The sequence below is a fragment of the Segatella copri genome (assembly GCF_019249795.2).
GTDB classification, from domain to species: domain Bacteria; phylum Bacteroidota; class Bacteroidia; order Bacteroidales; family Bacteroidaceae; genus Prevotella; species Prevotella copri_B.
This window is the reverse complement of the sequence record NZ_CP156891.1, coordinates 230687-692059: the sequence shown is the minus strand read 5'-3', so window position 1 is coordinate 692059 and position 461373 is coordinate 230687. Positions and strand designations below refer to the sequence as shown.

The window sequence follows — 461373 nt, the reverse complement described above, 5'->3', positions numbered from 1 at the left end:
TTTTTGGCTTTGTCGTCCGAAACTCACATTGGCTTATTCCTTGACATCTTCGTTTCAGATCCGCTTGGGAAGTGAATTATCACAGCATATTTCGCAGATAGCTATGATTTCGGATACCCGTATTCGAAAGAACAGTATGGAATGGACTGTGGGTAATCCTTCGCTTAAGCCTAGCAGTAGATATGAGAACTGGGTGGTATTCTCTTTCAGTAAACCAAGGATAAATACTGATTTTACCTTGAATTATCGCATCAATCGTCATTGTGATTTGGCGAAATACACCCGCACGGAAAATGATCAGTTTCTTTATTCCCAGACGAATCAGCCCCATTGTAATATGTTGTATCTTACGAATGATACCCGGTTTGACATTATCCCCGACCACCTTATATTCTCTGTGAATGCAGGTATTTACCGTTTTTTCAATAAGGGCGATGAGTACAGTTATTGTTATACTGCTTATAATTATGGTGGAACATTACAGGGATATTGGGGAAAATGGACAGTGATGCTGTATGCTGATAACGGTTGGAACTTTATGGAGGGAGAGAACATCGGGCATAATCCACCTTCATTGGCAACCTCAGCCAGTTATCATATAGGTGATTTCGATTTTACGCTCTATATGCATAATCCGTTTATGGCTCATCCGAAATCCTATTCTGCAGAAATCGTCAACGCATTACTCCGTAAGCAGGTTCGTGGTTATGACAATTCGGGAGGTAATTTGCTCCGTATCGGTGTTGCCTGGAATATCAATCGGGGAAAGGAATACCGTAAGATACAGCGGAATATCAACAATGAGGAGCGAGAAACGGGTATCTTGAAATAGTTGGCTTTGCTTTCTATATGGGTTGCATTGGCAACAGCTGGAATTTATTTCTTCCCTTTATTGATGATATAAATTCCGGCAGTAGCCAATGCGCCTGCTATCAGATACTTCCAGTAGAAGGTTTCACCAAGACAGAGGCAGGAGGTGATGGCTCCTACTACGGGGATGAGCGAATTGTATATTGCTACCTTTCCTACGGGATTGCAGCTCAATAGTTTATTGTAGAGAGCGAAACTGATGGTTGAGATGGCAATGAGCAGCAGAAGGATGGTGATGCCCCAGAGGCTGATGACTGGCAGATAGCCACCCATTAACAATGCAGGAATCACCAGCAAGGCTCCACCGATACTCAGCGAATAACCGGTTCCTACGAAAACATCCACTCTCTTGCTCAATCCTCGGGTCAGCAGGGAAGCACTGGCTCCACACAGGGCGTTGAGGATAATCATACCATCGCCCAGGAAAGTGAAACTACCGCTTTCCTTTCCGCCAAGGTTCAAGGCTAGGATGCCTAGGAATCCGATGATGCAGCCCAATGCCTTTTGCCACGTCATCCTGTCGCTCTTGAAGAAGATACAGGCAAGGATAACCACCGTGAAGACGCTCATAGAATTGAGTATCGCCGAACGTGCTCCTGCATTATGCGAGAGTCCGAAATAGAAGAAGGCATAATGAAGGGTGGTGTTGAGGAGTGCATAGAGGAGAAGGAACCAGACATTTTCTTGAACAGCTTTCTTCTTGAATCCGAATTCACGGTGTGAACTTCTTGCGATGGCAAGGATGATGATGCCGGAGATGAAGAAGCGGATGCCGGCAAAAAGCATCTTGCTTCCGGTCATGTCTGCTGTAATCTGATATTCCTCCATTCCCATTTTTATCAATGGGTAAGCCCATCCCCACGAGATAGCAGCCGTAAGGGCGAACAGGCTTACCCATACCGGTCGCTGAAATATACTGAGTGTATTTGTTTCTTTCTTTTCCATTATAATTTAATTGGTATTCCCTTGCTTCTGTGTTTGCTAAATGGCAATCTACAAGTCCCCCAGATGCCTTTCTATCGGAATACCTCGGTTCTTGTCCTTGTCATCCTTGTTGATGTCTATCCAGTTGCGCAGGGTATCCATGGCGATGCGGGTGGCATGGCGAAGCTGATCGCCATCCTTCAGTCTGCCCACGATGATGCTGGAGAAGATGTCGCCGGTGCCCGGGAACTGAACGGGGATTTCTTCGTAGGGCAGGAGGAAATACTCTTTTGTAAGATGATTGAAACCTACTACGGCATGCTGACCCTCTACGATGCACGAGGTGATGAGTACGGAGTGGGAACCGATGGCTCTCAGTTTATCTATCAGTTCATAGGCATCCTTCTCCGAGATTCCCTCTTCCTTGTATTCCGAATCCGTCAGCAGACAAGCCTCGGTATAGTTGGGAAAACAGAGATGCGATACGCTCAGCATCTCCTTCATGCATCTCACGGTACTCTCACTGGCTCCACCATAGAGCTTGCCGTAATCGCCCATCACGGGATCCACATAGATGTCGGTGCCCAGTGCTGCCTGTTCTCTGCAATAACGTGCCACCAGCTTAGCCTGACGCTCCGAAGCCATGAAACCCGTGGTGATGGCATCAAAATGAATGCCCAGTTCGTTCCACTTCTGCAAGGCTTCCTCGATATACGAAGTGCATTCCAGAATGGCATACTTGCCGTATGGGAAGGTGTTACTGATGAGCATGGTGGGCAGATTGAACACATCGAGTCCCATATAAGAGAGGATAGGCATCTGAACTGCGGCAGATACCTTTCCGTAGCCACACATGTCGCTGATAATAAGGATATTACTTTTCGCTTTCATTCTTTCTTTTTTTCTACTTGCTTTTCTTTCTTATCCTGATTATCTCTTAATAGCTGGCTGTACACTTGATGCCCAGAGCCTCTACACGCTCCTTGATGGCATCGAGAACTTCCTTTGGTGCCTTTTCCAGCAACTTGTCTGGTGTTTCGCGGGCGATGGTATAAACCATTACCTGCTGAGGCTGGATGTCTTTCACTGCCTCCAGCCAAGGAGCTACGAAATGCTCGCTGGTATTGTCCAAACCGTCACCTCTCAGGAACATGGTCTGGATGATGACGTGCCCCTTAAACATCTTCAGATATTTGATTACATCCTTCACGTCGTAGTTAGGCTGCTGAGGGCGGTCCAGCTTCTTGATGTAATCCATATCCACGGTATCCAGTTTCAGGATGTTGTTATCCACGAGCATCAGCGCCTCTCTCACTTCCTCCTTATATATATAGGTGGCGTTGCTGAGTACGGATACTTGTGCTTCAGGGAAATATTTCTTGCAGAGTTCCATCGTATCTTCCACGATGCCCTTGAAGTCTGGGTGCCCCGTAGGTTCACCGTTTCCGGCGAAGGTGATGTCGTCCAGAGGCTGGTTGTTGTCGTGGCGCTCTTTCAGAACCTTCTCCAATCCTTCTCTTACCTCCTCGCGGGTAGGGCGCTTTTTCTTAGGACGGAAGTCGGCGTTGAATCCGCATTCGCAATAAACGCAGTCGAATGAACAGACCTTGCCATCAGATGGCATGAGGTTGATGCCCAATGAAACTCCCAGACGGCGGGAGTTTACCGGACCGAATATCGGTGATGGATAAATAATCGTTGACATAATCTTATTTTATTAACTTATTCGTTATTTGGTGGGCAAAAGTACTAAAAAATGTTGGAATGAACAAATAAATCAACTGAAAATCGATTTATCCTTACCATTTGTCTTCTATCTCCGATAGATTGTGTACTTTTGCATTCCAATCCGGGGAGATTCTTGGTGATTTCGATTCGGATTTAAAGAAAAAAACAAAAAAGTTGATGTTTTGCTTAGTTTTTCGCTTGGCTCAACTGTATAGATAGTATATGAACAGAAAAAAGGACATAGAACAGTTATTTCGTCAGCATTACGCGAAGATGTACAATCTGGCCAGATGCATTCTTTCGGATGATGACGAGAGCAAGGATGTGGTGAGCGAAGTATTCGCCCAGATTCTTGCCGATGATGTGGTTCTGGTGCCTGGGAGTGAGGAAGGTTACTTGATGCGGAGCGTCCGCAACCGCTGTCTCAACCTGATAGCTCATAAGAGCGTGAAGGAAAGGGTGGCGAAGCTGCTGCTGGATGGTGCCGACGTGATTCTCTCGGAAGAGACCGACGAGCGACTCGACCGGCTGATGCTTCTCATCGAAGACCTGGAACCGCCTATCCGGCAACTCATTTTCCGTCTGCGCTATCTTCAGGAGAAATCTTATCAAGAGGTGGCTGATGAAGTGGGAGTGAGCAAGGTGACGGTGTTCAACCATCTCTCGAAGGCGATGGACTGGATTAAGAAACAATTTAAATGAGCAAGACAATGACAAACATGAGTAAAGAAGAAAAGCGGATGATGCTCTTTGACATGCAGGAGCATCCCGGTAAATATACCGACGAGCAGGTGGAGCGCCTGCTTGCCGATGAGGAAGTGAAGGAGTTTTTCCATGAACTGGTGATGGCGAGAATGGCTGGCAAGAAAGCCAATCCGAAGGAGGTGGATGTGGATGAGGCTTGGAAGGAGTTTGTGCAGGCTCATCACGAGGATAAGTTGGCGATAGATGCCAGCAAATCTAAGAGCGCTTATCGCAACCGGATGAAGATTGCCGCATCCATCGTCGGCATCATCTTCCTTTCGGGGGTAGCCTTGGCTGCGATTCACAATGGTTGGTTGGGATTCCCGGCTTCTGATCAGACAGCGGATAACAAAGCTGTGAACGAACAGATGGCAACAACCCAGGCGCTGACGAACGACAGTCTTCGTGCTGCAACAGCTGAGAATAAGGATTCGCTCGATATGAAGCCTGTGGTGTTTGACGATGCAGAATTGGGAGCCATCCTGGCTCAGCTATCCGGTTTCTATCATGTTAAGGTGGAGTATGTGGATGCCGGTGCCCAGCACATCCGTCTCTTCTTCAACTGGAACAAGACGAAGACTTTGGAGCAGAACCTGGAGATATTGAATGCTTTCGACCGCATACAGATAGAATATGCTGATGGCACATTGGTGGTGAAATAAGATAGGAGGATAAGTTTATGAGAGATTTTTGGAAACCAATGCCCGTTAGCGGCAAGCTTGTCAGAGAGCTTCTTCTTCTCTTCCTGCTGATATCCATGAAAGTAATGCAGCTGCCTTTTCTCCATATTTATTTCCTGCACAAAAAAGTTTTTCATGAAAAAAGTATCAAAGTATCATTATCTGGTGAAAATAATAGCGTAAATGTCTGATATGCTGATATATATAAAAATGATACTTTCGGATTGTTTTACGAAAAAGTATCATAAAATCACAAGAAGTATGTAAGCGGCTCCGCGTTTATACCTTGCCCTTTATCGTAAAAGTTCTTACCTTTGCACCATAATTTTAAAAGCAACGAAATTATGAGAGCAACAGAACGTTATGAGAGGGCATGGAATGCCTTCCAGATTCATTTGAATCATAATCCAAAAGCCAGTTTGATTCCTTTTTTAAAGGAACGGCATGTAAACCATCGCTCGATGCATAGATGGATGTCAGAGAAAGGTTATTCTGTTAGGTTAGCCAAACAGCAGATTCGTCTGCTTCAGGCCGAAGCCCGTAAGGAATGTTCCGAAGCAACAGCCAAGGACACTGGGATGATGTTCCTTCCCATGGAAATGCCATCCGATTCCGTCTGCCCGGAAAATTATCTTTTCGGCATAACCTTAACCTTTCCCAATGGAACGATAGTCACCATCAAGAAAGGTAGTGCCAAATCAGTCATGCATCTGATGAAACTTTACGAGAAGGAGGACTTGCTATGTTTGGATTAAACGAAAACACCCAGTATTACGTCTGCCAGCGATATGTCCGAATGAACATGGGCATAAATGGCCTGTACCAGATTGTGAGGACGGAGATGGAGCTGCCGCCACTCGGTGGTGCCGTCTTCATCTTCTTCTCCAAGAACCGCCAGCAGGTAAAAATGCTAAAATGGGATGGCGACGGTTTCTTGCTGTATCAGAAGCGACTGGAGCGAGGAACCTTTGAATTACCATTCTTTGATCCCCAAAGCAAACAATGCAAAATGCCGTACAAGACGCTATCTGCCATCATGAGCGGAATTTGCCTGAAAAGTATGAGATATAGGAAACGGCTTAATCTATAGGCGCATAAGATTATATTTAATGAACTGTGTATCAATAAGATAGAAAAATAAATATCTAAAAATCCTTGCATATCTCGATATTTTTTCGTACCTTTGCACTATGAAAAAGGACGAAATTATAGTACTTTTAAAGAAACAGCTTCAGCTTGCAAACGAACAGCTTCAGCAAGCTAATGCTACGGTGAGTTCATTGACTACACAGGTCAACGAACTCATTGAACGTATAAAGTCATTAGAAGAATTACTCGTCCAGAAAGGAATCGCCATTGACAAAGCGAATCGTCAGAACAAGGCACTCGGCAAGCTCGTTTCAGGCAAGAAGTCCGAACGTCAGGAAAAGAATCCACAAGACTCGATGACCCAGGAGGAATTTGACAAGAAGAAAACAGAGCAGGCCGAAAAGAGAAAGGCACGCAAAAACAACGGAGCCAAGCGTGACATGCATTACGAGATGAAAGAGGTGCATGTTACGATAGATCCAGTCATGGATGCAGAGTTTTTGAAGACGTTGCGTCTCTTCGGAACTCGTACCTGTATACGTTACAGCATGGAACCCATCAAATTCATCAAGACCGTGTATCACATCAACACTTATACTGATGGAAGTATCATGTATCCGGGGAAAACTCCGCCGGCTCTGTTGTTGAATTCTTCCTATTCACCTTCCTTTGCAGCAGGACTCCTGCAGATGCGATACATCTATTCCATGCCGGTAGAGCGAATCATCAAATACTTTGCCGACAATGGGTTTACGTTAAGGAAAGCCACGGCAAACAAACTGATTGCCAGAAGTGCCGATGTACTGGAAAACTTCTATAAGGCTATCTGCCAAGTAGTGTTGCAGCAGGATTATGTCTCGGCAGACGAGACATACCATAAAGTGCTGTTAGCCAAGACAAAGCCTACGGACAAGGGTTCGAAGAAAGGCTACTTCTGGGCTGTAAGTGCGCCTAAACTGGGACTTGTCTTCTTCGTATATGAGGATGGATCACGCTCTGAGCAGGTCATACTTAACATATTCTCTGATTATAAAGGTACCATACAGAGTGATGCATATGCTCCTTACCGGAAACTGGAGTCGGATGCTTATCCTGACATTATGAGAATCGCCTGCCTGCAGCATGTCAAGAGAGATTTCATCGACTGCGGCAAGGAAGACAAGGATGCTCAGGAGGTCGTAGATATCCTCAACAGATTTTATCGAGAAGACAAAAAACATAAGGTTGGGGTAAATGGATGGACCGTTGAAGACCATCTAGCCTATCGGCAGTCATATGCACCGGACATTTTGCAGGATTTATTGGAGAAACTGGAGGAAATATCTTCCAGGAAAGATTTGCTGCCCAAGTCTACCTTGGCGCAGGCGGTCGGCTATGCCCTTAATGAATATAATGCCATTTGTGACATCTTCAAAAGAGGTGATACGGCTCTCGATAACAACTACATTGAGAGAATCCAGAGATACATATCACTATCTTTTACCTTTGCACCTGGAAACAAGTTTAAACGAATTGGTTAACGGGTGTTAAGGTGAACTGTATGTCACTCTAGAATATCACTATTTTTTGATTCAGTCCTTCGCCAAGCCAAATGTTTTCTTGTTTCCATTTAATGCTAAAATGTCAATAATATGGATAAGGAACTTTACTTTGGCGTAGATGTCTCCAAGAAGACTCTCGACCTTGCTTATTATGATGGTGAAACCATCGACTGGAAGAATGCTCATATTAAGGTGAGCAATGATGATGCTGGGTTCAAAAAGATTGGCTCCTGGGTCGCAAAGGTAGGAAAAGACTTCGATACCTTTTTGTTCTGTATGGAATATACTGGACTCTATAACCAAAACTTCAGATTATGGCTGGAATCCAAAGAATATATCTATGGTATGGTGGAACCTCGCAAAATGCATCGCTTCGAGCCAGACTTGGATGATGACCAGCGCTCTCTAGACCGTATCAAGACTGATGAACTGGATGCTTTCAGAATAGCAATCTATTGTGAGCAGAACCACAAGAAGATTCTTCGCAATCCCTCCAAACTTCCTTCACCTGTCTATTTCAAGTTGAAGAGATTGCTGGCAGAGCGTAAGCAGAACACCAAGCAGTCAACTCTCTATAAGCAGCAGCTTCATGATATCAGCGCATACGATACAGACTTATCCGTTGAACGCAAGAAACTCCTGCTGAAGAACATGCAGGAAAACCAGAAAGCAATAGACAAAGAGATTGACAGCTACATGAATGAAGATACAAGCATCAGAAAGAATTACAATCTGCTGACCTCCATTCCTGGCATTGGTCGCATCATAGCGTTGGAAACCATTGTATTGACGGAAAATTTCACTGCAATCAGCAATCCTCGCAAATATGCCTGTTACATAGGAATAGCCCCTTTTAAAAAGGAATCTGGTACCTCAGTAAGAAAGAAAACGGGGGTTTCCAAGAAAGGCTTTTCTGAAGCCAAGGCAGACTTATCCATAGCTGTCCTTTCCGCCATAAGGAACAATCCTTCAATAAGAGACTATTGGATACGCAAGAGAAAGGAAAAATGCGGTGGCATCGTGCTCAATGCCGTCAAGTTCAAGCTGGTCCTTCGTATGTTTGCCGTGATAAAGCGTGGAACACCATATGTGGAGACAGATGCATATAAGAACTAAAATGCAGCAAAAGTGAACTATCGCACTTCTTAGAGCATAACTATTTCCCGACTAAGTCTTTTGTCTGCGTTTTTTTCACTACCTTTGCCGGAGCATCTGAAATGGAAGGAACTCCGGACGGGGGTAGTGAACTATTTTGTCTTAGACAAAGACCTTTCCCTGATCTAGTCTCCCCAGCCTGAAATGCCAGGTCAAGTGCCGTTTAGGGAATTAGCCGTGGAAGCTTTTAAAAGATGTGGCTTACCCTGACATAGAGAGCTCCTTCCTACAAAATGCGGTACAAAGGTATGAAAAATAAATCATTTATCGGCATCGACATCTCAAAAAATGTCATTGACGTATCAATTTTCTGTGAAGAAACCCCAATTAAGGACTTTTCTCACGATGTATTCAACAATTCCCGCAAGGGATTTGGCGAAATGTGCACATGGCTCAAGAAGAATCATGTGGTTCTCTCGAACAGTCTCTTCGGAATGGAGTTCACCGGCAGCTATTCCATGGAGCTGGAGAAGTTTCTTAATACCAGGAACTATCAGTTCTGCATGCTCTCCACCCATGTGGTAAAGCATTATCCCATGGGGCCCAAGGACAAGAGCGACAAGATTGACTCTGCCAAGATTGCAGACTTTCTCTATCGCTATAATGGTACTGAATGTGTCAAGCCTTATAATATGCCTGACAAGACCATGCAGAGACTCAAGGCACTGATGAATGAGCGTAAGTTCCTGGTGGAACAGCGTACATGCTTCATGAACAGAAGACAGCTATGCATCACAAAGGAAGATGCCCAGTTATATGATGGCTACATCAAAAAATTCAGCCGTGACATTGAGAACATCGAGTTGGAAGAACAGAAGTTGCTGGCTACAGACGATAGCCTCTTGTCTACTTACAAGAATCTTCTGACAATACCGGGAATAGGCTTCGTCAATGCCATAAATGTCATTGTCATTACCCGAAACTTTACCGCTTTTGAAACAGCAAGGCAATATGCCAGTTATGTCGGCGTGGCACCGCACTTCCGCACTTCAGGCACCAGTGTGAAATGGCGTCCCCGACCTTCAGCACGCTGTGATGGTCAGGCGAAAGCAGATCTATCCATGGCGGCCACAGTTGTTGTACAATATGATGCAGAGTTACAATCATTTTATAACCGTAAATTAGGAGGTAAGCAAGATTCAGACACAAAACGCAAGGCATTGAATGCCGTTAAGTTCAAACTTGTTCTCAGAATGTTCGCTATAGGTAAGCAGAACAGAAAATGGGAACCGTTGGATTCAAAGAGCAGCAATGAAAAACTTGCAATATCATAAGTCCGAAACAAGTGAACTATAGCAGTCTGTGCTACTGCCATTTAGAGTCTTGTAAAGACACAAACACGGATAACTAATTAGGAATCTAGCCACACGCTATTAAAAGAACGAGTTCCGTGTTGATTTGTAACAGAAAAATCATTTTTGACCATTTCTGCTACCGATATTTTAGTGCCTGTATGTTCCAAAATACCTCTTTTGTATTTATTAACACAAAAAGTTGCTCAAAAATTTGGCTATGTCTTAGGAATCAAGAAGAAACTCAATGTTCTTTGGTTCGCACGAAGGAGCAAGCCGGGCGGCTATCCTATATTCTATCGCAATCTCATGCAGGCTGAATGGCATTAATCTGTTTGAATACATATGCGACGTAATAGAAAAGACTGTAGAATGGCAACCCAATACCCCATTAGAAAAATATAGAGACTTACTTCCTGACCGATGGAAAAAGCAGCAACAGCATTAATTTAATCAGCTGTTACTGCTTTTTTTTGAATTATGCAAGGTATAAACGCGGAGCCGCTTACAGAAGTATCATAAAATAAGGCTTTGAGTTGATTTAAAAGGCTAAAAAGAAGTGTCTACTATTCCAGTTTTATAAAAACTTTAGTGTCTACTCTTCTAGTATGTAAAAAATGTCAATACAAACTAGGAATAAGAGGAAAAAAACAAGCTGGATTAGGAATAAAAGTACATAAGGTGTTCGGTCAGAGACTATTAATCGGTCTGTCTGTGCCCTTCAAATGGGCACTCGGGGACCAAGTGTCGGGCATCGATAGACCAAATAAAGGGTACTCGTTGCCCATAGCGCGGGCACGGAGTGCCCAAAGTGTCGGACGATTTTTGGGTACTTCTTGCGGCTCGGCAGCTTCGCTATTCTGCATGATGCTTTATGGCGATTTTGTGATGCTTCGATGATGGTTTTTATGATACTTCTTGTGATTTTATGTAAGCGGCTCCGCGTTTATACCTTGCCCTTTATCGTAAAAGTTCTTACCTTTGCACCATAATTTTAAAAGCAACGAAATTATGAGAGCAACAGAACGTTATGAGAGGGCATGGAATGCCTTCCAGATTCATTTGAATCATAATCCAAAAGCCAGTTTGATTCCTTTTTTAAAGGAACGGCATGTAAACCATCGCTCGATGCATAGATGGATGTCAGAGAAAGGTTATTCTGTTAGGTTAGCCAAACAGCAGATTCGTCTGCTTCAGGCCGAAGCCCGTAAGGAATGTTCCGAAGCAACAGCCAAGGACACTGGGATGATGTTCCTTCCCATGGAAATGCCATCCGATTCCGTCTGCCCGGAAAATTATCTTTTCGGCATAACCTTAACCTTTCCCAATGGAACGATAGTCACCATCAAGAAAGGTAGTGCCAAATCAGTCATGCATCTGATGAAACTTTACGAGAAGGAGGACTTGCTATGTTTGGATTAAACGAAAACACCCAGTATTACGTCTGCCAGCGATATGTCCGAATGAACATGGGCATAAATGGCCTGTACCAGATTGTGAGGACGGAGATGGAGCTGCCGCCACTCGGTGGTGCCGTCTTCATCTTCTTCTCCAAGAACCGCCAGCAGGTAAAAATGCTAAAATGGGATGGCGACGGTTTCTTGCTGTATCAGAAGCGACTGGAGCGAGGAACCTTTGAATTACCATTCTTTGATCCCCAAAGCAAACAATGCAAAATGCCGTACAAGACGCTATCTGCCATCATGAGCGGAATTTGCCTGAAAAGTATGAGATATAGGAAACGGCTTAATCTATAGGCGCATAAGATTATATTTAATGAACTGTGTATCAATAAGATAGAAAAATAAATATCTAAAAATCCTTGCATATCTCGATATTTTTTCGTACCTTTGCACTATGAAAAAGGACGAAATTATAGTACTTTTAAAGGAACAGCTTCAGCTTGCGAACGAACAGCTTCAGCAAGCTAATGCTACGGTGAGTTCGTTGACTACACAGGTCAACGAACTCATTGAACGTATAAAGTCATTAGAAGAATTACTCGTCCAGAAAGGAATCGCCATTGACAAAGCGAATCGTCAGAACAAGGCACTCGGCAAGCTCGTTTCAGGCAAGAAGTCCGAACGTCAGGAAAAGAATCCACAAGATTCGATGACCCAGGAGGAATTTGACAAGAAGAAAGAAGAGCAGGCCGAAAAGAGAAAGGCACGCAAAAACAACGGAGCCAAGCGTGACATGCATTACGAGATGAAAGAGGTGCATGTTACGATAGATCCTGTCATGGATGCAGAGTTTTTGAAGACGTTGCGTCTCTTCGGAACTCGTACCTGTATACGTTACAGCATGGAACCCATCAAATTCATCAAGACCGTGTATCACATCAACACTTATACTGATGGAAGTATCATGTATCCGGGGAAAACTCCGCCGGCTCTGTTGTTGAATTCTTCCTATTCACCTTCCTTTGCAGCAGGACTCCTGCAGATGCGATACATCTATTCCATGCCGGTAGAGCGAATCATCAAATACTTTGCCGACAATGGGTTTACGTTAAGGAAAGCCACGGCAAACAAACTGATTGCCAGAAGTGCCGATGTACTGGAAAACTTCTATAAGGCTATCTGCCAAGTAGTGTTGCAGCAGGATTATGTCTCGGCAGACGAGACATACCATAAAGTGCTGTTAGCCAAGACAAAGCCTACGGACAAGGGTTCGAAGAAAGGCTACTTCTGGGCTGTAAGTGCGCCTAAACTGGGACTTGTCTTCTTCGTATATGAGGATGGATCACGCTCTGAGCAGGTCATACTTAACATATTCTCTGATTATAAAGGTACCATACAGAGTGATGCATATGCTCCTTACCGGAAACTGGAGTCGGATGCTTATCCTGACATTATGAGAATCGCCTGCCTGCAGCATGTCAAGAGAGATTTCATCGACTGCGGCAAGGAAGACAAGGATGCTCAGGAGGTCGTAGATATCCTCAACAGATTTTATCGAGAAGACAAAAAACATAAGGTTGGGGTAAATGGATGGACCGTTGAAGACCATCTAGCCTATCGGCAGTCATATGCACCGGACATTTTGCAGGATTTATTGGAGAAACTGGAGGAAATATCTTCCAGGAAAGATTTGCTGCCCAAGTCTACCTTGGCGCAGGCGGTCGGTTATGCCCTTAATGAATATAATGCCATTTGTGACATCTTCAAAAGAGGTGATACGGCTCTCGATAACAACTACATTGAGAGAATCCAGAGGTACATATCACTATCAAGAAGAAACTCAATGTTCTTTGGTTCGCACGAAGGAGCAAGCCGGGCGGCTATCCTATATTCTATCGCAATCTCATGCAGGCTGAATGGCATTAATCTGTTTGAATACATATGCGACGTAATAGAAAAGACTGTAGAATGGCAACCCAATACCCCATTAGAAAAATATAGAGACTTACTTCCTGACCGATGGAAAAAGCAGTAACAGCATTTGTTTAATCAGCTGTTACTGCTTTTTTTGAATTATGCAAGGTATAAACGCGGAGACGCTTACGATTTTATGATACTTCGATGATACTTCTTGTAAAACAATCTAAAAAGTATCATTCTTGTATATTATTATGTATCAGATATTTATGCTGATATTTAACTAAAAAGATGATACTTTGAGACTTTTTTCACGAGGTTCTTCTCAAATTTTGGTACATTTATGTATCTAAGTTTGAGGAGACCTTTATCTGCAAAAGAGAAATCGATGCTCTTCCACCCATAATTCGCTTTGCGGTCTTTATCTTGTTGACCGAACCTTCAAGGATTCCATTGTTCAATTTGCTAGCAATAGAATTATTGATGGCGGAATAGTCCTTAATCAGTCCTTTGGCAAACTTTTCCATTTTCTCATTACCACATCCTATGACCATGTTAATCCATTTGTACAAGTTCATTTTGACCTCTCCGCTCAAAATGCCTTGAAATGTTGTTATATAATAGGCTAAATCGGTAACATGCAAGTCCTGCAGAAACAATCTGACAGTCTCCGTCTTGGTTTTCCAGTTGAAGTGAACTATTGAATTCCAAAGGTCATACTCTTCGTTCCTGATAGTTGCCTTTGCAAGAAATGCCTTGTAGGCATCATCGTATGCCTTCCAGTCTTCCTTCCATTTTCCTCTCAGTAGAAAAAGAAGTCTTTTCAGTATTTCTTTCTTCTCTGTAGAATGTAACCCCTTGGTAACCACAGAGTAATCCAATGACTTTTTACAGAGAATCCTATTTGTAATAGATTCTATGGCTTTGTAAGCCCTTAGTTGCGTTGGGTTGAGCAAGTCCTCATATTTGGTGTTCCTTAGCTTTCCCATCTTAAATCCATCAAACCCTGTTTTGTCATGGATTTCACTCAAAGTCAGTCCTTGCCTTGCATAAAGATCCATGAAAGTGTTCCATTCAGTCATTTTCTTGATTCTTCTTGCATCCTTGCACATCGATTCCAAGACTGCATATATGCTGTTATAAAGCCAACCTCTACTTATTTGTGGCTTAATGGGACCAACTAGACCTTGAGTCAGCAACTCCATTCTCTTATGCAAAAACTCCTGCAGAATCTTTGGAAAGACTGCGCTCGTCAAGTCTTCAATGACATGGAATTTGTCTGTGATAGCATGTGCTGATGGGGCTCCTTGCTTGATAGCCTTAATGAAGCATCGTCCCCTATCACGAGTGATAGTATTGACTTTCTTGTATTGTTTCAAGACATTTGCCACAATCGAAGAATCTCTAGAGTCTATCAGTTCCAAAATCTCGCCTGTGTCATGGTCTACGATAACACTGCCATAGGTATGTCTCTTTCTCTTGGCAAAGTCATCTATGCCTATATTCCTGGCAGTCCTGTCTGGAAGTCTTTGGATCTTTTTCAAATGATTTATGCAAGTATTTGGACAGCAAGTGATTCCCATCTTTCTCATGACCTTGGAGGTCGACACAGATGACATATGTATATGAAGCAGGTTCATCAACTCTATGCATCTTACACTGAATCTTGCATATTTGTTTAGCCACTTCGTCTGTTGCTCTACAAATATATGTTTATCAGACTGGCAGTAAAAACGGCGCATGTAAAGGGTGAGAACAAACCGTTTACACCCTAAAGGACACATCGTGACCGTTCTCTTTTGCCAGCCACGGGTATGAGTGGTTTTCTTGCCACAACGGTCGCAGAAGGCATGGGTAGCCGTACTCACGAGAACCATTTTGAGTTCCGTGGAAGAGAAGTCACAACTTGCGATAAAAAAGCCATCTATGGCAGGAAAAATGTCCATAAGAAGTTTTTCTCCGACCGTAGAAGCATTTATATCGGATTTTATTTGGTTGTTTCTTATCTTTTTTATAATTTTGCATCTGTTAGCGATTGTATCCATTGTAAGTCATATTTTATGATCACTTTAAACTTACATATTTTTGGAGACAATCGCTAATTTTTTATATTAAACTTTCTCAAAAATATTGCTCCTTCATATAAAATATGGGGCTTTGTACTAAAATTTGAGAAGAACCTTTCACGAAAAAAAATCGTGTGCGAATACGGAAGACGGAGAATCTAAAAAGAATCTGATATGAAACCTTATAGATATCCCCAAAATCACGTCCCGACGTAGACATTACCACATGGCGTCGTAATCTTTCCTACGTCCCGATGTAGAGATTCCTGCGTCACCATGTAATTTCAAGGATGTCGGAAGAGATTACACGGATTCTTTATGAGATTATAATTGCTTTATGTAGTTCTTGCCAGGAAGAAACTCTCTTAATAAACAATGAATATATGACAATCGGTCAAGCGAAGGCAAAGCCATGTTGCTTTGCTCTTTGCTTGACCGATGTTTTTTATATTTACTTCGTTTTTTTGAGACAACTATTTTTTTCTTTCCTTCTCCTCTCAACGTCTTGCAGAATGGGAGGGTGAAGAGAAGACAAAGCAGTGCTCCAGCTATCATCAGTCCGGAATTGATCATTAGATGTTAGTCTTTATATTATATTACAAAGTTATGACAATTTGAGGGAGAAAATTGTTAATTAACGAAATATAAGGTGGAACTTTAATGTATCTCTATTTGTTTTTGTACTTTTGCAGCCAAAAATATGATTCTATTTAATAAACGACGGAAAATATTGGAGGGATGCTCCTCTAAGATTCAGATAGTTCAATAGGTATGAAAAAGGGATTGATGATATTATGGATAATTTCTGGTTGGGGTGTACTTCATATCTCAGCCCAGGAAACCTACGCTATAGAATGGCAGGTAGATTCCTCTTCTGTAGAGAATCTGAAAGTAGTTAAAAACGAGAAATCTGCTGATATTGAAAAGCAGAACTTCACGTCTTCCAAGCTCTATCAGATGACTTTTGTGGGGACACCTCTGATAGTAACTGGTATGATAGTCAAGGGAGAGGATACGCACTTTAGAAGTCTGCGCAACGATTATATGCAGCAATTTCATCGCCCCTTCGATAATTATACGCAATTCCTGCCGGCTGCCGTGATGCTTGGTATGAAGGTGGCTGGTGTGGAGAGCCGGAGCTCATGGGGCAGGATGCTGGCTTCTGATGCTTTCTCTGCGGCAATCATGGGGGCAGTGGTCAATACGATGAAAACTACTACCCATGTGATGCGACCTGATGGAAGCAACGACCATTCTTTCCCGTCTGGTCATACAGCTACAGCTTTTATGACCGCCACGATGCTTACCAAGGAATATGGACATCTGAGTCCGTGGATTGGGATAGGATCTTATACCATAGCATCAGGTACGGGCCTGATGCGTATGGCGAACAACAAACATTGGCTGAGTGATGTCATGACGGGTGCAGGCATCGGAATCCTTTCTGTCGAGTTTGGTTATTATATCGCCGATCTCCTCTTTAAGGACAAAGGTGTCAGACATTTCTCGCAATATGAAATCTTTTCCAGACTCGATAAGCCTTCGTTCCTGGGGCTGTATCTTGGCGTAAACATTCCTTTGAGTCATTATGATATTTCTGAGAATCTGGGATTCAGAACATCGTCGGGAAGTTCGGTTGGTGTAGAAGGTGCTCTTTTTCTGAACCCTTATCTTGGTATCGGTGGTAGATTTACGGTTTCCAATACGCATATCATTACGAGCGATAAGAATGGTTCTGTTTCTAGCCAGGAAGCAATGGATGGAAAGAAAATGGGCGGTGAGGTAGCAGAACATGAAACCTTTGATGCCATTATGGCGATGGCTGGTCCTTATTTTTCTTATCCCATCACATCCCGATGGAATATCGGAAGTAAACTGCTGACTGGCTATATAGCTTATCCCCGACTTTCCCTGTCAGGTGGCACCGTTATTCCCAAGAATAGTGGTGTCTGTTTCGGAAGCGGAATCTCCTTCTCTTATAAGGCGAAGGAAAACTATGGCGTCCGTTTCTTCCTGGATTATAACCTCCAGCCGTCTCACAGTAAGAAGAGTGGGGAATGGATGAACACCCTTGCTGCGGGAACAACTTTCGGAGTGAATTTCTAGATTTGGGTGAACGTTCGTTTCTTGGTTATCTGATTATTATGTTTTAGAATTATAAAATTATCAGTTTATGTGGAAGTATTATGCATTGCTTTCTGCATTCTTTGCCGCATTAACGGCAATCTTCGCCAAAGTGGGGGTGAAAGACATTAATTCAGACTTGGCTACAGCCATTCGTACCACCATTATTCTTGTGATAACCTGGGGTATTGTATTCGTAGGAAATCATCAGATGGAGGTGAAGTCCATTCCGAGCCATACGTGGATATTCCTTTTTCTATCAGGATGCGCCACGGGACTTTCCTGGCTTTTTTATTTCAAGGCAATTCAGTTGGGCGATGTTTCTCGTGTGGCTCCTATCGATAAGTTGAGTGTGGTCATTACTATCTGTCTTTCATTTCTGTTCCTGAAGGAGCCGGTAAGTCTGAAGACCATTCTTGGAGCCTTTCTCATTACGGCAGGCAGTATCGTGATGCTTTATAAATAATCTTGTTTTCTAAAAAATGAAGAAAGGAGTACTCTTACCAGTTGCTGTATATCGGCAGATTCTTTCTATCGCCTGGAGCATGTGCTCTAAGCGGTTTTTATCTCTACTTCGTTCTCTCATAAACTAAGATTTTATCACGTTCTACTGATTCCTGTGCAAAAGGAAGTAAGGTTCCTTCTGATACCAAATCAACTTTTCTACCTAAGAGTTCTTCCAAATCACTCCACATGCCGAAGAATTTTAAACCAATAGGTTTGCTCTTGTCCAAAGAAACCATAATATCGACATCGCTATCCTTCGTTTCTTCCCCTCTGGAGAAAGAACCGAACAGCCAGGCTTTCAGTACGGGTTGGGTGCTGAAATAATGGCGTAAAGCTTCTATGATGGCTCGTTTACCCATAATATAATGATGTTGTTTCTTGGTGCAAAGATACAGTTTTTATTCGAAAAAGCAAGCTTTTTTCTAGTTTTTTATTACCTTTGCATTGCTTTTCCAAAAAAAGTAGAAGATTTCTTCATTTTAGGGGTAATTGATTTCAGGAAAGCTTGTATATAAGAGTAGAAACAAGAAGAAAATGACGTGATGACAGAAGAAAATGAACAGCGGATGGAACGGCTGTTCCACGACCATTACGAGCAGATGTATCGCTTCGCCTTTGCCTTGCTCCATGATAATGAGGAGGCGAGAGATGTGGTGAGTGATGTGTTCTCCAGATTGTGGGATAAACAGCTGGTTCCAGACCGGGCTTACCTGATGCGGAGCGTGAAGAATGCCTGCATCAATCTTATAGCCAGAAAGAAGAGAGATGAACGACTGAAACGGCTTCTCCCTCTCTCGGAAGAGAAATTGACGGAAGAAGAACCTTCCCGTCTGGAGGAGCGATGGCAGGCTGCCGTAGATTGCATCGACCACGATCTGACCGACCAGACCGCTTCCGTCATCCGATTGTGCTATCGGGAAGGAATGTCGTATAAGGATACAGCGGAGGAACTGGGCATCAGTATCTCGGCAGTGAACAAGCATATCGTGAAAGGTTTGCGAACGCTCAGAGAAAAGTTGAAAGGAAAATAATAACCCTAAAATGAAGAAAGGAAAAGAAAATGAAACATGAATTATCTGACATAAATCCTCAGAAGATGGATTCTCAGAAATGGGATATGCTCCTCGATCTCCTGGAGCATCCCGAAAAGTATTCCGAAATCCAGAAGGATGAACTTCTGGGCGATGAGGAAGTGAACGAACTCTATCTGCAGTTGGTAGAGACCCGACAGTCTCTGGATTTCGCCAAGTCGAAGGAAGAAATGAAGATGCCTTCGATTGATGCAGAATGGGAGAAGCTGAAAGATGAGATGAAGCTGAAAGAAAAGCAGCAGAAAGAAGAGATGAGTCAGAATGCAGAAACCCAACAAACTGCCAAGCAGCTTCCTCTCTGGAGCCCGATGAGAAAGGTGGCTGCCGTTGCAGCCGTCCTTGTCGTCTCCGGCATCACCTTTGCTGCCATTCATTTGGTAACCCGTTCTCATCAGGCATCAGATAAGAACAATACCGAACTCGTGGCATCCCAAAAGGATTCTATCCAGCAGGTTGCTGCTCCTCAGAAATCCAACATAGAAGAAAAGGCAGATTCTGCAAGTCTTGCCCAGTTCCCATTGGTTTACGAAAACGCTGAACTTCAGAATATCCTTACTCCTATTGCCGGGCATTTCCATCTCCAGGTAACTTATCAGAATGAGTCGGCTCGCCACATCCGTCTCTTCCTGCAACTGGAGAAGAACATGAGTCTGGATGATATCATCGAACTGATGAATCATTTCGAGAAAGTGAATATTCGTCATGAAGGTCAAACTTTAATCGTGGAATAAGATGAAAAGATTAAGATATATCATGCTGCTGGCAGGTTTGATGAGCCTTTCTCTTCAGACCATCTATGCCCAACGCATCACCCGCAGCTTCCGCAACACTTCTATGTCAGAAGCGCTCACCATCCTTGCCAAGAGCACCAAGGATTATCGTATCAACTTTATGTATGATGAACTGGAGGATTTCACGGTAACCACAAGTATCGTGAAGCGAACCGCTCCGGATGCCATCCGCCAGATCATGGGTTTCTATCCGATGAAGATGACGATAGATGGCGAAAACATCTTTGTGGAGTGTACGCAGAAGACTCCCACCAAGATGATAGGCCGCATCATAGACAATAAGAAACGCCCTGTAGATTTTGCCAATGTAGCCCTGCTGAATGTTCGTGACTCTTCATTGATAAATGGCGGCGTGACGAATGAGAACGGCCAGTTCGTGATTCCTTGCGGAGCGAGAAAGGCGATAGTAAGAGTAAGTTGCGTGGGCTATCATACCGCTGTTGCTACTTATAATACAGGTAAGATTGGTTCAATTACTCTGAAGGAGGCAACGCTGAACCTGCAGAAGGTGATTGTGAAGGCGGTTCGCCCTCGTACCAAGTTGACTCATGGTGGATTCCAGACTCAGGTTCAGGGTACGTTGTTGAGCGATGTAGGTATGGTTTCCGACTTATTGAAACAGATTCCTCGTGTAAGAGTGAATGCCGATGGAGGTTGTAGCGTATTCGGAAAAGGTACTCCTGAGATTTATATCAATGGCAGAAAAGTTACCGATACCAAGGAATTGCAGCATCTCTCTTCTAAGGAGGTGAAAAGCGTGGATGTCATAACCAATCCTGGTGCACAATATAATGCCGAGGTGGGTTCTGTTATTCGCATACATACCATCAAGAAACAGGGAATGGGTTTGAGTGGCAGTCTCTATTCCAAGTATTCCTTTGCCGAAAAGAACAATTGGATAGAGAATTTAAATCTCAATTATCGCATGGGTGGCTTGGATATCTTCTCGCTCTTGGCATGGAATGATACCTATCGTCATCTTTCTCAAACTACGGAGACCACGATTATGGGTAATCAGCATCAGGTAAACTTGGCGATGCCCTATTCAGGAACGTTGCGTTCCCATAATCCATACGGAAAATGGGGAATGAACTACCAGATAGATGATAACAATTCATTGGGTATCTTCTATAGTGTCTATAATAATACCTATGAATATTTCAATCTGCAGTCAGACTATGAGGTGAAAGAAGATGGGAAGCATGTAGGCAAAGTGAAGTATGATGATGATGAAAGTCGTACGATTCAAGGGCCTGTTCATGAGGCGGATGCCTACTATGAGGGAAAAATGGGCAAGATGAGTGTGAATCTGAACGCTACCGCTCTTTGGTCTTCTGATAAGACTTATCAAGATGCCGTAGAAATGAGTGAGGAACTTGGCTCACGTGATGTGAATAGTATAACAAGAAACAAACGCCGCATGTTGGCTGGTAAGTTGGAATTGGGTTATCCTCTTTTTGAAAAAGTAAATCTCAATGTTGGAACAGAATATACCAATAGTCATGTTCATAATTTCTATCAGAACGAACAGGAGTATATCGCCACTTCTGACAGTAGGATAGAAGAGCAAAACTTTGCTGCATTTGCCAATATCGATCTGGCTATAGGCAATCATATTGGCTTACAGGCTGGAGCAAGATATGAGCATGTAAGTCATGACTGCTCTGAACGGGAGATGAGTAGGACCTACGATAATGTGTTCCCTACATTCTCTCTTGGTTATCAGAAGGGGAAACTTCAGATGGAGTGGAGTGCATCGATGAAAACTCAGCGTCCTTCTTATGATGTCCTTTCCGGTTTTACCAGATATGACAACCGTTATATTTACGAGGGTGGCAATCCTTCCTTGCTTCCTACCAATATATATAATTTAGGATGGGATGTTCAGTATGGTTGGTTAGGATTTTCTGCCAATTATGGTTATAACAAACATGCTATCACCATTCTTGAAATGCTATATGATACAACCTCAGATATTCTGCTTAGTAAGCCCTATAATATTGATTATTTACAAGTAATGGACTTATCTTTAGTGGCAACTCCTGTGTTTGGTTTCTGGCATCCTATGTGGGAGTTGGATTTTGAGCAACAGTTTGTGAATGGTGAGAAGTATGGTTATCATGGAAATCTCCGTAAACCTCAATTCTCTGTTCGGTTGAACAACTGGTTTTCCTTGAGTCACGATTGGTCGGCTAATGTAGATTATTTCATATCTTCATCTCATAGTTCAGGCTTTTCAGAAGTGGGTAGTGTCAGTGCTTTGAATCTTTCTGTCAAGAAGATGTTCCTAAAGAAAAGTCTTAGCATTCAGTTGGAGGCAAACGATCTCTTCCATGGTCTGAACGATAATCAGAAGTCGTTTGCTACATGTATGTCTATGTTCAAGAAGAGCAAGATGAATTCTCGTTCTTTTGCTCTGACGGTAACTTATAACTTCAATGCCACCAAGAGCAAGTATAAGGGTACGGGTGCTGGTAATGCAGAAAAGAGCAGATTATAGTTTCAATTTAACAGGATTTTTCCTCTGTTTCTTTGCCATTTCCATCTTTTTCCTTAATTTTGCAGCGGAAACTCTATAATAGATATATGTAATGGCAATAAGAATGAAGATGAAACAGAAAAAGATGAGAAAGATAGGCATCGCTTCGGCTCTAGGCTTGGTGGTGCTCGTGGTGCTGGGCTTGTATGGTGCCAGCAACTATATGCTCAATTATTCGCTCAGCTATCCCCAGGAGGAGAGAATGACGGCTGAGCATTGGAAGAACCGAATGAAGAACGAGTGCCCATGGATGATTGGCTGGATGGACTCCGTATATCAGCACCATTGTGTCAGGGATACCTTTGTCGTGATGCCGTCGGGCTACAAGTCCCATGCCATCTATCTCTATGCACCGAAGACTACGGAAAAGACTGCCGTGGTGGTGCATGGCTATCAGGTGCGCTCCGAGGGAATGCTGCACATCGCCTATCTCTATAATCACGATATGGGGTATAATGTGCTCTTGCCAGATCTGTATGGACATGGAGAGAGCGAGGGCGACCATATCCAGATGGGATGGAAGGATAGATGGGATGTCATCAGATGGTCGGAAATCGCCAATGAGATTTTTAAAGTGAAAAGTGAAGGACAGAGAGTGAAGGGGGAAGAACGAAGAGTGAAGAATACCCGTCAGGTGATTCACGGTATTTCGATGGGTGCGGCAACCACGATGGCAGTATCGGGAGAGAAGACTCCCGATTACGTGAAGTGCTTTGTGGAGGACTGCGGCTATACCAGCGTGTGGGATGAGTTTTCCGCTCAGCTCAAAGACCAGTTTGGCTTGCCTGCCTTCCCGCTGATGAATACCACTTCCGCCCTTTGCCAGTATCGCTACTGCTGGTCTTTTGCCGAGGCTCAGCAGATAGAGCAGGTTCGCAAGAGCACCAAACCGATGCTCTTTATCCATGGCGACAAGGATGCCTTCGTGCCCTACGCCATGCTTCATCCGCTTTACGAGGCAAAGACGAAGGGCAGAAAAGCCATCTTCATCGCTAAAGGCTCCGTTCATGCTATGGCATATCGCGACCATCACGAGGAATACACCCACATCGTGAAAGATTTTGTTTCTAAAGAAAAATAGGCTATTCTCCGATATGCTGTCCCACCACATATCCCGTGGTCCAGGCTGCCTGAAGGTTGAAACCGCCTGTAATGGCATCGATATCTAGTACTTCGCCGGCAAAGAAAAGGTGAGGGCATATCTTGCTCTCCAGGGTGTGCAGGTCGATGTTGCTGAGGCTGATGCCGCCGCAGGTAACAAACTCCTCCTTGAAGGCTCCCTTGCCGTTCACCTGGTAGAGGTCGTTGGTGAGGGCTTCTATCAGCAGGTTGCAACCCTTCTTTCCCATTTCGCTCCATTTCTTCTCGGGCGCGTATCCCATCTTCTGAATCAGGAAGAGCCAGAGGCGGGATGGCAGATTATAGGGGCGTATGCTTGCCAGCTGCTTCTGTGGGTTGGCGATGATGATGCCCTGGATGTTCTCTTCCACCAGCGAGCGGTTGCTCTCGTGTACCCAGTTTACGGAAATCCTGATCTGATAATTGTTCTCGTGCAGATAGCGGGCTGCATGGGATGAGAGCTTCAGCACGGCAGGACCGCTCATGCCCCAATGGGTGATGAGAAGCGGACCCTCTGCCTTCAGTTTGGTGCCCGGAATGCTGGTATATACAGGCTCTACCACCGTGCCCATCAGGTTCTTGAAAGCCTTGTCGGCAATGTTGAAGGTGAAGAGCGATGGGATAGGCAGCTCTATTGCATGTCCTAAATCAGAGAGATGCTTGAAGCTTTCCATCTTGGGATGACCGCCTGTAGTGATGGCTACCCGGTGGAAGGCAATCTGCCTGATTTCGGAAGATGTCTTGAAGTCCAGGAGCAGGCGTTCATCCTCCAGTTCGGTGATGGCGGTGAGCTGGTGGTTGCATTGTATCTTCACGCCCAGTCGCTTGGCGGTATTCACCAGACAGTCGATGATGCTGTGCGAATCCTGCGATTGCGGAAACACGCACTGGTCTTCCTGCGTAACCAGTGGCACGCCGTTCTCCTCAAACCAGTCGAAGGCATGCTGGTAGTCGAATCTCTTGAAGAGTCGCTTCATCAGTTTATGTCCGCGGGGGTACGCCTGTTTCAGGTCGGAAATCTCCTCAAAGGAATTGGTAAGATTGCATCTTCCTCCTCCCGTGATTTCCACCTTGGCGAGAACCTTCGAATTCTTCTCGAAAATCGTGATGTCGGCGTGAGGGAAGTTGCGCTTGGCCTCTATCGCCGCAAAGAATCCTGCGGCACCCCCACCAATAATTGCAATATGTAGTGATTGTGGCATATCGTATTTTTGGTTGATTAGGGTGCAAAGGTACTGCTTTTCTTTGATAAAAGAAGAAAAGTTCCCCTTTTTCTTTTGCAGATACGATAGATTTTTGTAACTTTGCGCAAAAATCATAGTATATCAAGAATCCAAATAGATTTATGGCAAAAAGAGAATATGTTGAGGCCAACAAGCGTTGGCTGGAGGAAAAGGCAAAGGAGGAGGGCGTTATGGCGCTGCCTCGTGGTATATATTATAAGGTGTTGAAGCAGGGCGACCCGAAGGGAGCACAGCCTAGCCGACGCAGCATCGTGACGGCTCATTATACCGGTTGGACCATCAACGGCAAGAAGTTTGATTCCAGCCGTGGCGGTACGCCGTTCGCCATGCGATTGAGCGACCTGATAGATGGCTGGATTGTTGCTATGCAGCAGATGCACGTGGGCGACCAGTGGGAACTTTACATCCCTGCCGAGATGGGCTACGGCAAGTTCTCGCAGCCGGGCATCCCAGGCGGTTCTACCCTGATATTCGAAGTAGAACTGCTGGGTGTGGGATAACCCGGATACTTGAAATTATAAAGATCATTAAGATAAGAGAGTCTTGTCCGGCTATAGTCGGTTCAATTCATCTTCCGCACTGTTTATGCCGTTGTATCTTCCCTTGCGCTTGTTGAATTTCCAGGTTACGGTCAACTTGTAGCTCCATAGCTTGTAATCCTCAGTCTGGGAGAAGTCAACGGCATGCTCGTGGGTTCGCTCCTTGAAGAGCTGCTGATGGAAGAGGTCGTTGGCACTGAAGGCAACCTGTAATCTGCCGTCCATCCACGATTTGTTGGCACCAAGACTCCAGTTCTGAGTGGGGCGGAACTTCGTTTTACCCACTTGTCCTCCATTGTCAAAACTGTAGGAGAGTGACAGCTGATAGTCGTTTGGTAGCGTGAAGTAATTGTCAAACGATGCATTCCAAGTTGCTCCGTTATAACTGATTAGCTCTCCATGATCATTTACAGAGAAGCGCTGGTAAGTGATGCTTGCATGGGCATTCGGACGCCAGCAGCCGAAGACGTGTCCCCAGTTGAGATAGGCCATGTATTTCTGCATCTTGTTGAAGTTCATGAATGTACTCACGTATCTTACGGGCTTATCCTCCGGCACTTCATGAATGTACATGATGGAGTGGTCGATACGGGTATATCTCAGCATTCCCATAAAGTCTTTCCACTGCACGGAGTAGGTCAGACGATAGGTGTTGACAGGCTGTAGCTTCGGATTGCTGATCTGATACTGAAAGCGCGAGGTATAGTAGATGTTCCCACTGAGCTGACTGAAAGAAGGTCGGGCGGTGGTAGTTCGGAAGCTGAGCGAGTGATGCCACGACGGTTCGTTGAGAGTGATACCGAACGATGGAAACCACTGGTCGTAATGGCGCTCCATATTGTCGGGAGATTCCTCCGACAGATTGGTGTATCGGGATGTGAGATGCTCGTATCGGATGCCTGCCCACCAGCTCCATCTGCCAGCTTCACCCTGATATTGCAGGTAAGCAGCCGTCTTGGTATCGTGGTTTTTGTATTCCGTAGTTCCAAGCATATCGGCAGAACTTTCGGTTTTTCCCTTACCTTCCATCAGGCTCCATTCGCCACCGAAGTTGATGGAATGTTTGTCAGAGATGAGTTGCTTGACTTCGAATCTTCCACTATAGATATCGTAGTTGGAATTGGAACGGTTGAGGGTTTCCTGCATCTCGCTACCTTCTTTCTCCGTGATAGGCTGGCTGTCAGAATCCTTGTTCCTTGCATAGTCCAGATAAATCTGTGATGAGAGATGCTTCGACCATTTAGCCAGATGGAAGAGGTTGAAGTGGTGACTGCGCTGGTGTCCCCATTGCTGGCTCTCCGCATCAAAATACTTCATCTCGCCATCCGCATCAGAAAGCTTCATCTCGCTATTTGTATCTTCTCCTGCTGGGTTAGGATAGCGATAGTACTGCTGCTGTTTCTCGCTTCTGCCGCCATTCAGCCAAAGCCCTTCCCATTGTATTCCCACTTCGTGTTGCTTGCTGAGCAACCAGTCGAAGTTGAGTTCTGTAGCGTTGTAATTTGCCTTGTTCTTGCCATGGCGGTCGGTTCCGAAGAGATATTCGCCATCTTTGGCTCTTACGAGCGCTTCCTGTGGCTGATGCACATTGTATCGGTTGTCTGTATAACCGTAAAATCCTGTGAGCGAAATCTTCTTCGTTACCCAACCCAGGGTCAATTCCTCGTGGTTGGTGTTCACCTCGCTCAATTTATCATACACCTGCATCTTGCCGAATATACCCTCGTCTGTTCTTCTCGTCAGGATTCTCAGTACGGCTCCCGTCGTTGCATCATATTTTGCACCAGGAGTGGTAATGAGTTCTATTTCATCTATCTGCTTCACATCGAGATGAGAGAGTTCGGCAGAGGTAGCCTTTTTGTCGTTGAGATAGATGGTGGGTGCTCCCAGTCCGTTTACTTCCAGAGTTCCATCGGCGGTTTGTTTCATGCCGGGGATGTGTTTCAATACATCTTCCAGCGTTGGCTCCTTTGCCAAAGGAGTGTTGCGGACACGGGTAACCAGGGCCTCGTTTCTCATTTTGTACATCGGGCGATGACCTGTTACGGTTACGGCTTGAATCTCAGTCTCCTTATCAGCTTTGATCTCAGCTTCTTGGTTAGCTTTGATCGAATCTTTTTCCGTCTGTATCGAGTCTGCGCAAACTCCGGATGTCGGGAATTTCCCGTTTTGTGCTGTTGCACAGGTGGTGGTGGCTAGCATCGCCCATAAAACTGTTTCTTTCTTCATATTCTTCCTTGTTTTTTGTTTTCGTCTGCAAAGGAACAGCTTTTCGGGCTCAAAATCGCAAATAATCATTACTGAAACATTACGCTGGCAAAATAATCTTGCTTCACCTTAATTATATATAGTGAAATCTTCGTACCTTTGCATCGAAAAAAGAAAAATGATATGAATAGAAGAATCAAACAAGTCTGGCTGCTCGCCATCCTTTCCTCTTTCCTGCTGATAGGCTTGCAGACCTATTGGCTCTACAATAGCGTGACCTATTCGATGGGAGAGATGGGGAAGAAAAATGCCGAAAAGGCGGAACAGGCAATAGTCACTTATCAGACAAATATCGGAGCGGCGGTAAAAGAAAAATCACATATCGGTTATGTCGTTACGGCATATTTTTCAGACTACAAGCGTCCCGTTACAACGGTTTGCTCTCCGCTGGATACGGATACAATCATAGGTGGAGTGGTGTATAGCAAGCCGGGATTCAGCAACGTGATGCAGAAGAGAGATACTTTCGATTTGCGTGAGACGGATTCCAACAATTCTTTTGATTGTCTGAATACTTACATCACTTACCAGCTTACCCGTTTTGATAAGGCGCATTTTGACCGTTTCATCAGTAGGAAACTGGGCAATGATTTCATCGGGGCAGAGATGAAGACAGGAAAGCATCGTCTGTGGCAGACAAGAATCGTAGAGTCTCCTACCTTGTTTCATCACGAAATGCTGGTAGAAGTGCCTTTCAATCCTATCCAGTATCAGTCGATGCAGATGAGGATGCAGGTGCCGATGCTGCCCATCCTGAAGGGAATGATGTGGCAGATGATAGGAAGTCTGCTGGTTACCATCATGCTTCTCCTGAGCATAGCTTATCTCATCAAGGTGATGCTCCTGCAGAAGAAGGTGGATAAGATGCGAAGCGACTTTGTGCATACGATGATTCACGAGCTGAAACGCCCCGTGCAGACGCTGAAGATGTGTGTATCTGTATTCTCTGCTCAAAAGACAGATGAGAAGGATGAGAATGCTCTCATCATGGAGACGGTTAGAGAGGAAAGCGATAACCTGACCGCCTATCTCGCCAAACTCCGGGAAGTAATCAGGGCAGAGGAACATATCCCGCTCCAGATAACGTCTTTCGATATCCATGCCGCCTTGCTGAATCTGGTGGCTGTGTATCGAAAGAACAGACAGAAGGAGGTGAATGTTTCGCTCGATTACCAGCGCACTTCCGACCTGATGATGGGAGATAGAGACCAGCTTCTGAATGTGGTCAGCAACCTGATGGAGAACTCGGTGAAGTATTCTGGAGACATAGTCAATATCCATGTTGCCTGCCGAGATACCGGGAAGGGGGAAGTCATGATTTCTGTATCAGATAATGGAATCGGAATTTCGCCCGACGAGCAGCAGAGAGTCTGGACGAAGTTCTATCGCAGCAATGCTTACCCGGATATGATGCAGCCAGGCATCGGCTTGGGTTTGAGTTTTGTGGATATGATAGTGAAGGCCCATGGGGGCAGAAAAATGATGCAGAGCGAAGTGGGCAAGGGAACCAGGATTTCGATCATCATCCCGCAGCACTCCTGATGCATCCGGTTTAACGCTATAAACAACAGGAAAAATGATCAAGATATTATTTGCAGACGATGACTTGAAGTATTCCATGTTGCTGAAGAGTTTCCTGCAGCAGCATGGCTACGATGTGACTTATGCCGGAAATGGCAAGAAGGCATGGGAACAGTTCCCGGAGGTGAAGCCCGATCTGGTATTGCTCGACATCAATATGCCGGAGATGGATGGCTATGAGGTGGCTGAGCGCATCAGAGCCATCGACCCGAAGGTGCTTATCTTCTTTCTCACCGACCGTACGGAGAAGAACGATCGGCTGAAAGGTTTCTCCCTGAAGGCAAACGATTATCTTGCCAAACCCTTCTATCCGGAAGAGTTGCTGGCAAGAATAGAGGAGCGGTTCTCCATGAATGAGAGTGAGACGATAGAAGAGGAGGTGTATCATTTCGGTGAAACCACCTTCTGCTATAATAACAATGAGCTTCGCACCCGTTCCTCTCGTGTGCTCATCACCAGCCGACAAGCCGACATCCTCCGTCTGTTGGCGAAGAATATCGGTAATGTAGTAAGCAAGGAGATGATACAGGAGGCGGTGTGGGGAACCGTGAGCTATGCCAACTCCCTGGCTGTGAATGTGCAGATGACGTATCTCCGTCATGCTCTTCAGCATGATGCGACCGTTAAGATTGAGTCGCTGAAGAAAAAGGGATATGTACTTACTCTCTTTTCTGAAGTATAGTAAATACCTCTTTTATCCGAATTATAAAAAAGTTGATCCGAAACAGCGGCTATTGCTAGCCATCTGTCTCGGATCTTTTTATTTGTGGATGAAGCGGTTTATTCTTCTGTTTTTGCCATCATCTTCTCATAGAGTCCATCCACGATGGAGTCGGCGAGCGAGATGTTGGGCACCATGATGTTTTCACACTTCAGGTATTCGCATGCCTTGAGGAAGATCTCAGCGGCAGGAATGATGACGTCGGCACGGTCTTCTTTCAGGGAGAAGGAAATCTCGCGCTCCTCGATGCTCAGGGGCTGCATCATCGAATAGAGACGCTTCAGTTCGGCAAGCGTCAGGTTTTTGGAGTCCTGCTTGCTGTGGCGTGCCAGCTTGTTCAACTTGTTGATGTTGCCACCCGAACCGATGATCCTGATGTCGCCGTATTGCTCGGCATATCTCGTCAGGTTCTCCTTGAAGAGCTTTTCGGTTTCGGCAGTCACCTTGCCGCTCAGCATTCTCAGAGTACCCATGTTGTAGGAATAGCTTTCGGCGAGCACACCGTCATGGATGATACTCACCTCCGTGGAACCACCGCCCACATCAATGTAGGCAAAGCTGCCCTCGTTGGAGTCTGTTTTCTCTACCAGGTTGTTGTAGAGGAGCTGTGCCTCCTCCTGCCCCTTGATGATTTCGAGTTTGATGCCGGTTTGCTTCTCTATCTTCTTGAGCACCTTCTTGCCGTTCTCGGCATCGCGCATGGCTGAAGTGGCACAGGCGCGAAATGCCTCTACGTCATTGAGTTTCATGAATTGCTTGAAGCCCTTCATCATGTGGAGCATCATCTTCTCACGCTCCTTGGAAACCTTTCCCAGGGTGAATACATCCTTACCCAATCGCAATGGGATGCGGATGAACATGAGTTTTTTGATGCGGTCTTCCTCTCGGATTGCCTCGGGATCGAAGCGCTTGATGAGGAGTCGGGCTCCGTTTGAGCCGATATCAATGGATGCTAAATTCATCATTATTTATATGCTTTATTATTTATATGCCTTATAAAGTTCTTCCTGACTGCGGAATGGTTCGCCTTCCACAAACTCCTTGCCGCCCTTGCCATCTACCACTCTGCCGTTCATCGTATCTCTCATACCATAGGAGATGGTGCGGAGCAGGTCTGCCTGCATATCCTCGTCATATACCGGGGTGAGTACCTCGATGCGGTTGATGAGGTTTCTTGGCATCCAGTCGGCAGAACCGATGAAGTATCTTGGCTTGCCTCCGTTGGCAAAGATGAGGATACGGCTGTGCTCCAGATAGCGGTCGATGATGCCCACGCAGCGGATGTTGTCGCTGAGCTTGGCGATGCCTGGCACCAGCGAACAGTTGCCGCGGATCACGATGTCTATCTTCACGCCAGCCTTCGATGCCTGATAGAGCTTGGTTACCATATCGGTATCGGTGATGTGGTTGATCTTCATCTTCACCCAAGCCTCCTTGCCCTCGTTGGCATTCTTGATTTCTGTATCAAGCATGCGCAGGATGCGGCTCTTCATGGAGTTTGGAGAGACGAGAAGCTCGTTGAAGCGGAATGGTGAGAATGGACGGTCGATGAAATCGAATACCTTAGCCACCTCGTTTACCAGCTTAGTACGGGCTGTCATCATCAGATAGTCGGTATAGATCTTGGCATTGCCCTCGTGGAAGTTTCCGGTTCCCACACAGGCGATGTTGCCCTTCTTTGATTCGATATAGAGCAGCTTGGAGTGAATCTTCAGTCCTTCTACACCGAAGATTACGTTCACGCCCTCTTCCTGCATGCGCTTGCTCCATTTGATGTTGCTCTCCTCGTCGAAACGTGCCAGAAGCTCTACTACGGCAGTTACCTTCTTACCGTTGCGGGCAGCAGTGATGAGTGCCTTCACTACCTTTGAATCCTTTGCCAGACGATAGAGGGTGGTCTTGATTGCTTTCACCTCGGGCTTGATAGCAGCCTCACGGAGCACACGGATGTAGCCGTTGAAGCTATGGTAGGGTACATGGATAAAACGGTCTTTCTCACGAATCTGGTCGAGGATGCTCTCGTTGGAGAGGAACTCCGGTTTCATGATAGGAGCCCACTTCTCGTACTTCAGTTCCTTGTGTCCGCAATCTGGGAACGACATCAGATCCTTGTGGTTCTGGTATCTTCCGCCAGCCAGTGAAGCATCCAGTTCTTTGGTGTTCAATCGCTCACGGAGTTTCTTTTGGAGTTCCTTCGGCATCTCCTGATCGTAGATTACGCGCACGGCTTCACCCTTCTTACGGCTGTTTACACCCAGTGCAATCTTCTCCATGGTTCCGAAGTCGGCATCATTGTCCATCTCCATTTCGGCATCCTTGGTAAACTTGAAACTGAAAGCACGGTAGGTGCTCTCTTTGAAACCGAGGAATACCAGAGGTAGACAGTATCTGATTACATCGTCCAGATACATGATGTTGTCAAAACCCTCGCTTGCCGGCACCTTTACCCAGCGTCCGTAAACTCTATCTGGTACCTTTACTACGGCATATTTCTTCTTCTTGTCATCCTCAGCCTTTTCTACGGCAAGGTAAATGCGGTTGTCCTCCAGTGTGGAGAGGTCGTCTATCTCGTTGAGCCAGATAGGGTTGACAGAACCATTGAGCTTGTCGTAGAAGAACTGCGTAAGGAATTCCTTCTGCTCGTCGTTGAGCTGGTCTTCGTTGAGCAGGCGAACCTTGTGTACTTCAAGCTCTCGGAAAACCGTATCCACCGCCTCAGTGTATTCTTTCGAATAAGATTCATTGAGTTTATTAATTGCTTTAAGTGATTTCTTAATCTGCTGTTCGGCATCCTTGTCGAGCTTCTGGTTGAGCATGCGGTTGAGTGATGCCACGCGGACACGGAAGAACTCGTCAAGGTTATTGGAATAAATACCGAGAAAAGAGAGACGCTCCAACAATGGGACGTACTCTTTCTCTGCTTCCTGGAGAATGCGATGGTTGAAGTACATCCAACTGATATCGCGTTCTACGTATGCCTTTTTGAGTAATTCTTCTTTGGTCATAGTCGTTTGCTAATTATAGAGTTATTTAACTTTCTAATGTCTTTCCATACGCCCTGGGCTAGGGGCTTTTGGGCTTTCAGCCCGTTCTTGAACCACATTCGAAAGTTTGTGGGTTATTTTATTTTGTAGACTCTTTCTTATTCTTTTTTTCAACTTTCTTTTCTGGAGCAGCTTCCTTCTTCTCTAAGTCAGCTTTCTTTTCAGAAGTCTTTTCTTTCTTCTCTGCGTTAGCTTTCTTTTCAGAAACTTTCTCGTCCTTCTTGTTCTTAGAAGGTTCTTTAGAGTCTTTGCCTGGTACTTCCAGAACGAGGAAATCTGTATCTCCGTCGATAAAGTGAAGCTCTTTACGGAAGAACTTGCTGCTGCCTGCTGGAACGATGATGTCGTGCAACTGGTCGCAGTCATCGAAAGTATGACGGCTCAACTTTTCTGGAGTTCCTGCGAAAGTAATCTTCTTCAGTTTGTCGCATTCAGCGAAAGCGTATGCTTTGATAGCTTTCACGCTGGCTGGTATATAAATGTTATCCAATTCATCACAATCATAGAATGCATCATGTTCAATCTCCTTCACCGTACTAGGGATGATGACATGAGCCAATTGTTTCTTGCCACGGAAAGCCATCTCTCCGATAATCTCTACTCCCTCAGGAATCGTAAAACTGGCATCATGGTTCATGTAGTAAACCAAGCGCTTCTTGTCGGCGGTATAGACTGCCCCGCCGTCAAACTCAAAATTATCGCTGTCAATCTTCTGTAAGGCGAGGTTGAGAACCAAGTTTTCAAACTTACCGTCTTTCTTGGACTTCTTCTTGAGAATCTCCAAAATTGCTTTTTTATTTTCCTTCATATAATCATATATGTTAATTGTATTTCTTTTCGGTTGCAAAGGTACGGCGATATTTTTAAACTAGAGCGAAAAGATGGTTACATGTTTATGACGATGATGTTACATCGATATTACGGGCGTTACAATCATATTACACGCTTTGTAAACAGGCAATGTAACACTTTTTTAATACTTATGTTTTGTGAAAGAAATATTTTATTCTTATCTTTGCAGCCGAAAAGAAATAGAAAGGCATCTTGTAGGATTTCAATTCATAACGGGATTGCTTTCTTGTTGGTAACAATCAATTAAGCTATATATATAAGGTAAAAATGAAGAAGAAAACGTATCTGTTTATAGCACTGTCTATAGTGTCGATGGGAATGAATGCCCAAAACTCAGAAAAGAGTTCTCTTGAAAACAATGTGCCTGAATTCGTCAAGACAATGAAGATAGGTGGAACCATCCGTTCTAAGTATGAATACCAAACCGAGGAAGGGGAGGGACGATTTGAGGTGCGTACGGCCCGTATCAATGTAGCAGGAAATGTAACAAAGGAGGTTAGTTATAAGGCTGAGATTGATCTCTGTGATGAGGGTAAGATCAAGATGCTCGATGCTTATACCCGCATCAAGCCTTGGAAGACACTGCAGCTTACCATTGGTCAGGAGCGTGTGCCATTCACTATTGATGCTCACCGTTCTCCTCATCAGCAGTACTTCGCCAACCGCTCGTTCATCGCCAAGCAGGTGGGCAACGTGCGCGACGTGGGTGCCGAAATCGGATACACCTGGAATGTAGGTTTCCCAATTGTGGTGAATGCCGGTATCTTCAACGGTTCGGGTTTGACCAACCAGAAGGATTACTGGACCAAGGGCGTTAACTATTCAGCCAAGGCTCAGTTCCTCTTCCCAAATGTCAACCTGGTGTTGAGTACCCAGAAGATCAAGCCATCTGATGTTACGGTAACGATGTATGATGGCGGTATCACCTTCCACAAGGGTGGTTTCATTGCTGAGGCTGAGTATCTTTACAAGCATTACAGTAAGGATGCTTTCCACGATGTTCATGCATTCGATGGTTTCGTATGCTATGATATTCCGGTGGCTAATCCTAAGAGCCTTATCAGGAAGGTTTCGCCTTTGGCAAGATATGATTTCATGAGCGACCACAGTGATGGTACAAGATATGGCGGTTCTGATACAGAACTGGGTGCATTGAAGATCAATGATTATAAGCGCCATCGTGTTACGGGCGGTGTAACCTTGAGCCTTGCCAAGCCATTCATCTCAGATATCCGTATCAACTACGAGAAATATTTCTATCGTAAAGGTGGTATAGCTAAAGTTTCAGAAAAAGATAAGATTGTTGTGGAGTTCATGACAAAGTTCTAATAATAGTTTATAGTTAAGAGTTTATAGTTTATAGCAACAGTCATCTATAAACTATAAACTCTTAACTATAAATTCCTTACAGCATTCCCTTAGAACTAGGAAGCTCGAAGTGGTAGATGTCTCTCTTTACCGCCATTTTCAGCGAACGGGCAAGTGCCTTGAAGATGCCTTCTATCTTGTGATGCTCATTTTCGCCTTCAGCCTTGATATTGAGGTTCATCTTTGCTGCATCACTCAGACTCTTGAAGAAATGCTTGAACATCTCGGTTGGCATTTCGCCAACCTTCTCTCTGTGGAACTCGGCATCCCAAATCAGCCATGGACGGCCACCGAAATCCAATGCTACCTGACAGAGACAGTCGTCCATCGGCAGACTGTAGCCGTATCTTTCTATTCCGCGCTTATCACCTAAAGCCTGCAGCAGGCATTCGCCCAGTGCAATACCCGTATCCTCAATGGTATGATGCTCATCCACATAGAGGTCGCCCTTGGTATGGATGGTGAGGTCCATCATGCCGTGCTTGCCTATCTGTTCTAGCATGTGGTCGAAGAAACCGAGACCGGTAGAAATGTCGCATTTTCCTGAACCATCGAGATTTACCTTGATGTAGATATCCGTTTCCTTGGTGGTGCGCTTCACTTCTGCGATGCGGTCGCCGGCAAAGAGAATCTCAGCAATCTTATCCCAGTCCATGCCGTCTTTTCCGAGAATCAGACTCTTGCAACCCAGGTTCTCGGCAAGCTGGGCATCGGTTTCACGGTCGCCGATTACATAACTGTTTGCCATATCGTAGGCAGGGTTGTCGATATATTCAGTCAGCATGCCTGTTCCTGGCTTGCGCATCGGCGAGTTATCTTTAGGGAAGTGGCGGTCGATGTGCTGCTTGGCAAAGTGGATGCCTTCGCTCTCCAGGGTCTGGATGATGAAGTTGTGTACAGGCCAGAAGGTATCTTCCGGAAAGGAGTCGGTACCCAAGCCGTCCTGGTTGCTCACCATCACCAGCTCGTAGTCGGTGTGCTGGGCAATGAAGGAGAGATTGCGGAACACGCCCTTGGTGAATACCAGCTTCTTGAAGCTGTCAATCTGTTCATCCTCTGGTTCCTGAATCAGAGTTCCATCGCGGTCGATAAAGAGTAATCTTGTCTGTTTCATGTCTCTTATATATGTTAATACGATTAATATTTTTCAATTTCTGCGGTTGCCATCTTCTGGCTTTCCTTCATTCTCTTCTTCTCTTCGTCTTGCACCTTGTAAGAGCCGAATTGATAGGCAAGTGAAATGCCGAGCCAGCTCAGGGCGTAGATGATGAGCAGGAAGGTGATGGTAAACACCAGGAAGAGGAGTGGGGTGAAATAACCCGGCACACCGAGCGGGTCACCATCAAGCGCACCGAGCTGTGAATAGAACTGTGCGATGATGAGGATGATGGAAGGCAGGGCTGCGATAAAGGTAGCGATGCCTACGATAATCATGCCGAGAAAACTGGTCAGAAAGAAACCTCCGAAGTGGCGGAGAATGCGGAGGAGGGATTTTCTTATCTTGCGCTTTTCGCCCTTAGGACACAGTTGCTTTCTTGGCAGGAGATGCCAGAATGATACGATAGCCATTACGATAGTGGCTCCGTAAATGATGGTTTGCAGGATGAACGAAGCCATCGGATTTACGGCTCCCCAATCGTGAAGCGGTTTGTTGGGGAGGAGGAAATAGAGTACGATAGCCAGCAATACAGCAAATGGAACATGGGTAGTCCATGTCTGTTTTACAAGTGATCTGAAGTCACTTGTTATGGTATCGTATGATGCTCTCATGCAGGAAGTTATACTTCTGTGCTTAAATAATTCATTTACTTCCATAACTATCTTGTTTTAATTTCTAATTATCGCTTTTGTTTACTCTTTTACTTTTTTACCCTTTTACCTTTAAAAGTTTCTTCTGAATTCTGAGCAGGTAATGGCGGTAGCGATAGCCACATTCAGACTGTCGGCGGTAGCTCTACCTTCCGGAAAGTTAGGGATGAGCAACTTGTGGTTCACCTTCTTTGCCAGTTCTGGCGAGATGCCTTTTCCTTCGTTTCCCATTACGATAAGTCCTCGGTTTTCGAGCTTTTGCTGATAGATGTTGTCGCCATCGAGCAGGGTGCCGTAAACGGGAACGTCGGCTGGAAGTGATTCTACCAGTCCCAGCAGGTCGCCATATTCTACCTTCACTCTTGCTATGCTGCCCATCGTGGCCTGCACCACCTTCGGATTGTATACGTCGGCAGTATCCTGACTGCAGTAGATATGGGTGATGCCAAACCAGTCGGCGATGCGGATGATGGTGCCCAGATTGCCTGGGTCCTGAACGCCGTCAAGCGCCAGACTCAGTTCGCTGGTATTAATAGAGTAATCTCCTGATGTTGCCTGTCTGAATACGGCAAGCACCTGCTGCGGATGTTGCAGGAAACTTACCTTCTTCAGTTCTTCATCAGTAACCTCTATCACTTCGGTTTCAGCCCCGAAGTGTTTGCCCCGGAGCCATTCGCCGGTAGCCACAATCAGGTCGGCAGGTTGCAGAGCGAGCAGATCGTCTACCACCTTGAAACCTTCTGCCACGAACTTTCCTTCTTTATTTCTGTTCTTCTTCAGTTCGAGCGAACGTATGTACTTTATTTTATTCTTGCTAATCATTTATTTTTTGTCTATATGTGTGCAAAGGTAACATAAAATATAGACATTTCAAAATAAAAAGTGCTAAATATTTTGTATTTAATTTGTTTTGCATTATCTTTGCATATCAAAAACGATAGATATTTTGAAAATACAGAAGATTTCATTACTTGCCTTGCCGCTGCTCATAGCATCTTGTTCTTCAAGCAAAATGGTGCCGGAAGGGGAGTATATATTAAATAAGGTAGAAGTGAAGAGCGACTCGGCAGGGTATAATGCCGGGGCGCTCAAGCAGTATGTGCGCCAGAAAGAGAAACCGAAACTCTTCTCGCTCTTCAAGAATCCTTTCAGCAAGAAACCTGTCATCTACGATACTTTGCAGGCACGGCTCTCCTGTCAGGATCTGATTACCGCCATGCAGAACCAGGGCTTCATGCATGCTGGGGTGTCGCTCTATACCACCAAGAAAGGAAAGAAACTGGATGCTACCTATCTGTTGCATCCCGGAGAACCTTTTATGATAGGTAAGGTGAAATATGAGGTGGAAGATGAACATATCCAGCAACTTCTGCATCTCGATAATCCCGATAATCAGCAGATTAAGCCGGGTATGAGATTTACGGTAGAAACATTGGATAATGAGCGCAGGCGTATCTCCAGCCTTCTGACCAATGATGGCTATTTCCGCTTTCATAAAGATTTTATCCAATTTTCTGCCGATACGATTGCGGGACAGAAGGATATCGCCCTGACGCTCCACCTGATGAAGTATAAGGCAAACAGTAATGCTCCTGAGGTTGATCATCCCCGATATGAAATCAGAAACATCAACTATCTGAGTAATGACAGCGACCGAATCCATCTGCGCCATCAGGTTTTGCTCAATGCCACTGCCCTCAGAGAAGGCCGTCCCTACAGTGCCGCCGCCTTGCAGCGTACCTATAACAACTTTGCCCGTCTGCAGGCGGTGAAGTATACCAACATCAGATTCTCTGAAGTTCCTGACAGCAACCTGGTTACGGAGAACGGAATGGAGAGGAACAGCATCAGCCGGCAGATGGATTGCAATATCCAGATCAGTACCAACAAGCCTTCTACCATCGCCTTCCAGCCGGAGGGAACCAATACGGCGGGCGACTTGGGAGCTGCAGCTTCGCTCACTTATACCAACCGAAATCTCTTCAGAGGTAGTGAGCAGTTGAGCATCGAACTTCGTGGAGCCTACGAGGCCATTACCGGTCTGGAGGGGTATCAGGATCAGAACTATACTGAATATTCGGTTGAAGGCAAACTGGTTTTCCCTCGTTTCTTGGCGCCTTTCCTTTCAAGAAATTTCAGAAGAAGACAGACGGCAAACAGCGAGTTGTCGGCAAGTTGGAATCTTCAGAACCGTCCGGAGTTTCATCGCCGCGTATTCTCTACTGCCTGGCGTTATCGCTGGACAGAACCGCGTCATCACCTGGCCTGGCGTTTCGACCTGCTCGATCTCAACTATGTGTATATGCCATGGATATCCGAGACTTTCAAGAGAGACTATCTTGATAATGCAGAAAACAGAAATGCCATCCTCCGCTACAATTACGAAGACCTGTTTATCATGAAGATGGGTTTCGGTTTGAGTTATAGCGATGGGGTAGATGCTGTGCGAGTGAATGTAGAGAGTTCGGGCAATCTGCTGAGCGGTGTTTCCAAGACATTTGGTTTCAAGGTGAACAGCCAGGGACAGCGTACATTATTTAATATAGCTTATGCCCAGTATGCCAAGTTTGATGTAGATTATACCCACCTGATGCAGTTTGATAAGCGCAATGCTCTGGCGCTGCATGCGGGTATCGGTGTGGCTTATCCTTACGGCAACAGTACGGTGTTGCCTTTCGAAAAGCGTTATTTCTCGGGTGGTGCCAACTCGGTAAGAGGTTGGGGCGTAAGAGAATTAGGTCCGGGCAAGTTTAAGGGAACTGACGGTAGAATAGATTTCATCAACCAGACGGGTGATGTGAAGCTCGACTTGAATGCCGAATATCGCACTTCGCTCTTCTGGAAGTTTGAGGGTGCAGCGTTTATCGATGCCGGTAATATCTGGACACTTCGCAATTATCAGGATCAGCCTGGTGGCCAGTTCAAGATAGATGAATTCTACAAGCAGATAGCTGTAGCCTATGGCTTAGGTCTCAGGTTGAATTTCGATTACTTCATCCTCCGTCTGGATATGGGTATGAAGGCAATCAATCCAGCCTACGGAACGAAGGAAGAGCATTGGGCGATTATCCACCCGAAACTAGACCGCGATTTCGCCTTCCATTTCGCAGTAGGTTTGCCGTTCTAAATGCAGCTAATAGTTTATAGTTAATAGTTTATAGCCAGGAGTTTCTGTAGGGCATCTTTTTTGATTATGATGCCCCTCAGAAACTCCTTACTTTTTTCAAGGCAATTTTTCCAACTTAATCTTCCAGAGCCCCTTTTCCATACACATCGGCAGTTGGAAATCGGCCTGTTCTATGAGCTGCGGATCCTGCCCGATGCTGTCCATCTGCAGAAAATTATGAACCGTAAGGGTAACGGTGGCACTTGTTTCATCGTCACCGAAATCAATATCCGTAATCTCGATGCTGGCATCCTCCGGTTTCTGGCGCAGCAGTTCCACGTCGGTCTCGTTCACATTACTTGCAGCATAACGCAGCCAGCGCTCCGATTCCTGGGTGCAATACTTCACGGCTTTCGGGAAATGCCAGTTGAAATAATTGTTGGCAAACGAATCAACATCTGCCTTCAGCTGGTCCTCGCTGCCTTCGTGAGGTTCACAGCCCGAAAGGCTGAATATACTTGCGGTCATGCATGCCACAGCTATGCATAAACCTATCATCGACTTCTTCATCATGATTCTCAAATCTTAAAAATTCTATTTTTTTGCGATATTTCGGCACAAAGATAGTAAAAAACTTTGTAATAAGAATCTTTTTTGCTAACTTTGCATGGAAAATAACAATTAAAATGCTGAAATTTATATCCTTTGGCAGTGGAAGTAGTGGCAATTGCTATTATCTTTACACTGATACGGATTCGATACTGATAGACGTAGGAGTAGGAATAAGAATATTGAAGAAGCATTTCCATAACTATGGACTTCGCTTCGAGGATGTGCATCACGTCCTCATCACCCATGACCACGCCGACCATGTAAAGTCGGTGGGGAGTCTGAGTACTGACTATCATCTACCGGTATATACGACCCGTAAAGTACATCAAGGCATCGAGCGCAACTATTGTGTTCGAAAGAAGATAGAGCCTAACCATGCTCGTGTGATAGAGAAGAAAGTAACTTTCACACTGGGCGAGTTTAAGATTACTCCGTTCGGTGTACCCCACGACAGTACCGACAATGTTGGCTATTTCGTGGAGTGCGGTGGTGTAAACTTCTGTCTCATCACCGATGTGGGGCATATTACTGAAGAGATGCACGACTTTATCGGCCGTGCCAACTATCTTGTGCTCGAGGCGAACCATAGTGTAGAGATGCTCCAGCAGGGTCATTATCCCCAGTATCTGAAGGAACGCATTCTGGGAGATAACGGTCATCTGAGCAACGACGATTGTGGCGAGGCGCTTGCCAATTATGCTACACCGGAGCTTCATCACGTCTGGCTCTGTCATCTCAGCGAGGAGAACAACCATCCTGAGCTGGCACGCAAAACCGTGGAGCAAATCCTGCGCAGTAAAGGCATCATAGCCGGCAAGGACTTCCAGCTGGAAGTATTGAAGCGCAAGACACCGAGCGAAATCTATAAGCTGGTGTAGGGCAGGTGTAAAACTAAAAAGGTAGCCGGATAAGGAGTTATATTGAGTTAACTCCTTATCCGGCTATTTCATGAATACGAAATAAACGGCTGCAATCAGGCAGCAGAAGGCTGCGAAATGATTCCAGTGCAATCCCTGTCCCTGAAAGAGGATATTGGCGATGATGGCGAAGACGATAAGCGATACGCATTCCTGAATCACCTTGAGCTGGACCAGATTAAACGGTCCGCCATTATCCACGAAACCGATGCGGTTGGCTGGTACCTGACAGCAATATTCGAAGAAGGCGATGGCCCAACTGAAGGCGATGACACCGATAAGAGGCCAGTTGCTGCTCACGCCCGTTTGTTGCAACTTGAGGTGTCCGTACCAAGCCAGCGTCATGAAGATGTTGCTCAGCACCAATAATAATATAGTATACAATCCGTTCATAATCTTATCTTTTTTGCGGGTGCAAAGGTAATATATTTTTTAAAACCCTCCAAATTTCAGGGAAGTTTCATTTCGTTTTTGTTTTGATATGGCTGTTTTTGGCAGATAAATCTCCGATGTTCTGATATTTATCTCCGAAAGATAAGTGTGCTGTTTGCGTATGGCTAGTAGGCTGTTTGGGGCGAACAGCCAACTGGCGGAATAGGGAACAGTAGGCTGTTCCTATGAGACAGTCATCTCAGACGGGGAAACCAGATTTCTCCTTCCATCTGCACTTTGATATCAGCTATCGCAATATCTTCTTCCATAGATTCTTGTATTCAAGAATCTCGTTTATTAGTTGGCATCAAGATTTCGGTATAATCTGGCAAACTCTTCTAATCTAACTACTAGTACTCTTGGAAAATCAATGTTTTCTAAATCTTTGAAATGTTTATCATCTGATACAATGAAATCGGCATTAGCAAAGACTGCACAATCCACAAACTTATTATCATCGGGATCCTGTGTGATAAGATTCCAATGATAATGAGCATCAACTCTTTGGGTATTTGGAGCTTGAGTTATAATCTCTAATACCATAGTTGCTATTAATCGATTCGTTTTTAAACAAAGTATTTCTTCGTATTCTTCTAGAATTTCAGTTGTAAAGCAGAGACAATAGTCCCCATTCAAGAATCTTTCCCATAAGAAATAATTTTTGCTTTTCCTTGCAATTATCTGCAAGAGACAGTTGGTATCTAAGACGATATTTCTCTGCATAGTCAGTTTATTTATAAGTCGTGCGCAAATGTTCTGACTGCATTTCCTGCAACTTTTCATTGCTCATTTCGCCAGATTCCCAAAGCTTATCTATTTCTCGCTGCAAGCGATCATTCATGAACTTTACTAATGTTCGTTTCAAGTCTGCCAAGTCCTGTTCTGACTGCAAACAAGAGATAACATTGAGCACCGCCTGCTGGGCCTGATTGAATTGTAATACTTGTGTTGCCATAATTGTAATTTTTAAACATTTCACTCTGCAAAGATACAGATAATTATTGAAACTCCAAAGATTTTGAGAAGAATATTTTGATTTTGCAAGAAAAATGGGGGATAATATAAAAAAGGTGGCGAATCTTTTTGTTATCTCTGATTTTTGCAGTATCTGGATTGATTCGCATAATCCTTTAAATTTCCGTGTCCTCAGCCATTTTCTTTCAGATTTTCTTGCGAGTTCCAATCTTTCTTCGTATCTTTGCCGTGCCAGTTATTCATTTAAACAAGGAGCAATATGATGGTACATCGAGATAAGATATTATGTTTTTTGGTTTTATTCTGCAGCTTCTTTGCACATACTCCTCTGCAAGCCCAGCAGCCACGCAAGAAGGTGGGGCTCGTGTTGGGTGGAGGTGGTGCCAAGGGTGCGGCTGAAGTAGGTGTGCTCAAGGTGCTGGAAGAGGCTGATATTCCTGTAGATTATATTGCCGGAACAAGTATCGGTGCCATCGTGGGCGGACTCTATGCCATCGGCTACGATGCTGCGGATATCGATAGCCTCTACCGTAACCAGAACTGGCTTTTCCTTTTGAGCGACCAGGTGAAACGTGAATCGGAGACTTTTCTTTCTAAAGAAGAAAGGGAGAAATATATCGTTCATATACCTCTTTCCAAAGAGAGGAAGGTCTCGTTGCCAACCGGTTATGTGAAGGGGCAGAATATCTTTAACCTTTTCTCTAAACTTACCGTGGGGTATCATCAGGTGGATGATTTCTCCAACCTACCTATTCCTTACCGTTGCGTGGCGGTAGATCTGGTAGAAGGCAAGGAGGTGGTGTTTTCATCGGGCTCGTTGCCATTGGCGATGCGTGCCAGCATGTCGATACCGGGCGTGTTTGCTCCGGTAGAATGGAAAGGGAAGATGCTGGTGGATGGCGGCGCCTTGAACAATCTGCCGGTTGATGTGGCAAAGGAAATGGGAGCAGATGTGATTATCTGTGTAGATTTGAGTACCGGTTGGAAGAAGAAGGAAGAACTGAAATCGGCTTCTTCTGTTGTAGAACAGCTCATAAGTATGATGGGGCAGAACAAATACCGGAAGAATATGGCTGAAGCCGATCTTTATATCAATCCTTCTCTGAAAGGTTATTCGGCAGCCAGTTTCCAATCTGAAGCCATTGATACCATGATACAGCGGGGAGAACAGGCTGCCCGTCAGAAATGGGATGAGCTGATGGCTCTGAGAAAGTATATCTATGCTGATGCTTGTGATTCTGTAGCCTCTGATGATACATTACAGGATAAACGCCTCAAACAGCCGAAACCTTCTCAGACGGAAGCTTATCATATAGGAAGCATCCGGTTAGAAGGCATCAGCGGAGAGGAGGAAAAGTGGATTAGAAAGAAAATTGCTCTACGGGAGAATTCGGAAGTCAGTCCTGAGGAGATAGATGGCACACTTGCCATGCTCAGAGGACTGAATATCTTTTCGCGTGTAGAATACAGACAGTCTAACGAGGAACCTTATGACCTGGTATTCATGCTGGAACCCAACGAATCGAGAAGAATCAGTGTAGGTGCACGTTTCGATACGCAGGATTTGGCGAGCGTCATTGCTCAGATATCCAATAACCAGCAGTTTTCTACCCGTCATCACTATGCCTTTACAGGACGCATTTCCCGTAATCCCTATCTGGAAATGAAATATGCCTATGGCAACCTTTTCGGAGCGAAAATTGGCATTTCCTATCGTATGGCTCATTATGATTTCGACCTTTATGCGGACAAGCATAAGCTGGATGCCCTGGAGTTTCTTTCGCATTCTTTCGCTGGATTCTATACCCGCGATATCGGTAATTTCAGATTGAAGTCGGGAGTGCAGTTTGATTATTATCATTATCATTCTGATATGTTCGAACGCGACGGAAGCATCCAGACACGTTCGTCAGACCATTTCCTGAACTACTTTGCATCTGTTGTGATGGATACTTACGACCGCCGCTATTTCCCGACCCGTGGTAGCCGCATTCAGGTTCAGGGCATTCTGCATACGGATGACGGAATACATTATGCTGATGGTAATCCTTTTGCTGAAGCTGCTTTTCAAGGAGAATGTGCCGTACGTCTCAATTCCAGATTCTATCTGCTTCCTAAGCTCAAGAGCCGCTTCTTGTTTGGCAGTTCCGTACCAGCCATTTATCAGAATTATGCAGGTGGAGTAGCTGACGGTTACTATCTGCCTTGGCAGGTGGCATGGGAGAGTGCGCAGCATGTTCATCTGCTGGAGCGCAATGTGGTGACTGGTCAGCTCGGTTTCCGCTATCGGGTAAAAGGAAAGTTCTATCTTACCGCTCTGGGAGAGTATGGCAAGGAAGCCCGCAAGTTTTCCCATATTCTCATCGGTGATGATTTGTGGGGAGGAGCCTTGAGAGCATCCTATGATTTCGTATTGGGTCCGGTAAGCATTCAGGCTAATTATTCTAGCTTGGGTAAGAATGTAGGATTCTATATCAATGCAGGATTTGTATTCTGATTTCCTTATCTGCATCATGTAAACCAGAACCTGCATGTTTATATGTGTCATGGCGGTTCGCACAAAACTCGCATCTTGTCGTTTCCAGAGCCTACAAGACAGGAAATCATCAGTCTGATAGGTGGTTGGCTGAAGGAATAATGCTTTCATCAACCAATCATGATGGATAAAATGAAAGATTTTTTCAAAAAATATCCATAAAAGTTTGGTGGTTTCAGAAAAATGTATTACCTTTGCAATCGCTTTTGAAAACAAAGCTTTTTGCAGAGGCACCCTTAGCTCAGTTGGTAGAGCAACTGACTCTTAATCAGTGGGTCTAGGGTTCGAATCCCTAAGGGTGTACAAAAAACTCCGAAGAATCAATCTTGGTTCTTCGGAGTTTTTTTTGTAATAATGATTACCATTATACGATAGAGGCGATTGTTCTGAACATCATGATGCCGGTGAATTACAGACAGTCCGATTTTTATGTAAAATATCGACATTTTACCTTGAATTATCTAAAACTAGTCCTCCATTCCCTATCATATATTAATAAACTTCATAAATTCACTGTCATTATGTCAAGAAACAAGAAAACATCAGAGTCTTTATTCCAGTTCATGAACCTCCTCATCGCCCTGTTGCTGAAGAACGGGCAATACCGCACCTCGCTGCATTACAAGGCATCCCTCAACAGCTTTAAGCGATACCGTGACAACAAGGATATTGCCCTAAAAGAGATAGATGCAGAAGTGATGCGCTCGTATGAGGCGTACCTGCATCATACGGCGGAGGTATGCAAAAACACCAGCTCCTTCTATCTCCGCATCCTCCGTGCCACCTACAACAAAGCTGTGGCAAAGGGACTGACGCCACAGCAGCATCCCTTCTCGGATGTCTATACCGGTATTGCCCAAACTCGCAAGAGAGCCATACCTACAGAAAATGTCAGCCAGATCAAGAGTCTGCAATCTGTCAAGGATCTCACTCCCAAGGAAGAGATGGCAAGAGATACATTCCTGATGAGTTTCTATCTGCGTGGTATCTCTTTCATCGACCTGGCTCATCTCCGCAAGTCTGACCTCAAGGACGGTTATCTTCATTATACAAGAAGAAAGACAGGACAGCGTCTCACCATCCGATGGGAGAAGGAGATGCAGGAGTTGTTGGAAAAGTATCAGGCGCAGACTGCCTCCTCATCTTATCTCTTTCCTTTCCTTGTTGATGATGGAAACAAAAGACAGGATAAAACTATTGACAAAAAGCAGGATGAGGCACGCCTATATCACAATGCGGAAGCGCGTATCTCCTACCACCTCAGAAAGTTTGGAGCTACGATAGGCATCAAGGGCAAGCTCACCCTCTATGTTGCCCGCCATTCCTGGGCAACGACGGCAAGAGATAATCATATCTCTATCTCTGTCATCAGCGAGGCATTGGGACATCATTCCGAAACCACCACACAAATCTATCTCCGTTCCATCAAAAGCTCAGAAGTAGATGATGCCAACGCCAAGATACTGGCAGCCCTATAAGCCACAAAAAAGAATAAAAAGAGGGATTATGTAAAATGAACCAAAATGAACCAATTTTTCTGAATCTCTATATAAGAGACACAGAATCTTACCGCAAAATTACGAAAATTATTGGAAACAAGCAAATTATGGGTGTTAAAAAATTAATATCGTTCTACGAAAATCAACATTTTTTTACGCTTCTTTTCGTACATAATTTCCTAAGTCGTTGATTGAACGAATGTTTTCGGCATTTCTGTGTCTCTTATATAGAGATTCAGAAGAACGGGAGTGATTGAGGGAAGGATTTTGAGGACAAAGGAATCGGACAGCTAATCATTCCAAGGGTTGCAGACTATCATGCTCTTGGATCAGGAGTACGTCTGTGATTAGAGGTTTCCGTTATTGGAAATAGACTAACCAACCCTTTCTTGCCAAGTGTTTTGAAACATGATTTCACGACACGGGGGAATGAGAAGTACACCCTGATCAAAATAAAAAAAATAAACAATGATACAACCTGACAACGAGGAGAGTTGGTACGCATTCAAGATATTTTTTGGGAAAGGAAAGCCTATCAAGGCATATTTCGTTGCCAAAGGAATAGAGCATATTTATGATGTGAAACAAGAATATTGGGACAAGAATAAGAAAAAGAGTCTGTTGAAGGAAGTTCCTATTATGCCATCTCTCATTCTTTTCCGTACTACGAGAACAGAAGCCGAAGAGATTGAGCGCAATTTTCTCAATAAAGTGATGCTCTATCGTGGCAAAAATTCTGAGAACTTGAAAGAACCTTCTAAAATTTCAGAACGTGAAGTGAAAATCTTCAATATTGTAGCAACTTCTGGTGTTGAAGGACTGGATTTTTACGATGAGTATAATCCCAAGTTTACCAAAGGTGACAAGTTCCGAGTCATTGAAGGTCCTTTGAAAGGAGCGGAAGGCTATGTCGTCCGTATCAAAAAAGATCATAAACTTTATGTGAGTATCAAGGGGTTGTGTGCTGTTACGACAGGATATATTCCTAAAGCATACTTGCAAAAAATCGAATAGAGTATATGGAAATGTCAGATATTAAGCAAGTGGTACTGACGAGGAAAAGTACCTCGCCAGTAACAGAGTATTAATCGAGATGATGATGAGCAGCCCAGCTGCCCGCATCCAAACACGGACACTCTTTGGGAGTAGTTCCCGGCAAATCCCGATGCCCCACAATCTTCGCTTTCGGAAAGAGAATCTTCAGATTCCTGAAAAGGTCAATGAGTCTCGTTTCCTGCTCAGTTGTCATGGTGTTGCAAGGCTTGCCTTGCTCATCGAGCCCTCCCTCATAGCAGATGCCGATAGAGCATCTATTATAAGGTCTGGCATGAGCACCAACCTCCAACAGCATCCGGTGCTGCGTCATCGTACCATCCTTACGGATGTAGAAGTGGTAGCCGATGTCATAAAACCCACGCGCCTTATGGTCGCGTCGCAGCTGTTCTACACTATAGTCCAGATTGCATCGGCTAGCCGAGCAATGCAAAACCAGATATTTAATGTCGTTAGCCGACATATATTGACTTTGTCTCATAATTCACAATTCATAATTCAACATTCAACACTTAACATTGCTATAAGGCATTTGCGCACGAGCTTACTCCCAGTGCAGTAAGAGCTGCAATCAAAGCTTGAACAGCAGCATTCAAAATTGAAACCCAAGAAATCTTCTTGGAACCATCATTAAAATTCTTCATAATCAGAAATGTGTTTAAAAGTGAAACATAAGTTTGAAGGGGTGACCACACCCTGCATTATGCAGGATGCAGTCACAGGGAGAATCCTACTCCAGGCCATCACCGCTACCGTCGGTGCCAGAGTCGGTACTGCTTCCACCGCCAGGGTTTGGTGTATCACCACCATCACCCGATGGCTTGTTGTCATTCTTGTCGTCCTTGGTAGGCTTCTTCTTCGCAGCCTCCAGGTCAACGGTAGTCTCGTTCGCCTTTTCAGCCTTGAGCAAGGCAGCTTGACCAGCACGGCTTGCCACAAGTTTGAACTCAGCTTTATCAACAAGGTTCTCAAAGTCCACACCAGGGTTGAACTTGATGTTCACCGACTTGATGTTCTCCTCGGTAAACTTCTCCAGCGACTCCGCACCCTCGCAGTTGATGGAGATGCTAAAGACACCAAACTCACCGAGTTTAATCTTGTTGCCGTTGAGCAGTTGCTCTACAATGCAGTCACACATGTCCGACAGGATGGCTTTCACCATACCTCGGCTGTAGCCAGCGTTATGTGATGCAATGTGCTTGCAAAACTTGTTCAAGTCCCAGATTTCACGAACTTGGTTCTTGGCATAAGCCTTTTGAGGCTCCTCTGGTTTGATAGGATTACCCATCATGTAAATAGAATACTCAATCATAATCGATTCCTTTCTTTTAAATTGTTAATACTAAAATTGTCAGCTACTCCAAACTTCGAATGTCGAGCACCCCGGGTATTGAATTCTTCACTCATCACTCTTCGTTCTTCGTTTAAGCTGTTGCAAAGATACAACATCTGTGGTCCGAAAACAATTCCGTTGAAAGGCATTGAAAAACGTTGAATATCTATTGAATAAGGTTAAGAAAATCATTAAGAAATCATAGCCAGCAAATCATTTTTTACTTTTTTACCCTTTTACCTTTATACGATGTCAGATGTAACTTTCAATATATACGGAGGCAATAACCAAATCCTCCCCAACGCTACAAAGGCAGAGCAAAACTTCTATGGTGACCAGTTCGCAGAGAAGACGCTTGCCAAGGATGGCGAAGCACCTCAACCTCTCACTGAGGAAGAACAGGCTTTGTCTATATATATAAATAAGGTGGAATCCTTGCGAGGCTACATCACCCTCCTTCGCTCCTGCAAGACAGCGAGAGACCTGGGCGAGGTGGTGGCAACCATGCGACAGCAAGAGCCATCCCTCACCGATGAGCTGATAGTGAAGCAGAGTTTCATTTCCCTTCTCCTTCCCTTTGTTCCGAAATGGGAGAAAGGGAAGACCATCGACAACATCCGGGTAGCAATCAATACTGCCTGGACGGCCCGCAAAAAGACTATCCGTCAAGCAGGTCGCTAAAACACCCTCAAAAAAGTATCTTAAGATACATGGGCAAGTATCCTAAGATACTTTGGAAAGTATCCTAACCCTCTTTAAATTCATATTTATGTCAGAAGAGCAAAATACATTCGATATCAAGCAGAGTAACGTGCAGATATTGCCTAATGCAAAATATGCCATACAGAATTTCTATGGAGCAGAATATGCCAGGAAAGTGCTGAGCAACCGTCCTTGTAACAAGGAGGCCATTGCAGAAAGCTCTATACTCGACATGTTTTACTATAGTGATACCAAACCATGTCCAGTCTCCAACGAAATCATCCGCAAGGAGATACTTGCTTTGTGCGAAAAGCGTTTGGTAGAAGATAATGTTCTTTGCCTATATGGTGAAGAGGGTGTTGGCGTTTCCACAGTGCTGGCGCAGTTTGCCAGGGAGCATGGTCGTAACTGTATGAGCTATTTCAACGATGGCCTTGACATTATGTTGATGGATGCGGATGTGATGGAGCACAGCGTTGTGGAGCAATTGTACTGGTATGCCTACGGGGCAGATGAACTTTTCGACATTAGGGATGCAGAGAAAGCCAACATTACTGCATTATGGCCATCCGTTTATCGGAAAATCAAACGTTCTGATAAGCCATTATACTTCGTCTTTGATGGTTTTGATCATGTTCCGCCAGAAAAGGTTGAGAGTGTCAAACGTTTTTTAGAGAAGATGTTTTGGAACAATGGTCGCTTCATTTTTTCAGGCAAGAAAGAAGATATCAAGAATATCATACCTTCCTGTTCCAAGTTGAGTATCAGTGAATACGAGATAATTCCGTTTGGTGATGCCGACGTAAAGGATTATTTCCGTAAATCGGTTTCAGACATCAATGAAGAAGAACTTCAAGCCCTATGCGACATCACAAGAGGATTGGGAAGCCGCATGGAAACAGTGCTCAACCGTTATATAAAGAAAGGTAAGCTGAAGGATTTGGTTGCATCAAATGCATCAGGCACTACCGATTTGTATGATGCTGATTTTCATCATATATTTGATACAAACGAAACTTTGACATATGATTTCTTCGCTTTATTGACCTATACGGAGTTTCCTCTTCAAGTGCCAGTGGCAGCAGCCATCTTGTCGCTGTCAGAAGATGAATTTCTTGGGGTGTCTGAGAAATATAAGGAGTTTGTACATATAGATCCGTCGGGTATTTGTACCCTCATTAATGAGGGCTTTCATAAATACCTGAAGCGTCAGTTGACGAGTTTGAAGCAGAACATAGAGTTGAAGATACTCCATGTTTTGCAGATGCCACAATATATGATTTCCCATTGCAGCTTCATCCCACCCCTCATGAAGACTTTGCATAAGACAGACCAGCTGGTAAACTTTCTCAGCAGGGACAATATCCAGAAGATACTTGTCAACAAGCATTCTCAGGCAGCTCTCAACGAGCAGTGCGAGTTTGGCTATGAAGCCTGCAAGGATGAACCGGAGAAATATGCGGCAACCCTGTTCCGTTTTGCTCTCAATAAGTCCATGTCTCGTGAGATTGAGAAAAATGAGTTGTGGGACAACGAACTGGAAGCTCTTCTTGCCACTGGACATTCCGAGCAAGCATTGGCATTATCTCGTAATGTGTATCTTTCAGAGGAACGCCTGAAGTCATTTCTGCTTATAGCCAGAAAGAAGGATTTGTTGAACCCTTCCGACTATGAGGTACTGAAAGAGAACATTAACCAACTTGTATCTACCATACAGTTTGAGAAAATACCAAGCAAAGCCATTGAGTTGGCAAAACTCTTGATGCCAATAGATTATGAGTCAGCTATAGCCATTGTTGACAAAGTGGCAAAGGCAAACAAGGAGACAGTTAATGCCGATAGGGTTTACACGTTGATGTCGTTGATGTCAAACAAGACGGATGCAGAAACAGGAAACGTAACCAATTTCGATATGGTCAGTGCCAAGATTGAGGACGATGAGTTGCGCACGTTCACTCATGCCGCCAAGAACTTGTTTGCAGATGTCTCGGTTGATTACTTCTTGGGTGAGTTGGCTAAACTGCCAAGCAATTCCCGTAAGCTGCATTTGTTGCAGATATGGTTGCCTGAGCATGAGAACAAGGAAAATATTGGCAAAGCTGTTTTGCAAGCTATTCAATTGATAGTGGCAGTTTCAGATACAGATATGCCGAAAGCTAAGATTCTCAACACCGTTTGTCATTCTATGTCAAAGATGACGCCCGAAGAGATGAAAAAGGCTATGGCTTATATCGAATCTCTCACCGACACCATCAAATACCCGACGTTTGATTATGTGGATGCCGAACTGACTATCATTGAGGCAACAAAAGACATCCTTCCTGAGGAGAGCAAGTCCCGACTTGAACTTCTGTATCTCTACATCTGTGATTTGGAAGACGAATCGGTTCGTGTGTCTTGTCTGTCAAAACTGTTAGGCAGGTTTGACTATCTGGGCAAACGGTCAGAGACAGAGAATACTTTGGGCTGTTCCACTGGCGACATACGCCGTGACATCATATCGGGTATCCGACACCTTTTGGAAGAAACCGCCTATCATCTGAAAGTGGTGGAAGAACCAATCAAGGCATTGGTATGTGATTACCCAACGATGATAGATGAGTTGATAGACCAAATCAACACAACGGAACGCAAGAAGCGAGCCTATTCCTTGGCTGCCAGTCAGTATCTGTTAAAACAGGAAGAGAAAAAGGTGAAGCTGGATAAGTTTTTCGATTTAATTGCCAAGACCGACAATACCTACGACAACCGTGAGAACCCTCTCGAATTACTGTCTCGCATGTTGTATTATGCCGAACAGATAAATCATGAGGCATTCCTTCCAGTGTTGAAAGCCAATTTTCATTATTTTGAGAAATTGGAACGTCCGTCACGCAAGGTTATCATCTTTATGCGTATATACTTGTGGATGACGAAACACTTTCCAGATGATTCATTTGCCAATAGGATTAAAGGTTTAGTATTAGACAATTGGCAGTCTATAGAGATGTTGAAAGAAAGAATCGAATGTGGCTTTTTCCTGGCAAAGAACTTTGCCAAAGTCTCAAGCGATGATGCCGAGGACATCCTGAAAAAATGTCGCAAGATGAAGACTGAGTGTTTCTTGGCATCATCATCTTGTATCACGGCATACGATATAGCCCTCGAACTTTATTCCCGTTCAATGGGACTTCTTGTACGATATGGCATGTGCGAAGACGAACAGCTCTTGACGCAGTTTGCAGATGATATAGATGCGCAGTTGTCAGATGGCGAGAAAGCTGTTATTTGGAGCAATATCGCTTTGGAGTACTATCTTGCCAACGATACCAAGCAATTCAACCAACTATGCGGAAAATATTTCCCTGCTCATTTTGACACCTGTTCGGTATTGGATCAGAAAATAGTCATTTTTGGCATTGCGCCAGCCATGTTCTATTATAGCAGGGATACCCTTTATTCTCTCTTGACCCGCTACGATGAGCAGTTCATGAACGACTGTTTAAAGCATGTAACAGAATTCATCTTCTGCAAGGAAGCCTCTCTGTCTGGGGTATCTGCGGAATATCAGGCATACCCATTGGAATACAAGGACTATCAAGACCTTATAGCCATTCTGGAGCATTCTACCAACGATGAAATTTTCTATCAGGTGGTCAATATCATTGCCAAGAGTCTGAAAGAAGGAAAACCTAAGCAGACATTAAGTAGTAATCAGAAGAATGCAATTGTCAATGAGATAGAGCGAATCGTGAACGAGAAACTTCCTACTCGCTTTGGTATCCAGCATGATGGTTATAAGATAGCCTGTCTTGCAGCTTTGCGCCATTCTAAATCAGAGTTCTCTAATAAGGACAGCAAAACCTGGTTTGATGCCATTGATCGTATCGACAACAAAGCAGACAAGGCATTCCTGTTTCTTCAGATAGCCCCTTATTTCCAGAAGAAGGGAGACAAAGAAGTGTTCTTTGAAAAAGGCATAGAACTGGCAGAGTCAATATCCTCTACTTTCGATAAGGTAAACCGACTCGATTTGAGCATCAATGAGTGTGTGGAGAATAATCTTGGCAACCTGGTTAAGCCTGTTGCCGAAACTGCCATGCGAAGCCTTCGCCTGAATGGAACGCTCGATGATTATAAACGCTTGATAGATATGGTTTATCAGCACAAGCCAGAATTAGCGGAAGAGATGGTTAACAATCTCGACAAGGATCCAGCCCGTGTGCAATATAAGAACCGGTTGCTTAGTCATATATCATCAGCTAAGAAGTTGAAACAGGCACACGACAAGTTAGATACGATAGATAACCTTAACCGTCGTGAGCAAGTGAAATTCTTTACCAAGCAACTTGACAACCTGCTTAACGGCAAAGGCCAAGTGTTGGAATTGAATCGCATTCTCGACCTTTCCATCAAGCACATTTACGACCATAACATAGATGATGCCAAATTTGCTATTTTGTATATCATGGAGGATGTGTACCGCAAGTACAAGCAGTCTAGGCAGAACAAGGACTTCTTGCTCAACATGCATCGTGCCTTCCGTTACAATTTGAAACTGGTCCTTTCGTTGGCTGCCGACACCAAAGAACGGATTGACCGTGTAGAGAGTTTGATCCGTACAAGTACTTTCACCGATGATGGCTATATCCAAGTAGGAGAAGAGGAGAAAGCCAAGGCTTACATTTTGAATTGGTATCAGTCATTCAATTACAACACACTGACCATTATCGACCCATATTTCAAGCCACAAGACCTCGCTATTATCAAGCAGCTCTGCGACATCAACAACGATTTGGAGATAAGAATACTTACCCATCGTCAGAAATATCAAAATGAGGATTACACCACATCATGGAGGTCTATTTCATCAGGAGTAACCAATACCCTTAGCCTCAACTTTGTATGGTATGACGACAATTCAAAGGATGGTCCTCTTCATGACCGCTATTGGATATGTTCTGACGATGAGAACGACGAGCACCAAGGCATCACCCTCTGCTCCATCGACAGCCTCGGCAAAAAAGAAAGCTCTATCATCGAAGTGGATGGTGGCAAGATTCTGTCTGCCCTTCTTTCTTACTCAAAGTATGCATATACTCATGTAAGGAAGATGGGAGGAAGAGAGTTGAAATATGATGAGATGGAATTGGATTAGATTAATAGAAACAGTAAATCACCGTTAGCCCGTATGGCGGTCCCATCCCGCAAAACATGGCGAGGGCTTTGATGCCCCGCCAACCTTAGAGCGAAGCGGTTCCGAGTTCCGAGTAGGGCGGTTTCCTCCCTCGCTCCTGAGGAGAGAGGGCAGGGGTGAGAGGTGGAGCCTTCTTTAATGGTAAAGAAGGACGGGATGATTTTAGAACTTCTTATTAAAGAACAAAAATTAAAACAAAAACAATGAATATAGTAAAAACAGATATAGAAGGCGTACTCATTATAGAGCCACGCCTCTTCCGTGATGCTCGTGGCTACTTCTTCGAGAGTTTCAGCGAGCGAGAGTTTGAAGAAAAGGTAGCCCCAATCCTGGGGCACAGTGTTCACTTCTGCCAAGACAACGAGTCTATGAGCAGCTATGGCGTAATGCGAGGCCTGCACTTCCAGCGCCCACCTTATACCCAGAGCAAGTTGGTACGCTGCGTAAAAGGTAGAGTGCTTGATGTAGCTGTAGATATCCGCAAAGGATCACCAACCTATGGCAAGCATGTGGCTGTAGAACTGACAGAAGACAATCATCGCCAGTTCTTCATCCCTAAGGGCTTCGCCCATGGTTTCGCCGTTCTTTCAGAAACAGCAGTCTTCCAATACAAGTGTGATAACTTCTATCATCCAGAGGCAGATGGAGGTATTTCTATCCTCGATGATACCCTCGGTATTGATTGGAAGATTCCTACAGAGCATGCCAATCTCTCTGAGAAAGATACAAAACATGCTATGCTGAAAGACTTTGATAGTCCATTCGATATCGATGTAGATTTATACAAGTAAACAAGATACTAATCATTTAACATTAAGACAATGAAGGGAATAGTATTAGCAGGTGGAAGCGGAACACGCTTGTACCCAATCACCAAAGGTATCAGCAAACAGCTGATTCCAATCTTTGATAAACCGATGATTTATTATCCTATTTCGGTATTGATGTTGGCAGGTATCCGTGAGATACTCATAATCTCAACCCCTTTCGACTTGCCAGGTTTCAAGCGCCTCTTAGGCGATGGAAGCCAGTTCGGTGTCAAGTTCGAATACGCTGAGCAGCCATCACCAGATGGCTTAGCCCAAGCCTTCATTATCGGAGATAAATTCATTGGTAATGATTCCGCTTGCCTTGTTTTGGGCGATAATATCTTCTATGGTGCAGGATTAAATCAGATGCTTCATCAGGCAGTAGTAGATGCCGAGCAGAATAACAAGGCTACCGTCTTCGGTTATCGTGTCAGCGATCCAGAGCGATATGGTGTCGCAGAGTTTGATGAACAAGGCAATTGCCTCAGCATTGAGGAGAAGCCTGAGCATCCAAAGAGCAACTATGCAGTAGTTGGCTTGTACTTCTATCCTAACAAGGTAGTGGAAGTAGCCAAGCATATCAAGCCATCTGCTCGTGGTGAGTTGGAAATCACAACAGTCAACCAGGAGTTTCTGAAGGATAAGCAGCTGAAGGTACAGACCATGGCAAGAGGATTTGCCTGGCTCGATACAGGAACCCATGATTCCCTTTCTGAGGCATCTACCTTTATCGAGGTTTTGGAGAAACGTCAGGGCTTGAAGGTCGCTTGCTTGGAAGGTATTGCTTATCGCCAAGGATGGATAGATAGTGATACGTTGCGTGAGAATGCTCAGCCTATGCTGAAGAATGACTATGGCAAGTATCTGCTTTCAATCCTTGATGAAGCAGATGGTACATTAAAGAAAAATTTAGAATATTAAAATATAAGATAGGTGAGGGAGGGAATAAGAGCATTTTTTAAGCTACTTTTCGCTCTGTTCTCAAACTCATCTATCTCTCTAGAATTAAATATTAATGAAGAATATCATTATCACGGGCGGTGCTGGTTTCATCGGCTCACACGTAGTAAGACTTTTCGTGAACAAATATCCTGAGTATCACATCATCAACCTCGACAAGTTGACATACGCAGGCAACCTGGCTAACCTCAAGGACATCGAGGACAAGCCTAACTATACTTTCGTTAAGGGTGATATCTGTGATTTCGATCTGATGCTGAAACTGATGCAGGACTACAAGGTAGATGGCATAATCCATCTCGCTGCCGAGAGCCACGTAGATAGAAGTATCACGGATCCTTTCACTTTTGCTCATACCAACGTGATGGGTACCCTGTCTCTGCTCCAGGCGGCAAAGATTTACTGGGAGAGTCTTCCAGAGGGTTACGAGGGCAAGCGCTTCTACCACATCTCTACCGATGAGGTGTATGGTGCCTTGCAGATGACTCATCCTGAGGGTATTCCTGCTCCTTTCACCACCAAGGCATCCAGCGGTAAGAACCATGAGGCTTATGGCGAGGAGTTCTTCCTGGAGACTACCAAGTATAATCCTCACTCTCCATACTCAGCATCCAAGGCAAGCTCAGACCACTTCGTCCGTGCTTTCCACGATACATATGGTATGCCTACCATCGTGACCAACTGCTCTAACAACTACGGTCCATACCAGTTCCCAGAGAAGTTGATTCCGCTGTTTATCAACAATATCCGTCATCGCAAGCCATTGCCTGTATATGGTAAGGGTGAGAACGTGCGCGACTGGTTGTATGTAGTAGATCATGCCCGTGCCATCGATATGATTTTCCACAAGGGCAAGATTGCCGAGACTTACAACATCGGCGGTTTCAACGAGTGGAAGAATATCGATATCATCAAGGTGGTAATCAAGACTGTTGATAGATTGCTCGGTCGTCCTGAGGGTGCTGACTTGGATTTGATTACTTATGTAACAGACAGAAAGGGTCACGATATGCGTTACGCCATCGACTCTAGAAAGTTGCAGAAGGAACTCGGTTGGGAGCCATCTCTCCAGTTTGAGGAAGGTATCGAAGAAACGGTGAAATGGTATCTCGAGAACCAGGAATGGATGGATCATGTTACTTCTGGGGAGTATCAGAAGTATTACGATAATATGTATAAAGATAGATAAAAGGATAGTTCATGTACATTTTAGTAGCAGGTACTAACGTAGATCCGGTTATGAGATGCAGTTGGTGGAAAAGAATAGTGGAACAAGTTTATTTTTATCGGGCAGATAGTTTGAATAAGTGTATTGGTGAACTACAAAAATGATTAATATAAACTATTTAGCAGTTTCTTAATATGTCGCAGACTTCCGTAAATAATAAAAGAATAGCCAAGAACACATTAGCTTTATACATTCGTACGTTGGTTACTATGGTGGTTGGCTTATATACTAGCCGCGTAGTTCTTAATGTTTTAGGTGTAGATGATTATGGTCTTTATAATGTGGTAGGTGGTGTCGTTGCAATGTTCTCAATTTTAACAGCAACACTATCTCAGGCGATTAGTAGATATTTTACATTTGAATTAGGCAAGGAAAATTCGAACCGATTACATATAATATTCTGCACAGGTGTGAACATCCAGTTGTTAATGTCTGTAATTGTAATACTTATAGCAGAAATAGGAGGTGTTTGGTTTTTAAATGCCAAGATGAATATCCCTCCTGATCGTATGGTAGCTGCAAATTGGGTTTTGCAATTTTCAATTTTGGCTTTTGTCGTATCATTGATAAGTGTACCTTATAATGCTGTAATTATAGCACACGAAAAGATGAAAGCTTTTGCATACGTAAGTGTATTAGAGGCTATATTGAAATTAACTATTGCCTATATATTATTTATATCACCTGTAGATAAATTAATAACTTATGGATTCTTGTTGCTTGCAGTGTCCATTGTTATTCGTTATGTTTATGGACATTATTGTCATAAGCATTTTGACGAATGTCATTATGAATTTATTTTGGACAAGACTTTACTTTTGGAAATGGCAAAGTTTGCGGGGCTTAATGCCATAACATGTTCGGCATTTATGTTTAACACCCAAGGTATAAATATTCTTTCGAACTTGTTTTTTGGTGTTGCTATAAATGCAGCTCGTGGTGTAGCATTACAGGTTGATACTGTTATACGAGGTTTTGTGGCTAACTTTACCACTGCAGCTAAACCACAAATTATTAAATATTATTCTTCAGGGGACTATGGAAATATGATGAAACTTGTATATAGTAGTACTAAGTATAGTTATTTCTTGATGCTAATTTTTGCAATTCCATTTATCTTCGAAGCCGATGAACTCTTGAAAATTTGGCTAAAGACATATCCTTCTTATGCTCCATGCTTTGTAAGGTGGAGTATGTTTGTTGCACTTATTACTCTTTTAGGTGAGATGCTTTATGTGGCAATATTAGCAACAGGAAAACTTAAGAAATATGTAGCTCTAGAAACAGCTATTTCTATATTTGTGTTTCCTGTTAGCTATCTATTATTCTTAATTAACTTTCCTTCTTATATTCCTTATTTATTGATGGGAATAGTTTATTTTGTATTAATGGTAGTTAGGTTGGTGTATTTGAGGCAAATTTTAGATTTTTCAATTAAGTGTTTTTTGAATGAAGCATGTCGGCCTGTAGTCTTGACAACTGTATTAACTTTGCTTGTTTGCTGGTGGATAAGTCATATAATTTACGGAAAGTCAGTTTTATTAATTCTTTCAGCATGCATCTTGATGGCACTTACTGTTTGCATATCTGTCTTCCTTGTTGGATTAGCAAAAGCAGAAAGAAAATATGTAATCGATAAAATTAGAAATTATGCACGAAAGATTTAATGATATTAGTATTTTGAGATGTAGCGCAATGCTTATAATTGTTTTTTATCATTGTCTTTGCGCTTATGGAGTTTGGGATGATGCGGCTTATTCTGCAGATTTATCAGTACCGTTATGGGATGTATTCATAGCAATAATGCGTAATATCCATTTGCCTCTGTTTTTTATCATAGCAGGATTTTTATTTGGCTATAAGCGAATTCTGGGGGGGTATGGAAATCTTATGAAATTTACTAAAGATAAGTTTATACGTGTCATGCTTCCATACTTTATTGTTGGTATAATTATAGTTGTAGTTCAAAAAATACCTGTAAAATCTCTGTTTTATGGAATTTCTCATTTATGGTTTTTGATGACCATTTTCGAATGTTATCTATTTGGCCGCATTATTGATTTTGTCTTGCGGACAGAATATAAGTGGCGAATAATTTTGTTACTGATATGTTGTCTCGTTATAGCCTTTCAAGAAAAAATTACCATTAATATGTGGGGACTAACAATAAGGCAATTTAGTCAATACTTTCCATTCTATTTAATTGGTATGATTTTCGGAGCAATGAACTTCAAAAAGAATAAGTCAAGTTATTATGAATGTGCAGTGATGATATGCTCGTTGCTTCTAATGATTGCAACTGCTTGCATCAATAAAAGTGATGAAACTTTAAGATTCTTAGGTCTATTATTTTGTTGTTCTATTTTCCTGTTTCTGAGGAACTTTTCTGGGATTACACTATCTTCATCTATGAAAAGCCTTGACAAATGCTCTATGGGTATTTATATAGTTCATCATATTCTAATCCAAGAGATGAATGGGATAGATTGTTTTCATGCTTTGATGACTGAGCACTATATTTTATATCCACTTATGCAATTTTTTGTCATAACTTTGGTGAGTTGGTATATAGTTGTTCTTCTTAAAAAGAATAGTTTCGCTAAATATGTTGTTGGCTGATAATTTAAAAGATTTTTGATATATATATGAATAAGATTAAGATACTTTGGTTTGAAACCACAATGCCTTCACGATATGAGCATTCTGGTATAGTAGGTGGTGGCTGGCAAGACTCTTTAGAAAATATTGTGAAGAGTTGTCCGGAAATCCAGTTGCATATTGCTTTTGAAAGTCATAAATATACTGATGCCAAGTGTGTTGATGGCGTTTGGTATTATCCGATGAATTTTAAATATTCTTTAACGGAAAAAATAATAGATCAGTTTTCTTGGAATCCAAATTGCAACCATATTGTAGCAGAGGAATTGAAGATAATTGATAAGGTGAAACCTGATTTAATACATATTTTTGGAAATGAGTGGGCTTTTGGTATGATACAGAAATATACAAAAATACCTTGTGTAATTCATATTCAGGGTAGTTGGATTTCGTACTTTAATTCCTTGTATCCTCCTAAGTATAACGGCTTTACTATTAGTAAGGCTATAGGTCTAGATCTACGTAAGCAATGGCGTTTGTATCGGAGTTATTATAAGGATTTATCTCGTTTGAATATGGAAACTGAAATTTGGAAATCAGTGTCAAATTATATGGGACGTACAGAATGGGATAGAGCTTTAGTTAACACCCTGAGCCCGATGGCAAAATACTATCACGTGGAGGAAGCTTTAAGGCCTGTTTTCTTGGAATCTTCAAAAAAATGGTGTTTATCTACATCCAAAGTTATAAATATAATATCAGTTGGTTGTAGTTCTTTCTTGAAGGGTATCGACATGATGCTAAAAACAGCGAATGTTTTGAAAAATATGGGAGTAGATTTTACGTGGAAAGTTGCTGGACAGCTTGATCCTCTTATGAAAAAGGCGGTAGAGAATAAAGAACATTTGAAATTCTCGGATTGTAATATTGAGATTTTAGGATATGTTACAGCAGAGCAATTAGCCAAGATATTGACAGATAGTTCCATTTATGTTCATACGGCCTATATAGAGAATAGTCCTAATAGTATCTGTGAAGCTCAGGTGTTAGGCTTGCCGATTATTTCAACGCATGTTGGTGGAATAGCTACTTTAGTAGAAGATAAAAAGGGTGGATTGCTTATTCCTGCTAATGAACCATGGCAAATGGCTAATGCAATAGTTGAACTATTTGAAGACAAAGCGAGAATGCAATCTTATTCCAAATACAATATGGACCAAGCTCGAAAAAGACATTCTGTTGATAATGTTAAGCAAGAGTTGTTGGCATGTTATAAAGATATTATAAAAAGAAACGTATAATGTGTATATATGACGTATGGGCGATAATTTTGTTTATTGCTCGATTTTTTCAGAAACTTCACCCAAATAACAAGCGGCTCTTTTGGATAGCTGTATTCTTTTTGTTATTCCTAATGGCTTTTAGAAGTGATGATGTGGGACCAGATATGTGTACCTATATTGATTCATATTTAGGAACAGGTTGGGGGTATGGAGATGTTATGGAGCAGCAGCCTGTGATATTTGCATGGATGAACTTATTAAAGGTACTGTTTCCTAAAACACCTTTTGTTTTTGTCTTCTTTACTACCATATTATATATGATCCCTGTTATTTGGGCCATAAAGCTTTATTCGAAAGATAAAATTGGTAGTTTACTTTCCATGATGTTGCTTCCTGGTTTGTGGCTATTGTATATTGTTACGATACGACAGGCTATGGCGCAAGGGTTTATCTTGATTGCGCTTATTGCATATTTTGAAAAATTTTCTAATTGGAAATATGTATGTGTGGGATTTCTTAGTTTGGCACTGTTGTGTCATTCTACTTCTTTATTGATTATACCACTTCTATTTTGTACTTATTTCTTAAGCTTGAGACGAAAAACAATGATAATTATGGTAATCATTTCTTTGTTTCTAACAAATGCATTTTCAACTTATGCAGGTGGATTGTTCGCTTCCCTATTAGGTGGATTTTCAGAAATGGAACGATTGACGTCTTACATAGGTTCTGGATATGATAGTGCAATTGATAGATTTCGAGTTTATCTTCCGATGTCTATATTGTGTTGTTACGTTTTGTGGCTGAACCGAAAAAATGAGCAGTGTACTTTTTTTGAAAAATCATTGTTTGTTGGTGTTATAATCTATAATTTGTTAGGAGGACTGGATGGACACTTAATTGATCGTTTCTGCAATTTCTTTTATCTCCTTGCTGCTATTGGAGCCCTTCCTAGTCAAAAAACAAAATATCCTATTATATCTCTCTTATTTATATCTTATATAATAAGAGCACATAATGGATATATGAATTCCGATTTTATGACATATAAATGGATATGGGAATAAATATTAAACCTAGACTTTCTTGGCTTGATAATTCTAAAATGCTGGCGATGCTACTTGTTATTATCTATCATGTTGGTTCGTTTGCTAACCTTGGAGAGGTTGGACCTGCTATAGAATCATTTAATATGCCATTGTTTATGATTCTTTCAGGTTATGCCTGCTACCATTCTTTGTTTCGGGATAAAACGATAAGAGAATGGGGATTGTATATCAAAAAGAATTTTATGAGAATCATGATACCTTGCATTTTTGTCAGTGCATGGTCGTTGCCTTGGACTCATGACAAGCTGTTCTTTCTGCATGGCTACTGGTTTTTACAGTGCTTGTTCTCTATTCTACTTGCTTCGGCTCTTATAGAGATAGGCTGTGCTGTGTTGAAGATTAAAGAAACATTTTGGCTAATAGCCATAATTCTTAATATAGCTATGTTGTTCGTAACAAGGAATAACCTCTCGGAGATGACTTCCTATTTTACAATAGGACTGATTTTAAGAAGGTATGATGTCCTTAATATACTTTTCAGACTCCCATTGACTACAAGAATTGTCGGAGTTGTGGGGGGGTAATTCTATGGAGTGTATTATACGGACTTTTTTATAAGTCTTTCTATCTCTTCCCTTTGATCAAACTTGTGAGTTTAGGCGATGTTCATATTTTTATATTGCGCCATATACAAGGTGTGGTAATGGCTGTTTCTGTTATAATCCTTATGCAATTGATTTCTAAGAAGTATAATAAGTTCAGCTATTGGGGAAGCAAAACTCTTGGTATGTATCTCATACATGTCTTTATTATAGATTATATAGTGAATAAAAATGAATGGTCTGTATCATCTACAGGTTATGTAATAGTTGATGTTTGTGTAGCATTGCTTGTAGCTTTGGTTTTGAGCATGCTAACTATATTGATATGCAAATTGTTATCTAAGACTCACATCTCTCGGATGCTTGTCTTGGGTGAAAAATAAATGTAAAATTATGAAAATTCTTTGTTCTATCATATTGTTACGACCAGACTGGGATAACGTAAAGTCTCTTTTGGGAGATATGTCTAAATATATAGACGATTTCTTCCTATGGGATAATACCCCTGGTGGTTGTGGCAAGGATGTTTTCCTAGGCTATGTTATTAGTCGAAGGGGAGAATATGGGGGGGATAATTTAGGCCTATCCCATGCGTATAATGAGGCATGGAAATATGCCTCAGAAAATGGCTATGATTATTTGATGACGATGGATCAAGATTCCCATTGGGTAGGTCTTGATGCCTATATTAGCCAAATTTCTAGCCATGAAAGTATCACAAAGTTTAACACTGTGTATTTCGCATCTACTTCGGCAGGTAATGACACACCTTTCACATATATATATTCTGGTGGTATCAACTCTGGTGCAGTAATACCAATCCGATTTTTGAATGAAATCGGAGGTTACAATACCGATTTCTTCGTTGATGCCATTGATGATTGGCTGATGCTGGAGGCAAGTAAACATCATTTGCTATGTTTGCTCGTAGGCAACAGTCACATCGTTCAGAAGTATGGTGAAGGTGGTTATGGAAGATTCCTTGGGAGAAGTTTTAAAGTTGCTAATTATTCGCCGATGCGTCTATATGGTATCATGCGCAACTATCTTATCCTTTGGCATGATTATCCTCTGTCCAAGGAGACGAAAAAGAAGATACTAATAGATTTCTTTTTAACTTGGTTTGCCAAAATCGTTTTAGGTGAATCTAACAAATGGAAGAAACTGTCTGCCATGTTTGCTGGAATCTTTGACGGAATGTTCCATCGACCGTCGCGTAGAGAGAAATATGCCTAATAAGTAATGGTGTAATGAACCGTTCGTTTTTTCATGTAATAAAAAATATTGTATTTTATTCTTTTCAAAAGATATTTTATCCTATAGATAAGTTGGTTGGCTACCATTTGGTTTTCATAAAAATATCAACATGGCTTGATAGGCTTTATTCCTTTTGGATAATGAATGAATTTAAAAAATGTGACGGCTTTGTCCAGCGAGGATTATTCCTTAGGGGAGCGAAGTTTATTGTTATCGGTAAAGAAACTCGTATAGATAGAAACAATATACTCACAGCATGGCCGCTTACTCAAAAAGTTCCAGAGTTGGTAATAGGTGAGCATTGTGATATCGGTCAGTTTAACCATATTACTTGTGTCAATAGAGTTTATATCGGCAATGGTGTGCTAACAGGTAGATGGGTTACCATTACAGACAACTCTCATGGTAACTCTTCGTTTGAATCTTTACGACAACGCCCTTCTTTAAGGAAAGTGGAGAGTAAGGGTGAGATTATTATTGGTGATAATGTATGGATTGGTGACAAATGTACGATATTGCCGAATGTACATATTGGCGATGGCGTGATAGTTGCAGCCAATTCCGTGGTAACTAAGGATGTGCCTCCTTATTGTGTGGTAGGTGGCAATCCTGCAAAGATATTGAAGAAAATAGTAACAAAATAATAAAAAATAGAATACATTGATATGAATTGTGCATTTACAATATGCGCCAAAAATTATTTGGCGCAAGCATTGACTTTGAGAGAATCGTTCTTGAAGCATAATCCGAGTTTGAATTTCTTTATCTTTTTGGCTGACAAGATAGATGGAGTGGAAGATGTAGATGGTGTAGTTGCTTTGGATAAAAGTTGGATACCTGATTGGGTTAATATGGCATTCAAATATGATGTCATTGAGTTTAATACATCCATTAAGCCATTCTGTTTCGGTAAGTTGTTCAAGGATGGGTATGAGAAGGTTATCTATCTCGATCCAGATATTTACGTAACTCGTCCTTTGGATTTTATTTATGAATGCTTGAATGATAAGTCTATCGTCTTGACTCCTCATTATTGTGATATTGAAGAGCATTTTGATGGTGCGGTATCAGAAGAGACGTTTAATAAGGTAGGCATATACAACTTAGGTTTTTGTGCTTTAAAGAATGATAAAGTAGGTCAGGAAATTGCAAAGTGGTGGCAGAATCGTTTACAGTATAAATGTTATTCGCAAAGTTCTGAAGGGCTTTTTGTCGATCAAAAGTGGATGGACTATATTCCTGCCTTCTTCCCACAGGCAACTTGTGTGTCATCTCACCACGGTATGAATGTCGCTATTTGGAATTTACATGAACGTGAACTTTTTATCGATGATACGCAAGGGTACATGATTCGCAGAAAGAAAACAGGAGATGAATTTTTGCTATTGTTCTTCCATTTCTCTGGATTTGATCCTTTTGAGACCACCATCATAAACCGTCGTCATCCGCAGTTCAATGTAACGACCTATCCTTCATTTAAGCCAATTATTGAGGAATACAGAGAGCGAGTTTATGCAAATGATTATGATAGATTTAGCAAGATGACCTATGGTTTCAATCATTATTTTGATGGCTCTGTAATAACTCCTTTGCAGAGAAGAATGTTTAGAGTTTATCTCAATGAGCATAAGGTAGAGTTTAATCCTTTTGAGATTAACTCACCTTTCTATAAAATCATGAAGAATAGTCGCTTGCTTTTGAAGGCAAGTACCAAGCAGAATGGCTTTTCTTCTTATACAAAGGAAGAGAAAAATAAAGGTAAGAAATTGGAAAATAAAGTTGTTAAGCCAATGCTGAAATTGGCTTTGAGGGTTTTGGGTGCAGAGCGATATGCTATGTTAATTAAGCTCTTTACATTGGCAAGTGACAAGGAATATCATAGTTTCTTAATAAAATAGTCGTTTTATAATATGAACTATTTACGAATTTATAACAAAGTTCTAGCCTTGAAGAAGGAGTGGTTCTGCAAGTGCCATTTCTTCAATCCAGTGAAAGCTGCAGCTTTTACTTTGGCTCCATATACCCAAATTGGTAATGGGCAAAAGCATAAAGAAATATTAACTTATCTGCAAAGATATGCCGGGGATTCTTTACCAGAAGGATACTCCTTGGAAGAACCCATAAGAGACGATTGCCCTATATGGGTGTATTGGCATCAAAGTTTTGAGAATTCCCCACCAATAGTTAAGAAAGCGTATTCTAATCTATTAAAATATGCTGGTAGCCATAAAGTGATAGCTTTAGACAAAAACAATATATCAGAATATGTAAGTTTTCCAGATTATATATATGAAAAACTTCATTCTGGTAAGATAACTCTCACTCATTTCTCTGACTTGCTCAGAATGGCATTGTTGAGTGAGTATGGTGGATTTTGGATAGACTCAACAATTCTTCTTTCTGATTTCTTGCCTCATTATGACTCACCATTTTATAGTATAAAAAATAAGACCTATAACCCAAGGCATGTAAATGGGGGAAATATGTGGTCTGCTTTCTTTATAGGTACAGGTCATAAGAATGCTGTAGCTAAGTATGTTTTAAATTTATTCCTTAATTATTGGAGTAAAGAGAATAGCCTGATAGATTATTTTCTAGTGGATTACTCAATAGCTATTGCTTATTATAAATTCGATGAGTTTAGAAATGTGATTGATGAGAATCCTGTAGATAATCCTGAAGTCTGTAAAATGACAAAAATGCTTAACCTGGAGTTTGATGATACAACCTGGAATGAGATATATCATTCTCAAGTTATTCATAAACTTTCATGGAAACTACCATTAGCTAAGGGAAATACAATAGCAAATTATATAATTAACGATTTATGAAAATAGCGATTATTAATACAAATTCAGCATTGTCAATTGGAGGCGGTGTATTACAACAAGGAATTATGTGGCATGATGGCTTAGAGCTGTTGGGGCACGAATGTGACTTAATTAATTTTTGGGAAGATAATGATTGGAGAAAATATGATTGGATTATTCTTTTGTCGTTTGGTGAAATGTTCCCTAATCTTATAAGAGGATTGTCTAAAATTAATCCTAATATAGCGATTGCTCCTATTATTGACCCAAAATGGTCGAAAAAGGTATATAAGTTCTTTGTTAAATATTGGGGCGCAAAAAAACATTTAGGACTATCTTCTCGTTTCCATGATTTTTATCTTTATGGAAGAGATGCTAAACTTTATCTTACAAGAAGCGAACAAGAAACGGAATATCTGTCGGAATGCTGTGATATTAGCAGTGAAAAAATCAAAATTGTACCTTTTTCATTGCGATTCGGTGTTGCGGATTCGATGCCAGAGAACAAGGAAAATTTCTGTTTCCATTGTAGTAGATTAAGTGCCGAGAACAAAAATGTTCCACGTATAATCGAAGCTGCTAAAAAGTATGGCTTTGAACTTGTTTTGGCAGGAACTTTGGTTGGCCGTGATGAAGAAAAATGGTTGGATGATCAAATTGGTGATTCTAAAAATATTCATTATGTAGGGAGAATATCAGATGAAGAATTAATCTCATATTATAAACGATGTAAAGTTTTTGCCTTGCCAAGTCTATTGGAAGGTGTGGGAATGGTAGCTATGGAGGCTGCTGCCTTTGGAGCGGAAGTCGTTTTGACGAACTTGGGTGCTCCTAAAGAATATTGGCATGGACATGCGGAGCTTGTCAATCCATATAGTGTTGATGAAATAGGAAAAGCTGTTGTTAAATGTTTGAATAAAGATTTCTCAAAGTCAAGTATGATTGATTTTATAAGAAAGAACTATTCTTTGGAAGCTTGTTCTCGAAAATTGCAGGATGTTTTGCTAGGAAAATAGAGTATACAATAGTTCATAAATAGGAAAAAATGTGTAAACATGCAATTTGTATCATGGCTCATAAAAACGTAGAACAAATAAATACGTTATTAAGCTTGTTAGATCATCCTTTGATAGACATATTCCTGCATTTAGATTTTAAGAGTTCTATCATGCAGAGCGATATTATCTCTCCTAGTCATTCACATTTGTATTTTGTAAACAGGCATGATGTGAGATGGGGTGATATTTCGTTGGTAGAATCAGAATTAGATTTATTCAAGGCTGTTCTTGATTCTAAGAATGATTATGATAGAATACATCTAATCTCGGCACAAGATTTGCCTATGAAATCTGCATCTTATATACTTGAATATTTTGCAAAGTCTGAAAATAAAAATGTAGAGTTCTTAGATTGTAGTGAATATCCTGATGCTATCAAGAGACTACAATATTATTGGTTTTGCACAAAACATATGCGCTATGGTGTCGTATATAAGATTATTCGCCATTCTTTACTTTTGTTGCAAAAAATAATTCATGTCAATCGCTTAAGAAACACTCCTTTAGTATTTAAATATGGTTCGGAATGGGCGAGTCTAACACATAAAGCTGTGCAATATTTGGTATCTGAATATCCGAAGTACAGGGGAGTATTTAAATACACAGTGTGTGCGGATGAGCTATATAAGCAAATGCTATTATGGGATGGCAAATTCCGCTTCTCGAAAAAGGGAAACTTGCGCTATGCAAAATTTAATGGTTCGTCACCAGAGTTAGTACCAATGGAAAAACTTGAAGAACTATTTCTAAATCCTGATATTCTTTATGCAAGAAAGTTTGATAAATGCCAACTAAAAGTCATCAATGCTGTTATTTCACATTTTAAATTAATGAAATGATTGGGCTTACAAAAGTTTGAAAATTAATGATAGGTTATGAATTATCCGTTAGTAAGTGTTATTGTTCCATGTTACAACGTTGAACAATATTTACCTCAATGTATAGATAGCATCCTTAATCAAACTTACAAGAATTTGGAAGTTTGGTTGATTGATGACGGCTCGCCTGATAATTGCGGAGCTATCTGTGATGAATATGCCAAGAAGGATACTCGTATTAAAGTAATCCATAAGAAAAATGGAGGTTTGGCAGATGCTCGCAATGTGGCATTGGATGTTATGACAGGTGAGTATGTGGTTTGTGTGGATAGTGATGATTATATCTCTCCTACTCATATAGAAGGTCTTTATCATCTGATTGAGAAGTATGGCGCAGATGTTAGTGTCAATACATTCTGTTCTTTTTACGAAGGCTCCTCTCCAAATCCAAGTCCTAAATCAGCAAAAGACTGGGTCTTAGATGGACTTCATGCTACAGAAATGATGTTCTATCAAGAGCATTTTGATAATACTGCTTGGGGAAAAATGTATAAGGCTAGCCTATTTGATGGTATTCGCTATCCAAAAGGTTTACTGTTTGAAGACCTTCCTACAACATATCGTCTTTTGTTGAAGGCAAATAAGGTTGTTTTTAATGATGAACAGAGCTATTTTTACTTACTTCGCAGCAATAGCATTGAAGGAGCAGCTTTCTCTCCTCATAAGCTTGATAGTGGCTTGCGATTGATGGCTCTGATGGATAAGGATAGAGATAAACTTCAAGCAATCATTAAAAGTTATAATTGCCGCATTGTTAGTTTTGCTTTTCATTTGTTGTTGCAAATGCCTAATGGGTATGAGCATCGTAAAGATTTAGAACGTCGTATAAAAATGATTCGTTTGTCTGTGTTGATGGACAATAGAGCAAGAAAGAAAGCAAGAATTGCTTGTTTGTTATCTTTTATTGGATTTGGAGTTGTTCAAAAACTCTTCAATAAAGTGAAAACAAGAAAGTAATATGTTCTTGAATATTTATTGATATCTCAATGTTTTTCTTCAAAAGCCCAAGATTTAATTGATTTAGCAACAACAATGGATACAATTGATATTTCTCAAAACATTCAAGACTTTAAGCAGGTGTTTGAAAAAGAGAGTAGAATCATTTTCTCTGCCAGGTTTGGAGATGGTAAGTCTTACTTTCTGAATGAGTTCATGAAGAGCTATGATGAAAAGAAGAATGATTACTATTTCATCACTCTCCATCCAGTAAACTACGTGGTTGAGGAGAATCGGGATGTCATTGAGTATATCAAGCGTGATATTCTGTTTCAGCTCATAAAGGATAATCGTATCTATGACTTTAAAGAGGGATATGATAAGATATTCGATGCGGTATGCAACAAAGAGTCTTTGTTGAAGTTAGGCGACTTTGTTGCTTCAATCATTCCTGTAAAAGGTTTGAAAGAAGGGTATAAGGCTTTGAAGGGGCTTGTTTCTACGATTGATGAAAAACGTAAAGAACAAGATGCTCTTCATGTAGTAGATGACTACCTCAATGGATTTTATGGGAAGTCGGGTAGTATCAGCGAATGTGATGCTTTTACTTATCTTATCCAGAAGTCTTTGGAGCAGATGATGGCAAAATCCGTTTTGATTATTGAAGATTTGGACAGAATAGATCCAGCTCATCTTTTCCGCATCATGAATGTCTTGTCCTCTCAGGTAGATAATCCCTATTATTCGGAGGTTCCTCATGGTAACAAGTTTGGCTTTGATAAGATAATCCTTGTAATGGATTACGAGATAGCCCGTCATCTCTTCCACCATTTCTATGGTAGAGAGGCGAATTATGAGGGGTATATGAATAAGTTTCTGAATACACTTCCTTTTCGCTATTCTATAAAAGAAGAGGCGCATAGGCAAGTAGAAGCAAAACTCTTAGATATATGTAAAACAGAAGAGGTCTTGGGGGTAGTTCAGCCGTTGTCTAGCAACAAGGAAGATAGGTTTTCTGTCCCATCGGCAATACTGCAGATGTCAGTTAGAAGATGTAAAGAGTTTCTTGATATGGATATTAGTAACCTTATAAGAAAATCTTGGATGAAGGGGAAATATGACATTCCTACACAAACTGTATGGACAAAAATACTTGCATGTTACCGTTTCTTGTTTCCTGATAGATCGTTAGATTCAATACAAGAAATGATGTTGTATGGCTTCTCTGATTTACAATTAGCAGAACTTTATGCTCCGTATAATTATGCACTGAAAGGTGAAAGTGAATTTTATATAGAGTATGAAAATGACATGTATAATTTTTGCTATATCAAGGGAAAAAATCTTGTGCGAAGGGGTAGGGTGTTGTCTTGGCAAAGTGATAAAATTCTTGGTTTGGCAGAGATAAGGAAAGAACTGCAAAAAATGAATCATGATATTCGAAATTTGTTGTTGGGGTAAAAGGAGTTACAAGAAGAATATCGTAATTTAGGTGAGCAATTAGTTGTTTGTAAATATTAGTATGTTATTATGTGGATAAGAAATCTTCCTACTGATTATCATAAACAGCAATCTGATTTTGATAATTTAGTTTTCTTGTGGAAAACTAATAATGTTTATGTTATGGATAATCATCTTGCTGCCGCTTGGTGTTGGATGCAAGAGTGTGATGCAGATACAAGGTATAACTTTATGCATATTGACAAGCATAATGATCTTGGGACGAATACGCCTTTTGATATATATAGGCATATCAAGGATAATCAACATCTGTCTATAGATGAATACACAAATTTATCTTGGACAAATGAAGGTAATGGTATTTCGCTGAAGGCATTTCGCTGGGATAATTATATTACTCAATGCATGTACTTATTTCCTCAATGGTTTTGGGATGTTGTGTATTCAACTCGTACATCTTTAGGCAGAAGTGAGCGAGAAAAATTACTTGGTGCTACTATACAAAGTGTATCGGCTTCTAAGCTGTTAAGTTATATAGAAGATAATCTTCAAGTGGATGAAGATGGTGAACAACTTAATAGAGCCATTGGACAAGAATCTGTCAAGTGGATTGTTAATTTGGACCTGGATTATTTTTTTCATTCAAGTGATGATGGTTACATTCAAATACTGTCAGATGAATACATCAGAATATTGGCTCAAAAACTTAGAAATTGCAAGCATAGTATTAATGTACTAACTATAGCTTTGAGTCCAGAGTGCTGTGGTAATTGGGGGAATGCGATACATGCTCTTAATGTCTTTATGGAGGCTTATGAAGAACGACCATATGGTTTTCCTGATGATTATCAATAGAAAAGGAATATAACTTGTATAGAATTGATTATGAAGTATGTAAAAACTGCTAAATGTATCTGGTGTGGGAAAGAAATGCCTGAAGTACGTTTTACGGATGCTCCCCATATAGTACCACATAATTTAGGCAGTGACGATATTGGCTTTGATGTATGTAATGACTGCAATCATTATTTTGGAAAAGCAACACGAGGTGTTCCTTCATGCGACTTAGCGTTTAAGGAGATTTTCAATGCTTTTTGGATATTTGGTCATAATTTGGATGAGAATACACATAAGAAATTTAGTTCTGTATTCTTCAATTATTATCATTCCAAGCGTACTATAAAGGTTAGAAGAAATTTTAATTCTAGAGTAATAACCAGGCAATTCAAAAGATCTCTCTATGAAGTGTTCTTGCAAAAATACCATCAAGTAACAGGAAATGGTAACCATCCAATGTTTGAAATGGTTCGCCAATTTGCTCGCTTTAATATTGGCAATCCGCATGTATTTTATGTTTTCAATAATATTATATTGTGCCCTGGTGAAGACCAACGACTTGAACTTCCCATGAACGAGAATGTAATTGATGAGATGATGAAATCTGGATTATATCGCTTTTGGATGGGCAATCAGCTTTTTTATATAGAGGTTTTACCTATTGCTTTTCAGGTAAATGGGTATAGCTTTTTACGAGAAGAAGCTAAAACGATATTACTGCCTGCACGAGGAAACGAGAGTATCTTTGAATTTGATGATGTTATGCAGTTGGATATCTTTATGTTGAGATTTAATAGTAATGTGAAATAATATGAAGATACTTTTTATAGGAGGAGCAGGATTTATTGGCTCCAGTTTGGTCAAGCAGTTTTTGACAAACGAAAAATATAATGTTTTTGTTGTAGAACCAGAGTTTGCCAATGTGTCGAGACTTGATGGCCTTAATGTAAAGATTTACCGAGAGGCTTTAGGTAATATCGACAAGGTTGAAAAGATTTTGATTGGTAACAAGATAGATATCGTGGTTCATCTTGTGTCTACGCTGATTCCTGGCAGTGGATATGATGATTTCAACAATGAGTTTAAGAACATGATATTCCCTTCCATCAAACTGATGGAGATTTGTGCCAAGGAGAATATCAAGTTTGTTTATTTCTCTTCTGGTGGTACTATATATGGTAATCGTTCAACGATGCTACCATTTGTTGAGACAGATGAAATGGCACCTATTTCTTACTATGGCTGGTCAAAGCAAATGATGGAGAATAGTATTCTTTTTAAAAATCGTACAGAAAAGTTGAAGTACTTAATTGTTCGTCCATCTAATCCATATGGTCATGGTCAAAATTTACATGGTAAGCAAGGATTGGTGGCTGTAGCTATTGGTAAGATCTTGGAGGATAAACCTGTAGAAGTTTGGGGGGATGGCTCGGCAATCCGTGATTATATCTATATTGATGATTTGGCAAAGGTATTCTATCAGTTGATAGATAAGGATGTCAACAACGAGACCGTTAACTTGGGCAGTGGCAGAGGCTATTCTGTGAATGATGTTCTTGCATTCTTGAAGATTATCACAAAGAAGGATTTTAAGATTGTCTATGAGAATGCCCGCCCTATGGATGTGTCTAACATGGTTTTGGATACTGAAAAGATGCAACGTTTGGCACAAGTTGAGTTGACTCCTATGTTGAATGGTATCTCTACTTTTTATAATGAATCTGTAAAATCAATAGTTCGTTAATAATTCAATAATGTGCTAAGCAGCTATACGCTGTAAGCACGAGAGATCTTTGAAAATCTTGCTAATTAAAGTTCGGTTCGGGGTGTACCCGCTTGCTTTAAAAATTCGTTTCACCAGATAAATGTTGGTCATCAGTGACTTGAATGAAGACATAGAATATTCCATTCCCATCTCCTTCATAGTTACCTTGGCAACATTTAGTGATGTGAACGAAGCATTGAAAGCAAAATCGAGTTTCCACTTATCGCGAGCCTGGCAGTCCATAAGACCAGTATAGCCTTTGGCGTCACGAAAGCAAAATTCGATCTGGAACCTGGTTCTATAATAAAGAAGTACTTCTTCACCCGAAAGTGAGGTGTCTGTAGAGAAGAATAGTTTCTTCTTGCCATTCGGCATCTGCCAGATGACAAGTCTAACTTTACACCTGAGTGCCTTGGAATAGGCTATCAAAGTATAAGCTGTTCCTTCTATATCTTTCATCTCCATCTTCTCCATTCGAGTGAGGTCAAGATTCTTCATATCAATCTTGCCATCCTTGGTCTTGGGGCGACCACGTTTTCCAGTACGTGGACCAGCATAGACATAAAAGAGACAAGCATTGTCACGAAAGCGGCTTATCAAAGAGAACCCTTCTTTTTTTATCCCATTAACAAATGTACTTGTAGAGAAGTAAGCATCTGCAACTATGAGGGTTGAGAGTTTAAGAAGTTCCTTGCGGTAACGCTTAATGACGCTGATATAGAAATCTACCATAGTCTTGTTTCTAAGACTCAGTTCTTTATTACTTAGCGACTGGTGTGCTTTTAACATCATGCAGTCTTTGGCATCAATATCAATGAGGCCAATACCCATGATTTCGAGACCATGTTTAACAGACTGTGCACATCCCGACCAAAAACGACCGATATGTGGAGTCTTCTTGCCAGCTTTGCTGATGTAGCTGGGATCAATGGCAATAGCCCATCTTCCCTGTTTACCAAAGAAGCGCTTGGCAAGTGAGACATTAAGTTTGAGCCAGTCAATGCTTTTCGACTTTTTTAAGCCGAATGCGTTGCGATAGGTTTGCTCAACATGCGAGCCATACCTCCCCATTTGGGTGAAATTTATCTTTCTTGGTATTACCATGAACAAAATTATCACCTCGATGAGTATTTTCTCGAAACTTTTTGTTAACTTTGCAGCCGAATCTTCAACTGCATCTTTAAAGATATCCATATATTGGTCAAGTCCTGTATTCATATAATTTTGCGTTTGTCGTGATTTGCAAAGTTACTGAAAACCAGTGACTTGACCAACTTTTTATAGTTAAGTTTTCATAAGCATTTCTTAATATAAGTTATTGATTTATAGACGATTAAATGTTAATTTAACGCAGTATTGTAAAATAGTTGATGGTTATGAAGAGAATAGCAATTATCGCAGGTGTACTCCATTCTGGCGGAAAACGAAATCTTATTATGGAGTATTACCGACATATTGATAGAACCCAGATTCAGTTTGACTTTATCTGTGATTCTGATTCAAATGGTATTCCTGAGGAAGAAATTCTTTCTTTAGGTGGCAGGGTTTATAAGGTTGCTCCTTACAAGCATATTGGAGCGCATATGAGAGAGACTTATAAAATATTGAAGGACAACAACTATGAAATCATGCATGCCTTTGATAATACATTGAATGTATTTCCTATGTTCTTGGGGTGGTTAGCTGGTGTAAAGGTTAGAATCTCGGAGAGTATATCTAAAGGTGACAAAAATGAGAAGAAAACTATAGTAAAACTGGCTCTTCGTCCTTTCTCCCATTGGTTTGCTAATTACTACATGGCAAATTCTATAGATTGTGGAGTTTGGCAATTTGGTAAGAAAACCTATGATAAAGGTGATATTACAATATTCAAGACTGTAATCAATGCTGATGCCAATGCTTTCGATAAGGTTCTTAGAGATGAAACCAGAAAGAAGTTTGGATGGGAAGACAAGGTGATCTATGGCTTTATCGGACGATATGTTGATCAGAAGAATCCTCTTTTCCTGATTGATATATTCAATGCGATTGCTAAAAAACAGCCTAAAGCTAAACTTGTCATGATTGGCTTTGGCGAATTAGAAAAGGCAATGCATGAAAAGATAAAAGAATATGGATTGCAAGATAGAGTAGAGGATTTAGGTCGCCGTGATGACATCAAGCAATTTTATAATGCTTTTGATGCATTCTTGCTACCAAGTTTGTATGAGGGTATGCCTGTTGTTGGCATAGAAGCTCAATGTGCAGGTTTACCAATCTTCTTCTCTAAGAATATAACAGAAGAGACTACAGCTTCAGAGTTGGCACACTACATAGGATTAAATGAATCGCCTGAAGTTTGGGCTGATACTATTATCAATGTAGTGAATGCAAATCTTGGCAAGCGAAGAAGCTATGCTGAAGAGGTAAAGAAGAATGGATTTGATTCTCACAGCGAAGCAATGAGAATGATGAAATTTTATCAGAATAAATAGTAAAATATTTCATGAAAGGAATCGTATTAGCAGGTGGTAGCGGTACACGTTTGTATCCTATCACAAAGGGTATCAGCAAGCAGTTGATACCTATCTTTGATAAACCGATGATATATTATCCTATCTCGGTTTTAATGTTGGCAGGTATCCGTGAGATTCTGATTATCTCAACTCCATTCGACTTGCCTGGATTCAAGCGATTGCTTGGTGATGGTAGCCAACTGGGTGTGAAATTTGAGTATGCTGAGCAGCCTTCACCAGATGGTTTGGCACAGGCTTTCATAATCGGTGAGAAGTTCATCGGTAATGATTCTGCTTGTCTCGTTTTGGGAGATAACATCTTCTATGGTGCTGGTTTGAACCAGATGTTGCATCAGGCTGTAGTAGATGCGGAGCAGAATAACAAAGCTACTGTATTTGGTTATCGTGTAAGTGATCCTGAGCGATATGGCGTGGCAGAGTTTGATGAGCAAGGCAATTGCCTGAGTATCGAAGAGAAGCCTCAGCATCCAAAGAGCAATTATGCTGTAGTGGGCTTATACTTCTATCCTAATAAGGTGGTGGAAGTGGCTAAGCATATCAAACCATCTGCTCGTGGTGAGTTGGAAATCACAACAGTAAACCAGGAGTTCCTGAAGGATAAGCAGCTGAAGGTACAGACCATGGCAAGAGGATTCGCCTGGCTTGATACCGGAACCCATGATTCCCTTTCTGAGGCATCTACCTTTATCGAAGTCTTGGAGAAGCGACAAGGCTTGAAGGTAGCTTGCTTGGAAGGTATTGCTTATCGCCAAGGATGGATAGATAGTGATACGTTGCGTGAGAATGCTCAGCCAATGTTGAAGAATGACTATGGCAAGTATCTCCTTTCAATCCTTGAAGAGAATGAAACTTCTTTGATAAAGAATCTTGAATATTAAACTTTTTTCAAATCCCTCCGTCTCCCTTTCCAAAGGGAGCTCCACTTTCTCCCCAAGCCCCTCTTCCTCAGGAAGCGGGGATGTAACCGCACACTTTTGGCGTGCTCGGAACCGCTACGCTCTAAAGTTAGCGGACCGTCAGAGGTCTCGCCAGTTTTTGCGGGATGGGACTGCAAGGTTGAGGGATTCCTAAAAAATAAATTAGTAAGTATGCATAATATATTAATCACAGGCGGTGCTGGTTTCATCGGCTCACACGTAGTAAGACTTTTCGTGAACAAATATCCTGAGTATCACATCATCAACCTCGACAAGTTGACTTACGCAGGCAATCTGGCTAACCTCAAGGACATCGAGGACAAGCCTAACTATACATTCGTTAAGGGCGACATCTGCGATTTCAACCTGATGTTGAAACTGATGCAGGACTACAAGGTGGATGGCATCATCCATCTTGCTGCCGAGAGCCATGTAGATAGAAGTATCAAGGATCCATTCACTTTTGCTCAGACCAACGTGATGGGAACCCTGTCTCTGCTCCAGGCAGCAAAGATTTACTGGGAGAGTCTTCCTGAAGGATATGAGGGCAAGCGCTTCTACCACATCTCTACTGATGAGGTTTACGGTGCCTTGCAGATGACTCATCCTGAGGGTATTCCTGCTCCTTTCACTACCAAGGCATCCAGCGATAAGAACCATGAGGCTTACGGCGAGGAGTTCTTCGTAGAGACTACCAAGTACAATCCTCACTCTCCATACTCAGCATCTAAGGCAAGTTCAGACCACTTCGTCCGTGCTTTCCACGATACATACGGTATGCCTACCATCGTGACCAACTGCTCTAACAACTACGGTCCATACCAGTTCCCTGAGAAGTTGATTCCGCTGTTCATCAACAACATCCGTCATCGCAAGCCATTGCCAGTATATGGTAAGGGTGAGAACGTGCGCGACTGGTTGTATGTAGTAGATCATGCCCGTGCCATCGATATGATTTTCCACAAGGGTAAGATTGCTGAGACTTACAACATCGGTGGTTTCAACGAGTGGAAGAACATCGATATCATCAAGGTGGTAATCAAGACCGTTGATAGATTGCTCGGTCGTCCTGAGGGTGCTGACTTGGATTTGATTACTTATGTAACAGACAGAAAGGGTCACGATATGCGTTATGCCATCGACTCTAGAAAGCTCCAGAAGGAACTCGGCTGGGAGCCATCTCTCCAGTTTGAGGAGGGTATCGAGGAGACCGTAAAATGGTATCTTGAGAACCAGGAATGGATGGATCATGTTACTTCTGGGGAGTATCAGAAGTATTACGAGAATATGTACAAGGATAGATAATGTCTTTTTTCGAAAACCTACCCGTCCTTCCTTACCCTTTTTCGAAAAACACCTCGTCCCTCTTTACCCTTAAAGAGGGCTCCACCTCTCATCTCGGTCTTCTCCCCTCAGGGAAGAAGAGGAAAACCGCCCTACTCGGTGCTCGGAACCGCTACGCTCTAAGGTTGGCGGACCATCAAAGGTCTTCGCCATGGTTGTGCGGGATGGAACCGCCTTGCTATAGGTGGGAATTATCTTAGGAACTGCCTTGCTTATGAAGGCTATAATGATTATATGATGCTGGTTTTGTGGTAATTTGCAGATAACTTGCAGATTTCTTGTGATTTCCTTGGTGGTTTCGAGAAAAAAGCGTAATTTTGCGACTGTAAGTTGAATATTTAATAATTGGAGGATTGGTTATGGTTGTATATGTAGCAAACCCACTTTATGATGCTGTGTTCAAATACTTGATGGAGGATGACCGCATAGCGAAGACCATTCTTGCAGCATTATTGAAGAAGAAAGTTATCGATGTGAAGATTCGCAGAAATGAATATGCGAATCTTACTCGTCGTGAGTCTATTTCCATGTTTCGCATCGATTTTGCTGCTACTGTTTTGGATGAAGACAACAAGCCGCACTTGATGTTGATTGAACTTCAAAAGACCTGGCTGCCAACTGAGACTTTGCGTTTCCGTCGTTATCTTGCACTGCAATATAACAACGAGGAGAATATGTTGAAGGAAGAGCATGAAAAGTATGCTATTCCTATGGTAGCTATCTATCTTTTGGGGCATTGTATCGGTAAGATAGAGGAACCTGTTATATATGTTAACCATCATGCTTATACTTATGATGGCAAAAAAGTAGAGGAGGGTATTCCTGATCCTTTTGTTGAGAGCTTGCAGCATGATAGCATCATTGTACAGATTCCTTTGTTGCATGGTAGGGTAAACAATCGCTTGGAGAAGGTTCTTTGCTTGTTTGACCAGACGAATGTTGCGGACAACAAAAAGGTAATTAAGGTTGATGATAAGCAGTTTGAGGGCGATAATGATATGGAGTACATTGTCCGTCGTCTTCAATCGGCTGCTGCGGATCCTGATATGAGGTATCAGATGAATGCAGAGGATGAATTCTTTAAAGAATTGGAAGCCCGAGATTCCCTTATTATGGAGAAGGATGGTCAATTGAAGGAGAAGGATGAGATGCTTCGTAAGATGATTAAGGGAATGCAGGAAAATGGTATGTCGCTTGATGATATTGCTAAGATGTTGAACAAGACTGTGGATGAAGTAAAACAAATTATTTAACTCTTCTTCGATGTTCGGCATAGCTACGCTATAAGGATGGAGGACCAATCTTAGTTATTCAAGATAAGAACAAAGTAGGCTAGATATCCATGAGAGAATATATAGAAGTTAGCTTTTGTAAAATAATAAACAGTATTATATGTACTTGAGTAAGATATATATTAGTAATTTCCGTGGTATAAAGGAATTAATAGTAGAATTCGATAAAAAACTGAATGTGATTATCGGAGCTAATGGTCAGTTGAAGACATCTTTGATTGATGCGTAAATCACCGTTAGCCCGTATGGCGGTACCTATATAATATATTACCTTTGCATCCGTAATCAAAACAGTTTGATAATGGAAACAAGGGAATATTTCGAAAAAGTGATGCAGGATTACAACCAAAATAGTAAAGGTCGTAGCTTGCGCAAGTATTGTAAGGATGAGGCAGTGGATTATGACTGGCTCATTGAGTTTAAGAAATCATATCGTTCAAATAAGCTTCAACCAAATGAAAACAAGAAGCTAGGCGAAGGTGAGTTTATCGCTTTGACAGTTGGGGAGAATTTTGTTCCCGAGCAACAAACTCCTGCAGGTTGGCAAGTTGAGAGACTGATTTTGAAGTCTCCGACTGGTGATGAGATGGAAATCAAGTGTACTAACCTGTTTGCAGTTGCAGAACTGCTGCGTAAAATGTCATAGCCATGCTGAACTTCACTTCTCGAACAACTTATTATTTGAGTTCCACACCCACTGATATGCGCAATGGTCGTGAGGGTTTGGCAGGAATCATCCGTGAAAAAATGCAGCATGATCCTTATAGTTATGATGAAGCCTTCATCTTCTATTCCAAGGATTACCATAAGGTTAAAATATTACATTATGATATCAATGGTTTTGTCTTATACCAGAAGTGGTTTGATGATGGTAAGTTTCTCAAGCCTCGTTTCTTGGAGGCAGCTCGCTGTCATAAGATAAGCCGTGAGACATTGATACTGTTGCTATCAACATCCGTACAAACGGAAATCATATTATGAATACTGATATTAAGAGTTTGATACCATCCATGCATGCAGAACTGAAGCGTATGCAATCTCGTGTTGCAGAGCTTCAAGTCTCATTGCAGCAAGGTTCATCTGATGAAAAGACGATTCGAGAGGAAATTTCTCGAATGAATCTGCGTCAGGTTGAAATCATGGATGCGATGGTAGAGATACAAGAGTATATTTTGGGCAAGCAGGAAGCACTGCTTGCTCTATTGAGAGAGCGCAAATCTCTTCTGACAGCAAAAGAAGCTTTGGAAAAGAAAAACAAGGAATACGAGGAAAAGTTGTTTTTTTTGAAATCTTATAAGCTTCTGAAAAACAAGTAGTTATATAACTTTTCTTAACAAGAAACAGTTGTATATGTCGCAGAAATTTAGTACCTTTGTAAACATGATAAATAACAAGAGTAATATAGAGATGCAGCTTGCTACGTATAAGTCAATGTTGACTAAAGCTAGCAATGACCTTGCCAAGTCCAAACAGCTTGTTGGCTTGCTCAAACAGCAGATTGAGCAAGGTAATACAGAGTTGTCGGAGGAACTTGACAAGGCAAACGAGCGTATCTCTATGTTAAGCGAAGATTTATCAGATGCAAATGCTCGTATCTATGTGTTGGAGGTGGCTTTGACCCAAGCGGAATCTGATAACTCGGAATTACGAGCAGAGGTATCTCGACTTCATTCCAAGGCAGATGATTTTGAAAAGGCAAATGCCTTGTTGGATATAGCAGACAAGGCTCAGGTTGATTATAAAACTATCATCGAGGTTCTCCTTCATAGGAAGTTTGCTCATAACTCAGATATGACCAAGCTCTTGAATGGTGTATTGGATACATCCGATGCAGAGGTCAGTGAGTTGGGGCTTGATGGATTGAAAAAGAAAATCAGTGATGCTGCTGACGAGGCGTTGGATGAAAAGCATAAGGAGGAAGAGTCTAAGGCATCTTCAGCCCTAGAGCAACCAGCTGTAAAACTGCCAAAGAAAACAGAAAAAGAAAAGCAGGAATCAGATAGTCAACTCCCTCGCAAGCGTTATACAACAACAGCTAGAGTCTTGAAGTCCTTCGGCATAGATAAATCTGATCTTCCTGAGAATGCAAAGGTTATCATACGTAAGGGTAAGAAGGATATGTGGGTAGTCCGTCTGTTCTTCTATCAGAAACAAGAGGTTTATTGTAAGGAATACAAGATAGCACGCTTTAATGTACCAGGTTCTGATCCTCAGAGCTGCAAGTATCCTCAGAGTATCATCAAGGGTAATCCTTTGATGTCATCCTTCTGTAGGTTCTATCTGGAGTCGAAGTTTGCCTGTCATCTCTCCGGAAACCGCTTGTTGGATATGTTGTCACAGATGGGTATGAAGGTAGCTCAGTCAACCTTGAACGGTTGGATGCAGCAAATCATGACTTATCTTCGTGAACGCCTGGGACCTGTGATTACTGCAGACAGAGCAGTCTTGTATGAGGCCTTCAAGGTATTCTTGCAGGATGGCCGTGTCGAGATGCATAACAATGCGGTCGAACGAATGTTCCGCCACTTGGCTATGGGTAGGCGAAACTGGATGCATACCGGTAGCCATTTAGGTGCGGAAAACATAGCTTTTATGTTCTCACTTTTTGAGAGCTGCAAGTTGAATGACATTAATTTTGGCGATTATATAGAAGATATACTCACCCGACTGATGGAGGGGGAGCAAGACTTCATGTCCCTAATCCCATGTAATTATAACTCGAACAAAAAGGTGAATGTCAAGGCTGCCTAATAGGTAGCTTTGGCAACACCAATTAATAATATGCTTTTTTAAAAAAAGTTGGATGTGCTAACTGCTGAAAATCAGTAGTTACGTTCTAACGGTGATTTACAATATTTCAAGGCTTTGCTCAAGGCCGTGAAATCTGGTAGAACGGACTACGAGAACCTGCTTCCAATGACAATCTGCTTGGATTAATGAAAATTTTAGTGAAAGATATTTAAAAATGAGATTTGCGGGCTTTGCAAAAAGCCCGCAAATAGGGGCGTTGTGACATTTTTGGACGCTTACTTTATAATTTACAATTAATAGTTAGCTATTTATATTTGGGGGGATTTGAAGGTAATTGGCTGATAACTTGCAGATTTTCGGCTTTTTTCTTGGTGGTTTCAATAAAAAAGCGTACTTTTGCGGAAAAGTTTAACGTTTAAATTTATAGGTTATGGCAACATTAACTATACAAGTGGAAGATAATAGTGTTATGGCTGGCCTCAAGAAAGTTCTTGAGGCAATGAAAGGCGTTGTGATTGTTCCTAATCATCAGAAAAGCATGTCAGGGATAGAAGAAGCAATGGATGATATTCGTCATGGTAGAGTGACGGAGTATGAAAGTGTTGATGATATGTTTGAAAAGTTGGGAATATGAAATACAGAATCATAGCTACCAGTCGCTTTGAAAAGGATGTAAAGCGTTGTAAAAAACGTAATCTTCCAATGGAAAAGCTAAAGAAAGTAATTCGATTACTTGAAGAGACTGGAAAATTACCTCCTGAATATAAGCCGCATAAACTATCTGGGCAATATGCGGGAAGTTGGGAATGTCATATTATGCCAGATTGGCTGTTGATATGGAAACAATATAATGATGAGCTAGTTTTAGTGATGACTAATACTGGTTCTCATAGTGATGTTTTCTAAAAACAATTGAAAATGGCATGGAAAGTGCCGCAATTTATTCAAGCGAAGTTCATGAGGTCGATTCGGGAATCCCAATGACCCTTTTCAAAGGGTTTTTCGAATCCCGATGTATCTCCTGTAAAGAGGGGCTTTCCGAATTCTTATTTCCTTTGCCAAAGGAGGTGAAAGCGCTGTATCGGTACCAAACTATCGCTGTAATCGGTACCAAGGTTTTATGTGATTCACGATTGCTTCAAGAAGATTCCGAAGTTGTTATTCGGATGGCTGAGGTATGCGTATTAAGAATAAAAAATATGAATAAAGATGAATTTATAAATATACTCAAAAATAAAAAAGGTGCTCCTTTTTTGTTTCTTGGTTCCGGTTTTTCTCGACATTACTTAGATACTCCGCAATGGGATGGAATATTACAGATGTTTGCTCCTTATAAGCTAGCACAGTATTATTCTAAACTGAATACAAATTCCCTGATCAAGGTGGCTACTGAGATTGCGAAAGATGTTACTGATGAGTTTTGGAATTTGGATGAGGGTGATGAGTTCAAGAAAGCTGTTCAAGATCGCATTACAGATGCTGGCTCTGTTCTTAAATTTAAAATTTCAGAATATCTTAGAAAACAATCTTTACGGGATTTTCCTGAAGAATATGAAGAAGAAATTCATATTTTAGAAAAATTAAGTATAGATGGTATCATTACAACAAATTGGGATGATACGGCTGAGAGACTTTTCCCTCAATTTACTCCATACATTGGACAAGAGCAATTGATCTTTTCTTCTACGTATAGTGTTGGAGAAATATACAAAATACATGGTAGCTATAGAGAGCCTAAAAGTCTGGTGCTTACTGAAGACGATTATGATAATTTCAGTAAAAAGTATCCATATTTGGCGGCTAAACTCATAACGATTTTTATTGAGCATCCTGTAGTTTTTCTTGGTTATTCTATATCTGATTCAAATATTCAGGAGATATTACAATCTATTGTTGCTTGTTTAGATAATGCGAATATTCAAAAATTGCAGGATAACCTCATATTTGTAGAATGGATAGCAGAAGAAGATTATGCTATAACAATAGAACGTCAGGATATAATGATGGCGAATAAAGTGAATTTGCCTGTTATCAAAATCAAAACACATAGTTTTAAGGAAGTTTATGAACTCCTTCAATACTATGAACGTTCTATTCCTGCCAATGTGCTTAGAGAATACAAAAAGCAATTCTTTGAAATTGTTCAGTCTGAAAAACCTGAAAAGCAGATATATGTTTTACCATCTACTGAAGTTGATAAGGATAAGACTATTCAGGTTGTTTATGGCTTCGGAGCAATAAATAAATTCCGTTCAGCAGTAGGCTATAGAGGTATACAAGCAGTTGAATTATTAAAGGATGTATTGTCTGAAAATACTGATTTGAATGCAGAACAAGTGTTGACGGATGCTTATCCTCAACTTACCAAGACATCTCCTAAAGCATTTATCCCAATATATAAATATCTATCGAAAGTAGGAATAAACAGTGATCAAAATTACAGTGGAAATAAATTGGGGGTGAATTATACTTTAAGAAAAGGATGTGACTTTCAGTCTTATAGTTTCTCCGAAGATGAGAAAACTTGCAGCCTACAAGAAGTAATAGAAAAATATAGCGGAAAGGATGTTTGGAAGGCTGTAGCTCTTATACCTTACTTGAATATAAAGGAAGAAGAATTGCCGATTCTTGGTAATTTTATCAATAAAAACTTCAATGATTTCCTGATAAAACATAACAATTATTCTACGTATATGAGAAAATTGATTTGCTTTTATGATTGGAAAAAATATGGTTGGGAATAACACTTTTGGATATATCTGTATTATTATATCGTAAGTATTCGGTTAATGCCGTATTGTGTGCCTAGATAAAGTTTCGTACCTTTGCACCATGATTTTTAATTATTCAAATTATGGTACAAGGCAAGAAACTATTAAACAGCAAGCCAAAGTTCGCCGAGGTTGTAATCGACGACAATGAGGCGAAGGAGATGCGTGAGTCTGCAAAAGTTCGCAACCGTCGCAATCCTTATTTAAAATTAAGCTATCCCAATGGTGTGACACTAATTCTCCCTGCTGACATCAGTATCGAACAGCTTCGAGCCTACATTAGTATAACAGTGTAGGCTTATGGCTAGAGTTTGTCAGTTGACGGATGACTTGAAGTACTACTTGTGCATGGAGCCAGTCGACATGCGAGGAAAAAATGGTAAACAATAAGGTAAACGATATGTTTGAACAGCAGCAAAATACAGGGAAAAGTACGTCTTTGGCAGAGAAATATGCCAATGCCGTAGGCCAGTTGTCCGATGCCAATGATCGGGCAGCGCATGCAGAGCATGACCTGCAGGTGGAGCGCATTACTCGTCAAGACTTGATTGACGAGGAGGTGGCTCGCCGTGTTGCTGAAGCAGAAGAACGTATCAGAAAAGAGTTGGAAGCTCAATTAGCAGATAAGACCAAGGAATTGGAGGAACGTAATAAGGCTTTGGATAAGCGTGAGTCTGATGTAGACAAGAAAGCGGAGACAATCGCCCAAAATGTAAGTGAACAGGTTCGCCAGCAGATGTCTGCAGCTAAAACCCGTTTCGAGAAAACTGCGCTGAATCGTTTGGCTGATATGTTTGACATGTTCATGCAGGCGTTCATCGCCCTTGGTGACAAGGATTCTTCCAAAGGTCAGGAACTGTTGCAGAAGTATCAGCTTGCGGCAAAGGAAGCGCATGAGTCTTTGACGGATGAAATCAAGGATAAACTGGCCAAGGTTGAAGCTAAAAGCAAGTCTAAAAACGAACAGATAGCCTCTCTTGTCAGGATGATATTTACTCAAAAGCGTGAGCGGGTAGTCTTTAGTAAGGAAGAACGTGAAAACATCTATGATAAGGTATTGGCTTCGGTTGAGTTCACTGATGAGGAAAAGAAACGTTACCAAGAGTGCCGTGAATTCTGTGAGGAGTATCGCAAGCGCAAGGCTATAAAGAAACTTTTGAATAGCCAAAAGGAACAGAAGGGACATGGACGAAATCCTATACTGGAGGATATGCCTCGCTTGGAGGAAAAGGTACTTTGGCCTGAAGGCTACATAGGACATGAGGATGAATATGTAATTGTTTACCAAGGCAAGGTGCAGGAGTTTATCGTGCCAGCCAAAGTACGCTACTTTGTTCAGCCATATCGTCGTCCTGTAGTTCGTCGCAAGGATGATCCAATGCAGAAGCTCTTGCAGTCTTCTTGTTATGAGGACGTATTTTGGAAGAGTTATGCGTCTGCTGAGTTATTGGCGCAGTTAGAGTGTAATAAGTATGTCCTTCATCAGCCGTTTAACCGGCAGATAAAGAAGATGAAACAGGATGACTTGATACTCGCTCCTTCAACAGTCGATGACTGGCATCAGGGTGTATGTGACAAGATAGAACCTCTCTACAATCTGCAGATGGATCGGGTAATGTCCAGTTTGCTGCTTGGCGCTGATGGCTCTCCATTCCCGATATTGGACTGCGAGAAGCATAAGACGGTAAATCATTACTTGATTCAGTATCGTTCTGTGGCAACTGGCATCCCAATCTTCATGGTTAATACGAAAAACAAGCATGGTAGGGGTACTGCTGACATCATGGACAACCTCAAAGATTGGAAAGGTGTGGCGCTGATGTGTGATGGTTACTCTGGCTATGATTGGCTGAAGAAGATAAATGGTCGCATATTGTGTCGTTGTGTCGTTCATGCTCGAAGACCAATGGAACGAGCCTTGAAGGAAAATCCTAATCTAGCAAAGATAGGTATTCTCTTCTACCAGAACATTAACCTGATTGAGGAAATGATGAAGGAGAAGAAACTTGAGGGCGAGGAGAAAGCACAGTTCAGGAAGGACCATGCCGAGCCGCTATGGGAGGACTTCAAGCTATGGGCTGCAAGTGCCATCTTGGATGTGCCAAAAGACAGCAATATATACCAGGCATTGAACTATATGCTGCGCAACTATACAGAGCTGACCAATTATATAGACATCCCAGACATGCCTTTGGACAATAATGATACCGAACGCCTGATCCGTGACATGGTGATGGGTAAGAAGGCTTATTTGTTCTGCCGTGACTTGGATGCCTGTAAGCGTGCAGCAATGATGTACTCCTTGTTTGGTGCATGTAAGGTACTAGATAAAAATCCTGAGCGTTGGCTTTGTTATGTGTTGAAGCACATAGATTCTACGCCTGAGGATAAACTTTATACTCTTCTTCCTGAGTTTTGGGAAGATGAGGAACAATAAAAATGAATTTAATGTTTAGTCAAATTAAGGTATAACCTCCATTAGCTTGTGCTGATGGAGGGCTAAATTGCGTATGCTTGTCTCAAAATTAGAAAAATGATGCCGCCGTGCAAAGGTACAATATTTTTTTGAGCTATGCAATACGGAGTTGAGCGGATACTTACGGTGCTCGGAACCGCTACACTCTAAGGATGGCGGGGCATCAAAGCCCTCGCCAAATTGTGCGGGATGGGACCGCTGGGAGAGGGAAGTTTAAAGTTAATAGTTTATAGTTTACAACTTGTATTCGGGGGATTTTGTTGATTTATTGTGAATTTCTTGGTGTTTTAGAATATGCTTATTGGCATAGCCCAATCAATGGGCTATGCTAATGAGTTTACTTCCTAAGGCAGTTTCTATACGAGCAATGGTTTGAGTCGTGAAGTTATGTCTGCCTGTTAGCCATTTTGAGATTTCTGAGTCTCGCTTGTTGAGCAAGCGGGCGAAATCCTTTTGGGTGAGACCCTTGGCTTTCAGAATCTCACTAATGCGCTCGGCAATACCGAAAGACAAATCGAACTCTGCCTTTTGCTCGGCAGGTATCGCAGCGAGGCAATCACGGAATAATTTGTTCTGTATCATAATGCTTAAATTTCAAAGGTTGCACTTTCTATATCTGTTATCATATTCTTTTCAATGGTAATGATGCCCTTCTCTTGGGCTTTGAGCAGAACTTTGTCAAAAGTCTGTAGTAACCATCTACTTCTCCATATTGCCCGCTAAAAAATAAGTATTACCTTTGCTGCCGATTAAAAAATGGTAACAAATGGAAAATAAGAAGAAAGCAAAAGTTGATTACGCAGCCATCATTCGTGAGTTCGAGATGTATGGTCGTGGTCGTTCTCTCAAACAATTTTGTGATGACAGTAGTTATGTTTATCCTAATGTGCTTCGATACTATCGTAAGTGTTTTTGGAATAGCAAGTCTAAGTTGGCAGCTTCTCCTAATGGTGACAAGTCTCTTGTTCCCTTGGAGATTGAGTCGGCAGCAAGTGTCAACTCAGCTTCTTCAAGTGTGGACTCTTGCAAGCCAGAAGAACCGACCATGCCTGTGGCTGCTCCTTCTATCCCGACATACAGTATCGTCTCGATGCACATATCGTTCAGCAATGGGATGGAGTTGTCACTTTGCGAGACAAGTGTAAATGAGATTACAGCTTTGTTGCACAAAATAGTTGGCTGAAATGATATCCTTTACAAGTAGACAGAAGTACTATTTTTATTCTGGTCCTATGGATATGCGTAAGGATATCGATACGCTCACAGAAGTAGTTCGTAGCCAAATGGGGCTTGATCCTTATATCGAGGAATCGGTTTTTATATTTATGTCGAAGAATCTTCGTACAATGAAGATTCTCTATCGTGGTCGCCGCCGCTTTGAATTGACAAAAATCCGCTTGGATGATGAAAAATTCTTTTTGCCTGTATTCGACGAACAGCGTTCCTGCTACAAAATTTGCTGGAGCGACTTCGTTACGCTTACAGAGGGTGTTCAAGTCACTAAAATGCAGATAAAAGAAGATGTTGTTTGATGGCTCAACTATCTGATTATTAGTATTTTAGTTATAAAAAATATTCGAAAAAACTTGCATATGTCAGAAAAAAGTAGTACCTTTGTAGGCATGAATGACGAAATGAAGTTACGTTTTGCTTATGCTGAGATAGCTCGTCTCAAGGATGAGATGGCAACAGCGAATCGTGGGCAGGTAGATTTGATAGCTCACGATCAAGCCTTGCGTGCCGATTTCGAACGTCAGCGTGAGGAGGATCGCCAGTTCTTCAAGGCTCAGCAGGACAATATGAAGGATTTCTATATGCAGCAGATGAAGGAACAGGCTGAGCGCCATAAGGAGGAACTTAAGCATCTGCGAGAGGAGAACCTGGAAAATGTAAAGCGTATTATGAAGGATAGCGCCAACCACCAGAAGGCATCGGATAACTTGATAGCTTCCTTGAATGAGAAGATTACAAAGCTCACTTCGATGCTTGAAAAGTCTTCGCTCTCTGCATCGGAGGCACAATGGCTGGCCCGTTATCGCCAGCGCCAACGGTTCAAGCGTAATGCTGAGCAAAAGAATTTGCTGAAGTCTGGCAAAGAGGTTACGAGAGAAGAAGAAAAGTCTGATTGGCCTGAAGATTCCAATGATGACGTTCCATCTACTCCGTCTTCTGCATCAGGTGACCAGACTCCTGCAAAAAAGAAGAAAAAAGCATTGGACAAGCGTTCTACTCGCACAGATTATCAGAAGAACAAGCCATATACGACTGCTCCTATCTATCATATGCTTCATGAGTATTTTACCCTTCCTGAAGGAGGACACTTTGTGAAACGCGATGGGGAAGTGGAGACTTGGTGGTATCGTGAGTTGATTCGTATTCCTGAGCATTACGAAGAGCATTTCTACGAGGTGGCAAGCTATTATGTTCCTGGGCATGGAGGTGGAGTCACTCGTCCTAATACCCGCTTGATTAAAGGTGTTTCCTTTGACTTGGAACTGATAACTTATGTTCTTACCGAGCATTTCGCTTACAATACTCCATTTACGAGAATTGTAGAGAAGCTATCTCATATGGGATTGAATATGAACGAGAAAACCTTGGGAGTCATCGTACATAAGATAATCTCTTATATCCGCAAGGAAATGAAAGATGTCTGGGAGGCGACTATCAAGAAGACTCACAATTGGATGATTGATGAGACCTCAGGTCTTGTTGGTGTGAAGACAGATGAAGGTGTCCGTAAATACTTGAAGCGTTATTTTTGGGGAATCAAGGCTAATGTTCAGAAGCTCGTGTGGTTTATATACGAGCATGGGAGTCGTGGCCTCAAGGCAATCCGTCAGTTCTTGGACAACTTTATCGGCTTCTTTACTACTGACGGTTATGTAGTATATAAGGTGTATGACGATGATGAACTTCATCCTGATCAACATCGTTCAGCATGCCTGACACATATAAGGCGAAAGTTCGTAGAGTCCTTGGAAGAGAATCATTCCTTGTCTATGTGGTTTATCGATGAGATAGGTAGACTATTTGGAATCGAGCATGACTGCAAGAAGGCAGGTTTAACAGCCGACCAGGTTCTTGTGGAAAGGCTTCAAAGGAGCAAGCCTATCATGGACCGAATCAAAGAGAAGTTTGAGCGATTTGCTAGATCGAATTACAAAGGCTTGGGCGCTTTGACAAAGAAGGCTCTTAAATATATCAAGACTGAATGGTCGGCAATGCAAACCATTTTGCAGGATGGCAACCTTGAGTTGTCTAACAACCTGGCAGAACAAATGATGAGACACATCAAGCTGAATCTTAAAAACTGTCTGAACATCGGCAGTGAAGATTCTGCGCTTGACTATGCCTTCATGTTTTCTGTCATAGAAAGCTGTAATATGAACAAGTTATCTCCTGGGTGTTACATCAAGGAGCTAGTTAGTCGTCTTACTGCCAAGCCTGTTTGTACAGCAGAAAAAGTGGCACTTTTGCCTTGCTTTATGCAAAAATAAATGTTAAATCCAATCATTTTTTATTTTTAACATCTCTTGAATCGCCTTTACATAAAGGTGGTTCAGAGGGTGTATGGAAATATAGATGGTTACTCTTGGTATGTGCGTGATAGTTTAACACCACCATTTCCTAAGATAAGTATCTGGTCGGATATTCTTAGGCAGTATAGGCGGAGTTTGCGGGAATCGATAGATAAAGCACTAACATGGTCGTTCATTCTTCCTTCGATACGGAAGAATCTTTCTAATGCTCCCTTATCGATAATTTTGGATAAAGCCAATAATATGGCATTGAAGTCTTTATTGTATGTCGCATTGTCCTTAAACTCCATCAGGAATTTTTCAAATTCGCTTTCGGAGTTTCCATCGAAGCAGATAGAAAACATGCCTACGTTGTCATTCTGCTCTATTGTCTTTAATGTTACTTGTGTCATAATTATAATTCTTTAATATGCAATGCAAAAATAATAATTTTATTGATAGCTTGTTCACTTTTAAGTGAATAATTAAGAATAATTATTATAAATATACATTATGGAAATCAACAACACCCAACACAAATTCTTCCTCTGCAACAAGAAATATGATGAATATGAATATATGATGTATAGAAAACAGACTGAAATCATCGTAACCATCTTCTATGAAGGTATTCTGAGAGGAACACAGTATGGCAATCATCCTAGAACAAAATATGCCTTGAAGATCCATAGCATCATCGAGGATTTGATGAATAAAGACTGGAGTAAAGTCAACGAGACCCTTAAATAATGAAGGAAATAAAGTTATTTGATTACCAAGAGGATATGAAGGAACGGATTGAGAAGGCGTTGCGCCTTCATCGGTCCGTGATGGCACAAATGCCAACTGGTACGGGTAAAACGGTTCTACTCGCTTCGGTCGTAGAATCGTTTTTGAGGGAACATTCCAATTGCAATGTTTGGATTGTTGCCCATAGAAGGGAGTTGGTTTCTCAGATTCGAGAAACTATTGAAAGAGTTTTTTCTAAAATCACCCCGTCCCTCTTTACCATTAAAGAGGGGAATTTTTCGAAAACCCACCCGTCCTCCCTTACCCTTAAGGGAGGCTCCACCTCTCACCCCGACCCTCTCACCCTCAGGGGAGAGGGAGGAAACCGCCCTACTCGGTGCTCGGAACCGCTTCGCTCTAAGGTTGGCGGACCATCAAAGGTCTCGCCAGATTGTGCGGGATGGGACCGCCTGGGTGCTGCTTGCTTGCGGCCTGCTGAGGGACTTGGTGACCACCTGGGGATGAGTGGAGCATCAAAGGTCTCGCCAGATTGTTTGTCGGCTAGCGCATTCAATGTTCCTATCAAGGCTGTGTCGATACAATGGTTGTCGAAGCACTATGACGAGATAGAGGAAGAACCGGGAATGATAGTGATTGACGAGGCGCACCATGCGCTTGCCAAGACCTATAAGGGAATGTGGGAGAGATTCCCGAAAGCTAAGTTCTTGGGACTGACGGCTACTCCTTGCCGATTGAATGGTAAGGGATTCACTGATCTGTTTGATGTCTTGGTGCAGTCGTGGAGTGTTCCTGAATTTATCAGCAAGGGAAGATTGGCGACATACGATTTTGTGAGCATCAAATCGGATGGTGTGACGCAAGGGCTCATCGACTCCTTGCAGAAGCGAGGGGCTGATGGTGACTACCAGAACAAAGAAATGGATATGTTGCTGAATAAAAAGCCGAGCATCGAAAGGCTCTATCGGAGTTTGGAAGAATATGGTAAAGATAGAAAGGGCATCGTGTATGCTATCAATATCAGTCATGCTAATGCTATTGCCGAGTTCTACAGAGAACACGGCATAGCGGCTGTTGCTATTGATAGTAAAACGCCAAGTTCTTTACGAAAAGAACTTATTGAAAGGTTCAAAGCTTCTAATCTTTCTTTTTCGAATCACCCTGTCAATTCTTCGAAAATCACCCCGTCCCTCTTTACCATTAAAGAGGGCTCCACCTCTCACCCCGGCCCTCTCTCCTCAGGAGCGAGGGAGGAAACCGCTCCTCCTCGTCGCTCTGAACCGCTACGCTCTAAGGTTGGCGGACCATCAAAGGTCTCGCCAGATTGTGCGGGATGGGACCGCCTGGATGCTACTTGCTTGCGGGTTGCTGATGGAGTTGGCGATAGACTTGCTTCTATACAGGTGTTGGTGAATGTGGACATATTCTCGGAGGGATTTGACTGCCCGGATATTGAGTTTGTGCAGTTGGCTCGTCCTACCTTGTCGCTTGCCAAGTACCTGCAGATGGTGGGACGAGGATTGCGAGTGGCTAAGGGAAAGAAGAACTGCGTAATTATAGATAATGTGGGACTATATCGGGTGTTCGGGTTGCCTTCGCAAGTATGGAACTGGAATGCTATGTTCGAGGGAAAGCTGAAAGTTGGCAAGAGAAAGGAGACTCCGAAGGATAGAGAGTTTTTCCTAATGAACGGGGAACAAGACGATATTCAGATTCATCCAGACTCAGAAATGATGATGGTGATGAGCCATGAAGAATTGCTCCAAACGATACAGTATCGTGAGTTTGTGAACAGTAGAGGGGAGTTTGCCATCATCAAGCTTCCTGATGGAAAGATGACGGTAGTGAACCGACAAGGAGAACAGGTCTTGGAGCCAGGCGATTACTATGACATGAAACTGTTGGATGGCAACATCCTGTTCTACCGACATTGCAGAAAGGAGGTCTGCTATTATGACCTGTTGTCTGGAGCTATTATTGACGATGGTTCCAATGTTTACGATGTTCCAAAGGTGGTTACGCTAGAAGGTTGGGAGTTCATCAAATATGGAGATGTTTATATGTCTCGCACCTACGAACATTTCTCTTGGCCATATTGCCCTTCCAAATATGACCTGTTCAATTTTGGGGATTACCTGATATATCGTTATAATTATTTAGTAGATAGTGGTTGCCAGGAATGGTACTATTATGAAGGAGGCAATGGCTTGATGATGAAGGCTACTATAGATAGTAATCGAGTATGTTTCTTGCGTGGTGATTATGAACATGTGTATTGGATGTGTGCCACTCTTCGTTGTGGTTGTATCGTGGTTATGGACAGCAAGCAGGACTACTACCTGGTGGATTCATATTTGAAGAAGACCTATATTGGATGCAATAACCCAAAGAATGAAAATGAAGATCTTCATATTGTAATGCCTCGCCTTGGCAAGAAATACTATGATGAGATGATGTTACAGGAGAAGAAAAAGGAAGCAAGCGAGATGATTCTTTTGCATGAGAAGTCAGAAGCAGGACATGTGGAATTATATCAGGCTGGAAAGAAATGGGGCATAAAAGTGGATGGCAGAGTTGTCGTGCCACCCCTTTATCGCAGCATAGCGCAACCTGTTGGTGCCTATTGTGCCTTTGAAGAGATTCCAAGATATTGGGGTATTATGACCTTAAAAGGCAAGGTGATAGTTGATGCCAAATATGAGAAGGTCGAGATTCATGATGGGGGGATCGCCGTGGTAACTGATATCACGGGGAAAACACAGACCATCCATCTGAAATGATCTATTATAGGGGCGTCAGTCTGAGAATATTAACAAAAAAAAGAGTGTGTCATGAATTTATGATACACTCTTTTTTTTTATTCTGTTTAATTACATCTTCTTTATCCGTTTGCGATATTTCCGAAGAAATCGAATGAGGCATCCCAATCCTTCCAGACTGGCTCTCTGCCCAATTCCTTCAATCTCGCATTGATTACCTTGGCGGTACGCTCATCGCTTACGGTGAACTGTTCCAATGCCTGAGGATAGGTATGATAACCACCAGGATTTACCTTTGATTCTGCCGACATGGTGGTGACACCCAGTGTTGCCATGTTGTCACGGATGTAGGCTGGCTCACGGGTAGAGTAGGAGATATCTACATCGTGGTCGAAGATACGCATGGCGAAAGTAGCCTGTGCCAACTGCTTATCGGTCATGAAGCAGTTTGGCTGGAAACCTTCGTTCTGTGCAGGGCGCATACGAGGGAAGTTCACGCTGTACTTGGTCTTCCAGTAATGCTTCTGCAGGTAGCGCAGGTGATGAGCCATCATCACAACATCTGTGCGCCATTCCTTCTCCAAGCCGATGAGCACACCCATACCGATGGAGTGAACGCCTGCCATACCCATGCGGTCGAAACCATCGCAGCGCCACTCAAACTTGCTCTTCATGCCACGTGGGTGGTAGAGCTTGTAGTGCTCGTGGTTGTAGGTCTCCTGGAAGCAGATGACGCCGTTCATACCATGGTCGGCGAGGGTCTTGTAATCCTCTGTAGAGAGCGGCATTACCTCTATCTTCACGTTAGAGAAATACTTCTTGGCGATGTCGATTGCCTTGGCAAGATATGGGGTGCCAGCCTTGGCTGGGTTCTCGCCCGTAACGAGAAGGATGTTCTCGAATGGAGCCAGCTGCTTGATGGCTTTATACTCGTTCTCAATCTGCTCTGGGGTGAGGATGGTACGAGCCATCGGATTCTCACGATGGAAACCGCAATACACGCAGGAGTTAGAGCATGAATTGGTGATGTAGAGAGGAATGAACATCGACATGGTCTTGCCGAAGCGCTCCTCGGTATATTTGCGGGAAAGACGCGCCATTACCTCCAAGTATGGCTCGGCTGCAGGTGAAATCAGCGCCATGAAGTCGTTCACATCGCAATGGTCCTTGGCAAGGGCACGACGCACATCATTATCGGTCATTCGAGCAATGCGCTCCGTGGTCTCCTCCCAACTGATATTCTTTAATTCGTCTGAAAACATTTTCTTACTTTTTAAACTTTCTCAAATCGTGTGTCAACTTGGCTGCACAGAAGTTTGGACCACACATGGTGCAGTACTCACCGTCTGTATGACCTGCCTCCTCGAAATACTTCAAGGCAAGCTCTGGGTCGAGAGAGAGGTGGAACTGGTCTCTCCAGCGGAACTCGAAGCGTGCCTTGGAGAGGGCGTTGTCGCGGATGGTTGCACCTGGATGCCCCTTTGCCAAATCGGCTGCATGAGCGGCAATCTTATAGGTTACCACACCTGTGCGCACATCTTCCTTGTTAGGCAAGGCGAGGTGCTCCTTAGGTGTTACATAGCAGAGCATGGCGGTGCCGAGCCATGCTATCTGGGCGCCACCGATGGCTGATGTGATGTGGTCGTAACCTGGAGCGATATCGGTAACCAATGGGCCGAGGGTGTAGAATGGTGCCTCGTGACAGTGGTCGAGCTGGCGCTCCATGTTCTCCTTGATTTTCTGCAATGGCACGTGACCAGGACCCTCGATGAATGCCTGCACGTTCTTGTCCCAGGCACGGGTAACAAGCTCGCCCATGGTATCCAACTCGGCAAACTGGGCTGCATCGTTGGCATCGGCTATACAGCCTGGGCGCAGACCATCGCCCAAAGAAAGGGCTACGTCGTACTGTGCCACGATGTCGCAGATATCGTCGAAGTGCTCATAGAGGAAACTTTCCTGGTCGTGATAGAGACACCACTTGCTCATGATACTACCGCCACGGCTCACGATTCCGCAGAGACGGCTATCGGCGAGATGCACGTTGTGACGACGGATGCCGGCATGGATGGTGAAGTAGTCAACACCCTGCTCGCACTGCTCGATGAGGGTATCACGGAATACCTCCCAGTTCAGGTCCTCTACCTTGCCGTTTACCTTCTCCAAAGCCTGGTAGATAGGCACGGTTCCTACTGGCACAGGGCAGTTGCGTACAATCCATTCACGGGTTTCGTGGATGTTGTCACCGGTAGAGAGGTCCATCAAGGTATCGCCTCCCCACTTGCAAGACCATACAGCCTTATCCACCTCTTCCTCGATGCTGGAGGTAGTGGCAGAATTACCGATGTTGGTATTGATCTTCACGAGGAAGTTGCGGCCGATGATCATCGGTTCGCTCTCCGGGTGGTTGATGTTGGCAGGAAGAACGGCACGTCCGTGTGCAATCTCATCACGTACATACTCAGGAGTGATATGGGTATCGATGCCCAACTCCTGGCAGTTCATGTTCTCGCGGATAGCCACATACTCCATCTCTGGAGTGATGATGCCCGCCTTGGCGTAAGCCATCTGGGTGATGTGCTTGCCAGCCTGAGCACGGCGAGGCAACTGGATGTGCTCGAAGCGGAGGTGGTCAAGGCTATGGTCAGCAAGGCGCTGCTTGCCATACTCGCTGGTAACCTCCTTGAGCTGCTCGGTATCGTTGCGGTCGAGAATCCACTGCTCGCGCATTCTTGGCAAGCCTTTCTTCAAATCTACCTGATAGTTAGGGTCGCTGTAAGGACCGCTGGTATCGTAGATGTAAACCGGAGCGTTTGGCTCTGTATGAGGAATGCCGCGCTCATCCTTCACAACAGTAGGAGTGAGGTTAACCTTGGTCATTCCAACCTTGATCTGTGGGAAGAGTTTTCCCTGCATATACGCCTTTTCTCTCTGGGCGTAAGCTTTCTTATCGTTTGGCATAATTTTTTAAAGGTAAAAAGGTAAAAGGGTAAAAAGGTAAAAAGAGCGTTCTTGCTTCTTTGCCTTCATCCTTCATGCCTTTTATTATCTATATTATAATTAATCGTTGAGGAATGCGGTGAGAGGAGAACTTGCCTCAGCACAATCGCTGATGGCTCCGAGACCTGCCTCGTAAGCACGGCGACCGCATACTACTGCTTCCTTGAATGCCTTAGCCATCTCTACAGGATCACCGGCAACGGCGATAGCGGTGTTAACCAGACAAGCGCTGGCACCCATCTCCATGGCTTCGGCAGCGTGGCTAGGTGCACCGATACCTGCATCTACTACAACTGGAACAGTAGCCTGCTCGATGATGATCTGCAGGAAGTCCTTCATTCTCAATCCCTTGTTAGTACCGATAGGTGCAGCAAGTGGCATCACGGTAGCAGCACCAGCCTCTTCGAGGTGCTTGCAGAGGGTAGGGTCTGCCTGGCAATATGGCAATACCACGAAACCGAGTTTTACCAGTTTCTCGGTAGCCTTCAGCGTCTCGACAGAGTCTGGAAGAAGATAGCGAGGGTCTGGGTGGATTTCGAGCTTGAGCCAGTTGGTTCCGAAAGCCTCGCGAGCCATCTGTGCTGCGAAGACAGCCTCCTCGGCGTTGCGCACGCCACTGGTGTTAGGAAGGAGCTGGATATTTGGGTTCTGCACTATATGAGAGAGCAGGTCGTCCTGCTTGTCTTCGAGTTCGATACGTTTCATTGCAACAGTAACCATTTCTGTTTCTGATGCTTTGATGGCTTCAGCCATGAGGGCATTGTTGTTAAACTTTCCTGTGCCCAAGAAGAGGCGTGAGTTAAACTCTCTGCCTGCGATTACTAATTTTTCCATTGTTTTATTATAGAGTTGTTATTTTTGTTTTCATTTCTGTAGGAAAAGTACTTTTGTGTGATTCTTTTCCGCAGTATTCTGGGACCGTTATCCTCCGCAGAACGCTTTTACGATAACGATGTCTGCTCCTTCTGCGATGATTGTGTTTTCCCATTCATCACGAGGCACCATTTCGTTACTGATAGCTACTGCAACTCCTGTAGCTGGCAAATCGAGTTCCTGGGCTAACTCCCTGATGGTTTTAGCCTGTGTCTCGGTCTCTTTGTTGTTGATAGTTACTTTCATATTCTGTTCGTTTTATATGATGAATAATCCGTTTGTTTACGCTTTTCTATCGCCCGAAAGCGATGATAAGCAAATATGTAATCAAACACGGTGAACTTCCAGATGAAAGCCTTAAGAGAAAGAATAAAGCGCTATCAAATATCCCTGCGACAGCATTACCTGCATCAGGTTCAATGGGTATCATCTCAGCCGAATCTTTCAGCACCCCGTGATAATCGCTTGCAAAAGTAATGATAATATCGGAAAAGCAATAGAATTTCAAAAATATTTATGCTAAATTAACGCAGAATGCACCTTTCGCTTTACTGGTGTTTCTTTCTGCAATCCGGGCATTCGCCTTTGATGACAAAGGAAATAGAGTGGGGGTAAAAGCCTTCGGGCAGCTCGAAACTTGGAATATGGATATCCTCCATACAGAAGGAACGCTGGCAAGATTCGCAGTAGAAATGAATATGCCCGTCGTGATGATCGCAAGCCCCTTTTTCTTCGCAGAGTTCGTAGCAGAGTACGCCTCGCCCATCTTCGAAGGCATGTACCACATCATGTTCCAGAAAGAGGGTAAGGGTACGGAAGATGCTCGACTTATCCATCGAAACCATCTTTCGTTCCAGATTGCTCAGACTCTGCGGGTTCTGTTCGCCCATCAGGGTCTTCATTACGAGTATGCGGTTGGCGGTTGGCCGAATGCCTTTCGATTCCAGCCTGCTGATCATATCTTGTGAGTTCATCGTTTCTTCTTTTTAAAATCTTTACTAACCGGTTGCAAAGATACAAAAAAAGCGTGTAAGTATGGTAACTTACACGCTTTTTCTTTATTTAAACGTAATTACTTTTTGCTTTCAATCTAGTTTATGCCGCAGCATGAAGGGATTGGAACCCTTATACGCAAGCACAACCACGGCTTCTGTTCAAAGCCTCACCATACATTTCCATTGCGGTCATGTAATTTGCAAGAATAGCCTTCAAGGCCTTCTTGATGTTTGCATACATTGTTTTCATAATCGTTATCCTTTTTTAAAAAATTAATACTTGGCATTTCTGCCATTTTCTTTTTCCTTTTGTTCATGAACGGTGGTCAATTTTACTTGCCCATCTCCATGTTGTTGTTTACATTTACAGCCTTGGCAATCATAGCTGCCACAACTGTAAGAATCATTACTGTCGTCATCATAATTTGTTTCCTTTCTTTCTTTGTGGAGCCTCCATGTGAGGTCTCCTGTTTTACATTATCCTTTTACAATCTCACTGTTTTCTGGTGCAAAGGTAATGCCTTTTTCTTGAATATCTGTCACAAAGACATGACAAAATGATGAAAAAGGGGCTTTTTTTGATACACGTCAACTAAACAGCAATGGCGGCTTGATATACGTCAAGCCGCCATGCTGTCATATTGAGAAATGTGTCATATTTCTTATGTTTCTTCGGATTTCTGATGCTAGATCAGTTCCAGAATCTTGTCGAGAATCTTTTCTACGGTTGAAGAATCGGTTGCTTCATCGAGTTTCTGGTTGATTTTCTCTTCCAGTTTCTTGCTTACCTTGTCGGCAGCCTGATCCATGGCCTGGTTTGCCTTGTCTTCCAGTTTCTTCTGAACGGAAGCGCCCAGTCCGTCTTCTTCTGAACCATCGCTGTTATTATCGCTTACCGAAGGGGATTCATCGGTTGATGAGCTGGTGGTTTCTTCTATCTGCAGATTGTCGGCACCTTCCAGCGCCTTCACCATATCATCAGCATTCATCGTGTAAACGCTGCCAAGGATTCCGAAGCTTACGGTGTGCTGCTTGCCATTAAACTCAACGGTTCCCTTAGAGCATACGATATAGTTGTGGTATTCGAAGAGCTGGTTCATCACTTCATCAATAGCGCTTCCTGCCATCATCTTGGCAATGGAACGGATGCTTTGGGTGAAGAAGTTGTTATCACTGGTTTCTGTAGCCTTGTCGATAGCCTTGGCTGCCTCAGTCTTTACCTTTTCTTTATGGGCATCAGGTCCTGGATTGGTTATGGCGAAAACCAGGAAGAGAAGTACGATAAGACCTAAGATGATTTTCCAGAGGGTCTTGCTCGATTTTTTCTTTTCCGGTTCCTGTCTGTAGCCCTGGTTCATTGCTGCGCCGTGCTGAAAGCCTTGCTGGTAAGCTTCTTGCTGTGCCTGCTGGAAACCCTGCTGGTTTGCAGCCTGAAAGTTTGCTGCTTCTGTCCCGTTGTTGCCGGCTGCATCTGCTGATGTTCCTTCTGCATTTTCTTTGTTGGCTGTATTAGCCTTGATAGCTTCTACAGTTTCAAGAACAGTCTTCAGTTCTGCTATTTTCCAAGCTGGAGTCCAGTCTTTCATGCTTTGTGCCCAAACAAGGGTCTCGGGTGTGATAGCCTTCTGGACGAGTTGCTCCAGGCTGAATGGACCCGCTTGCTGTCCGTTATTCTCAATGATAAAATATTCCATCATGTATTCTTTTATATAATATTTTTCTTAAAAGCCAATAAGGAGTTTCTTACACTCTCAATTGCTTATTAGTGTGTAGCTTTCCACCATGCTGTTTTCTCTCTGCCCTTGATAGCTACGCTGTGCTGGCTAGGGTCGGAGATAGAAAGACCGCAATAATTTTTCACTTTAAAGGTTGTACCTCTATAACTCATTAACCCTGTATAAGCCTGTTCGGTATGAGCAGCAGCTTTGATAGTGAGTTTCATCTGTGAAGTATATTTGTCTTTCAGATAGCCGCTCGGAACAAGACTGTCTATGTATACACTCATATCGTAGAAGAGGTTGGGAGAGAAACCATCCAAAGGCTGTATGGAATCGAGCGGAACGGATGATGAGAAGGTATATTTGCTGTTGATTTCCTTCATCACTTGGGCTAGATTGTCCATCTGTCTGCAGTCGATGGCCGCCATGTTGCAGAATGGATCGCTACTATTCTTGTAGAAATTGACAACTCCGTTGACAAATCCTGAGTAGTTGGGTGCAGAACTGTTGAGGTAACTCCATATGGTTTTGTATGGAACGCCGGCTCCCATTACTTCGCTACTTGAACTGATCATGAAATTAGTGACGTCTTTCAGTTCGTATGCAGTCTCTACATTGCCCATATAGCATGCATCGAAGAGAATGTATTGCATCTTGGTGCCGCTGAGTTTGATTCCTTCGGCAAGGGTAGGAACGTCGAGAGCGTTTTCTTCTAAACTTACGCTTCCGAAGAAACGGGTGATAGGTTTGTTGGGATCGGGACCATACTGTATTCCGCTGAAATTGCCGGTAGCGGTAGGGTAGCTGGTGCTTCCTTTCTGAGCAAAACCGGCATTAGGTCTTGCCATATAAGGATAGTTTACCCAATCGCTTTTGTAGGTCCATCCGCAGCCATGAGCTCCGATGATGAGCGAATAATTCAGGGCTTCAGCACGGCGTTTCACCTCATTCAGAATCTCTGCAAATCCTTCTGCTGTAGTATATGTAGCTTCATCGTATGTTTTCAAAGTGTCGCGAATTACGGTTTTCGTATTGCCGTCATATTGAAGATCTATAAGATAGCTCTTCCTGTAATTCTGGCTCATGAAGACCATTACACGCGAATTATTCAAGCCTTTCTTGGCAACAATACCTTCGCAGATACTGTCAACGTTGTTTTCCAAAAAACTTGTGAGACCGGAAGTGTTGGTTCCACCCGTCCAAGGATAGAAGACGAAGATTGTCTGCTTATTGACGCTTTCTACATCAATAGCTTCATCGCCACAACTGGTGAAAGTTGCTGCTAGAGATAGCGTACATATAAATAAGGTGAAAAGCTTCTTGATCATGTTTCTCTTGAAAATATGAAATGTTAAGTGTGAAATGCTAAGTTCTTACACTTAACATTCCGCACTTAACATGATAAATATTAAACTATTATTTCTTCTTGAGTTCCTCGATGGTTGCCTTGAGGGCAGCAATCTTCTCAACAGAGTCGCTTTCCTTCTTGCGCTCCAGGGCTACTACCTTCTCAGGTGCGTGAGCTACGAAGTTCTCGTTGCTGAGCTTCTTGCGTACGCCCATCAGGAAGCCTTCCAAGTGCTTGAGCTGAGCCTCTGCCTTCTCAATCTCGGCAGCTACGTCGATCAGGTCGCCCAATGGTACGGCAAACTCGTCGGTACCTACCATGAAGCTTGACGCATCGGCACTCTTCTCTGCGATGACCTCAATCTTATCAAGGTTCGCCATCTTCAGCGTTACGTCGTTGTAAGCCTCGAAATCGTTCTTGCCTACTACCTGGAGAGACAACTGTTCCTTCTGGGCAATGTTCTTCTGGTTGCGAACGGTACGAACACCGGCGATAATCTGCTTCACAGCCTCAATGTCGGCTGCCAACTTCTGCTCCTCGGTTGTAGGTGCAGGAATATCCAGCTTCTCGCGCATGATGCTCTCGCCATCCTTGCGGTCGTAGATGTGCTGCCACAATTCCTCGGTGATGAATGGCATGAATGGATGCAGCATCTTCAGGAGGGCATCGAAGAAGCGGAGGGTAGCGTCGTAGCTCTTCTGGTCGATAGGCTGGCCGTAAGCTGGCTTCACCATCTCCAGGTACCAGGATGAGAACTCATCCCAGAACAGCTTATATACAGTCATCAATGCCTCAGAGATACGGTAGTCCTTAAACTGCTTCTGCATCTCCTCGTTCACCTCCTTGAGCTTGGCATCAAACCACTTCACGGCGATTTCTGCACTCTTAGGCTGCTCGATATCTGCCGTTTCCCAACCCTTCACGAGGCGGAAGGCATTCCAGATCTTATTGTTGAAGTTACGTCCCTGCTCGCAGAGGCTCTCGTCGAAGAGAATGTCGTTGCCTGCTGGAGCACTGAGCATCATACCCATACGAACACCATCGGCACCAAACTTGTCAATCAGAACCAGTGGGTCTGGTGAGTTACCGAGACTCTTGCTCATCTTGCGGCCGAGCTTATCGCGAACGATACCTGTGAAATATACGTGCTTGAATGGCATCTTGCCACGATACTCGTAGCCAGCCATGATCATACGTGCTACCCAGAAGAAGATGATATCCGGACCAGTTACGAGGTCGGAAGTAGGGTAGTAGTAGTTGATCTCCTCATTGTCAGGATGCTCGATACCATCAAACAGAGAGATAGGCCACAACCATGAAGAGAACCAGGTGTCGAGGCAGTCGCTCTCCTGCTCAAGATCCTCAGTCTTGATGTTGGCATTCTTCTCCTGAGCGAGTTTCAGAGCCTCCTCTGCTGTCTCAGCTACCACGAAATCCTTCTTGCCGGCATTGTCGAAGTAGTAAGCTGGGATGCGGTGACCCCACCAGAGCTGGCGGCTGATACACCAGTCCTTGATGTTCTCCAACCAGTGGCGATAGGTGTTCTTATACTTCTTAGGATAGAACTCGATATCATCGTCCATTACTGGAGGAAGGGCGATGTCGGCAAAGTGCTGCATCTTGAGGAACCACTGTGTAGAGAGCTTTGGCTCGATAGGCACATTGGTACGCTCAGAGAAGCCCACCTTATTATTATAGTCCTCAATCTTCTCCATCAGACCGGCGTTCTGAAGGTCGATGGAAATCTGCTTGCGCACATCCATGCGGTCCATACCTACATAGAGACCTGCTGCCTCGCTGATGGTACCATTGTCGTTGAAGATATCGATGGTTTCCAAACCGTGCTTCAAACCGAGGGCGTGGTCATTGATATCGTGAGCTGGAGTTACCTTCAAGCAACCAGTACCGAACTCGATATCTACGTATGTATCCTCGATGACAGGAATCTCGCGGTTTACGAGAGGCACGATAACGTGCTTACCCTTCAGCCAGGTATTCTTCTTATCCTCTGGGTTGATACACATGGCAGAGTCGCCCATGATGGTCTCAGGACGGGTGGTTGCTACTACTGCATAGTATCCCTTCTCATCCTTGTGCATCACGTTCTCCTCATCCACCTGCTGGCAGTCCTGTTCTACTACATAATACTTCAAGTGGTAGAGCTTAGAGTGCTCGTCCTTGTAGATAACCTCCTCGTCAGAGAGTGCAGTCTGAGCCTTAGGGTCCCAGTTAACCATGCGCACGCCACGATAGATGAGTCCCTTCTGGTAAAGGTCGCAGAATACGTGGATGACGGCACGAGAGCGGGTCTCGTCCATGGTGAATGCTGTGCGGTCCCAATCGCAGCTGGCACCGAGTTTGCGGAGCTGTTTGAGGATGATGCCACCATGCTCGTGAGTCCAGTCCCAAGCGTGCTTGAGGAACTCCTCGCGGGTAAGGTCGGTCTTCTTGATGCCCTGCTGAGCGAGGCGGTTTACAACCTTTGCCTCGGTAGCGATACTGGCATGGTCGGTACCTGGTACCCAACATGCGTTCTTGCCCTCCATGCGAGCACGGCGAACGAGAATATCCTGGATAGTATTGTTGAGCATGTGTCCCATGTGGAGCACACCCGTTACGTTTGGTGGTGGGATAACCACTGTATAAGGTTCACGACCATCTGGCTTAGAACTGAAAAGCTTGTTGTCGAGCCAGTACTGATACCATTTACTTTCCACTGCTTGTGGATCGTATTTACTTGCTAATTCCATTGTTTATATCTAATTTTTATTCTTTTTCTTTCTTTTTCTTTAAAAAACGGTGCAAAGATACTAATTTTTGGGCGAAAAATACTATCTTTGCATCAAAATTATTAATTTTTGCACAAAACGATGGTTAGTAATACAGGAAAAGGACATACGAAAGAAGAAAAACTGGCGGCGTTCAGTCGCTTGCTGGATGTGCAGGACCGTTTGCGCCTGCAGTGTCCATGGGATAAAAAGCAGACATTCGAGAGTCTTCGTCCGAATACGATCGAGGAGACTTTCGAGCTTTGTGACGCCTTGATGAAGCGCGATTACAAGGATATCAAGAAGGAGTTGGGCGATGTGTTGGAACACGTGATGTTCTATAGCATCATCGGCAGAGAAGACGGCGAGTTCGATATTTGCGATGTTTGCAATCAGGAGGCAGATAAATTGATGTTCCGCCATCCTTTCATTAACTGGAAGGAAGAGGGAAATTGGACGGTTTCGAATCCTGATATGTATATCAACGATGAAGGACAGGTTGTCTATAAGGAGTCAGATGCAGGGAATGGAGAAGCAGGAACTGCCAGTTCGGAAGAAACCTTAGCTCTTGGCGCCAGCAAGCCGAAAACTGCTACTTCTGTTGAGAAAACCTGGGAACTGATCAAGCAGCAGGAGAAGGATGGAAATGAGCGGGTGTTGAGCGGTGTCCCTAATTCTCTTCCGTCTCTTATCAAGGCTTATCGCATTCAGGACAAGGCTAGAAATGTAGGCTTCGACTGGAAAGAAAAAGAAGATGTGTGGGACAAAGTGCAGGAGGAACTGGAAGAACTCAAGGTGGAACTGGCTAAAGGCGACAAAGAGAATTCTACCCGGGAATTGGGCGATTTCATCTTCTCAGTAATCAATGCAGCACGTCTCTATAAACTCAATCCGGATAATGCGCTGGAGAAAACCAACCAGAAATTTATCCGCCGTTTCAACTACGTAGAAGATTATAGCTTAAAGCAAGGTAAAAACTTGAAAGATATGAGCTTAGAAGAAATGGATAAACTATGGAATGAAGCAAAACTTCAGGAGAAAAAGGATGATAAATAACGGTGAATCAGATAATCTTATCAACTCATCAATATAATAATAAAAACTAAAGTGTTATGAAAAAATTAGTTTATGTAACAATAGCTTTGGTGGCGCTTTTCGCAGCCAACAGTTGTAAGAACAAAAATAATGTTCCTGTTATCAGTGCAGCAGATTCGGTAGAGGTAGAGGATGCAATGAACGATTCTACCATCTATGGTGTATGCGGTGAGGGAACCTCTATGCATAGCCTGGAGCTGATTTCTGATGAAGGTGACACCCTTTCGGTGTTTATTGACGATGAGAATCCTGATGTTGTTCAGGGAGGATTGCTGGCTGGCGACCGTATTGCTCTTATCGGTTATAAGGCAGAGGATGGAGAGATGATGGCCCAGAAGATTATCAACCTGACATCCCTCTTGGGTAAATGGACTTCTCTGGATAAGAATTTTGATATCTTGGAAGGTGGAGAGGTGAAGAACAATGTGAAGGCTGAAACTAATCCTTGGACTAGCTGGAAGATACTCAATGGTAAACTTTTGCTGAATAAGGATACTTTTGCCATTGACAAATTGGGTTCTGACAGTCTTATGTTGGAGAATACTCAGGGTATCTTTGTTTTCAAGCGCCAAGAGTAAGGTCATCATGTTGAACCTGTAAATTATGATTTAGTTTTGGAACCATTTAAAGTACATATATTGGGGTGTGGCAGTGCTTTGCCCACCCTTCAGCATAGTGCCTCGGCCCAGATTATTGAGATGCGTGGCAAATGCTTTATGATGGATTGTGGCGAGGGTGCCCAGATGCAGTTCCGTCGCACTCATGTTCACTTTGCTAAGATAAATGCTATCTTTATTTCGCATCTTCATGGTGATCATTGCTTTGGCTTGCTAGGACTTCTTTCTACCTTAGGTATGCTGGGCAGAACGGCTAAGTTAAAAGTTTATGCACCAGAAAGTTACGGAGATTTGTTTAAGCATCAGATCGATTTTTTCATGCAGGGAATGGAATATCAAATCGAATTTGTTCCTGTAGATACCGAGAAGTCGCAAGTAGTATATGAAGATCATTCTGTAACCGTAGAAACCGTTCCTCTGCAGCATCGTGTGCCTTGTTGTGGATACATCTTCAGAGAGAAACCGACATTGCCTCATATCCGTCGTGATATGATAGATTATTACGAGATTCCTGTAAGCCAGATTAACAACATCAAGAATGGAGCTGACTGGACAACGAAGGAGGGGGATGTAATACCTAATGCCAGATTGGTAATGCCTGCCGCTACTCCCCGCAGTTATGCTTATTGCAGTGATACCCGGTTTGTTCCGGGGGTGGCAGAAAAGGTAAAGGGGGTTACGGTGCTTTATCATGAGAGCACCTATACTTCGGAGAATGAGGACAGGGCTAAACTCTATTATCACAGTACGGCTCGACAGGCTGCAACTATAGCCAGAAATGCGGGTGTAGGCAAACTTCTTCTGGGACATTATAGTGCAAGATATAATAATGAAGAGGTATTGTTGAATGAAGCTAAAGAGGTGTTTACGGAAAGTTATCTTACTCAGGAAGGTAAAGTGTTCTCTATAGAATAATATAGAAATAGGGCTTGAATGTACCGGGAAACAAGGTGCAGAATAGCCTTTGATCTATATAAAAATATAAAAAAAGTGCTTTGCGCCAAAAAAAGTTCATTTTTGATGCAAGGTTTTCTCTTTATATCGTTTAATCTTTAAAAAGGATTTGAAATTGGAATCGGAAAAGGAACTCTTAGACGACATCAGTAGCGGCAGTCGGGCAGCCATGCACAGATTGTACGAACGCTATGTGGGGTATGCCATGGCCGTAGCGCTGAGGTATATCCCTATGCGCGATGATGCTGAAGATGTAGTGCAAGATAGTTTTATAAAAGTCTTTTCCGGCATTTCAAAGTTTGAATATCGGGGTGAGGGCGCTCTTCAGGCTTGGCTCCTGCGGATAGTGACAAATGAAGCTGTCAACTTTGTAAGGCAGCAAAAGCGCTTCACTATCGTGGACGAAGTTCCCGATGATATTGAGGATGAAGAGTCTGAAGTAGAAAGAGTTCCGCCTGCAGAACTGACAAGAATGATAGGAGAATTGCCTGATGGGTACAGACTGGTTCTTAACATGTTTGTTTTTGAACAGAAAAGCCATAAAGAAATTGCACAGCTGTTAGGCATCAAAGAAAGCAGTTCTGCTTCACAATATTTGCGGGCGAAAAAGCTGTTGGGCAAAAAGGTGAAAGATTATCTGAGCCAGGCAGATTGTAGTGATAATAAAGAGTTGAATCATATAAATGAGAAAAGTAATGAGTAACGATTGGACAAATAAACTTCGAGATCAGTTGGCTGACTACCAAGAGCCTGTCAGCCACGACTTGTGGGCTGAGATAGAACAATCGCTTGCTCAGTCTAAAAAGGTTGGTGATGAGGAAACTGATGTAAAGAAGAGACCACAGACTCGTTATGTTGTCTTGAAAAGATGGTCAGTAGCTGCAGCGATTGCTTTATTGGGAGTAGGAGGCAGTTATGTTTATCTGCATGATGATGAACTGGGACAGGCTAACTTAGCTGTTCAGAGTTCTTTCTCTACAGCATCAGGTTCAAGCAGGACTTCTTCTGCTGTCCGTGCAGAAGCACAATCGGCAGGAAGTGAAAATGCTATCTTGCTTGCTGAAAACAATGCATCTGCACATCAGGTGAATCGCCATTCATCGGGGCGTCAATTGAAGCATAGTAAATCTTCTGTCTCTTTCCAGGAGAGGACTGTTGCTGCTGATAATGAAGTAATGTTTGCAGCAGAGGTAGAAATGCCAGAACAGTCTGTTAATGCAGAGGTAAATGGTCGGGAATTATCTGTTTTGCAAAAGCAAAATGAGGATTCTGAAAGACAGATGGCCGTTTCTTCTAATCATGCAACCAAGCCGTTGGAAGCAGATGGTGGGCAGAAGCTTTATGCAGGCAGGGCGCAGGATGGTCATTTTGAACGCAGTTATAAGGACAAGTATGAACAGAACTGGACCATGAACCTGTATGCAGAGAATGTAAGTCTGGGCTCTGGCAGTGATGGAATGTCAAACGGCATGTATGCGTCTTCAGATCTTCTTGCTGGTGGTGGCTTTGCTGATCATGGCGTTTTCCTGGCTGCTGCTTCTCTTTTAAGATATGCAATACCGAAATATGTTGAAGCGAAACATCATGCTCCTTTGGCTATAGGTGCTCAGGTTGGTATCGGACTTGCGCCTCGTTTGTCTTTGAGTACCGGTGTCGTATATACGCGTGTTGCTTCTGATTTCAAATCTTATGGTGTTTCAGAATTTGATACACATCAGGTTTTGCATTATGTGGGTGTTCCACTTGGTTTAAACTATGAGGTTTGGAGCACGGGAGGTTTTCATGCGTACGTAATGGCGGGTGGAGAAGCCGATTTCAACGTAAAGAATGATACAAAGGTTTCTGGTCATAAAGAGGACGTGAAACGTGATGGCGTTCAGTTCTCGGGTAAGGCTTCGCTTGGTGCACAGTATGATGTTACACCACAAGTGGGCTTCTATATTGAGCCAGGTGCAAAATATTATTTTGATAATGGCAGTGAAATAGAAAATACGTTTAAAGATAAGAAGTGGAATTTTAATCTCCAGTTCGGACTCCGTATTAATCTGAAATAGTGTTTGAGTCCAATTATTAATAAATATATGTACGAACTACATTTCATTTTATAACATTACATACGAGAAAAGGACAGGGCAGTCTGCGTGATGCATGGCTGCCCTTTATTGTTTCCTGTTTTCTTATTTCTTATTCAATAATTTTTCGCTCATATTGAGAGCGGCCTTTCTGCCGTCTCCCATGGCAAGGATTACTGTGGCTCCTCCTCGTACGATATCGCCGCCAGCGTAGATTTCTTCGATGGAACTCTGCATCTGGTCGTTTACGGCAATGGTGTTCTTCCGGCCGAGTTCCAAGCCTTCGATACTCTGTGGAACGAGTGGATTAGGACTTACTCCTACGGCAACAATTACCTGGTCGCACTCCAGCGTGATGGTCTCTCCTGTAGCTTCTGGACGACGACGGCCGCTGGCATCAGGTTCGCCAAGCTTCATCACATCGAGGACTACAGCCTTTACTGCGCCCTTATCGTCTGCCTCATATTCTTTAGGATTGTGCAATGTAAAGAAGTTGATTCCTTCTTCCTTGGCATGCTTCACCTCTTCGAGTCGGGCAGGCATTTCTGCCTCCGAACGGCGATATACCAAGGTTACGTCTGCTCCGAGTCGTTTTGCAGTACGGCAACTGTCCATAGCTGTATTTCCGCCGCCTACAACAACCACCTTCTTACCCAAGTTGATAGGGGTGTCGCTATGAGGATTGGCTGCATCCATCAGGTTTACACGGGTAAGATATTCGTTAGAAGACATGATGTTCAAGGCATTCTCTCCAGGAATATTCATGAAGTTGGGCAGACCCGCACCTGAGCCAACGAAGATTCCCTTGAATCCTTGTTCTTCCAGATCTTTTACGGAAATGGTCTTGCCAACGATGCAGTCTGTAATGAACTTTACGCCCATCTTCTGAAGATTCTTAATCTCTACATCTACGATAGCATTAGGCAAACGGAATTCAGGAATACCATATTTCAATACACCGCCAATCTCGTGTAATGCTTCAAAGACGGTAACGTCGAATCCCTTCTTTGCCATATCGCCTGCAAAACTCAATCCGGAAGGTCCTGAACCAACTACGGCTATCTTGATGCCATTAGGTTCATCGCACTTTGGTACAGAGATGTTTCCACTCTGGCGTTCGTAATCGGCAGCAAAACGCTCCAGGTATCCGATAGCTACAGCAGGCTCGTTCATCTTGAGATGTACACACTTGCTTTCACATTGCTTTTCCTGTGGACAAACTCGTCCGCAAACGGCAGGTAGGGCAGAGGTGTTCTTTAAAACCTTGGCTGCGGCAAGGAACTGGCCCCGCTCAATGTTCTTGATGAAGGAAGGAATGTTGATGCTTACCGGACAACCTTCCATACAGGTAGGCTTAGGACAGTCGAGACAGCGCTTGGCTTCGGTCAAAGCCATTTCCTTGGTTAAACCGATATTTACCTCTTCCGTACGGGTTGTGGCACGATAAAGAGGGTCAAGTTCTGGCATCTTTACGCGCTCTATAGCTGTACGTTCTTTTGCTTTCATCGAAGCGCGTAACTCCTTGCGCCACTCAGCGTTACGGTCGGTCAACTCTTCGATGCTCGCATCTGTAGGTTCTACGTCCATGGTTACATCCGTAGTTTCTTTCTTCTTTCCTGCGTCTACAGTTGCAAGGTGCTCTTCGAAGTGTTCCATCTCTTCGCGTTCAACATCCTTGAAAGTGCCCATGCGCTTGAACATCTCGTCCCAATCTACCAGAGCGCCGTCAAACTCAGGACCGTCGATGCAGACAAACTTGGTCTTGCCACCGATGGTCAGGCGGCAGGCACCGCACATACCGGTTCCATCCACCATGATGGTATTGAGCGAAACGTCTGTGGAAAGATTATATTTCTGGGTCAGGAGACAGCAGAACTTCATCATGATAGGAGGACCGATGGCGAAAACCTTATCGATATGCTCCTGATTGATAAACTTCTCGATTCCTACGGTTACAACACCCTTCTCGCCGTAACTTCCGTCATCGGTCATGATGATGAGTTCATCGCTAGATGCACGCACTTCATCTTCCATAATCACGAGGTCTTTGTTCCTACCCGCAATTACGGAAAGGACTCTGTTTCCTGCGGCTTTCAGTGCCTTGATGATAGGGAGCATAGGAGCTACGCCTACACCACCTCCGGCACAAATGACTGTTCCGAAGTTCTCGATATGTGTAGGATTTCCAAGTGGTCCCACCACGTCGTGAATCTCATCGCCTTCATTCAATGCACAGAGTTTGGTAGATGAAAGACCTACCTTCTGCACAACCAGTGTGATTGTTCCTTTCTCAATGTCAGCGTCAGCGATGGTCAGCGGCATACGCTCGCTGTTGTTGTCTACACGGATGATAACAAAGTTACCTGCCTTTCGGCTCTTGGCTATAAGCGGTGCTTCTACATCGAAGCGGAATACTTTCTCTGAGTATTGTACTTTCTTGATAATCTTGTTCATGGGCTATTAAATTTCTTAATGCTGATATATTAATATTTCTGGTTAGCTGTTTAGAGTTTGCTTCATGGTACATAAAAATGCAAAAGGATAACATCGGCTACCTCTGTGGCAGTCGAAGTTATCCTCGTACAATATATGTTATTTTTGTTTTTCGAATGTTTTGTATAATCGAGAAAAACAGAAAGTCTTACCGATACTTCAAATTAATCGAAATTTTTGTCATCAAGCATCTCGAAACCGCAGTATGGAACCAATACCTTAGGTACGCGGATTCCTTCTGGGGTCTGATTGTTCTCCAAGATGGTTGCTACGATACGTGGCAAAGCAAGAGCTGAACCATTCAATGTGTGGCAAAGTTCAATCTTCTTGTCATCTGTATGGCGATAGCGGCAGTGGAGACGGTTAGCCTGATAGCTCTCGAAGTTAGATACTGATGAAACTTCCAACCAGCGACCCTGTGCAGCACTCCATGTCTCGAAGTCGTAGCAGATAGAAGAGGTGAAGCTCATATCACCACCGCAGAGACGGAGGATATGGTATGGCAATTCCAACTTCTTCAAAAGACCTTCAACATGGTCGAGCATCTCGTTCAAACTCTCGTAAGAGTGACCTGGCTTATCGATGCGAACAATCTCTACCTTGTCGAACTGGTGCAGGCGGTTCAAACCGCGAACGTCCTTACCATAGCTACCTGCTTCACGACGGAAACAAGCTGAGTAAGCACAACGCTTGATAGGGAGATCTTTCTCATCGAGAATAACATCGCGGAAGATGTTGGTTACAGGAACCTCAGCAGTAGGGATGAGGAAGAGATTATCCAGATTAGCATGATACATCTGACCTTCCTTGTCTGGCAACTGACCGGTACCACGGCCTGAGTCCTCGTTTACTACGTAAGGAGGTTGAATCTCCAGATATCCGCTCTTGCGAGCCTCATCGAGGAAGAATGCCTCAAGTGCACGCTGGAAACGAGCCATCTTGCCGATATATACAGGGAAACCTGCGCCAGTAATCTTAACGCCGAGGTCGAAATCTACAAGATTATACTTCTTCAAGAGATCCCAATGGCAGAGAGCATCCTCGCCGAGGTTTGGCTTTTCGCCGCCTTCTTTCACAACAACGTTGTCGGCTGCGTCCTTACCTTCAGGAACCTGCTCGCAAGGGATGTTAGGAATTTCGAGCAACTGGTTGGTCATATCGTTCTGTGCTTTCTCCATGATCTCTTCAAGAGCCTTAGCGTCTGCCTTGAGCATAGCTACCTGAGCCTTTGCGCTCTCAGCTTCCTCTTTCTTACCTTCCTTCATAAGGGCACCAATCTGCTTAGCAAACTGGTTTGCCTGCTGCTTGTTGTTATCCAACTTCTGCTGAGCTTCACGACGAATCTTGTCGTACTCCAAAACTTTCTCTACGGCCTCACGAGCATTTGGAAAATGCTTCTTTTCGAGACCCTTAACTACACGTTCAGTTTCCTCACTGATAAGTTTAAGTGTAAGCATAAAATGTCTTTTAATTAAATAATTTACTATTTGTAGGCAAAAGTACAAAAAATATTTGTGATAGCGTAAAAAAATGCTGACTTTTTTACAGGGAAGGGTAGAATTAAAGTTTTTTTGTGGTTTTATAGGGTTAAGGAGCTTAGAAAGGGGGTGGTGTAATCCTTGCCTAAAAACTTATATAAACGAAGAAAGCCTGCTCTAGGTATGAGCAGGCTTCTATGTTGTTTGTTTGGAATAGTTTTTTCTAAAACTTTAAAAATTAAGCGTCAGCTTTTTTGGTCTTCTCAGCGTAAACCTCTGGAGAGAGAACAGAAACTGTACTCTTGTCCTTGCGGCCCTTGTGGAAGTAAACGATACCATCTGCCAAAGCATACAATGTATCATCCTTACCCTGAGCTACATTCTCACCTGGGAAGTGCTTGTTACCACGCTGGCGAACGATGATGTTACCTGCGATGATGCTCTGACCACCCCAGATCTTAACGCCTAATCTTTGTGAAGCTGATTCACGGCCGTTCTTAGAACTACCAACACCTTTCTTATGTGCCATTTTCTAATTCCTCCTAATTTTAAGCGATTACAGATTTGATTGATACTTCAGTGAACTGAGTACGATGACCGTTCTTCTTGCGATAGTCCTTGCGGCGCTTCATCTTGAAGACGATTACCTTGTCACCCTTTACGAGTGGGTTCACTACTTCTACTACTACTTTTGCACCCTCTACAGCTGGTGCACCGACAGTGATTGAGCCGTCTTTGTCAACGAGCAAAACCTTGTCGAACTCAACAGTCTGACCTGCCTCAACATCCTTGATGTGATGTACGAAGAGCTTCTTGCCCTCCTCAGCCTTGAACTGCTGACCGTTAATTTCTACAATTGCGTACATTAAATTAATTATATAAACGGGTTTCTTCGGGAGGCGTCCTGCATTGTGCCGGATCTTCTTTGAGCCCCTTCGAACTAAACTTTTCTGTAACATTTGCCCAATCCATGAGCATTCGGGGTGCAAAATTACAAATTATCTTTGATATGAACAAAATGTTGGGGAAATAAAGATTGCTTTTTAGAAAGATTTAACAGAAAAGCCTGTTTTTTATAAGAATACCGATTATTTGCTACCAGATAAGGGACTCGTGAATAGTATAATGTTCTTTATTGGGTTCAATAATATACTTCCTTAGGTTCAATGATGTACTTCCTTAGGTTCAATGATATGTCTCCTCTGGCTCAATGATATGTCTTCTCTGGTTCAAGGAGATGTCTCCTTAGGTTCAAGGAGATGTCTCCTTAGGTTCAAGGATACGACTTCTCTGGTTCAAGAAGATACCTTCGTTAAAGTTATGACTAGTGTCAGCAGCTCTGCTGAGCCTAGTCAGCAGGTCTGCTCACTATAGTCGGCAGGTCTGCTCACTGCAGTCAGCAAGTCTTCCGACTCAAGTGATATTACCTTTTAATTGTATACTTTCTTCTTGGGGACAATATATGTTATATGCTATTTGATGGAGAAGGTGTATAAAAAGAAAAAAAGCGATGACCTTCACAGGCTACCGCTCCAAATCTTCAATAGGTATTAGTTTCCATTAAGGTAAAAAGATTGTTTTCAGGATAACTGGTTGCAAAGGTACACGATATTTTTCAAATCACCAAATATTTATTTGATTATTTTTGTTGTGATTCTATTGTGTGGGCGCACAAAGGCATTAATTAACTTATTTTAATAATGGAGGCTGCGTAATCGATTGCAATTCTGTTGATTTTTTGTTTTTGTTTAGATATCTTCAAAAGTATAAAGAGACGAACTTTCGAGACGGGTAGTGAAGTAGAGAAAATAAAAACAGGTTGGCGCAAAAGTGCCAACCTGTTTATGGAAAATACTATTATCTTATTCTGTTTGTTTGAATCAGGAAAAAGAAGTGATTACTTCTGCTTCTTGATTTTCTCTACGTAAGCATCAATGACAGCTACTGCTGTGATGTTTACGATATCCTGTACACTACTTTCTGAGTCAGTGAAGTGGATAGGCTTGTTCAATCCCATCTGGATAGGACCGATAATCTCTGCTTCAGGATTCAAACCCTGGAGAAGTTTGTATGCACCATTGGCGCTACTCAAGTTAGGGAACACCAAAGTGTTGACGTCTTTGCCCTTGAGGCGGGAGAATGGGTACTTCTCGTCGCGCAGATCCTTGTTGAGTGCATAGTTTACCTGCATCTCACCATCGATAGCGAGTTCTGGGAACTCCTTCTGCATCTCAGCAACGGCTTTCTTTACCTTTACAGGTGAGCCAATATTGTCTGTACCGAAGTTAGAGTAGCTTAACATGGCCATAACCGGCTCTTCGTTGAAGAACTTCACTGTACCTGCAGACAGCTTGGCAACATCGATCAGCACATCTTCGTCTGGGTGGCGGTTGATGAGCGTATCTGCGATATAATAAATACCCTTCTGGGTGTTAAGGATATGCATGGTACCGAAAGTCTTATATGGCTCACGAATTCCAATTACATCTTTTGCCACCTTAATAGTATTGCTGTACTTTGTGTAAAGACCAGTGATGAATGCGTCAGCATCACCCTGTTCTACCATTGACATACCGAAGTAGTTGCGCTCGTACATTTTATCATAAGCTTCCTCGAAGCTGTAGCCCTCGCGAGCACGCTTCTCTGCCAGATGCTTGGCAAACTTTGCACGGCGGCCCTGTTCGTTATCGGCACGCATATCTACAATCTCAATATCTGAAAGGTCAAGTTTCAAACGGCTAGCAACACGGTTCAGACGGTCTGGGTTACCCAACAGGATTGGCTGGCAGATACCCTCTTGCTTTGCCTGGACTGCAGCCTTCAGCATAGTTGGGTTGCCACCTTCTGCGAATACTACACGCTGTGGGTGAAGGCGCGCTGTATCGTGGAGTTTGCGGGTCAGTTTGGTTTCCTGACCAAGCAACTGGCGCAAATCCTGCTTGTACTTCTCCCAGTCTGTGATAGGGGTGCGAGCCACACCACTTTCCATTGCAGCCTTAGCTACGGCAGCAGAAACTTCTGTAATCAAACGTGGATCTACAGGTTTCGGAATGAAGTATTTAGGACCGAATGTAAGGTCGTTAACGTGGTAAACATCGTTTACCACATCAGGAACCGGCTGCTTAGCCAAATCGGCAATTGCATGAACAGCAGCCATCTTCATTTCTTCGTTGATAGCACGGGCGTGAACATCGAGTGCACCACGGAAGATGTATGGGAAACCGATTACATTGTTAATCTGGTTAGGATAATCTGAACGGCCAGTTGACATCAATACGTCAGGGCGGCTGTCCATAGCGTCCTCGTAGCTGATCTCAGGTACTGGATTGGCAAGAGCGAAAACGATAGGGTTGTCTGCCATAGAGCGAATCATATCCTTGGAGAGCACGTTACCCTTGCTGAGGCCTACGAATACATCGGCGCCTTTCACAGCCTCTTCGAGTGTATGGACATCGCGGCGGTCTGTTGCAAAGAGCTTTTTCTGCTCTGTCAGATTTTCGCGGTCGCTGGTAATGACACCCTTAGAGTCGAGCATAACGATGTTCTTTACCTGTGCACCAAGTGCTACGTAGAGTTTTGTACAGCTGATAGCAGCTGCACCAGCACCATTTACGACAATCTTCACATCGGCAATGTTCTTGCCAGCTACCTCAAGAGCGTTCTTCAAACCTGCTGCAGAGATGATAGCAGTACCATGCTGGTCATCGTGCATTACAGGGATATCGAGAGTTCTTTTCAGGCGCTCCTCGATGTAGAAACATTGAGGTGCCTTGATGTCCTCCAAGTTGATTCCACCAAATGTAGGAGCGATTTTCTCTACGGTTTCACAGAACTTTTCTGGGTCTTTTTCATCGATTTCAATATCGAAGACATCCACACCGCCGTAAATCTTGAAAAGCAATCCCTTACCTTCCATCACTGGCTTTCCGCTCATGGCACCGATATCGCCAAGTCCGAGCACTGCTGTACCATTACTGATAACAGCAACCAGGTTACCCTTGTCAGTATACTTGTATGCATCGTCTGGGTTCTGCTGGATCTCAAGACATGGGAATGCCACGCCAGGAGAATAAGCAAGGCTCAGATCCGTTTGTGTGTGATAAGGTTTTGTTGGCTTAACCTCAATCTTGCCAGGACGACCAGTCTCGTGATAACTTAAAGCCGCCTCTTTTGTAATTTTTACCATAACGATATATTGGTTTAGAGTTTATTTTTCTTTCATATTCGTGGATTTTTCGCACGAAATTTAAAAGTTTGTGCAAAGGTACAAAAAAACTTAGTAAAAAAGAATGGTTTTTTGATTTTTTTTGTATCTTTGCACAAAAATAGTCTTCAAACAAGTAAAATGACAGAAATCAATCAATATAGACAAGAACTGAAAGACAGAATTATCTCTTATGCGATGCCTGAATTCTATAAGCGTGGTGTAAAAGCTGTTAAGATGGATGAAATCTCACAGGGACTTCATGTATCTAAGAGAACTGTGTACGAGATTTTTGGTGACAAAGAAGAATTGTTGCTTGCTGGTATGATGCGTCAGCTAGAAGAAAATCGTTCGAAGTTAGAGAATTTCGCCAAGACCCAAGCGAAGAATGTGATAGATATTATCAGCTATGTCTATAAATTGCAGATGGAGCGCAATGGGATGGTGGGCGTTCTTTTTTATGAGGAGGTTCATAAGATGCCTCGTGTAGTGAAATTCTTCCAGGAAAATCATGCTCATGAACGGGAGGAGAGTGTACGTTTCTTTGAGGCTGGTGTAAAGGAGGGGCTTTTCCGTAAGGATGTAGACTTCAATGTTGTTATGGACGTAGGACATGTGATGATGGAGGAAATCATGCACCATCAGCTCTATCGTGTTCATTCGATGCAGGAGATATACGACAATTATATTTTGTGCCTGATTCGTGGATTCTGTACAGAGCGCGGCTTGGAGCAGCTAGACCGTGCTCTGAAAGAGTAGAGGCGTTGGCTTTAATATACAAAATGTACTTTTTGAGCGTATGTGTAATTACGCTTAAAAAAGAGAAAGAGGTTTCGGATATGCTTTATATAGGCTCACGGAACCTCTTTTCCTTAATCCTTGTATAGCCAGTGGAGGAGCAGGTTTATAACTTTTGGGTAGAAGCGGAACCAGCGAAACTTGGTAACAGGTTTGCCTCCGAAACCGAGAATGAATTCCCGGTAGAGATTACTCTTAAGCGGAAGTCCTGCGTCCATAAAGTGGAGGTGTTGGGCATCCTGCTCCTGTGCATCAGAGAGAGCTTGCCAGATGGTCATTGTGTCCGGATGCAGATGGATGTAAGTCTTTCTCTTGAATGCAGAAAACCAAAGAAAGGCATTGCCTTGGTCGTAGATGCAGGTATAGCCGCCAATCACTTTGTCCTTATAGGTGATGATGACGTTTCTGGCATTACTACTTGTATTCAGTTTCTGAAAGAATGTTTCGTCAGGAACAAAACGGCGAAGTTTCAGCCGATAATAATTTTTGAGCAACTGGTGGTAACGATGGATGTCTTCGGGTGAAGTTGCCTCTCTACAACTTATTCCCTTTTTCTTCATTTTTTCAATCATAGCAATTTGTTTGTCTGAGAGTCGCTCTTGGGGAAGTTTGCTGTGTAGGGAGTTATGTATCTCTTGCCAGGCAATAGGTACATAGCCCAATTTTCTGAATTCCCGGTAACCCAGCATCTTTTTGCTCATTCGGGAGAACTCGATGTAAAAGCAGAGTCGTTTGTGTAAGTGGATAGTTAGGCTGCGGAGTAACAATGGGAAAATAGCATTCTGTTCAGCATCGGGTGCATAAAATCCCTCTCCATACGCGTGCGCGTGCGTATATAAATAAGGTGGAAATAAAGATTTGCGGTGATAGAGGATGACGAGCATTTGTCCTACCACCTTGTTCTCCTGTGTGGCGACAGCCATAAAAGGGGTTATGCCGGGTGTTTTTTCAAGAATCTGAAAAAGCTCCAAGCTATGAAAAAAGTCGCCTTCCAATAAATGCGGCATTTCTTCCAGTTTACCATATATTTCTACTTCATATTTTCTCACGAAGGCAAAAATAATAAATTTATCATAAAAAAGCAAGAAAAAGGGCTTCTCTATCGTTATTTTTTAGTATTTTTGCATAAAAAGTAGAACTTTAAACAAAATTACGTATGAAAATAGTGTTTATTGGGGCAGGTAATCTTGCTACCAATCTTGCGCTCGAAATATCGCAATCAGAACATCAGATTGTGCAAGTTTTCAGTAGAACTAGGGAGTCGGCCTCTCTATTGGCTGAGAAGGTGAATTGTGAGCCTGTCAATGAGATGAGTAAGGTGGTCTGTGATGCAGATTTGTACATCGTTTCAGTGAAGGATGATGCGCTTGAAATGCTTATTCCTGAACTGTGCAAAGGAAGAGAAGATAAGATGTTTGTTCATACAGCTGGTTCCATGCCGATGGATGTTTTCAAAGATTATGCCCGTCATTATGGCGTATTTTATCCGATGCAGACATTTACGAAAGATAAAAAGGTTGCATTCGAAAATATTCCTATTTTCATTGAGGGATGTGGTGCTTTCGAAACTTCTTTCCTGAAGAGGTTGGCAGAACAGATTTCTCGTAGTGTCTATGAATTGGATTCTGATAATCGTAAGTATCTGCACCTGTCAGCTGTTTTTGCTTGTAATTTTGCGAATCATTGCGTGGCTATAGGTCAGCAGATTCTCGAAAATCATCACATTCCTGGCAGTGTTCTCCGTCCTCTGGTTATGGAAACTATGGACAAGGCTTCTTCGCATTCGGCAGCTGAAGTGCAGACAGGGCCGGCTATTCGTGATGATCGGAACGTAATGGAGAAACAAATGCAACTCCTTGAAAAACAGCCAGAACTACAGCAGATTTATGAAATGATGAGCAAAAGCATATTCTACTTCAAGAGATAAAACGGTTGTCGGTTTAAGTTTGCAGTTAGTAATTTAAGTTCTAGAAACAGAAATAAATATGATAAATTACGATTTAAATAAAATAAAAGCAATCATCTTTGATGTTGATGGAGTACTTTCAAGACAGACCATCACGCTTTCCAGTGCCGGCGAACCTTTGCGTACTGTTAATATCAAAGATGGCTATGCCATTCAGCTGGCTCAGAAGAAAGGTGTTCGTATCGTAATTCTGACAGGCGGTAATTCTCATGCCATACAGGTACGCTATGAAAATCTTGGTGTAGAGGATATCTTCATGGGGTGTTCTGTAAAGATAAAGACTTATGAGGAGTTCAAGCAGAAATATTCAATTACAGATGAGGAAATAATATATGTAGGTGATGATATTCCTGATTATGAGATTATGCGTCGTTGCGGATGTCCATGTTGCCCAGCAGATGCATGCTCCGATATTAAAGAAATTTCTACTTATATCTCGGCTTGTAACGGAGGTGATGGTGTGGGACGTGATGTCGTAGAACAGGTACTGAGAGCCAAGGGCTTATGGCTTTCAGATGCTAAGGCGTTTGGCTGGTAGAATTTAGTTAATAGTTGAAAGCTGATAGATTATAGTAGAAAGTTTGCAACTGAATTTTAATCATAAAGTTCAAAGTAATAAGGTTTAAAATAGATGAATTATAAGATCATTTTGGCGAGTAATTCGCCTCGTCGCAAGGAACTTCTGGCAGGTTTGGATATTCCTTTTGAGGTGAAGGTGATTAGTGGTATTGATGAAAGTTATCCTGCTGACCTCGATGCTTATCAGGTGGCAGAATTCATTTGCAAGAAAAAGGCTGAGGCTTATCGTCCGCTTTTGAACAGAAATAATAGTGTTGAAGAGTTGGACGAGTCAGAAACTTTGATTCTTACAGCAGATACGGTTGTGATTGCGCCAACAGCTGGCGAACAGAATGACCAGGAAGGAAAGGGAGTCATTCTCGGGAAGCCTCGTGATGCTGAAGATGCCAGACGAATGCTGAAGATGTTGAGCGGAAAGACGCATCATGTAGTTACAGGTGTTTGTCTTACTACCCAGCATAAGCAGCGTTCCTTTTCAGTAACAACAGAAGTGACGTTCAAACCGCTTTCTGATGATGAAATCAGTTATTATATAAATCATTATCAGCCGTTTGACAAAGCCGGCGCCTATGGTATTCAGGAATGGATTGGTTACATAGGTTGTACGGGGTTGAAGGGGAGTTATTTTAATGTGATGGGGCTTCCGGTTCAGCGTATCTATGAGGAATTGAGGCAAATTTAGATTTTTTAAAATTAAATATTGTTCTATGTCGTAGATAATGAGTATCTTTGTGCGTTTTATGTAACTAACAAGGATTATGAGTGAAGAAATTTTAGCAAAAGCTCATGAGGTTTTGGACAATTATATGGAGAGCAATCATCACCGGCGCACTCCGGAGCGTTCCACTATCCTCGACACCATTTATTCTATGGGAGAGCATTTCTCGATAGAAGATTTGGGCAGAGAGCTACTGAAAAAGAATTTTCGCGTTAGCAGGGCTACGCTTTATAACACATTGCATCTGTTCCTGGAACTGAGGCTTGTGGTAAAGCACAGTCTGGCAGACGGCACCAAGTATGAGGCCAGTTATAGCGAGGACAATCATGTGCATCAGGTTTGCACGATTTGTGGCAAGGTAACCGAAATTGTAGCACCGCAGGTTACGGCTGCTGTGAAGGATATCAGGATGCAGCGCTTTCGTAAAGATGCTTATGCTCTTTACATCTATGGCGTATGCAGCGGCTGTCAAAGCAAGATGACTCGCAAACGAAAAAAAGAATAAGTATCAAGATAAAAAGATAAAAAATGAACACAGGTAAAGTAGATGTCCTGCTGGGTTTGCAGTGGGGCGATGAAGGTAAAGGTAAGGTGGTTGACGTGTTGACCCCTAAGTATGATGTCATTGCTCGTTTCCAGGGTGGTCCTAATGCTGGACATACATTGGAGTTTGAGGGCGAGAAGTATGTGCTTCGCTCTATCCCTTCTGGTATTTTCCAGGGTGGTAAGGTGAACATCATCGGCAATGGTGTGGTTTTGGCTCCAGACCTCTTTATGGGTGAGGCTAAGGATCTTGAGAAGAGCGGTCATGATTTGAAGAGCCGTCTTTACATCTCTAAGAAGGCACATCTCATCATGCCTACTCACCGTGTACTCGATGCTGCTATCGAGGCTTCTAAGGGAAAGAACAAGGTAGGTACTACTGGTAAGGGTATCGGTCCTACTTATACTGACAAGGTTAGCCGTACCGGTCTTCGCGTAGGCGATATCCTTGACAATTTCGAGGAGAAGTATGCTGCTCACAAGGCTGCTCATCTCAAAACCATCGCAAGTCTCGGTTATACCGACTTCGATATTACAGAGGTTGAGAAGACTTGGATGGAGGGCATCGAATACTTGAAGCAGTTCAAACTTATTGATAGCGAGGTAGAAATCAATAAGGTGCTCCGTTCTGGCAAGGATATCCTCTGCGAGGGTGCTCAGGGTACTATGCTCGATGTTGACTTCGGTTCTTATCCATTCGTTACTTCTTCTAATACTATCTGTGCAGGTGCCTGCATAGGTCTGGGTATCGGCCCTAACCGCATCGGCAATGTTTATGGTATCATGAAGGCTTACTGTACACGTGTTGGTGCAGGTCCATTCCCTACAGAGCTTTTCGATGAGACTGGTGACAAGATCCGTGACCTCGGTCATGAGTATGGTGCTGTTACCGGTCGTGAGCGTCGTTGTGGTTGGTGCGATCTTGTACAGCTCAAGTATTCTGTCATGGTGAATGGTGTTACCGAGCTTATCATGATGAAGAGCGACGTGCTCGATGGCTTCGATACCATCAAGGCATGCGTGGCATATAAGTTGAAGGATGGTTCTGTTACAACAGATTTCCCATACGAAATCGATGATGTAGAACCTGTTTACAAGGAGTTCAAGGGCTGGAAGACAGATATGACTAAGTTCACATCTGAAGATCAGTTCCCACAGGAGTTCAAGGATTATATTGCTTTCGTAGAAGAGTTCCTTGAGACTAAGATCGGTATCATTTCTATCGGTCCAGACCGTGCTCAGACTATTGTACGCAAGTAAATTATATAGTGTTTAATGTTTAGTGTTTAATGTTTACTTTGAGTGGTTTACATGGCGCTAGACATTAAACATTTAACATTCATATTAAACATTAATAAATGGCTCAGAAACCAAGTATACCAAAGGGCACGAGAGATTTTGGTCCTGTTGAGATGGCGAAACGCAACTACATCTTCAACACCATCAAGGAAGTGTATGCTCTTTATGGATTCCAGCAGATTGAAACTCCTGCCATGGAAACCCTTCAGACTTTGATGGGCAAGTATGGTGAAGAGGGTGATAAACTGCTTTTTAAGATATTGAATTCAGGCGACTATATGAATAAGGTGAGCGATGAGGATATTCATTCTCTCGGATCACTCAAATTAGCAGCGAAACTTTGTGAGAAGGGTCTTCGTTATGACCTGACCGTTCCTTTCGCACGTTACGTAGTGCAGCACCGCGAGGAGTTGCAGATGCCTTTCAAACGTTATCAGATTCAGCCAGTATGGCGTGCAGACCGCCCTCAGAAAGGACGTTACCGTGAGTTCTATCAGTGTGATGCTGATGTGGTTGGCTCAGATTCTCTCCTGAATGAGGTCGAATTGATGCAGATTGTTGATACCGTGTTCACCAAGTTTGGTGTTCGTGTATGCATCAAGATTAATAACCGCAAGATTCTTACCGGTATTGCAGAGGTTATCGGCGAGGCTGAGAAGATTGTAGATATCACAGTGGCCATCGATAAGCTTGATAAAATCGGACTTGACAATGTAAACGAAGAGTTGCGCAATGACGGCATTTCTGAAGATGCCATTGAGAAGTTGCAGCCAATCATCTCATTGTCAGGAACTAATGATGAGAAACTTGAAGTGATAGCGAAGGTTCTCGAAGGTTCAGAAGTTGGTTTGAAGGGTGTAGAGGAAACCAAGTTTATCCTCGATACCTTGAAGACTCTTGGCTTGAATAACGAGATAGAACTGGATCTCACCCTGGCTCGTGGCTTGAACTATTATACGGGTGCAATCTTCGAGGTGAAGGCGCTTGATACTCCAATGGGAAGTATTACAGGTGGTGGTCGTTACGACAACCTTACCGGCATTTTCGGTTTGCCAGGTTTGAGCGGTGTTGGTATCAGTTTTGGTGCTGACCGTATTTATGATGTGTTAGGTGCGCTCGACCTTTATCCGAAGGAGGCTGTAAATGCTACTCAGGTACTGTTTATCAACTTCGGTGAAAAGGAGACAGCTTACTGCCTGCCTATAGTAAGTGCAGCTCGTGCAGCCGGTATCCGTACCGAAATCTTCCCTGATAAGGCGAAGATGAAGAAGCAGATGAGCTATGCCAATGCCAAGAATATTCCGTTTGTTGTGCTTGCAGGTGAGAATGAGATGGCTCAGGGCAAGGTTACGCTTAAGAATATGGAAACTGGCGAACAAACCTTGGTTACTGCCGAGGAATTGATAGCCAAAGTAAATAAATAATACTCTCTTTCTCGTCCTCTCGTGCTCGTATATGTGAATATGCAGTGCGGCAGGGCGAGAGCTTTTTATGTGTTAGCGTGTATGCCTAACTATAATTTTAGTAACTTCTTAAAACTACAGACAAATGAAAAAAATAAAAGCTATTTTATGTGTATTCATACTGGCGTTGCTGATGACATCCAGCACAAATACAACAACGATTTTTGTAATAGGTGATTCTACTGCTGCCGAGAAAGGTGGTTTTAGAAATAATCCAGAGCGAGGATGGGGGATGGTATTGCAAGGCTTTTTTGATGACAAGGTGATTGTTGACAATCATGCTGTTAATGGTCGTTCTTCTTTGAGCTTTATCAATGAAGGAAGATGGAAAAAGGTTTTGGATAGAATAAAGCCAGGTGATTATGTGTTTATCCAGTTTGGGCATAACGATGAGAAGTCAATGCCTGACCGTCATACTGATCCGGGATCTACTTTTGATGCAAACCTTGCCAGATATGTAAATGAGACCCGTGCCAAGGGTGGCATTCCTGTACTGTTCAATGCGGTGGTTCGTCGCTGCTATTATTCTGCAGAATTGAAGAATGATGATGACGAGAAGCTTCGCAATAAAGTATATGATGGAAGGGAGCAGATTAATAGTGATACGCTTATCGACACCCACGGGGCTTATGTGATAGCTCCCCGCAATGTAGCAAAGCAGCTGAATGTTCCGTTTGTTGATGCTACCAAGATTACCCACGATATAGAAACGGGCATGGGTATTGAAGGCAGCCGCAAATTACATATGTGGTTTATGCCTGGCGAGAATCCGCAGGTTCCTAAGGGTAAGAAAGATAATACCCATTATAATGTATATGGTGCACGTGTGGTTGCCGGTGCGCTTGCTGATGCTGTAGCTGAGCAGGTGCCAGCGCTGAAGTCTCATGTCTGCCATTATGATTATGTAGTCTCTGCAGAAGGTCGAGGCAATTTCCTGGATTTGCAGAAGGCTGTAGATGAGGTTCCTGTAGGCAAGAAGGCTGTTATCCGTATTTTGGGTGGTGAATGGAAGAAGCCAATCATCGCAAAAGGCAAGAAGATTAAGTTTGTCAAGTCATTTGGTGCTAAAATCAAATAGTAACAGGCTTTTTTAAAACTCCCGATATCTTTGAAATTACATGGCGATGTAGAAGTCTGTGCGTCGTGACATAGAACAAAATGCATCGCCATGTAGTAAACCTATACATAAAAGGGGTACTTTCACAAGCACCCCTTTTCATATTATACAAAAACATTATGAATTATTTCTATTAGCGAACAAGATTTTAATTTCTATCTTTGTCTCAATTATCTAAAAGTTTCAAACGTTCACCAGAATTGCTTTTGGCAAGGGGCAATTCCTACTCGTAGGATAACCTCAGTTCTGATGTTTATCATTTACGATTGCAAAGGTACGAAGATTTTTATAATTGTGCAATACCTAAAAATGGGGGTTTTGATGAATACCTAGAAATGAGGAATGAAAATGGGGGAGAGTAGATATGAAAAAAGGAAGTCCTTATTGAAGAACTTCCTTTTTTATGAGGTGTCTAGCGGAGTCGAACCGCTCTACACGGTTTTGCAGACCGTTACCTAACCGCTCGGTTAAGACACCTTGTGTAGAACAATCATTCCTGATTTGCGAGTGCAAAGGTACTACTTTTTATTGGTTCTACCAAATTTTTATGCAACTTTTTTTATTAAAACAATCACTTTCTTTGTATCTTGCTCATAATGAACGGGTTCTGAAATGCTTTAATTTTTGTCTGGTTTCCTCGCTGCATGACAGTAAAAGTAGTTTTAGCAGCTCTTTTATGAGAACTGCTCTTGTTCTTTCCGCTGAGTAGCCTCTTTCTTTTTATTCTTTTGGCATTTCTCAACGAATGGGCAACCTGAACATTGATAGTTTTTACACTCTCGTGCTTGTTTGATGGAGCGGTAGATACAAATGGCGGCATACGTGATGCATGCCGCCAATATGATTGCTATGATGATATACTGTATCATAAGCATAGGTAAATTAACATAATACTAACCTACGGCGTTATAACCATTGGTTGAGTTTTTGCGCATGATGTCGCGGATGTTCATCTCCTTGAAACCCTCTGCGCGTTTCTGCTCTTCAAGCTCTTTCTCTTCCTCGATGTCCTTTTCTGAACGGGTGAAAGTGAAAGCCTTGTACTTAAATTCTGCAATCGCCCAACCTACGAGGCCTACAGCGATTAATGCAACAAATCCAATTAATGCGTTCATTTCTCTTTATATTATAATAATGTATAAACTGAATTAATAATCATCGTCGGCTACGTCTTCTGCATCATCAAGACCGAGGTTCTCCGGGTCTTCGAAGGTAGTACGGTAGCTTTCCTCAGTAAGCTTGTCGTCATCGAATGCATCGTCATCCTCATCTGGATCGTTGTAGTGATCCTCGATTTCTGGTGCATCCTCGTCTTCATCCTCGTCAGGGTCGAGCAGGTCGTCGTTGCGTTTCAAATCATTCTCATCATCGAATCTCATGCGAACCTTTTCTACCTTTGGCTTCTCCTTGGCAAAGATAGCTTCTACCCAAGAACCTTTTGGTACCACGAGCACTTCGTAGTCATCAGCGAGCTTTTTCTCGTACAGACCTCCTGGCTTTTTCAGGCGGTCAGCAGGAAGAGTAGTTGTGCTGATGTCGAAATTACTTTCGATGATGTCCTGGATGCTCTGAGGCAGACTCTCCCAGCCACCACCAAAGTTGCGCTCCAAGAGTTCGATGAGCTTATTGGCGGTGATGTGACTTACATTTTCGTAAGTAAGGTCAGTAACGCGCATGATAGGGCGCTTTTTGATGGCATACTTTTCCTTCTTGTCGTTGATGCGGAAAGTGCCAATCTTGAAGCCGCGTGCCATCAGCTTGTCAATCACTTCAGGACGGTCTACCGTCACTGGTTCCATTTCGAATGCGCTGCGGATAACTGCGATATACTTGTTCTGGAAATCCTTGAGGTCAGCATCCTTTTCTACTGCTTCCCAAAGACGGAACACATCGTTCTCCTGCAATTCCCAAATGCTACTTTTAGTAACATTCTTCAGTGTTAATATTTTATCTTTATTCATCTTCAATTGTGTTTGTGTGTGCAAAAGTAAGTACTTCTTTTTATATATCCAAATTTTCTTGCTGTTTTTTTGTGTTTTTGGTCACTTTTTTATTTGGAATTCGATTTTTTTCATTACCTTTGCACGTACTATGAGTGAACCGTTAGCTGAAAGAATGAGACCTCACACGCTTGCTGACTATGTAGGACAGCAGCATTTGGTAGGTGAGGGGGCCGTGCTGCGCAAGATGATTGACGCAGGGCGCATATCCTCTTTTATCCTCTGGGGACCCCCTGGAGTGGGCAAGACTACCCTTGCTCAAATCGTGGCACAAACCATCAAGGTGCCGTTCTTCACCCTCTCCGCGGTGACCAGTGGCGTAAAGGATGTCCGCGAGGTGATAGAAAGAGCAAAGAGTGGTAGATTCTTTAATTCGGCTTCTCCTATATTGTTTATTGATGAGATTCACCGTTTCTCCAAGAGTCAGCAGGATTCGCTTTTGGGTGCGGTAGAGAAGGGTATTGTTACGCTGATAGGTGCTACCACCGAGAATCCTTCATTCGAGGTGATTCGGCCGCTGTTGTCCAGATGTCAGCTTTATGTGCTCAAACCGCTCGAAAAGACTGATCTTGAAGGACTTCTGCATCGTGCCATTACGCAGGATGTAGAACTCAGAGAAAAGAATATTAAGTTGGAAGAGACGGGCGCGCTGCTGCGATATAGTGGTGGAGATGCCCGAAAACTGCTCAATATCCTGGAACTGGTGGTGGAATCAGCCGGATCTTCAGAGATTGTGATTACCGACAAGATGGTAGAAGAGCAGTTGCAACAGAATCCACTGGCTTACGATAAACAGGGTGAGATGCATTACGATATTATCTCTGCCTTTATCAAGAGTATTCGCGGAAGCGATCCCGATGCTGCGCTTTATTGGATGGCGAGGATGATAGAAGGAGGAGAAGACCCGCAGTTTATAGCCCGTAGGGTTGTGATTAGTGCCTCTGAGGATGTGGGACTTGCTAATCCGAATGCACTCCTGCTTGCCAATGCTGCCTTCGATACGGTGATGAAGATAGGGTGGCCCGAAGCGCGTATCGCCCTTGCTGAGGCTGTGGTTTATCTTGCCACGAGTCCGAAGAGCAACAGTGCTTATCTGGGCATTAATGATGCGCTGGCTACTGTACGTCAAACGGGTAATCTGCCAGTTCCGCTGCACATCCGCAATGCTCCTACCAAACTGATGAAAGATTTGGGTTATCATGACGGATATAAGTATCCTCACGATTATCCTGGACATTTCACTGAGCAGCAGTATCTGCCAGACGAACTGAAGGATGCCCGCTTCTGGCATGCTCAGCATTCGCCTTCCGAGGAGCGCCTCTACAACTGGATGGTTACCTGTTGGGGAGAAAAATTCAAGAATTAGTGATTAGAAAGAATAATTAGAAATTGATATTTAGAACACTAACTGATACGAGAAAATGATGATACATGGCGATCCTGAATTCGTGCTCACGCTTCATAGCGTGATAGAATTCATCGGTACATTTGCTTTTGCCCTTTCGGGCATTCGCCTGGCTGCAAGTAAGCACTATGATTGGCTGGGCGGTTTTGTTTGTGGTGTGGCTGTAGCCATAGGTGGTGGAACCATACGAGATGTGATGCTTGGTGTGCGGCCGTTTTGGATGTTGAGCCCAATCTACCTGATTTGTACGCTGTTTGCGCAGTTGGTAGTGATTGCTTGCCACCGCTATCTTAAGCGTCTTGACAATACCTGGTTTCTGTTTGATACCTTGGGCTTGGCGCTTTTCAATATTGCGGGCATCCAGAAGTCGCTCGAATGTGGTTTCTCTTTTTGGGTAGCCATCATCATGGGCTGTATCACGGGTGCTGCAGGTGGTGTTATCCGCGATGTGCTTCTTAATGAAGAGCCGGTCATCTTCCGAAAGGAGATTTATGCGATGGCTTGTGTCGCCGGTGGTTTGGCTTATTGGGGATTGAGCTATCTGGGTGTGAGCCTCTATATTACGGTGATTGTAGCTTTCAGTGTGGTCTGCGCCATCCGATTGCTGGCTGTAAGATACCATATTTCACTCCCGAAGCTGAGGGATGAAGAACAAACTGTAGAATGAAAAGGAAAAAATGAAATTGATAAATAACAGATAACAGATGAAAAGACTGAAAGCGATTTTGATGCTCGTTGTTGCAATGATGCTGATGTCGTCGGCAACAATGAAGGCTCAGAACAAACGAGAGTTTCGTGGAGCCTGGATACAGTGTGTTAACGGACAGTATCTTGGCAAGAGTACGCAGCAGATCCAGGCGATGCTTACCAGACAGCTTGATGAACTGCAGAAGGATGGCGTGAATGCAATTATCTTTCAGGTTCGTGCCGAGTGTGATGCTCTGTATAAGAGTGATTTAGAGCCTTGGAGCAAGTTTCTTACGGGAGTGCAGGGAAAGGCTCCTTCTCCTTATTGGGATCCGTTGCAGTGGATGATAGAGCAGTGTCATAATCGTGGCATGGAGCTTCATGCCTGGATCAATCCTTATCGTGCCAAGCATAGCGTAACTTCCTATGAGCAGGTTTCGCCGAAGAATATCGTGAAGAGGCGTCCTGATCTCTGTTTTCAGTATGGCAAGCTGACGCTGTTGAACCCTGGGTTGCAGGCTGCAGCCGACTATATTTGCGAGGTGGCTGTGGACATTGTAAGCCGATATGATGTTGATGGATTCCATATTGATGATTATTTCTATCCATATCCAGAGGCCGGACGTCAGATTCCTGATCAGCAGCTCTTCCGCCAGCAGTCGCGCGGCATGCGAAACATAGGTGATTGGCGCCGTGATAACGTGAGCCGGTTTGTAAAGCAGCTCAGCGAATCCATTCATGCCGTTAAGCCTTGGGTTAAGTTTGGTGTTTCTCCATTCGGCATCTACCGCAACAAGCGTACCGATCCTAATGGTTCAGAAACTTTCGGCCTCCAGAATTATGATGATCTTTATGCTGATGTATTGCTTTGGGTGAATAATGGTTGGATAGACTATTGTGTGCCTCAGATATATTGGGAAATAGGCAATCGTGCTGCAGATTACAAGACGCTCATAACCTGGTGGAATAAGCATGCTGGCAACCGCCCATTATATATAGGTGAAGATATTGAGCGTACAGCCAAGTTTGCTGACCCAGTCAATCCGCGCAGTCATCAGTTGCCTGCCAAGCACCGTTTGCATCAGCAGATGAATAATGTGAAGGGCACTGTGCTCTGGTATGCGCAGACAGCTGCCGATAATGTAGGTAATATCGGACATACACTCCGCAACAATTATTGGAAGTATCCAGCATTGCCACCCTCTATGCCTTTCCTTGATAATAAGGCGCCAAAGGGGGTAAAGGGTCTCAAACTGATGTGGACCGAGAAAGGTCCGCTGCTGGTATGGAAGGCTCCTAAGGCTAGCAAGAAAAAGTGGGGCGATCAGGTGAACCGTTTTGCTATCTACCGTTTTGAAAAAGGTGCTAAGGTAAATCTCAATGATGTTTCTGCACTCCAGGCAGTTACTTATGATAATTTCTATCGCATCCCTTATGTGAGTGGCAAGAAATATGTGTATGTAGTAACTGCTCTCGACCGGGTAGGAAACGAAAGTAAAGGTAAGAAAAAGAAAATTTCTTTCTAGATTGGTTAGATGATATAAACGGAAAGACCGTTAAAAACAGAAAAACCGTTGTACTCGATAGGAGAGAGTACAACGGTTTTTTATTTTGTTGGGATGGGGGAGCGGGTAGTCCTTTCATCCTGTATTTTTTTTTTTTATTCTTTCAGCAGGTCGTTCAGGAAGTTATCCAGGTCGTTGTCCAGATTCTCCATCAAGTCACCACCTACGATGATTGTATCATCGTCAGCAAGATAGAGCTCGCCAATATGCTCTTTATCGTCATCTTCGAGCACAAAGCTGTATGGCTTGAGAATGCCGAGATGATCTATGATATCAGCCTGTTTGCGCAATACATCGCGAAGCAGCTTTGCTACCTCGTCGTAGAAGTCTTCATCCTTGTTTTCTATCCATTGCTCAACAACGCAGCGGGTAATCTCGTTGTCATCGTCGTCAAAGGCCAGGAGTTCGCCACTGTCTTGCGAAACCCTTACGTGGATGTCGGTCATTTGAGAAGTCTCGTCGTCAGATTCTGGCGCTGGGAACTTTTGAGCTACTTTTCTGATAAAGCGCTCTACTTGCATGATTGTTTGCTCTAATGTTTCCATATCAATTCTTTAATAATCCATGCAAAGATACATAAAAAATTGATATCACCAAAAGAAGTTGCTAAAAAAAAGCATTTTTGCTTTTAATTTGTTCTCAAACTGCCTGATTCAAGGGTATAGATAACGTTTACGCTTCTTTTTTTATATTTTCTTTTCGATTTTGTTTGCCATTTCTAAATAATGTAGTATCTTTGCACTTGAATTGCAAAAATGCAATCTCAACATTACAAATGAATAACAAAATAAAACATTCTGGCATTGTAGAAAGCGTAGAAGAAGGTTGTGTGTGCATTCGCATCGTACAGTCGTCAGCCTGCAGCGCTTGCAAGGTGGCTGCTCATTGTACTGCATCTGAATCGAAAGAGAAGATGATTGAGGTTTCTACCTCAGAGGCGTCTCTCTACCACAAAGGCGATAGCGTGGTGGTGACTGCTGATTCGGCTGTAGGCTTCAGAGCCAGTTTCTATGGCTATCTCTTGCCGCTGATACTGATGGTGATCGCTTTGGTGGGTGTACTGAAAGCTACTCACTCAGAGGGAGCCGCAGCGCTCTCGGCATTGGGCATTCTCATTCCATACTATGTGGTGCTCTACTTATTCAGAAACAAACTTAAAAACAAGCTGAGCTTCTCTATAGAATCATAGGGTACGTGATGTGCTTCTGTGGCTTCTGCGATGAGCCTTTATTTTAAAACAAAGAAAAAATAACAAAACAAAACACAAAAAATTATGAATTTTATTTTGATTGCTGTCTTGGTTCTCGGAGCAATCGCGCTGATTGCAGCGCTGGTTCTCTTCGGAGTATCTAAGAAGTTTGCCGTCGAAGAAGACCCTCGCTTGGGCCAGGTAGGAGAGATTCTGCCAGGTGCCAACTGTGGTGGTTGCGGTTTTGCCGGATGTTCCGGTATGGCTGCAGCTCTGGTGAAGGGTGCTGATGCCGGTTCTATCGATGGACTGATGTGTCCGGTAGGTGGTGCTGACGTGATGGGCAAGGTAGCCGACCTTTTAGGTATGGCAGTAGCCAATACCGAGCCAAAGGTGGCTGTGGTTCGTTGTAATGGTACTTGCGAGAATCGTCCTCGCATTGCCGAGTATGATGGTTTGCACACTTGTGCAGCTATGAATTCATGTGGCGCTGGCGAAACAGGCTGCGGGTTCGGCTGTCTGGGTTGTGGCGATTGCGTGGCTGCCTGCCAGTTTGGCGCAATCTCTATCAATCCTGAAACTGGCATTCCTGAGGTTGATGAAGAGAAGTGTACGGGTTGTGGTGCTTGCGCCAACGCTTGCCCACGTCATATCATCGAGCTCCGCAAGAAGGGTCCTAAGGGCCGTAGAGTTTACGTTCAGTGTGTAAACCACGACAAGGGCGCTGTTGCCAAGAAGGCTTGTAGCGTTGCTTGCATCGGATGCGGTAAGTGTCAGAAGGTCTGCAAGTTTGAGGCTATCACCATTGAGAACAATGTGGCTTATGTTGACTTTAATAAGTGCCGCATGTGTACCAAGTGTGTTGACGAATGCCCAACAGGTGCTCTCGTAAAAGTAAATTTCCCAGTTAAGAAGAAGGAGGATTAAATCATGAATTTGAGAACTTTTAGAATTGGTGGAGTTCACCCAGAAGAGAATAAGATTACTGCCGAGATGGCTACTCAGGTAGCTCCTCTCCCTAAGCAGGCTATTTTCCCACTTGGTCAGCACATCGGTGCTCCTGCCAAGCCTGTAGTTGCCAAGGGCGACAAGGTGAAGGTGGGTACACTCATTGCTGAGGCTGGTGGCTTTGTGAGTGCTCCTATTTACAGTTCTGTATCAGGAACTGTGTTCAAGGTAGATACATCTATTGATGCTACCGGTTATCGCAAGCCTTGCATCATTATTAATGTAGAAGGCGATGAGTGGGAGGAGAGTATCGACCGCTCTGATAAACTCGAAACGCTTGAGGCTCATACAGAGCTTACTCCAGAGGAAATCGTAAACCGCATCAAGGTAGCTGGTGTCACTGGTATGGGTGGTGCCGGTTTTCCTACCTTTATCAAGCTTTGTCCTCCTCCAGGAGCCAAGGCTGAGTGCGTCATCATCAACGGCGTAGAGTGTGAGCCTTATATCACAGCCGACTATCGCCTGATGATGGAGCATGCCGATGAGATTCTCGTTGGCTTGAACCTCCTGATGAAGGCGGCTAAGGTAGAGAAGGGCTACATCGGTATCGAGGATAACAAACCTGCTGCCATCAAACTCTTCGAGGAAAAGACTGCTAATGACGCTCGTATCGAGATTGTACCTCTGGCTAAGAAGTACCCTCAGGGAGGTGAGAAGCAGCTGGTGGATGCCGTTATCCGCCGTCAGGTTCCTGCTCCTCCAGCTATCCCTGTCAACGTTGGAGCAATTGTTCAGAATGTAGGTACTGCCTTCGCTGTTTATCAGGCAGTTATGAAGAATAAACCTCTCTTCGAACGCTATACTACCGTTACCGGTAAGCAGGTGAAGAAACCGGGCAACTTCCTCGTACGTATGGGTACTCCATTCTCTCAGATGATTGAGAACTGCGGAGGTTTGCCTGAGGGTGACAACAAGGTGCTGGCTGGTGGTCCGATGATGGGTAAGGCTGTAATCAGCCTCGATGTACCGGTAACCAAGGGTACCAACTCCATCACCGTATTGACCGATGCTGATGCTCATCGCAAGAAGGCTCAGCCATGTATCCGCTGTGCCAAGTGTGTGGATGCCTGCCCAATGGGTCTGGAGCCATATTTGCTCGCTACCCTGAGCGTAGTGAAGGATTATGAGCGCCTGGAGGCAGAGGAGGTAACATCCTGCATCGCCTGCGGTTCATGCCAGTTCACCTGTCCTTCACATCGTCCTATCCTCGATAATATTATCAATGGTAAGGGTGCGGTAATGGGCATTATCAAAGCTCGCAACGCCAAGAAGTAAGCGTTCACGTCAAGAATGAATTTCATTTAAGAAAGAATTTAAAAGATAAAATGGGTAAATTAATCGTTTCATTATCGCCACACGCTCATGGAAATGAGAGCGTAGAGAAGAACATGTACGGAGTGATTATCGCTCTCGTGCCTGCCATCCTCGCATCTTTCTATTTCTTCGGCTTGGGTTCAGCAGTCGTACTGCTTACCTCTGTGGCAGCCTGCGTCTTCTTTGAGTGGGCAATTACAAAATATCTCCTGAAGGAGGAGACCAGCTTGCTCGATGGTTCTGCCATCATCACCGGTCTCTTGCTCGGCATGAACTTGCCAAGTAACCTTCCTCTCTGGATCATCATCATCGGTGCCCTGTTTGCCATCGGTGTAGGTAAGATGAGCTTCGGCGGTTTGGGTAACAATCCTTTCAATCCCGCTTTGGTAGGCCGTTGCTTCCTGCTCGTCAGCTTCCCTGCCCAGATGACTTCATGGCCTATAGCCGGACAGATGCTCAGCTATACAGATGCTACAACGGGTGCTACTCCGCTGGCTATCATGAAGACCGCCATCAAGACGGGCGATGCTTCAGTTCTCAACCAGTTGCCTGATGCGATGAGCCTGCTCTTCGGTGCCACTGGCGATACCTTCGGTGCCGGTACTACCGGTGAGGTTTGTGCATTCGCCCTCTTGCTCGGTTTGGCTTACATGCTCTGGAAGAAGGTCATTACCTGGCATATTCCAGTCAGCATCATCGCTACCGTATTCGTTTTCAGCGGTTTGATGCATTTGGCTAATCCTGTTTATGCCAATCCTCTGGCTGTCATCTTCAGTGGTGGTCTGATGCTCGGTGCCATCTTCATGGCTACTGATTATGTAACCTCTCCGATGACCCACAAGGGCATGCTTATCTACGGTGTATGCATCGGTCTGCTGACCGTCATCATCCGTAACTGGGGTAGCTATCCAGAAGGTATGTCGTTCGCCATTCTTATCATGAATGCGTTCACACCTCTTATTAACACATACGTTAAACCAAAGCGCTTCGGTGAGAAGCCAGCTAAGAAATAAGGAGGACAGAGACATGCAGAAATTAGAATCATCATTAAAGAACATGGTGCTTGTGCTGGTGGGCGTAGCGCTCATCGTAGGTGCTGTTCTTGCATATATCAATCATCTTACATCTGGTCCTATCGCCGAGAAGGCTGCACAGAGTCTGGCTGCCGGTATTAAGAGTGTGATGGGTACAGAAGATCTCCAGGTGGCTGAGCCTGAAGAGGTAAAGCAGGAGTTTGGCGGTAAGGAATTCTCTTTCACCATCCACAAGTGCTCTGACAAGAGCGGCAAGCAGCTGGGTGCTGCCGTAGAGAGTACTACCGGTGGTTTCGGTGGCGATCTGAAGGTGCTCGTAGGCTTCGATACCGAGGGCAAGATTATGGGTTATACCGTGCTTCAGGCTTCAGAAACTCCGGGTCTGGGCGCCAAGGCTGCTACCTGGTTCCAGAAGGACGGAAAGGGAAGCATTATCGGTAAGACTCCAAAGGATGGCGACCTCCACGTATCTAAGGACGATAAGAGTGGCAATGCCGTAGACGCCATTACCGCTTCTACCATTACCAGCCGCGCCTTCCTCAAGGCTATCAATCAGGCTTATGCCGTTTATGCCAAGAAGGATGTTGACGGTGAGAGCGGTGCATCTCAGAAAGCAGATGCAGAGAGTGGTGCATCTAAAGTTGAACATAACGAAAAGAAAGGATAAACCGATATGAGTAATGTTAAGATTTTGATGAACGGACTCATCAAGGAGAATCCAACCTTCGTGTTGCTTCTCGGTATGTGTCCTACTTTGGCTACAACAACCAGCGCCATCAACGGTCTCTCTATGGGATTGGCTACCATGGCGGTGCTGATTTGTACCAACTTTGTTATTTCCTGTATCAAGAAGATTACCCCGGATATGGTTCGCATCCCTGTTTTCATCGTAGTGATTGCAGCCTTCGTAACCATCCTTCAGATGTTGATGAGCGCTTATGCTCCTGACAGCATCAATCAGGCGCTGGGTATTTATATTCCGCTGATTGTAGTAAACTGTATCATCCTGGGTAGAGCAGAGAGCTTTGCTGCCAAGAATTCGCCTGTTGCCAGCCTCTTCGATGGCATTGGTTGCGGTTTGGGTTTCACCCTCGGTTTGACCATCCTGGGTAGTGCCCGCGAGATACTCGGTGCAGGTAGTGTATTCGGTATCACTCTGTTGCCGGAGACTACCAACATTCTGATGTTCATCCTGCCTCCTGGAGCTTTCCTCACCTTGGGTTACATCATTGCTATATTTAATAAGGTAAAGAAGTAAGCGTAGGCATCGCTTCAAATCAATGAAATAAAATAGAAATTATGGAATATTTATTGATATTTATCTCTGCGATATTCGTCAACAACATCGTCTTGTCGCAGTTTCTCGGTATCTGTCCATTCCTGGGCGTATCGAAGAAAGTTGATACAGCCATCGGTATGGGTGGTGCCATCGCTTTTGTCTTGACCCTGGCAACCATCATTACCTGGTGTGTTCAGAAGTATGTACTCGATCCGTTCGGATTGCAATATCTCCAGACCCTGGCGTTCATCCTCGTGATTGCAGCCTTGGTTCAGATGGTAGAGATTATCCTGAAGAAGGTTTCTCCTGCACTTTATCAGGCACTCGGTATCTTCCTGCCTCTGATTACTACCAACTGTGCCGTGCTGGGTGTAGCCATCCTGGTTATCCAGAAGGATTACAATCTGCTTGAGAGCGTGGTTTACGCCTTCTCTACCGCTCTCGGCTTTGCCCTGGCTCTCATTGTCTTTGCCGGCATTCGCGAGCAGCAGGCTTTGGTCCGTATTCCTAAGGGCATGCAGGGCGTAGCTATCGTCATGGTAACTGCAGCGCTCCTCAGCCTCGCCTTCATGGGATTCTCGGGCGTAGATGGCGGTTTGAAATCGCTCTTCGGATTGGAGTAAAACTTTTACTGAAAGTTGATAAAATAATAATGGGAATTTGCGAATGGTATGAACCGATGCAAATTCCCATTTTTTGTACTTGATTTTTCTTACTCTCTTACTTGAGGTCTTGATTTTTCTTAACTCTCTGTCTTTATAAACTTGAAATTTTAACTCTTTCTCTTTTCTTATCTTCTGTGTCCGAAGCTTCCACCGCCATTGTTCTTGCTTGGTGTAGAAGAGCGAGGGGTGAATCCGCCGCCACGGTTGCCGGAACCGCTGCTGAATGAACGGCTCATGCTGCTGCGGTTGCCCCCGAAGATATTACTTCTTCCGCTTCCGAAGCTGCTGTTTCCGAACCCACGGCTGCTGTTTCCGAACCCACGGCTGCTGTTTCCGAAACCTCGGTTGTTGCTGGTGCTGCTGTTGCTGCTGCCGAAACCGCGGTTAGGGCGACTGTTGCTATTGCCGAAGCCCCGGTTGCTGCTGTTGCCGAAGCCTCCGTTGTTATTTCCGAAGCCTCCGTTCTGAGGACGGTTGCTGTTTCCGAAGCCAGCGTTGTTGTTAGGGCGGCTTGCATTACCGAAACCACGGTTTGGGTTCATCTGAGGTCTGTTCTCGCGGTTCAGATTTCCGAAAGATCTTCCTCTGCCGTAATCACCACGGTTGAATCCGTCTCTCATACCTACTCTAGGATATCCACCAGGGTGAGGGCCGCCGAATCTTCTTCCGTGATACCAGCTTCTGTTTCCGTTTACTCGCCAGCTATGACCTCCACGGTAAGATACGTAGAAGTGAGGGCGACCAAAGTAGAAATAGTCGCGGCGCGGATAGCGGGCGTAGATGCCGAAGTGCCAGTAGCCTGCATTCCAGTAGAGCGGACGGTAGAAATAGGTGGCATTGAGATATGTTCTATACTGCCAGTCGAGCAGGATATAGCTCAAATCCATATTGCGCTGGCGCCAGTAAGCACCATACAGGTCATCGTATGTATCTACACTCATCAGGTAGTCGAGGTTCACCTCGTAAGCTGCCTCATACTGGTCTTCCGTAAGATTGAGCTCGTAAGCCATCTTGTCTGTCAGGAAGAGAGCCTGCTGTCTTGCCTGCTCATAACTCATTGCAGAAGCGGTAGTGAATGTCATCATGAACATGGCTACCAGAGCTATTATCATTCGTTTCATAATCGTATATCTTTAAATTGTTATACTTCATGTTTTTTTTCTGGTGCAAAGATACGATGTTTTTTGCTTCCACGGTCGGGATTTCCCCTAAAGGGGTGGGGGAAAATCCCTACTTCTTTATTTTGTGCCTGCGCAGTTCTATATATAATAAGGTATAGAACCGGTGAGGAGCGTAAAGGTTTGCGTGAAGTTTTTCGCTGTTTTTGGAACAATCAAACGAAATATTTACTACCTTTGCACTCAGAAAAAAACAATCTGATGAATAGATTGGAATTTAAAACGGAAAGTAAAATAATAAAGACAAAATAAACAAATCATGAAAGAGCTAAAAGCATTAAACAAGCGCACCGCTCCTAAGAGCGTCGCTCCAGAGAAAATCATTCAGTTTGGTGAAGGTAACTTCCTCCGTGCATTCGTAGATTGGATTGTATGGAATATGAACAAGAAGACCGACTTCAACGGTTCTGTCGTTGTAGTTCAGCCATTGGCTGGTGGTATGGTTGACTGGCTGAACGGTCAGGACTGCCTCTATCACGTAAACCTTCAGGGTAAGGAGAACGGCCAGGCTATCAACACATTGGAGCGTATCGACGTTATCAGCCGTGCATTGAACCCATATTCTCAGAACCAGGCTTTCATGGCTTTGGCTGAGCAGCCAGAGATGCGTTTCATCATCTCTAACACTACAGAGGCTGGTATCGCATTCGATGACTCTTGCAAGTTTACAGATGCTCCTGCAGCTTCTTATCCAGGCAAGTTGGTTCAGCTCTTGTTCCACCGCTACAAGTTCTTCGAGGGCGACCCAACCAAGGGTATGATCCTGATGCCATGTGAGCTGATCTTCCTCAACGGTCACCACCTCAAGGAGTGCATCTATCAGTATATCGAGCTCTGGAAGGGCGATATGGGTGCTGATTACGAGGGCTTCAAGGAGTGGTTCACCAACCACTGCTACGTTTGCGCTACATTGGTAGACCGCATCGTTCCTGGTTTCCCACGCGATACCATCAAGGAGATTCAGCAGAAGATTTGCTACAAGGACAACCTCGTGGTTAAGGCAGAAAGCTTCCACCTCTGGGTTATCGAGAAGGCAGAAAACATGACAGTAGAGCAGATGAAGGAGGAGTTCCCAGCTCACAAGGCAGGTCTCCACGTGCTTATCACAGATAATGAGAAGCCATACCACGAGCGTAAGGTTACCCTGCTGAATGGTCCTCACACCGTATTGAGCCCTGTTACATACCTCAGTGGTGTAAACATTGTTCGCGATGCCTGCGAGCACCCGGTATTGGGCAAGTACATCCACAAGGTACAGTTTGAGGAGTTGATGCAGACTCTGAATCTCCCTATGGATGAGCTCCAGAAGTTCGCTTCAGACGTATTGGAGCGTTTCGAGAATCCATTCGTAGATCATCAGGTAACCAGCATCATGCTCAACTCATTCCCTAAGTTTGAGACTCGCGACCTGCCTGGTGTCAAGATTTATCTTGAGCGTAAGGGCGAGTTGCCACAGGGTTTGGTATTCGGTCTCGCTGCTATCATCACTTACTATAAGGGTGGTGTTCGCGAGGATGGTGCTCCTATCCAGCCAAACGATGACCAGAAGATTATGGACAAGCTCACCGAGCTTTGGGCTACCGGCGATACCCAGAAGGTAGCTGAGGGCGTATTGGGCTTCGACTATATCTGGCACGAGGATTTGAACAAGACAGTTCCTGGCCTTACCGAGTTGGTTAAGAAAGAGCTTGACCTTATTCAGGAGAAGGGCATGCTGGAGGCTGTTAAGACTATCCTCTAATAAAAAATAATGTTCGTTCATAGGTTCAAATAACGATTAAGATTAGAAAAATAGTTATAAGGTTTTGTGTTAGTTGTTAGCTATAATCTTCTAGCTAATAGGTTAAAGGCGGGGAGCTTGTGAAAGCGCCTCGCCTTTTTGCTTATTGTCTGCTTTGTGATGTTTCAGAATCCTTAATGACCTTAATGACCTTGTCCTTAATGACCGGATGGTTGATGATGAGCGGCACTCTTTCTACCACTACCATGGAAGTGTCGAGGCCCAATGCCTTAGGCTCGTCAATACCTATCTTGCTGATAAGAGCGTAGATACTCATCAGCAGGTTCTGTTGGCGATTATCTGAACTCTCCGGGTAATATACGCGGTGAATGATGATGAATCGGAAATCGCCCGGAATTCCGTATTTGCGCAGCGAAGGATAGGTGCTTTGCAAATCTACCTTTCCGTCTGTTACCAGATCTTCCACTACTTGTCGCAGATAGAGACTCACCCTAGGCTCTATGCGGAAACCAATGTGCATGGTTACGCTGTAGAGGGTGTCGGGAATCAGGGTCTCGCAGTTGTACTCCAGCGTATCAGGTGTGTCAACAAACTCCATGTTGATAAGCCAGTAATGGTCTGCACGTTTCGGCTGCTTGTTGATGATGGAGTAGAGCAACTTGTCATCTACGGCACCTTCCTTGTTGGCGTGGTTCACATAAACCAGGTTGGAAGCGTACTTAGGGATGCTCTCGTCGGCCTTGATGTCGGAGATAATCTGATAATAATCATCCAGCGGTTTGGTGCTGATATAATGGCGGCGTATCTTCATGGCTTTCACCCACACGTACATCATCAGGAACAGGATTCCTCCAATGAGCATCGTACACCATCCACCTGCAAGAAACTTTGACAGATTGGCAGTCAGGAAGATGGCTTCGATGATGCAGTATGCGCCCATAAACAGCATCGTGAAAATCCGTGCCACTCCCTTGCTGTGCAGGTAGAAACCGAGCAGCAGGGTAGTCATCAGCATGGTGATGGTGATGGCGAGTCCGTAGGCTGCCTCCATGTGCGAGGAGTTGCGGAAGAGCAGGATGATGAGAACCACGCCGATGTACATGGCGAAGTTGATCATCGGGATATAGAGCTGCCCCTTAACATGGGTAGGATGCTTGATTCGCATGCGCGGCCAGAAGTGCAGGTTCATGGCTTCGCTCAATATGGAGAAGGTTCCGCTGATGAGTGCCTGGCTCGCAATGATTGCCGCACCCGTGGCCATGATGATAGCGAAGAACAGCATGCTCTGCGGCATGATGGCAAAGAACGGATTCACAGCCAGCGCCGTATCTGCATGATTCAGCACCCATGCTCCCTGTCCCAGATAGTTGAGAATGAGCATGGTCTTTACGAAGCCCCAGCTGATGGCGATGTTCTTTCTGCCGCAATGTCCCAGGTCGGAATAGAGAGCCTCTGCACCGGTTGTACAGAGAAATACGGCACCCAGAATCAGAAACCATTCAGGCGATTTCGCCAGCAGCATGGCAGCATAATAGGGGTTGAAAGCCTTCAGTATCAATGGGTAAGACGTGATGCTGAAAGCTCCCACCACGCCCAGCAGCAGGAACCATAGCAGCATAAATACGCCAAACGATTTGCCAATACTCTCTGTGCCAAACCGCTGCACGAAGAAGATGATGGTGATGATAGCAAGGGTGATGGGGATAACTGGCAGGTTGGGACTGATGCTTTCGAGTCCTTCGATGGCTGTGGTCACGGTGATGGCAGGAGTGATGATTCCGTCTGCCAGCAGGGTGCTTGCGCCAATGATGGCCAGTAGGTAAATCCACTTGCTCTTGAGTCGGCGCAGCAAGGCATAGAGGGCGAGGATGCCTCCCTCGCCATTGTTGTCGGCACGCAGCGCCACGCATACATATTTGATGGTGGTCTGGAGGGTGAGTGTCCAGATGATGCATGACAGTGCGCCCAGGATGGTGCTCTCGCTGATGCTTTCGCCCGTATGCAGGATAGCCTTCATCACATAGAGAGGTGATGTTCCGATGTCTCCGAATACAATGCCTAATGTAACGAGCAATCCCAGGAAGCCTACTCTGTGATGGTTGCAGGCTGCTGAACTTTCTGCTTTTTCTTTCATTTTTCTTCTCTTATTTAAATTAAATATTATCCTTTTTGGGACATGAAAATGTCCTTTGTGATTATAAATTTGCGTGCAAAGGTATAAACATAAGAGGTAAGATAGAATTTGTTTAACAAGATTTATCGGATTTAACCTTTATTCTTTGAAGATATGAAGAGACGAATAAAGGCGAATGCCGATAAGACTACTCCCGAGAAACTTCTGAACCTTGCGAAACTTGAATCATTAATAAAGGCGGGGAGCTTGTGAAAGCGCCTCGCCTTTTGCGTATGTTTTGTAAGTTTCTTTTCAAGTGACTGTTGTCAAAGAAAAACAGTTATTCAATGATGTGGTTGATGACCATTCCTGCGATAGCCATTCCGAAGGTTGCGGTGATGTGGCAGAGCGAACCGTTGATCTGTGCCTTAGTAGAGCACCATTCGTGTTCTACCAGTTGCTGGTCGCCCGGAGCATCATATACGGCAGTATCGGTACCCCTCTCTCCGCTAATGAGTTTGGCTTTCGGGCATAGGCATCCGCCCGTGCCGCATGCTTTGTTCACCCCTTGGTTCTGCATCGGTTTTTCTTCACTGTATACGCACTGGAATTTTCGTCGTGGGAAGGTTTTGTTCTTCTTGAATTTCTTTCGCAGTGCTCTTGCCAGCGGGTCTCCATCCACCTTCCAGAATTCAGATTTTCTTACCATGAATGGGTCGGTGCGCAGGGCAGCTCCCATAGAAGATATAAAGGTGATTTCCTTAGGTAGGGCAGTGGCACGCAGAATGAGGTCAGCCTTATCCTTCAGTGAGTCGATGGCATCGATGATGAAGTCGTATTGCTCCATGTGGAATTCATCGGCAGTTTCTGCCTGATATATTTTCTGATAGGCTGTGATGTTGGCATCGGGGTTGATTTCGAGCAGTCGGTTGCGCAGCGCCTCTACCTTCACTTCGCCTATGGTTCGGCTTGTAGCCATCAGCTGGCGGTTGCAGTTGGTTACGCATACCCTGTCGCTGTCTACGATTGTGATGTTTCTCACGCCGCTTCTCAGGAGTCCTTCTGCGCACCATGATCCTACTCCTCCGATACCGAAGATGAGCACTCTTGCCTTCTGAATTTTCTCAAGATTATCCTTTCCCAGGAGCAGTTCGGTGCGTCGCTGCATTCCCTGCTCCATTGTCGTTATTTTATTCTCCATTTTATTGTTTGTAAAGAATTCTAATGTATATATCTGATGCAAAGTTAGTGAATTTTTATTTCATCCATGCTTAAGTTAAGAGTACTTGCCACAATATCAGCTGATACTCCAGCCTGTAGAAGTTTTTTGGCTGATTGCAATTTTTCCTCATTAGCTTTTTTTAATTGCTCCTCAGCTTCCTTTCTCTGCTCCTCAGCTTCCTTTCTCTGCTCCTCAGCTTCCTTTCTCTGCTTCTCAGCTTCCTTTAACTGACTAGAGGTTGCCTCCAACTGACTAGAGGTTGCCTTAAGTTTCTCCTCTGTATCATCATTAGCCTTCGTCAAACGCTCCAACCTGCCGGCAAGCGTCTTCTCTACGCTCACCATATCCCAGAATTCATCATAACCCAGAAGTTCCTCCTCGGTATAGGCTGATTCTTCAATCTCTGATACGGCTTTGGCTATCTCCGGATTTGCCAGCAGTTCTGCCGGAACTTCCTTCGTTTTCTCATTAATTTCTGTCAGATACCTAAGCCATAAAACCTGCATTTTCTTCTCTGTAAACGTATGAGGCGTAAACTTCGGCAACTCTACAAATACCAGATGCAAACCATCAATTACTTTTTCGGTATGTTCCTCATGTACAAGCTGGTAATAGTGGTAATAATCATCCAGTTCAGGCTCAAATACTTCATTAACCAAGTTGAGAGAATAAACTGGCTTCAGAAGAGAATAATCTTCTCCCCTGTTTAGCTGCTTTACATATGCCTTGGAAGCATTGAAGAGAACTCGCTGCTTAAACTCCGCAGACCAAACCATCTGCATTTCTACAATAAACTGACGTCCCTGGGCATCCTCGCATCTCACATCCACTATACTATATTTTCGTGTGGGTGTCTGGGGAACCATTTCAGGCGTAAGATATGTCACAGAAGTGATTTCCTCTTCCTCACTCTTAAAAGGAAGAAGGGCGTTAAGCAAACTTTTTACCAACTCGGGATGTTCGCCAAACACTTTTTTGAAGGTCAAATCGGCCTTAGGATCCAAATATTTCATAAGCCTTTCTTTTTTTTCTGCAAATATACGCCAATATTCCGAAACTTGCAAGCCTTTTCATATTTTTTTTGAATTTCTCTTCTTTACACAATAATCAAAGCCCGATAGGAGAGCGTTGCTGCTTCCTGTCGGGCTTGAATCAACTTAAAAAAATAAATACAATGAAATCCTTTCCGAAAATCGGCTAGATGTGGAAATCTACCAACTTCAGCCATCGCTTGACATCAAACGACGGACAGTCTTTGTGAACGTTCGGCAAATCGCGGTGGCCCAGTATCTCTGCATCAGGATAGGAGAGGCAGAGGCTCTCCAGAAGCGAATACAGAGCCTGATTCTGGGCTGGAGTGCGCGTATCGGCAGGCTTGCCGTTCTTGTCGAGACCTCCCTCATAACAGATGCCGATGCTGTGGGCATTGTAATGACGGGCATGGGCTCCTACTTCCGATTCCGGACGACCCGGATATACCACACCATCCTTCGTGATGTAATAATGATAGCCGATACTCTTGAAACCGCGGGCAAGATGGCAGGCCTCCAACTGCTCGAATGTGAAATCCTGAGTCACTCTCGTGGCAGAACAGTGGATCACGATGAGTGAAATGCTACGATGTTTCTGTGTCATGGCAACCTCCCTTCTTTTAGCAGTTCTGTACACAGAATGAGCTGGCTACAGCTGTTAATACCGTGATGAGGAAGTTGATGATGGTTTTCCAATTTACTTTTTTCATTTTGCTTTGTTTTTTAATGATTAATACTAAGTGGATAATGATAGTCACATGCTTGTTTTAGTGGTTGAAATTTAGTTTCAGTAAGCGTTTCTGGAAGAAGAAGGGCGGGGGAGGAACTGCCAGCCCGGATACCCGTAAAAGGCAGGTTCTTGGGTCATTATGATTTGCTGTTTATCCGTAATCGTCAGAATGAAAACCAGCCGCTTTGTGCCTTCGGAATATCCCTGTCGCCGGTCAGTTCACTCCTTCCTTCTTCTGTCGTTTCGCATATTTGAGAGACGGTTCACTACTCCAGGCCGTCTCCGCTGTTGCCTGTTCCGTCGGTGCTGCCGCCTTGTGATGTACCGCCGCCCTCAGTGGTTCCGCCGCCCTGTGTGGTATCGCCTGCAGCGCTCTCGCTAGAGTTGAGGAGATCCATGGCGTTCTTGGCGTTGGCATCGAGAGAGAGCTGGGTATTGCTGAGCTTGCCGGTAGCACGGGCTCTGAGGCGGTAGCCCTCTACAAACTTGGCGAGGTTCCACTCCTTGATGCTGGCGGCTCCCATCTTGTTGATGATGCCGATGGAGAAGATGGCGAGGTTGTCTATCTTCACTGCCTTGTTCTGGAGCACGAGCTCCTTCACACAGCTCACCATATCGGTGAGAAGGCCCTTGATGGCACCCTTCGAGAACGGGGTGTTGTGGCTCGCCATGTGTTCGGCGAGTTCATCGATACCGATGGTTTCTGTCACTACTGGTCGCGCATAATATTTGCCATACGCTTCCTTGATAGTCTTGTTCTTGTTCTTCGCTAATTTGATGAGAATCATACTTTTAAAAATTTAGTTTTAGTAAAAAGCAGTCAGTGTCTCCGCCGAGACCGTTGCTGCATCAACCTCTCTGATTGACGATACAAAGATACAACATTCCCGAACCCCCAATTATGCGATTTGTGCGATTTGCAGGGATTCGGGAAAAAAAAGGTTGAAAAAAGTGGTATTTTTTATGTTAAAATCGAAAAAAGTCTTGGTTGTATCAGGTATTTAGCGTATTTTTGCCGTAATTAGACGATTCGCATTATGGAAACAAGAAATAATATTAATCCGCGTCCTTTCCAGCCGGTTAGTCCTGGTTGTATTTTGAAGGAGGAATTGGAAGCTCGCAGTCTTCCAATTTCTGACTTTGCTCATAAAATAGGGCTTGAAGAGTTTGAATTAGATAAACTTTTGAATGGAACGTTATGTTTAAGTCCTGAGATAGCTTCTTCTTTAGAACGTTTTTTGGGCATTCCTGCTTCTTTTTGGCTTTCTTTGCAATCTGCTTATGAAGAAGATTTAGATAAGAGCGATAATAAAGGCATGGTTCGAACTTTTCTTGATAAGTTTACAAGAAATCGTGTAGCACTTTAAATCAAGAAATTCCTATAATAAACTCACCCTGGAAGGGATATGCATCGTGTGTTGTATGCATTCCCTTCCAGGGTGATGAGTTTTTATAGCACAAGATATCTTGTCTAAGACTCGATCTCCCGTATGTAATACATATTGTTTTGATTTATAGGTTATAAGAATTGTATTTGAACTCTTATAGTTACTTTTTTCCTCAAATCCATTATATGTATAACCAGTAATAGGCTCCTGTGTTTTTTCTATATAGTTGCCGTATAAATGGCATAGATACAAAACAAGAGTTAAAACTAATCCTGCGCAAAAAATTGTCTTAAATAATGTTTTAATCTTCATATTTATAAAATTATTAAAATCCTTAAAAATCTTTTCTCCATTGTCTGCTTCTTTTTCAGCGGATGTTTTATATTGCATTAATTATTTGTTTTTAGGAGATATATCCTTGATAATGTTTATACCATAAAGACCTTTAACAAAATTGACACATACAGAATCACCTTGATTGATTTTTTTGAAAACTTTTGAATCATCCAGACGAAATGTTTCTTGGTTGTCTATAAATTTCAAGTTCACGTAGTATTTTGAAAGTCCCCAACTACGATAACCACCACGTCTTTGAATATATCTTTTACCAACAACATATGCGTCAAGATGGTACGTATGGGAACTGGTGAACCAATAATTTGTTGTATAGAACAAGACACACAAAACACCAGTAACCACTATTCCAAAGCAACATCCCAATACAACGTGAAGAAATATAGATTTTTTCTTAATCCCAAATTTAGCAAAGAATATGAGGATTGTTACTACTGGAATAATACCCCATATCCACATTGGGATACAAATGATGGTATGTGTAATAATACTGTGAATATAATCATATAACGTGGAGAATGTAATTATACAAATGGCATATGACAACCATCTGTATGTTTTCTTCTTCCAAATGCGTTTTATAAGTTTACCTAATCCCACCAAAAACACCATACTGTCGATTTTTTAAGTTGAGAAGAAAGGGATGTAAGATTGTTTCCTTGTAAAATATCCGCACTATATCCCAAATGTTCCTCTGCAATAGGCATTGTATCACCCATCACTGAACTGGGCAGATAATACTCAACAACATCATTTGAAATATATGCTGCACACGCACCATATTTCTCATACCAATATTTGGCTATTGCCATGTGTTCTTCAGCTTTCGGACATTCATTCCAGTCACCAAACGGAACATACGCAAATACTTTCCATGGTTCTTTCACGGGAACTTCAACAAGATAGAGATCCGTGCCTTCTTCAATTTCAAAATCATTGATAGGCTCAATATCCTCATCTGTACCAACAATATCATTCTTCCATTCTGCATCGCTGTATTCTTCCTTTACCTGTTCCATTCTTTCATGCAGGATAGAAGCTCCATCGTTTAAGTTTGATGCCAACATTTTAGATTGCCACTCCTGACGCTTGGTTTCATCATAACATTCAGAACTGTCATCAAGTGAGTCGAAAAAACAACTGTCTACAGCCAACAGAACTGGGCTAAAGCCTTCTTGCTTGCCTCTCTCGTAAGCATCAAGCCACAACTGCTTAATCTCTGGCGAAGGTACATCTACATGGGTAACTTTACAACCTTGAAGAAGCCACTCAATGGAAGGCAAAGGCGGTATATTGTCTTCACTCTCTACCTCCACTACTTTCATGTTCTTGTACGAAATCATGTAAAGGTTTACCAACTTGAAGAATCTCCATGCCAAGAAAGCACAAACAATTATAGGTGTATAGAATTGTCCGCCACTCATTATTCGAGCCACCAATAATCCAATACACAACACAAGCACAAGTCCCCAAACAATCAGTTGCTTGCGTAAAATACGACACACTCCCCGCCAGTCATTAGCTTCAATGAGAGCGTTCAAATCGTTGCCCATTTTGTTCTCAGCCTTTTTCTTCCATCTGTACGCCAAAGCGAAAACAATAACAACGGCAAGTATTACGATAAATAATGTCTGTTGCATAATCATTTTTTTCTGTATGTTTATTATAAAAATCTGCGTAAAAATATAATTAAGAATATCACAAAAAGAATAAAGCCACATCCCCATGCCCGATTTGACATTTCATTCTCAAAATTAGACAATTCTGATGTTTTCTTCGATTTACTACCTTCATAAAGGGTTCGGTAAGAAATCTTGCGATGCCTTACAAAGCGTAGCCATAGATAGCGTAAGCCTGTACCGATACGAAGAATAATAATATTACTCAAATAATATCTGAAAAGTTCTTCCATATTCAATAGAAACTCTGATTTTTTCTTATCCCCTGTTGATTCTTTCCACCAATTCTTCTGGTGTAAGTATCTCCATCTTGGAGAAACCAAACCACTTTTTGCCTAAGTCCTTAATGGATGCACCTATGTGATATACATCATCGTCTATACAAAGGAAGTGGTCTTCTATACGCTTGTCGGATTCTTGCAAGTGTTGCTGCATTTCCAATTGATGGTACTTCATAGTTGAAAGACGTTGGAAAACTTCTGCATTTGTCACCATGAAACGTCTTATTGCAACAAATGCATCCATAATACGTATGCTTATACGAATTGCGGTTTCACTTCTAATAACAGTGGAGAGCATAGCCACTCCCTGTTCTGTAAAAGCATATGAGCGAACTGTTGAGTGCTTCAAACTATTGAACCGGTCGCAATTTGCGACCAGTTCTCCTTTATCTTGATGTTCTATATTATCTGCCATATTGCTATCTTTATTTTTGAGATCACAAATTGTGACTTTGAACATTACCATATTTAACAGCATTCAAAGGTAGTGCTTTTAGCCTTTAAGCCACTATTGCACAACCCCTTTCTTTGAAAAGAACGTAAAATTAATAGTTTTATTGCTGTGATTGTAGTTTTATTAACATAAAGCTCTAAAGCAGCCAAAGGAGAACAAGAGCAAGGAAGCAGTGGAGACCAACAAGGACATCGAGCAGTTGTTGCTTTCCATCCAAAAGGCTTTCGATGTGCTTGTGGAAAAGAGAACGGACTTACCTGTTCTTACCATTCGTGACGACACTCGTTCGCCAGCCTCATTACACTGGAGACAGGTGTGCCGATGGAGACCATCTGCAAGATGCTCGGTCACAAGGATGTGAAGATGACACAGCGGTATGCGAGAGTGCCCCAAAAGAAAGCGCATCCTTCGTTTCACTTGTCACAACGTTGTTTTCTTTCATTTGCACGTCTCCTCAAAATAGTACTAAAAAATATAATCAATAAAATTATTACATGGATAGATGTAAATAATACCAAATAGAACCACCACGTAAACGCTGCTCCACCAGCCCCTTTATAGATCATTAAGTAGTACAAAGGAAATGAATAACCAACAAACACAATGGCATTTATTGAACATTTTTTGTGACTAATAAAAATCCATTCTATTAGTAGCAATATTATGCATATTAAAGAAATAGCATATAGGATTATATTATCATTCATATTTTAAATTATTTTATAAATCGTTTTGTATAGCTTTTAAATACATGTACTCACATATATAAACAAGCAATCCTAAGCCTATATATAAGAATCTCTCATAAGGCATAGATGAAACGCCCCACCAATTATATACAAAAAACAACAGAAATGCGATGCTTAATGTACCAAACAAGATTCTATTAAACTTATTACTACCATAGACCATAAATGTAAAGATATAACCTACAATATATAACATATCATTATAAATATACAATAAGCTTAGTGCTATATCAGTTTTACCTCTAAAAAACACATGGAATATATGTGATATAATAATGTATGCAACCAATCCTATTATTATAGAATATATTTTTTGTTGTTTCATATCTTATTCCTCTTATTTTTTCTTTTTGATAGTGTACTATCTACATTCATCCACAAACTTACCCTCGGGTCATGGTACCTCGCCCCATAGTAATACAATCCCGTCTCCTCATAGAATTCCTTCGCATTGAAAAGATAAGGTGTATTCCAGATGTTGTTGCGCTCCTCAACGAACACCTCCCCGAAAGGAACATACTCAATATGCTGCACTACCTCGCCGTCCACATAGTCGTTGTTGTCCTCGCCATTGTACGGCACTGAGGGGCGTAGGTGTAGAAGGTCTCAGCACCATTGCAATATTTCAAGTATGTGCGCTGCTCAAACTTGTCGTAGCCAATCCTGCTCACATAGTCGTAGCCGTAAGATTTATAGCCATGCACCTTCTCAAGCTGACCACCGAGGTTATAAGAATAAGTAATCTTCTCCTCGTCTGGATAAAACATCTCTAACCCGTAGTGCTTGGATTTTATATGGAAAAACTTTCAAAGATACAAGGGAAATTCCTCTGATAAGCCCTGATGAATTTTAAGGCGGTTTATAGCCTTGTTTTGTTGATACTTTCATATTTCTTCATTATCATAATTTGATAGGAACCAAGAATATTTATCTCCACCTGCTATAATACTAATTTGCTTGAGATTTTCTTTCTTTTCTTTTTCTGTTATTGAGCCAAAAATATCCTTTTGGTTCAACTTTTCTATTTCTATTAAAATGTCTAAGAATGAACTTTGATCTTTAGCCATATAGCTTATAATATAGGTTGGGTCTTCCCAGTCAAGTTCAACAATTTCACCTGTTTCCTTCAATATGGCAAAAGGAAAGGCTTCTGCCCATCCTACATAAATATACTTATCGTCTTCTAATGTATCTGTATCTTTATTAAAGGATACAGTTAATATTCTTAAATTCGTCAAATCATAATTAAATATTAAATCAATTATGGCATTATCTGCAGAGATACTTACATTAGTGCTCTTTTTTACAATTTGCAAATCATTAATATAAGCATCTATAAATTCATCCGAAAAATCAGTATTTTTCTTTATCTCTAATTTATTCGGCTTGATTTTAGATATTTCAGTAACAAAATTTATAGCTTTCATATTCTATATTCATTTTTCCAAAATCACAAATTGTGACTTTGAACATTACCATATTTAACAGCATTCAAAGGTAGTGCTATTAGCATTTAAGCCACTATTGCACAACCCCTTTCTTTGAAAAGAACGTAAAATTAATAGTTTTATTGCTGTGATTGTAGTTTTATTAACATAAAGCTCTAAAGCAGCCAAAGGAGAACAAGAGCAAGGAAGCCGTGGAGACCAACAAGGACATCGAGCAGTTGTTGCTTTCCATCCAAAAGGCTTTCGATGTGCTTTTGGAAAAGAGAATGGACTTACCTATTCCTACCATTCGTGACGACACTCGTTCGCCAGCCTCATTACACTGGAGGCAGGTGTGCCGATAAGCTTGAAGAATATACGGCAGTTTTGGGAAATAGAGCCAGCTTTATTGTATTAACAGACTCTGTTGGTAATGAGCCAGAGGATGAGACTGCAAAATTTTATGTGTTGAAAAAAGTAAAAAAATGCGACTTATAAAAAACGTTGATAGCAATTTTGCTACTCACGTTTTTTATAAGTCGTGACATATTACTTGATTATTTATTCAAAAATTCTAAACAAACCATACATTATAGACATAAAACCAACAACATATCCTTTAAGATAACTAATATAGGCTGTTGTAAAACTCGGTGGGAAATTACGCCTGTCTTTGTATGTGATATTTAGGAATGTAATACCAATGGATATTGCACAAATACTATCATATCTTTTAAATAAGATGGTTGTTATTCCTAAGCATATCATCAAAATTGAAAAAATCAAGTAAGTGCCATTTTTTATGGCACTTACCGACTTTTTGTGCTTAATAACAGAAATCATTATTGCAATTCCTGTTATAGACGCTAATATTCCCCAAAAATAAATATCGTTCATAATTATTACTTTTTGCAAATAGTACTATCGTTTTTGACTTCTTCTTGTTTCTTTTCAATTATCATATCTGTAATCCTTTCGGCTCCAGATAATTTTAAATTAGCTCCTTGCTTTAGGATTTCTGTTCCAAGTTCAAATCCTTTTTCACCTCTTCCTGTTGATTTTACAGGAGGTTTATATCCTTGTCTTGATGATACATACATATGTTCTTATTTTGGTGTTATAATAAAAAGAACGAAGATTGATAAAGTTTATTGCTTTGGATTACATCATTTTACAAATGAAAACACTATATGCTTGTGTCGGAAAGGTATATATTCATTAAACTCACCCTGGAAGGGATATGCATAGTGTGTTGTATGCATTCCCTTCCAGGGTGATTTTTTATGGTTCATCCAGAAATTCGATGATTTCTGCTACTTGTTGCCGGGTGTAGAAGTGGGAAAACTTGCCGGCGTAGCCCGAACAGAGGCTCTGCTTGAGCTCGGGACACCGGTTGATCCATCTCACCAGCCGGTTGAGCGCTACCCTGGGGGTAGCGGTGGGAAAGTAGAGCATGGCGAGCTCCGCCTTCCCGTAACTTCTGTCTTCTATCATAATTTGTTCTTTTTAGTCTGTTTTTGTCAGTTGCTTCTTTCTTCTGCCTGGTAGAATAAAATCTCTCCGAATCATAAGAAAATCCCTCCGAAAGATACGGAAATATCTCCGAAAGATAAAAAAATATCTCCGAAGCAGAATTTCCTAAAATGGGAGATCTCCGGGTGGAATATTCTCGCTGCCATCCATCTTCTGGTTGTTCTCTATCTCGTCAGGACGCATCTCTATCACCTTCCAGCCGTTGCCCGTCTTGCGGTGAATCTTCTTGAACCCCAGCGCCTCCATGAACATCGATATATCCTTGTTCGACATCGACTGGCGGAAGGCGGGGTTCGTACAGATGCGCTCCATCACATCACTCGCCGTAACAAACTTGCAGAACTCGGGCGGCGTATCGGCATCTGGAACACGGTAGAACTTGTTGATGCGCTCGGCTATGTAGTTGTTTACACGGAAATAAAGATTGTGGTGCTGTATCTCCTCGTTCTCCTCCTTCGTAAACCAGTAAACCCAGTTGCAGTGCTCACCCCTCCGGCGCTTCTCTATCACCTCCTGAGCCAGTGCCACAGCCTGGGAGTAGATGCCCTCGTAATTGAAGGGGAAGTCGATGGGACTCTTGATCTTCTCGATGCGCCAGATGAGGAAGCGGCGGTTCTCGTCATCATCGATGATATGAACCTCATTGCTCGTGGCACAGAACCCCGCATTGTTCTGCAAGATGCAGTCCCACTCGGCATAGGGGATTCGCATGCTGATGTTGCGCTTCGTGATGTTGCTCTTGAAGGAATCCAGATTCTTGCCGCGCAGACAGCTGAACTCATCGAGACATACTATCGCCTTGCTGGCACACATCTGCAGGAAATCCTTGTTCTTGTAGTCGCCCGTAGAATCGTTGGCGAAATACTTGCGCAGATGGGGCGGCAGGAGATGGTCGAAAAACGTGGTCTTGAAGATGCCGCCCTTGCCTACGAAAACCATGATAGACTGGTTGGTGACATCGGGCCGAACCCAGCAAACCACCATGTTGACCAGCCATTTCTTGAAGGCATAGGCAAAATCCTCCTCCGTATGGCGGTAACCGCCTGTCTGCATCACGGTTACCCGATGGGCTAATTCAGCGATATAGTCCGTCTTCCGGTCCCATTTCGGCAGACTCTTCAGATATTCCTCCATGGGGTTGTATTCGGGACTGAAGTTACTTCTGATTACCGTATCCAGCTTTTTCTGGGTGGTGCAGATGTTATCCAGTTCCATCTTCACGAACAGGGAATTGCTCACCCGGGTATCCACTTCGGTCCAGTCGAGATAGAGCTTCTCTCCGGTGTTGATGGCGCGCACTTCATACTGGTTGCTCAGCGTGTTGTGGTGCATTTCATATCGGGCTCCCAGCCATCCCAGCAGAGCTCTCATGCTGGTATAGCGTTTCTGCTCATCATCTCCCTGCTGTCTTATCTTCCAGGTTCCCAGCCGCTCGGTATGCTTGTAAATCTCTCGTGCCACCCGCTCGGTATCGGCATATTCGCCGCCAAACTTATCTGCCATGTGTTTCACAGCCTCCTCCTTTTCGGCTCCGAAACATAGGCAGAATGTGGCGTATCTCACTACGTAGCTGTTGTGATGATGCTCCTCAAACCGCTCCTCCCAGCTCTCCGCCAGTTTGTCTACATACTGCAGAATCTCTTCGGTGGTGAGCGTCTTGGGTGGCGCCTCGTCTTCCTGTTTGCGAGGGCTTTTCTTTCTGGTTTTTTCCGCCTCCGTCTGCCTTTTCCTGTTCTGTTCCTCCTGTTGCTTTGTGGCTTTTTCGAAGTTCTCCACCTCCTCCCGGGTGATGGCGAGAACCTCGGCATTCCAGTTGAAGTAAGCCTCGGGGTCGTAAGCCAGTCCGCAGCTTCTCACCATGTCCTGGCATTGCTTGTCGCTGCTGATACCTAGCAGCTTGTCGTACAGTTCCATGGCTTTCCTGATGGCGAGCAGGTGGAGTTCGGTCGCAGTGAGATTGCATCCTTCAGGGCGCATATATCTGAGCAGGATGCGGAATCCCTTGCCCGAGACGGTGATGTAGAAGATCATGGTGAAGCGCTGTTTCAGGGCTTTTTTCTTAAGCTCTGCGATGTCTTCGGGGGGCACATCGTCATAATCCAGCATCAGCCAGTAGGTTTCCTTCCTGAAGTCGGTCAGCTTCTTGGCATTACCCTTGAGCTGCACGCTGGGTGTGATGCAGGGCAGCCGGTGCTTGATGTCCTCTGCCGTTCTCTTGTCTACCTTCATCATCGCCCTGTAGCCTTCGGTATTGGCTTTTACCGGTGCCGAATGCATGATTGTGTACTCCAGCACCGCTCTGTTAGGGAGCGGGTTGCTGGCAGAGGAAAACAGGTTAGTGAAAAATGAGGGCAAGGCCTCTTTCTCCTCCATGACTTCCTGTTCTCTGTTGATTGCTTCTGTTGTTTTCTTTTTTGCCATATTTTTAAAATTTAAAGGGTTGTCAGTTTGATGAATTTCTCATAAATTTTAGCGGATTTCCTGGAAACCGAGTTGTATGGAAGTTTCTCTCTGAACAGTGCCCATTTTCTGTTTCTCTCTTCCCAATAATCAACTCCTTTCTCTTCCTCCCACCTGTCTACTTTTTCCTTGTAGATTTTCAGTTTGGATTGGTATCCTTCCTGATGTCTGTTCTCTATGTCTTTCTGCCTCAGGTAGCTTTTGATAGCCTCTTCCATGGCAAGGAGTTTTTCGGGAGTGAATGTTCCGTTCTCTATATCCATGCTAACGGTATTCCTGCCGCCCTCGATTTCTAACAGCTTTATTTGGTTTATACCTAACTTTTTGGCAAAGCCGAATTTTACGTTGCCTTCTTCTGCCAGTTCTTTTAAAAAACTGCCCATGTCTAATGTTTCTTTAATCTTTTGATTGTTCATGCTGCGAAATTACTACAAATTTGTGAATTGGGTGGTTGAGCGTCATGACGCTCAATTTTTGCAAACAATAACCTAGGTTAAAGTTTTTAACGCAGCAAATCGGTGCCCCTTTCTGGGGGTATTTTGAAGATGAAGATGATGTTTGGTTTTGTATTGCCTGTCGGAAAAAAAAGCTGAAAAATGACGAGGTGAAGGGTGAAGGGTATATTTTAAACTCTATATTATATTCTTTATTTTATGGATTTTGCGATTTTTGACCCTAGGGTCTTTTTTTCGGTTTTTACCCTTACCCTTCACGCGTATATATATAAAAGAGTTTTCAACCCTTCACCCTTCACCTTTTTGCTTAATATTTTGTGGGTCAGTGTGTTAAGGGTGAAGGGTGGTGAAGGGAGGTGAAGGGATAAGTAAAAAGACTTTCCACTCCTCAATGTAAAAAACAGCCCTAAAAATTTGGAAGTTACAAATATTCAGCGTATCTTTGCAGAAGAAAATAAAAACATAAAGCGTATGAAACAGGTAGAAGAAAGATACATCAGCTTGCTGACCGACTTCGGTTTCAAGCGAATTTTTGGAACAGCAATGAACAAGGATTTGCTCATTTGCTTCCTCAACAGCTTGTTTAATGGCAAACAGGTTGTGAAGGACGTATCGTATCTGAACCCGGAGCATGTGGGAGATGTCTATACCGACCGCAGAGCCATCTTTGATGTATATTGCGAGGGCGAAAACGGTGAGAAGTTCATCGTAGAAATGCAGAATGCCTACCAGACGTATTTCAAGGATCGTGCCCTTTTTTACTCCACTTTCCCGATTCGCGAACAGGCACCTAAGGGGAGTGAATGGGATTTCAAACTCAATCATGTTTATACCATAGCCCTGCTCAACTTCAGCATGAACGAGGATGCATTCGACAAGGAGAAAATCCGCCATCATGTGCAGTTGTGCGACACAGCTACCCACAAAGTATTTTACGACAAGCTCGAATATATCTATGTAGAGATTTCCAAGTTCAACAAACCCCTGGAAGAACTGGATACGCTCTACGAGAAGTGGCTCTATGCACTGAAGAATCTCTATAAGCTTACCCAACGCCCGAAAGAGCTGTGCGACAAGGTTTTCGACCGCCTCTTCGAGGAAGCCGAGATAGCCAAGTTTACTCCGCAGGAAATGAGGGAGTACGAGACCAGCAAGATGGCATATCGCGACATCAAGAATTCCGTAGACACTGCTAAGCGTGAAGGTATAGCTGAAGGTATGGAAAAGGGAATGAAGGAAGGCTTGGAAAAGGGTAGAGCTGAAGGTATGAACCAGCGAAGCCTTGATATTGCCAGGAACATGCTTGCTGATGGCGTTGACATCAATCTGATTATGAAGTATTCCGGTCTTACCCAGGAACAGATAGAAAAATTGAAATAAGATATTATCTTAGAGGTAACAGATAAGAATTCCCCCATCCTTCCATCAAAAGCAGGATGGGGGAATTTGCTTAATAGCTAAGAATATGCTGGCAATGGGACTTTCAGCCGAACAGGTTGCCAAGGCTACCCAGCTGCCTTTAGATATCATCATGAATCAGAACAACTCATAAAAAACAGAAAGCGGAGATGTAGATTACGAATATCACCATATAATCAAGGGTCTATACGCCACCTTTTCATCGTGGCATATAGACCACTCAACATTCAACAATCTCTAACATTATCGGAATTTCTATATTCTGTTTCCTGATTTTGGAAAAGTGTACGAGTTCGTACACAATCTTAACTGGACTCATATTAGGCGACGGTTATCTGAAAATAAAAAAGAGGGTGAGTCATCTGGTTATGACACACCCTCTTTTTGGCTTTTTATTTCTTTTTCTTCTTCTTCTTCTTTTTGATGCCGAAGAAATCGCGGAGGCCGTTGAAGTCTTTCTTCATGATGAGACCGAGACCCTGCGTGTTCAGACTGTTGCGCGTAAAATAGCGGTCGTTGGTCTGATTGTACATGCGTATGGCGAGGTTGCCGTTAGGGAAGATGAGGTAGCGGAGGTCAAAATCACCGATGAAACTCTGCGTGGCATTCGGATTGTCGCGATAACCGAACTGGCCATTGAAGAGTAACCGGTTGTTGAGCAGCTTGCCGCTCAGAATGCCCTCATATTCGGCATTGTTGAAACCTTCATCGCCCGTAGATATGTTGGCACCGAAATTCCAGTTGTTGCTCTTCACCACGTTGGAAAGTACGGTGTTCAGCTGCTGCGAGATGGTGCCGCTCAGCAGGCTCTGCATCGCCAGCGAAGTCTGACTCTGCTGTTCGCCATCCTCGCTCACCTGGTTGTTGTTGGTCTGGGCGTAGAACCTGCCGATGCCCAGAAGATAGAGCACCTGCTGGTTCATCTCTTCCTGCGAATTGATGATAGAGTAGATCATCTGCTTCGCATCGCTGTTAACCGTTGGCAGGTCCATCGAGAAATCTACCTTAGGCGATTGAGGCGTGCCGGTGATGTCCATCAGGCAGTCTACGCGGATGTTGTTGCCCGAGAACGAACGGCCTATGCGCAGGTCACTCAGCGGCACTCCGTTTACGGTATATTTAGCCCGCAGGTTGAGTGGGGCGTTGTATGGGTTGCCACCGAAGGCGATGGTGCCGCCCGGCATAAACTCGAACTCCTTCTTGATGAGATTCTGGATGGTGAGCTTGTAGGTGCCGTGGTCTACCACATAGTTGCCAAACATGTCGAACGAGCCCTTGTTGAAGTAGTTGGCGCGAATTACGCCATCTCCGTTCAGGGTGATGTAATCGCCCGACTGCTCGTCCATAATCAGCTTGAGCGTGAGGTTCTGGTTGGTGTTTACGAGGAAGTTGATGCGCATATCCGATTCGAAATCGATGTCATCCTCTCTCTGTTTCGTGGTTGGAGCCCCGTTCAGGCTGTCCATGATATCCGGCACAATCTCGTGCCAGTGGATAAAGCTCTTGTCGCTGATGGCGTCCGGGCTTGCCACATTATATACAAAGATGCTGCCCGGTTCGGGCTCGGCGTTGATATCGATGACGGTTTCGCCGCTCTTGCCGTGGATGCCTACCTCGCCCGTGGCATAGATGGTGCCATAGAAGGTGTTGTCGCCAAACTCGCGGGTATCGAAGCCCAGGAAGTTGTGCGCCTTGATATCGAGGTCGTAGCTCAGCCTTGTGAGGTGCTTGTGGTGGATGCCTCCGCTCAGGATGGCTATGTTGCGGTTGCGGTCGAAGATGGTATCATTCTCTATGAGGATATCATCTGGGATAGCGTGGGCACGGAGCGCATCGAAGGTATAATCGGTGTTGAGCTGCTTGAGGTGCACCTTGCCATGAGCGGTAATATCGCCTACGAGATTGACGCTTTTCAAATCGCCCACCACATTGAGATGACCATCGCCCCAGGCTTCTACCTGGTTCATGAAACTGCCGCAGAAATTCTCGAGGAATTTCATGCTGGTGCCCTGGGCATCGATACCCAGGTCGATATAGTTGCGCTTAGGCGAGACGTATCCGTTGATGAGCGTCTGATGCTCCGGACCATCGTCGGCAACTGCATGAATATCAATCTGTTCGAGCTCCTTGTTGAAGTTGACACCAGCATGGAGTACACCGAGCGGTCCGTTTTCGAAGGTAAACTCCTTCACGTCTAGCTGGGCGTAGGCATCAGGGTCGTTGAAGAGGCTCTTGATGATAGCCTTGCCCGAAGCCTTGCCGGTGAAATCTACCGAATGGAAATTGATGAGGTTCAGCACGTATGCCACATCCACATCCTTCAGGTCGGCTACGATAGAATCGGTCTTCTCGGGTGTGGCAAGACCGGAAACGATGACGTGCTGCTGGTCGTGGCTCACGGCGAAATGGTCTACCAGCAGGCGCTTCTTGCTGTAGATGATGTCGGCAGGATGAACCTTCCACGGTGTGCCGTCGATTCTGATTTCAGACGGGTGTATGGTTACGTGGGCGGTAGAAACATGATCTTCGTTCTTGAAGAACTGCGCCCTCGTATCAATGATGCCCTGGATAGGGAGCTTTGCCGAATGGTTGTTGTAGAAGAGCTTGGCGAAGAGCTGGTTGTCGGCAGCGGCTGCCTTTACGTGGATGCCCGGTCCGTTATCTCCCCATTTGCCCTGTCTGATCTGCGCATCTACCTTGAGCGAATCGTTGATGGTGTGCAGGCGCACTTTGGCTCCATGATAGTCTTTGCCGCCATAGTTGAAGCCAGGTACGCTGGCATAGATGTTGACGGTTTTCTCGGCATCGTTCATGAATCCATCGGCAAAGACGGGCTGCTCTATCTTCAGCGGAATGCCCAGCATGCGCTGCAGTATCTCGGTAGAGGTGATTTCTGCCTGGAAGGTGAAATGGTTCTTCGCACTCCTGTCTACCTTGCCGATGCCCGGAAGGGTAGGCAGTTTGCTGGCTACCAGGTTGGTGAAGCTCTTGGTGAGGGTAGCGTAATCGTACTCTCCGTTAACATGGATGCTGGCGAACGGGGCTTCAAGGTCGAAATAGCTGTCCTTGCCCTGGTTCTTGGCGCTTACGGTGATGTCATCGAGACTGTAGGTCTTGTCGGCTACCTTCAGTCCCAGGATGGTTGGCAGCAGATGCTGTACATGGGCAGTAGCTGCATACTGTTTGCGCGGGATGGAGTAGGAGCCTTCTACCTGGATGTTGGCGTTAGGGTCGGCGATGGATGCGAGTCCCTCGAGCAATCCCCGGTTATAGCTGCCGTCTATCTGAATGTTGCGGTAGCTGTACTTGTTGAAATCGAAGCGCGGAATGCTGCCCTTGGCATAGAAATGCTGCTTGTTGCCGTGAGCCGAAAGCGATGCTGCCAGGATGCCGAACTGCCCGTTGTCGAGGATTCGGCCCAGGTTGATGCCCTGGGTGTTGATGCTAGCCTTGAGCTCGGAGCCAGCTTTTTCGGCCTTGATGGCTACTTCGCCCACGCCGGTCTTCAGCTGGCCGCGGGTGCCTGCCTTCTTGCCAGCACCATATACTTCACCTATATAATATATGTCGCCCAGGCGCAGCACTTCTTTCGGAATGCTGATGCGTTTGCCCAGATTTCTGGAAACCTCTCCGATGCCATCGCCTGTTATCTTGAGGGCTGAGATATTTGCCTTCCAGCGCAGAAGGCGGTCCCAATCGCTCACACGGCCGTTAGCCCTGAGCATCAGACTGCCGCTCTGAGTCTTGAATTCGAGGTTATGGATGCGGGCAGATGTACTGGTGCCCGAAAACTGGAGATGAAGCTGCAGGGCATCCTTGAACTTGCGGAGTTCAGGCACGAAGCAAGCAATATCGGCAAGCGTGATGACGGATGGCTTGATGCCGCCCTGAAACTGGAGTGTAGGCTTTACGATATGCTTGTTCTCGATGCGGTAGGTAGCGCGCAGGTCATCAAACTGCAATTGCGAATGAGGGAGCTCGATGCTGAAGTCTCTGAGCAGGGCTTGCTGCTGGTCGGCATCGAGTTTGAATCTCAGATTTCTGAGTTGAAGTCCTGATTTATCTTTCAGTGCTATCTTCTTGACAGCCAAATGGATATCCTTGTCTGTGAGATGGCCCAGAATAATGTGGGCAGAGAGGTCGGTGATGCCTAGATGCTGCGGCGAAAAGACGCCCGGCTCAGGCGCAATATCGCGCTGGTTGTAGGCAACGGCACCATGCCGGATAATCAGGCTTCCGATGTGCAGGTCGAGCGGAGTATGGCGGGTGGTATCTTTCGAAGCCAGCGAATCGAGCACGAACTGGATGTTCATCGGGCTCTTGGCATCCTGCTTGTAGATGTTGGCATTGAGTCCGAAGAGCTGGGCAGATGAAACCGAAATCTTGCCATCCTTCAAAGGCAGGAAATCGAGCTTTGCCGATACGCGCGAAGCACAGATCATGCTGTCGCCCTTCTGGTCGAGCATCATCACGTCATCTATGATAATGCGGTTGAAGAAGCCCAGATTCACCTTTCCGATACTTACCTGAGTGCCGAATTTCTGAGCCAGCGCACCGGCTACTTCAGAGCCGATGAAGGCCTGTACTGGTGGCACGTGCAACAGTACGACAAGCAAGAAATAGACAGCAGCCAGCGTCCATATAATGCTATTGATGATATGTTTTAAATGTTTCAGAGTTGCTTTCTCTAGTTTACAAAAATGTTACTAATTTGAATTTTGCGACAAAATTACTGAAAAATCGGCATAAAATCGAATAATTCACACAATTTTTCTTTTTTATATCACTTTTTTTCACTATTTTTGCAGCACGTTAGAAGTTTCAGCATAGAAGAAGATAAAATATATGTTTTATGGCAGATGGTCAGTATAGCGTCTTGATGAGGGCGCTGACGCATATATCTTGAAGTGATTAGTAAATTTATATTTAATATTTTTTTAATGTAGTTATGGCAAATGTAATTAAGTTACGTAAAGGCTTGGACATTAACCTTACGGGTAAGGCTTCCAAGGATGTAACGCTCCAGGTGGCTCAGGCTGGCGAGTATGCGCTGGTTCCTGCGGCTTTCGTGGGTGTGACTCCTAAGGTAGTGGTACGCGAGGGCGAGCATGTCAATGCCGGAGATGCCTTGTTTGTGAACAAGGCTTGCCCGGAGGTGAAGTTTGCCTCGCCAGTGAGCGGAGAAGTAACCGCCATTGAGAGAGGTGAGCGCCGAAAGGTGCTCTGCGTGAAGGTGAAGGCCGACGCAGTACAGACCTCTACGGATTTTGGTAAGAAAAACGTTGATGCGTTAGACGGTGAGGCTGTCAAGCAGGCGCTGCTTGAGGCTGGTCTCTTCGGATACATCAACCAGTTGCCTTATGCTGTGTCCACAACTCCCGACACCAAGCCTAAGGCAATTTTCGTTTCTGCCCTCCGCGACATGCCGCTCGCAGCCGACTTTGAGGTAGAACTCAAAGGCAACGAAGAGGCTTTCCAGACGGGTTTGACAGCCTTGAGCAAGATTGCGAAAACTTATCTTGGTGTTGGCGTTGACCAGCACAGCAATGCGCTCGGCGGGGCTAAGAACGTAGAACTCAATGTGTTCGACGGTCCTTGCCCGGCAGGTAATGTAGGCGTACAGGTGAACAACATCGACCCGGTAAACAAGGGCGAGGTGGTTTGGACAGTAGATCCAGCATCGGTTATCTTCTTCGGAAGACTCTTCCTGACAGGTAAGGTTGATTTGCACAAGACTGTAGCTGTGGCTGGTAGTGAAATCAAGACTCCTGGCTATGCTGAAGTATTGGTAGGTACACCTTTAAGCAGTTTTGTAGCCAATCAGCTGAAAGCTGCTGACCATGTGAGACTTATCAATGGTAATCCTCTTACCGGTGTAAAGACGACCACAGCCGATTTCGTAGGTGGTCATACATCAGAGATTACAGCCATCCCAGAGGGTGATGACAACGACGAGATGCTGGGTTGGATTCTTCCACGTACCGATCAGTTCTCTACATCGCGTTCATATCTCTCCTGGCTCTTCGGCAAGAAGAAGGAGTATAATCTCGATGCCCGCGTGAAGGGTGGCGAGCGCCACATGATCATGAGCGGCGAGTATGACAAGGTGCTCCCGATGGACATCTATGGTGAGTATCTCATCAAGGCAATCATCGCCGGCGATATCGACAAGCAGGAGCAGCTCGGTATCTACGAGGTAAGTCCTGAAGATTTTGCTGTGGCTGAGTTCGTGGATTCATCTAAGCTCGAATTGCAGAAGATTGTACGCGAGGGCTTGGATACCCTGCGCAAGGAGAACGCTTAGTTTTTAGTACTGTTAATTATTAAAATAATGAGTGCATTAAGAAATTATCTCAATAAGATAAAGCCTAACTTCCAGAAGGGAGGTAAGCTGCATGCCTTCGAGAGCGTGTTTGACGGTTTTGAGAGCTTCCTGTACGTGCCTAATACGACAGCGAAGAGCGGAGCCAGCATCCACGATTCCATCGACTCGAAGCGCATCATGAGCTTTGTGGTAATCGCCCTGATTCCTGCTTTGCTCTTCGGTATGTATAATGTGGGATACCAGAATTTCAAGGCTGCAGGTACACTGGATACTGCCAGCTTCATCGAGGTCTTCGGCTTCGGATTCCTGGCTGTCCTCCCTAAGTTGCTGGTTAGCTACATCGTGGGTCTCGGCATCGAGTTTGCCTGGGCTCAGTGGAAGCACGAGGAAATCCAGGAGGGTTACCTCGTCAGCGGTATCATCATCCCATTGATCATTCCTATCTCTACACCGTTGTGGATGCTCGCCCTGGCGTGCGCCTTCGCAGTCATCTTCTGCAAGGAGATCTTCGGTGGTACCGGTATGAACATCTTCAATGTGGCTGTGGGTGCCCGTATGTTCCTCTTCTTCTCATATCCATTGGCTATGAGTGGTGATAAGGTCTGGGTGGCTAAGGATGCTATCTTCGGTCTGGGTAACACCCTGCCTGATGGCTTCACTGCTGCTACTCCTCTCGGTCAGCTGGCTCAGGGCAGCATGCCTTCAGCTAGTCTCTGCGATTCTATCATCGGTTTCATTCCTGGCTGTATCGGTGAGACTTCAGTCATCGCCATTGCCATCGGTGCCATCATCCTTCTCTGGACAGGCATCGCATCATGGAAGACCATGGGCAGCGTATTCGCAGGCGGCATCGTGATGGCGCTTATCTTCCAGGCTCTCGGCATGACACCTATCGCCTGGTATGAGCACATCATTCTCGGTGGTTTCTGCTTCGGTGCCGTATTCATGGCTACCGACCCTGTAACCTCAGCCCGTACTGAGAAGGGTAAGTACTTCTACGGATTCTTCATCGGTGCCATCGCCGTTATCGTACGTGTGATGAACCCAGGTTATCCAGAGGGTATGATGCTCGCTATCTTCTTTGGCAACATGTTTGCTCCACTCATCGACTACTGTGTAGTTCAGGGCAACATCTCACGCCGTGCTAAACGTGCTATTAAATAATGTAGGAGGAATGTAGATATGAAGACAAATTCAAATAGCTATACTATTATCTATTCGGTTATCATCGTGGTAATCGTGGCATTCCTGCTCGCGTTCGTGTCTTCTTCGCTGAAGGCAACACAGGATGCCAACGTGGCTCTTGATACTCAGAAGCAGATTCTCAACTCGCTGAACCTGCGCGACCTTGACAACGCTACTGCGGCTGCCAAATATAAAGAGGTGGTGAAGGACGAGAAGGAGAAGGACGGCATGAAGTATTACGAGTGCGAGATTGATGGTCAGAAGAAGACCGTTTACTCTGTAAAGGGTATGGGTCTCTGGGGCGGCATTTCAGGCTTCATCGCCGTGGATGCCGACAACAACACCATCTATGGCGTATATTTCAACCACGAAGGCGAGACTGCCGGACTTGGTGCTGAAATCAAGGACAACCTGAAGTGGCAGCAGAAGTTCCAGGGCAAGAAGATTCACAAGGATGGAGTAGAGGGCATCGCTCTGGGCGTTGAGAAAGACGCTCCTGCCGGCGACCCTAACAATGTAGATGCCGTTACCGGTGCTACATTGACATCCGATGGTGTGGATGCAATGCTCAAGGAAGGTCTTGCTAAATTCATTAAATAATTAAGCGAAATTATGGCATTATTTAGTAAACAAAATAAGGAGGCATTCATCAAGCCACTGAACGGTGACAACCCTATCCTCGTTCAGGTGCTTGGTATCTGTAGTGCCCTGGCTGTTACTTCCCAGCTGAAGCCAGCCATTGTGATGGGACTTGCCGTTACTATCATCACGGCATTCTCTAACGTGATTATTTCCATCATCCGCAACACCATCCCTCAGCGCATCCGTATCATCGTCCAGTTGGTGGTAGTTGCTGCCCTGGTTACCATCGTGAGCCAGGTGCTGAAGGCTTTCGCCTACGACGTGAGCGTGCAGCTCTCCGTGTATGTGGGTCTGATCATCACTAACTGTATTCTGATGGGTCGCTTGGAGGCGTTCGCCATGATGAACAAGCCTTGGCCTTCATTCCTCGATGGTGTAGGTAATGGTTTGGGTTACGCCCTCATCCTCGTGATTGTGGGTGCTGTTCGTGAGTTTCTGGGCCGCGGCTCATTGCTCGGTTTCCAGCTGATACCGGAGGGAGCTTACAACTTCGGATATGTTAACAACGGTATGATGACCATGCCAGCCATGGCATTGATTCTCGTTGGATGTGTAATCTGGGTACATCGTGCCTATATTTATAAGGAGGAGAAGTAAGATGGAGCACGCAATAAGTTTGTTTTTCCGTTCGATTTTCGTCGATAACATGATCTTCGCCTACTTCCTGGGTATGTGTTCATACTTGGCAGTATCCAAGAACGTGAAGACCTCTTTGGGCCTGGGCTTGGCAGTAACCTTCGTGTTGCTCATCACCGTGCCTGTAGATTACCTGTTGCAGACCAAGGTGCTCAGCGCCGATGGCATTCTGGGTGTTGACCTCACTTACCTGAGCTTCATCCTCTTCATCGCCGTCATCGCCGGTATCGTGCAGCTGGTAGAGATGATTGTAGAGAAGTTCTCACCATCGCTCTATGCAGCGCTGGGTATCTTCTTGCCATTGATTGCCGTAAACTGTGCCATCATGGGTGCATCGCTCTTCATGCAGCAGCGCATCCTGATGGAGCCTACCAATACTCAGGCTATCACCTCTGTATGGGATAGCATCGTTTATGCCGTAGGTTCCGGTCTGGGTTGGACTCTCGCCATCGTTCTGATGGGAGCCATCCGCGAGAAGATGCAGTATTGCGACGTGCCAAAGCCATTGCAGGGACTCGGCATCACATTTATCACAGTAGGCCTCATGGCAATGGCTATGCTTTGCTTCTCAGGCTTGAAAATCTAAAATAGGAGGACTATAGATATGGGTAATACATCATTTATATTGGCTAGTATCGGAGTTTTCCTCGTGGTGATTCTCCTGCTGGTTATCATTCTGCTCGTGGCTAAGAAGTATCTGAGCCCTAGCGGAAATGTAAATATCGTAATCAATGGCGACAAGACCATCAACGTGCCTCAGGGCAGCAGTTTGATGACTACGCTGAATGAGAACGGCATCTTCCTGCCTTCTGCCTGTGGCGGTAAGGCAAGCTGTGGCCAGTGTAAGGTTCAGGTGCTTGAGGGCGGCGGTGAGATTCTCGATTCTGAGAAGCCTCACTTCACCCGCAAGCAGATTAAGGACCACTGGCGCCTGGGATGCCAGTGCAAGGTGAAGGGCGACCTGAAGATCAAGGTGCCTGAGAGTGTGATGGGCGTGAAAGAGTGGGAGTGCGAGGTTATCTCCAACAAGAACGTTTCATCATTCATCAAGGAGTTCAAGGTGGCTCTGCCTCCAGGCGAGCACATGGACTTCGTTCCGGGTTCTTACGCTCAGATCAAGATTCCTGCATACGACTGCATCGATTACGACAAGGATTTCGACAAGGATCTCATTGGCGAGGAGTACATCGGAGCATGGAAGAAGTTCAACATCTTCTCTCTCAAGGCTCACAATCCAGAGCCTACCGTTCGTGCTTACTCTATGGCGAACTATCCTGACGAGGGTGACATCATCACCCTGACCGTACGTATCGCCACAACTCCATTCTTGCCACGTCCACAGGTAGGATTCCAGAACGTACCAACAGGTATCGCTTCTTCTTACATCTTCTCTCTGAAGCCAGGCGACAAGGTAATGATGAGTGGTCCTTACGGAGACTTCCATCCTAACTTCACATCAGGCAAGGAGATGATCTGGATTGGTGGTGGTGCCGGTATGGCTCCATTGCGTGCGCAGATTATGCACATGACCAAGACCCTGCACACTACCGACCGTGAGCTTCACTTCTTCTACGGAGCGCGTGCATTGGGTGAGGCATTCTTCCTTGAGGACTTCTGGGAGCTTGAGAAGGAATTCCCTAACTTCCACTTCCATCTTTCACTCGACCGCAAGGACCCAGTGGCAGATGCTCAGGGCGTGAAGTACTACGAGGGATTTGCTGTTAACTGCATCCGTGATACCTACTTGAAGGATCATGAGGCACCAGAGGATTGCGAGTACTATCTCTGCGGACCTCCAATGCTGATCAAGACAGTAACAGATTATCTGGATTCTCTTGGAGTAGATCCTGAGAGCATCATGTACGATAACTTCGGATAAAACGATAATTCAATCAAAAGAGCAATGCTTGTTCTCAAAAAATGAGAGGCAAGTGTTGCTCTTTTTTTATTTTTCTGAATATATACAATATAATAGAGATAATTACGTTTTTATCTTGAAAGTATAGATTTAATTATGAATAAGATAAAGGTAGGTGTATGTTTTGCCCTTTGCAGTCTGGCAGCCCCATCTATGGCACAGTATATGTGGCAAGAGGAGGATGGCACGGAGAAGATAGATCTTCGGGAAGATATACAATATGGTGTTGAGATGCAAGGGTCGTTTTCGAAAGGTAAAACCCCATTGTGGCTTAACGCAAACAAACATGGATTAAGTTCTTTAGAGAAGAATAACGGCTATCTCAGAGGTAGTCTGGTTCGTCCGCTTTCTGCAGATTCTGCTCGCCGCTGGGCTGTAGGTTATGGAGTAGATGTGGCAGTACCGGTAAACTATACCAGCCATGTAGTGGTGCAGCAGGCTTATGTGGAGGCCCGCTGGCTTTATGGTGTGCTGACTGCAGGTGCCAAGGAATATCCGATGGAGCTAAAAAACCAGTCGCTCTCCAGTGGTAGCCAGTGTCTGGGTATCAATGCCCGTCCGATACCTCAGGTTCGTCTGGCGCTTCCTGAATATTGGACGCTTCCGTTTGGTAGAGGCTGGCTGCAACTGAAAGGTCATCTGGCTTATGGTATGACTACGGATGATGGCTGGCAGCATGATTTTACGAAACGGCAGACTAAATATTGTGACCACATGCTCTATCACAGCAAGGCTGGTTTCTTGCGTATCGGAAACGAGAATGCTTTCTGTCCGCTCAGCATAGAAATGGGCTTGGAAATGGTTGCTCAGTTTGGTGGCAATGCATATCGTCCAATAGGTGACAGTATGGTACAGATTCCTACCGAGAAAAATCTGAAAGGCTTCTGGCATGCGCTGTCGGCAACGGGCTCTGATGCAGGTGAAGGGGCTTATGCCAATGTTGCCGGCAACCAGTTGGGCAGTTGGCTGATGCGTATCAATTATGACACTGACAGTTGGAAAGCTGCCATCTATGCCGATCATTATTTCGAAGATCACAGCCAGATGTTTCTCCTCGACTATAATGGATATGGTGAGGGCGCAGACTGGAATAAGAAAGTAAAACGCCGTTTCTTCATGTATTCGCTGAAGGACATTATGCTGGGCTTCGAACTGAATCTGAAGTATTCGCGCTGGCTGAAAAATGTGGTGCTGGAGTATCTCTATACCAAATATCAGAGTGGTCCGTACAATCATGACCGTACATCGGGTATCGCAGACCATATAGCGGGTACTGATGATTATTATAACCACAGCATCTATCCTGGATGGCAGCATTGGGGCCAGGTGATAGGAAATCCACTCTACCGTTCGCCTATTTATAATAATGACGGATGTATTGATATCAGGAACAACCGTTTCATAGCTTATCATCTGGGTTTTGATGGTCAGCCTACACAGCGGTTGGGCTATCGTATATTAGGCACCTATCAGAAAGGTTGGGGGACATATAGCAACCCGTTTACAAAAAAGCATCATAATGTAAGTTTTCTGGTAGAGGGTCATTACGATTTCCCGCATCAATGGCAGTTGAAGGCAGGCTATGCGATGGATTTCGGAAGCGAAAAGATGCTGGGACATAATGCCGGTATGCAGATAACCATCAGCAAAAGAGGTTTGCTGACGAAAAGAAAATAATAATCGATAAGATAGAAAATATGAAAAAGATAATAGGGGTGCTTTCCCTTGCTGTTATGATGCTCACTCTAAGCTCATGTGAGGTAGAAACAAGCCAGAATGGTGATTTGGATGGTTTCTGGCATCTGGAGCAGGTAGATACTTTAGCTACAGGGGGGACTTGTTACTTTGCAGATAAACGCGTGTTCTGGGGCTGCCAGTATAAGCTGATTCAGGTTGCTGATTATGATCGCTTCGAGGCTGGTAGAGGATTTTATCTGCGTTTTGAGCAAACCTCCGACAGTTTGCTGATTACATCTGTTTATCGTAATAAATGGCATGAAGATTATGGAGGCGATGTACTTTTAACAGAAATGAATGATTCTTTGCGTAGCTGTGGCATCAATCATCTGAATGAGCATTTTGCCAAGGAGGTAATGACCGGAGGTAAGATGCAACTGAAGAGTAAAACCCTGAGATTGCGGTTCAGAAAATTCTGAAAAAAAGCCCTCGATGCATGCAGCACCGGGGGCTTTTTTGTAGTATGCTCGGTTTCTTACTTCTTCCTTTCTGATTCCTTGATGAAACCATGTCGGTAAGCATAGAGAAGCTCCTTCAGGTCTTCTATCTGCTTACGGAGTTCGCAACCTATATCTGTGTCGGCTACCAGCATTCGGCGGTTCGACATTTCTACAATCTGTGTGGTACTCTTGATGTCGGTACCTTGCTTGATGGCATCTTCCATACTCGTAAATGGCTCGTGCTGGACCAGCTGAAATCCGCGGGAGTGGTATACTAAGGTGTAGCCGGCAATGCCAGTCTCGTTGTGGTAGGCTTTAGAGAAACCTCCATCGATAACCATCAGCTTGCCGTTTGCCTTGATAGGGTTCTCGCCCTTGGTTGTGCGAACGGGCACGTGCCCATTGATGATATGGCGGTTAGGACCGGTTACCCCAAACTCATCCATAATATGGTCGATAACCTGTTCGTTATCGCGCAACAGGAAGTAGTATCCCTTCTCTTCTTTATGAGTCTCCTTATCGGTAATGAAATAGCGCTCGAAGGTGGCCATCTTACTCTTGTCGAAGAGCGGACTGTCAGGACCGCACCATAGGTAGATGAAATAATCGATGGCATATTCCTTCTCATTCGGATCAGAATCTGATTGGAAAGCTGTGCGTATCTGCATGCCCGTATGATGCATCAGGGCTCTGCCGCTGAATTTCTTGCCAGGATATATTTCTACCTCTTTTAATGAACCATCTTCGTTGAGCGGACAGGAAGCATGGAAGAGCAGGTTGTTGTTGAAGATAGCGTACATGCAACCATGCTGCAGCATAACGTTGATATGCTTGTGCAGCTTCTCGCAGACCATAAACGAATGATGCAGTTTCTGAATCAGAATTTCCTCTTCTTCAGATAGTTTGTCTGGATTGTCCGGATCGATGGTAGGGAAGTGGCATGAGGTCATGTCATACTCTTTTCCGTCAATCTCTACCTTGCCTTTACTGTAATCGATATGGTCAAAAAGACAACGGTCTTTCATCTTCCATTCCGGATGCTTCTTGAAAAGCTGGCTCTCTAATTTAAACTGGATGACAGCTATAGCCTTGTGCATCTGAGAGGTGAGCCGCTGAGTCTTTTCATCCATTGCTGCTGCACCTCCGCTGAGCTTAGGCAGAAATTCTTTGCAATCATCATCCTTGTAGGTTTCCATCGCAAAAGTAGCGAGTGGTACGAGGTTGATGCCATAGCCTTCTTCCAATGTCGAGAGGTTGGCGTATCGCAGGGAGAGACGTATCACATTGCAGATGCAGGCATTATTGCCGGCAGCTGCTCCCATCCATAGTACATCGTGATTACCCCACTGGATGTCCCAACTGTGGTAGCGGCGCATCTTGTCCAAGATGATGTGGGCTCCTGGACCTCTATCGTAGATATCGCCCAGAATATGGAGCTGGTCGATAGCCAGGCGCTGGATGACGTTGGCTATAGCGATGATGAAATCATCGGCTCTGCCTGTGCTGATAATCGTATCAACAATAACATTGACATAGGCTGTCTTGTCATGATCTTCGGTGTGCTCGTGCAAAAGCTCCTGGATAATATACGAGAAATCGCATGGCAGCGATTTGCGCACCTTGCTTCGGGTATATTTGCTGGAAACATCACGGCATACAGCCACCAACTGGTGCAGGGTGATGTGATACCAGTCGTTAATGTCGGGTTCGTTCTGCTTGACGAGTTCCAGTTTCTGCTCAGGATAGTAAATAAGAGAGCAGAGTTCTCGCTTCTCCTGTTCGCGAAGGGTATTGCCAAAGAGTTCGTTCACCTTACGCTTGATATTTCCTGATGCATTTTTCAGTACATGCAGGAAGGCCTCATACTCACCATGGATGTCGGCAAGGAAATGCTCGGTACCCTTTGGCAGGTTGAGGATGGCTTGCAGGTTGATAATCTCGGTGCTCGCCTCTGCTATAGTAGGGAACGACTGAGAGAGCAACTGCAAATATCTCATGTCTTGTTCTATATTATAATGTTTCATGTTTTTTTCCATTTTCTTAGAGCCTTTTTACTATTTATTATCTTTTGCAAAGATAGTATAAATAATAGATAAAACAAAGGAAAAAAGTATTTTTTTGAAAAATCTTTCTGTTTTTTCAGATTTTTGCAGTATTTTTGCAGAAGAAATATAATAATTCTTCAAACTAACTATATTTGATTATGAAACAAACTATTCTTGTTACTGGTGGTACAGGCTTCATAGGTAGCCATACTACAGTAGAGTTGCAGCAGGCAGGCTACAATGTTGTTATCGTAGATGATCTCTCAAACTCAAAGATTGAAGTACTCGATGGTATCGAAAAGATTACTGGTATCCGCCCTGCTTTTGAACAGGTTGACTTGCGCGACAAGGCTGCTACCGAGGCTGTATTCCAGAAATATCCTGATATTGAGGGTATCATTCACTTTGCTGCAAGCAAGGCAGTAGGCGAGAGCGTACAGAAACCATTGTTGTATTATCGCAACAATATCGTATCGCTCATCAATCTCCTGGAACTTATGCCAAAGTATCAGGTAAAGGGTATCATCTTCTCTTCTTCTTGTACCGTTTATGGTCAGCCGAAGCCTGAGAATTTGCCTGTAACAGAAGAGGCTCCTCATCAGAAGGCTACTTCACCTTATGGCAATACTAAGGAGATTAATGAGCAGATCATAGCTGATTATATCCATAGTGGTGCAGCCATCAAGAGCATTGTATTGAGATATTTCAATCCTATAGGTGCACATCCTTCTGCTGAGATTGGTGAGTTGCCAAATGGTGTGCCAAACAATCTGATTCCATACGTTACTCAGACTGCTATGGGTATCCGCAAGGAACTCACTATCTTTGGTAATGATTATGATACTCCTGATGGAACCTGTATCCGCGACTATATTTATGTTGTAGACTTGGCTAAGGCACATGTAGCTGCTATGGCACGTGTTCTTGATAAGGAGACTGAGCCTATCGAATATTTCAATATCGGTACAGGTAATGGAAACTCAACTCTCGAAATTGTTGAGACTTTTGAAAAAGCTACAGGTGTGAAACTGAATTGGAAGTATGGTCCACGAAGAGAGGGCGATATTGAGAAAATTTGGGGTGATTGCACCAAGGCGAACAAGGTACTCGGCTGGAAGGCTGAGGCTAAGCTTGAGGATGTGTTGGCTTCTGCTTGGAAATGGCAGCAGAAACTTCGCGCTGATGGCATCATGTAAAGTGTTGGTTGTTTTAGAAAATAATGTGAATTGGCTTCTTTTTTCCTCTGAAAGGTTAAAAAAGCTAATTTTTGGGTAACTTACCGTCGGGAAGACGGTAAGTTTCCTTTTTTTTATATATCTTTGCAGAAAGAACTATTGGTTTAACGAAACTTGAAAATATATGAAACGGACTTTACTTTCAATATTAACAATTGCAATGTTAGCGCTTTCTGTTCCTTCGGATGCTATGGCCAACGAGGGAAACATAGAATGGGCAGACCTTGATGTGGCAGATATCAACTTGAACTATGCTGGGGGCGTGATGCATATCACCGGCGCTAGCGGGCAAGTGGTGAGAATATATAATGTGGCAGGTGTTACAATCAAGACCTTCCGCATAGAAGGTAATGACAAGCGCGTAAACTTGCCATTGGCTGATGGTATCTATATTGTAAAGGTGGGGAATACCTTTACGCGCAAAATTTGCGTAAAGCATTAATAGTACTATAGAGGCCTTAGAATGCCGTTTAACTTTAATCAGAAAGTGAAGCTCTTTCATACTTCGTTACTTATCATTTTTTGCTGTTTGATGTTTTGTTCTTGCCACGACAAAGTACCAAACAGCAATTTTCAGTTATCGTTAGATGAGTTCAAAAACTCTCGTTCTTCGGCTTATGCTATTAATTCAAAGGTTATAAGAAATCTGTTGGATAGTATCATGCGAAATGATAAAGACCGACATGCTGCTGATTTGCATACCCGTCGATATTACCAGAATAAAGGTAGTCTGCTTTGGATTACACGTCATGGGGTAAATAGTCAGGCTGACTCCCTGGTGACTTGCCTGCGTACTGTAGCGGATATGGGATTTGATAAACGTCGGTTCTATGTGGATGCTATTGCCCGAGATATTGACAGGTTACGAGATTTAAATCTAGATTCAGCTGATAATCAGATAAATCAAGTGATAGCCCGACTGGAGTATCGCTTGACCAAAGCTTACTTCAGATATACGATGGGGCAGAATTTTGGATTTATGAATCCTAGTTTTGTTTTCAATCGTTTAGATACTCTTGCTCCCAATCCTTATGATAGTATCAAGAGACCCGTTAGGTTCAGAGGCCTGTTTGATGTAAAAATGGCTCATGCAGATGATGCGTTCTATCAGAAGGCTATGCAAATGGTTAGATGCGACTCGGTGGCTTCCTTCCTGAAAGAAGTACAGCCTAAGAATCCTTTCTATTATCAACTGCTGGAGAAATTGAAGGCTGGAGGACTGGGCAAGGCGATGAAAATCAAAATTCTCTGCAACATGGAACGTTGCCGCTGGAGACAGTATGATAATCCCTGGCAACACGAAAAATATGTGGTTGTCAATATACCATCGTTCCATCTGATGGCTATTGATCATCAGGATACGCTCTCGATGCGCATAGGATGTGGAGCCAGTAAAACCAAAACCCCGATATTGAACAGTCATATCAAACGTATGGAGTTGAATCCTCAATGGTTTGTTCCCCGTAGTATTGTTCTCCATGATATGATACACCGGGTGGGGAATCATGGCTACTTTCGCGCGCGTAACTACTATGTAAGGGAAGTGGCAACAGGTAAGGAGGTTGACTTAAACAGAGTAACTCGATCTATGCTTATTTCTGGTGCTTATGGCATCGCTCAGCGGGGCGGAAAGGGGAATGCTCTGGGAAGAATCATCTTCCGTTTTGATAATAATTTCTCGGTCTTCCTGCATGATACTAACAGTAAGGGCGTGTTTGGACAAGAGGATAGAGGAGTATCGCATGGATGTATCAGAATAGAAAAACCGTACGATTTCGCTGTCTTTCTATTGGCTGACAAAAACGAGAAACTGAAGGAAAAGATATACTATTCGATGACAGCAGATTCGCTAGCCAATAAAAAACTTGTTGTGAATAACGTAAAGGTTAATCCTCAAGTTCCTCTCTTCATAACCTATTATACACTCTATCCGTTAGCAGGAGGCAGAATAGCTGATTATTCTGATGTGTATGGATTTGATGCGGTAATATTCGATATGTTGAGAAGATATCTATAAACAACACATTTGTAAAAGCAATGATAAACGATAAAGAACTCTTGGCGATGATTAGGGATCCTAAGACCCAACGCGAAGGCTTTGCTGTACTGGTAAGTCAGTATAGCGAGCCGTTGTATTGGAAGGTTCGCCATATTGTCTTAGATCATGATGATGCTGATGATGTGTTGCAGAATGCCTTTGTTAAGGCTTGGACCAATCTGGATTCGTTTCAGGGAAAGTCTTCGCTCTCAACATGGCTTTACCGTATAGCAATTAACGAAGCGCTTGATTTCTTGAGACGCAAGAAGCAGATGGTTAATGTCAGTACCGAAGACGAGCCGGGCTTGGCTTCACGTCTTCTTGCCGATGACTATTTTGATGGTGACCAGATTCAGGCAGAACTGCAAGAGGCTGTAGCCCTACTGCCCGATGTTCAGCGCACAGTTTTCACTCTAAAATATTATGATAATATGAAATATTCAGAGATGAGTAAGGTGCTGTCAACAAGTGAAGGAGCTTTGAAGGCATCCTATCATCTTGCTGTGAAAAAAATAACCGATTTTTTCAATCGTAAGGATTAAACCTTTTCGGTTAGTTTTCGTCTATTTAATAAAGTATAAAAGAAAGGAATGAGGAATATGTTAAAAGAAGACAATATATTGAATAGCCGTTTTGGTAAGAAAAACCATTTCCAGGTGCCGGCTGGTTATTTCGACCAGCTTACTGATAGGGTGATGGCAAATTTGCCGGAGCAGGAACTCCGCATCATTCACATGCAGCCTAGCTTATGGCAGCGTATGCCGATTCGAAAGATTGCGGCGGCTGTTGCTGTTTTGGCTGTGATGGGAGGTGGCTCGGTACTGGCGCTGAAATATACGGGAAGCAGTAAGCCTGCTATGGCACATGTGGACCATATGGTTCAGAAAGCTGCTGTGAATAATAATGAAGATGCTACTTTTAATGAGATGGCCGATTATACGATGATGGATAATGAAACTATCTATGCATCGCTGATTGCAGAAAATTAATGGTTGGTATTTCTTTTTGTCTACAGATAAAGATTTTTAAAAACGATAAGGTATGAGAAAGATAATGCAACATAGGTTTCTTGCGCTTTTAGCTATGCTGATGATTAGTCTGGTTTCACTTGCTTCACAGCCTCAGGGTAGTAAACATCATGATGGATTTAATCCTAAAAGGTTTCAGGCAGAACTAGAACAGTTTATTACGACTAATGCCTGTCTTACGCCGAGAGAAGCTGCTAAATTCTTCCCGGTATATAGACAGATGGGTAAGAAAATGCGTATGATATTCGATGAAATGCGCCGATTCCGTCATGTGAATCCGAATGATAATGAGGCATGTGCCGAAGCTATCAGGAGAAAGGATGAGTTGGATATTCAGCTGAAACAGTTGCAGCAAGAGTATCATTCTAGATTTATGACCATCTTGCCACCTAATAAGGTGTTCAGTGTCATCAAGGCAGAGGAACGGTTCCATCGCCAGGCATTCAGACGGATGAAGAAATAAATCTCTAAAAAAGTAGAGATAAAACTATTTAATATGTATTTATGTGAATTTTGGTCACATTAATAGGGTCGCGAAGATATTTTTAATAATATTTTCGCGATTTTATTTTGTCCTTTCCGTTATTTGTTGTACTTTTGCACTTTGGAAAATAATAATATAATATAATAAGGTATGTACAGAAGTAATACGTGTGGAGAGTTACGTCTCTCTGATGCCGGCAAGGAAGTGACACTTGCCGGTTGGGTACAGCGCTCAAGAAAGATGGGTGGTATGACATTCGTCGATTTGCGCGACCGTTATGGTATCACACAGTTGGTCTTCAACGAGGCTGATAACAAAGACTTGTGTGATGCAGCTAACAAGCTAGGTCGTGAATTCTGCATTCAAATAAAGGGTGTAGTAAGTGAACGACAGAGCAAGAATCCTAAAATGGATACTGGTGACATCGAAATCCTGGTGAAGGAACTCAATGTCCTCTCTCAGAGTCAGACCCCTCCTTTCACTATCGAAGATAATACTGATGGTGGTGATGATATCCGTATGAAGTATCGTTATCTTGATTTGCGTCGTCCTGCAGTGCGCAAAAATCTGGAGTTGCGTCATCGTATGTGCATCTTGATTCGTAACTTCCTCGATGCACAGAACTTCATGGAGGTTGAAACTCCAATTCTTATTGGTAGTACACCAGAGGGAGCCCGCGACTTTGTTGTTCCTTCCCGTATGAATCCAGGTCAGTTCTACGCTCTTCCACAGAGTCCTCAGACTTTAAAGCAGCTCTTGATGGTTGCTGGTTTCGACCGCTATTTTCAGATTGCCAAGTGCTTCCGTGATGAGGATCTTCGTGCTGACCGTCAGCCAGAGTTTACACAGATTGACTGTGAAATGAGTTTTGTTGATCAGGATGATGTCATCAACCTTTTCGAGGAAATGGCTCGCCATTTGTTTAAGGAGATTCGTGGTGTAGAACTTCCTAAGTTGGAGCAGATGACCTGGCACGATGCTATGCGCCGTTTCGGTAGCGATAAGCCAGACTTGCGCTTCGGTATGGAATTTGTTGAGTTGAAAGATGCTTTCACAGGTAAGGGTAATTTCTCAGTATTCGATGAGGCTAAGTATATTGGCGGTATCTGTGTTCCTGGTTGTGCTGATTATAGCCGTAAGCAGTTGAACGAATTGACTGATTTTGTTAAGCGTCCTCAGGTCGGTGCCAAGGGCTTGGTATATATCAAGTACAATGCTGATGGTACCGTAAAGAGTAGCATAGATAAGTTCTATTCTCCAGAGGAACTTGCTGAAATCAAGACCGTAATGGGAGCCAAGGATGGTGACCTTGTTTTGATTTTGAGCGGTGATAATGCTAACAAGACACGCATTCAGCTTTGCTCTTTGCGTTTGGAAATGGGTGATCGTTTGGGACTTCGTGATAAGAATGTATTCAAGTGTCTTTGGATTATTGACTTCCCTCTCTTTGAGTGGAGCGATGAGGAGCAGCGCCTGATGGCTACGCACCATCCATTCACTATGCCAAATCCTGATGATATCCCATTGCTCGATGAGCATCCTGAGCAGGTTCGTGCCAAGGCATACGACTTTGTTTGCAATGGTATCGAAGTAGGTGGAGGTTCTCTCCGTATCCATGATACTCAGTTGCAGGAGAAGATGTTCGAGGTTCTCGGCTTTACTCCAGAACGTGCTGAGGCCCAGTTCGGTTTCTTGATGAATGCTTTCAAGTATGGTGCACCACCTCACGCAGGTCTTGCTTTCGGTTTGGACCGTTTCGTCAGCATTATGGCTGGTCTCGATAGTATTCGCGATTGTATTGCCTTCCCAAAGAACAACTCAGGTCGAGATGTTATGCTCGATGCTCCTTCTGAACTTGACCCTAAGCAGTTGGATGAATTGGAGATCAAACTTGATTTGAAGGCTGAATAAAAATAGAGAAACGAAGGTATTCACTCCATAAAAGAGTATGCGTAAAATGCCTTGAGAAAAATTCAATGATTTATAATAAGTAATTGATTTTTAGTAAATAAAGTGCTGCGCTTCTTGACGTAAATCAAGAAATGCAGCACTTTTGTTTATAAGTAGTAGTTTTTTCTATTTTTCTAACACTATTTCGAAATAAAAGTTATAAATTTGCAGCAGATATTAAGGTTGAGCTGATGAAATGAGGCTCAATAGAATCATAAAATTCTTAAAACATGGTAGAAAAGAAAGCGACAACTAAGACTGCTGCAAAGAAGCCAGCAGCAAAGAAGGCTCCAGTAGCAAAGAAGGCTCTTGCAGCAAAGAAGGACGTTCTTTACTTGAACGCAGAGAACGCAGGTTTTAGAGCTGGTGATGTATATCAGGCATTGGCAGCTTCAGAAAAGGCTCTCACAGTAGCAGAAATTGCTAAGGCTGCTAAGATCAGTACAGAGGATGTAATCCTTGGTATCGGTTGGCTCTTCAAAGAGGGTAAGATTAAGGATGAGGACAACAAGGTTGCTCTCGCTTAAATAAGGTTTATTTTTCAAAGAGCCGCGATTGCTTGTAAGTGAGTAACCGCGGTTTTTTCTTTTTCTGTCTTCTCTCTTGAAAGAGGACGAATGTTATGATTATTATATGAAACTTGATCAGGAGATATTCAATGTTCTTTTGGCTGCGGGTGCAAAAGGGTTGAAAGTAGAAAAAATAGCTCGTCATGTATATAATTCCTGTAATTCGATTTTTACACCTCTGAATTACAAGGATGTTCATAGCTATGTTACGCAATATCTCACCAGATGCGCTAAAGACCCACAATCGCTTATAGAAAAAGGTAAGGGGTATGGTGTATATCATGTTAATTTTGATTCAAAGGCCGTACAGCAACTGATGCTCAATTTTTCTTCTTCTGTATTAGAAAATAGTAATGAAGGGGAGGACAAGGCTGACGATAGTGCTCCTCAAAGTCTTTTTGATGAGAATATGTTCTAAATTATTTTTTTATGAGGGGAATGTTGTAGTATGTTCGTATAATATATGTAGACTTTATAAAAACTGATAAAAGTTAAACAATAAACATATAAACGAATAAACTATGGCTAGTAGATATTTATTAGGTTTTGACGTAGGCTCAAGTTCTGTAAAGGCTTCGCTTACTGATGTTGACAATGGAGAAATCGTAGCTTCTGCATTCTATCCGGATCATGAAGCACCCATTATGGCTGTAAAGACCGGTTGGGCAGAGCAGGATCCTCAGATGTGGTGGGATAATGCTAAGCTGGCGCTTAAGAAAATCATGGCAGAATCTGGTGCCAAGGGTGAAGATATCCTTGCTATTGGTATCTCGTACCAGATGCATGGCTTGGTTTGTGTTGATAAGAATCAGCAAGTTTTGCGTCCTAGTATCATCTGGTGCGACTCTCGTGCCGTACCTTACGGCGAGAAGGCTTTTCATGATTTAGGTGAGAACTTCTGCTTGCGTAATCTGCTCAATTCTCCTGGAAACTTTACTGCATCTAAACTTGCATGGGTAAAGGATAATGAACCGGAACTGTTTGATAAGATTGATAAGATTATGCTTCCTGGTGATTATCTGGCAATGAAACTTTCAGGTGAAGTTAAGACTACTATCAGTGGTCTTTCTGAAGGTATGATGTGGGACTTCAACCAGAAAAAGCCTGCTAAATTCCTGCTTGATTACTTTGGCTTCGATGAAAGCATTCTGGCTGATATTGTTCCTACTTTCTCTGTACAGAGTGTAGTAAGTAAAGCGGCAGCTGAAGAACTTGGTCTGAAAGAAGGTACACCAATATCTTATCGTGCGGGTGACCAGCCAAATAATGCTGTGAGTCTGAATGTGTTCAATCCGGGTGAAATAGCAAGTACTGCAGGTACATCAGGAGTTGTATATGGTGTATTGGGTGATGTTAACTATGATCCAAAGAGCCGTGTCAATACTTTTGCTCATGCTAATTATACTACAGACCTTGACCGTCTTGGTGTATTGTTGTGTATCAATGGAACTGGTATCTTGAATGCGTGGGTTCATCGAAATATCACTCCAGATGTAAGCTATGCGGATATGAATGATCTTGCAGCTTCTGTACCAATAGGTAGTGATGGTGTTAAGATTATCCCATTTGGTAATGGAGCTGAGCGTGTATTAGAGAATAAGGAAGTTGGTTGTTCTATTCGTGGCATCAGCTTTAATAAGCATAATCGTGCTCATATTGTTCGTGCAGCACAAGAGGGTATCGTCTTCAGTTTCTGCTATGGAATGGAAATCATGCAGCAGATGGGTATGGATATCAAGAATATTCATGCAGGTAAGGCTAATATGTTCCTCAGTCCGTTGTTCCGAGATACCTTGGCGGGTGTGAGTGGTGCTACTATCGAACTTTATGAGACAGATGGTAGTGCAGGTGCAGCTAAGGGTGCTGGTATTGGTGCCGGTATCTATAAGGATCATAATGAGGCTTTTGCTTCATTGAAGAAACTTGCAGTCATAGATCCTGATGAGGCTAACCGTTCTGCTTATCTCGAGGCTTATTCTGCATGGAAAGAAGAGCTGAAAAAACTTTAAACGTTTGTAATTTACTTTAGACAAACTTTTTTTATAATATCAGATAAAGGGTGGGAGAAGTCTCACCCTTTATTTTTCTTTTTCCCGATTCTTTTGACTTTTGGGGGAGCTTCCGTCTTATTTAAGGATTGGATTTAAATATCTGTAGTTGATTTTCTGAGTATCTATCCACCTATGTTTTGTCATGATGAACCGCTTTAGAAGATAGATAAGTGATTATACAATGAAAAAATCCCCCAGCCCGCTTGAGAAAACAGGATGGGGGATTGGTATTTTGAATCAAAACAGTTTAATTCTTGAAACTGTGGATTGGAGCCGGAATACGACCGGCACGGTTTACGAATGCTTCGCAACTGAATGGGTTTACAGGCATGATTGGAGCATGACCGAGCAAACCGCCAAAATCTACATTGTCGCCTACCTTCATGCCCACAACTGGGATGATACGTACGGCAGTAGTCTTCTGGTTAACCATACCGATGGCAGCCTCGTCGGCAATGACACCGGAAATGGTGGTGGCTGGAGTATCGCCAGGGATGGCAATCATATCCAAACCTACTGAGCAGACACAAGTCATCGCCTCAAGCTTCTCGATGGTCAGCGCACCTGCCTCTACAGCGTTGATCATACCCTGGTCTTCGCTGACAGGGATGAAGGCACCGCTCAAACCACCTACATAAGAAGAAGCCATGATACCGCCCTTCTTAACCTGGTCGTTCAGGAGTGCAAGAGCTGCTGTGGTACCAGGAGCACCGGCATGCTCAAGACCGATGAGCTCGAGAATATCGGCTACACTATCACCGATAGCTGGGGTAGGAGCCAATGAAAGGTCGATGATGCCGAAAGGTACGTTCAGACGGCGTGAAGCCTCCTTGGCTACCAACTGACCTACACGGGTAATCTTGAAGGCGGTACGCTTGATGGTTTCGCAAAGAACCTCGAAGCTTTCGCCCTTTACCTTCTCCAATGCATATTTTACAACGCCAGGACCGCTGACACCGACACTCACTACCGCATCGGCCTCAGAAACACCATGGAAGGCACCAGCCATGAACGGATTGTCGTCTGGCGCATTGCAGAGAACAACGAGTTTGGCACAACCCAGAGAACCTCTGTCCTTGGTTGCCTCGGCTGTATCCTTTACGATTTCGCCCATCAGTCGGACGGCATCCATGTTGATGCCGGTCTTGGTAGAACCCACATTGACTGAGCTGCAGACGAAATCGGTCTGTGCCATCGCCTGAGGGATAGAACGGATAAGGAGCTCATCGCTCTTGCTCATACCCTTGCTTACGATGGCAGAATAGCCGCCCAGGAAGTTGATGCCGAGTTCCTTGGCACACTGGTCGAGGGTCTTGGCAATCTTCACGTAATCGTCGGTAGTCTTGCAGGCAGAACCGCCTACCAGCGAGATTGGAGTGATGGAGATACGCTTGTTGACGATAGGTACACCAAACTCCTTGGAGATTTCTTCGCCGGTCTTCACCAGGTTCTTTGCCAGACGTGTAATCTTATTATGAATGTTCTGACAGAGCTCATCGAGATCGGTAGATGCGCAATCCAAAAGGTTGATACCCATGGTGATGGTACGCACATCGAAATTCTCCTGCTCTATCATCTTATTGGTTTCGATAACCTCAGATATATTGATCATATTGTTTGCTTTTTAAATTCTGTGCATCATATTGAAAATTTCCTCGCGCTGGCATTTGATCTGCACGCCCATAGCCTTACCAACATTGGTGAGTTCATCGGCTACTTCCTCGAAAGTTTTCTGCATCTTGCCCATGTCTACGATCATCATCATGTTGAAATACTCCTGTACGATGGTCTGAGAGATATCCAAGATGTTGATACTGTTCTCTGCCAAATAGGTACATACCTTGGCGATGATACCAACGGTATCCTTGCCCACTACTGTAATAATCGTTCTGTTCATGTATTTATTCCTTATTTTAAATTGGTAAGTTTTCGGCTGCAAATTTACAACTATTTTGTTAGACTACCAAATAAAAAGTCAGAAAACTTGTAAAATCACTAACGCTTTGCAAGTTTTCTGACTCATTTTTACCTTTCTTGTTTCCTTATCTTACTTGATACCTCTTTCGTTGAGTGCCTTAGAATATTTGGCTGCATTCTGCAGGTGCTCATCGTAAGTGCGGGCAAAATTATGAGTGCCGCTGAAATCCTCCTTGGCACACATGTAGAGGTAATCGTGATGCACATGGTTGAGGACGGCATCAATACCTGCTACGCTCGGAATGCGGATAGGCCCCGGTGGCAAACCTGGGTTCTTGTAGGTATTATACGGGTTCTTGATAGACAGGAGGTTGTTGTAGATGCGCTTGAGGTCGAATCGCTGCCAGGCATATTTAATGGTAGGATCGGCCTGCAATGGCATTCCCTCTGGATATTCGGCATTGCGAAGCATCAGACGGTTATAATACATGCCGGCTATCATCGGTTTTTCGCCGTTATTGGCTGTTTCTTCGTCCACGATGCTGGCAAGGGTGATGATCTCAATCGGTGTCAGCTTCATAGCCTTTGCCTTTTCGGTGCGCTCAAAGTTCCAAAACTTGTCGCTTTCTTTCTTCATGCGCTCCAGAAATTTATCTACCGAGATGTTCCAGTAGAGATCGTAGGTGTTAGGTACGAACATGCAGGCGATGGTGGCAGTATCGTAACCGTATTTCTGACAGATGCTCTCGTCGCGCAGGGCATGGTAGAGGTCGTTGCTGCCAAACATCATCTTCTTGCCAATCTCATCAGAGAGTTTGTCGAGCGTGCGGACCGAAGGGATGGTAAGGCTAACCGGTTCCTGCAAACCGTTCTTCATGTGGCGCCATGTCTTGAGGGCACCATCGCCCGGAGCAATGGCGTATCTGCCGGTGCGGATATGATCGGCATAGCCGGAATGGAGGGTCAGGGTCTTGAATGCCTGGAACGGAATGCTCTTGGCAAATGGGCGGAGCTTGTTGTATACAGAGTCGATGTTATCATCGTTGTCGATGTAAACATACTCGGTGTTGCTGCTCTTCGAGAAGGAAGAGAAACAATAGATGTAGCCCACGATGGCGATGACTGCGATGCAGCCTATAGCGCCATACAGATAGAGCTTAGAAAATGATTTTTTCTTTTTCATATTCTTCTTGTTTGTTATTTTTCGGGTGCAAAAGTACAGTAAAAATAGGAAATAGCAAAGTATAGGAATTTAAAATAGGTTAATTGTCATCTTTCTTTATCCGTTGTGTCTGCTTTTTTGTTACCTTTGCACTTGACATTGAGAATCAACATGTGTATCGGTGCTTTCGGGCACATTATTATAAAAGTATTATGAAAATGAAGTTTTCGATAGCGTATGCTGCCAAGTGGGGTCATGCCCTGCATGTAGAATTAACTTTTGCCGCCGCTGATGGATATCAAGATACGATGGACTTGCCGATGACCACCCGGGACGGTTATCACTGGGAGGTGGAAATGGCGTCAAGGCAGAACCGCCATCACCCTTTCGTAGCTGTGGCTTACTGCTACTGCGTGAAAGATGCTGGGGGAAAGGTGCTGCGTAGGGAATCGCTCGCTTCTGCCCGCCAATATGTTTTTGATGAGAGTAAGAATTTCTATTTTCAAGACTATTGGCTGGAGGAGGATAATCCTTACGTGGAAAAAAATGCCTTCGTATTGCAGCAGGTGAAGTTTACTGATGTCAAGCCAGCGCGTCTGCCTCTCTTCGACCGTACTATCATCTTCAAGATTCATGCCCCGAAACTCTATGAGGGTGAGGCTGTAGCTTTGTTGGGAAATCATCCTACGCTGGGCAAATGGAATCCGGCTCATTTCCTGAAGATGCAGAACTATCATGGCAAGGACTGGGAAATATCTGTGAATGTGCAGGCTATCGATGAGCCGATAGAATATAAATATGTGGTGATTGATGCACAGACCCAGAAACTGAAGAGGTGGGAATTTGGGGATAACAGAATCTTTGGCATTTCGGGTAATGAACAGGCTGGCGGACAGGGAACTCCTCAGGGTGAAATCCGTGTATACCATCAGGATGTTTATGTGCTACACGGCGGTGAGTTCCGCATCAAGAGGGTTCCGGTTCATGCCCAGTTCAATTTCGATACCTATATATTCGATCTTGACGGAACCCTGATTTCTTCTCTCCACGACCTGGCTGCAAGCTGCAATTATGCGCTGAAGCTGAACGGGATGCCTGAACGTACGCTGGAGGAAGTACGCATGTTTGTAGGAAACGGGGTGAAGAAACTGATGGAACGTGCCGTGCCGGGAGGATTGGAGAACGAGATGTTTGAGAAAACCCTACAGGATTTCCGCAAGCATTATATGGTGCACAATATGGATAATACGAAACCTTATCCGGACGTGATGGAGATGCTGGAGGAACTGAAGAATAGGGGAAAGAACATTGCGGTGGTAAGCAACAAGTTTTATGCAGCTACCCGGGAAATATGCCGCCATTTCTTCGGCGACCTGGTAGATGTGGCGATAGGAGAGCGGGAGAATATCAAGAAAAAACCGGCTCCAGATACCGTAAACGAAGCCTTGCGGCAGCTGCATGCGGATAGAGAAAGGGCGGTATATATCGGCGACAGCGACGTGGATGTGATGACGGCAAAGAACAGCGGAATGCCTTGTATCTCAGTGCTGTGGGGATTCAGAGATCACGATTTTCTGCTGGCACATGGAGCTTCTATCCTGGTATCATCACCCTTGCAGATATTATAAGAAAGGTAGGAAAAAATGATTTGGAAGACCATCATAGAGAATGGTCTTCCAGATATTTCTTGATAAATTCAAAGTAGGTTTCTGATATCGGAATGCTCTGGTCGCCATAGGTAATGTGCTGCTGGTCTACCGTATCAAACTTTGTCATGTTGGCAAGGAACGAACGGTGTACACGCTTGAATTTTTCTCTTGGCAGCCTTTCTTCCAACTGTTTGAGGTTGCCCAGGGTTCTGATGTTAGGCCTGCCCTCAAGATGGAAACGGATGTAGTCTTTGTCGCAGTCAACAAACAGAATATCATCTATCGGGATTCTTACGCATTTGTAATCTCGTTTTACCACCAGAAAACCGTCGCGCTTGATAGGGTTGTAGTTATCGTCCTGCATGTAGCGTTCGAAGACTTTCTGGCATGATCCCATAAAGTCATCGTAGGTGATGGGCTTGAGCAGATAGTCGAATGCATTCACTTTGTAGGCTTCGATGGCATACTCCTTGAATGCGGTGGTGAAGACAATCTTCACGTTCTTGGGTACAACCTTTGCAAATTCCAAACCGCTGATCTGCTGCATGTGGATGGCGAGAAAAAGTATGTCGAGATGGTTGTGATGGATGCCGTCTACAGCATCTATCGCACTTTTGTAGGCTCCGATCAAATGCAGGGTCGGAGTTTTTTCTATATACTGTTCCAGGAGTTGCAAAGCTTCCGGATCTTCATCTATGATGGCGCAATTTAAAATCATAATTTTACTGTTTTAGTGATTTTATTCTCGATTTTCGTAAAAACGAAAAATGTGTTTGTTTATTGTTTCAAGCTGCAGATTTTTTCATGTAAAATTACGCTAAAAACTGCCGAATAGCTTAAAATGAGCTATTTATGAGTCTTTCACCTCAATAGAGGTAATGATTTGGCAACAGTCCTAAATTCTGCTATCTGCATACGTTTGCTGCCTAACAACTCTTTTCGGCTGCAAAAATACAAAAAAATAATGAATCTAAGATTTTTAATTCCAAAAAAACATCAAACCGAAATACATGTTACAAAAGGCACCAGTTTCCTTACAAAATAGCAGCATAATGTTTAATCAGATTTAATTTTGCCGTCAATAAGTTTAATTCAGTTTAAAATAACCATCAAAAAGTTCTATCAATCATTTTTTTTTGTACTTTTGCAATCGAAAACAAAGAGGTTTATACCTCCGCAACATGTATAACATTTAAAAAGGAGAAAACATGAAAAAGTTTTTGTTTTCTATGGCTTTGGCATTAGGTGCTATATGCATGCCAAGTCAAGCAAGTGCGGCTGAAGTATCTTCACCAGTAGTAAACAACATTAAGGCAACAACAACGTTCCAAGCAACTCCATCAAATGGTCCTGTCGTTATTATTACCAAAGATGGAACAGTCATTATTGTTCTCTAATGTCGTAGTCTATTGCTAATCAACAACGACTGCATATTACATGAGTAGGCACTCTTTTTAATTGGAGTGCCTACTCTTTAATATTTTCTTTCTATTCTGTACAAATATGAAAAGGGTTATATTATTCACGCTTTCGTGCTTAGTCTCTTGTCTATTAGTCTCCGCACAAAAGATAGGATTATCCATACATTATAATATGGTGATGCAAATTCCGAAGGAGGTCTATAGTATGAGTGATTTAAGTAAAAGACAAATGATTATAAATCAATTGTCCAATCAGCATAAAACTTATACTTTATTTACTAATGGCAACGAATGTGCATTTTCAACCACAGGCATAGATAACAATGTTATCAAACTTGAAGGAAGTGGCTCATACTATACAAATACAACAGATAATAAGGAAATAAGTATAAAAAGCATTGTAGATAAGACGTTTGTCGTTTTTTCTGATTCATTAAAAAATGAATGGGATTTGTATTTTGATGAGACTATAGAAGTTTTAGGAAAGAAATGTACAAAGGCCGTATATAAGAAAAATCGTTCTGTAGTAGCATGGTTCTGTCAAGAAATACCATCCCCCGTAGGACCTTGTGGATATATAGGGCTGCCAGGGGCAATACTCCGCTTGACGACATCAAGCGAAATTTATGAGGCAGAAAGTATTTTGCCTATAAAAGGGCAAGTCAAGATAGAGTTACCAAGAGGAAAAATAATGCAAAAACCTGCTTTTGAAAAGTTACAGAAGAAAAAGATTGAAGAGTTGAAGGAAAGCGGCAATGACAATGTCATAGTTTTATAGGATAAAACATAAGGATGTATGGGACGTTTAAGAAGTTTACTGTTATGTATGCTAATCTGCATATGTAGATTTTCTATAGCACAGAATATATCGGGTATGGTTGTTGATGCACAAAATACAGCCATACCCTTTTGTACTGTTACATGTTCACAAGATAGTGCGGCACATTCCATCGTTTCGTATGCAATATCAAAAGACGATGGTTCGTTCACTATCCAATCCAACAAGGCTTTGTCCTCATTTTGGTTGACAGCAAGATGTGTCGGATATACTACACTGAGAGTACATTATAAAGAAGTGCCGGCAACCCCATTACACTTAATGATGAAAGACGACAGCTACACATTGTCTGAGGTAACAATAAAAGGTAGAAACTTAGGGGCGAAAATCAAGAATGACACAATTGAATTTAGTCCAGATGTGTTTAAAAACGGAAGTGAACAGAACATGAGCGATGTCATTAAAAAGTTGCCAGGAATGACTGTTGATGAGTCGGGAAATGTTTCCTACCAAGGGAAAAAAATAGATAAGTTCTTGGTCAATGGCGAAGATGTGCTTTCTACAGGAGGACATGCACTAAAAACTTTGTCTGCAGACTTTGCTTCTGGTGTGGAGCTACTGAACAATTACAATGACGGAAATGTAGGAAACTCTTTCAATTCAAAAGAGACAACTGCACTGAACCTTATTAATAAAGACTTACACAACAAATGGGCAGGAAACTTTACAGAAGGGGGTGGTGTTAAGAACAAGTTTGACAGCAAGAACTCAGCTTTGAAGATGGACAAAAAAGTGTCTGCATCCATCATTGCAAATGCTAACAACACCAATGAGACAGTTTTCTCTATAATGGACTATCTCAATGCCAATGGCGGTCTTACAGGAGTAAAAACAACCAATGGATTTGCGCAACTGAGCCTTTCAAGTGCAGAAAGAAATGTCTTGATGCCAAGCAATGACGAATACAAAAGGACTTCTGGTATCGGTAATGTCAACTTAACATTGAAACCGACTTCGCACTACAATGTCACGATAGGTGTCATCCACAATGAAATGGATGCAAAGTCTGCATTGTCAACGGAACAACATGTAAAGGTGGCGCAGGAAGTTATACGTAAGTCAACAGAAGAGAATGGCAAGAAAAGAGGTAACTTTAGTTCATTTAACCTCAGTCAAAAATGGGATGTCAATCCATATGCAAGTTTGCGTTTCCAAACGAAGTTGGCATATAGCGACATGAGAAACAATATGTCTATCATGGATTATTATAACAATAATTCCGATAGAAATGCAGACAATGACAAGAACAAAGGATTTAATGTATTACAACAGGTAAACTTAAATTCATTGATAGGCAAAGGCCTGCTTTATGGAAGTGTAGATTTCGCTTTTTCTAAATCAGAAAGAAACTTGGATGTTCTTTCCTCTTATGAACTGCCTAACGAATACAAACAGGCAGATGATTCTTACTATATAGATAAAGATTTGAAGAAGCTAAATGTGGCAGGTGCTGTAGGCTATGTATTTCCTATTTTCCATAAAATCAACTTGAAATGGGAATTGTCTGGTCAGAACTCCGATTCATGGATAGACCAAAATGTAGATAGCGAACACTTGAACAGTCACAATTTCGGGATTTATGGAGGACTTATGAAGAACAAAGGTCTCTTTAGGTTTGATGCTGGTGTTAGATTTTCTGATTATGGGAATAGCACAAACATCAATGGACTAGTGACAAAGTCTGTAATCAAGTGGGAGCCATCCTTTGCAACAGAATTACGTTTCAGTCAGCAACACTCTGTTGCATTTGGACTGAGTTACAAATATGTTCCAACCGATATTGAAGCACTATCGAGACTGTCTGTCATCAATAGCTACGATGAGGTCACAGATGCTTCCTCATATTCAAGGTTGGGCAACAACGCCCTGAACATGAATATTGCTTATAAGTTGTATAGTTTGTATAGCAGAACAATTATATTTATGTATTTGACTTATGAGAAGGCTGATAACACCGAAATGCTGAACTATCAGAATGACGGTTTATTACACAGCCAAAATTATATGGATGGAGGAAAAAAGGAAACCGTAAATGCAACTTTATATGCCAACAAAGGATTGGGCAACTTGCCTATTGATGCCAAACTGACCACAACATTTTTATGGAATCGAAACGAAATTGCATACAATTCCATTCCGTGTAAAATGTTGATAGGGAACTTAAAGACAGACTTAGGTTTCGTCTCACGCTTTAAGATTCCTTTCAATGTTGAGGTTGATGGCTTGTACAACAAGTTGACAAACAAAGTCACCGACTTAAACATTGATTCTAGTGACAAGGAATTTGGTGGAACTGCAAAGCTCATATTTGCGAAGAACAAGTTCGCCAGTTTTGTTACCGGCAAGTGGAACAAGATAGAGAATACAAGCGGAAGTAAGATATTGCGAGATATTGATTTTTCCATTTCCTATAAAATCAAGAAATTCACATGCAAACTTTCTGGCACGAATATCTTTCACCTTAACGGAATCAATTGGTTAAAACAAAATGTTACACCAACTTACACATCCTATGTTAGATACAAACAACATTCTGGAAATGTTATGCTATCTCTAACATGTCAATTGTAAAAGCAACAACAAAGAGGCGGTTTACCCAAAAAAAGTAAGCTGCCTTCTTTGTTCTTGCAAAAAGTATATTAAAGTTTGAAACGACGCTGTGTTTTTAACCTTATATTATTCCACTGTTCCTTAAACCATTCAACCATAGTTTGTCTATTTATATACAAAAATAGTTGGTTCGGCTTGGTAGAATCAGAGAATACCTTAATTTCTGCATTCACTACATTGAACTTTCTTCTGTGCTCCTCGGAATAGAGTGAACCGCTAAAGTTGAGTGCCTTTCCTGTAAGAAGCACCTCAATTTGTTCAACGGTAAAGCCAACCCTCCTGCACAGGTCTTCCATTTGCAAGCGTGCCTCCAACATCGGGAACCAACGCTTGGCTTTGCGGATAATGTTGTTGAGCATCGTTACCTCCGTGGTGTGCTTGCTCTCCAAATTCGCGACCTCCGATTGGTGCTTACGCTGTATCTCGTCAAGCTGTTTGCTGTGGCTGTCCTCCATACGTTGCACCTTCTCATGGAGTTCGTCAATGTATTGCTCTCGGTTTGTCACAAGCTCGCACAACTTTCGGTTGTGTTGCTCCACCTCCTTCAATTTTCCACTACCTAAAAGAGAACCAATCTTCGACACAAAGGCTGTCTTGGCTTCCATCTTAGCAGCCTGTAGTTTCTCCGTGCTGATTTCACTCTTGGTTTGTTGTAGAAGTCGCTGTGCTTCCTCAATATCAGATTGCAGCAGCTTCATACAGTTTTGAAGTCTCTCGGTCTCTCGCTTGATGTTGCGATAATACTGTGCCGTGGTGGTATGCCTCGCATCTGATCCACGGACACCTCTCTTCAAGCCATACTTGCTCATAGCTTCAGCATAGCTGTCGTGATAGCCAATCATTTTGTCTCGGTTGAGCACATCATCGGCACACAGTCTCACGGCATTGGCTTTCTTGCGGTATGTCCGCTTGCCTTCTTCCGCTGTCTTGTTCTTCGCCTTTCTCCGCTCGCCTGTTACTATCGGAACGATGGAGGCGTGGAGGTGCGGCGTGTGCTCATCCATGTGGAGAACCACCGACACGACATTCTCCTTGCCGAATGTGTCCTGCAACCACTTCAAGCTGTCGTTGCACCAATCGTCAAGCTGACCATTGGCTGCGATGTTCATCATGTCCTCGTGCGTTCCAGACAGCACGGTTCTAATCACCCTCACCTGGTCATTGGTTATCTTGCGCTTGATGCCTGCCGTCTTGATGCGGTGGGCGATGGCTTCGTCACGACCATACACACCGCTCGGCATCTTGACAAGCTCACGGTTGAGGTGAGTTCTCGTAGGGTCAGCGTTGTCGGGTATCACCTTGCGCTCTATGTGGTCTGACTCCCTTGCGTCAGAGCAGCCCTTTGCCTTCTTGAAATCCAAACTGAAATGTCCCATAATAAACTTGTTTTTGAGTTGTACAAATCCGCTTGCCGCATTGCGCCCAGCGCATGGCTCACGGGGTTTCAAAAGGGGATGCCCCTTTGCTCAAATGGGTGTTTTTAGCGGTGGCGTGCCACTGCGTCAAGAAAACGCCCTATTGAGCTATGGCTTTTCCGTTCAGAATAGCCATTGGAGCAGGAACCGCCTACATGCCCAAGGCTGCGCCTTTCCTGCGAGGTGGAACAGTCTGCTTAACAGGCTGTACTTGGTGTACTGACTGTTTGGATTTCACTCCGCACAGATAGTCGTTCAAGTCGTTGTATTCACTGTACAAGTGGGATGCGTCCCTCACACGGTAGCCGAGAGCAGTCTTGATGGCAAGTGTAGCCTTACGCCCTGCGTCATCGTTGTCGAGCAGACAACTGATGCGCTCGTAGCCATGGAGTGCATCAATAGCCTTGTCCACGTTGCTTGTGGAGTTGAGTATCACATAGTCCTGTGCGTCCAATGACGGACAAGCAGGAAACTTCTCCAAGCGTAACGAGAGAAAAGAAAGATAATCCATCATGCCCTCGAAAACATAGCAAGCGTATCTTGGCTCGCCTTGATGTCGGATATGGGTGATATCCTTGGGTGACATGCACCCCTTGAAGAATCGGTTACGCACCTCATAGCCACCCGACTTGTTCTTGAAGCCGATGGCAAAGTAGTTTTTATAGTTATGCGAGAAGTGGAGTTCCGCACATTCCTTTTGGGCAATGTGCAGATTAATCTTTCGCTCGCTCAGATAGCGCAGGAGTGCAGGATGGTTAAGTTCCCTCACTTCCAATCGCTCAAAACTCGGCTCGGTAGCTTGCTGAGTAAAAGAAAAGTCGGTCGGACGAACATGGGGAGTTTGCTTCTCCATCTTGTCCAAAAGATAAGGCAGGTTGTCGGATGCGTAAAGATAGGACACAAGGGTGATGATGTTGCCGCCCTTGCCCATGCCGAAATCGAACCAACTGTTCATCGTGGTGTTCACCTTGAAAGATGCCTCGCTCTCGTTTCTCAGCGGTGACTTGTACCAAAGGTTTGCGCCCTGCTGCTTGACAGGGCGGTGTCCCAAACTTTGCAGATAGTCTGCAATCTTGATTTGCTTTGCTTCTTGAATGTTCATGTCTTACTGGGGATTAAGTGGTGTATGTATTTCTGATGAATTGTTGAGAATCCTATGTATTGGTATGATAGTCAAATACTTATCTTCTCAACAAACTCTCAACAAATGGTTCTTTTCAACAAAATCACTGGGCAAAAGAGAAAGAAAGGCATGAGCCGTCATGTTTTCTCTTTTCAACAGTCCCTTTCTTTTGTTGAGAGATTTGTTGAGAAAATGTTGAGCCTTAAATACTTGATATTCAATACTTCTTTCATCATATTCAACAATTCAACAAAATTATATGCTATTTAGCTTGTCCCTCGTTACAGTGTAGAACCTGCCCACACGTTTTGTTGGCGAGTAGTGACCGCTGCTATTGTAGTTGTACTCGTATGAGGTGTAGGTGAGGGCGTTCTCTGAAGGTTGCAGCTTCCAACAGTCCTGCACTATCTTTCGCACAAGGTACTTCTCCGCTTTCACGTGGTTGCATTGCAACAAGGCGATTGCGTCATTGAGGCAGAATTGCAAACTGTCGGTTTGGGTGTTCTCCATGACCTCAAGGAACAGCTCCGACATTTCCACCTCAAGTCTGTTACGGTTGCAGCGTATGATTCTCCTCAGAGCATCGGTCGCTATCTGTTCGGGGGCGAACCACATTCGGCTCTTGTGCTCTGTGGATAGCGTTCTGCCTTGCAGATGGAACAGAAAAGCGGGTATCTCCGCCTTCAGTTTCTCCAAGAAGCCGGTATCGTCAGATTGCAACGATGAAATCTTCCTCACCCAATATCGGGTCTCGCCCTCGTCAATGATGACAGGGAGTGATTCGTTGTTGGAGCACAGCACGAACTTGGCAAAGAAGGAAATCTCGTTCCTGTCCTTGCCCTTGGCTTCCACCTTGTACGAGAGGGTGGTGCTGAGGTTCTTCAACCGCTCGGAATCCTCCCTACGACTGAGCAACACCTCGTCCACGACAATCAGCAGCTTGCCAGCCCAATCGGAATTGAACTGACTGCGGAAGTCCTCGTTGGTGTTGAATGTCACGTTGTCTTGGAACAACGCTTTCAGAAAGTTCAAGAACGTGGTCTTGCCTGTGTTCCTCTCCTCTGATACGAGCAGCAGAATGGGCAACTTCTGCACAGGTCTGAGATAGAGCAGTTGCAGGTAGTCCATGCCAAGGTCATATTGCTCACCGAAGATGTGACTAACCAACTTCTTGATATTAGGGAAGTCCCCTTGCATCGGCTTATGTCCTATCGGCTCGTATAGGTTGAGGAAACCGTCTATCACCGTGCGGTGGTTCACATGTTCGGGAACAGTACAGAAGCCGTCATACTTGTGAACGTACTTGATGAACTCCTTGCCGTAGTCCTGACGCAAGGTCTCCATGTTCCAAGGGATGCGCTTTCTTACCTTTCCTCCTGTGATGGTAGGTTGGTCAACCACCTTGTACAAGGTAGTGCCAACACGGATGAACACCTCGTTTGTCGGAGATGCTGCCTGTGGTTGTTTTCTTTCCACAACCACAGGCTGATTGTTGTCGTTTGTCTTGCTCATAATCTAACCTTTGTGAGTTGATAAAATTAAAGTTGCAAAGGTAAGGGCGGAAAATCAAAATGCAAAACACAAACTTGCGCAGAATGGAGAAGTTTGCACCGACAATGTTAAAAGATTGGAAATCAAGGTGCTTGATGTTGCCAATCGGGATAAGATGAAACAAAAAATCCCGAAGAGAGGTTTCCTTGCGAACCTTTCCTCGGGATGAACAAAAATGTATTCCTGCATGTCATACGTTTTATATGTCATACGATAAGCATGTAAAACGTTTGACATCGGCAGCTCTGCATTCTTCACAGAAATGCTTGATACGACAGTGAATCAGTAAGCCAACAAGTCAATACGACAGTGAATAATCGAAGCGTCAAAAATGCGACCATTCTTAGCTGAAGACATTTGTCCCTCCGTAGATTTGCAGGACAATGGCTGTTTTCTCTTTTGCTCCGTACAACCTCTTGAAGATAGCATCACGAAGTTGCGCTGCACCATTGGAGGTTAGACGGAAGCAAATGGCAACAACCATAGGGAATCCATACAGCGTTTGCCAAACATCTTTGGAAAGTTTTTGCCTCTTTTGGACTTCCGACATCAACAACATACCTTCTTTATATATGGCTCTTATCACGGCTTTGAGCTTCGGGGTTGTGACATAAAGCATATCTACCAACTCATTTTCACTCATCCACAAGTCCTCTAGGTTGGACGGAATGGAAAGCCTTCCATTTCCGTCCACGGTGATTACAGTCCTTTTCATGCCATCCCTCCCATTGCAGGCAAATGCCCCTTGATTCGACTTTCAAAGACAGATATGTCATGGTCAAGCTTGGTGCTTGTCACCTTGGCATATATCTGTGTCGTGGTGATATTCGTGTGACCAAGAATCTTGCTCACGCTCTCTATCGGCATTCCGTACTCCAAGGCTAAAACAGCCCAACTATGACGTGAGACATGAAACGAGACACGCTTCTTGATGCCACACATTGCAGCAACTTTCTTTATGCGCTTGTTGATGCTGTCAAGGTTGCCGATATTGAACAAGTGACTTCCTTTTCTGAAAGCCTTGTATCTCCCAATAATCTGCATGGGAATGTCCATCAACTTGATTTGGAACGGAACACCTGTCTTCTGACGCTTGGAAACAATCCAAGGAGCACCGTTTATCATGCTGATGTTATCTTCCGTCAAGTTTTTGATGTCGATGAAAGATATACCTGTCCAACAGCCAAAGATAAAAAGGTCTCTCGCAAATGCCATGTTCGGGTCTTCCAACTTTATCTCTGTCATGGCGGTAAGCTCGTCCAATGTCAAGAACTCACGTTCCTTGTGGTCTGGGTCAACGTGGTACATGGCAAATGGATTTCTCGGTATCTTGCCGTTGTAGTGAGCTGCCGTTACAATATGCTTCAGTGGTATGGAGTAAATCCAAATGGAGGACTGCGCAAGTCCGACGACATTCTTCAGATACAGGCAATAGTCACGGATGAATTCCTCAGTAAGCTCGTTCATGGACATATCGCTGCGCTTGTACTGATACTTGATGAAATCGGCAACATACTTTCTTACCGTCAGATACTTGCGGTAGGTGTTCTTGGCTCTATCCTTGCCCACACGCTTGGCAAAAGCTGCGTTCTCCTTGTCAAAGGCTCTGAGCAATGTCTCGTATTCCGTGCCTATGCCTTGGTAGGCGTTTCTCACCATTTCAGCGGTAACGAACGCCTCACGGTCGGAAAGTCGTTGGTAATGCTTGGTGATTTGAGCCTTGATGTTGTCAAGCGCAAAGTTCACCTCCTTGGCTTCCTTACTCTTGCCTGTGGCTCTGTTGCCCTTGGCATCCCAAATAGCCTTGGTAACGCTCTGCTTGCAACTGAACTGTGCGATAGTTCCGTTGATTGTCACTCGTCCCATGATAGGGACAATTCCGTTTCTCTCCTTGCTTCCATTTACATAGAAGACTGTCTTGAAAGTGCATCTCATAATTCTTACTTTTTTGTTCGGTGCAAAATTAAACTATGAGAGTTGCATGGCAAAGCCAAAACCTACGCAGAATGGGGAAATATGAACCGCTACCGTTAAAAATGCTTATTAGGGCGTTTCCATTGGGTAATGATTTGAAAGCGTTTCTACTTCTCTAATCTGCTTTTTCCTCATTTCCTTGTCACTGACAACTAAAGCCAAAGACTGCCACAACCACTTGAAACTCAAAACAAATGCTCTATTTTGCTATTTTTTGCCTTTTTAGGCGTTCTTTTCAGATAAAAATCTATTTTCATGATTTTACCTTAAATTTGTTTAATCTATTTGGCTATTTGAGGAAAAAACCGTAATTTTGGAGATTGATAAGTCAGACTATAACTGTAGAATATGAAATACAATAAGAAACAACATACCAAATTGTCCTGTCGGAGCAAGTGCTTTTTCCTTGCCTTGACTTTGGCTATGGCATCGGTTGATGCCTCAGCCCAGAAGATTTCGCTAGGCTCTTGCATCACCCGTGACGGAGGTCAGTTTAAAGGCGAAATGGTGAGCGGAAAGCCGCAGGGAAAAGGTACTACCATCTATAAGAATGGGGATACCTACGAAGGCTCTTATATGAAAGGTAAGCGCGAAGGCTATGGCGTTTATACCTTCAGTGATGGCGAAAAGTATGAGGGACAGTGGATGCAGGACCAGCAGCATGGTAAAGGCACCTACTATTTCCAGAACAACAACAAATATGTAGGCCTCTGGTTCCGCGATTACCAGCATGGTCATGGCGTCATGTTCTATTATAATGGTGATAAATATGACGGCGACTGGTATAAGGACAAGCGTCAGGGACGCGGCGTTTATACTTATGCCAATGGCGCACAGTATAAAGGCCAGTGGATGAACGATATGAAGAATGGAAACGGCTTCTTCAACTGGGGAGACGGAACTACTTATGACGGTCAGTGGCTAGACAACCAGCGCTCTGGAAAAGGTACTTTCAAATATGCTGATGGCGATGTGTATATCGGCGACTGGAAGGATGATATCCAGGACGGAAAGGGTATCTATAAATTTCATAATGGCGACATTTATGAAGGCGATTATGTGCAGGGAGAACGCACGGGTATAGGCATCTTCCGCTCTGCAAAGGGCGACAAGTATAACGGACAGTTTAAGGATGGCCTGCGTACCGGTCAGGGTACCTTCATCTGGAAGAATGGCGATATCTATGTAGGCGACTGGATGGATGATCTGCAGAACGGCAGGGGCAAACTGACCAAGAAGAACGGCGACGTGTTTGAAGGTGAGTTCAAAAACGGTCTGGTAGATGGTAATGTCGTGATTCATTATGCTGATGGCAGAAGATTCAAGGGTGCCTATCACAAAGGTAAGCGCCAGGGACCTTGCATAGAAGAAGATAAAAACGGTAAGCGTTTCGAAGGAACCTACCGTAACGATGTGCGTGACGGAAGATTTGTAGAAAAAGACCGCAACGGACAGGTTACAGCCAAGGGAGCCTACGAAAACGGCAAACGATTTGAAGACTAATCTCTTCAGAAAATTAGAAAAATACAAAGAAATTATAAATAACGAGATAGAGAACCTTTATATTTTAAATAATGAGAAAAAGAACATATTATAATGTTGAATATTGAATGTTCAATGTTCTGTTTTCAAGTCTCAAAGTTAAAAGTAAATGTTCAAATCTCAAAGCTTAACTATAATTATGGTAGTAGATACTTTAGACAATCTGGAGAAATATGTTTCTCTCAATCCGCTCTTCGCTGATGTAGTGAAGTTTATCAAAGATAATGACCTCTCTAAATTGGAGGACGGTAAGCATTTTATCAAGGAGGGTAACCTCTTTGTTAACATAACGACAGCTCACGGAAAAAGCGAGGAAGATGCTGTTTTTGAAACACATCGCAAGATGATTGATATTCAGATTCCTCTTGACAACGAGGAGACTTATGGCTATACTCCTCTTGCTGATCTTCCTGAAGTGGAATATAACGAGGCTAAGGATGTAACCAAGTATCCTGGTGTGAAAGCGCAGACGCTCGTTACCTGCAAGCCAGGTCAGTTTGCTATCTTCTGGCCACAAGATGGTCATCAGCCATGCATCGGTAGTGGTGATATCCACAAGGCTATCTTCAAGATTAAGAATTAAAGAAGAGATCTTCAAGATAAAATTAAAGAAGAATAATATAGAGTAACCATCTAAAATCATGATATATGGCAACAGAAAAGAAAACTACAGCCCAGAAGGCTGCAACTAAAAAGGCAACTGCAAAGAAACCAGTTGCAAAAAAGGCAGCGAAGGCTGTGGTAAAGCATATCGGACTCGTGAAGAACGACCCATATCTGGCAGACTATGAGGATGCCATCAAGGGCCGACACGACCATGCACTCTGGAAACTCGGTCAGCTGACTAATAACGGCAAACAGACATTGAGCGATTTTGCCAATGGATACGAGTATTTCGGACTGCATAAGACTGCCCGTGGATGGGTGTTCCGTGAGTGGGCACCTAATGCTACAGACATCTATCTGATAGGTGACTTCAACAACTGGCAGGAAACCGAAAAGTATCGTGCTAAAAGAGTAAAGAATACCGGAAACTGGGAACTCAAACTTCCGGAGAAAGCGATGAAACATGGCGATCTCTTCAAGATGAAAGTTCATTGGGAAGGTGGTGAAGGCGAGCGTATTCCTGCATGGGCACAGCGCGTAGTACAGGACGACCAGACCAAGATTTTCTCTGCTCAGGTTTGGAATCCGGAACCATATAAATGGAAGAAGAAAACCTTCAGACCAAATGTGGCACCTCTGCTCATCTATGAATGCCATATCGGTATGGCACAGGATGCTGAGAAGGTTGGCACTTACACAGAATTTAAGGAGAATGTGTTGCCACGTATCATCAAGGATGGTTACAACTGCATTCAGATTATGGCTATCCAGGAGCATCCGTATTATGGCTCCTTCGGCTATCATGTAAGCAGTTTCTTTGCTGCAAGTAGCCGCTTCGGAACTCCTGAAGAGTTGAAGAATCTCATTGATACAGCTCACCAGAATGGTATTGCCGTCATCATGGACATCGTTCACTCTCATGCCGTAAAGAATGAGGTGGAAGGACTGGGTAATCTCGCTGGCGATCCTAACCAGTATTTCTATCCTGGCGACCGTCATGAGCATCCGGCTTGGGACAGTCTCTGCTTCGACTATGGAAAGGATGAAGTCATCCACTTCCTGTTGAGCAACTGCAAGTATTGGCTCAATGAGTTCCATTTCGACGGATTCCGTTTTGATGGTGTAACATCCATGCTCTATTACAGTCATGGTCTGGGTGAGGCATTCTGCAACTACGGCGATTATTTCAATGGTCACGAGGATGATAATGCCATCTGCTATCTTACCCTTGCCAACTGTCTGATTCACGAGGTTAACAAGCATGCCATTACGATTGCCGAAGAGGTGAGCGGAATGCCGGGCCTGGCTGCCAAGTTTGAGGATGGCGGTTATGGTTTTGACTATCGCATGGCGATGAATATTCCAGATTATTGGATCAAGACCATCAAGGAACTGAAGGATGAAGACTGGAAACCATCCAGCATCTTCTGGGAGGTAAAGAACCGCCGTTCGGATGAGAAAACCATCTCTTATTGTGAGAGTCATGACCAGGCATTGGTGGGCGATAAAACCATCATCTTCCGTCTGATTGATGCCGATATGTACTGGCATTTCAAGAAGGGCGATGAAAACGAAATGGCTCATCGTGGTATTGCTCTGCATAAGATGATCCGTCTGGTTACCGCCTCTACAATCAATGGCGGTTATCTCAACTTCATGGGTAATGAGTTCGGTCACCCAGAGTGGATTGATTTCCCTCGCGAGGGTAATGGCTGGAGCCATAAATACGCCCGCAGACAGTGGAATCTGGTAGATAATCATGAACTCTGCTACCACTATCTTGGAGATTTCGACCGAGAAATGCTCAAGACGATTACAAGCGAAAAGAATTTTAACAAGACACCAGTTGTAGAAATCTGGCATAATGATGGCGATCAGGTTCTCGCCTTTATGCGTGGCGATCTGCTCTTCGTGTTTAACTTCTCGCCAACCCGCTCTTTCACCGACTATGGCTTCCTGGTTCCAACCGGTTCCTACAGTGTAGTGCTTGATTCTGACAGCAAGGATTTCGGCGGTAATGGCTTGAATGATGACACGATGACGCATCTGACTAATTACGATCCACTTTATGTGAAAGACCGTAAGGAGTGGCTGAAACTTTATCTGCCAGCTCGTACAGCTTTGGTGCTGAAGAAAAATTAATAGATTGATTTATGAAAAATAAAAGGAGTAGTACTGCGAAGATGCAAATCGCCTGTGCTATCATCTTTATCACATTTACCTACGTCTACCTGGCATTTTACCAGGCAGACGTACTGGCAGTGGCTCAGCATGTTTTCTCAGGCGGTTTGACCAACTACAGTTACACGCTGGCTCCACTGCTTATCACGCTCGTACTCTATCTGCTGCAAGTGGGAGTGTACGCAGTAACCCGTGTGAAACGCCGTTTCCACGGGCTTACTTATTTCCCTTCGTTCCTCATCCTGACGATGATTACCGATATCCCCGTTGATATCGACCGTTATCATTCGCTGGGGGCGTGGTGGATTATCTTGCCACTCTGTCTGATTCTATGGGGCGGATTGATATGGATAGCCCGCCAGTTGGAGCCGATAGAAACAGAGCCTCACAGCAACGGCTGGTTCTCCCGCTATATGTGGGTGAATCTGCTCCAGATGCTGGTGATGATATTGCTTGTCAACTTTGTTGCTAGCAATGATCGGCTGTTTCATGAACGTATGCGCATGGAACATCTGATGAAAGAAAAACAGTATGAAAAAGCTTTGGAAGTAGGTGAAAAATCTCTGAAAACAGATTCTTCGCTGACAATGCTCCGTATAGCCTGTCTCAACGAAACAGGCGAGCTGGGCAGCCGTCTCTTTACTTATCCGCTGGTAGGTGGAAGTAAGGCGATGATGCCGGATAGCGTAACCGTGAAGGCTATGATGTGGAAGGCGCCAAAATGGATGCAGAAACCTTCGGCATGGATGGTTAAACATCATCTCAAGTATCGTCTGCCTGTTGACTATCAGCTTTGTGCACTCTTGCTGGACAAGCAACTAGACAAGTTCGTAGCAGAGGTGCAGAAACATTACAAAGTAACTTCGGGCAAACTGCCTGTTCATTATAAGGAAGCGTTGGTTCTTTATACGCATCGCCGCAGTAATCCAAGTATCGTTTATCACGATAATGTGATGGATACAGACTTTGAGGATTTCCAGCAGATGGATCACAAATATGCTAATGAGACTGAAAAGCAGAATGCTCTTCGGGATACTTATGGAAATACCTACTGGTATTATTATGAGTATGGAAACAAATGAAAGTTTTAATTTAGGAGATTAATATGAAAATACAGATATACAGAAACTTATGGGTTTTACAGATAGCTTTTCTTCTGTTGGCGCCATTAGGGTTGCAGGCACAGAAGAAGGAGATTTCTGCAGCCAAAGATCTGGTAAAGGCTGGCAAGGATTTGGCGAAGGCCGAATCCAGTATGCGCAAACTCCTGACGGATTCTGCCAACCGGAATAACAAGAAAATTTGGAATATTCTCTTTGATGCTGTGAAGAAGCAGTATGAACAGGGTAATGAGAAACTCTACCTCAAACAGGCGTATGATACAGCCCAGCTCTTCAATGCAACCCGACAGCTCTTCGTTATAGCCCAAGGACTTGATTCCGTTGAGATGATTCCTAACAAAAAAGGAAAATGTGAGTTTGATTTCCGCAAGTCTCATTCTGAATATTTGAACAGGATACGTCCGAATCTCTATAACGGAGGAACCTGGTTTATCAGGAAACAGAAATACAAGGAGGCTTATCAGTTCTTTGACCAGTACATAGAGTGCAGTACTGCACCGATGTTCCAATCTTATAAGTATGCCCAGAAAGACAAATATCTTTCTTCGGCAGCTTATTGGGCTGTATATGCCGGATATAAGATGAAAGATACCAAAGCTACGCTTCATCATTCTTATGAGGCGCTGAAAGATACGGCTCATTATAACTATATGTTACAGTATCTGGCTGAGACTTACAAACTGGAGAAGGATACACCGCGCTATCTCTCTACCTTGAAGGAAGGTTTTGAACGGGATCCGAAATTCCCGTTCTTCTTCCCGCGTCTGGTAGAGTATTATTCGCAGGAAAACCAACTCGATTCTGCACTCGCCGTAGCAGATAAGGCGCTGGCGATAGCTCCCGACAATGATATCTATCTCTTTACCAAGGGAACCGTTCTCCTGAATATGGGTGATTTCAAGCAATGCATCGAAGTGAGCAAAAAGGCACTTGCCGTGAACGATTCTTTGGCTGGTGCTTATTATAATATAGGTTTGGCTTATTTCAATCAGGCTGTTGAAATGGATAAGAATTCGCAGCAATCTCGCAAAACTCATCAGGAGATAGACGGACTTTACAAGAGTGCGATGCCTTATCTGCAGAAGTACAGAACGATGGCGCCTGATATGCAGGAGCAGTGGGCTTTGCCGCTATATACCATCTATCTGAACCTGAACATGGGTAAGGAGTTTGATGAGATAGACAAACTGCTCAATCAGAAAAAGAAATAATGCCTCATGATGAGGAATTTATGAAAACTTCTCTTGAAAAGAAGACTTCTCTATTGAAATTGATTATTAGAAATTTATGATAGACAGAATTTTAGATAAACTGGGCATTGAGCTCAATGATATGCAGCAGGATTCCATGCAGGCAATCTTGCACGGGAACAAGGATGTGGTGATACTTTCGCCAACAGGTAGTGGCAAGACACTGGCTTATCTTTTGCCTCTTACCCAACTTATAGATGCTACTGATGACGAGGCACAGGCGGTGGTGGTAACTCCTGGTCGGGAACTCGCTTTGCAGTCGGCTAACGTATTGAAGAATATGGGCAGCGGTTTGCGTGCGATGGCTTGCTATGGTGGTCGTGCTACGATGGATGAGCATCGCGTGATGAAACAGGTTCGTCCTCAGATTGTATTTGGAACTCCAGGTCGCCTCAATGATCATCTGGATAAGGGAAATCTTTCTCCATATCACATCAAATACCTGATTATTGATGAGTTTGACAAGTGTCTGGAGATGGGTTTCCAGGACGAAATGAGCCGACTGATCAAGTCTTTGCCTGGCTTGCGTCGACATTTCCTGCTTTCTGCTACCGAGGCAGAGGAGATTCCTCATTTCGTACACATGGGTAGGGTAGAAAAGATAGATTACCGTGTGGATGAAGATCAGGTTCCTGACCGTGTACATATATATAAGGTGGTTAGTCCGGTAAAAGATAAATTAGAGAGTCTGTCACTTTTGCTACGCAGTTTAGGCGATCAGAGTACCATTGTATTCCTCAATTATCGCGACAGTGTGGAGCGCACCAATAAATATCTGGTGGAGCAGGGATTTTCAACCTCTTTTTTCCATGGTGGATTGGAACAGAAGGAACGTGAGGCTTCTCTCTATCGTTTTAGCAACGGAAGTGCCAATATCCTGGTGAGTACGGATCTGGCTTCGCGCGGACTTGATATTCCAGATATAGATAATATCATCCATTATCACATGCCGGAGAGCGAAGATGGTTATATTCATCGTGTAGGACGTACGGCAAGATGGGAAGCCCAGGGAAAGGCTTTCTTCCTGTTAGGTCCTGAAGAGCATATTCCGGAATATGTGGATGCTGAAATTGAGGATTACGAGATGCCTGCTGCTGATCAGCTTCCTGCGCCAGCCAAACCTAAGATGGCTACTATATATATAGGTAAAGGCAAGAAGGATAAAATCAGCAAGGGTGACATTTTAGGCTTCCTTTGCAAGAAGGGTGGGCTGCAGTCGGCTGAAATCGGAAAGATTGATGTTAATGACCGTTATGCTTATGCTGCCATTTCCCGAACGAAGTTGCGCAGCGTACTGAATAATGTAAAGGGCGAAAAGATAAAAGGCGTCAAAACGATAGTGGAAGAGGTAAGGTAGTTGACAAACTGCTATTATCTTTTCTCTGTTGCTTGCTAATGTATAATAAATGTAAAAATAGACATAAATATGCAGTTATTATACTAAAATGACTAACAAAATGAAAGAAATCTGCTCAAAACGCTAAAAATGTGCAGAAAAGTTTGGTAGTTTCAAATAAAAAGTGTAATTTCGCAGTCGTAAATACAATCCGAAGGTTTACTATGTATCCTATATGGATGTATTGTGCACTAATTTTTCCTGCTAACAGGATTATATCGTATAAAACTTAAATAATTATACAAAGATGAAGAAGTACAATTTTAACGCAGGTCCATCAATGCTTCCACGCGAAGTGATTGAGAGCACAGCAAAGCAGATTTTGGATTTTAATGGTTCAGGTCTTTCATTGATGGAAATCAGCCACCGTGCTAAGGATTTCCAGCCAGTAGTTGATGAGGCAGTCTCCTTATTCAAGGAGCTTCTTGACATTCCTGAGGGTTATTCCGTAATCTTCCTTGGTGGTGGTGCGTCATTGCAGTTTATGCAGATTCCAGCAAACTTCCTCATCAAGAAGGCTGCCTACATTAATTCTGGCACTTGGGCTAAGAAGGCAATGAAAGAGGCAAAGCATTTTGGTGAGGTCGTGGAGATCGCATCATCGTCCGACGCCAATTTCACTTTCTATCCACAGGTTCCTAACACTGTACCAGCCGATTGTGATTACTTGCATTTGACAAGCAACAATACAATATATGGTACCGAACTCCGTGTAGATCCAGACGTAAACGTACCATTGATTTCTGATATGTCTTCAGATATCATGAGCCGTCCAGTAGATGTTTCTAAGTATACTGCCATCTATGCAGGTGCTCAGAAGAATCTTTCTATGGCAGGTGTTACCGTTATCATCGTAAAGGATGATATGCTCGGCAAGGCTCCTCGCGAGCTTCCTACAATGCTCGATTATCGTACTCACGTTGAGAAGGGCAGTATGTTCAATACTCCTCCTGTTGTTCCTATCTATACCTTGATGGAGAATCTCCGCTGGTTGAAGGCTAATGGTGGTGTTGAGGCTGCTGACAAGCGAGCTCACGAACGTGCTGAAGTTCTTTATGCTGAAATCGACCGCAACAAACTCTTCAAGGGTACTGTTGAAGAAGCATCCCGTTCTTTGATGAACATCTGCTTCGTGATGAACGATGAGTACAAGGAGTTGGAGAAGCCATTCCTCGACTTCGCTACAGAGCGTGGCATGGTAGGTATCAAGGGTCACCGCTCAGTGGGTGGTTTCCGTGCCAGTTGCTACAATGCACAGACTATGGAGGGTGTTCAGGCACTCGTCAAGGCCATGCAGGATTTTGAAGCACAACATTAATTTTTGAATTTGTATGAAAGTATTAGTTGCAACAGAAAAGCCATTCGCAGCGGCTGCTGTGGAAGGCATTAAGAAAGAAATAGAGGGAGCAGGCAACGAATTGGTGCTGCTCGAAAAATATACAGAGAAGGCTCAGCTTCTCGATGCAGTGAAGGATGTGGACGCGATGATTATCCGCTCTGACAAGGCTGATGCCGAGGTGCTCGATGCAGCAAAGAACCTGAAGATTATCGTTCGTGCCGGTGCAGGTTATGATAACATCGACCTTGCTGCTGCTACTGCTCTTAATGTAGTGGCTGAGAATACTCCTGGTCAGAACTCTAATGCAGTAGCTGAATTGGTATTCGGCTTGTTGGTCTTTACTGTACGTAATTTCTACAACGGCAAGGCTGGCAGTGAGTTGAAGGGTAAGAAACTGGGTATTCTTGCTTTCGGTAATGTTGGTCGAAATGTGGCTCGCATCGCCAAGGGATTTGGCATGGAAGTAGCTGCTTACGATGCATTCTGCCCAGCTGATGTTATCGAGGCTGCCGGTGTGTATGCTGTAAAGTCACAGGATGAGTTGTTCCAGACTTGTGACATCGTTTCTCTTCATATCCCTGCTACTCCAGAGACTATCAAGAGCATTGATTACAAGACTGTAAACCAGTTGCCTAAGGGTGGCATCCTCATCAATACAGCGCGTAAGGAGGTTATCAATGAGCCTGAGCTCCTGAAACTTCTTGCTGAGCGTGAGGACTTGAAGTTCATCACTGATATCAAGCCTGATGCTGATGCAGACTTTGCCAAGTTCGAGGGTCGATACTTCTCAACTCCTAAGAAGATGGGTGCACAGACTGCAGAAGCAAATATCAATGCCGGTATTGCTGCAGCTAAGCAGATTAATGCGTTCTTTAAGGATGGATGCACTAAGTTCCAGGTAAATAAGTAATTATTCTTCCCATACATATAGCTCATGAAGGGTGCTTTTTCACAGAAGCACTCTTGATGGGCTTTTCATGTTTTTATTAAACTAGTCAATTTAAACGAAATATTATGGCAATAGTAAAACCTTTTAAGGGAGTAAGACCTCCTAAAAATCTCGTTGAGCAAATTGAGTCTCGTCCTTACGATGTTCTCAATTCTGAGGAAGCACGTGCCGAGGCAGGCGATAACGAGAAGAGCCTTTATCATATTATTAAACCTGAAATCAATTTCGAACCTGGTACTTCTGAGTACGATCCTCGCGTTTATGAAAGCGCTGCAGAGAACTTCAGAAAGTTCCAGGAGAATGGCTGGTTAAAACAGGATGATAAGGAACAGTATTATATCTATGCACAGACTATGACTGGCAAGACTCAGTATGGTCTTGTTGTAGGTGCGTATGTAAACGACTATATGACGGGTGTCATCAAGAAACATGAGCTGACACGCCGCGATAAGGAAGAAGACCGTATGAAGCATGTGCGTGTATGCAATGCCAATATCGAACCAGTATTCTTCGCTTATCCTGATAATGAGGTGCTTAACGAACTTCTGATGCGTTATGCTGCAACAACACCGGAATATGATTTCATTGCTCCAATTGATGGTTTCCGTCATCAGTTCTGGGTTGTAAGCGATGATCAGGATATTGCCACAATTACAGCGGAATTTGCCAAGATGCCTAGCCTTTATATTGCTGACGGTCATCACCGTTCTGCAGCAGCAGCTCTGGTAGGTGCAGAAAAAGCTAAGCAGAATCCTAATCATACAGGTAAGGAGGAATATAACTACTTTATGGCAGTTTGTTTCCAGGCAAGTCAGCTTACCATTCTCGATTATAACCGAGTTGTGAAGGATTTGAACGGTCTGACTTCTGATCAGTTCCTCGATGCTTTGACAAAGAATTTCGAGGTGATAGATATTGATGCAATCAATGTGAATGTATCTGGTGATGAAGAGGGCATTCCTTGCTATGAAAAGATGGCTATTGATGATGCTATCAGCCAGTTTGGCTTGGATATTCTGAAACCAGCAGCTCTCCATTCTTTCCTCCTGTATTTGGATGGTAAATGGTACGGTTTGTTTGCCAAGCCGGGAACCTATGATGATGCTGATCCAATCGGCGTGCTTGATGTGGATATTTCATCTCGCCTGATTCTTGATGAAATTCTGGGTATCAAGGATTTGCGTTCTGATAAGCGCATCGATTTTGTGGGCGGTCTTCGCGGTCTCGGTGAGTTGAAACGTCGTGTGGATAGCGGCGAGATGAAGATGGCACTTGCTTTGCATCCGGTTTCTATGCAGCAGATTATGGACATCGCTGATAGTGGTAAGATTATGCCACCTAAGGCAACTTGGTTTGAACCTAAGTTGCGTAGCGGTTTGATTATTCACAAGTTGGATTAATGATAGACGAATTTAAGACTATATCAGATACGATAGGCGAGGGATATTACACCGAGAAAAGGAGTAAGTTTCTCGCCTTTGCTCACCATGTTACAACTGTTGACGAGGTGAAGGAAATTGTTGCCGGGTACCGTAAGAAATATTACGATGCCCGACATTGTTGTTATGCATATATGCTAGGTCCTGAACGGACAGAGTTCCGTGCCAATGATGATGGCGAACCTTCTTCTACGGCAGGAAAACCAATCCTTGGCCAAATCACGAAATCAGAATTGACGGATATTTTAATTGTCGTCATCCGATATTTCGGAGGAGTGAAATTGGGAACCAGCGGACTCATTGTTGCTTATCGTGAAGCTGCCATTGATGCTTTGGCTCATTGTGAGGAGGTAACGCAACAGATAGAGGAAATAGTAACCTATGATTTTACTTATCCGATGATGAATGATGTGATGAGGATAGTCAAAGATATGAATCCGCGTATCCTGGATCAGACTTTCGATAATACTTGCAGCATCAAACTTTCTATCAGAAAGAGCGAGGCTGAGCAGTTACGTTCCCGTCTGAAAAAGCTGTCATTTGAATAGCAGATAGCTGACAGACAGATGAATAACTGCAGGGTAAATAAAAAGAGGGTGTGTTATAAGACTGGATAATATACAGTAATATTCCATCAAAAAGAGGGTGGATCATTAATTTATGATACACCCTCTTTTTGATGGTTATTTCTTTTGAATTTATCCCTTTTCTTCCAATTCCTTCTGCAATCGGATGATTTCATCGCGATATTGGGCAGCTTGCATGAAGTCGAGGTCTTTGGCAGCTTGCTTCATCAATGCCGTAGTATTGGCAATGCTCTTCTCCAATTCTTCCTTGCTCATACTGCGAACAATAGGGTCGGCAACGAAGGCTGCACTTTCCGGTTCCACGTAGACGCGAGGTTTAGAACCCTCGGCTCCCATCGGAACAATCTTTGCTTTTTCTTCCTTGCAAGTAGGCAGAGCTGAGGTTATTGCTTTCACAATCTGTTTTGGAGTAATGCCATGGTCGGCATTGTATTTCAACTGGATGCTTCGGCGGCGGGCAGTTTCATCTATCGTTTTCTGCATGCTGTCTGTGATGTTGTCTGCATACATGATTACCTTGCCGTTCACGTTTCGGGCAGCACGGCCTGCCGTCTGGGTCAGAGAACGGTGACTGCGAAGGAAGCCTTCCTTGTCTGCATCGAGAATAGCTACGAGCGAAACTTCCGGCAAGTCGAGTCCTTCACGTAACAGGTTGACACCCACCAGTACATCGTATACTCCTGCACGGAGATCGTTCATGATTTTTACTCGGTCTAAGGTTGCCACATCACTGTGGATATAGGCAGCCTTTACGTTGTGGTTGAGCAGGAACTCGGTGAGTTCTTCTGCCATGCGCTTTGTAAGAGTCGTAATCAGAACTCGCTCGTTGCGGTGTGTTCTTGTTAATATTTCGTCCAGAAGATCATCTATCTGATTCTCACTTGGACGGACTTCGATTTCCGGGTCCAGGAGTCCTGTAGGACGAATCAACTGTTCTACAACCACGCCTTCGGCTTCTCTCAATTCATAGTCTGCCGGAGTTGCACTTACGTAGATGGCCTGCGGAATGAGATCGTGAAATTCCTCGAATTTCAGCGGACGGTTATCGAAGGCAGCAGGTAAGCGGAAACCATATTCTACCAGGTTCTTCTTTCGTGCCCGGTCGCCTCCATACATGGCTCCAATCTGCGGGATGCTCACATGGCTCTCGTCAACCACAAGCAGGAAATCTTTAGGGAAGAAATCGAGCAGGCAATACGGGCGTTCGCCTTCGTGTCTGCCATCAAAATAGCGGGAATAGTTCTCGATGCCCGAACAGTGGCCCAATTCCTTGATCATTTCCATATCATATTCTACACGTTCCTTGATGCGCTGTGCCTTGATTCCATCTCCAATACTCTTGAAGAATTCTACCTGTTTAACCAGGTCGTCCTGAATTCTGCGAATGGCACTTTCCTGCTGTTCTTTTGTTGTTACGAAAAGGTTGGCTGGATAAATCTCGTAATCTTCGAACGAGGCAAGGCGGTGATAAGTGAGCGAATCCACTTCTTCGATACTGTCAATCTCATCGTCCCACCATGTTACGCGCAAAACATGATCGCTGTAAGCCATAAAGATGTCAACCGTTTCGCCTTTCACTCTAAAGTTGCCACGTTGCAGTTCTATGTCATTTCTAACGTAAAGTGCATCAACGAGTTTCCTCAGAAATTCATTTCTGTCGAGTCGCTGCCCGCGATGAATCTTGATGATGTTCTCCTGCATCGCCACAGGTCCGCCCATACCATAGATGCACGATACGGATGAGACAACGATGACATCCTTTCTGCCCGAGAGAAGGGCAGAAACAGCACCGAGTCGCAACTTGTCTATTTCATCATTGATGGCGAGGTCTTTTTCTATATATGTATCAGTCGTTGGCAGATAAGCTTCCGGCTGATAATAGTCGTAGTATGAAACATAATATTCTACAGCGTTCTCAGGGAAGAAACCCTTCATCTCCTGATACAGTTGGGCGGCAAGAGTCTTGTTGTGGCTCAAGATGAGCGTAGGCTTCCCCACGTTGGCAATCACGTTTGCCACCGTAAAGGTTTTACCCGAGCCGGTTACACCCAACAACACCTGTGCAGGGTCTCCTTCAAGCACCCCCTCTGTGAGTTGCCTGATGGCTTGCGGCTGGTCGCCAGTTGGCTTATATTTTGATGTAATCTTAAAATCCATTTTCTTCCTGATTTCTTCTCAAAAGTTCTGTTTCAAGGTGCAAAATTACAAAAAAAACGCCATTAATCGTTATAAAGATTAATTTTTTACGAAAAAATGTATCTTTTCTTTTGATAATAAGTAAATTATGAGTAACTTTGCAGTTCAAAATGAGAATTATGAAAAAATTGACTCTTATTGCATCGTGTGTTGCATTGCTCTTGTCGAGCTGTGCCCACGAATATAACCAGGTATTGAAATCAGGCGATTATACTTATAAGTATGAGTACGCCAAGCAGAGCTATGCCCAGGGCAAGTATTCCCGTGCCATTCCTCTTCTGCAGGAACTGGTAACGATGAAGAAAGGTTCTACCGAGGGTGAGGAATGTTTGTACATGCTGGCTATGGCCGAGTATGGTATGAAGGATTATGAGACTGCTGCAGAGTATTTCAAGAAGTATTACTCTTCTTATCCTAAAGGTAAGTTTGCTGAAAATGCAAAGTACTTTGTGGGAGAGAGTCTGTATCAGAATGCTCCAGAGCCTCGTCTTGACCAGAGTACCACGATTACAGCCATCGCAGCCTTCCAGGAGTTTCTGGATCTTTATCCAGATGCCCGACTCAAGCAGCAGGCTACAAACCGCCTTTTTGCTCTTCAGGACCTCTTGGTTGAGAAGGAGTATAAGAGTGCCAAGCTCTATTTTGATATGGGCACCTATTTCGGCAACTGTACCAGCGGAGGCAACAATTATGAGGCTTGTATCGTAACTGCACAGAATGCGCTTAAGGATTATCCTTACAGCAACCGACGCGAGGAGTTTGCATCGCTCATCATGAAAGGTAAATACGAACTGGCAAAGATGAGTGTCGAGAAAAAGCAGTTGGAGCGCTATCAGGATGCTGAGGATGAGTGTTATGGCTTTATCAACGAATATCCTGATTCAAAGGACCGTGCACTTGCCGAGAAGTATATTGAGAAGTGCAAGCAGTACGAGAAAGAGCATCCGGAGTCAGCTCTCGACCAGCTTGGCAATAATGCCAATTAAAAAAAGCATATATATAATAAGGTAAAAACAATATAATAATAATAGTACTATAATTATGGATTTCAAAAAATCAAAGGCACCAGTAAACACAGTAACTCGCAACATTATGGATCTCTGCGATGATACCCATAACATCTACGAGAGCGTAGCTATCATTGCAAAGCGCGCTAATCAGATTTCTATCGAAATCAAGCAGGAGTTGAGCAAGAAACTTCAGGAGTTTGCTTCTTATAACGATTCTTTGGAGGAAGTTTTTGAGAACCGCGAACAGATTGAAATCTCTCGCTACTACGAGAAGTTGCCAAAGCCAACTTTGCTCGCTACAGAAGAGTTTATTGAGAATAATATTTATTGGCGCGATCCTACCAAGACATCTGCACCAATGGTTCACGAGAGCGAAATTTAATATTCCAGAGCTATATGATACAGCGTAAACAGACATTATTTCTGCTCTTTGCTGTCATCGCCATTGCTATCTGTCTTTTTCTTCCTATCGCCAGCATCGCAGCTAAGACGATGGGAGGAGACACTATGGTTTATAACCTCGGAGTGGTAGGGGAGGCAGGAATGCAGATTTCAACTACTTGCGTTCCTCTGTTCCTTCTGCTCGCCGTTTCAGCCATCATAGCATTGGTAAACATCTTTTTGTACAAGAATCTGAAGCTTCAGAAATCACTCTGTTCACTTGCCATGCTTTTTGCAGGTTTATGGTATGTAGATTATATCGTGATGTTCATGGGCTTGATTCCTGTTCCTGAAGCAGAAGGAACGATGAAGTTTCAGTTTGCCGCTTGCCTTCCTTTGGTAGCAATCATATTCGAATGGATGGCAATGAAAGGTGTGAACGATGACATCAAACTCTTGAGAGCAGCAGACCGAATCAGATAAAAAATGCTAAAAAAGCATTTGAATATCGATAAAAGTTTGCTCAATTCAAATAAAAGTAGTAATTTTGCACCCGCTGTCACGAGATGGCAGCATAAAATTCAAACCTCATTATAAATTAAATTAAAATTAAGATTTAAAAATGGCAACAAAAATCAGATTGCAGCGCGGCGGTCGTAAGAGCTATGCTTTCTACAGCATCGTAATCGCTGACGTTAGAGCACCACGTGATGGTAAATTTACTGAGAAGATTGGTACTTTCAACCCTAACACCAATCCAGCTACTGTAGATTTGAATTTCGAGCGCGCACTCTACTGGGTAGAGACTGGTGCACAGCCAACAGACACAGTTCGCAACATCCTCAAGGGCGAGGGCGTTTACTTGATGAAGCACCTCAAGGGTGGCGTTAAGAAGGGCGCATTCGACGATGCTGAGGCTCAGAAGCGTTTCGACGCTTGGAAGAATAGCAAGGACGCTAAGATTTCTGCTGTTCGCGAGGGCGATGCTAAGGCAAAGAAGGAAGCTGCTGCTAAGGAGCTCGAGGCTGAGAAGAAGATGAACGAGGCAATCGCTAAGAAGGTAGCTGACAAGAAGGCTGCTGCAGCTGCTGCTGAGGCAGAGGCTGCTGAGGAAGCTCCTGCAGAGGAGGCTCCAGCTGAGGCTTAATCTTCGACAGAATCTTCTTTTGAGATTTTAAAGTATAAAGGTTGAATTTCTCTTTCGGGAAATCCAACCTTTTTTTGTTTCTTTTGATTATGGGTGATAAAAAGGAAAACAGTTATTCGCATATTCTGAAATATACAGGATTGTTTGGCAGTGTGCAAGGATTGGGAATTCTTGTAGGAGTTTTGCGCAATAAATTTACGGCGCTCTTCCTCGGACCTTCTGGAATGGGACTGCTGTCTCTTTTCAGCTCTACGATTTCTGTTCTCAGTTCTGCGTGTAATTTCGGCATTCCTACAAGTGGTGTTAAATTTATTTCTGAAAAGGAACATGCTGCAGATGAATCGCAGTCTGAAAAGGCTGATATCGCCGGGGCGGTTCTTCTTGTCCGCACCTATAGTCTTCTTGCTGCATTTTTCGGAGCCATCGTCTGTGTTCTTCTGGGTCCGTTACTCAATGGGTTTACTTTTTCCTGGGGCAATCATACGCTACATTTCATTCTCCTGGCACCAACCATTTTCTTCACGATTCTGGCTGGAGGTGAAACAGCCATTCTGAAAGCTACCGGACAGTTGCGTGCGTTGGCGATGCAGGCAAGTCTTCTGGCTATTCTTCTGCTTTTGGTTTCGGTTCCGGTTTATTGGATATTTGGTGAGAGAGGTATTCTGCCCGTTCTGTTCATTTTGGCATTTATGCAATGGACTCTGAATTTTCGATATTCCCGACGAGTTGTACGGTGGGGCGTAAATATGCGAAAAATGACGCTAGTTGCAGGTTTCCCACTTTTGCGACTTGGCGGGGCATTTGTACTTTCGGGTTTGATGAATAGCGGCTGCGAATTTCTGATTCGTGCCTTTTTGAACCAACAAGGCGATCTGGAAGTTGTCGGACTTTTCAATGCCGGTATAACGATTGTCTTTGTTTATGCTGGAATGGTGTTCTCGGTCATGGATCAGGATTTTTATCCCCGTCTCTCCGGCATTTCGGGTTCTAGAAAAAACGAGGAGTCTGTTAAAGAGCGCAATCTCTGTGTGAACTGCCAGCTTGAAATGAATGTCCTGTTGCTGGGGCCTATCGTTGCAGCTATCATTTTAGGTCTGCCTCTCATTATTCCGATATTATACAATGCCCAGTTTATGGGGATGCTCCAGATGACTCAGCTTGCTGCTGTTGCCATGTTGTTCAAGGCGGTTTATCTTCCGATAGAATATCTCCCGCTGTCAAGGGGAGATTCCAGACTTTTTCTCATTCAGGAAAGTTTTTGTGTTATCTTGCTGATAATCTGCGAAATAGCTGGTTATCAGTTAGATGGATTGAGAGGAGTAGGAGGGGGTATTGCTGTGGCTTATGCCATAGAGACCTTAGCTGTATTGGTTTTCAGCAGAGCCGTTTATGGTTATCGTTTATCTGCTCTTGGTTTCAGATTCTGTATCTTTCAGCTTCTGATTCTGCTCTTGATGTTGTTCCTGGTTTTCATGATCAGTTATCGTGATTGGCTTTACTGGCTGATTGGCGTAATCATTGTACTCATGAGCACATCGTTTAGTTTTAGGAAAATTCGAAAACTGGTTAGATAAAAATAGAAACTCTGTAGGATAAATTATTTTCTCCGAAAGATATAAAAATATCTCCGAAAGATATAAAAATATCTCTCGGAGATATTTTCTTATTCCAGTAGGATAAATAAAGAAAAAAAAGCCTTGAGAATCAGTTGATTCTCAAGGCTTTTATATGTTTTGTATCTCAAAGAAATTACTTCTTGTTGATAGCGAGGTCGATAGCTACAGCGATAGCAACAGTAGCACCTACCATAGGGTTGTTACCCATACCGAGGAAGCCCATCATCTCTACGTGAGCAGGAACTGAAGAAGAACCTGCGAACTGAGCGTCTGAGTGCATACGACCCATAGTATCAGTCATACCGTAAGAAGCAGGACCTGCAGCCATGTTATCTGGGTGCAAAGTACGGCCTGTACCACCACCAGAAGCTACTGAGAAGTATGGCTTACCAGCAGCAATACGCTCCTTCTTGTACGTACCAGCTACTGGGTGCTGGAAACGTGTAGGGTTTGTAGAGTTACCAGTGATTGATACGTCTACATCTTCGCTCCAGTTGATAGCAACACCCTCGCGAACGTCGTCAGCGCCATAGCAGTTAACCTTAGCACGTGGACCGTCGCTGTAAGCGATGCGGTTAACAACCTTCAACTCACCTGTATAGTAGTCGAACTTTGTCTGTACGTATGTGAAACCGTTGATGCGGCTGATAATCTGAGCAGCATCCTTACCAAGACCGTTCAAGATAACGCGCAATGGGTTCTTGCGAACCTTGTTTGCCATCTCAGCAATCTTGATAGCACCCTCAGCAGCAGCGAAAGACTCGTGACCAGCCAAGAAAGCGAAGCACTGAGTCTCCTCACGGAGCAAACGAGCAGCCAAGTTACCGTGACCGAGACCAACCTTACGGTCGTCAGCTACAGAACCAGGGATGCAGAAAGCCTGCAAACCGATACCGATAGCCTCAGCTGCGTCAGCAGCAGTCTTAGCACCTTTCTTGATAGCGATAGCAGCACCAGCTACATACGCCCACTTAGCGTTCTCGAAGCAGATACGCTGAGTATCTTCACACATCTGATAAGGGTCAACACCTGCGTCCTCGCAGATTTGATTAGCCTCTTCCAAGCTCTGAATACCGTTAGCATTAAGAGCAGCAAGAACCTGCTTCTCGCGACGTTCCTGACTTTCGTAACTTACTTTTCTAATCATATCTGTATCTCCTTATTATTCTTTACGTGGATCAATTGCTTTAACAACACCCTGCTCAGCAGTTGTACGACCGTAGCTACCTGTGAACTTCTTGACAGCCTCGTTAGCGTCCATACCGTTCTTGATAGCTTCCATCATCTTGCCGAGGTGAACATACTCATAACCACAAACCTGGCTGTCCTTATCGAGGAACTGCTTTGTGATGTAACCCTCTGTCAACTCGAGGTAACGTGTACCCTTAGCTACAGTACCATAGAGAGTACCAGTCTGTGAACGAAGACCCTTACCCAAGTCCTCAAGACCTGCACCGATAACGAGACCGCCCTCAGAGAAAGCGCTCTGGCTACGACCATAAACAATCTGGAGGAAGAGCTCGCGCATAGCTGTATTGATAGCATCGCATACGAGGTCAGTGTTCAAAGCCTCAAGAATAGTCTTGCCTGGGAGAATCTCAGAAGCCATAGCAGCTGAGTGAGTCATACCAGTACAACCGATAGTCTCAACAAGAGCCTCCTGAATAACGCCTTCCTTGATGTTCAAAGAGAGCTTGCAAGCACCCTGCTGAGGAGCACACCAACCCACACCGTGAGTATAACCAGAGATGTCTTTGATCTCTTTTGCCTGAATCCATTTTCCCTCTTCAGGAATTGGAGCTGGTCCGTGGTTAGGACCCTTAGCGACAACGCACATGTTGTCTACTTCTTTAGAATAGATCATATTCGCTAAATTTTATATTAATGAATATTATAAGTATAAAGTTCTGTACTTAATTCATATTGTTTTGCTGAAACATCGGTGCCATCACCTCAATTCCGAGCACAAAAGTACAAAAAAAATCCGGAAAATACCTAAAAATGGGTATTCTTTTTAACTCTTTAACCTAATATTTAGATTTTTTCTTGGGTTTATGCACAATTTCATGTATCTTTGCAAACTGAAAATTGCAATTTTGTAGATTATGATCGAAGTAAAGATAAACGATGCCAAGCTTCAGCAGGCTGCCGAGGCGGGCATGGATGAATTTGTAAAGGCTTTCGTGGACGCTATCCGCGAAGCGATTGGTGGTGAACTGACTGCCGAAACCATGGCGCAGCTCAACAGCGACCAGATTACTCTTCTGGCTTGGGATATCCTGCATGAGGAGATGATGGATGGCGGAATGGTTCAGCTCATACATAACGGTTACGGTGCTTTCCTCTGGAAGAACCCTACCGACAAGGCGTTTAAAAACTGGGGATTGACAGAACTCGCCAAACTCATCAAGAAGAGTCATTTCCTGTATAAAACAAACCATGAGGAGATTGAGCGCGACCTGACCGATGAGGAGTTTATGGCGCTCTACGAAAAATTTCCTGAGTTTGATGATTTTGACGATGAGTTCGTTGAGAACGAAGAAGAGTGGACCAGCAAGGTTGCCTTCTACATCGATGATCATATTGACAATTTCTGCGAAATTGTCAAAAGTTAATAGTTGGTAGTTAATAGCGGCTTCGCCGTATAGCAGGCTTGCCCTATAAACTATAAACTTTAAGCTATAAACTTATAATACATTATTATATATATATGAACAAGCAAGAACAGGAACTCCGTAAGAAGAGTCCGATACAGATACGCAACAAGAAGGCTTCGTTCGAGTACTTCTTCGTTGATACTTATACCGCAGGCATTGTGCTTACGGGAACAGAGATTAAGTCAATCCGTGGCGGAAAGGCTTCGCTGGTAGATTGTTATTGCGATTTCTATCAGGGCGAACTTTGGGTCAAGGGAATGAACATCTCTCCTTATTTTTATGGTTCTTTCAGCAATCATGAGGCTCGCCGCGACCGCAAGCTTCTTCTCACCAAGCGCGAATTGCGCCGTCTTGAAGAGGACAGCAAGCAGCCTGGTTTCACCATTGTTCCAACCCTCATATTTATCGATAATCACGGTAGAGCCAAGGTGGATATTGCCCTCTGTAAGGGAAAGAAGGAGTATGACAAGCGCCAGACTCTGAAAGAAAAGGAAGACAGAAGAGAGATGGATAGAGCAATCAAGCACTTTTAGACAATGAAGAATTTAAGAGAGATTGTAAAGGAGAAAATTCTGATTCTCGATGGTGCCATGGGTACTGAGATTCAGAAATATAATCTTACAGAAGAAGACTTCAGAGGAGAGCGGTTCCGCGATTTGCCGGGTATGATGAAAGGCAACAACGACATGCTCAACATTACTCGTCCTGATGTGATATCTGATATTTACCGTCGCTACCTGGAGGCTGGTGCCGATATTATTACCGCGAATACTTTTTCGTGCCAGCGCATTTCGCAGGCTGATTATCACCTGGAGAATTGCGCCCGCGAAATGGCATTCGAGGGTGCCCGACTGGCACGTATCGAATGCGATAAGTTTTCTACGCCTGATAAACCACGCTTCGTTGCAGGAGATGTGGGACCAACCAACAAGACTTGCTCCATGAGTCCGGACGTCAGCAATCCTGCCGCCCGCGAGATTACCTACGATGAGCTTTTCACCGATGTATGCGAACAGGTGGACGGACTTATCGAAGGCGGTGCTGACGTGATTCTCATCGAAACCATCTTCGATACACTCAACTGCAAGGCGATGATAGATGCAGCGCTCACCATGATGAAGAAACATGGAGTAGAGTTGCCTGTCATGATCAGTCTTACGGTAAGTGATCTGGCGGGCAGAACGCTCAGCGGTCAGACTGTAGATGCTTTCCTTGCTTCGCTTTCTCCTTATCCTATCTTCTCTGTCGGCATGAACTGCGCCTTTGGTGCTCCTCAGATGAAACCTTTCATCGAACACATGGCTCAGGTTGCACCTTATTATATTAGTGCGCATCCTAATGCCGGTTTGCCTAACGAAATGGGCGAATATGACGAGACAGCCGAATCGATGGCTCCGCAAATAGCCGAATTCATTGATGAAGGCATCGTGAACATCATAGGCGGATGCTGCGGTACAAGTCCTGAATTCATCGCTCATTACGCCCGTATCGCTGAGGGTAAGAAGCCGCATCAAGTGGTGGAGAAACCTAAGTATATGTGGCTCTCGGGATTGGACCTTCTGCAGGTCGATGATTCCGTACATTTGCCGGTTGACGCCAGTCGGTTTGTCAACGTGGGCGAACGCTGTAACGTAGCTGGTAGCAGGAAGTTCCTGCGTTTGATTAACGAAAAGAATTATGAAGAAGCCATCGGTATTGCCAGAAAGCAAGTGGCTGATGGAGCAGCTGTCGTTGACGTGAATATGGACGATGGTTTGCTTGATGCGAAAGCCGAAATGGTTAACTTCCTGAATATGATTGCTGCCGAACCGGACATTGCGAAGGTTCCGGTGATGATCGACTCTTCCAAATGGGACGTCATCGTGGCTGGCTTGAAGTGCTGCCAGGGCAAGTGTATTGTCAATTCCATCAGTTTGAAGGAGGGTGAGGAAGTATTCCTTTCTCATGCCCGCGATGTGTTGCGCTATGGTGCAGCCGTTGTTGTGATGTGTTTTGATGAGGTTGGTCAGGCTACCACTTTCGAGCGCCGCATCGAGATAGCAGAACGTGCTTATCATCTTCTGGTAGACAAGTTGGGCATGAATCCGCTCGATATCATCTTCGACCCGAACGTACTTGCCATAGCTACCGGTATGGAGGAGCATGATAATTATGCCGTTGAGTTCATCCGTGCAACGGAGTGGATTCATCAGAATCTGCCTGGCGCACATGTCAGCGGAGGTGTCAGCAATCTCTCTTTCTCATTCCGTGGCAATACTTACATCCGTGAGGCTATCCATTGTGTTTTCCTGCATCATGCCCAGCAGGTAGGTATGGATTTTGGTATTGTAAATGCCAAAGCCAGAATGGATTACAATAAAATTCCTGAAGAACAGCTTCAGCTCATCGAGGATGTGGTGCTGAATAGGAGAAAAGGTGCTGCAGATGAACTCATCGAGCTTGCGGCAGAGATAAAAGCCCAGGCTGATGCTGCCAAGGCTGCAGCTAAGGCAGGCGGTGTTGCTCCCAAGAAACCGGCTGCTCCTGAATGGCGAAAGGAGAGTGTGGAAGAACGTCTGAAGTATGCGCTGCGCAAGGGAATCACCGATTTCCTGCAGCAGGATATTGACGAAGCACTTGCCAAATATCCTCATGCAGTAAACGTAATTGAGGGTCCTCTGATGGACGGCATGAACTTGGTTGGCGAACTTTTTGGAAAAGGCGAAATGTTCTTGCCGCAGGTTGTCAAGACGGCTCGCACGATGAAATCGGCAGTTTCTATCCTTCAGCCTCATATCGAGGCAGAAAAACAGGGTGGAGCAACAACTGCCGGCAAGATTCTGATGGCAACCGTGAAGGGCGATGTTCATGATATCGGAAAGAACATCGTCTGCGTGGTTATGTCATGTAACAATTACGAAATCATCGACTTAGGTGTGATGGTTCCAGCCGAACAGATTGTACAGAAAGCTATCGATGAAAAAGTAGATGCAATCGGTTTGAGCGGACTTATCACCCCTTCGCTTGAAGAAATGGTTCATGTGGCCAGAGAAATGCAGAAAGCTGGTTTGCGCATTCCTATCATGGTAGGTGGGGCAACGACGAGCGAACTGCATGTGGCTCTGAAGATTGCGCCTGAATATGACGGACCGGTTATCTGGGTGAAGGACGCATCGCTCAATGCCGGAATATGTGCCCGCTTCCTCAACGAGGCTGAATGTCCTAAGTTTGAGGCGGAACTGAAGGAACGCTACGAGAAACTTCGCCAGAACTATCACGAAGAGCAGGCTAAGATAGCCTCGCTCTCAGAGGCTAGAAAGAACAAGCTGGAGCTGTTCTGACAAGATAAAGAATACAACGTTTTTAGGATAATTATATGATTAAAACTGTGATTTTTGATATGGGTGGTGTCATCATCACCCTCGACGAGAATGAGGCAGGCAAACGTTTCATTGAGTTGGGTATGAAGGAGTTTGCGGAGAAGATGGACCCTTATAAGCAGGTTGGCTTAAACGGCCAGCTGGAAGAGGGCAAGATTTCCGAGGAGGAATATCGTCGGGAAGTGAGCAAGAAGATTGGCCGCGAGGTAACCTTCGAGGAACTGCAGCATTGCTGGCTGGGCTACATGAAGGAAATTCCAGAACGCAATCTGGTTACTCTCCGCAATCTTAAGAAGCAGGGCTACCGTGTAATCTTGCTCAGCAATACCAACCCTTATGTATCAGCCTGGGTAGACAGCGAGGCATTCTCTGCCGACGGTCATCCTATCGGCGATTATTTCGATGCGATGTACCGTTCTTATGAGGCAAAGTATATGAAGCCGGATGAGAATTTCTTCCGTTATGTCCTTTCTCAGGAGCAGATCATGCCAGAGGAGTGTCTGTTTATTGATGATGGTCCCCGTAACTGCTGTGCAGCCTCTGAACTGGGACTGTTTACTTATTGTCCGCAGAATGGCGAAGACTGGTGCGATAAGATTTACGAGCATTTGAAGTAATTATTTGTGGTGATTATTTGCACTAAAATGCAAATAATTGCCATTTTATTTTGTGCTCTGCAATAAAAAATGTACTTTTGCAGTCGCAAATATTAAATACATAATACAATGATTAAGAAGAAAAGATGGCATTGCTTGCCAGGTCAGCCTCTTACAGAGCTCGACAAGCAGGTAATGTTTTGGGAAAACAAGGGTAAACTTGTTCCTACCCGTGACTTGATTAAAACTCCAGAACAGATAGAAGGCATCCGCAAGAGTGGTGTCGTAAACACCGGTTGTCTTGATGCGGTAGCCGAGATGATCCGTCCGGGAATCAACACCCAGGAGATTGATGATCTCTGCATGCAGTATTGTAAGGATCATAATGCCATTCCTGCGTGTCTCAATTACGAAGGCTATCCTAAGAGCGTTTGTACCTCTATCAACGAAGTGGTTTGCCATGGTATTCCTAAGGAAGAGGATGTGCTCGAAGAGGGCGATATCATCAATGTGGACATGACAACCATCGTAGATGGCTATTATGCTGACGCCAGCCGTATGTTCATCGTTGGCGGCAAGACTACTCCTGAAAAGGAGCAGCTGGTTCGCGTAGCCAAGGAATGCCTGGAAATCGGTATGGAGGTTGCCAAGCCATACTCGTTCGTAGGTGATATCGGTCATGCTATCGAGAAGCATTGCAAGAAGTATGGTTATGGTGTGGTTCGCGATCTTTGCGGTCATGGCGTAGGTTGCCAGTTCCATGAAGAGCCTGAGGTTCTTCACTATGGTCATAGAGGCACTGGCATGCTGCTCGTTCCGGGCATGGTATTCACCATCGAGCCAATGATCAACATGGGCACCTGGCAGGTTTTCCTCGATGCGGACGATCCATACGGATGGGAAGTAATCACTGGCGATGAGAAACCATCTGCGCAGTGGGAGCACACGCTTGTGATGACAGAGACAGGTGTGGAGGTTTTGACATATTAACGTTAAATGTTAAGAAATGAAGTATATATATATATTAGGTATAGAGAGCAGCTGCGACGATACCTCTGCAGCAGTGCTCAAGAATGGTGTGCTGCTGAGCAATGTAACCGCCTCTCAGGAGGTTCACAAGGCTTATGGCGGTGTTGTTCCGGAGTTGGCTTCCCGTGCCCACCAGCAGAATGTGGTTCCTGTCGTTGACCAGGCCATCGCGCGTGCCGGCATCAAGAAGGAAGATCTTTCAGCCGTAGCCTTCACCCGTGGTCCGGGTCTGATGGGCTCGCTCCTTGTGGGTGTAAGTTTTGCTAAGGGATTCGCCCGTTCGCTCAATATTCCGATGATTGATGTAAACCATCTGCAGGGTCATGTGATGGCTCATTTCATCAAGGAGAGCGATGATGACCAGAGTGCACCTCCATTCCCGTTCATCTGTCTTCTCGTGAGCGGTGGAAATTCGCAGATTGTAAAGGTGAATGCCTACAACGATATGGAAGTGCTGGGACAGACCATCGACGATGCGGCTGGCGAGGCTATTGACAAGTGCGCCAAGGTACTGGAGTGGGGGTATCCTGGTGGTCCTGTCGTAGACAAGTATGCACGCCAGGGCAATCCGAAGGCATTCAGTTTCTCTGAGCCTCATATTCCGGGTTTGAATTACAGTTTCTCCGGCTTCAAGACAAGTTTCCTCTACAGCTTGCGCAAATGGGTGGCTGCTGATCCTGATTTTGTTGAGAAGAACAAGTACGATCTGGCTGCCAGCATAGAGTTTACCATCGTTGATATTCTGATGAAGAAGCTCCGCATGGCTGTCAAGCAGACCGGCATCAAGCATGTGGCTGTAGCTGGAGGTGTGAGTGCCAATAATGGTTTGCGCAACGCTTTCCACGATCATGCCAAGCGCTTCGGCTGGACTATCTACATCCCTAAGTTCAGCTATACTACCGATAATGCGGCGATGATAGGCTGCGTGGGAACCTTCAAGTATCGTGATGGTGAGTTTGCAACCATCGACTTGCCAGCCTATAGTAAAGTAACATTTAAGTAATTAACAAAACAAGATGGAATTTGAAACAAAGATATTGAGCAAGGGCATCCAGGAGATGCTTTACAATAGTGACAAGACAGTAGGCACAGCAGAGAGCTGCACAGGCGGTCGTATCGCCGAGGCGCTGATTTCTGTGCCAGGTGCCAGCAATTACTTCAAGGGTGGTGTAATAAGCTACACCAACGAGGTAAAGGAGAATCTTTTGGGCGTGAGCCATGAGGTCCTGGAGGAGCAGACTGCCGTTTGCGAGGAAGTGGCAAGGGAGATGGTGCTTGGCACAATCAAGACCCTGAATGTAGACTTCGCCATTTCAGCAACGGGTGTGGCTGGTCCAACGGGTGGAACTCCAGCCATTCCTGTGGGCACAATCTATGTAGGTTATGGCGATAAGAACGATGTTCGCGTGGTAAAACTCACCGAAGATTTCGGACGCGACATCAACCTTGCAATTGCCACAAATACAGCGCTTAAAGGCATGCTCGAATTCTTGAAAGAACATACTGAAGAACTTAAAAAAGAGGCTTAAATTGCTAATTTAAGGCTATCAAATATTAATAATCCTTAAAAGACAGCGTTCTTTTAGGGATTATTTTGTTATTACCAAATTATTTTGTAATTTTGCACTCTGTTTGGAATAGGTATCAATTAACGAATTACAAAATTAAAGATAGAAATGTCTAAGATTTGTCAAATTACAGGTAAGAAGGCACAGTTAGGTTGCAATGTGTCTCACTCAAAGCACCGTACAAAGAGAAGCTTTGATGTTAACCTCTTCAGCAAGAAATTCTACTATGTAGAAGAGGGTTGCTGGATCAGCCTCAAGATCAGTGCTGCTGGTCTTCGTCTTATTAATAAGGTAGGTCTCGATGCTGCTTTGAATCAGGCAGTAAAGAAGGGCTACGTAGATTGGAAGGACATTAAAGTTATAGGAGAATAAATATCATGGCAAAGAAAGCAAAAGGTAATAGAGTACAGGTTATCCTCGAGTGCACTGAACACAAGAACAGTGGTATGCCAGGTACAAGCCGTTACGTGACTACAAAGAATCGTAAGAACACTCCTGAGCGTCTTGAGTTGATGAAGTACAACCCAATCCTTAAGAAGATGACTCTTCACAAGGAGATTAAGTAAGCTTAGCTTACAAGTTTAATAATTTTATCAATTTAAATAGACTATGGCAAAGAAAGCGGTCGCTACCCTCCACGAAGGTAACATGGATGGTCGCGCATATACAAAGGTTATCAAGATGGTTAAGAGCCCTAAGACTGGTGCATACGTTTTCGATGAGAAGATGGTACCAAACGAGGCTGTTAAGGATTTCTTCAAGGATTAATTTCCTTGCAGATGATGCATCGTTGAATTTAGATTACATCAAAATTCAAATATAAAGATAAAGGTCGCTACCCAATTAGGGGAGCGACCTTTTTTTTCGTGTGTCGGTGCTGGGGGGTAACTCCCCACATCTATTCTATTAGCCGTAGCTTACTCCAGTCCATCGCCGCCGTCAGGAGCGGTAGTGCCGCTGTCGCCGCCGCTAGGGGTAGAGCCGCCGCTAGGGGTAGAGCTGCCGCCTCCGTCGTTGTCCTTGCCGTCGCCCGGCACAGAGCCCTCGTCGGTAGTGTTGCCGTAGGTGTCATACTCCTCTATGCGGCATTTCTTGCGCAGTTCAGCGTTGCTCCAAGTCTTGGTGTTACGCACGATGAGGTGTACGCCCTCCACGCTCGCTGCCGATACCTTGTCCTTGGTATCCTCGGCACGTGATGTCATACCGATGGAGAAGAGACCCAGGTCGGAGAGACGTACGCTCTTGCCATCGAGGATGAGCTCCTGCAGGCAGTCGAGCGTATCCATCAATACGCCGTGTACGGTGCCTCGGCTGTAAGGAGAGTTGTGCTCCGAGATGTGAGTTACAAACTCCTCGAAGTTCATCTCACGGTCAGTTACAGCAGTTGCGTAATACATCTGCTTGTTCTTGTTAGGTCCGCTCTGAGGAGTGCGAGTTACTTTACGATACTTCAATGTTCCTTTTGTTGCCATAGTTCTTTTTGTTTTAAAGTGATTGAAAAATAGTTTATACCCCCATGCATGATGTTACTCCGAGGGTAGTGCCGAGCGCCGTCAAGATTGTGAGTACAATCTGAAAAATCTGTTTCCAAGTTTCTTTCTTCATAATTTTCTAGTTTTTTTAGTGATTAATAATGTTCTTGATTACAGGTGCAAAGGTACTACATTTTTTCTACACCACCAAAAATCACCTTGCAGAGTTATGTGAAATTCCATTAACATTTCTGCCATATTGTGTTAAAAATACTAACTCGCTCTAAATTGGACTTTGATTGAAAATCAAGAAGTTGGGCGTTTGCCTATATTATATAGGTAACAATATGGAAACGAGCGGACTTCTGCTCGTTTCTGTATTTTGCAATATGCAAAGAACGCCTTAATTCGGGGACAAAGATACGATATTTTTCTAAATCTCGCATAGCTTACAAGGAGAAAAACTTGGAAATTAGAACTTTTTACGTTAAAATCCATATTTGACAAGCAGATTTTGAAGAAAATATTTGGAGTTTCCAATAAAAAAGAGTATTGTTTGCAGCAACAAATCCCACCACGCCTCTCAACGATGCGTACCACGGTGGGACTTCGCTTTTTATAAAGGGTATATGGATTACGACAAACAACCGATAAACGTAGATGAACAGGTTGCCTTGCTCCAGAACAGAGGGCTGGTGATAGAAGAGAGAGCCTGCGTAATAGGCAAACTGGAGAACGAATGCGTAAAGGCATTCCTCGACCACGAGGAAGAGATTCTTGCCGGCACCTTCGAGGGAGCCCTCATCGACCACATCTCGGAGCACGAGCGCAATGCCTACATCACCTGCACCCAGGTTTCGAGAAAGAAGATTTATGCCAGCAAGCCCGTTCTCGACATCGAGCTTTCGGGTTACAAGATCATGACTACGCTGATGGAGGTATTCATCGATGCCGCCGTCAACCCGTCCCGTTTCTACTCCAAGCAGCTTCTGCGCCGGGTAAGCAGCCAGTACGATATCGAGAACGAAAGTCTGGAAGAGCGAATCATGGCAGTATTGGATTACATCAGCGGCATGACGGATATCTATGCCTTAGATATTTATCAGAAGATCAACGGAATAAGTCTGCCGATAGTATAGAAACAAAACAGGCGTTTCTTATATTTTTGCGTAAAAGAGTGTTAAATAAAGAAAGATAATAGGAAGAAGAATGCAATAATGGGGGGAGAATAATGTTTAATAAATAGAGGATGGGCAAAGCGCCTATCATCTATAACTCATAAAAACAACAGTTTATGAAAGCAAAGATTTACTTTTTGGCAATGGCTTTCGTCGCTCTCTTGATGGTAGGGTGTAGCGATGATGATGGTATTCAACTCACACAGGATGAAATCATTGGTGATATTAACACAGGCAAACAAGTGGGTATCAAGGGCAATAGCCTTGTCATATATACCACCCAGGGTGCCCGCGTGAATGTGCAAGGAGCCAAGGGCAAGATTTCGGCACAGTCTTCTGATGAGAAAGTAGTCACTGTAACTTGCATCCATGAGACGGGGCAGTATGGTAAGGATGAGCGTATTAGCTTGTCTGCTATCGCTGTGGGAAAGGCTATTGTTACAGTGACTGATGAAGATGGTAATGAGGCAAAACTTGCCGTGGAAGTCAAGGATGTTGAGACGTTATGGAAGACTACACAAGTATTTAGTGGTTATCAAAAATATTGTAAGGTGGAGGGTGTTTCCAAGGAAGATTCTTTGGTGATAGCATCGGATGCGATAGCAAGTAAGCCTTATGAAGCTGTTAAATTCAAGAGTCGTGGTGATGTATTTACAGTATCCCGAATCCAGTTCCTTGCTGGTGGAAAGGTGTTGGTGGATGGGTATTATACTACTACGTATAATGAAGATCACAGTATACTTTATTTCGAGGTTGGAGATGGTAAAGGCGGAACTTTGGAGAATTTCTATTTGAAACCAAAAGAAGGCTCGCTTTTCTTCTGGGATTTGACAGATAAATATAAGGAAGCTTATCCGCAGGTAACAAAGGTGGAGTTAGTTTGGGCAGCTGCTCAGCATTTTTAAGTTTTCTTCATATTAAAAGGGTCGCTTCAAAACTCATTCTCTTATTCGCTTTCGGGTGCTTTAGGGCTTTATGTTAAAGTTTCCATCACAGCTAAACTTTCTGGAAAGAAAACGGCAGCAGACATTGATGGAAACTTCACAATTGAAGTGGAGCCAAAAGATACAATCACCATAAAGTTCATTGGTATGCAAGACAGAATCATCAAACTCTCTGAAATGAATTTCGAAAAACTCAATGTCATCACTTTGACAGAAAGTGGAGGACTCATGGGTGAAATTGTTGTTATCAAAAAAGGACATAAGCATAAAAAAAAATAAACTATGGCAAGAGGACGTTATATTTGCAACACTCTCAAAGCTATCCGCAAGCAGATAGCGGATGCAAATGGGATTGACTATTCACCCGAAGAATGTCATTTCAATGGTGAATGCAAGGGAACTTGTCCGAAATGTGAGCAAGATGTGAGAGATTTGGAGCATGAGTTGCGACGTAGACAGACCGCAGGAAAGGCTATCAAGGTTGCAGGTATTGCAGCAGGACTTGTCGCCATGGCGGCTTGTTCTGATGGGAAACCACAAGGAAACGACAAAGATACACTTACAAGATTGTCGACAACCTTGCATGAAGACTCAATAGACCCAACAATGTACAACGGTGAAATCGACCGCACAAAGCCTATCAAAAACGTGACCGTCAAGAAATTCATGCCGCTGAAAGAGGACAGCAAGCCATCTAAGAAGAACAAGCGAGCCAAGACCGCCGTTGTCCAATCCGCCATCGCCACAGACTCAACCAATAACAGCAAAATATTTGATAATGTTGATGAGGAAGCGTCATTTCCTGGTGGCATAGCGGCGTGTATGAAATATATTGCAGACAATTTTCGTTATCCAAACATACAGGGCGATTGCAGCATACAAGGAAAAATTGTCGTTAGTTTCATTGTCAATGAAGATGGAAATCTAAATGACATCAAAGTGAAGAAAAGCGTCTATTCTGACCTTGACAAAGAAGCCGTCCGGGTGGTGAAAAGTATGCCAAAGTGGATTTCTGCCAAGCAAAACGGCAAGGCGGTGAAATCAAAATACACGCTTCCTGTCTACATCCACGTGCAGTAACTATAAAAAAGGAAAAATCATGGCAACAAGAGGACGCAACATTTGCAACACGCTCAAGGCCATCCGCAAGCAGATCGCGGATGCCAACGGAATCAGTTATTCACCCGAAGAATGCCACTTTAAGGGCGAATGCAAGGGCACTTGCCCGAAATGCGAGCAAGACGTGAGGGACTTAGAACACGAACTGCACCTCCGACAGATGGCAGGGAAAGCCATCAAGGTCGCAGGAGTGGCTTTGGGCATCACCGCCCTCACCGCATCCGCCACATCGTGCGCCACGCAGAAGGGATATTACAAATCGACACCGCCTAAGTCTGAAAAGGTTATCCCTATCCAGTTCCAAAAATACACCACCAACGACATCGCCCTACTCCAAGCGAAAGATTCTCTCAGCAAGAAAGGAATGCTCTTCGTTCAAGGGCATATCATTAGCGACGAGGACAATGAGCCGCTTATTGGAGCCTCCGTCATCGCTAAACTTTCGGGAAAGTATGCAATAACTGATGTCAATGGAAACTTCACTCTCGAGGTGGAGCAAGGCGACACGATAACCGTGCAATACATCGGCTTCATAGACCGAAGCATCAAACTATCTGAAATGAGCCGAGACAAGCTCAATATTATCACTCTAATATTCAACGAAAGTGCCTTAGGGGAAGTCGTGGCTGGAATCGTTCCCGAAGTCAGAATTAGAGGAACGGCTCCCGTCATCAAAAGAGAAGATACTTTCGAAGAGGCTTCATACCCAGGCGGTTCGACTGCATTGACGCAATACATCAAGACCAACCTTCAATATCCAAAAGAATGTCGGGAAGGCGCGCCAATAGGCAGAGTCATCCTTGGTTTCACCGTCAACAAGGACGGAAGTTTGAGCAACATCAAGGTGGAGAAAAGTCTTGTCCCTATCCTCGACGAGGAAGCCATCCGAGTGCTGAAAAGCATGCCGAAATGGACTCCTGCCAAGAAAAACGGAAAGGTGGTGAAATCACATGCCACCGTTCCTTTCACATTTAAAGTAGAATAACATGAAGACCGCCCCACTCATTTGCATCGACCGCCACCGCCTCACGATAGACGGCGAGGGCGTCACCACGCTTGTGGCATTCCACGGTTGTCCGCTTCGTTGCAAATACTGTCTCAATCCCCAATGCCTTGATGCTGACGGCGTATGGCAGGAGGTGGATACAGAACTGCTGATGGCGAACGTGGAGATGGACAACCTCTACTTCTTAGCTACAGGAGGCGGCATCTGTTTTGGTGGAGGTGAACCGCTTCTGTGGAGTTCATTCATAAAGGAGTTTTGTGAACTATGCCCAGAGGGATGGCACTTTACGATGGAGACGAGTCTAAACGTACCTCGCCATCACTTGGAAAAAGTCACCCCATACATAGACTCCTTTATCATCGACATCAAGGACATGAATCCTGCCATCTATCAAGCCTACACAGGTAAGCCCAACCGGCAAGTTATCGACAACCTTGTCTGGCTCAACACTCATGCCAAACATAAAGACAAGATCATCCTTCGTCTCCCCATAATCCCCAAGTTCAATACCGAAGATGACAGGAAACACAGTCGCCAAGTCTTAATAGAATTAGGATATGAGAATTTTGATGAATTTGAATATGTTATTAGAAACAAATAAACAGTTTTAATTATATGTCCCAATGAAATGGATTTGAATGTAAATTCCATCTCATTGGGGTGTTGGATAAAAATTATTGGTAATTTTTAATAGTACGTTTTATGCTATTAGACTCTCTGCGAAGTTCATTAGCTACACTGTCTTTGTATGCAGCCATCCGTACCATTTCATTGTATTTGAGAACAGAATCTTCGTAAGCTGCAACACGATTTTTGACATAGTCTATGACATTTTCGTCTCTGTTTACAGAGAAGTGCTTCTCTATATATAAGATGTTTGGGTCATCAGCAGACAGAACCATCTTCAAAGCTCTATACTTCAAGTCTGCCTCCTCCCAATCTTGGTGCTCTCGCCATTGGGTGAGGTTGCCCCAAATGGAGAGAACGAGAGATAGAGCCAAGCCGCCAATGAAAAGAAGAACATACTTTGATGTAGGCTCGAAGCGATGGGTGACAAGTTTCTTCTGAGGTGAATTGTTCATCACTTCAAGTTTGTCTTGCAATGCCTTCGAGGAAACATCATTCTCTTGTCTCATCTGCTTGACAGCATCAACCAAGAGCTTGCTTCGCTGCTCATTTTTGCCGAGTTCAGCCTTGATAAGGTCAACAAAAACAACAATGGCATCTCTTAATTTGGATATTTTACCTCTGACTTCCTCTTCCTTGCCAAACATAGCAATGATTGATTTCTCCAACTTGGTTGTGTCATTACTTGCAGGAACGGTTTCCGCTCCTGCGTACTTTGGTGAAGCAGAAAGTTCATCGACTTTTTGCTCCAATCTCTCAACTACCTCAGTTCGGGATAAGAAATAGTGCCTAAAAAAGTTGGTAATCTCCGATATTTTTTGTATCTTTGTAGTTGAAATCCAATTAGTTACAAACATAAAAAGATATCATTATGGAGATTACCAAGGACAAAGTTACAGAATTATTTTGTATTATTGATGAATTTTACAAAGTTTTTGATGCTGAAAATGCAGGAAAATTGCTTTTGGGTGAAGATGGAGTAAAGCGCAGACGACGTAAAGCCTCTTTATCTGATAGTGAAATCATGACGATTTTGCTGTATTTCCATTTCGGCTCGTTCCGAAACTTCAAGCATTATTACCTATTCTTTATTAGAGGAACTTTGAAGTCATATTTTCCAAATGCGGTGTCTTATAACCGTTTTGTAGAACTTGAAAGTCGCGTATTCTTCCCTCTCATGTTCTTCCTGAATCTCCGTGCTTTTGGCAGATGTACAGGTATAACCTTTGTTGATTCAACCATGATACCAATATGCCACAATCTCAGGCGTTATGCCAACAAAGTGTTCAAAGGCATTGCCACAAACGGAAAGGGAACAATGGGATGGTGTCATGGGTTCAAGCTACATCTGGCTTGTAATGATAGAGGTGAGATAATTGCTTTTGTTCTCACTGGTGCAAACGTTAGCGACAAAGATCCAACGGTATTCGATGTGTTGGCTAAACGTCTGTATGGTAAGCTGTTTGCAGATAAAGGATATATCTCGCAAAAACTCTTCGATTCGCTTTTTGAGGAAGGCATCCAGTTGGTAACAGGACTGAGAGTGAACATGAAGAACAAACTAATGCCGTTCTATGACAAGATGATGCTACGCAAAAGATACATCATTGAAACGATTAATGACCTGTTGAAAAATACGGCTCAGATAGTACATTCACGTCACAGGTCTGTTGCGAATTTCATCATAAATATTATTTCTGCATTAGGGGCATACTGTTTCTTTGACAACAAGCCCAAGGCACTTACTGGATACGTTATCGAAGATACGAAACAGCTTAGTCTTTTCTAACATTGCATATTTTACATGAGGATTTTGTCTCAGCAACCATCCAAGATATATAGATGGTTGCCAAGCCTCTGTGTCCCTTATATAAAAACATTATAAAGCCTTTAGATAGAGCTCGTTATCCCGAACTGAGGTCTCAACTGTGCCGTAGATGGCTTCTAACATTTCTTCTTTCATCTTTCTTATGTTGTTTGAATGGTTTGTAACTTGCATCAAAGGCTAAAGCCTCTTCTGCGTTTCTTCTTTTTCTTCTTGGATGATTCATCCTCTGGGAATTGCTCAAAGGTCTGTGCATTGGCAGAAGCAAAAAGTCCAATGGAAGAAATACCGTCCCAAGGGTCCTGGCTGCTCTCCGATATGGATGGCACCTGCTCATTCTTGCGACAGCCCTGCTCATATTGCTGAGCAGAGCTGGCTCTTGCTGATAAAAGGTTCTCCGTTCCCTCAAATCTCGCATTCAGTTTGCCAAAGCTGTATTCTCGGCTAATCTGCGTACCCTTGAAGCTATATCCATCCTTGCTGAAACGGATGCCTTGTACCTTGGTTTGCTCCTTATCCATATAGACAAACTCCAAGTGAACACCTCGCTTTGCAAGTTCATTCTTGAACTTCTGCCAACTATCAGCGCCTTTCAAGGCATCCTTGACGGCATTGTGAATCTCGTATTTGGCACGCTCAGCATTGCGTAACTTGCGAGTATTAGTATTGCTCTTGTCCGTTCCGTAGGTCAGTCCATACTTGGATTTTAGAGCCTTGGTCACCTGCTCATTACGCCTGTAATCGTGGGCGTCTGATATGAGTTTGCCCTCATTGTTGATGCGGTTATATACGATATGGCAATGTGGATTGTCCGTGTTGTGATGCCTTACGATGATGAATTGGGTATCGGTGATGCCCATCATTTGCATGTATTCAAGGGCTATCTTAGCCATGAATTCATCCGTTAACCGTGGCTTGTCCCCGGGCTTGAAGCTCAAAGCTATGTGCCCTACAGGCTTCTTAATCCTTGGATTCAGTTGCCTTTGTAGCTCGAAACTTTGCGTTATCTCGGCATTCGTACCGAGCAACACGCCATCTGAGGCGATGATTTTCGCCTCGTCCTTGCCTGTAACATAGCGGATGCAACCACCAAATGAGCTGCCCTTCTTTAGCTTGCCTATCATGGTGTATCCTCCCTTCTGTTCATTCTGCTTTGATTCGGTTTGGAATTTCCTTGCCGATACTCGATAAGGACGGTTTTCAATCTTCTCAACAAGTCCACCACATACACATGAGTTTCATGGAAACCTCTCTGATGCGACAGCTTGGTAAGTTGGTTGAGATTGTTAGCCATACCGATGAGGTTCTTGGCAATGGCAACCGTCTCTGTGTTGTGTCCGCTCACCACCTCGCCGTTCAAGGCGGACTCTCGGATATACTCCGCCAACTTGCGGTTGGCTTTTCTCGCCCTCAGTCTCAATGCCTCGTAGCTTGGCTTCGAGAACTTCACCGTGACAGACTTCGACAGTTTGCGAACCCTGCCCGTAGGCGGTCTTCCGCCCTTTCTCTTGTCTTGTTCCTGTACGTTTGTCATTAGATACACTGTTTACAGTTGGTACACTCACTTTCTGCGACCGTTGGGAGCAAAATTCCTCCGCCCTCATGGTGGAGCGAGGCGTTTTGGGGTTCCCAAAACATAACCTCGCTCCCTCTCAGAACACGTTAGTTGGAACTACAGCCTTTCAGCTATCCACGTCCAAGGTCGCAGACCTTAATTCTCACAATTTGCGCCAAGCCTCGAAGTCCTCTTCATAAAGGCTTAGGTGGTGGCGCACGATGTTCTCGATGATGCCCGATACGCTCATGCGTCTCCCTCCGAGGATGCGGACGACACGATCAAGACGGTCTCGTACATCGGAACTGACGAAGACTGGCTTGCGGTCGTCAATCCTTGGAACTTGGAGGAAGGTCTGCTGATACTCCTCCAATGTCGCCTTGCGCTGCTTGCCACTGATGCGCTTCAGCGGATTCGGTGGCGATTGAGCCTCGTTCGTTGATGTTTCCTCTCTATAGGGAGTTGTTGCAGCAACTTTCTCTACAATTGCTCTCAACTCTGGGTTCTCTACATCATCATAGAGAGAATCACAACTACTTGGATTGGCTTTGTTGCCATACGTGGATGGTTTAACAAAATCCAAATACTCTTTTTCCATCAGCTCCTTTTGCTCAGGAGCCAAGACTGCATCTTTTGTTCTTGCCATAGCTTATGCTGTTTATTTGTTAGTATAGTGGTCACGGTTTGCACCATTGACCGATTGTCGGGTGCAAAGTAAGTGTACTGAGTGCAGCCATGCAACTGATTGGATGTAACGTGGCAATTTAGTTGTGGCTTGCTTATTTGCATACCGAGATAGTTGTGAGAACTTCAACGTATTTCTCAACTCATCATTGTTCATGTATTCGTTGCAGTCGTGCAAGTTTTTCTTGTTGTTTTTGGCGTTGAAGTCGGCAAACCCCGGCAACATACTGCCACAGAAATTGAAAACGCTTGTTTTTAGATTGCCGTGCCTTATCTTTGCACTCACAAGCGTGGAGCACAGCATATGCGTGGAGCTTTGCGACATATAACATAGTATTAACTTAGAAAAAAGAAAAGTATGGGATTCATCGTATTCGAGGAAGAGGCATTCAACTATCTTGATGCCCAGTTGGAGAACTTCGTGAAGCGCATGGACAGAATCCGTGAGCGCAGTGAGGACAAGACCATGAACAAGTGGCTCGACACGCAGGACGTGTGTCAGACGCTCAACATCTGCCCACGGACAGTGCAGACGCTTCGGGACAACGGAACTTTGGCTTATACGCAAATCAGCCACAAGACCTACTACAAGCCGGAGGACGTGATGGCTATCATAGCAGTAGTGGAGGACAAGAAAAAGGACATGCGTTTTCGCAAGCGCACAGGTTAGGCTGTCAATATACAACAGCCACTTTATCCAATGCAGCAAGTAAAACGAGTAACGTAAGTATCAACAATAAAACGAGACAACTATGAGCAATGAAGTAATGACAAGAAACAGCGAGTGGATGAACCACATCGTGAACCACCTCAACCGAATGGTTGACAATTTTGAACGTGCCGTGATGAACTACCGCCCCATGCTTGACGGTGAGCGCTTCATGACGGACAAGGAGCTTTGTGCCAGACTGCAACTGAGCCGAAGAACCCTGCAGGACTACCGAAACAACGGTGTCATCCCGTATATCCAGCTTGGCGGAAAGATACTCTACCGCGAGTCCGACATTCAGAAGATTCTGATGGCTAACTATCGTGAGGCGTACAGAATGAAGGGCTTGTAGGAGAAATACATGTCCTTGATGAGTGGGGTGAAATGAACAAGGCGACAACGTATAACTTACCGAGCGTGGTTGTTATAGGTTGTCGCCTCGTTTTATTGGCTATACCGAGTTGTTCGTGTTTGCCGGGTATCATTTGTGTTACCTGTATAAATCTAATACCATGCTAAAACACACTGCGGTGGTTCGCCCAAGTGGCTGGAGGCGCAAAGCCTCCAAGGAACGTTGCTTTATGGCAGGTCTATGCCATTGGATTTTTGTTTCTTTCTCGCTTGGCAATAAGCTTATCCATGTCATTTGAAATCTTCTGCTCCGTCACCTGCGCATAGACCTGTGTGCTTGTGATGTCTGCGTGTCCCATCATCTTGGCTATGCTGCCGATGGGAATGTCCTCGTTGAGCATCAAGACTCCGAATGTATGGCGGCTGGCGTGGAATCCCAACTTATTGCTTATGCCAAGCACCATTCCAAGGGTATGCACATCAAGATAGATGTCTTTCTTCTCACCCAGTGGAAAAACAGGCTTGCTGTCGTCCGTGGTATTGTAGAGCGAAAGAATCTTCTCGACTATCGGATGGAGTGGCACGAAGAACTCCACGCCTGTCTTCTCTCTTTCCTTGCGGATGAACTTCCTACCCTCGGAGTTCTCACTGATATGGTGAGGATACAGTTTCTTTACATCTATATAGGATAAGGAGGTGAGCGAGGCAAAAATGAAACATCTGCGTGCAAGCTCCGTTCGCTCGTCAGCCATCGGGGTAGAGAGCATCTTGATGAAGTCTGCCTTGCTGATATGGGTCATCTTCGGGGCTGCCTTCTTCTCATACCCTATCTTGGCTATGGGATTGAAGCGGATAATGCTCCTGTCCACTGCCTTGTACATCAACATGTTCAGCCAGAGAAGGCAATGGTTCACGTAGCTGTCGATACGTCCCTGGTCTCGTTTCAGGAATAGTTTGTATTCCTCCCCGAAATTCTCGTCTATGTCCTCAAAGGCGATGTCGTCCTTATCCAACGAATGGACAAAGTCTCTCAGGTTCTTCTGCCATGTCCGCTTGTGCAGAAAGGTTTGTCTGGCTTTTGAGGTTCGATACCATTCCACGATGGTATCACCAAAGTTCAGCAAGAACCTTCCTGTCGTGTCCTTGTCCTTCAACACAGCCTTCAGCATTTCCACGGTGATGATGCCGTTGGTGGTAAGAAGTAAGTTGTATTTATCCTTGACCTCAGCAAGGAAACTTGCCAATCGTCCGTTGTCCCTTGCGTTCCGTACCTCTCCATTCTTGGCGTTCCACTCCTGTGGGGTACAGGATATGCCTGTAGAAATGGCTGCACTTTTGCCGTCAACGGTGATGCGGCAAAGTATGTTGGCTGTTCCGTCTGCCTTCACCTTCTGTCTGTTGATGTAAGGCAAAATTGAAAATGTACTTCTGCTCATAGTTGTTGTCCTTATAATATAATAATGTAGTTGAAACTGTAAAAAGAAAAGTTGAAAGCCCTGTTCATAATGCGAGAATAAAGTCCTTCTCGGTTGCAGCGATGAACTTGTCCATGTCCTCAAACAGCTTCTTTTGGGTTACTCTCGCATACCGCTGCGTCATCTTCACATCCTTGTGACCGAGCATCTTGCAGATGGTCTCCATCGGCACACCAGCCTCCAGCGTAATGAGGCTGGCGAACGAGTGTCGTCCCGAATGGTAGGAATAGGTCTTGCTCGTTTCCGCCAACTTGCAGATGGTGATGAGATCGATACGAACACGATTCGTGCTCAGCAATGGGAAGAGGGTATCTCTTGCCTCGTCCTCGTATTTCGCCATCAGCTCCAACGCTTCGGGCAGGAGTTTCACCCTGGCAAGTGTTCCTGTCTTCTTGCGGTTATAGATGAGCCATTTGTCGCCATCCTCCAACACCTTGACATTGGCTTTCGTGATGGAAACGGTGTCTATGAAGGCTGTTCCTGCATAGCAGGCGAAAAGAAACAGGTCACGGCTAACGGATAGTCTTGGCTTGTCTTCGGGTAGTTCCGCATCACGGATTTTTATGAAATCAGACATGCTGAGAGCCTTGGGTGTCGTAACCTTTGGAGTGCCAACCCGATAATGGGCGAACAGCAGGTTCTTGCACAAGCCTCGCTCAAAGGCGATGCGGCACATCTTCTTGAAGAGCGACACATAGATGGTGATGGTTCCTGATGAAAAGCCTTTCTCGTCAAGCAAGTAATGGTGAAAGTCACTGATGAAAGGCTCAGTCAACTGTCCGAAAGCCAAGTCTGCCAACTTGTATTTCTCACTGATGAACTCGGCAAGGTTCTTGCGAATCTTTCTGTAAGTCCAGACACTGCTCTTCGACATATCGATGCCCTCATGGGTGCTGAGTTCACTGATATGCTCGTCCACGAAGGAGAGAAGGGTGGTCTGTGTCTTGACGCTGCCCTGCAAAGCCTCCTTGACATCCTTAGCCTCGAAGTCTGTTCTCTTTTCCACAAGCACATCGAAAGCCTTTTGGATGGAAAGCAACAACTGCTCGATGTCCTTGTTGGTCTCCACGGCTTCCTTGCTCTTGCCCTCCAATCGGCTGGCACGAGGATTCCAAAGCGATGGAGTGCAAGACAACTTGCAGGAGAACTGCGCCATAGTCCTGTTCACCGTGATGCGTCCCATGATGGGAGCTTTTCCATTCTTGTCCATTCCGCTCTTTTTGAGGTAGAGCAACACCTTGAATTTTTCGATTTTCATAACGCTTACATTTTGAGTGTGCAAATATAATCATTTTGTAAGCGTTCCTTGATACGCAAAACATTGAGAATCAGTGCAATAAAATCCGTTGATGCACAAAGTTGCCTTTCCGCATTGTTACCTGCTTTGCATAGGTAACTATGGCTCACGATTTAGTAACTGAACTACTTCAATATTCCTCACTCGCTTGCTTTATGTCGATTTGGCAACTTTGTGCAAATCTACTCATTCCCAACTGTTTACGTTCCAACCTCTCTTATTCTCCTTTGGCTGCTTTAGAGCTTTATGTTAAAGAAAATAACTCATCGTTTTGCGGGTCATAACTCATAGCTTTGTGATGAGATAGTCATAGTTTTAGGGGCAATGAAAGTATGCATCTCGATACCGCTAAAAAATCGATTACAAATTACAATTTCAGTTATTACAGTTTTATTTTGACCCAATATCACGCTTTTAAAATGTAAGTATAGAAAAGTATATATAAATATATAATTATATATATTTATATATAAATATTTGTAGTAACAGATTGTTACTACCTTCAAACCCTTATACCCCTCAGGAAAAAACTGTAATAACTGAAATTGTAATTACCGTAATACAAATAATCTTCAAAAATCCTTGGTTGTTTCAAAAACATTTCGTACCTTTTATTGGTACAGTGACTCCTAATCACATACTATGTTGGTGGATTGTATTTTTCCTTGGGAGCTAGCAATTGTAACAAGGTTAGGTCTGCCATTACAACTTCCGTTTTAATTTTGTCAATGACTTCTCTGTCGTGTTTATTAAATCTTTCTGATTGAGCAAGAGCATGGGCGAGTGTTGCCTCTGCATGTCTTAGCATTTGTAAGAACCATAGAAGGTTGTTTGATACTTCTGTCATGTTACTAACCATTTTAAATTTCAATAAATATAGCCGCGAAGTTATAGAGAAAAGTTCGTTTTTCCAAATGCCTTAAACTATATTATGTTATTCGCGCATATTTTAAAATTAGACATTAACCTCAAATCCGCAACCTATAGGGTTTCGTGGGAATTTACTTGTAAAACGACCAAAATTCTTTTATTGTACATATTCCTTGGGCCTAACAGAAACGTCGTAAACACAAAATTCCCTTACCCCATAAAGCGACTTGAGGTAATACGCCGGTTTAACCAGAAAAGCATGACCTTTAACCAAAGTCTGTCTTGAACAGGTTGGCATAAGCATAGTTGTCTGAATAAATGTTCAATACATGCCTACGTGACGTCTTAATCCATTTTGCAGGAACAGAGATGAACTTGAACACAAAGGTCTTGATTCTGCTGGTGGCACGCAATCCAAATTCATGGGTTTTCAATCTCTGCATAATAGCTTTGTAGAAGTTTCTGATGAGAGCTGTCATAAGCAGGAATACAGTATTCTGTGCCATGAACGATTTTGGCAACCGATTCCAGCCAAAGCCATTGTTCCTGTCATCGAAGATGCGTTCCTTGCCACCACGAAGATTGTAGAATTCCACGATGTCTCTTGCACTCGACTTGTAATCGTTAGCCAGTATACATCTGTAGGTATATTCGCCTTCCCAAATGTCAAGGTCTCCATCTATTCGCCTTTGTCTCTGTATGACAAGACGATACGGTTTTCCTTTCCATTTCTCAACAAGGATGGAATTCAGCTCAAATTCAATACCGTTGATTTCAGTTGGATGAAGAGACAAATGTTTCATCAAGTGAGTTGTAACATCCTCAATACATGAGCCGCCACAAAGATATACGCACATCAGAGAGCGTAGAATTTCGCTATATTGATAACCAAACATAGTGCATCTCAATCCCAAGGTGGAATCTATGGTTTGAGCTAAAAGAGCATCAAATTGCTCCATAATAGAAAAAATTCCTCCAAAAGGAGTGAGTTTCTCAGATTTTATTTGTATCTTTGCCATGTCATATTAGAGTTTTGCTTGTCTTCTTTTCGCAACACTAAGGTAAGTGAAAATTCTGACATGGCAAAATCCTGGGTAGCTTTTTGTTGCTCAGGCACTTATAAATAATATTAAACTATAGTGTTGCGGAATTAAGGAACATGAAAAAAAACAGAAAAAAGCAAATCGTAGTTTTGTGTATAGCTTTAGTTTGCATCTTCATCTTGGTGTTCTCATTGTCCCATAAATCAGCTACAAAAGGTAGCGCGAATCCTCCATTAACAGATGTTTTGACTGATAGCATTTCTCAGATTGTCTCGGCTTGTCCTGGTGAAATTGGTGTGGCGGTTATTATTAATAACACAGATACGGTTAGTGTTAATAATAAAAGCATTTATCCTATGATGAGTGTATTTAAGGTTCATCAGGCATTAGCTCTTTGCAATGATTTTGACAAAAAAGGCCTTTCCCTTGATACCTTGGTAAAGATAAATAGGGAAAAACTTGATCCAAAGACATGGAGCCCTATGATGAAAGATTATTCAGCACCAGTTATATCGTTGACAGTAAGAGATCTGTTGCGCTATACTCTTTCCCAGAGCGACAATAATGCAAGCAATATCATGTTTAAGAATATGCTCAATACTGCACAAACAGACAGTTTTATAGCGAAACTCATACCACATTCGAGTTTTCAGATAGCTTATACAGAAGAGGAAATGTCCGCTGACCATGACAAAGCTTACTCTAATTACACATCTCCTCTTGGTGCTGCAATGTTGATGAATCGTTTGTTTACAGAAAGTCTTATCAGTAATGAGAAACAAGATTTCATTAAGAATGCATTGAAAGAATGTAAAACAGGTATAGATAGGATAGTAGCTCCACTTCTTGATAAAGAAGGGGTTGTAATAGCACATAAGACAGGTTCTGGTTATGTCAATGAAAATGGTATTCTTGCAGCTCAGAATGATGTAGCCTATATATGTCTGCCTAATAAGGTCTGCTATACCTTAGCTGTATTTGTTAAGGATTTCAAGGGAAATGAATCACAAGCGTCACAATTTGTTGCGCATATATCAGCGGTAGTATATTCTTTATTAATCAATACTGCGTTAAATTAATATTTAATCGTCTGTAAATCAATAACTTATATTAAGAAATGCTCATGAAAACTTAACTATAAAAAGTTGGTCAAGTCGCTGATTTTCAGTAACTTTGTAGATCACGACAAATACAATATTACATGAATACAGGACTTGACCAATATATGGATATCTTTAAAGATGCAGTTGAAGATTCAGCTGCAAAGATAACAAAAAGTTTCGAGAAAATACTCATCGAGGTGATAATTTTGTTCATGGTAATACCAAGAAAGATAAATTTCACCCAAATGGGGAGGTATGGCTTGCATGTTGAGCAAACCTATCGCAACGCATTCGGCTTGAAAAAGTCGAAGTGCATTGATTGGCTCAAACTTAATGTCTCACTTGCCAAGCGCTTCTTGGGTAAACAGGGAAGATGGGCTATTGCCATTGATCCCAGCTACATCAGTAAAGCTGGCAAGAAAACACCACATATCGGTCGTTTTTGGTCAGGATGTGCTCAGTCTGTTAAACATGGTCTCGAAATCATGGGTATTGGACTCATTGATATTGATACCAAAGACTGCATGATGTTAAGAGCCCACCAGTCGCTAAATAATAAAGAACTGAGTCTTAGAAACAAGACTATGGTAGATTTCTATATCAGCGTCATTAAGCGTTACCGCAAGGAACTTCTTAAACTCTCAACCCTCATAGTTGCAGATGCTTACTTCTCTACAAGTACATTTGTTAATGGGATAAAGAAAGAAGGCTTCTCTTTGATAAGCCGCTTTCGTGACAATGCTTGTCTCTTTTATGTCTATGCTGGTCCACGTACTGGAAAACGTGGTCGCCCCAAGACCAAGGATGGCAAGATTAATATGAAGAATCTTGACCTCACTCGAATGGAGAAGATGGAGATGAAAGATATAGAAGGAACAGCTTATACTTTGATAGCCTATTCCAAGGCACTCAGGTGTAAAGTTAGACTTGTCATCTGGCAGATGCCAAATGGCAAGAAGAAACTATTCTTCTCTACAGACACCTCACTTTCGGGTGAAGAAGTACTTCTTTATTATAGAACCAGGTTCCATATCGAATTTTGCTTTCGTGACGCCAAAGGCTATACTGGTCTTATGGACTGCCAGGCTCGCGATAAGTGGAAACTCGATTTTGCTTTCAATGCTTCGTTCACATCACTAAATGTTGCCAAGGTAACTATGAAGGAGATGGGAATGGAATATTCTATGTCTTCATTCAAGTCACTGATGACCAATATTTATCTGGTGAAACGAATTTTTAAAGCAAGTGGGTACACCCCGAACCGAACTTTAATTAGCAAGATTTTCAAAGATCTCTCGTGCTTACAGCGTATAGCTGCTTAGCACATTATTGAATTATTAACGAACTATTGATAAATAAATACCTAAAAAAAAGAAAGTAAAATATGATGAAATCGGAGACCAACTGTCCCCTAAGGGTGTATTCCCTTATAGTTCTCCTGGCATTTGCTTGTACCAGCAAAATTGTTAGCGCAAACAAATTCTAACGTCCTCTACTAAGGAACGAGCGACAAAGAACTTAATTTCTAACTAATATAAATTTCGAATTATGGGGAGATTTATAATCAAGCTCTTGCGCTTGATACTGAAGTATGGGCGATTCGGCCTTTTTTGCGTGGTCATTCAATTGAATGGCAACAGCAAGTTTATTGAGTATACTTACAATTTGAGGCGTTCCCTCCTATGGATATGAGCATACACGCACACTTACTGGTAGATGTTGCCATGCAGGAAAGAGATTATCATGATGCGCTCGTATTACGTCGATACTTGGAGACCTTTAACAGAATAGACAATCATTTGGTTGAAGCTGAACTTCCTAGGCTTGATGCTTATATCGCCACTCTGGATGGCTATTATGAATACCTGGAGCAAAGGAATAGAAAACCATTAAAGAATGGTACCAGAGTCGGCCGAAAAAGAGAGTACCTTTTTGTGACAGATGAAGCATCTTCTTTAAAAGATGAAGAGACGACCGCCGAGCAAGCCTCTTTATTTATAGAATTTCTCACCCTAAATGGCCTGGATTCATTGCGTACCAGTGCGAGCAAGTCTTCACCAATGAATATCGCAATATTTGCGTTTATCAGATATTGGAGAAGAAAGGGCATCCTGGCACCGCAGCATATCGTTAGTGCCAATGCCATTTATAGATTTCTTACTGAAGATTGCAATATACGAAGAGAAGCTACGATTAAATCGTTCTACAATGTCTTCAATCATTGCGAGGACATTCAGAATCAAGAAATGGATGATAAAGTGGCAGATTTCTTTGCCCAGAGATGATTTTTTTGTGGGATTAATAATTAATCCTATTTTTCCTATTTTTCCCAAAGGTGTTTTTGCCCTATCTTTGCACCCGTAATCAGGCAAGTAAAGTCTGGTTGCGGGCGTTTTTTGTTTATAGGAATCCGGTACCGTTCCTGAAACTGAAATTTGGCGAATATCTCGCAGTCCAACTCATAAACATTATATATAAATATGGAAGGAAACGCTTATGTGTTGTATCATCCGCAGTATGGCGGATTGAGAGTGGTGAACAACGAAGAAGGATTGTTCTTTTGCATCGAGGACCTGGTTGCCATCACAGATATCGGCAGAGATAAACTGTTCCCAGTATTAGCCGACACGGAGGGAAAAGTGGTAGAAATATACGTGGAAGCGGAAACCAAAAAGGTTCCGAAGGATTTTAAACCTCGTTTGTTTTTCGGTGAATTCTTTGGCAATGCTGACAAGGTAAATCGAAATAGTAAATTGGCTTGGAGAAGTATGACATTCGTAGACTCTCAGGTGGTGAGAGATATGACGATAGGCTGTTCGAAGGATCCTGAGCGTAAGTTGTTTTACAAGTGGGTCAAGGATTTTATCCAGCCTGTGATGGAGGACGAGGACAGATGTTGGTGTCATGAATGTGTCATGATGAAAAGAGTCTGTTATGACCCTCTGAAAAAGCCGATGGACATCCGATATGCTGCCGACGGCCTGTATATCAACGATACGCGAATCAACTAACATTATTCATCTTTTAAACAAGTGATTACAATTATGAAACAAGCAGCAAAGAAGCAGCTCCTCAACGCCCAGAAGGTGGACGGAGCCATTATCAGTGAGGAAAACGGTACCATCGCCTTCCGCAAGGCGCCATGGAACGATACCGAGGTTATCTGCGAACAGCCTAAGGTGATACCGGGCAGAATGGTATGCTCTGGCGAGAAGGGAGGCGACGTGCTCGACTTCAAGCCTTACGAGCGTACGGGCGAGAAGCTTTTCGAGGAAATCTTCAAGACCAAGCATGCCGTGGTGCGCACCACCAAGCGCACGGTGCAAGTGAACTATACCTTTAGCCGTGACCTGGACAAGCAGGACATGCTGCGCTACCTCAAGGTAGAGCACAAGGAACTGATTGCCGGATTCAAGGAGAAATTATAAATTACAGAACTTTCGCATGTGGGGAAGTTAAGGGAAGTTAGGGAAGTTAGAGGGAAGTTAAGGGACAAATGTCCTACGTTTTATGCAAAATAACTATTGTCTCTTCACTTCCCGAACGACCGTAGGGAGTGATAACTTCTTTAACTTCTTTAACTTCTGAACTTGCGAAATCATTCAACATTCAAAAAATGGAACATATTATAGCATATAATCCGTACAAGAATGGCAATAAGGGGAGCGTAAGCTCCCAGCCACTCTCGGTCTACGACAAGACCATCGCTTATCCCTGGATGGCAGACCTGGTAGCTGCCATCCGTGGGGGTAACGATGAACTGAAGAAGCAGCTGCCTTTCCGCTGCGCTCACTACTACCAGTTCCGAGACAACAGACGCTCGCAGAAGAACGCCGTGCCCGAAAGCTTCCTCTTCCAGACCACCATCGATGTGGACGACAAGGAATATGTGGACAAGGCGATAGAGAAGGCACGAGAGCTGAACTGCAGCGACACCATCTGGAACGGAGCCTTGCTGCACCTGGAGTACTCAGCCCGCAAGAAGTTGCACATCGACATCCGCATGCCCGTCGGCATGACTATCGAGGAGACGCAACGAGCCTATTGCGAGGCACTGGGCGTGCCCTACGACGAGAGCTGCATCACGCCAGAACGCATGCTCTTCATCACCGACAAGGCGTCGGAAATCTATCGCTCGCCCCATTGGTACGAGGTGCTGCCACAGGAAGAACTGAAGAGGCGCAGACAAGCCTACCTGGACCGTGGGCTTGCCATCGACGGACGAATCCAGCAAGGCACCCAGCCTAAACCACTCAACATTCAACATTCAAAACTCAACACTCAACAAAATGTTCAAGACCATCGACTTCCGGGCTCTGACAGCCATCACGCTGTTTCTTCTGGCTCTGCTATTCAGCCTGCCCAACCTTGTGATAGCAATGCTGCTCATGCTGTTTCTCATGGCTCTGCTGGAGGCTATCAGATTCCTGACGGATTACCAACCTCTGGTACCGCCAGCGAGAAGAGCCTGATAGCCTTCGACCTCTTCACGGAGTCGGCAGGACTGAAGAATGTGAATATCGATACCGAGGGCTCTCGCCACTCCTCACTTCTTGCCATCATGAGCGCAGGAGCGAGCAGGGTGATGAGCGAAGAGGAGCTGAGAAGAGTAGTGGCAGTGAAGATGCCTAGCTTCGCCCAAGAGCGTGACTGCCAGCAGCTGATCCATGACTTCTATGAGAAATATGGAGACAGTTCGAAGCCATTCTCTAGAGATGTGATCCGCATCAATGCGCAAGCAGAGAAGCAAGCGACTCTCTTAACTCCTAATTCCTCACTCCAAACTCCTAACTGTGAAGATGATTACCCCGCTCCGCCCGAGATGCCGAAGAAGCTGCCTAAGCTCGTGGAGCTCCTCGTGTCTCAGACACCGGATGTCTATAAGCCTGCCGTAGCCCATGCCATCTTTCCTCCGCTAGCCACCCACCTCTGCCGCACCTATTTTAATTACATCGACAATGTGGAGCATGAGGCTACGCTAATGTGTTGTCTCTTAGCTGGTACGGGCGCAGGAAAGAACTGCGTGCAGATGCCTATCAACCTGATTATGGAAGACATCAGAAAACGAGACAAGGATAACCTGAAACGAGAGAAGGAGTGGAAGGATGAGGTGACAAGAAAAGGTGCTAACAAGGATAAGCGTAAGCGACCTGAAAACCTCGTGATCCAGGAGATAGACGCCGATATGACCAACCCTGCCTTCGTGATGCGTACCGCTGAGGCGCAGGAGCATTTCCTCTATACTGCTCTCAACGAGATAGACCAGTTTGATAACTTAAGGGGCATTGGCAACCAGCAGTTTCGTATCATGTGCCTCGCCTTCGACCCTGGTAATCAATATGGACAAACCCGAGTGGGCACGCAGAGTGTTACGGAGCGAGTAACCATCCGATTTAACTGGAATGCCTCGACCACCATCAACAAGGGTATCCGATATTTCTCCAAGGTATTGACCGATGGTCCTATCTCCAGAATCAACTTCTGTACTATCCCAGAGCGTGAGATAGGAGCCGAGATGCCTGTCTATGGCACATACGATGACACATTCAGAGAGAACTTAAAACCCTATATCGAGCATCTTAACATGGCTTCTGGTACTATCAATTGCCCTGAGGCTTTCGCCTTGGCACAGAAGCTGAAAGAGGAGAATGCCGACTTTGCCCGTATGAGCCAAGACAGGGTTTACGAGAACCTCTCGTTCAGAGCCAATGTCATTGCCTATCTGAAGGCTTGCGTGCTCTATGTGGCGAATGGTTGCCAATGGGAATCCGAGATAGAGGAGTTTGTGCGCTGGAGCGAGCAGTATGACCTGTACTGCAAGATGAGATTCTTCCGAGATGCTATCGTGAAGGCGGAGCAGGAGGGAGTGAAGTCGAGCAAAAGAGGGCCTTCCAATATGCTGCAACTTCTGCCAAATGAGTTCTCTTATCAGCAGGCTGAGCAGTTGAGAAGCGACTTGGGGCTGGATACCAAGGGCACCCGACGGATGATAGCCACATGGGTGTTCAGAAAGTATATCGTGAAAGTGGAGGCAGGCGAACAAGGCGTTAATGCTGGTAATGACAAAGCTGATAACAGCCATTGCAATTACAATTACGGTAATTACAGTTTTTATCGCAAGCTATGTTTTCTCAAAAAAGAATCTAAATAGAAACAATTATGGAAATCGTACTCAAAAGAATAGCTAAGCAGAATACTTACACCATAGGGCGTATGTATATCCTGAAGGACGAGGAGGTGGAGCGCAAGGTGAACTATACGCTCAATAAGGACCAGAAGCGCAGCTTCTGCCATGTGGTAGATGTGGACAAGCTGGACGGGGAGCACTACTTCTGCGATACCCTGGAGCCAACGTGGCGCAACCTGCTGGGCATCACCCTGTTGCCCCAAGAGGAGAATGTGCGTCTGGGGCGAGTGTCGGAGAAGAAGGCGCAGAAGATGAAGGGCAAGACTGCCATACCCGAGGGCACTTATCCCGTGCTCATCACCAAGTCGCCGAGATTCAAGCAGTGGCTGCCCCTGCTGCAGGGCGTTCCTGGCTTTGAGGGCATCCGCATCCATGCCGGTAACTACCCCGATGATACGCAGGGCTGCATCCTGCCGGGCGAAAACAAACTCCGAGGCATGGTGGTAAACTCTCGCATCTGGCTGCATCGCCTCGTCAATGCCATCACGGCGGCGAGAGACCGAGGCGAGAGCATCTGGATCACCATCATCTAGTAGCCGAAGTTCTCCGAGCGGCGGCATTGCCTCTAATGCAGCCCACGCTCGGAGAGCGAGGGCTGCTACCTATGTGTGTCGGGTATGTTTGACACCTCTCACGGCCTGGCTCTCTAACGGATTCTCCGGCCAGAAATGCTTAGGGTATCGGCGCTTCAGTTCTTTGCGGACTTCGAAGTAAGTGCCTTGCCAAAAACTTGCGAGATCCTGAGTAAGCTGAACGGGCTTGAAGCCGGGAGATAACAACTCAAGCAGAAGGGGCTGTCTGCCAGCATCGACAGTGGGAGTTGATGTCATTCCGAAACACTCCTGAAGCCGCACACTCAGAACCGGAGCTTCGGCCCCCAAGCGATAATCGATGCGGATGTTGCTGCCCGATGGCACACGGATGTGGGTGGGAGCAAGGTGGTCTATTTCCTGCTGAAGGTCGTAAGGAAGGATGTTCCAAAGGATTTCGCACAGGTTGAGTTTCTTCAGCTCAGTAACAGAAGTCTTCATCTTGCCACCTTCTTCGAGATAGAAAGGGAGCCACGCTCGGGCTGTTGTCAGGAGATGCTCTGTTGACAGGTCGGGAATCTCCAGTTCCGGATGCCATTCAGCTACTTGCGCCACGCGCTGTTGCAGACGATGAACGGATTCGTTCCAATCGAACATGCTGAGTCCGTCTTTTCTGGCAGCTTCGCAGATAATGTCTGAAACTGTCTCTCGGCTGGCATTCTGTATCGGCTTGCTGTCTATGATGAGCGCTCCTATCCGTGTTTCCTGTTGCATCTTTACTGCCAGCGCTTTGCTGTCCCATGAAATATTCTCGCAGGTTTGTGCCGGCAGGTTCTTCCAGTTGACGGGGGCTGAGAGAAATACCCTTCCTTTCCGTCCCTGCCCAGAATTGGATGATGAGGTTGAGGATAGGTTGAGTGATGCGATGGCAAGCCATTCGTTTGCTGCCATGCTGTCGCACGGGTCGATGAAAATCGTGTTGCCATTCGACATCTTGAAGTTGCCCGCATGGTCGGTGGCATGGGCGATGCGCTCAGGGTAGGCTAGGGCGATGAGATGGCCCACTTCCTCAGCATCAATTGGCTCGTTGTCTTCCCTGATACGCAGCATCTTCCTGTATTCCTGGGCAATCTGAGCGATACGGTTCCAACGCCCCAGATTCTTCTTGCAGCGTGCGGAACGGAGGATAGAAAGGCGGAGCGTCATGTCTGAATCTTCATTTTCGCCCATCGGGTCTTTCTCTTCTAGCAGAGCAGCAATGTCGCAGGCCAGGGCTTGGCTCGCCGGAGAATCGCTGCTGATCATCATCTTGGCAATGCGCGGATGACAAGGAAGTTGAGCCATTCTGCTGCCTTCTGCGGTGATGCTGCCACTGAGAGCGTGAGCATCATGATCAGGAGTGAGGGCGTTGAGCGACATAAGAAGTTGCTGTGCCAATACGAGGTTGCCCTTGGGAGGAAGGGTGAGCCAAGGCAGCAGTTCCGGTTTGTTTTCCCCGAAAGCTGCAATGTCGAGAACCAGCGAAGAGAGATCTGCATCCAGTATTTCGGGCAGCCGTTGTTCTGGCATCAGATGTTCCGAGATCTGTGTCCAAAGCCGGTAACATACGCCTGATGTGATTCTGCCCGCACGCCCCCTTCGTTGCGTAGCCATGTCCTGACTGATACGAACGGTTTCGAGATGGCTCAAGCCTGTACGGGCATCATAAACCAGTTTTCGGCAGAGTCCGGAATCCACAACGATTCTTACTCCTTCGATGGTGAGAGAAGTTTCGGCGATAGGAGTGGCCAGTACGATTTTCCGTTCACCCGGTTTGGAAGGAGCGATTGCGAGTCGCTGCTTTTCAGGCGAAAGGTTACCGTATAGCGGGTAAAGAGTGGCTGAGGGCAGGACAGAGCGAAGCTGTTCTTCGCATTTCATGATTTCTCCCTGTCCCGGCAGAAAGGCAAGAATGTCGCCTTCCTGGTTTCTGAAAGCCTGACAGATTGTGGCTGCCATTTCCTGCGCTACCTGATATCTGTCGATGTCGTGGTCTGCATAAATGGTTTCTATCGGAAACATTCTGCCTTTACTCTCGATAAGCGGAGCCTGAAGTGCCTGACAGATGATAGAAGCATCGATTGTTGCTGACATGATAATGAGCTTCAGGTCGGGGCGGATGATTTCCTGTGTTTGCCGGGCCAGCGCTAACGCCAGATCGGAATTGATGCTGCGCTCATGAAACTCATCAAAGATGAGGCACGAAACGCCTTCGAGTGTAGCATCATTGACCAGCATTCGGGTGAGAATGCCCTCGGTAAGGACTTCGATGCGTGTTTCATCCGAAACCTTGCTTTCGAATCTTACCCGATAGCCGATGGTTTTGCCCACGGGCTCTCCCAGAATCTGCGCCATCCGTTCGGCAATCTGGCGAGCAGCCAGGCGGCGCGGTTCGAGCATCAGAATCTTACCCTGACTTTTAAGATGATCATGGATGAAGCCTTCCAATGCCTGATCACTCATGCCCCGCAGAATGGTGAGCGGGAGGAGGGTAGATTTACCGGCTCCAGGAGGAGCTGTAATAACAAGGTTAGCCGACTCCATCAATGCTTCATTGACAGAGTCGGCTATCTGGTAAGCTGGCAGATGACCAGCCTGCTGTTCTATTCTATCTAAGTTCATTTCTTCTTATTTCACAAACTTCAGATTTCTTTTATTTCACAAATTTCAGAATCTCTTTACTCTTTCTGCCCTTTTTGGCAGGAATCGGCATGAAGCCTTCTGTGAGTCCTGTTTTATCTGTCATGGCCTGGAAAACGGAGGCGGCATAGGAAGAGAGTTTCTTCTCTGCCAGTTCTTGCTTGATAGCATCCTCATCATAATCATCAGCATAGAGGAGAGTGTGTAAATCGTCAAGATATTTTTGCGGAATATTCTGATGCGGCATGCGGCTTTTTATCTGCATAATCTGTGCGATGATTGCCTGTTTGGTTTGGGCAGCGATGGCTTCTGCCTTTTGCTGCTCGAAGACTGCCAGCGTCTCCTCATCCGTCTCCTGCCAGTTTTGCATCATGGCTTCAGTGTTGGTAAGATGACTGTAGCCTGCATAGCGAATCAGGGCGATGCGCTTGTTCCAACCTTTCTTTTCCAGATAGTTTTTCTCCATAGGGGTAGTAGCTACTATGAGGTTGGCTTTGGCGTACATGGCTTTCTGATACATAGAGTGTTGCAGTGAACGCTTCAAGTAAGGGTTCTTGCAGTTTCTCTCAGAAATATCGCCTAGTGGACAAACGATGTAGGGAATGTCCATCTGCTTTGCTTTCTTGGCTATCTGGGCTCCCTGCCATGTCCATGCTCCTATAACCAACACAATGTCGGCATCAACCAGACTGTTGGTGATGTCGAGCTGTTTATTCAAGGCTTCGATGTATGGAAGATACATCTTCAGCAACTTCTTATGGTTGGAAATGAACAAATATACTTTCATCGTTCTGTCGGTTATTTTTAACTGTTATTATTCTGATAGACTGTTACTTCCTTTTTGCCCTGTCTAGAGTTTATGAGAAGTGAAATCGTTTTTGTCAGCCCGCCAATAGCGCAATTTGGTAGCCAGATTTCTCCAGATAATTCCATATTCGAAGAATGGCAGTTTGAACATCGCTATTCCGTCATCAAAGTGTTTGATGGCCTTGTTGGCTATCAGCATTCTCACGATGAACAGCAGGAGGAAACTGAAACCTGCGCATCCTGTAAGAATCCAATTCTTCATGAGGATAGAGTAGGCTGCAACGGCCAGTGTTGCTATCAGGCTGAGATGTGGCATGAGATGGTCAAAGAACATGAGGGTTCGCATGGAACCGGCTCTTTCCAAACTCTTGCGTGAAGCCTGCAGATAGAGGTGGGCATTGTGCCAGCCCTTGTTCGATGGTGCTTCGCGGATGAGCCATGCATCGCAATCCAGTTCTGTAGCTGTATCGCCACAATGGGCATACTTGTTGACGAGAAAATCGTATTCGCCGCGAACATATTCCAGGTTGCCCTGATAGCCCTGTTCCTTCATGAAGTCGCTCTTGCGGAACGCTACGTTTGGCATGTGGCTGCGATAACCATAGGTCTGCTGGGCACGGCGCAAAACATAGTAAGCCTTGCGGATGCTGTCGAAACGGCGTACGCTCTTGGTTTCCTCATCAAGGGCTACATATCCCAATACCAGATGGTTGGGGTCCTGACATTGACGGACCATGGTTTGCAGCCACTTGTCGTTGCTTGGGCGGCAATTAGGTTCTGTCAAAATAATCCATTCATGTTTGGCTGCCTTCACACCCAGTGTAATCTGCAATTTCTTGCGGCTCATGTAGCGTGAACTCTCAGGAATGTAAGTATAATACAGATGAGGGTTCTCGGCTGCTGTTCGCTTCAGAAAATCCTGTGTCTCGCCATCTGTACTCTGGCAGACTACGATTACCTGATAGTCGGCAGCGTACTGCTGACGCAGGAACATAGGGAGATTCCTCTCCAATTCAGTAAGATTATCGTGTGCGGTAATGAGTATACTGACAGGAGGTTGATTCTCTGCCGTTTCTGTTTTTTGAAAGCGCAACGAGCGCAGAAATGGATTTATCAGCGATCCGAGAACCGCCAATAAAACCACCACTGCGCCTGCTATTATAGTAGTTGTACTAATGATCATCATTTTCTTTTTCTCGTAATATAGAAAGCTAGAGAAAGGAGAATCCTATAAACTCTTAACTTTTAACTTTCAACTATATTAAAAGTCTTCTGTAATATACCCCTTTGGCAACTGGCGACAGTTATACTGGCTCGCCATAATCTCACCATAGGCTCCGGCTGAGCGGAGGGCGATGAGGTCGCCGCGATGGGCTTTGTTGATGTCGACAGCCTTGCCGAAGACATCGCTTGATTCGCAGATAGGACCTACTACGTCGTAAGTTTCTACAGGTTCATCGCTTGAGATGTTTTCAATCTTATGGTAAGCCTGATAGAGAGCAGGACGGATAAGGTCGGTCATTCCTGCATCCACAATGGCAAACTGCTTGGCTGTGCCCTGCTTGATGTAGAGTGTCTTGGTGATGAGAGAACCCATCTGACCCACTACAGCGCGACCTAACTCGAAGTGAAGCTTCTGACCATCGCGCAACTTCAGTTTCTTTGCGTATGTATCGAAATAATCCTTGAAATTAGGGATTGGCTGTCGGTTTGGATGATTATAGTCAATGCCCAATCCGCCTCCCACATTGATGTTCTTCACAACGATGTGATGTGCTTCAAGCTGGTTCTGAAGTTCGTTGATACGGTTGCAGAGTGCCTCGAAATCCCCCATGTCGAGGATCTGGCTTCCGATGTGGAAGTGCAGTCCGAGGAACTGGATGTTCTTCATCTTGGCAGCCTCTTCGATTACGGCTTCCATGTCGCGCATGGCAATTCCGAACTTGTTTTCTGCCAGACCTGTTGTGATGTTTGCATGCGTATGGGCGCCGACATCCGGATTGATGCGGAAACAAACCTGCGCAATCTTATTCTGTTTTTCAGCCAGTTCATTGATGATTTCCAACTCCGGAATACTCTCTACATTGAAGCAGAAGATGCCTTTCTCCAATCCGAGGTTGATTTCCCAATCGCTTTTGCCTACACCAGCGTAAACAATCTTGCTGGCTGGAAATCCGGCTTTGATGGCTGCCTGAATTTCTCCTCCGCTCACACAGTCGGCTCCTAAACCAGCCTGACAGATGATATTGAGCACCTTAGGGTTAGCATTTGCCTTTACGGCATAGTGCACTTCAAATCCCTCGTGCTTGCCAGCCTCTTCATTGATGGTTTTCAATGTCTGGCGCAACACATTGGTGTCGTAATAGTAGAACGGAGTCTGTATCTCCTGAAACTTATCTATCGGAAATGTACCTTTCATTTCACTTAATCTTAAATTAATACCTTATTATAGTTAAATCAGAATATCCAATTTATAGTAAATCAGAATATCCAACGAAGAGTGGATAGGAAGCATTACATACGAATTCTTCACTTTTCACTCTTCGTTTTCATTTGCTTTACTTCTTCTCGAACAATACGTTGCTCAAGTTCTGTAATGCCTGCTTCTTATCTTTCTCTCTGATGAGGAATGAGATGTTGTAGTTAGAACCACCATAAGAAATCATGCGTACAGGAATGTTCTTCATCGCATCGGTAGCGATGGTCTCGAAGCCAACGTTGCTCCAGTCCAAATCACCTACAACGCAGATGATGCACATATCAGAATCTACAGTTACTGTACCATATTTCTTCAGCTCGTTTACGATGTCGTTAAGATGAGAATCATTATCAATACTCATGCTGACACCCACCTCTGAAGTAGCAATCATATCAATTGGAGTCTGATAGCTCTCGAAGATTTCGAATACCTTGCGTAGGAAACCTGTAGCGAGCAACATGCGGCTACTCTTGATTTTGATGGCTGTGATGTTGTCCTTGGCAGCAACAGCCTTGATCTTGCCGCGTACGATGACATTGTCGATGATTGTACCGTCGGCCTTAGGATCCATGGTGTTCTTCAAGCGTACAGGGATGCCTGCATACTTAGCTGGCTGAACACAGGTAGGGTGGAGAATCTTGGCACCGAAGTAAGCCAACTCTGCAGCCTCCTCGAAGTTCAACTGGCGTACTGCCTCAGTGTGCTCTACGACACGAGGGTCGTTGTTGTGCATTCCGTCGATATCGGTCCAGATCTGAATTTCGTCAGCTGGGAGAGCTGCACCGATAAGAGATGCGGTGTAGTCGCTACCGCCACGCTGCAGATTGTCAACCTCGCCGTATGCGTTGCGGCAGATGAATCCCTGAGTGATGTAAATCTGATAGCCCTGGTTCTGCTCCATGATAGCAGCCAACTTCTCCTTGATGTACTGAGGATCCGGTTCTGCGTTCTTGTCAGTGCGCATAAAGTCTAATGCACTGAGCAATACAGCCTTTACACCCTGTTCCTTCAAGTAGTTTACAACCATGTTGGTGCTCATCATCTCGCCCTGAGCCACGATGCTCTTCTCCTCGAAAGAAGTGAAGAGGTCTTTGGTGAATGAGCGGAGATAGTTGAATTCGCCCTGCAAGAACTCACGAGTCGTATTTTTCATCTCCTCGGTAGAGTAGAGTTCTTCTACATGCTGCATGTATTTCTTCTCCAAGTTGTTGATTACCTCGTTGGCGCCCTCTGGATTCTTCTTGTAAAGATAGTCAGAGATTTCAACGAGAGAGTTTGTTGTACCGCTCATCGCAGACAATACGATGAAAGTTGGTTCACCTGATTCTGTAACCAAAGAGGCTACTCCCTTCATGCGCTCTGGTGAGCCTACAGAAGTACCTCCGAATTTCATTACCTTCATAGTCGTAATTTTATTTAATTATTTCACTTAATTATCTTCTCCATCCTCTGTGAGGTCGATGTGGTTGTACTCGTTGGTTACGTCGTAGAGCACACCTTCCTTACAGCGGTAAACGATGCCTGGGAATTTGTCGAGCATCGGGATGTTATGGGTTGTCATCACAACAGCTGTGCCTTGTTTGGTGATGTCTTTCAGCAGACTCACGATGTTACTGGCAGTCTCTGGGTCGAGATTGCCTGTAGGCTCATCGGCGATGATGATTTTAGGATTATTGAGAATGGCGCGGGCGATGGCTACACGCTGCTGCTCACCACCTGAGAGCTCATGAGGCATCTTGTCGATTTTATCAATCATGCCTACTTCGTTGAGCACCTCTTCGATACGCTTTTCTCTGTCTTTTTTGTTTTTCCAGCCTGTTGCCTTGAGTACGAATTCAAAGTTCTTGCGAACGGTGCGGTCGTGTAGCAGCTGGAAATCCTGAAAGATGATTCCCAATTCCTTACGCAGAGCCGGAATCTCCTTTCGCCTGATAGTTTTGAGGTCTCTGCCGAGAATTTCAGCCTTCTCGGTTTCGCCTTCTACAAGATCTAGTTCGCAATAAAGTGTCTTTAATAGCGAACTTTTACCAGAGCCGACTTTTCCAATAAGGTAGGCAAATTCTCCTTCGTCAATATGGAAATTGATGTTTTGGAGCACGCACTTGTCGGCCTGATATATGCTGACGTTCTGATAATCTATTAACATCTTCTATTTTTTTCTCCTTAATGTTAGTTTGTTATTTCATTTCGCCCTTGCTCTTGGCAACGCGGCGTTTCTTATCCCATTCCGGATCGTGACGCATCTGAAGTTCTTTCACAACATCTTCTATTCTCAAGCCCTTGCTTGTGAGCAGAACGATGAGGTGATAGAGAAGGTCTGAACTCTCGTAAATGAGTTTCTCGTTGTTGCCGTTTGTGGCTTCGATAATGGTTTCAACAGCTTCTTCTCCAACCTTTTGTGCCATTTTGTTAACGCCTTTCTTGAAGAGGCTGGTAGTGTAGCTTCCCTCTGGCATTTCTTCGTGGCGCTTGTTGATGAAGTCCTGAAGCTCTGAGAGAAAGAGGATTGGGTTGAGTGTATTTTCTTCTGCCCAGCAGGTGTCTGTACCTTTGTGGCAGGTTGGACCATCTGGGTGAACCTTAACCAGCAAGGTGTCGTTATCGCAGTCGTTCTGAATGCTAACGAGATTCAGGAAGTTGCCTGATGTTTCACCTTTTGTCCAGAGGCAGTTGCGTGAACGGCTCCAGAATGTTACCTTTTTGGTTGCTATTGTCTTATCGTATGCTTCCTGATTCATGAAGCCAAGCATCAAGACGTTCTTTGTAACTGCGTCTTGGATGATGGCAGGAACCAGTCCGCCTAATTTTTCGAAATCTATTTCCATTTTATCTTGTTTTTATTTTCTTACATTATTATATTCCCCGTGTTCTATATTCTCACGTTGATTCCTTCTTCTCTCAGGTATTTCTTGAGGTCAGGAATGGCAATCTCGCCAAAGTGGAACACGCTGGCTGCCAGGGCAGCATCTGCCTTGCCTTGGGTGAACGCATCGCGGAAATGCTCCATTTTTCCTGCACCTCCTGAGGCGATGATAGGAATGCTTACTTCTTCAGCAAGACGGGCGAGGGCTTCGTTTGCGAATCCCTGTTTCACACCGTCATGATCCATACTGGTAAAGAGAATTTCACCGGCACCCCGGTCGGCTACTTCCTTAGCCCAGTCAAACAGTCCTAGTTCCACCCGTTCTCTTCCGCCTTTTACATAACAGTGCCAGCCGTCAGAATCGAGACGTGCATCAATGGCGCATACGCAAACCTGTGAGCCATAATGGTTGGCAATTTCATCGATGAGCTCCGGATGTCGGATGGCAGCACTGTTGATGCTAACCTTGTCGGCTCCTGCGTTGAGCAGGCGGTCAACATCTTTGAGTTCATTGATTCCACCTCCCACAGTAAATGGGATATTGATTTCGGCAGCCACGCGGGTTACCATATCCGTAAAGGTTTTGCGCTCTTCGAAACTCGCTGTAATATCGAGGAATACGAGCTCATCGGCTCCAGCATCGCTATAAGCTTTTCCCAGTTCTACCGGGTCACCAGCGCTGCGAAGGTTTACGAAATTGGTTCCCTTTACCGTCTCGCCGTTCTTTACATCAAGACAAGGAACGATTCGTTTAGCTAATCCTTTGCTTTTACTTTGAATTTTCACCATTGTATTTTAATTCTTATCGATTGAAGCTTTTGCCCTTACAGGGCGTGTCGAGAATAGTTCCGAGCAATCAACTGTCAGCTATTAATATTAACTGTCAACTATTTAACTATTAACTAGTTTCTTAACATCGATTTTCCCTTCGTAGAAAGCTTTTCCAAATACTACGGCAGGAATTCCTGCAGTTTCCAATGCTTCGATGTCTTCGTTGCAACTCACTCCGCCTGAGGCGATAAGATGCAGTTGAGGATAGTCAGCCATTACTTCTTTGTAGAGTTCTATGGCAGGTCCCTGCAGCGTTCCGTCTTTGCTGATTTCTGTGCAGAGAACATTGCGTACGCCTTTATCGATGTACTTTTTCAGGAAAGGAAGGAGATCTTCAGAAGAATCTTCTTTCCATCCGTTGATAGAAATCTTTCCGTTTCTTACGTCGGCTCCCAGAATCAGGCGGTCGGCTCCATACTTGTCTAGCCATTGCATGAAGAGTTCAGGATTGGTGACGGCAATGCTGCCCACTGTAACCATGCTTGCTCCTGCAGCAAAAGCTTTCTCAATATCTTCTTCGGTCTTGATTCCGCCACCGAAATCAACCACGAGAGAGGTTTCTGTGGTAATGGCCTTCAACACCGCATCATTTACGATGTGCTTTGACTTGGCTCCATCGAGGTCTACTACATGAAGGCGTTTGAAGCCCATCTGCTCAAACTGTTTTGCAATCTCGGCAGGATTGTCATTGTAAACCTTCTTCTGGTCGTAATCGCCTTTGGTAAGACGAACACACTGGCCATTTATCAAGTCGATAGCTGGAATTAATTCTATCATATTTGTATTTTCTCTTTTATTTTATCTCTAAAAAATTCTTTAAAATCCGTTCTCCCACCTTTCCGCTCTTTTCCGGATGGAACTGGCAGGTATAGAAATTATCTTTGTGGAGCGATGCGCTATAAGGAAGAATGTATTCTGCCTTGGCAATGGTCTCCTCGCAGAGTGGCACATAATAACTATGTACGAAATAGGAGTAGGGATGAAGCAGTGCATCAGCGGTAGACTTGTCTGAGTCAGAATCCATTCTGTTTCCGAACCCCTTATAAAGGTCTGTCTTCAAATCATAGATTTCATTCCAGCCCATAGCAGGCACCTTGTCTTCGTGTTTCTGAGGCAGGAATCGCTTTACATCTACATCAAAGATTCCGATGCAATCTACGTCACCTTCTTCCGAATGGCGGCACAAGAGTTGCTGTCCTACACAAATGCCCAGGACGGGTTGCTTCAAGTTCTTGATTACTTGATCAAGCTGATGAGCCTTCAGATATTCCATTGCTTCTCTTGCCTGGCCTTGTCCTGGGAAGAGAACGCGGTCAGCCTTCTGGAGCATTTCTGCATCATCTGTAAGTACAGGTTCGATGCCTAAACGCTTCATGGCGTTGACTACGGAATAGATATTTCCGGCATTATATTTTACGATTGCTACATCCATAACCTAACGTAATTCGTTTCTATTTCTTATTTTTCGATGCAAAGGTACACATTTTCTTTTAATTTAAAGAAAATAAAAGCAAAAAGATTACGAAATATAGTAGATTTCTTTCAGAAAGTTAGAAATATGGCGTGTTTTTACGTTTCCGTTAAGTGAAAAAGGAGCAATTGAATGTAAACCAACATCTAATTGCTCCTTTTGAAGTGTTTATTTTGATAATCGAAACTTCTTAGTTTTCTTCTTTACTGTCTGCTGTGCGGAGAATGATAGAAGTTGCTCCGATGGTGAACAGGGTTCCGTCTTCGATAACGCGGCGTTCTCTGTCACCCAGAATCTCATTGTCAACGAAAGTTCCTGTATAACTTGGTCCATCGCGGAGTACATATTTCAATTTGCCTTTCTTGTCGCGGCTAACGTTGATTACGCAATGGTTCATGTCAACGCTTGGGTCTACGGTTTCGATAGGGCAGTTGATTCCGCTGTTCTTCATGTAGCGGCCGATGATGTTGTCGCCTAACTGGAGCGGGATGACCTGTTTGTAAGCGAATACGTTCTCGATGACAACGATAGAACCGTATCCCTTCTCGTTGGCATTCTCGTCAAGTTTTTCCTCCTTGCGAGTTTCGCGGAGCTTGGAAACTCCCATTCGGATGCCAAACTGCTTATTGCAATTAGGACAAACGAAAACGAGACTCTGACCTGCCTGATACTTGGTCTCATCGAAGGTGATAAAATTATCGCATTTAGGACAACGTACTCTTTTCATATTCTTTTTCTTACTTTTCTGTCTTTATTATAATAATGTGTTGTAGAAGTTTCCGATACTCCTTGCTATTTGTTCTAGCTATAAGCTATAAACTCTTACCTATCAACTATTCTTTCACTTTCGTAATCCAGCCGTCAGTAAAAGCATCATAGTTGTGTAAACGGTTGAGAGCAGTATAAGCTTCGCCCTCGGTAGAGTATGTTCCGTATATAACTTTTACATTATTATCCGTAATTAACACCCTAGCTTCCTTGAATCCCTTGTTTTGGAGAAGTTCAGCATAGCTCGCAGCATTGCGCTTGGTAACACGACTTGCCAAAACGATGCTATAGTAAGAAGAAGCTGTTTGCAATTCGTTGTCCTGAGTCATGTTGACAGATTTGGCAGGAATGCTCTCTTCTGCCTGTGATTCTGTACTAAGAACCAGTTCTTGAGGTTGCGCAACCTTATTAATCTCCTTAGGCATGATGCGGTTCAGCATGCCTGTGTCGATTTGGCTCTTCTGAACGGTTGGGGTTCCCAATGGAGAAGAGTAGGTGAAGAATGCAATGAGAGCGATGCAGGCTGCTGCAATATTGCGCAACCAGCTCTTCTTGATGCTGATGAATTCGGCATTTGATTCTTCTTCTTCGTTAACGAACACGGAATTGTTGACAGAGAGTCCACTCTCCATCTTCTGGTTACTATCCTGATTCTTGACTTTGCTTTCTGTACGATTGTTTTCTAGTGTCTTTGCTGGCATTTCAATGATTGAAGCAGCAGAATCTTCAGTCTTCTGAACCTCTTCTGCAGAAATCTGCGCGAGTGGGAGCATGTTTAAGCCACCCAAACCATACAACTCAGGGGTAAGAATGCCCGCCTCGCATGGTTCGAAGGTATAATTTCCGTCTTCGTTCAATATGATGGTGCCAATATCATTCAGTTCAAATTTTCCTGAATTCTCCAGAGTCTGACGCATCTCTGTCACTTCATCAGCAATGCGGTTCAAAGCTTCCGGATAGCTGATGTCGTATGCTTCAACATACGAAAGTGCAAGGAGAGAATCGTTCATCTGGAGCTGTGGGTTAAAGCCAATAGTTCTCAGCGGTGGCAGAAACATGCTGTCTCTGCCATCGTAACGCGCATCTACATGATGAGCCATGAAGCCACCAAATCCTGGGACAATCACGCAATCGTTGCTCAAAAGTAGGATCTCTATATGTCTTTCTAGTCTATTCACGTTTGCAAAGGTAGTGATTTTTTCGGAAATGACCAACAGAAAATAGAGAAAATTTTCGATGAAATCATAAAAAGTCTAATTTGTTTTGTCGTTTCGGGAAAAAGTATTACCTTTGTGCCTAAAATAAATAAGGTATAAATCAATGAAATATACAGAGACAGAAATTGAAGGAGTCTGGCTGATAGAACCTCGGGTATTTGAAGATGCTCGCGGCTATTTCTTTGAAGCATGGAAGCAGGCTGACTTTGATGCTCACGTTGGAGGGCATGTGGAGTTTGTGCAAGACAATGAATCGATGTCGGCTCGTGGTGTGCTCAGAGGTTTGCACTATCAGAAAGGTGAATTCTCGCAGGCTAAGTTGGTGCGTGTCATCAAAGGCCGCGTGCTGGATGTAGCTGTTGACTTGAGAAAGGGCAGTAAGACTTTCGGTAAATATGTAATGGTTGAACTGAGTGGAGAGAACAAACGTCAGTTTTTCATTCCTCGCGGTTTTGCCCATGGTTTCCTGGTACTGAGTGACGAAGTCATCTTTACTTATAAAGTAGATAATGTTTATGCTCCTGATTACGAAGCCAGTATTCATTGGGATGATCCTACTATCGGAATAAAATGGCCTATTGAAGGAGTTGAGGTGCTTACGTCAGAAAAAGACAGAACCAAGGCAAAGTCTTTCGAAGAGGCTGATTATTTCGAGTAGAATTGGCATCAGCTTTTACCGATTAATTTATTTAAAGAACTCATCATGAAAAAGATAGTTAATTTATGGCTGCTCAGTTGTATCTTGACTCTTGTTGCTTGTGGGCAGAAGGTCGAAAAGCAACAGGAAGTGAAGGAAGATACTGCGGCTAAGAAGATGTTGCAAGGCATTTGGTTGAACGATGACGATGAGGATGATGTGGCGTTCCGCGTAAAAGGCGATACGATTTATTATCCTGATTCAACCAGTCAGCCTGTCTACTTCTACATTGCTGGCGATACGCTTGTAATGAAGGGTGCTAATCTTGCAAAATATCCGATTGTAAAACAGGCTGAGCATATTTTCCAGTTTAAAGTGCAGAATGGGGATGTGGTTAAGCTGGTGAAGACGGAAGATAAGTCTTATTTGCAGCAGTTCATCCACAACCATGCTTCCGTGGCGCTGAATCAGAATACGCTGATTAAACGTGATACGGTGGTTGTAAGGGGCGATGAGAAATATCATCTCTACGTACAGGTTAACCCAACAAGTTATAAGGTCTACAAGAGTTCTTATAATGATGATGGTGTTGAGGTAGACAATGTTTATTATGATAATATTGTGAACTTGCATGTTTATCATGGTGCCAACTGTCTGTTCTCTCGTGATTTTCATAAGAAGGATTTCGATAAGCAGGTTCCTGCTTCTTTCTTGGACCAGTCTATATTGAGCGACATCGTATTCAATAAGATAGATGAATCTGGCATTCATTATCTTGCTGTTCTGGCAATGCCTGACAGCAGTTTGAGTTATCAGGTTGAGGTTATCATTTCCTTTGAAGGAAAAATGCGAATGCGGGTTAAGAGCTAAAAAAAATAAAAAAGTCGCCCTGAAAGGGAAAGCATTGAATGTAAGATGCTTTTGTCCTTTCAGGGCGATTCTTTTTTATGTGCTTATCCTGGAGGGATAGCTTGGTGGCTCAACTTTTAATTGAAGAATCCCAGCAAAGCTCCGGCTGCAACGGCAGAACCGATGACTCCCGCAACGTTTGGTCCCATGGCGTGCATGAGAAGGAAGTTGTGGCGGTCGTATTCCAGACCTAGGTTGTTGGAGATGCGTGCACTCATTGGTACGGCACTCACTCCGGCGTTTCCGATAAGTGGGTTCAGTTTCTTGCCTTTTGGCAAGAAGAGATTCATCAGCTTGACGAATAAGATCCCGCTTGCCGATGCGATGATGAAAGCAAGAGCACCGAGAGCAAAGATTTTGATGGTGTTTAATGTCAGAAACTCTGAAGCCTGGGTAGAACAGCCTACGGTCAGGCCGAGGAGGATAACGACAATATCATTCAAGCTGCTGCTTGCTGTCTTGGCGAGTCGGGTTGTCTTTCCACTCTCTTTCAGAAGATTTCCGAAGAACAGCATTCCTAATAATGGCAAACCGGATGGAACGATAAAGGTGGTGAGAAGCAGACCGATGATAGGGAAGAGAATCTTTTCGGTCTGTGAAACCTGACGTGCCGGTTTCATCTTGATGACGCGCTCTTTCTTGGTTGTAAGTAGTCGCATCAAAGGTGGCTGGATTACAGGCACCAGTGCCATGTAAGAGTAGGCGCAAACCGCAATGGCTCCCATGAGGTTCGGACTCAGTTTGCTGCTCAGGAAGATGGCGGTTGGTCCGTCTGCTCCTCCGATAATGGCAATGCCAGCTGCCTGGTTAGGTTCGAATCCCAGAGCCAGTGCAATCATATATGCGCCGAAGATTCCAAATTGGGCAGCGGCTCCAATCAGGATGAGCTTCGGGTTGGAAATGAGCGCAGAGAAGTCGGTCATGGCTCCAATGCCCAGAAATACGAGTGGCGGGTACCAGCCCTGTTTCACTCCCTGGTAGAAGATGTTCAGAACGGAGTTGTCTTCGTATAAACCTATTTCGAGTCCTGCATCGGCACGGAATGGAATGTTGCCAAGAATGATTCCCAATCCGATAGGAACCAGAAGCAGCGGCTCAAAATCTTTCTTGATGGCGAGCCAGATAAAGAGTGCTCCCACTAGAATCATGATGAGGTTTCCTGCCGAGGCGTTGGCAAAGCCCGTAAAGGTAAGAAACTCATTGAAGTTTTGTATGATGAAATCCATAATTTACTTTGAACTTTGAAAGTTGAACATTGAACTTTATGATTAGTCTTTTGATTGGAGAGTAATCATTAGCTTTTTGTCTAAACAGCTTATTACGCGATCGTAACAAGCGTGTCTCCTTCCATTACTGCGTCTCCCTCGTTCACGTTGATGCTGGTAATGGTTCCCGAAGTTTCTGCATCGATGCTGTTCTGCATCTTCATGGCTTCGAGAACGACAACAGTATCGCCTGTGTTCACCTTGTCACCGACTTTCACCTTGATTTCGTTGATAGTGCCAGGCAGAGGGGCAACAACTGGTTTGCCTGCAGCAGGAGTTGCCTGTTTGCTTGATGAAGCAGAATCAGAACTTGCAGCAGAACTTGAACCTGCAGCAGAACCTGCGCTTGCAACAGAGCTGGCAGAAATGTTGTTTTGTCCATCAGTTAACTTTACTTTCTGCTTACTGCTCTTAACCGGCTGTTTCATTTCCACTTCGAATGGAATTCCATTCACGGTTACATTGGCGATATTGCCTTCAATATCCTGTATTTCAACGACGTAATCTACGCCTTTAACCTTATATTCGTACTTTGCCATAGTTTTTATATTTTAACGTTGTTATTGTTGTTGTTGAATTTCGGAGCATTCCATCTGGTCTGTTTTGGCTTGATGGTGATAATGCCTGGTTCTACATCATGAACATCTTCCAGATATTCCTGTAGTGCAAGGGAGATGACTGCCATGTAAATCTCCTTATCAATACCCTTGGTTTCTAAACCATCTTTCAGAATCACGTTGGTCTTATGACTGAGGCCTTGAGTAACCTCGATGGTCTTCTTTCCTGTCTTATATAATAAGGTGGCGTGCTTCTCAGTAGCACGGGCGATGCGCTGTTTATGTTTCATGTAGGCTCCGAAAACCCAGAACACGATGAAGAGGAGAGCAAGGCAGGCAAATACGATTCCCATTGACAGTACGGCGATTCCTATTCCGTATGGGTCGCTTTTCTTCAATTGCTGGGCTTTACTCAAACCTGTGTTTTGAGGCAGATAGCCTGGAGTTACTGATCCGGCAATGGCTTTCTCCCATGTCTTGAGGTCCTTACTCAGTTCAAAACTCTCATCGGCAGCCAACACTGGCACGCTTACGGAGTCAATCAGGTCAACGGCATTTCCGTCATAGAGTGCTATCCAGTTGGGCATCTTTTCCTGTAGAATAAGATTGAGATGAAAAGGTCCCGAGTTGAAAGAATTCTTTGCCTTCCAATGTTGTCCGTTCCTGCCATCCTGGTACCAGGAACTGCTGTCGAAGATAACGATGCTCTTCTTGCCTCCCAGTGTGGTTCGTGGTTCATTGTTAGGCAATGGACACATCAACTGTCGACGAGCTTCAGGCGACATTTTCTTGTCGAGAACCCTTCGGTCGGTGGTTAGGAACATACCACGCACATTATACGTGGTAAAGGAGGAATTGCTCAATTCCACCCATGGTTTGTGCTGCCCGTACTCATCTACAAGATTGGTACGGTTGTCGGTCATCACCTCCGTAATACGGATACTTTTGGCTCCTTGACTCCAAGCGGGCAAGGACGTGATGACTAGTATGGTTATCAGAAATCCCAATTTCTTCATACGCTTACTAACGTTTATAGGGTTATTGTTTCATTTTTCGAAAAAATCTGCATCATATAGGAACGATAGCTGTTCCTAGAAGATTCATTAGGTTTGTTTCTTGTGCTCAAAGGTACGAAGAATTTCTGAAAAGACAACAAAAAAAGTGCACAATTTTTTATCTTTGTGCACCTCTTTTATAATTTATAACTATTTTCAGTTGTTTTGTTAACTTTTGTAAGTCTTACGCTCCGCAGAAGAACAGCACCACTATCTGGGCTGTAAAGATACGGAGGAACATGCTCAATGGATAAACCGTAGAGTATCCTACAGCTGGAGCCTCCTTTGAGCAAGAAGCATTTGCATAAGCCAATGCAGGAGGGTCTGTGTAAGTACCGGCGAGCATACCCATGATGGTGAAGTAGTTGAACTTAAACTTCAGGCGGGCAATCGTACCGATGATGAGGATAGGAATAACGGTGATGAGGAAACCGCATCCCACATATTTCAAACCGTCACCCTGTACTACTGTGTCCCAGAATCCGGCTCCAGCCTTGATTCCCACACTCGCCAGGAAGAGTACAAGTCCTATTTCTCGCAGCATCATATTAGCCGAAGTCGTCGTATAAGTTACCAGCTTCATGCGATAGCCGAAACGGCCGATGAGGATGGCGATGATAAGCGGACCTCCGGCAATACCCAACTTCAAAGGCACCGGCATTCCCGGAATGGCAAATGGGAGAGAACCGAAGATAATACCTACCATAATGCCTACGAAGATAGTGGCAATGTTAGGCGCATCGAGGCGCTTTACAGAGTTGCCCATAATTTCAGCCACACGGTTCACATTCTCTTCAGGACCTACAACCAAGATCTTATCACCTACGTGGAAGTGGTGGTTTCTGCCTGCAAAGATGTCCATTCCCTGACGGGAAATACGGGTTACGTTAACGCCGTATACGCTGGAGAAGTGCATCTTACCCAAGGTCTTACCGTTCATTTCCGGACGGGTAACGACGATACGGCGAGAAACAAAATGCTGTACTTCATCCTTCTCGCGGTCCCATTCAGCTTCAACCTCTGGTCCGATAAAAGCCTTGATGGCTTCTGCATCAGCCTCTGCACATACAACGAGCAATTCGTCTCCAACCTCAAACTTAGTCTTGCTGTTAGGAATGCTCACCTCGCCATTGTGGAGCAGTCGTGAACATACAATGTCACGGTTCAAGAACTCTGAAACTTCTCTCAGCGTTCTGCCTGTAATATAAGCATTTTCCACGCGCAAGTGCATGTTATGGGCCTTAGCGTGTGGGTTGGCGGCATCTTCTTCGTTAAGCTGTTCTTCCTCATCAGCTGTATTAATCTTACAGATGTACTTGATAAGGATAGTAGCACCGATAATGCCCACTACACCAAGAGGATAAGCACATGCATAACCATTGGCAATACTTGGAGCACCATTAGGGAAGACGCTGAGCAAAGCCTCGTTGGCAGCACCAAGACCCGGAGTATTAGTAACCGCACCATAGAGAGTACCTACCATCATAGGCAGGTTGTTAGGGTTGCTCGTATCAAAGAAGAGATAATAGCAACCAAACATCACGAGGATGTTGAGCAGAATAGCGCTAGCCGAAAGCATGTTGAGTGTAACACCACCTTTCTTGAAACTCTCGAAGAAGCCAGGTCCTACCTGGAGACCAATCATGAAGACGAAGAGGATCAAGCCGAAGTCTTGCACGAATGTGAGAATTTCCTTTGGACCGGTGAAGCCAACGTGGCCAGCCAAAATACCTGCGAAGAGAACAAAGGTGACACCTAATGAAATGCCGCCAATCTTTATCTTTCCGAGGTAAACACCAATAGCTATCACGATAGCGTAGAGTAGGGCGATGTGAGCCACCGACTCGGTATTGGTGAAGAGATTAACAATCCAATCCATGTATTCGTTTTAAAATCAGAAAATTATATTCCTGTAGTTTACCAAATTATTTTAGAATTTATGTTTTCTGTTGCTTGTTTTAAATGAAAGATACAGTTCTGTTTATAGAGAGAATCTGTAGATTATTAGGGATTCAATTAAAACTGAAAATTGGAGGACATCACATAGGATGCCCTCCAACCTATTTTTTCTTGTAAAAAATCAAGCCCTTTTTGCAAATGTTTTTCTTTTTGACATGAGATTACTTCTCGATAGCTGCTACACCTGGCAATACCTTACCCTCGATAGCCTCGAGGAGTGCACCACCACCTGTAGAGATGTAAGATACCTGATCAGCCAAACCGAACTTGTTGATACAAGCTACAGAGTCACCACCACCGATGAGTGAGAATGCACCTTCCTTAGTAGCCTCAGCGATTGCCTCAGCGATAGCCTTAGAACCACCAGCGAAGTTGTCGAACTCGAATACGCCTGCAGGACCGTTCCAGAGGATAGTCTTGGCACCCTTGATGGCAGCTGCGAAAGCCTTGCGAGTCTCAGGACCTGCGTCCATACCCTCCCAACCGTCAGGAATGTTGTTAGATGGGCAAACCTGAGTGTTGCAGTCGTTCTTGAAGTCGTCACCGCAGATAGAGTCTGTGCCGAGTACGAGGTTTACACCGTTCTCCTTAGCCTTCTTGATTACGTCGAGAGCAACGTCGAGCTTGTCATCCTCGCAGATAGACATACCAATCTTGCCACCGAGAGCCTTAGAGAATGTATAAGTCATACCACCGCAGAGAATCAGGTTGTCAACCTTAGTCAACAGGTTCTCAATGATACCGATCTTAGTAGAAACCTTAGAACCACCCATGATAGCTGTGAATGGGCGCTTGATGTTGCCGAGAACTGCGTCAACAGCCTTAACTTCCTTCTCCATCAAGAAGCCGAGCATCTTGTGATCCTTGTCGAAAGAATCAGCGATGACAGCTGTAGAAGCGTGCTTGCGGTGAGCTGTACCGAATGCGTCCATTACATATACGTCAGCGTAAGAAGCCAACTTGGCAGCGAACTTCTTCTGACGCTCCTTCATCTCAGCCTTAGCAGCATCGAATTCTGGAGTACCCTTCTCAACGCCAACTGGCTTGCCTTCCTCTTCAGGATAGAAGCGGAGGTTCTCGAGCAAGAGAGCCTCACCTGGCTTCAAGGCAGCTGCCTCAGCATCAGCGTTACCGCAGTCCTTAGCGAACTTAACGTCTACGCCGAGAGCGTCTGATACGTTCTTAACAATCTGAGAGAGAGAAAGCTCTGGTTTAACCTTGCCCTTTGGCTTACCCATGTGGCTCATCATGATGAGCGCACCGCCGTCTGCAAGTACCTTCTTCAATGTAGGAAGGGCACCGCGGATACGAGTGTCGTCTGTTACATTACCATTTTCATCCAATGGCACGTTGAAGTCAACGCGCACGATTGCCTTGTGACCGGCAAAGTTAAAATCTTCAATTTTCATTTTACCTAAATTTTATTTAGTTTATGTACTAATTTATTGTTCTAAACCTTTCTGCTGGTTTCAAAAACCGAAGGCAAAGATACAAATTATATTTGAATCAGCAAAATATAGTAGCGGTTTTTATGATTTTTAGTAGATGAAATCGTCTGTTTGCTATATCGGGTTTGCAAAATTCGTGTTTTGCGCTTCCTTCTGCCTGATTTGTTAAACAAAATGGAGAGAAATGAAATATATTCTTAACAAATTACTTTTTTTTTGGATTTTTCGATAATAAATAGTACCTTTGTGCGCAGTTAAAACGTTATTACATATAAATGAGATAAAATGGCGAAAGATAAGATTGCTTTTGTGTGCAGCAATTGCGGACAGGAAAGTGCCAAATGGATGGGCAAATGTCCTAGCTGCGGACAATGGAATACATTTAAGGAAATTCGTATTGCTGCTGATTCCGGATCGCAGGCTGCGAAGAATGCCGGAATGACCATGCGTCATGGTGGAGTTGCCACGATGTTTGGTGGGCAGCACAGCGAGCATGACGCTGCGCCGATGAAGCTTCGCGATATTTCTGCGATTGATGAACCGCGCATCGATATGAAGGACGAGGAGCTGAACCGTGTGCTGGGTGGCGGAATGGTTCCTGGCAGCATTACGCTCCTGGGCGGTGAACCGGGAATCGGTAAGAGTACGCTCACCTTGCAGACTATTCTGAACATGACTGACCGCCGCATCCTGTATGTGAGCGGAGAGGAGAGTGCCCATCAGATTAAACTCCGTGCCGACCGGTTGGCTAAAGGACAGGCGATGCTCAGAGAGGGTTCTTCTGCGGACATTCTGAAAACGGCTTCTCTTTCATCAGAAGGAGCCTTTGATCATATTACGGTTCTCTGTGAAACGCAGTTGGAGAAAATCTTCAGTCATATTCAGGAAGTGGCTCCACAGCTGATAGTTATAGATTCTATCCAAACTATTGCTACGGAAGAAGTAGACAGTTCGCCGGGTTCTGTTTCCCAAGTTCGCGAGTGTGCAGCCTCCCTGCTCCGATTTGCCAAGACGAGTGGCATTCCGGTTATTCTGATAGGACATATTAATAAGGAGGGAACGCTTGCCGGACCAAAGATTCTGGAGCACATCGTAGATACGGTGATTCAGTTTGAGGGCGACCAGCATTACATGTACCGCATCTTGAGAAGCATCAAAAACCGATTCGGAAGTACTTCTGAGTTGGGAATCTATGAGATGATGCAAGGCGGACTCCGACAGGTGAGCAATCCTTCAGAGTTGCTGCTTACTGAAGATCATGATGGGCTTTCGGGTGTTGCCATCAGCGCAGCCATCGAGGGTGTCCGTCCGTTTCTGGTGGAGACGCAGGCTTTGGTTTCAACAGCTGCCTATGGAACTCCGCAGCGTTCGGCAACGGGGTTTGACCAGCGCCGTTTGAACATGCTCCTGGCGGTTCTAGAGAAACGTGTGGGGTTCAAGCTGATGCAGAAGGACGTGTTCCTGAATATTGCCGGTGGATTGAGAGTAACCGATCCTGCCATGGACTTGAGTGTGTTGGCAGCCGTATTGAGCAGCAATGTTGACACGCCTATCGAGCAAGGTTGGTGTATGGCAGGCGAGGTAGGTCTGAGCGGTGAGGTTCGTCCGGTGAGCCGTATCGAGCAGCGTATTGCTGAGGCCGAGAAACTGGGATTCCAGCACATCATCATTCCGAAGTACAACAATCATGGTTTCGACCATAAGAAATATAAGATAGAAATTCATCCCGTAAGGAAGGTGGAAGAAGCATTCCGCTGCCTGTTCGGGTGAAGTAAAAGTAATCAAACAGTTCAAATTTCAAATTTCAAAATTCAAAGTAAAATGAAGGATTCAGTAATCATTGTGAGCGGTGGCATGGATAGCATCACGCTGCTCTACGATAAGAAAGACGAGATTGCGCTCGGCATTAGTTTTAACTATGGAAGTAATCATAACGAGCGTGAAATTCCTTTCGCCAAGATGCATTGTGAGCGTTTGGGAATCAAGCATATTACGATAGATTTGGGTTTCATGCATCAGTATTTCAAGAGTTCTCTTCTTGAAGGTGCCGATGCAATTCCTGAGGGTCATTATGCTGATGATAATATGAAGAGTACGGTGGTTCCTTTCCGTAATGGAATCATGTTGAGCATTGCCATCGGCATTGCTGAGAGTAATAATCTGAAGAAAGTTTTCATCGCTAACCATGGTGGCGATCATACGATTTACCCAGACTGTCGTCCGGAGTTTATCAAGGCGATAGATGAGGCTGCTGAAGCAGGAACGTTCGTTGATGTGCGCGTGGTGGCTCCTTATACGAATATTACCAAAGGGCAGATTGCGGAGATAGGCAAGAAGTTGGGCATTGACTATGCTGAAACCTGGAGCTGCTATAAGGGCGGTGAGAAGCATTGTGGCAAATGCGGAACCTGCGTTGAGCGCAAGGAGGCTTTGGCCGAGGCGGGTATTGAGGATACTACCGAGTATGAAGAATAAGGATGACGACGAACCAGGCGTTCTTCGTTCCCTATATATAATAAGGTGTAATCAGAATAAATATAATAAAAGAAAAATGAAAACAGCGATTTTATCTGCGGCTCTGATGCTTGCATCAACCGCTGCAATGGCTCAGAAGAGCAACTTCCAGTTGAAGGTGGATTTGAAGAATTTCAATTCCGATTCTGTACTTGTTTACAAGGGCAGAAATGTTAAGATGGATACGGTTTTGGTGAAGAATGGCAAGTTTACCTATTCTGCAAACCTTGATAAGGCAGCCGGATACGTTTTCCTCTCACCTGAAGCTTATCGTGGTGCAGGTCAGTTTATGTTCAACCTGCCTTGTGTTCCTGGCGAGAAGGCTGAAGTTAAGGGCGATGCAAAGACCCGCTTCGATATTTCGGGTTCTAAGTTCTATCAGCAGTATCATGAAGTAGATGTTCTGCTGGAGAATGCTAATAAGGAGTTGAGAGATTACGAAGCTTCCCTGAACCAGAGAATCAAGAATGGTGAGACCCAGCAGACCATCATGGCAGAGTATGAGCAGAAGGCTCCTGCCCTGCAAAAGGCAAAGGACGATAAGATTTTCAATTTCGTAAAACAGCATCCTGATTATGAGTCTTGTGCTACTATCTTCGAGCAGTTTGATGATGTCAGCAAGATGGAGAAACTGCTGGGCTTGCTCTCTGAGAATGTGAAGAACGGCAGAATGAAGGCTTTCTACCAGCCAATGATTGATATGGCTAAGAAACGTGCTGAGGCTGAGGAGAAGGCTAAGAAGGTGCAGGCTGCCGGTGTTGAGGCTCCTGACTTTACGCTGAAGGATATTAAGGGAAATGATTTTAAGCTTTCCAGCCTTCGCGGCAAGATTGTCGTACTCGATTTCTGGGGTTCATGGTGCGGATGGTGCATCAAGGGAATGCCTAAGATGAAGGAGTATTACGAGAAGTACAAGGGTAAGTTTGAAATTCTTGGTGTAGATTGTAATGATACAGAGGCTAAGTGGAAGGCTGCTGTTGAGAAGCACCAGTTGCCATGGATTCATGTTTACAATCCGAAGGACAGCAAGGTTCTCAGCGACTATGCTGTTCAGGGTTTCCCTACAAAGATTGTGATTGATGCTAACGGTAAGATTATCAAGACTATTGTTGGTGAGGATCCTGCTTTCTACACATTGCTTGATGAAGTGTTGGGCAAGTAATGTTAACATAAAACAATGTCGCCCTGTAAGTGCAAAATTATATTTGCTCTTACAGGGCGATTTTTGTTTGTTCAGTACTTTACTTCTTTTTCTTTTTCAATTCCAGTTTCGGAATCTTGATTTTCTGTCCGGCTTTTACGGTGCTTGTACCATTCAGGGCTTCTACGTAGCATTCCATGCCGGAACCTAAATAGCGGGTACTAATCTGTTCGAGGGTCTGACCGGCGCCAACCGTAACGGTCTGGGCAACTCCTATGATTCGGTAAGCTCCCGTGCGTACGCGAGCGTCCTTATCATACTGGGATGATGCTATTTTCGAAGCAGCCTTTTCTTCGGCTTTATCTTTAGCTTCTGCCTTAGCCTTTGCTTCAGCCTGCTTAGCCTTTTCTGCGTTAGCACTTTCCTCATCCGAATTTTCAGCCAGTTTTACTGCTTCTGCAGTTTTAGCCATACGGATGCTGTCTTCCATCGCTTTCTGGCGGAGTTTCTGTTCCTGAGAGAGTGGGGCGGCAGCTGGTTTGGCTGGGACTTTCTTGGCTGGAGCCTGATGATACTGGTTTAGCTGCATGGCTAGATGATCGCGCTGGGCAGTCATCTGACCATAGTTGAAGGCAAACCATCCCATTCCGCCAATCAAAGCTACTACGATGAGACAGACTGCAACGACCAGATAGCGAGGAATAACAATATGATGAGAATTGGAAGATTCTTCTTCTTCTTCCTCCTCTTCTTCTTCAGATTCATCTGATGCAGGTACTGCTGGTTCAACAACTGCTTTCAGGGCTTGCTGTTGCTGGGCTAATTCAAGCTTCTCTTGCTCCAGTCTTTCCTGCTCCAGTCTTTCCTGCTCTTGCTTTTCTTTCTGTATTCTTTCCTGCTCCAGTTGGGCTTGTTTTAATCTTTCCAGTTTAGCTTGTTCAATAGCAATTTGCTTTGCCAGTTCGTCTTCTTTTTCCTTTTCCTTTTCAGATTCAATTACGACAACCTCCGGATTTGGAGTTGCAGTTTTTTCTTCGTCCAGAAAATCGATTACTTGTTCAGGAGCATCTTCTGTCTGTTCTTCTCCAAACTTCTCATCTATTTCATCGAAATCTACGCCGTCATTTACCACCACCGTTTCAAATTGGGCGAATGGCTTGTTCACGATTTCTTTCAGGATGTTGTCAGGCGTGAAGGTGAGTTTGTCTCTGCCTTCAATGGTGAAGCGCTCGCCCGTGTTCACATTGATGCTTTCACGGTCTTTCGTGGCCTGTACCTTAAAGGTGCCCAGCCATTTTATCTTCACCTGCTTGTCGGCATCGAGTCCCTGGTTGCACACATCAAACATTTTCCGGATGAAGAGTTCTGCTTCCACCTGGCTCAGCCCGCTCTTATCTGCAAGCAGTTTTCCAAGTGTATTTAAACTGAATTTGCTCATTGCTCATCCCCTCCATTCTTTAGTTTTTCCTTGACCGAAGCTACCGGTCGGAAACCCAACACCAACTTAGGCGGCACCAGCTGACGCTTCTTGGTAGTAGGATTAACCACCACTCGCTCCATGCGCTTCTTCACTTCGAAGGTGCCAAAATTGGGGATAGAGACAGCTTCTCCATCCTCAAACTCGGCAATCATAGCGTCTATCGCCTTGCGCACCAACTTCTGGGTGTCTTCCTGCGAATAGCCGGTTTGCTGAGCCAGTTCAGCGATGTATTCCTTATTGTTCATATTTATTTAATATGTAGTCAAAATTTCTAAAACTCCAGGCTATGGGGGAGAGAATGATTATTTCACCACCTTGCCATAGAGGTCAAATTCTTCGCTTGTAGTAATTTCTACCTGATAGAAACTACCCACGCGCAGACGCTTCTCATTGGCATGGATCAGAACCTCAGGGTCTACTTCCGGAGAGCAGAACTCTGTTCGTCCGATGTAGTAATCGCCTTCCTTGCGGTCGATGATAACGGTCATGGTTTTGCCCACCTTATCAGCCTCAACCTCAGAGCTGATGTCTTGCTGCAGAATCATCAGTTCGTCCAGCCGGCGCTGCTTTACCTCGGCAGGCACGTTGTCTTCGTAGTGGGTGGCGCTGTAGGTTCCTTCTTCCTCAGAGTAGGCAAAGGCGCCCATGCGCTCAAATCTCTGTTCGCGTACGAAGTCGAGGAGTTCGTGGAAATCCTCATCTGTCTCGCCTGGAAAACCAACCATCAGCGTAGTGCGGATGTGAATGCCTGGCACGCGTTCGCGGATGGCCTTCAGCAGATTGATGGTTTCCTGCTTCGTTACGTGGCGATGCATGCTGGTGAGCATGTGGTCGCTGATGTGCTGGAGGGCAATGTCGAGATATTTGCATACGTTTGGCTTCTCGCGCATCACGTCCAGAAGATCCATTGGGAACTGGTTCGGATAAGCGTAATGCAGGCGAATCCATTTCACGCCCGGAATATCAGCCATCTCGCTGATGAGTTCGGTAATATGATGCTTGCCGTCAATATCTACGCCGTAGTAGGTGAGTTCCTGAGCGATAATCTGAAACTCCTTCACGCCTTCTGCTACCAGTTCGCGCACCTCCTGCAGAATCTCTTCCTTCGGACGGGAAACGTGCTTGCCGGTGATGATAGGAATGGCGCAGTAGGCACAGTGGCGGTTGCAGCCCTCAGCTATCTTGATGTAGGCATAATGGCGCGGAGTGGTGAGATGACGCTGGCCGTTGCAGGATGAAACTTCCGCCTTGCCGAGTTCCTGCAGAAGCTGCTTGTAGTTGAATTTGCCGTAGAACTTATCCACTTCGGGCATTTCTTCTTCCAGTTCCTTCTGGTAGCGCTGCGAGAGGCAGCCCATTACATAGAGCTTTCTGAGTCGGCCTTCTTCTTTAGCCTGGATAAACTCCAGGATGGTGTCGATGCTTTCCTGCTTTGCATCCTCAATGAATCCGCACGTATTGATGACGGCTATCTCGCCCTGAGGGCGCTTGGAATCGTGAACGCAATGGTAGCCGTTTGCCTCAAACTGCTTCATCAGCAACTCGCTGTCTACGAGATTCTTCGAGCAGCCCAGGGTAATAATATCTATCTGATTTTTCTTCATTTTCTAATTTTTAAAGAGAGAGTCTACGAATTCTGTCTTGTTGAAGAGCTGCAGATCTTCCATTCCTTCGCCCAGTCCGATGTATTTTACAGGCACCTTGAGCTGGTCGCTGATGCCGATGACAACTCCGCCCTTAGCGGTTCCGTCGAGCTTGGTGATGGCGAGCGAGGAGATGTTGGTAACGGCAGAGAACTGCTTAGCCTGCTCGAATGCATTCTGTCCGGTACTTCCGTCGAGCACGAGCATTACCTCGTCTGGTGCTTCAGGCATTACCTTCTTCATCACTTCCTTTATTTTCTTGAGCTCATTCATCAGGTTCACCTTGTTGTGCAGTCGGCCTGCCGTATCGATGAGCACCACGTCGGCGCCGTTTGCCTTGGCGCTCTGCAGGGTGTCGAACGCCACGCTTGCCGGGTCGCTTCCCATCTGCTGTTTCACTACAGGCACACCCACGCGCTCGCCCCAGATGCAAATCTGCTCTACGGCAGCGGCACGGAAGGTGTCGGCAGCTCCCAGAACAACCTTCTTGCCAGCCTTCTTAAACTGGTAAGCCAGCTTGCCGATGGTGGTTGTCTTGCCCACGCCGTTTACGCCTACTACGAGGATAACGTAAGGCTTATGGTCGGCAGGAAGTTCCCAGTCTGCCAGGTCATCGCTGTGATTCTCGGAGAGGAGAATGGCGATTTCCTCGCGCAGAATGCGGTTGAGCTCGCTGGTTGAAACATATTTATCGCGGGCCACACGTTCTTCGATGCGGCGGATAATCTTGACCGTGGTTTCTACACCTACGTCTGAAGTGATGAGTACCTCTTCGAGATCGTCGAGCACATCATCATCGACGGTAGACTTTCCGGCAACGGCGCGCGCCAGTTTGCCAAACACACTCTCCTTGGTTTTTTCAAGTCCCTTATCGAGAGTTTCCTTCTTTTTGTTGCTGAATAATCCGAATAATCCCATAATCTTGTTTATATTTTTTGCAAAGATAACGCAAATGAGCGCAATGAAAGCTTGCTTTCAAATTGCCGAGTGCAGCTTATCTTCTGCAAAGATACTCATTTTTTTTTATTTTATGGCTTTTTCACTTGCTTTTTCGCCCTTTTCAAGAAAAAAAGTAAAGATTTAGAGGGTTTTATGTCATGACAGAAGGTTTTTTACCGATAATGTGGGTTAATAAGGTTTAATAAATTAATGTTGTCTGCTACAAAAACAATTCGCCCTGCAAGAGGACAGAAGCGATTCTGCTTCTGGACCCCTGCAGGGCGTTCTGTTTATTTCTTCATCATTTCCTTTACGGCTCTTTCGAGCTGGGTATCATGGCCATTGATGAAATCTTCCGGACTGTTGTAAACCTCGATGTCTGGGTTCAGCTGGGTGTTCTCGCCGAACACGCCACGCATGTCGCGGCAGCCTACCTGAGGAATACCGAATACTAGCGTGTTGTCCATCAGCGTTTCCCACCATACGGCTGTCATGGTTCCTGCTACAGGAGCACCGATCAGCTTACCGATTCCGAGTTCCTTGTAAACCCATGGGAAACCGTGACCGTTGCTGTAATCGTTCTCGCAGATCATGACGCAAGATGGCTTCACCCATTTGTTGAATGGATCGCGGCCAACTACCTTACCGTGAGGTACAAACTCCTGATACTGCTTGCCGTTGAGCAGGGTGCAGAGATCATCGTGCAACCAGCCGCCACCATTATGGCGCTCGTCTACGATTACAGCGTCTCTGTTTCGGTTCTTGTCGCTCAGCAGTTCGCTGTAAACGGTGCGGAAACTCTCCGAATCCATCGCCTTAACGTGAACATAAGCGATGCGTCCGCCCGAAATACTGTCAACGAAAGCGCGGTTGCGGTCTACCCATCGCTTGTAGAGCAGGTTGTTGAGTTTGCCCTGAGAGATAGCCTTCACTGTAACCTCCATCTTCTTACCCTTGGCGTTTCTGATGCCGAGGCGTACATTCTTGCCAACCTTTCCGTCGAGCAATGGGAAGTAGTCCATTCCGGCTTTAATCTCCTCGCCGTCGATGCTCTCGATGATGCTGCCGGCTGTAACGCCCGTATTCTTCACATCGAAAGGACCACGCTTGATAATCTCCTGAATCTTCAGGCCGTCGCCCTGATACTGAGGATCGAAGAATACTCCCAGATTGGCGGTGGTAAGCGCGCTGTTCGAAGCGTAGTAGCGGGCTCCTGTATGCGAAGCGTTCAGCTCGCCAAGCATTTCGCTCAACATCTCCTGGAAGTCGAAATTGTTGTTGATGTAAGGCAGGAACTTCTCATAGGTCTTGCGGTAACCTTCCCAGTCAACACCATGAATCTTGGGGTCGTAGAACTTGTCTTTCACCTGTCGCCATATGTGGTCGAAGAGATACTGGCGCTCCTCGGCTGGCTTATAGTTGAAGTTAGCCTCAAAGCTGATGTCCTTGGTGCTGAATCCGCTCAGATCCACCTTCTTGATGCTGCTTCCGTTGCAGATGAAGAGGTTCTTCACATCCTTGTCGGTCTGCAGGTTGCCCTGGCCTACGCCCTTCATCACGAGCTTGGTAGAGCCGTCCTTCAGGTCGTGCTGCCAGAGGTCGTAATCATCCTCGAAGGCTGCCTGGTAGTAGAGCTTGTCGCCGTCTTTAGAGAGCACAGCATCGCCCATGTGCGAAGAGTTTGCGGTGAGGCGTACGATTCTGTCGCGGCAGTTTTCGATGTCCAGCTCCAGTGGCTTCACTTTTTCCACCTCTATCTTTCCGGTCTTCTTCTGCTTTTCGTCAGCCTTCTTTTTAGCCTCTTCCTTCTTCTCGTCTTCCTTCTTCTCCTTTTCGTCCTTGTTGGCGTCAGACAGTTCTATTTCTTCCTTGCTCATGTTGAAGCGGTTGTAGGCATCCAGGTCGAAGAACATGATGTAGGCATCGTCTTCTGCTCCCCAGCTTCCATGACTGCGGTAGCCGGCTCTGTCGCTCTGGAAGAGCATTGCCTTGCCGTCGAGCACCCATTTGCCGTTGCTGTCGCTGTAGCCGGAATTGGTCAGGTTGTGAACCTCCTTGCCGTCAGCCTTTACCAGTGCAATATCCTGGTTGTTCCAGCCGCCGTTGCCGATATAGGTTGAAAGGAGCCATTTGCTGTCTGGTGACCATTCGAAAGCGATGTCTCCATCGCTGTAAGAGTAGACGTATTTGCCATCGAGCACGGTGCGGATTTCCTTCGATTTCAGATTGATGATGCGAAGTGCAGCGCGGTCTTCGAAGAAAGCCACTTCCTTGCCGTCAGGAGAGTATTGTGGATACTGTGATGTAACGCCTGTTTTCACCAACTGCTCTTCCTCGATGTCGGTAGCGTAGGTGAAGTTCTTCTCTTTCTCGTTCTTGATCTTAGACTGGTAAATCTGCCATACGCCGTTGCGCTCGGCTGCATAGACCAGGGCTCTGCCGTCTGGCGAGAAACTCAGGTCGCGCTCCTGCTGCGGTGTGTCGGTAATGCGCTTGGTAGTGGTGTATTCTACAGAAGTTACGTATACGTCGCCATGCATCACGAAAGCCACTTCCTTGGCGTCTGGCGAAACGGAAATCTCTGTAGCTCCCCAGCTTTTAATCTGACGTACGAGGCTTGGAGCGTCATTATCTGTTGTAATGGAGATGTTCACCTTCTGAGGCTCTCCACCTTCTTTCACGGTGTAGATTTCTCCATCATATCCGTAGCAGAGCAGGTCGGCGCTGGATGCGGTGAGGAATCTTACCGGATTGCCTTTGTGGTGGGTAATCTGCTTGTCGCTTGAACTGTTGAGGCTGCGGCGGTAGATATTGAATGTGCCGTCCTGCTCGCTCAGATAGAAGAATGATTTCTCGTCTGATGTCCATACTGGCGAGCGGTCTTCGCCGGCAAAGGTAGTCTGCTTGGTAAACTTTCCGTTACTCTTCAGCCAGATGTCGCGTGCGATAGGTGATTTCTGGTGTTTGCGCCAAGGGTCTTCATATCCCTTTTTGTCGTGGTAGAGAATGTCGCCGTTCTTGGCGATGCTGATATTCTCCATGGTGAGGGTAGAGAATAGTTCTGGTCTTCCGCCCTTGGTGCTTACCTTATATACTTGTGGGAATGTGTTGTCGCCGAAGATGATGCTCTGGGCTGTAGGCTGCAGACTGGCAGAGTAGAGCACATGGTCGTTGTCTGCAAAGGCGATAGGTGTTTCGCTGCCGCTGTTGGTGGTGAGTCGGGTAGGAGCACCGCCTTTTGCATCGATTACAAAGATGTCGAGACTTCCTTCGCGGTTAGACTGGAAGGCAATTTTCTTGCTGTTAGGGCTCCATACAGGATGCGAATCGAAGGCTGCATGGGTTGTGAGCTGTCGTGCTTCACCGCCGTTGACAGAAACACTGTAGAGGTCGCCTTTATAAGCGAAGGCGATGGTTGTGCCATCGGGCGAGATGGCTGGGTAGCGCATCCAGAGCGGATGTTCTTCTGCGCTGGCAGAGAGTGCTGCTGAGAGCAGGGCTACTGAAAAGATTAACTTTTTCATTTGCGTATGTTTTATGTTTGAATATGCGTTATAAAAATCTCTTCTCTTTCGGGGTCAGAATGCAGTTTCTTGCTCCTAACGGATGCAAAGGTAGTTATTTTTTGCGATATTTAAGCATAAAAAAAGAAAAAAGTGAGAAAAAGTTTGGTGTATTCAAAAAATATATGTACCTTTGCAGCCGCAAATAAGAAAAGTGGCTAATAGATTGCCCAATGGCGCTGGTTAGACAATTTTGCGTTTTGAAAAGTGTTGGTTCCGTAGCTCAGTTGGATTAGAGCAACAGCCTTCTAAGCTGTGGGTCTTGGGTTCGAACCCCAACGGAATCACGATAATAAGCAAAATGAAACTTATTTGTACAAAATTAGCATGGGAGAACAATAGTAGTAAGCTGCTTATTTATAGGCACTTATCTCTGTTGTTCTTTTTTGTTTTTAAATATATTTTATCACTTATTCCTCTTTTATGTACTCTTTTCGTAAATAGCTGCTAATCAATATGTTATGAATTTGGTGTATTGAGAAATCATCCATGTGTGTTACAAATGTGTTATCAAAAAGCGCTAATGTGTTACCAGAATAGAGAAGTTGAAATCCTTAATGACCATAATGACCGTGACCTTAATGACCGGAAATAGCTCCTAAACATTTACTTGTTTTTCAGATGAAACTCCTTTCTTGTCTTTGCCATTGCTTCCGTAGCCCTATCGTGGGTTTCTATCAGCAGTGGACTCTTGTGATATTGCACAATCTTGACCCCGACTGAGTTGTGCCTTTTCTTTTCCTCGATGCATTGAATGATCAAGTCGGAGTTGGCTCTCGCCTTCCTCCCTCGCGACTCGGCAGAGATTGCAAGCGAGCTTGCATCTTTGCTCTCGCTGCTCGTTCGGTTGGCTGATTTAGCCGTTGGAGTCTTGTCAAAGTTCTGAATATAGGCGGCATTGGTCAGGAAGAGAATGTCGGAACCTTCCGGTATTTCCTGCATTACCTTCACCATGAGGGTTAGCATCATGCGGAACTCCGTGGTGTGCAAGTCGCTGATTACATCACGGCTGATGATGTTGCCGTTATGCTCAATCACAACGGCAGCACCACCAGCTCGCTCTTTATGGCCATAATCACATGAGCCACCTATCCAAACGTAATATGTAGATGTATCTTGTGTCATAATTATTTTATCTTCAATGTCCGCAGATATTCCTTCTGCTCGGGCGTGATTCTGTAGCTCTCGATGGCCTTCTGGATGGTCTTGTTGTGCGTCCAGGGAGCAAGGCGTTGTTGCTCGATGTAGGGAATCGCCTGGTCCCATTGCTTGGCAAGGGCGGTGGCGAAGAACCAGGCTACCATCATCTTTACGTAATACTCTTCGCTCCTTACTGATGCAGGAATTTCAAGATACTCTGCCTTGAAGTCTTTATCCAGGTAATGAGACATAAGCGCCTCTATTCCAAAACGACAAGTATAAACGTGTGACGATTTACTCCAAGTCTTGATCTTCGCCAATAGCTCCTTCTTGTGTTTGGAAACACCTTCGGAGACATAATGTCGCAAACAGCCCAGTTGTCCACGAATGGCAGGAAACTGTCTGTAAGACGAATGCATTCCTCGTAGTCCTTTACCTCGGAAATGAGGAGACCGTGAAGCATGTTCTCATCGTAGTATTCGTGAGGAAGCTGCTGAAGGAACTCCTCGCATTCTTTCTCCTTTGTAAATTCTTTTGCGAACTTGCGGAGCACAGGCACACGAATGCCTATGAAACTTTCCATAGGCACTCCCGGTGTCAGTTTCGCATGGAAAGCAGCATACTGCTTATCCTGCATGGTGAACAGTCTTTCTTGAAGTGAAGTCATAAATCTTATTGTTATTTTATCTTGTTATATTCCTCATCGCTCACAGCCTCCTGCCACTCGTTGGATGTGTTCTCGCCAGGTATTTCAAAGGCGAGGTGGGCAAACCAGCTGTCTTTTGCGGCACCATGCCAATGCTTCACGTTGGCAGGAATGTGGATGACTGTGCCGGGGAGGATTTCCTGCGCAGGCTTGCCTTCCTCCTGATACCAGCCACGTCCGGCTACACCTACCAGCATTTGTCCGCCACCCTTTGTGGCGTGGTGCGTATGCCAGTTGTTACGGCAGCCAGGCTCAAAGGTAACGTTGAAGAAAGGTATCTGACTATCAGATATTTGTGCCAGATAACTGTTGCCTTTGAAGTATTTGGCGTAAGCTGTGTTGGGTTCGCCAATAGGGAATATCATCTCGCGCAGGAAAGCAGACTTAGCGTCTTCTCCTTTCACATCTTCGTTCCATACCTCCTTTGCCAGATTGAAGGCAGCCCAGGCCTTTGGCCAACCTGCGTAGAAGGCGATGTGAGTAATAATCTCTGCCGCTTCCGTGCGGGTAATTCCGTTATTCTTTGCCGACTGCAAGTGATATTTCAGCGAGTTATCGGTGATTCCTTGGCTGATGAGCGAAGTGATTGTTACTAAACTGCGGTCGCGCAATGAAAGCAGGTCATTGCGGCTCCATACTTCTCCGAAGAGGATGTCGTCGTTGAGGTGGGCGAACTCCGGGGCAAACTCACCCAGCTGGGTGCGCCCTGCTGTCTGTACTATTTTCTTCATTGTATCATTTTTTTTAAAATCTTCTCCATATTTTCAAATTCTTCTCCAGAAAACATCTTTGATGTAAAAAATAACAGTTATTCTATATATGCTTCATTATATTTAAGCAGTTTTGCGGTACTCGCTTGGAGTCTTTCCCGTCTGTGCCTTGAAAAAGCGGACGAAGTGCTGAGAATATTCAAAGCCGAGGCGCTGGCTGACTTGCGTAATGGTTAAGGTTTCATCTACAAGTAGTTGGCGGGCTGCAGAAAGCAGTCGGTCGCTGATCAGACTCTTTGCGGTTCTGCCAGTCTCTGTCTTGACTAATTCACCGAAATATTTGGTAGAATAGCAGCATTTGTCGGCAAAGTAGGCTACGGTAGGCAGCCCTTCATGCTCCGCTTTCCGGGCAATGTATTCATCGAGCAGAGAGGTGAATTTCTTTACTACCGAATGGTTTATCTCCTCGCGTGTGATAAACTGTCGGTCGTAGAAGCGCAGGCAGTAGTTTAGCAGCAACTCGATGTTTGAAACGATGAGTTCACGCGAATGTCTATCTATAGGATGCTGAAGTTCCTGCTTAATCATTGAGAGTACATCACGGAAGATGTTTACCTCGGCAGCGGATAGATGTAGAGCTTCGTTGCTTGTATAGTCGAAGAACTCATAGCGGGAGATGTTCTTGCCAAGCTGGGTGCGGTTGAGCAACTCGGGATGGAAAGCCAATACCGTATATTTGGCAAGCGGTATTCCTGGAATGGGTTCATCCTTAATCGACTGACCTGGAGCAAACGAGGTGACGGTCATCTCGTCAAAATCATATTCTGTTCTGCCGTATGACAATTTGCAGCCCTTGTTTTCCTTCAGGAAGAGGGCATAAAGTCCGTAGTGATGCACAGCCTCCTGTATCGGAGAGGTGTTCTCTACACGTGCAATGCTTACCAGAGGATGAAGTGTTTTCACCCCAATGTAGTCGTTGAACTCCTGTATGGTATTAAAGAATAATTCCTTCATAATCCTAAGCCTTTTAAAATTCTAAATTTCTTGGGTGCAAAGATACGCACATTCTCCAAAAGAGCTTATACCTGGTTTTCGGAAGATTTTACCATTATCGGAGATTTATTCCATTCTTCCATATTTCATCTCCACGCCTTCACATTACTCTTTATTCCTTTCTCATTTTTATCCAATTAATTTAATGATCTGTTTATCCGAAGCGTCAGGCAGGATTTCTTTCAGATGCTCGAAAATCCTCTGATAAGATTCCTGGGGAGTGCGATTGCATTGGCAAGCCTCCCTGCCATAGAGATCTTCGGGAGTATTGAGCAGCGACCAACCCCAGCCATATTCGTGATTGTGCTTGTCACGAGGATAGATGAAATCCTCGGTCACGATGTAAGTCGCCATTTCCAGTCGGGTGAGATAACCGTCAAACTTGCTTCTCATTCCCTTGCCGGTGAAACCGCAGGCTGCCCGAAGTTCTCTTGTGATGAGACTACCGGTAGATTGAAGCGTGCTGAGAATGGCTCCTTCTATTGATTCATCATCAGGGCGAGAGTATTTGCTTCTTCTGTAGTTACAGAAGTCCGGCCACCATTCCTGGCTGATGAATCCAGCCTTCTTGTTAAAGAACTTTCCGTACATACACGGCATTTCCTGAACGATTGCGCCCTTCCATTTCCATAGCGGCCAGTCCCAACCGCCTTCAGGAAGTCTTACGTAACCGCAGTCTTCCGCCACGATGTCTTCGGCTGAGAATCCTTCAATGCCACTATCAAGGAGAGGGAGGAAGCCGATCTTCTGGATCAGTTCTATCATGCCTGACGCTGAATATATTTCTGGAAAGTTCATAAGCTTCGTTCTTTATCTTATTATCAATTCATTCAGTTTATCCTCTCTGATAATCTTCGGCTGAGTCTTGCCAGCGAGAATGAGAATCTTTTTACCATTACGATAGATATGAAGCTGTCGTGAGCGAACTACGGCAGTCAACTCCTCATCATTCTGCATGGCTTGCCAGATAGGATAATATACTCCCTCAGGTTCAAACAACTTCTTTTGAAGATGCGAGCAGAGGTTTGTTGTATCAATAGTCATTTATTTTTTCTTTATCGTTTCATTAAATGTATTCCATTGCTTCTCAAATGACAAATCCTTTTCTATCGAATCAAAATAACTGATGTTGAGATTTTTCTCCCAAGGATTCCAGTTGCCGCAAATTCTGCCATCATGGGCGATAACAGGAAAGAAAATGCCATTATTAGTGTATGCAGACGGCATTTGATGTGAATGGATTACTAATTCCCGGCTTTTATAACCAATCAGATATTCATCAAAGGGAGCTATCAGATGAGTCTTTCCTCTTCTGAATCCACGTGTTCGACATGATTCATGCAGGTAGAACTGATAGTCTTTCCATTTTTCAACCCTCAGTTCTGAACCAAGCAACTCAATGCCTCGTTGGCAATCAGAAGTGCTCAGTCCTGACCACCAGACATAATCTTCGAATGTGGCTGGCGAATGGCTCTGAAAATATTTTCTTGCCAGAAGCATCAGCATTTCATCACGTTCCAGCCTGGCTGTTCTTGGAACCTTCTTTTCTGTGAGACTGTATGTCGCCTTTGTAGGAAGAAGATTGCCGCTGCAGAAAGTACCGTTCAATTCGTTAAAGCGAATGTGGTAGGATAGGCGATGTTTGTCCATGATGATGCCCTTTTCGAGCAAAGTCTCGTTCAGGTCTTTGCTTGTTACAGACTGCATCTCATCGGTTTTTTGAACAAATATCTCGTGAATCAGATTGAGCTCAGAATCATCGATGCTGATTTTATTACTCTTCATCCATCCTTTTACAACAGAAGTTGCCTTAGGTGAAATCAGGTCCAGCATCCACCAATAGTCTTCATTTGAAACCAGTTGCCAAGTGCCACGCAGCAGGTGAAGACGGACTATCTCACCCTCATCGAATGCTTTTTTGAAAGCGATGGAAGATGGTTTGCGAGTACGCATCATCACAGCCCATCTTACCATCCGGTAATCCTGGGCTTGCATGGCTCCAAAATGAGACACCACCTTTTGGGGAGTATCAAATTGAGGGCAGATGAGCTGCTGCGAAAGCAGACGTATTGCTATTGGATTCATTGTTTGTGAGTCGAAAATTACGTTGATTATTTCAAAGCCTTGCCGTCTGAGAAAGCGTTACCGACTTTCTCGCCCAGCTGGATATAGCTATGATGAATAGGATTGTAGACAATCAGTTCCATCTTCTCCATGTCTGGATTTCCGTCTTCAGCCAGATACTTCTCATCTACAAGAATATTGACGATTTCGGCAATGAGATAATAGCCGGTTTCGCTTTCGTCATACTTCTCCTTGATGCGGCACTCCAGGGTCATCGGGAAATCGGTGAACACAGGAGCGTTGACCATAGTCGCCTTCTCGATGTTCCATCCCGTCTTCTCCATCTTCTTCGGGGCGTTCTTGGCAGAAACAATGCCCACGAAATCAGAAGCCACCATGGTTTTCTTGGTAGCGAAGGCAACGGTAAACTCACCGCCAAGCTTCAGGTTGTCTGTGGTGACGTGATTTCCCATCGAGATCATAATCTCCTTCATGTCCCACTGTCCTGCCCAGGCAGCGTTCATTGCGTTGGCAACTCCTTCCTTATTATATGTGCCGATAATCAGCACAGGCTGTGGTACTACCCACGGCTTTGGTGCAAAACTTTTCATATACTTCGTTATTTATTTTGTTTTTTAATTCATGTGTAAATACGCCATCAGCGCAATCTGTATCAGCAGAATGGCAGGAATGCCGTATTTGAATTTCTTGTGCATCGTCTTATGGTGCCAGACTTTCATTCCAATCCATGCCCCGATGCTTCCTCCAAGAACAGCCAGCAACAAAAGCGTGGCTTCGGAAATGCGCCACTTGGCTTTCTTCGCCTTGTATTTGTCAATGCCGTACACGATGAATGTAACTGCATTGATAGCAAGGAGATAGTAGGCGAGATAACTATGTAAAGTGTTCATACTCATTTTCCTATTGTTACTCCTTTATTCTTTTATGTCAAGAAAGGATCAAGCGTAGCCAGAAGTTCGGCTTTATCTACCACACCGCTTGTGCGCCACAATACTTCTCCGTTTCGGAAGAGCATCAGCGTAGGCACGGATTGAATGCGGTATTGGCTTGCTGTTACGCCATACTTATCTACATCTACCTTGATGATTCGGATGCGGTCGCCCAACACACTCTTCACCTGTTCCAGAATGGGGTGCATCGCCTTGCAAGGTTGGCACCATGTAGCAAAGAAATCGACCAGAACAAGCTGGCCACTGTTTATTACGTTATTAAATGTCTCCATAATTATTTATCTATTTCCGTGAAACGATTAAAAGTTTTGCCGTCCCTCGTAACTTTCCCGAAGAACATATCTTCCGGTCTTACCCAATAGGCTTGGTCTCCATAGAGAGCCTGATAAACCACCATGCGCTCCTGAGTCTCGGAGTCGAAGGCAGAATGGATGAACTTGTATTTGCCGCCCTTAAAGTGCTGGAAATATCTTTCTTCCTTTGCTGAAAACTCCATCAGCATTTTCTGGGCAAGGGGAGCGTACCAGGTCTTCACCTCCTGCTCTGTAGGCGTATGACCGCCTGGGAAATGGAAGGCTTGGTTGTAGTGCTCCAGGAAGAGAGGGGAGAAGTGAGCCAGGGTGTCCTGTTCACCAAAAAGTCCCCACACACGATTCTTATAATAGGGGTTGCAATGGTCAAACTGCACGGCTTCCAGTTCCGCAAACTCCTCTATCAGCGCCTCGTCAATCACCAGCCGCTGATTTCCGTCCCTTCTCGGAGCCTTGTATTCATGCTCGCCGATGCGCTCCTTCAGAAACTCCGTCATCATGAAATACGGATTGCCGAGCAGGGCAGGAATGCCCACCACCGGAGCCAGCATCTGGGCGAGGAAAGAGCCGCAGCTGTTGCCCAGAAGCAAGTCGGGCTGCTCCCGGTCGATGATGGAGCGAATCTCCTTCAGTGCCTCCTTTGGGTGCAATGGGAGATCAGGAGTCAGCACCACTGCCGTCCCCTCAAACGCCTCTTTCAAGGCTCTCGCCATCGGACAGCTGCCCGTGGCGAAGAATCCGTGTAGGAATAATATCTTCTTCATGCTCTAATCATTTGACAATGATGCGCCTGTAATCTAGGAGGATAAGCTATGCTTAACTCCCATATTAGGCAATATATCTGCAAAAATACAAAAAATATTCAGAAAAGTGATTATATGGATGGATTTTGTTGGCAGGGCGAACTTGATTTAACCTTATTTTATAAGATAGAGGGATATTTTGATAATCTGAAATCCTTAATGACCTTAATGACCATGACCGGAAATGACCGGAATCTTTGGGGGTTGAAAATGATAATGACCCTTAATGACTTTGACCCTTCATGACCGGATTTCCCGGTAGAACAAAAAATCGACCGCTCTCCTCGTATTGAGGTGAGCGGTCGATTTTCATTTTTATGGCTGAGTCTGCTTATTATAAAAGGTGGACTCCATGTTTTTTATCCCATACAGCTCGTTACTCCGAGCGTAGTAGCGATAGCGGTCAGAATGCTGATGGCTATCTGAAGAATTGTTTTCCAAGTGTTCGCTTTCATTTTTTTGAATGTTGAATGTTGAGTGTTGAATGTTGAATTTTTTGTGGGCGGATAGGCTGGGCTAGGGGGCTAGCGCCCTAGCCAATCTATCCTTGGACTATTCAAGGCCGTCGCCAGTATCGTCCTTGCCGGTAGTACCGCCGGTTGATTCAGAGCCTTGGCCTTCGCTGCCGGTCTGACCGGTGTTTGAACCACCTGGGGTAGAACCGCCTGGCGTATTATCCGGAGTAGTTGGGGCGTTGAGGTCAACGTTGGTCTTACCCTCCTTAATCGCCTTGATAACGGCTGCCTGAGCGCTGCGGCTGGCTACGAGGTTGAACTCGGCGTCATCGCGAAGGTTCTTAAACTCCTGACCTGGCTCCCACTGAACCTTCACGCCGGTGATGTTCTGTGCGGTGAACTTGTCAGCATCCTCAGCACCCTTCGAGGTGAGAAGGAGAGAGAAATCACCGAGGTCACCCAGACGGATTTTCTTGCCCTCAAGCAACATCTCACGCATACAGTCTACGGCAATGTAGAGGATGGCGCTGATGTCGGCTCTCGAATAGACACTTCCATGAGAGGTGATGTGCTTGGCAAACTTCTCGATGGTCATGATATCGGTGTACTGTGAGATGGCGAAAGCATTCTGCTTCTCAGTCTTCACGAGTTTCAGGTCCTTTGGGTCAGGGGTTGTACCCTCCTTCTTTGCCTGGTTGATGCGTGACTTCGCCTGGTTGATTTCCAGAAGATTTGCGTTCACGCTACGCATTACGATGCTGTAATTAATCATAGTCGTTTGTAGTATGTTTAGAGTCCTTTGTTTTGCAACTCCCCAGAACGCCCCGTTCCTGCCGTTTTCGGGGTCTTCATTGATGACCGGCGCCTGCCATCATTTATGACCCGTGTTGGTCTTAATAGAAGACCCGAGCAAGGCACAAAAGGCTGTTCTTTCGATTGCCGGTGCAAAGATACAACATTTTCGGACAGAATGCAAGCTTTTACCCGTAAGCGGCTCCGCGTTTATACCTTGCATAATTCAAAAAAAAGCAGTAACAGCTGATTAAATTAATGCTGTTGCTGCTTTTTCCATCGGTCAGGAAGTAAGTCTCTATATTTTTCTAATGGGGTATTGGGTTGCCATTCTACAGTCTTTTCTATTACGTCGCATATGTATTCAAACAGATTAATGCCATTCAGCCTGCATGAGATTGCGATAGAATATAGGATAGCCGCCCGGCTTGCTCCTTCGTGCGAACCAAAGAACATTGAGTTTCTTCTTGATAGTGATATGTATCTCTGGATTCTCTCAATGTAGTTGTTATCGAGAGCCGTATCACCTCTTTTGAAGATGTCACAAATGGCATTATATTCATTAAGGGCATAGCCGACCGCCTGCGCCAAGGTAGACTTGGGCAGCAAATCTTTCCTGGAAGATATTTCCTCCAGTTTCTCCAATAAATCCTGCAAAATGTCCGGTGCATATGACTGCCGATAGGCTAGATGGTCTTCAACGGTCCATCCATTTACCCCAACCTTATGTTTTTTGTCTTCTCGATAAAATCTGTTGAGGATATCTACGACCTCCTGAGCATCCTTGTCTTCCTTGCCGCAGTCGATGAAATCTCTCTTGACATGCTGCAGGCAGGCGATTCTCATAATGTCAGGATAAGCATCCGACTCCAGTTTCCGGTAAGGAGCATATGCATCACTCTGTATGGTACCTTTATAATCAGAGAATATGTTAAGTATGACCTGCTCAGAGCGTGATCCATCCTCATATACGAAGAAGACAAGTCCCAGTTTAGGCGCACTTACAGCCCAGAAGTAGCCTTTCTTCGAACCCTTGTCCGTAGGCTTTGTCTTGGCTAACAGCACTTTATGGTATGTCTCGTCTGCCGAGACATAATCCTGCTGCAACACTACTTGGCAGATAGCCTTATAGAAGTTTTCCAGTACATCGGCACTTCTGGCAATCAGTTTGTTTGCCGTGGCTTTCCTTAACGTAAACCCATTGTCGGCAAAGTATTTGATGATTCGCTCTACCGGCATGGAATAGATGTATCGCATCTGCAGGAGTCCTGCTGCAAAGGAAGGTGAATAGGAAGAATTCAACAACAGAGCCGGCGGAGTTTTCCCCGGATACATGATACTTCCATCAGTATAAGTGTTGATGTGATACACGGTCTTGATGAATTTGATGGGTTCCATGCTGTAACGTATACAGGTACGAGTTCCGAAGAGACGCAACGTCTTCAAAAACTCTGCATCCATGACTGGATCTATCGTAACATGCACCTCTTTCATCTCGTAATGCATGTCACGCTTGGCTCCGTTGTTTTTGCGTGCCTTTCTCTTTTCGGCCTGCTCTGTTTTCTTCTTGTCAAATTCCTCCTGGGTCATCGAGTCTTGTGGATTCTTTTCCTGACGTTCGGACTTCTTGCCTGAAACGAGCTTGCCGAGTGCCTTGTTCTGACGATTCGCTTTGTCAATGGCGATTCCTTTCTGGACGAGTAATTCTTCTAATGACTTTATACGTTCAATGAGTTCGTTGACCTGTGTAGTCAATGAACTCACCGTAGCATTAGCTTGCTGAAGCTGTTCGTTTGCAAGCTGAAGCTGTTTCTTTAAAAGTACTATAATTTCGTCCTTTTTCATAGTGCAAAGGTACGAAAAAATATCGAGATATGCAAGGATTTTTAGATATTTATTTTTCTATCTTGTTGATACACAGTTCATTAAATATAATCTTATGCGCCTATAGATTAAGCCGTTTCCTATATCTCATACTTTTCAGGCAAATTCCGCTCATGATGGCAGATAGCGTCTTGTACGGCATTTTGCATTGTTTGCTTTGGGGATCAAAGAATGGTAATTCAAAGGTTCCTCGCTCCAGTCGCTTCTGATACAGCAAGAAACCGTCGCCATCCCATTTTAGCATTTTTACCTGCTGGCGGTTCTTGGAGAAGAAGATGAAGACGGCACCACCGAGTGGCGGCAGCTCCATCTCCGTCCTCACAATCTGGTACAGGCCATTTATGCCCATGTTCATTCGGACATATCGCTGGCAGACGTAATACTGGGTGTTTTCGTTTAATCCAAACATAGCAAGTCCTCCTTCTCGTAAAGTTTCATCAGATGCATGACTGATTTGGCACTACCTTTCTTGATGGTGACTATCGTTCCATTGGGAAAGGTTAAGGTTATGCCGAAAAGATAATTTTCCGGGCAGACGGAATCGGATGGCATTTCCATGGGAAGGAACATCATCCCAGTGTCCTTGGCTGTTGCTTCGGAACATTCCTTACGGGCTTCGGCCTGAAGCAGACGAATCTGCTGTTTGGCTAACCTAACAGAATAACCTTTCTCTGACATCCATCTATGCATCGAGCGATGGTTTACATGCCGTTCCTTTAAAAAAGGAATCAAACTGGCTTTTGGATTATGATTCAAATGAATCTGGAAGGCATTCCATGCCCTCTCATAACGTTCTGTTGCTCTCATAATTTCGTTGCTTTTAAAATTATGGTGCAAAGGTAAGAACTTTTACGATAAAGGGCAAGGTATAAACGCGGAGCCGCTTACTTTTACCCTAACTTTCTATTCCGAAAATGACGTAAGTTTCTGATAGATTATACTTTCTATCGTTTTCTATCAGAAGTTTATTGCAGAAACATAGCAAAACAGGAAAATACGCATTGAAGGTAGCTGAAGAAACGTGAAAAAGCGGTCATTAAGGTCAAGGTCATTAAGGTCATTAAGAAAATGGGAATCGGTCATTTTGAGCTATAGTATATATAAATATATTTATATATACTATAGGAAAATGTTTTTTCTCCGAAACCTTAATGACCTTGACCTTAATGACCGGATAGAATATTTCTGTTTTAAAGACTTGCAGTAAATAAGGTAACGTCTCGTAATTAGTTGTTTATTACACATTTATACCAGTATATTAAAGTTGCTATTAATGTTTTTATGTATAAGTATAATCTACATTCTCTAGTGCCGGAAATGAGTTCTTATATTGCTTTTTCTCCTCTCTTTACCTCATTCTACGTAAGCGGCTCCGCGTTTATACCTTGCCCTTTATCGTAAAAGTTCTTACCTTTGCACCATAATTTTAAAAGCAACGAAATTATGAGAGCAACAGAACGTTATGAGAGGGCATGGAATGCCTTCCAGATTCATTTGAATCATAATCCAAAAGCCAGTTTGATTCCTTTTTTAAAGGAACGGCATGTAAACCATCGCTCGATGCATAGATGGATGTCAGAGAAAGGTTATTCTGTTAGGTTAGCCAAACAACAGATTCGTCTGCTTCAGGCCGAAGCCCGTAAGGAATGTTCCGAAGCAACAGCCAAGGACACTGGGATGATGTTCCTTCCCATGGAAATGTCATCCGATTCCGTCTGCCCGGAAAATTATCTTTTCGGCATAACCTTAACCTTTCCCAATGGAACGATAGTCACCATCAAGAAAGGTAGTGCCAAATCAGTCATGCATCTGATGAAACTTTACGAGAAGGAGGACTTGCTATGTTTGGATTAAACGAAAACACCCAGTATTACGTCTGCCAGCGATATGTCCGAATGAACATGGGCATAAATGGCCTGTACCAGATTGTGAGGACGGAGATGGAGCTGCCGCCACTCGGTGGTGCCGTCTTCATCTTCTTCTCAAAGAATCGCCAGCAGGTAAAAATGCTAAAATGGGATGGCGACGGTTTCTTGCTGTATCAGAAGCGACTGGAGCGAGGAACCTTTGAATTACCATTCTTTGATCCCCAAAGCAAACAATGCAAAATGCCGTACAAGACGCTATCTGCCATCATGAGCGGAATTTGCCTGAAAAGTATGAGATATAGGAAACGGCTTAATCTATAGGTGCATAAGATTATATTTAATGAACTGTGTATCAACAAGATAGAAAAATAAATATCTAAAAATCCTTGCATATCTCGATATTTTTTCGTACCTTTGCACTATGAAAAAGGACGAAATTATAGTACTTTTAAAGGAACAGCTTCAGCTTGCAAACGAACAGCTTCAGCAAGCTAATGCTACGGTGAGTTCGTTGACTACACAGGTCAGCGAACTCATTGAACGTATAAAGTCATTAGAAGAATTACTCGTCCAGAAAGGAATCGCCATTGACAAAGCGAATCGTCAGAACAAGGCACTCGGCAAGCTCGTTTCAGGCAAGAAGTCCGAACGTCAGGAAAAGAATCCACAAGACTCGATGACCCAGGAGGAATTTGACAAGAAGAAAGAAGAGCAGGCCGAAAAGAGAAAGGCACGCAAAAACAACGGAGCCAAGCGTGACATGCATTACGAGATGAAAGAGGTGCATGTTACGATAGATCCAGTCATGGATGCAGAGTTTTTGAAGACGTTGCGTCTCTTCGGAACTCGTACCTGTATACGTTACAGCATGGAACCCATCAAATTCATCAAGACCGTGTATCACATCAACACTTATACTGATGGAAGTATCATGTATCCGGGGAAAACTCCGCCGGCTCTGTTGTTGAATTCTTCCTATTCACCTTCCTTTGCAGCAGGACTCCTGCAGATGCGATACATCTATTCCATGCCGGTAGAGCGAATCATCAAATACTTTGCCGACAATGGGTTTACGTTAAGGAAAGCCACGGCAAACAAACTGATTGCCAGAAGTGCCGATGTACTGGAAAACTTCTATAAGGCTATCTGCCAAGTAGTGTTGCAGCAGGATTATGTCTCGGCAGACGAGACATACCATAAAGTGCTGTTAGCCAAGACAAAGCCTACGGACAAGGGTTCGAAGAAAGGCTACTTCTGGGCTGTAAGTGCGCCTAAACTGGGACTTGTCTTCTTCGTATATGAGGATGGATCACGCTCTGAGCAGGTCATACTTAACATATTCTCTGATTATAAAGGTACCATACAGAGTGATGCATATGCTCCTTACCGGAAACTGGAGTCGGATGCTTATCCTGACATTATGAGAATCGCCTGCCTGCAGCATGTCAAGAGAGATTTCATCGACTGCGGCAAGGAAGACAAGGATGCTCAGGAGGTCGTAGATATCCTCAACAGATTTTATCGAGAAGACAAAAAACATAAGGTTGGGGTAAATGGATGGACCGTTGAAGACCATCTAGCCTATCGGCAGTCATATGCACCGGACATTTTGCAGGATTTATTGGAGAAACTGGAGGAAATATCTTCCAGGAAAGATTTGCTGCCCAAGTCTACCTTGGCGCAGGCGGTCGGCTATGCCCTTAATGAATATAATGCCATTTGTGACATCTTCAAAAGAGGTGATACGGCTCTCGATAACAACTACATTGAGAGAATCCAGAGATACATATCACTATCTTTTACCTTTGCACCTGGAAACAAGTTTAAACGAATTGGTTAACGGGTGTTAAGGTGAACTGTATGTCACTCTAGAATATCACTATTTTTTGATTCAGTCCTTCGCCAAGCCAAATGTTTTCTTGTTTCCATTTAATGCTAAAATGTCAATAATATGGATAAGGAACTTTACTTTGGCGTAGATGTCTCCAAGAAGACTCTCGACCTTGCTTATTATGATGGTGAAACCATCGACTGGAAGAATGCTCATATTAAGGTGAGCAATGATGATGCTGGGTTCAAAAAGATTGGCTCCTGGGTCGCAAAGGTAGGAAAAGACTTCGATACCTTTTTGTTCTGTATGGAATATACTGGACTCTATAACCAAAACTTCAGATTATGGCTGGAATCCAAAGAATATATCTATGGTATGGTGGAACCTCGCAAAATGCATCGCTTCGAGCCAGACTTGGATGATGACCAGCGCTCTCTAGACCGTATCAAGACTGATGAACTGGATGCTTTCAGAATAGCAATCTATTGTGAGCAGAACCACAAGAAGATTCTTCGCAATCCCTCCAAACTTCCTTCACCTGTCTATTTCAAGTTGAAGAGATTGCTGGCAGAGCGTAAGCAGAACACCAAGCAGTCAACTCTCTATAAGCAGCAGCTTCATGATATCAGCGCATACGATACAGACTTATCCGTTGAACGCAAGAAACTCCTGCTGAAGAACATGCAGGAAAACCAGAAAGCAATAGACAAAGAGATTGACAGCTACATGAATGAAGATACAAGCATCAGAAAGAATTACAATCTGCTGACCTCCATTCCTGGCATTGGTCGCATCATAGCGTTGGAAACCATTGTATTGACGGAAAATTTCACTGCAATCAGCAATCCTCGCAAATATGCCTGTTACATAGGAATAGCCCCTTTTAAAAAGGAATCTGGTACCTCAGTAAGAAAGAAAACGGGGGTTTCCAAGAAAGGCTTTTCTGAAGCCAAGGCAGACTTATCCATAGCTGTCCTTTCCGCCATAAGGAACAATCCTTCAATAAGAGACTATTGGATACGCAAGAGAAAGGAAAAATGCGGTGGCATCGTGCTCAATGCCGTCAAGTTCAAGCTGGTCCTTCGTATGTTTGCCGTGATAAAGCGTGGAACACCATATGTGGAGACAGATGCATATAAGAACTAAAATGCAGCAAAAGTGAACTATCGCACTTCTTAGAGCATAACTATTTCCCGACTAAGTCTTTTGTCTGCGTTTTTTTCACTACCTTTGCCGGAGCATCTGAAATGGAAGGAACTCCGGACGGGGGTAGTGAACTATTTTGTCTTAGACAAAGACCTTTCCCTGATCTAGTCTCCCCAGCCTGAAATGCCAGGTCAAGTGCCGTTTAGGGAATTAGCCGTGGAAGCTTTTAAAAGATGTGGCTTACCCTGACATAGAGAGCTCCTTCCTACAAAATGCGGTACAAAGGTATGAAAAATAAATCATTTATCGGCATCGACATCTCAAAAAATGTCATTGACGTATCAATTTTCTGTGAAGAAACCCCAATTAAGGACTTTTCTCACGATGTATTCAACAATTCCCGCAAGGGATTTGGCGAAATGTGCACATGGCTCAAGAAGAATCATGTGGTTCTCTCGAACAGTCTCTTCGGAATGGAGTTCACCGGCAGCTATTCCATGGAGCTGGAGAAGTTTCTTAATACCAGGAACTATCAGTTCTGCATGCTCTCCACCCATGTGGTAAAGCATTATCCCATGGGGCCCAAGGACAAGAGCGACAAGATTGACTCTGCCAAGATTGCAGACTTTCTCTATCGCTATAATGGTACTGAATGTGTCAAGCCTTATAATATGCCTGACAAGACCATGCAGAGACTCAAGGCACTGATGAATGAGCGTAAGTTCCTGGTGGAACAGCGTACATGCTTCATGAACAGAAGACAGCTATGCATCACAAAGGAAGATGCCCAGTTATATGATGGCTACATCAAAAAATTCAGCCGTGACATTGAGAACATCGAGTTGGAAGAACAGAAGTTGCTGGCTACAGACGATAGCCTCTTGTCTACTTACAAGAATCTTCTGACAATACCGGGAATAGGCTTCGTCAATGCCATAAATGTCATTGTCATTACCCGAAACTTTACCGCTTTTGAAACAGCAAGGCAATATGCCAGTTATGTCGGCGTGGCACCGCACTTCCGCACTTCAGGCACCAGTGTGAAATGGCGTCCCCGACCTTCAGCACGCTGTGATGGTCAGGCGAAAGCAGATCTATCCATGGCGGCCACAGTTGTTGTACAATATGATGCAGAGTTACAATCATTTTATAACCGTAAATTAGGAGGTAAGCAAGATTCAGACACAAAACGCAAGGCATTGAATGCCGTTAAGTTCAAACTTGTTCTCAGAATGTTCGCTATAGGTAAGCAGAACAGAAAATGGGAACCGTTGGATTCAAAGAGCAGCAATGAAAAACTTGCAATATCATAAGTCCGAAACAAGTGAACTATAGCAGTCTGTGCTACTGCCATTTAGAGTCTTGTAAAGACACAAACACGGATAACTAATTAGGAATCTAGCCACACGCTATTAAAAGAACGAGTTCCGTGTTGATTTGTAACAGAAAAATCATTTTTGACCATTTCTGCTACCGATATTTTAGTGCCTGTATGTTCCAAAATACCTCTTTTGTATTTATTAACACAAAAAGTTGCTCAAAAATTTGGCTATGTCTTAGGAATCAAGAAGAAACTCAATGTTCTTTGGTTCGCACGAAGGAGCAAGCCGGGCGGCTATCCTATATTCTATCGCAATCTCATGCAGGCTGAATGGCATTAATCTGTTTGAATACATATGCGACGTAATAGAAAAGACTGTAGAATGGCAACCCAATACCCCATTAGAAAAATATAGAGACTTACTTCCTGACCGATGGAAAAAGCAGCAACAGCATTAATTTAATCAGCTGTTACTGCTTTTTTTTGAATTATGCAAGGTATAAACGCGGAGCCGCTTACCATTCTACCCCTTATTTACCCCTCGAATTTGTCAAAAATACGTCAAGTCTGAGACGGATTTATGTCTGAGGAGGGGCATTTTTCACCCTTAGGAGGGGGGAACATCTTCCTATCCCCCATATTTTGCATTTTTCCGTTAAATAACGTGATAAAATTCTTTGGTTTGCCTGCTTTTTATTATCTTTGCTAGTAATTGACAAATTATTGACGTATCAATAGTTCTGAAAGCTAGAAACTACATAACAATAATGCTGAGATGGAAATGTGTAATCTATTGTTATATAGCTATTTTGTATGTATATTTCGTGTGTAAAGTGAAGTCTGTATGTTGGGTTACGAATAGAATATATATTTACTTTTTAAATCATAGCGCTCGCTTTTTATGCATTCTCCCAATACCTGTTTTCAGCGATGAAAAACGGAAAAATTAGAGTTTCCTGATTACATAACCCCCTTTTTAGCCCATGAATAGCCGATTTTGCCCTTTAATTCATGCCCTAATTGAGCAGCTGAAGGAGGAATATCCATTAGCCACGATTCATGGTCATAATGAATTTGCCAACAAAGCCTGTCCCTGCTTTAATGTGAAGAAGGAGTGGGGCTAACAGATAGGGAACGCGCTGCGTTCCCTATTTATACTCATTTTCCGATGCGCCATACGTAACCAATTGAATACCAGTCGTTTAATGTATATTTGAGCCATATGAAAGCCAGACTAAAATGTAAGGATTTTTATCTGTTTAATTATCTGATATTCAGTGCTTTTTAGTCCTACTTTCCTACTTTTTTCAAGTATCTTTTTAAGCCCTTTTCTACGCCTTTCACTTTCCCACGCAAATAATGAATGTCGTTGATTCTCAGTCGGTTAAGTACTGACGTGCTATTTGTGAGCCGCTTTCCTTCTGAATGAAAAGAATGTTGATTATCAGCTACTTACGATTTTCGTATTTTCACTTGGTTTCACTTGATTTCATTCATTTTGTATATCATATATCTTTACAAACGCCCATTTTTAGGGGTTGAAGATTTAACATATTTAACCTTTGTAAACACTCAAAATCTGCATTTTCGTGCTAAAACGTGTTTTTTTATCATTTTTGAGAGGTCGGCTTTTATCTGAATAAATCTGCCATCGTCAGCTGGCATTGAATGTCATCAGAATAGCCGCCCGGCGCAAGTCCATAGGAGGTGATCATCGTGATGAGTACCGTTTTCTCGGTGCCCGTTTCCCTGATGAAGGTCTCCCTTCGGTTGCGGATGCGGTTGTCCTCGCCTTCTATAATAACGTAAGGGGCGTTGGATTATTGCATCGTCTTGATAGGCGATAAAATCAATATATTCTGACATGTTTCTTTCTTTTTGCATAAATAACATTAAAAATCATACATCTTGTAAATGATTAGGGACGATTTTCATCTTTTTTTTGTATTTTTGCTATTCAATGTTGTAGAACGTCAATACAAAAAGAAACGGATAAGAGATATGGATGAAAATAATGTGCCTGAAATGCGTCCGACATTCGAAGAAATTCGAAAAGTGGATGGTAACGGGAAAGAATACTGGAGCTCACGTGATCTTTGTAATGCGATGGGCTATTCGGGATATTGGAAATTTCAGAATGTAATAGACAAAGCAATCAAAGTTGCCAGTGAAAAAGGTATGAATATAGACGAACATTTCAACCATGCGGTTGACATGTTCAAGGTGGGTAATGGAGCGTTTCGCAAGGTCGAAGCTTTCCATCTATCACGTATGGCTTGTATGATCATTTCTGAGAATGCTGATTCAAGGAAGTTATTGGTGAAGCAGGCAAGAGCCTATTTTTCTCAATCCGTATCTACAACAGAACTTATGCAGAACTCTTTGGAATCCAATATCTTACTGTATAAGACTGCACAAGGTGAGACTCGCATTGAAGTGATTTTCAACAACGAAACTTTTTGGATGTCACAGAAAAGGATGGCTGCTTTGTTTGGTGTTGATAGAGCAACTATCACTTATCATATTTCTCAGATTTATGAATCTGGTGAATTGCAAAGAGAGGCAACTTGTAGAAAAATTCAACAAGTTCAACTGGAGGGAGAGCGTGATGTCGAGCGTGCTCCATTGTTCTACAATCTTGATGTAATCATTGCTGTTGGTTATCGAGTGAACAGCTATCAGGCAACCCAATTCCGTATATGGGCAACCTCTGTATTGAAGGAGTTCATCATTAAGGGTTATGTCTTGGATGATGAACGTTTGAAGCAAGGTAAGCACTTCGGCAAGGATTATTTTGACGATTTGCTGGAACGCATCCGTGAAATCCGCACTTCAGAACGTAGATACTACCAGAAGATAACTGATATTTATGCTGAGTGTAGTGCTGATTATGACGCAAAGGCTGAAAGTACCAAACTTTTCTACAAGATGGTGCAGAATATGATGCATCTGGCGGTTACCAATCATACGGCAGCCGAGATTGTTTATGAGCGAGCTGATGCGGAAATGCCTCACATGGGATTGACTACATAGAAGAAAGCACCGGATGGAAGAGTTCAAAAGTCTGATACGATAGTGGCAAAGAACTATCTTTCTGATGAAGAATTGTCTCAGCTCAACGCAATAACAACAAGTTTCCTGGACCTCGCAGAATCTCGTGCAAGACGACACATCGTTACTACTATGGAGGATTGGAAGAATCGCCTGAAGCTGTTGCTTGAAACAATGGACTATGATGCTAAGAGTAGTGCAGGTAAGGTTTCGCAAGAAGAAGCCAGAGAAAAGGCTTATTCTGAGTATGAGAAATATAAGGTTATTCAAGACCGTTCCTATATCTCGGATTTCGACCGATTCAATAGTGGCAATGATGATGATACTCCATTGCTTCCATTTGACATTGATCCAAAAGAATAGGGGTGAATTATGTCATGGTTGTAGAACTTATAATGGCCAAGTTGTAATTATGGATAAAGATATTCAGTTTCAGATAGAATGCCTCGCTACAGAATTGGTGGAGATGTTGATGCAAAAGTATGGCTGGGATATAAAGACAGCTCTGGATCAGTTGTATTTTTCAGAAACCTACAAGCGCCTGTGTAATCCAGCCTGTGGCTTGTATTACGAAGGAGCTGTTTATGTTTTCTCTTATTTGGAAAATGAGATGGAAACTGGAGTGGTAAAATAAGTAGGGTGTCCAGTTCTCTGTTCTTAAAAACAAGCTGGAAACATCCCTGTTAATTGTTAATATTACGCTCTGATATTTAACGTTTCATGTAACGAAATAGTTCTTTGAAAATTTGTGTATATCGTTGAATTTTAGCATCTTTGTACATCATTACAAATACTTATAATCAATGAAAAAGTTAGATTCAAAACAGCATAAAGAGACCCCTGAGGAAGAGTTAAAGCGTCTTCGTAAAAGAGTTAAGCAACTTGAAGGCAAAGAAGTGAAGAATACAAACACTATCAAAGGTCTTCGGAAAGAACTCAAAAAAAAAGACGTTCAGAAAATAACTATGACCAACGAACAAAGAGCATTACTCTCGCACCTGTTCCCGGACATAGATTCCCTCTTGTAGTAATTCAACTTTGTGTTCTTATCTATATGCGTACTGGCTGTGGCCTTCGAACTGTAGTGAAGATCTTGGAGGTATTCTCTGAAGTACTTGGTAAGAACTTCGGAAAAAGTCCATGCTACAATACGGTGGAAAACTGGATAAAGAAGTTGGGACTGTCTGTTTATCAAGATGACCAGCCATGCAAAGGCAAAAAGTTTGCCATGGTTATGGATGAGAGCATCGCTATAAACGGTCAGAAACTACTTTTGGCTCTAGCCATTCCATCAGAGCATCAAGATCGACCTGTCAAACATGAAGATGTGACAGTTTTAAACATGACGGTAGGAGCAAACTTCAAGGGTGAAGATATCGAAAACAAGATAAGCGAAGTCACTATATCTGCAGGTTCAGAACCTCAATATGTGATTAGTGACAATGCCCATAACCTTGTAAGGGGTATCTTGGACTCTGGATATGTGCATTATGCGGACATCAGTCATTCTATGGGTGTGATTCTCAAAAAGGTGTATGAAAAACAGCCTGATTTTGTTGAGCTTACAACACTTTTAGGAAAGAAAAGACTGCAATACCATCTGACAAATAAAGCATATTTGCTACCACCGAACATGAGGACTATTGCTAGATTCATGAATATGTCTGAATGGGTAATCTGGGGCAACTCTATGCTTGCTTGTTACAACAAACTCCCAAAAGAAATGCAGGAAGCGTATGCTTTCATCAACGACTATGAATCTTTGTTGCAAGAACTCATGGATGCGTTGGATGCCATCAGGCATATAGAGCATATCTGTAAAAACAAAGGCTTTTCCTGCAAGACGAGTAAGGAGTGCCAGTCATACATAGTTGCTCATGTTATAGGAAATGCTTATCCTCGTCAAGCTCACCTTGGCTTGAAGATGCTGGAGTACTTCCGAAAGGAAGAAGCGCAACTTACTGAGGATATGAATATCTGCATCTCTTCAGACATCATTGAATCTACTTTTGGTATATACAAAAGCAAGAAGTCACCGAACAAGCTGTATGGCATAACTCCTTTTGCTCTAATGATACCATTATATCCAAAAGTCGTGAACGAATCCGTTACTAAAACATTTAATTTCAAAGAGCGCTTAGTGAATGTTAAACTTAAGGACATTGATGCTTGGACTACCGAGCACTTGTCCAAAAACTGGGTGACAGAACGAACCAAAACTCTCAAACAAGTGAGTTAATATTGGAACATAGAACTGGACACCCTATAAAATAAGGTAATTGTGAACGCATGCGTTCACAATTTGTTTTCTAACCCTCCGTCCATCACCACTTCATCTCCTCTTTTGGAAGCAACGGAATGGCTCCATAGCGTCCTAATAGATAGCCCTTGCGAACATCCTTACGAGGCTTGAATTCTGCCAAGGATGTAAGATGAGACGCTCCATCCTTTCCCTTCTCGACAAACCATACTTCGTCAGCTCTGATAAGGTCGAGGTTGAGCAGGTTGCATTCATGAGTAGAGAAGATGAGCTGAGTGTCTCTTCCTGACTCCAGTCCTGAGAAATAGCACTCTAATATTTTCTGCGAGAGCATCGGGTGCATACTGCGGTCAATCTCGTCGATGAGATAATCTACTTCATTTTGCTTCAAATCAATGAGCATTGGGATGAAGTCAAGCAACCGGATGCTGCCATCAGATTCTTCGCTCAAATCAAATACTACCTCTGTGCCGGAAGTAAGATTCCGGTGAACAGCCTTTTGCTTGTAAATCTCGTATCCTCCGTTGGCATTCACCTCGAAAAGAAGCATTTCGCCTCCAACTGTGGCAGCCATGCTGTACGCCTTGCCGTTCTTGGCCTTGCTGAGTATGTTGTCTAGTAAATCGGAAGATAAGTTCACATCCTCTTTCTTGATTTTGTACAGGCGCACGTCTGAAATGCCCGTGTTGAAGTAGGCAAGAAGCGAGCGTGTCGTTTCCTGCAGCTCATCATTGTTTTCAGTAAGGAAAGAAATTCCCTGCAGGCGTGTGCTTGGGAAGATGATTTTCAAACCGTCAGCAAACCAGTTCTTGGCCATGTGTATGGTTTCAAGTCCCTTGCCGTTTCTGCGCACATACTCTGAAAGGAAGCTGGAATCGGAAGGAGTACTGTGGGCGATGAATTTCAGCAGCATGGATGTTTCTTCGTTTCCATCCACCTTGCCAAACGTAAACTCGTTGCCGGCAGCTGTAATCTTTCTGGTGAAAACTTCCTTGTCGGTACGGCTGTTGATTTCAAACAGCCATTCCTCCTTGATTCCTCCGATGGTGAACTCTATGCCATAGGCAAAGCACTTACCCTTGGTCTTGAACTCGATTTCTACCTTAGAGTTTTTCTCTTCGGTATCAGCAAGCTTGAAAGGTTCCACCTTGCTTTGCGGAAAACTTCCATTGGCTATCTGCTGGAGCAGGGCAATGGCCTTGATGACGTTGCTCTTTCCGGAAGCATTGGCACCATACACGATACCAGCCTTCAGCACAGAAATATCGTCACGCTTCTCTGCACGGGAAACATGAGACGGATGTGCGTTGCTCTTACCTGCCACAAAGCTGATTTGAGTCTCATCCTTGATGGAAATATATATTTTCAAATGTAGCTCTAAGTATCATAACAATGTCATTTTCTTATTAATACTGATGCAAAGATAAGCTTTTTCTTCGAAATATGTGTTTGTTAATGTCGAATACTTGCAAAAGCGTTGCATAATTAATACAAATTAGCTGATTTACGGTCTTTTGCTTGTCAAAAGCTGTCGCTATTTGTAGAAGTTACTGGTTGTATAAAAATACATTTATCCTGCAAAAACATCCAAAATGTATCGATAAGCCGTGGAAATCTATTGAAAAACGATAGATTTCCACGACTTATCGGCATGTTTTTGCGATTTTCATCCTAATATGGATGAGTTTTCTCTCTCCATTTCGTATAATTATTCTTGTATTTCAGCAAGGAAAAATAGATTCTCTCGAAATCCTTGACTATATGATAATAAACAAGTTTATTTCGGCATATATACATATATGTTTTTCTTAAACTTGTAAACTTCCTGGTTTGAGTGGTTAAAAATCGGTAGAGGTTTACTATTTGAGTTTGAAAGAACATGTATATATACATGGGTAAACTTAAACCTTAAACTTGTATGCGCCCTAAGCTTTGCCTTGGTTGCTCTTTAGCTGGTGCAGGGCTTTACCTTCTTTTTCTCCTTGCAGAAATTCTGTTGTCCTTTTAGATATACAACAGCTTCATGTCACAAATAAACATCGTTTATGTGACAAAAATCATTGGCTTGCCTCTTGTCTCAGGCATCATGCTTCTCTGCTCAGCTGTCCTCTACATGCTGATGCTTACCCTTGTCAGTCGTAGGTTTGATCGTTCTTTCCTTAGCTTAGCCATATTCATGATGAAGTTTGAGTTTTCCTGCCAGTCTCTTGAACTTATAAGCCGTATTGCGCAACCAGTTTGCTTGAACAAACATCGAGGAGGATGCAGCTTTCCTTTACCCAACTAACTGCAAATATTTTCTATTCATCCTTTTCATTCATATTTTTGGACGAAGCATCCACACTTACTTTTTCCGCTGCAAAGTTAGTGCAAGCCACATTTCTGCAAGTACCAGGTGCCTTATTCTCAGAATTTTTTCAAAAACTTTTCCGTCTGCTGCTCATCCAAAAAACTTTTCCTGCCCAAGGGTGAAATAATTCGATAATTCCTTGCTTCCTATGTTTTCCTTGCTAACTCTGATAGCATCGTAAAAAATAAATGTTTCACTTCTAAAAATATTGAATTATGAAAAAGATGGAAAATTCTTTCGCAGTAACTGGTTTCGTAGGTAAGGATGCAAGCATCCATCAGTTTACAACCGTAAGCGTAGCTCGCTTCTCACTGGCCATCATCCGCAATGAGAAGAATGGCGATGAAAACTCTCGCACTTCTGCCTTCATGAATGTAGAGGCTTGGCGCAAGAACGAGAACACCTCTTCATTCGACCGTCTGGTCAAGGGAGCACTCCTCACTGTAGAGGGCTACTTCAAGCCAGAGGAATGGCAGGATGCCGAGGGAGTCAAGCACAACCGAGTGATTCTCGTAGCCACCAAGTTCTATGAAGCTGTAGAGAAGGAGAACACTCCTGATTCTCAGCAGGGCAAGATCCAGAAGGATAAGTAAATTCTTCTCTCCAGATGATAGAGCGGCCTTCGGGTCGCTTTTTTTGTGCTTATACTTTTCCTTGCTGAAAGGGAAGACCTGTTATAAGGAGATTCTTGCAGGATTGATAATCCCTCAGCATCTTGTCATTCACTCTTTTATTTTGTTATTTGATCCATATACCAAACCTTATCTCCCCATCCTTCGCCAAAGAGAGCAGGAGAGAGGGATGCTATAAAATACTGAGCCTTGTTGTTGAGATGAGTGAACATAGTGACCAGCTTGAATTGCCATTCAATATCAAGTGAGTACGTAGGCTCATCTATCATTACGATGGCTTCGTTTCCATTTAGCAGGAACACTCTCAGCAAAATCAATAGAATTTGCTTTTCGCCAGAAGACAGCGCTTCTACAGGTAATATTCCATTGTCTGTAAAAACAGTAAACTTGCTGCCTTCTATTTCGATGCGTTTGCCAGTTATGGCAAAGAAATCATTTATGACCTTCTGAAAATCAGCTATCTTGGCTTTCATTTCAATTCTTTTCTCCTCTGAACTATCTAGCATAGACATGCGGAGGTTCATGAGTGAAGGTCCGGTCTTCATGTCATATATATAGTAATCCAACTCCTGCGATAGGGCTTTGCTTGTCTTGCGCTTGTCTCTCATTGCAATGTTGTCAATGGAAGGAAGATAGATTATGTGATCTTTGCTTTCTTTATCTTCTGCTAAAGATTGATATAGATTTCTCAGGAATGTGGTCTTGCCACTTCCATTGCTTCCCATAATGATATTAACATCAGAATGTGGCTGAAACTGAACGTGTAGATTATTCCAGATTTCAACATCTATATAATTCAATATTATCTGTTTCATACTTCAATATATTTTCCAGGATTGAATGATTCATGTTCCCCATGAAATACATATCCCAGCTGATTTGACACACAGTTGGTATTGCCTATCTTCACATCCACGTTGTAGTGAGAGTGACCGAATATCCAGTAATCTATGCCGCTATTCTTGATGTACTCTTCCAATTCCACCGTGAAGGCACTATTAGCTTGACTGTCTGCGAACTTGGGACATTGCATCTGGAAAGACGGAACATGATGTGTGACAACTATCTTTCTTCTGGCCTTGCTGCATGAAACAGCATCTTTCAAGAAAGACAGGCATCTTTTATGTTCACGGTTGAAGTCTGCAAACGTTAGAAGATCTCCATTGAAGATGATGCGTCGGAAGTCGCTTATGACTTGTTCTGTATAGTATGCCTCCTTCAGTGGAATTTTAGACCACAATGTTGTTATGAAGAGGTCGATGTCTCCTATGTGTACAACAGCATTGTAATAGCTGTGAACATTGGGACGTATTTCAAGACAAAAGCCATCGTTAAGCTTGGCAATGTCATAGTATTTGTAGAACTCATGGTTGCCCATGCTGGCTATGACTTGCTGATAGTTCTCAGAAGCCCAGTCCCAGAAGGGATGCTTGGAATAGTTCTCGTCTCCCAGGTAGCCGATGTCTCCAGCCAGAACGAGAATATCTCCTGTTACTTGCAGGGGATTCTCCTTCAGAAATCTCCAGTTTTCGGCAAACTCCAGGTGGAGGTCTGATGCATATTGTATTTTCATAATTGTTCTGTTGTAAATAATTCGTCTAATTGTTCCAATAAAGCCTCGATGAATGGTGAATTCTGATCAAGAGAAGTAGGCTTCAAAAGCCTCACGAAATTCTCTAATCCTTCCATTGTCTTTCAGACGAAGGAACTATCGCTCGGCAGAATGATATAAACATCATTCTGCTCTCGCTTAACCGTTCCATTCTATTTCATTAATTAAACGTTCAACTTCTCCTTCCACTCGTGGGTCTTCATCTTCACTCAGTGAAATGGCCAATGATAATCTGTCCACCCATTCGGCTTTGGTACCAATGGCGGTGACAGGTGGGTATTTCCATGCCTCAATGATGATGTTGCCATCAAATTCGTTAGGACGCACCAAGGCCCCTGATGATTTGAATTCCCGGAGTTGTTTGACTGGCATCATGATCATCCTTTCTGAATCAGGATTCAGCCATGTATAATGTGCAAGTGCATTGATTCCGCATCTTGGGAAAGAATCGTTAGAAAGCAGATCGTCACAGAAGATGCGTTCTTCTACAGGATTGAGAAGGTAAGGCTGGGCTTGTTTCCACAGTTCCTTTCCCTTCTTGTCGAAGTGAACGACCTTTCGCTTAGATCCATCGGATACTTTCTGGCAAAGTCCCAAGTCTTCAAGGCAGGTTATTCCAAGCGTAATGCTTGCATAGGAATATGGAATTTTATCCTCCATGTCACGTGCAGCCAATCCTTCAATACTCTCTATCTGCAGATGATAGAGAAGCAGGTATTGGGCTACTGGTGACAGAGCCTTAGCCTGTTTGGTCTTGCGGATGCGCTCATTAGCCAGAAGCATAGGCAAATGAACGTATTTGTCCGAGACAATGAAATAAACATCTTTGTCTATGAGTCTCTGCCTTTCATAAGCTGGGCAGGTTGGCAGAAGGAATACGACAGGAAGCTGGAACAGTGAAGCGAGATTGCTTGCTGTAATGGCCAAACTTCGTGGTGGAGCTACCTTTCCTTTAGGTTCGGCGAAAAGTAAGGACATACCGTGGTATTCGCCATCGAAGAACTTGTATGCAAGTGAATCTCCAATGGTGACACCTTTCATCTGCGCCTTCTTCCGTTCTTGCAGCTGTATAGGTCTTCCTAATATGATGACATCATTTTTCATTTTAATCATTCTGCTTCATTTTAATACCCTATTAAAACGATGCAAATATATTAAAATAAACTGGTAATACCAAAGTTTTTTGCATTTTTTATGCAGAAAGGTTAAAATGTATGCAAAAACCAGATTTTCTTTGAGATAAACATGGTTTTTCCCAAATAAAATAGTATTTTTGTACTTACATAAATATACGTAAAATATAAGATAGAGCCGTGATGCGGCTTAGCAATATAGTAACAATGAAATATATTTGGTTGATTATCTTTCTGATATTGCCGATAGTCGGTGTTCTTTATACCGCTTGGCGAATGTGGCATTTACTGCCTTTTTCCATTGCCATGAAATGGGTGGCAGTGGGAGTTTTAGTTGTATGGTTCAGTACCATATTCATCGCCTTTTCGGGAGCGTTAGAGAAAATGCCACTTTTTGCGGCAACAGCAGTTTATGAAGTGGGCTTTTCCTTCATCTTCATCCTGTTGTATCTGGTAATGCTGTTCCTCGTGCTCGACGTTGGACGCCTTGTTCATATAGTGCCTAAAGCTTGGCTATTTGACAATGGTTATACTTCCATCGGCATTTTTGCCTTCATGCTGCTGATTTTCGGCTATGGCAGCATACACTATAATAATAAGGTGAGAGAACAGATTGATATCAAGACCGATAAGGCTATCAGCTTAGATCAGAAGAGTACAAAGATTGTACTTCTTAGCGATCTTCATCTCGGTTATCACAACCGCCGTTCTGACTTTAGAAAATGGGTGGACATGATCAATGCTGAGCAGCCCGACCTCATATTGATTGCTGGAGACATCATAGACAACAGCGTCCGTCCTTTGATGGAAGAGAACGTAGCTGCAGAGTTTCATCGTCTGACAGCCCCTGTCTATGCTTGTCTTGGCAACCATGAGTATTACAGCAACCAACCAAAGGCAAGGCGATTTTATCGTGAAGCAGGCATTACTTTGCTGCAGGATAGCGTGGCAAAGATAGGCAATCTGTGCATCATCGGCAGGGACGACCGCACGAATATGCAGCGCAAATCCCTGGCGATGATTATGGAAGAGGCAAGAAAGAAGGGCTTCATTTCTGACTTGCATCATGGGAAATCTTCGGATGAGTTTCTCGTTCTTCTCGACCACCAGCCTTATCATTTGGAAGAGGCAGAACAAAACGGCATTGACTTCCAGTTTAGTGGTCACACCCATCACGGACAGGTTTGGCCTGTCTCCTGGATTACCGATGCATTATACGAGAAAGCCTATGGCTCACTTCAAAAGGGCAATACCCGGTATTACATCAGTTCTGGCATGGGAATCTGGGGTGGAAAATTCCGCATTGGCACTCAGTCAGAATATGTAGTGCTGACAATTGAGCAAAAGTAAAATATAAAATCAGTGTATTTATTAAGAGCGGCCTTCGGGTCGCTTTTTTTATGCTTATACTTTTCCTTGCAGAAAGGATTCTCCTGTTATAGGGGGATTTCATTCATCGACTTCTGGGAATCGGTAATAATTCTGTTGCGAAGGTAACGGTTCTGTCTTATCTTTACAAGGTCAGGGCGTTGCTTTGCTGAAAAATCTCCACACCATACGGGTAGTATTTTGCAGACAAAACCTTGTATGGATAGCCATAACGCCTTCTGAATGCAACATAATTTTTAACCATCCCAGAAGTAGTTGATCTACGAAAGGGAGATAAAATCAGATGGCATTATGACAACAATGAAATTAATTCTCAGCCGACTTACCCAGGCAGTGAGCGGCACAGACAAGGAACTCTTCAGTGAGCAGGAGTTGAACCAGTTTGCATCATTCTATCTTGACAAGTGGGATGAAAACACAAGCGAGGATGTGGTGGCAGAGTCTTTCGTGGACTATTGGTGGAACACCGACAGGGCTTGCAGACGATGCTCGGAATGCGGCAAGCTGATGCGTGAGGGCTATTGCGCAGACATGGGAGTAGCCTACTATTGCAGCAAGGACTGTCTGCATAGCGACTTCACAGATGAGGAATGGGCAGAGGAATGTGAATCCAACGACCAGAGTTATTATACAGAATGGTAATCAAATAAATATACAAGATAATGGCTAATTATGCAACAACAACCTATAAGGTCACAGGAACCAAAAAGGCAGTCAGCAACCTTTGGAACACCCTTCTGCGCATGGAGGTGAACAGCAGGAACATCTGGCTGGATGACCTCGCCAAGCACTATGGAATCGACTATCAGAAGAAGCACATCTGCGTGCGTGGTCACATCTACTGGGCAGAGTATGAGGAGGATGAAGACACCAGTCTTCTTTCTTTCGAGACCGAAGCTGCCTGGGACGCTTGCAATGACCTCTTCTTTGAGATAAATCGACTTCTGGATGATGAACTGAGCATTTCCTACAGATGTTGCGAGTGTGGCTGTGAGGTCTATTACACCCACGATGAAGGCGATTACTTTCCCGAAGAATGTTGTGTCAGCGCATCCGGCGAACCATTCGAGGATTGTTGTGATGATGTTTACGGCACTATCGGAGAAGCCATCAAGGAATGGACATCCAAGACCGGCATTGAACAGGGAGAGCGAACCGATGAGCAGATGATGGACTTCATCAATGAATATGAGTATGAGGACGATGACACCTATTTCTACATCCGCACCTTCACATTTGAATAGATGATACCTCAAATCCTGACGTTTCCCCTGACACTTTGGGTTGTTAGGGGAAGCGTGAAGGAATTCTCGCCAGATACCCGTACCTTTGTACACGTTAATACATGTCGCCACGTACACGTGAAGCCATGTACACATGAATACGTTAATACATATATACAAAAGATTTTATATTATGTCATTGAAAATCATCACATTCGCCAATCATAAAGGTGGCGTTTCAAAGACCACCTCTACAGCCTCCATCGGGGCTTGCATGGCACGTATGGGCAAGAAAGTCCTGCTCATAGACCTTGACGGTCAGGCAAATCTTACCCTGTATTTCATCCCGAATGAAGATGAAGTGCAGGCAAGTATCTTTGACTCTCTGGTTGATGGCGCACCCCTGCCAGTGAAGCACATCAGGGAGAACCTCGACCTCGTTCCTTCCTCCCTCGAAATGGCAAGCGCAGAGATTGCTTTGACCAATCTCCTGGCAAGAGAACAGCTGCTGAGCCGACTGCTCGAACCTGTGAAGCAGAACTATGACTACATTCTCATAGACTGTCCTCCATCTTTGGGAATCGTCACCACAAACGCTTTCCTTGCAGCTGATGAAATCATCGTTCCGATGACTCCCGAACTGCTTCCTCTGAAAGGAATGAGAATGCTCGATTCCTTTGTCTCTACATTGCAGCGAGTGAAGCCGAACCTCAGACTGGGAGGAGTTTTCATCGCCAGATTCAACCATCGCAAATTAAACAAGGTGGTTGAGCAAGCTGTGAAGTCCCGTTATGAGACTATCACCATGAAGACTCGCATCCGAGAAAACATCGCCCTGGCAGAATCGGCAGGCAGCGGTCAGAGCATCTTTGAATACGACCCTCAGTCGAACGGAGCGAAGGATTATCAGGCATTGACAGAAGAAATTATTTCACGTAATCAATAAAGACTATGGCAAAGAAGAATATGGACATTCTGCTTGGCAACATTCTCGGTAAGGCTGCCATTCATCCTCAGGACAGATTTGACAAGTCTCCTGGGGACTCGAAGGAAGAACGAAATGAAGTTAAAAGCCCTCAGACAGAGAGCGATTCGCCCAATGATGAACCATGGCGACATTTCTCCTTTATCTGCTCAAAGGAACTCGTTGACAAGGTTCAGAGCATCGCCCGAAAGGAAGGTTTCACCATCCGTTCGTTCATGGAATACGTCATGAAACAAGGCGTTGAAGCTTATGAGTCGAAATATGGTAAGGTCAAGAAAATCAGGACTAAAACCATCCGGGAAGTCATGTAGAAAGTGTGGATGTGTAGCCATGTACACATGAATACATTGATACATGTGTACGTTGATACATGTCCACATGTGGATATGAATACAATGAATTTAAATAACATCAAAAACGAAAAGTCATGAAAATGAAAAAGTATCTTTCAATCGCCATCCTTCTGATGATGATGGCTTCACCAGTAGTATTCACCTCTTGCGGCAATGATGACCCGATGGGGGAGGTCGAGAGTCCGGAAACAAAACTGGACGTTTGGACAGAGCCATTCCACATCATGGGTGCGAATGTGGATGAGGTCAAGAGCTATATGGCTCAATCCATGAAGCGTTACCGCCAGGTAGCTGAGACTTCCGGTGACAACATACAGTTGACCTATATGACTGGGCAGGGTAGTGAAGGCGTTCTTTACAGCTTCTCCCGTCTTGACGGTTCACTCTATTCCGTCATTGATACGGAGCGAAGCGTGAACCGTGGGCTTGTCATTGACTATCTGAAGAAGCACTACACGCTTGTTTCAGCCGATGAAGCCAGCCTGCAGTACTGCTTCACCAACCAGAACAAATCCATGGTGATTACAACCATGAAAATTTCAGATTCCTATTTCAATGTGAACTATTCACTGGTTTATTGATAGAGAAAAATAAGATTGCCACCATCAGAACTTCGTGCTCTGGTGGTGGTAATTTTAGATGTCTGTGCGTGCTTGAAGGAGCATCCAGCTCTTTGTTGTGCTAAATAATAATAAAAATAACGTCTGATGGATATAAAAACAAGTTTTATTTCTTATATTTGTAATCAAATTACAAATATCGAGGTTAAAATGGTTTTAGAGATACGTTTAAGCAATATGTTCTCGTTTCGAGACGAGGTGACTTTGGACTTGCAGGCTGCCAAGATTCAGACAAAGAAGGCAAGGGAGCTTGAAGGTAATCTGTTTTCTGTGGATGGAGAACAGATGTTGAAGAGCGTTGCCTTATTTGGAGCCAACGCTTCGGGTAAAAGCAATGTGATTAAAGCCATCAGAGCTTGTGTGAACATGGTTCGTTCATCACATAATTATAATGTTGACACCAGGTTTGCCATTTCACCTTTCAAGTTTGAGGATTATGCCAACAAGCCAAGCTCTTTCTACATCCGTTTCCTGCTGAATGGAGTAGAGTATGAGTATTCCTTCTCCTTTATGCATGATGAAATCATCACCGAGACTTTGTACTATTATCCGAATGGTCGCAAGTCGCTGGTATTCAGGCGTGATGAAAGCAGAGGAACAGAGAAGAAAGACATCTATGAGTTTAAGACAGTTATCAAGCGTCCTTTCGATGTAGCTGACAATACATCGAAGAAGACACTCTATATTTCTCGTGCCAGTCAGATGGACAGGGAAATAGCCCAAAAGATTTTCCTGTTCTTCTGCAATGACATCGTGCTTGATTATCAGGTGGCTAACATTGATTCTCTGGATAATTTGTTCAAGGAACGAAAGGAGCAGATGCTGGAGGTGTTGAGAACGGCAGATAGCGACATCATTGACTTCAAGATTCAGAACAATGCCATTACGACGTTTCATCGTACCAACCCTTCCGTTGCGTTTGATTTTGAGACGGAAGAGTCGGAGGGAACCAAGACTTTGTTCCGGATGATGGTGAGGATGATTGGTATTATCCATGAAGGCAAGATGCTTCTTGTCGATGAGATAGACAACAGTCTCCATACCCAGCTGGTGGAATTTGTGATAGGTATGTTCAATCATAGCGACCATGCCCAGCTCATCTACACCACTCATAACACCCATTTGCTGAACACCGATTTTCAGCGAAGGGATCAGGTGAATTTCGTGAACAAGCGAGAGGATGGAAGCAGTGATTTGTATTCTCTGTTTGATTTCAAGGATTTCCGGGACACGCTGGATATGGAGAAGGCTTATCTGCAGGGACGCTTTGATGCTATTCCTACTATATCTAATCTCACTATTTAGCTTATTATGAAACGTTTTACTTATCTTCGTACATAAATTATAAATATATGGCACAGATGAATCTTACTCCATTGGATGATGTGCTTGACAAGCACTTTGGAAAAGTTGGTACTCCGAAACGTGACGCATTTGAGAGTGACGTGGACGAAGCTTTACACGCTTACCGCTTGGAGCAAGCCGTTAAGAATACTCGTATAGAGCAGAACAAGCCTCTCGATTAGAAAAATGTTACTATTTATAAGATACGTTTAAACGAAAGACTGCGATATAAAATAAATAAGATGAAAGAATTATTGGGTATTATATTATTGACATTATTGGTAGTGCTTGGTTCGTGCAACTCCAATACAAATGTGTCTCTTATGGAAACTTCTCCGCAACTATTTGGTGTACGCCGAGTAAGCTCAGGTAATCCTGACTATAGAAATAGAGAGTTGTTCATAAACGAATTGGAAAAAAAGTGTAAATATCCTATTGAGTTTCAAAAAAATAATTTGGAAGCATACGTTGCTGTTGAATACAAGACAGACCAACGAGGATATATTGTAAAAAAAAGAGTGGTTGCTTGCGACAACAAAAAATTCAAAAAGATAACATTGGATATATTCGACGAAGTTAAAACTCTCAAAATAGCCACTACAGAGAAAATAGATACAATCTACTTCCAATACAAGATACAAGGTTCACCAACTTTAATCCATTCAAAAGTAGATGTCAAGATTATCGGCTATGGCAGCAATAATAAATCAATTTTAATGAAGTAACTCGATTTATCATAAATAATAATTATTAAAGAGTCATGAAAGTATATTAGTCTTTCGTGACTCTTTAATGTCCAAGTATTATAATTTTCCTATAATGCCAATACTATTTCCTCTTTTTTTACTTTTTGATTAAAAATCGCCCTAAAAACAACTTTTTTGAAACTTTTTTCTTGCTACGAAAAAAGACTTCACTCTCCCTTTCTACCTTTGCATCGTCAAAACAAGGAAGTATGGGTGAGCGGCTTAAACCAGCACACTGCTAACGTGCCGGACCGAAAGGTTCCGAAGGTTCGAATCCTTCTGCTTCCGCACTTTGGCTCGTTAGCTCAGTTGGATCAGAGCACGACGCTACGAACGTCGGTGTCGGGAGTTCGAGTCTCTCACGAGTCACAACATTGGAGGTTTGGCAGAGTTGGTCTTATTGCACCGGTCTTGAAAACCGGCAGGCGGCAACGTCTCAAAGGTTCGAATCCTTTAGCCTCCGCAAACTTGCCCTATCGCATAACGGTAGTGCGGCAGATTCTGGATCTGCAAGTGGTGGTTCGATTCCATCTGGGGCAACATCAATAAGGAGCTTTGGCAGACTTGGTGTATGCGCGGGACTGAAAATCCCGAGAACGTGGTTCGACTCCACGAGGCTCCACTTTAAAATTCGGGAGTGCTCCAGTGGCAACGAGGGCGGACTGTAAATCCGCTGTCTGATGACTTCGTAGGTTCGAGTCCTACCTCCCGAACTCAACTTGCCCTATGGTATAATGGTAGCACAACGGGTTTTGGTCCTGTTAGCGAAGGTTCGATTCCTTCTGGGGCGACAAGTTAAAAAAACAACTCCATGGTGTAATTGGTAGCATACCAGATTTCAGATCTGGAGGTGGTGGTTCGAATCCATCTGGAGTTTATATGGAGTTTGTAGCTCAGTTGGTAGAGTGCCAGGTTGTGGCTCTGGTGGTCGTGGGTTCGATCCCCATCAAACTCCCAAATGCTTCAATAGCACAGTGGTAGTGCAGCTCCCTTGTAATGAGCAGGTCGTAGGTCCGAATCCTACTTGAAGCTCCACATAAGAAAGGCTTCTCTTCAGGCAGTTTTGCTAGAAAAGAAGCCTTTTAGCTTTCTTGTAAGACGATGTTTCGTTGATGTTCGTTCATAATTTCCCTCCTTTATCCTTACACAAAGTTCAGAATAGATTTGAGTCTATCCTGTACCTTGTTTAGCACCTGGATGGTGTCTTCGTTGTTCTTATCCTTTTTGTTTTCAAGAAGAATGATAGCCTTCTTTATCAGCTTACAGTCCTCTATGGATAAAGGCATTTCAGTGATAGAGTAGTCTGGATCAGCGTATCTGTAGTATATTCTATCATAAACTTCGATAGGAGCATTGTAGCCAAGTTTGTCAAATCTCATAATCTGTATGTCCATCTGAACAGTTCTGGCGCATACTCCTTTGGTGATTCCCTCCATGTCGTAGAGAGCATCGCTGCATGCTTCCACGAGATCATCGAGAGTCCATCTTCTGTATCTGTTTCTTAAACAGTTGTCTATAGTTTTGTACCTTATTAAGGCATTCTTATTTGCTGGCATAGTTCTTTCATTTTAAGCGTAAAAAATATAGTTGGATTTCATCCAGCTTTTTCTCGCCATGTCTGAGCATATGCAAGCAGTTGACTAAAAAGAAAAAGTTGGATTCTCCCGGCAAGGAAACTCCAACTCTTCAATATTATCTCTGTTCTCTGTGGGGCACGCTGCTACGATACCCGATAGAAATAACTATGCGAATAATGATATGGGAATCCTATACCGGCTGTATCTGATGTACTTGATGTATGTACATAACTATTCCGTTCAAAGCGTCGATAGCTCTGAACGAATGATTGTGATGTTATGTGCATATTTAAATTCATTTCCGTATAGGATTTTTTTTGTATTTTACTTCTAAATTCTTTTAACGGGTGCAAAGATACAAAAATAGTGCGAAATCTTTTTGCGTAGCAGCAAAAAAATGGTATAAACATGCGGATTTTAACCAAAATGAGCTATTCTTATAGTGATAATCGTCTGATTTTCCCTGATAATGCTTCGCCCCACGCCATGAAGGATGCTACTGGAGTTCCACCTGATAGACTTTGCATTTATGTCAGCAGAGCATGACGTAAGTGCAAAGCCCCTCAGTCGGAAGGTGCCCACGAAACGACATCCGGTAGCTTACAAACTGAGTAGGTGGGACGCAAGCGATTCCCACTTAATCAGTTTGACACTACTGCATGTCCATTCGTCGAGAAGGGCACTGGCTCACAGCATCGTCCTTCATTTTCCCTCCCTTCCACCTTATTATAATATAATGGTCTTCTATTTTTTTAATGTATTCATGTGGACGTGAATACATATATACATGGATAGGTGTGTACGTGTACACATGAATATAACTTGAAGCCCTCATACCATGATGAGTAGCAGGCCTTTATAGATTTGCATTTTTATAAACAAGATGATAATGCTTCGCCCCACACCATGAAGGATGCTACTGGAGTTCCACCTGATAGACTTTGCATTTATGTCAGCAGAGCATGACGTTAGTGCAAAGTCCCTCAGTCGGAAGGTGCCCACGAAACGACATACGGTTGCTTACAAACTGAGTAGGTGGGACGCAAGCGATTCCCACTTACTCAGTTTGACACTACTGCATGTCCATTCGTCGAGAAGGGCACTGGCTCACAGCATCAACCTTCATTTCCCTCCCTTCCACCTTATTATAATATCCTGGTCTTCCTCTTTATAGGCATTCTGTCTTTCCTTTATAAATCTGTCGGCTTTTCTTCTTTATAATCTTCGCCCACGCCATAGTCCAGTAAGCATGAACAGTTTGCCAGAGTGTTGTTCTTTCGCAGGCCGATTTTATCGACTTACGAAGGAACAACACGCTGGCTTTTTAAACTGTTGATACTTGCTTGGACTATTCCCACCCGGCTTTTTTATCCCTGCTGTCATTCCCTGTTATATTTTTTTCTTCTTCTTACTGAAACCAGAAGTCTTTGATTCCGTATCGTCTTTGGGATTTCGGGATTCTTTTTCTGCAAAGTTATCGCGTATTTGGCAAATAGCAAGTCGTGATTCGGTAACAATCTTCCTTTTCCATGAAACATGCAAAAGAGTATTCTTCCCATCAGACTTGCCTTATTGCCTTGTACGCACTTTGAAAAGCAGAAAAAGCTTCCCGATCCCAAGTCCGAAAGGACTTAACGAAAGGGAGAAGAAATTAAGAGACTATGGCAAAAGATTTCAACAACCGCCTGATTACTCCAGAATTGGAGAAGGCAATGCAGGACTATCCGCTCTATTCCCAGGATAGCAAGAAGAAGGATGCAGTTTGCATCGCAGTGTTTTTCATCGGCAACGCTCGCTGGTACATTCTTGAAGGACAGCGAGAGAATGATGATTTTGTGCTTTTTGGCATCGTTGTAGGTCTGGCTGAGACTGAGTACAGCTACATTTCTGCCAATGAAATGGCAAGCGTGGAACTGGACGCAACCAAGTTCGGACTCGGCATGGTCAGAGTGGAGCAGAGAAAGCCATTCCAACCATGTCAGCTTTCTGAAATCTTCGACAGAGAGTTGCAGTCTTTCCTCAGCAGACTTTACGATTGAAAACATTTTTCTCGGTGGGTAGTGGCTGATGGCTGCTACCTGCCAAGTAACAACACTTAAAGCAATGAACATGGTACAGGTTTACATCAAGGGACAGGAGGATAAGGAGTTGAGCAGCTTTTTGCGCTATTATCCGGTACGTATCAAGAACATCGGTATGGATGCTTTCTTCGACCGCCAGGTTATCTATGATTTCAAGGATGGTCGAAACCATGCAGATGTGGCGAAGTGCGTGGCAAAAATGCTTGTCAAGAAGTTTGGTCGCAAGGTTCGCAGCGTTGTCTTCTCTTGCGTTCCTGCAAGCAGTCAGGAGCGTAACGAGGCACGCAACAAGAACTTCTCTGAACTTGTCTGCAGGTTTTCAGGAGCAACCAACGGCTTTTCCCATGTCAAGGTTGTTGGCGAACGAACCGCAGTTCATGGCACAAAGGTCAAAAAGGAAGAGCGAGCAAAGCGCTTGAAGGAAAAGAATAATATTGAGGTGGATGCGAACTTCTTCAAAAACAAGATAGTCTGCATTTGGGACGATGTGGTTACTACCGGCACTTCATTCTGTGCCTACACCGCACAATTAGAACAAGTAGGGGCGCACGTAACAAACGGCATTTTCCTCGGCAAGACATCTTATAAATACGTACAACAATGAAAAGAAAGAACATGACAAAGTTTGATAAGGCTGTTTCGGCAGCCTTTACAGGACATCGCTTTTGCAACTTCTCGCAGCAGGAGGTCATAAGAGAGCGATTGACCAAAGCCATTCTCGAAGCTTACGAGCATGGCATCAGTAATTTTATTTCGGGATTCGCCATCGGTATTGACTTGATGGCAGCCCAGATTGTGCAGTCGCTGAAACCTTTCTGCCCAGGAATGACGCTTACTGCAGCCATTCCTTTCAGAGGTCAGGCAGATAGGTTCAAGCCCGGCGATAGGATAGTTTATGATGAACTGATAGCTTCAGCAGATGAGGTGATCATCCTTTCAGAATACTATTACACCCGATGTTTTCTTGACCGAGACGAGTTCATGGTTGAGAATGCATCCCTCCTCATTGCCTTCTATGATGGGAGAGAGAAGGGGGGAACCTACTACACTTTCAAGAAAGCCAACTGTTTGGGCATTCCGGTGGTAAATATATATTGAATAACTCGCCAAATATCAAGTTTATGAATGAATTTGTTGACATCATCGTTATCTACATCGTTTTCCGTGCCATCCTCGCCTTCCTGGGCGCTTGGTGGCATGGAGACGGACGCAACGATTTCAGACGAGACCGATAAAAGAATTGGTCTCAATAGTTTTGTGTACTATTTCTCAATGACCTATACGAGCATGCCGAAAGAATGTCAGTTTCCCTTTTAAACTCATTAGTGTCCCGATTTTTACGGGACACTAATGGGCAACGACCTGTCAATGAAATGCGTCTGTTTTCCTTATCTGCGATGCTGGAAAGGGCTATTTCTTTACTATATCGGATTTTCTGAAAAATATTCTTAATTTTAATGCTGAAAAACCGTATGTTTCATCTTTTCTTTGTATTTTTGCAAAAGAATTACGAATTTAAGCACGAAAGATATGATATTACAATTTAAAGTAAAGAATTTCCTTTCTATAAGAGAAGAGCAGACGCTGGATTTTACGGCTTCTGCTGACAAAACGTATGAAGACTACGCTGTTGTTAAAATAAAAGGTGTTCGCATTTCCAAATTGGGTGTTGTTTACGGACCAAACGCATCTGGCAAGAGCAACATCCTCAAAGCTTTGGCTTGGTTCATTTTTTATTTGGTTGCAAGTCGTTCCAAGAAACCTGGTACAGGCACAGGACTGACACCATTCATGATGGATGAGGATAGCCGAAACCGAAACTCATCATTTGAATTGATTTTCTATATTGGTGATGTCAGATATGAATATTCCGTTGTCTTGAACAACCAAAAGATTTATAAGGAAGAACTGTACTTCTATCCCAATAACCGCCGTGCGCTCTTTTATGAGCGTACCTGGAATGAGGACAAGAGCAATTCTTCAATTTCTTTTGGACCATTGCTGAAGTTGTCTGCAACACAGAAACTATTCATAGAGTCAAATTGCATTTCCAATGCTACGGTACTCACAACCTATAAGAATGCAAACGTTGAAAAGAATGTTGAACTTGACAAAGTCTTCAATTATTTTGAAAGCGAGTTCATGCCTTTGCTCAGCAAGAATGATAATCTTGGACAGTTAGCTAACGATGTGGTAAGATTGGATGCTGACAGCAAGAAGTTTATCTGCGAGATGCTTGAAAATGCTGATTTCAACATTTCTGACATATACATCAAGGAAGAAAAAGGTGAGGTTTCTGAGGAAGCTATGGAGAAGTTCAGAAAGTTAGCAAAAATCTTACATATCTCGGAACCACAGGACAAGATCATATCTACAGAAGAATTGTTCTTCACCCACAAGACTCCTTTCTATACGGGAAGTCTTTCTAACATGGTGGAATCGGAAGGTACCAACCGTATGTACGGTTTGTCGGCATTGTTATTTACACTTATCAAAAACAATCAGACATTGCTGTGTGACGAGTTGGAGAACTCGCTGCATTACGACCTGTTCACCCATATTATCAAGACATTCCTTGTAAATTCAGACCGGGCACAATTGATATTCTCTACTCATAGTCTTATGCTTCTTGACGAGGATTTTATCCGCAGGGATATGGTGTATTTTGCCAGCAAAAACGAATCGGGAGCGACAGAGATTTATCGTGCCAAAGATTTCGGTCTCCATAAGGAAGTGTCCATCCTCAATGCTTACAGAGCTGGTAAGTTGGGAGCGAAGCCTCAGTTGGGCAGTATATTTATTGACGAATAAGATAGGAGGTTAACATGGAAAAGAGACCGCATGAATATACCGTCAAAATCTATTGTGAGGGTTTTACGGAATGGTACTACTTTGAATGGTTGCGCACCATCCATCTTACTCCTGCAGAATATCGCAGGGAAATTTACGGGACTGCTAAGTGATGGCTAAAATTGAAAAGATACTCTATGATAATGCAAATATACAGAACTCTGCTATGCGAAAAAAGCTGTAACTTTGCACCGTCAAAAGAATAGTTGAAATTTAAAAGATTAGTTTAATTATGGAAAAGGAAATATTATTGAATAATGGAGTGAAGATTCCTACACCGGGTTTCGGAACGTTTCTTACTCCTGATGGAGCAACCTGCGTTGAAGCTGTGAAAGCTGCCATCGCTGCAGGCTACACCCACATCGACACTGCTGCTATCTATAAAAATGAGAAGAGCGTGGGCGAGGGAATCAAGGAAAGTGGAATCAAGCGTGAGAATCTCTTTGTTACCAGCAAGGTTTGGAACACGGAGCGTGGTTACGACAAGACCTTGAAGGCGTTTGACAAGACTTTGAGCGATTTAGGTCTCGATTATCTCGACCTCTACCTCATCCATTGGCCAGCCAACGAGTTGCAGTTTGGCAAGGATGCAAATCAGCTGAATGTAGATACTTGGAAAGCGATGGAGCGTCTGCATGAAGAGGGCTTGATCGCAGCATCGGTCTTTCCAACTTCATGCAGCATCATGCAGAGCCAGTAATGGCGAAGGCAAACATCTGTCCAATGGTTGACCAGATAGAGTATCATCCTGGATTCACCCAGAAGGAGTGTGTTGAGTTCTGCAAGAAGAACAATATTCTTGTGGAAGCATGGAGTCCATTGGGAAGAGGTAATGTCTTGGATAATCCTCTCTTGAAGTCAATTGCTGCCAGCCATGGCAAGAGCGTGGCTCAGGTAGTTATCCGTTGGGTGATGCAGACAGGCGTGCTGCCACTGGCAAAGTCGGTTACTCCAAGCCGAATCAAGGAAAATATCGATGTATTCGATTTTGAACTCTCTCAGCAGGAAATGTTTGAAATCGCATCGCTGAAGGCAGACAGAATAGGTTCAGACCCGGATACATGTGACTTCTAATACGGTATGTTTTGGAGTGAAATGCTCTCAAAACATATAAGATGAAAATGTAAAAAGTTACGGAGATAATTCATATTCTCCGTAACTTCTTACATTAAGCCTCCATTTTTGAAGTTATTGGGTTTCCCTCAGTTCTTCTATGAGGTTTTCAAGAATATAATCATCGCTCATAAGCTGTAAACCATATTTCGGGTCAGACAGTTGCTGGTACACCTTAGTAGTGTAAAACAAGTTGAGTGCCCTTTCTGCATCAATATGCAGAGTTTCTGCCAGCATCATTATTATTCGGCTTTGTTTGCGCCATAATACAGAATCCCTCATAGTCAATCCTCCTTTTCTATTTGTTCTGACGAAATAAACGACAGATAGTTGTCAACAATCTCTTGGTTCAATATGCAGAGTTGATGATTTACAGCCTTGTATTTCAATTGTCCTAGGGCTTGCTCGGCTGTAATGACATTGTTCTCGTAGTCTTCTACTGTATCAATGACATTATCGTTGGCAACACCACCTTCCACGATGTCATACATGGTTTGCTTTGTACCTCCTTTGCGGCAATCTACAACATATTCCAGCCATTCAAGGTTGTAACTGTCGAAGATTTTAATGCGATAATCCTTATTCTTTACTGCGTCATAATCAAATGAATATATAGATAAAGTCGGTAGGGCGTTGCGTCCTTTTCTCTCTGCAATAGTTTTTGCCCATGAGGAAGCCTGTTGGCGCAATTTGGTAAGGTAGAAACCTTGCCCAAAGTCCACCTTCTTTCTTCCTAATTTTACAAGTGGTTTACCAACTTGTATATAAGAGCCATGATATAGTGTTATCATACTTCTTTCTCCCAGTTTAATAAAGTTTCACTAATGTCGTCTGCCACCCAGTCAAGGCTTTGTGTATGAAGGTCTTCATACCGTTTAATCAGCCTACGATGAATCAGTCCCTGCTTCAGCAGGCGGTCGTGCATCTCCTTTCCGGAAATGCCCAATTTACGTGCTCCACTCTCTATTGCCATAACGGCGAAGTGAATATGTCTATATGTATTATTGTCTGAATATGCCATATTCTGTATTCCGTTTATTTTGTATTCTTTATTGTTCCTTCATGCTCTAATCATTTGATAGATATGCGCCTGAATCTATGGGATAAGCCAAGTTCAACCCCATATTGGCACTATATATCTGCAAAAATACAAAAAATATTCAGAAAAGTGATTTAATGAATGAATTTTGTTTGCAGGACGAACTTGATTTAACCTTATTTATATGCTAGAGGGTTGTTGATGGCATCTTGAATAACCAGAAATCCTTAATGACCTTAATGACCTTGACCTTAATGACCGGAAACGCCCCTAAACATTCATTTATTTTTCTGATGAAACTCCTTCCTTGTCTTAGCCATTGCTTCTGTAGCCCTATCGTGGGTCTTTATCAGCAATGGACTCTTGTGATATTGCACAATCTTGACCCCAACTGAGTTGTGCCTTTTCTTTTCCTCGATGCATTGAACTATCAAGTCCGGATTTGCCGACTTTGATGTTGGAGTCTTATCAAAGTTCTGAATATAGGCAGCGTTGGTCAGGAAGAGAATGTCGGAACCTTCCGGGATTTCCTGCATTACCTTAACCATGAGGGTTAACATCATGCGGAACTCTGTAGTGTGAAGGTCGCTGATTACATCACGGCTGATGATATTGCCGTTATGCTCAATCACAACGGCAGCACCACCAGCTCGCTCTTTATGGCCATAATCACATGAACCACCTATCCAAACGTAATATGTAGAAGTATCTTGTGTCATAATTATTCTTTACTTAAAGTTTCATTTGTAGATAATTTCCCAGGATGTTGCCAACACGCAATTGTCGGGCATAATCCATTAGTTTACTGATATTTCTTCCTGGTCTGGAAAGATAGTTATCGATGATTTCAGAACAGACATCAATGCCCACCTTATTGCGGAACTTTACTGCATCGCATACGCATCGTTCTACATCATATACCTTTACCTTAAATCCATCTATGACTTTCTCCATCACGCCGATTTCAAGAATGTTGGAAGTATAGTGATGGAGCTCTATCTTTGGGAATGAAGGAACTTTTACTTTTCTATCCCTTTTGATGGCGACATGATAAGCCTGAGGCATGGATGACGTAAGCTGCCTGGATATTCCAGGCAGACCAAAGGCAGAGAATGCCGTTTGGAACAATAGACTCTATATCAACCATACATGCTGACAATTGGTCTATGTTAGCATATACGCCACGGCAAACCTGAATCAGTTCACCTTGACGAACGGCTTCCAGCATCTTGTAGTAAGCTGTTCGTCCTTGTACTTTGACGCTTGCAGATGATATGAATGAATTCTTTGTTTCCATAATTGTTCTCCTAATTTTGGTACAAAAGTACCACAAATGTTGCTGAGTGTGGTAGTTTTGTACGGGATAATGGAAAGGCTCTTTCTCCAATGTATGGTTATTCGTTTTCTATATTCTTCCTTTTATTTTATCTTCAATGTCCGCAGATAAACCTTCTGCTCAGGCGAGATTCTGTAGCTCTCGATTGCTTTCTGGATGGTCTTGTTGTGCGTCCAGGGAGCAAGACGGTTTTGCTCGATGTAGGGAATCGTTGCGTCCCATTGCTTGGCAAGGGCGGTGGCAAAGAACCAGGCAACCATCATCTTTACGTAATACTCTTCGCTCCTTACTGATGCAGGAATTTCAAGATATTTTGCCTTGAAGTCTTTATCCAGGTAATGAGACATAAGCGCCTCTATTCCAAAGCGACAAGTATAGACATGTGATGATTTACTCCAAGCCTTGATTTTTGCCAATAGCTCCTTCTTGTGTTTGGCAAACACCTTCGGAGACATGATGTCGCAAACTGCCCAGTTGTCCACGAATGGCAGGAAACTGTCTGTTAGACGAATGCATTCCTCGTAGTCCTTTACCTCGGAAATGAGGAGTCCGTGAAGCATGTTCTCATCGTAGTTTTCGTGAGGAAGCTGATGAAGGAATTCCTCGCATTCTTTCTCCTTTGTAAACTCTTTTGCGAACTTGCGGAGCACAGGAACACGAATGCCTATGAAACTCTCCACAGGCACTCCCGGTGTCAGTTTGGCTTGGAAAGCAGCATACTGCTTATCCTGCATGGCGAACAGTCTTTCTTGAAATGAAGTCATAAATTCTTTGTTTTATATTGAGCCTTAGTTAGAGTGATTGTCACATTATTCTGTAGGTTTCACCACAGCTCTCCACTCCATAAACTGCTTGGTTGTTTCTCCGCTATGATGGTCGAGGAAGAGACTATGGGCGGTGTCGAGCGCAGCAATCTTCTGCATGTCCTCAGCATCAAGTTCGAAGTCGAAGAGATTCTGATTCTCCTGCATTCGTTCCTTATGAACAGTCTTCGGGATGATGATTACATCGCTCTGCAACAGCCAGCGCAAGGCTACTTGTGCGGCAGTCTTGCCGTATTTCTCGCCAATCTGGGTGAGGGTAGGGTTGGTGAACAGTCCGTTCTGACCTTCTGCCAACGGAGCCCATGCCATGAGCTTGGTGCCAAACTCATTCATGAATTTTCGGGTCTCGTGCTGCTGGTTGAACACGTGCGTCTCCATCTGGTTCACCATCGGTGCAATCTCCATGTTGGAAGCCAGGTCTATAAGGTGATCAGGGAAGAAGTTGCTCACTCCGATGGCACGAATCTTTCCTGCCTTGTAAGCTTTTTCCAAGTCACGATAGGCACCGTAGCGGTCGCAGTAAGGCTGGTGGAGGAGCATCAGGTCGATGTAGTCGGTCTGCAGTTTGCGCAGACTCTCGTCGATGCTCTTCATGGTCTGTCCATCGCCATAGTTGGAAGGCCAGACCTTGGAAACGAGGAAAATCTCATCACGATTCACGCCGCTTTTCTTCCATGCGTTGCCCACGGCTTCCTCGTTGAGATAAGCCTGCGCAGTATCTATCATCCTATAGCCCACGCTGAGAGCATCCACCACACAACGCTCACACTCATCAGGTTCCACCTGATAAACACCATATCCTAATTGTGGCATTTCCACGCCATTGCTTAACTTTATCTTCTTCATAATCAATATGTTTTAAAGTTCATTTATTCCATTCTGCCATATTTCATTTCCACGCCTTCCTTATCATATTGCTTGCGCTTGCCGGTTGGTGGCTCAGTAAGCGTGATGCGAACAACAGCCGTGCGTGATAGGGAACGGGCGATGCTCTGGTCGAAAGCATCCATGTGTTGAGGAAGGAAACGCTCACAGATTAGTCTAAGACCATGAATTTTCTCTGCATCCTCGGTCACGATTTCAGCCTTGCCGAATGCAATGGCTGATTTGAACTGCAGGGTGAAACTGCCGTCCTTCGGACCAACCGTAGGCGCACAACGGGTTATGGCTGAAAGGCAGACCTCTGGATGAGCCTTGATTGCCTCCAACTTCTTGCCTTCCAAGGCACCATGAAAATACCAATTCACATCATCATCTGATGCGAGTGACAGGGGTAAACCATAAGGCTTGCCGTCTTCGTCAATAAAACTGACAGTTATATACGGAGCCTTGTGCATTACTTCCAATGCCCACTCACTATCCATTTCTCTTGATTTCTTTCTCATTTTTTAATCCTTTGTACTTAAATACTTTAACCATATCCTTGTCGCCACCCACAAGCTGGCTGCATCTGTTCAGCATTCCGGTGGCAGAGAAACCGCATTTGTTACCTATATGTTCTAAATCCATTATTATGGTGCAAAAATAGTAAAAACTGGAATAGAAAACGAACTTTTGTTTGCTTTCCTGTTCTGTTTTTGACTATTATTTCAAAGCCTTGCCGTCAGAGAATGCGTTTCCGACTTTCTCGCCCAGCTGGATATAGCCGTGATGAATAGGGTCGAAGACAATCAGTTCCATCTTCTCCATGTCTGGATTTCCGTCTTCTGCCAGATACTTTTCATCCACAAGAATATTGACGATTTCGGCAACGAGATAATAGCCGGTTTCGCTTTCGTCATACTTCTCCTTGATGCGGCACTCCAGGGTCATCGGGAAATCGGTGAACACAGGAGCGTTGACCATAGTCGCCTTCTCGATGCTCCATCCAGTCTTCTCCATCTTCTTCGGGTCGTTCTTGGCAGAAACAATGCCCACGAAATCAGAAGCCACCATGGTTTTCTTGGTAGCGAAGGCAACGGTAAACTCGCCGCCAAGCTTCAGGTTGTCTGTGGTGACGTGATTTCCCATTGAGATCATAATCTCCTTCATGTCCCACTGTCCTGCCCAGGCTGCATTCATTGCGTTGGCAACTCCTTCCTTATTATATGTGCCGATAATCAGCACAGGCTGTGGTGCAAACCACGGCTTTGGTGAAAAACTTTTCATATGCTTCGTTCTTTATATTGTTATTTTTATGTGCAAATACGTCATCTGCGCAATGGGTTTTTACTTTAAAATCCCAACTCCATATCCTTACCGAATGGTGCGAGTGAAAGCCCGGCCATCTTGAAATGCTGTTTACCCCAAGGAATGCCGATGATCGTTATACATAAGAGAAAGCCGAAGAACAGATGCATGATGCAAGCCCACAATCCCCCGAAAATCAGCCAGAGTAAATTCAGCGGAATGCGAATGCAACCAGTTGGACTATTCGTTTCTCTTACTGTAGAACCAAAAGGCCATAGGCAGAGCAGACCAATCTTGAATGTCTGTATCGCAAACGGAATGCCGATGATAGTACATGCAAGAGCCAGACTTCCGGTGAAATAACCGATGGCTGCTTCGAGACCTCCGAAGAGCCACCAAAGTAAGTTTCCTATTATGCGCATAAGATTATTCTTTTATATTCTTGTTAATTTCTTGCCATTCCTGATGCTCTTCCAGATGATTGGTCTTTACCAGTACGCTTTGGAAACCGAAGTTTCTGCCTGCTTCGGCATTCTCTTTACGGTCATCAAAATAGAGGGTGGTGGCAGGATTCAATCCTGTCTGCTGCGTCATCTCTTCATATATTTCGACGGATGGCTTCTCTTTCCGCATGGCGTATGAGAGGAACACTTCATCAAACAGTTCGTCTGTGGAATATCCCAGCTGATTCATCAGACTGATTGATTTCTGCCAAAGCGTGTCGTTGATGTTGCTGAGCAGATAGACCTTATACCGCTTCCGAAGCTTGACCAATGCCTCCAGTCTTTCCACGGGCAGATTGCCACACAACTCTTCCAGGACTTTCTCAATATCCTCAGTTGAGGTTCCTTTGCGGCAAAGGCTTAGCATCTCTTTCAATGTTTCTGCTTCCGCCACCAGACCATTAATATATTGGTGCATCAGTCTCTTGATTTTGCGGACATGGATTAGCCGCTTGAACGCCGTAACGCCCAGGCTCTCCATGGCTTTCACAACAGAGGCATCATCAATATTCACGATGACACCTCCATAATCAAAAACGAGAGTTTCTATCTGTTTCATGCTCATTTTCCTATTTTCTCTGATGACATAACTTCTATTCAATATCCAAAGGTAATTGTGGGTCTTCGCCGTCAAACTTGTCGAAATCAGAACGAAACAGACGGTCCTGTATCACTCTATATTTCTCAAACTCGCTTTCGGCATATTCCTTTGCATACTCGGCAGTAATGTGTCCTGCGTCTTGCAGAATTTCTCTGTCGGTTGCATCGAGGAATTTGTCGATGCGTTTAGCCCAATCCTCCATAGTCATAGGAATATGGCGCTCTGCCATATCCTTTGCCATATCAAGATAGGCATTCACCAATCGTCCAAGAGCTTGCAACTCATTTTCTTTCAGATAGTTCTTGGCTATACTTACGTCGGACTTTATGATTTTCCCATTAGGAGCCTTTGCCCATGTAGTGAGCCCCATGTGCTCTTTTTCTGCATCAGCACGATCCACTATCAGTTCTGCGGCAGTATGTCCATGAACAGCATAATGCATCTTGTTCTGTACCTTCTTGAAGAACTCGCGTGTGGTTGGAGCATCACGGTTGTAGTCTATGGCTGTGGCGTAGATGTCGGTCAGTTTCTGATAGAAATTGCGTTCCGATAGACGAATCTCTCGAATCTCCTCCAAGAGTTGTTCGAAATAGTCCACGCCGATGAATGAGCCATTTTCCATACGCTTCTTGTCAATCACATAGCCACGGATAGCATACTGTCGGAGAACATAAGTGCACCATTGGCGGAACTGAGTGGCTCGGCGGGAGTTGACGCGATAGCCTACTGAAATGATAGCATCAAGATTGTAGAACAAAGTGTTGCGTCGTACCTCTCTCGTTCCTTCCTGTTGAACTACCGAGATTTTCTCGGTAGTTGCATTCTTGTCCAATTCCTTATCATCGAATATGTTCTTCAGATGCAATCCTATGTTGTCAGCAGAGCAGTCAAAAAGCGTTGCCATTGCCTTTTGTGTTGCCCATATTGTTTCTTTCTTATATAGCACTTGAATGCCTTGCTCCTTACCCTCAGCCATGAAGATAAGAAATTCAGCGGTACTATTTCTTATTTCAAATTTCTTTGCCATTTTTCAGCGTATTTTCTCGTTGCTAATATTATAGCAACACTTATTATATAATTACCTGTCTATCTCCGTGAAACGATTAAAAGTTCTTCCGTCCCTCGTAACTTTCCCGAAGAACATATCTTCCGGTCTTACCCAATAGGGTTGGTCTCCATAGAGAGCCTGGTAAACCACCATGCGCTCCTGAGTTTCGGAGTCGAAGGCAGAATGGATGAACTTGTATTTACCGCCCTTAAAGTGCTGGAAATATCTTTCTTCCTTTGCCGAAAACTCCATCAGCATTTTCTGGGCAAGGGGAGCGTACCATGTCTTCACCTCCTGCTCAGTAGGCGTATGACCGCCGGGGAAGTGGAAGGCTTGATTGTAATGCTCCAGGAAGAGAGGAGAGAAGTGAGCCAGGGTGTCCTGCTCACCAAAAAGTCCCCACACACGATCCTTATAATAGGGGTTGCAATGGTCAAACTGCACGGCTTCCAACTCCGCAAACTCCTCTATCAGCGCCTCGTCAATCACCAGCCGCTGATTTCCGTCCCTTCTCGGAGCCTTGTATTCATGCTCGCCGATGCGCTCCTTCAGAAACTCCGTCATCATGAAATACGGATTGCCGAGCAGGGCAGGAATGCCCACCACCGGAGCCAGCATCTGGGCGAGGAAAGAGCCGCAGCTGTTGCCCAGAAGCAAGTCGGGCTGTTCCCGGTCGATGATGGAGCGAATCTCCTTCAGTGCCTCCTTGGGGTGCAAAGGGAGGTCGGGAGTCAGCACCACCGCCGTCCCCTCAAACGCCTCTTTCAAGGCTCTTGCCATCGGACAGCTGCCCGTGGCGAAGAATCCGTGTAGGAATAATATCTTCTTCATGCTCTAATCATTTGATAATGATGCGCCTGTAATCTAGGAGGATAAGCCATGCTCAACTCCCATATTAGGCAATATATCTGCAAAAATACAAAAAATATTCAGAAAAGTGATTATATGGATGGATTTTGTTGGCAGGGCGAACTTGATTTAACCTTATTTTATAAGATAGAGGGATATTTTGATAATCTGAAATCCTTAATGACCGGATTCATGAATATATGTACACATATACACCAAGGGGAGTTTGCTCGTGATGAGTAAACTCCCCCATAATTATCTTAAAAAATCTTATTTGTTCTATAGAAAGTTTTGATATTCAGAATATAATCATTATTTTTGCACGTAATATTAGTGGTGTTATTATGTGCAATATTAAATATTATATAGCTGAAATAGCTGCATATTTCGGCAACATGTTGGGCGAAAAAGTAGCTTTGGAATCAGCAGATAAAGATTTGTTGGAAAGAATCCCTATGAATGTTTCTTCCAGGTTCTCTTTTTATAAAGGATGTATTTTGGGGCAGCTCATTTTGATGGCTTACCTAAAGGATGGTGACTCTGTGCCACCTGCCCAGTTGAAGAAACAATTGGATATTATAGGTCGACAGACACAGCTCGTCGTCGTATTAATCACTCCATGCATTTCATCTTATAATAAGGTTAGATTGGTGGCACAAAAAGTTAACTTTGTTATCCCCAACAGGCAAATGTTCCTGCCATCTCTTTTGCTTGACATCCAGCCAGACAGGAAGGTTGGCTTGGATTTGAAAGAAACCATTCCTCCCTTTGCCCAATGTTTGTTGCTTTATCATTTGCAGATTGAATCCATTGTTGGGGCAACAGGTTATGGACTGAGCGATAAGTTTGGCGTTTCTTATGCGACAGCAAACAAATCATTGCGCTGGCTTGTTTCCAAAGATCTGATTAAGTTGGAAGGAACAAAGACCAAGACGGTGCAAATTGATATAAGCAATAGGGAACTTTGGAATAAAGCATTGCCAATGTTGGTTTCTCCGATAGAGCAGCTTTACTATACGGATGCTATACTTGAAGGACAACAGATAAGTGGAGTGAATGCACTGGCTTCCTACACGATGCTTAATGTAGAATCAAGGCAGAGTTGGGCTGTTACAAGGAAAGAGCTGAAAACTCTGGCCATCGTAACCGACAAGCAGTTCGGAGAAAATGAAATCCAAGTATGGAAGTATAACCCAAAAATATTAAGTACTGAAGGAGTGGTTGATAAGCTCTCGCTTTATCTGTCATTGAAAGACAATGAAGATGAGCGAATACAAATAGAGTTAGAACGATTGATAAGTGAAATATCGTTTCACGATAGAACATAGCTTGCAGGAAGATGGCGTGCATATCGCCAATATCGAGAGTCTTATCTGTTTGAAAAGCAAGGCTTTCTTGGATTTAAGTCAAAGAAAAGCTAAAGGTGAAAGTGTTGATAGCAAGCATATTGCAAAGCATAAGAAAGATGTCTTTCGTCTTGCAGCAATGCTTACTCCAGCAAGTAGATATGAACTGCCCGACATATTAAAAACAGATGTTAGTGACTTTTGTGATGCTATCATGCAGGATTTGCCAAATGCCGATTTCATCAAGTCTGCAGGTCTTGGCAATGTTACAAGCCTGCAGATTATAGAACAACTTAAGAAATCAATGTTGTAGTTATGGTTAAGATACAATATGCTTCAGATTTGCATCTGGAATTCATGGAGAATACCCTGTATTTGGAGACTCATCCTCTTCAGCCTGTTGCTGACATCCTGGTGTTGGCTGGAGATACTGGCTATTTAGGTGATGAAGGTTTTGTCAAGCATCCATTCTGGGATTGGGCTTCAGAGAATTTCAAGGAAGTAATAGTAATACCAGGTAATCATGAGTTTTATTTGGGTTATGACTTGGGGCAACTTTATGATGGATGGTGCATGGAAATTCGGCACAATATCAAATGCTATTATAATGCTGTAATACATCTTTCAGATGATACAGACCTCATCGTTTCTACACTATGGGGATATATAGAGCCGCAGGATGCTTTTTCAACCGAGCGCAGAGTAAATGATTTCTACCGTATTAAGGATTGTGGCGTTGTGATAAACAGTGAACGGTTTAATCAAGAGCATGCTAAGTGCCGCGCTTTCATCGAAAAGGCTGTTAGTGAAAGCCAGGCAAAGCATATTGTTGTGGCAACGCATCATGTTCCATCATTTCAACTGGTGTCTCCGGATTTTAAGGGAAGTCCGATAAACGGTGCTTTCACAGCAGAGCTGGGGAACTTCATTGCTTATAGCCGAATAGATTATTGGATTTATGGCCATTCTCATCGTAACATAGACAGGATAATAGGAAATACTCAATGTGTTTCGAATCAGCTTGGGTATGTAAATCATGGAGAATCTGAGTCTTTTGATTCAAAGAAATGTATTAATTTAATGCTTTAGTTGAGGCTCTACATTATATAGAGAACCAATAGCGTCCGTACTGCGGACGCTATTGGCTTAAGCTCATAAAAAGACACTGCCCCTTCATGACACCCTTGGAAATACGTAATTCGGCACTTAAGTTATACGTGTCGAATGGCATTCTGTTAGTTACCAGTGTATTCGCATTTTGCCCCCAAAAATCCTTAATGACCGAAAATGACCGTGACCTTAATGACCGGACCCTTTAGGGGGATTGAAAATGACCCTTAATGACTTTGACCCTTCATGACCGGAATTCTCGGTAGAACGAAAACGGCCGCTCTCCTCATATTGAGGTGAGCGGTCGATTTTGTTTTTATCCCATGCAGCTCGTTACTCCGAGCGTAGTAGCGATAGCGGTCAGAATGCTGATGGCTACCTGCAGAATTGTTTTCCAAGTGTTCGCTTTCATCTTTTTAATGTTTAAAGTTTAGTGTTTCATGTTTACTTTTTGGGGGCGGATAGGCTGGGCTAGGGGCTAGCACCCTAGCCAGTCTATCCTTGGGCTATTCAAGGCCGTCGCCAGTTTCGCCAGTACCGCCGCCTGATTCTGAGCCTTGGCCATCGCTGCCGGTCTGACCGGTGTTTGAACCACCTGGGGTAGAACCGCCTGGCGTATTATCCGGAGTGGTTGGGGCGTTGAGGTCAACGTTGGTCTTACCCTCCTTGATTGCCTTGATAACGGCTGCCTGAGCACTGCGGCTGGCTACGAGGTTGAACTCGGCGTCATCGCGAAGGTTCTTGAACTCCTGACCAGGCTCCCACTGAACCTTCACGCCGGTGATGTTCTGTGCGGTGAACTTGTCGGCATCCTCGGCACCCTTTGAGGTGAGAAGGAGAGAGAAATCACCGAGGTCACCCAGACGAATCTTCTTACCCTCAAGCAACATCTCACGCATGCAGTCTACGGCGATGTAGAGGATGGCGCTGATGTCGGCTCTCGAATAAACACTACCATGTGAAGTGATGTGCTTGGCAAACTTCTCGATGGTCATGATATCGGTGTACTGTGAGATGGCGAAAGCGTTCTGCTTCTCAGTCTTCACGAGTTTCAGGTCCTTTGGGTCAGGGGGTGTACCCTCCTTCTTTGCCTGGTTGATGCGTGACTTCGCCTGGTTGATTTCCAGAAGATTTGCGTTCACGCTACGCATTACGATGCTGTAATTAATCATAGTCGTTTGTAGTATGTTTAGAGTCCTTTGTTTTGCAACTCCCCAGAACGCCCCGTTCCTGCCGTTTTCGGGGTCTTCATTGATGACCGGCGCCTGCCATCTTTTATAACCCGTGTTGGTCTTAATAGAAGACCCGAGCAAGGCACAAAAGGCTGTTCTTTCGATTGCCGGTGCAAAGATACAACATTTTCGGGCAGAATGCAAGCTTTCACCCTAACTTTCTATGCTGAAAATGACGTAAGTAGTTGATAGATAATACTTTCTATCGTTTTCTATCAGAACTTTATTGCAGAAACATTGCAAAACAGGAAAATACGCTTTGAAGGTAGCCGAAGAAACGTGAAAAAGCGGTCATTAAGGTCAAGGTCATTAAGGTCATTAAGCACTTTTCGCTCGCTCTCTTTTCTTATAATATAATATTAAAATTATTTAATATTATATTATATATATATTCCGTTCCCCCCGAAACCCTTAATGACCTTAATGACCTTGACCTTAATGACCGGAAAGAGAGAAATCTTATTTAGTGTTAAAATTTAAAATTTATGCATTTTTTTCATAAATATTTTGTACCTTTGAAGTCAAGTCTGTACCATCTGATATCCTGTAGTTATTGAAGAATAGGCAACATTCCTGAATACTATTGCAAGATAAATCTTGGCATCAGTAAAAATAAATGAGAGTTAAACAATAAGATTATTTTATAAAAAACAACAAACTTATGCCTATTTTTAATTTTTACCGCTTTGAAAATAAGCAAGTAGATAATGAACCTAGTTTTTTTGCTGCAGAAGAGGCGGCAGAGGCTAGATTTAATCAGGGGAAATACCAATCTCCCAGAGAATGTTTTGGAAGTTTCTTTACTTCCAAGCAACGCCATCAGCTATCTATCATGAAATCACATGGTAGTGCTGGAGCATATAATCATGAATTATACAACTGCGATGTTGTTGTTTCTGCATGCCAAGATGTAATATTGCTGGAACTGGAGAGTAATGGTACGAAGACAACGATTGAAAACAAGAAGAGAGTCAAACATCCTAATCATCCATACTGTCGTGTAATAATCGACAACAGAGAGGGTTATCAGATTGTCGCCATCGAGAAAAATGCAGCTTTTTCGGGAGATACAGACAAGGCTGCCTTAGTTTTGCAGAAAGGCTTTAATCAGAAACTTTCTGTATATGGCAGGGAGATTGTCATTCAGCCTCTACATAAGAAAACTACAGATTTCTGGCCAGTGGTATGGGACATCCGCAAAAAGTTCAATGACCGTGTACGCTTTATAAAACTCGACTTTCGTGGAGAAGGAGAGAATAAGAGTGCCGATGGTCTGATGGCATTGATTACCCAACTTGCCAGAAAGGGAGACTGTGCAGCTCTTTTAGAATTGTCACACAAGCCCGGTTCTCCAGAAATTAATTTACAAGAACTGCATGATGATCTGACCCATATTGCTGCAATCTGTCTTAATGAAGGCATTTTTGACCTTACCGTCCACTTTGCCCATTTTGGCTGCTATCGCTATGGTGCTGATATCATGGCGCAATTCGGTATCGAAGAAGAGGCTATCAGCTCCTTTGGTGTTGAACTGTTAAGTTGTTTTGATGGCAATAGTCCGACCTTTGCGCTGATACAATGGATGGATAAAATGAACGAAATACTGAAAGATTATGCCAATACTGGAATACTTCAAAAAGGACGTAAGAAGGGCCCTAGAAGAAAAGCTTGCTGACGATAGCATGTTCCGCTCCATTCGCGGTACATGCCTGAGAGTAATGAACGATGCTAAAGAAATCAAGTTGCATCCCACAGAACTATACTATCTTGCTTTCTGCGTTATCGATAGGATGAAAGGTCAGAGTACCAGCCAAGCAGAATTCTATTCTAAGGACGAGGCATGGTATGAATATGATGAAGTTCTGCGGGATATCTATGGCGGAGATTCGGATCACGAGAGACATTCTGCACTTGCTCTGATTATTCAGACATGTGCAGAATGGTTGCTGCGAAGTCGCGACATGAGCAGGCTGGGGATAGTTTCTAATCTGAAATTGCAGATTGCCTATCATATTAGTGAAGAATTCTCACGGCGACTGGATGAGGAGTTCAGGCGCGGTTTTTGCTGTGTTGATGAGGACGGATTTGCTGGGCTTGTGTACGATTATCTGCAGGGTGAGCGCCTTATCTCCGAAGAAATTGATTCTCTGCTTGATTCAATGGACGGAGATGCTGGCATGGAAAATCCTTCTGTCGCACCAAGCTCAATCCGTATTGCCCCAAGAAAGAAAACCTCTGTGCTGACTGTCCTCAATGCCATGTATAAAGCTGGATGGTTTACGGATGTTGATGGCAACCCTTTGAAGAACCGTGATGAGGCATTGAATGATATTCTGAGAAATGCTTTCGGTACAGATAAGGATACTGCCATCAGTCAAACCCTGAATCCTTCTAACGGTACAGTAAAATATAAATTCAAACCGCTCATGGAAAAACTACTCGATGGAAAGGAAATTGAGCTGTTTATCCATGATTTGACCCAGGAATTGATGGAAATTCATCAATAATTTTTTATTTAGTAAAGCATTTGCCTTACTTTAGTAAAGCAAGCGTTAAGAAGAAAACAAGTAAATTTGCCCTCGAAATCAGTTGCAAGCTGGTTTCGGGGGCTTTTTCATTTTTATATGTTCAGCCCATTTTGTTTAACCTGAGCGGAGGCGGGGAACCTCACAAAGTGATTGAAGATGGCCATCGGGAATCCACGGCTTCTCTCGCAAACCGATCAGGAATCATGGCAGAAAAAAAACATCAGCTTACGGCTCTGGGCATTGCCTATGAAGCCGTCATCAAGCTGGGCTATACGCACAGCAAACTGGCAAGGCTCGACAGCAGCATCAACTATCCTACGCTGAGGAATATCAGAGACGGGAAGGAGATGAAGAAAGCTACGGAGCGGTTCTATCTGAAACTCTTCTTCGACCTTATTAATAAGGAATATGAACGGCGAATGGCCTGTGGGGGCGACGGAGCCGTCAGCCTGCTTATCGTGATGAAAAACATCCTTGAAGCGGAGCTGAAATAAAAAGTGGTGAAAAGATGAGGGGGCATTCTTTCACCAACTATTCCGCCGCATCGAAAGTGTTGTTATCTTTGCACCAGCTTTAGCAAGGTTGGGCGGATTAAAGAAAACCTTAAAGGAAGGTTAGACCTTGCGGTTTATAGATTATGAACGGAATGTTTATGAGAGTGGTGCAGCAGGGCGAGGCGTTCGCTGTACAGAGTCAGAAAAGTGAGAACGGACAGATGATGAAATGCAACATCGTTCTCCAGGAGATGGGCGGCAAGTATGAGAACCAGTATGCTGCGGCAATGCTCGGCAATATGGCGCAATGTAAGTATGCGGCTGGTGAGCTGGTGGCTGTTACGCTCCGCTTTACTACCCATGAGCATAATGGTCAGGTTTATCAGGATATTCTGGTTACGGACATAGAAAAGGTAAAAGGGTAAAAAGTAAAAAACTGAGTTGAAACAGAGGAGGATTTTCCATGGTAAAGCGCGCAACAATCCGGATGTTTCTTCTCCTAAAATTCAATTCAGATTATGGTTAAGAAAGTAAACAAGGTTCAGAACAATGCTCAGAACAATGTTCAGAACCAGCAGGTGAATAATAACGGCTGCCAGCATGTGCAGCTCGGTGGTGTGGCTTACTATGATGATAAGCAGTATTTCCTCTTCAGTCCTGATTCTGTAAATCAGGGTGTTGTAGAAGCGTTTCGCCGTCATGGTGTGGCTCAGCAAATGCAAGACGGAACATTTGATTTCGTAGCAGTTTCTAAGCCGAAAAGCCAGTCGGAACTGATTAAGAAACTGGCGCATGGTCGTGTGAGCAAGACCAAGGATGGGGCTATTCAGCTCACGCTGAAGGTGTTCTTCCATGAGGGACTCAACATCGCCCAAACGCTGACTGTTGAGTCAGCAGAAGGGGCTGATGCTTTAGTGGATTATCAATTAAAACGATAAGTAATAAGATAGATGAGTTGTTATTTAATTAAGGTGGAGAACGGGCACAAGGTTGCCCGCTCCATCACCTCGGAAGAGGAGTATAAGCAGCTGCGTGGAAGCAATGAGCAGAAGGCGAATCTTCGCCTGGCTCGTGCCGGAAACGATGCTGCGAAACGGAGACTGGTGCAGTTTAATTATTCCGGCCATTATCCGCAAGGCGTGGTGAAGGGAATGAAACTGCCCAGCGGTGCTTTCGGGTTTGATATGGATGAGCCGGAGGCTTTCGCCAAGGCTGCCAAGCTGCTGCTGAAAGAACCGGACAAGTACGGATTGCTGATGCTGGAACGTAGCGCACGACAAGGCGGACATGCGGTGTTTGAGCGCGAAAAGGGCAAGACGGTTCTGGAGAATCAGGTGAGGATTGCTACGATGCTCAAGTGCGAAATGGATACTTCGGCTCACGACATTAACCGGGTTTACTTCACTACCACATCGGATGACGAAGATCTGCTCTTCCTTTCGCCACAGCTCTTTAAGGATGAATATGATGAGGCTGCCGTAGCAGCTGAAGGGAAAGTGCTGGAAGAAAGAGAACGGTATGGGAAGGAGGAACTACCGGAAGGGGCGCACAAGGCAAACAAGCACTTTATGCCTTGGAAGGAAGAATTCAAGAAGGATTCTCAAGGGAGTTTTAAGAGTCAAGAATTAGAGAATTCGAGAATTTCTTCTTCTGCTGCTTCATCCCCAGCTGGTTCATCAGCTTCTCCTTCTGCTTCTCAAGACAATTACCTCGGGATTCCTTATGGCGAAATCATTAAGAAGTGGTGGCAGATGTATAATGATGGGCAGGAGCCGATGCGCTCCAACCGCAATACGCTGACCTTTGAGCTGGCTGTGAACCTGCGCCACATCTGCGGCTTTGATGGCAATCTGATGGCTCAGATTATTCCCTGCTATGATGGTTTTTCTGAGCAGGAGAAGATGGCTTGCATCAAGTCGGCACTCGGAGAAAAACTTACGCAAATGCCTAAGCGACTGAAAGATGTACTGGCTGCGCTGAGACAGGAAAAGTTGAAGCAAGCTACTCTGAAAGGCATAACGCTTAAGGAGAACGAGGAACTGATCAATGCACTGGACGAGGCAAATGCCCAGGACGAACTGTTCTATTTCAAAGCCTTGCCTAAATTGCCGCAGGGAGTACGCGACTCGGTTAATGCAGTAGGGCCGACACTTGCTTTACCCGTGATTACCGCTATCTGTCCTGTCATCGGAATGCTGGCTACTGGCGTGAAAATCTCCATTCACGGCAAGATGAATTCGCTCAACCTCATCTCTTACATTGCCGGTGATTTTGCATCAGGAAAGGGAAGCATTGACCCGGTAATCAATGTATGGACTTCAGAAGTAAAAGCAATGGACAAAATGTACCAGCTGAAGGAGGATGAATGGAGAGCCAAGAAGCGTGCGGCTAAGAACAAGAAGGAGCAGCCGGAAGAGCCGAAACTGCCGGTAAGATGCTTGACACTGAACAATACGGTGGCGAATCTTGCTGAAAGACTGGCGAATACTGAAGGCAAACACGCCTTCTCATTTACACCGGAAGCTGACACCGTAGCACAGAAGTGGAAATCGGCGATGAGCGACTTTTCCGTCATGTTAAGACAGGCTTACGACGGAACAAGCTATGAGCGCGAGGCAAGAAGTGCAGATGCGGTGAATGTCCATATAGACAGACTGTTATGGAATGTGGTGATGTGCGGCACTCCCGATGCACTTTATCGAGTAGTGAACAATTATACGGATGGTTTCCAAAGCCGTATTGTCGTGGCTCGTACGCCGGATAATACCTTCACCCCGCTCACTGATAACCTCTTCGTGCTTACACCTCGCCAGCAAAGCAATATTCTGCAGATAGCACATCTGTTACCCATGATGGCAGGCGAAGTAGAACTGCCTAAGCTGGAAGCCAAGGGCAGGGAATGGCTGGAGCAGATAAGACTGGAGACGATGAAAGATGATGACAAAGTGAAAGCCCGCCAGCGTTTTCGTATCTGTCCTACCACGATGAGAATGATGGCGTGCATCATGCTCTGCAAGGTGGCAGAATCGCTGATACAGAAACTTGGAGCGGAAGAGGCAGAAACAAGATTGAAGGAGAATCCTCTCTTGTGGAAGGAAATGATTGTGAAAATGCAGACACCGAGCATGCTTTCAGCCTTTGATGTTCTGGCTAACTATCAGCTGGAGAATGCACTCTATTTCTTTCGCAGTCGTATCGAAGCTGCTTTCTCATCCAAGGATTATTGCGGACAGGCACCTGCTGACCGTATACGTCGTGGAAGAAACGATACTATCTTTGAGCGCTTAGACGTAACCTTCAATTTCGAACAGGCTCAGCAGCAGAGTGTTGCCATCAAGGGCGCTAACGTTACGCACGAGGCTGTAAGACAGATGCTGAAGAACTGGAAGCGCCAGGGACTCATCAATATTCTGCCCGATTCGCGTTATCAGAAAGTAGCATCTACGGTTTAAATCCGGTCATTTCCGGTCATTAAGGTCAAGGTCATTAAGGTCATTAAGGTTTTCGGGTCTGAACCCAGCCTTAATGACCACCCCTAAACCAATTATTCATTATTAATTGTAAATTATCATGCATATTTGTATATTTCGCCGCCGTTTCACTCCATGGGGAGTTGATGGCACAATGGTCATTAACGGTAAGTTTTTCTGCGGAACATTGGAGCGTCCTCAGGGCTATCTGAAAGCTGATGCTTACAGACTGGCACTTGTGCCGGTTTCCAACCCGAAGTTTCTGAGGGATGATGAGAAGAGCAGAATCATGCCTGTTATTCTGAAGGAAAACGGCAGAGTTCCGAAGTCTGTTATCCGCAAGCCGTTCTTTGTTCCGGGTAATGGTCCTTATAAATTAATGTATGGCAGCATCATTCTGGGCAGATCTTACATTTCGGGACTTGTGCTTCATTCTGAGGAATACTTCTCGGAGTTTTGCGAGAAGGTGGATGAGGCAATCAGGAACAGGGAGCACATCACGCTCGTTATCAGAGACTGGGGCTTTGATGCGATTCCGCTTAAGTATTTATCACCTTTCAAATCATCCGTAAAATCATTATCATGCGTAAGATAAAGGAAATCATCATTCATTGCAGTGCGACCAAGGAAGGTCGCAACTTCACCGTAGCGGATATTGACCGCTGGCACCGGGAGCGCGGAATGCGCTGCATAGGTTATCATTTCGTGGTTTATCGTGACGGCAGCATTCATGTAGGCCGTGCGATAGAGGAGGTTGGCGCCCATTGCAAGGGCCATAATTCCATCAGTATAGGCATTTGCTACATCGGCGGTTTATCAAAGAAAGGTAAGCCGAAGGATACAAGAACCCGAGACCAGAAAGCGGCAATGCGCTCGCTCATCGAGCAGCTGAAGGAGGAATATCCATTAGCCACGATTCATGGTCATAATGAATTTGCCAATAAGGCCTGCCCCTGCTTTGATGTGAAGAAGGAGTGGGGCTAACAGATAGGGAACGCGCTGCGTTCCCTATTTATACTTATTTTCCGATGCAAAAGTGCTTGAAGATATTGTTTAGCGTTTCCTGGCTACTGATCTGTCCGCCAGTGATTTCACCCAGTTCTTCCAACACCATTTTCAGGTCTTCGGCGACGATGTCGCCGCTCATGCCCATTTCCATCGACTCCAATACTCGGGAGAGGGAATCATGGGCACGGAGTAGGGCCTCGTAGTGGCGGGCACTCGTTATGATGACGTCGTTCTCGGTAATCTCAGGAATATCAGCGGCTTTTACTAATGCCTGCTCCAGGGATGAAACATTCTCGCCTGTGCGGGCACTGATGAAGAGTGGGGCTTCTGATTCACTGGAATCTGAGCCACAGGAATGGGTGAATTTATCGAACGCTAGTTTATCATTCTCCAGTTTATCCATCTTATTAAATACTACCAGCAGCTTCTTGCCTTGGTTCTTCAGCTTCATCTCCTCGATTTCTGAGGCTGACGGCTGCTCATCTAATAGCCAGATTACTATCTTCGCCTCTTCCATCTTCTGGAAAGTGCGCTCTATTCCGATGTTTTCTACCACATCATCCGTCTTGCGGATTCCGGCTGTGTCAATAAAGCGGAAGGTGATTCCGTCGATGAGGGTGGTGTCTTCGATTACATCTCGGGTGGTTCCGTGAATGTCGCTCACGATTGCCTTCTCCTCGTGGAGCAGACGGTTGAGCAGGGTGCTCTTGCCCACATTCGTCTTGCCTACGATGGCTACGGCTACTCCCTGCTTCAGGGCATTGCCGGTTTCGAAGGAGTGGGCGAGGGTGGTAATCTTGTGATTGATTTCTTCGGCTAGTGCCTGGAGTTCGCTGCGGTCGGCAAACTCCAGTTCTTCGTGGTCGCTGAAGTCGAGCTCCAACTCCAGGAGCGAAGTCATCTTTAATAATTTTTCGCGAAGGAGGGAGAGTTCGTTGCTGAAATGGCCCTTCAGTTGGCTGAGCGCCATCTTGTGGGTTGCCTTGTTGGTAGAGGCGATGAGATCAGCTACGGCTTCTGCCTGAGAGAGGTCCATCTTGCCGTTGAGATAGGCACGACGGGTGTATTCGCCCGGTTCTGCCTGGCGACATCCTACCTCCGTAAATCGATGGAGAACCTGCTGAAGAATGTATCGGCTGCCATGACAGGAAATCTCGGTGGAGTTCTCGCCTGTATAACTGTGGGGTGCACGGAACACGCTCACCAGTACATCATCGATGGTGTTGCCATCCTTATCCTTGATTTCGCCATAATGCAGAGTGTAGGGCTTGGCTTCTTCCAGGGATTTGCCGTTGGCAGACTGGAAGATTTTGTCGGTGAGGGTAATGGCGTCGGAGCCACTGAGTCGGATAATTCCGATAGCACCGCCGGCTGGGGTTGCCAGGGCGCAGATACATTCTTCTTGATTCATTTTTTTATTGTTTAAATTCTATCTAATACAACCTTGATGAGATTGTCGATGGTGCTCTTGTAGCCGGTGTTGGCGCTGAGGGCACGGCGGTTAGCGATGACCATGCAGCAGGTTAATGCCTTATGACCGAGGAGAAGGGAAAGACCGGCGAGGGCTGAACTCTCCATCTCGAAGTTGTTGACGCGCAGACCGTTATACTCGAATGCTTCAATCTTCTGATTAAGTTCCGGGTCGACAAGTGGGGCACGGAGCTCGCGGCCCTGAGGACCGTAGAAACCGCCACAGGCTATGGTGATTCCACGAACCATATCATCGCCGGCTATCTGGTTGAGCAATTCCGGATTGTTGTCTACACAGTATGGGTTGCCAATCTGGTCGTTCCATTTTACCTGGCGCTTGAATTCTGCCTCTGTTTCGAGGTCGCAGATTTCGTTGCGACGGGCATAGAAGTTGATGAGTCCGTCGAAACCGATGCTCTTCTGCGAGGCTACGAAGGTTCCAGCAGGGCAGTTGAGCTGCAGGCCGCCGCAGGTTCCGATGCGCACGAGGGTGAGCGTGGTGTGCTCGGGTTTCTCGGTGCGGGTTTTGAAATCGATGTTCTTCAGCGCATCGAGCTCGTTGACTACGATATCGATATTATCGCATCCTATTCCGGTGCTCTGCACAGTGATTCGCTTGCCTTTATATGTGCCGGTGATGGCGTGGAATTCCCGACTTGAAACTTCGCATTCCTTCTCATCGAAATGGGAGGCTACGAGGGCTACGCGACCTGGGTCGCCAACGAGGATTACTTTATCAGCCACTTGTTCCGGGCGAAGATGAAGGTGGAAGCAGCTTCCGTCTTCATTGATAATCAATTCTGATTCTGCAAAATATTTGCTCATGGTTCTTTTGATTTTAAGTTATACATTATTTATATTGGGGCTTTGCGCCCCCTCTGTGTTTAAGATAAGCAAAGATACGAATAAAAAATGAAATGCGATATTTTTTTAATGATTTTAAACAGTAAAAAAACACGAAGGGCAAATCCCGAAAATGGAACTTGCCCTTCTCTTTCAAATCTCTCTTCTTTTATATCTAGTAAAGACTGCCAATGAACGGAGCCTTTTGCCGGATATTCAGATATGGGTAAACCCGGATGAGGGGTTATGAATTCATAGAGAGCAGGAACTCGTCGTTGTTGCGAGTATGCTGCATATTCTTGTGGATGGTGCTCATCGCCTCGATAGAATTCATGTCGGACAGATACTTGCGCAGAATCCACATGCGGTCGAGCGTTGTCTTGTCCTGCAGCAGATCGTCGCGACGGGTAGACGAAGAAATGAGGTTGACAGCAGGGAAGATGCGCTTGTTGCTGAGTGAGCGGTCGAGCTGCAACTCCATGTTACCGGTTCCCTTGAACTCCTCGAAGATGACTTCATCCATCTTACTACCTGTATCGATGAGGGCAGTAGCGATGATGGTGAGCGAACCGCCGCCTTCGATGTTACGCGCAGCACCGAAGAAACGCTTAGGCTTCTGGAGGGCGTTTGCATCCACACCACCGGTGAGCACCTTACCAGATGCAGGAGCTGTGGTGTTGTAGGCACGGGCGAGACGGGTGATAGAATCGAGGAAGATGACAACATCGTGTCCGCATTCTACCATTCTCTTAGCCTTCTCGAGCACGATTCCGGCAATCTTGACATGGCGCTCTGCTGGCTCGTCGAAGGTAGAGGCGATAACCTCTGCATTCACGGTGCGGGCCATGTCGGTAACCTCCTCAGGACGCTCGTCGATGAGCAGCATCATGAGGTAAGCCTCAGGATGGTTGGCTGCGATGGCGTTGGCAATATCCTTCATGAGGATGGTCTTACCGGTCTTAGGCTGAGCCACGATGAGCGCACGCTGACCCTTACCGATTGGCGAGAAGAGGTCTACGATGCGGGTGCTGAGATTGGTGGTGCGGCGGTCGCCACAGAGATTGAACTTCTCATCAGGGAAGAGTGGGGTGAGGTGCTCGAAAGGAACACGGTCACGAACCTCTGACGGGTCACGGCCATTGATCTTGATGATGCTGGTGAGCGGGAAGTATTTCTCGCCCTCGTGAGGCGGACGCACCTTGCACTCGATGACATCGCCAGTCTTCAGACCGAACTTCTTGACGAAGCTGGATGCTACATAAACATCGTCCGGTGAAGAAAGGTAATTGTAATCGCTGCTGCGCAGGAATCCGTAGCCCTCTGAAATCACTTCGAGCACACCGTTGGATTTCACGAGATTGCTGAAATCGTAGGCTGGTGCTTCCTGCTTGTTCTTGGCTGCAGGGGCAGCAGCAGGTGTGTGCTGGTGAGAAGTCTGCGGAGTGGTAGGACGGTCGAAGATATCGACAGTAGGAATGGCAGCCTGGTCTTCGATAGGAATGTCGACTACCAGGATGAAATCGGTTCCATCGCCCGGATCACCCTTCCAGGTTCCGTCTGCATCGAGTTCTACCTTCATACCTTCAGTATAGTGGATAGGAGCTGACTCCTGTTTCTTATCGGTTGCAGTTTTTTCAGTAGCTTTTTCCTTTGCCTCCTCAGCTGGAGCCGGAGCTGCTGCCGGAGCCGGAGCTGCTGCGTTCTGTGCATTCATCTTAGCCTGGAGCATCGCCTGCAAATCACCGCTGATGTTAGCGCTCTCAGCGTTTCCGGCAGAGAACTGCTCTTCCGGAACGGCAACTTGCTCAGGAGCAGTCTGCTGGTTATCGGCTGTTGCCTCTTCCTGCTGTTCTGCCTCAGTAGCAGCCTGCCGGTTAGCCGTCTCCTGTGCATCTTTCGCCATCTGCGCTTCTAGCTCGGCTTTTACCGCCTGATGCTTTCTGATGGCAGCTGCTCTGGCTTCTGCAATGGCTTCGAGTTCAGCCTTGCTTCTTCTGCCGCGGTGTTTCGGGAAGTTGGCAAGTACCTGAGCCTCGATGTCTTCGCCTGATTGGTTTAGAGTCTGCTTCTGGGCAGCTGATTGTAAACTCTGCTCTGCCGGGCTGAACTGGATTTCTTCCTCAACCGCTGGGGCTGGGGCAGTTTCGCTCATAGCCTGAGGAGCAGTCTCGCCGCCGTTAGGACCCAATACCTGGTTCTTCTGCACGTCGAAATTCTCTCCTTCATTACCGTGTACGGAATAGACACGGTCTTCTTTCTTGGTTGCAATGCGGGTGCGCTTGCGCTTAGGGGCTGCTTCAGGAGCTGGCTGTTCTGCCTGGGCGTCGAGAATGGCATAGACGATAGTTTCCTTGTTATCGCTCTTCTTTACCTTGACTCCCAGTTCCTTGGCAATGTCCTTCAACTGAACGACACTCTTTGCTTGTAATTCTTCTTTGCTATACATATATTATATATTGTATATTAATGATTTTTTTCTGAAATGTCGCGTTTCTGAATGGAAACACGGTATTGATTGATAAATTCGTGTGCAAAGATAATTAAAAAATTTGTTTCTGCCAAATATTTTGCCTATCTTTGCACAAAAAAAATAAAAATGGCTAGTCAAATACCCTATTTAGACGTTCAAAACCTCACCAAACGCTTTGGTGCACAGGTTCTTTTTGATAATATTTCCTTCTCTATCGCTGAAGGACAGAAAGTGGGACTCGTGGCGAGAAACGGCACGGGAAAGTCTACGCTCATGTCGGTGCTGATGGATAAAGAGGGACACGAGAGCGGAGACATCATCTACCGACGCGACTTGAAGGTGGGCTATCTGGAGCAGTCGCCGCAGTTTGATCCGGAGGAAAGTGTGCTGCAGGCGTGCTTCAATCATGAGGATGATCCGGAGAAGGTGCTGAAGGCGAAACAGATTCTCACCCAGCTGCACATTACCAACCTGGAACAGCCGATGGGACAGCTCAGCGGCGGACAGCAGAAACGAGTGGCGCTGGCGAATGTGCTGATTACGGAACCCGACTTCCTGATGCTGGACGAGCCGACCAACCATCTGGACCTGGAGATGATAGAGTGGCTGGAGGGTTATCTGAACCGCGGCAACAAGACCATCTTCATGGTTACGCACGACCGATTCTTCCTGGACAAGGTGTGCAATACGATTCTGGAACTCGACGACCGCACCATCTACACCTACCGCGGCAATTATGCCTATTATCTGGAGAAGAGGCAGGAGAGAATGGACAATCTGAGAGCCGAAATTCAGCACTCGAAGAATCTCTACCGCAGGGAACTCGACTGGATGCGCCGTCAGCCTCAGGCTCGCGGACACAAGGCAAAATACCGCGAGGATGCTTTCTACGAGCTGGAGAAGGTGGCGAAGCAGCGCATCGAAGACAGGCAGGTAAGGCTGAAGGCTTCTACCGTTTATATAGGTTCGAAGATTTTTGAATGCCAGTATGTGAGCAAGGCTTTCGACGACAGGGGACAGAAGAAGGTGATTCTCGACAACTTCTACTACAACTTTGCCCGCTTCGAGAAGATGGGTATTGTGGGTAATAACGGAACGGGAAAATCGACCTTCATCAAGATGCTGCTGGGCGAGGTTCAGCCCGACAGCGGCAAGTTTGACATCGGCGAGACGGTTCGCTTCGGCTATTTCTCGCAGGAGGGACTGAAATTCCGTGAAGACCAGAAGGTGATTGACGTGATTACGGAGATTGCTGATTATATAGATCTGGGCGGCGGCAAGCACATGACGGCTTCGCAGTTTCTGCAGTTCTTCCTCTTTACGCCCGAGGAGCAGCACAACTACGTTTACAAGCTGAGCGGCGGCGAGAAGCGCAAGCTTTACCTCTGTACGGTGCTGATGAGGAATCCGAACTTCCTGGTGCTGGACGAGCCGACCAACGACCTTGACATCCAGACGCTGCAGGTACTGGAAGAATATCTTCAGGATTTTGCGGGTTGCGTCATCGCGGTGAGCCACGACCGCTATTTCATGGACAAGGTAGTAGACCATCTGCTGGTTTTCAAGGGCGAAGGCGAAATACAGGATTTCCCAGGCAACTATACGCAGTACAGGGAATGGAGCCGGATGCAGGCGAAGGACGAGGCGGAACAGGCGAAACCGGCAAAGAGCGGAAATGCAACGGCAGAAAACGACGGAGCTGGCACGGCCAAGCGCGACGCCAATTTTGAGAACAAGCGCAAGATGAGCTACAAGGAGAAGCGCGAATATGAGCAGCTGACCCAGGAAATAGATGCGCTGACCGAGGAACAGAAGAAGCTGGAAGAGGAACTCTGCAGCGGAAATCTATCGGTTGAGGAACTGACGGAGAAAAGCAAGCGCCTGCCTGAAATCAAGGATGAACTTGATGAGAAGGAAATGAGATGGCTGGAACTGGCTGAAATGCTCTAGACTTTGAACTTTGAGCGTTGAACATTGAACTTTATGATTAGTTGATGTGCGGCCGTTAATAATAAATATTTATAAAAGAAAAATAGAAAGAATGGAAATTAAGAAATCAGAATTTACAATATCGGCTCCACGAGTGAGCATGTGTCCGAAAGATACGAAGGCTGAATATGCTTTCATTGGCAGAAGTAATGTGGGAAAATCGAGCCTCATCAATATGCTCTGCAACCACAAGGGTTTGGCTAAGACTTCAGCCACACCGGGTAAGACGCTGCTTATCAACCACTTCATTATCAACAACGAATGGTATCTGGTTGACCTTCCTGGCTATGGTTTCGCCAAGCGTTCGAAGACCGTACAGAAGCAGCTGGAACAAATGATAAGCAGTTATATTCTGCAGCGCCAGCAGTTGGCTAATGTCTTTGTGCTCATCGACGTGCGCCACGACCAGCAGAAGATAGACCGCGAGTTTGTAGACTGGCTGGGCGAGAGCGGCGTTCCTTTCTGCATCGTCTTTACCAAGGCCGACAAGTTGGGTCCGGTCAAGGCTCGCATGAATGCGGAGAAATGGATGCATGCGCTGGAAGACCGCTGGGAAGCACTTCCACCTTATTTCATTACCAGTAGTGAAAAGAAGATGGGACGCGACGAGGTGCTCGACTATATTGACGAAATCAACAAATCGCTCGCCGGAGAATAATCTTTCGGGAGAGAATAAACCAACAGAGAATGAAACAGATTAATTGGGGATTTATCGGCTGCGGAGAAGTAACCGAAAAGAAAAGCGGACCGGCTTTCAACGAAGTGGAGGGTTCGCAGGTGGTGGCTGTGATGAGCCGAAGCGAGAACAAGGCACGCAGCTATGCTGAGCGCCATCATGTGCGCAAATGGTACACGGATGCATCGGAATTGATAGAAGACCCCGATGTGAATGCTGTTTACATCGCCACGCCACCTTCTTCTCACGCCATCTTTGCCATCATGGCGATGCGTGCGGGCAAACCCTGCTATATAGAGAAACCGCTGGCAGCGAGCTACAACGACTGCATCCGCATCAACCGCATCAGCGAGCAGACGGGTGTTCCCTGCTTCGTAGCTTACTATCGCCGTTATCTTCCTTACTTCCAGAAGGTGAAGGAGATTATCGAGAGCGGAACCATCGGTAACGTGGTGAATGTTCAGGTGCGCTTCTCGGTTCCTCCGCGCGATCTCGACTTTCAGAGCGGCAAGGAAATGCCTTGGCGACTGCAGCCGGATATTGCGGGCGGCGGCTATTTCTACGACCTGGCTCCTCATCAGATAGATTTGCTCCAGAATCTGTTTGGTGTGATTACCCGTGCGCACGGCTATCCTGCCAACAGAGCGCATCTTTATCAGGCTGAAGATACGCTCTCGGCGTGCTTCTTCTTTGAGAGTGGAATTCCGGGCAGCGGAAGCTGGTGCTTCGTGGGACATGAGAGTGCGAAGGAAGACTGCATCGAGGTGATTGGCGAGAAAGGTTCGCTCTCATTCTCGGTGTTCACTTACCAGCCGATAGAAGTGATTACGAGCGAAGGAAAGAACTTGATTACGGTTCCGAATCCGCCTTATGTGCAGCTGCCGCTCATCAAGAGTGTGATTCAGCATCTGCAGGGAATAGGAAAATGCGACTGCACCAGCGTTTCGGCTACGGCTGTCAACTGGGTGCTGGACCGAGTATTGTGGAAGAACTGATTTTTTACAAAATCATCATCAGGATTAGAGCGTAAGTTATGAAGAGATGTTTCTGTATAGTAGGATTTATCTGTTCCCTTGTCTGCACTTCGGCAAGGGCAGGGGAGTCCGTGGATTCTACCATGCTGGGAACGCTCTTCAACAAGACGATGTTCATGTCCAATTCCCAGGACAGCCTCGTGAAAGAGCGCCATCGCAAAACCTTCTTCCATCAGGTGGGAGATGTGTTCACCCGGTTCTTCAGAGAATTCAACAGTACGGATTCGGCTTATATAGAAGACCAGCATTACAATTATACGGTGATGCTGCAGAACACCAATACCTACGAGGAATATACGCTCAGAAACAGCGAAGGACAGAGCATTTCCTTCTCGCCTGATCCTTCTTACCGCCTGGGGCCTTATCTGGGCTGGCGATGGGTGTTTCTGGGTTATACGTTCGACCTGAAGCACATTAATTTCAGGAATAACCACACTAATAAAAAGGAGTTTGACCTGAGCCTCTACAGCAGTCTGCTGGGAATAGATCTGTTCTGGCGCCAGACGGGAAATGACTATCATGTTCAGCGGATGAATCTGGGTGAGCACATCGATTGTGCCCCTATCCGCAAGGCTCCTTTCGACGGTTTCAAATCGAGCATCAAGGGATTCAATCTTTATTACATCTTCAACCATCGCCGCTTCTCTTATCCTGCCGCCTATTCGCAGAGTACGGTGCAGCGGAGAAGTGCCGGTTCCATGCTTCTGGGAATCGGTTACACGGAGCATGAACTGGAGGTGAACTGGGATAAACTGACCAATCTTGTAGATGAAAAGCTGAATAAAAATCTGACAAACGGGGGAACTCCGGAAGCCAAGATAGACAGTTCGCTGATGTTCAGCAAGGTGAAATACAGCGATGTGAACGTAACCTGCGGCTATGCTTACAACTGGGTTTTCGCCAAGAACTGGCTCTTCAACGCTTCGCTCTCGGTAGGTGTGGCTTACAACCGCTCGAAATCGGATAATGAAAGGGAACATCTGGACATTACCAACTTCAGTTTCAAGAATGTGAACCTGGATGGAATAGGCCGCTTCGGTATTGTGTGGAACAACACGCATTGGTACGCGGGCGCCAGCACCATCATCCATTCCTACAACTATAAGAAAAAACAGTTTTCTACCAACAATTCGTTTGGCTCACTCAATATTTATGTGGGTGTGAACTTCGGCAGGAAACGTCATCATTAATATATAAAAAGAGAAGAGATGAAAATATTTACGAAAATGGCAGCTGTCGTGCTGGCTGTCGTGCTGGCTGTTCCGGGAGAAGCCAGGGGGAATGTGGTTTATCAGCGGCAGGACAGTCTGCGGATTGTAGGACTGCTGCAGCAGGCAAGGGCGATGAAGAAGAAACCAGCCAGTTGGATGCTTTGGTTCGGCAAGCAGATGGCGGGCGTTCCTTATGTGGGCGGCACGCTGGACCGAACGAAGGAAGAGGTGCTCATCGTGAACACCCGTGAGCTGGACTGCACCACATACGTAGAGATGGTAACGGCGCTCACCCTATGCGCCAAGAAGAATGAGACTTCTTTCTCGGCTTTCTGTGAACATCTCCGGAATGTGCGTTATGTGGGCGGAGAGGTTTCCTATGTGAAGCGCCAGCATTATTTCACGATTTGGATGGATGCAAACGAGCGCGAGGGAATCGTGAAGAATATTGCGCCCAATCCTCCTTTCTCGGCCGTTCAGACCGTGAACATCAACTGGATGAGTACGCATGTTTCGAGCTATAAGATGCTTAAGGCTCATCCGGAATGGAAATCGGGAATCAGAAAACTGGAACAGAGTGTGAACGGCAAGCGTTACCGTTATGTTCCGAAGGGCAAGATTGCCAACACGGCAGTTTTCCGCAACGCTATTCATGATGGTGACATTATCGCCATCATTACCAACAAAAAGGGTCTCGACACAACCCACATCGGTATTGCCTCCTGGCACAAAGACGGATTGCATCTGCTCAACGCCAGCAGCATTCACAAGAAGGTGATTGATGAACCGATGACACTTTATACTTACATGCATAAACATCCGGTGCAAATAGGAATCAGGGTTTGCAGAGTTCAGTAAAAAAATATTAGAAAAAGAAAAGATAAATGGAAGAGAAAAAGAATTTTGAAGCTGTCTTCAAGGAAGATCTTTATCAATATCTGCTGGGTATTGATAAGGTAGACGCTCATTTGCCGGAAGCTCCGGATTTGGAAGAGCTGTGGCAGAAAGTAGGCGAGAGTTATCTGCCTGATGCGATTCGCGAGTTTGCCAAATATCCTACGGTTTCATTGGGTTGGATCATGTATGTAGGAATGGCGCTTGCCAAGTATTGGGATGAGGATTGGGAACTCTACAGCAAGGTAGAGAATCATTATGAATATCTTCGTGACAGAATAGATTTCGACCACATGGATGATTACATCTGCGAAAAGGTTCTGCTGCTGAATGAGGAAGCGCATAAGACTGTTACGAATGTAGTGGCAGAATGTGCTTCGCGCTCTTACAGCAAGCTGATTCATCTGAATCTGCAGCCTGGAAGCGAGGAAGCCTTCCGTGGTTTCGTTGCCGCCCTTCACCAGATGTTCCTTATGGGAATAGCCGTAGAGCTTAAAATGCTGGGGTACCACATGACTAAAATGTAAAAGAAAGTCCGTAGGCGTTCTGTTAAAATGCCCACGGACTTTCTTACTTATTACTAAAATAATTACTTCACTTTCTTGAGATATTCTCCAGCGCGGGAATCGCCGAGTTCCTGGGCTTTCTTCAGGTTCTTGATGGCCTCTTCCTTATTTCCTTTCTCCTTCTGGAGCAGTCCTAAGAGAAGGTAGCCGTCAGCATATTCAGGAGCCAACTCTATGCAATGGGTGGCTGCGCTGATTCCTTCATCATAACGCTTTACACGCAAGTCGAGACTTGCCCATTCTGCAAAATAAGTAGGCTCTTTAGGAGCCAGGTAACAGGTGCGGGCAATATCAAGCAGGGCTGGCTGCCACATGCGTAACTTGGTTTCGCATTGGTAACGGGTGTAGAAGAAGGCTGGCGAAACAGGACGGGCAATGGAATCGTACATATTATAATCCTGAATAGCGCGGCGGAATTCACCCTGCTCCTTCAGAAATTCTCCACGTGCCAGATAATAATTCGCAACCATTCCGATCTTGTTTCCAACGCTTACCGCACTATCGAGCAAAACCTCAATCTCCTTGGCTGGAGCCTTGAGATTCTTCTTAGCCTGGGCAGCCTCAAAATAGAGTTCGCCGCTGAGAAGTGAAGTATTGGTCAAATCCATGAAAGTATCGTAAGCTTTCTGATACTCACCCTTTACAAAATTAATCTGCGCTTCCTGATGGCGGTAAATAGGCTGAGCCTTGATTTCGTATGCCTTTTGAGCCTCAGCTATGGCCTTATCAAGCGTCCAGTCCTTATAAACAGAATCGCCCTTGTAAATAATCTTCTGATAAATCAGGTCGGCATAGTTGGAATGAGCCTCATCCTTGGCAGCCGATTTCTTAATGCCTTCTTCCATCAGTTTGGCAGCTGCATCATATTCGGCCTTATCCGTCAGATAAGCGGCTTTCTCCTTGTAACCGAAGGCTGAAGTAGGAAATTTGCTGATAAACTCATCGCTATATTTCGCATACTCATCAGCTGTAGTCTGGCCTTTCTTCAGAGTCATCATCGTCATCGCTTCGTTCTCTGTATCAGGAAGAGCTGTACGGATGGTGGTTTCGCGAAGTGCTGCATCAAGACTCGAAAGACCGGTTACCTTCAGCTGCTTGGCGTAGTTGGCGTCGATGGCCGTAACCTGACCATTGCTGTGCATCAGACCGATGACCTGACCGTTCTTGTTGGCAAACGGACAACCTACTGCATTTTCGGGAGCACTATTCGAGAAGATGTAATAGTTGTACGTAGTCTTGAACTTCTCTACGCTGCTGATGTCCTCCTGCTGGTAAGCCGGCTTCTTGATAGAATATGGAACCAGCCAGACCTTGTCGCCAGCAGCCGATTCCTTGGTTGCAATAGGGGCAGCAACTGTAGAGGCGTTGATGCGGAATTTAGCCACATCGTAGAGTTCGTCGGCTCCCATGATGGCCTCAACAGGAATCGATTTTCCGGAAGCGTCAACAACGCTAGCCTTTACAGCTCCGACAAATGGCTTGAAGGTGCTGATAGCCGTTCCCTTGTTGTCGATAAAAACACCTTGGGTAGAGGCGATAATGTCGCCTTTCTGATTGAAAGTAGTCAAGGTGAAAACGCTCTTAGCCAGTTTCTGGACCGAACCCGGCTGGGCATAGAGGGACGATGCTCCGAGCATCAGTCCCATCATGATCATATTTATTTTTTTCATAATCTTATTTGTGTTGCTTGTGTTTATTGAGCAACTCCTTAGCATTTGCCAGGGCAGCAGGCGTAATGTCGCTTCCGCTGAGCATCTGGGCGATTTCTTCTATACGCTGCTGCTCGTTGAGTTCCTTCATGTGAGAAAGAGTTCCCTCTTCGGTTTCTTCTTTCAGAACCTTGTAATGATGGGTTCCCATGGAAGCAATCTGCGGCAGGTGGGTGATGGAAATAACCTGACGGTTCAAATTGCCCATCTCTGTCATGATTTCCGCCATCTTTTCTGCAATCTTACCGCTTACTCCCGTGTCGATTTCATCAAAGATGATGGTTGGCAGTTTTACGGCGCCGCTGATCATAGCCTTCAGAGAAAGCATGACGCGGGCGATTTCTCCACCGGAAGCAACCTGACTCACCGGCTGGAGAAGCGTGCTCTTGTTGGCGCTGAACAGGAAATTGACCTTGTCAACACCATCAGAACTGAGCGGCTTGGCGGAGAATGAAATTTCGAAGCGGACATTTGGAATTCCCAGAGGAATGAGACGTTTCTTCATTTCTTCTTCTATCTTTCTAGCCGATTTTGTTCGGATGGCAGTCAGTTCACCAGCCAGCTTTTCAGCCTTAACAAGCAGAAGGGCAACTTGCTTTTCCAGCTCTTCTATGTCTTCATCTCCATTATCAATGTGCTGTAGCTGTTCGTTGATTCGCTCGCGAGTGGCGATGAGTTCCTCTACATTTTCCACATGGAATTTCTGCTGGAGCGAGTAGAGGTGGTCAAGCCGGGAATTGATGGTTTCAAGCCGGTTCGGGTCGAACTCTATATTGTCAACGCTTCCGCTTATTTCCTGGGCAATATCCTTGAGTTCTATATAGCTGCTCTGCATTCGCTCAGCCACCTCTTTCACATCCGGATAAACCTCCTTGATGTTGTCAATCTGCTGGGCTGCATTCTTCAGTTTGTCGAGAATACTGCCGTCTTCGCCCGAGAGTGCATTATCTGCTTCATAGAGAGCAGTCTTGATGTCTTCAGAATGGCTCAGGGTTTCTGCTTCCTGTTCCAGTTGCTCAAGTTCGCCTTCCTGCAGGTTAGCGTCATCCAGTTCCTTAAACTGGAATCGCATGAATTCCTCGTTCTCCCTGTTCTTTGCGATTTCCGCTTTCAGGTCTTCCAGCTGTTGCTTAGCCTTTTTATAGTTCTTGTATTCGGCAAGATAAGCCTTCTTCTGCTTTTCATCGTGGGCAATAATGTCGACCACGCTGAGCTGGAAGTCTTCCTTCTGCAGCAGGAGGTTCTGGTGCTGCGAATGAATATCGACGAGCTGTTCGCCCAGTTCTCTCATCTTGCTCAGGGGGACGGGCGTGTCGTTGATGAAGGCACGGCTCTTTCCGGCAGCAGTCAGTTCGCGGCGGATGATGGTGTCTTCTGCATCATAATCAATATCGTTAGCATCGAAGAAATCCTGCATTCCGTATTTTGACAGGTCGAAGTGTGCTTCAATCACGCATCGGTCTCTTCCTGCCTTGATGGCCTTGCTGTCTGCACGATTGCCCAGGAGCAGTCCGATGGCTCCGAGAATGATGCTCTTTCCGGCACCCGTCTCGCCCGTGATGACTGAGAATCCTGGATAAAGAGGAATGTCCAACTCGTCAATCAACGTGAAATTCTTGATGTATAATTGCTTGAGCATAATTTCTTATCTTATTGTTTTAAAGGAACTTAACCTACCTATGAAGAATCTTTGCTTTATCGTCCGGGAAGTTGCCTCGAATCATTCTGCATGTAGCCTTATTCCTTGATTTTGTCCCAATATGAGTTTTGAGAAGGATTAATGGAGAAGAGCAGCTCATAAATGCTTTCTTTCTCTTTCTGAGTGCCATGTTTCTGATAGATGTTAGCAAGCTCGTCCTTCTTATAGTCGGTCCAGATTTGTGGCAGCAGACTGAGCGGTCTGTCTGTACGTGCCTTCTTCAGATCCTGGAGCAGGGTGTTGGTGATTTCAGTTCTGCCTCGTTCCACATTATTCGCCATTTCATCGAGCCCTTTTCTGTAATAGTTGTATTGCAGCATTCTGAAAGGCTCCATGGCTCCGTCGAGATAATCGGAAATGATGGCGAACCGGTTTCTGTTGTCACTAAACGCTTTCCAGCCCGGAAAATCAAGATTCTGGGCGTTGTTGGTGAGGTTCATGCAACGTTGCAGAATGTCTTCACCACCTTTAGGCGCAAAACTGTCAAGATCTAAACCGATGATGAGGTAAGCATAGTAGGCGAGCAGAGCCGTTAGCTGGTTGTCAATCCGCTCTTCGGTAAACTCCAGCTGGTCGAACTCGGCAAACTTGAACGTGAAGTTTTCATCCACATTATTATATAAGGTGGACGTATAGGCTGAATTGTAGACGGGACGGTTGGCCTGGATGAGCGCCTTGCAGGTAAAGATATTCTGGTCTTTATCATACTTGCTTACCGTGATATTGAAGTTGCACACGATGCGCTCGTTCTTCCTGAATTGAAGATTCGTCCATTGCCTGTCGTTCACAAACTGCTCAAGAGTTTGCTGCAGATTATCGAATATCCGGTTTTCCGTGCCCTGAATCTGGGCATGGTTGATGGTAATCTTAGCCTGTAACTCCTGAGCGGCTGATGTGATGGGGCTACAAGAGATGAGCCAGCTCGTTGATAATGTCACGAGCCACTTCAGTTTTCGGTTTCTTCTCATATTCTTTCTTACCCTCTTCAGAAATAATCGTTATCTGGTTGTCATCCGTACGGAATGTGGTTCCCGGATTGCGAGTAGAGTTAAGCACGATGAAATCGGCATTTTTCTTTTTGCGTTTTTTCTGTGCATTAGCCTCTTCATCGTTGGTTTCCAGGGCGAAAGCCACAATTCTCTGATGTTTTTGTTTCATCTTGCCAAGGGCTGCAGCAATATCGTGAGTAGGGACGAGGCGGAGTTCCAGATCATCTTTCTCGCGCTTGATTTTCCTGTCAGCAATCTCGCTTGGCTTGAAATCAGCAACAGCAGCACAGAGAATGGCTACATCGGTTGAGGCAAAAGCTTTAGTGGCAGCCTGATACATTTCCTCGCAACTTTCTACATCGATGCGATGAATGGCTTCGGAACAGCTGAGCGAAACCGGACCTGCAACCAGCGTAACCTCAGCACCACGACGGCAGCACTCTTCAGCAAGGGCAAAGCCCATTTTGCCGGAAGAATAATTGCCGATGAAACGTACCGGGTCAATCTTTTCGTAAGTTGGTCCGGCTGTAATCATGATCTTCTTGCCTTTCAAATCGAGCTTATCGCTTTCTTTTTCCTTGCAGTTTTCTGATGCAGCTTCATCGGTCTTCGCATTCTGCTGAGCCTGTTCATCGAAGAATCTGTCAAGGCATTCTACGATAATATCAGGTTCTTCCATGCGTCCCTTTCCTTCCAGTCCGCTTGCCAGGAATCCCACTTCGGGTTCTATGATGTGATTTCCATAGCCCAGAAGTGTTTTCATGTTGGCTTGGGTAGAAGGATGCTTATACATGTCGAGGTCCATGGCTGGAGCGATGAAAACAGGCGCTTTCATCGACAGATAGGTTGTGATGAGCATGTTGTCAGCAATTCCGTGAGCCATCTTTCCCATGGTAGAGGCTGTGCAAGGAGCGATGAGCATGGCGTCGGCCCACAGACCTAAGTCTACGTGCGAATTCCAGGTTCCATCGCGCTGCGAGAAGAATTCGCTTACCACAGGCTTATGCGTAAGAGCCGAAAGGGTGATGGGAGTGATGAACTCCTTTCCTGCAGGCGTAATGACCACCTGCACTTCGGCTCCGCGCTTGATGAGACCTCGTATGATGAGGCAAGACTTGTAGGCTGCAATAGAGCCCGTAATGCCCAATACGATTTTCTTTCCTTTTAACATGAATTTTTCTAACTGTTAAGAAATAAATCCGAGTTTCGCAAGGTTTGTTTTTCAACTGCTTGCGAAAGTCCGGTAACAATTATTTTCCCATTCTCTTGTTGAATTCACGAAGGCGGATGCGGGTAAGCACCTGCTTGGTATTATTGGTGAAATCGCTTCCCAAGACCCATGTAAAATAACCCGGGTCTTTGGTCAGAATCTCAGCCACATCCCATCCTTTGTATTTACCGAAGTTGAATACTTCGTGCTTCAAAGGATTTCCGTTCTCATCGTTTACAACGTTGCCCTGGGCGTCTTTTACCTCTTCCCAAACGATGCGTCCGGCGAAATCTACATTATCCTTTTGCTTAGAGAAATCGGCAAGTTCATCCATATTGTTGTTGAGCACGCGCTCAGGTTCGTCCTGCACGCCTGGAGCATACTTGTCGAGCTCGCCCATGAGCACGCGGTAAGTAGCCTCTGTATCCTGATCTGCACGATGAGCTTCGAAATCTTCCTCCATCTTTCTGCCGCAATAGAACTTGTAGGCAGCAGCCAGGTTACGGCGTTCCATCTTCATGAAGATGGTCTGCGCATCGATGAGACGGCACTTGTTGAAATCGAAGTCGATTCCAGCACGCAGGAATTCTTCTGCGAGCATCGGTACATCGAAGTGGTTGGAATTGTAGCCTGCGAAATCGCAACCTGTAAATTCCTTCTCTAATGTAGAAGCCAGCTGCTTGAAGGTTGGTGCATCTTTTACATCTTCGTTGCTGATGCCTGTAAGGGCAACTACTTCGGCAGGAATCTCCTTGCAAGGATTTACATAGAGGTTCTTGCGGTCTTCAGTTCCATCAGGCATTACCTTGATGTAAGAAATCTGTATAATACGATCCTTGATCATGTCGAGACCGGTTGTCTCCAGGTCGAACACGATCAGAGGCTTTGTCAAATTGAGTTTCATTTTTGTAGAAATACTTTTCTTTTTGTTGTTTCAGAGAAAGCCCGTGCTCCTTTAGTCGTTAAGGAGCATAGGCATGATGAGCATCAGAATATCTTCGTTCTCAGGCTGTTCTGCTGGTACGATGATTCCGGCACGGCTTGGGTCTGCCAGCTGGATGATGATGTTATCGCTGGTGAGATTGCTCAGGATTTCCATCAGACTGCTTCCCTTGAAGCCGATGCTGATAGGAGAGCCGTTGTATTCGCAAGACAACTGTTCCTTTGCAGATGTTGAGAAGTCAATATCCTCAGAAGAAACCTCGAAACGGCCTGACTCGATGTGGAAACGGATGAGCTGGCTGCTCTCGCTTGCAAATGGCAATACGCGGCGCAAAGCACTCTGCAAGCCTCTGCGGTCTACTGTAACCTCGTTAGGATTGTTTGGAATGACAGAGTTGTAGTTAGGGTAGCGGCCATCAATCAGTCTGCATCTCATAACGCCGTCAGTAAACTGGATTTCTGCGCTTCGGTCATCAAACTTGATGATAGCGTCGTCGCCGTCCTTGCTCAGAATGTTCTTCAGCAGAGAAGCTGGCTTCTTAGGCAAGTTGAATGCTGAAGGAGATTCGCTCTTGATAGTGAAGTTCTTGCTGCGAACCAGTTTGTGACCATCGCTTGCTACGATAGCGAGAGCATCTGCTGTCAGGTCGAAATAAATACCGTTCATGACAGGGCGCAACTCATCGTTGGCTGTAGCGAAGAGCGAGCGTGAAATGTTGTTGATCAGCATTTCTGTAGGCAAAGAAACGGTGGTGCAAGCATCGTTCATGCTCTGTGTGCGAGGATATTCCTCTGCGCTCTGACCTGTGAAGTTGTAAAGACCGTTCTGGTAAACAATCTTGATGGCAACGGCTTCTCCGGCAGTATCCACATCGAAGTGAAGAGGCTGCTCAGGCAGTTCCTTCAACGCATCGAGGATAACGCGGTTAGGCACACAAAACTCACCTTCTCCATCGTGGTCGGTAAGAGCGAGTGTACTCTTGATGACATTATCACTATCGCTAGCCGTGATGCTCATTTCACCGTTAGCAACTTGGAAAAGGAAACAATCGAGGATTGGCAACGAATTCTTGCTTCCAATCACTTTTGCGAGCATGTTGAGCTTGCTGCTCAATGCAGAACTTGATACTGTAAATCTCATGAGTATTTTATTTAAATTTTATTTTGTTTTCTGTTTCACCTTAATTTAATTAGGCAATATCACCTAATTGAGCACAAAAATACAAAAAATATCGCTGATAAGCAAAAATAATTGGAGAAAAGTTCTAGTTTTTGAACTATTTTTAGTAATTTCGCAGTCAGAAAGAAAAAAACACCCTTTAAACAAAGGAAAAACTTTAAATATTATCATATGGAATTACAAGGAAAGGTTATTGCCGTTTTGCCTGAAAGAAGCGGCGTCTCTGCAAGAGGAGAGTGGAAAGCTCAGTCGTTCGTAATTGAAACCCACGAGCAGTATCCAAAGAAATTGTGCTTTGATGTTTTCGGAGCAGACCGTCTGGCTCAGTTCAACATTCAGAGTGGTGAGGAACTCCTGGTTTCTTTCGATATTGATGCTCACGAGTATCAGGGCCGTTGGTTCAACAGCATCCGTGCCTGGAACATCCAGCGTGTTGACCCTAACGCCGTAGCTGGTGCTATGGGCGGAATGCAGCCAGGTGCGTTTCCTCCAGTAGGTGCTCCTGTAGCTCCTGCTCAGCCAGCAGCTCCTGCTAATGGCGCAACTGCAGCATTCCCTCCAGTTCAGCCTGCAGCTCCTGCAGCAGAGGGTGGTAGCGCAGATGATCTTCCTTTCTAAAAACAGAAAAGTAAGATAAAAATAAGAGCACTTCGCCTGAGACTTTCTTCTGTCTCGGATGAAGTGCTCTTTTTTTATTCATAATCTTATATTTCTCTTTATTAACTGTTTTCTATTCTCTACGTCTCTTCTCAAAGAATTGTTTTGAAGCGGCGAAGAAGAGGAGAACGGAAGCTGCATTTTCTATAGCAACCATCCAGAATGTTCCGTTGTAACCGAAATGTTCTGCCACAACTCCGCCTAGCAGACAGCCGATTCCGAAGCCCAAATCCCAACCTGTAAGAATGCTGCTGTTTGCCGTTCCACGCTGGTTGTGACGAGCCACATTAATAAACATGTTGAGGAAGGCTGGGTAAAGATGACCGTTGCCCAGGCCGATGAGACAAGCCGAAAGATAATAGGCTACCGGGTGCTTGACGGCAACAAAGATGATGAAACCAACAAGCGAAAGCAGCATTCCTTCGGCCGCATTCTGGGTAAGTTTGCCCTGGCTCAAGGCTTTTCTTCCCTGCAATCTTGACAGGAACAGACCCATGGAAAGAAGGGCAAAATAAGTGCCCGTTCCGCCCGTAATTCCGAGTTCCTCCTTGCTGTAGATTGCGAGATAATTGCTCAGAACGCCCCAGCAGAAACCGAACATGGCGATGTTGATGGCAAGAAGCCAGGCACGCGTCAGGAAGAAGCGGTCGAGAGAAAGCTTCTCCTTGTTCTTAACGATTTCCTTTTCGGGGAGGCGGATGGTTCCTGCAATCACAACTGAGGCAATCGCCACGATGAAAGCTATCCAGAAGAGAATCATGTAACTGTCTACCGCATTATGGAGATAGATTCCGATGGATGGAGCAATTGCCATGGCAAAATTGTTGCTCAGTCCGTAGAGTCCGATTCCTTCATTTCTCCTACTTGCCGGAAGAACGTCGATGGCGCAGGTGCTGTTGGCAACCGTTACGGCTCCGAACGGACCTCCGTGCAGGGTTCTGCAAATGGCAAACATCAGGATCGTGCTGGCTGCAATATAGCCGGCAAAGAAGATGGCGAAGGCCGAGAGACAGACCATCAGAACCTTCTTGCGCGAAAAGCTGTCAACCACATATCCGCTGAACGGACGAATGATGAGGGCGGCAACCGTATAGCCGCTCAGCACAATTCCAATCACATCTTTCGTGGCTCCAAAATTTTCGCTCAGATAGAGAGGGAGCAAAGGTGTGAGCAGATAGAAGGCGAAATACAACAGAAAGTTGGTAGTCATCACCTTGATGTAGTTTGCATTCCAAAGTTTCTCTTTCATCATTTTTTAGAGTTTATCCTCACTTTTAGAGTTTGTCCTCATTATTAGAGTTTGTCCGCCAGCCAGGCGTCGATGAGTTTTCGGGCGATGGAAAGTTTCTCAGGGAGAATAGGGAGATTCTCTTTCGTGAACCATTTACCACGAGAGAGCTCTTCTTTCTGAAGATGAATTTCTCCATCTACATATTCTGCCGAGAAGCCAATCATCAGACCGCTCGGATAAGGCCAAGGCTGGGAACCGAAATATTTCAAGTTCTTGATAGTCAGACCGGTTTCTTCCATTACTTCACGATGAACCGCCTCTTCCAGATTCTCGCCAGTCTCAACGAAACCAGCCACGAGACTGTCGAAATTTCCCTTGAAATTGCGAGCGTGTACCAGCAAGACCTGATCATCTTTCTTAATCAGAACGATGATGGCTGTGGCAAGCGAAGGCCAGACCTGTTTGCCGCATTCTGTACATTTCTTACTGATGTCGGTTGCCATTTTCATCGGAGCTCCGCAAACGCCGCAGAATTGGGTATTCATGTCCCAATAGTTGAGCTCCTGACACTTTCCTGCTTTCTGGTAAAGGGCAGGAGAGAGTTTGTAGAAACTAGGGCGCAAACCGCACATTTCGTACTTCGGATTGCCGGTAACGGGCTCAGGAATGGTGAAGGTCTTCACCTCTGTTCCGTCTTCCATCGGGGTAATGTTGAGAATGTGAGTCCAAGGCTTTGTTGGGACTGGACTCTCTTCTGAACAAGGAATCGTATAGGTTCCGTCTTCTTTCTTTTCGAGCAAGAGATCAGTCTTGCAAAATATAAACCAATACTTCATTCTTTATTTTGAACTTATTTGCTTTTTTACTTTGATCTTTATAATATGCTTTTCCAGAAGCGTTTCGAGGAGCTATTGCTTCTTACCGAACAGCAATTCGAAATCGCGCTGGGCAGCAGGTTTGGTCCATGCTTCCGGCACAAACTTCCAGTTGTTGTTTGGTTTTGCATCAACCGTTCCCATCTTTTCAATTTCTTCCATCAGATAGTAACGCTGGTCGCGCTTGCTGCGATAGATAATTCGGCTTTCAAGACTGTCTTTCGGGATTCCGGCACCCTTGGTAAGGAGTTCACCGCCACCATTTCCACGATAGCTGTTAACGGCTACCTTGTACCATTTCTTCTCATCGAAAGGTTCGCCGTTGCTCATGCGCAGAATTTTCACCTTCTCGCCATCTGGCTTGGTTACGTCAACTTCGTAATCGATTCCCGCAGCACTATCAAAGTTGAACGAGAGATTCTTGAAGCCGAGGCGTTGCTGGTCGCCAACGGTCTTCTCATCGAGCAGCAGGAGATGGTCGTCCGGGCTCTTCATGGTGTTCACCCAGAGGTCGTAACTCATTTCCAGATGCTTTCTGATTTCTTCGCCCGTCATGCGCATTACGTAGAGCTGGTTCTCATATTTATAGAGATTGAACATGTCGCTCACGTAGATTGGGCCGGCTTTCAGAACCGCGTTGAACTGAAGGGGAGCGTTGAACGAAATGTCGGCTTTTGTTATCTGCAACTGGAGGTTGAGGATGAAATCGTTGAAAGCAGAACTGCCGAAGAACTGGTCGCGGCTGTAGATGGTAGTCTTGAAGTTGCCAATCTGCTTGCCCACATATTTCTTTACTTCCGCAATCTGAGGTTCGAAAGTCTTCATGAAATCCTCGTCGATAGGACAATCTGTCACATCCACAATCTTGCCTGTCACCTTTTTGTCAGTTACCACCAGCTGCTTCTTTCCGTTCACCTTTTTCTTGTTGAGGGTGAGGGTTATTTCAGCATCAGCCACGCTAATGGCGTTGTTGGCAGGATCCAGGCAAACCACTTGCTTTCCATCAGTATTGGTTACGGTTTCGTTGTCGCGCGTATGGTCGTGGCCGAAGAGAACGAGGTCGAAGCCCGGCACTTCTTTTGCCACCTTGATAGAGGCGTCTTCATCATATTCGGCAGTCTGGATGCCTCCGTCTTTTCCGCTGTGGAAGAGGCCGATGATGACATCCGGTTTCTCATTCTCCTGAAGATATTTCACCCATTTGCGGGCGTTTGTTACCATATTTTCAAATTTCAGTCCGCTCCAGAGATTCTCCGTGAGCCAGTTTGGAATGGCAGGAGTAATCATTCCCAAGACTGCCACCTTCACGCCCTCGCGGTTCAGGATGAGATAAGGCTTAACGTATGGCTGGCCTGTAGAAGTACTGATGATGTTGGAACCTAGAACTGGGCAATTGAGTTCTTTTATCCATTTGTCGTAAACTGGATGACCCGTTTCAACATCATGATTGCCAAACACTTGCGCATCATACTTCATGTAGTTTACCACATCGGCAGCCACGTTTCTAGCCTCTGTGTTTACATAATTATAATAATAGCAGGTAGGCTGTCCCTGCAGAATATCGCCATTCTCCAAGAGGATGAGGTTATCCTTGTAGTCTTTTCGCAAATTATTGACGTAGGAAGAAACGCGCGCCAAGGTTCCTGCTTTTGGCTTACGGTTGATGAAATCGTAAGGGAAGAAAGAGCCGTGCACATCGCTTGTCTCTATCACTCTCAGTTTTACGGTACGTTGTTGTGCCATCGCTTGTGAATTGAAAGTTAGCGCCAGAAGAAGCGCAGCAAATAATTGTTTCATATAAATTAATGTATTACTTTTGAGTAATGAAAGCCCATCAGTTGAGCTCTGTTTCTTATTTTCTCTGCAAAAGTACAAAAAAGAACTTAAATAGGCATACTTTTTGTTGGATATTTTTTAAAAACTAAAAAATAGGAGGTTTTATAATATGGCATTTGTTGATTATTACAAGATTCTCGGCGTAGACAAGAACATTCCGCAGAAGGATGTGAGAGCTGCGTATCGTAAACGTGCAAAACAGTTTCACCCAGATTTGCACCCTAACGACCCGAAGGCGAAGGCTAAGTTCCAGGCGCTGAACGAGGCGTATGAGGTGATTTCTGACCCAGATAAGCGTGCTAAATACGACCAGTATGGCGAACAATGGAAGAATGCTGATGCATTCGGCGGTTTCGGCGGAGCTGGTGGTACAGGCGGTTCCGGAAGCTATGGTGGAGCAGGTGGAAATCCATTCGAGGGTTTCGACTTCAGCCAGTTTGGCGGAGGCGGAGGTTTCTCCAGCTTCTTCGAAAATCTCTTCGGAGGGCGTGGCAGAAGCCAGCAGTCTGCTGAAGGATTCGGTTCCGGCAATTTTGGCGGTTTTAAGGGTTCTGCCGGTTATGGTAGCGGCTTTAATGGTGCTGGCTACGGAGCTGGTGCTGATTTCGGTACTGGTGGTTGTGGCGGCGGTTGCGGACAGAATGGTCGTGCCAATAACGGCGAAATGAACATGAATGTGAATATCGACCTTTATACGGCTCTGCTGGGCGGCGAAGGAATCATTAAATTGAGTAATGGTTCTAAAATCAAACTGAAGATTAAGCCGGAAACGCAGAATGGCACGAAGGTTCGTGTTCGCGGAAAAGGATATGACCGGGGGGACGGAACCTTTGGCGACCTGATGATTACTTACAACGTGAAGTTGCCAACCAGGTTGAATGATAAGCAGAAAGATTTGCTCCGTCAGATGAAGGATGCAAAGTAATTTCTAAAAGAAGGGAACGGGTTCTCGGACATGAGAACCTTCCTGAAACATGAAGGTAAAAAGAAAACGCCCTGCAAGAAGGGAACATTCAGAAATGAAGTTCCTGATCTTGCAGGGCGTTTTTTATTCTATTCTGCGGCATTAATCTTCGACATGTTGAACGCAGAAACCTTGCCGTCTGGCGAAACGGTTGCGTTGATTTTGAAATGGTTGGTTTTCTTAGTACCGTCGGTAAGCTGAACTTCCTCACGTGCTGAGAACTGAACCTGATATTCATAATCTTCGTCACCCACCTCGCGCTTCTTGATCTTATAATCGTTGGTGAGGAACCAGTTCAGGTTGGTCACATCTTCCTTATAAAGCTTATTCATAAAGGTAACAACATCTGCCTTGGTAGCAGAATTCTTACCCAGAAGCGAAGAGAGAATGTCTTCGCATGAAGCCTGCAAACCATCAGCATCGCGGGTATTGATGCTTTGGAAGAAATGGCGGAACAGACTGCTTACCATATCTTTCTCTTCTGGCTGCAAATCTCTGCTCTTGGCTTTCTTCATCGCATTCTCAGCCTCTTCGATATGCGAACCGTCAGCATGAGCGGCGAGATAAGCCTGGTAAGCTTCTACATTATCAGCATTCTTTGCCACATTCCAGTCGATGGAATCTATCTTGTTCAAAACCTCCTGCTTGTGTGGACTGTTTGGGTATTTGTCGAGATAAGCCTGCAGGGCCTCTTTCGAACCGCTTACTACGGCGTTGGTCCAGTCCTGATCGGTCTGTTTCAGAAGTTCGAGGTGAGCCATGATGGAATCACGATGCGCCTCGTCAGCATCTTTGTAAGTATCTAGGTAACTCTGCAGAACCATCGGGTCGCTACTCTGCATCGCATACTCGTAAGCTTCCAGTTCCTTATTCTTATTGGCACTATCATAGAAATAGTAGAAAATGCCACAAACGAGGAAGGCGAAAATCAGAGAGATGATGATGACGCCACGGTTGCTTTTTTTCTTTTCCTGGGTTCCCTCGCCGTTACCGCCGTTCTGAGAATTAGATTGCTGTGGGCGAACCGGAGGAACGGGTGGAGTAGGAGGTGTTGCTGTTCTGACAGGTGTCTGAGGACGAGCCTGCTGCCTGAGAGCCTCCTGGCGGCGAATTTCTTCTTGTCTGATTGCATTCTGTCTGGCTGCGTTTTCAGCTTCATGCTGCTGAGTCATAGAAGCCTGGCTGGCAGGAGTCTGCTGGCTCATTCCTGTCGGAGGCGTCATTCTTGTGAGCGAAGGATTCAGCTCATGGCAGTTAGGACACATTTCCAGGTTGCTGAAATAAATCTCGCCACAATTTGGGCATTTGGTAATTTTGCCTGCTATTTCTACTCCGCAACTAGGGCAGGTAGGTGCTTTATCGCTAATTTGGCGTCCGCATTCCGGACATTTTATAATTGCCATAATTCTATTTTGTGTTTATTAATTTACTTATATAATTCATGCTTCTCTACTTCCAGACCTTATCAACTCTTTACCTTGAAGCTAATCATAAAGTTCCAAGTTCAGGGTTCCAAGTACTATCGATGTCTAAATCTGATTTCTCTGAGCTTGTGGCGCCCCATGAAACGGCTTTTGTCAACATAGCCGTTTATTCCGTTGAGTTTGCCCTTACCCGTATATTGCCACATTTCGAAATCTCTACCATCGCGCAATACAGGGATGCGCTTCGTATATTGGGCAATCATCAGCTTGTAGCTGTCTAGCTTGCCTAGAAGATAGTTGTCATAGAAATTGGCTCCCGTATAGATGAGGGGTTTCTGCTTATATGCTTTCTCTACGAGATGCAGAAACTTAAAGAGCGAATCGCAGAATTCTTCTGTATTCATGCCGCTTTTCGTCTCCACATCAATCATAGGCAAGAGGTCCTGATCTCCCGGACGGCATTGGGCCTTGAAATTTTCCAACTGCGTCTGCTGTGGGATGCGGGGTCTGTAGAAATGATAAGAACCTACTTTCATTCCGTAGCGATGAGCCAGGTCTATATTCTTCTTGTATTTGCTGTCGATGTTGGTTCCGCCCTCGGTAGCTTTCAGATAAACGTAAGCCATCTTAGAGTTGTCGCCCACGGTTTCCCAGAACACGTTGCCCTGATAATGACTCAAGTCGATGCCGTGAACGTGCCGACAAGTGTCTTCGCATTGCACCTGGGCATGGGCTCCCAAGGCAATAATGGATGCTATAATAGAGATAAATAACTTTTTCATAGATGCAAAGATACGAAAATCAGATGAAAATCGTACTACTAAGAGATTAATTTTATAGATATTTTACTCTTCGTCCTGATGAATCCCAGGTTAACCCCTTCAATCCTTACTGAAATTTATTCTTCAATCTCAGATAATGAACGGAAGAAATTGTTCATGAAATTGCTCATGGTTTCTATCGGAGCGTATTGCAGATAGCGCATGCTGCGGCGCAGATTCTTGCGCATGGTTCCCCCCGTGGTGCGTACAAAGCCGCTGCTGGTCTGCTCAAACTGAATGGCCTGCTGATCCATGAGATTATAGTAGAGCGAACGGAGCGTCAGCTTGTAGGCGCCTCTTTCTATGTGATGAACGAATGGGATTTCGTCCTGTTCAAAATCGAAGAAGGTGATGAGCACGCTTCCTTCCAGCTGGGCGATGCGCTGGATGCGGAGCTTGGCAAGCCACTTCTCCAGTTTCACGAAATCTACCTTGTCGCCTCGGGTTCTCAGGTAGTCTCCCAACTGGATGATTCCTCTGAGATTGATTCCGTTAGCCAGCATTCCATTTACGTTTGCCACGATGATGCGCAGCAGATAAATAGTCTCGATAGAGGTATCGATGGCGTGGCGTTCATCTTCCTGAATCTTGCTGAGCCGTCGGTTCAGAAAACCGTTGTTCATCTTCACCTTTCCGGCAGGAACATCATTCACGTTCTTGAGCATCTGAGCTATCTTTTTCTTCTTAAAGGTAGTCATCGGTTCCATTTCTTCCTTGATGCCGAAGTTGTCGGCACGGAACTTAGTAAAAAGGTTGCGCTGAAGAAAATTCATATGCCTTGTTCTTATTAATAGTCAATAATAAAGTTTTGTTCTTCCTGTCAAGAAATCTCTAACGCAGAAGGAGACCCTCCTCTGATTTTTAGAAGTCTTCCTAACTGTATCTCTTAGGATAGCGCAAGAGGATGGCCAGCAGGGCTGCCACACCTATCGCCAGCGGATAGTAGAGATAAGGAAGAATGTCCATCGGACTGAGATTGGCCAGGCCGGCTGCCAGGAGCATCTGTACGCCATAAGGAATCAATCCCTGAACCATGCATGAGAAGGTGTCGAGAATGCTGGCTGCCTTGCGGTTGTCTACGCCAAACCGGTCGCCTATCTTTTTCGAAATATTTCCTACTGTCAGAATCGCTACCGTATTATTTGCCGTACAGATGTTTACCATCGAAACGAGGGCGGCGATAGAAAGTTCGGCTCCACGCTTGCTGTTTACGTGGGCTGTAATCTTGTTGATGATGAAATCGATTCCGCCGTTTTCGCGGATGATTTCGAGCATACCACCTGCCATCATGGCGATGATAATGAGTTCGCCCATGCCGATAATGCCGTTGCCCATGGCTGAGAACCAGCCAAAGAGGTCGTAGCTTCCGGAGGCACCCAGAAGATGACTGCCTATGCCGATGGCGCCACAGAGTAGGGTGCCCAGAGTGAGAACAGCCATTACATTCATGCCGGCAATAGCGGTAACGAGGACGGTGAGGTAAGGCAATACTTTCATGTATTCTACCTCGTTGATGTGGGTTGGGGTCTGAAGACCGACTCCCATGACAGAATAGGCGATGAGCACGAGTACGGCGGCCGGAACCACAATCATGGAGTTGACCTTGAACTTATCGCTCATCTTGCAGTTCTGCGTCTGCGTAGCAACAACCGTCGTATCGGAGATGAACGAGAGGTTGTCGCCGAAATAAGCGCCACCTACGATGATGGCGGTCATCATGCCTACGTTAGCATCCATCGAGTGGGCCAGTCCGGCGGCTATCGGAACCAGAGCCACTACGGTTCCCACACTTGTTCCGATAGATACGGAGATAAAGCAGGCAGCCAGGAAGAGTCCTGGCAGAATCATGCTGGCTGGCAGGATGCTGAGCGCCAGGTTGACGGTTGCATCAACGGCTCCCATCGCCTTGGCTGATGCGGCAAACGAGCCAGCCAGCACGTAAATCCAGAGCATGAGCATCAGGTTGTTGGCGCCGGCACCCTTGCTGTATGTGTCCACTCGTTTCCTGACAGGCATTCCGCCGGAAATAGCCACGGCATAAATGCTCGAAATCATGAACGCTACTGTGAGCGAGAGGCTGGTGTCCTGATGACTGCTGTCTACCGAATATACGGTAAAAGCCACGATGAGGACAATCAGCAAAAATAATGGCGACAACGCCAGCAAACCTTTTTTATTACTCATACTTCTTTTTTCTTCTTAATTAAAGAGTTACTCCATTCTTGAAGATGGAGATTTCACGATAGCCATTATACTCGTTGCGAGCCTCCTCGCCACTTGCTACGGCTATAATCTTATCAATAAACTTGCTTACCAAGTCTTTCATTTCTACACCTTCTACCAGAGCGCCGGCGTTGAAGTCAATCCAGTTTGGCTTGTTCTTTGCCAGATTGCTGTTGGTAGAAATCTTCATCGTTGGCACAAAGGTTCCGAATGGGGTTCCGCGACCTGTGGTGAAGAGAACGAGCTGGCAACCTGCTGAAGCCAGAGCTGTGGCTGCTACAAGGTCGTTACCCGGAGCTGAAAGCAGGTTCAAACCGGTTGTCTCCAGACGGTCGCCATATTGGAGCACGCCGCTTACCGGAGCACGGCCGCACTTCTGGGTGCAACCCAAAGCCTTATCTTCGAGGGTTGAGATACCACCTGCCTTGTTACCTGGAGAAGGGTTCTCGCCAACTGGTTCACCATGGCTCAGGAAGTACTCCTTGAAGTCGTTAATCAGGTGAACGGTCTTGTCGAAGAGTTCCTTATTTTCGCAACGGTTCATCAGAATGGTTTCTGCGCCAAACATTTCCGGTACCTCTGTCAGGATGCTTGTACCGCCCTGAGCTACGAGCCAGTCGCTAAATTCACCTACCAATGGGTTGGCTGTAATTCCGCTGAAGCCGTCAGAACCGCCACACTTCAAACCTACGCGCAGTTTGCTTACCGGAACTTCCTCGCGCTTGTCTTCCTTAGCCAGGGCATAGAGGTTGCGCAGAATCTTCATGCCTTCCTCGAGCTCATCGCCTTCAACCTTCTGTGTTACAAGAAGTTTGATGCGGTCGTAATCATAGTTGCCGAGCATCTTCATGAAATCATCTGGCTGGTTGTTCTCGCAGCCGAGCGAGAGAACGAGCACGGCACCTGCGTTTGGATGCAGACAGATATCACGAAGCACCTTGCGGGTATTCTCATGGTCGCCCGAGAGTTGTGAGCAACCGAAGTTGTGGTGCCATGCGTGGATGGCGTCGATGCCTTCGCTGCCTGTTTCTTTCTTGAGGAGTTCTACCAGCTTCTCAGCCACGCCGTTAACGCAGCCCACGGTAGGAACTACCCATATTTCGTTTCTTACGCCTACTTCGCCATTCTTGCGAACGTAGCCCTTGAAGGTGCGGTTTTCCTTAGCGATGTTCAGCTGCTCGTTAACCGGGTTGTAGGTATATTCGAGCGTACCGGCAAGATTAGTCTTGAGGTTGTTCTCGTTTACCCATTCGCCCGCCTTGAGACCGGTCTTTGCATGACCGATAGGGTAGCCATACTTCAGAATATCTGTACCCTCGGCAGCATCGTTGATGAGCACCTTGTGTCCTGCAGGAGTATCCTGCAATAATGTGATGGCCTTGCCATCTACTTCAATCGTTTCACCCTTCTTCATAGGGCGCAAGCAAACCACTACCGAGTCGGCAGGGTTAATCTTGATAAAACTTGATTGTTCCATACGTAGTCTGTTTTTTATTTATTGTTTATAATTTATAATGTTCCTGTAAGAATATTCTTCCATGCGGAAACCCTGTTCTGCCCGATAGCCTTAGAGCTGGGTTCTGCGATAGAAATCTACATTTTCCTTCATCAGCAGCTCGATAGGCATATAGTTTACCGGTGTAACTTTCTTCTTCAGCACGATGGCCTGGAAGAGCGTGTCTACGCAGGAGTAACCCTGCATGTAGGCGTGCTGGGCGATGAGGAAGGAAATGCTTCCTTCGCGCAGACAGCGGGCGTTTTTCTCCACCATATCATAGCCCATGATCTGAACGTCGCGGCGGTTGGTCTTCAGCAGGAAGTCGCCCACGATGTGCGCCTTCGAAGTCATGGTGATGCAATGGTGGATGTTCGGATGTCCGGCAAAGAACTTCTCCAGCATTTTGACGAATTCAGCACGTGTGCCGCTCAACGGCAGGTCGAGCAAGGTAATCTTCACGTTAGGGAAGTGGTCGTGCATGTAATGGCGGAATCCAACCTCTCGGTTGTCCTGCTGCTTGCTGACCACTCTTCCGTCTTTGGTCTGCCTCATGAGCAGGATTTCATCTTCCTTTGCTGCAAGCATCATCAGCATCTTGGCTGCGAAGAAACCGGAACAGAACGAATCCTGGCCGAAGAAAGAGAGCGGACGCAGATCGGGCATGTAGGAGTCGAGCAGGATGAATGGGATGCTTTTGTGGTGCAACGCCTCGGTAAACTCGCGGGTCACGTCGAGCGATGAAGGCACCACGATGACTCCTTCCGGACTGGCCTCAAGAATCTTGTTGCCTTCTTCGCGGAACGATTCCTCGCTGGAACGCTCATAGAAACGAATCTCTACATCGATATGGAAGTCACGTCGGGTATCTTCACATTTTTTTGCGCCTTCCTCTATCTCCTCCCAGTAAGCCTCCGATTCGTGTTTCGGAATCAGCAGGTAGAAGGTATAGGATTTGTTGTAAGCCAGAGCGCTGGCGTACACATTAGGCTGATAATTCATTTCCTTGAGGGCTTTCTCGACCTTGTCGCGTGCAGGTTTCGACACGTTTGGACGGTCGTGCAGAACTCGGTCTACGGTTCCAACGGATACGCCAGCTCTCTCGGCAATATCCTTGATTCTGATTTTTTCGGCCATTGTTTTTTAGCATTACGGGTCTGGTTGCCTCGCGTGTACTTATTATATAAGGAGCCTCTCCTGGGGGCTACGATAGATAAAACGTCGCAGGTACTTCCTAGCTGTGCACAGACCACAATTAGTATTAAGCAATTCTGTTGTGTGCGACCACAAGTGCGAATTTTGCCGCAAATATACAACAATTTTTTGAATTGTGCGAAGACACAGCAACTTTTTTGCACGAAAAACAAAAAAAAATGCGATTTTATTTCGTTATTCGAGAAATTATGGTTATTTTTGCCCTCGAAATTGAACGACAACTGATAATTGTACTTCATTTCTCTACTGAAAAGTGGAATTTAATTTGTTACTCATAACAAACAAAATAAAAACAAAAAAATTAAAACTATCAAACATGGCAAAAATTGTAACATTAGGTGAGATCATGCTTCGTTTATCACCAGAAGGCAATGATCGTTTCATTCAGAGTGAATCACTTCGCATCATCCCTGGTGGTGGTGAGGCTAACGTAGCTGTAAGCTTGGCTAACTATGGTCATGATGCTTACTTCGTATCTAAGCTCCCTAAGCACGAGATCGGTCAGATTGCTGTCAACGGTCTCCGTCGTTACGGCGTTAACACAGAGTTCATCGCTCGTGGTGGCGACCGCGTAGGTCTCTACTATGCCGAGACTGGTGCTTCTATGCGCCCATCCAAGGTAATCTACGACCGTGCACACAGCGCAATTGCTGAGGCTGACCCATCTGATTTCGATTTCGACAAGATTATGGAGGGTGCCCAGTGGTTCCATTGGAGCGGTATTACTCCAGCTATTAGCGACAAGGCTGCTGAACTTACCAAGTTGGCTTGTGAGGCTGCTAAGCGTCACGGCGTAACTGTTTCTGTTGACCTCAACTTCCGCAAGAAGCTCTGGACTTCAGAGAAGGCTATCTCTGTTATGCGTCCTCTGATGAAGTATGTTGATGTTTGCATCGGTAATGAGGAAGATGCTCAGCTCTGCCTGGGCTTCAAGCCAGATGCTGACGTAGAGGGCGGTAAGACTGATGCTGAGGGTTATTACGGAATCTTCAAGGGCATGATGAAGGAGTTCGGATTCAAGTATGTTGTTTCTACTCTCCGCGAATCTCTCTCTGCTACACACAACGGCTGGAAGGCTCTTATCTATGATGGTAAGGAGTTCTATCAGAGCAAGCACTATGACATCAACCCTATCATCGACCGCGTTGGTGGTGGCGACTCTTTCTCTGGTGGTCTGATCCACGGTCTTCTTACTAAGGAGACTCAGGGCGAGGCTCTTGAGTTTGCGGTAGCTGCTTCTGCTTTGAAGCATACTATCCCTGGCGACTTCAACCTGGTATCTGCTGACGAGGTAGAGAGCCTGGCTGGCGGTAACGCTAATGGTCGAGTTCAGAGATAATTATAGTTTAAAGTTTATAGTTTATAGTTGATAGTTTATAGACTGTCTTGCTTACGGCGTAGCTCCTATAAACTATAAACTATTCATTGTTAATTCATATAAGGTAATGGCAAAGTTTAGCAAAATGCAGGTTATGGCAGCCATGAAAGAGACTGGTATGGTACCTGTTTTCTTCAATAAGGATGTTGAAATCTGCAAGAACGTCATCAAGGCTTGTTACGAGGGTGGCGTACGTGTTTTCGAGTTTACTAACCGTGGTGACTTCGCTCACGAGATTTTCGGAGAGTTGGTAAAGTGGGCCGAAAAGGCTTGTCCTGAGATGATCTTGGGTGCAGGTACAGTTGTTGATGCCGGTACAGCTTCTCTGTATCTCCAGCTCGGCGCTAACTTCATCGTAGGTCCTAACTTCAACCCAGATATTGCTCCAGTTTGCAACCGTCGTCTGGTTCCTTATTCACCAGGTTGCGGTTCTGTAACAGAAATCAATAATGCTCAGGCTGCCGGTTGCGACGTAACCAAGGTATTCCCAGCAGGTAACGTAGGCGGTCCTTCATTCGTCAAGAACGTAATGGCACCTTTGCGTTGGAGCAACATCATGGTAACAGGTGCCGTAGAGCCAACAGAGGAGAATCTTACTCCTTGGATCAAGGCTGGCGTTCTCTGCGTAGGTATGGGCTCTAAGCTCTTCCCTAAGGAGACAGTTGCTGCTGGCGATTGGGCTGCCATCACAGCCAAGTGTCAGGAGGCTCTCGGTTACATCGCGAAGGCTCGCGCTTAATTTAGACTATTTTTCATTAGAGATGCAGTTTTTCGCATCGTTTTGTTTCATGTCGCCATCATCAATTCTGGTGGTGGCGGCATTTTTTCTTTCAGCTTGTTCTCCTGCGAATAAGGCAAGGGTAGATGAGCTGAACGAGCAATCCTATGCTTATCATTATCGCAATCTCGATTCTACTAAAGTGCTGGCTGAGAGGGCTTTGAAACTTTCAGAAGATTATCCCTCAGGCCGTGCCGAAGCCTATAACAACCTTGCCTTCGTCTGTATAGCCAAGATGGATAACAAGGGTGCCAAGGGATGGCTGAAGAAGATTGAAGAGGAGAGCGATAATCAGATAGAACTCGCTATTGCCGATGTTCAGAACATGCGACTCTGCCAGAGAGAATCGCACAACAAAGATTTTTATGCTTATCGCGAAAAGGCGATGAGGCGTTTGCGCAGAATTCGCGAAGAGGTGAATTCCATGCCCCCGAGGGAAAACAAACGCGTGATTTATGCGAAATCTGAATTCTATATTGTGGCCGCCACCTATTTTTATTATGTGGGCTTAGACGAGCCGATGCTTCAGGAGCTTAACCGTCTGGACCCAGATGAGCTGGAACAGGATTCGGCACAATATCTCAACTATCTTTATAATATAGGTTCGGGCGGAGCTATCGTCAAGGAAACCGAAAACGAAATCAATCAGGCGGAATTCGACCGGCTGATCAGCTGCTACATGTTGGCTAGCGACCCTGCCCATCCTTATCCTTACTGGCAGGCTAACGCCCTGCAGTCTATTAGCGAGCATCTCAGAAAAGGAGAGGTGAGCGAATTCCTCATCCGTAACAACCTGCCTGCCTTCCAGTATCTCAACATCGAGCAGATGCCAAACAATCTGCTGGCTGGCAACTTTGCCCAGCGTGCCCTCAACCTCTTTTCGAGCTACGGAGATGTTTATCAGACTGCCGGAGCCAACCGTACGCTGGCTGAATGTTTCTGGGATATCCATGATTATTCTTCTGCGCTCGACTGCCTGAATCATGCCCTGAACGACAACAAGGCCATCGAGCAGGCACCCGACCTCGTAGCGTCGATACGTGAAAGACTCTGTCTGGTTTATTCGGCTATAGATGATAAGCAGCAGAGCGATTACAACCGCAATATCTATCTGGATTTGCAGGACCGTTCGCGACAGGACCGCCAGCTGGAGGCACGTGCCGCGGCACTCGACGAGAACGCCCAGCAGCTCAACCTGATGATTGCTGCCGTGGTGGCGATGATTGTGCTCGTGGTGGTTCTACTCTACGTTTTCGACCACATGAAGCGCAAGAAGATGAAGAACCAGTCGATGGATAAACTGCTTGCACCTTTGCGTGAGTGGAGCGAGAATAACACTAAGAAAATCAACGAATTAAAAGATAAGCAGGAGGAGGTTCAGGATGACCTGAACGTAACCCGACTGCATATCGAAGAAAACAAGAAACGCAATCTGGAACAAAGGGCTAAGATTTCGCTCGTAAACAGTATTACGCCTTTTATCGACCGCATGATTCACGAGGTAAACCGACTCTCCGAAGGGGGCGAAAGCGATGAGGTGCGGCAAGAACGCTACCAGTATATCGCCGAACTCACGGATAAGATAAACCAATATAACAACGTGCTTACAGAGTGGATTCAGATGCGCCAGGGCTCACTCAGCCTGCGTATCGAAAGTTTCCCGCTCCAGCAGCTTTTCGATATTGTAAGCAAGGGCAAGATGAGCTTCCAGATGCAGGGCGTGAAACTCGATGTAGAACCTACAGATGCCGTGGTCAAGGCCGACCGCATCCTTACGCTCTTCATGATCAATACCATAGCCGATAATGCCCGCAAGTTTACACCCGAAGGCGGAAAGGTAACCATTAGCGCCAAGGTTTCTGACTTTGTGGAAATCAGCATCTCAGATACCGGAAAGGGTATGGACGAGGAGCAGCTGGCGCATGTCTTCGACCGGACCTATACAGGCGGTCACGGCTTCGGACTGCTCAACTGCAAGGGCATCATAGAGAAATATAAGAAGGTGAGTTCGCTCTTTGCCGGCTGCCAAATCAAGGCAGAAAGCAAGTTGGGCGAGGGGAGCCGCTTCAGTTTCCGTCTGCCTAAAGGTATCGTCCGCCGAACCCATCAGTTGTTGGGCATCATCATCATGCTCTTCGTGCTGCTGTCGGCTGCGGTCCAGCCTTGCGAGGCTAAGAAGGCCAACGACATCCGCCAGCGCCACAATCATCACAAGACGAACGTAGATGCCAATCTCCAGCGTGCCGACGATTTTGCAGATAGCGCCTACTTCAGCAATATCAGCGGCACCTACCAGCGCACCCTGGCCTTTGCCGATTCTTCGCGCCATTATCTCAATGCGTTCTATCTGTCGAAATATCCCGACGGCAAGTATCTCATGGTGGCTCATCCGGAGGTGGGAATGGCGGCAGAACTCTATTGGATGCGCGAAGGGCTTAGAACCAATTATCACGTCATTCTCGACCTGAGAAACGAGTGTGCCGTGGCTGCCCTGGCGTTGCACCAATGGTCGCTCTACCAGAGTAACAACAAGGTTTATACCCAGCTGTTCCGCGAGATAAGTGCCGATAATACGCTCGATATTTACGTGCACACGATGCAGCAGAGCGAGAACTCGAAGACCGTGGCCGTGGTGCTGCTCATCCTGTTGCTGCTGCAGTTGCCGCTGGCTTATTATCTGCTCTATTACCGCCACGTGCTGAGTTACCGGTTTGCCATGATTGAACAGACCAAGGCTAAGCGGACCGACGAGGCTGAGCAGGAATCCCTGAAACTGGAGCTGATGACCGATGAGCTGCATAGGGCTGAATATGAGAACGATAAACTTCATATCTCCAATTCCGTGCTCGACAACTGTCTGTCTACGCTCAAGCACGAAACGATGTATTATCCGTCGCGCATCCGCCAGCTTATCGATTCGCAGCCCGATGATGTAGATTCGCTCAAGGAACTGGTAGATTATTATAAATCGCTCTATTCTCTGCTCAGCGCCCAGGCGATGGAGCAGGTAGAAGGCAACATCAAGGCAGATGATTTCCTGAACCGCTATCTTGTTTCTCTGATGCGTGGCAATTCCAAGGATTACCATACCGGAGTGGCTGAGATTCCGGGTTCTGCCTACGTGAGATATTGGATTGACCAGCAGGATGTGGCCTATGATGCTGCGCTCCATGCCCAGCTCTTCACCCCTCTGACGGGCGATTTGCGCTATCTCCTGTGCCGGCAGATTGTGAGGGAACTGGGAGAGATTACCAATCTGCGCGGCTGCGGCATCAAGGCTTGCCAGGGCGATAAGGGTTGCCTCAGAATAGAGGCCGTGCTGCCGGCACGCATCAAATGGAAAAGTTTAAAATCATAAGAAAATAAAAATATCAGAAAATGGAAAATTTTAAAGTCATCATTGTAGAAGACGTGCCCCTGGAACTGAAGGGTACAGAGGGTATCTTCAAGAATGATATTCCAGAGGCTGAAATCATCGGTACTGCCGAGAGCGAAATAGCCTATTGGAAACTCATCAAGCAGCAGTTGCCCGATCTGGTTCTGCTCGACCTCGGACTGGGCGGTTCCACCACAGTAGGCGTAGAAATCTGCCGCCAGACCAAGGAGCAGTATCCTGACGTGAAGGTGCTCATCTTTACAGGAGAAATTCTGAACGAAAAACTCTGGGTAGATGTGCTCGATGCGGGCTGCGACGGCATCATTCTGAAGAGTGGCGAACTCCTTACGCGTGGCGATGTGGCGAGCTGCATGGGAGGTAAGAAACTGGTGTTCAACCAGCCTATCCTTCAGAAGATAGTAGACCGTTTCAAGCGGAGCGTAAACAGCCAGCTGATGCGTCAGGAGGCTCTGGTGAATTATGAGATTGATGAGTATGACGAGCGTTTCCTGCGCCATCTTGCGCTGGGTTATACCAAGGAGCAGATTACCAACCTGCGCGGAATGCCTTTCGGCGTAAAGAGTCTGGAGAAGCGACAGGCAGAACTGGTTCAGAAACTCTTCCCTGACGGCAATCACGGCATGGGCATCAACGCCACCCGCCTGGTGGTAAAAGCCTGCGAGCTCCGCATCCTCGATATCGACCATCTGCAGGCAGATGAAGAATAACTCGTTTCAATAAGCGCTTTTTAAAGAATGTATAAGAAAGTATTGGCCTATCTGGCATTATTGTTGGGAATAGCCGAAGTAGTGGTGATTCTGGTTTCGTGGCTGCTTACAGCTGCGATGCCCGAGTCGTTCACCCATTCGCTTACCAGCCCCGAGGGCATCCGCTGGTTTACGGGCCATTTTGTAGACCATCTCACCTCTGTATGGCTCGTATGGCTGGTGCTCATCAGCATCACCATCGGGGTGGTAAGGCAGAGTAGGGTGCTCCATTTCGACCATACCCAGTATCGCCAGCGCACGGCCTTGCGCCTGATGCTCATCGAGTTGTGCATCTCTGCAGGTATCATGCTGGCGCTCACCCTCTTGCCCCATGCCATTCTGCTGAATGCCGTAGGAACCCTCTTTCCGAGTCCGTTCACGCATAGTCTCATTCCGTACATCTGTTTCTCGGTCATGGTGATGAGCATGAGTTACGGCATCATGAGCGAGAGCATCAAGGGCATCAGTCAGGTTTATGATGCGATGAATCAAGGCATCCGCCTCCTGTCGCCCTGCTTTCTTTTCTACATTCTCGTGATGCAGCTCTATACATCCATCCTCTATGTAATGGAGTAAGATAAAAGCCCCTGATGCTCGTTTCCTTGCATCAGGGGCTCTTTTCTTACTCCAAACCGTCGCCCTCATTACCGCCGGTGGTTCCGCCGCCTTCGGTATTTCCGCCGCCCGGGGTATTATCCGAACCGCCACCACCTGGGGTGTTGTCTGGGTCTTCCACATCGCCCTTATCGTCGGAAGTAACGTTTTTCACCACTTTGCCGTTGCGGTCGTAACAGGTAATCTGGATGGAGGTTTCCTGCAGCTCGCGCTTGATGTCAACGCTTGGGGTGAAGATAACACGGCGGTTGGTAATCAGACTGGTAGCCACTTCGCCTACGGTAGGCACACTCTTGGCTCTTACGCCGAATCGCATGGTTCCCAATCCCGGAACGGCTACGGAATGGCCTTCGGTACACCACGCCTTGATAACCTCGCCTGCTGCATCCCAGCAAACCTGCATCACGCCCACGCTAACGCCGCTTCTGATAGCAGCCTCCTTGATAACCTTGCTCTCTGAGAGCTTGTTGTAAAGTTCGGTACCGAGGATGAATCTGTACTGACCCTTCATTTCGCCTACTTGGATAAGGGTCTCCTTTGCTTTCAAATTAATTGCCATAATCTTTTGAATTTTAAATTGTTATAAACTATTAACTCTAAACTACCGGATGGTAATGGTTGGCACATAGTAGGTAGAATCTACTTTGGTGGAGATGTTGTTCTCCTGATGTTGCCGCTGGTTCTTTCCGATTACGAGTCCTGCCGTGCAGGAGCTGGATAGGAAGGTGACGATGGCTGAGCAGATCGCCACGATAAGATACCGGATGAATGCCTTCATGTTCTGGTTCATGATTTTTTTCTGCCCCCTGTTAAGTTTCGCTAGCGAAACGACTCGTTTCGAGGCTTGGAGTCTTGGTTTCATTTTCTTTTTTATTTTCCCAATTAGGGAAATATTTTTCTCCAACTGGGCAAGTGATTTTGCGCGCTTTCTGAATCACGATGCAAAGATACGAAATCCCGATTTATCAGGTGTGCGATAGCGTGCGATACCATGCGATATCGGAACATTTAATCACTAATAACTATCCCGGTTCCCCGAGGTTATCGATAATAGCCTTCACCTGTTTGGGCGTGAACGACTTGCAAGTCTTTTCATATCCCATCTGCTGCAATTCATCCCAGAGCGGCTGGCAACGGCGAATCCAACTCATGAGATGATTCACGGCCGTGCGTGGCATACTCTCGGGAAAGTACATCAGTCCCAGTTCCTTCTTCGTATACGAACGGTTTATAAAATCTTCCATACTCTTAATTTTTTAATCATTTGTTTATCGGCTCCTTGCTCCCGGAAGTTGCAGCAGCCCCTAAAAGATAGTATTCGCTGAAATCCTTGCAGCCCGGTGGCAACTGGTGGTGAACCAGCTGGGGGAGCATCTCCCTGAGTTGCATGAAGAGGCTTTCGCCCGGCACATCCTGATCAGGAAACATGTGGAATTCCACCTGATACAGTCTTCCGATATCCGTCAGCAGCTGCTTATCCTCGGGTTTGAGGAGCGTGGCAGAAGGGATGGCTATCGCCTTATGTCCGGCAGAAAGCATCGCCCAGCAGTCGCTACATCCCTCCGTAATAAACAGCCTATCGCCCGGTTTCAGTCTCTTCACAACCGGCAGGTTATAGATGCTGCATCTTGCGCCGTAAGGGAACCGGAAGCGGGGAGCATCCTGCTCCTTCTTGTAATCCAGGTTCCTGTTCTGGATTCCTATAAGCCGCCCATCGGTATCGAAGTAAGGAATCTGCAACCAGTTGATGCCCTTCTTGTCCGTCCAGGAAGTCAGTCGGCACCAGTTCACCACTCTCCAGTCAATCTTCCTCCCCTCGAAGAGAAATCTTCGAGCTGCCTGGTTGAGCCAGGGATGTTCGAAGAATCTAGCATACCTGCTTGCATCGAAGGAAGATTTCCCCGAATTATCACCCGAAGAAGAATCACCGGATGAAGAACCCGAAGAAGCCCCTCTGCCCGAAGACCCTCCAAAGGAAGAGCTTTTCCCCGAAGAAGAATCCTCCTCCAGCTGAATCTGATGTTCTTCTGCGAGCCATCGGCAAGCCGACGGGAAATCCTTCCCCAGGTATCTCATCGCCAGGTCGATGGTGCCGATGGAGTTTCTCATGCATACATAGCATCTGCAGCTATTCTTGGTCTTGTTGAACGTAAGGCTGGCGTGGTGGTCGTCATGGAAGGGGCAGAGCGCCTTATGGTGCTCCACCTTCATCCCCATCTCTTTCGCGACCTTCTCTATCGGAAGTTCGCGCAGTTTCTGAATCTCATATTTCTCCATCATATCCCTTTCCCTTTCTTTTTCTTGGCCGGTATACCCGTCAGATATTCTGCAGTCTTGGTATAGAGTTTCGTCTGGCTGTTATAAGTAATAAACTGGCGGTTCTTCCATACGTTGAGCTGATGCTTGGTACCTTCCTGATTCTTGCCCAGACTCAGGCGCAGGGTTTCCAACTGCAGTTCGTTGAAGGAATTCTCCAGCTGGTCGAGCATGTTTTTCGGACCGCTTCTCTGAGCCTCTTCCTGCCCATCGCCCGCTTTAAACATGTCGCCGAACACCTTAACCTTCGACCACAAATCGTAGTAGCAGAACCATTCAACGAAGTCGCCGATGGATTTCGACCAGCTCTGGTCGTTCAGAATCCACAGCACGGCTCCCTTCTTCCATGCCGAGAAGATGCTGCGGTGGGAGAGTTCCCAGAGCGTATCATCATCAGCAAGGTCGGCCAGGCGTGCCATTTCCTCTGCCAGCTTATCGGCTATCTTGTTGAGTGGCTTCACCACAAAACTGCCCTTGCAGTTGTCCAGCCTCAGCAGGTAGCCATCGAGCTTTTCGAGGAAATCTTTGTTGTACGTTCCCTGTCGCGGAATCTTTCCGCTTCGCTCGCCACGGGCTTTGTAGGCGAAAGGTATGCGCCCGAAGAAACCATTGGTCAGGTCTTTCTTGTAAAAGAGTCGGGCCGCCTCGGGAGTAGAGGTAAAGGTGAGGTTCACACGGAGCAGAGGGTTGCCCGTTACGCCATCAGCCGTGGCGCGCAAGGCTCCAGCCCTCTGACAGTCGAAGATGTTTCTTACCATCTGGCTCACCTGCTTATGCCCACCACACATTCTGTCGGCCATCTCCACCTCAGGCAGATTGATGTACTGGGTTCTTCCGCCCAGCTGTTCGCATGCCATAGCGTTCTGGATGAATGCAGGATTGGTGACATCAGAAGGTGGAAACCAGAAACTCACGTCCGGGCGCTCCGGTTTTTCCTTGTTGGCGCCCTTGGTTTTCATCTGTCGCTGCCAGTCAACCAGTTTCTTGAACTCAGTCTCATCATGCTTTCTGAAAGGTCTCATGATGGCCTCTACAAGATGACCCAACTGTGCCTTTCCGATACCCGATGGACCTATCAGATGGCCCATTTGCCCGCACATTTCGTAATATTTGTTGTCGGAATACATGAATCTTACGTCTGTGAGATGAGCTGCTAATGCCGGAATTGCCATCGGAATGAGCACTTCCTGCATGTCTTTAGATGCCTGAGAGATGGCAAATTTTACAAATTCAGTACCCTTGCTGGGTTTGGGCATCGCCGGAGCGATGTTGCTAAAAATATTATAATCCATTGCTTTTTAGAGAGTTAAATCAAATTTCATGTTCATTTTTTCTTGCTTGCAGTCTCAGTCTCAGAGTCTCAGTTGTTTTTTTATGGTCTCGCTTCCTATATATATTATATATAACTAATTAATAATCAATAAGTTATAAAGACTTAAGAAGCGGGTTTGGAGTTGGATTGTGACATTTATCCTAACTGAGACTGAGATTTGAGACTGCTTTGAAGAGGAAATGAGGGTAGGGATAATCCTGTTACCGGCACCCCCGAAGTCCCCATTTCCTCTAGAAAGCCTCAACTCCGTTTATCTGTCATCACTCTTGCCGCTAATGATACGCAGCTCGTTGGCGGCACCCTGGCAGAAGTCCTGGAAGGTGAATCGCTCTGAGAACTGCGGGCGGTTGAAGGTAGGGTAGAGCGTACCGTCTTTTTTTCGGTTCACGTTGATGTACGTTCCTTCATACACGTGCGGATTTCTCTGCACCACCTTCTGCAGCTTCTTCTCCTGGCCATTCTGCACAAAGGTGAAGTGGTCTTCGCCGTCGTGCGTAATGGCTCCATCCAGATACTCGCCAACGGCCATGCGCCCTGGCTCCTTAGTCATCAACTTGAGGTCGATACCCAATTCTGTGTTTGGGTAGAATCCCTTTCCTGCTTTACCTGAACTTTCGTTCATATTGTCATTTAATACTATATTCATTTTTACTTGAGTATTAAATAAGCCTCTCTGGTACGATGACGTTCGAAGAGGTTTCCCCGTCATCTTTTCTAGTACCATCATTCCCCATTTTGTGATTTGCAACTCGCCTGATGGGTAGTCATCTTGTTATCAGATGACGGGTGCAAAAGTAAGAAGAAAAAGCCTGGCACAGATGCTTTTCCAAAGTGCCGTCTCCAAAGTTCTCTGAATTTCTCCGATTTTCTCTGATTTTCTCTGATTTTCTCTCTACGTATAGTCGCATTTTTGACTTAGGGGTACAAAAAAGCGACCGATACCTGAACAAAAATCAAGTATCGGTCGCTATCAGAAGATATAAATCTCTATCAGGAAGGCCCAGTCGCTATCGTCTTCTAGTCCTTATTATAATATTTACAGAAAGTCTTGTATCCGAACCCTCCTTTCTCAATCGGCATACCCATTCGTATCAATTCTTCATGGGCATTTTTTGTGTTTTGTGGCAGCAGCACCTTGCCCTCCTTTTTCAGTATGTTCAGTCTCTTACAGATTTCCTGTACGTCAAATTGCTTTACCAGTCTCTCCACCTCTTTATGCACTTTCCATCCATCGTCTTCATCGAGTGCAGGATGCACAAAATGGAAGAGTTCCTTCTGAAAACCTTCTCCTGCAGCTTCATTGGTTTCACTAGCTTTTCCAGTCACCTCTGCCTCGTAATTCTCCTCCGTCACCTCTGTGTCTTCAGCAAAAAAATCCTTTGCAATCTTCATCATCTGCTGTGCAGACAGATTGCCCTGGATAGTCAGTTCTTTGTGCTGGTTGTTGTAAATAACATTGCCTGCATAATAATTATTACTCATATTTCTTCCTTTTTTTATATTCTTGTAATATTTTTGTATGTCTATAAATCTGATGGCAGCAGAGCAGAATTCCCTTCTTCCTGGTGGTCAAGATGCAGATGCTTACTATGAACATCAAATGTAGAATTTCCTGCATGATAGTGCTCTGCCTGAATCGTAGGCTTCTTTGCCACCTCTTTTAAAGCCTTCGTCTGTTCCTTGATGGCATTAATCTGTATACCTTCTCTTGCCTCTTCAGAAAGGAAACGCTCAGTCATATTGTCAACCCGAAGTTTATACTCTGGGGGTAAATATGAAATCTCGTGATAGATGAATCTCTGCAAAACCTCAACATCTTCTCGTCTGACTAGAGTTTGGCTGTACTTGATGATTTTATCAATAAGGTAGTCTTCCTTCTGGCTTGTTAGAGATGGGGTAGGAGCAAAGCTGTTTGTTGGCAGCCCCAAACGCATGCGCAGACGGTCTCTAATCACGAAAGCGGTAAGCAATTGGCGATACTTATCTAATGGAATGCGTGTGTAGTGAGCGCGTATGAGCATGGCTATCTTATCATCATTGGAATAAGGAGCCAATGCCGGAATATTGGAAAGTTCTGTCTCTATATCTTCCAACCATGACATCATTTTCAAATTATCTGGTTTATGACAGTCGGCACCTTTTAAGTGCAACCAGTCATGCCATGCCCTTTCTGCTTCATGGGTGGATAGGAGATGGGGGAGCCAACTTTTGCGGAGCTTCTTCTGGCGACCCTCATTGCATAAACCGCTCAATAAGTGTTCTAGTTCATTCGCCATATGCCTGCCTTCCGACTCGCAACGCGCGCAACAAAAGCTTCTTCATCAGTTTCGTTAGTAGGTTCGGGTTTTACCGAAACATAGGGGTGCTTTCTGTCCAGCATGGTCAGAAATTCTATTGTTTTTTGTTGTTCTTGTGCAGTCATATCCTCACCTTTTACGTGGTTAGAATTTACTGCATATTGTACCCCAACTATTTTTATTAAATCTCCCATTGTTTGGTATTTAGATTTTTGGAAAGCTGAATTTAGTTATTACGGCCGTCCGGAGTACAAAGTTACAAAATAAATTCCTATTAGCATTAAAATGTAACATTTTTAACATTATTCGTAACAAAAAATCTAGATTTCGCCCTTTTTTGTGCAGCTTTTAATAAAGAAGCTCCTTTTCTCCTTCCTATTTTCCACTCTTTCCTTCGCCTCCAATCTTTCCTCTCTCGCCCCCGTTCCAAGCGATTCCATCGCTTGTCCCCCTTTATCCTCTCTTTTCCACCCAGCCTCCTCTCCAAGCGCCTCCATTTTCCCTATCTCCATTCCGCAATCCTTTCCGCCATCTCATTCAGTTCCAGGCATTGCTCCCTGGTAATAGTCTTCTTCTCCATATGGTAATCCCAGGGGCTAATCTGAAGCAGCAGCCCCTCAGAACAGGCATAAAAGCTCTCCCCGCAAGGCTTATACAACCTCGGGAACCCGTTCTCCCTCAAATGCCATTCCTCCGTTCAAAGCCGCCCTCCTCAGAAGGACGGATGCCCTGCACGAAATCCTCATAGCTGTAGGATTGATGAAACTGTACCATCTCGATATTCTCATCCTTCACAAAGCCAATCAGCTGATAGGCTATCACCTTAGAATTATGCCGCAAAGTTAAGATTATTATTTTGAATAAGCAAAGTTTTTTGAGCATTTTTCTTGGCGGTTTATCAAAAATGTGCTATTTAGTGCAGGAAAACTGCAGGAACCTGAATATCATGTAAAGGGAGAATTTTGAAATGAAGAAAATGAAAAAAATCGGAATGAAATCATGAGTGGCTGACAACGGAATATTTCCTCCTTTTTTTTACTTTCCTCTTTTTAATTCTAACCGGTATTATGGTAAATAGGCGTTATGAGAAAAAGAAAGAGGTGAAATTTGGAAATGGAACCGGTTCACCCCTTTCTGATCATTACTTCCTTTCTGCCTGTTCTGAGATTAATTCTCATTTCAATCAAAAAGAAGAAAGCACGGAAACAAGTATAGTTTCTTCTTTGCCATTTTATTCTGTTTCAAAATTTTAGGATTGCTTTATTCTGTCGGCAAAGTTTACATTAAAAGTACGAAATAGCCAAGTAAAACTGAGAAAATTAGCATTTTTTCTTAAAAAAATTAAAACCGAGTACCCTTAAAGCCATCTGAATACGTAATATGATTAGTTTTTAGTAACTTTGCAACATAAAATTAAAAAACAGAAATGAAAAAAGTATTTTTAATCTTTCAATTACTCCTTGTAGTAATGCTGGCTCAGGCGCAGATGATGAACCCTGTGAAGTTCACCAGCTCGCTGAAAACAGACGGAAGTGCTGTGGCCGAAATCGTGTTTAGCGGAAAAATCCAACCGGGATGGCATGTCTACTCTACCGGTTTGGGAGGCGACGGACCTATTTCAGCTTCGTTTAACGTAAATAAGCTTGAAGGAGCTGAGCTCGTAGGCAAACTTCAGCCACGTGGCAGAGAGATTGCAAAGTTCGACCCTCTCTTCGAGATGAAACTCCGTTATTTTGAAGGTAGCGTTACCTTTGTACAGAAGGTGAAGTTTACCCAACCTAATTATCATATTGATGCCTATCTGGAGTATGGCGCCTGCAACGACCAGAACTGTCTGCCACCAAGCGAGGCAGCATTTAAGCAGAGTGGTAAATCGCCAGCCGTTGATACTCCTGCAGCTGGGGCAAAAGATGCTCTGAATGCAAAGGATGCGAAGGCGATTGATCCTGCCCTTGCTGCCAAGATGAAGGCCGATTCGCTTGCCAAGGCCGCTACCCTGGCTCAGACCGATAGCGCTACTCAGCCCGTAGATTCCGCAGCTTTGGCATCTGCTATGGAAAATCTGAACGTCAAGGACTTATGGAAACCGGTTGTTAAAGAACTTCAGGCTTTTGGCGGAGCTAACGACATCGCCAACCATTCGCTCTTCTACATCTTCTTCATCGGTTTTGTGGGCGGTCTGCTTGCGCTCGTCATGCCTTGCATCTGGCCTATTATCCCGATGACCGTAAGTTTCTTCCTGAAGCGTGCTAAGAACGATAAGAAGAAAGGTATCCGCGATGCGATTACTTATGGTTTGAGCATCGTAGTCATCTATCTGGTTTTGGGTCTTGCCGTAACAGCCATCGCTGGTCCTAGCACCCTGAATGCGCTCAGCACAAGTGCCGTATTCAACATCATCCTCTTCCTCCTGCTTGCCGTTTTCGCCTTCTCGTTCTTCGGTTGGTTTGAAATCAAATTGCCTGACAGTTGGGGAAATGCGGTAGACAACAAGGCTTCCAGCACCACGGGTATGATTTCTATCTTCCTGATGGCTTTTACCCTGGTATTGGTCAGCTTCTCATGTACAGCTCCTATCATCGGTTTGCTGCTGGTTCAGACCGTTACATCCGGCGACTGGCTCGCTCCTACCGTAGGAATGTTCGGTTTTGCGCTTGCTCTGGCGCTCCCATTCACCCTCTTCGCCCTCTTCCCATCATGGTTGAAGTCGGCTCCTAAGTCGGGTTCTTGGATGGAGACCATCAAGATTGTGCTCGGCTTCATCGAGCTTGCCTTCTCTCTGAAGTTCCTCTCTGTAGCCGATCTGGCTTACGGCTGGCACATCATGGACCGCGAGGTATTCCTCTCTCTCTGGATTGTCATCTTCGGTCTGTTGGGTCTCTATCTCATCGGCAAGCTGAAGTTCCAGGTTGATGCAATCGGAGGCGACATCAACAAGCCTATGCCTGTAGCCTGCATCATGTTGGGTCTCTGTTCTTTGGCATTCTCGGTTTACATGATTCCAGGTCTCTGGGGTGCTCCTTGCAAGGCTGTGAGCGCATTTGCTCCACCTATTAATACACAGGACTTCAACCTCAACACCAAGACCGTAGAGCCTGCTTATAAGGATTATGAGTTGGGAATGGCTGCTGCCAAGGCTTCCGGCAAACCGGTATTGCTTGATTTCACGGGTTATGGTTGTGTAAACTGCCGCAAGATGGAGGCTTCTGTCTGGACAGATCCATCGGTTGCCGATAAGCTGACAAAGGATTATGTTCTCATCTCACTTTATGTAGATGACAAGACTCCTCTTGCTGAGCCTATGGAGGTAACGTTTAATGGCGAGAAGCGCACCCTGAGAACCGTTGGCGACAAGTGGAGTTATCTGCAGGCAAGCAAGTTTGGAGCTAATGCCCAGCCATTCTATGTGGCTATTGACAACGATGGCAATCCTCTTGCAGCAGCCTTCAGTTTCAAAGAAGATGTTAGTGCTTATCTCGACTTCCTGAACAAGGGTCTTGATAATTACAGAAACAAATAATATATGATTTAATAGTTCAAATAAGGCCGGTATTAGTTTATTCAAGGTAGATTTATTTAGGATTATTACTTCCCCCGACAGGTATGGTTTCCAAGCCATCCTGTTGGGGGATTTTTTTGGTAAAGACACAAAAAAATAGGGCCTGTTTCACAACAGACCCTAAACATACTTACTAAAACTAAATTAACCACTAAAAAAACTAATATTTTTTAATCCTAGAAAATAAGGTGAATAACACCTTTAATCTAAAAACCTAATCTATGACACGAAATCATCCCGATTTCTTGATTGCAAAGATAGGGCTTTTATATGAAACCGCCAAACTTTTTCCCAACTTTTTTCTCAAGTGTGGGCTTTTTTATCGGGATTTCACATTATTTAATCAATAACTCCCCTACCTTCACATTTTAGAACCTATAGCCAACGGTCATCAGCAACTGGTGGCGTTTGTTGTCAACCTTGGTTGCAGGAGCTGCATTCGCACCAAGCTCCTCCCAGGCTGCAAATGGATAGAAGTCACCATTCTGACAACTGTACTGGTAAGCCACATCAATAGACAGCTTCTCGTAGTTGAAACCTACGCCGGCTGTAAATCGGTTAGTCGCCTTCCAGTTGGTATAATCTGTAGAGGTGGCGTAGATTGTTCCCTGAGAAGGGATTGTCTGGTCACGGTCTGCGCTCTCCTTGAACATCGGAGAAACGTAATTATAACCCAGGCGGAGCGCCAACATACTGACAGGCTTGTATTCCAGACCCAGCTTCAGCGTGCTCACGCCCTGCAACGACTGCTTGGTATGATCATTCATGAGGTCATCGCTTGAACTGGTTTCATAATATTCGTCCCAATAACCATCATAATAACCGCCATCCTTCACACGATTATCCATGTGATTGTACCATGCATACTCGTAAGTAGCACCCAGGGCAAGATTGCCGCCGATGGTGTGACCTAAGCTGATACCCGTCTTCCAAGCCGTATTCAGACGATAATCGAGACTTGAACTGTTCGTATTGCTAGCCTCAGCATAATTGCCGTTTTCGTCTGTTATGTTCTTGTCAACGAGTTCCAGGTCAGCTGTTCCATCCATCGACAAATCATAAAATACTGGCGAATTGACATAAGCACCAATACGGAAAGGAGAATCTTCTACCGGACGGAAGATAATACCCAGTTTTGCATCATAACCCGTACCCGTGATACGCTGGTTTTCCCAAGCTGTTCCGTAAGCCTCCTTATCAGCCACATAATTCTCTGTATAAACAGAATTGCTGCGGTAATGAACATCATGAATGCCCAAGGTGAAACCCAACCATACGCGGTCGTTGAAGCCCACGCTAATATTGAAATCATATTCGCCTATGTAGCCCTTCTGATACTGGCCAAAGAGGAACGAACGGCCATCGTAGGTCATCTGGTTTCCTTCCTCGTCTTTGCCCATCAACTTATTATAGTTAGCATCTACCGCATTCCAAACCAGATCGCCATCTCCTTTGTGCTGCTCATCCAATTTGTTAGCGTAAGCCGTCTTGGCAGAAGCCCATTTGGTTTGAGATGCTCCGTTGAGATAATTGGCAGCAGAAAGAATCTGAGAGAAATTTGTGCTCTTGTGATAGTTGAAACCGAAGTTGAGCTTTACATTCGAATCGCCATTTGTAGCAGCCCAAACGAAACCAATCTGGTCGAAACTAGGAACCGATTTTTTTCCGTCGAAGCCAAAAGGAGTTTTATCGAAATTGAGTTCCGTATCAGCTCCAGGCTGAGCCACAACGCCAGCTGAGAAACTTGCCATGCTCTTTCTGAACAGACCCAAACCGGCAGGGTTGCTGGAAATGGTAGAAATATCTGCGCCCAAGGCTTCCATAGCTCCACCCATACCTACATAGCGTGCAGTACCCGTGAGGGAATTTTCTGCAAACTTAGTATCCTGATAAGTTTCCTGAGCCAACATTGGGGCTGACATGAGTCCCAATGAAGCCAGGAATAAATATTTTAAATTCTTCATAATCTCTTAATTCTTTACTTAATTCTTAAGGTCTTCATCCTCAGAACAAAGGCCCAAGCTATAAACTATTAACCATAAACTTTAAAAGCGACTATCTTCTTCCGCCAAAGCCGCCGCCACCTGAGCGACTGCCGCCTCCGAAGCTACCGCCTCCTCCGCCAAAGCTTCCGCCACCGGAATGCGTTCCGCCTCCGAAGCTGGCTCCACTACGGTTTCCGAATCCGCCAAAGTTGCTGCGGTCGAAGTTGTTGGTATTATTGTTACGAACGCTATTGTAACGGCCATTATCGTTGATGCGACCGCCGAAATTGCGGTTTCTGTTGCTTCGGTAAGTACTGTTGCCAGCATAGCCTTTATCGCCATTATAACGATAAGTTCTGCTTCCTGCATAACCGCCCGAATTGCGTCCACCATAGCTAACATGTCCGATTATCGGACCGCCCCAATACCAAGGATTGTAGTAGCCGCCCCAGCCATAATACCAAGGGTCATACCAGCCACCATACCAGCCGCAGTAACCATAATACCAAGGATCGTACCAAGGGTCGAACCAAGGATCATACCAGCCGGCATAATAGCCGTAGCGCCAAGGATTGTGCCAGCCCCACATGCGGCTGCGCCAGTAGTAAGGACCGTAACCATAATAATCGTAGAACCATGGATCATAGAATCCGTCCCATCGGCTCATCTCGCGTGTGCGTACGAAATCCTCATCCCTGTCAGCATACTTCTGGGCGAAGTAAGCATCATCATAAATGCTATCTGGCGCCACACCCTTGCCCACATGGAACTGGATAATGTCGTTGCCCAGGGAATCTTTCCCTACATTCTCATAATGGCTGAAGATTCTGCCGCCTCGATTGTATTCATCTACCGAACGGTCGCTTCCGCTCCAAAACAGCCGATAAACACTATCTCTACGTGCCCGCTGTTCAGCATACTGGCGCTGGAGCAGAGCCCGTCTTTCAGCCTTTTCTTTGGCCTCCTTCTTCGGATTGAAGTAGAGGTCATCGTCCTGTGCCATCGAAGTGAGTGGCATCGCAGCTGCGATAAGGACTGCAAGAAGATACTTTCTTTTCATATTCTGTTCTCCTATTTATTTTTTTCCATTTTTCTCTTTCCAGATCCATCATAAACCATCAGGAAAAATACTCCAGAAAGAGCCCTTTTCTGATTATATAATAATCTGGATGCAAAAATATTGCTTATCTTTATGCAAAAATACAGAATTTCCCTAAATAATTGTAGGTTTTCCCCTATTTTTTTATAATTTTGCAGAAGATTTAAAACAAATCTAGCTTTTTTGAACATTCGAAGGCGTTTTTAGACAAGAAATTAATACAAATTAAATATGAAATATTTAGTAGCAACATTCACTATTGAAACGACTGCCGACTTGATGCAGGCCTCTCAGGATCTGCTTGCCGATGGTGCAGCCGAAGCCGGATTTGAATCTTTTGAAGAAACAGAAACCGGACTGGAAGCGTATGTGCAGAAAGAACTCTTCGACAAGGAGATGCTGGATGCCTATATTGCTGATTTCCCTATCGGGGATGCGAAAATTACCTACGAGGTGAAAGATGCAGAAGATAAGGATTGGAACCAGGAATGGGAAGAACAGGGATTCGAACCAATTTATGTGGACAACCAGGTGGTGATTTACGATGCGAAACATCCCGAACTCTATCCCGATACGAGCAACAGACCCGACATGATAGAAATAGGTATTGAGGCGAAACTGGCGTTCGGAACAGGAAACCACGAAACCACACGCATGATTATTTCGCAGCTGCTCCACATGCCTATCAGAACCAAGCGCATCCTGGATTGCGGAACGGGTACGGGAATCCTTGCCCTCACCTGCTCAAAACTCGGAGCGAAAGACGTGGTAGGCTACGATATTGACGAGTGGAGCGTGGAAAATGCCAAGCATAATGCCGTGCTCAACGGCGTAACTAACATGGAAGTACTCTTTGGCAACAGTCAGGTAATCAACCACATCAGCGGCGTTTTCGACCTGGTTCTAGCCAACATCAACCGCAACATTCTGCTCGACGACATGCGCGCTTTCCGTAGCGTGATGAACATCGGCGGAACCTTGGTTCTGAGCGGCTTCTACGAAGAAGATATTCCTGTACTCCTGGAGAAAGCAGAAGAACTGGGAATGCATGAAATAAACAGACAGATTGACAACAATTGGGCCTGCCTTGTTTTAGGTTCATAAAGATTCTTTTCTGATTCTAAACATTCAGAACGAAAAATCTGAAATCAGAAATATCAGATTAAAACATACGAATAAAGGTTGGATTTTCGCATATTGCCAAAAGTCCAACCTTTATTCCATGAATTTCTTCTCATTATTATTGCTTCCTATGCAGAGCTGCTTGAGCTCATAATAACTGCCGTTGTAAATATTGAAATCTACGTAGCCTTTAATGCCCGGCAACTTGCCCACATCCGTATGCTGCCAGAACTTCCATTTGCCCTTATACTGAACCTTGTCAACATAATAGTGGGCTATCCAGTAAGGATAATCTTCGAAGACAGGCGCACTCAGATATTGCTCCTTGAATTTATAATAGGTGTAGATGATAGGTTTAACATGATACTTATCCTCTACAATATGCAGCCAGGTAAGCACATCACGCTGGAAATCCTCCACACTCTTATCTGCCGGCTTATGTTCAATATCCAGTACCGGAGGCAAATCGCCATCCGTAAGATGAACCTGGTCTAGGAAATAATAAGCCTGTTCGCGGGCCGTCGACTTATTGCTCCAGAAATGATAAACACCCCGGATGAAACCGAAATCGCGAGCCTGATTAAAGTTCTCGCGGAAATTCTCATCGAGCCGTGAAGAACCTTCCGTACTCTTGATGATGACGAAGCGCACAGGACAACCCTTGATCATCGCATTCTTGAGCTGTTCCCAGTCTATCTTGCCCTGATAATGCGAAATGTCGATTCCATGAATTTCGAAACCTTCAGGATATTCAGCATCGCCATAAAGCGCACGCCATCGGAAACCAGTAGGACCTACAAAGAAATGATAGAACAGAAAGACATAGAGCACGATAACCGCCGTTCCGCCTATCCACCACGCCCAACGGGGATAGCGTTGCAAAAAAGAAGACGAACGCCTTCTACCACGGGAGCCGCCACGCCGAGGAGTTTTCTTTCTCGTCATGGCACTCTTTTTCTGTGAAGAAGCCGTTCGTCTTGTTGACATATAAAAAAATATTTATTCTATTTTTTACTTAGCCTGCTCCAACTGGAGAGTCTTTGTGGTCTGGTCGCAAACCTCAGAAGGACCCCAGTACTGGATAGGACCTGGATAAACGTAAGCTGTTTCCTTAGCCCACTCATCGCGCTTAGAAGCGAAGAACTTGAATGGAGCGCCATCCAGCTCAACGAGAGCCTTGCGGATAACTGGCTTGTTAGCACCATTACGACGCTCGATGTTCATCATCATAGTGATTGGCACACCACCTGCAATCCATTCTGCTGCAGGAGCTGTTGTGTTCTTAATGATTGACATGTAACCGGTCTTGCCGTTAGCGATGAGGCGTGAAGCGTTGAAACCGAGTGAGTAGCAGTAGTCAGCATCGTAGTTAGAAGGAGCTGCGCAACGTCCCTCGTAACCGAAGAAGTGGTGCTGTGCAGAGAACTTACCTACGTACTTACCCTCCTTCTTCCATGCAGCCAACTTCTCAGCTACCATGCGAGAAAGCAACTTCTCTGTCTCGATGAGAGAAACCTGTACGTTTCCGTGAGGGTCGCGGTCGAGGCAAAGCTGGCGAGCTACGTCAGCTGGCAAAGACTCCAATACTGCGAGGTTGTCCTTAGCGATGGCACCCTTAACGAATGCAATCTGCTCCTCAGCACTTGCAAACTCACGGCTCTCGCCTGTTGCAGGGTCTGTAAGAACCTCGTTCAATTCTGCGATAAGCTTCTTGATAGCTGGGATGAACTCGATCAAGCCCTCTGGGATGAGAACAGTACCGAAGTTGTTACCCTCAGCAGCACGGTTAGCTACTGCAGTTGCAATATAAGTAACCACATCATCGAGTGACATTTCCTTAGCCTCTACCTCCTCAGAAATCAAGCAGATGTTTGGCTGAGTCTGGAGAGCGCACTCAAGAGCGATGTGAGATGCTGAACGACCCATCAGCTTGATGAAGTGCCAGTACTTACGTGCTGAGTTACAGTCGCGCTCGATGTTACCGATGAGCTCAGAATATGTCTTGCAGGCTGTATCGAAACCGAAAGAAGTCTCAATCTGCTCGTTCTTCAAGTCGCCGTCGATAGTCTTAGGGCAACCGATTACCTGTACGCCATACTTCTTGGCAGCATAGTATTCTGCGAGAACGCAAGCGTTGGTATTTGAGTCGTCACCACCGATGATGACAAGTGCCTTGATGCCGAGTTCACGAAGAATCTCAATACCCTTCTCAAACTGGTCTTCCTTCTCAAGCTTGGTACGTCCGGAACCGATGATGTCGAAACCACCAGTATTGCGGTATTCGTCCATGATTTCAGAAGTAATCTCCATGTACTTATGGTCAACGAGACCACCAGGACCGAGGATGAAACCATAGAGCTTGTTAGCTGGGTTGAGAGACTTCACACCGTCGAAGAGACCAGAAATCACGTTGTGACCGCCAGGAGCCTGACCACCTGAGAGGATAACACCTACGTTGAAAGCAGGAAGTTCCTTAGCCTCACCTGCCTCGAATGTAATAACAGGCATTCCATAAGTGTTAGGGAACAACGCCTTGATTTCGTCCTGATTACCTACTGACTGTGTTGCTGCACCTTCAACTGCCTTTACTGGGCCCTGGAGAGCCTTAGGCAATTTTGGCTGATAAGCAGCTCTTGCAATCTGCAATGCACTTTTTTCCATAATTCGTTTTTATTTTAATTAGTTGAAACTTCAAAAACATCTGCAAAAATAACTCTTTTCTGCGAGATACGGAAAGAAAAATGCTAAAAATGCGTTAATAGATACATTTTTTCCCAAAAAATGATGTTATTTCAAAGAAAATGATTATCTTTGAGCGATATTTTTAATTATTCATTAATTAGGAGAAAAGAATTATGGCTAATAAAAGAGATTTAAAGCGCACAATCAACTACATTACAAGCGAACTTTTCGCCGAAACAGTAGCTGCATCTTTGTATAATGGTAAGCCTACACAGGAAGATGTGGATGGCATTCTTTCAGCTATCGTCATGATCAACGGCGATTACATCAGCCGCGTGTCTCACCCGGAACCGGGAATCACGAAGGGTGAATATTATAAGAAACTCACAGTCGACTTCAACAAGCAGGTGAGCGAAATCATCGACCAGATTTCAAACCTGGCATAATCCTTTCATCATCAGAATCAGGAAATACACCTATTTAAATATATGGTAAAAGGAATTTGTCAATGGATATTGTATAAGCGCTTGGGCTATAAGAAAATCATCACCCAGGAGCTTCCTGAAAAGTATATTATCTGCATGGCTCCGCACACCAGCAACTGGGATCTGATCCTAGGCCAGCTCTTTGCCCATGCTGAGGGAATCAAATGTAATTTCCTTATGAAAAAGGAATGGTTCTTCTGGCCGCTAGGTCCTATCTTCAGAAAGATGGGCGGTATTCCTGTGTGGAGAAGCAAACATACCAGCATGACGGATAATCTGGCTGCAGAAGCGGATAAGCGCAAGGCTTTCGGACTGTGCATTACGCCCGAAGGTACCCGCTCGCTCAACCCGGAATGGAAAAAGGGATTCTATTTCATAGCCCTCAAGGCGCATCTGCCTATCCATCTCTATGGGCTTGACTATGAGAAGAAGGTCATCCAATGCACCAGGCAGATTATCCCGTCAGGAGATGTTGACAAAGACATGCGTGAAATCAAGTTGTACTTCAAGGATTTCAAAGGAAAGAAACCGGAGAAGTTCACAATCGGAAATATTGATTAAACCTTAGAAGATAACGGTTTAGTCAGCTATTAAAGAAGGAGTATTCGTAAAGTGAAACACCAAAACATAACATATTGTTTGATAAGCAGTTTGCTGTTAGCCGCTGGAGCTTCGCTTCAGGCTAACGGCAAATCGTTTTTTCCTATCTACGACGAGGCTAACAGCGGCGCATGGCAAGGCATAGATTATGATGGCGACCCATGGGTGTTTAATGTTTCCCGCCCTTATTTCGTTACGGCAGGACTACAGAACAGGCACCTTTCGCTATGGGCCTCGCACGGACGGTATTATTATGCCGACAGAGATGTATGGAAATGGCAACGCCCTAACCTGTTTTGCACAAACGAAGATCTTTTTACCCAAACCATCGTCGTGCCCTACCTCATCCCGATGCTCCAGAATGCGGGAGCCATCGTCTTCACACCCCGTGAAAGAGACTGGCAGAGAAACGAAATCGTCATCGATAATGATGATGCTGTCAAGTCGGTTTATTATTTCGAAAAGGAGGCGAGCAAGCGATGGAAAAAATGCGATTCGCTCGGTTTTGCCAACCGCTACCGACTGAAAGATGGGGAAAATCCGTTCCGCATGGGAACCGTGAGACAGGCGAAGGCTACCAAGCGCAAGAAAACTAGCCAGGTAAGCTACCAGCCCCGTTTCAAGGAAGCCGGCAAATACGCAGTCTACGTAAGCTACCAGTCGCTCCCCAAGAGCGTGAGCGATGCAAAATACATCGTTTATCACAAGGGCGAAGCCACGGAGTTTTCCGTTAACCAGCGCATGGGCGGAGGTACCTGGGTTTACCTGGGCACCTTCGATTTCGACAAGGGCTGCAACGAGTTCAACCGGGTGGTCTGCACCAACAAGGCTTCACGCCGTGGAGTAGTAACTACAGATGCTGTCCGCTTTGGCGGCGGCATGGGAAACATAGAGCGTGGCGGTTACACCAGCGGATTGCCCCGTTGCCTGGAAGGAGCCAGATACTACGCCCAATGGGCTGGTGCTCCCTATAAGGTTTATGGAGGCCGAAAGGGAGAAAATGATTACGCCGACGACATCAACACCCGTTCGCTGATGACCAATTGGCTGGGCGGCGGTTCGGTTTACATGCCTGCCAAAAATGGCAAGCATGTGCCTATAGAACTCTCGCTGGCACTTCATAGTGATGCGGGTTACAATAAGGACGGAAAATCTACCGTTGGAGCCCTTGCTATCTGCACCACAGATTATAACGACGGAATACTGAACAGCGGAATCTCCAGATTCACATCCAAGGATTTCGCCAGGGCTTTGCGCGATAATCTCGTTACGGATCTGACGGCTCAGTTCGGAGAATTCGGCAAACGCTACCTATGGGACAGAAACTATTCTGAAACCCGTCTGCCGGAAGTTCCGTCGGCTATTCTCGAAATGCTTTCGCATCAGAATTTCCCTGATATGAGAATTGCTCAGGATCCGCTCGGAAAATTCTATATCGCACGCTCCATCTACAAAACTATCCTGCGCTTCGTAAACAGCAATCATGGAACCCGATACGTGGTCCAGCCGCTGGCTCCGCAGAACTTCAGCGTTACGCAGAACCAAGGCGTTGCCCTACTCTCATGGACTGCTCAGCTGGACAAGACGGAACCATCTGCCCGCCCTACTTCTTACATTATTTATAAGGCTGAGGGACAAGGCGGTTTTGACAACGGAACCATCGTGAACACCACCCGCTGCCAGATGCAGCTGGAACCGGGCAAGCTTTACCATTTTAAGGTGGCTGCGGTTAATGCGGGAGGAGAAAGTTTCACCACCGAAACCCTCTCTGTGCTCTATAATCCTGCTGCCAGCAAGTCTGTGCTCATCGTAAACAATTTCCATCGCCTTGCCTCTCCGCAGGTCGTGGATGATGAGGAAAAGCAGGGATTTGACCTCAATCAGGATCCGGGCGTAAGCTACGGACTGACGGCGGGATGGAGCGGCAAGCAACAGGTGTTCGACAGAAGCAGAATGGGCAACGAAACCAGTTTCGGACTCGGTTTCAGCGGCAACGAAATGATTGGTAAGTTTGTGGCAGGCAATGACTTCAACTACGTTCAGGCGCATGCTACAAGTATTGCAGCTTCGGGCAAATATAATATTTCCAGCTGTTCGAGCGAAGTCATCACCAGCGGCAGGGTTCAGATGAAGAACTATCAGGCAGTTGACCTCATCAACGGATTAGAGCGCCATGACGGCTATACTCACACCTTCTTCAAGTCGTTCACGCCTGCCCTGCAGAACAGCATCAGGCAATACGCCAGCCAAGGCGGCAGAATTCTGATAAGCGGTTCTTACACCGGAAGCGACATGCAGACTGAAGAGGAACAGGCGTTCCTGAGCGATATTCTGAAACTCAGCTATGAGCCTACAGGTTCTACGGCCATCACCAGGGAAATCAATCCCGAAGATTCAACCGTAACAGAACGAGACAGTATTGTCTACACTTCGCCTAACGTCAAGGGATTAGGTCTGCAGTTCAGCTATTATAACGAGCTGAATGCCCAGCATTATGCGGCAACCCATCCCGAGATATTGAAACCGGTTGGCAATTACGCCTTCACGGCGATGCAATACGATACGGGAACGAGTGCGGCTGTTGCCTACAAGAGCACAACTTACCGCAGCTTCGTCATGGGATTCCCGCTGGAATGCATCATCGACGAAAGAACCCGCACCAGCGTGTTGCTCGGCATTCTCAAATTTCTGACAGATTAAATTAAACAATAGTTCGTTAATAATTCAATAATGTGCTAAGCAGCTATACGCTGTAAGCACGAGAGATCTTTGAAAATCTTGCTAATTAAAGTTCGGTTCGGGGTGTACCCGCTTGCTTTAAAAATTCGTTTCACCATATAAATGTTGGTCATCAGTGACTTGAATGAAGACATAGAATATTCCATTCCCATCTCCTTCATAGTTACCTTGGCAACATTTAGTGATGTGAACGAAGCATTGAAAGCAAAATCGAGTTTCCACTTATCGCGAGCCTGGCAGTCCATAAGACCAGTATAGCCTTTGGCGTCACGAAAGCAAAATTCGATCTGGAACCTGGTTCTATAATAAAGAAGTACTTCTTCACCCGAAAGTGAGGTGTCTGTAGAGAAGAATAGTTTCTTCTTGCCATTCGGCATCTGCCAGATGACAAGTCTAACTTTACACCTGAGTGCCTTGGAATAGGCTATCAAAGTATAAGCTATTCCTTCTATATCTTTCATCTCCATCTTCTCCATTCGAGTGAGGTCAAGATTCTTCATATCAATCTTGCCATCCTTGGTCTTTGGGCGACCACGTTTTCCAGTACGTGGACCAGCATAGACATAAAAGAGACAAGCATTGTCACGAAAGCGGCTTATCAAAGAGAACCCTTCTTTCTTTATCCCATTAACAAATGTACTTGTAGAGAAGTAAGCATCTGCAACTATGAGGGTTGAGAGTTTGAGAAGTTCCTTGCGATAACGCTTAATGACGCCGATATAGAAATCTACCATTGTCTTGTTTCTAAGACTCAGTTCTTTATTACTTAGCGACTGGTGTGCTTTTAACATCATGCAGTCTTTGGCATCAATATCAATGAGGCCAATACCCATGATTTCGAGACCATGTTTAACAGACTGTGCACATCCCGACCAAAAACGACCGATATGTGGAGTCTTCTTGCCAGCTTTGCTGATGTAGCTGGGATCAATGGCAATAGCCCATCTTCCCTGTTTACCAAAGAAGCGCTTGGCAAGTGAGACATTAAGTTTGAGCCAGTCAATGCTTTTCGACTTTTTTAAGCCGAATGCGTTGCGATAGGTTTGCTCAACATGCGAGCCATACCTCCCCATTTGGGTGAAATTTATCTTTCTTGGTATTACCATGAACAAAATTATCACCTCGATGAGTATTTTCTCGAAACTTTTTGTTAACTTTGCAGCCGAATCTTCAACTGCATCTTTAAAGATATCCATATATTGGTCAAGTCCTATATTCATATAATTTTGCGTTTGTCGTGATTTGCAAAGTTACTGAAAATCAGTGACTTGACCAACTTTTTATAGTTAAGTTTTCATAAGCATTTCTTAATATAAGTTATTGATTTACAGACGATTAAATGTTAATTTAACGCAGTATTGATTAAAAGTAAAACAGATAAAAAATTTTAAGCTTATGTATAAGATTCAAGCCAACCAGTCTGGCACTCGCTCTATCGAAGTGAGCGACCAGCATTTAGAGACCATCGAAAAGTATCAGTTACTCCGCAACCTCGTAGACAGCAACGGCATTATCGACGAGGAAGTGCTCGATAAACTGAAACTTAATGTGCGTTCACTCCTCGAGAGCAGCGACATCAAAGATAAGGAGTTGCTCGATCTCTGTCTCGACGTCATCTACAATCAGAACATGAAGGCGCTCGGTCTTCACAACCTCGTTCTGCTCTACGTAGACTGGAAAGACAAGAAGCAGGCTGAGGCTGCAGCAGATGCAGAACCAGACGCAGTAAATGATTAAAAAATATTGAATGGATTATAAGTTAACAGATTTCTTACCTACCACCAAGAAAGAATGCGAGTTGCGCGGATGGGACGAACTCGATGTCATCCTCTTTTCAGGAGATGCTTACGTTGACCACCCATCCTTCGGCCCTGCCATCCTCGGACGAATACTGGAAGCCAACGGCTATCGGGTAGCCATCGTTCCCCAGCCCGACTGGCACGGCGATTTCCGAGACTTCAAGAAACTCGGTCGCCCTCGCCTCTTCTTTGGTGTTTCTCCGGGTGCCATGGACTCGATGGTGAACCGCTACACGGCCAACCGCCGCATGCGTAGCGAGGACGCTTTCAGTCCCGACTCCCGCCACGACATGCGCCCCGACTATCCGTCTATCGTCTATACGCAGATACTGAAGAAACTCTTTCCCGACGTACCTGTAGCACTAGGCGGTATTGAGGCTTCGTTGCGCCGCATCAGCCACTACGACTATTGGAAAGACGAGCTCCGCAAGTGCATTCTCTGCGATTCGGGCGCCGACCTCATTCTCTACGGAATGGGCGAACGTTCTATCGTAGAACTAGCCAATGCCTTTGCAGAAGGCAAGACGCTTAGCCAAATCCACGAAATGCCGCAGGTGGTTTTCTACTGCAAGGAAAGTGAGATTCCGGGCGGTTTCAAGGACGATGACATCATCCTCCACAGCCACGAAGAATGTCTCCACAACAAGAAGGGACAGGCTGAGAACGTGCGCCATCTGGAGGAAGAAGCCAACAAGATGCATGCTCAGCGCATGATTCAGGAAGTTGACGGCAAATATGTAGTGGTGAATCCGCCTTTCCCGCTGATGACTACCGCGGAACTGGATGCGGCTTTCGACCTGCCTTATACGCGTTTGCCTCATCCTAAATACAAGGGCAAGACCATTCCTGCCTACGAGATGATCAAGTTCTCCGTGAACCTTCATCGTGGCTGTTTCGGCGGCTGTTCTTTCTGCACCATTTCTGCCCATCAGGGTAAATTCGTGGTTTGCCGCAGCAAGGAGAGCATTCTGAAGGAGGTGAAGAAAATCATCCAGATGCCTGATTTCAAGGGCTATCTGAGCGATTTGGGCGGTCCTTCTGCCAACATGTACGGAATGCACGGCAAGAATCAGAAAGCCTGCGAAGTGTGCAAGCGCCCGTCGTGTGTAAACCCTCAGATTTGTCCGAACCTCAATACCGACCACAGCAAGCTTCTGGAGATTTATCATGCTGTAGATGCTTTGCCGGGAATCAAGAAGAGTTTCATTGGTAGTGGTGTGCGTTACGACCTTCTGCTGCATAAGAGCAAGGACGAAAAGGTGAATCAGGCGGCTAGAGAATACACGCGCGAACTGATTACCAAGCACGTGAGCGGCCGACTGAAGGTGGCTCCCGAACATACGAGTCCGGAGGTCTTGAAGTTCATGCGCAAGCCATCGTTCGACCTCTTCTACGAGTTCAAGCGCATCTTCGACAAGATCAACAAGGAAGAAGGTCTTAACCAGCAGATAATTCCTTACTTCATCAGTTCGCATCCGGGCTGTCATGAAGAAGACATGGCCGAACTTGCCGTCATTACGAAGGGACTGGATTTCCATCTGGAGCAGGTGCAGGATTTCACCCCTACTCCTATGACCATTTCTACCGAGACCTGGTACACGGGTTACGATCCTTACACCCTGGAGCCGGTCTTCAGCGCCAAGACTCAGAAAGAGAAGCTTGCCCAGCGCATGTTCTTCTTCTGGTACAAGCCTGAAGAGCGCCGCGCCATCGAGAGTGAACTTCGCCGGATAGGCAGAGCCGACCTCATCGACAAACTCTACGACAGGAAGAGCATGGGTGGCAGTTTCAAGGGTAAGAAGACGCATTATGACGATAAGGCGATAGGTTCTACATACGATAATCCTGGTGTAGGAAAAGGTGCTAAAGGCAAGCGTGGAACTGGCAGAAATGCGTCTGACCGCTATGCACCAAAGGGTTTCGGAAATGTAGGCTGCTATGATGAAGATAAATATCTGAACGAAGGCCGCCCATTAAGCGGAGGTGCCGGCTTCTTCAAGAACAAGAAGAAAAAGAGCTTCAACCCTAATTTCGACAACGACAACCACAGTCGCAAGAACCGCTACAACAGCGGGGATAAGAACGAACGCGGCGGCCGTGGAAATCAAGGTCGTGGAAATCAAGGAAGAAATGAAGGTAGAGGCAGAAGAAGATAAATGCTAAAAAGAGGGTGAATCATATATTTATGACTCACCCTCTTTCATATTATATACTGAACTTTTCCAAAATAATTTAGTACTGTCTCAAAGCACCGAGTAATTCAGCATTCTCGCTCTTGTTTCCTATCGTAATTCTCAGACAGTTGCCACACAACTGAACCTTGTTGCGGTTTCTTACGATAATGCCTTGTGCCACCAGATAATTATAGATGGCATTGGCGTCGGTCATTTTAGCCAGGAAGAAGTTTGCATCAGTAGGATAAACCTTCTCGCAGATAGGCAGATCCAGGAATGCAGCCATTACCTTAGAACGCTCCTGCAGGATGTTCTTCACCCATTCGTCAACCTTCAGCGGATTCTTCATCACTTCCAGCGCATGCTCCTGAGTAAGCAGATTGACGTTATAAGGATATTTCACCTTATTGAATATGTCAACAATCTCCTTGCTCGCAAAAGCCATTCCCAAACGGAGGGCTGCACAGCCCCATGCCTTACTCATGGTGTTGAGCACAATCATGTTGGGAAATCTGTCGAGTACGCTGCGGAATGTGCGCTCCGAAGAGAAATCGCTGTAGGCTTCGTCGATGATGACAATACCCTGGAATTTCTGCAACACCTCTACGATAGCCTCGCGGTTAATGTGATTACCCGTAGGATTGTTCGGACTGCAGAACCAGATAACCTTTGTCTGTTCATCGCAGGCTGCCAGCAGTTTTCCGGCAGAAATCTGATAATTTTCATCAAGCAATACAGAACGATACTCCACATCGTTGATGTCTGCACAAACTTCATACATTCCGTAAGTAGGTGCAATCGCTACTACATTATCCTTGCCCGGGCGGCAGAATACACGGTAAACCAAATCGATGGCCTCGTCAGAACCGTTGCCCAGGAAGATTTTCTCTTCAGCCACACCCTTAATCTTGCTGATCTGCTTCTTCAGTTCAACCTGCAGCGGATCAGGATAGCGATTGTAAGGGTCATTATATGGATTTTCGTTGGCATCGAGGAAGACGCGGGCATTTCTGCCTGCAAACTCCGTACGGGCGCAACTGTAAGGTGCCAGATTCCAGATGTTCTCTCGGCACAAATCTTTCAATTCTTTCATTTTTCTTTCAAAAGCTATTAAGAAGTATTTTTACAACTTCCCTTTTTACCCTATTGTTTCAAACTGTTCACTCTCAGTCTCATCGCATTGGCATGAGCTTCCAATTGCTCATTTTCCGCCATGGTCACTACAGCATTTCCAATGTTACGAATACCTTCTTCTGTTAGATGCTGGAAGGTGATTTTGCGATTATAACTGTCCAGGTTCACTCCGTTGTAAGCCAAAGCATAACCATGGGTTGGCAAGGTATGGTTCGTACCGCTTGCATAGTCGCCTGCACTTTCGCACGCATAGTTTCCGAGGAATACACTACCTGCATTCACAACTTTTTCTGCCAGCTGCTCGTAATCGGCTGTGGCGATAATCAGATGCTCCGGCGCATAAGTATTACAGAGGTCGATTGCCTCTTCTTCAGTCTTCACGAGGATAAACTTAGAGTTGTCTAACGAGGTCTGTGCCATCTCTTTACGTGGCAAACGTTCAAGTTGCACTTCAACTTCATTCTTTACATCATCCAACACTTTTTCAGATGTAGTAATGAAGAAAACCTGAGAATCGAAACCATGTTCAGCCTGCGACAACAGGTCGGCAGCAGCAAACACAGGGTTGGCTGTTTCGTCGGCAATAAGACAAACTTCAGACGGACCGGCAGGCATGTCTATAGCCACATCGTGCAGGGAAACCTGCTGCTTGGCAGCCATGACAAACTGGTTGCCCGGACCGAAAATCTTATAAACCTTAGGCACGCTCTCCGTACCGTATGCCATGGCTCCGATAGCCTGAACGCCACCCGCCTTAAAGATCTTGCTTACGCCCGCAATCTTTGCCGCCATGAGGATAGCCGGGTTCACCTTGCCTTCTTTATTAGGAGGAGTACATAGTACTATTTCTTTACATCCCGCAATCTTGGCAGGAGTAGCCAGCATCAGAACGGTGCTAAAGAGAGGAGCAGTACCTCCCGGGATATACAATCCCACCTTCTCTATAGCCACACTCTTCTGCCAGCAGGTTACACCAGGGCAAGTTTCAACCTTTACACCATCAAACTTCTGGCTATGATGGAATGCGGCAATGTTATGATGGGCGAGGTGCAAAGCGTCTTTCAGTTCTTGAGAAACCATTTTCTCAGCCTCTTCGATTTCAGCTTCAGTCACAGCCAAAGAATCGAGATGGGCATGATCAAACTTCTCCTCGTAACGCTTCACGGCTTCGTCGCCATGGTTTTTCACATCGTCGAGTACACCTTGTACGGTCGCATTCAGCTGCGAAACATCCAGGTGTGGGCGTTTTACAATCTCGCTCCATTCCTCCTTTGCAGGATACTTTATTACCTTCATTCCTTTTATTAATATTTAATTATTAATGTTTAATGTTTAGTTTTTAACGCATAATGTCTCTAAATAAACATTACACATTAAACACTACACATTATTACAATATCATTTTTTCGATTGGTGTTACCAGGATGCCCTGTGCACCGAGTTCCTTCAACTTGCCTATGATTTCCCAGAAACGCTTCTCATCCAGCACGGTGTGGATAGAGCACCATTCCTCATCAGCCAATGGGATAATCGTAGGACTCTTGATGCCTGGCAATACTTCTGTAATCTCCTGAACCTTTTCCTTAGGAGCATTCATCATCACGTACTTCTTGTCCTGTGCAGAACGTACAGCCTCGAAGCGGAACAGCATCTCGTTCAGAATCTCATGCTTCTCCTCGTCCATGTTCCAGTTGCCGATGAGCAGAGCCTCGCTCTTCATCACCACCTCAACCTCAGCAAGATTGTTGCTGACCAGAGTAGAACCTGAACTTACAATATCGAAAATACCGTCAGCCAAACCGATGCCCGGACTGATTTCTACAGAACCCGTAATGACATGGATGTCGGCATTGATATTATTCTTCTTCATAAACTTGCGCAAGATGTTAGGGTAAGAAGTAGCAATCTTCTTGCCGTTGAACCATTGCAATCCCGGATAATCAATCTTCTTAGGAATGGCGAGGCTCAGGCGGCACTTGCTGAAACCCAGACGGTCAATAATCTGCGCATTCTCTCCACGCTCTACAAACTCGTTCTCGCCCACGATTCCGATATCTGCCACACCAGAGGCTACGCTCTGAGGAATATCATCATCACGAAGGTAGAGAACTTCGAGAGGAAAGTTGCTTGACTGCACCAGGAGGGTGCGTTTAGAGGCGCTTACTTTGATGTCAGCCTCTGCTAAAAGATTCATGGTGTCGTCGAAAAGACGACCCTTACTTTGTACTGCTATTCGTAACATATTTCTATATTTTGTTTGAAAAACATTGCAAAAGTACATATTTTTATTAGAATAAACAAATAATTTCTCACTTATGTGCAAAATATTTCGTACTTTTGCAGCTGAAATGAAGAATAAAGGATATTTATACGCATTATATGCACTATTTTTGCTCGCTGCCTGTGCCGACAAGAAACCGCAGCAGGAGCTTACGCCATGGGGAACTCCTGTAGGCGAAATGGAGCATGCTGACAACTCTGATGGGGCTGATGGTGATGAAAAGAAACCTGCTTCAACCAGCAAGGGGCTTTCGCTCGAAGATATTCAGGCCAATGGTGAGCTCATCATGCTTACCGTTAACGGCCCTACTACCTATTATGATTACCGCAGCCACGGAATGGGACTGCAATATCTGCTCTGCGAGAAGTTTGCCCAGCAGATCGGCGTGTCGTTACGCGTAGAAGAATGTAAGGATACGGCTGAAATGGTACGCAAACTGGAGAAGGGAGAAGGTGATGTGATTGCCGTGCCCCTACCCCGAAAACAGACCAGAGGCAACCTGCTGTTCTGTGGTGTTACGCCCGACAGTACCCGAACCCAATGGGCTGTGCAGAACGGCAACAAGAGTCTTGCCGACACCCTGAACGGCTGGTTTAAGCCTAAGCTGATTGCTCAGGTCAAGCAGGAAGAATCGTGGCTGCTTTCTTCTGCCAGCGTGCGCCGCCACGTTTATTCACCATTTCTGAACCGTTCTAAGGGTGTTATTTCCCGCTACGACCACCTCTTCCAGCGCTATAGCGGAACGGCTCGCATGGACTGGCGTCTGATGGCTGCCCAATGTTATCAGGAGAGCTGTTTTGACCCGAATGCGAAGTCATGGGCTGGAGCTTGCGGACTGATGCAGATTATGCCAGGCACGGCTGCCCATCTGGGTTTGCCGATGAGCATGATTCATGAACCTGAGGCGAATGTGGCTGCGGCAGCCAGATATATGGCGGAACTGCAGGGGCATTTTTCTGACGTGGGCGACCCGTCCCAGCGCATGCTTTTTGCCCTTGCTTCTTATAATGGTGGCTATTTCCACATCAGAGATGCGATGTCGCTGGCTCGCAAACATGGTCAGAATCCGCACAATTGGGGCGTAATTCGCAATTATATTCTGCGCCTTTCTCAACCGGCTTATTACACAGACCCGGTGGTGAAATACGGTTACATGCGAGGCACGGAGACGGTAGATTATGTGGATAGAATCAGAGCCCGCTGGGGTGAATACAGCGGTGGTTCAGGCTTCCATGAGAGTCTTCGTGGCAGCGGTATGGGCAGCGGTTCCTTCCATGGAGCCCCTGTTAAATCTAAGCGCCACTACCAAAATAAGTATCATATATAATATAAATAGGTACTGAAAACGATGAGGAAAGGTATATTTGGGGCTCAATTTACTCTGATTTCTTGCAAAATTTGGAGATAAGAGCCCCAAATATACCAAATAACGGGGATGTGAGTTTGCGTTCTTTTATAGGGCGTTTTTGTTGTTTTGTAAAGAAAAACACAAGATACTAAAATGTCGTTATATCATCTCCTACAACGATTAAAAGGAGTGTTTATATATATGTATGTATAATATCCTTACTACAGAAAATAGTAACGGAAATGATGCGAAAATCCGCATTTTTTTGCGTTTTAGAAGATAAGATGCAAAAATTAGGGGGTTAGGAAGGTATTTTACCCCCTCTTCTAAGGGTAAAAAATGCCCCTCCTCGGACATTAAATCCGCCTATAACATGACGTATTTTTGACAAAATGCAACAGGAAACAAGGATAAAAATGTAGAATCGAACAACATATCAGCTAACTAAAACGACTTAATATGTAGATAATTATTATACACAAAATATTAGAGTATGAATATAGCAAAATACACATAACGCACTAATAACCAACACATTCAGACATACACAAAAAACTATATCAGGTAGAAACTCACAAGTTCATCTAGCGGTCATTAATGCCCGGTCATTTTCGGTCATTAAGGTTTTCGGGGGCGAAAAAGAGAGCTATAATATATATTAAATATTTTTAATATATATTATAGGGGCTAAATAACCGGAAGTGATTTTTCTTAATGACCGATAATGACCGGTCACTAATGACCGGATGCAGCCCGTTGCCACTACTCCCCTCACCTACTCTCGAAAGACTCCATTTCACAAGATTCCGGAAAACTGAATTCAAGTTGCCGGAAAAGTATTGCTTCCTACAGCGCTTTTTCGTACCTTTGCACCAGCAATCGAAAGAAAGCTATTTTGTACCTAAAGGCGGTCATCTATGAAGACCGAGGCAGGGAGCAAAAGATGACAGGCACCGGTCATTAATGAAGACTCTGAAAAGGACAAGAAAAAGCATCTGGGAAATTGTGATTAAATAAACTCTTTAAAGCATAACATAGTATGATTAATTACAGCATCGTAATGCGTAGCGTGAACGCAAATCTTCTGGAAATCAACCAGGCGAAATCACGCATCAACCAGGCGAAGAAGGAGGGAACTACCCCTGACCCAAAGGACCTGGAACTCGTGAAGACTGAGAAGCAGAACGCTTTCGCCATCTCGCAGTACACCGACATCATGACCATCGAGAAGTTTGCCAAGCACATCACCTCTCATGGAAGTGTTTATTCGAGAGCCGACATCAGCGCCATCCTCTACATCGCCGTAGACTGCATGCGTGAGATGTTGCTTGAGGGCAAGAAAATCCGTCTGGGCGATCTTGGTGATTTCTCTCTCCTTCTCACCTCAAAGGGTGCTGAGGATGCCGACAAGTTCACCGCGCAGAACATCACCGGCGTGAAGGTTCAGTGGGAGCCTGGTCAGGAGTTTAAGAACCTTCGCGATGACGCCGAGTTCAACCTCGTAGCCAGCCGCAGTGCTCAGGCAGCCGTTATCAAGGCGATTAAGGAGGGTAAGACCAACGTTGACCTCAACGCCCCAACCACTCCGGATAATACGCCAGGCGGTTCTACCCCAGGTGGTTCAAACACCGGTCAGACCGGCAGCGACGGCCAAGGCTCTGAATCAGGCGGCGGTACTACCGGCAAGGACGATACTGGCGACGGCCTTGAATAGCCAAAGGATAGACTGGCTAGGGTGCTAGCCCCTAGCCCAGCCTATCCGCCCCCAAAAAGTAAACATGAAACACTAAACTTTAAACATTAAAAAGATGAAAGCGAACACTTGGAAAACAATTCTGCAGGTAGCCATCAGCATTCTGACCGCTATCGCTACTACGCTCGGAGTAACGAGCTGCATGGGATAAAGAACAAAAACGACCGCTCACCTCATGAGGAGAGCGGTCATTTTCGGTCGCGGTCATTTTCGGTCATTAAGGATTTCAGATTATCAAAATATCCCTCTATCGTATAAAATAAGGTTAAATCGAGTTCGCCCAGCCAACAAAATCCATCCATATCATCAACTTTCTGAATATTTTTTGTATTTTTGCAGATATATTGCAAGAATGTAGGGGGTTGAGCATGGCTTATCCTCCTAGATTATAGGCGCATAATTATTAAAAGATTAGAGAATGAAGAAAATATTTATCATGAGCATTATAACCATGCTATCAAGCCTGTATTCTTGTCAGGCGCAAAATAAGGGCTATAAGAGTCTGTCGGCAGATGACTATGAGAAAGCCATCGCTGACACCGCAGTAATCCGTCTCGACGTACGAACCGCAGAGGAGTTTGCCAATGGGCATATTCGGGGCGCAATCAACATTGACGTACTGAAATCAGACTTCGAGCAGAAGGCCGCTGCCACTCTTCCCAAAAGCAAGACTATCGCCGTGAACTGCCGAAGCGGCAAGCGAAGCAAAAATGCCGCAGCTATATTGACAAAGAACGGCTATCAGGTAATAGAACTCGATTCCGGCTTTATTGGCTGGCAGGCAGCAGGAAAAGAAATCGTAAAGGAGTAAATTGAAATAATCTGATGGAAACAGAAAGATTTTTTCTCCGCTAACGTGAAGCATTGGCACGGTGCTGCAAAAGACAGCTGATAAGCAGTATGCTGCTTTCTAAGCCAAACTTGGGTCGTCAGCCCGTACTTGAACCACATGCAAAAGTTCAGCAAAGAAGATAGAGTTAAACCTTCAGGCACGATTTGCGTCTAATTCTTAAGTGATGGGTTAAAGCACTCATCACAACTTAGTTATTATAATTTTAAAATTTGTAGCGTATGAAAAGAATTTTGCGAATTTTGATGATTGCCATCTGCTGCATGGTTTCATGCAATATGGTGGCGAATGCGGGCAACGACAAACCTATCTCTGTAAATGCACTTCCTGCCAAGGCTCAGACCTTACTCAGCCAGCATTTCAATGGTCAGAAGGTGATGCTTGCTACCATTGAGTCGGGCGTTGTGAGCAGAAGCTACGACGTGGTTCTGCAGAATGGCACGAAGCTGGAGTTCGACAAAAAGGGAAATCTTACAGAGATTGACTGCAAGCAGGCCACCGTGCCAGACCAGCTGATTCCGCAAGCCATCAAGAATTACCTGATGGCTAATTATGCAGGACAATCGGTGAAAAAGATAGAAATGAACAAGAATGAATACGAGGTAGAACTGGCTAACGGATTGGATTTGACCTTCAACAAGCATTTCCAATTAATAGATATTGACTGATTATCAAGTTAACTGAACTTTCGCATATCAGGAAGCTAAGTTTAGCAAATAGTTTAAGTACGGACTGAAGGCCCAAAAGCAAAAAAAATCCCAGTCAGGATAAAACCTTGACTGGGATTCTTATTTTAAATCTCTCTCTTATTTTTCTCATCTATAAAAAGATGATTACTTCAAACCACGATTGATAAGAGTTGTGTTGAGAAGCATCACGTACTTACGATACTGACTGTTGTTCAAGATAACGTGCATGTACTTGAGATCCTTCAAAACTGCCTTGTCAATCATTGCAGAACGTTCCTCACCCTTTGCTGTTGCAGCATTCATCATGTCTGCGGTGAAGTTCTTGTGTACATCAGCTACAGCCTCTACCTGGTCGATGTTCAAGCTCAAAGCATCTGCCAAGCTAGACATCTTTACATTCATGTTGTAAGCTGCTGTTGCATTTGTCTCCTCTTCTGCTGCGAAAGTAGCTGTTGCCATTGCAAACATAGCTACTGCTAATACCATAATCTTCTTCATAATCTTTTTACCTTTCTTTACTTTGTGAGTCCTGCACATCCGTAGACGCCGGCTCTGTTAAACATTATCCTATAGTCTTTTTCTTTAAGACGCTGCAAAGATAAGAACTTTTCTCTGTGTGCGCAAACATTTCTTGGGATATTTTCAGTTTTCCGCCTATTTCTTGACTTAAATCAACAACAACACACCGAAATAGGCATCAGAACGTTAGAGATATTACATTTTCTCTATCATTTTGTAATATCATCAAAAAAAAAGCCCTTTTTCTTCGTTTATACCAATTATTATTTGTACCTTTGCAAAAGATTCAACCTATAAAACAAGCAAAATGGTACAGGAAAATCATATAGACAAGGCACTCGCCTTTATGGAAAGTCTCGAGAAACTGGGCAACCAGCTCAAGGCGGCTGAGGAACACCAGAAGCAGCTCATCGCCCGAATGCTGGATCTCAAGAAAGAGAATCTGACCGACGGCGAGGAATATGCTGAACTCTCGCAGAAGAGCAAAAGTCTGCAGGACATCATCGACAAATGGCGCCCTATCTATCTGGAGCGCATGGAGATGGTAAAGAGCGTAAGCATTCAGAAAAGAAAAAGAAATAATAAAAAATAAATATAGAAATGGAAACAAACAACAAAAACAAGTTTATTGTAGTTTCATACGCACTGTATGATGTAACTAATGGTGACAACGGCGAGGAAATGCTCATCGAGCGCACAACCGACGAGCGTCCGTTCATCTTCATCAGCGGTATGGGTGTTACCCTGCCAGCTTTCGAAGAGAAGGTGGTAGACCTGGCTAAAGGTGATGAGTTCGACTTCCAGCTGGACCCAGAGCAGGCTTACGGACAGCACTATGATGAGCGCGTACTGGAGCTCGACAAGCAGATTTTTACCATCAACGGCCAGTTTGATGCACAGCACGTACAGGTAGGCGCTATCATCCCATTGCAGAACGAGGATGGCAACCACTTCAACGCAGTAGTGAAGAACATCAGCGATACAAAGGTAACCTGCGACCTGAACCACCCATTGGCTGGCTTGAAGCTCAACTTCTGCGGCCAGATTCTCGAGAGCCGCGAGGCTACTGCTGAGGAGATTGCCAAGATGGCTCAGATGATCAGCGGCGAAGGTGGCGGCTGCTCAGGTGGCTGCGACAACTGCGGCGGCGACTGCAAGGATGGCAACTGTGAAGGTGGTTGTGAAGGTGGTTGCGAAGGCGGCTGCAACAAGTAATAAACACCTTTATAATATATTAAGGTAATGAGGAATACATTTGGCAATCTTTTCACTCTCACTACGTTTGGAGAGAGTCATGGAATAGCTGTAGGAGGCGTTATTGACGGATTTCCTGCAGGCATAGAAATCGACATGGACTTTATCCAGAGCGAGCTGAACCGCCGACGCCCAGGACAGAGCCACATCACTACGGCCAGAAAGGAAGCTGACAAGGTAGAGTTTCTGAGTGGTGTGTTCGAAGGCAAATCAACAGGAACCCCTATCGGCTTTGAGGTGCGTAACCAGAACCAGCATTCTCAGGACTATGAGAACATGCGCTGTCTCTTCCGCCCTTCTCACGCAGATTTCACCTATCACGAGAAGTATGGCGTACGCGACTATCGTGGCGGCGGCCGTTCTTCAGCCCGCATCACCATTGCCCGATGCGTAGGCGGAGCTTTGGCTAAACTTGCCTTGCGACAGTTGGGCATCAGCATCACGGCCTATACATCGCAGGTGGGCAGCATCGCGCTGGAGAAAGATTATCATCTGTATGACCTTAACACCATAGAAGATAATCCGGTGCGCTGTCCTGACCAGCGGAAGGCGAAGGAGATGGAAGATCTCATCGCCCAGGTTAAGGCCGACGGCGATACGATTGGTGGAATCATCACTTGCGTCATCAAGGGTTGCCCGGTAGGATTGGGCGAGCCTGAATTTGGCAAGCTTCATGCCCAACTGGGTGCTGCCATGCTTGGCATTAACGCCGTGAAGGGTTTTGAATATGGTGAGGGATTTGCCGGAGTTACTGCCCGCGGAAGTGAGCAGAATGATGTCTTTATCCCGAAGGCTGATGCTGCAGAGACGCCAGCTGATGCTGCTGTGAATCAGGATATTGCTGCCCGTATTACAACAAAGAGCAATCATAGCGGAGGAATACAGGGCGGTTTGAGCAATGGTCAGGACATCTATTTCCGTGTTGCCTTTAAGCCAATTGCTACTCTGCTGATGGAGCAGAATACGGTAGATTTGGAAGGAAATGCCACCATGCTGACTGCCCGCGGCCGTCATGATCCTTGCGTTTTGCCAAGAGCCGTGCCAGTGGTTGAAGCCATGGCTGCCATGGTGATTTTGGATAACTATCTCTTGAATAAAACAATAAAACTTTAATTAGTGATTAATTGGTAGTGATTAGTGATTAACAAACTAATCACTACTAAATAATCACTAATATCTACCTAAAGCTTACTGTCCTTTAATAGTTTTGGGCAATATTCATTAAAAAAGCATTTATCGCAGAGCGGCTTCGTACTCTTGCAAATATATCTGCCATGCAGCAGAATCCAATGATGCGCATTCGGAATATCCTCAGCCGGAATGTGTTTCATCAGATAATCTTCTACTTTTCGGGGCGTATCTGCCGTTTTCGGCACCAACCCCATACGATGACTCACACGGTAAACATGCGTATCCACCGCCATCGTAGCATGACCGAACCATACGGCACGAATCACATTCGCAGTCTTGCGCCCCACTCCTGCCAACTTCTCCAAATCATCCGCAGCCTCAGGCACCTCACCTCCGAACATCTCAACCAGCTGGCGAGACATTTCAGCAAGATGCTTCGCCTTGGCATTCGGATAACTCACCGAACTGATCAACTCATAAATATCTTCCTCGCTCGCCTGTGCCATGTGCTGCGCATCAGGATAACGGGCAAAGAGAGCAGGCGTAACCATGTTGATGCGTTTGTCGGTGCATTGCGCAGAAAGCAAGGTAGCCACCAGAAGCTGAAATGCGCTACCGAACTGCAACTCGGTAGTTACATTCGGCAGCGCACTTCTGAAATGATTCAATATAAAATCGTATCTTTCCTTACGAAGCATTTCTCTTACTTTTTAGCAGGAGCAGCCTCCTCTTTCTTCAGCTTTCCCTTGTAAGCCTTGTTCAAGCCGGAAATCACCTCTTTTGTAATATCGTAAGCCTTGTCAGCATAGAGCAGATTATCGCCGCTCTTAGAGAAGATAATGCTGTACTTCTTGTCCTTGTTATAGCGGGCAAGATAGTTGGCAATGCTGTCGTGGAGCGCCTTGTTGTACTTCTCCTGCTCAGCAGCAAACTCGTTGCTCAAGCGCTGCTGCAAGCCCTGCAGGTCGTTGTTCTGCTTCTGCAGTCCAGCCTGGATAGCCTCAGCCTGCTCGCGGGTGTAAGCATTCTGCTGAATCTTCTGCTGGAAGTTGGCTGCTGCTGCCTGAAGCTGCTGGCCCTTCTGCGCAATAGTAGCCTGAATGTTCTGCCCCTTCTTCTCCAAGATAGAAGAATACTCCTTAGCAAAGGTATACTGAGTCATGATAGAGTCTACCTCTACATAAGCAATCTTCAATTCAGCAGGAGCCTTGCTCTCTGACTTAGCCTCTACCTGAGGCTGAGATTTGTTGCATGATGCCAATGACAGGGCAGCAACAGCTGCAATTGCCACTGAACTCAAAATGTTCTTTCTCATTTTTTCTATCATATTATATTATTACTATTTTCTAATAAGCCTTGTTGGCTTCTCTTGCCTCGCGGTCCTGATCCACCACACAATGAATGCCCTGCTTGCGCAAGCCCGGATTGTCGTGCACATGCTGGGAAGAGAACTTGCCGTTCTTCTTAAAAATCACCTTTACGCAAAATAATGCCATGCAGATAGCAATTATTAACACGCTTAATAACATTAATTTTATCATTTTTATTACCTTTGCAGTGCCTTAGTGCACTTTTGGGTGCAAAGGTACTATTTTTTTGGGAATAACCAAAACAAAATAGCAGAAATAAATGTTTTATCAAAACAAAATAATAGAAAATAAATGAATAAAAGTGAATTGAAGCCTGCTCTCGTGTTCGAGCAGTTCGCAAAAATCAACGAAATACCTCGTCCTTCCAAGCACGAGGAGAACATGATTGAGTTTTTGAAATCTTTCGGAGAGGCTCATCAGCTCGAAACGCTGGTAGATGAAACCGGTAATGTGCTCATCCGTAAAGCTGCCACTCCAGGCTACGAGCATGCAGAAACCATCATCCTGCAGAGCCACATGGACATGGTTTGCGATAAACTGGTAGATGTTGATTTCGATTTCCACAAAGACGCCATCCAGACTTACGTAGACGGAGAATGGCTTAAGGCAAAAGGCACTACATTGGGTGCTGACGACGGTATAGGCTGCGCCATCGAGCTGGCTATCCTGGCAAGCAACGATATTGAGCATGGTCCTATCGAGTGCGTCTTTACACGTGATGAAGAAACCGGACTGACCGGTGCTCACGGTATGAAGGCGGGCTTTATGACCGGAAAGATGCTCATCAATCTTGACTCAGAGGATGAGGGCGAAATCTTCGTATCCTGCGCCGGTGGTCAGACAACCCATGCCACTTTCCACTTCTCACGCGAAGAGGCTCCTGCGGGTTATTTCTTCATGGAAGCTTCGCTGAAGGGTCTCAACGGTGGTCACTCGGGCGATGACATCAACAAGAAGCGCGCCAATGCCATCAAGATTCTTGCCCGCTTCCTCTTCCTCGAAAATGAGAAACTGGATGGAAGTCTGCGCCTCGTAAGCTTCAACAGCGGCAAAATGCACAATGCGATTCCTCGCGACGGAAAATTTGTTTTCGCCGTCAAAAATGCTGATAAGGAACAGGTTCGTGCCGACTGGAACATCTTTGCATCAGAAGTAGAAGATGAATTCCACGTAACCGAACAGGCTATGCTGTTCAATATGAGCAGCACCGATGCTGCACCTGTCATCGAGAAAGCTGTAGCTGACAAGTTCGTAATGGCTCTCCAGGCTGTAGACAACGGTCCGCTTACTACCTGTCAGGATGAGGCGATTGCCTGGATGGTAGAAACCTCAAGCAATGTGGCAAGCGTGATGACCGATGAAAACAGCATCAACATCGTAGCTTCTCAGCGAAGTAACGTGATGAGCAATCTGGAGAACATGACCAACACCGTAAAGGCAGCCTTCCTTCTGGCTGGCGCCGAGGTAACTGTAGGCGACAAGTATCCAGCTTGGAAGATGCGCGCCAACAGCGAGCTTACCGACCTGGCTGTGAAGGCTTATGAAAAGCTCTTTGGCAAAAAGCCATTGGTAAAGGGTATTCATGCCGGTTTGGAGTGTGGTCTTTTCTCAGAGCGTTATCCTGAGCTCGATATGGTAAGTTTCGGTCCTACCCTTCGCAATGTTCACACCCCAGACGAGGCTCTTCTCATTCCTACAGTAGAGATGGTTTGGGATCACTTGCTGGAGATTCTCCGCAGCGTGGCTAAATAAGCAAGCTCGCTAAATAAAACAACGAGCTTAATAAAAGCAGCGCGGCTTAATAAAAAAGAAGATGTCTATGATAAAGAAAATGATGTTTTTCATGGTTTCAGGACTTGTGCTGATGTTCACCTCGTGTGGCGATCAGCACAAGGCTCAATCTCTTGTCAAGGATTTTCTTAATGAAAACCTCGTTGAGCAGGACTGCAGCTATGAGCGGTTCTCCCGCCTCACTCCTACCGCCATGATCAGTTTCGACCAGATGAAGGTGATGCGACAAAATGTCAGCAAACTGCCTTACGTCAAGAAGAATATTAATTATAATGATGCAGCTTATCCCGACACCTTATTATATTTAAGGGCTACATACAAGCTGACCAACCATCAGGGCGAGAAGCAGGAAGTAACCCAAACCTTTTATCTTGATAAAGGTTTGACAAGAGTAATCGGGTTTAAGGAAAACTAAAAAAATAGTTAAGAATTGCCTTTCAGCAAGGCAGTAAGAATAAACAGAAAGAGTTGACTAGCATTTTAACTAGCCAACTCTTTTTTCATATAATCTCTTATTTCTTTTCTAGCCAGAGTCAGACGATTCTCAGCCGCTTTATATCCGAGGTTCAGACTTTGGGCAATCTCGCTCACCTGCATTCCTTCGAAGAGATTCAGGCGGTAAACCTTGCTTCTCTTCTCTGTGAGCCGGGCAATGCCACGCTCCAGAATCTCGTTGGTCTGCTGGGCAGAGAAAACTGATTCGCCATCAACATCATATCTTCCCATCCAGTCGCTAGCTCCCAGGAAGTGTTCATACTCCTCAATCTTATGCTTGCGCCGGTAATAATCGATAATCAGATTCTTGGCAATGGTGTATACAAAACAAGGTAAAGTAACAGGCGTAATCATCTTATCGCCTCGAAGTAATCGCACAAAAGTATTCTGCACGATGTCTTCAGCCTCGTCTGCCGGAAGCGAACGGGACATGACATACAACTTCAGCTCGTTGTAGTGTTCAGAGTAATAATCAGCAATAATGCTGTAATTTGAATTTGTTTGTTCCATGATGGCGATTTTTTTAATCATGTTTTTCGTTTATCGATATTGCAAAGGTAATAAAAAAAAGGAAAGCCACCAAAGGAAAGCGAAAAAAAATGTGCTAAATGTTCGTTTTGAAACATTTAGCACATATGATAGAAACAATTTGTAACATGAAATGTTACGCATCGCAAAGTTTTATTTCTTAATTCAAACCTTTTTACAGGTTGGATTACTTAATCATGTCAACGCTTCTCTTGAGGAATGCGTCGAGCGAAGCACCCTTCAACATACCGTTCTGAAGCAGGGCGAGGTCGATGAGCTGGTGAACAATGTTGTTGTTCTTAGCATAGCCCGAGATGATTTCGTTACGCTTAGCCTTCTCATCGCTGATGGCCTTCTCTGTATTGTGAACATCATCCTTCTCCTGCTGGGTAATCTCTTCAGGCTTCTTCTTGTTCTGCTGCTCCTGATGGAGTACGGCAAGGCGAGCTTCCTGACCCTTGATTTCTGCAAGGATTGGCTTCAATGTTTCAGCAGTGTTGGCCTCAGCATCTTCCAATACCTTCTTTACCAGAGCATGGTCTGAGTTCAGTACGATGTTGTAGCTGTCTGGCATCTGACCGTAGAAGTTCATGCCTGCCTGGAACTGGCTCATCGCCTTCATACGGCGCATGTACTCGTTCTGAGTGATGAGCACTGGCTGGTTCTGTTCGCCCAAAGCCTGAATTTCAACAAAGAATTCTGCCTTGTCAAGCTGAGGCATCTGAGAGCGGAATACTTCTGTCAAGTTGTCAGACTGCTCTTTGCTCAAATCGGTCTTCTTAGCATCTTCCTTCACGATGAGGCGGTCGATGATGTCGGCGTCAACACGTGTAAAGCGGCTCTTCTCCAGCTTCTGCTCCAGCATGTTTACCATCGGCGTATCGAGCTGACCTTCCATCAGAAGTACAGAATAACCCTTCTGCTTGGCAGCCTCGATATAAGAATACTGCTCTTCCTTATTGTTGGCATAGAGATAAACCAGGTTGCCGTCCTTATCGGTCTGATTGTCCTTAATCAGCGTCTTGTACTCCTCGAAAGTAAAGTACTTGCCCTCAACATCTTTCAGAAGTGCGAAGTCCTTTGCGCGCTCGTAGAAATCTTCCTGAGAGAGCATTCCGTAGTTGATGAAGATCTTGAGATCATCCCATTTCTCTTCAAACTCCTTGCGGTTCTCCTTGAAGATAGAGTTCAGACGATCGGCTACCTTCTTGGTGATGTAGGTAGAAATCTTCTTCACGTTGCTGTCGCTCTGCAGGTAGCTGCGGCTTACATTCAGCGGAATGTCCGGTGAATCGATTACACCATGAAGCAATGTGAGGAATTCTGGTACAATGCCTTCTACCTGGTCGGTTACGAACACCTGGTTGCAATAGAGCTGAATCTTGTTGCGCTGCATGTCGATGCTGCTCTTGATGCGTGGGAAGTAGAGAATACCCGTGAGATTGAATGGGAAGTCTACATTCAGATGAATCCAGAACAACGGGTCGTCCTGCATCGGATAAAGGGTGTGATAGAACTTCTTGTAGTCCTCATCCTTCAGTGTGCTAGGAGCCTTGGTCCAGAGAGGCTCCACATTATTAATAATGTTATCCTCATCAGTCTCCACATTCTTGCCGTCCTTCCATTCGGTCTTCTTGCCGAAAGCAACAGGCACTGCCATAAACTTGCAGTACTTGTTCAGAAGTTCCTCAATCTTGTTCTTCTGCAGGAATTCCTTGCAATCATCAGCAATATGGAGGATGATGTCTGAACCACGCTCAGCCTTGTCTGCATCTTCGATTTCGAAAGCAGGTGAACCATCGCAGCTCCACTTTACAGCCTTGATTCCCTCTTTGTAGCTCTTAGTGATGATTTCTACCTTGCTGGCTACCATGAAAGAAGAATAGAAGCCGAGACCGAAGTGGCCGATGATGGCGTTGGCATTCTCCTTATACTTGTCGAGGAAGTCAGTTACGCCTGAGAATGCAATCTGGTTGATATATTTATCGATTTCCTCCTCAGTCATACCTATACCATGGTCGCTGATAGTCAAGGTTCCAGCCTTCTCATCGAGAGAGACACGAACGGTTGTGTCGCCTATCTCGCCCTTGAAATCGCCCTGAGCTGCAAGAGTCTTCAACTTCTGTGTAGCATCTACGGCGTTTGAAACCATCTCGCGGAGGAAAATGTCGTGATCTGAATATAAGAATTTCTTGATGACAGGGAAAATGTTCTCTGTCGTTACACCAATATTACCTTTCTGTGTCATAATATAAAATGTTTTTATTCGTATTTACTTTATTATTGTTTGGCAAGGGGACTTACAAATAGCGTGCCAAAATAAAAGCCCTCTTACCAAACAGAATAAAATAGCTGAAAAACATTTTATGATTCAGCGAAGCATTTTATGACTAAATGTCTCTTGGAAATCCCTTTGCCAAACCGCCTTCGCTTGTTTCCTTGTAAAGCGAAGGTAGGTCATGACCCGTCTGTCGCATTACTTCAACTACACGGTCGAAAGATACGGTATGATGGCCATCTGAGAAGGAAGCGTAGAGGTCTGCATCCAAAGCTCGGGCGGCAGCAAAGGCATTTCGCTCGATGCAAGGAATCTGAACCAGTCCGCAAACCGGGTCGCAGGTCATTCCGAGATGATGCTCCAATCCCATTTCGGCAGCATATTCTACCTGAGCCGGACTGCCTCCGAAAAGCTGGCAGGCTGCAGCCGAAGCCATGGCGCAGGCAACACCTACCTCGCCCTGGCAACCTACATCAGCACCACTGATAGAAGCATTCTGCTTTACGATGTTGCCCACCAATCCGGCTGTAGCCAAGGCTCTCAAGATGCGCTGTTCACTCATATCATGAGAAGTAAACATGTGGTAGAGTACAGCTGGCAATACACCACAGGCGCCACAGGTAGGAGCTGTAACGATGGTACCACCCGAAGCATTCTCTTCGCTCACAGCCAGCGCATAAGCATAAACCAAGCCGCGGCTCTGCAGGGAAGCACGGTAACCCTTCGCCTTTATATAATAGGTGGCAGCCTTACGCTGTAGCTTCAGCGGACCCGGCAAAACACCTTCATGGTTCAAACCATTTCTGATGCTCTGCTTCATCGTTTGCCAAACCATGTCGAGATAATCCCAGATATCTTCCGATTCGCATTTCTCAACATACTCCCAGAATGAGCGTCCGTTATCATAGCACCATTGCTTGATGTCGGCGAGCTTGTTCAGATCATAGACATCCTTGGCGCCCAGCTCTTCGTTGCCGGCAGTACCATCTGATATGGCTCCACCACCAATACTGTAAACGGTCCATTCATCGATAATATCGCCGTTCAGATCCTTGCCCACAAATTTCATTCCGTTGGGATGATAAGGAAGGAAAGTCTGTGGCTGCCAGATAATATTCACAGTTTTATGAGGTCTGAGCACTTCTTCTATTGCCACATCAGTCATGTGTCCCTTACCTGTAGCAGCCAGACTTCCATAGAGGGTTACTTCATAATAAGAAGCGTTAGGGCAACGCTCCTGAAAAAGTTTGGCTGCACGCTGAGGCCCCATCGTATGACTGCTCGATGGCCCCTTACCTACTCTATATAATTCCTTTAATGACTTCATTTTTCTCGTATTTAATATTTTTACTTATCGATTTTTTCTCTTTTAATGGGCTCAGTTACTTATTTCTTCAGTTTACCATCAGAAAGTTACTTCATCTGCTTGGCTTTCAGAATGATGACATCCGTGAGAGGTCTGTCGTTGTTCGCCTTATCGGTAGCCACATTCTGAATCTTATCAACCACATCCATGCCTTCAAGCACCTCTCCGAATACAGTGTAGCCGTTGTCAAGGTGAGGAACACCACCATGCTTGATGTAGCCCTTTTGCAACTGTTCTGAAGGAATGGCGTAATACTTGCCGTCCCGTTTCAGTTTTTCTACATAATATTCCATCTGCCGGGGAGAAAAATTTCTGCCCCAGGTGATGTAGAAATCAGTAGACGCCGAAGCTTTGGCCGGATTTTCATCATCTCCTTCGCGAGCAGCACAGAGCTGTCCGCGCTTATGATAATATTTAGGATAGATGATTTCTGCCGGAACCGTATAGTTTACATCAAACTTCTGCGGCTTTTTCATGTTCACCTTTCTGCATGAATAATCGCCACCCTGAATCATGAAATTCTTGATGACACGCTGAAAGATGCAACCGTCATAATAGCCCGAATTGACAAGTTTCAGGAAATTATCCCGATGCTTGGGAGTATCGTTGTAGAGAGCCACGAGAATGTTACCCATCGTAGTTTCCAGCAACACCTGAGGGCAAGTTGGATCGTGCGGTGTTTCCCAGTCGAGCAGAGAATCGGGCTTAGACGCCACAACTTTTCCGGCTGGTTCTGATGTGTTCTGATTGCCTTCACTCTGAGCGAATGTCGTAACAGGCACCGTAAGAAGAGCGAGTGTCAATAATCTGATGATCTTCTTCATATTTTTGTATAATTTTACATCTATTTATGTTATCGGATGCAAAGATAATGATTTTATTCTAAAAAATTGATTTTTTATGCGGGAAAAGTTCCTTTGTTTCATACATTCTTCATATCTTTGCAGCAGAAGACAGAAAATGCAATCAATTATGAAGAAAAAAATATATATTATCATCGCTTTTTGCACATTCCTCACTACAGAAGCAAGTGCACAGCAACAGGTAAGCTTCGGACCATTGCACAGTCCGGACAGTCCGCGTGAAGAATGGTTGCTGCCTGGCGATACGGTTTACCAGGCAGGAAAACCTATGATTTATCAGGGAAAACCGGTGAAGAATGCATATATGACTCCTGCCCGACTATCAGATAAGAAAGAAACTCTCGGCAAAAACGGATTACTGGGTGATGCTTCGCTAGACAGCACCTATTATAATAATCCCATCTCCAACCTTACCAACAGCTTGAGTTATCCGTTGGGCTATGGCTGGGGGCTGCACAAGGGATTGAATCTCTCGGTAGATCTTTCTGCCTTTGCTACATTCGGCAAGAATGTGCCTCACAGAGGCGGTTTCACCCAGACCATCGATGCAACCTACCTGACGCCACTCACCAAAGACAACAAACTTTGGTTGGCTCTGGGCACTTATATCAACAACGTAAACTATGGTGGAGACAGTTATCATGACGGTGGAGTCTACGGCATTCTGGGCTACCAGTTTAATGAGCATTGGGAGGCTTACGTTTACGGTCAGCTTAGTGTAGCCAACAATTACAATTCTCTTTACGGCCGTTATGGCGGTTATGGCTATGGTCCCTACGGCTATTCGCCTTGGGGCTACGGAATGTATCCTTGGGGTATGGGAAGAGGAATCATGCCGGGTGGCTACGGAATGGGAGTACCTGGCGCCAACGTTTTAGGAGCCGGTGTAAGATACACTAATTCCAAAAAGACTTTCTCTATCGGCTTAAACGTAGAAGGAGTATGGTATGATAATAAGACGCCAGCCTATTTCAAGCAATACGACTATCCTGTGCCAAAGGCGCCTGAAAAGGATTAAGAAAAAGATAAAGCATAAAAAGAAAGAGGTTCACTTTTCAATATAATCATATTGAAGTGAACCTCTAAGTTTATTCTGAAAAGAATCAGTTTACATAGCATCATCTCTCTCCATGAGATTATACGCTATGAGTTTAGATTCTATTCAGCGAGAATCTGGACTATTCTTTCTGCTGAGCGGCCATCCCATCTGTCAGGAATGCCCGCTTTCTTCCATTCACCCTTCAGAAGTTTCTGCATAGTTTGCTTCAGTAACTCCGGATCTTCAGCAACCAGTTCGTTTGTACCCACCTTTACAGTTTCAATATGCTCAGTATAGCTGTTGAGCGTAATGCAAGGAACCCCATTGAAGGTAGCTTCTTCAGCCACATTACCCGAATCGGTAATCACACCTTTGGCGTGAGCTGTAAGATAAGCAAACGACAGATAATCGAGCGGCTGAACCACCTGGATTCCACTCTGATGATTACTCTCTTCCTGATAAGCCTTGAATGCGAGCACGAAGCCCAAGGCTTTACCTCGAAGCGGAGCAATCACCTTCACTCCAGCCTGGCGCGCCTCTTCATCTATGACAGAAATGAGCGATTTCATCTCATCAATGTTATTGACGATAGCCTTGCGGTTCAAGGTCAGAACCATATATTCGCCTTCTTTCAGATGAAACTCGTCCATGACTTCAGGCCGCTGCATTTTAGACTGAAGGAAGCGGATGTTGTCGATAAGCACATTTCCTACCATGTAAACCTTAGACAATTCTGCACCTTCCTTGTTGGCGATGCTGTTGTTTGAAATGCCAGCGGTAAAGAGAATATCTGACAAGCCATCAATCACCAGACGGTTGATTTCCTTTGGCATGGTAATGTCAAAACTGCGGGTTCCGGCTGCAATATGAGCAAGCTGCACACCCTGCTTCTTGGTAACAATAGCCACAGCCATGGTTGAAGCCAGATCATCAACCACAATGACAACATCTGTAGCATTCTGCTGCAGATAGCACTCAAACTGACCCATCACCTGTCCGGTAAGTTCGTTCATGTTTGGACAGTCTACACCGAGATAAGCATCCGGTTTCTGAATGCCTAAGTCATCGAAAAGAGAAGATTCCAGTGTCGGGTCATCCTCTTTTCCTGTGTAAACCAACTGATAGCTGATTTCGTTACCAGCTTCCTGAGCATTACGAATTGCTCTAATTACGGGCGCAACCTTGATAAAGTTAGGTCTTGCACCTGCAACGATACAGATTTTCTTCATTTTTATCCTGTTTTATATATTTACTGAAGTTACAGTTTACTGATGTCTGAGTGCTTTATTTCTTGAGTCAAAGGGCATTATCCATCGACTCAGAGGTCTTTATCCCTTGAAAAGGTCTTTGATTCCTCCTATAGAACCCAAGAGATTGGTTGCCTCGTATGGCAGATAAACCACCTTATTATCCTTACCCTGTGCTACTTCCTGCATCATACTGATGTATTTCTGGGCCAGGAGATAGTTGGCTGGATTCGTACTCTGTCCTACAGCTTCCGTAATCTTCTGAATGGCAATAGCCTCGGCCTCAGCCTTACGGATGCGGGCAGTGGCCTCACCTTCTGCATTCAGGATAGCCTGCTGTTTGGCAGCCTCAGCCTTGTTCACGATGGCAGCCTTCTCACCTTCTGAGAGCAGGCGCTGCTTTTCCTTCTCACCTTCTGAAGTCAGGATGGTAGCACGCTTGTTTCGTTCAGCCTGCATCTGCTTTTCCATGGCCTGGAGCACACTCTCTGGAGGTGTAATATCCTGCAACTCTACTCGGTTTACCTTGATTCCCCACTTATTGGTTGCATCATCCAAAACTGCACGGAGTTTGGTGTTAATCGTATCGCGGGAGGTAAGAGTCTGGTCAAGTTCCATCTCACCTATTATATTACGCAAGGTAGTTTGAGTCAGTTTCTCTATGGCGTTTGGCAGATTGTTGATTTCATACACACTCTTGAATGGGTCCACAATCTGGAAATAGAGCAACGCATTTATCTGCATCTGGATATTATCCTTAGTGATTACGTTCTGACGGTCGAAATCGTAGACCTGTTCACGAAGGTCGATGCTGTTTGTATAAACGTATCTTCCGTTTCTCATAGACACAATATCCTTGGCATGGTCAATGAAAGGAATGATGACATTAATACCCGGCTTGAGCGTAGCAAAATATCGTCCGAGACGCTCTATGATTTTCGTCTCACTCTGAGGGATGATAACGATGGTTTTCTTAACCACTACGAGTGCAAGTGCTACTAGAGCCACCAGCACATAAATTCCTATGTTCATGATGTTTATACGATTAAGTGAATAATGTTGACTCTAAACTTTTCCTACCTAAACTTTTTCTACCTTGAGGATGATAGATTCGTGACCTAAGATTCGAACCATATCGCCTACAGCAAGCGGTTCGGCAAGATGTGGAGCTTCCGCTTTCCAATCATCTCCATCCAGCTTTACCCTGCCGAATCCTCCGGCAGGAATCATCTCTGTCACTTCCCCTATCTGTCCTGCCAGCGCATCGGCGTTACTGCGGCGGTCTTCCCCACCCTTGTGTAGCGATTTCAGCAGATGCGGACGAACCAACCAGATGCTAAGCATAGAGCAGATAGCCCAAACCACTACCTGCACCCAGAAAGGTGCTCCTACTAATGCCACAGGAATGCTGATGAGCGCACCAATGGCAAAACAAGTAACATAGAAATCGCCGGAAGACAACTCTAAGATGAGGCAGATGAACATCACCGACGTCCATACCAGCCAAAGGTTATGAGATAAATACTCCATACTTAACTATTTTAATTTGATTCTTCAGATTCGAGAGATTTGGAAAATTCCTTATTTTCTGCGGGTTATAGTCTTCTTTTTGCTACTGGTCTTCTTGGTTGTAGAAGTCTTGCTCGTAGAACCTACCTTATAAGTTGTCTGAGGTTTATAATACTTCAGCGCAGTAGGCATTTCCTTCTGCAAGTCAGCAATACGCTTGGTGTCTGAAGGGTGATCACTGAAAATATCACTCTGATTGCTGTTAGAGCCCTGCGACATTCGCTGCCAGAAAGGAATGGCCTGCTGAGGATCGTAACCAGCCATGGCAGCGAAGATAAGTCCCATGTAATCTGCCTCGGTTTCATTATCACGGGAATACTTCAGATTGCGGAATGAGAAATACCGTCCGGCAACTGCACTTGCCACATTACCTACACCATTACCAACTGTCTGGTTCAACACAGTTCCCAGGATGCTTGTACCGGTTTGCTGATTCTGCTGTTTGGTGAGCTGCTCAGCACTATGTTTAGCCACAGCATGAGCTATTTCGTGACCCAAAACGATTGCCAAACCGGTTTCATTCTGAGTGTAAGGCAAAAGTCCTTCATAAACCACGATTTTACCGCCAGGCATACAGAATGCATTGGCTGACTTATCTTGTACCAGGTTGAATTCCCATGAATAATTCTTCACATCAGCTTCAAATCCGTTCTGCTTCAAATAGAGTTCAACAGCATTGGCAAGTCTTTTTCCTACTCGCTGAACCATCGCCGTATTGGCTGCATTGGTCGACTTCTTGGCAGAAGCCATGTACTTTGTGTATTCCTGATTAGACAGACTGAGAACCTGCTCATCGGATACAGAGATGCGATGAGTGCGACCGGTCAGAGGCACCGTCTGAGTAGTGCCGCAAGATGACAGCGCAAGGACTGCCACAACCGTCAGAACTAAAACCTTAAACTTTTTCATCTTAACTTATGTATATTATGTTTATTCATTAAGTTTATGTGCTGTTTGAAACAAATTTTCTCTGCAAATATACTATTTCTAGTTGAAACCACCAAAGAAAAATGAGAAAAACATGAAATATAACCTAAAAATAACACAAGATAACTGACAAAAAAGGGGTGTAGGGAAAAAAGATGGCAAAAAATAAGGTGTGGCACAATCTTTGCAGTTTCGCAAAACCGTCAGGCTGCCAGATGACAGCTGCCCGAGAAAGCAGCATTATCAGCAGACTGGGTCTAAGAAGTATAACATTAAAATATTTTAATATGAACGCAAAGAAGGAAGTGCCTGTATTGCTTTTGACAGGCTACCTGGGTAGTGGAAAGACAACCCTTCTCAACAAGATTTTAGCTAACGAAAAAGGTATTAAATTTGCCGTCATCGTCAACGATATTGGTGAAGTCAATATTGATGCAGCCCTGATAGAAAAAGGTGGCGTAGTAGGTCAGAAAGACGATTCGCTTGTTTCTCTCCAGAATGGTTGCATCTGCTGCACATTGAAGATGGACCTGGTAGAACAGCTCAAGGAAATCGTAGACATGAAGCGTTTCGATTACATTGTCATCGAGGCTTCCGGAATCTGCGAGCCTGCTCCTATTGCACAGACCATCTGCTCTATCCCATCCCTCGGTCCTCAGTACATCGAGAATGGCATTCTGCGCCTTGACAGCATCGTTACCGTAGTAGATGCTTTGCGCATGAAGGATGAATTCTCCAACGGCAGCGACCTGATGAAGAAGAATATGGATGAGGAAGATCTAGCTTCGCTCGTCATCCAGCAGATTGAGTTCTGTAACATCATTCTTCTGAACAAGGCTGCAGAGGTTGAACCTAAGGAACTGGAGCACCTTAAGCAGATTATCCGTGCCATCCAGCCTAAGGCAGAAATCTTTGAATGCAACTATGGTGACGTTGACTTGAATCTGATCGTCAATACCAAGAAGTTTGATTGGGAAACCGTAGCCACTTCAGCCGGTTGGATTCAGGAGATTGAATCAGAAAGAAACGAAGAGCATGAAGAAGATGATGTAGAAGAAGCACATGAACATCATCACCACCATGACCACGAGCATGACGAGCATGAACATCATCATCATCACCATCATCACGACCATGATCATGATCATGAAGGCGGAGAAGTTGAGGAATACGGAATCGGCACCTTCGTTTACTATCGTCGCAAGCCTTTCGACCTGGGTCTCTTCGATGATTTCGTCGCAAGAAAATGGCCTAGAGACGTGGTTCGCGCCAAGGGAATCTGCTATTTCGATGATGAGCGCGACATGTGCTACGTGTTCGAACAGGCAGGCAAGCAGAAGACTGTAAAGCAGGCTGGCCAATGGTTGGCTACCATGCCGAAAAGCGAACTCGCCCAGGTCTTGTTGAATAACCCACAGCTGCAGAAGGAATGGGATCAGGAATTGGGCGACCGCATGATAAAAATCGTATTCATCGGTCAGCATATCAAGGAACAGAAAGATGCTATCATTGCTGAGCTCGACAAGTGTTTGGCGTAGAATCTTATTCACCCGGCTTCCTAGCAAAAAGCTAAGAAAAAATAGCTCAAAATGAGCAGCAAACAAGAAAAACGGAGGAAAACGAACAAAAAAAGTGAAGTTTTTCCTCCGTTTTTTAGTTTAATTCGTTTTTTTTTGTTAATTTTGCACCCGAATAATAAAAGCGTAATTAATATGAAGACAAACTTCAGACCGGCGTATATAAAGGACTTTGCTGCTTGTTGGAAAGTCATCGACCAGGCTCGCCAAAGTATGATAGAATCGGGACGTCATCAATGGACTGAGGAATATCCATCAGAAAAAGACATCAGAAAAGACATAGAAAATGGCAATGCCTTCGTTCTGACAGTAAATGAAGAGGTAGTTGTCTATGGAGCAGTCATATTGAATGGTGAACCCAAATATAAGAAATTAGTAGGCAACTGGATTACTGATGGCGATTATTATGTAATACATCGCTTTGCCACGTTGCCTAGTTTCCAGCGTGAAGGTTTAGCGCGTATTTTCATCAGTAAGGTGAACAGCATGTGCGAGGTAGAAAAAATACCTAGCATCAAGGTTGACACCAACTTTGACAACACGCCGATGATTAACCTCCTGTCTTCGATGGGTTTCTGCATCTGCGGACGTGTAAACTATGGAGGAAACAGAGGTCAGCGTTTCGCCTTTGAAAAACTCTCCATAGCCATGGAACCTGCAGAATAATTTCTTGCCATCGAAAAACACAACATTTGATTAACATCCTCAAACATTCATTATGGAAGAGAAACTATTGCAGATGAAGAGCTTGGTTGAAAGACTCAACCAAGCTTCGGATAGTTATTATAACGGAAAAGGCGAACTCATGACCGACTATGAGTGGGACGCCCTTTTCGACCAGCTCAAGAGATTGGAAGAGGAAACAGGCGAAATTCTGCCTGACTCCCCAACTAATCGCGTGTCAGAAGATTCTATCGTAGGAAAGAAAGAGGAGCATGAATTTGCCGCCCTCTCTCTGGCAAAGACCAAACAGGTAAGTGATCTTGTAAAATGGGCAGAAGACCGCCCTATCTGGATTTCATGGAAACTGGACGGACTGACCCTCGTAGTAACCTATGACGGCGGAATACTCACCAAAATCGTTACCCGCGGTAACGGACACATCGGCACCAATATTACCCACTTGGCTCCAGCCATTTCAGGCATTCCTGCTACCATTTCAGAGAAAGGACATCTTGTAGTAAGAGGAGAAGCCGTCATTTCGTATGCTGATTTCGAACAGTTCATCATCGAAAGCGAAGGCGATTACGCCAATCCACGAAACCTCGCTTCAGGCTCACTCGCGCTGAAGGATATTGAAGAGGTGAAGCAGCGCCACATCCAATGGATTCCGTTCACCCTGGTTTATACTGAGCGGGAACTTACCTCATGGGGCGAACGCATGCAAATGCTGAAAGACCTGGGAATGAATCCTGTAGAACGTGAGCGTATTGACCACCCTACCACAGAAAATATCCAGCTGGAAATAGACAAGTTTACGGAGAAGGTGACAAGCAAGAAGAATCCTTTCCCGGTAGACGGACTGGTGATTTGCTACGATGATACGGCTTATGCAGCTACTGGGTCGGTTACAGGGCACCACGCTACGAGGGCAGGATTTGCCTTTAAATGGCAAGATGAACATGCTGACACCGTACTCGACCACATCGAATGGTCGTGCGCAGCCAGCACCATCACGCCTGTAGCTGTTTTCAAACCGGTAGAACTAGAAGGAACCACCGTGCAGCGTGCCTCGCTCTGCAATGTAAGCGAATGCGAGCGTCTGGGCATTGGTGACAAGGGAACCAGACTGCAGGTCATCAAGGCCAATAAGATTATCCCGAAGGTAATCAATATTACAGAGGTTGTGGGGAGTTTTGTCATTCCCAACGAATGTCCGGTTTGCCATGCGCCAGCCGTAGTGCGCGAGAGTGAGAGCGGCACCAAGACTCTCCATTGCACCAATGCAGCCTGCCCAGCCAAACAACTTAAGAAATTTGCCCGCTTCGTCAGCAAGGAAGGAATCAATATTGACGGAATCTCAGAACAGACTGTCTGGAAATTCATCAATCATGGTTTTATCAGGGAATATGCTGATTTCTACAAACTGAAGAATTATGCGTTCGAGATTTCCTGTTTCGAAGGATTTGGCAAGAAGAGCGTAAGCAATCTTCTGGAGAGTGTAGAGAAAAGCCGCCATACTGACGGTCGTCATCTGCTCTACGCTTTGAATATTCCGCTCTGCGGCGGCGATGTGGCTAAAAAACTGCTCAGCCGTTACAAGGTGAAGGAACTGATAGAAACGGCGCGCCTGAGCATGTTCGATGATGAGTTTGCAAGCATTGATGGTATTGGACCTGAAAAGAGTGCCAAGTTTATCGCCTGGTTCAAGGATGATGTTCATTTCCAGCATGTGCAGCATCTGCTGTCCGAGCTGATTATCGAGGAGCATGAGCCTGTAGAAACGGGAAACAAATGCCAAGGACTGACTTTCGTCGTAACGGGAGATTTGCATCATTACAAGAACCGCAACGAGCTGAAGGCTTATATTGAAAGCCAGGGCGGCAAGGTTACGGGAAGTGTGAGCAAGAGTACTAACTTCCTGATTAACAACGATGCAGCTTCGCAGAGTTCGAAGAACAAGAAAGCCCATGAACTCAATATTCCAATCATTACAGAGGATGAGTTCATTGAAAAGTTTCAGGAGTAAACAAGTGAATTAAGCGAAATAAAAAGCGAAAGCCAGATTCCGGATTACGGACTTGGCTTTCGCTTTTCTAGTTTTAAGAACCTGCAAATTCTCTGTTATTATTCTCCCAGGAACTGACCCATGAAGAGAATTGCGCCACTATTACGTTCGGTAATGAAATAAACGAATGGACGGTTAGCATGAAATTCTACACGCTTCATCTCATGAGGACCCAGTGAGGTCAGCATCACAGCAGCTGTTACGGCAGCAGCCTTGGTTCCACGCTCGCTTACCTCAATCTTTGCCTTCTGCAACATCTTCGATACGTAGAAGCTGCCATTGGCAAAACGGCTGAAATCTGCCGTGCCTGGCTGGAAGATGCTTGGAGCTCCCAATTTACTAATAATCTGGTTGAGCGACAAATCCATCTCTGTGGTAAACTTAGGGAATTTTAAATCTACCTGGCAACGGTCCATGTCATTACTCAACTTCTGAAGTTTATCAGCATCCATCTCCTTCATCACCTCGCTGATGCTCTTGCCAGCCTTAGGAAGAAGAACGGTCATCTGATAACATCCATTTCCGTATGGCAGTTCTACAGCCTGCAACATATCATTTTCAGTATAGGCAAACTTCTTGTTCTGGTGCATCATGTTCACCTTCTTAATATCACGAGTGTAACCGCTGAAGTTCTCGAGTCTAGTGTTCTTCGCATCAAACTTCTCCTGCCAGGTTCCATTAAAATAAATAGCATTCAGGAGATAAGAAACGGCTGCAGGGTCTACCTGGTCGATGATGCTAGGAATCATGCCTTTAGTCTGCTTCTTGCACCAGTCATTAATGCGAGTGGCAGATTTAGGAGAGGTAAAGTCCATGCTCTCAACACCAGCCTGATAAGAATCGGCCACGGTGTGAGCGAAATCACTGTTCAGTCTGAAATTCTTATTGATGGCGATAAAATTGGCAATGTTTACGGTTGTCTGCTTGTCAAATTTGCCAGCCGAAAGCATCAGCGCCTTATAACAGTCGTTGAGTTCCTTCACGCTCACGCCCTCGCAACCGATTGCCTTCAGAATCTCCTGCTGAGTCTTGCCGTCGGCACCATTCGCAAGCATTCCCATCAGATAGGCGATGCTCATTGGCGAAACCACCTCAGAATCCATGCCGCTGATCTGCTGATAGAGTCTGAAAGCGAAATCGTTGTTCTTCTTCACGATGTTCTGCTGAGCCTCTGAGAGGACAAGATAACCCTCGTCCATTTCCTCATCTGCTGACGGACGGGCAGCCTCTGCCTCCGTTATCTTCTCAGCCTTTGTTACGTTCTCATTCTGTGCATTCTTGCTTGAGCTGCAAGAAGTCATTGCCATTGCAGCTGAAGCTAAAATAGCTGCACTAAATACTTTCTTATACATATTTCTCTAATTTATTGGTTCATTTTAATGACTCAACGCTCCTGAACCCAAAGGGACTGTTCCTCTTTTTAAAAGGCAGTTCCCGAATCGGAATCTGAATCGTGAGTTCTGAAGATAAAATGAAAAATCGGCTAATCCTTGCACGGGAAAAGCCGATTTTACTATTTCTTAACAAAAAACAACTATGTTCTTTACAAAAAATCAATGCAGCGGTGCCTCTTCCGAAGGTCTGCCAGGCTTTATTCTGAGATGATATCTGTTTCCATCATATTCCACGCGCATGATGTTCGTCCTATTGGTCTTCATCTCGTCGCTCGAATTAGCCACAAGATGTTCGTATAGATCGATTGCCACATGTCCCATCGTTCTGCGCAGATTGATTTCGATGCAAGGAACCACGCCCAGTCCGGTTCTGTTTACGTCCTCACCTTCCTGATTCAGCACAGCCTCGCAGAATTCATCCTTCTCCCCTTTCGTGCAGATCATCATGTCAACGCCGAACGGACCACTGTAAATATCCTTCAGCGCCGGCTCCATTACCTCGATGATACGCTGTCTGATTCCGGCAAGCTGAGCCTCGCTAATGAGCGGTTTCATCATTTCCACCTTCTCAGCTTCAGAGCAGAGCACATTGCCCGAATAGGCATTCTTGATCGTATCGAATAGCGAAAGACCGCGATAGAGCGCCTTGCCATCTTTCATTTCAAACTCCATGGCGAAATCTCTCACCTTATTATATAGGGGTTCTACGGTTACGCCGCCCTGATGATAAATCATGTTTGCCACCCATCTTTCGAAGGTAGGATAATCTCCGGCTGTTCTGAAGTCCTCAGCACTCACATATTTCACTCCCCTCCCGCTACTGCTCCAGGGAGCCTTGACAACAGCTTTGCCGTGCTGGAGAATGAGTTCTTTGACGCGAGCCGTCTCAGTAACATATTCCACGCCACGCTGCAGATGAAGGGCAGCCCATTGCCTGCTGCTCACCTCGCGTACCTTATTTAATACAGCATCAGTCGGCAACATAATCTCCGGTATTCCCAAACGCTCCAACTCACCTTTCAGCGACAGGTTCCATCCCCAGGGATGAACACTGTCCAGAAATTCCGTCTTGAGCAGATGCTTCAGCTGAGGCTTGGTGATAAACTCAACCTTGCTGTTCAGTTCAGCTCCAAAATGGCGCACCCTGTTCTTCGCAAAATCAATATCATCCACAAGTACGAGGTCGCCCTCTTCCGCCCAAAGAGCCGGAATGAAAGCAAGATCACTTCTAAGTTGTCTACCCGCATGAGGCGCGGTGAACTGTTTCAGATTTGCAGCCAAAGCCAAATCATGTTCTGGATTGAAAATATGTAACTTCATGGTGCAAAGATATAAAGAAAAGCGCAAAATAGGGAAGAAAATCCCCATTTTTACTTAGACAAGTGCTAAATAATGAAAAAAAAGTTACTTTTTGCTATCTAGAGTTTGCAAATTAGAAATATTTAATTACCTTTGCATCGTAAAAACAATTAGAAACGATATAAACTCATGGAAGAAGCATTCTTCAGAACACATACATACCTCGTAGAGCATACGGACGCACCAGTAAGACGCACTCTGATGGACGAAATCGACTGGAGCGACCGTTTGATTGGCATAAAGGGAACACGCGGTGTAGGAAAGTCTACATTCCTCCTTCAATATGCCAAGGAGCACTTTGGCCCTACTGACCGAAAGTGTCTGTATGTGAATATGAACAATTTCTATTTTCAAAGCAGAGGAATCGCAGATTTAGCTGGTGACTTTGTTCGCCACGGCGGCAGAACCCTTCTCATCGACCAGGTCTTCAAACAGTCGGACTGGAGCAAGGAGCTGCGCAAATGCTACGACCTGTATCCAGAGTTAAGAATCGTGTTCACAGGTTCCAGCGTGATGAGACTGAAGGAAGAGAATCCTGAGCTCAATGGAATCGTGAAAAGCTATAATTTGCGAGGCTTCTCTTTCAGAGAGTTTATCAACCTGCAGACTGGCAACAGTTTCCAGCCATATACACTCGATGAAATCTTGCGCAATCACGAGCACATCATCAAGCAGATACTGCCCAAGGTGAGCCCGATGAAATACTTCCAGGACTACTTGCATCATGGATTCTATCCATTCTTCCTGGAGAACCGCAACTTCACAGAGAATCTACTAAAGACAATGAACATGATGACCGAGGTAGACATCCTCCTCATCAAGCAAATCGAACTGAAATATCTCACCAAGATCAAGAGGCTCTTCTATCAGCTAGCTGTAGAAGGTGCCAAGGCTCCCAACGTGAGCCAGCTTGCCGAAGAGATCAACACCAGCAGAGCTACGGTAATGAACTACATCAAGTATCTTGCTGATGCGCGACTCATCAACATGATTTACCCTACCGGGCAGGAGTTCCCAAAGAAACCATCCAAGGTGATGATGCACAACTCCAACCTGATGTACGCCATCTATCCTATCAAGATAGACAAGCAGGAGGTGATGGAAACATTCTTCGTCAACTCGCTCTGGAAAGACCATAAGGTAAGCCAGACCGGCAAGGACCACTACTTCATTGTAGATGGTGAGAAGAAGTTCAGAATCTGCGATGCGCAATCTCCAAACAAGGTGCGCAACAATCCCGACATCATCTACGCCCGATACAATACCGAGGTAGGCAAGGACAACAGGATTCCGTTATGGCTTCTGGGTTTCCTATATTAATATAATTGGTGTTGGAATGGGCAAAAACATTCGAAAAACAAAAACAGAACTGAAAATTGAACTCTCAAACAGATTCAACTATCAAAGTTCAAAGGAATAAAAATACAAAACATTTTTAATATTTTATCTAAAAGTAAAATGGCTAAAGAGAAAAAATTTATCACTTGTGATGGTAACACAGCTGCCGCACATGTAAGCTACATGTTTACTGAGGTTGCTGCTATCTACCCTATTACTCCATCATCACCAATGGCGGAGCATGTAGATGAATGGGCTGCCAAAGGTCGTAAGAACCTTTTCGGTCAGCGAGTTTCTATCCAGGAAATGGAATCAGAGGCTGGAGCTGCCGGTGCAGTTCACGGTTCTCTCCAGGCTGGTGCCTTGACTTCAACTTACACTGCTTCTCAGGGTTTGTTGCTGATGATTCCTAACATGTACAAGATTGCTGGTGAGTTGCTCCCTTGCGTGTTCAACGTATCAGCTCGTACATTGGCTTCTCACTCACTTTGTATCTTCGGTGACCACCAGGACGTAATGGCTTGCCGCCAGACAGGTTTCGCTATGTTCTGCTCAGGTTCTGTTCAGGAGGTTATGGACCTCTCTGCAGTTCCTCACTTGGCTACATTGGAGACAAAGGTTCCTTTCATTAACTTCTTCGACGGTTTCCGTACTTCTCACGAGTACCACAAGATCGAGGAGATGGATATGGAAGACATCCGTCCATTGGTTAAGGAAGAGTTCATCGAGGACTTCCGTAACCGTGCTTTGACTCCTGAGCGTCCTGTTACTCGCGGTACTGCTGAGAACCCAGAGACATTCTTCACTCACCGTGAGGCTTGCAACCCTTACTACGATGCAATTCCTGAGGTAGTAGAGAAGTACTGCCAGGAGATGACTAAGATCACTGGTCGTGAGTATCACCTCTTCAACTACTATGGTGCTGAGGATGCTGAGAACATCATTATCTTGATGGGTTCTGCTACAGAGCCAGCTCGCGAGGCTATCGACTACTTGAATAAGCAGGGCAAGAAGGTTGGTATGGTTGCAGTTCACCTCTTCCGTCCATTCTCTGTTGACTTCTTGAAAAAGACTATCCCAGCTACTGTTAAACGTATCGCTGTTCTCGACCGTACTAAGGAGCCAGGTGCAGAGGGTGAGCCATTGTACCTCGACGTTAAGTCAGCTCTCTACGATGACGAGCGTAAGCCATTGATCGTTGGCGGCCGCTACGGTCTCGGTTCTTCTGATACAACTCCAGCTAAGATTGTTGCTGTATTCAAGAATCTCGAGTTGCCACAGCCTAAGAACCACTTCACTGTAGGTATCGTTGATGACGTTACATTCACTTCTCTCCCAGAAGAGGAAGAAATCCCAATGGGTGGCGACGACTTATTCGAGGCTAAGTTCTACGGTTTGGGTGCAGACGGTACTGTTGGTGCAAACAAGAACTCAGTTCAGATTATCGGTAACAATACTAACAAGTATTGCCAGGCATACTTCTCTTACGACTCTAAGAAGTCTGGTGGTTTCACCTGCTCTCACTTGCGTTTCGGCGACAGCCCTATCCACAGTGCATATCAGGTAAATACTCCTAACTTCGTAGCTTGCCATGTACAGGCTTACCTCCACATGTACGATGTAACTCGTGGTTTGCGTAAGAACGGTTTCTTCCTGTTGAACACTATCTTTGATGGTGAGGAGTTGGTTAACTTCATCCCTAACAAGGTAAAGCGTTACTTCGCTCAGAACAACATCACTGTTTACTATATTAACGCAACTAAGATTGCTCAGGAGATTGGTCTCGGCAACCGTACCAACACCATTCTCCAGTCTGCATTCTTCCGTATTACAGAGGTTATTCCTTTGGATCTCGCTGTAGAGCAGATGAAGGCATTCATCGTTAAGTCTTACTCTAAGAAGGGTCAGGACGTTGTTGACAAGAACTTCGGCGCTGTAGACCGTGGTGGTGAGTACAAGCAGTTGACAGTAGATCCAGCTTGGGCTAACCTCGCTGACGATGAGGCTAAGGAGGATAACGCTCCAGCATTCGTTAAGGAGCTCGTTCGTCCTATCAACGGCCAGGCAGGTGACCTCTTGAAGGTTTCTGACTTCGTTAAGCACAACACAGTTGACGGTACATGGCAGAACGGTACTGCAGCATTCGAGAAGCGTGGTGTTGAGGCATTCGTACCAGTATGGAACGTAGAGAACTGTATCCAGTGTAACAAGTGTTCATTCGTTTGTCCTCACGCAGCTATCCGTCCATTCGTATTGACCGATGAGGAGCTCGCAGGCATCGAGGGTCTCGCGACTCAGGATGTTAAGGCACCTAAGGCTTTGGCTGGAATGCACTTCCGCGTCGAGATTTCAGTACTCGACTGTCTGGGTTGTGGTAACTGTGCTGACGTCTGCCCAGGTAAGAAGGGTGAGAAGGCGTTGACAATGGTTCCATTCAACGTTGACGCAGAGGATATGGTCAAGGAAGCAGCTAACTGGGAGTATCTCGTACACAAGGTAGCTTCTAAGCAGGATCTCGTAGACATCAAGCAGAGCCCTAAGAACTCTCAGTTCGCTCAGCCATTGTTCGAGTTCTCTGGTGCTTGCTCTGGTTGTGGTGAGACTCCATACGTCAAGTTGATTTCTCAGCTCTTCGGCGATCGTCAGATGATTGCTAACGCTACTGGTTGTTCTTCTATCTACTCAGCTTCTATCCCATCTACTCCATATACAAAGAACGCTAAGGGTCAGGGTCCTGCATTCGACAACTCATTGTTCGAGGACTTCTGCGAGTTCGGTCTCGGTATGGTAATGGGTAACAAGAAGATGAAGGAGCGCATCGCTCACTTGCTCGAGGAGGCTAAGGCTCAGGAGCATGTTCCTGCTGAGTTCGTAGCTGCTGCTGACAAGTGGATGGCTAACATGAACGATTCTGAGGGTTCTAAGGAGGCTGCTGCAGAGTTGAAGCCTCTCATCGCTGCCGGCGCTGAGAAGGGTTGCCCTATCTGCAAGGAGCTCAAGACTTTGGATCACTACCTCGTTAAGCGTTCACAGTGGATCATCGGTGGTGACGGTGCTTCTTATGATATCGGTTACGGTGGTCTCGACCACGTATTGGCTTCTGGTGAGGATGTTAACATCTTGGTACTCGATACTGAGGTTTACTCTAACACTGGTGGTCAGTCATCTAAGTCTACTCCACTCGGTGCTATCGCACAGTTCGCTGCTCAGGGTAAGCGTATCCGTAAGAAGGATCTCGGTTTGATGCAGACTACATACGGTTACATCTACGTAGCTCAGGTAGCTATGGGTGCTGACAATGCTCAGACATTGAAGGCTATCCGCGAGGCTGAGGCTTATCCAGGTCCATCACTCATCATCGCTTACGCACCATGTATCAACCACGGTTTGAAGCGTAAGGGCGGTATGGGTCGTTCACAGCACGAGGAAGAGTTGGCTGTTGAGTGCGGTTACTGGCACTTGTGGCGTTACAACCCACTGTTGGCTGATGAGGGTAAGAACCCATTCACACTCGACTCTAAGGCTCCTAACTGGGAGAACTTCCGCGACTTCTTGCTCGGTGAGGTTCGTTACCTCTCTGTACAGAAGGCATTCCCTAAGGAGGCTGATGAGCTCTTCTCTCAGGCAGAGAAGATGGCTAAGCTCCGTTACCAGACTTACGTTCGTAAGAGCCAGGAGGACTGGAGCGAGCAGATCTAATCTAGCGAGATTTCAATAGGTTAAATATATAATCTCCGAAGACCTTGGTTGCGTTCTGCAATCAAGGTCTTTTTTGTTTAAAAATGCTCCATATTCATGTAAAAATTGGAAATAAGTGATGAAACATATGGAAAAATCGTGATTTTGAGATTGGGTTCTTTAGGGGCAATTCTAATTGTTTTGTAAAGAAAGCAGAACATTCACATGTGGTATAAGACGGGCTGAAAGCCCAAAAGCTCTTAGCCCAGGGCGTATTGGGTAATTTCAACCGTACAGATCGAACCATTATGGATTTTTAATCCGCTAAAAGAAACGAAGCTAGAAGCGAAATCAGACTGAGCAATGTAAATAATCCTTACCCACCCAAAACAGAAACCCCAAAAGGCAAAAATCAGTGCTTTTTAGTGAAATTTCGAAGAAAAAAATGCAAAATAAGAGGGTTAGAAAGGTGTTTTACCCCCTCTACTAAGGGTGAAAAATGCCCCTCCTCGGACATAAAAACAGCCTCTGAGATGATATATTTTTAACAAAAGCAACATAAAACAAGGATAAAAATGCAGAATTGAACAGTATAAAAGCTAACTTAAGTGGCTTAATATGTAGATAATTATTATACACAGAACGTTAGAGTAGAAATACAACAAAATGCGCATAACACGCTAATAGCCAATACATTCTGAAATACAGACAGCCTATATCAGGTAAAATTCACAAGTTCATCTAGCGTGTCATTAAGGGTCAAGGTCATTAAGGGTCATTTTCATTTTCGGGGGAGAAAAATCCCCTATAGTATATATATATAAATAAATATTTATATATACTATAGCTCAAAATGACACTTTCATTTTTCTAAATGACCCTTAATGACACTGACCCTTAATGACACGCTGGCTTTTTATCCTTACACCTCACCATCAGATTGTTCTGCAATAAAGTTCAGCTAGAAAACCAATAGAAATCAGTATCAATCAATCACTTACACTACTTCTCCGAAAGAAAGTCAGGGTAAAAGCTTGCATTCTGCCCAAAAATGTTGTATCTTTGCACCGGCAATCGAAAGAACAGCCTTTTGTGCCTTGCTCAGGTCTTCTCTTAAGACCAACACGGGTCATAAATGATGGCAGGCGCTGGTCATCAATGAAGACCCCGAAAACGGCAGGAACGGGGCGTTCTGGGGAGTTGCTTAAAGAAACAAAAATTTGAACAAGAAGAAAATAATATGATTACAGTTGATGGATTGACCGTAGAATTTGGCGGCACCACCCTATTCAAAGACATTTCCTTCCAGATTAACGAGAAGGACCGTATAGCCCTGATGGGAAAGAATGGCGCAGGAAAGAGCACATTGCTTAAGATCATCGCCGGTGTGAGAAATGCTACTCGTGGCACCGTTTCCGCTCCCAAGGATTGCGTCATCGCCTATCTGCCTCAGCATCTGATGACCGAAGACGGCAGAACCGTATTCGAGGAAACCTGTCAGGCGTTTGCCCATCTGCACGAAATGCAGGCTGAGATTGACCGCATCAACAACGAGCTCACCACCCGTACCGATTACGACAGCGATGATTACATGCAGCTCATTGAGAAAGTATCCTCTCTCTCAGAGAAATTCTACGCCATCGACATGACTCATTTCGAGGAAGATGTAGAGAAGACGCTGCTCGGTCTCGGTTTCGAGCGCTCTGATTTCAACCGCCCTACAAGCGAGTTTTCGGGAGGATGGAGAATGAGGATTGAACTGGCAAAACTGCTCTTGAAATCGCCAGACGTACTGCTGCTCGATGAGCCAACCAACCATCTCGACATCGAATCCATCGGCTGGCTCGAAGACTTCATCATCAACAGTTCGAAAGCAGTAGTTGTCATCAGCCACGACCGAAAATTCGTTGACGACATTACAACAAGAACCATCGAAGTAACCATGGGCCGCATCTACGACTACAAAGCCACTTACAGCCAATATCTGGAACTGCGCAAGGAACGCCGCGAACAGCAGATGAAGAAATATGAAGAACAGCAGAAGATGATTGCTGAAACCAAGGACTTTATAGAACGCTTCAAAGGCACTTATTCTAAAACCTTCCAGGTGCAGAGCCGCGTGAAGATGCTAGAGAAACTGGAACTTATCGAAGTGGATGAAGAAGATACAAGCCGCCTCCGACTCAAGTTCCCGCCGAGCCCACGAAGCGGTGCTTATCCGGTTCAGATGAGCGATGTGGCGATGTCGTTTGATGGCAAGAAGATTTTCAGCGGCGTGAATCTTACCGTAGAAAGAGGCGACAAGATTGCCTTCGTGGGAAGAAACGGAGAGGGTAAGTCAACGCTTGTGAAATGTATCATGGGTCAGCTTCAGAACGAAGGAAAGTTGGAATTGGGACATAATGTGCAGATAGGTTATTTCGCCCAGAACCAGGCTTCTCTGCTCGATGGAGAACTTACCGTATTCCAGACCATTGATGATGTTGCCAAAGGTGAAATTCGCAACAAGATACGCGATTTGCTCGGAGCATTCATGTTTGGCGGAGAGGATTCTACCAAGAAGGTGAAAGTATTGTCGGGAGGTGAGCGCACTCGCCTTGCCATTCTCAAGCTGCTGCTGGAGCCGGTGAATCTGCTGATTCTCGATGAGCCTACCAACCACCTCGACCTGAAGACCAAGGATGTGCTGAAACAGGCCTTGCTCGATTTCGACGGAACGCTCATCGTGGTTAGTCACGACCGTGATTTCCTCGATGGTCTTGTCAGCAAGGTTTATGAGTTCGGTCATGGTCGCGTCCGCGAACATCTCTGCGGCATTTACGAATTCCTGGAATCGAAGAAGATGGAAAATCTTCAGGAACTGGAGAAGAAACAATAACCCCCTATTCTATTGTTTCCTTATCCAAAAATATTTCAAGCATAAAACAAAAAGTCCTGATGTTTCAAACAAACGAAACATCAGGACTTTATTTTTTTCTATCTATTCGGAAAAACCATTCCCGAAAAATTCTATTCGGAAAAACTTCCTTCCGGAATTACCAAAGCTCCAGGCGCTGGTTCTTAGGAATGAACAGCTTGTCGCCCTGCTTTACACCAAATGCCTCATACCATGCATCGATGTGAGGAAGCGCACCATCAACACGCCACTTGCCGAGAGAATGAGGATCATTCTTTACGCGGTTGCGGATTTCCTTATCAGTAATGTTCTGTCCCCAAACACCTGCATAGGCGAGGAAGAAACGCTGGTCAGGAGTGAAACCATCCTTGTTCTTCAATGGCTTCTTAGCAGTAGCATTCTTGAAGGCATTGTATGAAACCATCAAACCACCATGGTCGGCAAGGTTCTCGCCGAGGGTGAAACGGCCGTTGGCATTCAGATCAGGCAACACCTTGATGTTACTGAAGAAATCAGCATACATATCAGCACGCTTGTTGAAACCTTCTGCATCTTCAGCTGTCCACCAGTCCTTCAGATTACCGCTAGCATCATACTGACGACCCTGATCATCGAATCCGTGAGTCATCTCATGACCGATTACTACGCCGATAGCACCATAGTTGAATGCAGCATCAGCCTTAGGATCGAAGAAAGGATACTGGAGAATACCAGCTGGGAAGCAGATCTCATTGGTAGTAGGATTGTAGTAAGCGTTCACGGTCTGAGGAGTCATGAACCACTCATCCCTATCTACTGGCTTTCCTGCCTTCTCTGCAATCTCCTTATCGTTGGCAAACTTGCGGCAAGCCATTACGTTCTCATAATAGCTCTTAGATGGGTCGATGCTGAGCTTGCTGAAATCAGTCCACTTGTTAGGATAACCAATCTTTACATAGAACTTGTCGAGTTTGTTGTGGGCAGCTTTCTTTGTAGCATCGCTCATCCAGGTCTGAGCATCGATACGCTGACCGAGGCTGATCTGAAGATTCTTCACGAGTGTCTCCATCATCTTCTTAGAGCTTTCTGGGAAATAGCGCTTACAGTAGATGCTACCGAGCGCCTCGCCTAACTGAGCCTCAACCTGAACAGTAGCGCGCTTCCAAAGAGGATAATCCTCCTTACGGCCACTCATAATCTTACCGAAGAATTCGAAACGGGCTTCGCGAATCTCATCGCTGAGGTAAGAAGCAGAACTACAGATGATGTCCCACTCCATCAAAGCCTTCAATGTGCCTGCACATTCTGCAGCTGCCACCTTGTCATAACCGGCAAAGAAAGCAGGCTGACCTACGATCATCTCCTTGAGATATTCGCTCTTGATTCCCTCGGCGTTGGCAAGTGCCTCGAGAGGAATGTTAGGATAATTCTCCTTGAATTCTGCCAAGGTCATCTTGTTGTAGTTGGCCTGAGGATTACGAAGTTCGGTACGGCTCTTAGAGAAAGTAGCGAGCGTTGTTTCGTGAAGGAATACGGCAGAAGCCTTCTTGGCAGCTTCATCAGCAGAGAAACCATAGAGCTGGAACATCTTGCTGAGGTAAGACTTATAAGCCTCACGGATAGCTACGGTTGCAACATCGTTGTTGAGGTAATAATCCTTGGCACCGAGAGTAAGACCGCCCTGCATCAGGTTGTAGATGTTCATGGTTACGTTCTTCTCATCGGCAGCGAAACCTGCGCCATAGCTCAAGCCGAGCCCCATCCATGCATACTTAACCTGAAGCTTCTGAAGCTCGTCCTTGGTCTTGGCAGCTTCTATCTCATCCATCAGAGGCTTTACTGGAGCGATTCCAGCCTTGTTGCGGCTGTCAACATCCATAGAGAGTTTGTAGAAATCAGACAATTTCTGCTCAATGGTTCCAGCCTTGTAAGTCTTCTTCTGGAGTTCAGAAAGAATGGTGTTGATGCGCTTGTTGTTGTTCTCAGCCAGCCGTTCAAAACTGCCATAACGGCTGTAAGCGGCAGGAAGAGGATTGTTCTTCTGCCATCCACCTGTAGCAAACTGATAGAAACTGTCTGCTGGCTTCACTGTCTGGTCGAGATTGCTCATGACAAGACCCGATTTATTCTGAGCATCAGCGCCTAATGGCAGAGCTGCGATCAGCATCATCGGTAAGATCATTTTCATTTTCATTTTCTTCTCTTTTATATATTAATGTTACTATTATTTCGAAACTTCTTCCAATTCTTCCGAAAGGAGCATCCAGCGCTCGTTCTCCTCATCGAGACCCTTCATGAGTTCAGTGTATTCGGTCACGAGTTCCATGTTGGTTGCATTTTCCGGTTTCATCAGAAGTTCATCAATCTCCTTCTTTCTCGCTTCCAGTTTTTCAATCTTCGCCTCGCATTCCTTCACGGCTTTCTCAGCCTTACGGATCTTCTTCTGCTGTTCCTTATGTTCAGCGTAGCTCTGCTTGCCGGATGTGGCAGAGGCAAGACTGTCGGCTGTAGAACCTGATGCGACAGAAGAACCGGAAGTATTGGCAGAAGGCGAACCGGCAGAAGCCATACTCTGGTTGGCAAGAGCTTGATTAATATTCTCGGCATTATGGGCACGGAGATAATCGTAAATACCACCGAGATGCTCACGAACCTTGCCGCCGCCAAACTCATAGACCTTATCTACCAGACCATCGAGGAATTCACGGTCATGGCTCACGATGATGGCTGTTCCATCGAAAGCCTTGATGGCTTCTTTCAGCACATCCTTCGACTGCATGTCGAGGTGATTGGTAGGCTCATCGAGAATGAGGAGATTCACCGGTTCGAGCAGGAGCTTGATCATAGCCAGACGGCTGCGTTCACCTCCACTCAGAACCTTGACAAACTTCTCTGAAGTCTCGCCGCCAAACATGAAGGCGCCCAGGAGATCGTTCACCTTCAGACGCATTTCGCCTGTTGCCACATTGTCGATTGTCTGGAAGATAGTTAGATTCTCATCCAAGAGCTGCGCCTGATTCTGGGCGAAATAACCAATCTGCACATTATGACCAATCTTGAGAGTTCCGGTGAAAGGAATCTCACCCATGATACATTTTACCAGGGTAGATTTACCCTCGCCGTTCTTACCCACGAAAGCCACCTTCTCACCACGCTTGATGGTAAAGGTAACATGGTCGAAGACGGTGTGGGCGCCGTAATCCTTGCGCACCTCATCGCAGATGATAGGATAATCGCCACTTCTGAGACAAGGAGGGAATTTGAGGTGCATCTGCTTGTTGTCAACCTCATCTACCTCGATAGGCACGATTTTCTCGAGCTGCTTGATTCTGCTCTGCACCTGAACCGCCTTGGTAGGCTTGTAGCGGAACCGCTCGATGAAATCCTTGATGTCGGCAATTTCCTTCTGCTGGTTTTCGTAGGCACGGAGCTGCTGCTCGCGGCGTTCAGCACGCAACACCACATACTCATCGTATTTCACCTTATAGTCTTCTACCCTTCCGCAAGTAATTTCGAGGGTACGGTTAGTTACATTGTTGATGAAAGCACGGTCGTGGCTCACCAGAACCACAGCCTTGGCACTCTGCGCCAGGAACTGCTCCAACCACTGGATACTTTCAATATCAAGGTGGTTGGTAGGCTCATCGAGGAGCAGGACATCAGGCTTCTGCAACAGAATCTTGGCAAGTTCGATACGCATTCGCCAACCGCCGGAAAACTCCTTGGTTGGGCGCTCAAAATCATCGCGCGTAAAGCCAAGACCGCTCAAGGTACGCTCTATCTCAGCCTCATAGTTTTCGCCACCCATCATCATGTAGCGTTCATGTTCCAGGGTAAACTTCTCTACGAGCTGAGCATAGCTTTCGCTCTCATAGTCGGTGCGGTCGGCCATTTCCTGCTGCATCTTGTCAAGACGCGCCTTCATCTCGGTATTATGGGCGAAAGCCTTGCGGGTTTCCTCTTTCACGGTCGTATCGTCCTGCAGTTTCATCACCTGTGGCAGATAGCCGATAGTGGTTTCGTTAGGAATAGCCACAACGCCATCAGTAGGTTTCTGCAAACCGCAGAGAATCTTGAGCATCGTAGATTTTCCGGCACCATTCTTACCCACCAGGGCAATGCGGTCGCGGTCGTTGATGACGAAACTTACATCATGAAAGAGAGGCTTAACGCCAAACTCTACTTTCAGTCCTTCTACTGAAATCATCTATTTTAATTTATAATTTACAATTAATAATTTATAGTTTTCCTAACTCCTTTTACGGAATGAGCAGGGATGAATCTCCATAGCTCAGGAAACGGAAATCATGCGAAAGAGCATAATCGTAAACCTTCCTCCAATCGCCCTTGAGGAAAGCACTCACCAGGAGCAGGAGCGTACTCTGAGGCTGATGGAAATTGGTGACCAGCATCTTCACAATCTTATACTGATAGCCAGGAGCAATGATAATCTGCGTGCTGGAATGGAGTGCCTCCAAGCCGTTGCGGTCCAGATAATCGATGATTGCCTGGATAGCCTGCATCGGAGTGATTCCATCTACCAGATTGCCATCTTCAGAAAGCTCGTAAGGATCCCACTGTTTTACGTGCAGATCTTCTTCATTTGCCTCAGGATGCTTCAGCAGATGAACACCCATGTAATAGAGGCTCTCGATGGTACGGACGCTGGTGGTTCCTACGGCAATGACCCGACACTCGTGCTTGATGAGTTTTTCCAGGCTGCGGCGATGAACAACAATGTATTCCGTATGCATCTGATGGCCTTCGATTTCAAGGCTCTTCACCGGTTTGAATGTGCCGGCTCCTACATGCAGGGTTACTTCTTCGCGGTCGATTCCATGCGCATCAAGATCCTTGAGAACCGCATCGGTAAAGTGAAGTCCGGCAGTTGGAGCAGCCACACTTCCCTTGATTTTAGAATAAACCGTCTGATAGGTGGTCTTGTCGCTCTCCTCTGTCTTGCGGTTGAGATATGGAGGAATAGGCAACTCACCTACTGCTTCGAGAATCTCAGCGAAAGACACCTTGTCGTTGTCCCAATCAAAATCAACCCAATAGTTGGTTCCTCCGCCTTTGGCAACCATTTCCTGCGCTTCAGAACCGAGAGCATCTCCGCGTCGCATAGTGGCGCTGAGCGTAAGCTTGTGGCCCTTGATTTCGAAATCACGCTTCAGGCTTCCCTCTTTCCATTTCTTCAGATTACCGATCATGCAGAGCCATGAACAATGTCCGGTGGTCTGGAACATGAGTTCATAATCAGTAGGTTCTGCAGGCTCCATCAAGAAAACCTCAATAAGCGCACCTGTTTCCTTGCGGAAATGCAGACGCGCTTGTATCACCTTGGTATTGTTGAATATCATCAAGGCTCCTTGAGGGAGATATGTGGGAAGATGATGGAAAACATCATCGCTTACCTCGCCGTGCTTATAGACCAGCAGTTTGCTGTGGTCGCGCTGGGCGATAGGGAATTTTGCGATGCGCTCATCCGGTAAATCATAGTTATAATCACTAATTTTAATGTGTTTTGTATCCATTATTTATTTTACTTTTTGAACTTTCTATTTTGAACTTTTATTTCTGTACTAAAGATAAGCCATCTGACAGGTGGCATAAAGCACAACCATGATAAGGGTAAATATCACTACGGTCATGATTTTATCTACATCATCATAGTCGTAACCCGTACTCGTATACTGGTTGGAAATATACTTAATTTTTGGGGAGATGCGGTAATACATCCTGATGTAGATAAGATAAACGACAACTCCCACCACAGCTCCGATAGCCAGACCGCAAAGAATGTCGACCGGATAATGAACACCCAGGTAAAGACGGGTCCAACAGTTAACGAGCGACCATAATAACAGGGTCCACGTAACCAGTTTGCTGCGGATAAGCAATGAGAAGAAGATAGCTAACGAAAGCGTATTGGCTGCATGAGCCGAACAGAAGCTGAAACTCTTGAGGCGCATATTGTCAACCACCTGAACCGTATACTTGAACATCGGGTCGCTGGAAGGTCTGCATCTTTCAGCCAGCGGTTTGATGATTCCATCCACCAGTCCATCAGCCAGAAAGATACAGAGCAACGCTCCTCCAACCACGAGAGCAATCTGGCCCATCATCTCGTTGTTTCTTATCACAACAACGAAGAGGACGATATAAAGCGGAATCCATGTCCAGCCCGATGTAAGCGCCATCGCCATCTGATCGAGCCAGACATTCTCGCTGCCGTTAAACACATGCAACAGCTGCATATCAAAATCTTGTATTCTACTAAAATCCATTCTCTTTATTTTAATCAGATTTTATCTTAATCAGATTTCCTCTATAGCCTTGGTTTCAATCCAGCCTTCTCTGCCGTCTCCTACCTTGATTCCACGCCAGCCTTTCATCGCCTTATCGGTAATATCAACGCGGGTTCCTTCATGCAGCAGGAAGAGGTCAGCACTCGTCTTGGCTGGAGTCTTCTTCACATTGACCGAAGGAGCGATGATGATGGCTCCCGTACGGTTAATGAGCATCTGCCGCTGCTGGTAAGCAAAGAGATTGCTCAGCAGGAAGACTGCCACGAAGAAGATTCCACCGAAGAAACCAATCTTGCGCAACACGATATGCGGACCGAAGAGATAAACCAAGACCAGAACCAGCGCCATGATGATGGCAATGATGCCTGTCTTAGCCCAACAGTCAACACTCGTAAAGTTAACCAGCGCCTTCCACCAGGTTACGAAGAACATCTCGCTTTCCGGAGTAATCTTATCGATGGTTTTGCTACGTGCAAACTGAAGGTTGAAGCTGATGTCTTCATCGCCTGGCGAGAGCAGATGGGCACGCTCATAATTGAGCACAGCCTTGGTAATATTGTCTGTACGGTAATAAGCATTGCCCAAGTTATAGTAAACTTCGGCAGAAACACCATAATTGTTCAATATTTCCTCATAGTCGCGTATGGCCTGCTGATAGTTACCTTTCTGATATTCCGTATCAGCATTGTTCTTGGTTACAGCGCCTGCAGAAACAGAGCTGCCCAACATCACCATGATCATCATGACGAACGAATATCCGGTTGCACTCTTCTTGCGCTGCTTACGCGTTGCATTGATAGCATTTTCTATATCCATAATAGCAGTCATTGCTGATTCGAATGTACGGTTCATATTGCCGGCAGGGTCGCCCGGCGCATAGCGTTCAAACTCACATTCATCGAGCGCAGTTGTAAACTTCTCGATAGTTCTCTCCTCTACACAATGTTTTTCGAGCATAGCCTGAATGTTTTCACGTGAGAGCTTTTCGGCTGGCATGTTGAGCTTGTAGCTGACATAGCCCCACAAAGCACGGAGCACTTCATCGTAGAATTCTTCCTGCTTGCCACCGAGCATCAGCAGATGAGCCTTCTTCAGGCGCTTGGTTGCTATCTTGTTTGCCTTGTTGGAACGGACCTTTACAAGGTCGGCATTCTCGAGAGCACGGCGGCGGAAGACAATGAGCAGGGCAAAGAAGGCTGCCAATGGAACCAGCAGACTGGTCCAGTAGCCGAAGCTTCCGTAGAACATATCGTCAATATCATGGAGCTTAGACTTGCCCAGTTTCAGCGCATGAATGTCCTTATCCTTGTTGCTGAAATCTGATGTTTCATTGTCTGAAGTTCCATCGCCCTTCTCTACGTTCAGCGTAAACGGCTGGGTCTTGATTGTCTTGTACTTGTTAGCAGAAGTATCATAATAGGTGAATTCTACCGCAGGAATGGTATAATTTCCCTGATTACGAGGTACAGCCAGGAAGTCATAAATCATATTGCCTTCTACGCCATTGGCTGTAAGGCGGGTCTTGTCTGTCACCTTCGCATCGTACTTGTCAAAATCCTTAGGGAAGGTAATGACAGGCTGCTTGAGCAGCTTCAGGTTTCCGATTCCTCCTACCACTACACGAATGGTGATAGGTTCTCCAGCCTTTACTTCCTTCTTGTCGATGGAAGCAGTAATATTAAATTTACCTACACCGCCCGAGAAGTTGGCTGGGCGCTGAGGCAATGGATCAACCTGAATTTTCACACTAGGAGCTATAATATCTTTCTTTACTTCAACATAGCCGGAGCCACCATTGAAGAAAGCTTCCATCGGGTCAACATTTCTGTTCTGCTGAACTACGATTCCCTTGAAGGTAATGGCTGGAATAGTGAGGTTTCCCGTCATCTGCGGATACATAACATACTGGCTCCATGTAACGCATCGGTAAGGTCGGCCGTTTACGGTTTCAGTATGGAAAGCCTTCTGCTGAGGCAGCGGAACTTCCTGGTTGTGGAATCCCTTCAGGTCAGGCATCTTGCCTTCCAACTGGGTAAGGTCTACCTGCGTGTAAACCTTATAAGTAAGGAGCACCGGTTCCTGTTCGTGAACACGTCGCTTGTTAGCTGTAACCTTGATGAAGAGGTCGCGGCCTGATATTCTTGATCCGGCAGTTCGCATACGTGGTTCATTATAATCATTCTGTCCGTGCATGGAAGGTGCACCGTTGTTGCGTGCAGCATGGCCAGAAACCGTAATCTTAACCGGATGGGAAGAGAGTTTTTTACCATTTACGATGGCATGAGAGGCACCAATGCCAAAGGTTCCGTTCTTAGCTGCGTAGAGCGTATAGGTAATGGTTACCGACGATGAAGAGGAAGTATGGCCATTGATCATCTGATAACTGGACTGCGATGAGGTGTAAGGACCTGCGATTACCTCAAGTCCTTCTCCTACTCCACCCAGACGGAATTCCTCTACATCACGTGTATTGATGGTATAGGCCACACGGAAGTTTTCGCCCGCCGCCACGTGTGTTGGTGCCGACACACTGATACGCTGGGCTTTCAGCTGCAAACTGAAGCCCAGAAGCATTGCCCATATAATAATAAACCAACCTATATGTTTCATGTTCAAATTTATTATGCTCGTTGTATTATTTTACTTTTTACCAGTTTTTCTCATATTGCTTTCTGCGAGGCTGACTCATCGCTTTCTGCATCTTGCGCTTCGTATCCTTCTCCTGCTGGATGGCAGCGTTCAAGAGTTGTTCAGCATTATCTTTGCTCATCTTGTCCTGATTGTTCTGATTCTGCTGATTGTTCTTATTCTGGTTGTTCTTGTTTTTGTCGTTCTTGTTCTTGCCTTTATTCTGATCTTTGTTCTGATTGTCTTTGTTCTTGTCCTTGTTTTTATCCTTTTTGTTCTTATTCTTATCGTTTTGCTTGTTCTGCTTCTGGTTTTTGAGCAGTTTCTTGCAGAGGGCAAGATTATATCGGGTTGCATTGTCCTGCGGATTGCAGCGCAGGGCGTTCTCATAACATCCTATGGCCTGCGCATATTGCTGATGCTGCTGCATGACCACACCCATATTGTGGTAACTTCTGGCGCGTCGCATCTTGTTCGTTTCCAGTTTCGAAGCATTCTCAAACTGTATCATTGCCATCGAATCCTTCTGCTGCATCATCAGGGCGCAACCCAGATTATAGACAGCCTGCGCATTCTTCTGGTTCTTGGAGATAGCCTTGCGATATTGCGTTTCGGCTGCAGCCCACTTCTGCTTATGATAGGCGCGGTTTCCCTGGCGGATGAAGTTGCGGTCGTTCTGTGCTCCCACCTTTGCCAAGCCCAGCACCATCAGGGCAAAAACCAATATATATCTTAAATATCTCATTCTTATTATATAATAATGTATAAACGTTTATCAGAAAGGCTTCCTGATGTCTTTCTTAAAAAACTTGATGTTTCTGAGCAAAGGATTCTTTACCTCCAGCAGACAGATTTCGATGATAAGCAACAGGATGACGAGAATACCTACAGCCTGGAACTGTTCATCATAGGCGCTGTAAACCACACTCGTTACATCGCCTTTCTGCAATTTGGCAATATCATCATTCAATGCTCTTTCCGCATCGCTGGTATTATCTACATGAATGTACTGACCCTTGCCTGCCTGGGCAAGTTCCTTGCACATCTGCTCATTCAGGGCGGTCATTACGGTGTTGCCCGCATTGTCCTTCAGATAAGAGCCGTCGCCCATAGGGATTGGTGCTCCCTTGGTGTTACCTATGCCCAGAATAAAGACATTGATTCCTTTCTTGTTGGCAGCAGCCGCTGCCTCCTGTGCGCCAGGCTCATGGTTTTCGCCATCGGTAATAACGATGATGGCTCTGCCCACATTCTCCTGCTGGGTGAAACTCTTGGAAGCCAAATCGATGGCAGCTCCGATATTGGTTCCCTGTGTCTGGATAAGACCAGGGGTTATGTTCTGGAGAAACATCTTTGCCGAAACATAATCGGTGGTGATTGGCAACTGCACGAACGCATCGCCTGCAAAGACGATGAGTCCAATCTTGTCGTTGTTAAAGTTGTCGACCAGATTTTCGATAAGCATCTTACTCTTGTCCAAACGGGATGGAACTACGTCTTGACAGAGCATGGAATTTGAAATATCGAGGCAGATGATGGTTTCAATACCATGTCGCTTATCGTGAGAAATCTTGCTGCCCATCTGCGGGCGAGCTACCATCACGATAAGAAGCGCCAAGGCTGCGAGCATCAGCACAAACTTCACTGTAGGGCGATATTTAGAGATGTTGGGCATGAGCTGTTTCAGAAGCTCCGGATCGCCGAGTTTCTTCAGTTTAGCCTTTCTTCTTCTCCATCCTATCAGCCTGATCAGAATCAGTACTGGTATAATCCACAACAGCCAGAGAAATATAGGATCTTCAAATCTTAACATTTTCTATTTTAATTATATCTTCTATTCGATTATCCGATAATCAGTAAAATATCTCCGATAACTGGTAAAATATCTCCGAAAGATAGCGGAATATCTCCGATAATCAGCAAAATATTTCAGTTTCCGGATTACGGAATTCTTCTGAACCAGGTGATGCGGAGCAGGATTTCTACCAGCAATACCAGGAGAGCTGCCAAGGCGAATGGCTGATAAGCTTCATAGCGCTTAGCGAAATGCTTGACATTAAACTTGGTTTTCTCCAGTTTATCAATGTCCTTGTAAATCTTCTTCAGCTCGTTATTGTTCGTAGCGCGATAGAAATTACCATCGGTTGTCTGCGCAATGTCGCTCAGCGTCTTCGTATCTATCTCTACCGGAATATTGACGTACTGTACTCCTCCTGCCACAGGCATTGGATAAGGAGCCACCTTGTTAGTTCCTACACCGATGGTGTAAACACGTATTCCGTAGCTTTTGGCAATCTCTGCTGCGGTCATTGGCGAGATTTCACCCATGTTGTTACTGCCGTCGGTAAGAAGAATCACAACCTTCGATTTTGACTTAGAATCCTTCAGGCGGCTCACGGCATTGGCCAATCCCATTCCCACTGCAGTACCATCGTCAATCAGTCCCCGGGCGGCAATATCCGTACGGGTTGCCTGCAAGAGGCGCAACAGACTGGCATGATCGGTTGTCATCGGGCACTGGGTGAAAGCTTCACCGGCAAAGATAGTCAGACCGATGTTGTCGTTCGGTCTTCCTGAGATGAATTCTGTAGCCACATCCTTAGCCGCTTCCATACGGTTTGGTCTCAAATCTTCGGCAAGCATAGAGGTGGAAACGTCCATCGCCAACATAATGTCAATGCCTTCTACCGTCTTGTTGTCCCAAGCCGTATGCGTCTGCGGACGAGCCATCGCACAGACGATGAGCACGAAGCAGATGCATCTCAGCACCATTGGCAGATGGATGAGACGCACACGCAGGCTCTTCGGAGCATATTGATACTTTTTCGTGTCGCTCATGCGCATGGTTGGCGCATTCTTCTTCCTGTAGAGGAAATACCATAATATATAAGGTATCAGCAACAGGAGCAACAGAAAATAGCCTTTACTTGCAAATTCCATTTCTTTATTTTTCTATTTATAGCCAGGCAAAGAGTTTCGGAATAAACCGCTTTGCCCGGCGAAACGTTTCATAAGTACACCCTGCCTTACATCAGCAGCATGGCTGACTGATAAATGATGTAACCCAACAGAGCCAGACCTACGATGGCTCCTATCCAGAGGAGCGACTTGATGAGGCGGCGCTGAGATTGCGTCTTCTGCTCTTCGTTGGTCAGCTGCGGAACCACCTTTTCTTCTGTAGGTTTCTCATCTGTCTTGGTCTGGTCGATGAAGTTGATGGCATTCACCAGGTTTGCGTCGTTCTCATTCACCAGAGTTTCATATTTGGCAAACTTCACGAGATCGGCAGTCTGGAAGAGTTCCTTCAGTTCATCTATCATCTTCTGGTCGCCTGCTTCGCGCAAACGTTCGATGATTTCGGCACTGGTCATCTCCATGGCATTGAATCCGAAACGGCTCACGATATATTCTCTCAGCGTATTGGTAAGCTGGGTGTAGTAAGCCTTCTGTGTTTCCTGATTCTCAACGTGCTGCTGCTTGATGACGTTGATTTGATTCAGCGCCTTTTCATGAGCCGGAACACGTTTTACGATGCGGATATGGGTGATAATCGGCTTGTTGTTCTTCAGTCTGTTGCGCAAATAAAGCCATGCACCACAGAGGATTAACAGCAATAAGCTCAACCAAAAGAGCGAGCTCCATTCGCTCCAGGAGAAAGGATTATCCTGAACATCCTTAGGCGGATAGAACTGGTTGGGATGAACCGTATCTACAGGCACGGTGAGCACCTTCAGCGCAAGCTGGTTGCCATGACAGTTCTTGCCGTTTACCTTCACATTGAGCGCAGGAATCACGTACACCTTTTCATCAAATGAAGTCAGCGTATAGTCGCGGCTCACCACCATGCGGTCGTCGC

General features: G+C 44.7%; 431 protein-coding genes, 12 tRNA genes, 9 pseudogenes and 1 riboswitch (2 of these 453 only partly in view). Of the genes and pseudogenes, 248 read left to right on the top strand and 204 right to left on the bottom strand.

Features of this window, described 5'->3' with window-relative positions; translation table 11 throughout:
• Window positions 1-832: the 3' portion of a hypothetical protein gene (locus tag KUA48_RS03305; RefSeq protein WP_334649358.1), read on the top strand. It extends 1265 nt beyond the left edge of the window; the window shows 832 of its 2097 coding nt (coding positions 1266-2097); its start codon lies beyond the left edge, outside the window; it ends in the stop codon at window positions 830-832.
• 44 nt (window positions 833-876) lie between these two features.
• Here the strand turns inward: KUA48_RS03305 and KUA48_RS03300 are convergent, their stop codons facing one another.
• The 3 genes from KUA48_RS03300 to KUA48_RS03290 are packed head-to-tail and all read right to left on the bottom strand — an operon-like array spanning window position 877 to window position 3499.
• Window positions 877-1815 (bottom strand): DMT family transporter, encoded by a 939-nt coding sequence (locus KUA48_RS03300; RefSeq protein WP_153073480.1) that lies wholly within the window; start codon window positions 1813-1815, stop codon window positions 877-879.
• A 48-nt stretch (window positions 1816-1863) separates the two neighbouring features.
• Window positions 1864-2685, bottom strand: a complete 822-nt coding sequence (locus KUA48_RS03295; protein ID WP_153088404.1) for a bifunctional hydroxymethylpyrimidine kinase/phosphomethylpyrimidine kinase — start codon at window positions 2683-2685, stop codon at window positions 1864-1866.
• A 46-nt stretch (window positions 2686-2731) separates the two neighbouring features.
• Complete coding sequence (locus KUA48_RS03290; protein WP_022120410.1) at window positions 2732-3499, bottom strand: radical SAM protein; 768 nt, start codon at window positions 3497-3499, stop codon at window positions 2732-2734.
• A 245-nt stretch (window positions 3500-3744) separates the two neighbouring features.
• On the opposite strand from KUA48_RS03290, the gene KUA48_RS03285 reads away from it, so the two are divergent.
• The 11 genes and pseudogenes from KUA48_RS03285 to KUA48_RS03235 all read left to right on the top strand — a co-directional run bounded on the left by KUA48_RS03285 (window position 3745) and on the right by KUA48_RS03235 (window position 13461).
• On the top strand, window positions 3745-4224 hold the full coding sequence (locus tag KUA48_RS03285) for a sigma-70 family RNA polymerase sigma factor (protein ID WP_218433564.1): 480 nt from the start codon (window positions 3745-3747) through the stop codon (window positions 4222-4224).
• On the top strand, window positions 4221-4928 hold the full coding sequence (locus KUA48_RS03280; RefSeq protein WP_218433565.1) for a DUF4974 domain-containing protein: 708 nt from the start codon (window positions 4221-4223) through the stop codon (window positions 4926-4928). Before KUA48_RS03285 ends, KUA48_RS03280 begins: the two co-directional genes overlap by 4 nt.
• A gap of 362 nt (window positions 4929-5290) precedes the next feature.
• The gene (locus tag KUA48_RS03275) at window positions 5291-5701 is read left to right on the top strand and encodes a hypothetical protein (RefSeq protein ID WP_144021577.1); all 411 of its coding nucleotides are present in this window, start codon (window positions 5291-5293) and stop codon (window positions 5699-5701) included.
• Window positions 5689-6036: an IS66 family insertion sequence element accessory protein TnpB gene (tnpB, locus tag KUA48_RS03270; protein WP_117588063.1), complete on the top strand. Its 348-nt coding sequence runs from the start codon at window positions 5689-5691 to the stop codon at window positions 6034-6036. Before KUA48_RS03275 ends, tnpB (KUA48_RS03270) begins: the two co-directional genes overlap by 13 nt.
• A gap of 100 nt (window positions 6037-6136) precedes the next feature.
• On the top strand, window positions 6137-7555 hold the full coding sequence (locus KUA48_RS03265) for a transposase (RefSeq protein ID WP_369503260.1): 1419 nt from the start codon (window positions 6137-6139) through the stop codon (window positions 7553-7555).
• Window positions 7556-7666: 111 nt separating this feature from the next.
• Window positions 7667-8692 (top strand): IS110 family transposase, encoded by a 1026-nt coding sequence (locus KUA48_RS03260; RefSeq protein WP_218433791.1) that lies wholly within the window; start codon window positions 7667-7669, stop codon window positions 8690-8692.
• A gap of 287 nt (window positions 8693-8979) precedes the next feature.
• The gene (locus tag KUA48_RS03255; RefSeq protein ID WP_181993552.1) at window positions 8980-10005 is read left to right on the top strand and encodes an IS110 family transposase; all 1026 of its coding nucleotides are present in this window, start codon (window positions 8980-8982) and stop codon (window positions 10003-10005) included.
• Window positions 10006-10255: 250 nt separating this feature from the next.
• Window positions 10256-10471, top strand: a pseudogene (locus KUA48_RS03250) (IS66 family transposase); the annotation flags it as partial.
• 563 nt (window positions 10472-11034) lie between these two features.
• The gene (locus KUA48_RS03245) at window positions 11035-11445 is read left to right on the top strand and encodes a hypothetical protein (protein ID WP_144021577.1); all 411 of its coding nucleotides are present in this window, start codon (window positions 11035-11037) and stop codon (window positions 11443-11445) included.
• Window positions 11433-11780 (top strand): IS66 family insertion sequence element accessory protein TnpB, encoded by a 348-nt coding sequence (gene tnpB / locus KUA48_RS03240; protein ID WP_117588063.1) that lies wholly within the window; start codon window positions 11433-11435, stop codon window positions 11778-11780. The genes KUA48_RS03245 and tnpB (KUA48_RS03240) overlap by 13 nt, the downstream gene beginning before the upstream one ends.
• Window positions 11781-11880: 100 nt before the next feature.
• Window positions 11881-13461 (top strand): IS66 family transposase, encoded by a 1581-nt coding sequence (locus KUA48_RS03235; RefSeq protein ID WP_264952447.1) that lies wholly within the window; start codon window positions 11881-11883, stop codon window positions 13459-13461.
• Window positions 13462-13684: 223 nt separating this feature from the next.
• On the opposite strand, the gene KUA48_RS03230 is transcribed toward KUA48_RS03235, so the two are convergent.
• Complete coding sequence (locus tag KUA48_RS03230; protein ID WP_264949399.1) at window positions 13685-15220, bottom strand: ISL3 family transposase; 1536 nt, start codon at window positions 15218-15220, stop codon at window positions 13685-13687.
• A gap of 960 nt (window positions 15221-16180) precedes the next feature.
• Here KUA48_RS03230 and KUA48_RS03225 point away from each other — a divergent pair.
• On the top strand, window positions 16181-17515 hold the full coding sequence (locus KUA48_RS03225) for a phosphatase PAP2 family protein (RefSeq protein ID WP_256624472.1): 1335 nt from the start codon (window positions 16181-16183) through the stop codon (window positions 17513-17515).
• Between the two features lie 67 nt (window positions 17516-17582).
• Window positions 17583-17999 (top strand): EamA family transporter, encoded by a 417-nt coding sequence (locus KUA48_RS03220; RefSeq protein ID WP_218433267.1) that lies wholly within the window; start codon window positions 17583-17585, stop codon window positions 17997-17999.
• 103 nt (window positions 18000-18102) lie between these two features.
• On the opposite strand, the gene KUA48_RS03215 is transcribed toward KUA48_RS03220, so the two are convergent.
• Window positions 18103-18399, bottom strand: coding sequence for a nucleotidyltransferase family protein (locus KUA48_RS03215; protein WP_117585943.1), 297 nt, complete (start codon window positions 18397-18399; stop codon window positions 18103-18105).
• A 183-nt stretch (window positions 18400-18582) separates the two neighbouring features.
• Here KUA48_RS03215 and KUA48_RS03210 point away from each other — a divergent pair, with 183 nt between their 5' ends.
• The 4 genes from KUA48_RS03210 to KUA48_RS03195 all read left to right on the top strand — a co-directional run bounded on the left by KUA48_RS03210 (window position 18583) and on the right by KUA48_RS03195 (window position 23542).
• Entirely contained in the window at window positions 18583-19071 is a 489-nt protein-coding gene (locus KUA48_RS03210) for an RNA polymerase sigma factor (protein WP_228119550.1), read from the top strand.
• 29 nt (window positions 19072-19100) lie between these two features.
• On the top strand, window positions 19101-19862 hold the full coding sequence (locus KUA48_RS03205) for a DUF4974 domain-containing protein (RefSeq protein WP_218433266.1): 762 nt from the start codon (window positions 19101-19103) through the stop codon (window positions 19860-19862).
• A 1-nt stretch (window position 19863) separates the two neighbouring features.
• Complete coding sequence (locus tag KUA48_RS03200) at window positions 19864-22422, top strand: outer membrane beta-barrel family protein (RefSeq protein ID WP_218433265.1); 2559 nt, start codon at window positions 19864-19866, stop codon at window positions 22420-22422.
• Window positions 22423-22531: 109 nt separating this feature from the next.
• Window positions 22532-23542 carry an alpha/beta hydrolase gene (locus KUA48_RS03195; RefSeq protein ID WP_256624471.1) on the top strand — a complete coding sequence of 337 codons (1011 nt, stop codon included), beginning with the start codon at window positions 22532-22534 and terminating at the stop codon, window positions 23540-23542.
• Window position 23543: 1 nt separating this feature from the next.
• Here KUA48_RS03195 and KUA48_RS03190 read toward each other — a convergent pair whose 3' ends face one another.
• Window positions 23544-24782, bottom strand: a complete 1239-nt coding sequence (locus KUA48_RS03190) for an NAD(P)/FAD-dependent oxidoreductase (protein ID WP_218433264.1) — start codon at window positions 24780-24782, stop codon at window positions 23544-23546.
• A 143-nt stretch (window positions 24783-24925) separates the two neighbouring features.
• On the opposite strand from KUA48_RS03190, the gene KUA48_RS03185 reads away from it, so the two are divergent.
• On the top strand, window positions 24926-25324 hold the full coding sequence (locus KUA48_RS03185) for an FKBP-type peptidyl-prolyl cis-trans isomerase (protein WP_022121977.1): 399 nt from the start codon (window positions 24926-24928) through the stop codon (window positions 25322-25324).
• Window positions 25325-25375: 51 nt separating this feature from the next.
• Here KUA48_RS03185 and KUA48_RS03180 read toward each other — a convergent pair whose 3' ends face one another.
• The gene (locus KUA48_RS03180; protein WP_218433263.1) at window positions 25376-27592 is read right to left on the bottom strand and encodes an outer membrane beta-barrel protein; all 2217 of its coding nucleotides are present in this window, start codon (window positions 27590-27592) and stop codon (window positions 25376-25378) included.
• Between the two features lie 162 nt (window positions 27593-27754).
• On the opposite strand from KUA48_RS03180, the gene KUA48_RS03175 reads away from it, so the two are divergent.
• Together KUA48_RS03175 and KUA48_RS03170 are read left to right on the top strand one after the other, a co-directional pair.
• Window positions 27755-29173 (top strand): sensor histidine kinase KdpD, encoded by a 1419-nt coding sequence (locus KUA48_RS03175; protein WP_218433262.1) that lies wholly within the window; start codon window positions 27755-27757, stop codon window positions 29171-29173.
• 34 nt (window positions 29174-29207) lie between these two features.
• Window positions 29208-29894 (top strand): response regulator transcription factor, encoded by a 687-nt coding sequence (locus KUA48_RS03170; protein WP_218433261.1) that lies wholly within the window; start codon window positions 29208-29210, stop codon window positions 29892-29894.
• Window positions 29895-29992: 98 nt separating this feature from the next.
• Here the strand turns inward: KUA48_RS03170 and KUA48_RS03165 are convergent, their stop codons facing one another.
• The 3 genes from KUA48_RS03165 to KUA48_RS03155 all read right to left on the bottom strand — a co-directional run bounded on the left by KUA48_RS03165 (window position 29993) and on the right by KUA48_RS03155 (window position 33785).
• Window positions 29993-30898 (bottom strand): Ppx/GppA family phosphatase, encoded by a 906-nt coding sequence (locus tag KUA48_RS03165; protein ID WP_117585950.1) that lies wholly within the window; start codon window positions 30896-30898, stop codon window positions 29993-29995.
• Between the two features lie 15 nt (window positions 30899-30913).
• On the bottom strand, window positions 30914-32938 hold the full coding sequence (locus tag KUA48_RS03160; protein ID WP_218433260.1) for an RNA degradosome polyphosphate kinase: 2025 nt from the start codon (window positions 32936-32938) through the stop codon (window positions 30914-30916).
• Between the two features lie 118 nt (window positions 32939-33056).
• On the bottom strand, window positions 33057-33785 hold the full coding sequence (locus KUA48_RS03155) for a leucine-rich repeat domain-containing protein (protein ID WP_153073494.1): 729 nt from the start codon (window positions 33783-33785) through the stop codon (window positions 33057-33059).
• Window positions 33786-34096: 311 nt separating this feature from the next.
• Here KUA48_RS03155 and KUA48_RS03150 point away from each other — a divergent pair, with 311 nt between their 5' ends.
• Entirely contained in the window at window positions 34097-35158 is a 1062-nt protein-coding gene (locus KUA48_RS03150) for a porin (protein ID WP_153073495.1), read from the top strand.
• Between the two features lie 76 nt (window positions 35159-35234).
• Here KUA48_RS03150 and hisB read toward each other — a convergent pair whose 3' ends face one another.
• The 3 genes from hisB to KUA48_RS03135 all read right to left on the bottom strand — a co-directional run bounded on the left by hisB (window position 35235) and on the right by KUA48_RS03135 (window position 37828).
• Window positions 35235-36311, bottom strand: coding sequence for a bifunctional histidinol-phosphatase/imidazoleglycerol-phosphate dehydratase HisB (gene hisB, locus KUA48_RS03145; protein WP_218433259.1), 1077 nt, complete (start codon window positions 36309-36311; stop codon window positions 35235-35237).
• Between the two features lie 23 nt (window positions 36312-36334).
• Window positions 36335-37012 (bottom strand): DUF975 family protein, encoded by a 678-nt coding sequence (locus tag KUA48_RS03140; RefSeq protein WP_118255212.1) that lies wholly within the window; start codon window positions 37010-37012, stop codon window positions 36335-36337.
• 66 nt (window positions 37013-37078) lie between these two features.
• On the bottom strand, window positions 37079-37828 hold the full coding sequence (locus KUA48_RS03135) for an RNA methyltransferase (protein ID WP_153073497.1): 750 nt from the start codon (window positions 37826-37828) through the stop codon (window positions 37079-37081).
• A 190-nt stretch (window positions 37829-38018) separates the two neighbouring features.
• Between KUA48_RS03135 and KUA48_RS03130 the strand changes: the two genes are divergently transcribed.
• Window positions 38019-40133 (top strand): BamA/TamA family outer membrane protein, encoded by a 2115-nt coding sequence (locus KUA48_RS03130; protein WP_256624473.1) that lies wholly within the window; start codon window positions 38019-38021, stop codon window positions 40131-40133.
• A 96-nt stretch (window positions 40134-40229) separates the two neighbouring features.
• On the opposite strand, the gene KUA48_RS03125 is transcribed toward KUA48_RS03130, so the two are convergent.
• A complete protein-coding gene (locus KUA48_RS03125; protein WP_118255209.1) occupies window positions 40230-40685 on the bottom strand; it encodes a hypothetical protein in 456 nt (151 codons plus the stop codon).
• Between the two features lie 113 nt (window positions 40686-40798).
• Between KUA48_RS03125 and KUA48_RS03120 the strand changes: the two genes are divergently transcribed.
• The gene (locus KUA48_RS03120) at window positions 40799-41602 is read left to right on the top strand and encodes an MBL fold metallo-hydrolase (RefSeq protein ID WP_153080692.1); all 804 of its coding nucleotides are present in this window, start codon (window positions 40799-40801) and stop codon (window positions 41600-41602) included.
• A gap of 63 nt (window positions 41603-41665) precedes the next feature.
• On the opposite strand, the gene KUA48_RS03115 is transcribed toward KUA48_RS03120, so the two are convergent.
• From KUA48_RS03115 to KUA48_RS03105, 3 genes are all read right to left on the bottom strand, one after another.
• Entirely contained in the window at window positions 41666-42034 is a 369-nt protein-coding gene (locus KUA48_RS03115; protein WP_040553814.1) for a DMT family protein, read from the bottom strand.
• A 336-nt stretch (window positions 42035-42370) separates the two neighbouring features.
• Window positions 42371-42796: a putative toxin-antitoxin system toxin component, PIN family gene (locus KUA48_RS03110; RefSeq protein WP_118255207.1), complete on the bottom strand. Its 426-nt coding sequence runs from the start codon at window positions 42794-42796 to the stop codon at window positions 42371-42373.
• A 7-nt stretch (window positions 42797-42803) separates the two neighbouring features.
• Complete coding sequence (locus tag KUA48_RS03105) at window positions 42804-43028, bottom strand: hypothetical protein (RefSeq protein ID WP_118255206.1); 225 nt, start codon at window positions 43026-43028, stop codon at window positions 42804-42806.
• A gap of 279 nt (window positions 43029-43307) precedes the next feature.
• On the opposite strand from KUA48_RS03105, the gene KUA48_RS03100 reads away from it, so the two are divergent.
• From KUA48_RS03100 to KUA48_RS03085, 4 genes are all read left to right on the top strand, one after another.
• A complete protein-coding gene (locus KUA48_RS03100) occupies window positions 43308-45545 on the top strand; it encodes a patatin-like phospholipase family protein (protein ID WP_334649331.1) in 2238 nt (745 codons plus the stop codon).
• Window positions 45546-45814: 269 nt separating this feature from the next.
• A tRNA-Lys gene (locus KUA48_RS03095) sits at window positions 45815-45887 on the top strand.
• 218 nt (window positions 45888-46105) lie between these two features.
• Entirely contained in the window at window positions 46106-47062 is a 957-nt protein-coding gene (locus KUA48_RS03090; RefSeq protein WP_118255204.1) for a site-specific integrase, read from the top strand.
• 489 nt (window positions 47063-47551) lie between these two features.
• Window positions 47552-48097: a transcription termination/antitermination NusG family protein gene (locus KUA48_RS03085; RefSeq protein WP_153080018.1), complete on the top strand. Its 546-nt coding sequence runs from the start codon at window positions 47552-47554 to the stop codon at window positions 48095-48097.
• A 70-nt stretch (window positions 48098-48167) separates the two neighbouring features.
• Here KUA48_RS03085 and KUA48_RS03080 read toward each other — a convergent pair whose 3' ends face one another.
• The 3 genes from KUA48_RS03080 to KUA48_RS03070 all read right to left on the bottom strand — a co-directional run bounded on the left by KUA48_RS03080 (window position 48168) and on the right by KUA48_RS03070 (window position 49448).
• Window positions 48168-48617, bottom strand: coding sequence for an N-acetylmuramoyl-L-alanine amidase (locus KUA48_RS03080; RefSeq protein ID WP_256624470.1), 450 nt, complete (start codon window positions 48615-48617; stop codon window positions 48168-48170).
• A 40-nt stretch (window positions 48618-48657) separates the two neighbouring features.
• Window positions 48658-48780, bottom strand: coding sequence for a smalltalk protein (locus tag KUA48_RS03075; RefSeq protein ID WP_153073502.1), 123 nt, complete (start codon window positions 48778-48780; stop codon window positions 48658-48660).
• Window positions 48781-48866: 86 nt separating this feature from the next.
• On the bottom strand, window positions 48867-49448 hold the full coding sequence (locus KUA48_RS03070; protein ID WP_118255201.1) for an HU family DNA-binding protein: 582 nt from the start codon (window positions 49446-49448) through the stop codon (window positions 48867-48869).
• A gap of 270 nt (window positions 49449-49718) precedes the next feature.
• On the opposite strand from KUA48_RS03070, the gene KUA48_RS03065 reads away from it, so the two are divergent.
• The 21 genes from KUA48_RS03065 to KUA48_RS02965 all read left to right on the top strand — a co-directional run bounded on the left by KUA48_RS03065 (window position 49719) and on the right by KUA48_RS02965 (window position 74857).
• A complete protein-coding gene (locus KUA48_RS03065; RefSeq protein ID WP_218433254.1) occupies window positions 49719-50150 on the top strand; it encodes a hypothetical protein in 432 nt (143 codons plus the stop codon).
• Between the two features lie 88 nt (window positions 50151-50238).
• Entirely contained in the window at window positions 50239-55308 is a 5070-nt protein-coding gene (locus KUA48_RS03060) for a hypothetical protein (RefSeq protein WP_218433253.1), read from the top strand.
• A 242-nt stretch (window positions 55309-55550) separates the two neighbouring features.
• Window positions 55551-56138, top strand: a complete 588-nt coding sequence (gene rfbC, locus KUA48_RS03055; protein WP_218433251.1) for a dTDP-4-dehydrorhamnose 3,5-epimerase — start codon at window positions 55551-55553, stop codon at window positions 56136-56138.
• Window positions 56139-56168: 30 nt separating this feature from the next.
• Window positions 56169-57077, top strand: coding sequence for a glucose-1-phosphate thymidylyltransferase RfbA (gene rfbA, locus KUA48_RS03050; RefSeq protein ID WP_218433249.1), 909 nt, complete (start codon window positions 56169-56171; stop codon window positions 57075-57077).
• A 94-nt stretch (window positions 57078-57171) separates the two neighbouring features.
• On the top strand, window positions 57172-58305 hold the full coding sequence (locus tag KUA48_RS03045; RefSeq protein ID WP_218433247.1) for a dTDP-glucose 4,6-dehydratase: 1134 nt from the start codon (window positions 57172-57174) through the stop codon (window positions 58303-58305).
• A gap of 248 nt (window positions 58306-58553) precedes the next feature.
• Complete coding sequence (locus KUA48_RS03040) at window positions 58554-60011, top strand: lipopolysaccharide biosynthesis protein (RefSeq protein ID WP_256624469.1); 1458 nt, start codon at window positions 58554-58556, stop codon at window positions 60009-60011.
• Window positions 59995-60963: an acyltransferase gene (locus tag KUA48_RS03035; RefSeq protein WP_218433245.1), complete on the top strand. Its 969-nt coding sequence runs from the start codon at window positions 59995-59997 to the stop codon at window positions 60961-60963. Before KUA48_RS03040 ends, KUA48_RS03035 begins: the two co-directional genes overlap by 17 nt.
• 26 nt (window positions 60964-60989) lie before the next feature.
• Window positions 60990-62243 carry a glycosyltransferase family 4 protein gene (locus tag KUA48_RS03030; RefSeq protein WP_218433243.1) on the top strand — a complete coding sequence of 418 codons (1254 nt, stop codon included), beginning with the start codon at window positions 60990-60992 and terminating at the stop codon, window positions 62241-62243.
• Window positions 62243-63292, top strand: coding sequence for an EpsG family protein (locus tag KUA48_RS03025; RefSeq protein ID WP_256624468.1), 1050 nt, complete (start codon window positions 62243-62245; stop codon window positions 63290-63292). The genes KUA48_RS03030 and KUA48_RS03025 overlap by 1 nt, the downstream gene beginning before the upstream one ends.
• Window positions 63283-63858 (top strand): acyltransferase family protein, encoded by a 576-nt coding sequence (locus KUA48_RS03020; RefSeq protein ID WP_218433239.1) that lies wholly within the window; start codon window positions 63283-63285, stop codon window positions 63856-63858. The genes KUA48_RS03025 and KUA48_RS03020 overlap by 10 nt, the downstream gene beginning before the upstream one ends.
• A gap of 411 nt (window positions 63859-64269) precedes the next feature.
• Window positions 64270-65112 (top strand): hypothetical protein, encoded by an 843-nt coding sequence (locus KUA48_RS03015; RefSeq protein ID WP_218433238.1) that lies wholly within the window; start codon window positions 64270-64272, stop codon window positions 65110-65112.
• Between the two features lie 161 nt (window positions 65113-65273).
• Window positions 65274-65777 carry a DapH/DapD/GlmU-related protein gene (locus KUA48_RS03010; protein WP_153084215.1) on the top strand — a complete coding sequence of 168 codons (504 nt, stop codon included), beginning with the start codon at window positions 65274-65276 and terminating at the stop codon, window positions 65775-65777.
• Between the two features lie 21 nt (window positions 65778-65798).
• Complete coding sequence (locus KUA48_RS03005) at window positions 65799-67031, top strand: hypothetical protein (RefSeq protein WP_218433237.1); 1233 nt, start codon at window positions 65799-65801, stop codon at window positions 67029-67031.
• Between the two features lie 12 nt (window positions 67032-67043).
• Window positions 67044-67964, top strand: a complete 921-nt coding sequence (locus tag KUA48_RS03000) for a capsular polysaccharide synthesis protein (RefSeq protein WP_218433236.1) — start codon at window positions 67044-67046, stop codon at window positions 67962-67964.
• Entirely contained in the window at window positions 67961-68959 is a 999-nt protein-coding gene (locus KUA48_RS02995) for a glycosyltransferase (RefSeq protein ID WP_218433235.1), read from the top strand. The genes KUA48_RS03000 and KUA48_RS02995 overlap by 4 nt, the downstream gene beginning before the upstream one ends.
• A 53-nt stretch (window positions 68960-69012) precedes the next feature.
• On the top strand, window positions 69013-69840 hold the full coding sequence (locus tag KUA48_RS02990; protein ID WP_218433234.1) for a beta-1,6-N-acetylglucosaminyltransferase: 828 nt from the start codon (window positions 69013-69015) through the stop codon (window positions 69838-69840).
• A 36-nt stretch (window positions 69841-69876) separates the two neighbouring features.
• Window positions 69877-70836, top strand: a complete 960-nt coding sequence (locus tag KUA48_RS02985; RefSeq protein ID WP_218433233.1) for a glycosyltransferase — start codon at window positions 69877-69879, stop codon at window positions 70834-70836.
• Between the two features lie 75 nt (window positions 70837-70911).
• A complete protein-coding gene (locus KUA48_RS02980; RefSeq protein ID WP_218433232.1) occupies window positions 70912-72276 on the top strand; it encodes a hypothetical protein in 1365 nt (454 codons plus the stop codon).
• A gap of 69 nt (window positions 72277-72345) precedes the next feature.
• Window positions 72346-73131 (top strand): UPF0489 family protein, encoded by a 786-nt coding sequence (locus KUA48_RS02975; protein WP_218433231.1) that lies wholly within the window; start codon window positions 72346-72348, stop codon window positions 73129-73131.
• A gap of 30 nt (window positions 73132-73161) precedes the next feature.
• Window positions 73162-73923 carry an HNH endonuclease gene (locus KUA48_RS02970; protein ID WP_218433229.1) on the top strand — a complete coding sequence of 254 codons (762 nt, stop codon included), beginning with the start codon at window positions 73162-73164 and terminating at the stop codon, window positions 73921-73923.
• A gap of 1 nt (window position 73924) precedes the next feature.
• On the top strand, window positions 73925-74857 hold the full coding sequence (locus KUA48_RS02965; protein ID WP_218433227.1) for an NAD-dependent epimerase/dehydratase family protein: 933 nt from the start codon (window positions 73925-73927) through the stop codon (window positions 74855-74857).
• Window positions 74858-74872: 15 nt separating this feature from the next.
• On the opposite strand, the gene KUA48_RS02960 is transcribed toward KUA48_RS02965, so the two are convergent.
• The gene (locus KUA48_RS02960; RefSeq protein WP_153093847.1) at window positions 74873-76096 is read right to left on the bottom strand and encodes a transposase; all 1224 of its coding nucleotides are present in this window, start codon (window positions 76094-76096) and stop codon (window positions 74873-74875) included.
• 158 nt (window positions 76097-76254) lie between these two features.
• Here KUA48_RS02960 and KUA48_RS02955 point away from each other — a divergent pair, with 158 nt between their 5' ends.
• From KUA48_RS02955 to KUA48_RS02890, 14 genes are all read left to right on the top strand, one after another.
• Entirely contained in the window at window positions 76255-77352 is a 1098-nt protein-coding gene (locus KUA48_RS02955; protein WP_218433698.1) for a glycosyltransferase, read from the top strand.
• An 11-nt stretch (window positions 77353-77363) separates the two neighbouring features.
• A complete protein-coding gene (rfbA, locus tag KUA48_RS02950; protein ID WP_118191093.1) occupies window positions 77364-78272 on the top strand; it encodes a glucose-1-phosphate thymidylyltransferase RfbA in 909 nt (302 codons plus the stop codon).
• Window positions 78273-78482: 210 nt separating this feature from the next.
• Complete coding sequence (locus KUA48_RS02945) at window positions 78483-79616, top strand: dTDP-glucose 4,6-dehydratase (protein ID WP_218433700.1); 1134 nt, start codon at window positions 78483-78485, stop codon at window positions 79614-79616.
• A 398-nt stretch (window positions 79617-80014) separates the two neighbouring features.
• Window positions 80015-80908: a hypothetical protein gene (locus tag KUA48_RS02940; RefSeq protein ID WP_218433702.1), complete on the top strand. Its 894-nt coding sequence runs from the start codon at window positions 80015-80017 to the stop codon at window positions 80906-80908.
• A gap of 139 nt (window positions 80909-81047) precedes the next feature.
• The gene (locus KUA48_RS02935) at window positions 81048-81176 is read left to right on the top strand and encodes an AAA family ATPase (protein ID WP_218433704.1); all 129 of its coding nucleotides are present in this window, start codon (window positions 81048-81050) and stop codon (window positions 81174-81176) included.
• Window positions 81177-81248: 72 nt separating this feature from the next.
• Window positions 81249-81593 (top strand): hypothetical protein, encoded by a 345-nt coding sequence (locus KUA48_RS02930; protein ID WP_218433706.1) that lies wholly within the window; start codon window positions 81249-81251, stop codon window positions 81591-81593.
• A 2-nt stretch (window positions 81594-81595) separates the two neighbouring features.
• Window positions 81596-81928, top strand: coding sequence for an IS66 family insertion sequence element accessory protein TnpB (gene tnpB / locus KUA48_RS02925; protein WP_256624517.1), 333 nt, complete (start codon window positions 81596-81598; stop codon window positions 81926-81928).
• A complete protein-coding gene (locus KUA48_RS02920) occupies window positions 81925-82263 on the top strand; it encodes a hypothetical protein (protein WP_218433710.1) in 339 nt (112 codons plus the stop codon). Before tnpB (KUA48_RS02925) ends, KUA48_RS02920 begins: the two co-directional genes overlap by 4 nt.
• A 64-nt stretch (window positions 82264-82327) precedes the next feature.
• Window positions 82328-83698, top strand: coding sequence for a transposase (locus KUA48_RS02915; protein ID WP_334649372.1), 1371 nt, complete (start codon window positions 82328-82330; stop codon window positions 83696-83698).
• A gap of 430 nt (window positions 83699-84128) precedes the next feature.
• Window positions 84129-84332 (top strand): hypothetical protein, encoded by a 204-nt coding sequence (locus KUA48_RS02910; protein ID WP_118255597.1) that lies wholly within the window; start codon window positions 84129-84131, stop codon window positions 84330-84332.
• Window positions 84329-84604, top strand: a complete 276-nt coding sequence (locus KUA48_RS02905; RefSeq protein ID WP_118255596.1) for a type II toxin-antitoxin system YafQ family toxin — start codon at window positions 84329-84331, stop codon at window positions 84602-84604. Before KUA48_RS02910 ends, KUA48_RS02905 begins: the two co-directional genes overlap by 4 nt.
• Before the next feature lie 17 nt (window positions 84605-84621).
• A complete protein-coding gene (locus KUA48_RS02900) occupies window positions 84622-86442 on the top strand; it encodes an SIR2 family protein (protein WP_238399662.1) in 1821 nt (606 codons plus the stop codon).
• Window positions 86443-86552: 110 nt separating this feature from the next.
• On the top strand, window positions 86553-86765 hold the full coding sequence (locus tag KUA48_RS02895; protein WP_218433714.1) for a hypothetical protein: 213 nt from the start codon (window positions 86553-86555) through the stop codon (window positions 86763-86765).
• Window positions 86766-86845: 80 nt separating this feature from the next.
• Window positions 86846-88906 carry an IS66 family transposase gene (locus KUA48_RS02890; RefSeq protein WP_218433715.1) on the top strand — a complete coding sequence of 687 codons (2061 nt, stop codon included), beginning with the start codon at window positions 86846-86848 and terminating at the stop codon, window positions 88904-88906.
• Window positions 88907-89260: 354 nt separating this feature from the next.
• Here KUA48_RS02890 and KUA48_RS02885 read toward each other — a convergent pair whose 3' ends face one another.
• Window positions 89261-89527, bottom strand: coding sequence for a helix-turn-helix transcriptional regulator (locus tag KUA48_RS02885; RefSeq protein ID WP_118153697.1), 267 nt, complete (start codon window positions 89525-89527; stop codon window positions 89261-89263).
• A gap of 184 nt (window positions 89528-89711) precedes the next feature.
• Here KUA48_RS02885 and KUA48_RS02880 point away from each other — a divergent pair, with 184 nt between their 5' ends.
• From KUA48_RS02880 to KUA48_RS02870, 3 genes are read left to right on the top strand one after another with little or no spacing between them, the layout of a single operon-like run.
• Entirely contained in the window at window positions 89712-90128 is a 417-nt protein-coding gene (locus KUA48_RS02880; RefSeq protein WP_119230129.1) for a hypothetical protein, read from the top strand.
• Between the two features lies 1 nt (window position 90129).
• Window positions 90130-90477, top strand: coding sequence for an IS66 family insertion sequence element accessory protein TnpB (gene tnpB / locus KUA48_RS02875; RefSeq protein ID WP_256624524.1), 348 nt, complete (start codon window positions 90130-90132; stop codon window positions 90475-90477).
• 60 nt (window positions 90478-90537) lie between these two features.
• The gene (locus tag KUA48_RS02870) at window positions 90538-92445 is read left to right on the top strand and encodes an IS66 family transposase (RefSeq protein WP_218433790.1); all 1908 of its coding nucleotides are present in this window, start codon (window positions 90538-90540) and stop codon (window positions 92443-92445) included.
• A gap of 89 nt (window positions 92446-92534) precedes the next feature.
• On the opposite strand, the gene KUA48_RS02865 is transcribed toward KUA48_RS02870, so the two are convergent.
• On the bottom strand, window positions 92535-92879 hold the full coding sequence (locus KUA48_RS02865) for a hypothetical protein (RefSeq protein ID WP_218433137.1): 345 nt from the start codon (window positions 92877-92879) through the stop codon (window positions 92535-92537).
• Between the two features lie 100 nt (window positions 92880-92979).
• On the opposite strand from KUA48_RS02865, the gene KUA48_RS02860 reads away from it, so the two are divergent.
• Entirely contained in the window at window positions 92980-93216 is a 237-nt protein-coding gene (locus tag KUA48_RS02860; protein ID WP_118153691.1) for a hypothetical protein, read from the top strand.
• Between the two features lie 35 nt (window positions 93217-93251).
• On the top strand, window positions 93252-95993 hold the full coding sequence (locus KUA48_RS02855; protein ID WP_334649319.1) for a DEAD/DEAH box helicase family protein: 2742 nt from the start codon (window positions 93252-93254) through the stop codon (window positions 95991-95993).
• Window positions 95994-96094: 101 nt separating this feature from the next.
• Here KUA48_RS02855 and thiH read toward each other — a convergent pair whose 3' ends face one another.
• From thiH to KUA48_RS02815, 8 genes are all read right to left on the bottom strand, one after another.
• On the bottom strand, window positions 96095-97234 hold the full coding sequence (gene thiH, locus KUA48_RS02850) for a 2-iminoacetate synthase ThiH (protein ID WP_006848700.1): 1140 nt from the start codon (window positions 97232-97234) through the stop codon (window positions 96095-96097).
• A 4-nt stretch (window positions 97235-97238) separates the two neighbouring features.
• Window positions 97239-98933 carry a phosphomethylpyrimidine synthase ThiC gene (thiC, locus tag KUA48_RS02845; RefSeq protein WP_218433139.1) on the bottom strand — a complete coding sequence of 565 codons (1695 nt, stop codon included), beginning with the start codon at window positions 98931-98933 and terminating at the stop codon, window positions 97239-97241.
• Between the two features lie 99 nt (window positions 98934-99032).
• Window positions 99033-99806 (bottom strand): thiazole synthase, encoded by a 774-nt coding sequence (locus KUA48_RS02840; protein ID WP_118254858.1) that lies wholly within the window; start codon window positions 99804-99806, stop codon window positions 99033-99035.
• 87 nt (window positions 99807-99893) lie between these two features.
• Entirely contained in the window at window positions 99894-100091 is a 198-nt protein-coding gene (gene thiS / locus KUA48_RS02835) for a sulfur carrier protein ThiS (protein ID WP_006848697.1), read from the bottom strand.
• Between the two features lie 124 nt (window positions 100092-100215).
• Window positions 100216-100310: riboswitch (TPP riboswitch) on the bottom strand.
• An 83-nt stretch (window positions 100311-100393) separates the two neighbouring features.
• Window positions 100394-100819 carry a Fur family transcriptional regulator gene (locus KUA48_RS02830; protein ID WP_006848696.1) on the bottom strand — a complete coding sequence of 142 codons (426 nt, stop codon included), beginning with the start codon at window positions 100817-100819 and terminating at the stop codon, window positions 100394-100396.
• A 707-nt stretch (window positions 100820-101526) separates the two neighbouring features.
• Window positions 101527-102537 (bottom strand): GYF domain-containing protein, encoded by a 1011-nt coding sequence (locus KUA48_RS02825; RefSeq protein WP_218433140.1) that lies wholly within the window; start codon window positions 102535-102537, stop codon window positions 101527-101529.
• A 65-nt stretch (window positions 102538-102602) separates the two neighbouring features.
• The gene (locus KUA48_RS02820; protein WP_218433141.1) at window positions 102603-103886 is read right to left on the bottom strand and encodes a clostripain-related cysteine peptidase; all 1284 of its coding nucleotides are present in this window, start codon (window positions 103884-103886) and stop codon (window positions 102603-102605) included.
• Between the two features lie 88 nt (window positions 103887-103974).
• Window positions 103975-106656, bottom strand: a complete 2682-nt coding sequence (locus KUA48_RS02815) for a valine--tRNA ligase (protein ID WP_217756297.1) — start codon at window positions 106654-106656, stop codon at window positions 103975-103977.
• A 120-nt stretch (window positions 106657-106776) separates the two neighbouring features.
• Here KUA48_RS02815 and KUA48_RS02810 point away from each other — a divergent pair, with 120 nt between their 5' ends.
• The 5 genes from KUA48_RS02810 (at window position 106777) to KUA48_RS02790 (ending at window position 111394) form a co-directional block, all read left to right on the top strand.
• Window positions 106777-107730 (top strand): YabN family protein, encoded by a 954-nt coding sequence (locus tag KUA48_RS02810; protein ID WP_218433143.1) that lies wholly within the window; start codon window positions 106777-106779, stop codon window positions 107728-107730.
• A 56-nt stretch (window positions 107731-107786) separates the two neighbouring features.
• Window positions 107787-108347 (top strand): hypothetical protein, encoded by a 561-nt coding sequence (locus KUA48_RS02805; RefSeq protein ID WP_118254863.1) that lies wholly within the window; start codon window positions 107787-107789, stop codon window positions 108345-108347.
• Between the two features lie 36 nt (window positions 108348-108383).
• Entirely contained in the window at window positions 108384-109301 is a 918-nt protein-coding gene (locus KUA48_RS02800; RefSeq protein ID WP_153080177.1) for a ribonuclease Z, read from the top strand.
• A 148-nt stretch (window positions 109302-109449) separates the two neighbouring features.
• Entirely contained in the window at window positions 109450-110043 is a 594-nt protein-coding gene (locus KUA48_RS02795) for an RNA polymerase sigma factor (protein WP_218433144.1), read from the top strand.
• Entirely contained in the window at window positions 110036-111394 is a 1359-nt protein-coding gene (locus tag KUA48_RS02790; protein WP_218433146.1) for a hypothetical protein, read from the top strand. The genes KUA48_RS02795 and KUA48_RS02790 overlap by 8 nt, the downstream gene beginning before the upstream one ends.
• Window positions 111395-111517: 123 nt before the next feature.
• On the opposite strand, the gene KUA48_RS02785 is transcribed toward KUA48_RS02790, so the two are convergent.
• From KUA48_RS02785 to KUA48_RS02765, 5 genes are all read right to left on the bottom strand, one after another.
• Entirely contained in the window at window positions 111518-113866 is a 2349-nt protein-coding gene (locus tag KUA48_RS02785) for a bifunctional dihydroorotate dehydrogenase B NAD binding subunit/NADPH-dependent glutamate synthase (RefSeq protein WP_153088602.1), read from the bottom strand.
• 203 nt (window positions 113867-114069) lie between these two features.
• Window positions 114070-115362 (bottom strand): serine--tRNA ligase, encoded by a 1293-nt coding sequence (gene serS / locus KUA48_RS02780; protein ID WP_006848685.1) that lies wholly within the window; start codon window positions 115360-115362, stop codon window positions 114070-114072.
• A 259-nt stretch (window positions 115363-115621) separates the two neighbouring features.
• Window positions 115622-115912: a 50S ribosomal protein L27 gene (gene rpmA, locus KUA48_RS02775; protein WP_006848684.1), complete on the bottom strand. Its 291-nt coding sequence runs from the start codon at window positions 115910-115912 to the stop codon at window positions 115622-115624.
• Between the two features lie 19 nt (window positions 115913-115931).
• Window positions 115932-116249: a 50S ribosomal protein L21 gene (rplU, locus tag KUA48_RS02770; RefSeq protein ID WP_118254868.1), complete on the bottom strand. Its 318-nt coding sequence runs from the start codon at window positions 116247-116249 to the stop codon at window positions 115932-115934.
• A gap of 1031 nt (window positions 116250-117280) precedes the next feature.
• Complete coding sequence (locus tag KUA48_RS02765) at window positions 117281-119569, bottom strand: NADP-dependent malic enzyme (RefSeq protein ID WP_117727682.1); 2289 nt, start codon at window positions 119567-119569, stop codon at window positions 117281-117283.
• 159 nt (window positions 119570-119728) lie between these two features.
• On the opposite strand from KUA48_RS02765, the gene KUA48_RS02760 reads away from it, so the two are divergent.
• The gene (locus tag KUA48_RS02760; protein WP_118153668.1) at window positions 119729-120346 is read left to right on the top strand and encodes a TetR/AcrR family transcriptional regulator; all 618 of its coding nucleotides are present in this window, start codon (window positions 119729-119731) and stop codon (window positions 120344-120346) included.
• Between the two features lie 113 nt (window positions 120347-120459).
• Here KUA48_RS02760 and KUA48_RS02755 read toward each other — a convergent pair whose 3' ends face one another.
• The gene (locus KUA48_RS02755) at window positions 120460-120945 is read right to left on the bottom strand and encodes a GNAT family N-acetyltransferase (protein WP_256624464.1); all 486 of its coding nucleotides are present in this window, start codon (window positions 120943-120945) and stop codon (window positions 120460-120462) included.
• A gap of 596 nt (window positions 120946-121541) precedes the next feature.
• On the opposite strand from KUA48_RS02755, the gene KUA48_RS02750 reads away from it, so the two are divergent.
• The 7 genes from KUA48_RS02750 (at window position 121542) to KUA48_RS02720 (ending at window position 128031) form a co-directional block, all read left to right on the top strand.
• Complete coding sequence (locus tag KUA48_RS02750) at window positions 121542-122312, top strand: Rossmann-like and DUF2520 domain-containing protein (RefSeq protein WP_153098398.1); 771 nt, start codon at window positions 121542-121544, stop codon at window positions 122310-122312.
• Window positions 122313-122370: 58 nt separating this feature from the next.
• Window positions 122371-122889 carry an HAD family hydrolase gene (locus KUA48_RS02745; protein ID WP_022121881.1) on the top strand — a complete coding sequence of 173 codons (519 nt, stop codon included), beginning with the start codon at window positions 122371-122373 and terminating at the stop codon, window positions 122887-122889.
• A 93-nt stretch (window positions 122890-122982) separates the two neighbouring features.
• A complete protein-coding gene (locus KUA48_RS02740) occupies window positions 122983-123612 on the top strand; it encodes a Maf-like protein (RefSeq protein ID WP_218433148.1) in 630 nt (209 codons plus the stop codon).
• A gap of 76 nt (window positions 123613-123688) precedes the next feature.
• Entirely contained in the window at window positions 123689-124153 is a 465-nt protein-coding gene (locus KUA48_RS02735; protein WP_022121879.1) for a Fur family transcriptional regulator, read from the top strand.
• Between the two features lie 23 nt (window positions 124154-124176).
• Complete coding sequence (locus tag KUA48_RS02730; protein WP_153073069.1) at window positions 124177-125451, top strand: adenylosuccinate synthase; 1275 nt, start codon at window positions 124177-124179, stop codon at window positions 125449-125451.
• A 98-nt stretch (window positions 125452-125549) separates the two neighbouring features.
• Window positions 125550-126914, top strand: a complete 1365-nt coding sequence (gene hisS / locus KUA48_RS02725) for a histidine--tRNA ligase (protein WP_022121877.1) — start codon at window positions 125550-125552, stop codon at window positions 126912-126914.
• Between the two features lie 124 nt (window positions 126915-127038).
• Window positions 127039-128031, top strand: a complete 993-nt coding sequence (locus tag KUA48_RS02720; protein ID WP_218433149.1) for a rhamnogalacturonan acetylesterase — start codon at window positions 127039-127041, stop codon at window positions 128029-128031.
• 445 nt (window positions 128032-128476) lie between these two features.
• On the opposite strand, the gene KUA48_RS02715 is transcribed toward KUA48_RS02720, so the two are convergent.
• The 3 genes from KUA48_RS02715 to KUA48_RS02705 all read right to left on the bottom strand — a co-directional run bounded on the left by KUA48_RS02715 (window position 128477) and on the right by KUA48_RS02705 (window position 130031).
• Window positions 128477-128547, bottom strand: a tRNA-Cys gene (locus KUA48_RS02715).
• A 416-nt stretch (window positions 128548-128963) separates the two neighbouring features.
• Window positions 128964-129185 carry a hypothetical protein gene (locus KUA48_RS02710; RefSeq protein WP_022121874.1) on the bottom strand — a complete coding sequence of 74 codons (222 nt, stop codon included), beginning with the start codon at window positions 129183-129185 and terminating at the stop codon, window positions 128964-128966.
• Window positions 129186-129218: 33 nt separating this feature from the next.
• Entirely contained in the window at window positions 129219-130031 is an 813-nt protein-coding gene (locus tag KUA48_RS02705) for a hypothetical protein (protein ID WP_117692402.1), read from the bottom strand.
• Window positions 130032-130161: 130 nt separating this feature from the next.
• Here KUA48_RS02705 and KUA48_RS02700 point away from each other — a divergent pair, with 130 nt between their 5' ends.
• The 3 genes from KUA48_RS02700 to KUA48_RS02690 are packed head-to-tail and all read left to right on the top strand — an operon-like array spanning window position 130162 to window position 133688.
• Window positions 130162-131436: a replication-associated recombination protein A gene (locus tag KUA48_RS02700; RefSeq protein ID WP_218433150.1), complete on the top strand. Its 1275-nt coding sequence runs from the start codon at window positions 130162-130164 to the stop codon at window positions 131434-131436.
• A 58-nt stretch (window positions 131437-131494) separates the two neighbouring features.
• The gene (locus tag KUA48_RS02695) at window positions 131495-132142 is read left to right on the top strand and encodes a trimeric intracellular cation channel family protein (protein WP_117585997.1); all 648 of its coding nucleotides are present in this window, start codon (window positions 131495-131497) and stop codon (window positions 132140-132142) included.
• Window positions 132143-132179: 37 nt separating this feature from the next.
• Window positions 132180-133688 carry a glycoside hydrolase family 10 protein gene (locus tag KUA48_RS02690; RefSeq protein ID WP_118154758.1) on the top strand — a complete coding sequence of 503 codons (1509 nt, stop codon included), beginning with the start codon at window positions 132180-132182 and terminating at the stop codon, window positions 133686-133688.
• A gap of 134 nt (window positions 133689-133822) precedes the next feature.
• Here the strand turns inward: KUA48_RS02690 and KUA48_RS02685 are convergent, their stop codons facing one another.
• Window positions 133823-134272, bottom strand: coding sequence for a hypothetical protein (locus tag KUA48_RS02685; RefSeq protein WP_006848665.1), 450 nt, complete (start codon window positions 134270-134272; stop codon window positions 133823-133825).
• A gap of 230 nt (window positions 134273-134502) precedes the next feature.
• Between KUA48_RS02685 and KUA48_RS02680 the strand changes: the two genes are divergently transcribed.
• From KUA48_RS02680 to rsxA, 7 genes are all read left to right on the top strand, one after another.
• Window positions 134503-134916: a SoxR reducing system RseC family protein gene (locus KUA48_RS02680; RefSeq protein WP_006848664.1), complete on the top strand. Its 414-nt coding sequence runs from the start codon at window positions 134503-134505 to the stop codon at window positions 134914-134916.
• A gap of 84 nt (window positions 134917-135000) precedes the next feature.
• Complete coding sequence (locus tag KUA48_RS02675; protein ID WP_218433151.1) at window positions 135001-135843, top strand: Fe-S cluster domain-containing protein; 843 nt, start codon at window positions 135001-135003, stop codon at window positions 135841-135843.
• Window positions 135844-135846: 3 nt separating this feature from the next.
• Window positions 135847-137199, top strand: a complete 1353-nt coding sequence (gene rsxC, locus KUA48_RS02670) for an electron transport complex subunit RsxC (RefSeq protein ID WP_218433152.1) — start codon at window positions 135847-135849, stop codon at window positions 137197-137199.
• A 50-nt stretch (window positions 137200-137249) separates the two neighbouring features.
• Window positions 137250-138251: an RnfABCDGE type electron transport complex subunit D gene (locus KUA48_RS02665; protein WP_218433153.1), complete on the top strand. Its 1002-nt coding sequence runs from the start codon at window positions 137250-137252 to the stop codon at window positions 138249-138251.
• A 13-nt stretch (window positions 138252-138264) separates the two neighbouring features.
• Window positions 138265-138939 (top strand): RnfABCDGE type electron transport complex subunit G, encoded by a 675-nt coding sequence (locus KUA48_RS02660; RefSeq protein WP_119237132.1) that lies wholly within the window; start codon window positions 138265-138267, stop codon window positions 138937-138939.
• 6 nt (window positions 138940-138945) lie between these two features.
• Window positions 138946-139530, top strand: coding sequence for an electron transport complex subunit RsxE (gene rsxE, locus KUA48_RS02655; protein WP_117585991.1), 585 nt, complete (start codon window positions 138946-138948; stop codon window positions 139528-139530).
• 41 nt (window positions 139531-139571) lie between these two features.
• The gene (gene rsxA, locus KUA48_RS02650) at window positions 139572-140174 is read left to right on the top strand and encodes an electron transport complex subunit RsxA (protein ID WP_006848658.1); all 603 of its coding nucleotides are present in this window, start codon (window positions 139572-139574) and stop codon (window positions 140172-140174) included.
• Window positions 140175-140341: 167 nt separating this feature from the next.
• On the opposite strand, the gene KUA48_RS02645 is transcribed toward rsxA, so the two are convergent.
• Entirely contained in the window at window positions 140342-141337 is a 996-nt protein-coding gene (locus tag KUA48_RS02645) for a hypothetical protein (RefSeq protein ID WP_218433155.1), read from the bottom strand.
• 316 nt (window positions 141338-141653) lie between these two features.
• Here KUA48_RS02645 and KUA48_RS02640 point away from each other — a divergent pair, with 316 nt between their 5' ends.
• The gene (locus KUA48_RS02640; protein WP_218433156.1) at window positions 141654-143135 is read left to right on the top strand and encodes a tagaturonate reductase; all 1482 of its coding nucleotides are present in this window, start codon (window positions 141654-141656) and stop codon (window positions 143133-143135) included.
• Between the two features lie 142 nt (window positions 143136-143277).
• Here KUA48_RS02640 and KUA48_RS02635 read toward each other — a convergent pair whose 3' ends face one another.
• From KUA48_RS02635 to KUA48_RS02610, 6 genes are all read right to left on the bottom strand, one after another.
• On the bottom strand, window positions 143278-145269 hold the full coding sequence (locus KUA48_RS02635) for a KUP/HAK/KT family potassium transporter (RefSeq protein ID WP_118255092.1): 1992 nt from the start codon (window positions 145267-145269) through the stop codon (window positions 143278-143280).
• A 319-nt stretch (window positions 145270-145588) separates the two neighbouring features.
• Entirely contained in the window at window positions 145589-146449 is an 861-nt protein-coding gene (locus KUA48_RS02630; RefSeq protein ID WP_006846441.1) for a ThiF family adenylyltransferase, read from the bottom strand.
• 44 nt (window positions 146450-146493) lie between these two features.
• A complete protein-coding gene (locus KUA48_RS02625) occupies window positions 146494-147483 on the bottom strand; it encodes an Rpn family recombination-promoting nuclease/putative transposase (protein ID WP_218433158.1) in 990 nt (329 codons plus the stop codon).
• 184 nt (window positions 147484-147667) lie between these two features.
• On the bottom strand, window positions 147668-148105 hold the full coding sequence (locus KUA48_RS02620; protein WP_006846748.1) for an N-acetylmuramoyl-L-alanine amidase: 438 nt from the start codon (window positions 148103-148105) through the stop codon (window positions 147668-147670).
• A 16-nt stretch (window positions 148106-148121) separates the two neighbouring features.
• Window positions 148122-148211, bottom strand: a complete 90-nt coding sequence (locus tag KUA48_RS02615; protein WP_022120265.1) for a smalltalk protein — start codon at window positions 148209-148211, stop codon at window positions 148122-148124.
• 286 nt (window positions 148212-148497) lie between these two features.
• The gene (locus KUA48_RS02610) at window positions 148498-149019 is read right to left on the bottom strand and encodes a DNA-binding protein (protein WP_218433159.1); all 522 of its coding nucleotides are present in this window, start codon (window positions 149017-149019) and stop codon (window positions 148498-148500) included.
• A gap of 249 nt (window positions 149020-149268) precedes the next feature.
• Here KUA48_RS02610 and KUA48_RS02605 point away from each other — a divergent pair, with 249 nt between their 5' ends.
• The gene (locus KUA48_RS02605) at window positions 149269-149598 is read left to right on the top strand and encodes a hypothetical protein (RefSeq protein ID WP_118064486.1); all 330 of its coding nucleotides are present in this window, start codon (window positions 149269-149271) and stop codon (window positions 149596-149598) included.
• Window positions 149599-149610: 12 nt separating this feature from the next.
• Here KUA48_RS02605 and KUA48_RS02600 read toward each other — a convergent pair whose 3' ends face one another.
• From KUA48_RS02600 to KUA48_RS02590, 3 genes are all read right to left on the bottom strand, one after another.
• On the bottom strand, window positions 149611-150009 hold the full coding sequence (locus KUA48_RS02600; RefSeq protein ID WP_218433161.1) for a hypothetical protein: 399 nt from the start codon (window positions 150007-150009) through the stop codon (window positions 149611-149613).
• A 554-nt stretch (window positions 150010-150563) separates the two neighbouring features.
• Window positions 150564-151613, bottom strand: coding sequence for a DUF4253 domain-containing protein (locus KUA48_RS02595; protein WP_218433163.1), 1050 nt, complete (start codon window positions 151611-151613; stop codon window positions 150564-150566).
• A 297-nt stretch (window positions 151614-151910) separates the two neighbouring features.
• Entirely contained in the window at window positions 151911-152348 is a 438-nt protein-coding gene (locus tag KUA48_RS02590; RefSeq protein WP_218433164.1) for an ORF6N domain-containing protein, read from the bottom strand.
• Window positions 152349-152663: 315 nt separating this feature from the next.
• Between KUA48_RS02590 and KUA48_RS02585 the strand changes: the two are divergent.
• Window positions 152664-152786 (top strand): annotated as a pseudogene (locus tag KUA48_RS02585) (tyrosine-type recombinase/integrase); the annotation flags it as partial.
• A gap of 671 nt (window positions 152787-153457) precedes the next feature.
• Here KUA48_RS02585 and KUA48_RS02580 read toward each other — a convergent pair.
• From KUA48_RS02580 to KUA48_RS02545, 8 genes are all read right to left on the bottom strand, one after another.
• Window positions 153458-153670, bottom strand: a complete 213-nt coding sequence (locus KUA48_RS02580; protein WP_371833713.1) for an RHS repeat domain-containing protein — start codon at window positions 153668-153670, stop codon at window positions 153458-153460.
• Complete coding sequence (locus tag KUA48_RS02575; protein WP_153073882.1) at window positions 153670-153903, bottom strand: hypothetical protein; 234 nt, start codon at window positions 153901-153903, stop codon at window positions 153670-153672. The genes KUA48_RS02580 and KUA48_RS02575 overlap by 1 nt, the downstream gene beginning before the upstream one ends.
• Before the next feature lie 117 nt (window positions 153904-154020).
• Complete coding sequence (locus KUA48_RS02570) at window positions 154021-154563, bottom strand: hypothetical protein (RefSeq protein ID WP_153073883.1); 543 nt, start codon at window positions 154561-154563, stop codon at window positions 154021-154023.
• Between the two features lie 561 nt (window positions 154564-155124).
• On the bottom strand, window positions 155125-155460 hold the full coding sequence (locus tag KUA48_RS02565; RefSeq protein WP_153112995.1) for a hypothetical protein: 336 nt from the start codon (window positions 155458-155460) through the stop codon (window positions 155125-155127).
• A 5-nt stretch (window positions 155461-155465) separates the two neighbouring features.
• On the bottom strand, window positions 155466-155663 hold the full coding sequence (locus tag KUA48_RS02560; protein WP_153073886.1) for a hypothetical protein: 198 nt from the start codon (window positions 155661-155663) through the stop codon (window positions 155466-155468).
• Window positions 155664-155844: 181 nt separating this feature from the next.
• A complete protein-coding gene (locus tag KUA48_RS02555; protein ID WP_006846744.1) occupies window positions 155845-156057 on the bottom strand; it encodes a DUF4248 domain-containing protein in 213 nt (70 codons plus the stop codon).
• Between the two features lie 144 nt (window positions 156058-156201).
• The gene (locus tag KUA48_RS02550) at window positions 156202-158517 is read right to left on the bottom strand and encodes a BT4734/BF3469 family protein (RefSeq protein WP_369503317.1); all 2316 of its coding nucleotides are present in this window, start codon (window positions 158515-158517) and stop codon (window positions 156202-156204) included.
• An 11-nt stretch (window positions 158518-158528) separates the two neighbouring features.
• Window positions 158529-158972, bottom strand: coding sequence for a hypothetical protein (locus tag KUA48_RS02545; RefSeq protein ID WP_153073529.1), 444 nt, complete (start codon window positions 158970-158972; stop codon window positions 158529-158531).
• Window positions 158973-159482: 510 nt separating this feature from the next.
• Here KUA48_RS02545 and KUA48_RS02540 point away from each other — a divergent pair.
• Window positions 159483-160391 carry an Rpn family recombination-promoting nuclease/putative transposase gene (locus KUA48_RS02540; protein ID WP_153073530.1) on the top strand — a complete coding sequence of 303 codons (909 nt, stop codon included), beginning with the start codon at window positions 159483-159485 and terminating at the stop codon, window positions 160389-160391.
• Between the two features lie 431 nt (window positions 160392-160822).
• On the opposite strand, the gene KUA48_RS02535 is transcribed toward KUA48_RS02540, so the two are convergent.
• Window positions 160823-165025 carry a translocation/assembly module TamB domain-containing protein gene (locus KUA48_RS02535; protein ID WP_218433539.1) on the bottom strand — a complete coding sequence of 1401 codons (4203 nt, stop codon included), beginning with the start codon at window positions 165023-165025 and terminating at the stop codon, window positions 160823-160825.
• Between the two features lie 353 nt (window positions 165026-165378).
• Between KUA48_RS02535 and KUA48_RS02530 the strand changes: the two genes are divergently transcribed.
• The 8 genes from KUA48_RS02530 to KUA48_RS02495 all read left to right on the top strand — a co-directional run bounded on the left by KUA48_RS02530 (window position 165379) and on the right by KUA48_RS02495 (window position 173292).
• Window positions 165379-166734: a Na(+)-translocating NADH-quinone reductase subunit A gene (locus KUA48_RS02530; RefSeq protein ID WP_153080628.1), complete on the top strand. Its 1356-nt coding sequence runs from the start codon at window positions 165379-165381 to the stop codon at window positions 166732-166734.
• 27 nt (window positions 166735-166761) lie between these two features.
• Complete coding sequence (locus tag KUA48_RS02525) at window positions 166762-167919, top strand: NADH:ubiquinone reductase (Na(+)-transporting) subunit B (protein ID WP_153073531.1); 1158 nt, start codon at window positions 166762-166764, stop codon at window positions 167917-167919.
• Between the two features lie 18 nt (window positions 167920-167937).
• Window positions 167938-168540, top strand: a complete 603-nt coding sequence (locus tag KUA48_RS02520) for an FMN-binding protein (RefSeq protein ID WP_089542478.1) — start codon at window positions 167938-167940, stop codon at window positions 168538-168540.
• 12 nt (window positions 168541-168552) lie between these two features.
• On the top strand, window positions 168553-169179 hold the full coding sequence (locus KUA48_RS02515) for an NADH:ubiquinone reductase (Na(+)-transporting) subunit D (RefSeq protein WP_006848995.1): 627 nt from the start codon (window positions 168553-168555) through the stop codon (window positions 169177-169179).
• Between the two features lies 1 nt (window position 169180).
• Window positions 169181-169804: an NADH:ubiquinone reductase (Na(+)-transporting) subunit E gene (gene nqrE, locus KUA48_RS02510; RefSeq protein ID WP_006848996.1), complete on the top strand. Its 624-nt coding sequence runs from the start codon at window positions 169181-169183 to the stop codon at window positions 169802-169804.
• Window positions 169805-169822: 18 nt separating this feature from the next.
• The gene (nqrF, locus tag KUA48_RS02505; RefSeq protein WP_118152606.1) at window positions 169823-171097 is read left to right on the top strand and encodes an NADH:ubiquinone reductase (Na(+)-transporting) subunit F; all 1275 of its coding nucleotides are present in this window, start codon (window positions 169823-169825) and stop codon (window positions 171095-171097) included.
• A gap of 135 nt (window positions 171098-171232) precedes the next feature.
• Window positions 171233-172813 (top strand): capsule assembly Wzi family protein, encoded by a 1581-nt coding sequence (locus KUA48_RS02500; protein WP_153073532.1) that lies wholly within the window; start codon window positions 171233-171235, stop codon window positions 172811-172813.
• A 20-nt stretch (window positions 172814-172833) separates the two neighbouring features.
• The gene (locus KUA48_RS02495) at window positions 172834-173292 is read left to right on the top strand and encodes a lipocalin-like domain-containing protein (protein ID WP_218433538.1); all 459 of its coding nucleotides are present in this window, start codon (window positions 172834-172836) and stop codon (window positions 173290-173292) included.
• Window positions 173293-173348: 56 nt separating this feature from the next.
• Here the strand turns inward: KUA48_RS02495 and KUA48_RS02490 are convergent, their stop codons facing one another.
• Window positions 173349-175337 (bottom strand): fructose-1,6-bisphosphatase, encoded by a 1989-nt coding sequence (locus KUA48_RS02490; RefSeq protein ID WP_218433536.1) that lies wholly within the window; start codon window positions 175335-175337, stop codon window positions 173349-173351.
• 179 nt (window positions 175338-175516) lie between these two features.
• On the opposite strand from KUA48_RS02490, the gene galE reads away from it, so the two are divergent.
• The 10 genes from galE (at window position 175517) to KUA48_RS02440 (ending at window position 184671) form a co-directional block, all read left to right on the top strand.
• Complete coding sequence (gene galE / locus KUA48_RS02485) at window positions 175517-176554, top strand: UDP-glucose 4-epimerase GalE (RefSeq protein ID WP_144150875.1); 1038 nt, start codon at window positions 175517-175519, stop codon at window positions 176552-176554.
• A gap of 199 nt (window positions 176555-176753) precedes the next feature.
• Window positions 176754-177035, top strand: a complete 282-nt coding sequence (locus tag KUA48_RS02480) for a T9SS type A sorting domain-containing protein (RefSeq protein WP_022121842.1) — start codon at window positions 176754-176756, stop codon at window positions 177033-177035.
• A 219-nt stretch (window positions 177036-177254) separates the two neighbouring features.
• Complete coding sequence (locus tag KUA48_RS02475) at window positions 177255-178610, top strand: L,D-transpeptidase family protein (protein WP_218433535.1); 1356 nt, start codon at window positions 177255-177257, stop codon at window positions 178608-178610.
• 20 nt (window positions 178611-178630) lie between these two features.
• Window positions 178631-179173: an RNA polymerase sigma factor gene (locus tag KUA48_RS02470; protein WP_118253362.1), complete on the top strand. Its 543-nt coding sequence runs from the start codon at window positions 178631-178633 to the stop codon at window positions 179171-179173.
• A gap of 48 nt (window positions 179174-179221) precedes the next feature.
• On the top strand, window positions 179222-179620 hold the full coding sequence (locus tag KUA48_RS02465) for a hypothetical protein (protein ID WP_153080632.1): 399 nt from the start codon (window positions 179222-179224) through the stop codon (window positions 179618-179620).
• Window positions 179621-179684: 64 nt separating this feature from the next.
• Window positions 179685-180122, top strand: coding sequence for a hypothetical protein (locus tag KUA48_RS02460; protein WP_252190665.1), 438 nt, complete (start codon window positions 179685-179687; stop codon window positions 180120-180122).
• A 171-nt stretch (window positions 180123-180293) separates the two neighbouring features.
• A complete protein-coding gene (gene aspS / locus KUA48_RS02455) occupies window positions 180294-182054 on the top strand; it encodes an aspartate--tRNA ligase (protein WP_118152596.1) in 1761 nt (586 codons plus the stop codon).
• A 269-nt stretch (window positions 182055-182323) separates the two neighbouring features.
• Window positions 182324-182620, top strand: coding sequence for a winged helix-turn-helix domain-containing protein (locus KUA48_RS02450; protein ID WP_153073536.1), 297 nt, complete (start codon window positions 182324-182326; stop codon window positions 182618-182620).
• Between the two features lie 106 nt (window positions 182621-182726).
• Window positions 182727-183080 carry a hypothetical protein gene (locus tag KUA48_RS02445; protein ID WP_118152594.1) on the top strand — a complete coding sequence of 118 codons (354 nt, stop codon included), beginning with the start codon at window positions 182727-182729 and terminating at the stop codon, window positions 183078-183080.
• Window positions 183081-183183: 103 nt separating this feature from the next.
• Window positions 183184-184671, top strand: a complete 1488-nt coding sequence (locus KUA48_RS02440; protein ID WP_118152592.1) for a xylulokinase — start codon at window positions 183184-183186, stop codon at window positions 184669-184671.
• Window positions 184672-184960: 289 nt separating this feature from the next.
• Here the strand turns inward: KUA48_RS02440 and KUA48_RS02435 are convergent, their stop codons facing one another.
• The 3 genes from KUA48_RS02435 to mltG form a co-directional block, all read right to left on the bottom strand.
• Complete coding sequence (locus KUA48_RS02435) at window positions 184961-186325, bottom strand: PFL family protein (RefSeq protein WP_118253350.1); 1365 nt, start codon at window positions 186323-186325, stop codon at window positions 184961-184963.
• Window positions 186326-186337: 12 nt separating this feature from the next.
• Window positions 186338-186610, bottom strand: coding sequence for an ACT domain-containing protein (locus tag KUA48_RS02430; protein WP_006849014.1), 273 nt, complete (start codon window positions 186608-186610; stop codon window positions 186338-186340).
• A gap of 150 nt (window positions 186611-186760) precedes the next feature.
• Window positions 186761-187813, bottom strand: a complete 1053-nt coding sequence (gene mltG / locus KUA48_RS02425; protein WP_118253347.1) for an endolytic transglycosylase MltG — start codon at window positions 187811-187813, stop codon at window positions 186761-186763.
• Window positions 187814-188004: 191 nt separating this feature from the next.
• Here mltG and KUA48_RS02420 point away from each other — a divergent pair.
• Window positions 188005-188658: pseudogene (locus KUA48_RS02420) on the top strand (carbohydrate-binding module family 20 domain-containing protein); the annotation flags it as partial.
• A 99-nt stretch (window positions 188659-188757) separates the two neighbouring features.
• On the top strand, window positions 188758-189420 hold the full coding sequence (locus KUA48_RS02415; RefSeq protein WP_228112285.1) for an HAD family hydrolase: 663 nt from the start codon (window positions 188758-188760) through the stop codon (window positions 189418-189420).
• 31 nt (window positions 189421-189451) lie between these two features.
• Here KUA48_RS02415 and KUA48_RS02410 read toward each other — a convergent pair whose 3' ends face one another.
• On the bottom strand, window positions 189452-190159 hold the full coding sequence (locus tag KUA48_RS02410; RefSeq protein WP_118253343.1) for a LytTR family DNA-binding domain-containing protein: 708 nt from the start codon (window positions 190157-190159) through the stop codon (window positions 189452-189454).
• Between the two features lie 490 nt (window positions 190160-190649).
• On the opposite strand from KUA48_RS02410, the gene KUA48_RS02405 reads away from it, so the two are divergent.
• The 3 genes from KUA48_RS02405 (at window position 190650) to KUA48_RS02395 (ending at window position 194271) form a co-directional block, all read left to right on the top strand.
• The gene (locus KUA48_RS02405) at window positions 190650-190838 is read left to right on the top strand and encodes a hypothetical protein (protein WP_005645304.1); all 189 of its coding nucleotides are present in this window, start codon (window positions 190650-190652) and stop codon (window positions 190836-190838) included.
• A 106-nt stretch (window positions 190839-190944) separates the two neighbouring features.
• A complete protein-coding gene (locus KUA48_RS02400; protein ID WP_153096977.1) occupies window positions 190945-191640 on the top strand; it encodes a GLPGLI family protein in 696 nt (231 codons plus the stop codon).
• Between the two features lie 18 nt (window positions 191641-191658).
• Window positions 191659-194271: a hypothetical protein gene (locus KUA48_RS02395; protein ID WP_369503205.1), complete on the top strand. Its 2613-nt coding sequence runs from the start codon at window positions 191659-191661 to the stop codon at window positions 194269-194271.
• Window positions 194272-194339: 68 nt separating this feature from the next.
• On the opposite strand, the gene mobV is transcribed toward KUA48_RS02395, so the two are convergent.
• From mobV to KUA48_RS02370, 5 genes are all read right to left on the bottom strand, one after another.
• A complete protein-coding gene (mobV, locus tag KUA48_RS02390; protein WP_218432245.1) occupies window positions 194340-195686 on the bottom strand; it encodes a MobV family relaxase in 1347 nt (448 codons plus the stop codon).
• Between the two features lie 190 nt (window positions 195687-195876).
• Window positions 195877-196827 (bottom strand): toprim domain-containing protein, encoded by a 951-nt coding sequence (locus KUA48_RS02385; RefSeq protein ID WP_218432246.1) that lies wholly within the window; start codon window positions 196825-196827, stop codon window positions 195877-195879.
• A 276-nt stretch (window positions 196828-197103) separates the two neighbouring features.
• Window positions 197104-198363 carry a primase-helicase family protein gene (locus tag KUA48_RS02380; RefSeq protein WP_371833706.1) on the bottom strand — a complete coding sequence of 420 codons (1260 nt, stop codon included), beginning with the start codon at window positions 198361-198363 and terminating at the stop codon, window positions 197104-197106.
• Between the two features lie 379 nt (window positions 198364-198742).
• Window positions 198743-199114, bottom strand: coding sequence for a hypothetical protein (locus tag KUA48_RS02375; RefSeq protein WP_068856624.1), 372 nt, complete (start codon window positions 199112-199114; stop codon window positions 198743-198745).
• Window positions 199111-200334 carry a site-specific integrase gene (locus KUA48_RS02370; RefSeq protein WP_117727908.1) on the bottom strand — a complete coding sequence of 408 codons (1224 nt, stop codon included), beginning with the start codon at window positions 200332-200334 and terminating at the stop codon, window positions 199111-199113. Before KUA48_RS02370 ends, KUA48_RS02375 begins: the two co-directional genes overlap by 4 nt.
• 462 nt (window positions 200335-200796) lie before the next feature.
• Here KUA48_RS02370 and KUA48_RS02365 point away from each other — a divergent pair, with 462 nt between their 5' ends.
• The 10 genes from KUA48_RS02365 to KUA48_RS02320 all read left to right on the top strand — a co-directional run bounded on the left by KUA48_RS02365 (window position 200797) and on the right by KUA48_RS02320 (window position 212744).
• Window positions 200797-201876 carry a phosphatidylinositol-4-phosphate 5-kinase gene (locus KUA48_RS02365; protein WP_118253340.1) on the top strand — a complete coding sequence of 360 codons (1080 nt, stop codon included), beginning with the start codon at window positions 200797-200799 and terminating at the stop codon, window positions 201874-201876.
• Window positions 201877-202054: 178 nt separating this feature from the next.
• Window positions 202055-202498: a YhcH/YjgK/YiaL family protein gene (locus tag KUA48_RS02360; RefSeq protein ID WP_118152582.1), complete on the top strand. Its 444-nt coding sequence runs from the start codon at window positions 202055-202057 to the stop codon at window positions 202496-202498.
• Window positions 202499-202563: 65 nt separating this feature from the next.
• A complete protein-coding gene (locus KUA48_RS02355) occupies window positions 202564-204663 on the top strand; it encodes an alpha amylase C-terminal domain-containing protein (protein WP_118152580.1) in 2100 nt (699 codons plus the stop codon).
• A gap of 11 nt (window positions 204664-204674) precedes the next feature.
• Window positions 204675-205784: a DUF6057 family protein gene (locus KUA48_RS02350; protein ID WP_118139437.1), complete on the top strand. Its 1110-nt coding sequence runs from the start codon at window positions 204675-204677 to the stop codon at window positions 205782-205784.
• A 23-nt stretch (window positions 205785-205807) separates the two neighbouring features.
• On the top strand, window positions 205808-207034 hold the full coding sequence (locus KUA48_RS02345; RefSeq protein ID WP_153093987.1) for a M48 family metallopeptidase: 1227 nt from the start codon (window positions 205808-205810) through the stop codon (window positions 207032-207034).
• A 76-nt stretch (window positions 207035-207110) separates the two neighbouring features.
• On the top strand, window positions 207111-208430 hold the full coding sequence (locus KUA48_RS02340; protein WP_217756215.1) for a DEAD/DEAH box helicase: 1320 nt from the start codon (window positions 207111-207113) through the stop codon (window positions 208428-208430).
• Window positions 208431-208716: 286 nt separating this feature from the next.
• Complete coding sequence (gene serC / locus KUA48_RS02335) at window positions 208717-209787, top strand: 3-phosphoserine/phosphohydroxythreonine transaminase (RefSeq protein WP_218432248.1); 1071 nt, start codon at window positions 208717-208719, stop codon at window positions 209785-209787.
• Window positions 209788-209800: 13 nt separating this feature from the next.
• Window positions 209801-210718 (top strand): NAD(P)-dependent oxidoreductase, encoded by a 918-nt coding sequence (locus KUA48_RS02330; protein WP_218432249.1) that lies wholly within the window; start codon window positions 209801-209803, stop codon window positions 210716-210718.
• Between the two features lie 104 nt (window positions 210719-210822).
• Window positions 210823-212157, top strand: coding sequence for a DUF1015 domain-containing protein (locus tag KUA48_RS02325; RefSeq protein ID WP_218432250.1), 1335 nt, complete (start codon window positions 210823-210825; stop codon window positions 212155-212157).
• Window positions 212157-212744 carry a YigZ family protein gene (locus KUA48_RS02320; protein ID WP_006849028.1) on the top strand — a complete coding sequence of 196 codons (588 nt, stop codon included), beginning with the start codon at window positions 212157-212159 and terminating at the stop codon, window positions 212742-212744. The genes KUA48_RS02325 and KUA48_RS02320 overlap by 1 nt, the downstream gene beginning before the upstream one ends.
• A 150-nt stretch (window positions 212745-212894) precedes the next feature.
• Here the strand turns inward: KUA48_RS02320 and uvrB are convergent, their stop codons facing one another.
• A complete protein-coding gene (gene uvrB / locus KUA48_RS02315) occupies window positions 212895-214940 on the bottom strand; it encodes an excinuclease ABC subunit UvrB (protein WP_218432251.1) in 2046 nt (681 codons plus the stop codon).
• Between the two features lie 158 nt (window positions 214941-215098).
• Here uvrB and KUA48_RS02310 point away from each other — a divergent pair, with 158 nt between their 5' ends.
• The 5 genes from KUA48_RS02310 (at window position 215099) to KUA48_RS02290 (ending at window position 219091) form a co-directional block, all read left to right on the top strand.
• Complete coding sequence (locus tag KUA48_RS02310; RefSeq protein WP_118253384.1) at window positions 215099-215965, top strand: outer membrane protein assembly factor BamD; 867 nt, start codon at window positions 215099-215101, stop codon at window positions 215963-215965.
• 55 nt (window positions 215966-216020) lie between these two features.
• Entirely contained in the window at window positions 216021-216371 is a 351-nt protein-coding gene (locus KUA48_RS02305) for a DNA-directed RNA polymerase subunit omega (RefSeq protein WP_006849031.1), read from the top strand.
• 14 nt (window positions 216372-216385) lie between these two features.
• Window positions 216386-216853, top strand: coding sequence for a DUF4293 domain-containing protein (locus KUA48_RS02300; RefSeq protein ID WP_006849032.1), 468 nt, complete (start codon window positions 216386-216388; stop codon window positions 216851-216853).
• A 139-nt stretch (window positions 216854-216992) separates the two neighbouring features.
• Window positions 216993-217517: a 30S ribosomal protein S16 gene (locus KUA48_RS02295; RefSeq protein WP_153089198.1), complete on the top strand. Its 525-nt coding sequence runs from the start codon at window positions 216993-216995 to the stop codon at window positions 217515-217517.
• 89 nt (window positions 217518-217606) lie between these two features.
• A complete protein-coding gene (locus KUA48_RS02290; protein WP_218432252.1) occupies window positions 217607-219091 on the top strand; it encodes a hypothetical protein in 1485 nt (494 codons plus the stop codon).
• A 175-nt stretch (window positions 219092-219266) separates the two neighbouring features.
• Here KUA48_RS02290 and KUA48_RS02285 read toward each other — a convergent pair whose 3' ends face one another.
• Window positions 219267-220280, bottom strand: a complete 1014-nt coding sequence (locus tag KUA48_RS02285; protein ID WP_089543362.1) for a GGGtGRT protein — start codon at window positions 220278-220280, stop codon at window positions 219267-219269.
• Between the two features lie 15 nt (window positions 220281-220295).
• Window positions 220296-220997 carry an iron-sulfur cluster assembly scaffold protein gene (locus tag KUA48_RS02280; RefSeq protein ID WP_006849036.1) on the bottom strand — a complete coding sequence of 234 codons (702 nt, stop codon included), beginning with the start codon at window positions 220995-220997 and terminating at the stop codon, window positions 220296-220298.
• 241 nt (window positions 220998-221238) lie between these two features.
• On the opposite strand from KUA48_RS02280, the gene KUA48_RS02275 reads away from it, so the two are divergent.
• The 10 genes from KUA48_RS02275 (at window position 221239) to KUA48_RS02230 (ending at window position 229110) form a co-directional block, all read left to right on the top strand.
• The gene (locus KUA48_RS02275) at window positions 221239-221748 is read left to right on the top strand and encodes a DMP19 family protein (RefSeq protein WP_118253326.1); all 510 of its coding nucleotides are present in this window, start codon (window positions 221239-221241) and stop codon (window positions 221746-221748) included.
• Between the two features lie 95 nt (window positions 221749-221843).
• Window positions 221844-222323 carry an SsrA-binding protein SmpB gene (smpB, locus tag KUA48_RS02270; protein WP_006849038.1) on the top strand — a complete coding sequence of 160 codons (480 nt, stop codon included), beginning with the start codon at window positions 221844-221846 and terminating at the stop codon, window positions 222321-222323.
• A 3-nt stretch (window positions 222324-222326) separates the two neighbouring features.
• Window positions 222327-225110 carry a methionine synthase gene (gene metH / locus KUA48_RS02265; RefSeq protein ID WP_218432253.1) on the top strand — a complete coding sequence of 928 codons (2784 nt, stop codon included), beginning with the start codon at window positions 222327-222329 and terminating at the stop codon, window positions 225108-225110.
• A gap of 35 nt (window positions 225111-225145) precedes the next feature.
• Window positions 225146-225766 (top strand): HAD family phosphatase, encoded by a 621-nt coding sequence (locus KUA48_RS02260; protein ID WP_218432255.1) that lies wholly within the window; start codon window positions 225146-225148, stop codon window positions 225764-225766.
• Between the two features lie 108 nt (window positions 225767-225874).
• Entirely contained in the window at window positions 225875-226735 is an 861-nt protein-coding gene (map, locus tag KUA48_RS02255; protein ID WP_006849041.1) for a type I methionyl aminopeptidase, read from the top strand.
• A 16-nt stretch (window positions 226736-226751) separates the two neighbouring features.
• On the top strand, window positions 226752-227777 hold the full coding sequence (tsaD, locus tag KUA48_RS02250) for a tRNA (adenosine(37)-N6)-threonylcarbamoyltransferase complex transferase subunit TsaD (RefSeq protein WP_218432258.1): 1026 nt from the start codon (window positions 226752-226754) through the stop codon (window positions 227775-227777).
• A 13-nt stretch (window positions 227778-227790) separates the two neighbouring features.
• Window positions 227791-228303, top strand: coding sequence for a CinA family protein (locus tag KUA48_RS02245; protein WP_218432259.1), 513 nt, complete (start codon window positions 227791-227793; stop codon window positions 228301-228303).
• A 147-nt stretch (window positions 228304-228450) separates the two neighbouring features.
• Window positions 228451-228714 (top strand): 50S ribosomal protein L28, encoded by a 264-nt coding sequence (gene rpmB, locus KUA48_RS02240; RefSeq protein ID WP_006849044.1) that lies wholly within the window; start codon window positions 228451-228453, stop codon window positions 228712-228714.
• A gap of 5 nt (window positions 228715-228719) precedes the next feature.
• Window positions 228720-228908 (top strand): 50S ribosomal protein L33, encoded by a 189-nt coding sequence (gene rpmG, locus KUA48_RS02235; protein ID WP_006849045.1) that lies wholly within the window; start codon window positions 228720-228722, stop codon window positions 228906-228908.
• A 43-nt stretch (window positions 228909-228951) separates the two neighbouring features.
• On the top strand, window positions 228952-229110 hold the full coding sequence (locus tag KUA48_RS02230) for a DUF4295 domain-containing protein (RefSeq protein WP_006849046.1): 159 nt from the start codon (window positions 228952-228954) through the stop codon (window positions 229108-229110).
• Window positions 229111-229259: 149 nt separating this feature from the next.
• Here KUA48_RS02230 and KUA48_RS02225 read toward each other — a convergent pair whose 3' ends face one another.
• Both KUA48_RS02225 and KUA48_RS02220 read right to left on the bottom strand, forming a co-directional pair.
• Window positions 229260-229814, bottom strand: coding sequence for an HU family DNA-binding protein (locus tag KUA48_RS02225; RefSeq protein ID WP_218432262.1), 555 nt, complete (start codon window positions 229812-229814; stop codon window positions 229260-229262).
• Window positions 229815-229848: 34 nt separating this feature from the next.
• Window positions 229849-229947 (bottom strand): smalltalk protein, encoded by a 99-nt coding sequence (locus KUA48_RS02220; RefSeq protein WP_153080643.1) that lies wholly within the window; start codon window positions 229945-229947, stop codon window positions 229849-229851.
• Window positions 229948-230509: 562 nt separating this feature from the next.
• Here KUA48_RS02220 and KUA48_RS02215 point away from each other — a divergent pair.
• From KUA48_RS02215 to KUA48_RS02190, 6 genes and pseudogenes are all read left to right on the top strand, one after another.
• Window positions 230510-230953, top strand: a pseudogene (locus KUA48_RS02215) (dehydrogenase); the annotation flags it as partial.
• Between the two features lie 155 nt (window positions 230954-231108).
• Window positions 231109-231897 (top strand): hypothetical protein, encoded by a 789-nt coding sequence (locus KUA48_RS02210; protein WP_142990668.1) that lies wholly within the window; start codon window positions 231109-231111, stop codon window positions 231895-231897.
• Between the two features lie 186 nt (window positions 231898-232083).
• A complete protein-coding gene (locus tag KUA48_RS02205; protein WP_256624418.1) occupies window positions 232084-232215 on the top strand; it encodes a hypothetical protein in 132 nt (43 codons plus the stop codon).
• Window positions 232216-232218: 3 nt separating this feature from the next.
• Window positions 232219-233016 (top strand): energy transducer TonB, encoded by a 798-nt coding sequence (locus KUA48_RS02200; RefSeq protein WP_256624419.1) that lies wholly within the window; start codon window positions 232219-232221, stop codon window positions 233014-233016.
• Between the two features lie 19 nt (window positions 233017-233035).
• Window positions 233036-234040 (top strand): energy transducer TonB, encoded by a 1005-nt coding sequence (locus KUA48_RS02195; protein ID WP_117664330.1) that lies wholly within the window; start codon window positions 233036-233038, stop codon window positions 234038-234040.
• A gap of 1 nt (window position 234041) precedes the next feature.
• Complete coding sequence (locus tag KUA48_RS02190) at window positions 234042-234662, top strand: radical SAM protein (protein ID WP_094881917.1); 621 nt, start codon at window positions 234042-234044, stop codon at window positions 234660-234662.
• 73 nt (window positions 234663-234735) lie between these two features.
• Here KUA48_RS02190 and KUA48_RS02185 read toward each other — a convergent pair whose 3' ends face one another.
• Window positions 234736-235494, bottom strand: coding sequence for a hypothetical protein (locus KUA48_RS02185; RefSeq protein ID WP_218432281.1), 759 nt, complete (start codon window positions 235492-235494; stop codon window positions 234736-234738).
• A 65-nt stretch (window positions 235495-235559) separates the two neighbouring features.
• Here KUA48_RS02185 and KUA48_RS02180 point away from each other — a divergent pair, with 65 nt between their 5' ends.
• Window positions 235560-236477 carry an IS982 family transposase gene (locus KUA48_RS02180; RefSeq protein WP_118142112.1) on the top strand — a complete coding sequence of 306 codons (918 nt, stop codon included), beginning with the start codon at window positions 235560-235562 and terminating at the stop codon, window positions 236475-236477.
• A 209-nt stretch (window positions 236478-236686) separates the two neighbouring features.
• Here the strand turns inward: KUA48_RS02180 and KUA48_RS02175 are convergent, their stop codons facing one another.
• The 3 genes from KUA48_RS02175 to KUA48_RS02165 all read right to left on the bottom strand — a co-directional run bounded on the left by KUA48_RS02175 (window position 236687) and on the right by KUA48_RS02165 (window position 238714).
• Window positions 236687-237637, bottom strand: coding sequence for a relaxase/mobilization nuclease domain-containing protein (locus KUA48_RS02175; RefSeq protein ID WP_218433794.1), 951 nt, complete (start codon window positions 237635-237637; stop codon window positions 236687-236689).
• Window positions 237634-238047 carry a plasmid mobilization relaxosome protein MobC gene (locus KUA48_RS02170; protein WP_218433793.1) on the bottom strand — a complete coding sequence of 138 codons (414 nt, stop codon included), beginning with the start codon at window positions 238045-238047 and terminating at the stop codon, window positions 237634-237636. The genes KUA48_RS02175 and KUA48_RS02170 overlap by 4 nt, the downstream gene beginning before the upstream one ends.
• A 184-nt stretch (window positions 238048-238231) precedes the next feature.
• Complete coding sequence (locus KUA48_RS02165; RefSeq protein WP_218433792.1) at window positions 238232-238714, bottom strand: DUF3408 domain-containing protein; 483 nt, start codon at window positions 238712-238714, stop codon at window positions 238232-238234.
• 396 nt (window positions 238715-239110) lie between these two features.
• On the opposite strand from KUA48_RS02165, the gene KUA48_RS02160 reads away from it, so the two are divergent.
• Window positions 239111-239422: a helix-turn-helix domain-containing protein gene (locus KUA48_RS02160; protein WP_117572623.1), complete on the top strand. Its 312-nt coding sequence runs from the start codon at window positions 239111-239113 to the stop codon at window positions 239420-239422.
• 82 nt (window positions 239423-239504) lie between these two features.
• Entirely contained in the window at window positions 239505-239813 is a 309-nt protein-coding gene (locus KUA48_RS02155) for a helix-turn-helix domain-containing protein (RefSeq protein ID WP_025066990.1), read from the top strand.
• A gap of 238 nt (window positions 239814-240051) precedes the next feature.
• Here KUA48_RS02155 and KUA48_RS02150 read toward each other — a convergent pair whose 3' ends face one another.
• From KUA48_RS02150 to KUA48_RS02135, 4 genes are all read right to left on the bottom strand, one after another.
• Entirely contained in the window at window positions 240052-241248 is a 1197-nt protein-coding gene (locus KUA48_RS02150) for a tyrosine-type recombinase/integrase (RefSeq protein ID WP_369503311.1), read from the bottom strand.
• A gap of 64 nt (window positions 241249-241312) precedes the next feature.
• Window positions 241313-242545 (bottom strand): phage integrase SAM-like domain-containing protein, encoded by a 1233-nt coding sequence (locus KUA48_RS02145; RefSeq protein WP_369503310.1) that lies wholly within the window; start codon window positions 242543-242545, stop codon window positions 241313-241315.
• A 679-nt stretch (window positions 242546-243224) separates the two neighbouring features.
• Window positions 243225-243431, bottom strand: coding sequence for a hypothetical protein (locus KUA48_RS02140; protein ID WP_154481360.1), 207 nt, complete (start codon window positions 243429-243431; stop codon window positions 243225-243227).
• Between the two features lie 289 nt (window positions 243432-243720).
• Window positions 243721-244473 (bottom strand): transposase, encoded by a 753-nt coding sequence (locus KUA48_RS02135; RefSeq protein ID WP_369503309.1) that lies wholly within the window; start codon window positions 244471-244473, stop codon window positions 243721-243723.
• A 140-nt stretch (window positions 244474-244613) separates the two neighbouring features.
• Here KUA48_RS02135 and KUA48_RS02130 point away from each other — a divergent pair, with 140 nt between their 5' ends.
• The 7 genes from KUA48_RS02130 to KUA48_RS02100 all read left to right on the top strand — a co-directional run bounded on the left by KUA48_RS02130 (window position 244614) and on the right by KUA48_RS02100 (window position 252320).
• Window positions 244614-245576, top strand: coding sequence for a CfxA family broad-spectrum class A beta-lactamase (locus tag KUA48_RS02130; RefSeq protein WP_118082167.1), 963 nt, complete (start codon window positions 244614-244616; stop codon window positions 245574-245576).
• Between the two features lie 122 nt (window positions 245577-245698).
• Window positions 245699-246922, top strand: coding sequence for a transposase (locus KUA48_RS02125; protein WP_369503308.1), 1224 nt, complete (start codon window positions 245699-245701; stop codon window positions 246920-246922).
• 366 nt (window positions 246923-247288) lie between these two features.
• Complete coding sequence (locus KUA48_RS02120) at window positions 247289-247885, top strand: hypothetical protein (RefSeq protein WP_218433361.1); 597 nt, start codon at window positions 247289-247291, stop codon at window positions 247883-247885.
• A gap of 195 nt (window positions 247886-248080) precedes the next feature.
• A complete protein-coding gene (locus KUA48_RS02115) occupies window positions 248081-248611 on the top strand; it encodes a hypothetical protein (RefSeq protein WP_218433363.1) in 531 nt (176 codons plus the stop codon).
• A gap of 33 nt (window positions 248612-248644) precedes the next feature.
• A complete protein-coding gene (locus KUA48_RS02110; RefSeq protein WP_218433365.1) occupies window positions 248645-249028 on the top strand; it encodes a hypothetical protein in 384 nt (127 codons plus the stop codon).
• 188 nt (window positions 249029-249216) lie between these two features.
• On the top strand, window positions 249217-251751 hold the full coding sequence (locus tag KUA48_RS02105; protein ID WP_218433368.1) for a hypothetical protein: 2535 nt from the start codon (window positions 249217-249219) through the stop codon (window positions 251749-251751).
• An 8-nt stretch (window positions 251752-251759) separates the two neighbouring features.
• Window positions 251760-252320: a DUF5675 family protein gene (locus KUA48_RS02100; RefSeq protein ID WP_218433370.1), complete on the top strand. Its 561-nt coding sequence runs from the start codon at window positions 251760-251762 to the stop codon at window positions 252318-252320.
• Window positions 252321-252389: 69 nt separating this feature from the next.
• Here the strand turns inward: KUA48_RS02100 and hrpB are convergent, their stop codons facing one another.
• The 12 genes from hrpB to KUA48_RS02040 all read right to left on the bottom strand — a co-directional run bounded on the left by hrpB (window position 252390) and on the right by KUA48_RS02040 (window position 265393).
• The gene (gene hrpB / locus KUA48_RS02095; RefSeq protein ID WP_218433372.1) at window positions 252390-254978 is read right to left on the bottom strand and encodes an ATP-dependent helicase HrpB; all 2589 of its coding nucleotides are present in this window, start codon (window positions 254976-254978) and stop codon (window positions 252390-252392) included.
• Between the two features lie 31 nt (window positions 254979-255009).
• Entirely contained in the window at window positions 255010-255783 is a 774-nt protein-coding gene (locus KUA48_RS02090) for a hypothetical protein (protein WP_218433373.1), read from the bottom strand.
• A gap of 63 nt (window positions 255784-255846) precedes the next feature.
• Entirely contained in the window at window positions 255847-256989 is a 1143-nt protein-coding gene (locus KUA48_RS02085) for a glycosyltransferase family 2 protein (protein ID WP_218433375.1), read from the bottom strand.
• Between the two features lie 75 nt (window positions 256990-257064).
• A complete protein-coding gene (lysA, locus tag KUA48_RS02080) occupies window positions 257065-258222 on the bottom strand; it encodes a diaminopimelate decarboxylase (protein ID WP_006846457.1) in 1158 nt (385 codons plus the stop codon).
• 139 nt (window positions 258223-258361) lie between these two features.
• Window positions 258362-259684 (bottom strand): aspartate kinase, encoded by a 1323-nt coding sequence (locus KUA48_RS02075; protein WP_117586361.1) that lies wholly within the window; start codon window positions 259682-259684, stop codon window positions 258362-258364.
• Window positions 259685-259711: 27 nt separating this feature from the next.
• Complete coding sequence (locus KUA48_RS02070) at window positions 259712-260428, bottom strand: cell division ATP-binding protein FtsE (RefSeq protein WP_022121797.1); 717 nt, start codon at window positions 260426-260428, stop codon at window positions 259712-259714.
• A gap of 31 nt (window positions 260429-260459) precedes the next feature.
• Entirely contained in the window at window positions 260460-261107 is a 648-nt protein-coding gene (hisIE, locus tag KUA48_RS02065; protein ID WP_006846460.1) for a bifunctional phosphoribosyl-AMP cyclohydrolase/phosphoribosyl-ATP diphosphatase HisIE, read from the bottom strand.
• Between the two features lie 44 nt (window positions 261108-261151).
• The gene (hisF, locus tag KUA48_RS02060) at window positions 261152-261934 is read right to left on the bottom strand and encodes an imidazole glycerol phosphate synthase subunit HisF (protein WP_022121796.1); all 783 of its coding nucleotides are present in this window, start codon (window positions 261932-261934) and stop codon (window positions 261152-261154) included.
• Window positions 261935-262036: 102 nt separating this feature from the next.
• Window positions 262037-262753 (bottom strand): 1-(5-phosphoribosyl)-5-[(5-phosphoribosylamino)methylideneamino]imidazole-4-carboxamide isomerase, encoded by a 717-nt coding sequence (gene hisA, locus KUA48_RS02055; RefSeq protein WP_218433377.1) that lies wholly within the window; start codon window positions 262751-262753, stop codon window positions 262037-262039.
• Between the two features lie 16 nt (window positions 262754-262769).
• Window positions 262770-263408 (bottom strand): imidazole glycerol phosphate synthase subunit HisH, encoded by a 639-nt coding sequence (gene hisH, locus KUA48_RS02050; protein WP_118253307.1) that lies wholly within the window; start codon window positions 263406-263408, stop codon window positions 262770-262772.
• A gap of 229 nt (window positions 263409-263637) precedes the next feature.
• On the bottom strand, window positions 263638-264174 hold the full coding sequence (locus tag KUA48_RS02045) for an FHA domain-containing protein (protein ID WP_218433379.1): 537 nt from the start codon (window positions 264172-264174) through the stop codon (window positions 263638-263640).
• A 106-nt stretch (window positions 264175-264280) separates the two neighbouring features.
• Window positions 264281-265393 carry an SPOR domain-containing protein gene (locus KUA48_RS02040; protein WP_334649346.1) on the bottom strand — a complete coding sequence of 371 codons (1113 nt, stop codon included), beginning with the start codon at window positions 265391-265393 and terminating at the stop codon, window positions 264281-264283.
• 142 nt (window positions 265394-265535) lie between these two features.
• Here KUA48_RS02040 and rfbC (KUA48_RS02035) point away from each other — a divergent pair, with 142 nt between their 5' ends.
• Together rfbC (KUA48_RS02035) and KUA48_RS02030 are read left to right on the top strand one after the other, a co-directional pair.
• Entirely contained in the window at window positions 265536-266090 is a 555-nt protein-coding gene (gene rfbC / locus KUA48_RS02035) for a dTDP-4-dehydrorhamnose 3,5-epimerase (protein WP_118253304.1), read from the top strand.
• Window positions 266091-266135: 45 nt separating this feature from the next.
• On the top strand, window positions 266136-266939 hold the full coding sequence (locus KUA48_RS02030; protein ID WP_118253302.1) for a DUF4738 domain-containing protein: 804 nt from the start codon (window positions 266136-266138) through the stop codon (window positions 266937-266939).
• Between the two features lie 116 nt (window positions 266940-267055).
• On the opposite strand, the gene KUA48_RS02025 is transcribed toward KUA48_RS02030, so the two are convergent.
• From KUA48_RS02025 to pgk, 5 genes are all read right to left on the bottom strand, one after another.
• The gene (locus KUA48_RS02025; RefSeq protein WP_022121790.1) at window positions 267056-268204 is read right to left on the bottom strand and encodes a sodium ion-translocating decarboxylase subunit beta; all 1149 of its coding nucleotides are present in this window, start codon (window positions 268202-268204) and stop codon (window positions 267056-267058) included.
• Between the two features lie 92 nt (window positions 268205-268296).
• Entirely contained in the window at window positions 268297-268782 is a 486-nt protein-coding gene (locus KUA48_RS02020) for a biotin/lipoyl-containing protein (RefSeq protein ID WP_153088366.1), read from the bottom strand.
• A gap of 5 nt (window positions 268783-268787) precedes the next feature.
• Window positions 268788-269816, bottom strand: coding sequence for an OadG family protein (locus KUA48_RS02015; RefSeq protein ID WP_215652570.1), 1029 nt, complete (start codon window positions 269814-269816; stop codon window positions 268788-268790).
• A gap of 223 nt (window positions 269817-270039) precedes the next feature.
• Window positions 270040-271734 (bottom strand): putative transporter, encoded by a 1695-nt coding sequence (locus tag KUA48_RS02010; RefSeq protein WP_153073555.1) that lies wholly within the window; start codon window positions 271732-271734, stop codon window positions 270040-270042.
• Between the two features lie 241 nt (window positions 271735-271975).
• A complete protein-coding gene (gene pgk, locus KUA48_RS02005; protein ID WP_118253296.1) occupies window positions 271976-273223 on the bottom strand; it encodes a phosphoglycerate kinase in 1248 nt (415 codons plus the stop codon).
• A 324-nt stretch (window positions 273224-273547) separates the two neighbouring features.
• Between pgk and radA the strand changes: the two genes are divergently transcribed.
• The 3 genes from radA (at window position 273548) to KUA48_RS01990 (ending at window position 276938) form a co-directional block, all read left to right on the top strand.
• The gene (gene radA / locus KUA48_RS02000; RefSeq protein ID WP_218433382.1) at window positions 273548-275032 is read left to right on the top strand and encodes a DNA repair protein RadA; all 1485 of its coding nucleotides are present in this window, start codon (window positions 273548-273550) and stop codon (window positions 275030-275032) included.
• 51 nt (window positions 275033-275083) lie between these two features.
• Window positions 275084-275737, top strand: coding sequence for a 7-cyano-7-deazaguanine synthase QueC (queC, locus tag KUA48_RS01995; protein WP_006846476.1), 654 nt, complete (start codon window positions 275084-275086; stop codon window positions 275735-275737).
• Between the two features lie 76 nt (window positions 275738-275813).
• Window positions 275814-276938 carry a TlpA disulfide reductase family protein gene (locus tag KUA48_RS01990; protein ID WP_153073557.1) on the top strand — a complete coding sequence of 375 codons (1125 nt, stop codon included), beginning with the start codon at window positions 275814-275816 and terminating at the stop codon, window positions 276936-276938.
• Window positions 276939-277017: 79 nt separating this feature from the next.
• Here KUA48_RS01990 and KUA48_RS01985 read toward each other — a convergent pair whose 3' ends face one another.
• The 5 genes from KUA48_RS01985 to KUA48_RS01965 all read right to left on the bottom strand — a co-directional run bounded on the left by KUA48_RS01985 (window position 277018) and on the right by KUA48_RS01965 (window position 284503).
• Window positions 277018-278355: an HU family DNA-binding protein gene (locus KUA48_RS01985; protein ID WP_256624479.1), complete on the bottom strand. Its 1338-nt coding sequence runs from the start codon at window positions 278353-278355 to the stop codon at window positions 277018-277020.
• Window positions 278352-278642 (bottom strand): HU family DNA-binding protein, encoded by a 291-nt coding sequence (locus tag KUA48_RS01980; RefSeq protein WP_006846479.1) that lies wholly within the window; start codon window positions 278640-278642, stop codon window positions 278352-278354. The genes KUA48_RS01985 and KUA48_RS01980 overlap by 4 nt, the downstream gene beginning before the upstream one ends.
• Window positions 278643-278699: 57 nt before the next feature.
• Entirely contained in the window at window positions 278700-280001 is a 1302-nt protein-coding gene (gene rimO, locus KUA48_RS01975) for a 30S ribosomal protein S12 methylthiotransferase RimO (RefSeq protein WP_218433383.1), read from the bottom strand.
• Between the two features lie 3 nt (window positions 280002-280004).
• Complete coding sequence (ftsY, locus tag KUA48_RS01970) at window positions 280005-280958, bottom strand: signal recognition particle-docking protein FtsY (RefSeq protein WP_006846481.1); 954 nt, start codon at window positions 280956-280958, stop codon at window positions 280005-280007.
• Between the two features lie 311 nt (window positions 280959-281269).
• Window positions 281270-284503: a S41 family peptidase gene (locus tag KUA48_RS01965; protein ID WP_218433384.1), complete on the bottom strand. Its 3234-nt coding sequence runs from the start codon at window positions 284501-284503 to the stop codon at window positions 281270-281272.
• Between the two features lie 251 nt (window positions 284504-284754).
• Between KUA48_RS01965 and KUA48_RS01960 the strand changes: the two genes are divergently transcribed.
• A tRNA-Arg gene (locus KUA48_RS01960) sits at window positions 284755-284829 on the top strand.
• A gap of 319 nt (window positions 284830-285148) precedes the next feature.
• Here the strand turns inward: KUA48_RS01960 and KUA48_RS01955 are convergent.
• From KUA48_RS01955 to KUA48_RS01875, 17 genes are all read right to left on the bottom strand, one after another.
• On the bottom strand, window positions 285149-285667 hold the full coding sequence (locus tag KUA48_RS01955) for a ribonuclease H (protein ID WP_218433385.1): 519 nt from the start codon (window positions 285665-285667) through the stop codon (window positions 285149-285151).
• A 2-nt stretch (window positions 285668-285669) separates the two neighbouring features.
• Window positions 285670-285933, bottom strand: a complete 264-nt coding sequence (locus tag KUA48_RS01950; protein ID WP_218433386.1) for a hypothetical protein — start codon at window positions 285931-285933, stop codon at window positions 285670-285672.
• Between the two features lie 8 nt (window positions 285934-285941).
• On the bottom strand, window positions 285942-286349 hold the full coding sequence (locus KUA48_RS01945) for a DNA alkylation repair protein (RefSeq protein WP_218433387.1): 408 nt from the start codon (window positions 286347-286349) through the stop codon (window positions 285942-285944).
• An 11-nt stretch (window positions 286350-286360) separates the two neighbouring features.
• A complete protein-coding gene (locus KUA48_RS01940) occupies window positions 286361-287119 on the bottom strand; it encodes a carboxymuconolactone decarboxylase family protein (protein ID WP_218433388.1) in 759 nt (252 codons plus the stop codon).
• Window positions 287120-287221: 102 nt separating this feature from the next.
• Window positions 287222-288112, bottom strand: coding sequence for an AraC family transcriptional regulator (locus KUA48_RS01935; protein WP_218433389.1), 891 nt, complete (start codon window positions 288110-288112; stop codon window positions 287222-287224).
• A 168-nt stretch (window positions 288113-288280) separates the two neighbouring features.
• The gene (locus KUA48_RS01930) at window positions 288281-288949 is read right to left on the bottom strand and encodes a hypothetical protein (RefSeq protein ID WP_153073564.1); all 669 of its coding nucleotides are present in this window, start codon (window positions 288947-288949) and stop codon (window positions 288281-288283) included.
• A 12-nt stretch (window positions 288950-288961) separates the two neighbouring features.
• Window positions 288962-289195: a hypothetical protein gene (locus KUA48_RS01925; RefSeq protein WP_218433391.1), complete on the bottom strand. Its 234-nt coding sequence runs from the start codon at window positions 289193-289195 to the stop codon at window positions 288962-288964.
• Window positions 289196-290236 carry a winged helix DNA-binding domain-containing protein gene (locus KUA48_RS01920; protein ID WP_218433393.1) on the bottom strand — a complete coding sequence of 347 codons (1041 nt, stop codon included), beginning with the start codon at window positions 290234-290236 and terminating at the stop codon, window positions 289196-289198.
• A gap of 26 nt (window positions 290237-290262) precedes the next feature.
• Window positions 290263-290826, bottom strand: a complete 564-nt coding sequence (locus tag KUA48_RS01915; protein ID WP_215652559.1) for a flavin reductase family protein — start codon at window positions 290824-290826, stop codon at window positions 290263-290265.
• A gap of 24 nt (window positions 290827-290850) precedes the next feature.
• A complete protein-coding gene (locus tag KUA48_RS01910; protein ID WP_215652558.1) occupies window positions 290851-291126 on the bottom strand; it encodes a DUF1294 domain-containing protein in 276 nt (91 codons plus the stop codon).
• Between the two features lie 32 nt (window positions 291127-291158).
• Complete coding sequence (gene trxA, locus KUA48_RS01905; RefSeq protein WP_117588276.1) at window positions 291159-291458, bottom strand: thioredoxin; 300 nt, start codon at window positions 291456-291458, stop codon at window positions 291159-291161.
• A 2-nt stretch (window positions 291459-291460) separates the two neighbouring features.
• Complete coding sequence (locus KUA48_RS01900; RefSeq protein ID WP_218433395.1) at window positions 291461-292261, bottom strand: YqiA/YcfP family alpha/beta fold hydrolase; 801 nt, start codon at window positions 292259-292261, stop codon at window positions 291461-291463.
• A gap of 398 nt (window positions 292262-292659) precedes the next feature.
• On the bottom strand, window positions 292660-292755 hold the full coding sequence (locus KUA48_RS01895) for a smalltalk protein (protein WP_153072405.1): 96 nt from the start codon (window positions 292753-292755) through the stop codon (window positions 292660-292662).
• Between the two features lie 97 nt (window positions 292756-292852).
• A complete protein-coding gene (locus tag KUA48_RS01890; RefSeq protein ID WP_218433397.1) occupies window positions 292853-293527 on the bottom strand; it encodes an HU family DNA-binding protein in 675 nt (224 codons plus the stop codon).
• A gap of 275 nt (window positions 293528-293802) precedes the next feature.
• On the bottom strand, window positions 293803-295392 hold the full coding sequence (locus KUA48_RS01885) for an IS66 family transposase (protein WP_369503212.1): 1590 nt from the start codon (window positions 295390-295392) through the stop codon (window positions 293803-293805).
• A gap of 100 nt (window positions 295393-295492) precedes the next feature.
• Window positions 295493-295840 carry an IS66 family insertion sequence element accessory protein TnpB gene (tnpB, locus tag KUA48_RS01880; RefSeq protein ID WP_117588063.1) on the bottom strand — a complete coding sequence of 116 codons (348 nt, stop codon included), beginning with the start codon at window positions 295838-295840 and terminating at the stop codon, window positions 295493-295495.
• The gene (locus tag KUA48_RS01875) at window positions 295828-296238 is read right to left on the bottom strand and encodes a hypothetical protein (RefSeq protein ID WP_144021577.1); all 411 of its coding nucleotides are present in this window, start codon (window positions 296236-296238) and stop codon (window positions 295828-295830) included. Before KUA48_RS01875 ends, tnpB (KUA48_RS01880) begins: the two co-directional genes overlap by 13 nt.
• 636 nt (window positions 296239-296874) lie before the next feature.
• Between KUA48_RS01875 and KUA48_RS01870 the strand changes: the two genes are divergently transcribed.
• From KUA48_RS01870 to KUA48_RS01820, 11 genes and pseudogenes are all read left to right on the top strand, one after another.
• Window positions 296875-297285 carry a hypothetical protein gene (locus KUA48_RS01870; RefSeq protein ID WP_153112472.1) on the top strand — a complete coding sequence of 137 codons (411 nt, stop codon included), beginning with the start codon at window positions 296875-296877 and terminating at the stop codon, window positions 297283-297285.
• Complete coding sequence (gene tnpB / locus KUA48_RS01865) at window positions 297273-297620, top strand: IS66 family insertion sequence element accessory protein TnpB (RefSeq protein ID WP_117588063.1); 348 nt, start codon at window positions 297273-297275, stop codon at window positions 297618-297620. Before KUA48_RS01870 ends, tnpB (KUA48_RS01865) begins: the two co-directional genes overlap by 13 nt.
• 100 nt (window positions 297621-297720) lie before the next feature.
• Entirely contained in the window at window positions 297721-299139 is a 1419-nt protein-coding gene (locus tag KUA48_RS01860; protein ID WP_369503306.1) for a transposase, read from the top strand.
• 111 nt (window positions 299140-299250) lie between these two features.
• Window positions 299251-300276 carry an IS110 family transposase gene (locus KUA48_RS01855; protein ID WP_218433791.1) on the top strand — a complete coding sequence of 342 codons (1026 nt, stop codon included), beginning with the start codon at window positions 299251-299253 and terminating at the stop codon, window positions 300274-300276.
• Between the two features lie 287 nt (window positions 300277-300563).
• On the top strand, window positions 300564-301589 hold the full coding sequence (locus KUA48_RS01850) for an IS110 family transposase (protein WP_181993552.1): 1026 nt from the start codon (window positions 300564-300566) through the stop codon (window positions 301587-301589).
• Between the two features lie 250 nt (window positions 301590-301839).
• Window positions 301840-302055 (top strand): annotated as a pseudogene (locus tag KUA48_RS01845) (IS66 family transposase); the annotation flags it as partial.
• A gap of 525 nt (window positions 302056-302580) precedes the next feature.
• Window positions 302581-302721, top strand: coding sequence for an N-acetylmuramoyl-L-alanine amidase (locus tag KUA48_RS01840; protein WP_117695817.1), 141 nt, complete (start codon window positions 302581-302583; stop codon window positions 302719-302721).
• 877 nt (window positions 302722-303598) lie between these two features.
• A pseudogene (gene rhuM, locus KUA48_RS01835) lies at window positions 303599-305011 on the top strand (RhuM family protein).
• A 49-nt stretch (window positions 305012-305060) separates the two neighbouring features.
• Window positions 305061-305282 (top strand): hypothetical protein, encoded by a 222-nt coding sequence (locus KUA48_RS01830; protein ID WP_153080545.1) that lies wholly within the window; start codon window positions 305061-305063, stop codon window positions 305280-305282.
• 169 nt (window positions 305283-305451) lie between these two features.
• Window positions 305452-305676 carry a hypothetical protein gene (locus KUA48_RS01825; protein ID WP_117588242.1) on the top strand — a complete coding sequence of 75 codons (225 nt, stop codon included), beginning with the start codon at window positions 305452-305454 and terminating at the stop codon, window positions 305674-305676.
• A 56-nt stretch (window positions 305677-305732) separates the two neighbouring features.
• A complete protein-coding gene (locus tag KUA48_RS01820) occupies window positions 305733-306887 on the top strand; it encodes a hypothetical protein (RefSeq protein WP_228273489.1) in 1155 nt (384 codons plus the stop codon).
• Between the two features lie 85 nt (window positions 306888-306972).
• Here the strand turns inward: KUA48_RS01820 and KUA48_RS01815 are convergent, their stop codons facing one another.
• A complete protein-coding gene (locus KUA48_RS01815) occupies window positions 306973-308277 on the bottom strand; it encodes an ATP/GTP-binding protein (protein WP_153079784.1) in 1305 nt (434 codons plus the stop codon).
• 1196 nt (window positions 308278-309473) lie between these two features.
• On the opposite strand from KUA48_RS01815, the gene KUA48_RS01810 reads away from it, so the two are divergent.
• Entirely contained in the window at window positions 309474-309851 is a 378-nt protein-coding gene (locus tag KUA48_RS01810; protein WP_218433603.1) for a single-stranded DNA-binding protein, read from the top strand.
• A 137-nt stretch (window positions 309852-309988) separates the two neighbouring features.
• On the opposite strand, the gene KUA48_RS01805 is transcribed toward KUA48_RS01810, so the two are convergent.
• The 3 genes from KUA48_RS01805 to KUA48_RS01795 all read right to left on the bottom strand — a co-directional run bounded on the left by KUA48_RS01805 (window position 309989) and on the right by KUA48_RS01795 (window position 312615).
• Complete coding sequence (locus KUA48_RS01805) at window positions 309989-310705, bottom strand: AAA family ATPase (protein WP_153079786.1); 717 nt, start codon at window positions 310703-310705, stop codon at window positions 309989-309991.
• Window positions 310702-311463, bottom strand: coding sequence for a metallophosphoesterase (locus tag KUA48_RS01800; protein ID WP_153079787.1), 762 nt, complete (start codon window positions 311461-311463; stop codon window positions 310702-310704). Before KUA48_RS01800 ends, KUA48_RS01805 begins: the two co-directional genes overlap by 4 nt.
• Before the next feature lie 177 nt (window positions 311464-311640).
• Window positions 311641-312615 carry a hypothetical protein gene (locus KUA48_RS01795; RefSeq protein WP_153079788.1) on the bottom strand — a complete coding sequence of 325 codons (975 nt, stop codon included), beginning with the start codon at window positions 312613-312615 and terminating at the stop codon, window positions 311641-311643.
• Between the two features lie 227 nt (window positions 312616-312842).
• On the opposite strand from KUA48_RS01795, the gene KUA48_RS01790 reads away from it, so the two are divergent.
• The 18 genes from KUA48_RS01790 to KUA48_RS01705 all read left to right on the top strand — a co-directional run bounded on the left by KUA48_RS01790 (window position 312843) and on the right by KUA48_RS01705 (window position 320330).
• Complete coding sequence (locus tag KUA48_RS01790) at window positions 312843-313985, top strand: metallophosphoesterase (RefSeq protein WP_218433602.1); 1143 nt, start codon at window positions 312843-312845, stop codon at window positions 313983-313985.
• A 330-nt stretch (window positions 313986-314315) separates the two neighbouring features.
• Entirely contained in the window at window positions 314316-314666 is a 351-nt protein-coding gene (locus KUA48_RS01785) for a hypothetical protein (protein ID WP_194252380.1), read from the top strand.
• A gap of 20 nt (window positions 314667-314686) precedes the next feature.
• A complete protein-coding gene (locus tag KUA48_RS01780; protein WP_218433601.1) occupies window positions 314687-315268 on the top strand; it encodes a hypothetical protein in 582 nt (193 codons plus the stop codon).
• A gap of 172 nt (window positions 315269-315440) precedes the next feature.
• Window positions 315441-316193 carry a ParA family protein gene (locus KUA48_RS01775; RefSeq protein WP_203040458.1) on the top strand — a complete coding sequence of 251 codons (753 nt, stop codon included), beginning with the start codon at window positions 315441-315443 and terminating at the stop codon, window positions 316191-316193.
• Between the two features lie 5 nt (window positions 316194-316198).
• Window positions 316199-316543: a hypothetical protein gene (locus KUA48_RS01770; RefSeq protein WP_119227922.1), complete on the top strand. Its 345-nt coding sequence runs from the start codon at window positions 316199-316201 to the stop codon at window positions 316541-316543.
• A 122-nt stretch (window positions 316544-316665) separates the two neighbouring features.
• Complete coding sequence (locus KUA48_RS01765) at window positions 316666-317166, top strand: hypothetical protein (protein WP_256624502.1); 501 nt, start codon at window positions 316666-316668, stop codon at window positions 317164-317166.
• 216 nt (window positions 317167-317382) lie between these two features.
• Complete coding sequence (locus KUA48_RS01760) at window positions 317383-318510, top strand: ATP/GTP-binding protein (protein ID WP_256624501.1); 1128 nt, start codon at window positions 317383-317385, stop codon at window positions 318508-318510.
• Window positions 318511-318557: 47 nt separating this feature from the next.
• The gene (locus KUA48_RS01755; RefSeq protein ID WP_181992771.1) at window positions 318558-318731 is read left to right on the top strand and encodes a hypothetical protein; all 174 of its coding nucleotides are present in this window, start codon (window positions 318558-318560) and stop codon (window positions 318729-318731) included.
• A 60-nt stretch (window positions 318732-318791) separates the two neighbouring features.
• Complete coding sequence (locus KUA48_RS01750) at window positions 318792-319274, top strand: energy transducer TonB (RefSeq protein ID WP_217756601.1); 483 nt, start codon at window positions 318792-318794, stop codon at window positions 319272-319274.
• 224 nt (window positions 319275-319498) lie between these two features.
• A tRNA-Ser gene (locus KUA48_RS01745) sits at window positions 319499-319583 on the top strand.
• 6 nt (window positions 319584-319589) lie between these two features.
• Window positions 319590-319664: transfer RNA gene (locus KUA48_RS01740), tRNA-Arg, on the top strand.
• 7 nt (window positions 319665-319671) lie between these two features.
• Window positions 319672-319758, top strand: a tRNA-Ser gene (locus KUA48_RS01735).
• 6 nt (window positions 319759-319764) lie between these two features.
• Window positions 319765-319835 (top strand) — tRNA-Gln (locus KUA48_RS01730).
• 9 nt (window positions 319836-319844) lie between these two features.
• Window positions 319845-319917, top strand: a tRNA-Phe gene (locus KUA48_RS01725).
• Between the two features lie 9 nt (window positions 319918-319926).
• Window positions 319927-320008, top strand: a tRNA-Tyr gene (locus KUA48_RS01720).
• 7 nt (window positions 320009-320015) lie between these two features.
• Window positions 320016-320086, top strand: a tRNA-Gln gene (locus tag KUA48_RS01715).
• A gap of 91 nt (window positions 320087-320177) precedes the next feature.
• Window positions 320178-320250 (top strand) — tRNA-His (locus KUA48_RS01710).
• A 5-nt stretch (window positions 320251-320255) separates the two neighbouring features.
• Window positions 320256-320330, top strand: a tRNA-Thr gene (locus KUA48_RS01705).
• A 241-nt stretch (window positions 320331-320571) separates the two neighbouring features.
• Here the strand turns inward: KUA48_RS01705 and KUA48_RS01700 are convergent.
• A pseudogene (locus KUA48_RS01700) lies at window positions 320572-320851 on the bottom strand (hypothetical protein); the annotation flags it as partial.
• A gap of 1682 nt (window positions 320852-322533) precedes the next feature.
• Here KUA48_RS01700 and KUA48_RS01695 point away from each other — a divergent pair.
• The 5 genes and pseudogenes from KUA48_RS01695 to KUA48_RS01675 all read left to right on the top strand — a co-directional run bounded on the left by KUA48_RS01695 (window position 322534) and on the right by KUA48_RS01675 (window position 326877).
• A complete protein-coding gene (locus tag KUA48_RS01695; RefSeq protein ID WP_153079797.1) occupies window positions 322534-322911 on the top strand; it encodes a DUF2958 domain-containing protein in 378 nt (125 codons plus the stop codon).
• Between the two features lie 64 nt (window positions 322912-322975).
• The gene (locus tag KUA48_RS01690; RefSeq protein ID WP_218433595.1) at window positions 322976-323557 is read left to right on the top strand and encodes a ribonucleotide-diphosphate reductase subunit alpha; all 582 of its coding nucleotides are present in this window, start codon (window positions 322976-322978) and stop codon (window positions 323555-323557) included.
• Window positions 323554-324051: an SLOG family protein gene (locus KUA48_RS01685; protein WP_218433593.1), complete on the top strand. Its 498-nt coding sequence runs from the start codon at window positions 323554-323556 to the stop codon at window positions 324049-324051. Before KUA48_RS01690 ends, KUA48_RS01685 begins: the two co-directional genes overlap by 4 nt.
• A 432-nt stretch (window positions 324052-324483) precedes the next feature.
• On the top strand, window positions 324484-325764 hold the full coding sequence (locus KUA48_RS01680; RefSeq protein WP_217756576.1) for an ATP/GTP-binding protein: 1281 nt from the start codon (window positions 324484-324486) through the stop codon (window positions 325762-325764).
• A 271-nt stretch (window positions 325765-326035) separates the two neighbouring features.
• Window positions 326036-326877: pseudogene (locus tag KUA48_RS01675) on the top strand (aldo/keto reductase).
• A 114-nt stretch (window positions 326878-326991) separates the two neighbouring features.
• On the opposite strand, the gene KUA48_RS01670 reads toward KUA48_RS01675, so the two are convergent.
• The 14 genes and pseudogenes from KUA48_RS01670 to KUA48_RS01605 form a co-directional block, all read right to left on the bottom strand.
• Entirely contained in the window at window positions 326992-327156 is a 165-nt protein-coding gene (locus tag KUA48_RS01670; protein ID WP_252190672.1) for a DUF3791 domain-containing protein, read from the bottom strand.
• A gap of 44 nt (window positions 327157-327200) precedes the next feature.
• The gene (locus tag KUA48_RS01665) at window positions 327201-327707 is read right to left on the bottom strand and encodes a DUF3990 domain-containing protein (protein ID WP_118141131.1); all 507 of its coding nucleotides are present in this window, start codon (window positions 327705-327707) and stop codon (window positions 327201-327203) included.
• A complete protein-coding gene (locus KUA48_RS01660) occupies window positions 327704-327937 on the bottom strand; it encodes a DUF3791 domain-containing protein (RefSeq protein ID WP_118141129.1) in 234 nt (77 codons plus the stop codon). The genes KUA48_RS01665 and KUA48_RS01660 overlap by 4 nt, the downstream gene beginning before the upstream one ends.
• 296 nt (window positions 327938-328233) lie before the next feature.
• A complete protein-coding gene (locus KUA48_RS01655) occupies window positions 328234-328674 on the bottom strand; it encodes a ribonuclease H (RefSeq protein ID WP_215652672.1) in 441 nt (146 codons plus the stop codon).
• A 13-nt stretch (window positions 328675-328687) separates the two neighbouring features.
• Window positions 328688-329252 (bottom strand): annotated as a pseudogene (locus tag KUA48_RS01650) (hypothetical protein).
• A gap of 122 nt (window positions 329253-329374) precedes the next feature.
• A complete protein-coding gene (locus tag KUA48_RS01645; protein WP_218433592.1) occupies window positions 329375-330055 on the bottom strand; it encodes a DNA alkylation repair protein in 681 nt (226 codons plus the stop codon).
• Between the two features lie 45 nt (window positions 330056-330100).
• The gene (locus tag KUA48_RS01640; protein ID WP_215652670.1) at window positions 330101-330961 is read right to left on the bottom strand and encodes an aldo/keto reductase; all 861 of its coding nucleotides are present in this window, start codon (window positions 330959-330961) and stop codon (window positions 330101-330103) included.
• A gap of 23 nt (window positions 330962-330984) precedes the next feature.
• Complete coding sequence (locus KUA48_RS01635) at window positions 330985-331500, bottom strand: pyridoxamine 5'-phosphate oxidase family protein (RefSeq protein WP_218433589.1); 516 nt, start codon at window positions 331498-331500, stop codon at window positions 330985-330987.
• Window positions 331472-331624, bottom strand: coding sequence for a hypothetical protein (locus KUA48_RS01630; protein WP_218433605.1), 153 nt, complete (start codon window positions 331622-331624; stop codon window positions 331472-331474). Before KUA48_RS01630 ends, KUA48_RS01635 begins: the two co-directional genes overlap by 29 nt.
• Window positions 331625-331699: 75 nt before the next feature.
• A complete protein-coding gene (locus KUA48_RS01625) occupies window positions 331700-332263 on the bottom strand; it encodes a flavin reductase family protein (RefSeq protein WP_153079805.1) in 564 nt (187 codons plus the stop codon).
• Window positions 332264-332328: 65 nt separating this feature from the next.
• Complete coding sequence (locus tag KUA48_RS01620) at window positions 332329-332706, bottom strand: YccF domain-containing protein (protein WP_217756572.1); 378 nt, start codon at window positions 332704-332706, stop codon at window positions 332329-332331.
• 4 nt (window positions 332707-332710) lie between these two features.
• Entirely contained in the window at window positions 332711-333346 is a 636-nt protein-coding gene (locus tag KUA48_RS01615) for an HAD-IA family hydrolase (protein WP_217756571.1), read from the bottom strand.
• Between the two features lie 34 nt (window positions 333347-333380).
• Complete coding sequence (locus KUA48_RS01610; RefSeq protein ID WP_153079808.1) at window positions 333381-334415, bottom strand: virulence RhuM family protein; 1035 nt, start codon at window positions 334413-334415, stop codon at window positions 333381-333383.
• Window positions 334416-334466: 51 nt separating this feature from the next.
• Window positions 334467-335267, bottom strand: a complete 801-nt coding sequence (locus KUA48_RS01605; RefSeq protein WP_334649357.1) for a YqiA/YcfP family alpha/beta fold hydrolase — start codon at window positions 335265-335267, stop codon at window positions 334467-334469.
• Window positions 335268-335629: 362 nt separating this feature from the next.
• Between KUA48_RS01605 and KUA48_RS01600 the strand changes: the two genes are divergently transcribed.
• From KUA48_RS01600 to KUA48_RS01590, 3 genes are read left to right on the top strand one after another with little or no spacing between them, the layout of a single operon-like run.
• Entirely contained in the window at window positions 335630-336613 is a 984-nt protein-coding gene (locus KUA48_RS01600) for a hypothetical protein (protein WP_218433769.1), read from the top strand.
• On the top strand, window positions 336585-336944 hold the full coding sequence (locus KUA48_RS01595; protein ID WP_194252384.1) for a hypothetical protein: 360 nt from the start codon (window positions 336585-336587) through the stop codon (window positions 336942-336944). The genes KUA48_RS01600 and KUA48_RS01595 overlap by 29 nt, the downstream gene beginning before the upstream one ends.
• 2 nt (window positions 336945-336946) lie before the next feature.
• On the top strand, window positions 336947-337720 hold the full coding sequence (locus KUA48_RS01590; RefSeq protein ID WP_153080090.1) for a metallophosphoesterase: 774 nt from the start codon (window positions 336947-336949) through the stop codon (window positions 337718-337720).
• A gap of 337 nt (window positions 337721-338057) precedes the next feature.
• Here KUA48_RS01590 and KUA48_RS01585 read toward each other — a convergent pair whose 3' ends face one another.
• Both KUA48_RS01585 and KUA48_RS01580 read right to left on the bottom strand, forming a co-directional pair.
• The gene (locus KUA48_RS01585) at window positions 338058-338153 is read right to left on the bottom strand and encodes a smalltalk protein (protein WP_153073226.1); all 96 of its coding nucleotides are present in this window, start codon (window positions 338151-338153) and stop codon (window positions 338058-338060) included.
• 94 nt (window positions 338154-338247) lie between these two features.
• Window positions 338248-338913, bottom strand: coding sequence for a DNA-binding protein (locus tag KUA48_RS01580; protein WP_218433767.1), 666 nt, complete (start codon window positions 338911-338913; stop codon window positions 338248-338250).
• 721 nt (window positions 338914-339634) lie between these two features.
• On the opposite strand from KUA48_RS01580, the gene KUA48_RS01575 reads away from it, so the two are divergent.
• The 8 genes from KUA48_RS01575 (at window position 339635) to KUA48_RS01540 (ending at window position 346449) form a co-directional block, all read left to right on the top strand.
• Window positions 339635-340648, top strand: coding sequence for a hypothetical protein (locus tag KUA48_RS01575; protein WP_153079899.1), 1014 nt, complete (start codon window positions 339635-339637; stop codon window positions 340646-340648).
• Entirely contained in the window at window positions 340587-341480 is an 894-nt protein-coding gene (locus KUA48_RS01570; RefSeq protein ID WP_153079900.1) for a hypothetical protein, read from the top strand. Before KUA48_RS01575 ends, KUA48_RS01570 begins: the two co-directional genes overlap by 62 nt.
• Before the next feature lie 224 nt (window positions 341481-341704).
• On the top strand, window positions 341705-341995 hold the full coding sequence (locus KUA48_RS01565; protein WP_118066981.1) for a hypothetical protein: 291 nt from the start codon (window positions 341705-341707) through the stop codon (window positions 341993-341995).
• 143 nt (window positions 341996-342138) lie between these two features.
• Complete coding sequence (locus tag KUA48_RS01560) at window positions 342139-342420, top strand: DUF3127 domain-containing protein (RefSeq protein ID WP_153079902.1); 282 nt, start codon at window positions 342139-342141, stop codon at window positions 342418-342420.
• Window positions 342421-342513: 93 nt separating this feature from the next.
• The gene (locus tag KUA48_RS01555; protein ID WP_218433165.1) at window positions 342514-342933 is read left to right on the top strand and encodes a hypothetical protein; all 420 of its coding nucleotides are present in this window, start codon (window positions 342514-342516) and stop codon (window positions 342931-342933) included.
• Between the two features lie 12 nt (window positions 342934-342945).
• Window positions 342946-345447, top strand: coding sequence for a DUF3987 domain-containing protein (locus KUA48_RS01550; RefSeq protein WP_218433166.1), 2502 nt, complete (start codon window positions 342946-342948; stop codon window positions 345445-345447).
• Between the two features lie 118 nt (window positions 345448-345565).
• Window positions 345566-346060 (top strand): hypothetical protein, encoded by a 495-nt coding sequence (locus KUA48_RS01545; RefSeq protein ID WP_118065032.1) that lies wholly within the window; start codon window positions 345566-345568, stop codon window positions 346058-346060.
• Complete coding sequence (locus KUA48_RS01540; protein WP_218433167.1) at window positions 346048-346449, top strand: N-acetylmuramoyl-L-alanine amidase; 402 nt, start codon at window positions 346048-346050, stop codon at window positions 346447-346449. The genes KUA48_RS01545 and KUA48_RS01540 overlap by 13 nt, the downstream gene beginning before the upstream one ends.
• 34 nt (window positions 346450-346483) lie before the next feature.
• Here KUA48_RS01540 and mnmE read toward each other — a convergent pair whose 3' ends face one another.
• The 3 genes from mnmE to rho all read right to left on the bottom strand — a co-directional run bounded on the left by mnmE (window position 346484) and on the right by rho (window position 351232).
• A complete protein-coding gene (gene mnmE, locus KUA48_RS01535; protein WP_118255312.1) occupies window positions 346484-347884 on the bottom strand; it encodes a tRNA uridine-5-carboxymethylaminomethyl(34) synthesis GTPase MnmE in 1401 nt (466 codons plus the stop codon).
• A gap of 11 nt (window positions 347885-347895) precedes the next feature.
• On the bottom strand, window positions 347896-348768 hold the full coding sequence (locus KUA48_RS01530) for a nucleoside phosphorylase (RefSeq protein WP_218433168.1): 873 nt from the start codon (window positions 348766-348768) through the stop codon (window positions 347896-347898).
• A 262-nt stretch (window positions 348769-349030) separates the two neighbouring features.
• Window positions 349031-351232 carry a transcription termination factor Rho gene (rho, locus tag KUA48_RS01525; RefSeq protein ID WP_153094646.1) on the bottom strand — a complete coding sequence of 734 codons (2202 nt, stop codon included), beginning with the start codon at window positions 351230-351232 and terminating at the stop codon, window positions 349031-349033.
• Between the two features lie 150 nt (window positions 351233-351382).
• On the opposite strand from rho, the gene KUA48_RS01520 reads away from it, so the two are divergent.
• From KUA48_RS01520 to KUA48_RS01495, 6 genes are all read left to right on the top strand, one after another.
• A complete protein-coding gene (locus KUA48_RS01520; protein ID WP_218433169.1) occupies window positions 351383-353206 on the top strand; it encodes an ABC-F family ATP-binding cassette domain-containing protein in 1824 nt (607 codons plus the stop codon).
• A 91-nt stretch (window positions 353207-353297) separates the two neighbouring features.
• Window positions 353298-353903 carry a ribosome biogenesis GTP-binding protein YihA/YsxC gene (yihA, locus tag KUA48_RS01515; RefSeq protein WP_022120663.1) on the top strand — a complete coding sequence of 202 codons (606 nt, stop codon included), beginning with the start codon at window positions 353298-353300 and terminating at the stop codon, window positions 353901-353903.
• Between the two features lie 29 nt (window positions 353904-353932).
• Window positions 353933-354916: a Gfo/Idh/MocA family protein gene (locus KUA48_RS01510; protein ID WP_118152430.1), complete on the top strand. Its 984-nt coding sequence runs from the start codon at window positions 353933-353935 to the stop codon at window positions 354914-354916.
• 155 nt (window positions 354917-355071) lie between these two features.
• Window positions 355072-356145 carry a DUF4421 domain-containing protein gene (locus KUA48_RS01505; protein ID WP_118152488.1) on the top strand — a complete coding sequence of 358 codons (1074 nt, stop codon included), beginning with the start codon at window positions 355072-355074 and terminating at the stop codon, window positions 356143-356145.
• An 18-nt stretch (window positions 356146-356163) separates the two neighbouring features.
• Window positions 356164-357024, top strand: a complete 861-nt coding sequence (locus KUA48_RS01500) for an N-acetylmuramoyl-L-alanine amidase-like domain-containing protein (protein ID WP_218433170.1) — start codon at window positions 356164-356166, stop codon at window positions 357022-357024.
• A 26-nt stretch (window positions 357025-357050) separates the two neighbouring features.
• Window positions 357051-357587: a hypothetical protein gene (locus KUA48_RS01495; protein ID WP_118255307.1), complete on the top strand. Its 537-nt coding sequence runs from the start codon at window positions 357051-357053 to the stop codon at window positions 357585-357587.
• 62 nt (window positions 357588-357649) lie between these two features.
• Here the strand turns inward: KUA48_RS01495 and KUA48_RS01490 are convergent, their stop codons facing one another.
• From KUA48_RS01490 to dnaN, 6 genes are all read right to left on the bottom strand, one after another.
• Complete coding sequence (locus KUA48_RS01490) at window positions 357650-359296, bottom strand: tetratricopeptide repeat protein (protein ID WP_118255306.1); 1647 nt, start codon at window positions 359294-359296, stop codon at window positions 357650-357652.
• A gap of 4 nt (window positions 359297-359300) precedes the next feature.
• Complete coding sequence (gene recN, locus KUA48_RS01485) at window positions 359301-360974, bottom strand: DNA repair protein RecN (RefSeq protein WP_218433172.1); 1674 nt, start codon at window positions 360972-360974, stop codon at window positions 359301-359303.
• Between the two features lie 98 nt (window positions 360975-361072).
• A complete protein-coding gene (locus KUA48_RS01480; protein WP_228112606.1) occupies window positions 361073-362002 on the bottom strand; it encodes a DUF4835 family protein in 930 nt (309 codons plus the stop codon).
• Window positions 361938-363194, bottom strand: coding sequence for a bifunctional phosphopantothenoylcysteine decarboxylase/phosphopantothenate--cysteine ligase CoaBC (coaBC, locus tag KUA48_RS01475; protein ID WP_153072650.1), 1257 nt, complete (start codon window positions 363192-363194; stop codon window positions 361938-361940). Before coaBC ends, KUA48_RS01480 begins: the two co-directional genes overlap by 65 nt.
• 79 nt (window positions 363195-363273) lie before the next feature.
• Complete coding sequence (locus tag KUA48_RS01470) at window positions 363274-364137, bottom strand: 3'-5' exonuclease (protein WP_118152440.1); 864 nt, start codon at window positions 364135-364137, stop codon at window positions 363274-363276.
• A 51-nt stretch (window positions 364138-364188) separates the two neighbouring features.
• Window positions 364189-365316 (bottom strand): DNA polymerase III subunit beta, encoded by a 1128-nt coding sequence (gene dnaN, locus KUA48_RS01465; RefSeq protein WP_153080249.1) that lies wholly within the window; start codon window positions 365314-365316, stop codon window positions 364189-364191.
• A gap of 210 nt (window positions 365317-365526) precedes the next feature.
• Between dnaN and KUA48_RS01460 the strand changes: the two genes are divergently transcribed.
• Window positions 365527-365973, top strand: a complete 447-nt coding sequence (locus KUA48_RS01460) for a DUF3127 domain-containing protein (RefSeq protein WP_117727805.1) — start codon at window positions 365527-365529, stop codon at window positions 365971-365973.
• A 112-nt stretch (window positions 365974-366085) separates the two neighbouring features.
• On the opposite strand, the gene KUA48_RS01455 is transcribed toward KUA48_RS01460, so the two are convergent.
• The 3 genes from KUA48_RS01455 to KUA48_RS01445 all read right to left on the bottom strand — a co-directional run bounded on the left by KUA48_RS01455 (window position 366086) and on the right by KUA48_RS01445 (window position 369915).
• Entirely contained in the window at window positions 366086-367264 is a 1179-nt protein-coding gene (locus tag KUA48_RS01455; RefSeq protein WP_117727804.1) for an MFS transporter, read from the bottom strand.
• 41 nt (window positions 367265-367305) lie between these two features.
• Complete coding sequence (gene nudC, locus KUA48_RS01450) at window positions 367306-368079, bottom strand: NAD(+) diphosphatase (protein ID WP_218433174.1); 774 nt, start codon at window positions 368077-368079, stop codon at window positions 367306-367308.
• A gap of 72 nt (window positions 368080-368151) precedes the next feature.
• Window positions 368152-369915, bottom strand: coding sequence for a bifunctional UDP-sugar hydrolase/5'-nucleotidase (locus tag KUA48_RS01445; RefSeq protein WP_153072647.1), 1764 nt, complete (start codon window positions 369913-369915; stop codon window positions 368152-368154).
• Between the two features lie 148 nt (window positions 369916-370063).
• Here KUA48_RS01445 and KUA48_RS01440 point away from each other — a divergent pair, with 148 nt between their 5' ends.
• Complete coding sequence (locus tag KUA48_RS01440; RefSeq protein ID WP_218433176.1) at window positions 370064-370879, top strand: DnaJ domain-containing protein; 816 nt, start codon at window positions 370064-370066, stop codon at window positions 370877-370879.
• A 128-nt stretch (window positions 370880-371007) separates the two neighbouring features.
• Here KUA48_RS01440 and KUA48_RS01435 read toward each other — a convergent pair whose 3' ends face one another.
• From KUA48_RS01435 to KUA48_RS01410, 6 genes are all read right to left on the bottom strand, one after another.
• Complete coding sequence (locus tag KUA48_RS01435; RefSeq protein WP_218433177.1) at window positions 371008-372321, bottom strand: zinc ribbon domain-containing protein; 1314 nt, start codon at window positions 372319-372321, stop codon at window positions 371008-371010.
• Between the two features lie 116 nt (window positions 372322-372437).
• Window positions 372438-373124, bottom strand: coding sequence for a glycoside hydrolase family 25 protein (locus KUA48_RS01430; RefSeq protein WP_118255299.1), 687 nt, complete (start codon window positions 373122-373124; stop codon window positions 372438-372440).
• 116 nt (window positions 373125-373240) lie between these two features.
• Window positions 373241-373936, bottom strand: a complete 696-nt coding sequence (locus tag KUA48_RS01425; RefSeq protein WP_218433178.1) for a hypothetical protein — start codon at window positions 373934-373936, stop codon at window positions 373241-373243.
• Between the two features lie 100 nt (window positions 373937-374036).
• Window positions 374037-375347, bottom strand: coding sequence for a Na+/H+ antiporter NhaC family protein (locus KUA48_RS01420; RefSeq protein ID WP_118255297.1), 1311 nt, complete (start codon window positions 375345-375347; stop codon window positions 374037-374039).
• A gap of 19 nt (window positions 375348-375366) precedes the next feature.
• Entirely contained in the window at window positions 375367-376863 is a 1497-nt protein-coding gene (locus KUA48_RS01415) for a UxaA family hydrolase (RefSeq protein WP_218433179.1), read from the bottom strand.
• A 90-nt stretch (window positions 376864-376953) separates the two neighbouring features.
• Complete coding sequence (locus KUA48_RS01410) at window positions 376954-378018, bottom strand: substrate-binding domain-containing protein (RefSeq protein WP_217326317.1); 1065 nt, start codon at window positions 378016-378018, stop codon at window positions 376954-376956.
• A 394-nt stretch (window positions 378019-378412) separates the two neighbouring features.
• Here KUA48_RS01410 and KUA48_RS01405 point away from each other — a divergent pair, with 394 nt between their 5' ends.
• The 5 genes from KUA48_RS01405 to KUA48_RS01385 all read left to right on the top strand — a co-directional run bounded on the left by KUA48_RS01405 (window position 378413) and on the right by KUA48_RS01385 (window position 384971).
• Entirely contained in the window at window positions 378413-379435 is a 1023-nt protein-coding gene (locus tag KUA48_RS01405; RefSeq protein ID WP_022121227.1) for a sugar kinase, read from the top strand.
• A 106-nt stretch (window positions 379436-379541) separates the two neighbouring features.
• Window positions 379542-380213 (top strand): bifunctional 4-hydroxy-2-oxoglutarate aldolase/2-dehydro-3-deoxy-phosphogluconate aldolase, encoded by a 672-nt coding sequence (locus KUA48_RS01400; protein ID WP_218433180.1) that lies wholly within the window; start codon window positions 379542-379544, stop codon window positions 380211-380213.
• Between the two features lie 22 nt (window positions 380214-380235).
• Complete coding sequence (locus KUA48_RS01395; protein WP_256624465.1) at window positions 380236-383610, top strand: DUF5112 domain-containing protein; 3375 nt, start codon at window positions 380236-380238, stop codon at window positions 383608-383610.
• A gap of 20 nt (window positions 383611-383630) precedes the next feature.
• Complete coding sequence (locus KUA48_RS01390; RefSeq protein WP_006846602.1) at window positions 383631-384356, top strand: DUF5932 domain-containing protein; 726 nt, start codon at window positions 383631-383633, stop codon at window positions 384354-384356.
• Window positions 384357-384383: 27 nt separating this feature from the next.
• On the top strand, window positions 384384-384971 hold the full coding sequence (locus KUA48_RS01385; RefSeq protein WP_022121223.1) for an AbgT family transporter: 588 nt from the start codon (window positions 384384-384386) through the stop codon (window positions 384969-384971).
• 46 nt (window positions 384972-385017) lie between these two features.
• On the opposite strand, the gene KUA48_RS01380 is transcribed toward KUA48_RS01385, so the two are convergent.
• The 11 genes from KUA48_RS01380 to KUA48_RS01330 all read right to left on the bottom strand — a co-directional run bounded on the left by KUA48_RS01380 (window position 385018) and on the right by KUA48_RS01330 (window position 391796).
• Window positions 385018-385569: a DNA-binding protein gene (locus KUA48_RS01380; protein ID WP_022121222.1), complete on the bottom strand. Its 552-nt coding sequence runs from the start codon at window positions 385567-385569 to the stop codon at window positions 385018-385020.
• 42 nt (window positions 385570-385611) lie between these two features.
• Entirely contained in the window at window positions 385612-385872 is a 261-nt protein-coding gene (locus tag KUA48_RS01375; protein ID WP_155814054.1) for a hypothetical protein, read from the bottom strand.
• 160 nt (window positions 385873-386032) lie between these two features.
• A complete protein-coding gene (locus tag KUA48_RS01370) occupies window positions 386033-386254 on the bottom strand; it encodes a DUF4248 domain-containing protein (RefSeq protein ID WP_022121220.1) in 222 nt (73 codons plus the stop codon).
• A 16-nt stretch (window positions 386255-386270) separates the two neighbouring features.
• Window positions 386271-387290, bottom strand: coding sequence for a CHC2 zinc finger domain-containing protein (locus KUA48_RS01365; RefSeq protein WP_218433181.1), 1020 nt, complete (start codon window positions 387288-387290; stop codon window positions 386271-386273).
• Window positions 387287-388618: a hypothetical protein gene (locus tag KUA48_RS01360; RefSeq protein ID WP_153072639.1), complete on the bottom strand. Its 1332-nt coding sequence runs from the start codon at window positions 388616-388618 to the stop codon at window positions 387287-387289. The genes KUA48_RS01365 and KUA48_RS01360 overlap by 4 nt, the downstream gene beginning before the upstream one ends.
• 291 nt (window positions 388619-388909) lie before the next feature.
• Window positions 388910-389305, bottom strand: coding sequence for a hypothetical protein (locus KUA48_RS01355; RefSeq protein ID WP_256624466.1), 396 nt, complete (start codon window positions 389303-389305; stop codon window positions 388910-388912).
• A gap of 371 nt (window positions 389306-389676) precedes the next feature.
• Window positions 389677-390141, bottom strand: coding sequence for a hypothetical protein (locus KUA48_RS01350; RefSeq protein ID WP_153080240.1), 465 nt, complete (start codon window positions 390139-390141; stop codon window positions 389677-389679).
• 41 nt (window positions 390142-390182) lie between these two features.
• Window positions 390183-390764, bottom strand: coding sequence for a hypothetical protein (locus KUA48_RS01345; RefSeq protein ID WP_334649325.1), 582 nt, complete (start codon window positions 390762-390764; stop codon window positions 390183-390185).
• A gap of 155 nt (window positions 390765-390919) precedes the next feature.
• Window positions 390920-391150, bottom strand: coding sequence for a hypothetical protein (locus KUA48_RS01340; RefSeq protein ID WP_218433184.1), 231 nt, complete (start codon window positions 391148-391150; stop codon window positions 390920-390922).
• Between the two features lie 126 nt (window positions 391151-391276).
• Window positions 391277-391468, bottom strand: coding sequence for a hypothetical protein (locus KUA48_RS01335; RefSeq protein WP_218433186.1), 192 nt, complete (start codon window positions 391466-391468; stop codon window positions 391277-391279).
• 166 nt (window positions 391469-391634) lie between these two features.
• Window positions 391635-391796: a hypothetical protein gene (locus tag KUA48_RS01330; RefSeq protein ID WP_153094637.1), complete on the bottom strand. Its 162-nt coding sequence runs from the start codon at window positions 391794-391796 to the stop codon at window positions 391635-391637.
• A gap of 586 nt (window positions 391797-392382) precedes the next feature.
• Between KUA48_RS01330 and KUA48_RS01325 the strand changes: the two genes are divergently transcribed.
• Window positions 392383-394476: a cytochrome c biogenesis protein CcdA gene (locus KUA48_RS01325; protein ID WP_218433188.1), complete on the top strand. Its 2094-nt coding sequence runs from the start codon at window positions 392383-392385 to the stop codon at window positions 394474-394476.
• A gap of 407 nt (window positions 394477-394883) precedes the next feature.
• Here the strand turns inward: KUA48_RS01325 and KUA48_RS01320 are convergent, their stop codons facing one another.
• The 3 genes from KUA48_RS01320 to KUA48_RS01310 form a co-directional block, all read right to left on the bottom strand.
• On the bottom strand, window positions 394884-396479 hold the full coding sequence (locus tag KUA48_RS01320; RefSeq protein WP_218433190.1) for an OmpP1/FadL family transporter: 1596 nt from the start codon (window positions 396477-396479) through the stop codon (window positions 394884-394886).
• Window positions 396480-396570: 91 nt separating this feature from the next.
• The gene (locus KUA48_RS01315) at window positions 396571-397560 is read right to left on the bottom strand and encodes a hypothetical protein (protein ID WP_218433193.1); all 990 of its coding nucleotides are present in this window, start codon (window positions 397558-397560) and stop codon (window positions 396571-396573) included.
• An 11-nt stretch (window positions 397561-397571) separates the two neighbouring features.
• Window positions 397572-397790 (bottom strand): hypothetical protein, encoded by a 219-nt coding sequence (locus KUA48_RS01310; protein ID WP_218433195.1) that lies wholly within the window; start codon window positions 397788-397790, stop codon window positions 397572-397574.
• A gap of 40 nt (window positions 397791-397830) precedes the next feature.
• Between KUA48_RS01310 and prmA the strand changes: the two genes are divergently transcribed.
• Window positions 397831-398703 (top strand): 50S ribosomal protein L11 methyltransferase, encoded by an 873-nt coding sequence (gene prmA / locus KUA48_RS01305; RefSeq protein WP_119229129.1) that lies wholly within the window; start codon window positions 397831-397833, stop codon window positions 398701-398703.
• A 111-nt stretch (window positions 398704-398814) separates the two neighbouring features.
• On the opposite strand, the gene KUA48_RS01300 is transcribed toward prmA, so the two are convergent.
• Complete coding sequence (locus KUA48_RS01300; protein WP_371833700.1) at window positions 398815-399708, bottom strand: glycoside hydrolase family 25 protein; 894 nt, start codon at window positions 399706-399708, stop codon at window positions 398815-398817.
• 24 nt (window positions 399709-399732) lie between these two features.
• Window positions 399733-401382, bottom strand: coding sequence for a diphosphate--fructose-6-phosphate 1-phosphotransferase (locus KUA48_RS01295; protein WP_117694109.1), 1650 nt, complete (start codon window positions 401380-401382; stop codon window positions 399733-399735).
• 194 nt (window positions 401383-401576) lie between these two features.
• Between KUA48_RS01295 and KUA48_RS01290 the strand changes: the two genes are divergently transcribed.
• From KUA48_RS01290 to KUA48_RS01280, 3 genes are all read left to right on the top strand, one after another.
• Window positions 401577-401849 carry a hypothetical protein gene (locus KUA48_RS01290; RefSeq protein ID WP_117586172.1) on the top strand — a complete coding sequence of 91 codons (273 nt, stop codon included), beginning with the start codon at window positions 401577-401579 and terminating at the stop codon, window positions 401847-401849.
• A 42-nt stretch (window positions 401850-401891) separates the two neighbouring features.
• Window positions 401892-402449, top strand: a complete 558-nt coding sequence (locus tag KUA48_RS01285) for a 1-acyl-sn-glycerol-3-phosphate acyltransferase (protein ID WP_022121200.1) — start codon at window positions 401892-401894, stop codon at window positions 402447-402449.
• A 90-nt stretch (window positions 402450-402539) separates the two neighbouring features.
• Window positions 402540-405188, top strand: a complete 2649-nt coding sequence (locus KUA48_RS01280) for a fibronectin type III domain-containing protein (RefSeq protein ID WP_218433197.1) — start codon at window positions 402540-402542, stop codon at window positions 405186-405188.
• A 35-nt stretch (window positions 405189-405223) separates the two neighbouring features.
• On the opposite strand, the gene KUA48_RS01275 is transcribed toward KUA48_RS01280, so the two are convergent.
• Window positions 405224-406447 (bottom strand): transposase, encoded by a 1224-nt coding sequence (locus KUA48_RS01275; RefSeq protein WP_369503300.1) that lies wholly within the window; start codon window positions 406445-406447, stop codon window positions 405224-405226.
• Between the two features lie 175 nt (window positions 406448-406622).
• On the opposite strand from KUA48_RS01275, the gene KUA48_RS01270 reads away from it, so the two are divergent.
• Both KUA48_RS01270 and KUA48_RS01265 read left to right on the top strand, forming a co-directional pair.
• On the top strand, window positions 406623-406964 hold the full coding sequence (locus tag KUA48_RS01270; RefSeq protein ID WP_117586171.1) for a hypothetical protein: 342 nt from the start codon (window positions 406623-406625) through the stop codon (window positions 406962-406964).
• Window positions 406965-406974: 10 nt separating this feature from the next.
• Window positions 406975-409182, top strand: a complete 2208-nt coding sequence (locus tag KUA48_RS01265) for a YgiQ family radical SAM protein (protein ID WP_218414778.1) — start codon at window positions 406975-406977, stop codon at window positions 409180-409182.
• Window positions 409183-409258: 76 nt separating this feature from the next.
• Here the strand turns inward: KUA48_RS01265 and hisC are convergent, their stop codons facing one another.
• The 3 genes from hisC to hisG all read right to left on the bottom strand — a co-directional run bounded on the left by hisC (window position 409259) and on the right by hisG (window position 412576).
• A complete protein-coding gene (gene hisC, locus KUA48_RS01260) occupies window positions 409259-410293 on the bottom strand; it encodes a histidinol-phosphate transaminase (RefSeq protein ID WP_118152483.1) in 1035 nt (344 codons plus the stop codon).
• A 50-nt stretch (window positions 410294-410343) separates the two neighbouring features.
• The gene (gene hisD, locus KUA48_RS01255) at window positions 410344-411630 is read right to left on the bottom strand and encodes a histidinol dehydrogenase (RefSeq protein ID WP_117586169.1); all 1287 of its coding nucleotides are present in this window, start codon (window positions 411628-411630) and stop codon (window positions 410344-410346) included.
• A gap of 94 nt (window positions 411631-411724) precedes the next feature.
• Window positions 411725-412576 (bottom strand): ATP phosphoribosyltransferase, encoded by an 852-nt coding sequence (hisG, locus tag KUA48_RS01250; protein WP_218433007.1) that lies wholly within the window; start codon window positions 412574-412576, stop codon window positions 411725-411727.
• A 106-nt stretch (window positions 412577-412682) separates the two neighbouring features.
• Here hisG and KUA48_RS01245 point away from each other — a divergent pair, with 106 nt between their 5' ends.
• From KUA48_RS01245 to KUA48_RS01225, 5 genes are all read left to right on the top strand, one after another.
• Window positions 412683-413942, top strand: coding sequence for a transglycosylase SLT domain-containing protein (locus KUA48_RS01245; protein ID WP_153088653.1), 1260 nt, complete (start codon window positions 412683-412685; stop codon window positions 413940-413942).
• Window positions 413943-415002: 1060 nt separating this feature from the next.
• Window positions 415003-415677, top strand: coding sequence for an HU family DNA-binding protein (locus KUA48_RS01240; RefSeq protein ID WP_215652773.1), 675 nt, complete (start codon window positions 415003-415005; stop codon window positions 415675-415677).
• Window positions 415678-415771: 94 nt separating this feature from the next.
• A complete protein-coding gene (locus KUA48_RS01235; RefSeq protein ID WP_153073226.1) occupies window positions 415772-415867 on the top strand; it encodes a smalltalk protein in 96 nt (31 codons plus the stop codon).
• Window positions 415868-416134: 267 nt separating this feature from the next.
• Window positions 416135-416527 (top strand): rhodanese-like domain-containing protein, encoded by a 393-nt coding sequence (locus KUA48_RS01230; RefSeq protein ID WP_119227164.1) that lies wholly within the window; start codon window positions 416135-416137, stop codon window positions 416525-416527.
• Between the two features lie 260 nt (window positions 416528-416787).
• Window positions 416788-417234, top strand: coding sequence for a PepSY-like domain-containing protein (locus KUA48_RS01225; RefSeq protein WP_228112360.1), 447 nt, complete (start codon window positions 416788-416790; stop codon window positions 417232-417234).
• A gap of 165 nt (window positions 417235-417399) precedes the next feature.
• Here the strand turns inward: KUA48_RS01225 and KUA48_RS01220 are convergent, their stop codons facing one another.
• Window positions 417400-417753 carry a hypothetical protein gene (locus KUA48_RS01220; protein WP_118152866.1) on the bottom strand — a complete coding sequence of 118 codons (354 nt, stop codon included), beginning with the start codon at window positions 417751-417753 and terminating at the stop codon, window positions 417400-417402.
• Window positions 417754-418081: 328 nt separating this feature from the next.
• Between KUA48_RS01220 and KUA48_RS01215 the strand changes: the two genes are divergently transcribed.
• From KUA48_RS01215 to aroC, 3 genes are read left to right on the top strand one after another with little or no spacing between them, the layout of a single operon-like run.
• Window positions 418082-418366, top strand: a complete 285-nt coding sequence (locus KUA48_RS01215) for a hypothetical protein (RefSeq protein ID WP_006846647.1) — start codon at window positions 418082-418084, stop codon at window positions 418364-418366.
• A gap of 8 nt (window positions 418367-418374) precedes the next feature.
• Window positions 418375-418989 carry a peptidylprolyl isomerase gene (locus tag KUA48_RS01210; RefSeq protein WP_153072472.1) on the top strand — a complete coding sequence of 205 codons (615 nt, stop codon included), beginning with the start codon at window positions 418375-418377 and terminating at the stop codon, window positions 418987-418989.
• Window positions 418990-419016: 27 nt separating this feature from the next.
• Window positions 419017-420141, top strand: a complete 1125-nt coding sequence (gene aroC / locus KUA48_RS01205; protein WP_218433014.1) for a chorismate synthase — start codon at window positions 419017-419019, stop codon at window positions 420139-420141.
• Window positions 420142-420209: 68 nt separating this feature from the next.
• On the opposite strand, the gene nth is transcribed toward aroC, so the two are convergent.
• The 3 genes from nth to KUA48_RS01190 are packed head-to-tail and all read right to left on the bottom strand — an operon-like array spanning window position 420210 to window position 421700.
• A complete protein-coding gene (gene nth, locus KUA48_RS01200) occupies window positions 420210-420857 on the bottom strand; it encodes an endonuclease III (protein WP_006846651.1) in 648 nt (215 codons plus the stop codon).
• 5 nt (window positions 420858-420862) lie between these two features.
• Window positions 420863-421474, bottom strand: coding sequence for an OmpH family outer membrane protein (locus tag KUA48_RS01195; RefSeq protein ID WP_040552750.1), 612 nt, complete (start codon window positions 421472-421474; stop codon window positions 420863-420865).
• Between the two features lie 31 nt (window positions 421475-421505).
• A complete protein-coding gene (locus tag KUA48_RS01190) occupies window positions 421506-421700 on the bottom strand; it encodes a hypothetical protein (protein WP_117586554.1) in 195 nt (64 codons plus the stop codon).
• 120 nt (window positions 421701-421820) lie between these two features.
• Between KUA48_RS01190 and KUA48_RS01185 the strand changes: the two genes are divergently transcribed.
• Window positions 421821-423281: an aminoacyl-histidine dipeptidase gene (locus tag KUA48_RS01185; RefSeq protein ID WP_218433016.1), complete on the top strand. Its 1461-nt coding sequence runs from the start codon at window positions 421821-421823 to the stop codon at window positions 423279-423281.
• A gap of 67 nt (window positions 423282-423348) precedes the next feature.
• Window positions 423349-423735, top strand: a complete 387-nt coding sequence (locus KUA48_RS01180) for a hypothetical protein (RefSeq protein WP_153072469.1) — start codon at window positions 423349-423351, stop codon at window positions 423733-423735.
• A gap of 65 nt (window positions 423736-423800) precedes the next feature.
• Here KUA48_RS01180 and KUA48_RS01175 read toward each other — a convergent pair whose 3' ends face one another.
• The 4 genes from KUA48_RS01175 to KUA48_RS01160 all read right to left on the bottom strand — a co-directional run bounded on the left by KUA48_RS01175 (window position 423801) and on the right by KUA48_RS01160 (window position 428811).
• Window positions 423801-424325 (bottom strand): RNA polymerase sigma factor, encoded by a 525-nt coding sequence (locus KUA48_RS01175; protein ID WP_118254759.1) that lies wholly within the window; start codon window positions 424323-424325, stop codon window positions 423801-423803.
• A gap of 205 nt (window positions 424326-424530) precedes the next feature.
• Entirely contained in the window at window positions 424531-426591 is a 2061-nt protein-coding gene (gene htpG, locus KUA48_RS01170; RefSeq protein ID WP_218433018.1) for a molecular chaperone HtpG, read from the bottom strand.
• A 142-nt stretch (window positions 426592-426733) separates the two neighbouring features.
• On the bottom strand, window positions 426734-427948 hold the full coding sequence (locus tag KUA48_RS01165; protein ID WP_153072467.1) for an L-serine ammonia-lyase: 1215 nt from the start codon (window positions 427946-427948) through the stop codon (window positions 426734-426736).
• 86 nt (window positions 427949-428034) lie between these two features.
• Entirely contained in the window at window positions 428035-428811 is a 777-nt protein-coding gene (locus KUA48_RS01160; protein WP_218433020.1) for a peptidylprolyl isomerase, read from the bottom strand.
• 148 nt (window positions 428812-428959) lie between these two features.
• Between KUA48_RS01160 and KUA48_RS01155 the strand changes: the two genes are divergently transcribed.
• The gene (locus KUA48_RS01155) at window positions 428960-429868 is read left to right on the top strand and encodes a hypothetical protein (protein ID WP_228112268.1); all 909 of its coding nucleotides are present in this window, start codon (window positions 428960-428962) and stop codon (window positions 429866-429868) included.
• Between the two features lie 140 nt (window positions 429869-430008).
• On the opposite strand, the gene KUA48_RS01150 is transcribed toward KUA48_RS01155, so the two are convergent.
• From KUA48_RS01150 to KUA48_RS01135, 4 genes are all read right to left on the bottom strand, one after another.
• On the bottom strand, window positions 430009-431118 hold the full coding sequence (locus KUA48_RS01150; RefSeq protein ID WP_118254743.1) for a UDP-N-acetyl glucosamine 2-epimerase: 1110 nt from the start codon (window positions 431116-431118) through the stop codon (window positions 430009-430011).
• Window positions 431119-431217: 99 nt separating this feature from the next.
• Entirely contained in the window at window positions 431218-432168 is a 951-nt protein-coding gene (locus KUA48_RS01145) for an SPFH domain-containing protein (protein WP_117694779.1), read from the bottom strand.
• 48 nt (window positions 432169-432216) lie between these two features.
• Entirely contained in the window at window positions 432217-432666 is a 450-nt protein-coding gene (locus tag KUA48_RS01140) for an NfeD family protein (protein WP_153079353.1), read from the bottom strand.
• 51 nt (window positions 432667-432717) lie between these two features.
• Window positions 432718-433614, bottom strand: coding sequence for a M48 family metallopeptidase (locus tag KUA48_RS01135; protein WP_218433021.1), 897 nt, complete (start codon window positions 433612-433614; stop codon window positions 432718-432720).
• A gap of 305 nt (window positions 433615-433919) precedes the next feature.
• Here KUA48_RS01135 and KUA48_RS01130 point away from each other — a divergent pair, with 305 nt between their 5' ends.
• The 3 genes from KUA48_RS01130 (at window position 433920) to ligA (ending at window position 437898) form a co-directional block, all read left to right on the top strand.
• Complete coding sequence (locus tag KUA48_RS01130) at window positions 433920-435170, top strand: GTP-binding protein (RefSeq protein WP_218414642.1); 1251 nt, start codon at window positions 433920-433922, stop codon at window positions 435168-435170.
• A gap of 174 nt (window positions 435171-435344) precedes the next feature.
• On the top strand, window positions 435345-435875 hold the full coding sequence (locus tag KUA48_RS01125; protein ID WP_006846667.1) for a GNAT family N-acetyltransferase: 531 nt from the start codon (window positions 435345-435347) through the stop codon (window positions 435873-435875).
• Window positions 435876-435927: 52 nt separating this feature from the next.
• Window positions 435928-437898, top strand: coding sequence for an NAD-dependent DNA ligase LigA (gene ligA, locus KUA48_RS01120; protein WP_203054872.1), 1971 nt, complete (start codon window positions 435928-435930; stop codon window positions 437896-437898).
• A gap of 98 nt (window positions 437899-437996) precedes the next feature.
• On the opposite strand, the gene KUA48_RS01115 is transcribed toward ligA, so the two are convergent.
• Both KUA48_RS01115 and KUA48_RS01110 read right to left on the bottom strand, forming a co-directional pair.
• Complete coding sequence (locus KUA48_RS01115) at window positions 437997-439289, bottom strand: serpin family protein (protein ID WP_153088978.1); 1293 nt, start codon at window positions 439287-439289, stop codon at window positions 437997-437999.
• A gap of 201 nt (window positions 439290-439490) precedes the next feature.
• Window positions 439491-440651: a hypothetical protein gene (locus KUA48_RS01110; protein WP_153087192.1), complete on the bottom strand. Its 1161-nt coding sequence runs from the start codon at window positions 440649-440651 to the stop codon at window positions 439491-439493.
• A 168-nt stretch (window positions 440652-440819) separates the two neighbouring features.
• On the opposite strand from KUA48_RS01110, the gene KUA48_RS01105 reads away from it, so the two are divergent.
• The 3 genes from KUA48_RS01105 to KUA48_RS01095 all read left to right on the top strand — a co-directional run bounded on the left by KUA48_RS01105 (window position 440820) and on the right by KUA48_RS01095 (window position 448584).
• Window positions 440820-442010, top strand: a complete 1191-nt coding sequence (locus KUA48_RS01105) for an ATP-binding protein (protein ID WP_118254737.1) — start codon at window positions 440820-440822, stop codon at window positions 442008-442010.
• A 138-nt stretch (window positions 442011-442148) separates the two neighbouring features.
• Window positions 442149-445727, top strand: a complete 3579-nt coding sequence (gene nifJ, locus KUA48_RS01100; protein WP_153072459.1) for a pyruvate:ferredoxin (flavodoxin) oxidoreductase — start codon at window positions 442149-442151, stop codon at window positions 445725-445727.
• Window positions 445728-446946: 1219 nt separating this feature from the next.
• The gene (locus tag KUA48_RS01095; RefSeq protein ID WP_022121988.1) at window positions 446947-448584 is read left to right on the top strand and encodes an ABC-F family ATP-binding cassette domain-containing protein; all 1638 of its coding nucleotides are present in this window, start codon (window positions 446947-446949) and stop codon (window positions 448582-448584) included.
• A gap of 157 nt (window positions 448585-448741) precedes the next feature.
• On the opposite strand, the gene KUA48_RS01090 is transcribed toward KUA48_RS01095, so the two are convergent.
• The 9 genes from KUA48_RS01090 to KUA48_RS01050 all read right to left on the bottom strand — a co-directional run.
• The gene (locus KUA48_RS01090; protein WP_218433023.1) at window positions 448742-450775 is read right to left on the bottom strand and encodes a M13 family metallopeptidase; all 2034 of its coding nucleotides are present in this window, start codon (window positions 450773-450775) and stop codon (window positions 448742-448744) included.
• 30 nt (window positions 450776-450805) lie between these two features.
• Window positions 450806-452788, bottom strand: a complete 1983-nt coding sequence (locus KUA48_RS01085) for an ABC-F family ATP-binding cassette domain-containing protein (protein WP_218433024.1) — start codon at window positions 452786-452788, stop codon at window positions 450806-450808.
• Between the two features lie 52 nt (window positions 452789-452840).
• Window positions 452841-454115, bottom strand: a complete 1275-nt coding sequence (locus KUA48_RS01080) for an S-adenosylmethionine:tRNA ribosyltransferase-isomerase (protein ID WP_022121985.1) — start codon at window positions 454113-454115, stop codon at window positions 452841-452843.
• A gap of 48 nt (window positions 454116-454163) precedes the next feature.
• Window positions 454164-454868 (bottom strand): phosphatase PAP2 family protein, encoded by a 705-nt coding sequence (locus KUA48_RS01075; protein WP_218433026.1) that lies wholly within the window; start codon window positions 454866-454868, stop codon window positions 454164-454166.
• Window positions 454869-454898: 30 nt separating this feature from the next.
• Window positions 454899-457499, bottom strand: a complete 2601-nt coding sequence (locus tag KUA48_RS01070) for a BatD family protein (protein ID WP_218433028.1) — start codon at window positions 457497-457499, stop codon at window positions 454899-454901.
• 37 nt (window positions 457500-457536) lie between these two features.
• Window positions 457537-458262, bottom strand: a complete 726-nt coding sequence (locus KUA48_RS01065) for a tetratricopeptide repeat protein (RefSeq protein ID WP_153072455.1) — start codon at window positions 458260-458262, stop codon at window positions 457537-457539.
• A 30-nt stretch (window positions 458263-458292) separates the two neighbouring features.
• Window positions 458293-459330 carry a VWA domain-containing protein gene (locus KUA48_RS01060; protein ID WP_006846683.1) on the bottom strand — a complete coding sequence of 346 codons (1038 nt, stop codon included), beginning with the start codon at window positions 459328-459330 and terminating at the stop codon, window positions 458293-458295.
• A 128-nt stretch (window positions 459331-459458) separates the two neighbouring features.
• Window positions 459459-460457: a VWA domain-containing protein gene (locus KUA48_RS01055; RefSeq protein WP_118254723.1), complete on the bottom strand. Its 999-nt coding sequence runs from the start codon at window positions 460455-460457 to the stop codon at window positions 459459-459461.
• A gap of 86 nt (window positions 460458-460543) precedes the next feature.
• On the bottom strand, window positions 460544-461373 hold the 3' portion of the coding sequence (locus KUA48_RS01050; protein WP_218433030.1) for a BatD family protein. 247 nt of this gene lie beyond the right edge of the window; only the last 830 of its 1077 coding nucleotides appear in the window; the start codon falls outside the window, past its right edge; the stop codon is at window positions 460544-460546.

What these genes read in the sequence shown, in the direction of transcription:
- KUA48_RS03300 (WP_153073480.1), bottom strand. Translation starts at nt 1,815, where the DNA reads ATGGAAAAGAAAGAAACAAATACACTCAGTATATTTCAGCGACCGGTA.
- KUA48_RS03295 (WP_153088404.1), bottom strand. Translation starts at nt 2,685, where the DNA reads ATGAAAGCGAAAAGTAATATCCTTATTATCAGCGACATGTGTGGCTAC.
- KUA48_RS03290 (WP_022120410.1), bottom strand. Translation starts at nt 3,499, where the DNA reads ATGTCAACGATTATTTATCCATCACCGATATTCGGTCCGGTAAACTCC.
- KUA48_RS03285 (WP_218433564.1), top strand. Translation starts at nt 3,745, where the DNA reads ATGAACAGAAAAAAGGACATAGAACAGTTATTTCGTCAGCATTACGCG.
- KUA48_RS03280 (WP_218433565.1), top strand. Translation starts at nt 4,221, where the DNA reads ATGAGCAAGACAATGACAAACATGAGTAAAGAAGAAAAGCGGATGATG.
- KUA48_RS03275 (WP_144021577.1), top strand. Translation starts at nt 5,291, where the DNA reads ATGAGAGCAACAGAACGTTATGAGAGGGCATGGAATGCCTTCCAGATT.
- tnpB (WP_117588063.1), top strand. Translation starts at nt 5,689, where the DNA reads ATGTTTGGATTAAACGAAAACACCCAGTATTACGTCTGCCAGCGATAT.
- KUA48_RS03265 (WP_369503260.1), top strand. Translation starts at nt 6,137, where the DNA reads ATGAAAAAGGACGAAATTATAGTACTTTTAAAGAAACAGCTTCAGCTT.
- KUA48_RS03260 (WP_218433791.1), top strand. Translation starts at nt 7,667, where the DNA reads ATGGATAAGGAACTTTACTTTGGCGTAGATGTCTCCAAGAAGACTCTC.
- KUA48_RS03255 (WP_181993552.1), top strand. Translation starts at nt 8,980, where the DNA reads ATGAAAAATAAATCATTTATCGGCATCGACATCTCAAAAAATGTCATT.
- KUA48_RS03245 (WP_144021577.1), top strand. Translation starts at nt 11,035, where the DNA reads ATGAGAGCAACAGAACGTTATGAGAGGGCATGGAATGCCTTCCAGATT.
- tnpB (WP_117588063.1), top strand. Translation starts at nt 11,433, where the DNA reads ATGTTTGGATTAAACGAAAACACCCAGTATTACGTCTGCCAGCGATAT.
- KUA48_RS03235 (WP_264952447.1), top strand. Translation starts at nt 11,881, where the DNA reads ATGAAAAAGGACGAAATTATAGTACTTTTAAAGGAACAGCTTCAGCTT.
- KUA48_RS03230 (WP_264949399.1), bottom strand. Translation starts at nt 15,220, where the DNA reads ATGGTTCTCGTGAGTACGGCTACCCATGCCTTCTGCGACCGTTGTGGC.
- KUA48_RS03225 (WP_256624472.1), top strand. Translation starts at nt 16,181, where the DNA reads ATGAAAAAGGGATTGATGATATTATGGATAATTTCTGGTTGGGGTGTA.
- KUA48_RS03220 (WP_218433267.1), top strand. Translation starts at nt 17,583, where the DNA reads ATGTGGAAGTATTATGCATTGCTTTCTGCATTCTTTGCCGCATTAACG.
- KUA48_RS03215 (WP_117585943.1), bottom strand. Translation starts at nt 18,399, where the DNA reads ATGGGTAAACGAGCCATCATAGAAGCTTTACGCCATTATTTCAGCACC.
- KUA48_RS03210 (WP_228119550.1), top strand. Translation starts at nt 18,583, where the DNA reads ATGACAGAAGAAAATGAACAGCGGATGGAACGGCTGTTCCACGACCAT.
- KUA48_RS03205 (WP_218433266.1), top strand. Translation starts at nt 19,101, where the DNA reads ATGAAACATGAATTATCTGACATAAATCCTCAGAAGATGGATTCTCAG.
- KUA48_RS03200 (WP_218433265.1), top strand. Translation starts at nt 19,864, where the DNA reads ATGAAAAGATTAAGATATATCATGCTGCTGGCAGGTTTGATGAGCCTT.
- KUA48_RS03195 (WP_256624471.1), top strand. Translation starts at nt 22,532, where the DNA reads ATGAAACAGAAAAAGATGAGAAAGATAGGCATCGCTTCGGCTCTAGGC.
- KUA48_RS03190 (WP_218433264.1), bottom strand. Translation starts at nt 24,782, where the DNA reads ATGCCACAATCACTACATATTGCAATTATTGGTGGGGGTGCCGCAGGA.
- KUA48_RS03185 (WP_022121977.1), top strand. Translation starts at nt 24,926, where the DNA reads ATGGCAAAAAGAGAATATGTTGAGGCCAACAAGCGTTGGCTGGAGGAA.
- KUA48_RS03180 (WP_218433263.1), bottom strand. Translation starts at nt 27,592, where the DNA reads ATGAAGAAAGAAACAGTTTTATGGGCGATGCTAGCCACCACCACCTGT.
- KUA48_RS03175 (WP_218433262.1), top strand. Translation starts at nt 27,755, where the DNA reads ATGAATAGAAGAATCAAACAAGTCTGGCTGCTCGCCATCCTTTCCTCT.
- KUA48_RS03170 (WP_218433261.1), top strand. Translation starts at nt 29,208, where the DNA reads ATGATCAAGATATTATTTGCAGACGATGACTTGAAGTATTCCATGTTG.
- KUA48_RS03165 (WP_117585950.1), bottom strand. Translation starts at nt 30,898, where the DNA reads ATGATGAATTTAGCATCCATTGATATCGGCTCAAACGGAGCCCGACTC.
- KUA48_RS03160 (WP_218433260.1), bottom strand. Translation starts at nt 32,938, where the DNA reads ATGACCAAAGAAGAATTACTCAAAAAGGCATACGTAGAACGCGATATC.
- KUA48_RS03155 (WP_153073494.1), bottom strand. Translation starts at nt 33,785, where the DNA reads ATGAAGGAAAATAAAAAAGCAATTTTGGAGATTCTCAAGAAGAAGTCC.
- KUA48_RS03150 (WP_153073495.1), top strand. Translation starts at nt 34,097, where the DNA reads ATGAAGAAGAAAACGTATCTGTTTATAGCACTGTCTATAGTGTCGATG.
- hisB (WP_218433259.1), bottom strand. Translation starts at nt 36,311, where the DNA reads ATGAAACAGACAAGATTACTCTTTATCGACCGCGATGGAACTCTGATT.
- KUA48_RS03140 (WP_118255212.1), bottom strand. Translation starts at nt 37,012, where the DNA reads ATGGAAGTAAATGAATTATTTAAGCACAGAAGTATAACTTCCTGCATG.
- KUA48_RS03135 (WP_153073497.1), bottom strand. Translation starts at nt 37,828, where the DNA reads ATGATTAGCAAGAATAAAATAAAGTACATACGTTCGCTCGAACTGAAG.
- KUA48_RS03130 (WP_256624473.1), top strand. Translation starts at nt 38,019, where the DNA reads ATGGTGCCGGAAGGGGAGTATATATTAAATAAGGTAGAAGTGAAGAGC.
- KUA48_RS03125 (WP_118255209.1), bottom strand. Translation starts at nt 40,685, where the DNA reads ATGATGAAGAAGTCGATGATAGGTTTATGCATAGCTGTGGCATGCATG.
- KUA48_RS03120 (WP_153080692.1), top strand. Translation starts at nt 40,799, where the DNA reads ATGCTGAAATTTATATCCTTTGGCAGTGGAAGTAGTGGCAATTGCTAT.
- KUA48_RS03115 (WP_040553814.1), bottom strand. Translation starts at nt 42,034, where the DNA reads ATGAACGGATTGTATACTATATTATTATTGGTGCTGAGCAACATCTTC.
- KUA48_RS03110 (WP_118255207.1), bottom strand. Translation starts at nt 42,796, where the DNA reads ATGCAGAGAAATATCGTCTTAGATACCAACTGTCTCTTGCAGATAATT.
- KUA48_RS03105 (WP_118255206.1), bottom strand. Translation starts at nt 43,028, where the DNA reads ATGGCAACACAAGTATTACAATTCAATCAGGCCCAGCAGGCGGTGCTC.
- KUA48_RS03100 (WP_334649331.1), top strand. Translation starts at nt 43,308, where the DNA reads ATGATGGTACATCGAGATAAGATATTATGTTTTTTGGTTTTATTCTGC.
- KUA48_RS03090 (WP_118255204.1), top strand. Translation starts at nt 46,106, where the DNA reads ATGTCAAGAAACAAGAAAACATCAGAGTCTTTATTCCAGTTCATGAAC.
- KUA48_RS03085 (WP_153080018.1), top strand. Translation starts at nt 47,552, where the DNA reads ATGATACAACCTGACAACGAGGAGAGTTGGTACGCATTCAAGATATTT.
- KUA48_RS03080 (WP_256624470.1), bottom strand. Translation starts at nt 48,617, where the DNA reads ATGAGACAAAGTCAATATATGTCGGCTAACGACATTAAATATCTGGTT.
- KUA48_RS03075 (WP_153073502.1), bottom strand. Translation starts at nt 48,780, where the DNA reads ATGAAGAATTTTAATGATGGTTCCAAGAAGATTTCTTGGGTTTCAATT.
- KUA48_RS03070 (WP_118255201.1), bottom strand. Translation starts at nt 49,448, where the DNA reads ATGATTGAGTATTCTATTTACATGATGGGTAATCCTATCAAACCAGAG.
- KUA48_RS03065 (WP_218433254.1), top strand. Translation starts at nt 49,719, where the DNA reads ATGTCAGATGTAACTTTCAATATATACGGAGGCAATAACCAAATCCTC.
- KUA48_RS03060 (WP_218433253.1), top strand. Translation starts at nt 50,239, where the DNA reads ATGTCAGAAGAGCAAAATACATTCGATATCAAGCAGAGTAACGTGCAG.
- rfbC (WP_218433251.1), top strand. Translation starts at nt 55,551, where the DNA reads ATGAATATAGTAAAAACAGATATAGAAGGCGTACTCATTATAGAGCCA.
- rfbA (WP_218433249.1), top strand. Translation starts at nt 56,169, where the DNA reads ATGAAGGGAATAGTATTAGCAGGTGGAAGCGGAACACGCTTGTACCCA.
- KUA48_RS03045 (WP_218433247.1), top strand. Translation starts at nt 57,172, where the DNA reads ATGAAGAATATCATTATCACGGGCGGTGCTGGTTTCATCGGCTCACAC.
- KUA48_RS03040 (WP_256624469.1), top strand. Translation starts at nt 58,554, where the DNA reads ATGGTGGTTGGCTTATATACTAGCCGCGTAGTTCTTAATGTTTTAGGT.
- KUA48_RS03035 (WP_218433245.1), top strand. Translation starts at nt 59,995, where the DNA reads ATGCACGAAAGATTTAATGATATTAGTATTTTGAGATGTAGCGCAATG.
- KUA48_RS03030 (WP_218433243.1), top strand. Translation starts at nt 60,990, where the DNA reads ATGAATAAGATTAAGATACTTTGGTTTGAAACCACAATGCCTTCACGA.
- KUA48_RS03025 (WP_256624468.1), top strand. Translation starts at nt 62,243, where the DNA reads ATGTGTATATATGACGTATGGGCGATAATTTTGTTTATTGCTCGATTT.
- KUA48_RS03020 (WP_218433239.1), top strand. Translation starts at nt 63,283, where the DNA reads ATGGGAATAAATATTAAACCTAGACTTTCTTGGCTTGATAATTCTAAA.
- KUA48_RS03015 (WP_218433238.1), top strand. Translation starts at nt 64,270, where the DNA reads ATGAAAATTCTTTGTTCTATCATATTGTTACGACCAGACTGGGATAAC.
- KUA48_RS03010 (WP_153084215.1), top strand. Translation starts at nt 65,274, where the DNA reads ATGAATGAATTTAAAAAATGTGACGGCTTTGTCCAGCGAGGATTATTC.
- KUA48_RS03005 (WP_218433237.1), top strand. Translation starts at nt 65,799, where the DNA reads ATGAATTGTGCATTTACAATATGCGCCAAAAATTATTTGGCGCAAGCA.
- KUA48_RS03000 (WP_218433236.1), top strand. Translation starts at nt 67,044, where the DNA reads ATGAACTATTTACGAATTTATAACAAAGTTCTAGCCTTGAAGAAGGAG.
- KUA48_RS02995 (WP_218433235.1), top strand. Translation starts at nt 67,961, where the DNA reads ATGAAAATAGCGATTATTAATACAAATTCAGCATTGTCAATTGGAGGC.
- KUA48_RS02990 (WP_218433234.1), top strand. Translation starts at nt 69,013, where the DNA reads ATGGCTCATAAAAACGTAGAACAAATAAATACGTTATTAAGCTTGTTA.
- KUA48_RS02985 (WP_218433233.1), top strand. Translation starts at nt 69,877, where the DNA reads ATGAATTATCCGTTAGTAAGTGTTATTGTTCCATGTTACAACGTTGAA.
- KUA48_RS02980 (WP_218433232.1), top strand. Translation starts at nt 70,912, where the DNA reads ATGGATACAATTGATATTTCTCAAAACATTCAAGACTTTAAGCAGGTG.
- KUA48_RS02975 (WP_218433231.1), top strand. Translation starts at nt 72,346, where the DNA reads ATGTGGATAAGAAATCTTCCTACTGATTATCATAAACAGCAATCTGAT.
- KUA48_RS02970 (WP_218433229.1), top strand. Translation starts at nt 73,162, where the DNA reads ATGAAGTATGTAAAAACTGCTAAATGTATCTGGTGTGGGAAAGAAATG.
- KUA48_RS02965 (WP_218433227.1), top strand. Translation starts at nt 73,925, where the DNA reads ATGAAGATACTTTTTATAGGAGGAGCAGGATTTATTGGCTCCAGTTTG.
- KUA48_RS02960 (WP_153093847.1), bottom strand. Translation starts at nt 76,096, where the DNA reads ATGAATACAGGACTTGACCAATATATGGATATCTTTAAAGATGCAGTT.
- KUA48_RS02955 (WP_218433698.1), top strand. Translation starts at nt 76,255, where the DNA reads ATGAAGAGAATAGCAATTATCGCAGGTGTACTCCATTCTGGCGGAAAA.
- rfbA (WP_118191093.1), top strand. Translation starts at nt 77,364, where the DNA reads ATGAAAGGAATCGTATTAGCAGGTGGTAGCGGTACACGTTTGTATCCT.
- KUA48_RS02945 (WP_218433700.1), top strand. Translation starts at nt 78,483, where the DNA reads ATGCATAATATATTAATCACAGGCGGTGCTGGTTTCATCGGCTCACAC.
- KUA48_RS02940 (WP_218433702.1), top strand. Translation starts at nt 80,015, where the DNA reads ATGGTTGTATATGTAGCAAACCCACTTTATGATGCTGTGTTCAAATAC.
- KUA48_RS02935 (WP_218433704.1), top strand. Translation starts at nt 81,048, where the DNA reads ATGTACTTGAGTAAGATATATATTAGTAATTTCCGTGGTATAAAGGAA.
- KUA48_RS02930 (WP_218433706.1), top strand. Translation starts at nt 81,249, where the DNA reads ATGGAAACAAGGGAATATTTCGAAAAAGTGATGCAGGATTACAACCAA.
- tnpB (WP_256624517.1), top strand. Translation starts at nt 81,596, where the DNA reads ATGCTGAACTTCACTTCTCGAACAACTTATTATTTGAGTTCCACACCC.
- KUA48_RS02920 (WP_218433710.1), top strand. Translation starts at nt 81,925, where the DNA reads ATGAATACTGATATTAAGAGTTTGATACCATCCATGCATGCAGAACTG.
- KUA48_RS02915 (WP_334649372.1), top strand. Translation starts at nt 82,328, where the DNA reads ATGATAAATAACAAGAGTAATATAGAGATGCAGCTTGCTACGTATAAG.
- KUA48_RS02910 (WP_118255597.1), top strand. Translation starts at nt 84,129, where the DNA reads ATGGCAACATTAACTATACAAGTGGAAGATAATAGTGTTATGGCTGGC.
- KUA48_RS02905 (WP_118255596.1), top strand. Translation starts at nt 84,329, where the DNA reads ATGAAATACAGAATCATAGCTACCAGTCGCTTTGAAAAGGATGTAAAG.
- KUA48_RS02900 (WP_238399662.1), top strand. Translation starts at nt 84,622, where the DNA reads ATGGAAAGTGCCGCAATTTATTCAAGCGAAGTTCATGAGGTCGATTCG.
- KUA48_RS02895 (WP_218433714.1), top strand. Translation starts at nt 86,553, where the DNA reads ATGGTACAAGGCAAGAAACTATTAAACAGCAAGCCAAAGTTCGCCGAG.
- KUA48_RS02890 (WP_218433715.1), top strand. Translation starts at nt 86,846, where the DNA reads ATGGTAAACAATAAGGTAAACGATATGTTTGAACAGCAGCAAAATACA.
- KUA48_RS02885 (WP_118153697.1), bottom strand. Translation starts at nt 89,527, where the DNA reads ATGATACAGAACAAATTATTCCGTGATTGCCTCGCTGCGATACCTGCC.
- KUA48_RS02880 (WP_119230129.1), top strand. Translation starts at nt 89,712, where the DNA reads ATGGAAAATAAGAAGAAAGCAAAAGTTGATTACGCAGCCATCATTCGT.
- tnpB (WP_256624524.1), top strand. Translation starts at nt 90,130, where the DNA reads ATGATATCCTTTACAAGTAGACAGAAGTACTATTTTTATTCTGGTCCT.
- KUA48_RS02870 (WP_218433790.1), top strand. Translation starts at nt 90,538, where the DNA reads ATGTCAGAAAAAAGTAGTACCTTTGTAGGCATGAATGACGAAATGAAG.
- KUA48_RS02865 (WP_218433137.1), bottom strand. Translation starts at nt 92,879, where the DNA reads ATGACACAAGTAACATTAAAGACAATAGAGCAGAATGACAACGTAGGC.
- KUA48_RS02860 (WP_118153691.1), top strand. Translation starts at nt 92,980, where the DNA reads ATGGAAATCAACAACACCCAACACAAATTCTTCCTCTGCAACAAGAAA.
- KUA48_RS02855 (WP_334649319.1), top strand. Translation starts at nt 93,252, where the DNA reads ATGAAGGAACGGATTGAGAAGGCGTTGCGCCTTCATCGGTCCGTGATG.
- thiH (WP_006848700.1), bottom strand. Translation starts at nt 97,234, where the DNA reads ATGTTTTCAGACGAATTAAAGAATATCAGTTGGGAGGAGACCACGGAG.
- thiC (WP_218433139.1), bottom strand. Translation starts at nt 98,933, where the DNA reads ATGCCAAACGATAAGAAAGCTTACGCCCAGAGAGAAAAGGCGTATATG.
- KUA48_RS02840 (WP_118254858.1), bottom strand. Translation starts at nt 99,806, where the DNA reads ATGGAAAAATTAGTAATCGCAGGCAGAGAGTTTAACTCACGCCTCTTC.
- thiS (WP_006848697.1), bottom strand. Translation starts at nt 100,091, where the DNA reads ATGAAAGTAACTATCAACAACAAAGAGACCGAGACACAGGCTAAAACC.
- KUA48_RS02830 (WP_006848696.1), bottom strand. Translation starts at nt 100,819, where the DNA reads ATGAACTCACAAGATATGATCAGCAGGCTGGAATCGAAAGGCATTCGG.
- KUA48_RS02825 (WP_218433140.1), bottom strand. Translation starts at nt 102,537, where the DNA reads ATGATGGAATATTTTATCATTGAGAATAACGGACAGCAAGCGGGTCCA.
- KUA48_RS02820 (WP_218433141.1), bottom strand. Translation starts at nt 103,886, where the DNA reads ATGATCAAGAAGCTTTTCACCTTATTTATATGTACGCTATCTCTAGCA.
- KUA48_RS02815 (WP_217756297.1), bottom strand. Translation starts at nt 106,656, where the DNA reads ATGGAATTAGCAAGTAAATACGATCCACAAGCAGTGGAAAGTAAATGG.
- KUA48_RS02810 (WP_218433143.1), top strand. Translation starts at nt 106,777, where the DNA reads ATGGTTAGTAATACAGGAAAAGGACATACGAAAGAAGAAAAACTGGCG.
- KUA48_RS02805 (WP_118254863.1), top strand. Translation starts at nt 107,787, where the DNA reads ATGAAAAAATTAGTTTATGTAACAATAGCTTTGGTGGCGCTTTTCGCA.
- KUA48_RS02790 (WP_218433146.1), top strand. Translation starts at nt 110,036, where the DNA reads ATGAGTAACGATTGGACAAATAAACTTCGAGATCAGTTGGCTGACTAC.
- KUA48_RS02785 (WP_153088602.1), bottom strand. Translation starts at nt 113,866, where the DNA reads ATGAACAAGATTATCAAGAAAGTACAATACTCAGAGAAAGTATTCCGC.
- serS (WP_006848685.1), bottom strand. Translation starts at nt 115,362, where the DNA reads ATGCTTACACTTAAACTTATCAGTGAGGAAACTGAACGTGTAGTTAAG.
- rpmA (WP_006848684.1), bottom strand. Translation starts at nt 115,912, where the DNA reads ATGGCACATAAGAAAGGTGTTGGTAGTTCTAAGAACGGCCGTGAATCA.
- rplU (WP_118254868.1), bottom strand. Translation starts at nt 116,249, where the DNA reads ATGTACGCAATTGTAGAAATTAACGGTCAGCAGTTCAAGGCTGAGGAG.
- KUA48_RS02765 (WP_117727682.1), bottom strand. Translation starts at nt 119,569, where the DNA reads ATGGTAAAAATTACAAAAGAGGCGGCTTTAAGTTATCACGAGACTGGT.
- KUA48_RS02760 (WP_118153668.1), top strand. Translation starts at nt 119,729, where the DNA reads ATGACAGAAATCAATCAATATAGACAAGAACTGAAAGACAGAATTATC.
- KUA48_RS02755 (WP_256624464.1), bottom strand. Translation starts at nt 120,945, where the DNA reads ATGAAGAAAAAGGGAATAAGTTGTAGAGAGGCAACTTCACCCGAAGAC.
- KUA48_RS02750 (WP_153098398.1), top strand. Translation starts at nt 121,542, where the DNA reads ATGAAAATAGTGTTTATTGGGGCAGGTAATCTTGCTACCAATCTTGCG.
- KUA48_RS02745 (WP_022121881.1), top strand. Translation starts at nt 122,371, where the DNA reads ATGATAAATTACGATTTAAATAAAATAAAAGCAATCATCTTTGATGTT.
- KUA48_RS02740 (WP_218433148.1), top strand. Translation starts at nt 122,983, where the DNA reads ATGAATTATAAGATCATTTTGGCGAGTAATTCGCCTCGTCGCAAGGAA.
- KUA48_RS02735 (WP_022121879.1), top strand. Translation starts at nt 123,689, where the DNA reads ATGAGTGAAGAAATTTTAGCAAAAGCTCATGAGGTTTTGGACAATTAT.
- KUA48_RS02730 (WP_153073069.1), top strand. Translation starts at nt 124,177, where the DNA reads ATGAACACAGGTAAAGTAGATGTCCTGCTGGGTTTGCAGTGGGGCGAT.
- hisS (WP_022121877.1), top strand. Translation starts at nt 125,550, where the DNA reads ATGGCTCAGAAACCAAGTATACCAAAGGGCACGAGAGATTTTGGTCCT.
- KUA48_RS02720 (WP_218433149.1), top strand. Translation starts at nt 127,039, where the DNA reads ATGAAAAAAATAAAAGCTATTTTATGTGTATTCATACTGGCGTTGCTG.
- KUA48_RS02710 (WP_022121874.1), bottom strand. Translation starts at nt 129,185, where the DNA reads ATGAACGCATTAATTGGATTTGTTGCATTAATCGCTGTAGGCCTCGTA.
- KUA48_RS02705 (WP_117692402.1), bottom strand. Translation starts at nt 130,031, where the DNA reads ATGAATAAAGATAAAATATTAACACTGAAGAATGTTACTAAAAGTAGC.
- KUA48_RS02700 (WP_218433150.1), top strand. Translation starts at nt 130,162, where the DNA reads ATGAGTGAACCGTTAGCTGAAAGAATGAGACCTCACACGCTTGCTGAC.
- KUA48_RS02695 (WP_117585997.1), top strand. Translation starts at nt 131,495, where the DNA reads ATGATACATGGCGATCCTGAATTCGTGCTCACGCTTCATAGCGTGATA.
- KUA48_RS02690 (WP_118154758.1), top strand. Translation starts at nt 132,180, where the DNA reads ATGAAAAGACTGAAAGCGATTTTGATGCTCGTTGTTGCAATGATGCTG.
- KUA48_RS02685 (WP_006848665.1), bottom strand. Translation starts at nt 134,272, where the DNA reads ATGGAAACATTAGAGCAAACAATCATGCAAGTAGAGCGCTTTATCAGA.
- KUA48_RS02680 (WP_006848664.1), top strand. Translation starts at nt 134,503, where the DNA reads ATGAATAACAAAATAAAACATTCTGGCATTGTAGAAAGCGTAGAAGAA.
- KUA48_RS02675 (WP_218433151.1), top strand. Translation starts at nt 135,001, where the DNA reads ATGAATTTTATTTTGATTGCTGTCTTGGTTCTCGGAGCAATCGCGCTG.
- rsxC (WP_218433152.1), top strand. Translation starts at nt 135,847, where the DNA reads ATGAATTTGAGAACTTTTAGAATTGGTGGAGTTCACCCAGAAGAGAAT.
- KUA48_RS02665 (WP_218433153.1), top strand. Translation starts at nt 137,250, where the DNA reads ATGGGTAAATTAATCGTTTCATTATCGCCACACGCTCATGGAAATGAG.
- KUA48_RS02660 (WP_119237132.1), top strand. Translation starts at nt 138,265, where the DNA reads ATGCAGAAATTAGAATCATCATTAAAGAACATGGTGCTTGTGCTGGTG.
- rsxE (WP_117585991.1), top strand. Translation starts at nt 138,946, where the DNA reads ATGAGTAATGTTAAGATTTTGATGAACGGACTCATCAAGGAGAATCCA.
- rsxA (WP_006848658.1), top strand. Translation starts at nt 139,572, where the DNA reads ATGGAATATTTATTGATATTTATCTCTGCGATATTCGTCAACAACATC.
- KUA48_RS02645 (WP_218433155.1), bottom strand. Translation starts at nt 141,337, where the DNA reads ATGAAACGAATGATAATAGCTCTGGTAGCCATGTTCATGATGACATTC.
- KUA48_RS02640 (WP_218433156.1), top strand. Translation starts at nt 141,654, where the DNA reads ATGAAAGAGCTAAAAGCATTAAACAAGCGCACCGCTCCTAAGAGCGTC.
- KUA48_RS02635 (WP_118255092.1), bottom strand. Translation starts at nt 145,269, where the DNA reads ATGAAAGAAAAAGCAGAAAGTTCAGCAGCCTGCAACCATCACAGAGTA.
- KUA48_RS02630 (WP_006846441.1), bottom strand. Translation starts at nt 146,449, where the DNA reads ATGGAGAATAAAATAACGACAATGGAGCAGGGAATGCAGCGACGCACC.
- KUA48_RS02625 (WP_218433158.1), bottom strand. Translation starts at nt 147,483, where the DNA reads ATGAAATATTTGGATCCTAAGGCCGATTTGACCTTCAAAAAAGTGTTT.
- KUA48_RS02620 (WP_006846748.1), bottom strand. Translation starts at nt 148,105, where the DNA reads ATGACACAGAAACATCGTAGCATTTCACTCATCGTGATCCACTGTTCT.
- KUA48_RS02615 (WP_022120265.1), bottom strand. Translation starts at nt 148,211, where the DNA reads ATGAAAAAAGTAAATTGGAAAACCATCATCAACTTCCTCATCACGGTA.
- KUA48_RS02610 (WP_218433159.1), bottom strand. Translation starts at nt 149,019, where the DNA reads ATGATTCTCATCAAATTAGCGAAGAACAAGAACAAGACTATCAAGGAA.
- KUA48_RS02605 (WP_118064486.1), top strand. Translation starts at nt 149,269, where the DNA reads ATGGAAACAAGAAATAATATTAATCCGCGTCCTTTCCAGCCGGTTAGT.
- KUA48_RS02600 (WP_218433161.1), bottom strand. Translation starts at nt 150,009, where the DNA reads ATGCAATATAAAACATCCGCTGAAAAAGAAGCAGACAATGGAGAAAAG.
- KUA48_RS02595 (WP_218433163.1), bottom strand. Translation starts at nt 151,613, where the DNA reads ATGCAACAGACATTATTTATCGTAATACTTGCCGTTGTTATTGTTTTC.
- KUA48_RS02590 (WP_218433164.1), bottom strand. Translation starts at nt 152,348, where the DNA reads ATGGCAGATAATATAGAACATCAAGATAAAGGAGAACTGGTCGCAAAT.
- KUA48_RS02575 (WP_153073882.1), bottom strand. Translation starts at nt 153,903, where the DNA reads ATGTTTTATCCAGACGAGGAGAAGATTACTTATTCTTATAACCTCGGT.
- KUA48_RS02570 (WP_153073883.1), bottom strand. Translation starts at nt 154,563, where the DNA reads ATGAAAGCTATAAATTTTGTTACTGAAATATCTAAAATCAAGCCGAAT.
- KUA48_RS02565 (WP_153112995.1), bottom strand. Translation starts at nt 155,460, where the DNA reads ATGAACGATATTTATTTTTGGGGAATATTAGCGTCTATAACAGGAATT.
- KUA48_RS02560 (WP_153073886.1), bottom strand. Translation starts at nt 155,663, where the DNA reads ATGTATGTATCATCAAGACAAGGATATAAACCTCCTGTAAAATCAACA.
- KUA48_RS02555 (WP_006846744.1), bottom strand. Translation starts at nt 156,057, where the DNA reads ATGATAGAAGACAGAAGTTACGGGAAGGCGGAGCTCGCCATGCTCTAC.
- KUA48_RS02550 (WP_369503317.1), bottom strand. Translation starts at nt 158,517, where the DNA reads ATGGCAAAAAAGAAAACAACAGAAGCAATCAACAGAGAACAGGAAGTC.
- KUA48_RS02545 (WP_153073529.1), bottom strand. Translation starts at nt 158,972, where the DNA reads ATGAACAATCAAAAGATTAAAGAAACATTAGACATGGGCAGTTTTTTA.
- KUA48_RS02540 (WP_153073530.1), top strand. Translation starts at nt 159,483, where the DNA reads ATGAAACAGGTAGAAGAAAGATACATCAGCTTGCTGACCGACTTCGGT.
- KUA48_RS02530 (WP_153080628.1), top strand. Translation starts at nt 165,379, where the DNA reads ATGGCAAATGTAATTAAGTTACGTAAAGGCTTGGACATTAACCTTACG.
- KUA48_RS02525 (WP_153073531.1), top strand. Translation starts at nt 166,762, where the DNA reads ATGAGTGCATTAAGAAATTATCTCAATAAGATAAAGCCTAACTTCCAG.
- KUA48_RS02520 (WP_089542478.1), top strand. Translation starts at nt 167,938, where the DNA reads ATGAAGACAAATTCAAATAGCTATACTATTATCTATTCGGTTATCATC.
- KUA48_RS02515 (WP_006848995.1), top strand. Translation starts at nt 168,553, where the DNA reads ATGGCATTATTTAGTAAACAAAATAAGGAGGCATTCATCAAGCCACTG.
- nqrE (WP_006848996.1), top strand. Translation starts at nt 169,181, where the DNA reads ATGGAGCACGCAATAAGTTTGTTTTTCCGTTCGATTTTCGTCGATAAC.
- nqrF (WP_118152606.1), top strand. Translation starts at nt 169,823, where the DNA reads ATGGGTAATACATCATTTATATTGGCTAGTATCGGAGTTTTCCTCGTG.
- KUA48_RS02500 (WP_153073532.1), top strand. Translation starts at nt 171,233, where the DNA reads ATGAATAAGATAAAGGTAGGTGTATGTTTTGCCCTTTGCAGTCTGGCA.
- KUA48_RS02495 (WP_218433538.1), top strand. Translation starts at nt 172,834, where the DNA reads ATGAAAAAGATAATAGGGGTGCTTTCCCTTGCTGTTATGATGCTCACT.
- KUA48_RS02490 (WP_218433536.1), bottom strand. Translation starts at nt 175,337, where the DNA reads ATGAAACATTATAATATAGAACAAGACATGAGATATTTGCAGTTGCTC.
- galE (WP_144150875.1), top strand. Translation starts at nt 175,517, where the DNA reads ATGAAACAAACTATTCTTGTTACTGGTGGTACAGGCTTCATAGGTAGC.
- KUA48_RS02480 (WP_022121842.1), top strand. Translation starts at nt 176,754, where the DNA reads ATGTTAGCGCTTTCTGTTCCTTCGGATGCTATGGCCAACGAGGGAAAC.
- KUA48_RS02475 (WP_218433535.1), top strand. Translation starts at nt 177,255, where the DNA reads ATGCGAAATGATAAAGACCGACATGCTGCTGATTTGCATACCCGTCGA.
- KUA48_RS02470 (WP_118253362.1), top strand. Translation starts at nt 178,631, where the DNA reads ATGATAAACGATAAAGAACTCTTGGCGATGATTAGGGATCCTAAGACC.
- KUA48_RS02465 (WP_153080632.1), top strand. Translation starts at nt 179,222, where the DNA reads ATGAGGAATATGTTAAAAGAAGACAATATATTGAATAGCCGTTTTGGT.
- KUA48_RS02460 (WP_252190665.1), top strand. Translation starts at nt 179,685, where the DNA reads ATGCAACATAGGTTTCTTGCGCTTTTAGCTATGCTGATGATTAGTCTG.
- aspS (WP_118152596.1), top strand. Translation starts at nt 180,294, where the DNA reads ATGTACAGAAGTAATACGTGTGGAGAGTTACGTCTCTCTGATGCCGGC.
- KUA48_RS02450 (WP_153073536.1), top strand. Translation starts at nt 182,324, where the DNA reads ATGGTAGAAAAGAAAGCGACAACTAAGACTGCTGCAAAGAAGCCAGCA.
- KUA48_RS02445 (WP_118152594.1), top strand. Translation starts at nt 182,727, where the DNA reads ATGAAACTTGATCAGGAGATATTCAATGTTCTTTTGGCTGCGGGTGCA.
- KUA48_RS02440 (WP_118152592.1), top strand. Translation starts at nt 183,184, where the DNA reads ATGGCTAGTAGATATTTATTAGGTTTTGACGTAGGCTCAAGTTCTGTA.
- KUA48_RS02435 (WP_118253350.1), bottom strand. Translation starts at nt 186,325, where the DNA reads ATGATCAATATATCTGAGGTTATCGAAACCAATAAGATGATAGAGCAG.
- KUA48_RS02430 (WP_006849014.1), bottom strand. Translation starts at nt 186,610, where the DNA reads ATGAACAGAACGATTATTACAGTAGTGGGCAAGGATACCGTTGGTATC.
- mltG (WP_118253347.1), bottom strand. Translation starts at nt 187,813, where the DNA reads ATGAAAAAGAAAAAATCATTTTCTAAGCTCTATCTGTATGGCGCTATA.
- KUA48_RS02410 (WP_118253343.1), bottom strand. Translation starts at nt 190,159, where the DNA reads ATGATTTTAAATTGCGCCATCATAGATGAAGATCCGGAAGCTTTGCAA.
- KUA48_RS02405 (WP_005645304.1), top strand. Translation starts at nt 190,650, where the DNA reads ATGAAAAAGTTTTTGTTTTCTATGGCTTTGGCATTAGGTGCTATATGC.
- KUA48_RS02400 (WP_153096977.1), top strand. Translation starts at nt 190,945, where the DNA reads ATGAAAAGGGTTATATTATTCACGCTTTCGTGCTTAGTCTCTTGTCTA.
- KUA48_RS02395 (WP_369503205.1), top strand. Translation starts at nt 191,659, where the DNA reads ATGGGACGTTTAAGAAGTTTACTGTTATGTATGCTAATCTGCATATGT.
- mobV (WP_218432245.1), bottom strand. Translation starts at nt 195,686, where the DNA reads ATGGGACATTTCAGTTTGGATTTCAAGAAGGCAAAGGGCTGCTCTGAC.
- KUA48_RS02385 (WP_218432246.1), bottom strand. Translation starts at nt 196,827, where the DNA reads ATGAACATTCAAGAAGCAAAGCAAATCAAGATTGCAGACTATCTGCAA.
- KUA48_RS02375 (WP_068856624.1), bottom strand. Translation starts at nt 199,114, where the DNA reads ATGAAAAGGACTGTAATCACCGTGGACGGAAATGGAAGGCTTTCCATT.
- KUA48_RS02370 (WP_117727908.1), bottom strand. Translation starts at nt 200,334, where the DNA reads ATGAGATGCACTTTCAAGACAGTCTTCTATGTAAATGGAAGCAAGGAG.
- KUA48_RS02365 (WP_118253340.1), top strand. Translation starts at nt 200,797, where the DNA reads ATGGCATCGGTTGATGCCTCAGCCCAGAAGATTTCGCTAGGCTCTTGC.
- KUA48_RS02360 (WP_118152582.1), top strand. Translation starts at nt 202,055, where the DNA reads ATGGTAGTAGATACTTTAGACAATCTGGAGAAATATGTTTCTCTCAAT.
- KUA48_RS02355 (WP_118152580.1), top strand. Translation starts at nt 202,564, where the DNA reads ATGGCAACAGAAAAGAAAACTACAGCCCAGAAGGCTGCAACTAAAAAG.
- KUA48_RS02350 (WP_118139437.1), top strand. Translation starts at nt 204,675, where the DNA reads ATGAAAAATAAAAGGAGTAGTACTGCGAAGATGCAAATCGCCTGTGCT.
- KUA48_RS02345 (WP_153093987.1), top strand. Translation starts at nt 205,808, where the DNA reads ATGAAAATACAGATATACAGAAACTTATGGGTTTTACAGATAGCTTTT.
- KUA48_RS02340 (WP_217756215.1), top strand. Translation starts at nt 207,111, where the DNA reads ATGATAGACAGAATTTTAGATAAACTGGGCATTGAGCTCAATGATATG.
- serC (WP_218432248.1), top strand. Translation starts at nt 208,717, where the DNA reads ATGAAGAAGTACAATTTTAACGCAGGTCCATCAATGCTTCCACGCGAA.
- KUA48_RS02330 (WP_218432249.1), top strand. Translation starts at nt 209,801, where the DNA reads ATGAAAGTATTAGTTGCAACAGAAAAGCCATTCGCAGCGGCTGCTGTG.
- KUA48_RS02325 (WP_218432250.1), top strand. Translation starts at nt 210,823, where the DNA reads ATGGCAATAGTAAAACCTTTTAAGGGAGTAAGACCTCCTAAAAATCTC.
- KUA48_RS02320 (WP_006849028.1), top strand. Translation starts at nt 212,157, where the DNA reads ATGATAGACGAATTTAAGACTATATCAGATACGATAGGCGAGGGATAT.
- uvrB (WP_218432251.1), bottom strand. Translation starts at nt 214,940, where the DNA reads ATGGATTTTAAGATTACATCAAAATATAAGCCAACTGGCGACCAGCCG.
- KUA48_RS02310 (WP_118253384.1), top strand. Translation starts at nt 215,099, where the DNA reads ATGAAAAAATTGACTCTTATTGCATCGTGTGTTGCATTGCTCTTGTCG.
- KUA48_RS02305 (WP_006849031.1), top strand. Translation starts at nt 216,021, where the DNA reads ATGGATTTCAAAAAATCAAAGGCACCAGTAAACACAGTAACTCGCAAC.
- KUA48_RS02300 (WP_006849032.1), top strand. Translation starts at nt 216,386, where the DNA reads ATGATACAGCGTAAACAGACATTATTTCTGCTCTTTGCTGTCATCGCC.
- KUA48_RS02295 (WP_153089198.1), top strand. Translation starts at nt 216,993, where the DNA reads ATGGCAACAAAAATCAGATTGCAGCGCGGCGGTCGTAAGAGCTATGCT.
- KUA48_RS02290 (WP_218432252.1), top strand. Translation starts at nt 217,607, where the DNA reads ATGGGTGATAAAAAGGAAAACAGTTATTCGCATATTCTGAAATATACA.
- KUA48_RS02285 (WP_089543362.1), bottom strand. Translation starts at nt 220,280, where the DNA reads ATGATTAGAAAAGTAAGTTACGAAAGTCAGGAACGTCGCGAGAAGCAG.
- KUA48_RS02280 (WP_006849036.1), bottom strand. Translation starts at nt 220,997, where the DNA reads ATGATCTATTCTAAAGAAGTAGACAACATGTGCGTTGTCGCTAAGGGT.
- KUA48_RS02275 (WP_118253326.1), top strand. Translation starts at nt 221,239, where the DNA reads ATGATCGAAGTAAAGATAAACGATGCCAAGCTTCAGCAGGCTGCCGAG.
- smpB (WP_006849038.1), top strand. Translation starts at nt 221,844, where the DNA reads ATGAACAAGCAAGAACAGGAACTCCGTAAGAAGAGTCCGATACAGATA.
- metH (WP_218432253.1), top strand. Translation starts at nt 222,327, where the DNA reads ATGAAGAATTTAAGAGAGATTGTAAAGGAGAAAATTCTGATTCTCGAT.
- KUA48_RS02260 (WP_218432255.1), top strand. Translation starts at nt 225,146, where the DNA reads ATGATTAAAACTGTGATTTTTGATATGGGTGGTGTCATCATCACCCTC.
- map (WP_006849041.1), top strand. Translation starts at nt 225,875, where the DNA reads ATGATTAAGAAGAAAAGATGGCATTGCTTGCCAGGTCAGCCTCTTACA.
- tsaD (WP_218432258.1), top strand. Translation starts at nt 226,752, where the DNA reads ATGAAGTATATATATATATTAGGTATAGAGAGCAGCTGCGACGATACC.
- KUA48_RS02245 (WP_218432259.1), top strand. Translation starts at nt 227,791, where the DNA reads ATGGAATTTGAAACAAAGATATTGAGCAAGGGCATCCAGGAGATGCTT.
- rpmB (WP_006849044.1), top strand. Translation starts at nt 228,451, where the DNA reads ATGTCTAAGATTTGTCAAATTACAGGTAAGAAGGCACAGTTAGGTTGC.
- rpmG (WP_006849045.1), top strand. Translation starts at nt 228,720, where the DNA reads ATGGCAAAGAAAGCAAAAGGTAATAGAGTACAGGTTATCCTCGAGTGC.
- KUA48_RS02230 (WP_006849046.1), top strand. Translation starts at nt 228,952, where the DNA reads ATGGCAAAGAAAGCGGTCGCTACCCTCCACGAAGGTAACATGGATGGT.
- KUA48_RS02225 (WP_218432262.1), bottom strand. Translation starts at nt 229,814, where the DNA reads ATGGCAACAAAAGGAACATTGAAGTATCGTAAAGTAACTCGCACTCCT.
- KUA48_RS02220 (WP_153080643.1), bottom strand. Translation starts at nt 229,947, where the DNA reads ATGAAGAAAGAAACTTGGAAACAGATTTTTCAGATTGTACTCACAATC.
- KUA48_RS02210 (WP_142990668.1), top strand. Translation starts at nt 231,109, where the DNA reads ATGAAAGCAAAGATTTACTTTTTGGCAATGGCTTTCGTCGCTCTCTTG.
- KUA48_RS02205 (WP_256624418.1), top strand. Translation starts at nt 232,084, where the DNA reads ATGCAAGACAGAATCATCAAACTCTCTGAAATGAATTTCGAAAAACTC.
- KUA48_RS02200 (WP_256624419.1), top strand. Translation starts at nt 232,219, where the DNA reads ATGGCAAGAGGACGTTATATTTGCAACACTCTCAAAGCTATCCGCAAG.
- KUA48_RS02195 (WP_117664330.1), top strand. Translation starts at nt 233,036, where the DNA reads ATGGCAACAAGAGGACGCAACATTTGCAACACGCTCAAGGCCATCCGC.
- KUA48_RS02190 (WP_094881917.1), top strand. Translation starts at nt 234,042, where the DNA reads ATGAAGACCGCCCCACTCATTTGCATCGACCGCCACCGCCTCACGATA.
- KUA48_RS02180 (WP_118142112.1), top strand. Translation starts at nt 235,560, where the DNA reads ATGGAGATTACCAAGGACAAAGTTACAGAATTATTTTGTATTATTGAT.
- KUA48_RS02175 (WP_218433794.1), bottom strand. Translation starts at nt 237,637, where the DNA reads ATGATAGGCAAGCTAAAGAAGGGCAGCTCATTTGGTGGTTGCATCCGC.
- KUA48_RS02170 (WP_218433793.1), bottom strand. Translation starts at nt 238,047, where the DNA reads ATGACAAACGTACAGGAACAAGACAAGAGAAAGGGCGGAAGACCGCCT.
- KUA48_RS02165 (WP_218433792.1), bottom strand. Translation starts at nt 238,714, where the DNA reads ATGGCAAGAACAAAAGATGCAGTCTTGGCTCCTGAGCAAAAGGAGCTG.
- KUA48_RS02160 (WP_117572623.1), top strand. Translation starts at nt 239,111, where the DNA reads ATGGGATTCATCGTATTCGAGGAAGAGGCATTCAACTATCTTGATGCC.
- KUA48_RS02155 (WP_025066990.1), top strand. Translation starts at nt 239,505, where the DNA reads ATGAGCAATGAAGTAATGACAAGAAACAGCGAGTGGATGAACCACATC.
- KUA48_RS02150 (WP_369503311.1), bottom strand. Translation starts at nt 241,248, where the DNA reads ATGAGCAGAAGTACATTTTCAATTTTGCCTTACATCAACAGACAGAAG.
- KUA48_RS02145 (WP_369503310.1), bottom strand. Translation starts at nt 242,545, where the DNA reads ATGAAAATCGAAAAATTCAAGGTGTTGCTCTACCTCAAAAAGAGCGGA.
- KUA48_RS02140 (WP_154481360.1), bottom strand. Translation starts at nt 243,431, where the DNA reads ATGACAGAAGTATCAAACAACCTTCTATGGTTCTTACAAATGCTAAGA.
- KUA48_RS02135 (WP_369503309.1), bottom strand. Translation starts at nt 244,473, where the DNA reads ATGGCAAAGATACAAATAAAATCTGAGAAACTCACTCCTTTTGGAGGA.
- KUA48_RS02130 (WP_118082167.1), top strand. Translation starts at nt 244,614, where the DNA reads ATGAAAAAAAACAGAAAAAAGCAAATCGTAGTTTTGTGTATAGCTTTA.
- KUA48_RS02125 (WP_369503308.1), top strand. Translation starts at nt 245,699, where the DNA reads ATGAATACAGGACTTGACCAATATATGGATATCTTTAAAGATGCAGTT.
- KUA48_RS02120 (WP_218433361.1), top strand. Translation starts at nt 247,289, where the DNA reads ATGAGCATACACGCACACTTACTGGTAGATGTTGCCATGCAGGAAAGA.
- KUA48_RS02115 (WP_218433363.1), top strand. Translation starts at nt 248,081, where the DNA reads ATGGAAGGAAACGCTTATGTGTTGTATCATCCGCAGTATGGCGGATTG.
- KUA48_RS02110 (WP_218433365.1), top strand. Translation starts at nt 248,645, where the DNA reads ATGAAACAAGCAGCAAAGAAGCAGCTCCTCAACGCCCAGAAGGTGGAC.
- KUA48_RS02105 (WP_218433368.1), top strand. Translation starts at nt 249,217, where the DNA reads ATGGAACATATTATAGCATATAATCCGTACAAGAATGGCAATAAGGGG.
- KUA48_RS02100 (WP_218433370.1), top strand. Translation starts at nt 251,760, where the DNA reads ATGGAAATCGTACTCAAAAGAATAGCTAAGCAGAATACTTACACCATA.
- hrpB (WP_218433372.1), bottom strand. Translation starts at nt 254,978, where the DNA reads ATGAACTTAGATAGAATAGAACAGCAGGCTGGTCATCTGCCAGCTTAC.
- KUA48_RS02090 (WP_218433373.1), bottom strand. Translation starts at nt 255,783, where the DNA reads ATGAAAGTATATTTGTTCATTTCCAACCATAAGAAGTTGCTGAAGATG.
- KUA48_RS02085 (WP_218433375.1), bottom strand. Translation starts at nt 256,989, where the DNA reads ATGATGATCATTAGTACAACTACTATAATAGCAGGCGCAGTGGTGGTT.
- lysA (WP_006846457.1), bottom strand. Translation starts at nt 258,222, where the DNA reads ATGAAAGGTACATTTCCGATAGATAAGTTTCAGGAGATACAGACTCCG.
- KUA48_RS02075 (WP_117586361.1), bottom strand. Translation starts at nt 259,684, where the DNA reads ATGAAGGTAATGAAATTCGGAGGTACTTCTGTAGGCTCACCAGAGCGC.
- KUA48_RS02070 (WP_022121797.1), bottom strand. Translation starts at nt 260,428, where the DNA reads ATGTTAATAGATTATCAGAACGTCAGCATATATCAGGCCGACAAGTGC.
- hisIE (WP_006846460.1), bottom strand. Translation starts at nt 261,107, where the DNA reads ATGGAAATAGATTTCGAAAAATTAGGCGGACTGGTTCCTGCCATCATC.
- hisF (WP_022121796.1), bottom strand. Translation starts at nt 261,934, where the DNA reads ATGGTGAAAATTCAAAGTAAAAGCAAAGGATTAGCTAAACGAATCGTT.
- hisA (WP_218433377.1), bottom strand. Translation starts at nt 262,753, where the DNA reads ATGATAGAATTAATTCCAGCTATCGACTTGATAAATGGCCAGTGTGTT.
- hisH (WP_118253307.1), bottom strand. Translation starts at nt 263,408, where the DNA reads ATGGATGTAGCAATCGTAAAATATAATGCCGGAAATATCTATTCCGTA.
- KUA48_RS02045 (WP_218433379.1), bottom strand. Translation starts at nt 264,174, where the DNA reads ATGAAAAGAGTACGTTGTCCTAAATGCGATAATTTTATCACCTTCGAT.
- rfbC (WP_118253304.1), top strand. Translation starts at nt 265,536, where the DNA reads ATGAAATATACAGAGACAGAAATTGAAGGAGTCTGGCTGATAGAACCT.
- KUA48_RS02030 (WP_118253302.1), top strand. Translation starts at nt 266,136, where the DNA reads ATGAAAAAGATAGTTAATTTATGGCTGCTCAGTTGTATCTTGACTCTT.
- KUA48_RS02025 (WP_022121790.1), bottom strand. Translation starts at nt 268,204, where the DNA reads ATGGATTTCATCATACAAAACTTCAATGAGTTTCTTACCTTTACGGGC.
- KUA48_RS02020 (WP_153088366.1), bottom strand. Translation starts at nt 268,782, where the DNA reads ATGGCAAAGTACGAATATAAGGTTAAAGGCGTAGATTACGTCGTTGAA.
- KUA48_RS02015 (WP_215652570.1), bottom strand. Translation starts at nt 269,816, where the DNA reads ATGAAGAAATTGGGATTTCTGATAACCATACTAGTCATCACGTCCTTG.
- KUA48_RS02010 (WP_153073555.1), bottom strand. Translation starts at nt 271,734, where the DNA reads ATGGATTGGATTGTTAATCTCTTCACCAATACCGAGTCGGTGGCTCAC.
- pgk (WP_118253296.1), bottom strand. Translation starts at nt 273,223, where the DNA reads ATGAAAATTGAAGATTTTAACTTTGCCGGTCACAAGGCAATCGTGCGC.
- radA (WP_218433382.1), top strand. Translation starts at nt 273,548, where the DNA reads ATGGCGAAAGATAAGATTGCTTTTGTGTGCAGCAATTGCGGACAGGAA.
- queC (WP_006846476.1), top strand. Translation starts at nt 275,084, where the DNA reads ATGAAGGATTCAGTAATCATTGTGAGCGGTGGCATGGATAGCATCACG.
- KUA48_RS01990 (WP_153073557.1), top strand. Translation starts at nt 275,814, where the DNA reads ATGAAAACAGCGATTTTATCTGCGGCTCTGATGCTTGCATCAACCGCT.
- KUA48_RS01985 (WP_256624479.1), bottom strand. Translation starts at nt 278,355, where the DNA reads ATGAGCAAATTCAGTTTAAATACACTTGGAAAACTGCTTGCAGATAAG.
- KUA48_RS01980 (WP_006846479.1), bottom strand. Translation starts at nt 278,642, where the DNA reads ATGAACAATAAGGAATACATCGCTGAACTGGCTCAGCAAACCGGCTAT.
- rimO (WP_218433383.1), bottom strand. Translation starts at nt 280,001, where the DNA reads ATGAAGAAAAATCAGATAGATATTATTACCCTGGGCTGCTCGAAGAAT.
- ftsY (WP_006846481.1), bottom strand. Translation starts at nt 280,958, where the DNA reads ATGGGATTATTCGGATTATTCAGCAACAAAAAGAAGGAAACTCTCGAT.
- KUA48_RS01965 (WP_218433384.1), bottom strand. Translation starts at nt 284,503, where the DNA reads ATGAAAAAGTTAATCTTTTCAGTAGCCCTGCTCTCAGCAGCACTCTCT.
- KUA48_RS01955 (WP_218433385.1), bottom strand. Translation starts at nt 285,667, where the DNA reads ATGACACAAGATACATCTACATATTACGTTTGGATAGGTGGCTCATGT.
- KUA48_RS01950 (WP_218433386.1), bottom strand. Translation starts at nt 285,933, where the DNA reads ATGTCTCATTACCTGGATAAAGACTTCAAGGCAGAGTATCTTGAAATT.
- KUA48_RS01945 (WP_218433387.1), bottom strand. Translation starts at nt 286,349, where the DNA reads ATGACTTCACTTCAAGAAAGACTGTTCACCATGCAGGATAAGCAGTAT.
- KUA48_RS01940 (WP_218433388.1), bottom strand. Translation starts at nt 287,119, where the DNA reads ATGAAGAAAATAGTACAGACAGCAGGGCGCACCCAGCTGGGTGAGTTT.
- KUA48_RS01935 (WP_218433389.1), bottom strand. Translation starts at nt 288,112, where the DNA reads ATGAAGGAATTATTCTTTAATACCATACAGGAGTTCAACGACTACATT.
- KUA48_RS01930 (WP_153073564.1), bottom strand. Translation starts at nt 288,949, where the DNA reads ATGAACTTTCCAGAAATATATTCAGCGTCAGGCATGATAGAACTGATC.
- KUA48_RS01925 (WP_218433391.1), bottom strand. Translation starts at nt 289,195, where the DNA reads ATGACTATTGATACAACAAACCTCTGCTCGCATCTTCAAAAGAAGTTG.
- KUA48_RS01920 (WP_218433393.1), bottom strand. Translation starts at nt 290,236, where the DNA reads ATGAATCCAATAGCAATACGTCTGCTTTCGCAGCAGCTCATCTGCCCT.
- KUA48_RS01915 (WP_215652559.1), bottom strand. Translation starts at nt 290,826, where the DNA reads ATGAAAAGTTTTGCACCAAAGCCGTGGGTAGTACCACAGCCTGTGCTG.
- KUA48_RS01910 (WP_215652558.1), bottom strand. Translation starts at nt 291,126, where the DNA reads ATGAACACTTTACATAGTTATCTCGCCTACTATCTCCTTGCTATCAAT.
- trxA (WP_117588276.1), bottom strand. Translation starts at nt 291,458, where the DNA reads ATGGAGACATTTAATAACGTAATAAACAGTGGCCAGCTTGTTCTGGTC.
- KUA48_RS01900 (WP_218433395.1), bottom strand. Translation starts at nt 292,261, where the DNA reads ATGAAGAAGATATTATTCCTACACGGATTCTTCGCCACGGGCAGCTGT.
- KUA48_RS01895 (WP_153072405.1), bottom strand. Translation starts at nt 292,755, where the DNA reads ATGAAAGCGAACACTTGGAAAACAATTCTTCAGATAGCCATCAGCATT.
- KUA48_RS01890 (WP_218433397.1), bottom strand. Translation starts at nt 293,527, where the DNA reads ATGATTAATTACAGCATCGTAATGCGTAGCGTGAACGCAAATCTTCTG.
- KUA48_RS01885 (WP_369503212.1), bottom strand. Translation starts at nt 295,392, where the DNA reads ATGAAAAAGGACGAAATTATAGTACTTTTAAAGAAACAGCTTCAGCTT.
- tnpB (WP_117588063.1), bottom strand. Translation starts at nt 295,840, where the DNA reads ATGTTTGGATTAAACGAAAACACCCAGTATTACGTCTGCCAGCGATAT.
- KUA48_RS01875 (WP_144021577.1), bottom strand. Translation starts at nt 296,238, where the DNA reads ATGAGAGCAACAGAACGTTATGAGAGGGCATGGAATGCCTTCCAGATT.
- KUA48_RS01870 (WP_153112472.1), top strand. Translation starts at nt 296,875, where the DNA reads ATGAGAGCAACAGAACGTTATGAGAGGGCATGGAATGCCTTCCAGATT.
- tnpB (WP_117588063.1), top strand. Translation starts at nt 297,273, where the DNA reads ATGTTTGGATTAAACGAAAACACCCAGTATTACGTCTGCCAGCGATAT.
- KUA48_RS01860 (WP_369503306.1), top strand. Translation starts at nt 297,721, where the DNA reads ATGAAAAAGGACGAAATTATAGTACTTTTAAAGGAACAGCTTCAGCTT.
- KUA48_RS01855 (WP_218433791.1), top strand. Translation starts at nt 299,251, where the DNA reads ATGGATAAGGAACTTTACTTTGGCGTAGATGTCTCCAAGAAGACTCTC.
- KUA48_RS01850 (WP_181993552.1), top strand. Translation starts at nt 300,564, where the DNA reads ATGAAAAATAAATCATTTATCGGCATCGACATCTCAAAAAATGTCATT.
- KUA48_RS01840 (WP_117695817.1), top strand. Translation starts at nt 302,581, where the DNA reads ATGAATAGCCGATTTTGCCCTTTAATTCATGCCCTAATTGAGCAGCTG.
- KUA48_RS01830 (WP_153080545.1), top strand. Translation starts at nt 305,061, where the DNA reads ATGGATAAAGATATTCAGTTTCAGATAGAATGCCTCGCTACAGAATTG.
- KUA48_RS01825 (WP_117588242.1), top strand. Translation starts at nt 305,452, where the DNA reads ATGAAAAAGTTAGATTCAAAACAGCATAAAGAGACCCCTGAGGAAGAG.
- KUA48_RS01810 (WP_218433603.1), top strand. Translation starts at nt 309,474, where the DNA reads ATGAAAAAGATGGAAAATTCTTTCGCAGTAACTGGTTTCGTAGGTAAG.
- KUA48_RS01805 (WP_153079786.1), bottom strand. Translation starts at nt 310,705, where the DNA reads ATGAAACAGATAATATTGAATTATATAGATGTTGAAATCTGGAATAAT.
- KUA48_RS01800 (WP_153079787.1), bottom strand. Translation starts at nt 311,463, where the DNA reads ATGAAAATACAATATGCATCAGACCTCCACCTGGAGTTTGCCGAAAAC.
- KUA48_RS01795 (WP_153079788.1), bottom strand. Translation starts at nt 312,615, where the DNA reads ATGATTAAAATGAAAAATGATGTCATCATATTAGGAAGACCTATACAG.
- KUA48_RS01790 (WP_218433602.1), top strand. Translation starts at nt 312,843, where the DNA reads ATGAAATATATTTGGTTGATTATCTTTCTGATATTGCCGATAGTCGGT.
- KUA48_RS01785 (WP_194252380.1), top strand. Translation starts at nt 314,316, where the DNA reads ATGACAACAATGAAATTAATTCTCAGCCGACTTACCCAGGCAGTGAGC.
- KUA48_RS01780 (WP_218433601.1), top strand. Translation starts at nt 314,687, where the DNA reads ATGGCTAATTATGCAACAACAACCTATAAGGTCACAGGAACCAAAAAG.
- KUA48_RS01775 (WP_203040458.1), top strand. Translation starts at nt 315,441, where the DNA reads ATGTCATTGAAAATCATCACATTCGCCAATCATAAAGGTGGCGTTTCA.
- KUA48_RS01770 (WP_119227922.1), top strand. Translation starts at nt 316,199, where the DNA reads ATGGCAAAGAAGAATATGGACATTCTGCTTGGCAACATTCTCGGTAAG.
- KUA48_RS01765 (WP_256624502.1), top strand. Translation starts at nt 316,666, where the DNA reads ATGAAAAAGTATCTTTCAATCGCCATCCTTCTGATGATGATGGCTTCA.
- KUA48_RS01760 (WP_256624501.1), top strand. Translation starts at nt 317,383, where the DNA reads ATGTTCTCGTTTCGAGACGAGGTGACTTTGGACTTGCAGGCTGCCAAG.
- KUA48_RS01755 (WP_181992771.1), top strand. Translation starts at nt 318,558, where the DNA reads ATGGCACAGATGAATCTTACTCCATTGGATGATGTGCTTGACAAGCAC.
- KUA48_RS01750 (WP_217756601.1), top strand. Translation starts at nt 318,792, where the DNA reads ATGAAAGAATTATTGGGTATTATATTATTGACATTATTGGTAGTGCTT.
- KUA48_RS01695 (WP_153079797.1), top strand. Translation starts at nt 322,534, where the DNA reads ATGGCAAAAGATTTCAACAACCGCCTGATTACTCCAGAATTGGAGAAG.
- KUA48_RS01690 (WP_218433595.1), top strand. Translation starts at nt 322,976, where the DNA reads ATGAACATGGTACAGGTTTACATCAAGGGACAGGAGGATAAGGAGTTG.
- KUA48_RS01685 (WP_218433593.1), top strand. Translation starts at nt 323,554, where the DNA reads ATGAAAAGAAAGAACATGACAAAGTTTGATAAGGCTGTTTCGGCAGCC.
- KUA48_RS01680 (WP_217756576.1), top strand. Translation starts at nt 324,484, where the DNA reads ATGATATTACAATTTAAAGTAAAGAATTTCCTTTCTATAAGAGAAGAG.
- KUA48_RS01670 (WP_252190672.1), bottom strand. Translation starts at nt 327,156, where the DNA reads ATGATGCTGGCAGAAACTCTGCATATTGATGCAGAAAGGGCACTCAAC.
- KUA48_RS01665 (WP_118141131.1), bottom strand. Translation starts at nt 327,707, where the DNA reads ATGATAACACTATATCATGGCTCTTATATACAAGTTGGTAAACCACTT.
- KUA48_RS01660 (WP_118141129.1), bottom strand. Translation starts at nt 327,937, where the DNA reads ATGGCATATTCAGACAATAATACATATAGACATATTCACTTCGCCGTT.
- KUA48_RS01655 (WP_215652672.1), bottom strand. Translation starts at nt 328,674, where the DNA reads ATGACACAAGATACTTCTACATATTACGTTTGGATAGGTGGTTCATGT.
- KUA48_RS01645 (WP_218433592.1), bottom strand. Translation starts at nt 330,055, where the DNA reads ATGACTTCATTTCAAGAAAGACTGTTCGCCATGCAGGATAAGCAGTAT.
- KUA48_RS01640 (WP_215652670.1), bottom strand. Translation starts at nt 330,961, where the DNA reads ATGAAGAAGATAAAGTTAAGCAATGGCGTGGAAATGCCACAATTAGGA.
- KUA48_RS01635 (WP_218433589.1), bottom strand. Translation starts at nt 331,500, where the DNA reads ATGAGAAAGAAATCAAGAGAAATGGATAGTGAGTGGGCATTGGAAGTA.
- KUA48_RS01630 (WP_218433605.1), bottom strand. Translation starts at nt 331,624, where the DNA reads ATGGATTTAGAACATATAGGTAACAAATGCGGTTTCTCTGCCACCGGA.
- KUA48_RS01625 (WP_153079805.1), bottom strand. Translation starts at nt 332,263, where the DNA reads ATGAAAAGTTTTTCACCAAAGCCGTGGTTTGCACCACAGCCTGTGCTG.
- KUA48_RS01620 (WP_217756572.1), bottom strand. Translation starts at nt 332,706, where the DNA reads ATGCGCATAATAGGAAACTTACTTTGGTGGCTCTTCGGAGGTCTCGAA.
- KUA48_RS01615 (WP_217756571.1), bottom strand. Translation starts at nt 333,346, where the DNA reads ATGAAACAGATAGAAACTCTCGTTTTTGATTATGGAGGTGTCATCGTG.
- KUA48_RS01610 (WP_153079808.1), bottom strand. Translation starts at nt 334,415, where the DNA reads ATGGCAAAGAAATTTGAAATAAGAAATAGTACCGCTGAATTTCTTATC.
- KUA48_RS01605 (WP_334649357.1), bottom strand. Translation starts at nt 335,267, where the DNA reads ATGAAGAAGATATTATTCCTACACGGATTCTTCGCCACGGGCAGCTGT.
- KUA48_RS01600 (WP_218433769.1), top strand. Translation starts at nt 335,630, where the DNA reads ATGTGCAATATTAAATATTATATAGCTGAAATAGCTGCATATTTCGGC.
- KUA48_RS01590 (WP_153080090.1), top strand. Translation starts at nt 336,947, where the DNA reads ATGGTTAAGATACAATATGCTTCAGATTTGCATCTGGAATTCATGGAG.
- KUA48_RS01585 (WP_153073226.1), bottom strand. Translation starts at nt 338,153, where the DNA reads ATGAAAGCGAACACTTGGAAAACAATTCTGCAGGTAGCCATCAGCATT.
- KUA48_RS01580 (WP_218433767.1), bottom strand. Translation starts at nt 338,913, where the DNA reads ATGATTAATTACAGCATCGTAATGCGTAGCGTGAACGCAAATCTTCTG.
- KUA48_RS01575 (WP_153079899.1), top strand. Translation starts at nt 339,635, where the DNA reads ATGCCTATTTTTAATTTTTACCGCTTTGAAAATAAGCAAGTAGATAAT.
- KUA48_RS01570 (WP_153079900.1), top strand. Translation starts at nt 340,587, where the DNA reads ATGCCAATACTGGAATACTTCAAAAAGGACGTAAGAAGGGCCCTAGAA.
- KUA48_RS01565 (WP_118066981.1), top strand. Translation starts at nt 341,705, where the DNA reads ATGGCAGAAAAAAAACATCAGCTTACGGCTCTGGGCATTGCCTATGAA.
- KUA48_RS01560 (WP_153079902.1), top strand. Translation starts at nt 342,139, where the DNA reads ATGAACGGAATGTTTATGAGAGTGGTGCAGCAGGGCGAGGCGTTCGCT.
- KUA48_RS01555 (WP_218433165.1), top strand. Translation starts at nt 342,514, where the DNA reads ATGGTTAAGAAAGTAAACAAGGTTCAGAACAATGCTCAGAACAATGTT.
- KUA48_RS01550 (WP_218433166.1), top strand. Translation starts at nt 342,946, where the DNA reads ATGAGTTGTTATTTAATTAAGGTGGAGAACGGGCACAAGGTTGCCCGC.
- KUA48_RS01545 (WP_118065032.1), top strand. Translation starts at nt 345,566, where the DNA reads ATGCATATTTGTATATTTCGCCGCCGTTTCACTCCATGGGGAGTTGAT.
- KUA48_RS01540 (WP_218433167.1), top strand. Translation starts at nt 346,048, where the DNA reads ATGCGTAAGATAAAGGAAATCATCATTCATTGCAGTGCGACCAAGGAA.
- mnmE (WP_118255312.1), bottom strand. Translation starts at nt 347,884, where the DNA reads ATGAATCAAGAAGAATGTATCTGCGCCCTGGCAACCCCAGCCGGCGGT.
- KUA48_RS01530 (WP_218433168.1), bottom strand. Translation starts at nt 348,768, where the DNA reads ATGAGCAAATATTTTGCAGAATCAGAATTGATTATCAATGAAGACGGA.
- rho (WP_153094646.1), bottom strand. Translation starts at nt 351,232, where the DNA reads ATGTATAGCAAAGAAGAATTACAAGCAAAGAGTGTCGTTCAGTTGAAG.
- KUA48_RS01520 (WP_218433169.1), top strand. Translation starts at nt 351,383, where the DNA reads ATGGCTAGTCAAATACCCTATTTAGACGTTCAAAACCTCACCAAACGC.
- yihA (WP_022120663.1), top strand. Translation starts at nt 353,298, where the DNA reads ATGGAAATTAAGAAATCAGAATTTACAATATCGGCTCCACGAGTGAGC.
- KUA48_RS01510 (WP_118152430.1), top strand. Translation starts at nt 353,933, where the DNA reads ATGAAACAGATTAATTGGGGATTTATCGGCTGCGGAGAAGTAACCGAA.
- KUA48_RS01505 (WP_118152488.1), top strand. Translation starts at nt 355,072, where the DNA reads ATGTCCAATTCCCAGGACAGCCTCGTGAAAGAGCGCCATCGCAAAACC.
- KUA48_RS01500 (WP_218433170.1), top strand. Translation starts at nt 356,164, where the DNA reads ATGAAAATATTTACGAAAATGGCAGCTGTCGTGCTGGCTGTCGTGCTG.
- KUA48_RS01495 (WP_118255307.1), top strand. Translation starts at nt 357,051, where the DNA reads ATGGAAGAGAAAAAGAATTTTGAAGCTGTCTTCAAGGAAGATCTTTAT.
- KUA48_RS01490 (WP_118255306.1), bottom strand. Translation starts at nt 359,296, where the DNA reads ATGAAAAAAATAAATATGATCATGATGGGACTGATGCTCGGAGCATCG.
- recN (WP_218433172.1), bottom strand. Translation starts at nt 360,974, where the DNA reads ATGCTCAAGCAATTATACATCAAGAATTTCACGTTGATTGACGAGTTG.
- KUA48_RS01480 (WP_228112606.1), bottom strand. Translation starts at nt 362,002, where the DNA reads ATGAGAAGAAACCGAAAACTGAAGTGGCTCGTGACATTATCAACGAGC.
- coaBC (WP_153072650.1), bottom strand. Translation starts at nt 363,194, where the DNA reads ATGTTAAAAGGAAAGAAAATCGTATTGGGCATTACGGGCTCTATTGCA.
- KUA48_RS01470 (WP_118152440.1), bottom strand. Translation starts at nt 364,137, where the DNA reads ATGAAACTCAATTTGACAAAGCCTCTGATCGTGTTCGACCTGGAGACA.
- dnaN (WP_153080249.1), bottom strand. Translation starts at nt 365,316, where the DNA reads ATGAGATTTACAGTATCAAGTTCTGCATTGAGCAGCAAGCTCAACATG.
- KUA48_RS01460 (WP_117727805.1), top strand. Translation starts at nt 365,527, where the DNA reads ATGGAATTACAAGGAAAGGTTATTGCCGTTTTGCCTGAAAGAAGCGGC.
- KUA48_RS01455 (WP_117727804.1), bottom strand. Translation starts at nt 367,264, where the DNA reads ATGATGAAAGAGAAACTTTGGAATGCAAACTACATCAAGGTGATGACT.
- nudC (WP_218433174.1), bottom strand. Translation starts at nt 368,079, where the DNA reads ATGAAGTATTGGTTTATATTTTGCAAGACTGATCTCTTGCTCGAAAAG.
- KUA48_RS01445 (WP_153072647.1), bottom strand. Translation starts at nt 369,915, where the DNA reads ATGAAACAATTATTTGCTGCGCTTCTTCTGGCGCTAACTTTCAATTCA.
- KUA48_RS01440 (WP_218433176.1), top strand. Translation starts at nt 370,064, where the DNA reads ATGGCATTTGTTGATTATTACAAGATTCTCGGCGTAGACAAGAACATT.
- KUA48_RS01435 (WP_218433177.1), bottom strand. Translation starts at nt 372,321, where the DNA reads ATGGCAATTATAAAATGTCCGGAATGCGGACGCCAAATTAGCGATAAA.
- KUA48_RS01430 (WP_118255299.1), bottom strand. Translation starts at nt 373,124, where the DNA reads ATGAAAAAGTTATTTATCTCTATTATAGCATCCATTATTGCCTTGGGA.
- KUA48_RS01425 (WP_218433178.1), bottom strand. Translation starts at nt 373,936, where the DNA reads ATGAATTTTCTTCAGCGCAACCTTTTTACTAAGTTCCGTGCCGACAAC.
- KUA48_RS01420 (WP_118255297.1), bottom strand. Translation starts at nt 375,347, where the DNA reads ATGAGTAATAAAAAAGGTTTGCTGGCGTTGTCGCCATTATTTTTGCTG.
- KUA48_RS01415 (WP_218433179.1), bottom strand. Translation starts at nt 376,863, where the DNA reads ATGGAACAATCAAGTTTTATCAAGATTAACCCTGCCGACTCGGTAGTG.
- KUA48_RS01410 (WP_217326317.1), bottom strand. Translation starts at nt 378,018, where the DNA reads ATGGCCGAAAAAATCAGAATCAAGGATATTGCCGAGAGAGCTGGCGTA.
- KUA48_RS01405 (WP_022121227.1), top strand. Translation starts at nt 378,413, where the DNA reads ATGGCAAAAATTGTAACATTAGGTGAGATCATGCTTCGTTTATCACCA.
- KUA48_RS01400 (WP_218433180.1), top strand. Translation starts at nt 379,542, where the DNA reads ATGGCAAAGTTTAGCAAAATGCAGGTTATGGCAGCCATGAAAGAGACT.
- KUA48_RS01395 (WP_256624465.1), top strand. Translation starts at nt 380,236, where the DNA reads ATGCAGTTTTTCGCATCGTTTTGTTTCATGTCGCCATCATCAATTCTG.
- KUA48_RS01390 (WP_006846602.1), top strand. Translation starts at nt 383,631, where the DNA reads ATGGAAAATTTTAAAGTCATCATTGTAGAAGACGTGCCCCTGGAACTG.
- KUA48_RS01385 (WP_022121223.1), top strand. Translation starts at nt 384,384, where the DNA reads ATGTATAAGAAAGTATTGGCCTATCTGGCATTATTGTTGGGAATAGCC.
- KUA48_RS01380 (WP_022121222.1), bottom strand. Translation starts at nt 385,569, where the DNA reads ATGGCAATTAATTTGAAAGCAAAGGAGACCCTTATCCAAGTAGGCGAA.
- KUA48_RS01375 (WP_155814054.1), bottom strand. Translation starts at nt 385,872, where the DNA reads ATGAAACCAAGACTCCAAGCCTCGAAACGAGTCGTTTCGCTAGCGAAA.
- KUA48_RS01370 (WP_022121220.1), bottom strand. Translation starts at nt 386,254, where the DNA reads ATGGAAGATTTTATAAACCGTTCGTATACGAAGAAGGAACTGGGACTG.
- KUA48_RS01365 (WP_218433181.1), bottom strand. Translation starts at nt 387,290, where the DNA reads ATGATGGAGAAATATGAGATTCAGAAACTGCGCGAACTTCCGATAGAG.
- KUA48_RS01360 (WP_153072639.1), bottom strand. Translation starts at nt 388,618, where the DNA reads ATGGATTATAATATTTTTAGCAACATCGCTCCGGCGATGCCCAAACCC.
- KUA48_RS01355 (WP_256624466.1), bottom strand. Translation starts at nt 389,305, where the DNA reads ATGAATATAGTATTAAATGACAATATGAACGAAAGTTCAGGTAAAGCA.
- KUA48_RS01350 (WP_153080240.1), bottom strand. Translation starts at nt 390,141, where the DNA reads ATGAGTAATAATTATTATGCAGGCAATGTTATTTACAACAACCAGCAC.
- KUA48_RS01345 (WP_334649325.1), bottom strand. Translation starts at nt 390,764, where the DNA reads ATGATGTCATGGTTGGAAGATATAGAGACAGAACTTTCCAATATTCCG.
- KUA48_RS01340 (WP_218433184.1), bottom strand. Translation starts at nt 391,150, where the DNA reads ATGGGAGATTTAATAAAAATAGTTGGGGTACAATATGCAGTAAATTCT.
- KUA48_RS01335 (WP_218433186.1), bottom strand. Translation starts at nt 391,468, where the DNA reads ATGGAGATAGGGAAAATGGAGGCGCTTGGAGAGGAGGCTGGGTGGAAA.
- KUA48_RS01325 (WP_218433188.1), top strand. Translation starts at nt 392,383, where the DNA reads ATGAAAAAAGTATTTTTAATCTTTCAATTACTCCTTGTAGTAATGCTG.
- KUA48_RS01320 (WP_218433190.1), bottom strand. Translation starts at nt 396,479, where the DNA reads ATGAAGAATTTAAAATATTTATTCCTGGCTTCATTGGGACTCATGTCA.
- KUA48_RS01315 (WP_218433193.1), bottom strand. Translation starts at nt 397,560, where the DNA reads ATGAAAAGAAAGTATCTTCTTGCAGTCCTTATCGCAGCTGCGATGCCA.
- KUA48_RS01310 (WP_218433195.1), bottom strand. Translation starts at nt 397,790, where the DNA reads ATGTTCAAAAAAGCTAGATTTGTTTTAAATCTTCTGCAAAATTATAAA.
- prmA (WP_119229129.1), top strand. Translation starts at nt 397,831, where the DNA reads ATGAAATATTTAGTAGCAACATTCACTATTGAAACGACTGCCGACTTG.
- KUA48_RS01300 (WP_371833700.1), bottom strand. Translation starts at nt 399,708, where the DNA reads ATGTCAACAAGACGAACGGCTTCTTCACAGAAAAAGAGTGCCATGACG.
- KUA48_RS01295 (WP_117694109.1), bottom strand. Translation starts at nt 401,382, where the DNA reads ATGGAAAAAAGTGCATTGCAGATTGCAAGAGCTGCTTATCAGCCAAAA.
- KUA48_RS01290 (WP_117586172.1), top strand. Translation starts at nt 401,577, where the DNA reads ATGGCTAATAAAAGAGATTTAAAGCGCACAATCAACTACATTACAAGC.
- KUA48_RS01285 (WP_022121200.1), top strand. Translation starts at nt 401,892, where the DNA reads ATGGTAAAAGGAATTTGTCAATGGATATTGTATAAGCGCTTGGGCTAT.
- KUA48_RS01275 (WP_369503300.1), bottom strand. Translation starts at nt 406,447, where the DNA reads ATGAATATAGGACTTGACCAATATATGGATATCTTTAAAGATGCAGTT.
- KUA48_RS01270 (WP_117586171.1), top strand. Translation starts at nt 406,623, where the DNA reads ATGTATAAGATTCAAGCCAACCAGTCTGGCACTCGCTCTATCGAAGTG.
- KUA48_RS01265 (WP_218414778.1), top strand. Translation starts at nt 406,975, where the DNA reads ATGGATTATAAGTTAACAGATTTCTTACCTACCACCAAGAAAGAATGC.
- hisC (WP_118152483.1), bottom strand. Translation starts at nt 410,293, where the DNA reads ATGAAAGAATTGAAAGATTTGTGCCGAGAGAACATCTGGAATCTGGCA.
- hisD (WP_117586169.1), bottom strand. Translation starts at nt 411,630, where the DNA reads ATGAAGGTAATAAAGTATCCTGCAAAGGAGGAATGGAGCGAGATTGTA.
- hisG (WP_218433007.1), bottom strand. Translation starts at nt 412,576, where the DNA reads ATGTTACGAATAGCAGTACAAAGTAAGGGTCGTCTTTTCGACGACACC.
- KUA48_RS01245 (WP_153088653.1), top strand. Translation starts at nt 412,683, where the DNA reads ATGAAGAATAAAGGATATTTATACGCATTATATGCACTATTTTTGCTC.
- KUA48_RS01240 (WP_215652773.1), top strand. Translation starts at nt 415,003, where the DNA reads ATGATTAATTACAGCATCGTAATGCGTAGCGTGAACGCAAATCTTCTG.
- KUA48_RS01235 (WP_153073226.1), top strand. Translation starts at nt 415,772, where the DNA reads ATGAAAGCGAACACTTGGAAAACAATTCTGCAGGTAGCCATCAGCATT.
- KUA48_RS01230 (WP_119227164.1), top strand. Translation starts at nt 416,135, where the DNA reads ATGAAGAAAATATTTATCATGAGCATTATAACCATGCTATCAAGCCTG.
- KUA48_RS01225 (WP_228112360.1), top strand. Translation starts at nt 416,788, where the DNA reads ATGAAAAGAATTTTGCGAATTTTGATGATTGCCATCTGCTGCATGGTT.
- KUA48_RS01220 (WP_118152866.1), bottom strand. Translation starts at nt 417,753, where the DNA reads ATGAAGAAGATTATGGTATTAGCAGTAGCTATGTTTGCAATGGCAACA.
- KUA48_RS01215 (WP_006846647.1), top strand. Translation starts at nt 418,082, where the DNA reads ATGGTACAGGAAAATCATATAGACAAGGCACTCGCCTTTATGGAAAGT.
- KUA48_RS01210 (WP_153072472.1), top strand. Translation starts at nt 418,375, where the DNA reads ATGGAAACAAACAACAAAAACAAGTTTATTGTAGTTTCATACGCACTG.
- aroC (WP_218433014.1), top strand. Translation starts at nt 419,017, where the DNA reads ATGAGGAATACATTTGGCAATCTTTTCACTCTCACTACGTTTGGAGAG.
- nth (WP_006846651.1), bottom strand. Translation starts at nt 420,857, where the DNA reads ATGCTTCGTAAGGAAAGATACGATTTTATATTGAATCATTTCAGAAGT.
- KUA48_RS01195 (WP_040552750.1), bottom strand. Translation starts at nt 421,474, where the DNA reads ATGAGAAAGAACATTTTGAGTTCAGTGGCAATTGCAGCTGTTGCTGCC.
- KUA48_RS01190 (WP_117586554.1), bottom strand. Translation starts at nt 421,700, where the DNA reads ATGATAAAATTAATGTTATTAAGCGTGTTAATAATTGCTATCTGCATG.
- KUA48_RS01185 (WP_218433016.1), top strand. Translation starts at nt 421,821, where the DNA reads ATGAATAAAAGTGAATTGAAGCCTGCTCTCGTGTTCGAGCAGTTCGCA.
- KUA48_RS01180 (WP_153072469.1), top strand. Translation starts at nt 423,349, where the DNA reads ATGATAAAGAAAATGATGTTTTTCATGGTTTCAGGACTTGTGCTGATG.
- KUA48_RS01175 (WP_118254759.1), bottom strand. Translation starts at nt 424,325, where the DNA reads ATGGAACAAACAAATTCAAATTACAGCATTATTGCTGATTATTACTCT.
- htpG (WP_218433018.1), bottom strand. Translation starts at nt 426,591, where the DNA reads ATGACACAGAAAGGTAATATTGGTGTAACGACAGAGAACATTTTCCCT.
- KUA48_RS01165 (WP_153072467.1), bottom strand. Translation starts at nt 427,948, where the DNA reads ATGAAGTCATTAAAGGAATTATATAGAGTAGGTAAGGGGCCATCGAGC.
- KUA48_RS01160 (WP_218433020.1), bottom strand. Translation starts at nt 428,811, where the DNA reads ATGAAGAAGATCATCAGATTATTGACACTCGCTCTTCTTACGGTGCCT.
- KUA48_RS01155 (WP_228112268.1), top strand. Translation starts at nt 428,960, where the DNA reads ATGAAGAAAAAAATATATATTATCATCGCTTTTTGCACATTCCTCACT.
- KUA48_RS01150 (WP_118254743.1), bottom strand. Translation starts at nt 431,118, where the DNA reads ATGAAGAAAATCTGTATCGTTGCAGGTGCAAGACCTAACTTTATCAAG.
- KUA48_RS01145 (WP_117694779.1), bottom strand. Translation starts at nt 432,168, where the DNA reads ATGAACATAGGAATTTATGTGCTGGTGGCTCTAGTAGCACTTGCACTC.
- KUA48_RS01140 (WP_153079353.1), bottom strand. Translation starts at nt 432,666, where the DNA reads ATGGAGTATTTATCTCATAACCTTTGGCTGGTATGGACGTCGGTGATG.
- KUA48_RS01135 (WP_218433021.1), bottom strand. Translation starts at nt 433,614, where the DNA reads ATGAAAAAGTTTAAGGTTTTAGTTCTGACGGTTGTGGCAGTCCTTGCG.
- KUA48_RS01130 (WP_218414642.1), top strand. Translation starts at nt 433,920, where the DNA reads ATGAACGCAAAGAAGGAAGTGCCTGTATTGCTTTTGACAGGCTACCTG.
- KUA48_RS01125 (WP_006846667.1), top strand. Translation starts at nt 435,345, where the DNA reads ATGAAGACAAACTTCAGACCGGCGTATATAAAGGACTTTGCTGCTTGT.
- ligA (WP_203054872.1), top strand. Translation starts at nt 435,928, where the DNA reads ATGGAAGAGAAACTATTGCAGATGAAGAGCTTGGTTGAAAGACTCAAC.
- KUA48_RS01115 (WP_153088978.1), bottom strand. Translation starts at nt 439,289, where the DNA reads ATGTATAAGAAAGTATTTAGTGCAGCTATTTTAGCTTCAGCTGCAATG.
- KUA48_RS01110 (WP_153087192.1), bottom strand. Translation starts at nt 440,651, where the DNA reads ATGAAGTTACATATTTTCAATCCAGAACATGATTTGGCTTTGGCTGCA.
- KUA48_RS01105 (WP_118254737.1), top strand. Translation starts at nt 440,820, where the DNA reads ATGGAAGAAGCATTCTTCAGAACACATACATACCTCGTAGAGCATACG.
- nifJ (WP_153072459.1), top strand. Translation starts at nt 442,149, where the DNA reads ATGGCTAAAGAGAAAAAATTTATCACTTGTGATGGTAACACAGCTGCC.
- KUA48_RS01095 (WP_022121988.1), top strand. Translation starts at nt 446,947, where the DNA reads ATGATTACAGTTGATGGATTGACCGTAGAATTTGGCGGCACCACCCTA.
- KUA48_RS01090 (WP_218433023.1), bottom strand. Translation starts at nt 450,775, where the DNA reads ATGAAAATGAAAATGATCTTACCGATGATGCTGATCGCAGCTCTGCCA.
- KUA48_RS01085 (WP_218433024.1), bottom strand. Translation starts at nt 452,788, where the DNA reads ATGATTTCAGTAGAAGGACTGAAAGTAGAGTTTGGCGTTAAGCCTCTC.
- KUA48_RS01080 (WP_022121985.1), bottom strand. Translation starts at nt 454,115, where the DNA reads ATGGATACAAAACACATTAAAATTAGTGATTATAACTATGATTTACCG.
- KUA48_RS01075 (WP_218433026.1), bottom strand. Translation starts at nt 454,868, where the DNA reads ATGGATTTTAGTAGAATACAAGATTTTGATATGCAGCTGTTGCATGTG.
- KUA48_RS01070 (WP_218433028.1), bottom strand. Translation starts at nt 457,499, where the DNA reads ATGAAACATATAGGTTGGTTTATTATTATATGGGCAATGCTTCTGGGC.
- KUA48_RS01065 (WP_153072455.1), bottom strand. Translation starts at nt 458,262, where the DNA reads ATGAGATATTTAAGATATATATTGGTTTTTGCCCTGATGGTGCTGGGC.
- KUA48_RS01060 (WP_006846683.1), bottom strand. Translation starts at nt 459,330, where the DNA reads ATGTTAAGATTTGAAGATCCTATATTTCTCTGGCTGTTGTGGATTATA.
- KUA48_RS01055 (WP_118254723.1), bottom strand. Translation starts at nt 460,457, where the DNA reads ATGGAATTTGCAAGTAAAGGCTATTTTCTGTTGCTCCTGTTGCTGATA.